Annotated in this window: 392 protein-coding genes, 3 pseudogenes and 2 riboswitches; of the genes and pseudogenes, 155 read left to right on the plus strand and 240 right to left on the minus strand. The window is 72.0% G+C overall.

Going from position 1 to position 428360, the window contains the following annotated elements:
- The first annotated feature begins 254 nt into the window (after window positions 1–254).
- From ACWDLG_RS27095 to ACWDLG_RS27110, 4 genes are all read left to right on the plus strand, one after another.
- Complete coding sequence (locus ACWDLG_RS27095) at window positions 255–728, plus strand: fluoride efflux transporter FluC (protein ID WP_449924948.1); 474 nt, start codon at window positions 255–257, stop codon at window positions 726–728.
- Complete coding sequence (locus ACWDLG_RS27100) at window positions 725–1069, plus strand: DUF190 domain-containing protein (protein WP_449924951.1); 345 nt, start codon at window positions 725–727, stop codon at window positions 1067–1069. Before ACWDLG_RS27095 ends, ACWDLG_RS27100 begins: the two co-directional genes overlap by 4 nt.
- Window positions 1066–1443, plus strand: a complete 378-nt coding sequence (crcB, locus tag ACWDLG_RS27105) for a fluoride efflux transporter CrcB (protein WP_449924953.1) — start codon at window positions 1066–1068, stop codon at window positions 1441–1443. The genes ACWDLG_RS27100 and crcB overlap by 4 nt, the downstream gene beginning before the upstream one ends.
- 206 nt (window positions 1444–1649) lie before the next feature.
- Window positions 1650–2903 carry a serine hydrolase domain-containing protein gene (locus ACWDLG_RS27110; RefSeq protein WP_449924956.1) on the plus strand — a complete coding sequence of 418 codons (1254 nt, stop codon included), beginning with the start codon at window positions 1650–1652 and terminating at the stop codon, window positions 2901–2903.
- A 240-nt stretch (window positions 2904–3143) separates the two neighbouring features.
- Here the strand turns inward: ACWDLG_RS27110 and ACWDLG_RS27115 are convergent, their stop codons facing one another.
- A complete protein-coding gene (locus ACWDLG_RS27115; RefSeq protein WP_449924959.1) occupies window positions 3144–4436 on the minus strand; it encodes a virginiamycin B lyase family protein in 1293 nt (430 codons plus the stop codon).
- Between the two features lie 96 nt (window positions 4437–4532).
- Here ACWDLG_RS27115 and ACWDLG_RS27120 point away from each other — a divergent pair, with 96 nt between their 5' ends.
- Complete coding sequence (locus ACWDLG_RS27120; protein ID WP_449924962.1) at window positions 4533–5648, plus strand: epoxide hydrolase family protein; 1116 nt, start codon at window positions 4533–4535, stop codon at window positions 5646–5648.
- Between the two features lie 311 nt (window positions 5649–5959).
- On the opposite strand, the gene ACWDLG_RS27125 is transcribed toward ACWDLG_RS27120, so the two are convergent.
- Both ACWDLG_RS27125 and ACWDLG_RS27130 read right to left on the minus strand, forming a co-directional pair.
- Complete coding sequence (locus ACWDLG_RS27125) at window positions 5960–6868, minus strand: arginase family protein (RefSeq protein WP_449924965.1); 909 nt, start codon at window positions 6866–6868, stop codon at window positions 5960–5962.
- 507 nt (window positions 6869–7375) lie between these two features.
- A complete protein-coding gene (locus ACWDLG_RS27130; RefSeq protein WP_449924968.1) occupies window positions 7376–7966 on the minus strand; it encodes a TetR/AcrR family transcriptional regulator in 591 nt (196 codons plus the stop codon).
- 80 nt (window positions 7967–8046) lie between these two features.
- Between ACWDLG_RS27130 and ACWDLG_RS27135 the strand changes: the two genes are divergently transcribed.
- Window positions 8047–8454, plus strand: a complete 408-nt coding sequence (locus ACWDLG_RS27135; protein ID WP_449924971.1) for a VOC family protein — start codon at window positions 8047–8049, stop codon at window positions 8452–8454.
- Here the strand turns inward: ACWDLG_RS27135 and ACWDLG_RS27140 are convergent.
- A complete protein-coding gene (locus ACWDLG_RS27140) occupies window positions 8447–9304 on the minus strand; it encodes an aldo/keto reductase (protein WP_449924974.1) in 858 nt (285 codons plus the stop codon). The genes ACWDLG_RS27135 and ACWDLG_RS27140 overlap by 8 nt on opposite strands.
- Entirely contained in the window at window positions 9289–10185 is an 897-nt protein-coding gene (locus tag ACWDLG_RS27145) for an NAD-dependent epimerase/dehydratase family protein (RefSeq protein ID WP_449924976.1), read from the minus strand. The genes ACWDLG_RS27140 and ACWDLG_RS27145 overlap by 16 nt, the downstream gene beginning before the upstream one ends.
- Before the next feature lie 81 nt (window positions 10186–10266).
- Between ACWDLG_RS27145 and ACWDLG_RS27150 the strand changes: the two genes are divergently transcribed.
- Window positions 10267–11211 carry a LysR substrate-binding domain-containing protein gene (locus tag ACWDLG_RS27150; protein ID WP_449925800.1) on the plus strand — a complete coding sequence of 315 codons (945 nt, stop codon included), beginning with the start codon at window positions 10267–10269 and terminating at the stop codon, window positions 11209–11211.
- A 203-nt stretch (window positions 11212–11414) separates the two neighbouring features.
- Here ACWDLG_RS27150 and ACWDLG_RS27155 read toward each other — a convergent pair whose 3' ends face one another.
- From ACWDLG_RS27155 to ACWDLG_RS27165, 3 genes are all read right to left on the minus strand, one after another.
- A complete protein-coding gene (locus ACWDLG_RS27155; protein WP_449924979.1) occupies window positions 11415–11825 on the minus strand; it encodes a cupin domain-containing protein in 411 nt (136 codons plus the stop codon).
- A gap of 19 nt (window positions 11826–11844) precedes the next feature.
- Entirely contained in the window at window positions 11845–12600 is a 756-nt protein-coding gene (locus tag ACWDLG_RS27160) for an SDR family oxidoreductase (protein WP_449924981.1), read from the minus strand.
- A 256-nt stretch (window positions 12601–12856) separates the two neighbouring features.
- Window positions 12857–13771 (minus strand): RNA polymerase sigma-70 factor, encoded by a 915-nt coding sequence (locus ACWDLG_RS27165; protein WP_449924984.1) that lies wholly within the window; start codon window positions 13769–13771, stop codon window positions 12857–12859.
- A 167-nt stretch (window positions 13772–13938) separates the two neighbouring features.
- Between ACWDLG_RS27165 and ACWDLG_RS27170 the strand changes: the two genes are divergently transcribed.
- The gene (locus ACWDLG_RS27170; RefSeq protein WP_449924987.1) at window positions 13939–15960 is read left to right on the plus strand and encodes a hydantoinase/oxoprolinase family protein; all 2022 of its coding nucleotides are present in this window, start codon (window positions 13939–13941) and stop codon (window positions 15958–15960) included.
- Window positions 15957–17585, plus strand: a complete 1629-nt coding sequence (locus ACWDLG_RS27175) for a hydantoinase B/oxoprolinase family protein (RefSeq protein WP_449924990.1) — start codon at window positions 15957–15959, stop codon at window positions 17583–17585. The genes ACWDLG_RS27170 and ACWDLG_RS27175 overlap by 4 nt, the downstream gene beginning before the upstream one ends.
- A 37-nt stretch (window positions 17586–17622) precedes the next feature.
- Here ACWDLG_RS27175 and ACWDLG_RS27180 read toward each other — a convergent pair whose 3' ends face one another.
- The gene (locus ACWDLG_RS27180; protein ID WP_449924993.1) at window positions 17623–18465 is read right to left on the minus strand and encodes an NAD(P)-dependent oxidoreductase; all 843 of its coding nucleotides are present in this window, start codon (window positions 18463–18465) and stop codon (window positions 17623–17625) included.
- 52 nt (window positions 18466–18517) lie between these two features.
- Between ACWDLG_RS27180 and ACWDLG_RS27185 the strand changes: the two genes are divergently transcribed.
- Complete coding sequence (locus ACWDLG_RS27185) at window positions 18518–21454, plus strand: BTAD domain-containing putative transcriptional regulator (RefSeq protein ID WP_449924996.1); 2937 nt, start codon at window positions 18518–18520, stop codon at window positions 21452–21454.
- A gap of 61 nt (window positions 21455–21515) precedes the next feature.
- On the opposite strand, the gene ACWDLG_RS27190 is transcribed toward ACWDLG_RS27185, so the two are convergent.
- From ACWDLG_RS27190 to ACWDLG_RS27245, 12 genes are all read right to left on the minus strand, one after another.
- Window positions 21516–23606, minus strand: a complete 2091-nt coding sequence (locus ACWDLG_RS27190) for a PucR family transcriptional regulator (protein WP_449924999.1) — start codon at window positions 23604–23606, stop codon at window positions 21516–21518.
- 151 nt (window positions 23607–23757) lie between these two features.
- Window positions 23758–24831, minus strand: coding sequence for a DUF917 domain-containing protein (locus ACWDLG_RS27195; RefSeq protein WP_449925001.1), 1074 nt, complete (start codon window positions 24829–24831; stop codon window positions 23758–23760).
- Window positions 24832–24916: 85 nt separating this feature from the next.
- Window positions 24917–25717 carry a hypothetical protein gene (locus ACWDLG_RS27200; RefSeq protein WP_449925004.1) on the minus strand — a complete coding sequence of 267 codons (801 nt, stop codon included), beginning with the start codon at window positions 25715–25717 and terminating at the stop codon, window positions 24917–24919.
- Window positions 25718–26367: 650 nt separating this feature from the next.
- Window positions 26368–27675: an MFS transporter gene (locus tag ACWDLG_RS27205; protein ID WP_449925006.1), complete on the minus strand. Its 1308-nt coding sequence runs from the start codon at window positions 27673–27675 to the stop codon at window positions 26368–26370.
- Window positions 27676–27815: 140 nt separating this feature from the next.
- Window positions 27816–28184 carry a nuclear transport factor 2 family protein gene (locus tag ACWDLG_RS27210; protein ID WP_449925009.1) on the minus strand — a complete coding sequence of 123 codons (369 nt, stop codon included), beginning with the start codon at window positions 28182–28184 and terminating at the stop codon, window positions 27816–27818.
- Window positions 28185–28254: 70 nt separating this feature from the next.
- On the minus strand, window positions 28255–28941 hold the full coding sequence (locus ACWDLG_RS27215) for a polysaccharide deacetylase family protein (RefSeq protein ID WP_449925012.1): 687 nt from the start codon (window positions 28939–28941) through the stop codon (window positions 28255–28257).
- A gap of 90 nt (window positions 28942–29031) precedes the next feature.
- On the minus strand, window positions 29032–29790 hold the full coding sequence (locus tag ACWDLG_RS27220; protein ID WP_449925015.1) for an ATP-binding cassette domain-containing protein: 759 nt from the start codon (window positions 29788–29790) through the stop codon (window positions 29032–29034).
- Window positions 29787–30815 carry an ABC transporter permease gene (locus ACWDLG_RS27225; protein WP_449925018.1) on the minus strand — a complete coding sequence of 343 codons (1029 nt, stop codon included), beginning with the start codon at window positions 30813–30815 and terminating at the stop codon, window positions 29787–29789. Before ACWDLG_RS27225 ends, ACWDLG_RS27220 begins: the two co-directional genes overlap by 4 nt.
- The gene (locus ACWDLG_RS27230) at window positions 30812–31801 is read right to left on the minus strand and encodes a sugar ABC transporter substrate-binding protein (protein WP_449925021.1); all 990 of its coding nucleotides are present in this window, start codon (window positions 31799–31801) and stop codon (window positions 30812–30814) included. The genes ACWDLG_RS27225 and ACWDLG_RS27230 overlap by 4 nt, the downstream gene beginning before the upstream one ends.
- 238 nt (window positions 31802–32039) lie before the next feature.
- Window positions 32040–33158, minus strand: coding sequence for a DUF917 domain-containing protein (locus ACWDLG_RS27235; RefSeq protein WP_449925024.1), 1119 nt, complete (start codon window positions 33156–33158; stop codon window positions 32040–32042).
- Window positions 33158–34735 carry a hydantoinase/oxoprolinase N-terminal domain-containing protein gene (locus ACWDLG_RS27240; protein WP_449925027.1) on the minus strand — a complete coding sequence of 526 codons (1578 nt, stop codon included), beginning with the start codon at window positions 34733–34735 and terminating at the stop codon, window positions 33158–33160. Before ACWDLG_RS27240 ends, ACWDLG_RS27235 begins: the two co-directional genes overlap by 1 nt.
- A 41-nt stretch (window positions 34736–34776) precedes the next feature.
- Window positions 34777–36114: a purine-cytosine permease family protein gene (locus ACWDLG_RS27245; RefSeq protein WP_449925030.1), complete on the minus strand. Its 1338-nt coding sequence runs from the start codon at window positions 36112–36114 to the stop codon at window positions 34777–34779.
- Between the two features lie 131 nt (window positions 36115–36245).
- Between ACWDLG_RS27245 and ACWDLG_RS27250 the strand changes: the two genes are divergently transcribed.
- Window positions 36246–36884, plus strand: coding sequence for a TetR/AcrR family transcriptional regulator (locus tag ACWDLG_RS27250; RefSeq protein ID WP_449925033.1), 639 nt, complete (start codon window positions 36246–36248; stop codon window positions 36882–36884).
- A 152-nt stretch (window positions 36885–37036) separates the two neighbouring features.
- Here ACWDLG_RS27250 and ACWDLG_RS27255 read toward each other — a convergent pair whose 3' ends face one another.
- Together ACWDLG_RS27255 and ACWDLG_RS27260 are read right to left on the minus strand one after the other, a co-directional pair.
- Window positions 37037–37990: an HpcH/HpaI aldolase/citrate lyase family protein gene (locus ACWDLG_RS27255; protein ID WP_449925036.1), complete on the minus strand. Its 954-nt coding sequence runs from the start codon at window positions 37988–37990 to the stop codon at window positions 37037–37039.
- Window positions 37987–39174, minus strand: coding sequence for a CaiB/BaiF CoA transferase family protein (locus tag ACWDLG_RS27260; protein WP_449925038.1), 1188 nt, complete (start codon window positions 39172–39174; stop codon window positions 37987–37989). Before ACWDLG_RS27260 ends, ACWDLG_RS27255 begins: the two co-directional genes overlap by 4 nt.
- A gap of 21 nt (window positions 39175–39195) precedes the next feature.
- On the opposite strand from ACWDLG_RS27260, the gene ACWDLG_RS27265 reads away from it, so the two are divergent.
- A complete protein-coding gene (locus ACWDLG_RS27265) occupies window positions 39196–39831 on the plus strand; it encodes a GntR family transcriptional regulator (protein ID WP_449925041.1) in 636 nt (211 codons plus the stop codon).
- A gap of 118 nt (window positions 39832–39949) precedes the next feature.
- Here the strand turns inward: ACWDLG_RS27265 and ACWDLG_RS27270 are convergent, their stop codons facing one another.
- Complete coding sequence (locus ACWDLG_RS27270) at window positions 39950–40714, minus strand: inositol monophosphatase family protein (protein WP_449925044.1); 765 nt, start codon at window positions 40712–40714, stop codon at window positions 39950–39952.
- Window positions 40715–40717: 3 nt separating this feature from the next.
- A complete protein-coding gene (locus ACWDLG_RS27275; RefSeq protein WP_449925047.1) occupies window positions 40718–42031 on the minus strand; it encodes a PucR family transcriptional regulator in 1314 nt (437 codons plus the stop codon).
- A gap of 87 nt (window positions 42032–42118) precedes the next feature.
- Here ACWDLG_RS27275 and ACWDLG_RS27280 point away from each other — a divergent pair, with 87 nt between their 5' ends.
- From ACWDLG_RS27280 to ACWDLG_RS27305, 6 genes are all read left to right on the plus strand, one after another.
- Complete coding sequence (locus ACWDLG_RS27280) at window positions 42119–43240, plus strand: DUF917 domain-containing protein (protein WP_449925050.1); 1122 nt, start codon at window positions 42119–42121, stop codon at window positions 43238–43240.
- A complete protein-coding gene (locus ACWDLG_RS27285) occupies window positions 43237–44538 on the plus strand; it encodes a hydantoinase/oxoprolinase N-terminal domain-containing protein (protein ID WP_449925052.1) in 1302 nt (433 codons plus the stop codon). The genes ACWDLG_RS27280 and ACWDLG_RS27285 overlap by 4 nt, the downstream gene beginning before the upstream one ends.
- A gap of 51 nt (window positions 44539–44589) precedes the next feature.
- Window positions 44590–45900 carry a purine-cytosine permease family protein gene (locus ACWDLG_RS27290; RefSeq protein WP_449925054.1) on the plus strand — a complete coding sequence of 437 codons (1311 nt, stop codon included), beginning with the start codon at window positions 44590–44592 and terminating at the stop codon, window positions 45898–45900.
- A gap of 14 nt (window positions 45901–45914) precedes the next feature.
- Entirely contained in the window at window positions 45915–47432 is a 1518-nt protein-coding gene (locus tag ACWDLG_RS27295) for a hydantoinase/oxoprolinase N-terminal domain-containing protein (protein ID WP_449925056.1), read from the plus strand.
- Window positions 47425–48483: a DUF917 domain-containing protein gene (locus ACWDLG_RS27300; RefSeq protein ID WP_449925059.1), complete on the plus strand. Its 1059-nt coding sequence runs from the start codon at window positions 47425–47427 to the stop codon at window positions 48481–48483. Before ACWDLG_RS27295 ends, ACWDLG_RS27300 begins: the two co-directional genes overlap by 8 nt.
- 408 nt (window positions 48484–48891) lie before the next feature.
- Window positions 48892–49632, plus strand: coding sequence for a GntR family transcriptional regulator (locus ACWDLG_RS27305; RefSeq protein ID WP_449925062.1), 741 nt, complete (start codon window positions 48892–48894; stop codon window positions 49630–49632).
- Here ACWDLG_RS27305 and ACWDLG_RS27310 read toward each other — a convergent pair.
- A complete protein-coding gene (locus tag ACWDLG_RS27310) occupies window positions 49576–50229 on the minus strand; it encodes a DedA family protein (protein WP_449925065.1) in 654 nt (217 codons plus the stop codon). The genes ACWDLG_RS27305 and ACWDLG_RS27310 overlap by 57 nt on opposite strands.
- A gap of 135 nt (window positions 50230–50364) precedes the next feature.
- Between ACWDLG_RS27310 and ACWDLG_RS27315 the strand changes: the two genes are divergently transcribed.
- Window positions 50365–50760, plus strand: coding sequence for an NUDIX hydrolase (locus tag ACWDLG_RS27315; RefSeq protein ID WP_449925068.1), 396 nt, complete (start codon window positions 50365–50367; stop codon window positions 50758–50760).
- A gap of 226 nt (window positions 50761–50986) precedes the next feature.
- Here ACWDLG_RS27315 and ACWDLG_RS27320 read toward each other — a convergent pair whose 3' ends face one another.
- Window positions 50987–51574 carry a TetR/AcrR family transcriptional regulator gene (locus ACWDLG_RS27320; protein ID WP_449925071.1) on the minus strand — a complete coding sequence of 196 codons (588 nt, stop codon included), beginning with the start codon at window positions 51572–51574 and terminating at the stop codon, window positions 50987–50989.
- A gap of 177 nt (window positions 51575–51751) precedes the next feature.
- Between ACWDLG_RS27320 and ACWDLG_RS27325 the strand changes: the two genes are divergently transcribed.
- Window positions 51752–52408, plus strand: coding sequence for a TetR/AcrR family transcriptional regulator (locus ACWDLG_RS27325; protein ID WP_449925074.1), 657 nt, complete (start codon window positions 51752–51754; stop codon window positions 52406–52408).
- Window positions 52408–53373, plus strand: coding sequence for an MBL fold metallo-hydrolase (locus ACWDLG_RS27330; protein WP_449925077.1), 966 nt, complete (start codon window positions 52408–52410; stop codon window positions 53371–53373). Before ACWDLG_RS27325 ends, ACWDLG_RS27330 begins: the two co-directional genes overlap by 1 nt.
- Window positions 53374–53473: 100 nt before the next feature.
- Here ACWDLG_RS27330 and ACWDLG_RS27335 read toward each other — a convergent pair whose 3' ends face one another.
- Complete coding sequence (locus ACWDLG_RS27335; protein ID WP_449925080.1) at window positions 53474–54019, minus strand: NUDIX domain-containing protein; 546 nt, start codon at window positions 54017–54019, stop codon at window positions 53474–53476.
- A gap of 119 nt (window positions 54020–54138) precedes the next feature.
- On the opposite strand from ACWDLG_RS27335, the gene ACWDLG_RS27340 reads away from it, so the two are divergent.
- Window positions 54139–54999, plus strand: coding sequence for a hypothetical protein (locus ACWDLG_RS27340; protein ID WP_449925083.1), 861 nt, complete (start codon window positions 54139–54141; stop codon window positions 54997–54999).
- A gap of 38 nt (window positions 55000–55037) precedes the next feature.
- Here the strand turns inward: ACWDLG_RS27340 and menD are convergent, their stop codons facing one another.
- Together menD and ACWDLG_RS27350 are read right to left on the minus strand one after the other, a co-directional pair.
- Complete coding sequence (gene menD / locus ACWDLG_RS27345; RefSeq protein ID WP_449925086.1) at window positions 55038–56696, minus strand: 2-succinyl-5-enolpyruvyl-6-hydroxy-3-cyclohexene-1-carboxylic-acid synthase; 1659 nt, start codon at window positions 56694–56696, stop codon at window positions 55038–55040.
- Complete coding sequence (locus ACWDLG_RS27350) at window positions 56693–57619, minus strand: o-succinylbenzoate synthase (RefSeq protein WP_449925089.1); 927 nt, start codon at window positions 57617–57619, stop codon at window positions 56693–56695. Before ACWDLG_RS27350 ends, menD begins: the two co-directional genes overlap by 4 nt.
- Window positions 57620–57670: 51 nt before the next feature.
- Between ACWDLG_RS27350 and ACWDLG_RS27355 the strand changes: the two genes are divergently transcribed.
- From ACWDLG_RS27355 to ACWDLG_RS27375, 5 genes are all read left to right on the plus strand, one after another.
- Complete coding sequence (locus tag ACWDLG_RS27355) at window positions 57671–58822, plus strand: AMP-binding protein (RefSeq protein WP_449925092.1); 1152 nt, start codon at window positions 57671–57673, stop codon at window positions 58820–58822.
- A gap of 51 nt (window positions 58823–58873) precedes the next feature.
- Window positions 58874–59206, plus strand: coding sequence for a hypothetical protein (locus ACWDLG_RS27360; protein ID WP_449925095.1), 333 nt, complete (start codon window positions 58874–58876; stop codon window positions 59204–59206).
- Window positions 59207–59377: 171 nt separating this feature from the next.
- A complete protein-coding gene (locus ACWDLG_RS27365; RefSeq protein ID WP_449925097.1) occupies window positions 59378–60766 on the plus strand; it encodes an RNA polymerase sigma factor in 1389 nt (462 codons plus the stop codon).
- A 105-nt stretch (window positions 60767–60871) separates the two neighbouring features.
- Complete coding sequence (locus ACWDLG_RS27370; RefSeq protein WP_449925099.1) at window positions 60872–61036, plus strand: hypothetical protein; 165 nt, start codon at window positions 60872–60874, stop codon at window positions 61034–61036.
- A 42-nt stretch (window positions 61037–61078) separates the two neighbouring features.
- Complete coding sequence (locus ACWDLG_RS27375; protein WP_449925101.1) at window positions 61079–61765, plus strand: TIGR00266 family protein; 687 nt, start codon at window positions 61079–61081, stop codon at window positions 61763–61765.
- Between the two features lie 36 nt (window positions 61766–61801).
- Here the strand turns inward: ACWDLG_RS27375 and ACWDLG_RS27380 are convergent, their stop codons facing one another.
- The 3 genes from ACWDLG_RS27380 to ACWDLG_RS27390 all read right to left on the minus strand — a co-directional run bounded on the left by ACWDLG_RS27380 (window position 61802) and on the right by ACWDLG_RS27390 (window position 64137).
- The gene (locus ACWDLG_RS27380) at window positions 61802–62080 is read right to left on the minus strand and encodes a hypothetical protein (RefSeq protein WP_449925104.1); all 279 of its coding nucleotides are present in this window, start codon (window positions 62078–62080) and stop codon (window positions 61802–61804) included.
- Window positions 62081–62254: 174 nt separating this feature from the next.
- Window positions 62255–63241 (minus strand): sigma-70 family RNA polymerase sigma factor, encoded by a 987-nt coding sequence (locus ACWDLG_RS27385; protein ID WP_449925107.1) that lies wholly within the window; start codon window positions 63239–63241, stop codon window positions 62255–62257.
- A gap of 401 nt (window positions 63242–63642) precedes the next feature.
- Window positions 63643–64137 carry an SgcJ/EcaC family oxidoreductase gene (locus tag ACWDLG_RS27390; RefSeq protein ID WP_449925110.1) on the minus strand — a complete coding sequence of 165 codons (495 nt, stop codon included), beginning with the start codon at window positions 64135–64137 and terminating at the stop codon, window positions 63643–63645.
- 224 nt (window positions 64138–64361) lie between these two features.
- On the opposite strand from ACWDLG_RS27390, the pseudogene ACWDLG_RS27395 reads away from it, so the two are divergent.
- Window positions 64362–64505, plus strand: a pseudogene (locus ACWDLG_RS27395) (recombinase family protein); the annotation flags it as partial.
- A gap of 60 nt (window positions 64506–64565) precedes the next feature.
- Window positions 64566–65192 (plus strand): P1 family peptidase, encoded by a 627-nt coding sequence (locus ACWDLG_RS27400; protein WP_449925113.1) that lies wholly within the window; start codon window positions 64566–64568, stop codon window positions 65190–65192.
- 76 nt (window positions 65193–65268) lie between these two features.
- Here the strand turns inward: ACWDLG_RS27400 and ACWDLG_RS27405 are convergent, their stop codons facing one another.
- A complete protein-coding gene (locus tag ACWDLG_RS27405) occupies window positions 65269–65646 on the minus strand; it encodes a hypothetical protein (protein ID WP_354906853.1) in 378 nt (125 codons plus the stop codon).
- A 184-nt stretch (window positions 65647–65830) separates the two neighbouring features.
- On the opposite strand from ACWDLG_RS27405, the gene ACWDLG_RS27410 reads away from it, so the two are divergent.
- Both ACWDLG_RS27410 and ACWDLG_RS27415 read left to right on the plus strand, forming a co-directional pair.
- The gene (locus tag ACWDLG_RS27410) at window positions 65831–66391 is read left to right on the plus strand and encodes a TetR/AcrR family transcriptional regulator C-terminal domain-containing protein (protein ID WP_449925803.1); all 561 of its coding nucleotides are present in this window, start codon (window positions 65831–65833) and stop codon (window positions 66389–66391) included.
- Window positions 66392–66629: 238 nt separating this feature from the next.
- Window positions 66630–66827 carry a DUF5999 family protein gene (locus ACWDLG_RS27415; protein ID WP_354906855.1) on the plus strand — a complete coding sequence of 66 codons (198 nt, stop codon included), beginning with the start codon at window positions 66630–66632 and terminating at the stop codon, window positions 66825–66827.
- Between the two features lie 3 nt (window positions 66828–66830).
- Here ACWDLG_RS27415 and ACWDLG_RS27420 read toward each other — a convergent pair whose 3' ends face one another.
- The 9 genes from ACWDLG_RS27420 to ACWDLG_RS27460 all read right to left on the minus strand — a co-directional run bounded on the left by ACWDLG_RS27420 (window position 66831) and on the right by ACWDLG_RS27460 (window position 77791).
- Window positions 66831–67421, minus strand: a complete 591-nt coding sequence (locus ACWDLG_RS27420; protein WP_449925117.1) for an alpha/beta hydrolase family protein — start codon at window positions 67419–67421, stop codon at window positions 66831–66833.
- A 268-nt stretch (window positions 67422–67689) separates the two neighbouring features.
- Window positions 67690–68529 carry a hypothetical protein gene (locus ACWDLG_RS27425; RefSeq protein WP_354906857.1) on the minus strand — a complete coding sequence of 280 codons (840 nt, stop codon included), beginning with the start codon at window positions 68527–68529 and terminating at the stop codon, window positions 67690–67692.
- 177 nt (window positions 68530–68706) lie between these two features.
- Window positions 68707–71547, minus strand: a complete 2841-nt coding sequence (gene gcvP / locus ACWDLG_RS27430; protein ID WP_449925120.1) for an aminomethyl-transferring glycine dehydrogenase — start codon at window positions 71545–71547, stop codon at window positions 68707–68709.
- Between the two features lie 147 nt (window positions 71548–71694).
- A riboswitch (glycine riboswitch) is annotated at window positions 71695–71786 on the minus strand.
- 34 nt (window positions 71787–71820) lie between these two features.
- Window positions 71821–72441, minus strand: coding sequence for a MerR family transcriptional regulator (locus ACWDLG_RS27435; RefSeq protein ID WP_354906859.1), 621 nt, complete (start codon window positions 72439–72441; stop codon window positions 71821–71823).
- Window positions 72442–72634: 193 nt separating this feature from the next.
- Entirely contained in the window at window positions 72635–73105 is a 471-nt protein-coding gene (locus ACWDLG_RS27440) for a bifunctional nuclease family protein (protein WP_183661379.1), read from the minus strand.
- Between the two features lie 196 nt (window positions 73106–73301).
- Complete coding sequence (ftsR, locus tag ACWDLG_RS27445) at window positions 73302–73928, minus strand: transcriptional regulator FtsR (RefSeq protein WP_354906860.1); 627 nt, start codon at window positions 73926–73928, stop codon at window positions 73302–73304.
- Window positions 73929–73951: 23 nt separating this feature from the next.
- Entirely contained in the window at window positions 73952–74455 is a 504-nt protein-coding gene (locus tag ACWDLG_RS27450) for an FHA domain-containing protein (RefSeq protein WP_354906861.1), read from the minus strand.
- 206 nt (window positions 74456–74661) lie between these two features.
- Window positions 74662–77157, minus strand: coding sequence for a sugar phosphate nucleotidyltransferase (locus ACWDLG_RS27455; RefSeq protein WP_449925128.1), 2496 nt, complete (start codon window positions 77155–77157; stop codon window positions 74662–74664).
- Window positions 77158–77161: 4 nt separating this feature from the next.
- Window positions 77162–77791 (minus strand): CDP-alcohol phosphatidyltransferase family protein, encoded by a 630-nt coding sequence (locus ACWDLG_RS27460; RefSeq protein WP_354906863.1) that lies wholly within the window; start codon window positions 77789–77791, stop codon window positions 77162–77164.
- Window positions 77792–77943: 152 nt separating this feature from the next.
- A riboswitch (TPP riboswitch) is annotated at window positions 77944–78056 on the plus strand.
- On the opposite strand from ACWDLG_RS27460, the gene thiC reads away from it, so the two are divergent.
- Window positions 78049–79731 (plus strand): phosphomethylpyrimidine synthase ThiC, encoded by a 1683-nt coding sequence (thiC, locus tag ACWDLG_RS27465; RefSeq protein WP_449925131.1) that lies wholly within the window; start codon window positions 78049–78051, stop codon window positions 79729–79731. Its footprint overlaps the riboswitch before it by 8 nt.
- A gap of 210 nt (window positions 79732–79941) precedes the next feature.
- Here the strand turns inward: thiC and ACWDLG_RS27470 are convergent, their stop codons facing one another.
- The 5 genes from ACWDLG_RS27470 to ACWDLG_RS27490 all read right to left on the minus strand — a co-directional run bounded on the left by ACWDLG_RS27470 (window position 79942) and on the right by ACWDLG_RS27490 (window position 84716).
- A complete protein-coding gene (locus tag ACWDLG_RS27470; RefSeq protein ID WP_449925134.1) occupies window positions 79942–81141 on the minus strand; it encodes a serine hydrolase domain-containing protein in 1200 nt (399 codons plus the stop codon).
- Window positions 81142–81264: 123 nt separating this feature from the next.
- Entirely contained in the window at window positions 81265–81852 is a 588-nt protein-coding gene (locus tag ACWDLG_RS27475; protein WP_354906866.1) for a phosphoribosylanthranilate isomerase, read from the minus strand.
- Between the two features lie 9 nt (window positions 81853–81861).
- Complete coding sequence (locus ACWDLG_RS27480) at window positions 81862–82293, minus strand: hypothetical protein (RefSeq protein WP_449925137.1); 432 nt, start codon at window positions 82291–82293, stop codon at window positions 81862–81864.
- Window positions 82294–82380: 87 nt separating this feature from the next.
- A complete protein-coding gene (locus tag ACWDLG_RS27485; RefSeq protein WP_354906868.1) occupies window positions 82381–83055 on the minus strand; it encodes a response regulator transcription factor in 675 nt (224 codons plus the stop codon).
- Window positions 83052–84716: a sensor histidine kinase gene (locus ACWDLG_RS27490; RefSeq protein ID WP_449925141.1), complete on the minus strand. Its 1665-nt coding sequence runs from the start codon at window positions 84714–84716 to the stop codon at window positions 83052–83054. Before ACWDLG_RS27490 ends, ACWDLG_RS27485 begins: the two co-directional genes overlap by 4 nt.
- Window positions 84717–84845: 129 nt before the next feature.
- Here ACWDLG_RS27490 and ACWDLG_RS27495 point away from each other — a divergent pair, with 129 nt between their 5' ends.
- Complete coding sequence (locus ACWDLG_RS27495) at window positions 84846–85433, plus strand: class I SAM-dependent methyltransferase (RefSeq protein ID WP_354906870.1); 588 nt, start codon at window positions 84846–84848, stop codon at window positions 85431–85433.
- 114 nt (window positions 85434–85547) lie between these two features.
- The gene (locus ACWDLG_RS27500) at window positions 85548–86729 is read left to right on the plus strand and encodes an acyl-CoA dehydrogenase family protein (protein WP_449925145.1); all 1182 of its coding nucleotides are present in this window, start codon (window positions 85548–85550) and stop codon (window positions 86727–86729) included.
- Window positions 86730–86763: 34 nt separating this feature from the next.
- Here ACWDLG_RS27500 and ACWDLG_RS27505 read toward each other — a convergent pair whose 3' ends face one another.
- From ACWDLG_RS27505 to ACWDLG_RS27515, 3 genes are read right to left on the minus strand one after another with little or no spacing between them, the layout of a single operon-like run.
- Window positions 86764–87555: an enoyl-CoA hydratase/isomerase family protein gene (locus tag ACWDLG_RS27505; RefSeq protein ID WP_449925148.1), complete on the minus strand. Its 792-nt coding sequence runs from the start codon at window positions 87553–87555 to the stop codon at window positions 86764–86766.
- Complete coding sequence (locus ACWDLG_RS27510) at window positions 87552–88472, minus strand: alpha/beta hydrolase (protein WP_449925151.1); 921 nt, start codon at window positions 88470–88472, stop codon at window positions 87552–87554. The genes ACWDLG_RS27505 and ACWDLG_RS27510 overlap by 4 nt, the downstream gene beginning before the upstream one ends.
- 35 nt (window positions 88473–88507) lie before the next feature.
- Window positions 88508–89197: a gamma-glutamyl-gamma-aminobutyrate hydrolase family protein gene (locus ACWDLG_RS27515; RefSeq protein ID WP_449925154.1), complete on the minus strand. Its 690-nt coding sequence runs from the start codon at window positions 89195–89197 to the stop codon at window positions 88508–88510.
- A gap of 458 nt (window positions 89198–89655) precedes the next feature.
- On the opposite strand from ACWDLG_RS27515, the gene ACWDLG_RS27520 reads away from it, so the two are divergent.
- Window positions 89656–90774: a globin domain-containing protein gene (locus ACWDLG_RS27520; RefSeq protein ID WP_449925157.1), complete on the plus strand. Its 1119-nt coding sequence runs from the start codon at window positions 89656–89658 to the stop codon at window positions 90772–90774.
- 26 nt (window positions 90775–90800) lie between these two features.
- Here the strand turns inward: ACWDLG_RS27520 and ACWDLG_RS27525 are convergent, their stop codons facing one another.
- The 3 genes from ACWDLG_RS27525 to ACWDLG_RS27535 form a co-directional block, all read right to left on the minus strand.
- Complete coding sequence (locus tag ACWDLG_RS27525) at window positions 90801–91592, minus strand: helix-turn-helix domain-containing protein (protein WP_354906876.1); 792 nt, start codon at window positions 91590–91592, stop codon at window positions 90801–90803.
- 291 nt (window positions 91593–91883) lie between these two features.
- Window positions 91884–92966 (minus strand): C45 family autoproteolytic acyltransferase/hydolase, encoded by a 1083-nt coding sequence (locus tag ACWDLG_RS27530; protein WP_449925161.1) that lies wholly within the window; start codon window positions 92964–92966, stop codon window positions 91884–91886.
- 257 nt (window positions 92967–93223) lie between these two features.
- Window positions 93224–94144, minus strand: a complete 921-nt coding sequence (locus ACWDLG_RS27535) for a hypothetical protein (RefSeq protein WP_449925164.1) — start codon at window positions 94142–94144, stop codon at window positions 93224–93226.
- 176 nt (window positions 94145–94320) lie between these two features.
- On the opposite strand from ACWDLG_RS27535, the gene ACWDLG_RS27540 reads away from it, so the two are divergent.
- Complete coding sequence (locus tag ACWDLG_RS27540) at window positions 94321–95415, plus strand: WD40/YVTN/BNR-like repeat-containing protein (protein WP_449925166.1); 1095 nt, start codon at window positions 94321–94323, stop codon at window positions 95413–95415.
- Window positions 95416–95556: 141 nt separating this feature from the next.
- On the opposite strand, the gene galE is transcribed toward ACWDLG_RS27540, so the two are convergent.
- The 4 genes from galE to ACWDLG_RS27560 all read right to left on the minus strand — a co-directional run bounded on the left by galE (window position 95557) and on the right by ACWDLG_RS27560 (window position 99835).
- Window positions 95557–96534, minus strand: a complete 978-nt coding sequence (gene galE / locus ACWDLG_RS27545; protein ID WP_449925169.1) for a UDP-glucose 4-epimerase GalE — start codon at window positions 96532–96534, stop codon at window positions 95557–95559.
- A complete protein-coding gene (gene thyX, locus ACWDLG_RS27550; protein WP_354906880.1) occupies window positions 96531–97253 on the minus strand; it encodes an FAD-dependent thymidylate synthase in 723 nt (240 codons plus the stop codon). The genes galE and thyX overlap by 4 nt, the downstream gene beginning before the upstream one ends.
- Before the next feature lie 168 nt (window positions 97254–97421).
- The gene (locus tag ACWDLG_RS27555) at window positions 97422–98402 is read right to left on the minus strand and encodes an asparaginase (protein WP_449925173.1); all 981 of its coding nucleotides are present in this window, start codon (window positions 98400–98402) and stop codon (window positions 97422–97424) included.
- Window positions 98399–99835 carry a purine-cytosine permease family protein gene (locus ACWDLG_RS27560; RefSeq protein ID WP_449925176.1) on the minus strand — a complete coding sequence of 479 codons (1437 nt, stop codon included), beginning with the start codon at window positions 99833–99835 and terminating at the stop codon, window positions 98399–98401. Before ACWDLG_RS27560 ends, ACWDLG_RS27555 begins: the two co-directional genes overlap by 4 nt.
- Window positions 99836–99938: 103 nt before the next feature.
- On the opposite strand from ACWDLG_RS27560, the gene ACWDLG_RS27565 reads away from it, so the two are divergent.
- Complete coding sequence (locus tag ACWDLG_RS27565) at window positions 99939–101498, plus strand: PucR family transcriptional regulator (RefSeq protein WP_449925178.1); 1560 nt, start codon at window positions 99939–99941, stop codon at window positions 101496–101498.
- 5 nt (window positions 101499–101503) lie between these two features.
- Here ACWDLG_RS27565 and ACWDLG_RS27570 read toward each other — a convergent pair whose 3' ends face one another.
- The 6 genes from ACWDLG_RS27570 to ACWDLG_RS27595 all read right to left on the minus strand — a co-directional run bounded on the left by ACWDLG_RS27570 (window position 101504) and on the right by ACWDLG_RS27595 (window position 108731).
- Window positions 101504–102376 (minus strand): polysaccharide deacetylase family protein, encoded by an 873-nt coding sequence (locus ACWDLG_RS27570; RefSeq protein ID WP_449925180.1) that lies wholly within the window; start codon window positions 102374–102376, stop codon window positions 101504–101506.
- Between the two features lie 22 nt (window positions 102377–102398).
- Window positions 102399–103517, minus strand: a complete 1119-nt coding sequence (locus ACWDLG_RS27575) for an oxidoreductase (RefSeq protein ID WP_449925182.1) — start codon at window positions 103515–103517, stop codon at window positions 102399–102401.
- Window positions 103518–103524: 7 nt separating this feature from the next.
- Window positions 103525–104184, minus strand: a complete 660-nt coding sequence (locus ACWDLG_RS27580) for a DUF1989 domain-containing protein (protein WP_449925184.1) — start codon at window positions 104182–104184, stop codon at window positions 103525–103527.
- An 87-nt stretch (window positions 104185–104271) separates the two neighbouring features.
- Entirely contained in the window at window positions 104272–105417 is a 1146-nt protein-coding gene (locus ACWDLG_RS27585) for an amidohydrolase family protein (protein WP_354906887.1), read from the minus strand.
- Between the two features lie 158 nt (window positions 105418–105575).
- The gene (locus ACWDLG_RS27590) at window positions 105576–107717 is read right to left on the minus strand and encodes an anthranilate synthase component I (RefSeq protein WP_449925186.1); all 2142 of its coding nucleotides are present in this window, start codon (window positions 107715–107717) and stop codon (window positions 105576–105578) included.
- 246 nt (window positions 107718–107963) lie between these two features.
- Complete coding sequence (locus tag ACWDLG_RS27595) at window positions 107964–108731, minus strand: SGNH/GDSL hydrolase family protein (RefSeq protein WP_449925188.1); 768 nt, start codon at window positions 108729–108731, stop codon at window positions 107964–107966.
- 112 nt (window positions 108732–108843) lie between these two features.
- Between ACWDLG_RS27595 and ACWDLG_RS27600 the strand changes: the two genes are divergently transcribed.
- Both ACWDLG_RS27600 and ACWDLG_RS27605 read left to right on the plus strand, forming a co-directional pair.
- Window positions 108844–110415 carry a CocE/NonD family hydrolase gene (locus ACWDLG_RS27600; RefSeq protein ID WP_449925190.1) on the plus strand — a complete coding sequence of 524 codons (1572 nt, stop codon included), beginning with the start codon at window positions 108844–108846 and terminating at the stop codon, window positions 110413–110415.
- 64 nt (window positions 110416–110479) lie between these two features.
- Window positions 110480–111460 (plus strand): helix-turn-helix transcriptional regulator, encoded by a 981-nt coding sequence (locus ACWDLG_RS27605; RefSeq protein WP_449925191.1) that lies wholly within the window; start codon window positions 110480–110482, stop codon window positions 111458–111460.
- 25 nt (window positions 111461–111485) lie between these two features.
- Here the strand turns inward: ACWDLG_RS27605 and ACWDLG_RS27610 are convergent, their stop codons facing one another.
- On the minus strand, window positions 111486–112388 hold the full coding sequence (locus tag ACWDLG_RS27610) for an SDR family oxidoreductase (RefSeq protein ID WP_354906892.1): 903 nt from the start codon (window positions 112386–112388) through the stop codon (window positions 111486–111488).
- Window positions 112389–112465: 77 nt separating this feature from the next.
- On the opposite strand from ACWDLG_RS27610, the gene ACWDLG_RS27615 reads away from it, so the two are divergent.
- From ACWDLG_RS27615 to mctP, 4 genes are all read left to right on the plus strand, one after another.
- Entirely contained in the window at window positions 112466–113014 is a 549-nt protein-coding gene (locus ACWDLG_RS27615) for a VOC family protein (protein WP_449925193.1), read from the plus strand.
- Window positions 113014–113664 (plus strand): carboxymuconolactone decarboxylase family protein, encoded by a 651-nt coding sequence (locus ACWDLG_RS27620; protein ID WP_449925195.1) that lies wholly within the window; start codon window positions 113014–113016, stop codon window positions 113662–113664. Before ACWDLG_RS27615 ends, ACWDLG_RS27620 begins: the two co-directional genes overlap by 1 nt.
- Window positions 113665–113909: 245 nt before the next feature.
- Entirely contained in the window at window positions 113910–114119 is a 210-nt protein-coding gene (locus tag ACWDLG_RS27625; protein ID WP_354906895.1) for a DUF3311 domain-containing protein, read from the plus strand.
- Window positions 114116–115732, plus strand: a complete 1617-nt coding sequence (gene mctP / locus ACWDLG_RS27630; RefSeq protein ID WP_449925198.1) for a monocarboxylate uptake permease MctP — start codon at window positions 114116–114118, stop codon at window positions 115730–115732. Before ACWDLG_RS27625 ends, mctP begins: the two co-directional genes overlap by 4 nt.
- 114 nt (window positions 115733–115846) lie before the next feature.
- Here the strand turns inward: mctP and ACWDLG_RS27635 are convergent, their stop codons facing one another.
- Entirely contained in the window at window positions 115847–116455 is a 609-nt protein-coding gene (locus ACWDLG_RS27635) for a TetR/AcrR family transcriptional regulator (protein ID WP_449925201.1), read from the minus strand.
- Window positions 116456–116555: 100 nt separating this feature from the next.
- On the opposite strand from ACWDLG_RS27635, the gene ACWDLG_RS27640 reads away from it, so the two are divergent.
- From ACWDLG_RS27640 to ACWDLG_RS27665, 6 genes are all read left to right on the plus strand, one after another.
- Window positions 116556–117227 (plus strand): class I SAM-dependent methyltransferase, encoded by a 672-nt coding sequence (locus ACWDLG_RS27640; RefSeq protein WP_449925204.1) that lies wholly within the window; start codon window positions 116556–116558, stop codon window positions 117225–117227.
- Window positions 117228–117467: 240 nt separating this feature from the next.
- Complete coding sequence (locus ACWDLG_RS27645) at window positions 117468–118883, plus strand: protein kinase domain-containing protein (RefSeq protein ID WP_449925207.1); 1416 nt, start codon at window positions 117468–117470, stop codon at window positions 118881–118883.
- A gap of 3 nt (window positions 118884–118886) precedes the next feature.
- A complete protein-coding gene (locus ACWDLG_RS27650; RefSeq protein ID WP_449925210.1) occupies window positions 118887–119675 on the plus strand; it encodes a hypothetical protein in 789 nt (262 codons plus the stop codon).
- A 77-nt stretch (window positions 119676–119752) separates the two neighbouring features.
- Complete coding sequence (locus ACWDLG_RS27655; protein WP_354906901.1) at window positions 119753–120847, plus strand: hypothetical protein; 1095 nt, start codon at window positions 119753–119755, stop codon at window positions 120845–120847.
- Window positions 120844–122292, plus strand: a complete 1449-nt coding sequence (locus ACWDLG_RS27660; protein WP_449925214.1) for a hypothetical protein — start codon at window positions 120844–120846, stop codon at window positions 122290–122292. Before ACWDLG_RS27655 ends, ACWDLG_RS27660 begins: the two co-directional genes overlap by 4 nt.
- On the plus strand, window positions 122289–123575 hold the full coding sequence (locus ACWDLG_RS27665; RefSeq protein ID WP_449925216.1) for an AAA family ATPase: 1287 nt from the start codon (window positions 122289–122291) through the stop codon (window positions 123573–123575). The genes ACWDLG_RS27660 and ACWDLG_RS27665 overlap by 4 nt, the downstream gene beginning before the upstream one ends.
- A gap of 176 nt (window positions 123576–123751) precedes the next feature.
- Here ACWDLG_RS27665 and ACWDLG_RS27670 read toward each other — a convergent pair whose 3' ends face one another.
- Both ACWDLG_RS27670 and ACWDLG_RS27675 read right to left on the minus strand, forming a co-directional pair.
- Window positions 123752–124684, minus strand: coding sequence for a GNAT family N-acetyltransferase (locus ACWDLG_RS27670; RefSeq protein ID WP_449925219.1), 933 nt, complete (start codon window positions 124682–124684; stop codon window positions 123752–123754).
- Between the two features lie 171 nt (window positions 124685–124855).
- Complete coding sequence (locus ACWDLG_RS27675) at window positions 124856–126061, minus strand: FAD-dependent monooxygenase (RefSeq protein ID WP_449925222.1); 1206 nt, start codon at window positions 126059–126061, stop codon at window positions 124856–124858.
- A gap of 83 nt (window positions 126062–126144) precedes the next feature.
- On the opposite strand from ACWDLG_RS27675, the gene ACWDLG_RS27680 reads away from it, so the two are divergent.
- Both ACWDLG_RS27680 and ACWDLG_RS27685 read left to right on the plus strand, forming a co-directional pair.
- Window positions 126145–126843: a TetR/AcrR family transcriptional regulator gene (locus tag ACWDLG_RS27680; RefSeq protein WP_449925225.1), complete on the plus strand. Its 699-nt coding sequence runs from the start codon at window positions 126145–126147 to the stop codon at window positions 126841–126843.
- Between the two features lie 280 nt (window positions 126844–127123).
- Window positions 127124–127648 (plus strand): N-acetyltransferase family protein, encoded by a 525-nt coding sequence (locus ACWDLG_RS27685; RefSeq protein ID WP_449925228.1) that lies wholly within the window; start codon window positions 127124–127126, stop codon window positions 127646–127648.
- 157 nt (window positions 127649–127805) lie between these two features.
- On the opposite strand, the gene ACWDLG_RS27690 is transcribed toward ACWDLG_RS27685, so the two are convergent.
- Window positions 127806–129362: an MDR family MFS transporter gene (locus ACWDLG_RS27690; protein WP_449925231.1), complete on the minus strand. Its 1557-nt coding sequence runs from the start codon at window positions 129360–129362 to the stop codon at window positions 127806–127808.
- A gap of 100 nt (window positions 129363–129462) precedes the next feature.
- Between ACWDLG_RS27690 and ACWDLG_RS27695 the strand changes: the two genes are divergently transcribed.
- From ACWDLG_RS27695 to ACWDLG_RS27705, 3 genes are read left to right on the plus strand one after another with little or no spacing between them, the layout of a single operon-like run.
- A complete protein-coding gene (locus ACWDLG_RS27695) occupies window positions 129463–130020 on the plus strand; it encodes a TetR/AcrR family transcriptional regulator (protein WP_449925234.1) in 558 nt (185 codons plus the stop codon).
- A gap of 29 nt (window positions 130021–130049) precedes the next feature.
- Window positions 130050–130298, plus strand: a complete 249-nt coding sequence (locus tag ACWDLG_RS27700; RefSeq protein WP_354906910.1) for a hypothetical protein — start codon at window positions 130050–130052, stop codon at window positions 130296–130298.
- 9 nt (window positions 130299–130307) lie between these two features.
- Window positions 130308–130736 carry an ATP-binding protein gene (locus ACWDLG_RS27705; RefSeq protein ID WP_449925238.1) on the plus strand — a complete coding sequence of 143 codons (429 nt, stop codon included), beginning with the start codon at window positions 130308–130310 and terminating at the stop codon, window positions 130734–130736.
- Here the strand turns inward: ACWDLG_RS27705 and ACWDLG_RS27710 are convergent.
- The 3 genes from ACWDLG_RS27710 to ACWDLG_RS27720 form a co-directional block, all read right to left on the minus strand.
- Window positions 130675–130875, minus strand: a complete 201-nt coding sequence (locus ACWDLG_RS27710; RefSeq protein WP_449925242.1) for a hypothetical protein — start codon at window positions 130873–130875, stop codon at window positions 130675–130677. The two genes, ACWDLG_RS27705 and ACWDLG_RS27710, sit on opposite strands and share 62 nt — an antisense overlap.
- A gap of 88 nt (window positions 130876–130963) precedes the next feature.
- On the minus strand, window positions 130964–131902 hold the full coding sequence (locus ACWDLG_RS27715; RefSeq protein ID WP_449925244.1) for a Ppx/GppA phosphatase family protein: 939 nt from the start codon (window positions 131900–131902) through the stop codon (window positions 130964–130966).
- A 9-nt stretch (window positions 131903–131911) separates the two neighbouring features.
- Window positions 131912–133468, minus strand: coding sequence for a hypothetical protein (locus ACWDLG_RS27720; protein WP_449925247.1), 1557 nt, complete (start codon window positions 133466–133468; stop codon window positions 131912–131914).
- Between the two features lie 100 nt (window positions 133469–133568).
- Between ACWDLG_RS27720 and murG the strand changes: the two genes are divergently transcribed.
- A complete protein-coding gene (gene murG, locus ACWDLG_RS27725; RefSeq protein ID WP_354906915.1) occupies window positions 133569–134702 on the plus strand; it encodes an undecaprenyldiphospho-muramoylpentapeptide beta-N-acetylglucosaminyltransferase in 1134 nt (377 codons plus the stop codon).
- Here murG and ACWDLG_RS27730 read toward each other — a convergent pair.
- From ACWDLG_RS27730 to ACWDLG_RS27740, 3 genes are read right to left on the minus strand one after another with little or no spacing between them, the layout of a single operon-like run.
- Window positions 134687–135586 carry a hypothetical protein gene (locus ACWDLG_RS27730; protein WP_449925250.1) on the minus strand — a complete coding sequence of 300 codons (900 nt, stop codon included), beginning with the start codon at window positions 135584–135586 and terminating at the stop codon, window positions 134687–134689. The genes murG and ACWDLG_RS27730 overlap by 16 nt on opposite strands.
- Before the next feature lie 53 nt (window positions 135587–135639).
- Entirely contained in the window at window positions 135640–136593 is a 954-nt protein-coding gene (locus ACWDLG_RS27735; RefSeq protein ID WP_449925253.1) for an inositol-3-phosphate synthase, read from the minus strand.
- Window positions 136590–137546, minus strand: coding sequence for a helix-turn-helix transcriptional regulator (locus ACWDLG_RS27740; RefSeq protein WP_449925256.1), 957 nt, complete (start codon window positions 137544–137546; stop codon window positions 136590–136592). The genes ACWDLG_RS27735 and ACWDLG_RS27740 overlap by 4 nt, the downstream gene beginning before the upstream one ends.
- Window positions 137547–137626: 80 nt before the next feature.
- Here ACWDLG_RS27740 and ACWDLG_RS27745 point away from each other — a divergent pair, with 80 nt between their 5' ends.
- Window positions 137627–138481, plus strand: a complete 855-nt coding sequence (locus ACWDLG_RS27745; RefSeq protein ID WP_449925259.1) for a DUF2268 domain-containing protein — start codon at window positions 137627–137629, stop codon at window positions 138479–138481.
- Here ACWDLG_RS27745 and ACWDLG_RS27750 read toward each other — a convergent pair.
- Both ACWDLG_RS27750 and ACWDLG_RS27755 read right to left on the minus strand, forming a co-directional pair.
- Window positions 138458–139099: a response regulator transcription factor gene (locus ACWDLG_RS27750; protein ID WP_354906920.1), complete on the minus strand. Its 642-nt coding sequence runs from the start codon at window positions 139097–139099 to the stop codon at window positions 138458–138460. The two genes, ACWDLG_RS27745 and ACWDLG_RS27750, sit on opposite strands and share 24 nt — an antisense overlap.
- Window positions 139096–140286, minus strand: a complete 1191-nt coding sequence (locus ACWDLG_RS27755; RefSeq protein WP_449925262.1) for a sensor histidine kinase — start codon at window positions 140284–140286, stop codon at window positions 139096–139098. Before ACWDLG_RS27755 ends, ACWDLG_RS27750 begins: the two co-directional genes overlap by 4 nt.
- A gap of 128 nt (window positions 140287–140414) precedes the next feature.
- Between ACWDLG_RS27755 and ACWDLG_RS27760 the strand changes: the two genes are divergently transcribed.
- The 3 genes from ACWDLG_RS27760 to ACWDLG_RS27770 all read left to right on the plus strand — a co-directional run bounded on the left by ACWDLG_RS27760 (window position 140415) and on the right by ACWDLG_RS27770 (window position 142718).
- Window positions 140415–140993, plus strand: coding sequence for a ClpP family protease (locus tag ACWDLG_RS27760; protein ID WP_354906922.1), 579 nt, complete (start codon window positions 140415–140417; stop codon window positions 140991–140993).
- Window positions 140990–141607 (plus strand): ATP-dependent Clp protease proteolytic subunit, encoded by a 618-nt coding sequence (locus ACWDLG_RS27765; protein WP_354906923.1) that lies wholly within the window; start codon window positions 140990–140992, stop codon window positions 141605–141607. Before ACWDLG_RS27760 ends, ACWDLG_RS27765 begins: the two co-directional genes overlap by 4 nt.
- Before the next feature lie 349 nt (window positions 141608–141956).
- Window positions 141957–142718 carry a TSUP family transporter gene (locus ACWDLG_RS27770; protein ID WP_449925267.1) on the plus strand — a complete coding sequence of 254 codons (762 nt, stop codon included), beginning with the start codon at window positions 141957–141959 and terminating at the stop codon, window positions 142716–142718.
- A gap of 2 nt (window positions 142719–142720) precedes the next feature.
- Here the strand turns inward: ACWDLG_RS27770 and ACWDLG_RS27775 are convergent, their stop codons facing one another.
- Window positions 142721–143461, minus strand: a complete 741-nt coding sequence (locus ACWDLG_RS27775) for a hypothetical protein (protein WP_449925270.1) — start codon at window positions 143459–143461, stop codon at window positions 142721–142723.
- Window positions 143462–143535: 74 nt separating this feature from the next.
- Here ACWDLG_RS27775 and ACWDLG_RS27780 point away from each other — a divergent pair, with 74 nt between their 5' ends.
- The 7 genes from ACWDLG_RS27780 to ACWDLG_RS27810 are packed head-to-tail and all read left to right on the plus strand — an operon-like array spanning window position 143536 to window position 149840.
- On the plus strand, window positions 143536–144537 hold the full coding sequence (locus tag ACWDLG_RS27780) for an AAA family ATPase (RefSeq protein WP_354906926.1): 1002 nt from the start codon (window positions 143536–143538) through the stop codon (window positions 144535–144537).
- A 7-nt stretch (window positions 144538–144544) separates the two neighbouring features.
- Complete coding sequence (locus ACWDLG_RS27785; RefSeq protein ID WP_449925273.1) at window positions 144545–145483, plus strand: DUF58 domain-containing protein; 939 nt, start codon at window positions 144545–144547, stop codon at window positions 145481–145483.
- A 40-nt stretch (window positions 145484–145523) separates the two neighbouring features.
- The gene (locus ACWDLG_RS27790; RefSeq protein ID WP_449925276.1) at window positions 145524–146471 is read left to right on the plus strand and encodes a VWA domain-containing protein; all 948 of its coding nucleotides are present in this window, start codon (window positions 145524–145526) and stop codon (window positions 146469–146471) included.
- Window positions 146472–146491: 20 nt separating this feature from the next.
- Window positions 146492–147082 carry a class I SAM-dependent methyltransferase gene (locus ACWDLG_RS27795; protein ID WP_449925279.1) on the plus strand — a complete coding sequence of 197 codons (591 nt, stop codon included), beginning with the start codon at window positions 146492–146494 and terminating at the stop codon, window positions 147080–147082.
- A complete protein-coding gene (locus ACWDLG_RS27800; RefSeq protein WP_449925282.1) occupies window positions 147079–147618 on the plus strand; it encodes a TrmH family RNA methyltransferase in 540 nt (179 codons plus the stop codon). Before ACWDLG_RS27795 ends, ACWDLG_RS27800 begins: the two co-directional genes overlap by 4 nt.
- 10 nt (window positions 147619–147628) lie before the next feature.
- Window positions 147629–148465, plus strand: coding sequence for a glycerophosphodiester phosphodiesterase family protein (locus tag ACWDLG_RS27805; protein ID WP_449925285.1), 837 nt, complete (start codon window positions 147629–147631; stop codon window positions 148463–148465).
- Between the two features lie 10 nt (window positions 148466–148475).
- Window positions 148476–149840 carry an MFS transporter gene (locus tag ACWDLG_RS27810; protein WP_449925288.1) on the plus strand — a complete coding sequence of 455 codons (1365 nt, stop codon included), beginning with the start codon at window positions 148476–148478 and terminating at the stop codon, window positions 149838–149840.
- A gap of 38 nt (window positions 149841–149878) precedes the next feature.
- On the opposite strand, the gene ACWDLG_RS27815 is transcribed toward ACWDLG_RS27810, so the two are convergent.
- Window positions 149879–150421 (minus strand): winged helix-turn-helix transcriptional regulator, encoded by a 543-nt coding sequence (locus ACWDLG_RS27815; protein WP_449925290.1) that lies wholly within the window; start codon window positions 150419–150421, stop codon window positions 149879–149881.
- A 74-nt stretch (window positions 150422–150495) separates the two neighbouring features.
- On the opposite strand from ACWDLG_RS27815, the gene ACWDLG_RS27820 reads away from it, so the two are divergent.
- The 3 genes from ACWDLG_RS27820 to ACWDLG_RS27830 all read left to right on the plus strand — a co-directional run bounded on the left by ACWDLG_RS27820 (window position 150496) and on the right by ACWDLG_RS27830 (window position 153012).
- Entirely contained in the window at window positions 150496–150996 is a 501-nt protein-coding gene (locus ACWDLG_RS27820) for a nuclear transport factor 2 family protein (RefSeq protein WP_449925293.1), read from the plus strand.
- 743 nt (window positions 150997–151739) lie between these two features.
- Window positions 151740–152363: a hypothetical protein gene (locus tag ACWDLG_RS27825; RefSeq protein ID WP_449925296.1), complete on the plus strand. Its 624-nt coding sequence runs from the start codon at window positions 151740–151742 to the stop codon at window positions 152361–152363.
- A gap of 304 nt (window positions 152364–152667) precedes the next feature.
- On the plus strand, window positions 152668–153012 hold the full coding sequence (locus ACWDLG_RS27830; protein ID WP_183661557.1) for an RNA polymerase-binding protein RbpA: 345 nt from the start codon (window positions 152668–152670) through the stop codon (window positions 153010–153012).
- Between the two features lie 157 nt (window positions 153013–153169).
- On the opposite strand, the gene ACWDLG_RS27835 is transcribed toward ACWDLG_RS27830, so the two are convergent.
- From ACWDLG_RS27835 to ACWDLG_RS27850, 4 genes are all read right to left on the minus strand, one after another.
- Window positions 153170–153664 carry an FxsA family protein gene (locus ACWDLG_RS27835; RefSeq protein ID WP_449925300.1) on the minus strand — a complete coding sequence of 165 codons (495 nt, stop codon included), beginning with the start codon at window positions 153662–153664 and terminating at the stop codon, window positions 153170–153172.
- Window positions 153665–153818: 154 nt separating this feature from the next.
- Window positions 153819–154562: a polyprenol monophosphomannose synthase gene (locus ACWDLG_RS27840; RefSeq protein WP_449925806.1), complete on the minus strand. Its 744-nt coding sequence runs from the start codon at window positions 154560–154562 to the stop codon at window positions 153819–153821.
- Window positions 154562–156112: an apolipoprotein N-acyltransferase gene (gene lnt / locus ACWDLG_RS27845; protein ID WP_449925302.1), complete on the minus strand. Its 1551-nt coding sequence runs from the start codon at window positions 156110–156112 to the stop codon at window positions 154562–154564. The genes ACWDLG_RS27840 and lnt overlap by 1 nt, the downstream gene beginning before the upstream one ends.
- A 498-nt stretch (window positions 156113–156610) precedes the next feature.
- The gene (locus ACWDLG_RS27850; RefSeq protein ID WP_449925305.1) at window positions 156611–158839 is read right to left on the minus strand and encodes a HelD family protein; all 2229 of its coding nucleotides are present in this window, start codon (window positions 158837–158839) and stop codon (window positions 156611–156613) included.
- A gap of 189 nt (window positions 158840–159028) precedes the next feature.
- Here ACWDLG_RS27850 and ACWDLG_RS27855 point away from each other — a divergent pair, with 189 nt between their 5' ends.
- From ACWDLG_RS27855 to ACWDLG_RS27885, 7 genes are read left to right on the plus strand one after another with little or no spacing between them, the layout of a single operon-like run.
- Window positions 159029–160228: an ROK family transcriptional regulator gene (locus tag ACWDLG_RS27855; RefSeq protein ID WP_354906941.1), complete on the plus strand. Its 1200-nt coding sequence runs from the start codon at window positions 159029–159031 to the stop codon at window positions 160226–160228.
- Between the two features lie 48 nt (window positions 160229–160276).
- The gene (locus ACWDLG_RS27860) at window positions 160277–161620 is read left to right on the plus strand and encodes an extracellular solute-binding protein (RefSeq protein WP_449925308.1); all 1344 of its coding nucleotides are present in this window, start codon (window positions 160277–160279) and stop codon (window positions 161618–161620) included.
- On the plus strand, window positions 161617–162537 hold the full coding sequence (locus ACWDLG_RS27865; protein WP_449925311.1) for a carbohydrate ABC transporter permease: 921 nt from the start codon (window positions 161617–161619) through the stop codon (window positions 162535–162537). The genes ACWDLG_RS27860 and ACWDLG_RS27865 overlap by 4 nt, the downstream gene beginning before the upstream one ends.
- Window positions 162534–163421, plus strand: coding sequence for a carbohydrate ABC transporter permease (locus tag ACWDLG_RS27870; protein WP_449925314.1), 888 nt, complete (start codon window positions 162534–162536; stop codon window positions 163419–163421). The genes ACWDLG_RS27865 and ACWDLG_RS27870 overlap by 4 nt, the downstream gene beginning before the upstream one ends.
- Window positions 163418–164677: a family 4 glycosyl hydrolase gene (locus ACWDLG_RS27875; RefSeq protein WP_449925316.1), complete on the plus strand. Its 1260-nt coding sequence runs from the start codon at window positions 163418–163420 to the stop codon at window positions 164675–164677. Before ACWDLG_RS27870 ends, ACWDLG_RS27875 begins: the two co-directional genes overlap by 4 nt.
- Window positions 164674–165645, plus strand: a complete 972-nt coding sequence (locus ACWDLG_RS27880; protein WP_449925319.1) for an N-acetylglucosamine kinase — start codon at window positions 164674–164676, stop codon at window positions 165643–165645. The genes ACWDLG_RS27875 and ACWDLG_RS27880 overlap by 4 nt, the downstream gene beginning before the upstream one ends.
- A 44-nt stretch (window positions 165646–165689) precedes the next feature.
- On the plus strand, window positions 165690–166511 hold the full coding sequence (locus tag ACWDLG_RS27885; RefSeq protein WP_449925322.1) for a PIG-L deacetylase family protein: 822 nt from the start codon (window positions 165690–165692) through the stop codon (window positions 166509–166511).
- Window positions 166512–166548: 37 nt separating this feature from the next.
- Here the strand turns inward: ACWDLG_RS27885 and ACWDLG_RS27890 are convergent, their stop codons facing one another.
- Genes ACWDLG_RS27890 through ACWDLG_RS27905 form a run of 4 tightly spaced genes read right to left on the minus strand, consistent with a single transcriptional unit; the run spans window position 166549 to window position 168354 of the window.
- Entirely contained in the window at window positions 166549–166998 is a 450-nt protein-coding gene (locus ACWDLG_RS27890; RefSeq protein WP_354906948.1) for an Lrp/AsnC family transcriptional regulator, read from the minus strand.
- A gap of 24 nt (window positions 166999–167022) precedes the next feature.
- The gene (locus tag ACWDLG_RS27895) at window positions 167023–167613 is read right to left on the minus strand and encodes a GTP-binding protein (RefSeq protein ID WP_354906949.1); all 591 of its coding nucleotides are present in this window, start codon (window positions 167611–167613) and stop codon (window positions 167023–167025) included.
- Window positions 167594–167953, minus strand: a complete 360-nt coding sequence (locus ACWDLG_RS27900; RefSeq protein WP_354906950.1) for a DUF742 domain-containing protein — start codon at window positions 167951–167953, stop codon at window positions 167594–167596. The genes ACWDLG_RS27895 and ACWDLG_RS27900 overlap by 20 nt, the downstream gene beginning before the upstream one ends.
- A complete protein-coding gene (locus ACWDLG_RS27905; RefSeq protein WP_354906951.1) occupies window positions 167950–168354 on the minus strand; it encodes a roadblock/LC7 domain-containing protein in 405 nt (134 codons plus the stop codon). The genes ACWDLG_RS27900 and ACWDLG_RS27905 overlap by 4 nt, the downstream gene beginning before the upstream one ends.
- 1456 nt (window positions 168355–169810) lie before the next feature.
- Here ACWDLG_RS27905 and ACWDLG_RS27910 point away from each other — a divergent pair.
- Window positions 169811–170830: a polyprenyl synthetase family protein gene (locus tag ACWDLG_RS27910; protein WP_449925326.1), complete on the plus strand. Its 1020-nt coding sequence runs from the start codon at window positions 169811–169813 to the stop codon at window positions 170828–170830.
- Between the two features lie 163 nt (window positions 170831–170993).
- Here ACWDLG_RS27910 and recQ read toward each other — a convergent pair whose 3' ends face one another.
- The 3 genes from recQ to ACWDLG_RS27925 form a co-directional block, all read right to left on the minus strand.
- Window positions 170994–172826, minus strand: coding sequence for a DNA helicase RecQ (recQ, locus tag ACWDLG_RS27915; RefSeq protein ID WP_449925328.1), 1833 nt, complete (start codon window positions 172824–172826; stop codon window positions 170994–170996).
- A 146-nt stretch (window positions 172827–172972) separates the two neighbouring features.
- Window positions 172973–173422: an N-acetyltransferase family protein gene (locus ACWDLG_RS27920; RefSeq protein WP_449925331.1), complete on the minus strand. Its 450-nt coding sequence runs from the start codon at window positions 173420–173422 to the stop codon at window positions 172973–172975.
- The gene (locus tag ACWDLG_RS27925; protein ID WP_449925334.1) at window positions 173419–174258 is read right to left on the minus strand and encodes a class I SAM-dependent methyltransferase; all 840 of its coding nucleotides are present in this window, start codon (window positions 174256–174258) and stop codon (window positions 173419–173421) included. The genes ACWDLG_RS27920 and ACWDLG_RS27925 overlap by 4 nt, the downstream gene beginning before the upstream one ends.
- Window positions 174259–174314: 56 nt before the next feature.
- Between ACWDLG_RS27925 and ACWDLG_RS27930 the strand changes: the two genes are divergently transcribed.
- Complete coding sequence (locus tag ACWDLG_RS27930; protein WP_449925337.1) at window positions 174315–174866, plus strand: DUF4291 domain-containing protein; 552 nt, start codon at window positions 174315–174317, stop codon at window positions 174864–174866.
- Here ACWDLG_RS27930 and ACWDLG_RS27935 read toward each other — a convergent pair.
- Together ACWDLG_RS27935 and ACWDLG_RS27940 are read right to left on the minus strand one after the other, a co-directional pair.
- Window positions 174844–175998 carry an acyl-CoA dehydrogenase family protein gene (locus tag ACWDLG_RS27935; RefSeq protein ID WP_449925340.1) on the minus strand — a complete coding sequence of 385 codons (1155 nt, stop codon included), beginning with the start codon at window positions 175996–175998 and terminating at the stop codon, window positions 174844–174846. The two genes, ACWDLG_RS27930 and ACWDLG_RS27935, sit on opposite strands and share 23 nt — an antisense overlap.
- A gap of 391 nt (window positions 175999–176389) precedes the next feature.
- Entirely contained in the window at window positions 176390–177499 is a 1110-nt protein-coding gene (locus ACWDLG_RS27940; RefSeq protein ID WP_449925342.1) for a M24 family metallopeptidase, read from the minus strand.
- Between the two features lie 103 nt (window positions 177500–177602).
- On the opposite strand from ACWDLG_RS27940, the gene ACWDLG_RS27945 reads away from it, so the two are divergent.
- Complete coding sequence (locus tag ACWDLG_RS27945; RefSeq protein ID WP_449925809.1) at window positions 177603–178496, plus strand: 5'-3' exonuclease; 894 nt, start codon at window positions 177603–177605, stop codon at window positions 178494–178496.
- A 908-nt stretch (window positions 178497–179404) separates the two neighbouring features.
- On the opposite strand, the gene ACWDLG_RS27950 is transcribed toward ACWDLG_RS27945, so the two are convergent.
- Together ACWDLG_RS27950 and ACWDLG_RS27955 are read right to left on the minus strand one after the other, a co-directional pair.
- Entirely contained in the window at window positions 179405–179767 is a 363-nt protein-coding gene (locus ACWDLG_RS27950) for a DUF5335 family protein (RefSeq protein WP_449925345.1), read from the minus strand.
- Between the two features lie 309 nt (window positions 179768–180076).
- Entirely contained in the window at window positions 180077–181093 is a 1017-nt protein-coding gene (locus ACWDLG_RS27955) for a LacI family DNA-binding transcriptional regulator (RefSeq protein WP_449925348.1), read from the minus strand.
- 117 nt (window positions 181094–181210) lie between these two features.
- Here ACWDLG_RS27955 and ACWDLG_RS27960 point away from each other — a divergent pair, with 117 nt between their 5' ends.
- Window positions 181211–182638: an RNB domain-containing ribonuclease gene (locus ACWDLG_RS27960; RefSeq protein WP_449925351.1), complete on the plus strand. Its 1428-nt coding sequence runs from the start codon at window positions 181211–181213 to the stop codon at window positions 182636–182638.
- Window positions 182639–183048: 410 nt separating this feature from the next.
- Here ACWDLG_RS27960 and ACWDLG_RS27965 read toward each other — a convergent pair whose 3' ends face one another.
- The 8 genes from ACWDLG_RS27965 to ACWDLG_RS28000 all read right to left on the minus strand — a co-directional run bounded on the left by ACWDLG_RS27965 (window position 183049) and on the right by ACWDLG_RS28000 (window position 191563).
- Window positions 183049–183219 carry a hypothetical protein gene (locus tag ACWDLG_RS27965; protein WP_354906963.1) on the minus strand — a complete coding sequence of 57 codons (171 nt, stop codon included), beginning with the start codon at window positions 183217–183219 and terminating at the stop codon, window positions 183049–183051.
- A 595-nt stretch (window positions 183220–183814) separates the two neighbouring features.
- The gene (locus tag ACWDLG_RS27970; protein WP_354906964.1) at window positions 183815–186544 is read right to left on the minus strand and encodes a DEAD/DEAH box helicase; all 2730 of its coding nucleotides are present in this window, start codon (window positions 186542–186544) and stop codon (window positions 183815–183817) included.
- Between the two features lie 180 nt (window positions 186545–186724).
- Window positions 186725–186988 carry a hypothetical protein gene (locus ACWDLG_RS27975; RefSeq protein ID WP_449925356.1) on the minus strand — a complete coding sequence of 88 codons (264 nt, stop codon included), beginning with the start codon at window positions 186986–186988 and terminating at the stop codon, window positions 186725–186727.
- A 354-nt stretch (window positions 186989–187342) separates the two neighbouring features.
- Window positions 187343–188185 (minus strand): diacylglycerol/lipid kinase family protein, encoded by an 843-nt coding sequence (locus ACWDLG_RS27980; protein WP_449925358.1) that lies wholly within the window; start codon window positions 188183–188185, stop codon window positions 187343–187345.
- A 21-nt stretch (window positions 188186–188206) separates the two neighbouring features.
- Complete coding sequence (gene tatC, locus ACWDLG_RS27985; protein ID WP_449925361.1) at window positions 188207–189040, minus strand: twin-arginine translocase subunit TatC; 834 nt, start codon at window positions 189038–189040, stop codon at window positions 188207–188209.
- 30 nt (window positions 189041–189070) lie between these two features.
- A complete protein-coding gene (tatA, locus tag ACWDLG_RS27990; RefSeq protein ID WP_354906967.1) occupies window positions 189071–189394 on the minus strand; it encodes a Sec-independent protein translocase subunit TatA in 324 nt (107 codons plus the stop codon).
- Between the two features lie 256 nt (window positions 189395–189650).
- Window positions 189651–190619, minus strand: a complete 969-nt coding sequence (locus ACWDLG_RS27995; RefSeq protein WP_449925365.1) for a helix-turn-helix transcriptional regulator — start codon at window positions 190617–190619, stop codon at window positions 189651–189653.
- A complete protein-coding gene (locus tag ACWDLG_RS28000) occupies window positions 190616–191563 on the minus strand; it encodes a helix-turn-helix transcriptional regulator (RefSeq protein ID WP_449925368.1) in 948 nt (315 codons plus the stop codon). The genes ACWDLG_RS27995 and ACWDLG_RS28000 overlap by 4 nt, the downstream gene beginning before the upstream one ends.
- Before the next feature lie 39 nt (window positions 191564–191602).
- Between ACWDLG_RS28000 and ACWDLG_RS28005 the strand changes: the two genes are divergently transcribed.
- Both ACWDLG_RS28005 and ACWDLG_RS28010 read left to right on the plus strand, forming a co-directional pair.
- The gene (locus ACWDLG_RS28005; RefSeq protein WP_449925371.1) at window positions 191603–192661 is read left to right on the plus strand and encodes a DUF3866 family protein; all 1059 of its coding nucleotides are present in this window, start codon (window positions 191603–191605) and stop codon (window positions 192659–192661) included.
- A 58-nt stretch (window positions 192662–192719) separates the two neighbouring features.
- Window positions 192720–193889 carry a monooxygenase gene (locus ACWDLG_RS28010; RefSeq protein ID WP_449925374.1) on the plus strand — a complete coding sequence of 390 codons (1170 nt, stop codon included), beginning with the start codon at window positions 192720–192722 and terminating at the stop codon, window positions 193887–193889.
- Here the strand turns inward: ACWDLG_RS28010 and ACWDLG_RS28015 are convergent.
- The 8 genes from ACWDLG_RS28015 to prcB form a co-directional block, all read right to left on the minus strand.
- Entirely contained in the window at window positions 193826–194314 is a 489-nt protein-coding gene (locus ACWDLG_RS28015; protein WP_449925376.1) for a DUF3291 domain-containing protein, read from the minus strand. The genes ACWDLG_RS28010 and ACWDLG_RS28015 overlap by 64 nt on opposite strands.
- A gap of 13 nt (window positions 194315–194327) precedes the next feature.
- Window positions 194328–194960, minus strand: a complete 633-nt coding sequence (locus ACWDLG_RS28020) for a helix-turn-helix transcriptional regulator (protein ID WP_449925378.1) — start codon at window positions 194958–194960, stop codon at window positions 194328–194330.
- 177 nt (window positions 194961–195137) lie between these two features.
- Window positions 195138–196031, minus strand: coding sequence for an FKBP-type peptidyl-prolyl cis-trans isomerase (locus tag ACWDLG_RS28025; RefSeq protein WP_449925381.1), 894 nt, complete (start codon window positions 196029–196031; stop codon window positions 195138–195140).
- A gap of 63 nt (window positions 196032–196094) precedes the next feature.
- Window positions 196095–196994, minus strand: coding sequence for an FKBP-type peptidyl-prolyl cis-trans isomerase (locus ACWDLG_RS28030; protein WP_449925384.1), 900 nt, complete (start codon window positions 196992–196994; stop codon window positions 196095–196097).
- 116 nt (window positions 196995–197110) lie between these two features.
- Complete coding sequence (gene pafA, locus ACWDLG_RS28035) at window positions 197111–198469, minus strand: Pup--protein ligase (RefSeq protein ID WP_449925387.1); 1359 nt, start codon at window positions 198467–198469, stop codon at window positions 197111–197113.
- 239 nt (window positions 198470–198708) lie between these two features.
- Window positions 198709–199230, minus strand: a complete 522-nt coding sequence (locus ACWDLG_RS28040) for a hypothetical protein (RefSeq protein WP_449925390.1) — start codon at window positions 199228–199230, stop codon at window positions 198709–198711.
- Window positions 199231–199463: 233 nt separating this feature from the next.
- Window positions 199464–200216, minus strand: a complete 753-nt coding sequence (prcA, locus tag ACWDLG_RS28045; protein WP_449925811.1) for a proteasome subunit alpha — start codon at window positions 200214–200216, stop codon at window positions 199464–199466.
- 21 nt (window positions 200217–200237) lie between these two features.
- Window positions 200238–201053 carry a proteasome subunit beta gene (gene prcB, locus ACWDLG_RS28050; protein ID WP_354907171.1) on the minus strand — a complete coding sequence of 272 codons (816 nt, stop codon included), beginning with the start codon at window positions 201051–201053 and terminating at the stop codon, window positions 200238–200240.
- Window positions 201054–201275: 222 nt separating this feature from the next.
- On the opposite strand from prcB, the gene ACWDLG_RS28055 reads away from it, so the two are divergent.
- Complete coding sequence (locus tag ACWDLG_RS28055; RefSeq protein WP_449925392.1) at window positions 201276–202292, plus strand: DNA polymerase IV; 1017 nt, start codon at window positions 201276–201278, stop codon at window positions 202290–202292.
- Window positions 202293–202323: 31 nt separating this feature from the next.
- Here ACWDLG_RS28055 and ACWDLG_RS28060 read toward each other — a convergent pair whose 3' ends face one another.
- The 4 genes from ACWDLG_RS28060 to ACWDLG_RS28075 all read right to left on the minus strand — a co-directional run bounded on the left by ACWDLG_RS28060 (window position 202324) and on the right by ACWDLG_RS28075 (window position 206984).
- Window positions 202324–203307, minus strand: a complete 984-nt coding sequence (locus tag ACWDLG_RS28060) for an endonuclease domain-containing protein (protein WP_449925395.1) — start codon at window positions 203305–203307, stop codon at window positions 202324–202326.
- 22 nt (window positions 203308–203329) lie between these two features.
- Window positions 203330–203539 (minus strand): ubiquitin-like protein Pup, encoded by a 210-nt coding sequence (locus ACWDLG_RS28065; RefSeq protein WP_354906981.1) that lies wholly within the window; start codon window positions 203537–203539, stop codon window positions 203330–203332.
- A 675-nt stretch (window positions 203540–204214) separates the two neighbouring features.
- Window positions 204215–205729 (minus strand): depupylase/deamidase Dop, encoded by a 1515-nt coding sequence (dop, locus tag ACWDLG_RS28070; protein WP_449925399.1) that lies wholly within the window; start codon window positions 205727–205729, stop codon window positions 204215–204217.
- A 97-nt stretch (window positions 205730–205826) separates the two neighbouring features.
- Window positions 205827–206984 (minus strand): acyltransferase family protein, encoded by a 1158-nt coding sequence (locus tag ACWDLG_RS28075; protein WP_449925402.1) that lies wholly within the window; start codon window positions 206982–206984, stop codon window positions 205827–205829.
- Window positions 206985–207115: 131 nt separating this feature from the next.
- Between ACWDLG_RS28075 and ACWDLG_RS28080 the strand changes: the two genes are divergently transcribed.
- Genes ACWDLG_RS28080 through ACWDLG_RS28090 form a run of 3 tightly spaced genes read left to right on the plus strand, consistent with a single transcriptional unit; the run spans window position 207116 to window position 211964 of the window.
- Window positions 207116–208486, plus strand: a complete 1371-nt coding sequence (locus ACWDLG_RS28080) for a family 2B encapsulin nanocompartment shell protein (RefSeq protein ID WP_449925405.1) — start codon at window positions 207116–207118, stop codon at window positions 208484–208486.
- Entirely contained in the window at window positions 208486–210612 is a 2127-nt protein-coding gene (locus tag ACWDLG_RS28085) for a terpene synthase family protein (protein ID WP_449925408.1), read from the plus strand. Before ACWDLG_RS28080 ends, ACWDLG_RS28085 begins: the two co-directional genes overlap by 1 nt.
- A complete protein-coding gene (locus ACWDLG_RS28090) occupies window positions 210609–211964 on the plus strand; it encodes a family 2B encapsulin nanocompartment shell protein (protein WP_449925411.1) in 1356 nt (451 codons plus the stop codon). Before ACWDLG_RS28085 ends, ACWDLG_RS28090 begins: the two co-directional genes overlap by 4 nt.
- 133 nt (window positions 211965–212097) lie before the next feature.
- On the opposite strand, the gene arc is transcribed toward ACWDLG_RS28090, so the two are convergent.
- Window positions 212098–213861: a proteasome ATPase gene (gene arc / locus ACWDLG_RS28095; protein WP_354906987.1), complete on the minus strand. Its 1764-nt coding sequence runs from the start codon at window positions 213859–213861 to the stop codon at window positions 212098–212100.
- Between the two features lie 204 nt (window positions 213862–214065).
- A complete protein-coding gene (locus tag ACWDLG_RS28100) occupies window positions 214066–214914 on the minus strand; it encodes a tRNA (adenine-N1)-methyltransferase (protein ID WP_354906988.1) in 849 nt (282 codons plus the stop codon).
- 87 nt (window positions 214915–215001) lie between these two features.
- On the opposite strand from ACWDLG_RS28100, the gene ACWDLG_RS28105 reads away from it, so the two are divergent.
- From ACWDLG_RS28105 to ACWDLG_RS28120, 4 genes are all read left to right on the plus strand, one after another.
- Complete coding sequence (locus ACWDLG_RS28105; protein ID WP_449925415.1) at window positions 215002–217464, plus strand: hypothetical protein; 2463 nt, start codon at window positions 215002–215004, stop codon at window positions 217462–217464.
- Window positions 217413–217658, plus strand: a complete 246-nt coding sequence (locus ACWDLG_RS28110; RefSeq protein WP_449925418.1) for a helix-turn-helix domain-containing protein — start codon at window positions 217413–217415, stop codon at window positions 217656–217658. The genes ACWDLG_RS28105 and ACWDLG_RS28110 overlap by 52 nt, the downstream gene beginning before the upstream one ends.
- Before the next feature lie 12 nt (window positions 217659–217670).
- Window positions 217671–218774, plus strand: coding sequence for a GNAT family N-acetyltransferase (locus ACWDLG_RS28115; protein WP_449925421.1), 1104 nt, complete (start codon window positions 217671–217673; stop codon window positions 218772–218774).
- Between the two features lie 115 nt (window positions 218775–218889).
- Window positions 218890–219372: a hypothetical protein gene (locus ACWDLG_RS28120; protein WP_449925424.1), complete on the plus strand. Its 483-nt coding sequence runs from the start codon at window positions 218890–218892 to the stop codon at window positions 219370–219372.
- Window positions 219373–219668: 296 nt separating this feature from the next.
- On the opposite strand, the gene ACWDLG_RS28125 is transcribed toward ACWDLG_RS28120, so the two are convergent.
- Window positions 219669–220028 carry an effector-associated constant component EACC1 gene (locus tag ACWDLG_RS28125; RefSeq protein ID WP_449925427.1) on the minus strand — a complete coding sequence of 120 codons (360 nt, stop codon included), beginning with the start codon at window positions 220026–220028 and terminating at the stop codon, window positions 219669–219671.
- A gap of 4 nt (window positions 220029–220032) precedes the next feature.
- Window positions 220033–220998, minus strand: a complete 966-nt coding sequence (locus ACWDLG_RS28130; protein ID WP_449925428.1) for a DUF4145 domain-containing protein — start codon at window positions 220996–220998, stop codon at window positions 220033–220035.
- 181 nt (window positions 220999–221179) lie between these two features.
- Between ACWDLG_RS28130 and ACWDLG_RS28135 the strand changes: the two genes are divergently transcribed.
- Window positions 221180–223909: a LuxR C-terminal-related transcriptional regulator gene (locus ACWDLG_RS28135; RefSeq protein WP_449925430.1), complete on the plus strand. Its 2730-nt coding sequence runs from the start codon at window positions 221180–221182 to the stop codon at window positions 223907–223909.
- Between the two features lie 357 nt (window positions 223910–224266).
- On the opposite strand, the gene ACWDLG_RS28140 is transcribed toward ACWDLG_RS28135, so the two are convergent.
- Window positions 224267–225712, minus strand: coding sequence for an FHA domain-containing protein (locus tag ACWDLG_RS28140; RefSeq protein ID WP_449925432.1), 1446 nt, complete (start codon window positions 225710–225712; stop codon window positions 224267–224269).
- A 157-nt stretch (window positions 225713–225869) separates the two neighbouring features.
- Window positions 225870–227006, minus strand: coding sequence for a site-2 protease family protein (locus ACWDLG_RS28145; RefSeq protein ID WP_354906997.1), 1137 nt, complete (start codon window positions 227004–227006; stop codon window positions 225870–225872).
- 81 nt (window positions 227007–227087) lie between these two features.
- Between ACWDLG_RS28145 and ACWDLG_RS28150 the strand changes: the two genes are divergently transcribed.
- The 3 genes from ACWDLG_RS28150 to ACWDLG_RS28160 are packed head-to-tail and all read left to right on the plus strand — an operon-like array spanning window position 227088 to window position 229821.
- Window positions 227088–227948, plus strand: a complete 861-nt coding sequence (locus ACWDLG_RS28150; RefSeq protein WP_354906998.1) for a RecB family exonuclease — start codon at window positions 227088–227090, stop codon at window positions 227946–227948.
- 53 nt (window positions 227949–228001) lie between these two features.
- Entirely contained in the window at window positions 228002–229138 is a 1137-nt protein-coding gene (locus ACWDLG_RS28155) for a histidine kinase (RefSeq protein ID WP_449925437.1), read from the plus strand.
- Complete coding sequence (locus ACWDLG_RS28160) at window positions 229138–229821, plus strand: response regulator transcription factor (protein ID WP_354907172.1); 684 nt, start codon at window positions 229138–229140, stop codon at window positions 229819–229821. Before ACWDLG_RS28155 ends, ACWDLG_RS28160 begins: the two co-directional genes overlap by 1 nt.
- Window positions 229822–230314: 493 nt before the next feature.
- Here the strand turns inward: ACWDLG_RS28160 and ACWDLG_RS28165 are convergent, their stop codons facing one another.
- From ACWDLG_RS28165 to metH, 8 genes are all read right to left on the minus strand, one after another.
- Window positions 230315–231328: an ABC transporter ATP-binding protein gene (locus ACWDLG_RS28165; protein WP_449925439.1), complete on the minus strand. Its 1014-nt coding sequence runs from the start codon at window positions 231326–231328 to the stop codon at window positions 230315–230317.
- Window positions 231325–232353, minus strand: coding sequence for an ABC transporter ATP-binding protein (locus tag ACWDLG_RS28170; RefSeq protein WP_449925442.1), 1029 nt, complete (start codon window positions 232351–232353; stop codon window positions 231325–231327). The genes ACWDLG_RS28165 and ACWDLG_RS28170 overlap by 4 nt, the downstream gene beginning before the upstream one ends.
- Complete coding sequence (locus ACWDLG_RS28175; protein WP_354907002.1) at window positions 232350–233363, minus strand: ABC transporter permease; 1014 nt, start codon at window positions 233361–233363, stop codon at window positions 232350–232352. The genes ACWDLG_RS28170 and ACWDLG_RS28175 overlap by 4 nt, the downstream gene beginning before the upstream one ends.
- A gap of 80 nt (window positions 233364–233443) precedes the next feature.
- Window positions 233444–235219: an ABC transporter substrate-binding protein gene (locus ACWDLG_RS28180; RefSeq protein ID WP_449925445.1), complete on the minus strand. Its 1776-nt coding sequence runs from the start codon at window positions 235217–235219 to the stop codon at window positions 233444–233446.
- Between the two features lie 55 nt (window positions 235220–235274).
- A complete protein-coding gene (locus ACWDLG_RS28185; protein ID WP_354907004.1) occupies window positions 235275–236273 on the minus strand; it encodes an ABC transporter permease in 999 nt (332 codons plus the stop codon).
- Window positions 236274–236590: 317 nt separating this feature from the next.
- Window positions 236591–237061, minus strand: coding sequence for a cellulose synthase (locus ACWDLG_RS28190; RefSeq protein WP_449925815.1), 471 nt, complete (start codon window positions 237059–237061; stop codon window positions 236591–236593).
- A gap of 1380 nt (window positions 237062–238441) precedes the next feature.
- Window positions 238442–239095 (minus strand): HAD family hydrolase, encoded by a 654-nt coding sequence (locus ACWDLG_RS28195; protein ID WP_354907005.1) that lies wholly within the window; start codon window positions 239093–239095, stop codon window positions 238442–238444.
- Window positions 239096–239908: 813 nt separating this feature from the next.
- On the minus strand, window positions 239909–243367 hold the full coding sequence (metH, locus tag ACWDLG_RS28200; protein ID WP_449925449.1) for a methionine synthase: 3459 nt from the start codon (window positions 243365–243367) through the stop codon (window positions 239909–239911).
- A gap of 63 nt (window positions 243368–243430) precedes the next feature.
- Here metH and ACWDLG_RS28205 point away from each other — a divergent pair, with 63 nt between their 5' ends.
- From ACWDLG_RS28205 to ACWDLG_RS28215, 3 genes are all read left to right on the plus strand, one after another.
- Entirely contained in the window at window positions 243431–243886 is a 456-nt protein-coding gene (locus tag ACWDLG_RS28205; protein ID WP_449925452.1) for a universal stress protein, read from the plus strand.
- A 625-nt stretch (window positions 243887–244511) separates the two neighbouring features.
- Window positions 244512–245369, plus strand: coding sequence for a PAC2 family protein (locus tag ACWDLG_RS28210; RefSeq protein WP_354907008.1), 858 nt, complete (start codon window positions 244512–244514; stop codon window positions 245367–245369).
- Between the two features lie 1010 nt (window positions 245370–246379).
- Complete coding sequence (locus ACWDLG_RS28215; RefSeq protein WP_449925456.1) at window positions 246380–246931, plus strand: hypothetical protein; 552 nt, start codon at window positions 246380–246382, stop codon at window positions 246929–246931.
- Here ACWDLG_RS28215 and ACWDLG_RS28220 read toward each other — a convergent pair.
- The 7 genes from ACWDLG_RS28220 to ACWDLG_RS28250 form a co-directional block, all read right to left on the minus strand.
- Window positions 246838–247617: a sirohydrochlorin chelatase gene (locus tag ACWDLG_RS28220; protein WP_449925459.1), complete on the minus strand. Its 780-nt coding sequence runs from the start codon at window positions 247615–247617 to the stop codon at window positions 246838–246840. The genes ACWDLG_RS28215 and ACWDLG_RS28220 overlap by 94 nt on opposite strands.
- Window positions 247614–248777 carry a uroporphyrinogen-III synthase gene (locus ACWDLG_RS28225; protein WP_354907011.1) on the minus strand — a complete coding sequence of 388 codons (1164 nt, stop codon included), beginning with the start codon at window positions 248775–248777 and terminating at the stop codon, window positions 247614–247616. The genes ACWDLG_RS28220 and ACWDLG_RS28225 overlap by 4 nt, the downstream gene beginning before the upstream one ends.
- The gene (nirD, locus tag ACWDLG_RS28230; protein ID WP_354907012.1) at window positions 248774–249118 is read right to left on the minus strand and encodes a nitrite reductase small subunit NirD; all 345 of its coding nucleotides are present in this window, start codon (window positions 249116–249118) and stop codon (window positions 248774–248776) included. Before nirD ends, ACWDLG_RS28225 begins: the two co-directional genes overlap by 4 nt.
- A gap of 41 nt (window positions 249119–249159) precedes the next feature.
- Window positions 249160–251595 (minus strand): nitrite reductase large subunit NirB, encoded by a 2436-nt coding sequence (nirB, locus tag ACWDLG_RS28235; RefSeq protein WP_449925463.1) that lies wholly within the window; start codon window positions 251593–251595, stop codon window positions 249160–249162.
- Window positions 251592–252992: an FAD-dependent oxidoreductase gene (locus ACWDLG_RS28240; RefSeq protein WP_449925466.1), complete on the minus strand. Its 1401-nt coding sequence runs from the start codon at window positions 252990–252992 to the stop codon at window positions 251592–251594. The genes nirB and ACWDLG_RS28240 overlap by 4 nt, the downstream gene beginning before the upstream one ends.
- The gene (locus tag ACWDLG_RS28245; protein WP_449925817.1) at window positions 252989–254944 is read right to left on the minus strand and encodes a molybdopterin oxidoreductase family protein; all 1956 of its coding nucleotides are present in this window, start codon (window positions 254942–254944) and stop codon (window positions 252989–252991) included. The genes ACWDLG_RS28240 and ACWDLG_RS28245 overlap by 4 nt, the downstream gene beginning before the upstream one ends.
- A 139-nt stretch (window positions 254945–255083) precedes the next feature.
- Window positions 255084–256394, minus strand: a complete 1311-nt coding sequence (locus ACWDLG_RS28250) for an MFS transporter (protein WP_449925468.1) — start codon at window positions 256392–256394, stop codon at window positions 255084–255086.
- A gap of 259 nt (window positions 256395–256653) precedes the next feature.
- Here ACWDLG_RS28250 and ACWDLG_RS28255 point away from each other — a divergent pair, with 259 nt between their 5' ends.
- The 3 genes from ACWDLG_RS28255 (at window position 256654) to ACWDLG_RS28265 (ending at window position 259624) form a co-directional block, all read left to right on the plus strand.
- Entirely contained in the window at window positions 256654–257133 is a 480-nt protein-coding gene (locus ACWDLG_RS28255; RefSeq protein WP_449925470.1) for a peptide deformylase, read from the plus strand.
- A 137-nt stretch (window positions 257134–257270) separates the two neighbouring features.
- Complete coding sequence (locus ACWDLG_RS28260; protein WP_449925473.1) at window positions 257271–258857, plus strand: ABC-F family ATP-binding cassette domain-containing protein; 1587 nt, start codon at window positions 257271–257273, stop codon at window positions 258855–258857.
- 308 nt (window positions 258858–259165) lie between these two features.
- Window positions 259166–259624: a pyridoxamine 5'-phosphate oxidase family protein gene (locus ACWDLG_RS28265; RefSeq protein WP_449925476.1), complete on the plus strand. Its 459-nt coding sequence runs from the start codon at window positions 259166–259168 to the stop codon at window positions 259622–259624.
- Here ACWDLG_RS28265 and ACWDLG_RS28270 read toward each other — a convergent pair.
- Genes ACWDLG_RS28270 through ACWDLG_RS28280 form a run of 3 tightly spaced genes read right to left on the minus strand, consistent with a single transcriptional unit; the run spans window position 259590 to window position 261327 of the window.
- Window positions 259590–259850 (minus strand): WhiB family transcriptional regulator, encoded by a 261-nt coding sequence (locus ACWDLG_RS28270; protein ID WP_354907018.1) that lies wholly within the window; start codon window positions 259848–259850, stop codon window positions 259590–259592. The two genes, ACWDLG_RS28265 and ACWDLG_RS28270, sit on opposite strands and share 35 nt — an antisense overlap.
- A gap of 47 nt (window positions 259851–259897) precedes the next feature.
- On the minus strand, window positions 259898–260806 hold the full coding sequence (locus ACWDLG_RS28275) for a glycosyltransferase (RefSeq protein ID WP_449925480.1): 909 nt from the start codon (window positions 260804–260806) through the stop codon (window positions 259898–259900).
- Complete coding sequence (locus ACWDLG_RS28280) at window positions 260803–261327, minus strand: D-glycero-alpha-D-manno-heptose-1,7-bisphosphate 7-phosphatase (RefSeq protein WP_354907020.1); 525 nt, start codon at window positions 261325–261327, stop codon at window positions 260803–260805. The genes ACWDLG_RS28275 and ACWDLG_RS28280 overlap by 4 nt, the downstream gene beginning before the upstream one ends.
- Window positions 261328–261388: 61 nt before the next feature.
- Here ACWDLG_RS28280 and ACWDLG_RS28285 point away from each other — a divergent pair, with 61 nt between their 5' ends.
- From ACWDLG_RS28285 to ACWDLG_RS28325, 9 genes are all read left to right on the plus strand, one after another.
- Window positions 261389–263008 carry a carbamoyltransferase family protein gene (locus ACWDLG_RS28285; RefSeq protein WP_449925484.1) on the plus strand — a complete coding sequence of 540 codons (1620 nt, stop codon included), beginning with the start codon at window positions 261389–261391 and terminating at the stop codon, window positions 263006–263008.
- On the plus strand, window positions 263005–263991 hold the full coding sequence (locus tag ACWDLG_RS28290) for a glycosyltransferase family 2 protein (protein ID WP_449925487.1): 987 nt from the start codon (window positions 263005–263007) through the stop codon (window positions 263989–263991). Before ACWDLG_RS28285 ends, ACWDLG_RS28290 begins: the two co-directional genes overlap by 4 nt.
- Window positions 263988–264980 (plus strand): glycosyltransferase family 9 protein, encoded by a 993-nt coding sequence (locus ACWDLG_RS28295; protein ID WP_449925490.1) that lies wholly within the window; start codon window positions 263988–263990, stop codon window positions 264978–264980. The genes ACWDLG_RS28290 and ACWDLG_RS28295 overlap by 4 nt, the downstream gene beginning before the upstream one ends.
- A complete protein-coding gene (locus ACWDLG_RS28300) occupies window positions 264977–266164 on the plus strand; it encodes a glycosyltransferase (protein WP_449925492.1) in 1188 nt (395 codons plus the stop codon). The genes ACWDLG_RS28295 and ACWDLG_RS28300 overlap by 4 nt, the downstream gene beginning before the upstream one ends.
- On the plus strand, window positions 266149–266700 hold the full coding sequence (locus ACWDLG_RS28305; protein WP_449925494.1) for a D-sedoheptulose-7-phosphate isomerase: 552 nt from the start codon (window positions 266149–266151) through the stop codon (window positions 266698–266700). The genes ACWDLG_RS28300 and ACWDLG_RS28305 overlap by 16 nt, the downstream gene beginning before the upstream one ends.
- On the plus strand, window positions 266697–268040 hold the full coding sequence (locus ACWDLG_RS28310) for a PfkB family carbohydrate kinase (protein ID WP_449925497.1): 1344 nt from the start codon (window positions 266697–266699) through the stop codon (window positions 268038–268040). Before ACWDLG_RS28305 ends, ACWDLG_RS28310 begins: the two co-directional genes overlap by 4 nt.
- Window positions 268041–268155: 115 nt before the next feature.
- Complete coding sequence (locus tag ACWDLG_RS28315; protein ID WP_449925499.1) at window positions 268156–268833, plus strand: SDR family oxidoreductase; 678 nt, start codon at window positions 268156–268158, stop codon at window positions 268831–268833.
- Window positions 268824–269681, plus strand: coding sequence for a glycosyltransferase family 9 protein (locus ACWDLG_RS28320; protein ID WP_449925501.1), 858 nt, complete (start codon window positions 268824–268826; stop codon window positions 269679–269681). The genes ACWDLG_RS28315 and ACWDLG_RS28320 overlap by 10 nt, the downstream gene beginning before the upstream one ends.
- Window positions 269678–270664, plus strand: a complete 987-nt coding sequence (locus tag ACWDLG_RS28325; RefSeq protein WP_449925504.1) for a UDP-glucuronic acid decarboxylase family protein — start codon at window positions 269678–269680, stop codon at window positions 270662–270664. The genes ACWDLG_RS28320 and ACWDLG_RS28325 overlap by 4 nt, the downstream gene beginning before the upstream one ends.
- Here the strand turns inward: ACWDLG_RS28325 and ACWDLG_RS28330 are convergent.
- From ACWDLG_RS28330 to ACWDLG_RS28360, 7 genes are all read right to left on the minus strand, one after another.
- Window positions 270593–272089 carry an FAD-dependent oxidoreductase gene (locus ACWDLG_RS28330; protein WP_449925507.1) on the minus strand — a complete coding sequence of 499 codons (1497 nt, stop codon included), beginning with the start codon at window positions 272087–272089 and terminating at the stop codon, window positions 270593–270595. The two genes, ACWDLG_RS28325 and ACWDLG_RS28330, sit on opposite strands and share 72 nt — an antisense overlap.
- Before the next feature lie 5 nt (window positions 272090–272094).
- Complete coding sequence (locus ACWDLG_RS28335) at window positions 272095–272511, minus strand: CBS domain-containing protein (protein ID WP_354907030.1); 417 nt, start codon at window positions 272509–272511, stop codon at window positions 272095–272097.
- Window positions 272512–272576: 65 nt separating this feature from the next.
- Window positions 272577–273809, minus strand: a complete 1233-nt coding sequence (mshC, locus tag ACWDLG_RS28340) for a cysteine--1-D-myo-inosityl 2-amino-2-deoxy-alpha-D-glucopyranoside ligase (protein ID WP_449925510.1) — start codon at window positions 273807–273809, stop codon at window positions 272577–272579.
- Between the two features lie 9 nt (window positions 273810–273818).
- Entirely contained in the window at window positions 273819–274478 is a 660-nt protein-coding gene (locus ACWDLG_RS28345) for an NRDE family protein (RefSeq protein ID WP_449925513.1), read from the minus strand.
- A 13-nt stretch (window positions 274479–274491) separates the two neighbouring features.
- Window positions 274492–275244: an SCO1664 family protein gene (locus ACWDLG_RS28350; RefSeq protein ID WP_354907033.1), complete on the minus strand. Its 753-nt coding sequence runs from the start codon at window positions 275242–275244 to the stop codon at window positions 274492–274494.
- On the minus strand, window positions 275241–275789 hold the full coding sequence (locus tag ACWDLG_RS28355; RefSeq protein WP_449925516.1) for a DUF3090 domain-containing protein: 549 nt from the start codon (window positions 275787–275789) through the stop codon (window positions 275241–275243). The genes ACWDLG_RS28350 and ACWDLG_RS28355 overlap by 4 nt, the downstream gene beginning before the upstream one ends.
- Window positions 275790–275798: 9 nt before the next feature.
- Window positions 275799–276485, minus strand: a complete 687-nt coding sequence (locus ACWDLG_RS28360; RefSeq protein WP_449925519.1) for a histidine phosphatase family protein — start codon at window positions 276483–276485, stop codon at window positions 275799–275801.
- Window positions 276486–276586: 101 nt separating this feature from the next.
- Here ACWDLG_RS28360 and ACWDLG_RS28365 point away from each other — a divergent pair, with 101 nt between their 5' ends.
- Window positions 276587–277534 carry an aldo/keto reductase gene (locus ACWDLG_RS28365; protein ID WP_354907036.1) on the plus strand — a complete coding sequence of 316 codons (948 nt, stop codon included), beginning with the start codon at window positions 276587–276589 and terminating at the stop codon, window positions 277532–277534.
- Between the two features lie 219 nt (window positions 277535–277753).
- Window positions 277754–278638, plus strand: coding sequence for a hypothetical protein (locus ACWDLG_RS28370; RefSeq protein WP_449925522.1), 885 nt, complete (start codon window positions 277754–277756; stop codon window positions 278636–278638).
- A gap of 64 nt (window positions 278639–278702) precedes the next feature.
- Here the strand turns inward: ACWDLG_RS28370 and fabI are convergent, their stop codons facing one another.
- Together fabI and fabG are read right to left on the minus strand one after the other, a co-directional pair.
- Window positions 278703–279467, minus strand: coding sequence for an enoyl-ACP reductase FabI (gene fabI / locus ACWDLG_RS28375; RefSeq protein WP_354907038.1), 765 nt, complete (start codon window positions 279465–279467; stop codon window positions 278703–278705).
- A gap of 2 nt (window positions 279468–279469) precedes the next feature.
- A complete protein-coding gene (fabG, locus tag ACWDLG_RS28380; protein ID WP_354907039.1) occupies window positions 279470–280165 on the minus strand; it encodes a 3-oxoacyl-ACP reductase FabG in 696 nt (231 codons plus the stop codon).
- A 77-nt stretch (window positions 280166–280242) separates the two neighbouring features.
- On the opposite strand from fabG, the gene ACWDLG_RS28385 reads away from it, so the two are divergent.
- Both ACWDLG_RS28385 and ACWDLG_RS28390 read left to right on the plus strand, forming a co-directional pair.
- A complete protein-coding gene (locus ACWDLG_RS28385) occupies window positions 280243–281736 on the plus strand; it encodes a TldD/PmbA family protein (protein WP_449925526.1) in 1494 nt (497 codons plus the stop codon).
- Between the two features lie 14 nt (window positions 281737–281750).
- Entirely contained in the window at window positions 281751–283106 is a 1356-nt protein-coding gene (locus ACWDLG_RS28390; protein WP_449925529.1) for a metallopeptidase TldD-related protein, read from the plus strand.
- A 21-nt stretch (window positions 283107–283127) separates the two neighbouring features.
- On the opposite strand, the gene ACWDLG_RS28395 is transcribed toward ACWDLG_RS28390, so the two are convergent.
- Entirely contained in the window at window positions 283128–284279 is a 1152-nt protein-coding gene (locus ACWDLG_RS28395; protein ID WP_449925532.1) for a linear amide C-N hydrolase, read from the minus strand.
- A gap of 89 nt (window positions 284280–284368) precedes the next feature.
- Window positions 284369–284581: a dodecin gene (locus ACWDLG_RS28400; RefSeq protein WP_354907043.1), complete on the minus strand. Its 213-nt coding sequence runs from the start codon at window positions 284579–284581 to the stop codon at window positions 284369–284371.
- 99 nt (window positions 284582–284680) lie between these two features.
- Here ACWDLG_RS28400 and ACWDLG_RS28405 point away from each other — a divergent pair, with 99 nt between their 5' ends.
- Entirely contained in the window at window positions 284681–284995 is a 315-nt protein-coding gene (locus ACWDLG_RS28405) for a DUF3099 domain-containing protein (RefSeq protein ID WP_354907044.1), read from the plus strand.
- Window positions 284996–285253: 258 nt separating this feature from the next.
- On the opposite strand, the gene ACWDLG_RS28410 is transcribed toward ACWDLG_RS28405, so the two are convergent.
- The gene (locus ACWDLG_RS28410; protein WP_449925536.1) at window positions 285254–286099 is read right to left on the minus strand and encodes an NTP transferase domain-containing protein; all 846 of its coding nucleotides are present in this window, start codon (window positions 286097–286099) and stop codon (window positions 285254–285256) included.
- 54 nt (window positions 286100–286153) lie between these two features.
- Window positions 286154–287314, minus strand: coding sequence for an acyl-CoA dehydrogenase family protein (locus ACWDLG_RS28415; RefSeq protein ID WP_449925539.1), 1161 nt, complete (start codon window positions 287312–287314; stop codon window positions 286154–286156).
- Between the two features lie 66 nt (window positions 287315–287380).
- On the opposite strand from ACWDLG_RS28415, the gene ACWDLG_RS28420 reads away from it, so the two are divergent.
- Window positions 287381–288502 carry a CaiB/BaiF CoA transferase family protein gene (locus tag ACWDLG_RS28420; protein ID WP_449925542.1) on the plus strand — a complete coding sequence of 374 codons (1122 nt, stop codon included), beginning with the start codon at window positions 287381–287383 and terminating at the stop codon, window positions 288500–288502.
- Window positions 288499–289164, plus strand: coding sequence for a GntR family transcriptional regulator (locus ACWDLG_RS28425; RefSeq protein ID WP_449925544.1), 666 nt, complete (start codon window positions 288499–288501; stop codon window positions 289162–289164). The genes ACWDLG_RS28420 and ACWDLG_RS28425 overlap by 4 nt, the downstream gene beginning before the upstream one ends.
- 43 nt (window positions 289165–289207) lie before the next feature.
- Here the strand turns inward: ACWDLG_RS28425 and moaA are convergent, their stop codons facing one another.
- Window positions 289208–290197, minus strand: a complete 990-nt coding sequence (moaA, locus tag ACWDLG_RS28430) for a GTP 3',8-cyclase MoaA (RefSeq protein WP_449925547.1) — start codon at window positions 290195–290197, stop codon at window positions 289208–289210.
- Between the two features lie 255 nt (window positions 290198–290452).
- On the opposite strand from moaA, the gene ACWDLG_RS28435 reads away from it, so the two are divergent.
- Entirely contained in the window at window positions 290453–291610 is a 1158-nt protein-coding gene (locus tag ACWDLG_RS28435) for an RtcB family protein (RefSeq protein ID WP_449925550.1), read from the plus strand.
- Window positions 291611–291637: 27 nt separating this feature from the next.
- Here ACWDLG_RS28435 and ACWDLG_RS28440 read toward each other — a convergent pair whose 3' ends face one another.
- From ACWDLG_RS28440 to ACWDLG_RS28450, 3 genes are all read right to left on the minus strand, one after another.
- Entirely contained in the window at window positions 291638–291793 is a 156-nt protein-coding gene (locus tag ACWDLG_RS28440) for a hypothetical protein (RefSeq protein WP_449925552.1), read from the minus strand.
- 81 nt (window positions 291794–291874) lie between these two features.
- Entirely contained in the window at window positions 291875–293101 is a 1227-nt protein-coding gene (locus ACWDLG_RS28445; RefSeq protein ID WP_449925555.1) for a cytochrome P450, read from the minus strand.
- 68 nt (window positions 293102–293169) lie between these two features.
- Window positions 293170–294030 (minus strand): aldo/keto reductase, encoded by an 861-nt coding sequence (locus ACWDLG_RS28450; protein WP_449925558.1) that lies wholly within the window; start codon window positions 294028–294030, stop codon window positions 293170–293172.
- A gap of 55 nt (window positions 294031–294085) precedes the next feature.
- On the opposite strand from ACWDLG_RS28450, the gene ACWDLG_RS28455 reads away from it, so the two are divergent.
- Window positions 294086–295294: a cysteine desulfurase-like protein gene (locus ACWDLG_RS28455; protein ID WP_449925561.1), complete on the plus strand. Its 1209-nt coding sequence runs from the start codon at window positions 294086–294088 to the stop codon at window positions 295292–295294.
- Between the two features lie 104 nt (window positions 295295–295398).
- Here the strand turns inward: ACWDLG_RS28455 and ACWDLG_RS28460 are convergent, their stop codons facing one another.
- From ACWDLG_RS28460 to ACWDLG_RS28470, 3 genes are all read right to left on the minus strand, one after another.
- On the minus strand, window positions 295399–295887 hold the full coding sequence (locus ACWDLG_RS28460) for a hypothetical protein (protein WP_354907055.1): 489 nt from the start codon (window positions 295885–295887) through the stop codon (window positions 295399–295401).
- Between the two features lie 114 nt (window positions 295888–296001).
- The gene (locus ACWDLG_RS28465) at window positions 296002–297309 is read right to left on the minus strand and encodes a hypothetical protein (protein WP_449925564.1); all 1308 of its coding nucleotides are present in this window, start codon (window positions 297307–297309) and stop codon (window positions 296002–296004) included.
- Window positions 297310–297376: 67 nt separating this feature from the next.
- Window positions 297377–299206: an AMP-dependent synthetase/ligase gene (locus ACWDLG_RS28470; protein WP_449925567.1), complete on the minus strand. Its 1830-nt coding sequence runs from the start codon at window positions 299204–299206 to the stop codon at window positions 297377–297379.
- A gap of 150 nt (window positions 299207–299356) precedes the next feature.
- Here ACWDLG_RS28470 and ACWDLG_RS28475 point away from each other — a divergent pair, with 150 nt between their 5' ends.
- The gene (locus tag ACWDLG_RS28475; RefSeq protein ID WP_449925570.1) at window positions 299357–300853 is read left to right on the plus strand and encodes a peptide MFS transporter; all 1497 of its coding nucleotides are present in this window, start codon (window positions 299357–299359) and stop codon (window positions 300851–300853) included.
- Between the two features lie 5 nt (window positions 300854–300858).
- Window positions 300859–301473 carry a trimeric intracellular cation channel family protein gene (locus ACWDLG_RS28480; protein ID WP_354907059.1) on the plus strand — a complete coding sequence of 205 codons (615 nt, stop codon included), beginning with the start codon at window positions 300859–300861 and terminating at the stop codon, window positions 301471–301473.
- Here the strand turns inward: ACWDLG_RS28480 and yczR are convergent.
- Window positions 301457–302890, minus strand: a complete 1434-nt coding sequence (gene yczR / locus ACWDLG_RS28485) for a MocR-like transcription factor YczR (protein ID WP_449925573.1) — start codon at window positions 302888–302890, stop codon at window positions 301457–301459. The genes ACWDLG_RS28480 and yczR overlap by 17 nt on opposite strands.
- A gap of 64 nt (window positions 302891–302954) precedes the next feature.
- On the opposite strand from yczR, the gene yczE reads away from it, so the two are divergent.
- Entirely contained in the window at window positions 302955–303560 is a 606-nt protein-coding gene (yczE, locus tag ACWDLG_RS28490; protein WP_449925575.1) for a membrane protein YczE, read from the plus strand.
- A 77-nt stretch (window positions 303561–303637) separates the two neighbouring features.
- Window positions 303638–305392, plus strand: coding sequence for a glycoside hydrolase family 15 protein (locus ACWDLG_RS28495; protein ID WP_449925578.1), 1755 nt, complete (start codon window positions 303638–303640; stop codon window positions 305390–305392).
- A 67-nt stretch (window positions 305393–305459) separates the two neighbouring features.
- On the opposite strand, the gene ACWDLG_RS28500 is transcribed toward ACWDLG_RS28495, so the two are convergent.
- A complete protein-coding gene (locus ACWDLG_RS28500) occupies window positions 305460–306329 on the minus strand; it encodes a hypothetical protein (protein WP_449925580.1) in 870 nt (289 codons plus the stop codon).
- A 43-nt stretch (window positions 306330–306372) separates the two neighbouring features.
- Window positions 306373–307341 carry a S66 peptidase family protein gene (locus ACWDLG_RS28505; protein ID WP_449925583.1) on the minus strand — a complete coding sequence of 323 codons (969 nt, stop codon included), beginning with the start codon at window positions 307339–307341 and terminating at the stop codon, window positions 306373–306375.
- Between the two features lie 30 nt (window positions 307342–307371).
- Here ACWDLG_RS28505 and ACWDLG_RS28510 point away from each other — a divergent pair, with 30 nt between their 5' ends.
- On the plus strand, window positions 307372–308250 hold the full coding sequence (locus ACWDLG_RS28510) for a sulfotransferase family protein (protein ID WP_449925586.1): 879 nt from the start codon (window positions 307372–307374) through the stop codon (window positions 308248–308250).
- A 100-nt stretch (window positions 308251–308350) separates the two neighbouring features.
- Here ACWDLG_RS28510 and ACWDLG_RS28515 read toward each other — a convergent pair whose 3' ends face one another.
- The 5 genes from ACWDLG_RS28515 to ACWDLG_RS28535 all read right to left on the minus strand — a co-directional run bounded on the left by ACWDLG_RS28515 (window position 308351) and on the right by ACWDLG_RS28535 (window position 315117).
- Entirely contained in the window at window positions 308351–310237 is a 1887-nt protein-coding gene (locus ACWDLG_RS28515; protein WP_449925589.1) for an ABC transporter ATP-binding protein, read from the minus strand.
- A gap of 40 nt (window positions 310238–310277) precedes the next feature.
- The gene (locus tag ACWDLG_RS28520; RefSeq protein ID WP_354907067.1) at window positions 310278–311087 is read right to left on the minus strand and encodes an enoyl-CoA hydratase/isomerase family protein; all 810 of its coding nucleotides are present in this window, start codon (window positions 311085–311087) and stop codon (window positions 310278–310280) included.
- A gap of 179 nt (window positions 311088–311266) precedes the next feature.
- The gene (locus tag ACWDLG_RS28525; RefSeq protein ID WP_020547488.1) at window positions 311267–311482 is read right to left on the minus strand and encodes a helix-turn-helix domain-containing protein; all 216 of its coding nucleotides are present in this window, start codon (window positions 311480–311482) and stop codon (window positions 311267–311269) included.
- Between the two features lie 113 nt (window positions 311483–311595).
- Window positions 311596–313194, minus strand: coding sequence for an ABC-F family ATP-binding cassette domain-containing protein (locus ACWDLG_RS28530; RefSeq protein WP_449925593.1), 1599 nt, complete (start codon window positions 313192–313194; stop codon window positions 311596–311598).
- A gap of 414 nt (window positions 313195–313608) precedes the next feature.
- On the minus strand, window positions 313609–315117 hold the full coding sequence (locus ACWDLG_RS28535) for a golvesin C-terminal-like domain-containing protein (RefSeq protein ID WP_449925596.1): 1509 nt from the start codon (window positions 315115–315117) through the stop codon (window positions 313609–313611).
- Window positions 315118–315335: 218 nt separating this feature from the next.
- Between ACWDLG_RS28535 and ACWDLG_RS28540 the strand changes: the two genes are divergently transcribed.
- Complete coding sequence (locus ACWDLG_RS28540; RefSeq protein ID WP_449925599.1) at window positions 315336–317261, plus strand: family 10 glycosylhydrolase; 1926 nt, start codon at window positions 315336–315338, stop codon at window positions 317259–317261.
- Between the two features lie 69 nt (window positions 317262–317330).
- Here the strand turns inward: ACWDLG_RS28540 and ACWDLG_RS28545 are convergent, their stop codons facing one another.
- Entirely contained in the window at window positions 317331–317984 is a 654-nt protein-coding gene (locus ACWDLG_RS28545) for an acVLRF1 family peptidyl-tRNA hydrolase (protein ID WP_354907071.1), read from the minus strand.
- A gap of 98 nt (window positions 317985–318082) precedes the next feature.
- Between ACWDLG_RS28545 and ACWDLG_RS28550 the strand changes: the two genes are divergently transcribed.
- The 5 genes from ACWDLG_RS28550 to ACWDLG_RS28570 all read left to right on the plus strand — a co-directional run bounded on the left by ACWDLG_RS28550 (window position 318083) and on the right by ACWDLG_RS28570 (window position 323490).
- Window positions 318083–318883, plus strand: a complete 801-nt coding sequence (locus ACWDLG_RS28550) for a PIG-L deacetylase family protein (RefSeq protein WP_449925603.1) — start codon at window positions 318083–318085, stop codon at window positions 318881–318883.
- Between the two features lie 141 nt (window positions 318884–319024).
- Window positions 319025–320506 carry a nitrilase-related carbon-nitrogen hydrolase gene (locus ACWDLG_RS28555; protein WP_449925606.1) on the plus strand — a complete coding sequence of 494 codons (1482 nt, stop codon included), beginning with the start codon at window positions 319025–319027 and terminating at the stop codon, window positions 320504–320506.
- Window positions 320490–321611: a sensor histidine kinase gene (locus ACWDLG_RS28560; RefSeq protein WP_449925608.1), complete on the plus strand. Its 1122-nt coding sequence runs from the start codon at window positions 320490–320492 to the stop codon at window positions 321609–321611. Before ACWDLG_RS28555 ends, ACWDLG_RS28560 begins: the two co-directional genes overlap by 17 nt.
- A 7-nt stretch (window positions 321612–321618) precedes the next feature.
- Entirely contained in the window at window positions 321619–322305 is a 687-nt protein-coding gene (locus tag ACWDLG_RS28565; protein ID WP_449925611.1) for a response regulator, read from the plus strand.
- 123 nt (window positions 322306–322428) lie between these two features.
- A complete protein-coding gene (locus ACWDLG_RS28570) occupies window positions 322429–323490 on the plus strand; it encodes an EAL domain-containing protein (protein WP_449925614.1) in 1062 nt (353 codons plus the stop codon).
- Window positions 323491–323516: 26 nt separating this feature from the next.
- On the opposite strand, the gene ACWDLG_RS28575 is transcribed toward ACWDLG_RS28570, so the two are convergent.
- Window positions 323517–324101, minus strand: coding sequence for a TetR/AcrR family transcriptional regulator (locus ACWDLG_RS28575; RefSeq protein WP_449925617.1), 585 nt, complete (start codon window positions 324099–324101; stop codon window positions 323517–323519).
- Between the two features lie 31 nt (window positions 324102–324132).
- Here ACWDLG_RS28575 and ACWDLG_RS28580 point away from each other — a divergent pair, with 31 nt between their 5' ends.
- Window positions 324133–325398 carry an aminotransferase class V-fold PLP-dependent enzyme gene (locus ACWDLG_RS28580; RefSeq protein ID WP_354907078.1) on the plus strand — a complete coding sequence of 422 codons (1266 nt, stop codon included), beginning with the start codon at window positions 324133–324135 and terminating at the stop codon, window positions 325396–325398.
- A 7-nt stretch (window positions 325399–325405) separates the two neighbouring features.
- Here ACWDLG_RS28580 and ACWDLG_RS28585 read toward each other — a convergent pair whose 3' ends face one another.
- The 19 genes from ACWDLG_RS28585 to ACWDLG_RS28675 form a co-directional block, all read right to left on the minus strand.
- Complete coding sequence (locus ACWDLG_RS28585; RefSeq protein WP_449925621.1) at window positions 325406–326008, minus strand: response regulator; 603 nt, start codon at window positions 326006–326008, stop codon at window positions 325406–325408.
- Complete coding sequence (locus tag ACWDLG_RS28590) at window positions 326005–327150, minus strand: sensor histidine kinase (RefSeq protein ID WP_449925624.1); 1146 nt, start codon at window positions 327148–327150, stop codon at window positions 326005–326007. The genes ACWDLG_RS28585 and ACWDLG_RS28590 overlap by 4 nt, the downstream gene beginning before the upstream one ends.
- Window positions 327117–327851: an ABC transporter permease gene (locus ACWDLG_RS28595; protein ID WP_449925627.1), complete on the minus strand. Its 735-nt coding sequence runs from the start codon at window positions 327849–327851 to the stop codon at window positions 327117–327119. The genes ACWDLG_RS28590 and ACWDLG_RS28595 overlap by 34 nt, the downstream gene beginning before the upstream one ends.
- A gap of 2 nt (window positions 327852–327853) precedes the next feature.
- On the minus strand, window positions 327854–328738 hold the full coding sequence (locus ACWDLG_RS28600) for an ABC transporter ATP-binding protein (RefSeq protein WP_449925630.1): 885 nt from the start codon (window positions 328736–328738) through the stop codon (window positions 327854–327856).
- Window positions 328739–329213: 475 nt separating this feature from the next.
- The gene (gene hisG, locus ACWDLG_RS28605) at window positions 329214–330059 is read right to left on the minus strand and encodes an ATP phosphoribosyltransferase (protein WP_449925632.1); all 846 of its coding nucleotides are present in this window, start codon (window positions 330057–330059) and stop codon (window positions 329214–329216) included.
- A gap of 14 nt (window positions 330060–330073) precedes the next feature.
- A complete protein-coding gene (locus ACWDLG_RS28610; protein WP_358139153.1) occupies window positions 330074–330337 on the minus strand; it encodes a phosphoribosyl-ATP diphosphatase in 264 nt (87 codons plus the stop codon).
- A gap of 47 nt (window positions 330338–330384) precedes the next feature.
- Window positions 330385–331488, minus strand: a complete 1104-nt coding sequence (manA, locus tag ACWDLG_RS28615) for a mannose-6-phosphate isomerase, class I (RefSeq protein ID WP_449925637.1) — start codon at window positions 331486–331488, stop codon at window positions 330385–330387.
- Window positions 331489–331955: 467 nt separating this feature from the next.
- Window positions 331956–333953 (minus strand): DEAD/DEAH box helicase, encoded by a 1998-nt coding sequence (locus ACWDLG_RS28620; protein WP_449925640.1) that lies wholly within the window; start codon window positions 333951–333953, stop codon window positions 331956–331958.
- Between the two features lie 315 nt (window positions 333954–334268).
- On the minus strand, window positions 334269–334631 hold the full coding sequence (locus tag ACWDLG_RS28625; protein ID WP_354907085.1) for a metal-sulfur cluster assembly factor: 363 nt from the start codon (window positions 334629–334631) through the stop codon (window positions 334269–334271).
- Between the two features lie 2 nt (window positions 334632–334633).
- The gene (sufU, locus tag ACWDLG_RS28630; protein ID WP_183661900.1) at window positions 334634–335068 is read right to left on the minus strand and encodes a Fe-S cluster assembly sulfur transfer protein SufU; all 435 of its coding nucleotides are present in this window, start codon (window positions 335066–335068) and stop codon (window positions 334634–334636) included.
- 1 nt (window position 335069) lies between these two features.
- Window positions 335070–336323, minus strand: a complete 1254-nt coding sequence (locus tag ACWDLG_RS28635) for a cysteine desulfurase (protein WP_354907086.1) — start codon at window positions 336321–336323, stop codon at window positions 335070–335072.
- A 67-nt stretch (window positions 336324–336390) separates the two neighbouring features.
- Window positions 336391–337137: a Fe-S cluster assembly ATPase SufC gene (gene sufC / locus ACWDLG_RS28640; protein WP_449925644.1), complete on the minus strand. Its 747-nt coding sequence runs from the start codon at window positions 337135–337137 to the stop codon at window positions 336391–336393.
- Between the two features lie 2 nt (window positions 337138–337139).
- Window positions 337140–337457, minus strand: a complete 318-nt coding sequence (locus ACWDLG_RS28645) for a non-heme iron oxygenase ferredoxin subunit (RefSeq protein ID WP_354907088.1) — start codon at window positions 337455–337457, stop codon at window positions 337140–337142.
- Window positions 337454–338578, minus strand: coding sequence for a Fe-S cluster assembly protein SufD (gene sufD, locus ACWDLG_RS28650; protein WP_449925649.1), 1125 nt, complete (start codon window positions 338576–338578; stop codon window positions 337454–337456). Before sufD ends, ACWDLG_RS28645 begins: the two co-directional genes overlap by 4 nt.
- Window positions 338578–339990 carry a Fe-S cluster assembly protein SufB gene (gene sufB / locus ACWDLG_RS28655; RefSeq protein ID WP_449925652.1) on the minus strand — a complete coding sequence of 471 codons (1413 nt, stop codon included), beginning with the start codon at window positions 339988–339990 and terminating at the stop codon, window positions 338578–338580. The genes sufD and sufB overlap by 1 nt, the downstream gene beginning before the upstream one ends.
- The gene (locus ACWDLG_RS28660) at window positions 339987–340679 is read right to left on the minus strand and encodes a helix-turn-helix transcriptional regulator (RefSeq protein WP_354907091.1); all 693 of its coding nucleotides are present in this window, start codon (window positions 340677–340679) and stop codon (window positions 339987–339989) included. Before ACWDLG_RS28660 ends, sufB begins: the two co-directional genes overlap by 4 nt.
- A 71-nt stretch (window positions 340680–340750) precedes the next feature.
- Window positions 340751–342010 carry a multidrug effflux MFS transporter gene (locus ACWDLG_RS28665; RefSeq protein ID WP_449925656.1) on the minus strand — a complete coding sequence of 420 codons (1260 nt, stop codon included), beginning with the start codon at window positions 342008–342010 and terminating at the stop codon, window positions 340751–340753.
- Window positions 342011–342104: 94 nt separating this feature from the next.
- Complete coding sequence (locus ACWDLG_RS28670; protein ID WP_449925659.1) at window positions 342105–342374, minus strand: VOC family protein; 270 nt, start codon at window positions 342372–342374, stop codon at window positions 342105–342107.
- Window positions 342375–342377: 3 nt separating this feature from the next.
- Window positions 342378–342881 carry a VOC family protein gene (locus ACWDLG_RS28675; RefSeq protein WP_449925662.1) on the minus strand — a complete coding sequence of 168 codons (504 nt, stop codon included), beginning with the start codon at window positions 342879–342881 and terminating at the stop codon, window positions 342378–342380.
- A gap of 149 nt (window positions 342882–343030) precedes the next feature.
- On the opposite strand from ACWDLG_RS28675, the gene ACWDLG_RS28680 reads away from it, so the two are divergent.
- The 3 genes from ACWDLG_RS28680 (at window position 343031) to ACWDLG_RS28690 (ending at window position 345699) form a co-directional block, all read left to right on the plus strand.
- Window positions 343031–343939 carry an ABC transporter ATP-binding protein gene (locus ACWDLG_RS28680; protein WP_449925665.1) on the plus strand — a complete coding sequence of 303 codons (909 nt, stop codon included), beginning with the start codon at window positions 343031–343033 and terminating at the stop codon, window positions 343937–343939.
- Window positions 343936–344703 carry an ABC transporter permease gene (locus ACWDLG_RS28685; protein ID WP_449925667.1) on the plus strand — a complete coding sequence of 256 codons (768 nt, stop codon included), beginning with the start codon at window positions 343936–343938 and terminating at the stop codon, window positions 344701–344703. The genes ACWDLG_RS28680 and ACWDLG_RS28685 overlap by 4 nt, the downstream gene beginning before the upstream one ends.
- Window positions 344704–344781: 78 nt before the next feature.
- On the plus strand, window positions 344782–345699 hold the full coding sequence (locus tag ACWDLG_RS28690) for an EamA family transporter (RefSeq protein WP_354907096.1): 918 nt from the start codon (window positions 344782–344784) through the stop codon (window positions 345697–345699).
- A 79-nt stretch (window positions 345700–345778) separates the two neighbouring features.
- Here the strand turns inward: ACWDLG_RS28690 and ACWDLG_RS28695 are convergent, their stop codons facing one another.
- The 13 genes from ACWDLG_RS28695 to ACWDLG_RS28755 form a co-directional block, all read right to left on the minus strand.
- Complete coding sequence (locus tag ACWDLG_RS28695; RefSeq protein ID WP_449925670.1) at window positions 345779–346453, minus strand: GntR family transcriptional regulator; 675 nt, start codon at window positions 346451–346453, stop codon at window positions 345779–345781.
- 10 nt (window positions 346454–346463) lie between these two features.
- Window positions 346464–347420, minus strand: a complete 957-nt coding sequence (locus ACWDLG_RS28700) for an ornithine cyclodeaminase family protein (protein ID WP_449925672.1) — start codon at window positions 347418–347420, stop codon at window positions 346464–346466.
- Window positions 347421–347499: 79 nt separating this feature from the next.
- On the minus strand, window positions 347500–348462 hold the full coding sequence (locus ACWDLG_RS28705; protein WP_449925674.1) for a proline racemase family protein: 963 nt from the start codon (window positions 348460–348462) through the stop codon (window positions 347500–347502).
- Window positions 348459–349166: an ABC transporter ATP-binding protein gene (locus ACWDLG_RS28710; RefSeq protein WP_354907100.1), complete on the minus strand. Its 708-nt coding sequence runs from the start codon at window positions 349164–349166 to the stop codon at window positions 348459–348461. Before ACWDLG_RS28710 ends, ACWDLG_RS28705 begins: the two co-directional genes overlap by 4 nt.
- Window positions 349159–349926 (minus strand): ABC transporter ATP-binding protein, encoded by a 768-nt coding sequence (locus ACWDLG_RS28715; protein ID WP_354907101.1) that lies wholly within the window; start codon window positions 349924–349926, stop codon window positions 349159–349161. The genes ACWDLG_RS28710 and ACWDLG_RS28715 overlap by 8 nt, the downstream gene beginning before the upstream one ends.
- Window positions 349923–350900: a branched-chain amino acid ABC transporter permease gene (locus ACWDLG_RS28720; protein ID WP_354907102.1), complete on the minus strand. Its 978-nt coding sequence runs from the start codon at window positions 350898–350900 to the stop codon at window positions 349923–349925. Before ACWDLG_RS28720 ends, ACWDLG_RS28715 begins: the two co-directional genes overlap by 4 nt.
- Window positions 350897–351790 (minus strand): branched-chain amino acid ABC transporter permease, encoded by an 894-nt coding sequence (locus ACWDLG_RS28725; protein ID WP_354907103.1) that lies wholly within the window; start codon window positions 351788–351790, stop codon window positions 350897–350899. The genes ACWDLG_RS28720 and ACWDLG_RS28725 overlap by 4 nt, the downstream gene beginning before the upstream one ends.
- Window positions 351787–352929 (minus strand): branched-chain amino acid ABC transporter substrate-binding protein, encoded by a 1143-nt coding sequence (locus ACWDLG_RS28730; protein ID WP_449925678.1) that lies wholly within the window; start codon window positions 352927–352929, stop codon window positions 351787–351789. Before ACWDLG_RS28730 ends, ACWDLG_RS28725 begins: the two co-directional genes overlap by 4 nt.
- 518 nt (window positions 352930–353447) lie before the next feature.
- Window positions 353448–354449, minus strand: coding sequence for a proline racemase family protein (locus tag ACWDLG_RS28735; RefSeq protein WP_354907105.1), 1002 nt, complete (start codon window positions 354447–354449; stop codon window positions 353448–353450).
- 33 nt (window positions 354450–354482) lie between these two features.
- Window positions 354483–355343, minus strand: a complete 861-nt coding sequence (locus tag ACWDLG_RS28740; protein WP_449925680.1) for a dihydrodipicolinate synthase family protein — start codon at window positions 355341–355343, stop codon at window positions 354483–354485.
- Between the two features lie 16 nt (window positions 355344–355359).
- Entirely contained in the window at window positions 355360–356769 is a 1410-nt protein-coding gene (locus ACWDLG_RS28745; RefSeq protein WP_449925682.1) for an FAD-dependent oxidoreductase, read from the minus strand.
- Window positions 356766–357008 carry a (2Fe-2S)-binding protein gene (locus ACWDLG_RS28750; protein ID WP_354907108.1) on the minus strand — a complete coding sequence of 81 codons (243 nt, stop codon included), beginning with the start codon at window positions 357006–357008 and terminating at the stop codon, window positions 356766–356768. The genes ACWDLG_RS28745 and ACWDLG_RS28750 overlap by 4 nt, the downstream gene beginning before the upstream one ends.
- Window positions 357005–358144, minus strand: a complete 1140-nt coding sequence (locus ACWDLG_RS28755; RefSeq protein WP_449925685.1) for an NAD(P)/FAD-dependent oxidoreductase — start codon at window positions 358142–358144, stop codon at window positions 357005–357007. The genes ACWDLG_RS28750 and ACWDLG_RS28755 overlap by 4 nt, the downstream gene beginning before the upstream one ends.
- Window positions 358145–358282: 138 nt before the next feature.
- On the opposite strand from ACWDLG_RS28755, the gene ACWDLG_RS28760 reads away from it, so the two are divergent.
- The gene (locus ACWDLG_RS28760; RefSeq protein ID WP_449925687.1) at window positions 358283–359221 is read left to right on the plus strand and encodes a COX15/CtaA family protein; all 939 of its coding nucleotides are present in this window, start codon (window positions 358283–358285) and stop codon (window positions 359219–359221) included.
- A 72-nt stretch (window positions 359222–359293) separates the two neighbouring features.
- Window positions 359294–359989 (plus strand): SanA/YdcF family protein, encoded by a 696-nt coding sequence (locus ACWDLG_RS28765; protein ID WP_449925689.1) that lies wholly within the window; start codon window positions 359294–359296, stop codon window positions 359987–359989.
- Here the strand turns inward: ACWDLG_RS28765 and ACWDLG_RS28770 are convergent.
- The gene (locus ACWDLG_RS28770) at window positions 359974–361191 is read right to left on the minus strand and encodes a PrsW family intramembrane metalloprotease (protein ID WP_354907112.1); all 1218 of its coding nucleotides are present in this window, start codon (window positions 361189–361191) and stop codon (window positions 359974–359976) included. The two genes, ACWDLG_RS28765 and ACWDLG_RS28770, sit on opposite strands and share 16 nt — an antisense overlap.
- A gap of 53 nt (window positions 361192–361244) precedes the next feature.
- Window positions 361245–362204, minus strand: a complete 960-nt coding sequence (locus tag ACWDLG_RS28775; RefSeq protein WP_449925691.1) for a heme o synthase — start codon at window positions 362202–362204, stop codon at window positions 361245–361247.
- Window positions 362205–362443: 239 nt separating this feature from the next.
- On the opposite strand from ACWDLG_RS28775, the gene tkt reads away from it, so the two are divergent.
- The 7 genes from tkt (at window position 362444) to ACWDLG_RS28810 (ending at window position 372030) form a co-directional block, all read left to right on the plus strand.
- Window positions 362444–364537, plus strand: a complete 2094-nt coding sequence (gene tkt, locus ACWDLG_RS28780) for a transketolase (protein WP_449925693.1) — start codon at window positions 362444–362446, stop codon at window positions 364535–364537.
- Between the two features lie 3 nt (window positions 364538–364540).
- Window positions 364541–365632, plus strand: a complete 1092-nt coding sequence (gene tal / locus ACWDLG_RS28785; RefSeq protein WP_449925696.1) for a transaldolase — start codon at window positions 364541–364543, stop codon at window positions 365630–365632.
- A 2-nt stretch (window positions 365633–365634) separates the two neighbouring features.
- A complete protein-coding gene (locus tag ACWDLG_RS28790) occupies window positions 365635–367236 on the plus strand; it encodes a glucose-6-phosphate isomerase (RefSeq protein ID WP_354907116.1) in 1602 nt (533 codons plus the stop codon).
- Window position 367237: 1 nt separating this feature from the next.
- Window positions 367238–368839, plus strand: a complete 1602-nt coding sequence (zwf, locus tag ACWDLG_RS28795) for a glucose-6-phosphate dehydrogenase (protein ID WP_354907117.1) — start codon at window positions 367238–367240, stop codon at window positions 368837–368839.
- 43 nt (window positions 368840–368882) lie between these two features.
- Window positions 368883–369794: a glucose-6-phosphate dehydrogenase assembly protein OpcA gene (locus tag ACWDLG_RS28800; protein ID WP_449925700.1), complete on the plus strand. Its 912-nt coding sequence runs from the start codon at window positions 368883–368885 to the stop codon at window positions 369792–369794.
- Between the two features lie 135 nt (window positions 369795–369929).
- The gene (gene pgl, locus ACWDLG_RS28805) at window positions 369930–370706 is read left to right on the plus strand and encodes a 6-phosphogluconolactonase (RefSeq protein ID WP_354907119.1); all 777 of its coding nucleotides are present in this window, start codon (window positions 369930–369932) and stop codon (window positions 370704–370706) included.
- Between the two features lie 124 nt (window positions 370707–370830).
- The gene (locus tag ACWDLG_RS28810) at window positions 370831–372030 is read left to right on the plus strand and encodes a S8 family peptidase (RefSeq protein ID WP_449925703.1); all 1200 of its coding nucleotides are present in this window, start codon (window positions 370831–370833) and stop codon (window positions 372028–372030) included.
- Between the two features lie 59 nt (window positions 372031–372089).
- Here the strand turns inward: ACWDLG_RS28810 and add are convergent, their stop codons facing one another.
- From add to ACWDLG_RS28845, 7 genes are all read right to left on the minus strand, one after another.
- Complete coding sequence (gene add / locus ACWDLG_RS28815; RefSeq protein ID WP_449925705.1) at window positions 372090–373100, minus strand: adenosine deaminase; 1011 nt, start codon at window positions 373098–373100, stop codon at window positions 372090–372092.
- A gap of 73 nt (window positions 373101–373173) precedes the next feature.
- Window positions 373174–373746 carry a TetR/AcrR family transcriptional regulator gene (locus tag ACWDLG_RS28820; RefSeq protein WP_354907122.1) on the minus strand — a complete coding sequence of 191 codons (573 nt, stop codon included), beginning with the start codon at window positions 373744–373746 and terminating at the stop codon, window positions 373174–373176.
- A 9-nt stretch (window positions 373747–373755) separates the two neighbouring features.
- A complete protein-coding gene (locus tag ACWDLG_RS28825) occupies window positions 373756–374592 on the minus strand; it encodes an oxidoreductase (RefSeq protein ID WP_449925707.1) in 837 nt (278 codons plus the stop codon).
- Window positions 374593–374693: 101 nt separating this feature from the next.
- The gene (locus ACWDLG_RS28830) at window positions 374694–376472 is read right to left on the minus strand and encodes an ABC transporter ATP-binding protein (RefSeq protein ID WP_449925709.1); all 1779 of its coding nucleotides are present in this window, start codon (window positions 376470–376472) and stop codon (window positions 374694–374696) included.
- 274 nt (window positions 376473–376746) lie between these two features.
- Complete coding sequence (lanL, locus tag ACWDLG_RS28835; RefSeq protein WP_449925711.1) at window positions 376747–379527, minus strand: class IV lanthionine synthetase LanL; 2781 nt, start codon at window positions 379525–379527, stop codon at window positions 376747–376749.
- Between the two features lie 436 nt (window positions 379528–379963).
- On the minus strand, window positions 379964–380434 hold the full coding sequence (locus ACWDLG_RS28840; RefSeq protein WP_449925713.1) for a GNAT family N-acetyltransferase: 471 nt from the start codon (window positions 380432–380434) through the stop codon (window positions 379964–379966).
- Between the two features lie 107 nt (window positions 380435–380541).
- Entirely contained in the window at window positions 380542–381258 is a 717-nt protein-coding gene (locus ACWDLG_RS28845) for a hypothetical protein (protein ID WP_354907127.1), read from the minus strand.
- A gap of 70 nt (window positions 381259–381328) precedes the next feature.
- Here ACWDLG_RS28845 and ACWDLG_RS28850 point away from each other — a divergent pair.
- A pseudogene (locus ACWDLG_RS28850) lies at window positions 381329–381476 on the plus strand (Clp protease N-terminal domain-containing protein); the annotation flags it as partial.
- Between the two features lie 68 nt (window positions 381477–381544).
- Window positions 381545–381754: pseudogene (locus ACWDLG_RS28855) on the plus strand (Clp protease N-terminal domain-containing protein); the annotation flags it as partial.
- 167 nt (window positions 381755–381921) lie between these two features.
- On the opposite strand, the gene ACWDLG_RS28860 reads toward ACWDLG_RS28855, so the two are convergent.
- Window positions 381922–382938: an N-acetyltransferase family protein gene (locus tag ACWDLG_RS28860; RefSeq protein WP_449925715.1), complete on the minus strand. Its 1017-nt coding sequence runs from the start codon at window positions 382936–382938 to the stop codon at window positions 381922–381924.
- A 106-nt stretch (window positions 382939–383044) separates the two neighbouring features.
- On the opposite strand from ACWDLG_RS28860, the gene ACWDLG_RS28865 reads away from it, so the two are divergent.
- On the plus strand, window positions 383045–384439 hold the full coding sequence (locus tag ACWDLG_RS28865; RefSeq protein WP_449925717.1) for an NAD(P)/FAD-dependent oxidoreductase: 1395 nt from the start codon (window positions 383045–383047) through the stop codon (window positions 384437–384439).
- A 9-nt stretch (window positions 384440–384448) separates the two neighbouring features.
- Window positions 384449–386056 carry an amidohydrolase gene (locus ACWDLG_RS28870; RefSeq protein ID WP_449925719.1) on the plus strand — a complete coding sequence of 536 codons (1608 nt, stop codon included), beginning with the start codon at window positions 384449–384451 and terminating at the stop codon, window positions 386054–386056.
- 167 nt (window positions 386057–386223) lie between these two features.
- Here the strand turns inward: ACWDLG_RS28870 and ACWDLG_RS28875 are convergent, their stop codons facing one another.
- From ACWDLG_RS28875 to gap, 5 genes are all read right to left on the minus strand, one after another.
- Window positions 386224–386568, minus strand: coding sequence for an RNA polymerase-binding protein RbpA (locus ACWDLG_RS28875; RefSeq protein ID WP_354907131.1), 345 nt, complete (start codon window positions 386566–386568; stop codon window positions 386224–386226).
- 69 nt (window positions 386569–386637) lie between these two features.
- Window positions 386638–386868 (minus strand): preprotein translocase subunit SecG, encoded by a 231-nt coding sequence (secG, locus tag ACWDLG_RS28880; protein WP_354907132.1) that lies wholly within the window; start codon window positions 386866–386868, stop codon window positions 386638–386640.
- Window positions 386869–386966: 98 nt separating this feature from the next.
- Entirely contained in the window at window positions 386967–387749 is a 783-nt protein-coding gene (tpiA, locus tag ACWDLG_RS28885; protein ID WP_354907133.1) for a triose-phosphate isomerase, read from the minus strand.
- A gap of 48 nt (window positions 387750–387797) precedes the next feature.
- Entirely contained in the window at window positions 387798–388976 is a 1179-nt protein-coding gene (locus tag ACWDLG_RS28890; protein WP_449925722.1) for a phosphoglycerate kinase, read from the minus strand.
- Window positions 388976–389980: a type I glyceraldehyde-3-phosphate dehydrogenase gene (gene gap / locus ACWDLG_RS28895; protein ID WP_449925724.1), complete on the minus strand. Its 1005-nt coding sequence runs from the start codon at window positions 389978–389980 to the stop codon at window positions 388976–388978. The genes ACWDLG_RS28890 and gap overlap by 1 nt, the downstream gene beginning before the upstream one ends.
- Window positions 389981–390166: 186 nt before the next feature.
- On the opposite strand from gap, the gene ACWDLG_RS28900 reads away from it, so the two are divergent.
- Window positions 390167–390667, plus strand: coding sequence for a hypothetical protein (locus tag ACWDLG_RS28900; RefSeq protein WP_449925726.1), 501 nt, complete (start codon window positions 390167–390169; stop codon window positions 390665–390667).
- A gap of 473 nt (window positions 390668–391140) precedes the next feature.
- Here the strand turns inward: ACWDLG_RS28900 and whiA are convergent, their stop codons facing one another.
- The 7 genes from whiA to ACWDLG_RS28935 form a co-directional block, all read right to left on the minus strand.
- A complete protein-coding gene (gene whiA, locus ACWDLG_RS28905) occupies window positions 391141–392121 on the minus strand; it encodes a DNA-binding protein WhiA (RefSeq protein ID WP_354907137.1) in 981 nt (326 codons plus the stop codon).
- A 72-nt stretch (window positions 392122–392193) separates the two neighbouring features.
- Window positions 392194–393186: a gluconeogenesis factor YvcK family protein gene (locus ACWDLG_RS28910; protein WP_449925729.1), complete on the minus strand. Its 993-nt coding sequence runs from the start codon at window positions 393184–393186 to the stop codon at window positions 392194–392196.
- Between the two features lie 461 nt (window positions 393187–393647).
- Complete coding sequence (gene rapZ, locus ACWDLG_RS28915) at window positions 393648–394535, minus strand: RNase adapter RapZ (RefSeq protein WP_354907139.1); 888 nt, start codon at window positions 394533–394535, stop codon at window positions 393648–393650.
- Between the two features lie 5 nt (window positions 394536–394540).
- Window positions 394541–396448, minus strand: coding sequence for an excinuclease ABC subunit UvrC (gene uvrC / locus ACWDLG_RS28920; protein ID WP_449925732.1), 1908 nt, complete (start codon window positions 396446–396448; stop codon window positions 394541–394543).
- Between the two features lie 217 nt (window positions 396449–396665).
- A complete protein-coding gene (locus tag ACWDLG_RS28925) occupies window positions 396666–397139 on the minus strand; it encodes a Rieske (2Fe-2S) protein (protein WP_449925735.1) in 474 nt (157 codons plus the stop codon).
- Between the two features lie 49 nt (window positions 397140–397188).
- Window positions 397189–397665: a Rieske (2Fe-2S) protein gene (locus ACWDLG_RS28930; RefSeq protein ID WP_354907142.1), complete on the minus strand. Its 477-nt coding sequence runs from the start codon at window positions 397663–397665 to the stop codon at window positions 397189–397191.
- Between the two features lie 109 nt (window positions 397666–397774).
- Entirely contained in the window at window positions 397775–398212 is a 438-nt protein-coding gene (locus ACWDLG_RS28935) for a Rieske (2Fe-2S) protein (protein WP_449925739.1), read from the minus strand.
- 174 nt (window positions 398213–398386) lie between these two features.
- Here ACWDLG_RS28935 and ACWDLG_RS28940 point away from each other — a divergent pair, with 174 nt between their 5' ends.
- Window positions 398387–399067: a DUF2306 domain-containing protein gene (locus ACWDLG_RS28940; RefSeq protein WP_449925742.1), complete on the plus strand. Its 681-nt coding sequence runs from the start codon at window positions 398387–398389 to the stop codon at window positions 399065–399067.
- Window positions 399068–399113: 46 nt separating this feature from the next.
- Here ACWDLG_RS28940 and uvrA read toward each other — a convergent pair whose 3' ends face one another.
- Complete coding sequence (uvrA, locus tag ACWDLG_RS28945) at window positions 399114–401954, minus strand: excinuclease ABC subunit UvrA (protein WP_449925744.1); 2841 nt, start codon at window positions 401952–401954, stop codon at window positions 399114–399116.
- 178 nt (window positions 401955–402132) lie between these two features.
- Here uvrA and ACWDLG_RS28950 point away from each other — a divergent pair, with 178 nt between their 5' ends.
- Both ACWDLG_RS28950 and ACWDLG_RS28955 read left to right on the plus strand, forming a co-directional pair.
- Window positions 402133–402921: a maleylpyruvate isomerase family mycothiol-dependent enzyme gene (locus tag ACWDLG_RS28950; protein WP_449925747.1), complete on the plus strand. Its 789-nt coding sequence runs from the start codon at window positions 402133–402135 to the stop codon at window positions 402919–402921.
- On the plus strand, window positions 402918–403577 hold the full coding sequence (locus ACWDLG_RS28955) for an MBL fold metallo-hydrolase (RefSeq protein WP_449925750.1): 660 nt from the start codon (window positions 402918–402920) through the stop codon (window positions 403575–403577). Before ACWDLG_RS28950 ends, ACWDLG_RS28955 begins: the two co-directional genes overlap by 4 nt.
- 75 nt (window positions 403578–403652) lie before the next feature.
- On the opposite strand, the gene ACWDLG_RS28960 is transcribed toward ACWDLG_RS28955, so the two are convergent.
- From ACWDLG_RS28960 to ACWDLG_RS29020, 13 genes are all read right to left on the minus strand, one after another.
- A complete protein-coding gene (locus ACWDLG_RS28960; protein ID WP_449925753.1) occupies window positions 403653–403931 on the minus strand; it encodes a hypothetical protein in 279 nt (92 codons plus the stop codon).
- Window positions 403932–403980: 49 nt separating this feature from the next.
- Entirely contained in the window at window positions 403981–404811 is an 831-nt protein-coding gene (gene pssA, locus ACWDLG_RS28965; protein ID WP_354907149.1) for a CDP-diacylglycerol--serine O-phosphatidyltransferase, read from the minus strand.
- The gene (locus ACWDLG_RS28970) at window positions 404798–405448 is read right to left on the minus strand and encodes a phosphatidylserine decarboxylase (RefSeq protein ID WP_354907150.1); all 651 of its coding nucleotides are present in this window, start codon (window positions 405446–405448) and stop codon (window positions 404798–404800) included. The genes pssA and ACWDLG_RS28970 overlap by 14 nt, the downstream gene beginning before the upstream one ends.
- A 97-nt stretch (window positions 405449–405545) precedes the next feature.
- Complete coding sequence (locus ACWDLG_RS28975; protein ID WP_354907151.1) at window positions 405546–406541, minus strand: TerC family protein; 996 nt, start codon at window positions 406539–406541, stop codon at window positions 405546–405548.
- A 194-nt stretch (window positions 406542–406735) separates the two neighbouring features.
- Window positions 406736–408154, minus strand: a complete 1419-nt coding sequence (locus tag ACWDLG_RS28980; protein WP_449925758.1) for a glycosyltransferase family 4 protein — start codon at window positions 408152–408154, stop codon at window positions 406736–406738.
- Window positions 408154–409965 carry a murein biosynthesis integral membrane protein MurJ gene (gene murJ / locus ACWDLG_RS28985; RefSeq protein WP_449925761.1) on the minus strand — a complete coding sequence of 604 codons (1812 nt, stop codon included), beginning with the start codon at window positions 409963–409965 and terminating at the stop codon, window positions 408154–408156. The genes ACWDLG_RS28980 and murJ overlap by 1 nt, the downstream gene beginning before the upstream one ends.
- 32 nt (window positions 409966–409997) lie before the next feature.
- Entirely contained in the window at window positions 409998–410831 is an 834-nt protein-coding gene (locus ACWDLG_RS28990) for a hypothetical protein (RefSeq protein ID WP_449925764.1), read from the minus strand.
- A gap of 2 nt (window positions 410832–410833) precedes the next feature.
- Window positions 410834–411799, minus strand: coding sequence for a copper transporter (locus ACWDLG_RS28995; RefSeq protein WP_354907155.1), 966 nt, complete (start codon window positions 411797–411799; stop codon window positions 410834–410836).
- Window positions 411796–412992, minus strand: coding sequence for a putative cytokinetic ring protein SteA (steA, locus tag ACWDLG_RS29000; RefSeq protein ID WP_449925767.1), 1197 nt, complete (start codon window positions 412990–412992; stop codon window positions 411796–411798). The genes ACWDLG_RS28995 and steA overlap by 4 nt, the downstream gene beginning before the upstream one ends.
- 73 nt (window positions 412993–413065) lie before the next feature.
- Entirely contained in the window at window positions 413066–414775 is a 1710-nt protein-coding gene (gene recN, locus ACWDLG_RS29005) for a DNA repair protein RecN (protein ID WP_449925770.1), read from the minus strand.
- 73 nt (window positions 414776–414848) lie between these two features.
- Window positions 414849–415748 carry an NAD kinase gene (locus tag ACWDLG_RS29010; protein WP_449925773.1) on the minus strand — a complete coding sequence of 300 codons (900 nt, stop codon included), beginning with the start codon at window positions 415746–415748 and terminating at the stop codon, window positions 414849–414851.
- Window positions 415745–416557, minus strand: a complete 813-nt coding sequence (locus tag ACWDLG_RS29015) for a TlyA family RNA methyltransferase (RefSeq protein WP_354907159.1) — start codon at window positions 416555–416557, stop codon at window positions 415745–415747. Before ACWDLG_RS29015 ends, ACWDLG_RS29010 begins: the two co-directional genes overlap by 4 nt.
- Entirely contained in the window at window positions 416554–416712 is a 159-nt protein-coding gene (locus ACWDLG_RS29020) for a hypothetical protein (protein ID WP_354907160.1), read from the minus strand. The genes ACWDLG_RS29015 and ACWDLG_RS29020 overlap by 4 nt, the downstream gene beginning before the upstream one ends.
- 152 nt (window positions 416713–416864) lie before the next feature.
- On the opposite strand from ACWDLG_RS29020, the gene ACWDLG_RS29025 reads away from it, so the two are divergent.
- Window positions 416865–417212 (plus strand): SCP2 sterol-binding domain-containing protein, encoded by a 348-nt coding sequence (locus tag ACWDLG_RS29025; protein WP_354907161.1) that lies wholly within the window; start codon window positions 416865–416867, stop codon window positions 417210–417212.
- 130 nt (window positions 417213–417342) lie between these two features.
- Here the strand turns inward: ACWDLG_RS29025 and ACWDLG_RS29030 are convergent, their stop codons facing one another.
- Window positions 417343–418302, minus strand: coding sequence for an HAD-IIA family hydrolase (locus ACWDLG_RS29030; RefSeq protein WP_449925778.1), 960 nt, complete (start codon window positions 418300–418302; stop codon window positions 417343–417345).
- A gap of 89 nt (window positions 418303–418391) precedes the next feature.
- Between ACWDLG_RS29030 and ACWDLG_RS29035 the strand changes: the two genes are divergently transcribed.
- Entirely contained in the window at window positions 418392–418817 is a 426-nt protein-coding gene (locus ACWDLG_RS29035) for a TipAS antibiotic-recognition domain-containing protein (protein WP_449925780.1), read from the plus strand.
- 522 nt (window positions 418818–419339) lie between these two features.
- Here ACWDLG_RS29035 and ACWDLG_RS29040 read toward each other — a convergent pair.
- Window positions 419340–419774 carry a tetratricopeptide repeat protein gene (locus tag ACWDLG_RS29040; RefSeq protein ID WP_449925783.1) on the minus strand — a complete coding sequence of 145 codons (435 nt, stop codon included), beginning with the start codon at window positions 419772–419774 and terminating at the stop codon, window positions 419340–419342.
- A 110-nt stretch (window positions 419775–419884) separates the two neighbouring features.
- Between ACWDLG_RS29040 and ACWDLG_RS29045 the strand changes: the two genes are divergently transcribed.
- Window positions 419885–421321, plus strand: a complete 1437-nt coding sequence (locus ACWDLG_RS29045) for a DUF1015 family protein (protein WP_449925786.1) — start codon at window positions 419885–419887, stop codon at window positions 421319–421321.
- An 850-nt stretch (window positions 421322–422171) separates the two neighbouring features.
- On the opposite strand, the gene ACWDLG_RS29050 is transcribed toward ACWDLG_RS29045, so the two are convergent.
- Complete coding sequence (locus ACWDLG_RS29050; protein WP_449925789.1) at window positions 422172–422600, minus strand: single-stranded DNA-binding protein; 429 nt, start codon at window positions 422598–422600, stop codon at window positions 422172–422174.
- A gap of 134 nt (window positions 422601–422734) precedes the next feature.
- On the opposite strand from ACWDLG_RS29050, the gene ACWDLG_RS29055 reads away from it, so the two are divergent.
- Window positions 422735–423661: an MBL fold metallo-hydrolase gene (locus ACWDLG_RS29055; protein WP_449925792.1), complete on the plus strand. Its 927-nt coding sequence runs from the start codon at window positions 422735–422737 to the stop codon at window positions 423659–423661.
- Window positions 423662–423809: 148 nt separating this feature from the next.
- On the opposite strand, the gene ACWDLG_RS29060 is transcribed toward ACWDLG_RS29055, so the two are convergent.
- Window positions 423810–425108, minus strand: a complete 1299-nt coding sequence (locus tag ACWDLG_RS29060; protein WP_449925794.1) for a hypothetical protein — start codon at window positions 425106–425108, stop codon at window positions 423810–423812.
- Window positions 425109–425213: 105 nt separating this feature from the next.
- Between ACWDLG_RS29060 and ACWDLG_RS29065 the strand changes: the two genes are divergently transcribed.
- On the plus strand, window positions 425214–426716 hold the full coding sequence (locus ACWDLG_RS29065) for a hypothetical protein (protein ID WP_449925797.1): 1503 nt from the start codon (window positions 425214–425216) through the stop codon (window positions 426714–426716).
- Window positions 426717–428360 lie beyond the last annotated feature (1644 nt).

The following is a 428360-nucleotide window of genomic DNA, read 5'->3' on the forward strand; positions in this document are numbered from 1 at the left end:
GTGCCCACTCGGCGTTCGTCAGATCACCACGACCCATATGCCAAGAGTGACAAGACCAGCGCTCACCGTCAGGAGATCTAAGAAACAGCTCCTAGCCCCCGGTCGGGCGCAGGGCCGGGGCGTGGCCTCACGCTAGGCTGAAGGGGTGCGGGGGCGTGCCAGGCCGGCCCCGGCCGTGACAGCTCGTCCCGCATCCCGCGGGTACGCCACGCGCATGGACAGGCATGCGTCCTGATCAGGTGAGGTTCGCGGCAGTGACCGATCCCGTCGACCGCGATGTCGACCTCGTCGATGCCCGCCGGCGCCGGCAGGCGCGCCGCGCGCAGTACCGCGTGGTGGCGGTGATCGCCGCCGGTGGCGCGGCCGGCGCGGGCGCCCGCTACGGTGCCGCGCTGCTGTGGCCGACCCCGGCCGTCTCCTTCCCGTGGACCACGCTGGGCGTCAACGCCTCGGGCTGCCTGCTGATCGGGGTCCTGCTGGTGGCGGTGACCGAGGCGTGGACGGCACCGGCATGGGTGCGGCCGTTCTTCGCCACCGGCGTGCTGGGCGGCTTCACCACCTTCTCCACCTACTGCGCCGACATCGAACGGCTGGTGAGCGGCGGCCGGGCCGGCCCTGCCCTCGGCTACCTCGCGGCGACGGTCGTCGTGGCCATGGCCGCGGTGACGGCCGGCGCCTGGACCACCCGCCGGCTGCTGCGGCCGAAGACGGAAGGCGGCACGCGATGACCCTGTCCGGACGGGCGCTGCGGCTGACGGTTCTCGTCGACGACACCGACACCTGGCACCACCGCCCGCTGTACACCGAGATCGTGCACCGGGCCCACGCCGCCGGGCTGGCCGGGGCGTCGGTCTTCCGCGGCATGGAGGGCTTCGGCGCCGGCAACGTCGTGCACACCACCCGGCTGCTGTCGATGGCCGACGACCTGCCGGTGGCCGTCGTCATCGTCGACGCCGAAGAGAAGATCCGTGCCTTCCTTCCCCAGCTGGACGAACTGCACATCGAGGGCCTGGCCGTCCTGGAGGAGGTCGAGGTCGTGCACTACCGCGGCCGGCAGGCGACGGCATGAACTGGCTGCTGGTCCTGCTCGGCGGCGCGGTCGGCGCGCCGCTGCGTTATCTGACCGACCGGGCCGTGCAGGCCCGCCACGACACCGTCTTCCCCTGGGGGACCTTCGCCGTCAACGTGACCGGCTCCCTGTTCCTCGGGGTGCTGACCGGGGCGGTGCTGGCGGGGGCGGCGGGCCACGACGTGCAACTGCTGGTGGGCACCGGCTTCTGCGGGGCGCTGACCACGTACTCGACGTTCTCGTGGGAGACGCTGCGCCTGGCCGAGTCCGGCGCGGGCCTGCTGGCCGCCGCCAACGTCCTCGCCTCGGTGGTGGCCGGTCTGGGCGCGCTGTTCGTCGGCCTCACGATCGCCCAGGCGGTCTTCGGCACATGAATGACCGGCTGTCGTCCGGCACCGCCTTCGCCGGCTGCGCGCTGGTACTCCCGAGCTGACTCGCACCCCGCAGGTGCGAGCCGCCCGGTCCATGTGATTCCACAAATCCCGTCATATGCCAGCAACCGCCATGGTTGATCCACTAGATATATGACCATGCACAATTTCACACTTCACGCATCCGGGACAGCAGCCGAAAGGCGGACATGGGGATGCTGAGCAGGCGGAGATTCCTCCAGGCCGGCGCCGCGACGGTGCCGGCCATCGCATTGGGCGGCATTGCTCCCCGCGCGGCCCTCGCCGCGACCGTGGAGACCTCGGGGATCGCGCCCGCCGCGCTCGCCGGGTTCGACAGGGTGCTGAAGACCTACATCGTCGAACGAGGCATCTCCTGCGCCCAGCTGGCCATCTCCAAGAACGGCAAGCTCGTGCTCGCCAGGGGCTACCGCTACTCCGACGACGGCAGATCCCTTCCCGCGGTGACGCCCACCTCGCTGTTCCGCATCGCCAGCCTGAGCAAGCACATCACCGCCACGGCGATCATGCGGCTGGCGCAGGACGGCAAGCTCAGCCTGACGGCGTCGATCGCCACCCTGCTGGGTCTGCCGACCGAGGCCGACGCCCGGCTGGCGCAGGTGACGGTGTGGCGGCTGCTGCAGCACACCGGAGGCTGGGACCGCGAAATCTCCGGCGACTACCTCTACATGGACCATCCCATCTCCAAGGCGCTCGGCGTCCCGCTGCCGATCACCCAGGACCACATCATCCGGTACGCCAACAGCCGTCCGCTCGACTTCGCGCCCGGCACGAGGTACGGCTACAGCAACTACGGCTACATGCTGCTCGGGCGGATCATCGAGAAGGCCTCGGGGATGAGCTACGAGTCCTACGTCAGGCAGCGGATCCTTGGGCCCGTCGGCATCACCCGCCTCCGGCTCGGCCGTACCCTCCGATCAGAGGCCGCGCCCGGCGAGGTGATCTACGAGTCCGATGCCACCGCCACGACCGTCGTGGACGCGTCAGGCGCGGTGGTGCCGCGGCCGTACGGCGGGTTCAGCATGACCAACCGCGGGCCCGGCGGCGGATGGCTGGCCTCGGCGGTCGACCTGGTGCGGTTCGCGACGGTGCTCGACGCGCCTGGAGCGGTGCTGAACGCGACCTCCATCAACAGGATGCTCGCCAAGCCGGAGACCGGCCCTACCCCTGACGGGGCCTGGTACGGCGCCGGGTGGTGGGTGCGCGAGGTGCCCGGTCACCTCAACACCTGGCACAACGGATCGCTGCCCGGCACCTACACCTACCTCGCCCGGCTGCAGAACGGCTTCACCTACGCCGCCCTGTTCAACAGGGGCGAGGAGAGCGGGTCACTCGACTTCGACGTGCTCAGCCCGCGGATCAACGCCGAAATCGGCAAGGTGACCAGCTGGCCGACCACGGACCTCAGCTCCCGCTACTTCTAGCGTTCGCGCGGACGCGGCCGGCGGCGAAAGCCACGCGGACATCGGCCGCAGCCGCTCCTCGGCGGCCCGGTGCCGCCGAGGAGCGCGCGCGCTCAGCGGACGCCGTCGGTGCACGTCGCCAGGTCCAGGCCGGAACCTCCGACCTGGCGGCGGCGTGGACCAGCGGTCTCCACGACGGACCGGCCGCGGACGGTCAGACGAGGTTCGTGGGATGCTGCTCCGTCGCTACCGGGGACCCGTTCAGGACGGGTCGGCGGGCGGCTCGATCCTGGCCAGGTGGCCGGTCTCCAGCGCCGCCCACAGGAAGCCGTCGGGCCCCGCGGCGATGCCGTGCGGCTCGGAGGCGGGCGTCGGCAGGTCGTAGGTGGTGATGCGGCCCGCGGCGGTGATGCGGCCGACGCGGTTGCCGCCCCACTCGGTGAACCAGCAGGCGCCGTCGGGGCCCAGCGTGATCGCGTGGGGGCGGGCCGCCCGGTCCGGCAGCGGGAACTCGGCGATGTCGCCGTCGACGGTGATCCTGCCGATCTGCCCGGCGCCGATCTCGACGAACCACAGCGCCCCGTCGCCGCCCCGGGTGATGCCGACGGGCGCCGCCGCCGGCGTGGGCAGCGGGTGGACGGTGATGCCCCCGTCCATCGTGACGCGGCCGACGGCGTTGGCCTGGTTCATCGCGAACCACATCGCGCCGTCGGGCCCCGCGGTGATCGCCGAGGGGAAGGCCCCGGCCACCGGCAGCGGGTACTCGGTGACCGTGCCGTCGGTCGTGATCCGCCCGACCAGGCCGGCGTTGGTGCCGGTGAACCACAGCGCGCCGTCGGGCCCCTGCGCGATCCCGAACGGCCCCGCCTGCCCGGTGGGCAGCGCGAAGGAGCGGGCGTGGCCGTCGACGGTGATCCGGCCGATCGCGTGTCCCTGGTACTCGGTGAACCACAGCGCGCCGTCCGGACCTGGGGTGATCACGGTGGGGCCGGCACCGACCGGATGGGTCGTGAGCGAACCGTCCGCCCCTCTGCGGCCGACGGCGCCCTCGCCGACGAGCGTGTACCAGAGCGCGCCGTCGGGTCCCGCGGTGATCGCGTAGGGGCCCGCGCCCCGCACGGCGAACTCCCTGACCGGATCGTCGATCCACGCGGCGGCCGCGGCGAGCAGGGCGGCGCGGTCGTGGTGGACGTCCACGCGGACGCTGCCGCCCGCGTTCCGCACCGTCTCGGCCGTCGCCGCGGCCCGGTCGGCGGCGGCCACGAGGACCAGCAGGGGTGGCATGCCGTACGGCGGCGCGGACACCGGCGGCGGCGACAGCAGGATCACGCCAGCCGGGGGCGTTCCGAGCAGCGGCAGCGCCTCCAGCGCGACGGTCGCACCGGCCTCCTCCCCCGCCAGGACGATCCTCGAGGCGGGCGTGCCCTCGCCGAGCAGCGCCCGGTAGGCGGCGGCCACGTCGGCCGGCGCGGCGGCGTGCACCTCCACCACGCGTCCGGCCAGGCCGCCGGTGGGCCGCGCGTCGTGGCCGTGGACATAGACGACAGTGCGCACTCTTCCCCCTGTTTCCGATCAAAGACCGAAATGCTACTTGACCACTTGAACCGTATGACGTACGGTACGCCGTACCGAACACTGGAGGAGAACGTCTTGCGAGACAACGACATCCGGCCCTTCCGCCTCGAGATCGCCCAGGCCGACCTGGACGACCTGCGCGAGCGGCTCGACAGGGTCCGCTGGCCCGACGAGGTCCCCGGGCTCGGCTGGCAGTACGGCGTGCCCCTCGACCACCTGCGCGGCCTCGTCGACCACTGGCGCACCGGCTACTCCTGGCGCGCCGCCGAGGCAGAACTGAACGCCCACCCGCAGTTCACCACCGAGATCGACGGCCAGACCATCCACTTCCTCCACGTCCAGTCCGCCGCCCCCGACGCGCTGCCGCTGCTCATCACGCACGGCTGGCCCAGCTCGCCGGTGGAGTACCTGGACGTGATCGAGCGCCTGTCGGCCGACTTCACGCTGGTGATCCCCTCGCTGCCCGGCTACGGCCTGTCCGGACAGACCAGGGAGATCGGCTGGGGCTCCACCCGCATCGCCAAGGCGTGGCTGGAGCTGATGACCAGGCTCGGCCACGAGCGGTTCGGCGTGCAGGGCGGCGACTGGGGCAGCTGGATCTCCCGCGAGGTCGGCGTCCTGGCCCCCGAACGCGTCGTGGGAATGCACGGCAACGGCCTCATCTGCTTCCCGCTGGGCCTGCCGGGCGAGCTCGACGACCTCACCGAGGTCGAGCAGGAGCGGATGGACTTCCGACAGAAGTACATGAGCGAGCAGTACGCCTACAAGCTGATCCAGTCGGCGCGCCCGCAGACCTTCGCCTACGGCATGGCCGACTCCCCCGTCGCCCTGCTGGCCTGGTTCGCGAGCGTCTTCCACGAGTGGAGCGACGGCGGCATCCCGCGCGACCGGCTGCTGACGACCGTCATGCTGTACTGGCTGACGAACACGGCGGGCTCGGCCGCGCGCTCGTTCGTGGAGACGCCGGACACCTCGGAGGACACCTCCGTGGAGTGGGAGCTGAAGCCGGCCACCGTCCCGACAGGCATCTCGGTGTTCCCCAAGGACATCCTTCGGCCGATCCGCCGCTTCGCCGAGCGGGACAACAACGTGGTGAGCTGGGTCGAGCACGAGCGGGGCGGCACGTTCGCCGCCATGGAGCAGCCGGACCGCTACGTCGAGGACGTCCGCGCCTTCTTCCAGGGCCGCTGACCGCCCCAGGGGTCCAGGGCCGCTGACCGTCCCGGTTTTCCGGGCTCGCTCACGCCCCAGCGGTCGGGGGCCGCTCGCACCCCCGCCGCGGCGCACCCGGGCAGCCGCGCTGGACGGTGCCGCGCGCTGACCAAGCAAGCACGGATGAACCTGTCGCCGCCGTCGAGCGGGGCCATGGTGGACAGCCGCCGTCGAGCCGCCGCAGCCTGCGCCGGCTCGGCGGCGGTGGCCACGATCCGGCGCCGTTCGGGATGATCGACGGGGTGGAGGACGCCCGCGGCTCTCTCACTCCGTCTGGTGTGACGGGGTGCTCATGCGCGGCCGGTCAGCGTGGTGGCGTGCGTGAAGGCGTCGAGCAGGCAGGCGGCGAGATCGCGCGCCGCGCTGCCGTCGGGGTCGAGGGCGGGGTTGTAGATCGTCACGTCGAGCGCCGCGGCGCGCGGGTCGGCCAGCAGCGTCCCGGCCAGCACGGCGAACTCCCGCCTGGTGAGCCCGCCGGGCAGGCGGTAGTCGACCGCCGGCATCAGCGCGTCGTCCAGCACGTCGGCGTCGACGTGGAGCAGGAACCGCTCGACGCCCGCGCCGTCCAGATGGGCGAGCGCCCGCCTGGCCGTCTCCTCAGCGCCGAGGTCGCGCGTCCGGGCGAGGGAGACGACGAGGGCGTCGGTGGCGCGCAGCGCGGCGCCGGTGTCCCGCTGCTCGTCCGGGTCGCGGTGGCCGATCAGCGCCGCGGCTCGGCTACGGACGATGGGCGGCGCGCCGTCCATCCTCGGGAGGAGGTCGGTGCCGGGGCCGAACGCCAGGTACAACTCGGAGTCCGACGCCTCACCCGTGGGCGAGTGCTCGGGCGGGTAGAAGTCGGTGTGCGCGTCGAGGAAGACCAGCCCGTGGGATCCCGTGCGGCCGAGCGCGAGCAGGCTGCCGAAGATGACGCTGTCGTCCCCGCCGAGCACCACGGGGAACGCCCCCGCGTCCAGCACGTCCGCCACGACGCCTGCCTGGCGCAGCGCCACGTCGGCGATCGCCTCGGCGTTGAGCAGCCGGCTGGGATGGGTGCGCTCCCACGAGTACGGCGGCGCCTCCACCACCGGCCCGCGACGGGCGCCGAGCGCCTCGGCCAGGCCGGCGTCGAGCAGCGCGCCGCCGAGCCGCTCGACACCGGGGACCAGGCCCAGGTTGGTCCGCACCTGGATGATCACCGGACGCTCCGGGCATGCCATTCCGCCTCCCACCGGGCCCATCTCCCGCCCATCCCCTACCCCGGCCTGCCCACCCTCTCCCCGAGCCGCCCGATCACACCCGACCGTCTGCTCCCGGACCGACCGCCGTGCTATCGGTGGACACCGAGCACACGGTGCCACCCTCGGGCACAAGGTGGACCTCGAGCACAGGGTGACGTTCGAGCACACGGTGGACGGTCACCGTGACCGGGTCGAGCACAAGGTGGACCTCGAGCACAGGGTGACCGTTGGGCCGGTGTGGACGTCGGGCCCATGGTGGACATCGGGCTACCGGTGGCCGTCGGTCAGACGGTAGGCGCCGGGTGGCCGGTGGGCGCAGGGTGGCCGGTGGGCGGGCGCGCCGGAACTGGCATCTGGCCCGGAGAGTGCCGAGCCGGCCTGCGGGCGGGCCGGAGCGGCCATCCGCGCCCTGGTAGACCGCAGGGAACCAGCCCGCGGGCATGCCGGAGCTCCGGAGGCCGGGCCGCGCGAGCCGGGCCGCAGGGGTCATGCGCGCAGCGACTCCAGGAGCCTGGACAGCGCGGCCTGGGTGGCGGCGAGATCGCCCGGGTCCGCCGAGGCGGCCAGCCACAGCGCGGCCTCGTTCATCGCCCCGGACAGCAGCCTGGTCAGCGGCGCCACCGGCTGCTCGACGATCGTGCCTGCGGCCATCAGCGTGGTCAGCGCCTCGGCCAGGTGGCGGGCGGAGGTGGCCTCGTCCAGCGCCCGCCACTCGGCCCAGCCGAGGACGGCGGGCCCGTCGATGAGCATGATCTGCTGCACGTCGGGGTCGGCGCTGGCGGCCAGGAAGGCGTGGCATCCGGCCACGAGCTGCGCCCACGGGTCGTCCTGGGCGTCGGCGGTGGCGGCCACCCGCTCGCCCACCTCCTGCTGCACCTGTTCGAGCACCGCGCGGAACAGTTCGGCCTTGCTGTCGAAATGGTGGTACAGCGCGCCCTTGGTGACGCCCGCCGCGCGGACGATCTCCGCCAGGCCGACGGCGGCGTAGCCCTGGGCCGCGAACAGTCTCCGGCTCTCGCGCAGCAGCGTCCGCCTGGTCTGCTCGCGCTGTGCCGCCCTCTGGCTCCGCGTCGTCATCGCCTCGACCCCTTTGACATACCAACGGTATGCGAACTACCGTACCTCGACATACCGACGGTATGCGAAAGGGGTCCGGCATGAAGGTCAGCAGTTTCTACCCGGTCATCTGCACCACCCGGGTGCAGGAGTCGCGCGACTTCTACACCCGCCTGTTCGGCTTCGAGCTCACCTTCGAGGCGGACTGGTACGTGAGCCTGCGCCGCGACAACCACGAGCTGGCGCTGCTCGACCCGGCCCACCCGACCGTCCCGGCCGGCTTCCGGGGCGTGGCGGCACAGGGCCTGCTGCTCAACGTCGAGGTCGACGACGTCGACGCCGAGTGGGAGCGGCTGGTGGTCCAGGGCGGTCTCCGGCCCGAGCTGGAGCTGCGCTCCGAGGACTTCGGGCAGCGGCACTTCATCGTCGCCGACCCCAACGGCGTGCTCATCGACGTCATCACCCCCATCCCGCCGGTGGGCGAGTACGCCGGCCAGTACGTCAGCTGAGCCGTGGCAGCAGGCCCAGCTCGGCGGCGCTCAGCTCCAGCTCGGCCGCCTGCGCCGAGTCGCGGACGGACGAGGGGCGGCTCGCACCGGGGATCGGGATCACCACCGGCGACAGTGACAGGTGCCAGGCCAGGCACACCCGCTGCGGGCTGACCCCGCGCTCCTTCGCCACGGTGTGGAACGGGGTCTCGCCGGCCGGGTCCGCCTCGTCGAGCGCGCTGCGCGCGATGCCGCCCAGCGGGCTCCACGGCAGGAAGGCGATGCCGAGCTCGGCGCAGAGCCGCAGCTCGGCATCGCTGTCCAGGACGGCGGGCGAGAACCTGTTCTGGACGGAGACCAGGTGCTCGCCGAGCTCGCGGCGGGCCAGCAGGATCTGGCCGGCGTCGACGTTCGACAGCCCGGCCGCCCTGATCTTGCCCGCGTCGAGCAGGTCGCGCAGGGCGCCGACGGACTCGGCGAAGGGCACCCGGGGATCCGGCTTGTGCAGTTGATAGAGCCCGATGGCCTCGACGCCGAGCCGGTGGAGCGACGCCTCGCAGGCCCGCTTGAGATGGCGGGGATCGCCGTTGACCGTCCACGAGCCGTCACCGGGCCGGCCGCGCCCGCCCTTGGTGGCGATGAGCACGTCCCGGCCGCGGGTGGCGCGGGCCAGCAGGCGCTCGTTGTGGCCGGCCTCGCCGGCGTGCCAGTGGTAGGAGTCGGCGGTGTCGAAGAGCGTTACGCCGGCGTCCAGGGCCGCGTGGACGGTGGCGATCGCACGTTCCTCGTCCGGACGGCCCTCGACGGACAGCGGCATCGCGCCCATGCCGACGGCGCCGACCTCGAAGTCCCCGATCAGCCGCCGGCGCATGCCGCAGCCTTCTCGACACTCGTCGTGACGGCCCGTTCGATGACGCCCGGCAGCCAGTCGGCCACGTGGGAGAAGGCGAACCCCAGGCGGGCGGCGCGGCCGGTGTCCATGGTGAAGGCCCGCTCGAAGGAGTACGGCGAGACCTCCCCGGCCGCGGCGCCGGCGACTCGGGTGAAGGCGGGGGCGGCGGAGGTGGCCGTGCCGATCGCCGCGCACAGCTCCCACACGTCCAGCTCGCCGTGCGAGGCGGCGTTGACGGGGCCGGTGAAGTCGGCGCCCGCGGCCCATGCCAGGAAACGGGCGATCTCGGCCTCGTGGACGAACGACGAGGCGCCGGGGTTCTCGTGCACGGTCACCGGCAGGCCGGCGCGGATCCGCCGGACGTAGTGCTCCAGGCGGCCGGTGAAGTCGGCGCCGCCGAGCACGTGGCCGCTGCGCACGCTGACGAAGGCGAAGTCCGGCTGCGCGGCCAGCACCGCCTCGGCCTGGCGCTTGGCGGGGCCGTACCCGGTGGCGGGTGGCCCCTGCTCGGCGAGGTCGACCGCGTCCTCGGCGAACGGCGCGCCGTCGAGGCCCGCGTAGACCTCGATGGTGGAGGTCATCACGTAGCGCGCCGTACGGCCGGCGAAGACCCGGGCGGCGATCTCCGCCTGGGCCGGCGTGTAGCAGATCTGGTCGATGACGGCCGCGAAGCTCCGGCCCGCCAGCGCGCGGCGCAGCGCCGCCTCGTCGTCCCTGTCGGCCACCAGGTGGGTCACGCCCTCGGGCGCGGGCGCCGATCCCCTGTTGACCACGGTGACGGCCACTCCCTGGGCGTGGAGGCTCTCGACCAGGCGCCTGCCGAAGTACCGGCTGCCGCCGATGACGCACAACTCGTTCATGCGAGCCAGCGTGCCCGCCCTATAGTCATCACCGGTAGTGGCGACTCGCTTAACCAGTCATAAGGAGAGCTGTTGATCGACGTGCACCGGCTCGGGATCCTGCGCGAGGTGGCGGGCCACGGCAGCTTCAACCGCGCCGCGACCGCGCTGCGCCTGACGCCCTCGGCGGTCTCCCAGCAGATCGCCGCGCTCGAACGCACGCTCGGCACCCAGGTGGTCGAGCGCAGCACCCGCGGCGTCACCCTCACCGAGCCAGGCCGCCTGCTGGTGGCGGCGGCCGAGGCCATCGCCGCCGAGCTGAGCGACGCCCAGCAGCGCATCGACCGGCTGGCGGCGGGCCGTGCCCAGCTCACGATCGCCTCCTTCGCCAGCGGCGGCCGTCCCCTGCTGCCGCCCGCGCTGGCCCGGCTGGCCGCCGACCATCCCGGCGTCGAGCTGACGATCCTCGAGCGCGAGCCGGAGGACAGCCTCCCGCTCGTCCGCCAGGGCCGCGCCGACCTGGCCCTGGCCTACCACTTCGACGGGCCGCCCCCGGCCAGGCCGGGCGACCGTTCGGGCATGGACTGGACGCCGCTGCGGCCCGATCCGTTCCGCGTCGTCCTGCCCCGCGCCCACCGCCTGGCCGGGCGCGCGGCCGTGCACCTGGCCGAGCTGTCGGGCGAGCGCTGGGTGCTGGGCTGCCTGAAGACCGTGGACCTGCTGCGGCACTACAGCGAGCTGGCCGGCTTCGAGCTGCGCGTCTCGTGCAGCGCCACCGACTACTTCTTCGCCCAGTCGCTGGTCACCGCCGGGGTCGGCGTGGCCCTGATCCCCGAGATCGCGCTGCTGCCCTCGCCCGAGCTGGTGGCGATCCCGCTGGAGGCGCCCAGCCCGTCCCGTTTCATCGGCCTCGCCACCTCGCGGCGTGACCGGGGGGCGGCGCAGCCGTACGTCGACCTCCTGGTCGAGCTGCTGCGCCGGCCGCCCGCCGCGACCTTGGTGCCCGCGGGCCCCGCCGCGGCGCCACGCCCCTGGGCTTCAGTCTGACCCGTCGCCTGACCGCCGTGAGGTCGGGGGTGTCGAGGCCGGCCTGGAGTGTCCGCGCGTCCCCCAGGAGCAGGAACCGGATGAGGAAGCCGGGCACGATGCGCAGAAGCGTGGCGCCGGCGGTGGCCGGCAGGCGTCCGTGCCGCCGCATGCGCGCGGCCAGCGTCACCAGGCCGGCGCGGAGGCCGGCCATGGGACCGGGCTCAGGACGGGCGAGGGGCGCGGCGGTCCTTGCGCTGCTCGAGTTCCTCGTCGTCGACCAGGACGAGCATGGGCTTGCCGGGCTCGCACAGCATGGTGACGATGAAGCGGAGCGGGATGTCGGCGCGGTTGTTGCCGTCCTGGTAGTGGATGACGTCTCCGCCCGGCTCCCAGAACGCCTCGCCGGCGCGGACGACCCGCTCTGGCTCGCCTTCCAGTTCCAGCAGCATCTCGCCGTCCAGGACGTAACCGAACGCGGGGCCGGGATGCCGGTGCGGCGGCGCCCCCGGGTCGCCGGGCGGATACTCGACGATCACGGTCATCACGTTCGCCCCGTCGGGGATGAACGGCGGCTCGGCCTCCTGCAGCACGGTGAGCGCCGTCTGCCACGCGGTTGATCTCGATATGGACATGGAAGAGCCTTTCGCTGATCTACTTTCCGGTGGCGGTCCGGTCGAGCCAGTCGCGGTATCTGGTCTGACCGAGGGTGGCGCCCTCCCCTGGCACCAGCGTCCGCTCGCCCGGCACGCTGCCGAAGTAGCGCGCCTGCGGGTCGGTGACCACCTCGCGCGAGTCGCCCCAGGCGGCCAGGGCCTCGCGGAAGAACTCGTCCATCCGGAACTGCTCGGGCCCGGCCACCTCCACCCTGCCGTTCAGCGGCGACCCCACCGCGACCCGGCCGACCGCCTGGGCGACGTCGTCACCCGCGATGGGCTGGAAGCGCACCGGCGCCACGTGCACCTGGCGATCGACCGTGGCCTCGTCGGCGATGCTGCGGACGAACTCGAAGAACTGCGTCGCGTGCACGAGCGAGAACGGGATCGGGGAGTTCTCGATCAGCCTCTCCTGGGCGATCTTCGCCGCGAAGTAGTCGTTGTCCGGCATCCGCTGGGTGCCCACGACCGACAACGCGACGTGGTGACCCACGCCCGCCGCCGCCTCCGCCGCGAGCAGGTTGCCGGTGGAGGTCTCGAAGAACTCCAGCACCGCGGCCCTCTCGAACGACGGCGAGTTCGACACGTCGACCACCGTGGACGCGCCGGTCAGCACCTCGGCCAGCCCTTCGCCGGTGAGGGTGTCGACTCCGGTGTCCGGCGCGGCGGCCACCGCCTCGTGCCCGTGCTCTGCCAGCTTCGTCACGAGCTTCGAGCCGATCAGCCCGGTCCCGCCGATTACCACGATCTTCATAACGAACCTTCCCTGCCGCCGGGGCACTCGGTCGCCCTCGGTCGCCGGTCACGACAGGACAGCCCCCAGGGTTTGTGACCGCTACCGCGCTGTTCAATCGGCATCGGTCAAGATCTCTTCTCTGCGCGTGCCCGCTGACCTGCGCGTTCGTCACGGACCAGGTCGGCGCGGCCCCACCCGGTGCGGCTTCGTGGGCGGGCCGGTCTCCGTGTGGGTCCGCCTCCTGACCTGTCTTCGAGGAGGCGGAATCCTGGAGCTACAGGTGGGAACCTTGCTCAGACGTGGCGGACACAGCGGTGATCTTGGTCGGGTTCATCATCCACAACACCTGCTCGATGCCCTGGGCCGAGGCGGTCACCGTCAGGACGGCGAACACCTGGCCGTCGCGGCTCAGCAGGGCGGAGGTCTGCCCGTTCGTGCTCGCCCACGCCACGTCGACCCCTGTCCAGAAGTGACCCGCGAACGCCCTGACGTACTTGGCCACCCGAGACGCGCCCACCACGGGGAAACGGGAGGCGCGTACGGCGCCGCCGCCGTCGGAGTAGCTGGTCACGTCCGCTGCGAAGAGCTCTTCCAACGCGGTCAGGTCGCCGGAGCGGGCGGCGGCGACGAAGGCCTTCAGCAGCCTGCGCTGCTCGCCCGTGGTCACAGGCGTGCGACGCTCGACCACCACCCGCTTGCGGGCCCTGCTGACCAGTTGGCGGACGGCCGCCTCGTTGAGCTGGACGATCTCGGCTATCTGCCGGTAGGGGTAGTCGAACGCCTCCCGCAGAACGTACGCGGCGCGTTCGGTGGGAGACAGCCGCTCCAGGAGCAGCAGGACCGCGAGCTCCAGCGCCTCGCCTCGCTCCGCGCCGAGGTGCGGGTCCGCGCCGGTGTCGACCGGCTCGGGCAGCCATGGGCCGAGGTAGGTCTCGCGGCGGACGCGTGCGGACCGGGCGGCGTTGATGGCCAGCCGCGTGGTCGTCGTGGCCAGGAACGCGGCGGGATGGCCGACCGTGGCACGGTCGTAGCTCTGCCAGCGCAGCCAGACGTCCTGCACGAGATCCTCGGCTTCGGTGACGCTGGACAGCATCCGGTACGCGATCCCGAACAGCCGTGGCCGCACACTGTCGAAGACCGCCGCGGCCTGTTCGAGATCCCGCGCGTCAGCCGCTTCGCCGTCCGCCATCGCCGCTCCCCCATCCTGGACCGCCACCTGCCGCCTCTCCGTCGAGCACCCAGGACGGTTCGCCGGCGGCGCGCCTGCGAGGAACGGGGTGCGGGACGCACGGGTGCGGGGCCGTGGCCGTGCGCCTCGCACACCCGCGACGGCCCGCCACCGCATACGGTGCCACCATGACATATCGCGTCGCCATGGACATCGGCGGCACCTTCACCGACGTGGTCTGCTACGACGAGCAGAGCGGTGCGGTGCTGGCCTCGAAGGCGCCGACCACCCCCGGGGACCTGGCCGAGGGCGTCTTCGCCGCGCTCGGCCGGGTGGTCGACGACCCGTCCCTCATCTCCTTCTTCGTGCACGGCACCACGCAGGGTCTCAACGCACTCCTCGAACGCAAGGGCGCCAGGGTGCTGCTGCTGACCAGCGAGGGCGCGCGCGACGTCTACCAGATCGCCCGCGGCAACCGCGACCGCATGTTCGAGCTGCGTTACCGCAAACCGGCCCCGCTGGTCCCCCGCGGCGACGTCATGGAGGCGGCCGGCCGGCTCGACTGGCGCGGCGAGGAGCTGCAGCCGCTCGACGAGCAGGCCGTACGGCGGGCCGCCCACCGCGCGAAGGCGGAGGGGTTCGACGCGATCGCCGTCACGCTGCTGTTCTCCTACGTGAACCCGGCGCACGAGATCCGGGCGGGCGAGATCCTCCGGCAGGAGCTCGGCGACGAGGTGCTGGTCGTGCTCAGCCACGAGGTGGCCAGGGAGTGGCGGGAGTACGAGCGCACCTCCTCGGCGGTCCTGGAGGCCTACACGGGTCCTGTCGTGCGCCGCTACCTGTCGCGGATCGAGCAGCGCTTCGCCGAGCGCGGGCTGGCCGTACCGGTGCACGTGATGCAGTCGTCGGGCGGCCTGGTCAACGCCGGATACGCGATGAGACGACCACTGCAGACCCTGCTGTCGGGGCCCGTCGGCGGCACCATGGGCGGGGTGGCCGCGGCCCGCCTGCTCGGCCGCGACAACGCCATCTGCGTCGACATGGGCGGCACCTCCTTCGACGTCTCCCTCGTCGTCAACGGGCGCCCCGACGTCAGCGCCGAGGCCAGGATCGAGGGCTTCCCTGTCCTGATGCCGATCGTGAACCTGCACACCATCGGCGCGGGCGGCGGCTCGATCGCCTACACGGAGGCGGGCGCGCTGCGCGTCGGACCGCAGTCGGCGGGAGCCGTACCGGGGCCGGCCTGCTACGGCAGGGGCGGCACGCAGCCGACGGTGACCGACGCCAACGTGGTGCTGGGCCGCGTCGACCCGGCCTGGTTCGCCGGCGGCCTGATGCGGCTGGACGTCGAGGCGGCGGGGACGGCCGTCGCCACGCTCGCCGAGACGCTCGACATGGATCCGCTGCAGCTGGCCGAGGGCATCTGCGACGTGGCCAACGCCAAGATGGCCCAGGCCATCCGCACCCTCACGGTCGAGCACGGGGTGGAGCCGCGCGAGTTCGCGCTGGTGGCCTTCGGCGGCGCGGGCGCCATGCACGCCGTCTTCATCGCGCGCGAGCTCGGCATCGGCGAGGTCGTCGTGCCGCGCTTCCCCGGTGCCTTCTCCGCGTGGGGGATGCTGGAGGCCGACGTGCGGCGCGACCTGACGCACCCGTACTTCCGCCCGCAGGACGACCTCGACGGCGGCGACATGGCCGCCCGGCTGGCCGACCTGGAACGCGACGCGCTGGCCGCGCTCGACGGCCAGGGCGTGCCGTCCGGGCGGCGGCGGGTCGAGCACGCGGTCGACATGCGCTACGAGGGCCAGGACTACACCCTCACCATCCCGCTGCGAGACGCCGCCGAGCCCGCCACGCCCGGCTTCCTGCGGGCCGTCGCCGAGCGCTACGCCGAGGCCCACGTCAGCAGGTACGGCCACGCCACCCCCGAGGCGCCGGTCGAGTTCGTCATGCTGCGCAGCACCGGCTTCGGCACCTTCCCCAGGACGGCGACGGCGCCGCCGGCCGGCGAGACGCACCCGCCCGCCGTACGGGATGTGATCTTCGACGGCCGGGTGCACCGCACGCCCGTGCTGCGCAGGAGCGCCCTGGACGGCGAGATCGAGGGCCCCGCCATCGTGGTGGAGGAGACCGCGACCACCGTCATCCCGCCCGGCTGCCTGGCCGCCGTGGACGCCAACGGATTCCTGATCATCAAGGTGACCTCATGATCGACCCCGTGACCACAGAGATCATCCGCTGCGCGCTCCTGCAGGCGGCGGAGGACATGAACACCACGCTCATCCGCTCCTCCTACACGCCGGTCATCTACGAGGCCAAGGACTGCGCCGTCGCGCTGCTCGACCGCGACCACAACGTCCTCGGCCAGTCGAGCGGCCTGCCGATCTTCCTCGGCAACCTGGAGGTCTGCACGCGCGAGACGGAGCGTCTGATCGGCAGGGACGTCTGGCAGGAGGGTGACGTCTGGGTGCTCAACGACTCCTACACCGGCGGCACCCACCTCAACGACGTCACCGTCTACGGCCCGATCTTCGTCGACGGGGAGCTGGCCGGGTTCGCGGCCTCCAGGGCGCACTGGCTCGACATGGGTTCCAAGGACCCCGGCGGCTCCATGGACTCCACCTCGATCTTCCAGGAGGGCCTGCGCATGGGCCCGACGAAGATCTACGACAACGGCCGGCCGTGCCGCGACCTGCACGAGGTCATCGCCCGCAACGTGCGCTTCCCGCACGCCACGCTGGGCGACATGCGCGCCCAGGTCGCCTGCGCGATGACCGGGCAGCGCCGCCTGGCCGAGATCGTCGGGCGCTGGGGCATCGAGACCGTCATGGCGGCCCGCGACGAGATCTTCGCCCAGACCGAGCGCCTCGAGCGGCAGGCCATCGCCGCCATCCCCGACGGCACCTACACCGCGGGCGGCTTCCTCGACAACGACGGCATTGACCTGGACACCCCGCTGCCGGTCAACGTCACCGTCACCGTCGAGGGCGAGCGCGTCCACGTCGACCTCACCGACTGCGCCGACCAGGCGACCGGCCCGGTCAACTGCGGGGCGGCCCAGGCCGTCGCCGCCGTCAGGGTCGCCTACAAGCTCCTCGTCAGCGCCGACGTGCCGCTCAACGGCGGCTCCTTCCGCCCACTCGACGTCGTCACCAGGCCCGGCTCCATGCTGGCCGCCCAGTCACCTGCTGCCTGCCAGTACTACTACTCCCACCTCGGCCTGCTCATCGACCTGGTCGTCAAGGCGCTGGCGCCGGTCGTGCCCGACCGGGCGGCCGCCGCCTCCTACGGCGACTCGCTCATCGTCCAGTTCACCGGCACCGACCCGCGCACCGGCAAGCTGTACGTCTCCCAGGAGGCCACCGTCGGCGGCTGGGGCGCGTGGGAGGGCGGCGACGGCGAGACGTGCCTGATCAACAACGTGAACGGCGCGCTGCGCGACATGCCGATCGAGGTGCTCGAGACGCTCTTCCCCGTCCGCGTCACCCGCTACGAGGTCCGTCCAGACACCGGCGGGCTGGGACAGTGGCGCGGCGGCAACGGCGTCGTCCGCGAGTACGAGTTCATCGGCGACACCTCCCTGTCGCTGTGGTTCGAGCGCTCCGTCACCCCCGCCTGGGGCCTGGCCGGCGGTACGGCCGGCGCGCCGCCCCGCGTCACGCTCAACCCCGGCTCCCCGCGGCAGCGCGAGATGCTCAAGGTCAACGCCCTGCCGGTGCGGGCGGGCGACGTCCTGCGCTGCGAGTCGGGCGGCGGCGGCGGGTACGGCCCCGCCGAGCTGCGCGACCCCGAGGCCGCCGCCGACGACCTCGCCCAGGGCATGGTGACGCGCTAGCGAAGGGCGGCCCCGCCGCGTGGCGGGGCCGCCACCCCTACTCCTTGATCATCTCCACCAGCCGGGTGAGGCTGTCAGCGCCGTGCCCCGCCTCGACCGCCCTGTCGATCAGCCGCTGGATCGGCAGCAGCACGTCGGGGCGCAGTCCCAGCTCCTTGGCCGCCTCGACGAAGTTGGGCATGGCCAGCTGGTTCATCGCCAGCGCCGACACGTCGGTGGCGTAGTCGCCGGAGACGATCTGCTCGGCCTGCTCGGGCATGCCCGCCATCATGGCCGACAGCCACGCGCCCAGCATCGGCGCGAACTCGCGCACGTCCTCGCCGGCCGCCCGCACCATGGCGAACGCGTGGAAGACCCCGCCGAGCATGCCGTACATCCCGCTGAGCAGCGCCAGGTCGTACAGCGCGGCCAGGCCCGGGTCGGTGCCCATGAACCGCGCCTGCGCCAGCGCCTCCAGCGTCGCCGCGTGCTCGTGGAAGGCTTCCGCCGAGCCGCTGTAAAGAACCAGCGCGCCGGGGCCGGCGATCATCTGCGGCACCGCCATGATGCCGCCGTCGACGTAGCGGCCGCCCAGCTCGGCCACCCTCGCCGCCACCTCGCGCGCCTGGGCGGGGGTGCCGTTGGTCAGGTTCACCAGCACCTTGCCCGCCAGCGACCCGGCCTCTTCCAGCACCTGGCGCACCGCGTCGTTGTTCACCACGCACACCACCACGAGGGGAGCCGCCGCGACCGCCGCCGCGACGTCGGTCGCGTGTTCCGCGCCGTCCACGTTCCTGCCCGCCGTACGGTTCCACACCGTCGTGCGATGCCCCGCACGCACGAAGGCGCCCGCGAGCGCCTTCCCCATCAGGCCGAGCCCGATCACCGTTACCGAAGTCATGCCTCCACCGTGCGGCACCGCCCTCTCGATCCGCTCTCGATACGGTGTCGCCATGCGCTTCGCCATCCTCGGCCCGCTGGAGGTCCGCACCGACGCCGGCGCTCCCGTCCGCGTCCGCGAGCGCAAGGTCCGCACCCTGCTGGCCGACCTGCTGGCCCACGAGGGCCGGGTCGTCCCCGCCGACCGCCTCATCGACGACCTCTGGGGCGACACTCCGCCCGCCGACGCCCACGCCGCGCTGCAGACGAGGGTCTGGCACCTGCGCCGGGCCCTGAACGGCGCCGAGCCCGGCGCCCGCGACCTGGTCGTCTCCCGGCCGCCCGGCTACCTGCTGCACGCCCCCGAGCTCGACGCCACCCGCTTCCAGGACCTGCTGGCCGACGGCCGCCTCGACGAGGCGCTCGCGCTGTGGCGCGGGCCCGCGCTGGCCGACTTCGCCGACGCCGCGTTCGCCGCGGCCACGATCACCCACCTGGAGGAGCTGCGCCTCACGGCGCTCGAGGACCAGGCCGAGCGGCGCCTCCTGGAGGGCCGGCCGGTCGAGCTGGCCGCGCTGGTGGCCGCCCATCCGCTGCGCGAACGGCTGCGCGGCCTGCACATGCGCGCCCTCTACCGCGCCGGCCGCCAGAGCGCGGCGCTGGATGCCTACGCCCAGGCCCGCGCCCTGCTGGCCGACGAGCTCGGCCTCGACCCGGGCCCCGAGCTGGCCGCGCTGCACGAGGCCATCCTGCGCCACGACCCCTCGCTCGACCCGCCGCCGCGCATCCACCCGCCCGTAGCCCCGTCGCCGGCCCTGCCCGCCGCGCTGACCGGGCTCGTCGGTCGCGAGTCCGACCTGCGGCAGGTCCGCTCGATCCTGGAGCGGGCCAGGCTGGTCACGCTCACGGGTCCCGGCGGCGTCGGCAAGACGCGCCTGGCTCTCGAGGCGGCCGGCGACCACCCGGGCGCCCGCTTCGTGGAGCTGGCCGACAGCGACGATCCCGTCCAGGCCGTCAGCCGGGCGTTCGGCCTGCGCGACGAGAGCGACCTGGCCGCCGCGCTGCGCGCCCAGCGCGCCTCCCTGCTCGTCCTGGACAACTGCGAGCACCTCGTGGAGCCGGCCGCCGCTCTGACGGCCGCGCTGCTGCGCGAGGTTCCGGGCCTGCGCGTCCTGGCCACCAGCAGGGAGGCGCTGGCCGTGCCCGGCGAGCGCGCCTACGCCGTACCGCCGCTCGACGCCGGCGCCGCCACCCTGCTGCTGACCACGCTCGCCCCCGGCCTGACCGGCGAGGAGGCCGCCGCCCTGGTGCCGAGGCTCGAGGGCATCCCGCTGGCCATCGAACTGGCCGCCACCCGCGCGCGGGCGCTCGGTGGCCACGCCCTGGCCGAACGCCTCGACCACCACCTGCTCACCGCCGAGCAGCGCGGCACCCCGGCGCGCCAGCGCACCCTCCGCGCGGTCATCGACTGGAGCTGGGACCTGCTCACCGCACCCGAACGCACGGTGCTGCGGCGCCTGGCCGTCCACGCCGACGGGTGCACGCTGGAGGCGGCCGAGCACACCTGCGCCGAGCCGCACATCGACGTCGCCGGCTGCCTCGCCCGCCTCGTCGACCGCTCGCTGGTGACGCCCGGCCCGCGCCACCGCCTCCTCCAGACGGTCAAGACCTACTGTCTCGAACGCCTCGAGGAGGCGGGCGAGCAGGCGGCCATCAGGTCCCGTCACGCCGCCTACTACACCGCGCTCGCCGAACGGGCCGAGCCGCACCTGCGTGGCGCCGAGCAGCGCGCGTGGCTGTCCGTCCTCGACGCCGAGGCGGCCAACCTGCGGGCCGCGCTCGACCACGCGCCCGCCGGCCTCGCCCACCGGCTCGTCGACGCCCTCGCCTGGTACTGGTTCCTGCGCGGACACCTCACCGAGGCCCGCCGCCACCTGGCGCACGCACTCCGGCGGGGCGCGGACGCGCGCACCGCCGCCTGGCAGGCCGGCTTCGCCCTCCTGGCGGGCGAACCGGCCGACCCCGGCGCCGCCCTCGCCCTCTTCCACGACGATCCCGCCGGGCTCGCCCGCGCCCAGTGGTTCCTCGCCTCCGCCCAGCGCGGCATCGGCGAGGCCGGCCCGCTCGCCGACACCGCCCTGACGGGCTTCCGCGCGCTCGGCGACCGGTGGGGCGCCGCTGCCGCCCTCAGCACACGTGCCGGCAAGGCGCTGCTCGCCGGAGACCTCACCAGCCTCCACGACGACGCCACGGCCGGCCTCGAGGCGTTCCGGGCGCTCGGCGACCGGTGGGGGCAGTCCCGCGCCGCCGACCACCTGGCCACCCACGCCGAGATCACCGGCGACTACGCCCGCGCCACCGCGCTGCGCACCGAGGGCCTGCGCCTCATCGAGGAGCTCGGCCTCACCAGTGAGGTCTCCTGGCGCCTGTCCGGGCTCGGCCGGCTGGCCCTGCTGCGCGGCGACCACGAACGCTCCCGCGAGCTCCACACCCGCGCCAAGCAGCTGGCCGCCGAGCAGGCCAGCAAGCCGGCCGAGGAGTTCGCGCAGACCGGCCTGGCCCTCACCGCCAGGCGCCAGGGCGACCTGGACGAGGCCGAGGCCCACCTGCGCACCTGGCTCGACTGGATGCGCCTGCTCGACGCCAGACCGGGCACCGCGCTGGTCATGGCCGAGCTCGGCTTCGTCGCCGAACAGCGCGGCGACGCCGCCGGCGCCCTCGACCTGCACCTGCAGGGTCTGACCGCCGCGCGCGCCAGCGGCGACCCCCGCGCGGTCGCGCTCGCCCTCGAGGGCCTGGCCGGCGCCCACTCGCTGGCGGGGCGCCACCACCTCGCCGCCCGCCTGCTCGCCACCGCCGCCGCCACCCGCCGCGCCGTCGGCGCGCCACTGCCACCGGCCGAGCGCGGCGACGTCGACAGGATCGAGTCCCGGGTACGGCAGGCGCTGGGCGACGCGCGGGTGGAGGAGCTTCCGCTCGACGAGATGCTCATGCTCGTCGAGCAGGCGTAGCGCACCGGACCAGGCGGCGCGGCGGCCCTTGGTGGCTCTGGTGGGGGCTCGGTCGGAGGGGTCAGGTGGCCGGCCGGGGCGGTGGCGCGGTGGAGCCGAGCACGTGGCAGGCCAGTTGCAGCGCCAGCCTCGTGGCGCGGTCGTCGAGGTCGTAACCCGCCTCCCTGATCCGGTCGAGGCGGGCCGTGACGGTGTTGCGGTGCACACCGAGGCGTTCGGCGGCCCGCACCGCGCCGCCCTCGCCCAGCACCGCGCCGAGCGTCTCCAGCAGCGTGCCGTCCCTGTCCATGGCCAGCAGCGGCTGGAGCACCACCGTCGCGGGGGCCATGAGCGCGCTGGCCGGGATGGCGGCCAGGAGCTCGGCGGGGCCCATCCGGTCGGCGCGCGCGACGCTTCCCGCCCGCGCGAGGAACGCCGCCGCCTCGGCGCCGAGCAGCGACTCCCCCATCGCCCGCAGGTCGGCGACAGGAGTGCCGACGCCTGCCGCGCACGGCCACGGCAGCGCCTGTACGGCCCGGCCGAGCCGTTCGGCCAGGTGCTCGGGAGGCAGCGCGGACCAGCCCGCCCAGCCTCCGCCCCTGGCGACGACCGGTACCTGGCCGACGGTCGCGACGATCACGGCGCGTGCCCGTTCCGCGTCGCCGGGGCTCGGCCCGCGGCCCGTCGGCCTGATCATGAACGCCGCCATGGGTCCACGCACGGCCCATCCCAGCGCCACCGCCCTCGCCCACACCCCTTCACCCGCGGGCTCCTGCTGCCCTTCACCGCCGCGACCCGTGCCTCCCCGGACGGCGCCTCCCTTACCCGGGCCTGCTTGGAAGGCGTCACCCCGACCCGCGTCTCCCCGGACCGCGCCACCCCTGCCCGTGCCTCCCTGAAAGGCGCCACCCCTGCCCGCACCTGCCGACCAGGCACCACCCGGGCTCTCGTCCTTACGGATGGCACTACCCTCGCCCTCGCCCTTCCGGATGGCACTACTCTCGCCCTCGCCCTTCCGGATGGCACGACCCGGGCCCGCGCCGGCCGGAGACGCACCGGCTCTGCCCATGGCCTCCTGACGGACACCACCGGCGCCCTGTTCTTCGGGGCGGCGGGAGACCTCTTCCGCGCCTGTGGCGACGCCCCCGATGCCCGTGATGGCGGCCTCGGTGCCCGCCGCTCCGGTGGCGGCCTCGATTCCCGTCGCTCCGGTGGCGGCCTCGGTGCCCGTCGCCGTGGTGGCGGCGTCGCTGCCCGTCCGCATGCCCTCCTCAGTGCCCTTGATGGCGGCCTGGATACCCGTCGCCGTCGTGGCGGCCTCGGTGACCGCCGGTGCGCCTTCCGCGCCCGTGATGGCGGCCTCGGCCAGGAGACGGTCGGCGAGGGCCGACTGGAGAGCGAAGTCGCTCGACGCCGCCAGCCGTTCGGCCGCGGCCCACGCCGTCATTGGGGCGACGGCGAGGCCGAGCACCGCGCGCACCACCGCCGGCCACCCCGCCGACCGTGCCGGCCCGGCCGCCACCAGCCTGCCCAGCGCCGTCCCTTCAGGGCCGGTGACCTCGACCTCGACCGGCCACGGCCCCTGACCGGCCGGCGCCAGCGCGGCGGCACGCCCGGCCAGGCGCGTGCCGTACGGGTCGACGAAGGCCACGGAGGTGCCGGGCAGCTCCGCGTTGAGCACGCCCAGCACCCGGCGCGCCGAGGCACCCGCCTCGGCCAGCCTGGTCGCGCAGCGGGCGACGAGCTGGGTACGCGCGGCAGAGGGACGCGCCGCCGCCGACGCCACCTCCACGGCCGTCACCAGCGGATCGGCGGCCACGACGATCAGCGTGATGCCGAGGCGTTCGGCGAGCACCGCGCTCGATCCCATGCTCGATCCCGTCCCTGCCGCTTCGGCGGGCGCGATCACGCACGCTGCCGCCTGCTCCCACGCGCGCCGCATCGCCATCTCCACCGCCCAGCCGCCGCTGGCCGCCGCCCCGATGAGCACCACGGCCGTGTGCGGCGCCACGCTGGAGAACACCGACAGGTCGTCGACGATGCGCACCTGGTGGACGGGGTGCTCGCCGCTGCCGTACATCCGGGCACCCGCCAGCGGCCCGCCGTTGACCAGCTCGGCCACGGTGACAGGCGCCTCCCAGCCCCGCACCTCACGCCCCTGAGAGCCACTCACCTGCATCTCCCGCCTCCGCGCCCGGCGCCGTGCGCCTCGTACCCGCACGACCCCACCGCGCCCCTGACGACCCTGAGCACCGGCCCCGGGCACCTCGCCTTCACGACCCTCCGCACCTCCACCGGGCAGTAGGTGACGCACGACGACGGCGTCATAGCGGGACCCCGAACGCCCGCAGCCCGCCCAGCGCGCGCCCCTCGTCGGTGTGCCAGGCAGGAGCGGCACGCAGCACCAGGACCTCCACCCGCATGCCGGGCCTGGCCTTGTCCACGTCCACCACCATCCCGTCGGCCGAGGAGATCATGCAGATCTGGTCGGGCGCCATCGCCACCGGCGCCCCGTCGGCCAGCGCGAGCACGATCTCGTTGTGCGCCTCCAGCCGTACCAGCCTGCCGAGTCCCTCGCTCTCCTCCACCACGATGCTCGACGGCAGCGACGGCATCGCCAGGTCCGCGCCATGTCCGCTGCTGCCCTCGACCGCGACGATCCGTCCCACGCACAACCGGCGCACGCCGTACGGGGCGGCGGCCGAACGCGGCGCTCCCGGCTGTCCCGCCGCCATCAGCATCGACACCGTGCCCGGAACCAGCACCCCGGAGAGGTCGGCGGCCCGCATCGGGTAGCAGGCGGCCAGCCCCCACCCGCCGAACGACAGCACCAGCGGCCGCAGCGTCTCCTCCACCCTGCCGGGCGCGGTCTCCAGCAGCACCAGTTCCCCGGCGGGGCCGGCCAGCGCCAGCGGGGTGGGGCTGATGCCGCCCAGGGTGTAGGTGGTCTGCTCCACCAGCGGGAACACCCTGCCGGAACCGTCGCCGTCCACCAGCGGCAGGCCCAGCGCCGCCGCCGCGATCAGCGGGAGGAGGGCGTTCTCGGCGGCCAGGTTCAGCGCCACGACGGCGCCGGCGCGGGTGCCGAGCCGGCGTTCGAGGGCCTGTACGGCTCGCGCGGGCTCACCGCCTTCGGGCAGTTGCTCCCCCATGGCCGTCGTCGAGCCGACCAGCGTGACAGCGACGCACAGGGTGTCGGGCGGCAGGTCGGTGGCCGGGACGAGCCGCACCGGCGTGTCGAGGACGGCGCCGGCCCAGTCGACGGCCAGGTGGAAGGCGGACTCGGCGGCGCCGGTGGCGAACAGCCGCGACCCCGCGGCGAACACCGGCAGCTCCGCCCGCCCGATCATGTCCGACCGCCCGATCACGGCCGCCTCCGCCACGCGGTCCGCTGCCAACCCAAGAACTGCACGGAGGGCCGGACGTGCGAGGCACGACCCGCCCGAGCTCGCAGCCGCCGGCCGAGGGCGGACGGCGCGGCGGTCATGGGGTGGTCCCCTCGGCGGTGACGCGTACCCGGTAGAGGCCGTCGGGCAGGTACGACAGCGGGTTCACCGTCAGCGCCTCGATCCGCGCCGAACCCGGGGCGGCCCCGGCGCTCACCACCCGTGTCAGCGCCTCGTCGCGGGCGTCGTCCACTTCCCGGTCCAGTTCGGCCCGGCCCCGTGCCCGCACGATCCGTTCCACCCCGGCCACGGGACCCGCCAGCGTCGCCCCGTAGGCCGCCGCCTCCCCTGCGGGGTCCGGAGACGGGTCACCACCGGCGACCGTGGGCGGGGCCGGCCGGCCGCGCAGGGCGGCGGCGGTGCCGCCACGGGCGCACACCAGCGGGTAGCGGCGGAAGTAGGAGGAGGACACCAGCCCCTCGCCGGTCCGCGCCACGTACAGCGGGATGCCGGGCAGCCATGCGGCCAGCGCGTCGGCCACCCGTTCCGCCTCGGGTCGCAGCGACGCGTTGAGTATCGCCTCGCGCTCCCTCTCCCGCAGCCCCGGCCTGCCGAACTCGTACGACAGCGTGATGCGCGCTCCCGGAACCTCGGCGGCCACGAGGTCGGCGACGGCCAGCTCGTGGTCGGCGAGAGTGGGCGAGCCCGTCGCCGTCACCGCGAAGTCGAGCAGACCGCAGCCGGCGGCGAAGAGGCGGACGGCGTCGGTGTCGAGAGGGGCGAGCGGGCGGCCGGTCAGGCTGTGGCCGCCGCGGACGATCGTCGCCCTGCCTCTGGGGTGAGGGACGTGCGGGCCGAGGACGGGCGGGCACGGTCCGCCGACCCTGATGGCGGCCACCGGCGCGGCCGGGACGTCGGCGAGGTCGATGGCCAGGCAGGCCGCGCGGATCTCTTCCGGTCGGATCGTGATACGGGTCTCGGGGTGGCCCGGCCGGCTTCCAGGGCGCTCGTTCCCGCGGCGCCCGCCGGGGGAGCCTCCGGCGCCGGTCGGGCCGGACGCGGCGCGACGGCCGGGATCGCCGGCCCGGCCGGGCGTCCCCCGATCAGCGGGAGCCCCTGGAAGGCCGGGCGTCCAGGGAAGACCGGGCCTGCCAGGAAGACCGGGCCTGCCAGGAAGACCGGGCGCGGCAGGAAGACCGGAGGTGCCAGGAGGACCAGGGGCGCCGGCAAGACCGGATGCCCCAGCAGGGCCGGGCCCGCCCGGAAGACCGGATGCGCCGGCAAGACCGGACAGCACGAAGACGTCCGCAAGACCGGGCAGGAAGGGGCCGAACTCGTGAGAGCCGACAGCGTGAGGGCCAGCAGCGGGGGGATCGACAGCGTGAGGGTCGACAACGTGAGGGCCGGCAGCGTGAGGGTCGACAACGTGGGGGGCGACAACGCGGGGATCGGGGCCGGCCGTACCGGAGGATGACCACGAGGCGATCGGGACGCCGTCGCGGACGGCCACGACGGTGGTCGCGTGCCGCCCGAGCGCGACGCCGAGGATCATTCCAGCTCGCGCCCCTCGGTCTCCGGCAGCGGCACCGCCAGCAACGCCGTGACCACCATGAACGCGTTGATCACCAGCATCGTCGCGGTGAACCCGGTGGCGTTGGCCAGCAGCGCGCCCACCGCGGAGGGCGCCAGCGTGGTGGCGATCAGCTGGGCTGCCGTCGCCCACGAGTAGCCGGTGCCGCGCAGCGCCGTCGGGTAGAACTCGCCGTTCCAGGTGTTCCAGACGCCCCACGCGCCCAGGCTGAAGAACGACAGCACGAAGTTGCCCGCGTACAGCTCGAAGGTGGAGTCGGCCAGGGCGAACCACAGGCCGCCGAGCGCCGCCGCCACGACGTAGACGAGGAAGACCTTCTTGCGTCCGAAGCGGCCGGTCAGCAGGGAGGCGCTCACGTAGCCGGGGATCATCATCAGCGCGCTGAGCGCGGCGAAGCCGAGCGAGGCGTCGAGGGTGAGGCCCTTCTCCTGCAGCAGCGTGGGCAGCCAGGTCTGCAGGCCCCAGTAGCCCCAGTTGAAGGCGAAGTTCAGCAGCAGCATCGCCACGGTGATCTTCGTCAGCCCGCCGCGCAGCAGGTCGAGCGGGTTGCCCACACGCCGGGCGGCGACGGTGAAGGTGGCGTCGGTGTCGGGGCTGCCGAGGGTGCGCAGCACCTGGCGGGCTTCGTGCTGGCGGCTGCGGGCGGCCAGCCAGTACGGCGACTCGGGCACCCACGCCCTGATCGCGAACGCCCACAGCCCGGCCGCCGCGCTGGCGATGACGACGACGTGCCAGCCGAGGTCGCCGAGCGCGACCGAGGCGCCGATGGCGGCGAGCATGCCGACGGGCCAGCCGATCGACAGGTAGACCGCCGCCCTGCCGCGGCTCCTGGTGGGCAGCAGTTCGAGGAAGTAGGGGAAGGTGACGGTGTAGACGCCGGCGAGGGCGAGCCCGGAGGCGACGCGCAGCGTGACGAGGGTGGCCAGGTTCGGGGCGAAGGCGGAGGCCAGGGCGATCACGCCGTAGGACAGCAGCGACCAGAAGCAGGTGGGCTTGCGGCCGATGCGGTCGGCGAGCGGACCCCACACCAGCGCGCCAGGGATCATGCCGAACGCCACGGCCGACAGGACGACGCCGACGCCCGCCTGCCCGATGCCGAACTCCTCGCCGAGGTCGCCGGAGACGTAGATGAGCGCGAGCTGCTCCCACGACTCGATGACGAAGGCGATGAACAGGGCCAGGGCGATCAGCACGTGCCGTCGGGTGAACGGCATGCGGTCGAACGCGGACCCGATGGGCAGGGTCCGGGCGTCGGTGGCGGTCATGGGTGCTCCTCGGAGGAGGGGGGCGCTGCACGGATATGGCGCACCATAGGACCGCCCCCTCTCGCTCTCCGTGTGCACGACGCCCATGCGGGCGGGCGCGGCCTGTGCACCACGCCCTCGCGCTTCAGGATACGCCCAGGTCAGAGGGTGTTCTCGTGGACGTGCACGATGAGCCACTCGTCGTCGGAGCGCCGCAGCACGGTGGTCGTGCGCACGGTCTCCGACGCGCCGGTGGCGTAGTCGACGCGCAGCAGGTAGCGGGCCAGCGCGGTGTCACCCCACACGTCGACCACCTCGTCGTAGGCGGTCACGCCCGTCTCCTGGGGGCCGTCGGTGGGCCGGGCGTCGCGCACCTTTTCCAGCTGGGCCCTGCTGGTGATCAGGTCCGGCGCGGCCGAGTCGAAGATCGTCGCCTCGGGGTGCAGCAGGCGGTCGATGCCCGCCCTGTCGCCTCTGGTGTAGGCGTCGTACATGCCGGTCACAACCGCCCACACTGCCTGGCGTGTCATCGTTGGCCTCTCATTCCTGCTCGGTATCCGGTAGACCCAGACACTTTAGAGCGACCCGGGAACCGGCGGGTCACCCGCACCACAGGCGGTGGAAGACGTAGCCGCGCTCCTTCAGCGTTTTGATGATCTTGGGGAGGGCGGCGACGGTCTGCCGCCGGTCGCCGCCGCCGTCGTGCAGCAGCACGATCCCGTCCGGCTCGACCTGCTTCAACACCCGTCTGGCGATGGCCTTGGCGCCGGGCCTGGCCCAGTCCTGCGGGTCGACGGTCCACAGCCGCACCCGCTTGCCCAGCGCCGCGGCCTCCCTGCGGACCTTCTTGTTGACCGCCCCGTACGGCGGGCGCAGGCATCCCGGCGTGTAGCCGGTCTGCTTCCTGATCTCGGCGTCGGTTCGGAGCACCTGGCGTTTGAAGACGGGCCACGGCAGGAGCCGCAGGTCGGGGTGCGACCAGCTGTGGTTCTGCAGGCTGTGCCCCTCGCTGAAGATCCGCCCGGCCAGCGCCCTGTGCTCCTTGATGTTGGCGCCGAGCAGGAAGAAGGTGGCGTGCACGTCGTTGGCGCGCAGGATGTCGAGCACCTTGCCCGTGTACTCCGACGGCCCGTCGTCGAAGGTGAGGTAGACCACCTTCTGCTCCGGCGCCACCGCGGCGTGCGCGGCGGGCGCCGGGCCCAGGCCCACCGCCGGTCCCGCCGTCACCATCGTCGTCGCCATCGTCGTCATGGCCACGACCGGCACCAGCGCACGCCAGCCCACCATCGTCCCCCCTCGCCCCCGGTTACGTATCTCGCTTATCCATCCTGTCGCATACGAACGGGGCATAAGATCTCTATTACCGCATCAGGTGTATCACTCTCTGGTGAGCTCATGCTCCAGCTGCTCCAGCTCGGCCCCTCCGGCCATGAGGGAGGTCAGCTCCTGCCGGCTGATGTCGGCCTTGCCGTACTCGCCGAGGCTGGTGCCCCTGTTGAGCAGCAGGAAGCGGTCGCCGACCGGGTAGGCGTGGTGCGGGTTGTGGGTGATGAACACCACGCCGAGGCCGCGGTCACGGGCCCTGGCGATGTAGCGCAGCACCACCCCCGCCTGCTTGACGCCCAGCGCGGAGGTGGGCTCGTCGAGGATGAGCACCCTGGCGCCGAAGTGGACGGCCCTGGCGATGGCCACCGACTGGCGTTCGCCGCCCGACAGGGTGCCGACCGGCTGGTCGACGTCGCGGATGTCGATGCCCATCGCCCGCAGCTCCTCGCGGGCGACGCTCCTGGCGGTGGCCACGTCGAACCTGCCCAGCGACTTGACCGGCTCGGAGCCGAGGAAGAAGTTGCGCCACACCGACATCAGGGGGATCATCGCCAGGTCCTGGTAGACGGTGGCGATGCCCCGGTCGAGGGCGTCGCGCGGGCTGGTCAGCCGCGTCTCGCGGCCGTCGATGAGCAGGGTGCCCGAGTCGTGCTGGTGGACGCCCGACAGGATCTTGATGAGCGTCGACTTGCCCGCGCCGTTGTCGCCGAGCACGCACGTCACCTGTCCAGCCGTCACGCCCATCGAGACGTTCCGCAGCGCGAGCACGCTGCCGAAGCTCTTGCCGATGTCCCGCGTTTCCAGGATCAATGCTTCACCTCTTCCGCGTAGCGGCGGACCATGTTGTTGGCGAGGGTGGCCAGCAGCAGCATCGCGCCGAGGAAGAACATGAACCAGTCGGCGTCCCAGCCGAGGAAGACGATGCCCTTGTCGGCCATGCCGAAGATGACCGCGCCGATGGAGGCGCCGATCGCCGAGCCGTACCCGCCGGTGAGCAGGCAGCCGCCGATGACGGCGGCGATGATGTAGATGAACTCCTGGCCGATGCCCGCGTTGGCCTGCACGGAGGTGTACCGCAGCGCCATGATCGAGCCGACCAGCCAGGCCGCGCACGCCGTCGTCATGAACAAGGCGATCTTGGTACGGGCGGCCGGCACGCCGACGGCCCTGGCCGCCTGCTCGTTGCCGCCGACGGCGAAGATCCAGTTGCCGGCGCGGGTGCGCATCAGCACCCACGTGGCCACGATCGTGATCAGGATCCACCACAGGATCGCGACCCTGAACCCGCTGTCGCCGATGGTGCCGCCGAACACCGTCCGTGCCGACTCGTAGCCGGAGGCCCGGCGCAGGCCGCTGACCTGCACGGTGCCGGTGATCATCTTGGTGACGCCCAGGTTGATGCCCTGCAGCATGAGGAACGTGCCCAGCGTGACGATGAAGCTGGGCAGCCTGGTCCTGGTGACGATGAGGCCGTTGGCGAAGCCGACCGCCAGCGCGACGACCAGGCCGGCCAGCATCGCCAGCCAGACGTTGAACCCGAAGCGGGTGGCCAGCGTGACCAGCACCAGCCCCGTGGTGCCGGTCATCACGCCCGCCGACAGGTCGAACTCGCCGCCGATCATCAGCAGCGCGATCGCCACCGCCATGATGCCGAGCGTGGCGGCCGGGTCGAGCCAGTTGGCGATGCCGCGCACCGAGCGGAAGACCGCCGACTGGCTCGCGAAGAAGGCGAAGACCACGATCGCGCCGACCACCGCGCCCAGCTCGGGCCTGATCAGCAGGCGGCGGACCCGGCCGACCTCGCCCAGCCGTTCGTCGGCGGTGACCGAACTCATCTGGTGCCGCTCTCTGCCAGCTTGGCGACCTGCGCGGCGTTGTCCTTGGTGACGAACCCCGGCCCGGTGTTGACGGGCAGGCCGCCGCCGACGGTGTTGAGGTTGGTCTTGTACAGGTACAGGAACGTGATCGGCAGGTAGCCCTGCAGGTACTGCTGCTGGTCGACGGCGAAAAGGATCTCGCCGTCCTCGATGGCGGTCACCACGTCGCCCGACAGGTCGAAGGTGGCCAGCTTGGCCTGCGAGCCCGCGTCCTTGAGCGCGTCGCGGGCGGCGACGGCCACGCCGGGGTTCAGCGTCAGGACGCCGTTGATGGACTCGTCGGCCTGGACGCGCGCGGCCACCTTGGAGCTGACGTCGGCCTGGTTGGAGCCGTCGACCTGCAGCCGCTCGACCGAGCCGCCCAGCGTCGCCTCGGCGCCCTTGCACCGCTGGTCGAGGCCGACGTTACCGGCCTCGTGGATCACGCACAGCAGCTTGGTGACGCCCGCGGCCTTGAGCTGCTCGCCCGCGCCGCGGCCGGCCACGTCCTCCGACTGGCCGACGTGGGTGAGGGCGCCGAACTCCTTGGAGCGCTCGAGGCCGGAGTTGATGGTGATCACGGGGATCTTGGCGGCGACCGCCTTGCCGATCGACTCCTTCAGCGCGTCGGGGTTGGCCATGGAGACCACGAGCCCGTCCACCTTCTGGGAGACGGCCTGGTCGATGAGCTGCGACTGCTTGCCCGCGTCGCCGTCGCCCTGGTAGGTCACGGTGACGCCGTACTGCTTGCCGGCCGCTTCGGCGCCGTTCTTGACCACGTCCCAGAAGGCGTCGCCGGGTCCGGCGTGGGTGATGACGGCGAAGTTCATCCCGCCGGCGGGCGCGGGTGCGGTGGTCGGCGAGGCGCTCGCCGAGGCGGTGGCGGCGGCCTGGTCGCCGCCTGCCGAGCATCCCGTGAGGGTCAGCGCCCCCAGCAGGACCAGCACTATCGGGGTCCGGTTCATGCGACACCTCCATGACCATCTGGCTCGTCCTCGATGTAACCGCCGCATTACCCCTGCGTCAACACTTTGTCGTGACATTAGGACTTATAGATGTTCTTGTTACCCCGGGTTGCCTCGGCGGCCTCGAATCGTCGTCCCCTATGTCGCCATTCTCCGCCGTGACCTGCTGCGGACCGGAGCCGCCACCGCGATCGCGGTCGCCGGCTCCGGTCCGCCGGCACCTACACCGGGGTACGGATCACGTTCCCGCGGCCGACCTGGCGGCGAGCCGTTCGACCGGCACGTACGGCTCGCCGAGCCCGAACGCGCCGGGGCCGAAGCAGTCCAGCGCCGCCGGGGTGCGCATGATCTCGGGCGTGGAGATGGCGTAGACCGTCAGGCGCTGCCCGTAGGCCAGCGCCTCGGTGGTCACCGGCGCCCCGGTGTCGGTGTTGAGCGTGCAGATCAGGTCGGGGACGATGGCCACCACCTCGCCGTCGCGGCGGGCGACGAGGTGCTCGTTCTGGAAGGTGATCACCATCCGGTCGCCCGGATCGTCCAGACTGGCCAGCGTCACCTGGCCGCGGGCGAACCCGGCGACGGTCCTGCGGTCGATGTCGACGACCTTGCCGCGGAACAGGACCAGGCCGTGGCTGTAGATCGTGCCGGCCAGCGCCGCGGTGAGCACCTCGAACGGGTCGTCGTGCCGGGCGCGCGCCTGCCGGAGCGCGGCGCCGATCCGTTCGGCCAGGCCGAGCGTGCCCGGTACGGCGGTGCGGCGCACGGTGGCCGCGTCCATCGGGTAGTCGCAGATGTAGGCGGCCCCGCCCATCTCGACCGTCATGACGCGGGCCAGCCGTTCCATGCGCACGTTGTCGTCGCGGGCGTCGATGATGGCCACGTCGCCGTGGTCGGAGGCGATCGACATGGGCGAGCCCGGCACGCCGTACACGGCGAAGGTCTCCATCTGCAGTTCGGGGAAGGCCCTGCCCATCCCGTCGGCGTCGATGACCGGCAGCCCGAGCTGGGCGCCCAGCAGCAGCGGCATCATGCTGTTGAGGCCGCCGCACTCGATGGGCATGGTGGCCGCGGCGGTGCGGCCGAGGTGTTTCTCCAGCGCCCGCAGCGCGGCGACGTTGCCCTGGCCGGACGGCGGCCGTTCGACGAAGACGGTGGGCGCCCCCATCATCGCCGAGGGCAGCACCAGGGCGTCGTCGGGCAGCTCGTCGACCGGGATGATCGTCACCTGGCGGCCCGCCCGCAGCTGCCGCTCGACCAGCAGCCTGCCGATGTAGGGGTCGCCGCCGCCGCCCGTGCCGAGCACCGCCGCCCCCTCGGCCAGGTCCCGCAGCCCCTCCAGTGTCAGGTTCTCGCCCATCACACCCGCACCTCCTCGATGCCGGCCGGGCCGCTCAGTCGCAGCTCGCCGACCGCCTTGACCCTGACCCGTACGGCGTTGCCCGGCAGGTAGGCCACATGGATCTCGTCGATGTCGACCACCTCGACGGTGCCGGGGTCGGCGCCCGCCGCGATCGCCCGTTCCACGGCCTCGGCGCGGGCCTGATCGAGCACGTCCGCGCGCGAGCAGGTGGCGGTGATGGCGAACAGCCGGTCGACCTCGCCGCCGATCTGGCCGGTCGCCGCGCCGATGGCGTTGGCCACCGCGTGATGCTCGGGCCGGTGGACGGCGGGCACGCCCTCCAGGCGGTCGGGCATCAGCACGCTGCCGCCGCCGACCACGACGACCGGCAGCGGGCTGGCCGAGACGCGCATCCGGTCGACCAGTTCGCTCACCCGGCCGGCCATCCAGGCCACGCCGCGCCTGACCAGCTCGCGGTCGAGGTGCCGGACAAGGGAGGGGTCGCCGATCTCGGCCATGCCCGCGGCGACCGCCAGGTCGGTGGCGGTGACAACCCGGCCGCCGAAGACCAGCGCCTGGCCGGTCAGCTCGTAGCCGACGCTGTCGGGGCCGATCCGCAGCGCGGGCTCGGCGGTGACGCGGCTGCCGCCGCCCAGCCCGATCGACAGCACGTCCGGCATGCGGAAGTTGGTGCGCACGCCGCCGATGTCGACCTCGCCGGTGGCCTGGCGGGGGTAGCCGCCGCTGAGCACGCCGACGTCGGTGGTCGTGCCGCCGATGTCGACCACGGCGCAGTCGGCCAGGTCGGCCAGGAAGGCCGCGCCGCGCATGGAGTTGGTCGGCCCCGAGGCGAAGGTGCGCACCGGGTAGCGGCGGGTGTGCTCGGCGTCCATCAGCGTGCCGTCGTTCTGCGACAGGTAGAGGGGCGCGTGGATGCCGACGGCCCGCAGCGCCCCGGTGAAGGCGTCGACGATCTCGTCGGCCAGGTCGCGCAGGCAGGCGTTGACGACGGTGGCGTTCTCGCGCTCCAGCAAGCCCACCCTGCCGATCCGGTGGGACAGGCTGATCCGCAGGTGGGGCAGCTCGGCGAGCAGGATGCCCGCCGCCGTCTCCTCGACCTCGGCGTTGACGGGCGAGAACACCGAGGTGACGGCCACGGTGTCGATCTCCTGGGCCGCCAGCTCGGCCGCGACGCGTTTGAGCTGGTCCGGGTCGAGCGGGGAGATCGGCCGGCCGTCGAACTCGTGCCCGCCGTCGCACAGGTGGACGCTGGGATCGACGGCTCGCACCAGCCGCTCGGGCCAGTCCGCCAGCGGCGGCAGCGCCGCCGTCGCCGGAAGGGCCAGCCGTACCACCGCGGTGCGGGCCAGCCGGCGCCCGGTCACCAGGGCGTTGGTGAAGTGCGTCGTGCCGATCATCACGGCGGTCACGCGGGCGCGGTCGACGCCCGAGGCGGCCAGCAGCTCGCGCAGGGCGGTGACGACGCCGCCGGTCACGTCGACGGTGGTCGCGGTCTTGATCTCGGCCAGGACGGTGGTCCCGTCCATGAGGACGGCGTCGGTGTGGGTGCCGCCCACGTCGATCCCGACACGCACAGAGGAGCTCCTGTCTACGCGGAGAGGGGTGGGAGGGGATGTCAGGCGGGGCCGGTGGTGCCCTTCGGGGCGGCGGCGGTGAGACCGAGCCTGCCCGCGATCGCGTAGGCGGCGAAGGCCACCAGCAGGGCGTTGAGCGCGGGGATGCCCCACGCGACGTACTTGCCGACCAGCGCGGCGCCGAGCCAGATGGCCAGGGCGGCGGGCGCCCACCCCGGGGCCGTCTCGGGCAGCGTGCCCGCCTGCCGGGAAGCGTCCAGCGCGGGACGCCAGCGGCGCACCACGAAGTACTCGGCGACCATGATGCCCGCCACCGGCGGGATGGCCACGCCGAGCAGGACGAAGAAGTCGACGAGATGGTCGAGGATGCCGGCGGCGGCCAGGCCGGTGCCGATCACGCCGAGCGCCACGGTGACCGCGGCCCTGCCGGTGCGCAGGCCGAAGGCGGTGTACAGGGTGTTGGTCATGCCGAGCGAGGCGGCGTAGAGGTTCCAGTCGTTGATCTTCAGGGTGGCGGTGACCAGGACGATCGTGCCCACCGCTCCGGACGTGCTGGTGACGATGGCGATCACGTCGCCGGTGCGCAGCGCGTGCGCGAGCAGCACGCCGACCAGGGCCACGGCGTACTCGCCCAGCGTGATGCCGAGCACGGTCTGCTTGACCACGTCGGCGGCGCTGCGGTTCCACCGGCACATGTCGGGCGAGATGACCGCGCCGACGATGAAGCCGCCCGCGACGATGGTGGCGCCCTCGGCCAGGCTCAGTGCCGGTCCCGGCGGGGCCGAGGCGACCAGCGCGCCCAGCGGCTGCTTCGACAGCTCGACCGCGATCGCCCAGCCGGCCAGGGCCAGGAAGGCCGGGACGGTGATCCACGCGGTCCAGGCCATCCCGGCGAAGCCGTGCACCACGATCGCCGTCACCGCCAGCCCTGCCGTGATCGACCAGACCCACACCGGCGGCCCGCCCAGCAGCGAGGCCAGCCCCTGGGCCAGGACCGCCGACTGCACGCCGAACCAGCCGAGCAGGCAGACGGCGACGACCATGCCCACGATGCCGGCGCCGTAGCGGCCGAACCCGGCCCACCGGGCCAGCACGGTCGTCGAGAGGCCCTCGCGCATGCCCGCGATGCCGACGGCGATCGCGACGATCTCGAGGATGACGGCGCCCACGGTGATGGCCAGGACGGCGTCCCAGAAGGTCATCCCCATGCCGAGGGTGGCACCGAGCAGGAACTGGCTCAGCGCGCTCAGCATGCCGAAGCGCTGGACCGCGACCGTCAGCCAGCCGTAGCGGGCCGAGGCGGGCACCCGCTGGAGCGCGTAGTCGTCACGTGCGAGGCCTTCGTCGGATAACGCGGGGGTGATCGCCGCATCGGACATCCAGCCGCCCCTTCCCGTCAGGCGATGTATGGGGTGTCTGCTGCGACGCTAAGGTCCCCGGCGATCATTGGGAAGAGGCTTGATCACATCCATCTAGAACGGAATTGTATGTTCCGCTATATGCTGGGGGCATGACAGCAGCACCCATGAGCGGCCGCCGTGCGCAGGCCGCGCGCAACGACGAACTGATCCTGCAGGCCGCCAGAGCCGTCTTCACCGCCGACCCCGGCGCCCCGATCGCGGCCGTGGCCGAGCGCGCGGGCGTCGGGATCAGCGCCCTCTACCGGCGCTACGGCAGCAAGGAGACGCTGCTGCAGAAGCTCTGCGGCGACGGGCTCAAGCTCTACATCGCCGCCTGCGAGAAGTCGCTGGCGATGGACGGCGACCCGTGGGAGGCCTTCGCGGCCTACATGCGCGACATCGTCGAGGCCGACAGCAGCTCGCTGACCATCGCGCTCGCGGGCACCTTCCAGCCCACCGAGGAACTCCACCGCGACGCCGCCCGGGCCGCGGAACTGGCCACCGCGGTGCACCGCCGGGCGGTCGAGGCGGGGGTGCTGCGCCCCGACGTCACCACCGCCGACATCGCGCTGCTGTTCGAGCAGCTGGCCTCGATCAAGCTGGGCGAGCAACCGCGCACGGTGGAGCTGCGCCACCGCTACCTGACATTGATGCTCGACTCCATGCGGCTGCCGCCCGCCCACCGGCCGCTGCCCGGCCCCGCCCCTTCGGACGAGGAACTGTCGCGGCGCTGGGCCCCCCGCCCCTGACGCCCGGCGAGCGCGGACCCCGGCCCGGCGGGGCGTCAGCGGGCGCGGGCCAGGGAGCGGCGGGCTGTTCAGCGGACGCGGGCGGGCGCCAGCGGGCACGGGCCGGGACGCGGCCGGGCGTCAGCGGGCACGGGTCCGGGCGCGGCGGGGCGTCAGCGGGCCAGCCGGTCGGCCAGGTCGAGGGTACGGCGGGCGCGCGCCACGACCGGCGCGTCGACGAACCTGCCGTCGGGCAGCGCCACCGCGCCCACGTCGCCGGCCAGCTCGGCGGCCGCGACGATCTCCCGCGCCCTGGCCACTTCCTCCGGGGTGGGCGTGAACGCCTCGCGGATCACCGGCAGCTGCCGGGGATGGATCGCCGCCCGGCCGTACAGCCCCAGCGCCCTGCCCCGCCTGGTGGAGGCCAGCAGCCCGGCCTCGTCGGCCACATCGGCGTAGACCGACATCGCCACGGGGGGCAGCCCCGCCGCCGCCGCGGCCAGCACCGCCTGCACCCGCAGGTGGTCGAGGGCCGCCTCGTCGGTGATGGACAGCTCGGCCATCAGGTCCTGCTCTCCCAGCGCCACCCCCGCCACCCTGGGGTGGGCGGCGACGGCGGCCGCGTTCACCACGCCGGCGGCCGACTCCAGCAGGGCGTGGACAGGGACGTCGAGATCCACCAGGTCCAAGGTCGCGACCGAGTGCACCTTGGGGACCCGCACGGCGGCGAGCGGCAGGCCGGCCAGCGCCCGCAGGTCCCGCCGCCCGTGGTCCGTGGCGGGGTCGTTGACCCGCACGTGCACGGACGGCCCGCCCTGATCCCAGCCGGCGCCGTCGACCCGCGCGCCCACCACCGGCGCGCCCTGCTCCCCGGTGGAATCGCCGGCACGCGCACCCGCGCCGGGCCCGCCGCGGTCCCCGGCGGCACCGGCGGCATCGTCGGCGCGCGTTCGCGGGGACGACGGGCCGGTACGCAGGAAGTCGACGACGTTGCGCCTGGCCGCGTCCTTGCGGGCGGGCGCGACCGCGTCCTCGAGGTCGACGATGACCACGTCGGCCCCCGACGCCATGGCCTTGTCGAACCGCTCGGGCCGGTCCCCCGGCACGTACAGCCAGGTCAGCGTCACGCCACCACCCCGTTCTCGCGCAGCTTCGCGATCTCCTCGAGCGCGTAGCCGAGCTCGCCGAGCACCTCGTCGGTGTCCTGGCCGAGGCGGCGGCCCGTCCAGCGCACCTCGCCCGGCGTCTCCGACAGCCGGAACAGCACGTTCTGGACGGTGACCGAGCCGAGCTCCTCGTCGGGCAGCTCGATGAAGGTGTTCAGCGCCGCGTACTGCGGATCCTCGGCGATGTCGCGCACGTCGTAGATCGGGGCGATCGCCGCCTGGGCCTCCTCGAAGCGGGCGACGACCTCGTCGGCGTCGCGTTCGGCGATCCAGGAGCCGACCGCCTCGTCCAACTCGTCGACGTGCTCGACCCGGCCCGCGCCGGTGGCGAACCACGGCTGGGCCACCAGGTCGGGCCGTCCGACCAGGGTGACCACACGCTCGGCGATGGTCTGCGCGCTGGTGGAGACGGCCAGCCAGCGCCCGTCGCGGGTGCGGTAGGTGTTGCGCGGGGCGTTGCTGCTCGACCGGTTGCCCGTACGCCGGGGGACCACGCCGAGCGCCTGGTAGGCGGTCATCTGCGGGCCGAGCAGGCCGAGGATCGGCTCGATGATCGCCATGTCGACGACCTGCCCGCGGCCGGTCCGCTCGCGGGCGTGCAGGGCGACCATGACGGCGTAGGACATGGCCAGACCGGCGATGCCGTCGGCGAGGGCCAGCGGCGGCAGCGTCGGCGGGCCGTCAGGCTCGCCGGTCATCGCGGCGAAGCCGCTCATCGCCTCGGCCAGCGTGCCGAACCCCGGCCGCCCCGCCATCGGCCCGGCCTGCCCGAACCCCGTCATCCTGGCCACGATCAGGCGCGGGTTGAGCTCCATCAGGTGCTCGGGCCCGAGGCCCCAGCGTTCGAGGGTGCCGGGCCTGAAGTTCTCCACCAGCACGTCGGCGCCGCGCGCCAGGCGGCGCAGGATCTCCTGTCCCTCGTGCGCGGACAGGTCGACGGCGGCGGCGCGCTTGTTGCGTGACAGCGACTTCCACCACAGGCCGACGCCGTCCTTGGCGGCGCCGTGCCCGCGTGAGGGGTCGCCGCGGCGGGGATGCTCGATCTTGATGACGTCGGCGCCGAAGTCGCCCAGCATCATCGCGGCGGACGGCCCCGCGAACAACGTCGCAACGTCGATCACCCGGATATCGGCAAGACTGGTCATAAGTCCTATATCTTATAAGTTATGCGACAGCCGTTGAGCAAGGCGGACTACGTCTACGAGGTCCTGCTGGACGAGATCCGCACCGGGCAGATCCCCGGTGGCACCGCCCTGCGCGCCGCCCCCGTCGCCACCCGGCTCGGGGTGTCGGTGACGCCCGTCAGGGAGGCGCTGCGCCGCCTGGAGAAGGACCGGCTGATCAGCTACGAGGCCCATCACGGGGCGACCGTGGTCGACCTCGGCGACGACGCGCTGGAGGAGTTCTACGGGGTGCGGGCCGTGGTCGAGGGCCTGGGCGCGCGTCTGGCGGCCGGGCGCATCGCCGCGGCGCAGCTGGCCGAGCTCAGGCGGTTGCACGAGTCGATGGTCGCGGACGCCGCGGCGGGGCGGCACGGCCTGCTGGGCGGCCAGTCGGAGGAGTTCCACCTGCGGATCGCCGACATCGGCGGGCCCGCCTTCCTGGGCCGCCACGCCAGGGCGGTCAGGGCCGGCTTTCCCGTGCCGCCGGGGGCGTCGCTGTGGCTGGACCCCGAGGTGGCCGAGCGGCAGCTCGACGCGCACGAGCGGATCCTGATGGCGCTGGAGCGCGGCGACGGGGAGACGGCCGAGCAGATCATGATCGAGCACGTGAAGGCGGGTGCGGCCCACCGCCGGGCCTGACGGCGGGCCCGGCGGGCGCCGCGTCGAGCCGACGGGCGGGGCCGGAGCCCGCGCGCCGAAGCGGTCGCCACTGTCCGGGTCCGCGAGGCGCGCGCCGGAGAAGACCGGGCCCGCGCGGTCAGGCGGCCACGTCGGCGAGGGCCGAGGCGGCGAGGTCGAAGCCGCCCACGTGGGCCAGGTAGTCCCCCGGCACCAGGGGGTCGCCGAGGTAGACGCCGCCCGCCTGCCGTACCAGGAGCGCCCCCGCCGCCACGTCCCATGGGTTCGACAGCCTCCCGTAGGCCACGTCCGCCCACCCGCCGGACACGTGCGCCAGCTTGAGCGCCGCGCTCCCCAGCCGCCTGACCGCGGCGAAGGAGCGGACCACCGCCGCGTAGCGGTCGAGCGCGGCCTGGCCGTCCTGGTCGAGGTCGCGCGGGGTGGGGTAGCTGCTCAGCAGCATCGCCTCACGGTCGCGCACGGCGCCGCGCGAGCGCAGCGAGACCCCGTTGCACCAGGCGCCCTCGGTGGAGGCGGTGAACTCGTCCTCCCGCACCGGGTCGTAGACGACGCCCGCGACCAGCTCGCCCTCCACCGCGGCGGCGATCGACACGCAGAAGAACGGGATGCCGGCGGCGAAGTTGGCGGTGCCGTCGATGGGGTCGACGTACCAGGTCACCTCGCCGGATCCGGTGGTGCCGCCCTCCTCGCCCACGATCACGCTGTCGGGGCGGTGCGAGAGGATCACCTCGCGGATCGTCTCCTCGGCGGCGCGGTCGTGCTCGGTCACCGGGTCGTGGAAGTCGCGCTTGGTCTCGACGGGCGGGCGGGAGCGGAACGCCTTGCGCAGCGGCCCGCCGACCGCCCTGGCCGCCTCCGACGCGATGTCCAGTAGTTCGGTCATGTCTCATATCCTTGCCGCTCGGCACGCCAGCTGCAGCGCCAGACGCTGCTGCGGGTCGTCGAGGTCGGCCTGCAGCAGCGTCTCGATGCGCCTGATGTTCCTGCTCACGGCGTTGCGGTGCATGCGCACCTCCTCTGCGGCCTTGGCCGGCGAGCCGTGGTGGTCGAGGTAGGCCCTCAGGATGTCCAGCAGCAGTCCCGCCCTCTTCTGTTCCAGTATCGGCTGCAGCAGTTCCCGCACCGCCTGCTGGGCCGCGTCGGAGGAGTACCACTCCTCCAGCATCCGGTCCAGCCCCGCCAGGTCGTAGGTGGCCAGCGCGGCCGGGCTGCGGCGCAGCGCCGTACGGGCCTCCGAGGCGGAGGTGCGCAGCCCGAGCAGGCCCTGGTGGGCGGTGCTGACGCCGCAGCGCAACCGGGCGCCCGCCGGAGGTACCCGCTCGAGGAGCAGCGCGGCGTCCGCGGCGGCGGCGCGCAGCCCCGCCCGCCCCTGGTCGCGGGGCGTGGTGCGGACCACGATCAGCGCGCCGTCGGCCATCGCGACGCTCCATTCGGGACCGACCAGGTCCCGCACCACGCGGCCGGCCCGCGCCGCGACGGTGTCGAGCAGCGCGTACGGCTCGGGCCCCTCCACACGCAGCACCACGTGCCAGCCGTCGACGGGCAGGCCGAGCGTCCGCGCCCTGGGGGCCAGCTCCTGGGCCTGCTTCTCCGGGGCGATCAGCAGCTCCGTCAGCACCTGGGCACGCGAGCGGGCGGGCGGCTCCTCGGCCGGTCCGGCGGCGGCGGCCAGCTCGGCCAGCCGCAGCACGATCCTGGTCGCCCGCCCGAGGTGGTCGTCCCGTTCGGGCGCGGAGAAGTCGGCTCCCACCTCGACGCCGAGCGCCGCCCCCGCCGCCTCGGCCATCCGGGCGGGCACGCCGCCCGCGCCGAGCACGCCGCGCACCGCCTTGTCGGCCCGGACCAGCGCGTCGGCGGCGTCGCCCGCGATGGCCCTGTCGAGGGCGACCACCAGCTCGGCCAGGTCGCCCTCCGCCGCCAGCAGGGCGATCCCTGCCCGTTCGGCCAGCGCGGCGGCGCCGCGTCCCACCTCCACCGGCGCCGTCAGCACGAGCGCCGCCGCGCCGGCCGCGCCGGCGTCCCGCAGCGCCACCTCCAGGCGGTATCCGGCCGCCTCGCGCGCCGCGGCGGCGGTCAGCACGAGCACGGCTCCGCCCGGCTGCGACACGATCCGCCGCAGGTCCTCCACCAGCCGGACACCGGTGGCCCGGCGGCCGCGCATCGGCCCGGCCAGATGCCGCAGGCCGTCCACCCCGTCCATCTCTGAAGTGTGCCACGGGCACACTGACCATCCAATGAGGTTCTGCCGGCACACCATGCATGGCCTGGGAGTTCCTACTGTGGGGGCATGCGCATCGACACCGGGTCACTGCCCGCCTACGCCAGGGGATGCGCAGTCCTCGGCTCGGGCGGCGGCGGCCCCGTGACGATCGCCAGGGCCGCCGCGCTCCAGGCGCTGTACGACCACGGGCCGGTCCGTGTCGTCCAGCCCGGCGAGCTCGACCCCGAGCTGCTGGTGATGCCGGTCGGCAGTGCGGGCTCCTCCGCGGTGATGTCCGAGCGCGTCGGCGGCACCGACGAGCCCGTGCACCTGCGCCGGCAGATCGAGCAGCGTTACGGCACGCCCGCCGGCGCCGTGCTGGCCAGCGAGATCGGCGGCGCGAACGGCTGCCTGGCGCTCGCCTGGGCCGCCCGCCTCGGCCTGCCGCTGGTCGACGCCGACGGGATGAGCCGCGCCTTCCCCCGCATGAACCAGACCGTGATGGAACTGCGCGGCATCTCCGCCACCCCCGCGGTGATGTGCGACGGCCGGGGCAGGACCGTGGTGATCGAGCACGTGGACGGGCGCTGGCTGGAACGGCTGGTGCGCGCGGCGCTCGAGCCGTTCGGCGGCCAGGCGGCCACCACCGAGTACGTCATGCGCGGCCACCAGGTCGCGTCGGCCACCGCGCTCGGCTCGGTCACGCGCGCGCTGCGCCTGGGCACCGAGCTGCCCGCGCCCCTCGTCTCCGGGAAGATCGCCGAGACCGGCTCGATCGTCATCGAGGGCCTGGGCGCCGATCTCGGCCGGCTGGTGCGGATCGAGGCGGGCACCGAGTTCCTGGCTGTCCTGGAGGACGGCGCGCCGCTGGCGGTGGTGCCCGACGTGATCGCGCTGCTCGACGCCCGCACCGGCGAGGTCGTGGACACCGAGCACGTCAGGTACGGCCTGCGGGTGTCGGTGGTGCGGGTGCCCTGCGACCCGGTCTGGTACACCGAGGAGGGGCTGCGCCTGGCCGGCCCCGAGGCCTTCGGCCTCACCGGCCTGGCCGTTCCCGCCCGCGGTCTCCCTGACACCCCCTCCGCTCCCCCTGCCGGGCCGGGCGCCGCCCCCGGAGCGCCTCGCGTTCGGGCGCGCTCGTCGGCGGGCGGCGCGCCGCCCGCCTCCGGCGGACCGCGCCGACCGGGGGCCGGGGAGGTGGCGCGGTGAAGGCGGGCGTCGACATCGGGCCGACCAACACCGACGCCGCCCTGCTCGACGACGCGGGCGCCGTCCTGGCCACCGTCAAGGTCGCTTCCGTGCCCGGCGACCCGGTGGCCAGCGTCACCGCCGCCCTCGGCCGGCTGGCCGCCCCGCCGCTCGCCCAGGTGGCCGTCGGCCTGCACGGCGCCGCCTCGGCCGTCGCCGGCAGGCGCGGCCTGTGCAGGGTGGCCGCGTTGCGGATCGGCGGCCAGGAGGCGCAGGCGATCAGGCCGCTGTTCGGCTGGCCTGACGACCTGCGCCGCGCCGTCGAGGCGGGCAGCGCGATCGTCGACGGGGGCGGCGGCCTCGACCGCGCCGACTGGACCCCGCTCGACCGCGACGCCGTCGCCCGCTTCGCCGCCTCCGTCGTGGGCCGGGCGCAGGCGGTCGCCGTCACCGGCCTGTTCTCGCCGCTCGACGCCGAGCAGGAGCAGCAGGCGGCCGAGATCGTCCGCGCCGAGCTCGGCGACCTGCCGATCGCGCTGTCGGCCGACCTCGGCAGCCTCGGGCTGCTCGAACGCGAGAACGCCACCGTCCTCGACGCCGCCCTGTCCGGTTTCGCCGCGGACGTGGCCGTGCGCCTCGCCTCGGCGCTGGCCCCTGTCACCGCCGTCCACGTCACCCGCGGGGACGGCACGCTGATGAGCCTGGAACACCTGGCCCGGCATCCGGGGCTCAGCCTCGGCAGCGGGCCGGCCAGCATGCTGCGCGGCGCGGGCGCGCTGACCGGGCTGGCCGACGCCGTCGTCGCGGACGTCGGCGCCCGCCGCGTCAGGGTGGGCGCGCTGGCCGGCGGCTTCCCCGAGGAGGCCGTCGCGGGCGCCCGCATCGGCGGCGTGCCCGTCGGGCTGCGCATCCCCGAACTGGTCAGGGTGGCCAGGCCGGTCGAGCCCGCCGAACTGGCCGAGGCCGTCGACCGGATGCAGCCCGGGGCGGGACGGCTGCCGCTGGTCGTCGTGGGCGGCGGGGCGCATGCCGTACCGGACGGGCTGCATCCCGAACACGCGACCGCGGCCGGCGCGATCGGCGCGGCCACCAGCCCCGTGGGCGGCCAGTACGAGCGCATCGTGCGCCTGGCCGGCCGCGCGGACCTGCCGGCGGCGATGGAGGCGGTGGTCGAGCAGGCCAGGGCCAGCGCCGTCCGTGCCGGGGCCGACCCCCTCCACGTGCGGATCGTCGAGGCGGCCGACACCCCGCTGGACTACCTGCCCGGCCCCTTCGTACGGCTGCGCGCCAGGGCCGCCGGCCCGCCCGCGCGGCTGTGACCCTGTGACCCCCTCTGCCCCTGTGACCCCCCTGTGAAAGGCGTCTTCCCCATGGCAACGACGACGGATGAGGACTACCCGCTGGAGCGGGTGCCACCGGGCGCCCGCTACCCCTGGTTCAACGTGGCGGTGCAGCGCTTCGGCCAGCTGTCGGACCTGACGCAGTTCCTGCTCGGCGCCACGCTGGGCGCGGGGCTGTCCTTCTGGGACGCCTTCTGGGCCTTCACGCTCGGCTCGGTGATCCTGGAGATCGTCTGCATCTTCGTCGGCATCGCCGGCATGCGCGAGGGCCTGTCGACCTCGATGCTGGCCCGGTGGACCGGCTTCGGCCGCTACGGCGCGACGCTGATCGGCGTGATCATCACCCTCAGCCTGTTCGGCTGGTTCGGCGTGCAGACCGCGGTGTTCGCCGCCGGGCTGCACTCGATCATGAGCTGGCTGCCGCTGTGGGCCTGGTCGCTGATCGCGGGCCTGGGCGTGACCGCGCTGGTCGTCCGCGGTTTCAAGGCCATGGGGCTGACCGCGTTCATCACCGTGCCCGCCTTCCTCGGCCTGGCCGGATGGGCGATGTGGGTGGAGATCTCCCGCCACGACCTGGGCACCCTCGTCGCGTCGCCGCCCTTCGGCGAACCGATCTCGATCGCCACCGGCGCCACGATCGTGGCCGGCTCCTACATCGTCGGCGCCGTCACCACGCCCGACATGACGCGCTTCAACCGCAATACTGGCGATGTGATCAAGCAGACGCTGGTGGGCATCTCGCTCGGCGAGTACGTGCTCGGCCTGGCCGGCGTGCTGCTGGCCTACGCGGTGAAGTCGTCCGACGTGATCGCCATCATCACCGCCTCCTCCGGCGTGATCGGCGTGATCGTGCTGATCTCCGCCACCGTGAAGATCAACAACTGGAACCTGTACTCCTCGGCGCTGGGCCTGCTCAGCGCCGTCGAGTCCACGGTCGGCGTCAGGCTCAACCGGGTCGCCGTGACCGTCGGCATCGGCGTGCTCGGCAGCGTCCTGGCCGCCATGGGCATCCTGGAGCGCTTCACCGACTTCCTGCTCGTCCTCGGCGTCATCACCCCGCCGATCGCGGGGATCATGGTGGCCGAGTACTTCGTCGTCAAGCGCTGGCGGCCGGCGCTCGACGCCTCGCGGGACGAGGGCGCGCTGCCGGCGACCGAACCGACCTGGGTGCCGGCGACGCTGGTCATCTGGGGGGCGGCGGCGCTGGTCGGCTGGCTGAGCGAGCAGCACCAGTGGATCGGCATCCCCGCGCTCAACTCCCTCCTGCTGGCCGGTCTGGCCTACATCGTCGCGGGCAAGCTCGGCCTGGTCCGGGGCACCCGCGAACTCCTCACCGTCTGAAGGAATCCCACTCCATGCGCATCGGCATCGACGTCGGCGGCACCAACACCGACGCCGCCCTCATCGGAGACGGCGGCGACGTGCTGGCCACCGTCAAGTCCCCCACCACCGAGGACGTCACCGGCGGGGTCGCCGCGGCCCTCGCGGGCCTCGGCGCCACCCAGGTGTCCGCGGTCATGATCGGCACGACCCACTTCGTCAACGCGCTGGTCGAGGGCGCCCGCCTGGAACCGGTCGCCGCCGTACGGCTGGGCCTGCCCGCCACGGCCGCGCTGCCGCCGATGGTCGACTGGCCGTCGCGCCTGCGCAAGGTCGTCGAGGGCGCGGTCCACCTGTGCCACGGCGGCCACGAGTACGACGGCAGCCCGATCTCCGCCCTCGACCCGGCCGAGCTCAAGCGGGTCGCGGCCGACATCAGGCGCAGGGGCCTGCGCTCGGTGGCGATCTCCTCGGTCTTCTCCCCCGTCAGCGACTCCTCAGAGCGGGCCGCGGCCGACATCCTGGCCGCCGAGCTCGGCCCCGGCGTCCACCTCTCGCTGTCCAGCGAGATCGGCCGCGTGGGCATGCTGGCCAGGGAGAACGCCACCATCGTCAACGCCGCCCTGCGCCCGCTCGCCGAGCGGACGGTGGCCGCCTTCGGGCAGGCGCTGCGGGTGGCGGGCATCGAGGCGCCGCTGTTCCTGTCGCAGAACGACGGCACGCTCATGGACGTCTCCCGGGCGCTGCGCTACCCGGTGGCCACCTTCGCCTCCGGGCCGACCAACTCGATGCGGGGCGCCGCGTACCTGTCGGGGCTGAGCGACTGCGCGGTCGTCGACATCGGCGGCACCACCACCGACATCGGCATCCTGGTCGGCGGCTTCCCCCGCGAGGCGGCCGGGGAGGCGATGGTCGGCGAGGTCCGCACGAACTTCCGCATCCCCGACGTGCTGTCGATCGGCATCGGCGGCGGCTCCGTCGTCGCCGGGGACGGCTCCGTCGGCCCGCGCAGCGTCGGCTTCCGGCTGCCGGAGGAGGCGCTGGTGTTCGGCGGCGGCACGCTGACCGCCACCGACCTGGCGGTCGCCGCCGGGTACGCCGACATCGGCGACCCCTCGCTGGTGGCCGGCGTCGATCCGGCCAGGTCGCTGAAGGTCATCGCGGAACGGGTGGCCGACGCCGTCGACCGGATGCGCACCTCCCCCGCGCCGCTGCCGGTCGTGCTGGTCGGCGGCGGCAGCGTCCTGATCTCCGACCTGCCGGGCTTCGACGACGTGCGCAGGCCCGACCACTTCGCCGTGGCCAACGCCGTCGGCGCCGCCATCGCCCAGGTCGGCGGCGAGGTGGACAAGGTCTACGCGGGCCCGCGCCAGGTCGTCCTCGAGGAGGCGAAGGCCGAGGCCGTCGCCCGCGCCGAACGCGCGGGCGCGCGGACCGGCAGCGTGCGCATCGCCGAGGTGGAGGAGGTCCCGCTGGCCTACCTGCCCGGCGACGCGACCCGCATCAGGGTGAAGGCCGTCGGCGACCTGGACTTGGAGAAGATCAATGCGTGAGATCGGCATCGAGCAGCTGGACGACATGGCCAGAGGCGCGGGCATCCTCGGCACCGGTGGCGGTGGCGACCCCTACGTCGGCAAGCTCCTGGCCAGGGAGGCGATCAGGCGCCACGGCCCGGTGACGCTCTACGACATCGACGAGGTCCCCGCCGACGCCACGGTCGTGCCCGTCTCCAGCATGGGCGCGCCCACCGTGCTGCTGGAGAAGCTGCCCGCGGGCACCGAGGAGCTGGCCGCGCTACGCGCCCTCGAGGCCGTCATCGGCCGGCCCGCCACCCACATCGTGCCCATCGAGATCGGCGGCGTGAACTCGATGATCCCCATCGCCGCGGCCGCCCAGGCCGGGCTGCCGCTGGTCGACGGCGACGCCATGGGCCGCGCCTTCCCCGAGGCGCAGATGGTGCTGCCCACCCTGATCGGCGTGTCCAACACGCCCATGGCCCTCGCCGACGACAAGGGCAACACGCTGGTGCTCGACGCCGTCTCCAACCACTGGGCCGAGCGCATCGCGCGCGCCGCCTGCGTCCAGATGGGCTGCCAGATCTCCTCCGCCGACACGGTGCTGCGCGGCGACCAGCTCGCCGACGGTCTGGTCCCCGCCACGCTGACGCTGGCGGAGGACCTCGGGCGGGCCGTACGGCAGGCGCGGGCCGCCCACACCGACCCCGTCGCGGCGGCCACGTCCACGCTCGGCGGCGTCCGGCTGTTCACCGGCAAGGTCGTGGACGTCGAGCGGCGCACCACCGGCGGGTTCGCCCGCGGCAGGGCGCTGCTGTCGGGAGAGGGCGACTTCGAGCTCAGCTTCCAGAACGAGCACCTGCTCGCGCGCAGGGACGGCGAGATCGTCGCGACCACCCCCGACCTGATCTGCGTCCTCGACACCGACACCGGCGAGCCGGTGACCACCGAGTCGATGCGGTACGGCCTGCGGGTCACCGTGATCGGCGCCCCCTGCGACCCGCGGTGGACCACACCCGCGGGGCTCGAGCTGGCGGGGCCGCGCTACTTCGGCTACGACTGCGACCACCGGCCGCTGCCGGCCGCCTGACCCCCTTCACCGGACTACCGCTCGGCGCCCTCCCCGCCCCGCCACCGTCCGAACCGGGACCATCCGGGCCGGACGGTGGCGGGCCGGTGCCGTCAGGGCCGGGGCTGTCGGAGCCGGGGTCGCGTGCCCGCTTCTTCTCCACGCGACCCCGGCCACCGCGCCGGACCCGGCCGCCCGCCCCCTCAAGCGCCCCCGTCCCCACGCGCCCTCGCCGGCCGCGCCTCCCTCCCACCGGGGGCACCCCCGCCTTCCGCGGTCCCACCGGCCGCACCATCGCCGGTCGCGCCTCCGCCGGCCCCGGCTCCACCAGGCGCGCCCCCGGCCGGGCGCGCACCCGCCGGGTGCCCGCGTTCCGGCGACATCGAGGAAAGATTTGTCAGGACATTCTGACCTCGCTAACCTGATCACATGACCGCGAACCTGGCGATCGATCTGGACCGCTCCAGCCCCGTCCCCCTGTACTTCCAGGTAGCCGAGCAGATCGCCGAGGCCATCCGGCGAGGCGACCTCGCCCCCGGCTCCCGGCTGGACAACGAGATCCTGCTCGCCGACCGGCTGGGCCTGTCCAGGCCGACGATCCGCCAGGCCATCCAGTACCTCGTCGACAAGGGCCTGCTGGTCCGCAAGCGCGGCGTCGGCACCCAGGTCGTCCATGGCCAGGTCAAGCGCTCGGTCGAGCTGACCAGCCTCTACGACGACCTGCGCCGCTCCGGGCAGGAGCCCGCCACAGAGGTCCTCGCGCTGGAGCCGCGACCGGTCGACGAGCAGGTCGCCCAGGTCCTCGGCCTGTCCCCCGGTGACGAGGCACTCTATCTCGAACGGCTCCGCTTCGCCGCGGGCGAGCCGCTGGCCCTGCTGCACAACTGGCTGCCCGTCGGCCTGGCCTCGCTCACCCCCGACGACCTGCAGGGTCGCGGGCTGTACGAGCTGCTGCGCGCCGCGGGGGTGCGCATGCGCGTCGCCAACCAGCGCATCGGCGCCCGCGCCGCCTCGACGACCGAGGCCAAGCTGCTCGACGAGCGCAGGGGCGCGCCGCTGCTGACCATGGTCCGCACCACCTACGACGACCAGGGCAAGGCCGTCGAGCACGGCTCACACGTCTACCGGGCCTCGCACTACTCCCTCGAGGTCACCCTCATCGAGCGCTGAGGCCCTGCTCGCCTTCCTCTTGACGTACCAGGTGGTGGCGATCCCGAACAGGACGGCCGCGCCGAGCCCCGCCCACGAGAACCCCTTCAGCCACTTCTCGGCCACGATCCCCAGGTAGTAGATCACCGCCGTGGTGCCGCCCGCCCAGACGACGCCGCCCAGCACGTTGGCGACCAGGAACTTCCAGTACGGCATGCGCAGGGCCCCCGCCAGTGGCCCGGCCAGGATGCGCAGGAGGGCGATGAAGCGCCCGAAGAACACCGTCCACATGCCGTACCGGTGGAAGTAGTGCTCGGCCTTGGCGATGTGGTGCGGCCCGAAGTGCTTGGGGAAGCGCCTGCCGAGCCGGACGAAGAGCCGTTTGCCGCCCCTGCGGCCGACGGCGTACCCGATCGAGTCGCCGACGATCGCCCCCACACTGGCGCACGCTCCCACCCAGACGGGGTCCACCACGCCCTTGGCCGACAGCAGGGCCGAGCTGACCAGGACGATCTCCCCGGGCAGCGGGATGCCCACGCTCTCCAGCCCGATCACCACGCCGACCAACGCACAGATCCACACCGGCGGGATCGCCTGCAGCCACTCGTCGATATGCATCCGGCCACCTTAACCAGTGGAGAGAACTTGTCGGCACAGGCCGGCGCACCGGGCAGGGACTACCCTGGTGACGAGCGGAACAGGTCGGCCAGCTGCGCAAACCCTCGCAGCACGACGATCACGGGGAGGGGACAGATGGTGATCGACAAGGTCGCGTGGGTCCTCCTGGAGGACGGCAGGCTGCTGGGCGCCCGTTCCCACGGGATGGACGCCTTCTACCTGCCCGGCGGAAAGCGCGAGCCCGGCGAGAGCGACGTCGACGCTCTCCTGCGCGAGATCGCCGAGGAGCTGACCGTCGCGCTGGTCCCCGAGACCTTTCACCACGTGGGCACCTACGAGGCGCCGGCGCACGGCAAGACGGATGTCACCGTACGGATGACCTGCTACACCGCCGACTACTCCGGCACCCTCACGCCGCAGGCAGAGATCGCGGAGATCGCCTGGCTCACCCACGCCGACCGCGACCGCGTCTCCGCCGCCAACCGGCTGGTCCTCGACACCCTCCACACGCAGGGCCTGCTGATCCCCTGACGGACCACCACGGCCCACCCCACGTGCCCGAGCACGGCACGGAACAGGGCGGCGTGCGCGCTGACCGCCTGCGCCGGCCGCCGCGCCGCGGCAGCGTGATCTCCGTCAAGCCATGCCCCCGACAGTGCGCCGCCAGAGGGCTTCGCGATCCGGGGTCCGCCGGCGAGGCAGGTCATCGGCCAGACAAGCGTGGAACAGCGTGACTTCGAGGTTCACCCATGCCGGTTCAGGCGGAGGGCCCCGGCGGCATGCCGGTGACCAGCAGCCCGAGGCAGGCGACGGCCGCCTGCGGGTCGACGCGGTCGGGCGCGAGCAGCCACTGCTGGTGGATGCCGATCACGGCGCCCACCAGCGTGACGGCCAGCGTCTCGGCCGAGATGCCGGGCGGCAACGGCAACCGCTCCAGCCATCTCCTGCAATGGTCGCGCAACGTGTCGTGGATCTCGACGTAGCGGCCCTGGATCGGCGACCCAGGCTCCAGCGCCTCCACCAGCAGCGTGACGAACAGCCTCGAGGTGGGCAGCCGTAGGAGCAGGTCGACGCCTTCACCCAGGCGGTCGAAGCCCACCTCTCTCTTCTCCGGCTCCGCCGGGAACCCGCTACGGACCAGGTCCACCGAGCGTTCGAGCACGGCCAGCAGCAGCCCCTCCTTGCTGCCGAAGTGCCACGGGATCGAGCCCCTGCTGATCCCCGACCGCTCCGCCACGTCGGCGAACGTGGTCTGCCGGTACCCCTTCTCGGCGAACAACTCCGCCGCGGCCGAGAGGATCAGCTCACGGCTCTCCTGGCTAGTCTGCTCTCGTCGCGTTGTCACGCCACCCTCCTATGCTATCGCTCACATCTTATGCTGACCGGCACAGGATGGGTTTGTACGGCGTCGCCTAACCCCCACCTATGGGAGATCCGGTCTGCTTCGGTCGAGCGACGGCTTCCGCTCGCCGCGATCGCGAGGCTCTTGACTAATTAAATGAGCGCTAATTAAGTTTATTGCATGGACACCGCACCGCGCAGGCCAGGGCGGCCACCCCGCAGTCAGGGGCCGGCCACACGGGACCGGCTGCTGGACGCCGCTTTGGAGCTGTTCGCCAGGCAAGGCTTCGCCGCCACCACCGTCCGGCAGATCGGTGGGGCCGTCGGCGTGCGTGACAGCGCCATTTACGCGCACTTCTCCAGCAAGCAGGCCATCTACGACGCCCTGCTGGCGGGGATGGGCCCGTTGTCGTTCTCCGTGCTGGGCGTGGAGTCCGCGGCGCTGGCGGAGATGGGGCCGAGCGCTGCCGTACACGTGCTGGCCGAACGCCTGGTCGAGGCATGGACGCAGCCGCGCGCCATGCTCTTCGCCGCCGTCATGGCGCGCGAGGGCGCCGGCGCCGGCGCCGGCGGCACCGGCGCCCTCGCCGCGGCGATCGACGAGGCCCGCGCCGGGCTGGAAGAGCCTTTCCGCCGCTGGCAGGAGGACGGCCTCATGCGGGCCGACGTGCCCGTCAGGCAACTGGTCTGGGAACTGTTCGCCCCGCTGCACGTGGTGCGGTTGCTCTATCTGCGCGGCCAGACACCGGACACCGACCCGGACACCGCCCGCGACATGATCGCCGACCATGTCGGCTTCTTTCTCACCTGCGTCACCACGCACGAAGGAGACCGGTAATGCTCTGTGCCCCCGTGATCAGCCAGGAGATCACCGAACGTCCCCCCGGCTTCATCGCGCCCAACCTCAGCCCCGTCGGCCTGCGGCTGCACCCGGCCGAACTGGCCCGCGGCGTGTACGCGCTGATGGCCAACCAGCCGCCCAAGGACAACAACGGCCTCATCGTCGGAGAGAAGGCGGCGCTGGTCGTCGACGCGGGCGTCACGCCGGGCATCGGCCGGCACATCCAGGAGGTGGCGGCGGGCCTGACCGACGTGCCCATCCGATACCTGGTCAACACCACCTACCACGGCGATCACACCTTCGGCAACGCCGCCTTCGGCGACGAGGTGACGATCTACTCCTCGCGCGCCAACAAGGCCGCCATGACCGACCTGGCCGCCGCCAAGCGTGCCCGCGCCGAGAGCATGTACGGCGACGCCGCCGCGCTCGACGAGGTCATCACCTGGCGGCGGCCCGACGTGGTCGTCGACCGCTTCTGCGAGATCGATCTGGGCGGCCGGGTGGTCCACCTGTGGCACTTCGGACCGGGCAACGGCTCGGGCGACACCATCGTGCACGTCCCTGACGCCAAGATCGCCTGGACCGGCAACTTCGCCGGACCCGCGGGCGGCATCGTGCCCATGTGCCTGGTCGGCGACCCGGCCGCCTACGTCACGTCGCTGCGCACCATGCGCGCCACCCTCGAAGTCGACACCCTGGTGCCTGGACACGGTTTCCTCGGTCCCGCCGAGCCCGGGATCGGCGTGCTCATCGGCTACCTGGAGCAGCTCAATGCCGCCGTCACCCGTCACCACCAGGCCGGGCGGCCCATCGAGACGCTTTACGACGCCCCGCTGTGGGGCATCGACTTCTCGCCCGGCCTGCCGGAGGCGTTCACCGCGCTGATGCGCTCCCTGCACCGGCTCAACATCCTGCTGACCTACCGCTGGCTCACCGGCGAGATCACCCGCGTCGCCGCCTGACCGACCATCGCCGCCACACCGCGGCTGATCCACCGGCGCAAGCGCAGGCCGATTCTCGGCGACCGTCGGGTGGTCGACGTCGACGGCCAGGTCACGGTGATCAGACCCACGTGTAGTTGGCGTCGTCGACGGCGGACAGGGCAGCGTCCGGCACGGCGGCGCGCGGCGAGGGCAGCGCGGCCAGCGCCGGCCCGATCGGAGGGAAGATCGGCAGGTCGGCGGTCTCGCGGTAGTCGATCCATTCGATGACGCCGACCTCCCGCCCACCATCGGGCAGTTCGTCGTATTCCTCACCGGCCATCCGTGCGCGGACCACGGAAGTGACGTGCGTCCGGTAGATGAGGTGCAGTTTGCGGGGCGGCACTGTAGGACCAGGTCGGGTGACCATCTGGTCGACCACCCACAGAAGCTGCGGCGGCGTGGCGCTGCTGCGGATGTCGAGGCCGAGTTCCTCGATCAGCTCCCGTTCGAGGGCCGCCAGAAGGCCTTCTCCCGGTTCGACGTTGCCACCTGGTGGGGTGTAGTGGACGGAGTGTCCACGGTCGCGGCGGATGAGGGCGACGTCGTCGTCGCAGAACACCAGCGCACCGGTCCGGATCTTGATGCGGCTGAACACTACGTCGTCGATGCCGGGTTGGGCGGTCATGACCGCCAGTATCCCGTTCAGCGATACGTCCGGTTCGCCGGCGCGTGACCGGCTAGCGTGGTCGCCGTCGAACCGCGCGACGGAGGGCTCGCTGATCACGGCGGCGGAGGAGGGGTCTCGTGCGAAGGGCGATGGCGTACCTGTCCCTGGTGCTGCTCTTGTCCTCCTGCGGTTGGTCCCATCGCGTCTCACCGCGCGGGTTCGAGGAACGCGCCCGACAGGTGGCGGAGCGCTGGCAGGGATCGGCCGACGACCACGCGTGGCGCGACGGGTTCGTTCCGTTGGAAGTGATGAACCCGCGGGGATGGGCCCGCGTGCGCCGCGTTCCGGCCTGGGTGAACAGGAGCGCGCACAACGGCGTATGGAGGCTGGCCGCCCCGCTACCCGCGGGCGCCCCGGCCCACGCGGGCGTGCGATGGCCGGACGGCTCGCTCTCGCAGGTGCCACTCATCACGGCGGCGAGCGCGTACGCGAAGTTCAGCAAGCCGGCCGACCTCATCGAGGAGGAGTGCCCGGCCGACGGATGCCGCCCCCTCCTGGTGACCGGCGCGGAGCTGGGCGAGGTGCCGCTGAAGACCAGCCGCGGCACGATCCGGGTGCCGGCCTGGCTGTTCACCGTCAAGGGGGTCGAGCAGAAGTACGTGCACGTCGCGGTTGCCCCGTCGGCCGTCACCGCCCGCCCCGAACGCCTGCCGGGAGGGATCGAAGAGGTGACGGCGTTCGACCTCGTGCCCGACAGGCCGCACGAACTGCTGCTCCAGTACGGCTACGGCGCCTGCGACGGCATTCACGGGGCGCGCGCTTACGAGACCGACCACCTGGTGGTGGTTGACGTGGACGAGGAGGGCTCCGGCGGGGTCTGCCCCGCGATACTCAAGACGGCCACGATCACCGTCACGCTCGCGCGACCGCTCGGCGACCGCCTCGTGCTCGATTCTGGTACGGGTGTGCCGGTGGTGCGGGGGCTGACGCGGCGGTGACGGCCTGGTGGCCTTGGACGGCGTCACGCGGCACCCGATCAGCCGACGGCGTCGCGGACGGCCGCCTGCGCGACCTCTCTCAGCTGCGCGTGCAGCACCGCGTTCGCCTCCCGGCGCGTGCGGACCTCCACCACGCGCAGCCCTTCCCCGCGGATCGCCTTGGGCAGGTCGGAGATGTCCTCGACCAGCTGGTACGGCGTCGCGGTGGCCGCGGCCACGTACTCCAGGTCGACCCCGTGCGGCGTGCCGAACACCCGCTCGAACGGGTCGCGGATGCCCGCCTGGGGCAGCAGCGAGAAGATCCCGCCGCCGTCGTTGTTCACCACGACCAGGCACAGGTCGGGTCGCGGTTCCCGGGGCCCGAGGATCAGGCCGTTCTGATCGTGCAGGAACGTCAGATCGCCGAGCAGCGCGTAGGAGGGCCCGTTGTGCGCCAAGGCCGCCCCGATGGCGGTGGAGACCAGCCCGTCGATGCCCGACACGCCCCGGTTGGCCAGCAGCCGTAGCCCGCGCCGCGGCCGCATCGCCTGGTCGAGGTCCCTGATCGGCATGGAGGAACCGCAGAACAGCAGCGCGCCGTTCGGCAGGGAGTCGGCCAGGTCTCTGGCGATGCGCGGCTCGGTCATGCCGCTGTCGTCGAGGAGGGCGTCGATGGCGGTCCTGGCCGCGGCGTCGGCGCGCCGCCAGGAGTGCAGCCAGGCGTCGTCGCCCGCGGCGACGGGGATCTCGACGGCCTGCGCCACCTGCGTGGCCGACCGGGTGGGGTCGGGCCAGCGCGCCAGATCGGTGGCCACGACGATGTGCTCCTCGGCCCGCCGCAGCCACGACAGCAGCGGCCTGGACAGCCCCGGACGGCCGAGCGTCACCACCACGTCGGGCTGGTGGGCGTCGGCGAAGGACGGCGTGCCGAGCAGGAAGTGATAGGTGGAGATGGCGTGGTCGCCGTAGCGGCCGCCGCCGTTGGGCTCCGACAGCACCGGCCAGCCCGCCATGCCGGCGGCGGCGACGTAGCGCCGCACGTTGGGCGCCCCGTCGCCAACGACGAGGACGCCGCGCCTGGTCGGCGGCAGGTGCAGGGCCACGGGCGGCGGCGCGACGCGGGCCCGCACCCACGAGCCGGCGGTGTCGCCGTCGAGCGACTCGACCCACGAGGTGTCGCCGTCGGGGATGAGCGGCTCGCGGAAGGCGAGGTTCAGGTGCACGGGGCCCGGGTCGGACGGCCCGAGCGCGCGCTGGTAGGCGCGGGCGGCCAGCGAGCGCCAGTAGGCGACCTGCCCGGGGCGTTCCTCGGGCGTTCCGACCTCGGCGAACCACCGAGCGGCGGCGCCGAAGACCTTCAGCTGGTCGATGGTCTGGTTGGCGCCGGTGCCGCGCAGCTCGGGCGGCCGGTCGGCGGTCAGGACCAGCAGCGGCACGCCGGACTCGCTCGCCTCGATGACGGCGGGGTGGAAGTTGGCCACCGCGGTGCCAGAGGAGCAGATGAGCGCCACCGGCCGCTCGGACCGGCGGGCCAGGCCCAGCGCCAGGTAGGACGCCGACCGCTCGTCGATGCGCACGTGCAGCCGCACCCGCGACTCGGCGTGGAGGGCCAGCGCGAGGGGGGCCGAACGGGACCCGGGTGCCATCACGACATCGGTCAGGCCGCACCGGACGAGCTCGTCCACCAGCACGGTGGCGAGCGCGGTAGCCGGGTTCACAGGTCCGCCTCCTGCATCCGCCGCAGCCACGACGGCGACTCGATCTCAAACTCCGACAAGAGCGAATGATCCACTGACGGGCGGGAGACCGGCAAGAACCCGTCGACGGGGGTCAGGGAGTCTTCCACCACGTCTCCCGACAGCAGCGACATGGTTCCCAACCCGCACGCGTACGGCAGGCTGGGCAGCGCGGCGGCCAGGGCGACGCCCGCCGCCAGTCCGACCGAGGTCTCGACCGCGCTCGACACCACCGCCGGCAGGCCGCACGCCTCCACGACCCGCATCGCGGCGCGCACGCCGCCCAGCGGCTGCACCTTCACCACCGCGATGTCGGCGGCCTCGGCGGCGCGCACCTTCAGCGGGTCGTCGGCGCGCCTGATCGACTCGTCGGCCGCGATCGGCACGTCGACGGCCCGCCGGACGGCGGCCAGCTCGTCGAGCGTGGCGCAGGGCTGTTCGGCGTATTCCAGGTCGAAGGCGTCGAGCGCGCGCAGGTGCCGTACCGCCGTCGGCACGTCCCAGGCGCCGTTGGCGTCGACGCGGATCCTGCCGGAGGGACCGAGCGCGTCGCGGACCGCCTCGACGCGGGCGAGGTCGTCGGCGAAGCTCTGGCCCTGCTCGGCCACCTTGACCTTCGCGGTGCGGCATCCCGCCTGGCGTACCAGCTCGTGGGCGCGCTCGGCGGAGACGGCGGGGACGGTGGCGTTGACCGGGACACGGGAACGCACGGGCGCGGGCCAGCCGTCGAAGGCGGCCTCGCGGGCGCAGGCCAGCCAGCGGGCGCACTCACGCGGCCCGTACTCGGGGAAGGGGGAGAACTCGCCCCACCCGGCGGGGCCCTCGATCAGCACGCCTTCGCGTGCCGTCTGGCCGCGGAAGCGGGTGCGCATCGGGATCCGGAAGACCCTCGGCCCAGAACCCATCCACGCACCTTCCCCGCTGTCACCTCGTTCGTCGCCACTAACCTTACGAGCATGTGGAGGAACCCGTCGCATCCGGACCGCCCCCTGCGGGCGCTCGTGCTCCCGCCGGGGCGCAGGCTGTTCGAGGCGGTCGCCGCGGCGCTGTCGGGCGAGGGGCCCGCCGTGCTGCCCCTGTCCCCCGATCACGCGGGCGCGGCCCTGGCCGCCCTGCGGCCGTGCGAGATCGAGACCGTCGACGGGGTACGGCAGGCGGACGGCCCCGGCGTGCCCGCCGAGGTGGCCGTCGTCATCGCCACCTCGGGCAGCACCGGAACGCCGAAGGGCGTCATGCTGACCGCCGCCGCGCTCCAGGCCTCGGCCGCCGCGTCCCTGCGCAGGCTGGAGGCGGGGCCGGGCGGGCGCTGGCTGTGCTGCCTGCCGCCCTCCCATGTCTCCGGCCTGCAGGTGCTCGTCAGGTCGCTGCTCAACGGCACCGAGCCGATCATCCATGACCGTTTCGACGCCGGGGCGGTGGCCGGTTCGGGCGCCGCGCACGTCTCGCTGGTCCCCACCCAGCTCCACCGCCTGCTGGAGCTCGGCGCCGATCTGGGCGTCTTCGAGACCGTCCTGCTGGGCGGTGCCGCGCCGCGGCCGGGCCTGCTGGAGGCGGCGCGGGCGTCGGGCGCCAGGGTCGTCACGACGTACGGCAGCAGCGAGACCAGCGGCGGCTGCGTCTACGACGGCCGGCCGCTCGACGGGGTCGATCTGAAGATCCGGGAGGACGGCAGGATCCTCGTGGCGGGCCCCGTCCTGCTGGCCGGATACCGCTTCGGCGACAGCCCGCTCGACGGGCGCTGGTTCGTCACCTCCGATCTGGGCGCCATCGAGAACGGCGGGCTCCGCGTGCTCGGGCGGGCCGACGACGTGATCAACACCGGCGGCGAGAAGGTGGTGGCCGCCTCGGTCGCGGGTGTCCTGGCCCTGCATCCCGAGGTGGCCGACGTGGCCGTGGTGGGCCGCCCGCATCCGGAGTGGGGGCAGGCGGTCGTCGCCGTCGTCGTGCCCGCCGACCCTCGCCGGCCGCCGACGCTCACCGAGTTGCGCGCCTTCTCCCGCGATCGGCTCCCCGCCTACGCCGCGCCACGCGAGCTGCGGCTTGTGTCCGCACTTCCGCTGCTGCCGAATGGTAAAACCGATCTCGCGGCGCTTCGCACCGGAACCTGACGCCTGCCGGCTGCGTCTTATAGGAGCAGCTGGAAGAAGGAGGAGACCTTCATGAACCCATCCCGCAAGACGTGGGTGTCCGCGGTGACCGTCGGCGTGATCGTCGCCGGTGGCGTCTCCATCGCGGCGGCCGCCTCCGCGGGCAGGCTCGAGAAGGTGAGTCAGGAGACGACGGTCGTGGTGAACAACACACCGGCGCCCTCCGGCCGGCCCGCTGAGACGAACGACACCACCAACGAGACACCCGACGACACGGTGGTCTCCCACGAGGTCGAGCAGAATCCGCAGGAGGCCGTCGACTACTGGACCGAAAGCCGCATGGAGGGCGCGGAGCCGATGCCCATGCCGGAGGCGACCGGCCAGCTCAACGACGTGGACAACTAGGCGATAGGTGTCCGACGGGCGGCCGCCGGCGCCGGCGGTCGTCCGTTTTTTCCTCCTTCGCGGGAACAAATGGCCGGGGATGGCGTTATTGATACTGGTGCGCAGAGCGGCCAGAGCCGCCCCACCACAAACTTTGAACTGACTGCGACTCCGTATGGAGGAGGTGTCCTCATGCCCCGAACCGCCGTGGCGACCTCGCCCGCGACCCTCGACCAGCTCCTTGACCGAGGGCGAGCTCAGGGTCACCTTTCGCTGGCGGAGCTGCGGGAGGCTTTTGCCGTAGCGGGGATCAGCCCGAACGAGGGCCGTTCCATCCTGCGCGGGCTCACGGAGGCCGGGGTGAGCCTGGCCGCCGAGAACGAGCCGGCGCTCGGCACGACAGCCACCGCGAAGAAGGCGACCACCACGCGCAAGAAGAGCGCCACCGCGAAGAGCACCCCCACCAAGAGCGGCACCGCGAAGAGCGGCACCACCAGGACGGGCGCCAAGACCCGCGCGAAGGCCGCCACGTCGGACGAGCAGGCCGTCGCCGTGCCCGAGCAGGCCGACCTGCCCGCCGAGGAGCTCGACGCCCCGCAGGACCTCGAGCTGGCCGCCGAGGACGTGGAGCTCGAGGAGGAGGAGTCGCTCGACCTCGACGACAACCAGTCGGTGATGGGCGACTCGGTCCACACCTACCTCAAGTCGATCGGCCGCCGCACGCTGCTGACCGCCGCCGAGGAGGTCGATCTGGCCAGGCGCATCGAGGCAGGCCTGTACGCCGAGTACAAGCTCGACAGCGAGCCGGACCTGCCCCCCGCCTACCGCGCCGACCTGGAGATGGTCGTCGAGGACGGCAGGCGCGCCAAGGACCACATGCTGGAGGCCAACCTCCGCCTGGTCGTCTCGGTGGCCAAGAAGTACACCGACAGGGGCATGGCCCTGCTTGACGTGGTGCAGGAGGGCAACCTCGGCCTGATCCGCGCGGTGGAGAAGTTCGACTACACCAAGGGCTTCAAGTTCTCGACGTATGCGATGTGGTGGATCAGGCAGGCCATCCAGCGTGGCTTCGCCGACTCCGCGCGCACCATCAGGCTGCCGGTCCACGTGCTGGAGATGCTGTCGAAGCTGTCGCGCGTCGAGCGTGACATGCACCAGCGTCTCGGGCGCGAGCCCACGCCGGAGGAGCTGGCCGTCGAGCTGGACAAGACGCCCGACCAGATCGAGGAGCTGCTGCGCACCAGCCGCCAGCCCATCTCGCTCAACGCCACGATCGGCGAGGACGGCGAGACGACGATCGGCGACCTGATCGAGGACGTCGACTCTCCCGAGGCGTCGGAGATCGTCGACCGCCAGCTCCTGGGCGACCAGCTGCGCGGCGTGCTGGACAACCTGTCGCCGCGCGAGGCGCGCATCATGGCGCTGCGCTTCGGCCTGGTGGACGGCAAGCCGCACACCCTGGACGAGATCGGCAAGCACCTGGGCCTCACCCGCGAGCGGATCCGCCAGCTGGAGAAGGAGTCCCTGTCCAAGCTGCGCCACCCGAGCAACACCCGGCCCCTGCTCGACTGGGCCAGCTGACCCCCACCACGAGCGAACGCCTGGCACTACCCGTGAGGTGCCGGGCGTTCCCTTTTTCCCGGACGCCCGTACCGGCCCCGCCGGTCTGGACCTGAGGAGAACCGGATGAGAGCCCGTGACCTGCCGATCGTCCTGGACGGCCGGCCCGGCCGCTGGAACGCGATCACCGACGTGCCGGGCGTCGAGGTGGGCTATGTCACGCGGTTTCCGTCTGGACGTTCGGGGATGAGTCCGGCGCTCGCCGCCGCGATGACGATGTCTTGTATATAGATCGTCAACGCGCTCATTAGGCGGCCACACCAGATTGACGGCATGCAGATCGATATCAGATTCCCTGGATCATTCGCCGTCGCCCGCTGCCATCTCGCCAGCGGCGAAACCATTCGCGTCGAATCCGGCGCCATGCTCATGACGAGCAAGGGCGTCGAGCTCGAAGCCAAAGTCGAAGGCGGCCTCCTGCGCGGCCTGGCGCGCTCCGCCTTCGGCGGCGAATCGCTGTTCGTCACCCGCTACATCGCGCCGCCCGGCGGCGGCTGGGTCGATGTGGCCCACCACCTACCCGGCGACACCATGGCCGTCCCCGTCCGGCCCGACGTCGCCCTCATGCTGACCCGAGGGTCCTGGCTCGCCTCGACCGACCAGGTCGAGATCAAGACCAAGTGGGGTGGCATGTCCAACCTGATCGGCGGCGAGGGCGGCTTCCTCATCCGCGCCGAGGGCTCGGGACAGGTGATCCTCGGCTGCTACGGAGCGCTTCAGGCCGTCGAACTGGCCACTGGAGAGTCGGTGATCGTCGACTCGGGGCACGTCGTGGCCTATGAGGAGACGGTGCGGAGCGATCTGCGCCGTGCCGTCGAGGGCAAGACGATCCAGTCGCTCAAGTCGGGCGAGGGGCTGGTCTTCGAGTTCACCGGGCCCGGACGTGTCTACACCCAGACCAGGAATCCCACCGAGCTGACCAACTGGCTGACGGCCGTGCTGCCGTTCAGCCGCGACTGAGCAGGCCGGCGGTGCCACACCGGGAAGCCCTGGTGCTCACCGGCGGAAACCGGCCACAGCGTCGGCAGCGGCCTCCACACGCCATACGGCGGGCGTCACCTGCGCCCGTACGTCCGCCAGGCACTGCAGCAGCTCGGCGTCGCGGCCGGACTCGAGCGCCCGCCCGATCCGGTTGAGCTCGACGCGGGCTCGCATCTGCCCGCGGGCGACGGGAACGGGCACCAGACGCTCCTCAGCAACCGCCACCGCCGTCTCGGCGACGTAGGCGATGACGCTCAGACCGGAGCGGTTGGCGGCGATCCTGATCGCCGCCAACTCGAAGTCATCGAAGCGCAGCGGGCCGACGCAATGCGGCGCGGCTGCGTTTGGCGGGTCCGTCGTCGTGCCATCGCCGGTCTTCCCCTCGGGGCCCTCGTCAGCGCTTGATCGTCAAGCCGGTCAAGCGCGCCGAGCGGCCGCGCCGGATAAGACAGACTTATGGCTGTAGTACTAGGCCTCGGCGATGGGAAGTCCCTGATCGTCGAGCTCGGCCGGGAGGCCGAACGTCGCGTAGACGTTGGGGTCCTGGAAGACCGAGTTCCGGGTGATGCCCTCGTCGGTGACGGTGAAGATCTGGAGCGTGTGCAGGTTGTACCCGTCGCCGACGCGCTGATAGGCGGCGAATCCGGGCTGGCCGCCGTTGGCCGCGACCTCCTTGAGGAGCCAGTCCTTCCCGGCCGCCCTGAAGACCCATTCCATGAACAGGCCGTAGTTGCTGCGGCCGGAGAACCAGTTGAGCATCGGCGGCATCTCCATGATCACGTCCTCGGTGAGCAGCCGCTTGAGGCCCTCGACGTCGGCCAGCTCGAATGCCTTCATGTAGCGTTCGACCCAGGCGCGCTGCTCGGCCGCGGACGGCTCGCTGACCCGTTCCTGCCGGACCCCGACCTCTTTGACGCGAGTACGCGCCCGCTGCAGGGAACTGTTCACCGACACGACGGTGGTGCCGAGGATTTCCGCCGTTTCGGCCGCGGAGAAGCTGAGCACGTCACGCAGGATCAGCGCACCGCGCTGACGCGCCGACAGGTGCTGGAGGGCGGCGGCGAACGCCAAGCGCAGGCTGCTGCGGTCGATCACGGCCCCAGCCGGGTCGCCAGCGTCCAGCAGCGAGTCCGGCAAGGGCTGGAGCCAGGCGGCGTGCTCTCCCTGGACGAACGGCCCGAGCGGATCCGACGCGGCCACCAGCCCCGACGGCAGCGGTCGGCGGCCGTGGACCTCCAGGGCGGTCAGGCAGGCGTTGGTTGCGATCCGGTAGAGCCAGGTGCGCAGTGAGCTGCGGGTATCGTCGTACTGCTCCCGCGCCCGCCACGCCCTCAGGTACGTGTCCTGGACCAAGTCCTCCGCGTCGTGAGCCGAGCCGAGCATCCGGTAGCAGTACGCCAGCAGCTCCCTCCGGAACGGTTCGATCCGACGATCGAAGCCTTCCTTCCCCGTCATCACGCCACGCTCCATTCCCACTGCCGCCACAGCCACCGTACCTGGCGGCTGCGGTGACAATCCGCGATGAGCGGACAGGTCACCCCGCGCGGTCATCAACGACCTGGCCATGGCGTGCATCCCAAATTTCGGATAAATAGTGCTGTTCCTGAACGTCGCTCGTAGGTACGGGCGTCGGTACGAAAGTCACGCCAAGGGGCCTGGGAACAGGTCCTTGGCGTGACTTTTCGTTCGGATGCGTCTCGCGGGTCCTCCGGGTTGCATGTGGTGCAAGGTCCGAGGCGCCCATGCGAGGGCATCTGGCCATCGGGGAGTGAAGTTCCTACAGAGCGATGCAGGGCTTTTCGGTCCGATATTCGTCATGGCCCTGCACACGGTCACCGCTGGTTACAGGGAAGGGTTCACTGCGCAGGCGCCAGCACCGGGCTGTTGTGATAGGCGGCGATCAGCCACTGGCCGTCCCGCTTCTCGAAGACCCAGGTGCAGTTCACCTTACGCACGTCGTCTGGGACCTCGGTCTCGCCGGGGAACAGGATGGCGGATTCGCTGATGACGATCGCGCCGTCCCTACCGACGAACCGGATGCTGAGCTGCTTGTTGTAGGTCGAGCTGCCCTTGAGCGGCCCATCGAAGGCCAGGGCCATGTTCTGACGGATCACGTCACGGCTGTCTCGGAGCGAGCCGGTCATGATGGCGGTCGCGTCCGCGGTGTAGTTGGCGACCATGCCGTCGGCGTCGCCGGCCTCCCACGCCTTGTAGGAGTCAACCAGTACGGCCTGGATGGCGGCCTCGTCTGCCGCACGACTGTTCGACATTGGATTCTCCCTTGTGATCGATTCGCCCGAGGTGGTCCGGCGAGCTCGTGAGTACATACCGGCGGCGGGGTCGGAACTCATCGCGGCGGATGAAAATCCGTCTCTACGTCTTCGAGTGCGGCCTGGCGGCCGCCGTTCCGCCGGGCGTGCGGCCTCTTCGAACCGGCCCCGGCGAGGCGTGGTCGAGGGCAGCATCCCCGCTGATCAGGGGGATGTTCCGGCGCGGCACGCGGTACCCGAGTGGGCGGTGACGGCCCGACCCCGCCGAGGGCTGCGCCTTCCCCGCCGCCCCCACCGAGATCCGCATCGGCTACGCCCGCGTCTCGACCAAAGACCAGAAGCTGGAACGGCAAATCGACGCGCTGGCCGGCTATGGCTGCCGCCGCATCTTCACCGACACCAAATCTGGCAAGAACGCCCAGCGGCCCGAACTGCCGGCCGTGGCCGCGCGTCCCGCAGGCGGGGCAGACGCCGCGGTCCTGCATCGGCTTGGGGCGGATGCTCTCCTGGTGGGGTCGGGCGGCCGGCATCTGCACCAGCCAGGCGCGTTCGCGCTCGGCGTCCGGGTCGGCGCCGGCGTCGCTGGGGCGTTCGACGGCCGGGCGGGGGGCCGGCAGCTCGGCGGCGATGGCGCGGGCGCTGCGGGCGCGGGCCGGCCGGCGGCGCTGAGAAGCGATCTCCCGCTCGCTGAGCGCCCCGTCGACCGCCTGGCGGGCGTCGACGACCCGATGGACACGACCGACTGGTTCGCGCCTCCGGGCGCCGGGTCGGTGATCGCGATCGTGGCGACCGACGCGCCGCTGCTGCCTGGCCAGTGCAAGGCGCCGGCCCGCAGGGTGCCGATGGGCCTGGCCAGGACGGTCACGACGGGCAGCCACTTCTCCGGCGACATCTTGCTGGCCTTCTCCACGGCCAACGCGGGCGCGCTGACGAGCGGCTTCGTCACCGAGGAGGACTACCAGAACCTGCGGTTCGTGCCGTGGGGGCGGATGGACCCGTTCTACGCCGCGGTCGTGGCGGCGGTGAAGGAGGCCGTGCTGAACGCCCTGGCGGCGGCACGGGAGATGACCGGCAGGAACGGGCAGCGCTCCCCCGCGCTGCCCGTCGACCGGGTCGTCGGGCTGGTCACGGCCTGAGCCGTCCGGGACACCGGCGGCTCAGCCGGGAAGCGGGAAGCAGGAAGCAGGAAGCAGCGGGCCGGAATCGGCGGGCTCAGCGCGCGGCGGGGACCGGGCGGGGCAGGCGCGGGATGCCGGTGAGCCTGTTCTCCTCGCGCAGCGTGCGCAGCTGCTCGACCTCGAAGGTCCAGCGCGCGCCGTCGGGGGTCGCCTTGGCCTTGCGCCGGGCGATGCGGTCGTCGTAGGCCTTCACGCCGAACATGGCGCGCTGACCGGCCTCGGCGGCGCGCAGGGCGTCGGTGAGCGCCTTGTCGAGCAGCAGCCCCGCCGCGTGCAGCTCGACCTCGGGCGCCGCGGCCGTGCGCAGCTCGTGGACGACGGCCTCGGCCTGCCTGGCCTTCTCGATCAGGGCGGGGAAGCTCTTGGAGATCTCCTGGTCGGCGTGGAAGCGCACCTCGGCCTCACGGCTCACACGCGGACGGAAAAACGCCATCGGACAGCTCCCTTTCAGTCGTTACGAGCGGTAGCGTACGCGGTTCCGGCCCCGAACACCCACTCGGGTGGGCCGTCGCCGTCCCTCTGGCCACAGGTCGGGCGGCACGCCGGGGTGCGGCGGACGCGTGACCGCCTTTACAAAGTATGGCAAGATGATCTCCATGCCGGCCAAGCGACCACCCGTGCCCCTGTCCCGCGAGCGCATCATCGACGCGGCCCTGCACATCGCCGACGGCCAGGGCCTGCGCAGGCTGACCATGCGCAGGCTCGGCGACGCCCTCCAGGTGGAGGCCATGGCCATCTACCATCACCTGCCGCGGGGCAAGGAGGCGCTGATGGACGCGCTGGCCGAGCACGTGACCGCCATCCAGGTCGATCCGGCCCCCAGCTGGCAGGAGACGGCCAGGCAGTGGTGCAGGGCGCAGCGGGCGGCGCTCAGGGAGCACCCGGGCGTGCTCGCGCTGGCCCTGACCAAACCCCCCAAAGGGGCTACGGCGATCGCCATCGTGGAGCAGGTCGAGCAGCTGACGGAGGCGGGGCTGACCGACGCCGCCGAGGCCGTCCGCACGATGCGCGCCTTCGTGTTCGGCAGCGTCGCGGTGGAGGTGCAGCAGTCGGGATGGGCCGACCCGGAACGCGACACCTGGGTGCGCCACGACGAGCGCGCCGACGCCGACTTCGAGCGCGGCCTGGAGGCCATGCTGCGCGGTCTGGCCGCGTAACAGAGGGTTTACCGGCCCGTCAGCGTGTCGAAGCCGGCCCGTTATCGTAGGTGAGGCACGCTGTGTCGTAGGTCACATGGTCTGAACCACCCGGGGATCCTCCTTGAATCGTCCTAACGGGCTATGTCGGAAAGTGTGACGCACGCCGCACACTTGGCGCAGAATACGAAACAGCCCGAGCCGCTCCCCCGCCGCTTCCAGCGAGGGAGCCCAGTCAAGAGATATCGGAGGCACGCCGATGTGCCCGCACGACCCGGCCTGTCCGTCTGCTGAGGCGCCCGACCGCGAGGCCGCACGCACCCTCGCGTCGCATCCCGAGCAGGGATGGAGCCTTCTGTGCAACGGTGTGGTCCTCTTCGAGGACACCGGGGAGCTCCTGCCCAGCGGCGACGTCATCGCCCCGCACCGGCCGCTGCCGCTGGTCGGCGCCGCCTGACAGTCAGTACCGCGCCGCGAGCCAGTCGGCGACCACCTCGCCGACCTTCGCGGGATCCTTCTTGAGGTCGTGCCCTTCGCCCGGCAGCACAACCAGACGTGCGGCGTCGGCGGCGTCGGGCACCCCGAAGGGGTCCCTGTCCCCGTTCACCACCAGCACGTCGACCCCCGCACCGCGCAGCTCGTCGGCGCGGGAGCGTTCCGGCTTCCCCGGCGGATGCAGGGGGAAGGCCAGCGCCACCACGGCGTCCGCACCCGCCGCCTTCGCCGTACGGCACGCGACCCTGGCGCCGTTGCTCCTGCCGCCCTGCACGAGCGGAAGCCCCGGATAGCGCCCGGTCAGCTCCGTGATGACGGCCAGCCACGCCTCGTCCTGCCGCGCGGGCGAGCCCGGCGCCCTGGCACCCGCCCGCCTGAACGGCTGGGTCACCCTGGCCACCGTGGCCCCCCTGTCCATGGCGGCGTCCCGTACGGCCAGCAGGTCCGGCGCGTCCACGCCGCCGGCCGAGCCATGAGTGAGCACCAGCAGGAACCTGGGCCGTTCCACCTCGTCGACGTCGACCAGTGCCGCCCCCCGCGGCGTCGTGATCTCCACCCTCCAACGGTAGCCGCAGGGGTGCCCCCCGCCTCGCACCGGCCCACGTCCGGCGCCCGTGTCCGGTGTCCACACCCGGCGCGGCGCCTCCGCCCACACCCCGTGCCCCGCGCCCGCGCCCCGCCCACGCCTCGCGCCCGGTGCCCGGTGCCCCGCGCCCCGCCCACGCCCCGTGCCCGGTGCCCCGCGCCGCCACCCACGCCCCGTGCCCGGTGTACCCGGCGCCCGCGCCCGCGTCCGGGCCCGCGCCCGGCGCTTGGGGCCGTGCTCACGCGCCGGGGCTGAGCGCGTCCCTGTCGAAGCGGAGCCTTACCTGCGCGGCCAGTTCCTCGTCGGCGTGCGACAGGCCGTACTGCCAGACCTCGTCAGCGGCCTCGCCCCTCCCGCGCAGGGGCAGGGTGCGGGCGAGCAGCTCGATCGCCAGCGCGCTCGTCTCCGCCTCGTGCCCCGCCTCCTGCCCGGCTTCCTGCCCCGCCTCGACGGCGCCGGCGAACTCCGCGCACGCCAGCTCGAGATGGGCGATGCCGAGCAGCACCCGCAGCCGCGCCTCGTGGGCGCCTTCGGCCAGCGGCAGGGCCTCGACCAGCACCGTGGCGGCCTCGCCCGGCTCTCCGGTGTCCAGCAGCAGTTCGGCGAGCTCCTGGGCGGCGCGGGGGCTCAGCTCGGGGTCGCCGACGGCGATGGCCGCCCGCAGCTCGCGTTCGGCCTCCTCCTCGCCGGCGGCCAGGTGGGCCAGCGCCAGGTGCGCCAGCGGCAGGTAGGCGGCCGTCCCCATGCCGATCACGGCCTGCCAGGCTCCTCTGGCCTGCTCGGCGTTCCCCTCGCGTTCGAAGCCGCGCGCGAGGTGGCAGGCGGCCTGGGCCGCGTACTCGGGGTGGCCGGTGGCCAGCGCGGCCCGCGCCGCCGCTCTGGCGCCCGCGACGTCGCCCCGCTCCTCCAGCACCACGGCCAGGCCCACGGCCGCCTGGGCCCGGTCGCGTCCCTCGGGGTCGGCGGCCAGCTCGGCGAAGATCGCCGCCGCGCCCTCGAGGTCGCCGCTCTCGGCGAGGCGGCGGGCACGGTCGAGCGGGCCGGTGGTCAGCGGGGTGTCGAGCTCGGGGGACGTCAACAAGGCTCCTTGGAGACCGGTGGGGATCAACCGATGACGATCAACGTCGAGCCTAACGATTTCCGGCCGCCGCGTCGCCCGACATGACCATCCTGTGCACGGGTGTTGGCTACGTCCCCACCTGAGATGCCGAACGGGCGGCCCCCCTCGCAGGGGAGGCCGCCCGTTCGGTTCCGCTCAGTCCTCGTACGCCGACAGGGGCGGGCAGGCGCAGACCAGGTTGCGGTCGCCGTAGGCCTGGTCGATCCTGCGGACGGGCGAGAAGTACTTCCCGTCGCGCAGCCCCTGGACGGGGTAGGCGGCCTCGGTCCTGGTGTACGGGTGCGGCCACTCGTCGGCCACCAGCGACTCGGCGGTGTGCGGGGCGTTGCGCAGCGGGTTGTCGGTCTTGTCGTAGGTGCCGTCGGCCACCTTGGCGATCTCGCCGCGGATGGCGGCCATCGCCTCGACGAACCTGTCGAGCTCGGCCAGGTCCTCGCTCTCGGTCGGCTCGATCATCAGCGTGCCGGCGACGGGGAAGGACATCGTCGGGGCGTGGAAGCCGTAGTCGATGAGGCGCTTGGCCACGTCGTCGACCGTGACGCCGGTCTCCTTGGTGATCTGGCGCAGGTCGATGATGCACTCGTGGGCGACCAGGCCGCCGCGTCCGGTGTAGAGGACAGGGTAGTGCGGGGCCAGGCGGCGGGCGAGGTAGTTGGCCGACAGGATGGCCTGCTCGGTCGCGGCCTTGAGGCCCTCGCCGCCCATCAGCCTGACGTAGGCCCACGAGATCGGCAGGATGCCGGCCGAGCCGTACGGCGCGGCCGAGACCGGGCCGACCGGCGAGCCGTCGCGCAGCGGGTGGCCCGGCAGGTAGGCGGCCAGGTGACCGCGCACGGCCACCGGACCGACGCCGGGGCCGCCGCCGCCGTGCGGGATGCAGAAGGTCTTGTGCAGGTTGAGGTGGGAGACGTCGGCACCGAACTCGCCCGGCTTGGCCAGGCCGACGAGGGCGTTGAGGTTGGCCCCGTCGACGTAGACCTGGCCGCCGGCGGCGTGGACCTTGGCGCAGACCTCGGTGATCGTCTCCTCGTAGACGCCGTGCGTGGACGGGTAGGTCACCATGATCGCGGCCAGCGACTCGGCGTGCTTGTCGATCTTGGCTTCGAGGTCGGCCAGGTCGACGTTGCCGTTGTCGTCGCAGGCCACGACCACCACGCGCATGCCCGCCATGACCGCGCTGGCGGCGTTGGTGCCGTGCGCGGAGGAGGGGATGAGGCAGACGTCGCGGTGCGCGTCGCCGTTGGCGCGGTGGTAGGCGCGGATGGCCAGCAGCCCGGCGAACTCGCCCTGCGAGCCGGCGTTCGGCTGGATGGAGACGGCGTCGTAGCCGGTCACCTCGGCCAGCCAGGCCTCCAGCGTCTCGACCAGCTCGACGTAGCCGCCGGCCTGGGAGAGCGGCGCGTAGGGGTGGATGCCCGCGAACTCGGGCCAGGTGATCGGCTCCATCTCGGTGGTGGCGTTGAGCTTCATCGTGCAGGAGCCGAGCGGGATCATCGACCGGTCGAGGGCGATGTCCTTGTCCTGGAGCCGGCGCAGGTAGCGCAGCATCGAGGTCTCGGAGTGGTGGCTGTGGAAGACCGGGTGGGTGAGGTAGTCGCTCTCCCTGGCCAGGCCCTCGGGCAGGGCGTCCTCGGCGGCCAGGTCGGTCAGCGAGACGCTCACGCCGAAGGCGGCGGCGACCTGCTCCAGGTGGGCCAGGGTGGTCTTCTCGTCGCAGGCGACCGAGACGTGGTCGGCGTCGGCCTGCCAGAGGTTGACGCCGCGCTCGGCGGCCGCGGCGACCACCTGGGCCGCCTTGCCGGGCACGCGGGCAAGCACGGTGTCGAAGAAACCGTCGTGGACGATCTCGACACGCCCGGCGCGCAGGGCCGCGGCGAGCGTGACGGCCATGCGGTGGGTGCGCTGGGCGATGCGGCGCAGCCCCTCGGGGCCGTGGTAGACGGCGTACATGCCGGCGATGACGGCCAGCAGCACCTGGGCGGTGCAGATGTTGCTGGTGGCCTTCTCGCGGCGGATGTGCTGCTCGCGGGTCTGCAGGGCCAGGCGGTAGGCGGGGTCGCCGTCGGCGTCCACCGACACGCCGACGAGCCGGCCCGGCATCTGGCGCTGCAGGCCCTCGCGGACCGACATGTAGGCGGCGTGCGGGCCGCCGAAGCCGAACGGCACGCCGAAGCGCTGCGAGGAGCCGATGGCGATGTCGGCGCCGAGCTCGCCGGGGGCCGCGACCAGCGTCAGCGACAGCAGGTCGGCCGCGGCCACGACCAGCGCGCCGCCCGCGTGGGCGGTCTCGGCCAGGGCGCGGAAGTCGCGCAGGCGGCCGGAGGCGCCCGGGTACTGCACGAGCACGCCGAAGCACTCGGGCAGCTCACCGTCGAGGGAGTCGACGACCAGCTCGATGCCCAGCGGCTCGGCCCGGGTGGCCAGTACGGCCTTGGTCTGGGGCAGCGCGTCGGCGTCGACGACGAAGACGTTGCTCTTGGACCTGCCCGCGCGGCGCGCCAGCGTCATCGCCTCGGCGGCGGCGGTGGCCTCGTCCAGCAGGGAGGCACCGGCCACGTCGAGACCGGTCAGGTCGGAGACGACGGTCTGGAAGTTGAGCAGCGCCTCCAGGCGGCCCTGGGAGATCTCCGGCTGGTAGGGCGTGTAGGCGGTGTACCAGCCCGGGTTCTCCAGCAGGTTGCGCCTGATCACCGCGGGGGTGACGGTGTCGTAGTAGCCCAGGCCGATCATGGAGGTGAGCACCTGGTTGCGGCCGGCCAGCGCCCGCAGTTCGGCGATCACTTCGCTCTCGCCCGCCGCGACGGGCAGCTTCAGCTGGTCCTTGGCCCTGATGGCCTCGGGTACGGCCACCGCTACCAGGTCGGCGACCGACTCGAAGCCGACCGCCTCCAGCATCTTGGCCTGCTCGCCGTCCGAGGGACCGATGTGGCGGGTCGCGAACGGCGGTGCAGCGAGGTCGCTGAGGGGCTCGGTCATGGAAACTGCCTCCCAAGGCTGGTGGAGAGCACGGGCGTCTGCCGGGTCTCCCCCTCTGTCATCAACCTGAGAGGTTCGCCCGCGGGGTCGCGGGCTTGCACCGTCGGTGAGACGCGCCTGGCGGGCGTGCCTGCTTTCCAGAGTGGCCTCGTCCGAGCGGTACTGGGTGCCTGAGAGATTCCGGGGAGGGTTGCTCCTTCGGCGCCCCGGTGGCCCGGGGACTCTCCCGCTCGGGGTCGTCGGCTCCAGCCCTAGGCTACCAGTGTCCGGGAATCAGCCCATTCGCCGGGCTCTGCGGCGCTGGGCGAGTTCGTCAGTGGGATGGTCGGCCGGGACGGTGTCCTCGACCGCCGCTCGTTCCCCCGGCAGCTCCGCGAGCGATCCCTCGACTTCGCGCCAGACCCTGCCCAGCGCGATACCGAACACTCCCTGACCGCCTTGCAGCAGGTCGATGACCTCGTCGGCCGAGGTGCACTCGTAGACGCTGACGCCGTCGCTCATGAGCGTGATCCTGCTCAGGTCGCCGACGCCCCGATCTCTCAGGTGCTGTACGGCGGTGCGGATCTGCTGGAGCGACACGCCGGTGTCGAGCAGCCGCTTGACGACCTTGAGCACCAGGATGTCGCGGAAGCTGTAGAGCCGCTGCGAGCCGGATCCGTGCGCGGCTCTTATCGTCGGCTCGACCAGGCCCGTGCGCGCCCAGTAGTCCAGTTGCCTGTAGGTGATGCCGGCCGCCGCGCAGGCCGTGGGGCCGCGATAGCCGATGTCGGCAGGCAGCGTCGTGGGCTGCTCGTCGAAGAGCAGGCCCTGCTCACCGGCACGCTGGCGCGCGGTTTCGCGCCGCACCGGATCTTCCTGGCCGGCCGTCTTTCCCTCGCCGCTGCTGACCGCCACGCGGACCTCCGGCTTTCTCTCATCCCGTGGTCTGATCTGGGGGTTCGTAAATGACAACCACAGGTTTCACTTGCACCGTAGGACCGTGACCATCCGCAGTCAACGATCCGGCTCGGCGCGTCGCGAAGCGTAAATGCAGTGAAATGCGTACCCCAGGTGGCGACCAAGGGTACGAGCCTTCACGAAGGGAGTCCTACCCCGCGCGTCCGAAGTCCTCGGGCGTGATGGTGTCAAGGAACTCCCTGAACTTCTCCACCTCATCCTCCTGGTCATCGGGGATGATCACTCCGGCCTCCTGCACGACCTCCTCGCTGGCGAAGATCCGCGCACCGGTGCGCAGCGCGAGGGCGATGGAGTCGGAGGGGCGCGCGCTGACCTCCACGCCGTTGGAGAAGACCAGATCGGCGAAGAAGATCCCGTCACGCAGAGCGACGATGTTGACCGCACGCAGGCCGACGCCCAACGCGCTCAGCACGTCCCTGAACAGGTCGTGGGTCAAGGGCCTGGGCGGCGGTTCCTCCGCCTGGGCGAGCGCGATGGCCGTGGCTTCGGTCATTCCTATCCAGATCGGGAGAAACCTCTCACCCTGCGCCTCCTTGAGCAGAACGATCGGCTGATTTGTGGGCATTTCAACGCGAACGCCCACTACCTCCATCTGCAACACGGGCTGCTCCGAATTCACGATCCATGGGCCGCATCTACCGCACTTCAACGTAACACCCACTGGGTAGGTAATATCCCCTGCCCCCGAGGCTTCCCGCCAACCTACCGGGCTCCCGGGCCGCCTCGGCGGGCGCCCGCATCCCCGACGGCAGCGGGCGAGCGGAATTTCCGGTTTTTTCGGGATGCCGCCCTGCGGGTCAGCCGCCCAGGGCCGAGCGGACGGCGGTGCGCAACAGAGCGGCGTGCAGCTCGAGCAACTGGCCGGACAGCTGCCTGGCCGTCTCGTCGGCCTCGCCGATGGCGCCCGGAGCGCGCCGCTTGAGGATGGGGGCGACGGCCTGCTCCACCAGACCGGCCTCGCGCTCGGCGGCGGCCCTGACCGCGCGCAGGTGCCGGGCGTGCAGGCCGTACCGGGCCAGGGCGCCGACGCTGCGCGCCACCTTGACCGCGTCCTCGTCGTAGCGCCGGGCGACCGGCGCGAGCAGGCCGTAGTCCTCCAGCTCGGTGAGGGTCTCGTCGTCGAGCCCGCTGGCCTCCAGCAGCTCGGCGCGGCTGAACCGGACCTCCTTGGTCTCGGGCAGCGCCCGGGGACGGCCGAGCTCGTCGGCCATCCTGTCCTTGATGACCCGCAGCGGCAGGTAGTGGTCGCGCTGCTCGGTGAGGATGAAGCGCAGCTGCTCCACGTGCATGTAGGTGAACTTGCGATAGCCCGAGGGGCTGCGCTCGGGCTCGATCAGCCCCTCGCTCTCCAGGAAACGGATCTTGGAGACGGTGACGTCGGGGAACTCGCCCTGCAGAAGGGCGAGCACCTCCCCGATGCTCATGTGCGAACGCGCCGCCTGGGAGCTCATGCGCCCCGCGTGAGGAAGACGAGGCGGAACTTACCGATCTGCACCTCGTCGCCGCTGTGGAGGGGCACCTCCTCGATGCGCTCCCTGTTGACGTAGGTGCCGTTGAGGCTGCCGACGTCGCGGACGGTGAAGGCGCCGCCGGGATGGCGGTAGAACTCCACGTGACGCCGCGAGACCGTGATGTCGTCGAGGAAGATGTCGCTCTCGGGATGCCGGCCCGTCGTGGTCAGGTCGCGGTCGAGCCGGAAGCGGCTGCCGGCGTTGGGACCACGGGTGACCACCAGCAGCGCCGCGCCGGGCGGCAGCTGCTCGACGGCGGCCCGCTCGGCCAGCAGGGCGTCGGCCGTCTCCGCCTCATACGCCTCGATTCCCGCGACGGAGATCGTCGAGGTGGTGTCCCCTGAGACCTCGTGTCTGGTCAGCGGCGACCCACACCGGGAGCAGAAGCGGGCATCCTCGGGGTTGGCATGACCGCACTGCGTACAGTAGACGTACGGCATCGATCGGCTCGGCCTCCTACCGCGAGAACGCGGCGACGGTTGATCAGGGCGCCCCACGCCTCTCGCTTAGTTCACGTTTGCGAATGCCGCAACTTACGCTGATCACGAGCAAAGGTCAAGGCGAGACGCCGCACGACGGGTTCGGACGGTGACAAAGTTACCGCCGAGCCGCCCTCAAGGTCCATGCCGCCGCGCCAGTTGTGTTGTCACGTTCCCGCCGCCTGCTCGACGACGCGCGCCCATCTGTCGAGAAATGCCTCCGCTGTGTCGAAATCATGCGCCTCGGCCCACAGGTCGGTGGCGGGTTCGCTGGCGGCGGGCAGGATCAGCGCCCAGCGCCCGTCGTCGCCGACCACCCGCACGCCGTCGGTGGTGTCGATGTCGAAACCCTCGGCGGCCTCGATGACCGAGCGCATCACCGCACCCTTGGTGGCCCACGGCGTCGGGACGGTCCGCTTGAGCAGCTTGGCCTCGGGGATGCGCGCGTCGATCTGGCTGAGCGTCAGGCGGGTGCGGGCCACCAGGCCGAGCAGGCGCAGGAAGGCCGCCAGGCCGTCCACCGTGGCCCCGAACTCCGGCACGATGAAACCGCCCCTGCCGTCCCCCGCGAAGATCATGTACGGCTTGGCGGCGGCGGAGGTGAGCGCGTCGAGCGAGGTCGAGGTCCACTCGACCTGGACGCCGTGGAAGCGGCACACCTGCTCGGCCACCCTGGTCGTGGTGACGGGCAGCGCCACCCTGCCGCGGCGGCGCTCGGCGGCGACCAGGTCGAGCACCACCAGCAGCGCGCGCTCCTCGCTGATGAGCTGGCCCATCTCGTCGACCAGGGCGATGCGCTCGCCGACCGGGTCGAAGCGGACGCCGAAGGCGGCCCGGGAGGAGCCGACGAGCTCCGACAGGCGCTGCAGGTCCCGGCGGCGCTCGGCGAGCGTCTCGGTGGGCGAGGCGGAGTCGAGCCTGGCGTTGACGGTCAGCACCTCGACGCCGAGGCGGCCGAGCAGGGTGGGCAGGACCACCGAGGAGGTGCCGCCCGCGCAGTCGACGACCACCTTCATGCCGTCCACGCCGGTCATGTCGACGCAGCGCAGCAGTTCCTGCGCGTAGTCCTCCACCGCCCTGGCGGGGAAGCTCAGCTCGGCGATCTCGCCGGGGAAGGCCCGGCGGAACTCCTGGCGCGAGAAGACGCGCTCCAGCTTGCGCTGGGCGGCGGGGGTGAGATCGGCGCCGTGGGAGTCCATGAAGACGATGTCGACGCTCTGCGGGTCGCCCGAGGTGGTGCGCAGCGCGATCCCGCCGCCGGCGGGCCTGCGGGAGGTGTGGAAGCGGGCCACGGGCAGCGGCATGGCCTCCAGGTCGAGCACGTCGATGGCGCTCGCGGTCAGCGCGCTGATCACCGCGCGCTTGAGCGCCCTGGCCGCGCGGGAGGAGTCGCGCGAGGTGATGACCTGGTCGCCCTTCTTCAGGGTGGTGGCGTAGGCGCTGGCCAGCCGTACGCAGAGCTCGGGGGTGATCTCGACGTTGACCAGGCCGCTGACGCCGCGCGGGCCGAACAGGCTGCGCTGGCCGCGCGACTCCCAGATGACGCTGGTGTTGACGACCGCGCCGGCCTCGACGGTCTTGAAGGGATAGACCTTGACGCCGCTGGAGACGTAGGCCTCGGCCTCGATGACGCACTCGTCGCCGACGACGGCGTTCTCGGCGATGCGGGCGCCGGTCATCAGGTCGGTGTTCTTGCCGATGACGCAGCCGCGCAGGTGCGCGCCGGGGCCGATGTAGACGTTGTCGTGGACGACCGCGCGGTGCAGGAAGGCCCCTTCGCGCACGACGGCGTTGCTGCCGAGCACGGTGTACTCGCGCAGCTCGGCCCCGGCCTCGATCTTGACGTAGTCGCCGATGAGCAGCGGGCCCTTCAGGACGGCCTCGGGGTCCACCTCGGCGCCCTCGCCCACCCAGACGCCCGGCGACATCTCGAAACCGCCGATGTCGAGCTTGACCCGTCCGGACAGCGCGTCGGCCTGGGCCTTGAGGTAGCTGTCGTTGGTGCCGACGTCCTCCCAGTAGCAGTCGGAGACGTAGCCGTAGATCGGGGCGCCGCGTTCGAGCAGGCGCGGGAAGACGTCGGAGGACCAGTCGACGGCCTCCCCCGCGGGGACCTCGTCGAGGATTTCTGGCTCCATGACGTAGATGCCGGTGTTGACCGTGTCGGAGAAAACCTGGCCCCAGGTGGGCTTCTCGAGAAAGCGCTGCACCCTGCCCTGGTCGTCGACGATGATGATCCCGAACTCGAGCGGGTTGGGAACGCGCGTCAGACCGATGGTGACAAGAGCCGAATTCTCCCGGTGAAACCGGATCATGGCCGATAAATCGATATCGGTCAGGGCATCGCCGGAAATGACCATGAAACGATCGTCGCGCAGTTTGTCGGCGGCGTTCTTGACGCTGCCGGCCGTACCGAGTGGCAGGTCTTCGGTGGCGTAGTGCAGGCGCATGCCCAGTTCGTCGCCGTCGCCGAAGTAGCTGCGCACGAGCGCCGCCAGGAACTGGACCGTGACGACGGTCTCGGTCAGTCCGTGTTTGCGGAGCAGCCGGAGGACGTGTTCCATGATCGGGCGGTTGACCACAGGAAGCAGGGGTTTGGGCTGGTTCGCGGTCAGCGGTCGCAACCGCGTGCCCTCCCCGCCTGCCATGACGACCGCCTTCACCCGATCACTCCTTCTTCGCAGTTTGCCGGGGATCGCGCAGCTCATCCCTGGCAGCGGTGATGAGCCGGCGCACCTGTACCACATACAACACGCCCGCCCACCAGTACAGACCCGTTCCCCAGATGGCGAACGCCCATCCGATGATCCTCGCAGTATCGGCATACCAGGAGCCGGTATGAGAGGCCAGGAAGAGCAGCGGGAAGGCGTACATGAGGTTGGCCATGGCGGCTTTGCCAAGGAAATGCACGGGCAGTGCCTTGTAGCCGTATTTGCGGAGCACGGGAAAGAAACATCCGACGAAGATTTCCCGGGCGAGAATGATCGCCACGAGCCACCAGGGGATCACGTCCCTGAGGACCAGGCCGAGGATCGTGGCGAAGACGTAGAGCTTGTCGGCCGCGGGGTCGATGATGCGGCCCAGCCTGCTGGTCTGGTTCCACGCGCGGGCGATCTTGCCGTCCAGCCAGTCGGTGAATCCCGCGACCATGAGCAGCCCGATCGCCCAGCCGTCGGCCTGGGGCCCGAGAACCAGCCACAGGAACACGGGCACACCCAGCAGGCGCAGGAAGCTCAGCAGGTTAGGAACCGTCCAGATCCGGTCCTCCGCTGACGAAGGGGCGGAAGTTTCGCTCACGCTTGCGACCCTACTGCGTCGCCGACCTGCGTACGCTGCGCCGTCCGCCTCGTCCGGTTCCGGCCGCGGACCGGACCCTTCACCCCCAGGGGTTTCGGACACCTGGACGGATCGGGGGTTGCGCGCGCCCCCGGTGATCGGGTTACGGTGGCGCCGACCAACGCGGGAGCCCGGTGTGACCGGGCTGAGAGGACGGCTGACCAGCCGCCGACCGCCAGAACCTGCTCCGGGTAATGCCGGCGAAGGGAGTTTGCGCGATGAGTGGCGCGCGTTTTTCCAAGATCTACCAGGGCGATCTCCGGGTCCCGATGCGCCGGATCAGCCTGTCCGACGGCACGAGCTTCACCGTCTACGACACCTCCGGCCCCTACACCGACCCGGAGGTCGAGACCGACGTCACCCGCGGCCTGGCCCCGCTGCGCGAGCGGTGGGTCCTCGACCGGGGCGACGTGGCCCGGTACGGCGGCCGCCAGGTCCAGCCCCTCGACGACGGCTACCGCGACCAGAACGCGTGGAAGCGCGCAGGGACGAGCGCGTTCGCCGGGCGGCGCCGCGACCCCCTCAGGGCGGCGGGCGCGCCCGTCACCCAGCTCGCCTACGCCCGCCGCGGCGTGGTGACCAAGGAGATGGCGTTCGTCGCGGCCAGGGAGGGCGTCGACCCGGAGTTCGTCCGCGCGGAGGTGGCGGCGGGCAGGGCCGTCATCCCGGCCAACGTCAACCACCCCGAGAGCGAGCCGATGATCATCGGGCGCAACTTCCTGGTCAAGATCAACGCCAACATCGGCAACTCCGCCGTCACCTCCTCCGTCGAGGAGGAGGTGGAGAAGATGACCTGGGCCATCCGCTGGGGCGCCGACACCGTCATGGACCTGTCGACCGGCCGCGACATCCACACCACCCGCGAGTGGATCATCCGCAACTCCCCCGTGCCCATCGGCACCGTCCCCCTCTACCAGGCGCTGGAGAAGGTCGACGGGGTCGCCGCCCGCCTGTCGTGGGAGATCTACCGCGACACCCTCGTCGAGCAGTGCGAGCAGGGCGTCGACTACGTCACCGTGCACGCCGGCGTGCGGCTGGCGTACGTGCCGCTCACCGTCGGGCGCACGACCGGCATCGTCTCGCGCGGCGGCTCGATCATGGCGGCCTGGTGCCTGGCGCACCACCGCGAGAACTTCCTGTACGAGAACTTCGCGGAGATGTGCGAGATCCTCGCCTCCTACGACGTCGCCTTCTCCCTCGGCGACGGGCTGCGTCCCGGCTCGATCGCCGACGCCAACGACGAGGCGCAGTTCGCCGAGCTGCGCACGCTGGGCGAGCTCACCCGGATCGCCCACGCCCACGACGTCCAGGTGATGGTCGAGGGGCCCGGCCACGTGCCCATGCACAAGATCAAGGAGAACGTGGACCTGCAGCGCGAGCTGTGCGACGACGCCCCGTTCTACACCCTCGGCCCGCTGGTCACCGACATCGCGCCCGGCTACGACCACATCACCTCGGGCATCGGCGCGGCCATGATCGGCTGGTACGGCACCGCGATGCTGTGCTACGTCACGCCGAAGGAGCACCTCGGCCTGCCGGACAAGGACGACGTCAAGACCGGCGTGATCACCTACAAGATCGCCGCACACGCCGCCGACCTGGCCAAGGGCCATCCGGCGGCGCAGGCGTGGGACGACGCGCTGTCGCGGGCGCGGTTCGAGTTCCGCTGGGAGGACCAGTTCGACCTGTCCCTCGATCCGGACACGGCCCGCTCCTTCCACGACGAGACGCTGCCCGCGGCCCCGGCCAAGACCGCCCACTTCTGCTCGATGTGCGGGCCGAAGTTCTGCTCGATGCGGATCTCCCACGATCTGCGTGCGCAGGAGGGGATGCGGGGGAAGGCGGAGGAGTTCGTGCGCGGCGGCGGCGAGGTGTACCTGACCCTGCCCGAGCGCCGCTGAGACCGGACGGGACCCGCCCGCGCCGGGGCCGGGGGCAGGACCCGCCCGCGCCACGCACCAGGCCCGGGGCAGGACCCGCCCGCCCACGGGGCCGAGAGCGGGACTCCGCCCGCGCCACCCGCCACGGGGGACGGGCGGCGCGGGCGGTGTCCCCGGCCTCTCCCGGGCAGCCCCTCCGGGGCGGGCTCCCCCGGGCGGGCGCCCTGGTCGTCAGCGCTTCACGGGCGCGTTCGCCTCCAGCAGCAACCTGGTGGTGTCAGCCGCCTTCGCCTGGGGGGTCGTGCCGCAGATCGCGCCGACGGTGTGCACGACCCAGGCCTGCTGGCCCGCCTCGATCCCCGGGTGCCAGGTCGTGTTGATGCCGGAGGAGGCCTGCCTGCCGCCGTCCGCGGTGCTGAAGGACAGGGTGGCCATGCCGATGACACCGCCGTCGTGCCCCCACACCTTCCCGCACGGGGTGTCGTAGGCGATCAGGCCCAGGCCGTAGTCGAAGGTGTCGGGGACGCCGGGTCCTGGCGTGATCGGAACGGTCGTACGCATCTCGGCCAGCTGGGCCTGGCCGATCAGCCGGCCGGTCAGCAGCGCGCGGAAGAACCGGTTGAGGTCCTCCGTCGTCGAGACCAGCGCGCCGGCGGTGCCGCCCCACGACATGTTGAAGGTGCTGAAGTCCCGCAGCGGGAAGGAGCCGAAGAAGGAGGTGTAGGCCTTCGAGTGCGGGCGCGGCAGGTTCGGGGTGCGCGGGAAGAAGGTGTCGGACAGGCCGGCGCGCTGGATGACGTGGCGGGTGATGTAGCGCTCGGCGGGCATTCCCGTGATCTTGTCGAGCAGCATGCCGAGCACGATGTAGTTGGTGTTGGAGTAGCTGCCCGGCGTCTGGCCGGGCTCGCCCGAGGGGCCGGTGCCGAGGCCGAGCCGTACCAGTTCCTCGTCGGTGTACTGGCGCACGCGCATCTCCTCCAGGCTGTCAGGCCCGGTGATGAGCGCCGTGTCGTAGTCGCCGACGTGGCTGGTGTGGTTGAGCAGCATCCTGACCGTGATGCGCCGGTCGGGCAGCAGCCCCGGCAGGTACTGCTCGACGGGGGCGTCCAGCTCGACCTTGCCCCGCTCGGCCTGCTGCAGGACGGCGGTGGCGACGAAGGTCTTGGTGATGCTGCCGATCCGGTGGTACATGGCCGGCCGCGTGGGGCGTCCGGCCTCCAGGTCGGCCAGGCCCGCCGCGCCGCGCCAGCGCTGCCATCCGTCCTGGACGGCGGAGTAGGCGCCCGCCACGCCGCCCTTGGGCACCTCGTCGAGCGTGCGCTGCAGCTCGCGCCGGTCGAGATCCGGCCTGGCGGCGTGCGCGGCGGGGGCCAGACCCGCCACGACGAGGAGCGCACCGAGACCCAGTGCGGCGATCTTCTTTGATGCCATGCTGTCGCCCTTCTCGCGAAGATTCCGGACGACGCCACTATGGCACGGCGATGATCATGAAGGCGTCGGCGGAAAGGACGACTTGCGGCCTCATCCCGCAAGAGGACCGGAGCGGACCGAAGTCTAGGAGCGCGCCGCCTGGAGGAAGGCGCGGATCAGGGCGGAGTCCTTCACGCCCCTGGAGACCTCGACACCGCTGGAGACGTCGACGCCCCACGGCCCGGCCTCGGCGATCGCCTGCCGTACGTTGCCGGGGTCGAGGCCGCCGGCCAGCAGCCAGCGGCCGGAGGGCCGGCCGCGGACGGCCGCCCAGTCCCACGGCTCGCCCGCGCCCGCCCTGGGCGCGTCGACGATCAGCAGGTCCTCGTCGAAGGCCCCGGTGCGCAGGTCGGCGTCGGCCGCGACGGCGCGCACCAGCGTCAGGCCGAGGTCCTTCAGCGCGGTGAAGTCGGCGTGCGGGTGCCGGCCGTGCAACTGGACGGCGCGCACCCCGGCGGCCGTGGCGGCCTGCCGTACCTCGTCGGCGGGCTCTCCCATGAAGACGCCGACGGTCAGCACGTGCCCGGGCACCAGCGCGGCCAGCTCCGCCGCCCGTGCGGGGCTCACCCTGCGCGGGCTGGCGGTCAGCACGAACCCGATCGCGTCGGCGCCCGCCTCGACGGCGGCCTCGACGTGCTCGGGCTCGCTCAGGCCGCAGATCTTCACGAACATGGCAGCAGCCTATCGGCGGCGTGCGGCCCCGGGCGACCACGCCCACACCGTGGTGAGGGCCAGCAGCCCGAACATGAGCACGCCGTTGGGCACGTGCGCGCCGAGGCCGACGAAGATCAGCAGGAAGTGCTGGGCGATGCCGAGCAGGAAGAGGGCGAGGCTGGCCAGGGCGGGCCAGCCGGCGCCCCGGCCCGGACGCCAGTAGAGGACGGCGGCGATGACCTGGAGCAGGCCGACCAGGTGGGCGACCATGCCGATCATGACGTGGGTCTCGGCGGTCGCGGGCTCGGACACGATGGAGGCCTCGCCGTAGACCAGCGCCTGCCCCGCGAACGAGGCCGCCACCAGCAGGGAGACCGCGTGCGCGAGCACCAGCACGCGCAGCGTGTAGAGCAGGCCCGCCGAGACGGGGGCGGACGTGGCGGTCGTCACGTCATGCATGAGGATGGGTCCTTCCTTCTGAGGTGAGGACCACATCGTGGCCGGGCGCGGCGGGCGGGGTCGTCAGCCTGCCGGGTGACCCGCCGGTCACCCCCTGGGCGGATGGCGCACCGGGCGGAAGGCGGCGTCGACCAGGCCGATGCGGTGGGCGACGACCGCGGCCTGGATGCGGTTGCGCAGGCCGAGCTTCTCCATCGCCGAGCCGACGTGGGTCTTGACCGTGGTGACGCCGACGTGGAGCCGGTCGGCGATCTCGGCGTTCGACAGGCCGGTGCCGACCAGGGCGAGGACCTCGAGTTCGCGTTCGGTCAGCCCGGCGGGGGTGGGCGTGGCCTGCTGCTCGGCGGCCAGCGCCCGCTGGACCACCCGGCGCAGCACGGAGGGGGCGAGCAACTGCTCGCCCGCGGCGGCCCTGCGGACGGCGTCGACCATGCGTTCGGGCTCGTCGTCCTTGACCAGGAAGCCGAGCGCGCCGACGCGCAGCGCGGCGTAGACGTTGGCGTCGTCGGCGAAGGTGGTGAGCACGACGATCTTCGCGCCGGGCTGGGCGGCCAGGATCCGCTTGATCGCCTCGAGCCCGTCGACCCGTGGCATGCGCAGGTCCATGAGGACCACGTCGGGGCGGTGGTGCTCGGCCAGCCGTACGGCCTCGGCCCCGTCGTCGGCCTCGCCGACGACCTCCATGTCGCCGGCCGCCTGCAGCAGCATGCGCACGCCTGCCCTGACCAGGGCCTGGTCGTCGGCCACCACCACTCGGATCATGTCGTCACCTTGGTCTGGGGGTGGGGTTGGGGGTGGGGTTGGGGGTGGGGTTGGGGGTGGGGTTGGGGGTGGGGTTGGGGGTGGGGATGCGGGTAGGGAAGGGTCACGGCCAGGCGCCAGCCGCCGCCGTCGGGGCCCGCGGTCAGCGTGCCGCCCAGCGCCTTGGCCCGCTCCCGCATCCCGGCCAGGCCCTGCCCGGAGGACGGCAGCGGCTCGCGGATCGTGGGCGGGCGGCCGTTGGCCACCTCGACGACCAGCTCGTCCTCGCCCGCGACCACGCCCACCCGGACGACGGTGCCGGGGCCCGCGTGCTTGAGCACGTTCGTCAGGCCCTCCTGGACGATGCGCGCCGCCGAGGCCCTGGCCACCAGCGGCGCCTCGCTGAGCGCGGGGTCGAGGTGGAGGTCGACGACCAGCCCTGCGGCGCTCATCCGCTCGGCGGACTCGGTGACCACGTCGGCCGGGTCGGCCAGCAGCACGCCGTCGCTGCCGGGGTCGCGCAGCAGGTCGAGCAGGCCGCGCAGGTCCTCCAGCACCTGGTGGCCGGTCTCCTTGATGTCGGCGAGCGCGTCGGCGACAGGACCGTCGGGGGCGGCGTAGCGGGCGGCGGCGGCGCGCAGCACCATGGCCCCGACGTGGTGGGCGACGATGTCGTGCACCTCGCGGGCGATGCGCTCGCGCTCGGCGAGCTGGCCGGCGTGCAGCTGGGCGATCGCCAGCCGTTCGGACTCGCGCACCCGCAGCCGCTCGGCCTCGGCGGCCGACTGCCTGGCACCGGCGTACCTGCCGATGGCGATCGGCGTGGCGACCACCACGAGCAGCAGGACGACCCTGAGCGCGGTGACGTTCTCGTGCCCGTTGATCACGACCATCGCGGCGAGCGAGCTGGCCGTGACGTAGGCGACCAGGTTCCAGAACCAGGAGGCGACGCGCATCGCGAACACCCCGACCGCCATGAGCAGCGTGACCTGGATGGTGGCGGTGGCCTCGGGGATGAACTGGTGCGCGCTCAGCAGGAGCGTGCCCTCCACCGCGAACACGACGGCGGGCAGCCGCCTGGCCACGCCCAGCGCGAGGCCCGCCCCGACGAAGAAGGAACCGATCACCCAGGCGGGCTGGCTGCCGGTGTGCCAGTACGGCCAGGTGCCCAGGACGGCGACGGCCACGCCGGCGCCGGCCAGCAGCACGTCGGGGGTGATCTCGGGCGCTTCGAGGCGTCCGGCGGGGCCGCGCAGGTAGCGGCCGACGAGCGCGGGCAGGAGGGCGATGCCGACGGAGTAGAACCAGGCGTTGCGGGTGAAGGCGATGCCGGGGTCGGCGATGTTGAGGCCGGTGGCCAGCGCCCCCACCGCCACGACGGCCAGCGTGACCGGCCAGCCGCGCCGGTAGCCGGTGGCGCCGAGCGCGACGCACAGCAGGATCTGCGCGGTGTTGGAGGTGAAGCTGCCGATCTGGTCGGTGAAGACCAGGACGCCGACCAGGAACAGGCTGACGGAGACGGGCCGGTGGCGCACCAGTCCCATCGGCGCGCCGACCAGCGTCGCGAACAGGGGGACCCGCCATTCGGCGGACGGTCCGCCGGCCTTGCCGGACATCAGCAGGTCGAGGGCGATCCCGGAGACGGCGAGCAGCACGTCCGGTGCCAGACCACGCCATCGCATGGCACAACCGTATCGACGGGCGCGACCTGGTCGATCCTTCCGACGGAGGACTTCGCATCCTCCAAGTGGCCGGACATCTGCCCGTAAGATGGAGAGAGTCCCTTGACCGACACCCTTACCGTTGTTCTCATGCCCAACGACACCACGTTGTTCCTCGGCCAGTTCATGCGCTCGCCTGGCACGATCGGCGCCCTGGCGCCCAGCTCGCGCCGGTTGGCAGAGGTCGTCTGCACGCCTGTCCCCGAGCGGGGCGAGCCGACCGTGGTCGAGCTGGGCCCGGGCACAGGTCCGTTCACGGCGGAGATCCAGCGTCGGCTGAACGGGCGTGGCCACCATCTGGCGATCGAGCTGAACCCGAGGCTCGCCGCCCTGCTCATCGACCGCTTCCCGCGGGTCGACGTGGCGCAGGACGACGCGGCCCGCCTGCCAGACCTGCTCCGCGAGCGGAACCTGACCAGGGCGGACGTCGTGGTCAGCGGGCTGCCGTGGGCGGCCTTCCCCGAGGAGCTGCAGCGGCGGCTGCTCGGGGCGGTGACCTCCACGCTGTGCCCGTCCGGGGCTTTCACGACGTTCTCCTACGTCCACGCGATGCCGCTGGGGTCGGCGCGGCGCTTCCGCGGGCTGCTGAGCGAGCGCTTCGAGGAGGTCGTGCTGGGGCGCACGGTGTGGCGCAACACGCCGCCCGCCTACGTGCTGCACGCCCGCCGGCCGCGCTGACCCGCCCCGCCGGGGCGGCGGTCCGCTGGACGACCTGCCGAGGACAGAAGAGATCTGTCGAAGGTACAGAACTTCGTTCTACGATTGCGCACGCAACGAGAATGGAGTGATCCCGTGGACTTCACGCTTCCCGAGAGCGCGCTTGCCGTCCAGAAGGGCGTCGGAGACATCTGCGCGCGCTACGACATGGACTACTGGCAGCGGTGCGAGGCCGACAAGCGCTGGCCCGAGGAGGTCTGGGCGGAACTGGCCAAGGGCGGGTGGCTCGGGCTGGCCGTACCCGAGGAGTTCGGGGGCGGCGGGCAGGGGCTGCTGGAGCTGACGGTCGCGACCGAGACGCTGGCCGCCTCCGGCGCGGCGGGCGGGTCGGCCTTCACCTACGTGCTCACCCCCGGCTTCGGCGCGCTCACCCTGGGCAGGCATGGCAGCCCCCGGCAACGCGCCGAACTGCTGCCCAAGCTGGCCACCGGCGAGATCGAGACGTGTTTCGCGCTGACCGAGCCTGACGCGGGCTCCAACTCGCTGGCGATCACCACCTCGGCCCGGCGCGACGGCGACGAGTACGTGATCAACGGGCAGAAGATCTGGATCACCGGGGTGCAGCGGGCCACCTGGATGATGCTGGTCACCAGGACGATCCCGGCCGCCGAGGCCAGGCCGCGCACCAACGGGCTGACGGTTTTCCTGGTGAACGTGCCCGAGGCGGTGGCCGCGGGGCAGCTGTCGTTCCGGCCGATCCCCAAGATGGGCGCCAACACCACCCCGTCCAACATAGTGTTCGTCGACGACCTGCGGGTGCCCGCCGCCAACGCGGTCGGGCAGATCGACCAGGGCGCCGTCGTGCTGTGGGACATCCTCAACCCGGAGCGGATCCTGCTGGCCGCCTCCGCGCTGGGCGGCGCCGAGGTGGCGCTGCGGGTGGCGGTGGACTACGCCAAGGAGCGGGAGGTCTTCGGCAGGGCGATCGGCGCCAACCAGGCGATCGCCTTCCCGCTGGCGCAGGTGAAGGCGAAGATCGAGCTGGCCAGGCTCATGCTGTACAAGGCCGCCTGGGCCTTCGACCGGCAGCTGCCTTGCGGCACCGAGGCCAACATCGCCAAGCTGACCGCCTCGCAGGCGGCGTGGGAGGCGGCCGACGCGGCCTTCCAGACCCACGGCGGGATGGCCTACTCGCTGGAGTACCCGGTGGCGCGGCTGCTGACCGACGCGCGGATCGGGAAGGTCGCGCCGGTGACCGAGGAACTGCTGCTGAACTACCTCGCCACGCAGGTGCTGGGCCTGCCCAGAAGCTTCTAGCACCCGGTCATGAGCTTGAGCTTTCAGGGCCGGCTCAGGAGAAGGACGGCGGGCGCTTCTCGCGGAGCGCCCTGACCCCCTCCACGACGTCGGGCCCCGAGAAGCCGAGGAACTCCATGGCGAGGGAGGCGTCGAACGTCGGCCCCGCCATCCGCAGCCAGTTGTTGAGCGAGTACTTGGTCAGCCTGATGGCCTCCTGGGCGCCCTCGGCCAGCCGTACCGCGATCTCCATGGCCCTGTCGTGGACCTCGGCGTCGTCGACGCAGACGCTCACCAGGCCCATCCGCTCGGCCTGCTCGCCGGTGACCGGCTCGCACAGCAGCAGGTGGTACTTCGCCTTGGCCATGCCGCACAGCAGCGGCCAGATGATGGCCGCGTGGTCGCCGGCCGCCACGCCGAGCCTGGTGTGCCCGTCGATGATGCGTGCCGTACGGCCGGCCACGGAGATGTCGGCCAGCAGCGCGACGGCCAGGCCCGCGCCCACCGCCGGCCCCCGGATGGCGCTGACGACCGGCTTGGCGCAGTTGAGGACGTTGTAGACGATGTCGCGGGCCTCGGCGAACACGCGCATCCTGGTGGCGTGGTCGCGGGTCATCTCCTCGATCATCGCCAGGTCGCCGCCCGCGGAGAAGGCCTCGCCCTCGCCGGTGACCAGGATCGCGCGCACCGACTCGTCGCGGTCGAGGTCGCGCCAGATCTCGGCCAGCTCGCGGTGGCCGGTCATGTCGACCGCGTTCAGCCTGCCCGGCTCGCTGATCGTGACGCGCGCGACGCCGCCGGCCGGCCGGTCGACCCTGAGCTTGGTGTAGCGGTCGAAGGCGCTCACGGCTCCAGCGCCGCCCTCAGCCTGGCCGCCACGTAGGCGCGGGCCTCCTCCGCCTGGTCGAACCAGCCGGGCAGGCCGAAGAAGCCGTGCACCGTGCCCGGGTAGCGGCGCACCTCGACGGCCACGCCCTCGGCCGCCAGCCGCGCGCCGTAGGCCTCGCACTCGTCGCGCAGCACGTCGTGGTCGGCGCTCACCACGGTCGCGGGCGCGAGGCCCGCGCACGAGCCGAGGCGCAGCGGCGACAGGCGCGGATCGAGGGGGTCGGCCTCGGCCGCGTAGCGATCGGCGAACCAGGCCATCTCCTCGGCGTCGAGCCCGTAGCCCTTGGCGAACTCGCGGTAGCTGGCGGTGTCCATGGCCACGTCGGTGATCGGGTAGACGAGCACCTGGTGGGCCAGGGTGAGCCCGGCGTCGCGGGCCTGCCAGGCGGCGACCGCGGCCAGGTTGCCGCCCGCGCTGTCGCCGATCACCGCGACGTTGCCGGTGCTCTGGTAGAAGGCGGGACGGGCGAAGATGTCGCGCACCACGGTCCAGGCGTCGTCGGCCGCGGCGGGGAAGGGATGCTCGGGCGCGAGCCGGTAGTCGACCGACACCACGACGGCGCCGGTCCTGACCGCCAGGTCCCTGCCCAGGGCGTCGTTGCGCCTGACGCTGCCGAACACCCAGCCGCCGCCGTGGAAGTAGACGATGACGGGCAGCGTGTGGTCGCCCGGATCGGCCCGGTAGACCCGGATCGGCACCTCGCCGGCCAGCGCGTCACGGACGAACGGCAGGCGCGTCAGCGGTCCGCGCCTGTCGGCCAGGCCGTCGACGGCACGCATCTGCTCGATCTCCGCCTGGCCCAGGCCGCCGAGATCGACGCCGAGGTCGGAAGGATAGAGCTCCAGATAGGCCCTGGCCTGGGGATGCAAGCTCATGATCCGAGCTTACTCATGAGGCACCCCATTTCTCATCAGTATCGGGCGGCCTCCACGAGTGCCTCGAACAGCCGCATATCATCACCGCGCTCGGGGTGCCACTGGACGCCGACGCCGAACCGGTGACCCTGCAGTTCGACGCCCTCCACGATCTGGTCGTCGGCCCAGGCCACCGCCAGCAGGCCGGTGCCGAGCCGCTTGACCGACTGGTGGTGCGGCGCGGTCACCTCGATCCGGTCGCCGAGCGCCTTGCCGAGCTTGCTGGAGACGCTGACCTGGATGACGTGCGGCTGTCCGGGGGCGGCGTGCCGTTCGTGGTCGAGCACGTCGGGCAGCCACGGGATCAGCGTGCCGCCCTGGGCGACGTTCAGCACGTGCATGCCGCGCGCCACGGCCAGGATCGGCACGTCCGCCTGGACGGCGGCGCGGGCCAGCGCCAGCTCGAAGCGGTCGCGTTGCGGCTGCGGCGGGGCCACCCTGTCGTCCTGGTCGGCCCCGTAGACGGAGCCGGCGACCTCGGCGCCGCCGGCCAGCACGATGCCACTGAGCCCCCTGACGTAGTCGTCGACGGCGTGCAGGTTGAGCGGGGGCAGCAGGACCGGCGCCCCGCCCGCCCGTTCGACCGCCCTGGCGTAGGACGGGGGGCCGAGAACCGCCTCTCTGACCCAGTCGCCCCAGCGGGCGGCCTCGAAGTAGGCGGTGATGCCGATCAGCGGTCGGGACATGCGCGCTCCAGATTGCATGCAGGAGGACGGGCGACCAGGTACCTGGTGGTCCATCATGGCGCACACGATTTCGGTTATGTCACCTATCCCGGGTATCAGTGCTGTCACTTCCGGCGCACCGATCACCGGGGCCGGGGCCGACCGCCCGCTCCTCGCCGGGGGCCCGCGGCTCCCGCGCGACCCCATCCGGCCCATTTCTTGGTGAATGCGATATTGATTCACCTTCAGCGCGGGAAATGTTCTGGATTTTGATTGCGGAAAATAACGGTACAGTTACGGATAGTTTGGATTCACACCGTATTGAGGTGAAACGGTGGTGACCCCAGGGAAGTGGTGTAAGACTCCGGGACGAGCGTACGGATACGCCGGGGCTCGCCGCACGCTCGCAACCCGGAACCGTCAGGGAGGTGGAACGACAGACCGGAATCGCATTCTGGTCAAAGGTGGGGTCACAAGGCATGTCGTTGAATCCGCGCCTCGTCAAGGAGAGTTTCTCCGTCATCGAACCCGTCGCCGACCGGGCGGCGGCCTACTTCTACGGGCGGCTGTTCGCGGAGAACCCGCACCTGCGCGGGATGTTCCCGCCCGCCATGGACGTCCAGCGCGACCGGCTGTTCAGCGCGCTGACCAGGATCGTGTGGTCACTGGACAGTCCGGACAGCCTCGCCTCCTATCTCGGCCAGCTCGGCCGCGACCACCGCAAGTACGGCGTGATCGCCGAGCACTACACCGCGGTGGGCAACGCCCTGCTGGCCACCGTCAGACGCTTCGCCGCGGCCATCTGGACCAGCGAGATCGAGGCCGCGTGGGTGGCCGCCTACACCGCCGCCGCCAACCTCATGATCGACGCGGCCGACATCGCCTCGGGCGTCTCGCCGGCGTGGTGGCTGGCCGAGGTCATCGACCACGAGCGGCGCACCGAGGACATCGCGGTCGTCACGCTCAGGCCGACGCAGCGCCTGCCGTACGTCGCGGGTCAGTACGTCAGCGTGCAGACCGCGCGCTGGCCGCGGGTGTGGCGGACGTTCTCCATCGCCAACGCGCCGCGCGAGGACAACACGATCAGGCTGCACGTGCGCGGGGTGTCCGGCGGCTGGGTGTCGACCACGCTGGTCCGGCACACCCGCGTCGGCGACACCATCATGCTCGGGCCGCCGATCGGCACGATGATCCCGCACGAGTCCGGCGCCAGGGACGTCCTGTGCGTCGCGGGCGGCACCGGCCTGGCCCCGATCAAGGCCATCATCGACCACATCATCACCTCGGGCAGGCGGCCCAACATCCACCTGCTGTACGGCGCGCGCACCGCGGCCGAGCTCTACGACCTGCCCGACCTGGTCAGGATGGAGTCGGCCTTCCCCTGGCTGCGGGTGCTGCCGGTGGTGTCGGGCCAGTCGTCCTACGACGGCATGCGCGGACGGCTGCCCGAGGTGATGCAACGCTTCCACTCGTGGGCCGAGCACGAGGTCTACGTGTGCGGTCCCCCGGCGATGGTGCACGAGACTGTGCGCCGGCTGCAGACGGACGGTGTCCCGCCGGCCCGCATCCACCGGGACATCGCCCAGGGCGAACACTGACCGGCGGCCCCCGCCCGTGGCGGTCGTCAGCGGAAGGCGGCCGCCGTCTCCTCGTCGTTGGGCCAGAAGGTCTCGATGGCCAGCTCCGACACCGTCACGTCCACCGGCGTGCCGAACGTCGCGATCGTCGTGAACATCGACAGCACCCGGTCGCCGTGCCTGATCCGCAACGGCATCAGGATGTCGGCGATGCCGGGCGCGTGCGCCACGTTCAGGTCGACGCCCGGGTAGGTGTAGGCGGCCAGCTCGTCGTGCAACTCGGCCAGCCGCCCGTCGCCCGAGGCCTCCGCCTGCCGCCGCAGCCGGTGCAGCAGGTGCGCCCGCACCTCCGCCAGGTTGATCAGCCGGCCGCCCATCGCGTCGGGGTGCAGCGACAGCCGCATCACGTTGACGGGCTCCTTCAGCAACTCGGCCGGCACGCCGTCCATGAACATCGCCGCGGCCGCGTTGCCCGCCACCAGGTTCCACGCCGCGTCCACGACCAGCGCGGGGTACGGCTCGTGCCCGGCCAGGATCTTGTCCAGGGCCTGCCGTACCACCTCCATCTCGGGCGCCCGCACCTCCCGCTCGGGGAAGACGGGCGCGTACCCGGCCGCCACCAGCAGCCTGTTGCGGTGGCGCAGCGGCACGTCGAGTTCCTCCGCCAATCTCATCACCATGTCCCTGCTGGGCTTGGCCCTGCCGGTCTCGAGGAAGCTGATGTGCCGGGCCGAGACCTCCGCCTCGATGCCCAGGTCGAGCTGGCTGACCCTGCGCCGCTGGCGCCAGGATCGCAGCAGATCACCAAATGACTCGTGGTTGACGGCAAGTGCTCCCATGCGGGGAACGGTAGCGGTAACCGGGGAATCGCCACGATTACCCCGGACGTAAAGCGGGACCGCACCACACCGGACCGCCAGGCGGCGCGGCACGCCGGAGCGGCCCGCCGGAGCGGCCCGCCGGGGTGACCCGCCGGGAGCGACGATCCCGGCGACGCGGCACGTCAGGGCGGCATGTCAGGGCGGCACGTCGGAGCGGGGCCGCCGGGGCGGCACGTCAGAGCGGGGCCGCCGGGACGGCACGTCAAAGCGGGGTCGCCGGGGTGACTGTCCTGGCGGCGCGGCGCGGTGTCAGAGCGGGGTCGCGGTGAGTGCCGTCCACGCCGGTGGCCGTGCCGTGCACGGGCCGCCGTCGTGCACCAGGATCCGCCGGTCCGCCGGTTCGATCGCCACCGTGGCCAGCGTCGCCCACCGGGTGCCGAGCGCGCCCCCGGCCGGCGCGTGGCAGCACACCTCCGCGCCGTCGCCGGGATGGGCGGTGAGCAGGGTGGCCAGGTCACCGGGGCCGTCCAGGCCGCGACGGCCCCGCACCCGGGCGCCGAGCAGGCGCAGCCGGTCGTGGGTGTCCGGGTCCAGCCGCCCGCGCAACTCCCCCGCGGCGAGCGCGGGATCCAGGAAGTGGTTGGTGCGCACCAGCCAGCCGTCGCCGTCCGGCTCGACCACCCTGGCGCCGGCCGGGCTCAGCTCGACGGAGGCCGCCCGGCCGGCGGTCACGACGGTCATCACGGTGGAGGCGGAGACCGGGGCGTCGCGCAGGATGGCGACCGCCTCCTCGAACGAGCCGGCGCCGCCGAGCACCCGGCGGGCGGCCAGGTGGACGGGCACGCCGCCCGCCCCGTCGTCGGTGTGGCCGAGGATGTTGAACAGCAGCCCCACGCCGGCCTCGTTGACGCCGATCTTCGCCAGGATGCCGTGCTCGGTGATCCCGGCGAACGCCCACGTGTCGCCGCGCACCGACTGGATGTGCCACATGGCGGCCAGTTCCTCGTGCCAGTCCCAGCACTGGCCGCCGGCCGTCCGGGAGGCGGCGTGGACCACCGTGGAGCACTCTCCCGCGCGCGGCCCGCCCGCCGCGGCGAGGATCTCGGTGCGCGCGTTGAGCGCGGCGACGGTCCAGAGCGGCACGCCCGCGCCCTCGGCCACGCCCTCCATCTCCTCGACGAGCTCCGGCGCCCAGGCGCGGGTCGCGGCGACCGTCCCCAGGGCGAGCGCGGGGACGTCGAGCGGCACGCCGCCGGCCGCGGCGGTGGCCGCGAAGAGCTCCTCGTAGGCGCGCCACGCCCGCGCGATCTCGTCGCGGGTGCGGCGGCCCCGGTCGTGGCCACGCTGCCGGGGACGGGTTCCCGTCACCTGGATCTCCATGCGCCTGCTCAACGCCCGCACCTCCGTACCGATCGCGACCTGGCGCCGCGTCAGGAAAGCGTAGACCGCCCCTCCCCCGGCGGATCCGGCGGGCGGACCGCTCAGGAACCGGTCAGGGCCGGTCTGGAGCGGGCGGGCCGACCAGGCAGGCGCGGGCCGACCAGGCGGGCACGGGGAGGCCGGCGTGGACTGGTCTGGAGCGGGCGGGCCGACCAGGCAGGCGCGGGCCGACCAGGCGGGCGCTGGCCGGTCAAGTGAGGGCGGGCCGGTCAGGTGAGGGCGGCGTGCAGCTGTTCGTAGGTGGGCGCCAGCTCGCGCAGTCCGGCCGCGAGCGCCGCGTCGTCGCCCGCCACGAGGGGCCGTTGCAGGCCGCCCACGATGCGCGCCTGCCGCTCGGCGACGGCGGCGCCGTCCGGCAGGTCCAGGACGCGCAGACAGTGCGCCAGGTCGTTGAGCCGGCGGGCGCCCACCCGGACGGCGAACGCCTCGAGCAGGTCCCTGACCTGCGGGTCGAGCCCCTCCTCCACCAGCTCGGCGGCGCGTTCGGCGGCGGCGGCCTGCCCCAGCGTGCCGGGTTCGACGGCCACGTCCGACCGGCCCGCCAGCCAGGCCAGCGACACCGGCAGCGAGCGCCGCAACGCCTGCTCCGGCTCCACCCGTGCCCGCCGGACGAACCCGGACCGCATCGCGAACGGCCGCGGCAGATAGCCGACGAGCTCGCCGCGCCAGGCGGCCACGAAGTCCTGGGTCGGCAGCGTGGCGTAGGGGTATCCCTGGGGATCGTGCAGCAGCACGGAGTCGTCGTCCGCCTCCAGCACGACCACGTAGTGGTCGGCCGCGACCGCCTCGCCGGAGCCGGGCTGGTACAGCAGCAGCCCCAGCTCCAGCGGGCCCGCCAGGACCGGGCCGTGCTCGCAGCCGGCCCGCAGGCGCGCCACGGCCTCGGCGGCCGTGCCGCCGTCGCCGCGCTCGCACGTCCAGCCCAGCAGTTCGATCGCGGTGTCGAGGCCCTGGTCGGGATCCCAGCCGAAGGGGTCGAACAGCGGCAGGCGGCCGCCGATCAGCTGCATGCCGTACGGCGAGCCGGTCAGGACCTCGATGACCGAGGCGGGTGGCGCCTTGGCGCCCAGGATCATGGCCAGCGAGTTGGCGTAGCAGTACGGCCCGGAGCCCACGTAGGTGATCGACATGGCCGGGAGCCTGTGGCCTGACATCGTGTGAGGGTCAACCGGGCTCTCCCCTTGCCGGGACATATCCCCCCGACCCGGGACACAGGCTCCGCGCGCCCGGCCGTGCATGCGGCGCTGCCCGGAGATTGTCGGCGCCACGTGGCACGATGGCCAGCAAGCCAACATGGGAGACCATCATGAGCGACGCACTACTCGCCGTCGGCACCCGCAAGGGGCTCTTCCTCGCCCGATCCCGCGGCGGCGGCCCCTTCGAGGTCGAACCGATCCAGTTCTCCACGGTCGGGGTCCACGCGGTCGCGATCGACACCAGGGGTGAGCGGCCGAGGCTGCTGGCCGGCATCGAGTACGGCCACTTCGGCCCTTCGGTGATGTACTCCGATGATCTCGGCGCGAGCTGGCAGGAGGCGGACAAGCCGCCCATCGCCTTCCCCGAGAGCACGGGCGCCACCCTGGAGCGTGTCTGGCAGTTGCTGCCCTCGCCGTCCGAGCCCGGCGTGGTCTGGGCGGGGGTCGAGCCAGGGGCGCTGTTCCGCTCCGAGGACGGCGGCATCACCTACTCCCTGGTCGAGGGGCTGTGGGAGCATCCGCACCGGGCACGCTGGCAGCCGGGGGGCGGCGGCCTGTGCCTGCACACCATCCTCAGCCACCCCACCGACCCGAAGATCATGGGCGTGGCGATCTCGAGCGGCGGTTTCTACCGCACGAGCGACGGCGGCCAGTCGTGGGAGGCGGCCAACCGGGGGATCAGGGCGCCGTTCCTGCCCGAGGGGCAGCAGTATCCCGAGTTCGGGCAGTGCGTGCACAAGGTGGGCTTCCACCCGGCCCGGCCCGAGCGGCTGTTCCTGCAGCACCACTTCGGCGTCTACCGCAGCGACGACTTCGGCGGGTCGTGGACCGACATCGGCTCCTCGCTGCCCTCCGACTTCGGCTTCCCCGTCGTCGTGCACCCGGGCAGGCCCGACACGCTCTACGTGCTGCCGCTGCACGCCGATCTCGACCGCACCCCGGTCGGCCACCGCTACCAGGTCTTCCGCAGCGACGACGCGGGGGCCAGCTGGCAGGCCCACGGCAAGGGCCTGCCCGAGGGCCCGGTCTACGCCTCGGTCCTGCGCGACGCCATGACGGCCGCCGCGCTCGACGGCGGCAGGGCGGGCATCTTCTTCGGCACCCGCGACGGCTCGGTCTACGCCTCGCGCGACGACGGCGACACCTGGGAGGAGGTGGCCGCCCACCTGCCCGACGTGCTGGCCGTGCGGGCGGCCGTGCTGTAGCTGGGCGGGAGCCGGCGGCCGTGCTGTAGCTGCGCCGGAGCCGGCGGCCGTGCTGTAGCTGGGCCGGAGCCGGCGGCCGTGCTGTAGCCGTCCGGAACCGCCTCCAGCCGTACGTGGCCGGGCCCGCCGGCTGGAGCCGTACTAGCCCAGGATCTCCTCGCGGATCCGCGCCCATTCGAGCGAGTGCGCGATGCCCTCGGCGACGGTGTGCCTGGCCTGCCAGCCGAGCAGCCGCCCGGCCAGGTCGGTACGGGTGTAGGCGCCCGCCACGTCGCCGGGGCGCGGGCCGGTCTCCACGACCTCGATGGGCCTGTCCACCACCTGGTTGAAGGCGGCGGCCAGCTCGCGCACGGTCGTGCCGGTGCCGGTGCCGAGGTTGATGACGTCGTCGGTGAAAGTGTCGAAGCGCTCGAGGGCGGCGACGTGCGCGGTGGCCAGGTCCCACACGTGGATGTAGTCGCGGATGCCGGAGCCGTCACGGGTGGGCCACGAGGTGCCGGTGATCTGGAACGGCGTGCCCTCCTCCCACGCCTCGATCATCTTGCCGAGCGCGTGGCTGGGCCGGCGCAGCTGCAGGCCGGTGCGCATCTTCGGGTCGGCCCCGATCGGGTTGAAGTAGCGCAGCGACAGGATCCTGATCGGCTGGGTGGCCGAGATGTCGGCGAACATCGCCTCGCACACGGCCTTGGTGCGGGCGTAGGGGCTCTGCGGCGCCAGCGGCGAGCTCTCGTCGACGGTGAAGTCGGCGCCCGCCGCGTAGATCGACGCGGACGAGCTGAAGATCAGCTTTTCGCAGCCGTTGCGCAGCAGGTGGGAGACGAAGTCGAGGCTCTTGGCGACGTTGGCCTGGTAGTAGCCGACCGGGTCGGCCACCGAGTCGGGCACCACGATGAGCGCCGCGCAGTGGACGACCGCCTCGATGTCGGGGTGCTCGGCGAAGACGCGGTCCACGAGGGCGGCGTCGGCGATGTCGCCCTCGTAGAAGGCGCGCCCCCGCGCGAACTCGGCGCGCCCGGTGACCAGGTTGTCGAGGATGACCGGGGTGATGCCTGCGTCGAGGCAGGCCGAGGCGACGGTGCTGCCGATGTATCCGGCCCCGCCGGAGATGAGGACCTTCACGGGGCGATCCGCCCGTTGGCCACGAACGCGGCGTGGGTGAGCGGCATCAGTTCGGCCCAGGCCGCCTCCATCTTCTCGGCGACCATCTCGATCTCCCGCTGCGGGAAGGAGGGCACCTTGGCCTGCTCGTTCTTGGTGCGCAGCGACAGGAAGTGCATGAGCGAGCGGGCGTTGCAGGTGGCGTACATCGTGGAGAACAGGCCCACGGGCAGCACGGCGCGGGCGACCTCGCGGGCGACGCCGGCCTCCAGCATCTCCTGGTAGGCGGCGTAGGACTGCCGGTAGGCGCTCTCCATGGCCTCGCTGACCAGCTTGTGCTGCTCGGGGGTGCCCTCGACGAAGACGTAGCGGCCCGGCTTGCCCTCCTGGACCAGCTTGCGCTGCTCGCCGGGCACGTAGAAGACGGGCTGCAGCTCGCGGTAGCGGCCGCTCTCCTCGTTGTAGGACCAGCCGACCCGGTGCCGCATGAACTCGCGGAAGACCAGGATCGGGGCGCTGATGAAGAAGGTCATCGAGTTGTGCTCGAACGGGCTGCCGTGGCGGTCGCGCATCAGGTAGTTGATCAGGCCCTTGGACCGCTCGGGATCCTTGTTGATCTCGTCGAGTGACTGCTCCCCCGCCGTCGACACCCTGGCCGCCCACAGCACGTCGGTGTCCGACGCGCTGTGCTTGACGAGTTCGACCGTCACGTCGTTCAGGAAACGTGGCTCGTCGCTCACTGGGTGGATCCCCCTTGCTCTCACCGTTCTGGCCGCCCGCCATCGTACGCCTCTCCTCCCGTGCCGGGCGGCACGCGTCCGGCGGGCGGCCGGATCACGCGCCCAGGCAGGCGGCCAGGCGAGCGGCCAGATCAGGCGCCCGGGCAGGCGGCCAGGCGGGCGGCCGGATCACGCGCCCAGGTAGGCGGACAGGCGGGCCGCGGCCTGACGGGGGTCGCGTTCGGCCGACAGGGCGGCGGCCAGCAGGAGCCTGGCCTTGGGGGCGGTGAGCGTGCCCGCGAAGATCGCGCCGGCCCGCTCGAGCGCGACGCCGCCGCTCTCGTAGATCGGCGTGGCGGGCCCCTGCCGGCAGCGCGAGGACACCAGGACGAGCATGCCCTCGGCCAGGCAGGTCCGGATCTCGGCGAGCAGCCCGGGCGTCGCGTTGCCGGCGCCCATCGCCTCCAGGACGATGCCGCGGGCGCCCGCCTGCCGGGAGGCGGCCACGTGGACGCCGTCCGCGCCCAGGTAGGCGGGCACGATATCGACGCGGGCCTCCAGGGAGACCCGCTCGCCGGGGGTGAGCCAGGGCGAGCGGACCGGGCGCGAGGTCAGGTGGAGGCGGTCGCCGTGCACGTGGCCGACGGGCCCGGCCCCGGGAGAGGAGTAGGCGTCCGGCGCCAGCGTGTGGGACTTGGTGGCGTGGCGGGCGGCGTGCACGAGCTGCGCCATGACGATGACCGCGCCGAGCCCGCCGGCCTCGGCGGCGACGCGGACGGCGTCGGCGATGTTGCGCGGCCCGTCGCTGTCGGGCAGGCCCGCGTGCCGCTGCGCTCCGGTGAAGACCACGGTGTGGCCGGGTTCCAGCAGCAGGTCGGTCAGGTACGCCGTCTCCTCCATGGTGTCGGTGCCGTGGGTGACGACGACACCGGCCACCTCGGGGTCGCCGGCCACGGCGCGGGCCCGCTCGGCGATCCGCAGGGACTCGGCCACCGTGAGGTCGAAGCTGTGGGCGAGCATGAGCTCCTCCACCGTGACCCGCACGCCGGCCGCGGAGACCAGATCGTGTCCCTGCACGGCCACCCGCACCGCGCCGTCACGGCCCGGCCTGGAGGCGATCGTGCCTCCGGTGGTGATGACGTGCACGCGCGCGCCGGTCGGCCCGGTCATCGGCGCGCCGCCTCGGCCTGGATCGTGACGCGGTTCCGGACGAGCAGGTAGTAGAGCCCGCCGGCCACCAGGCCGCCCGACAGCCAGGAGAAGTCGGTGCCGTTCAGCGCCCGCGCGATGGGGCCCTGGGTGAGCGGGACCATGCCGTACTGCCAGCTCCAGGCCGCCACGAGCCCCAGCACGAGGCTGGCCAGCGCCCTCCAGTTCACCGGCCCGTACGGCGAGGCCGCGTCGGTGTACAGCGTCTCGACGTCCATGCGGCCGCGCCGTATCACGAAGTAGTCGACCATCAGGATGCTCGCCCACGGGCTGATCCACACCAGGATGGAGACCATCCAGTGGTCGAAGGCCTGGGCGAAGTCGTCGGCCTGCACGAAGACGACCAGCACGGCGGAGGCCACGAGGCCGGCGATCAGGGTCAGCTTCCAGCGGGCGACGCGGATGCCGATCGACAGCGCCGCCAGCGAACAGGAGTACAGGTTGAGGATGTTGGTGGCGACGGGCCCGTGCATGACCAGCAGCAGGACCGGGACGGCCAGCGCGCCGAAGGTGTTGGTCACCAGGGTCGACGGGTCGCTGCCGCCGCTGCCGCTGCTCAGGTAGGCGCCGAGGCCGGCCAGCCATACCGTGGGCACGTACATGCCGAGCGCCGTCGACCAGAACACCGAGGCGCCGGAGGCGCCGGGGCGGACGAAGCGGCTGTAGTCGGCCGAGTAGGGCAGCCAGCTGATGCCCCAGCCGATGCCGATGGCGGTCAGCAGTTGGGTGACGGCGGTCAGCTTGGCGCCGGGTTCGGCGGCGGTCGCGGCCGTCCACTGCGGGTCGACCTGGACGGCGGCCAGCACCGTCATGACCGCCATGATCAGTACGGTGACCGGCACCGTGTACTTCTCGAAGGTGCGGATGGCGTAGAAGCCGTAGAGCGCCAGGCCCAGCTGCACGACCATGATGATCGCGGCGACCAGGTACTTCAGCCCGAGGCCGCCCTCGACGCCCATGCGGGCGAGGATGGCGAGCACCAGGTCGAGCACGACCCAGGTGTTGACGCCGACCCAGCCCATGGTCAGCAGCCCCTGGACGACGCCGGGCACGACCGCTCCGGCGCGGCCGAAGGCGCCGCGGCCGATCACCATCTGGTTGACGCCCGTGCGGTGCCCCATCAGGTTGAACAGACCGAAGATCGCGCAGCCGGCGAGGTTGCCGATCGCGATGACGGCGATGGTCTCCAGGAGGCTGAGGCCCAGGGTCACGCCCAGCGAGCCGAGGACCCAGTTGATCGGGGCGATGTTGGCACCGGTCCAGATCCAGAACTGCTGCCAGGGGGTGGAGTCGCGGGCGGAGGGCGGAATGGGCTCGACGCCGTGGGCGTCGAAGCGGACGCCGTCGCTCTCGGCGGCCGGAGCGGCCGTGTTGGACCGTGTGGTGGATCGCATGGTGTCCTCCTTGGTGATGTGCCCCACACAAGCACGCCGATCCCGGGCACAGGGAGTGGAGGAACCTCTAGAGAACGACGTGTTGGCTGTATAGAGTTCTAGCGTGTTCACGCTCGGGACCCTGCTGCACCATGACGAGCTCGAGCTGCGCCTGCTGGTGCCGGGCCCGGCCGGCGCGCTGGAGCGGCCCCTCGCGTGGGTGCACAACACCGAACTTCCCGACCCCTCGCGCTACGTGCGCGAGGGCGAGCTGGTGATGACGAACGGCCTGTGGGCCGAGCAGGTGCCCGCGGCGCGGTTCGTGGCCAGCGTCAAGGCGGCCAGGGCGGCCGGGATCATGTTCGGGCTGCGGGCCGAGACACCGCGCACGCCCGAGGATCTCGTCGCCGCCTGCCGCGAGGCGGAGCTGCCGCTGCTGGAGATCTCCATCGCCGTCCCGTTCACGGAGGTCTCCCGGGTCGTCGCCGCGATGTCGACCGACGACCGCAAGCAGGCGCTGGTCAGCATGGTACGGCGGGGCGACGCCCTGGCCACCGCGATCTCCCGGGGCGCGGGCGCCTCCGGCGTGCTCGACGTGCTCAGGGGCGATCACGACCTGCCCCTGGCGGTGGTCGACAGGATGGGCCGCTCGCTCGCCGTGGCCGGCGCCGCGCTCGACGCCGACCAGTTGCGGGCCGTGGCCGAGGGGCTGGCCAGGCGCCCGCCCGCGCTGGAGGTCGACCTCGGATCCGCCGGGCGGGCGGCGCTGTTCCCCGTCGGGGCGGTCGGCGACATCGACGCCGCCCTCATCTGCCTGCGCCCGCTGCGCGAGCTCGGCGCGGCCGAGCGGGAGGCCCTGGAGCAGACGGCGCGCTTCCTGAGCCTGGAGGTCGCCAAGCAGCAGGCGGTCCAGGCGATCGAGATGCGCTTCGCCAGCGAGCTGCTGGAGATGGTGCTGTCGGGAGGCAGGCGGGCGGCCGAGGTGCCGGGGCGGTTGCGCGCCTTCGGCGTGGACCCCAGCGGGCCGCTGGCCGTGTGCGCGGTGGCCTTCGCCGGCGAGGAGGCCGCCACCGTCCACGGGCTGGCCGAGGTGATCGGCGAGCTGTTCGCGCTGGAGGGGGTGCCGGCCGTGGTGGCCGGCGGTACCCAGGACGTCGTCGCGGTGCTGCCCTGGCGGCAGCCGGAGGGCCGGCTGCCGGAGCTGGCCCGGCGCCTGGTGAGCGGCATCGAGCGGCGCTTCCCCCGCCTGCGGCCCGTGGTGGGGCTGAGCGGGCTGGCCCCGCACGCGGCGGAGCTGCGCCCGCGGCTGCTGCAGTCGCGTGAGGCCTGCCGGGTGCTGCGCCGCACCCGCACCGGGCCCGCGGTGCGCGGGTTCGCCGAGCTCGGCACCCACCGGCTGCTGCTCGGCCTGCTGGATGAGGAGACGCTGCGCCAGTTCTCCGACGATCTGCTCGGGCCGCTGCGGGCGCACGACGCGCGGCGCGGCGGCGAGCTGGAGCTGACCCTGCGCGCCTTCCTCGACCACGACGGGCAGTGGGCGGCCACGGCGGGAGCGTTGCACGTGCACGTCAACACGCTGCGCAACCGCCTGGCCAAGATCGTGGAACTGACCGGCAGGGACGTGGGCCGTACCGAGGACCGGGTGGACCTGTTCCTGGCGCTGGCCGCCGACGCCGTCGACTGACGACGTCAGAGCGGGTAGACCTCGGGGTCCACCTCCGGGGGCCGCGGCCGCCGGACCGTCAGGTCGCCGTCGGCTGCGGCGATCTTCGCCAGGTCGCCGCAGCGGGCGAAGGACACGTCCGAGCAGCCGCGCGCGTACTCGATGAAGCGGCGCAACGCCATGGCGCGGCCCGGCCGTCCTGATAGGAACGGGTGCACGCACAGGTTGAACAGGCCCCCGTAGTGGCGCATGCCGTCGAGCTCGGCCCGCCACAGCTCGAGCACCTTGACCGGCGACTCGATGACCGAGCCGATGTGCGGGGCGGGCAGGAACGCGTACTGCTCCCAGTCGTCGAGCGACCAGTGGACGGGCAGTTCGACGATCCGTCCGGCGGCCGTCTCCACCCGGTACGGCCGGTCGTCCCCCATCAGGGAGGAGTCGTAGCGCAGGCCGTACTCGGCGACCAGGTCGGCCGTCTGCCACGACGCCTCCCACAGCGCCGCCCGATGGCCCAGGATCTCGATGCCCTGCTTGTCGAAGACCGCCAGCGCCCGCTCGAAGTCGGCCCGCTCCTCCTGGGCGGTCATCGACGTGGGCGGCCGGTGGCTGTAGGAGTGGTGGGCCACCTCGTGCCCGCGCTCGGCGATCGAGGCGGCCAGGCCCGGCCGGTGCTCGGCCACCCAGCCGGGCACGAAGAACGTGGCGGGGACGGCCAGCTCGTCCAGCAGCGCCAGGATGCGGGGCAGGCCGACCTCGGGACCGTAGGCCTGGTGCGACATCGTCATGGCGTGGTCCGCGTAGCCGCGGCCCTGGGCGAGTATCGGCGTCTCCGCGTCCACGTCGAAGGTCAGTGTCACGACCGCGCTGGCCGCGCCGTGCCACGATTGGGTGCTGCCCATCCGTCCTCCTGTCGTACCCGGCTCAGGCCGACGCCTCGGCGGCCTGCCGCCACAGACGAGCATGGCTCAACGTCGCCATCGGCTGCAGCATCTGGTGGTCGAAGGCCGCCAGCGGCAGCCCCTCGGCCAGGCGCCGCGGGAAGTCGGGGTTGGCCAGCGCGCCCCTGCCGATGGACAGCACGTCGGCGTGCCCGTCCTCGAGGACGGTGGCTGCCTGGCGCGGATCGTGCATGCCGCCGTTGGCGATCACCGGCAGCCCGGTCACCTTGCGGGCCAGCCCGGTGATGGTGATGCCGCCCTCCAGGGTGGCGGTCTCGATCCAGTCCCGGCCCTCGCTGGCGATGTGCAGGTAGTCCGGGCCCACCTCGGCCAGGGTGGAGAAGATGGTCTCCGCCTCGCGGGCGCCGCCCGCCCACCGGTGCCGGAAGTCGTTGACCTTGGTCTGCGACAGCCGTACACCCACGCAGAAGTCGGGGCCGGTCCGCTCGCGGATGGCCGACACCACCTCGGCCGTCAGGCTCGCCCGGTTGGCGGCCGAACCTCCGTAGCGGTCGTCGCGCAGGTTGGTGTAGTCGGTCAGGAACTGGTCGAGCAGGTAGCCGTTGGCGGCGTGCACCTCGACGCCGTCGAAGCCGGCCTGCCTGGCGCGGGCCGCCGACTCCGCGAAACCGCGCACCGCCGCGTCGATGTCGTCCTGGCTCATCGCGATCGGCTTCGGCCAGGGGCCGTGCCCGCCGTACTCGGGCATCTTCTGCCCGCGCGGGGTGACGGCCGACGGCCCCGCCGTGACGTCGGTGTGGCGGTTGGCCTGCGACAGCGCGCCGGCGTGCATGAGCTGGAGCACGATGGGCGAGCCGGCGGCGTGCACCGCGTCGGTGATCTCCCGCCAGGCGGCCACGTGCCGGTCGGAGACGATGCCGGGCTGGTTGGGGTATCCCTGGCTGTAGCGCGTGTCGGTGTAGGTCCCCTCGGTGATGACGAGGGAGAAGCCGCCCTGGGCGTAGGCGCGGTAGTAGTCGGTCATCTCGGCCGTCGGCGTGCCGTCGGGGGCGGCCGACACTCTGCTCATGGGCGAGACGGCGAGCCGGTTGGTCAGCTCGAGCCCGCCGAGCCGTTCGGGTCGCAGCGCGGGATGGGTCATCGTTCGTTCACTCCTCGGTGTCGGTGAGGTCGTCGTGGGGGTCGCCGTGGGGGTCGCCGTGGGGGTCGCCGTGGGGGTCGAGCACCTCGATGGCCAGCGGGGTCGGCCGGTGCCCGTTGATCTCCACCAGGTCCTGCGGGCAGGCCGAGACCACGACCACGCAGTCCATGGCGGCCTCGAAGGTGATCGCGTCGCCGGGGCGGCTGATCGCGCTCAGCCAGCTCAGCCCGCCGTCGTCGGCCACGGGGATCCGCATGAACACGTTGACGGGCTGGGGGGTGCCGGGAAACGACAGGCCCAGCCGGTCGAGGCTGTGGCGCAGGTTGTCGGCGCAGGAGGCGTGGAACCCGCGCACGCCCAGCGCGGCGTACCGGGCGGGGTCGCACGCGGCGATGAGCATGTCGTGCCAGCCCGGCGAGGTGTCCTCCGCCATGGTGAGGATGGGCCTGCGCCGGTCGGTGACGAAGTGCTCGCCCGGCGCGGGGAACAGGCGGCTGGTGAAGGCGCGGGTGTGGGCGGCGCTGAGATGTTCGGTCACGTCGTCGGCGGCGAAGGCGAACAGGTCGCCGACCTGGCCGCCGTCGACGTCGACCACTCGCACCCGCTGCCCGGCTGTGACCTTCACGGCCCGGCCTTGGCTGGCGGGCACGATCACTCTCGATTGCATGCGCCTAGAAAAACACGATCAACCGACCCTCCGACATGGAGATCAGTCCAGCGTTCGACGCATTCGCTGGAGAAAGCTCCAGAGATCTCACAGGCGGTAGACGCGGCGGGCGTTGCCCGAGCCGATCATGTGGGCGGCACGGGCGGCGTCGGCGGCGGTCCACTCCCCCGACTCGATCCTGGCCGCCAGCACGCTCGCCAGGCCGCGCCTGAAGTACAGCGCGCCGATGTGGCAGGTCTCGGCCGCGCCGTAGCAGTCGGAGCTGAACAGCTGCTTGTGGAACGGCACCAGCTCCAGCACTTCCTCGAGCACCCTGGCCGAGCCCGCGGCGGTGTGGGTGAGCGCGAGGCCGACGTCGGCGTAGACGTGCGGGAACACCCCCGCGAGGTAGGCGGCCTGCCGGTGGAAGGGGTAGCAGTGGAGCAGGACGACGGGCACGCCGAGGGGCTGCAGCGCCCTGATGAAGCCGGTCATCCGCGCCGGGTCGGCGCGCGACAGGTCGAGGTCGGCGTCGCCGTAGCCGGTGTGGAACTGGATCGGCAGCCCGCGCTCGCGGGCGACGTCGACGGCCGTCCACAGCAGGTGGCGCAGCAGGATCGGGTCGGCCAGGCGCTCCTTGGGATCGGAGAGCCTGCGGTTGGCCGCGGCGATCACCGAGCCCCTGCTGGGCCGTGAGGGGTCGAAGTCGAGGCCGCACCGGTAGGCGATGATCGACTTGAACCCGACGGCGCGGGCCGCCCTGGCGGTGAGCTCCTCGGTGAGGCTGTCCATGTAGTCGACCGCGACGGCCGCGGTCTCGGCGATGTCCTGCTCGATCTGCTCCAGGCGGACGATCTCGTCGGCCGCCGCGCCGCCCTGCCGGCCCATCTCGGCCGCCGTCAGCAGCTCGGGCGCCTCGAGGCCGGTGTCGACGAGGAAGGCGACCACGCCCGCGGCCCGCAGCAGCCGGCTGTTGACCTCCTCCGCGCCGAGCTCGGCGCGCCTGGCGAGGTAGACGGCCGGAGGGGCGTGGGGATCGAGGTCGAGCACGGGCGCGCACCAGCGGCGGATGGCCGCGCCGAACGGCGTGTCGAAGTGGGTGGTGCCGGGCGGGGCGGGCAGGCGGGACTCGCTGATCAGCAGCTCGAACTGGGCGCGGCTGAGATCGTCGCGGCGCACCCCGTGGCAGTGGTGGTCGACGAGCGGGGCGAGCAGGGCATCGCGCACGGCGTCCGGGAGGGTGACGGGGAGCATGCGCCCGACTCTAGAGCGTGATCACAGCCGGTCACGGAAATTTTGCCGACCGCGTACATCGAAGACCCCCGCAGCGGGAACCGCCGCCGCGCGACCGCCCCCGCGGCGGGGACGGGGCTCCCTCCGGACGGGAGGGAGCCCTCGCCCCGGCGTTCCGGTCAGGACCTGCGGGCCAGGCGCAGGACGTTCGCGATGATCTTCGCGCCGGCCCCGCCCTCCACGGTCAGGATCGACTCGGGGTGGAACTGGACGGCGAAACGCCGGTTGGCCGTGTCCTCGATCGCCATCACGTTGCCGTCGGGCGTGAGCGCGGTGACGGTGAACCCGACCACGCCCGGCCGCTTGGCGTGCAGCGAGTGGTAGCGGGCGGCGACGAACTCGGCGGGCAGGCCCTCGAGCAGGGCGCTGTCGCCGACCCTGGAGACGCGGCCGCGCTTGCCGTGCTCGGGGTAGCCGAGCAGGTCCAGGCTGCCGCCCGCCTGCTCGACCATGGCCTGCAGGCCGAGGCAGACGCCGAAGACCGGCAGGCCCCTGCCGTACACCTCGTCGATGAGGGCCGACATGCCGAAGTCGGACGGCCAGCCGGGCCCCGGCGACAGGACCACCAGGTCGGGGGCGATCGTGTCGATCATCTCCGCCGGGAAGCCGTGGCGCAGGGTGACGACGTCGGCGCCCTCCTGACGGAAGTAGTCGGCCAGGGTGTTGACGAAGGAGTCCTCGTGGTCGACCAGCAGGACCTTCATCCCCTGGCCCGGCTGCTCCCGCACCGGCGCCTGCGCGACCGAGGCAGGCTGGTTGACGGCGGCCAGGGCGCCGAGCAGAGCGCTGGCCTTGAGCTCGGTCTCGCGCTCCTCGGCCTCGGGGTCGGAGTCGAACAGCAGCGTCGCCCCCGCCCTGACGGTGGCCACGCCGTGCCTGATCTGCGCGGTGCGCAGGGTCAGGCCGGTGTTCATCGAGCCGTCGAAGCCGATGTAGCCGATCGCTCCGCCGTACCACCTGCGGGTGGTGGCCTCGTGGTCCTCGATGAACTGCATCGCCCACGCCTTGGGGGCGCCGGTGACGGTGACGGCCCACATGTGGGTCAGGAAGGCGTCGAGGGCGTCGAACTCGGGGCGCAGGCGGCCCTCGATGTGGTCGACGGTGTGGATCAGGCGGGAGTAGAGCTCGATCTGGCGGCGCCCGATGACCTGGACGCTGCCGGGCACGCAGATGCGCGACTTGTCGTTGCGGTCGACATCGGTGCACATCGTCAGCTCCGACTCCTCCTTCACGCTGGACAGGAGGGTGCGGATGGCCTCGGCGTCCTCGACGGGGTTGGCGCCGCGGGCGATGGTGCCGGAGATGGGGCAGGTCTCGACCCGGTCGCCGGTGACGCGGACGTACATCTCGGGCGAGGCGCCCACCAGGTGCTCGCCGTCGCCGAGGTTGATGATGAACTCGTAGGGGGCCGGGTTGGACTGGCGCAGGCCGCGGTAGAAGGACGCCGGGTCGGCGCAGGGGGCGTGGAAGACCTGGCCGGGCACGACCTCGAACAGGTCGCCGCGCTTGAAGCGCTCCTTGGCCACCGCGACGACGCTCGCGTAGGCGCCCTTCTCCGGGTTCTTCGGGATCTCGTCCGGGGCCACCTGCGGGAAGGTCTCGCCGGTGCGCTCCAGGCCCTTGGTGGAGACGCCGTCCACGGCGAACTCGTAGCGGTGCTCCACGCACGTCTCGCGCTGCCGGTCGATGACGACGATCCTGTCGGGCAGGTGGAGGACCAGGTCGCGCTGGTCGGCCGGCCGTTCCAGCTCGTGGCGGATCGGCTCGAACTGGAAGGCCAGGTCGTAGCCGAACGCGCCGTACAGGCCGAGGTGCGGGTCGGCGCCCTTGAAGGCGGCGATCACCTCGCGGATGGCGGTGAACACCGTCGGGCGGCGGCTGCGCATCTCCTCCGGCAGCACCTCGCCCGGCTCGGCGCCGGGCTCGGCGATGTGGACCTCCACGTGGACGTCCGTCGGCTCGGAGACGGGCTTGCCCGCCGCCAGCAGGCAGGACGCCAGCACGGGCAGCACCACCTTGCCGCGCTCGTTGAGCGCGCGCGCCGCGATGGTGCGCCCCCTGGCGACCAGCTCGACGCAGGGGTCCACGTAGCCGAACGCCCATCGGCTGTAGCGGCCCGGGTAGTCCATGCCGGAGGAGAACGCGCCGCCGCGTCGCTCGCCCAGCGCGGTCACGATCTCCTCGAGGGCCGCCTCCGGCACCTCACGTATCTCACGCTCGACGCTGACGCCCCCAGCGGTGGTATATCCGCTCGTCTCCACTCAAAGCCCCTTGCTAGCTCATGAGCCCCGGGGCGGAGACAGGAATGGCCGCCTTCCGGGGCGGCCGTCCGTTTGAGGAATGCGAATCTCGCGCCGCCTAGAAGCGGCGCCACCATTGAAGCTGCAAGCGGATTCGCATGTGGCAAGCCTAGCCGCCGCATCGGAGATCACGCAACGCGACACACGGGCGCGCCACCCCAGGACAGCGGGCCGATCGGGGCGGCGGACGGTCAGCGCGGCGGCCGGTCAGGACACCGTGTCCAGCGGGGCCAGCTCGGGACGCTTCGGGGGAACGCCGTCGCCCGAGGAGCGTCCGTGAATGCGCCGGTTGATCCACGGGCCGAGGTACTGCCTGGCCCATCGCAGGTCCGCACGGCGGGCGTCGGTCCACTGCGGCGGCACCTGCGGCGGGTACGGCTCGCGCCAGTCCTCCTCGACGGCCACGCCGAGCACCTCGGCCGCGCGCAACGCCACCCGGCGGTGGCCGTCGGACGACAGGTGCAGCCGGTCCTCGTTCCAGGCCCGCCTGTCGCGCAGCACGGCCATCGGCCACAGGTCCACCAGGAAGGTGTCGTAGCGGCGGGCGATGTCGTGGATGTGCAGGTTGAAGACCTCGATCTTGCTGTGCGCCAGCCGCATCACCGGCACCTCGCGCAGGTCGAACCCGGTGAACAGCATCACCTTGGCCCCCGCCGCGTTCAGCGCCGCCACGCCCTCCTCCAGCCGGGCCGCGACCACCTCGGGGCCGCTTCCCGGGCGCAGGATGTCGTTGCCTCCCGCGCACAGCGAGACGAGGTCGGGGCGCAGCGCGACGGCCTGCGGCACCTGCTCGCCGACGATCTCGTCGATCAGGCGTCCCCGCACCGCCAGGTTGGCGTAGCGCGACCCCGGCCGCTCGGCCGCGATGTGCTCGGCCAGCCGGTCGGCCCAGCCGCGGTATCCGACGTCGGCGGGGTCCTCGAGACCTTCGGTGAAGCTGTCCCCCAAAGCGACAAATGAAGCAATTCGTCCCATGACCGGATAGTTTGCCAAGCGGAGATCGCCTTACGCGACCGTAATAAGCGGCACGGGCCGCGTGATGGTCGTCATATTGTCCGGTCCTGGGCGATTATGTTACTCATTGGTAATGCGTGTGCGTGTCTACCGGGATCTTCCCGTCCCGATGCCGGACGGCGTGACGCTGCTGGCCGACCGCTACGAGCCGGTCGGGGCCGAGCGGGCCCCGGTGATCCTGATCCGCTCGCCGTACGGCAGGCGCGGCCTGTTCGGGCTGGCCTACGGGCGCGGGTTCGCCCGCCACGGCTTCCAGGTCGTGATCCAGAGCTGCCGGGGCGGCTTCGGTTCGGGAGGGCTGCTCGACCCGCTCGGCGACGAGCACGACGACGGCATGGCGACCCTCGAGTGGATGCGCCGCCAGGCGTGGTACCCGGGCACGTTCGCGATGCACGGCCCCTCCTACCTCGGCTACACGCAGTGGGCGATCGCCCCCTACGCCGGACCCGAGCTGAAGGCGATGGCCACCCAGATCACCGCCTCCCAGTTCAGGGACGCCGCCTACGTGGGCGGGGCGTTCGCACTGGAGTCGGCGCTCAGCTGGACCACGCTGACCAACGGCATGGCGCGCCGGTTCGGCGGCACGGCGGTGTGGCGGGCGCCGCGGATGACGCGGCGGGCCGTGCTGTCGGGGCGGCCGGTGGCCGAGCTCGACCTGGTCTCGGCGGGACAGGCGCTGCCGTTCTACCGCGACCTGCTGACCCACCACGCCGATCCGGCCGTGCCGTACTGGGACAGGCGGGACTTCTCATCGGCGGTCGGGCAGGTCGAGGCGGCGGTCACCATGCTGGGCGGCTGGTACGACGTGTTCCTGCCGTGGCAGCTGCGCGACTACGAGGCGATGCGGGCGGCGGGGCGGCAGCCGTACCTGACGATCGGCCCCTGGTGGCACATCGACCTCAGGCACGGCCCGGTGACCAGGGCGGAGGCCCTGGCATGGTTCAGGGCGCACCTGCTGGGCGATGTCTCGGGCCTGCGGTCCTCCCCGGTGCGGCTGTACGTGACGGGCGCCGGCGAGTGGCGCGACTACCCCGACTGGCCGGTGCCGGGCACGCGCGGCGTGCGCTGGCACCTGCAGCGCGCCTTCGGGCTCGGCCCCGAAGGGCCGCTGGAGTCGGCGCCGGACCGCTACCGCTACCACCCCGCCCATCCGACGCCCGTGCTGGGCGGCCCGGTGCTGCTGGCCGACTCCCGGCCGCGCGACCAGCGCAGGCTGGAGGCGCGCAGGGACGTGCTCGTCTACACCTCGCCCGTGCTGCGGGAGGACACCGAGGCGATCGGCCCGGTCTCGGCCGAGCTGTACGTCAGGTCGAGCACGCCGTACGTCGACGTCGTCGTGCGGGTGTGCGACGTGCACCCGGACGGGCGCTCGATGAACGTCTGCGAGGGCGTGCGCCGGCTGGTGACCGGCGAGAACGGCGACGTGCGCCGGGTGCGGGTGGACCTGTGGCCGATCGCGCACCGGTTCGCCAGGGGCCACCGGATCAGGGTGCACGTGGCCGGCGGCGCCTATCCCACGATCGCCCGCAACCCGGGCACCGGCGAGCCGCTGGAGCTGGACGGCCCCATGGTGCCGGCCGACGTGGAGGTCTTCCACGATCCCGACCGGCCTTCCGCGCTGGTGCTGCCCCTGCCGGGCGCCTGAACGACGCCCGGCCCCGCCCGGCAGGCCGCCGCTCGCGGGTCCGCGGGATCGGTAGAGTCGGGGCGTGCGGGCCGCCCGGTTGATGTCGTTGGTGCTCCTGCTCCAGGGACGGGGCGGGATGACGGCCGCCGAACTGGCCCAGGAGCTCGAGGTCTCCGAGCGCACCATCCACCGCGACGTGCTGGCCCTGTCCGAGGCCGGCATCCCGGTCTACGCAGACCGGGGCAGGACGGGCGGCTACCGCCTGGTCGACGGCTACCGCACCAGGCTGACCGGGCTGGACCGGGCCGAGGCCGAGGCGCTGTTCCTGTCCGGGGTGCCCGGCGCGCTGCGCGACATGGGGCTGCGCGACGTCGCGGCCGCCGCCAGGCTGAAGGCGGCCGCCGCCCTCGCGCCCGGCCTGCGCGACGCGCCCGCCACCGCCGCCCAGCGCTTCCACCTCGACGCGCCCGGCTGGTTCGCCAGCGACAGCCCGCCGCCGGAGGCGCTGGCGCCGCTGGCCAGGGCGGTGTGGGGCGACCATCCCGTGACCGCCAGGTACAAGGCCGCCGAGCGCACCGTCGAGCCGTACGGGCTGGTGCTGAAGGCGGGCGTCTGGTACCTGGCCGGCCGGGCGGGCGAGCGCCTGCTGGTCTACCGGGTCGACCGCTTCACCGACGTGACCGTGCTGACGGGCCGGCGCTTCGACCGCGACCCCGCCTTCGAGCTGGCCGCCTTCTGGGCCGAACGGTCGGAGCAGTTCGCCCGCTCGCTGCTCAGGACCAGGATCACGCTGCGCCTGACCCCGGCGGGGCTGCGGAAGCTGCGGCACGTGGCCGACCCGGCCGCGCTGGCCGACGCGCTGGACTCGGCGACCGACGACGGCACGGTGGTGCTGGCGGTGGAGTCGCTGGAGATCGCCTACACGCAGGTGCTGGCCTTCGGCCCCGAGGCCGAGGTGCTCGAGCCCGCCGAGTTGCGCGCGCTCATGACCGAGGCGGCCGGCCGGCTGTCGGCCCTGTACGGGGCCCGTGTGGCCGCGCGGCCGCACGGTTCGCCTCGATGATCGGCGAGTTCCTCGACACCCGGCGCTATCGGTAGTCGGCGGGGTCGGCGGTGATGCCGGCCTCGCGGACCTCCACGATCCAGCGCCATACGTCGGGCCTGCTGCCGTCCACGTCGGTGAAGCCGTAGGCCTTGGCCAGCTCGCCGCTGGAGAGCGAGGAGCCCGACCAGCGCATCCGGTCCGGGTCCTTGGCCAGCGCGGCCACGGCCCTGCCGGTGTAGGCCGGGGTTTCGGACAGGATGAAATCCTCGTGCACTCGGGCCCCTTCGCGCCAGTTCTCCTCGGTGACGCCGAAGTTCTCCAGCATCACCTCCGAGCGCAGGAAACCGGGCGTGATCGCCACCGCGGCGCAGCCGTGCGGGCGCAGCTCGTGCGACTGGGCGAAGGCCAGCCGGTTCACCGCGACCTTGGCCAGGTCGTAGAACATCGAGTTGCGGTAGCGCGTGCCGTTGAATTCGGCCGTGCCGTCGGTGACCTCGACGACGAGCCCGCCGGGCCGGCGGATGAGCAGCGGCAGCGCGTGGTGGCTGGTGATGAGGTGGGTGTCGATCGCCAGCCGCAGCAACCGCAGGCCCTTGTCCAGGTCGTGCTCCCACACCATCGCGTCGAACGTCCACAGCTGGTCGGCGCCCCAGACGTCGTTGACCAGCACGTCCAGCCTGCCCTGTTCGGCGTCGATGCGCTCGATCAGCCGCTTGACCTGCGCGGGGTCCAGATGGTCGGTGCGTACGGCGATGCCCTTGCCGCCGGCCTTGGTGACCAGTTCGGCGGTCTCCTCGATCGTCTCGTCCCTGTTCATCTCCGAACGCTGCTCGCGGGTGCTGCGTCCGGTGCAGTAGACCGTGGCCCCGATGGCGCCCAGCTCGACGGCGATGCCCCTGCCCGTTCCCCTGGTGGCGCCGGCGACCAGCGCGACTGTTTCACTCATGGGACGATCGTCGCGGCGAACCCCGACATCCTCTGTCATGTTTTCGGGAAGACCGCTGTGATAAGTAGTTGATTACCATGAACGGCGAATTCGAGCTGCGCGGCGTCAACCACATCGCTCTGGTCTGCTCGGACATGAAGCGGACCGTCGACTTCTACTCGGGCGTCCTCGGCATGCCCCTGATCAAGACGATCGAGCTGCCCCTGGGGTGGGGCCAGCACTTCTTCTTCGACTGCGGCGGCGGCAACGCGCTGGCCTTCTTCTGGTTCCCCGACGCGCCGGACGGGGTCCCCGGCGTCTCGGCGCCGAAGAACCTGCCCGACCGGGGCGAGCTGCTGTCGGCCGTCGGGTCGATGAACCACCTGGCCTTCGACGTCCCGCCGGAGCGGATCGAGGAGTACCGCGACCGGCTGGTCGCCAAGGGCATCGACGTCGGCGTGCTGCTCAACCACGACGACAGCGAGTTCGGGGTCGCGCCCGAGCCGCACGAGGGCGTGTTCGTCAGGTCCATCTACTTCAAGGACCCCGACGGGATCCTGATCGAGTTCGCCTGCTGGCAGCGCGAGCTCGGCCGTCCCGGCGACGTGCGGCACGAGCCCAGGACCGCCGCCGACAGGACGGTGTGATGCCGCGCCTGCGCCAGGTGCCCCGCGAGGAGGTGACCGACGAGGTCGTGGCCTTCTTCTACGACCGGCTGCTGACCCCGGAGGGCACCGCGACGGGATCGCCGGGCACGTGGTGGACGGTGTTCGCGCAGGATCCGGCGATCTTCCGGCACTGCGTGAAGGGCTTCCGGCTCTACCGCGAGTCGACGCTGGACCCCGTGCTGCGGGAGCTGGGGCAGACCAGGGCGGGCTGGGCGCGCCAGTCGCAGTTCGTCTACTCCCAGCACTGCAAGCAGATGCGCGCGCTCGGGGTGCCGGAGGAGAAGGTGAGCGCGGTCGCGCACTGGCAGGTCAGCGGGGTGTTCGACGAGCTGGAGCGGGCCGTGCTGGCCTACACCGACGGGCTGGTGCTCGACGGCGGCCGCGTGCACGACGAGGTCTTCGCGGTGCTGAAGCGGCACCTGCCCGACGAGCAGATCCTCGAGCTGACGTACTTCACGTGCCTGTACGAGATGCACGCGACCATGTCCAGGGCGCTGCGCCTGGAGTTCGACGACCGCCCCGACCCGATCACCGAGGTCGCCGCCCCCGAGGGGTACGGCACGCGGGACATCGCCGACGAGCTGACCGTTCGGCGCGAGGAGGCTACCGTTCGGCGATCGGAGACCTGACCCCGATCGGTCACGTCTCTACAGTGCCGGGCAACGGAAGGGAGAAGCCTTGCCCGGTGACGTCCGCGATCGCAGCCTGTGGGACCTGCCGCCTCACCCCCGACGAGGGGCTGCGAGGGTCACGGTCATCCCGTCCACATGATGAGACACCCGAGTTTAGGCCAAACCGTAATGTCTCAGTAATCGGGATTAATAGCGCCGGAACGTTAGTGTTCCGGACAAATACTCACGTTCCGGAGGATGCCGTGTCCACCCCCGAATCCGGGCAGGAGCGCAGCGACCGCAGTCCATGGAACTGGCTGCTGTTCGTGCCGATCGTGCTCCCTCTTCTGACCTTCCTCTTCAACGCCGACGAGCCGAGAGTGGCGGGCTTCCCGCTGTTCTACTGGCTCCAGCTGGCCTTCATCGTGGTCGGCGTGGCCTGCACGTCGATCGTGTACAGGATGACCAAGTGACCGGGCAGCACACGACCGAGCTGGTCGTCTTCATCCTGCTGTTCCTGGTCGTCAGCGGCATGGGCTTCGTGGCCGCCAGATGGCGCAGGCCCGAATCCATCGAGAGCCTGCACGAGTGGGGCCTGGGCGGGCGCAACTTCGGCACCTGGATCACCTGGTTCCTGGTCGGCGGCGACCTCTACACCGCCTACACCTTCGTGGCCGTCCCCGCCCTCGTCTTCGGCGCGGGCGCGCTGGGCTTCTACGCCCTGCCGTACACGGTGGTGGTCTACCCGCTGGTCTTCCTCGTGCTGGCGCGCATGTGGTCGGTCTCGCACGTGCACGGGTTCGTCACGCCCGCGGACTTCGTCAGGGCGCGGTTCGGCTCCCCCACGCTGGCGCTGCTGATCGCCATCACCGGCCTGATCGCCACCATGCCGTACATCGCGCTGCAGCTGGTCGGCATCGAGGCGGTGCTGAAGGCCATGGGCATCACCGGCCACCTGCCGATCATCATCGCGTTCGCGATCCTGGCCGCCTACACCTACCAGTCGGGCCTGCGCGCGCCCGCGCTGATCGCCTTCGTCAAGGACACCCTGATCTACATCGTGATCCTCGCGGCGGTCATCTACATCCCGGCCAGGCTGGGCGGCTGGGGGAGCATCTTCGACGCGGCGGCGGCCAAGTTCGCCAAGTCCCCGGCGCCCGCCGACGGCATCCTGCTCACCGGCGCCAACCAGCTGCAGTACATCACGCTGGCCTTCGGCTCGGCGCTGGCGCTGTTCCTCTACCCGCACAGCCTCACCGGCGTGCTGGCCTCCAAGAACCGCGGTGTGATCAAGCGGAACATGTCGGCGCTGCCCGCCTACAGCTTCCTGCTGGGCCTGATCGCCCTGCTCGGCTTCATGGCCATCGCGGCGGGCACCAAGCCCGTCGTCAACCCGGCCACCGGCAAGCCGGACACCAACACGATCGTGCCGGTGCTGTTCGACCAGATGTTCCCCGACTGGTTCACCGGCGTGGCCTACGCGGCGATCGGCATCGGCGCCCTGGTGCCCGCGGCCATCATGTCGATCGCGGCGGCGAACCTGTTCACCCGCAACATCTACAAGGAGTACATCAACAAGCAGGCGAGCGACGCGCAGGAGGCCAGGGTCTCCAAGCTGGTCTCGCTGGTCGTCAAGGTCGGCGCGGTGCTGTGCATCCTCCTGCTCGACCCGCAGTTCTCCATCGACCTGCAGCTCATCGGCGGCGTGATCATCCTGCAGACGCTGCCCTCCGTGGGTCTCGGCCTCTACACCCGCTGGTTCCACAAGGGCGGGCTCATCGCCGGCTGGGCGACCGGCCTGGCGGCGGGCATGTGGATGCTCTACCTCATCCCCAACCCCGCCAACGGCAAGCTGCACTTCGGCGGGTCGGCCTTCCCGCTGAAGAACTTCGGCTTCGACACCCCCATGACCATCTACGCGGGCGCGATCGCGCTGACGGTCAACCTCGTCGTGGCCGCGGTGGTCACGCTGGCGCTGCGCGCGGCCAAGGTGGCCGACGGCGAGGACGCCACCCGCCCGTCGGAGTACTTCGCCGACGAGGGCGACCCGCGGGTCAAGGACCTGGACCTGTCCGGCTCCCACTGACCCCCTCTCCGGTACGGCACGCGGGCCCGCCCCCTCTCCTGGGGCGGGCCCGCGCCATGCCCGGCCCCCGCCCGCCCCCTACGAGCTGGCGTCGGACGAGCGGGTGGCGGCCGCTCAGGCGCCCCGCCAGGCCCGGGGCGCGGTCGCCCTCCGCGGGGTGAAGGCCGCCACGATCACGTCGACCAGCCCCTCCACCACCTGCGCGCGCTCGACCTCCGGGTGCTCGAGCCACCAGTCGCCCGTCGTCTGCACCATGCCGACGAAGGCGTGCCCGAGGATCTGCGCGCGCACGGGGTCGGCCACGACCTCGTCGGCCGCCAGCACCGCGCCCAGCTCCTCGCCCAGGCCACGCACCAGGGCCGTCATGTGGGACCGGACGCTGGTGTCCTCGGCGCTGGCGCGGTGGAACAGGAAGCGGTAGAGGTTGAGGTTGACCGAGATGAGGTCGAGGTAGATCTCGATGGCGGCGCGGGCGCGGCGGCGCGGATCGGTCCTGGCCCTGGCGAACTCCGGCCGCAGCTGCGAGATGACCCGGCGCACGTGGCGGTCGGCCAGCGCCTGGTAGAGGCCGCTCTTGTCGCCGAAGTGGCGGTAGAGGATCGGCTTGGTGATCCCCGCCTCGGCCGCGATGGCCGCCATCGACACCTCGGGCCCGTCCCGCAGGATCGCCCGGTCGGCCGCGTCGAGCAGCGCCTTGCGCCGATCGGGATCCCTGCCGTTCACGGGGCCAGGATAGCCGCGCTCGCCTGGGCGCCCACGGCCGACCGCCACCAGGCGGGCCGCTCCCGCCGCATGAGGCGCCCTCCGCGGTTAGGGTCGGATCATGAACAGCGGAACCGGGCCAGGAGCCATCACCCCCGACGGATCGCCGGTCGACTTCTACACCCTGCTGCCGCCGGGCGACGAGGCCGACATCATCGGCGCGGCGGTGCCCGCCGGTGGCAGCATCCTCGAACTCGGCTCGGGCACCGGCCGGGTGACCCACCCGCTCGTCGCCGCGGGCTTCCAGGTGGTCGCCGTCGACGAGTCGGCCGAGATGCTCGCGCACGTGCGGGGGGCGCAGACCATCCACGCCAGGGCGCAGGAGCTGGCGCTCGACCGGCGCTTCGACGCCGTGCTCCTGGCCTCCTACCTGATCAACATCCCCGACCGGGAACTGCGCCGCGACCTGCTGGCCGCCTGCGCGCGGCACGTCGCCGCGAACGGGTCCGTGCTCATCCAGTGGCAGCCGCCAGAGGCGCACGACCGGTGGGCGGTGGGCAGGGGCCGCGAGGCCGACGGCATCGGGATCATGATGACGCGGGTGGACGAGGTCGCGCCGGGCACGTTCGCGGCCACCATGCGCTACACCGCCGGGGAACGGGTGTGGACCCAGTCGTTCCTGTCGCAGCGACTGACCGTCGAGGACCTGGCCGACGAGTTGGAGCGCGAACGGCTCACGCTGGACGGCTTCCTCACCGAGGACCGCACGTGGGCGCGGGCCGTACCGGCATGACCGGGCTGTGCGCGCAGGCCACCGCCGGCCTCACCCCGAACACCCGCACCCCCCCCGGCTGACCCCGTATCCCGCGCGGGGGACGCCGCTTGGAGTCATCCCGTGCGGGACAGGCCGCCTGGAGTCATCCCGTGCGGGGGACGCCGCCTGAAGCCGCCTGACGCCGTGCGACCAGGCCCGTTCGATCTGTCGGCCGCGGGCGATAGTCTGCCGCCCCAGGACCGCGATCGGAGGTGGGCTGTGGCGCCCGAGGTGCCAGGCTACGAGGTGCTCGGCCTGCTCGGCCAAGGCGGCTTCGGCGTCGTCTACCAGGCCAGGCAGCTGGCGGTGGGCCGGGAGGTGGCGCTCAAGGTCGACAGCAGGGTGCTCGTCTCCGAGCGGGACCAGCGGCGGTTCATGCGCGAGGTGACCTCGGCGGGCGCGCTGTCGGGGCATCCCCACGTGGCGGCCGTCTACGACGCGGGGGTGCTGCGCGACGGCAGGCCGTACATGGTGCTGGAGCTGTGCCCCGGCGGGTCGCTGGCCGACCGGTTGCGGGCGGGCCTGCTGCCCGTGGCCGAGGTGCGCGACGTGGGCGTCAAGATCGCCGACGCGCTGGCGGCGGCGCACGCGGCCGGGGTGCTGCACCGCGACGTCAAGCCGGCCAACATCCTGATCAACCGTTACGGCAGCGTGGTGCTGTCCGACTTCGGGCTGGCGACCATGCCGGAGCCGGGGGCCGAGGTGTCGGTGACGCGGGAGTCGCTGACGCCCGCCTACGCTCCGCCGGAGGCGTTCGAGCTGACCGAGCCGAGCGCGATGGGTGACGTGTACTCCCTGTCGGCCACGCTCTACGCGCTGCTGTCGGGGCGGCCGCCGCGCTTCCCCGAGTCCGGGGTGGCGAACCTGGCCGTGATCATGGCGCTGCACCGGCAGCCCGTGCCCGAGATCCCGGGGGTGCCGCCGGCTTTGACCGAGGTGTTGCGGCGGGCGCTGGCCACCGATCCGGCGCAGCGCACCCCGTCGGCCGCGGCCTTCCGTGACGCTCTCGCGGCCCTGCCGGGAGAGGTGCTCTTCGGGGACGGGCCGGAGGCGGCGGGCTGGAGCGGCGGTGACGGCGCGGCCGCTTGGGGCGGCTCGGGCGCCGGCGCTTCAGGGCCGAGCGGGCAGCAGGCCGGATGGTCCGCCGCTCCCTCAGGGTCGCAGGCCGGATGGTCCGCCGCTCCCTCGGGACCGCAGGCCGGATGGTCCGCCGCATCCCATGAGGCGGGGCCGAGCGGGCCGCAGGCCGGGTGGCCGGGCGCGCCCGCGGGGGCAGGGCAGCCGCCCGGCTGGCAGCAGACACCCACCGGGGCCGGACAGGCGGCGGGCTGGCAGCAGACACCCACCGGCGCGGGACAGGCGGCGGGCTGGGCGGCCGCGCACACCGGGCCGGGCCAGGGTGGCCCCGGCGCGGGAGTCAAGCAGCCGGTCGGTGGATGGGCCGGGGCGCACACCGGGCCCGGGCAGGGGTTAGGGCATCCGGCGGGATGGGGCGGGGTGGCCGCGGGTGACCTGCACGGGTCCCCCACCGCCCTGTCGAGGAAGCCGGCCACGCGCGGCTACGCCGCCGCCTCGGCGCTGTTCGCCGTGATGATCGCCGTCGGGCTGGTGCTGATGATCCTTGAAGGCCGGTGAGCGGTGCCCGACGACCTCGACACCCTGGAGCGCCGCATCGACCTGCTGCGTACCCGGGTCCGCGCCGCCGTACGGGACAGGGATCTCGCCCTGGCCCGCGAGCTGCGCGGCGAGCTGCGCAAGTCGGAGCGGGCGTGGGACCTGCGGGTGAGCAGCCCGCCCGAGCCTGAGACGGCCGGTCAGCGGGGCAGGACGGGCCCGCCGGTGCGGGAGCGGGTGCACGCGGCGCTGACACTGCTCCAGGTGCCGGCCGCCGGGCGGCTGGTGGTGGGCGTCCACGAGGCGTTCTTCGCCGAGCCGCTGAAAGGCTCCCAGCTCAGCACGCTCAGGCGGGACGAGGAGCGCACTTTCCGCCGCTCGCCGTACGGCAGGCCCCACTACGTGTGCGCGGCGCTGACCGACCGGCTCACCCCGGCCCGCGGGCTGCTGGCGGTCAGCACCTGGCCGCAGGAGCGCAGGGTCGTGGGCCCGCTCAGCCCGCGGGTCGACTTCCTGCGGTCCACCATGCGGGTGGCCACGCGGGTCGGCGAGCTGGACGAGCCGTCGGAGAAGGCGTGGCGGCTGCTGGCCAGGATGGCGCGCAACGTGCCGGGCGCGGGCGGCGGGTTCGAGCGGCCCGAGCCCGCGGTGGTGGTCCGGGCGGCGGAGGCGGAGCTGGCCGTCCACCTGGCGGCCGACACGCGTGACCGCGCCGAGCTGGCCGGACGCGCCGGACGGCAGCTGGATGAGGCCGCGAAACTGTTCGGCGCCACTACGCTGAGCGAGATCGCGAGGAAGGCGGCGTGCGCGTGAGACAGGCGCGGCCGCGGAGGAGGACGGCGTGCGCGTGAGACGGGCACGACCGGGGACGAGAGCGGAGGCATGAGCGGGTGAACGGGCTCGACGCGCTGAGAGGCACCACCCCCGCCAAACCCCACGACGCCAGGGCGATCGCCGCGCTGGCCGCCAATCCGGGCTGCGCGCGCAGGGCGCTGATGGACGGCGCGGGCGTCGACAAGGACCGGGCGGCGCGGCATCTGGGGTTCCCCGCTCCGTTCGGGCAGTCGCCGTTCGCGATCACCAGGGGCAACGCCTTCGAGGCGCTGGTGAAGGCCGACGGCTGCGCGGAGCTGCTGCGGCTGCTGCGCGGGCTGCTGAGCCTGCCGATCGAGGAGGTCGCCTACCAGGACGTGCACAACGTCGGCGCCCACCTGCGCCACTCCCACACCAGGGCGCTGTTCGACCGGGCGGCCAGGCAGGAGCAGGGCACGCTGTACGACCATCCGCTGCTCAGCCTGGACATCGCGGGCCACGCCGCCTACCTCGAGCCCGACGTGGTGGCCTTCCAGCAGGGCGGGCAGTTCCACATCGTGGAGATCAAGTCGTTCGCGGTGATCGACGGCCAGGCCGACCCCGCGGCGGTCGCGGCGGCGGCCCGGCAGGCGGCGGTCTACGTGCTGGCGCTGCGCACCCTGTTGGAGGAGCTGGGCCACGATCCGCTGCGGGTCGCGCACGACGTGGTGCTCGTCTGCCCGGAGAACTTCGCCAACCGGCCGATGGCCACGCTCGTCGACGTGCGCAGGCAGCTGGCGGTGCTGAAGCGGCAGCTGGCCAGGATGACCTCGATCGACCGGCTGCTGGCGGAACTCCCCGACGGCCTCACCTTCGACCTGCGGCCAGGCGACGACGGGGTGCCGACCAGGCCCGCGGCCGAGCTGGCGGAGGCGCTGCACCAGGTGGCCGCCCGCTACGCGCCCGACTGTCTGTCCACCTGCGATCTGTGTTTCTTCTGCCGTGACGAGGCCCGCCTCGAGGGTGCGTCGGACCTGCTCGGCCGGCAGGTGCGCGACGAGCTCGGCGGCGTGGCGACGGTCGAGGAGGCGCTGGCCCTGGCCGACGGCCGCCGCGAGCCCGCGCCAGGCCAGGAGGAGATCGCCCGGCTGCTGCGGGACGCCGAACGGCTGCGCAGGGAGTGCCTGGCGTGAGCATCCTCACCTCGCTGGCCCGGCTGAGGGCGGTCAAGGAGGGCGTGGCGCAGCCGACGGCCACCGTGCGCCACTGCCATGTGAGCGACCGGCCGATGGTGTTCGTCCCGCTCAAGCTGTCGGGTGAGGCGGCGGCGCCGCTGGCGGCCCTGGTCGGCACCGACCGCGACGCCCCCGAGCTGCTGGTGGTCTCCCAGCCGCGCAACCGGGATCTGCGCTTCGCCTTCATGGCCGAGCTGGCGGGGGTGCTGCTGCCGTACGTCGAGAGCTTCGCGGCCCACACCGAGACGGTCGAGAAGAGGAACGCCGACCCCTACGAGCGGGCGCTCGACGCGCCCCAGCTGCTGCTGCCGAACCCGGCGGGGGTGGGGTTCACCAGGCTGCTCGGCCGCTCGACCAGGTTCCGCAGGACCGACGGGCCCTATCCGGTGCCGGAGGAGGTGCCGCTGCTGGGCAGGTGGCTGACCTACTTCGCCGAGCGGGCCGCGCACCCGGGCTCGTCGCTGACGCTGGCCGCCACCGAGGAGCTCGGCCGCCACTGGGCCACCGGGCAGAGCGGGCTGGAGGACGCCAACCTGGCCGCCCTGATCGGCTGGATCGCTCCGCCGCCGGGACTGACCGGGCCGCAGGCCGCCGAGGAGGCGGAGGACCCGCTGATCTGGCCGCCCGCCGGGCCGGCCACCGACCCCGGCTTCGACGCCGAGGTTCTCGCGCCCGCGATCGACGAAGGCACCGTCGAGCGCGTCACCGAGGCGCTGCGCACCCAGCTGACCCCGACGTGGCGGCTGCTGTGGCAGGCCGTCGACCTGCTGCGGGCGCTGCCCGCGGGGGCGAGCGTGGCGACCAGGTGGGAGGCCGACAGGGGCTCCTACAGCGTCATGGCCCAGCAGATCGCCGAGGGCGCGCCGCCGCAGGCCCGCCGCGACGGCGCCGTCTCCGCCGCGGCCCGCCTGTCCAGGATGGAACGGGCGCAGGCCGCCTTCGAGGTGCAGCGCGCCTACGACGATCCGCTGATCATGGCCGAGTACCGCCTGACCGGCGAGGCGTTCGCCGGCGAGGTGATCGAAACCGATCCCGGGCACACCGAGGGCGAGGGCCGCTCCCGCAAGCTGCGGCCCGTCGTCCTGGTCAAGACCGACGACCCCGTACGGCTGCCGCCCGGCGCCACGCTCGGCACGCCCGATCGCCGCGGCCAGGCCGCCGAGCTGGTCGACGTCCACGAGGGCCTGGTGACCCTGAAGATCACCAAAGGCATGGGCAGGGGGAAGACCCCGGCCCCCGGCTCCGTGCCCGAGCCGGGCGAGCGGGTCTGCTACACCTCGCTGACCGACGACTTCCAGGGCTCGGCGGCGCTGCCCGACAGGGAGGCCACCCCGTGGACCCACGGCGGGCCGCCCGAGGAGTACGTCCCGAGCGACGAGGACGCCCAGGAGGAGTGGGCATGAGCCCCGAAGAGGTCATCCAGGCCGTGCTGGCCGACCTGCCCAGACACCGGGGCGTGGTCGTCGACTCCCCGCCAGGCGCGGGCAAGTCGACGCTGGTCGTGCGGGCCGCGGCGCACCTGGCGGAGACCGGCGAGCCGCTGATGATCGTCGCGCAGACCAACGAGCAGGTCGACGACCTGATCGAGCGCATCGCCGACAAGCATCCCGAGCTCTCGGTCGGCCGGCTGTCCGCCTCCGGCTACGTGCCGCCGCTGCGGCTGCTGGAGATCCCGAGCGTCACGGTCGGCACCAGGATCCAGGACCTCAACGATCCGGCCGTCGTGATCGCCACCGCCGACAAGTGGGCCTGGATCAGCGGCCGTACCTGGCCGTGGGCGATCGTCGACGAGGCCTACCAGATGCGCTCCGACAAGTTGCTGCGCATCGCCGGGCTGTTCGAGCGGGCGCTGTTCGTGGGCGACCCCGGCCAGCTCGACCCGTTCTCGATCGTGGAGGCCGACAGGTGGGCGGGCCTGTCCTGGGATCCGCTGCAGAGCGCCGTGTCGGTGCTGCTGCGCCACAACCCCGACCTGCCCGTGCACCGGCTGCCGGTGTCGTGGCGGCTGCCCGCCTCGGCGGCGCCCGTGGTGTCGCAGGCGTTCTACCCGTTCACCGGGTTCCGGTCGGGCACCGGGCCCGGTGAGCGGGCGATGGAGCTGACCACCGGCGGCATGGGCACCGTGCACGACCGCGCGCTGGAGGAGGCGGCGCGCTCGGGCTGGTCGCTGCTCGAACTGCCCAGCCGCCACACGGTCCGCACCGACGGCGAGGCCGTGCAGGCGGTGGCGCGGCTGGCCACCAGGCTGCTGGAGCGCGGCGGCGTGACGTTCTCGGAGAAGGGCGAGCGGCCGGTGACGGCCGACCGGGTCGCGATCGGTGCCGCGCACCGCGACCAGGTGGCGGCCATCAGGAGCGCCGGCGTGCCGCCCGAGATCACCGTCGACATCGCCAACCGGCTGCAGGGCAGGGAGTACGACGTGACGGTGGTGCTGCACCCGCTGTCGGGACGCAGGGACGCCACCGCCTTCCACCTGGAGTCCGGACGGCTGTGCGTGCTGACCTCCCGGCACCGGCACGCGTGCGTGGTGGTGGCGAGAGCGGGCATCTCCGAGCTGCTCGACGCCCATCCGTCGGCCGAGTCGGTGCAGCTCGGCGTGCCGGTCAAGTTTCCCGACGGCTGGGAGGCGAACCAGTCGGTTCTGGAGCACCTGGCACGGCACCGGATCCGCGCCCTGGGCGGCTGAGGCCGGGCCCGCTCGTGCGGGCGGCGGCTGAGGCCGGGCCGCCCGTGCGGGCGGCGGCTGAGGCCATGCCCGCTCGTGCGGGGGCCGTTCCCGCGAGCAGGCCGGGGCCGGGGCCCGGGGGGCGCGTTGGGCGGGTGTCCCGGTCACCCGCGTGGCCGGGCCCCGGCGGGGCGTCGCTAGAGGCGGCGGCGCCAGACGTCGATGACGAGCACCGGGCGCATGCCCGCGGAGGTGTAGAGGCCCAGCGCGGGCGTGGTGTTGTTGGCGTCGACCTGCAACAGCGTGCCCCTCCGGCCGCGGGCGGCGTCGGCGGCGAAAGCCGTACGCAGCAGGAAGCGGCCGAGGCCGCGCCCGCGGAAGGCGGGCAGCGTGGCGAGAGTGAAGACGTAGCCGCGGTTCTCGTCCTCAGCGAAGTGGTTGGTGCCCACCAGCAGCGCGGCGGGCTCGCCGTCGACGCGGGCGACGAGCACCTGCGACCAGTCGGTGGCCGCCGAGGCCTGCCTGCGGCCCAGCCACTCCTCGTACGGCAGCGGCACGAACCCGAAGTGGTCGGCGAAGCCCTCCTGGTGGATGCGGTGCGCCTCGCGCCTGAGCTCGTCGGTGAGCGCGGGGTGAAGGGTGACGCCGTCGGGCGGCTCGGGAGCCTCGACAGGTCCGTCGAAGTCGATGCCGAGCCGGTGGAAGCTGGTGGCGGGCGCGAAGCCGAGCCCCTTCACCAGCGCCTGCTTGTCCTCGTCGGCGCGGTAGACGCCGATGTCGAGGGTGAGGCCTTCGTGGCCGCGCTCGGCGGCCAGCTGCCGGGAGCGTTCCATGACGGCCGACCAGAGCCCGTCCGTCACGCCGTCGCCGGTTCCCGGCCTGACGACCACCTCGACGTCGGCCTCGTCGCTGTCGCCCTTGGGGATGATCCACGCCCAGCCGTTCAGCGTGCCCGCGTCGTCCTCGGCCAGCCAGGCGTCCCGCTCGGTGTCGAGCTCGCCGAGTTCGTCGGCGATGTCGTCGAGTGTGACGTCGGGGAGGCCGATGACCGAGATGTCGTAGGTGGAGACGAGCTCGTGCACGGCGGGGGCATCGGCCGTGCGGGGTCGGCGGACGGTGTGGCGATCCATGGCGACGATTGTCCACATTCGCCGGGTCGGTCGCCTCTGGTTTTCCGCCCCGCGGATCAGGGCGCCGACCGGGGGCGGTGGGAGACCCCTGCCAGGTCCGCACCGTCCGCGGGCTCGCGCCGTCGAGCCGCTGCCGCGAACCGGGTTCCGGGCAGGGCGGAAGCCGTACCGTTACGCACGGCCACCGACAAGAGAGTCGTAGTCAGGCAGGTCGGCGCTGGTCGCCAGCGACTTGGTACTGCTGATCATGAGCTTCTGGGCCAGGCTGGTGCTGAACAGGGCGTTGCGGAACCACAGCCCGAAGGCGCCGGCCGGGGCGAGGAACTTTCCGGGGTTGGCGCCCCGCTGCCATCGGGCGGCGTATGGTCGCATGCGGTTCTCGTAGGCGGCGAAGCCGGCACGGTGATCGCCGCCTGCGGCGGCCAGCTCGCCGGCCAGCACGTAGGCGCCCACGACGGCGGTACCCACGCCCATCCCACCGAGCGTCACTCCCCAGGCGGCGTCGCCGAGCAGCGCGGCACGTCCTGATGACCAGGCCGGGACGCGGACCGTGCTGATCGAGTCGAAATACAGCTCCGGTGCGTCGCGCAGCCCGGCGAGCAGGCGCGGCACATGCCAGCGCATGCCGGTGAACGCGTCGGCGACGAGCTTCTTCTGCTGTTCGACGTCGCGCCAGTCGTGGTCGAGCTTCGGCGAGGCGAACACCGCGAAGACCCCCGCCCGATCCGGGTCGCGCTGGTCGGCGGAGACGCCGATCATCCGGCCTGGCACGTTGTACTGCTGGGGCGTGGCATCCGCGCCGAACGCGTTGGGCAGCTGCCAGCCGGCCAGGTAGTAGCCGAGGTGCCGTACGTAGCTCTGCTCGGGCCCGAACGCGATGCGGCGTACACCGGAGTGCAGCCCGTCAGCGCCGATCATCATGTCGAACGTGCGCGAGCCGTTCCGGCCGAACTCGACCCGGATGCCGTCGGCGGTCTCCACCGCGCCGGCGATCGCGTCGCCGAACAGGTACTCGGTGCGCTCGACGCCGCGCTCGTAGAACACCCGCGACAGGTCACGGCGGAGTACCTCGATGTCACCTCCGGCGAACTCGGCGGGCAGCTCGAACAGCCGGCGGCCGTGCTCGTCCACCCAGCGCATCGCGCCCGCGTGGGTCTGCAGCGCCCGGAGTTCGTCCAGAACACCCATCTTCGACAGCACGCCCAGGTGGGTGGGCCCGCGGAAGTCGACCGCGAAGCCGGAGGTGCGCAGCGTGGGCGCGATCTCGACGACGGTGGTGTCGGCCCCGTACCGGGACAGCCAGTACGCCAGGGCGGGGCCGGCGACTCCGGCGCCGGAGATCAGGACTCGCAGGCCGCGCAGCGCGGAAGTGATCACAGCACTCTCCTGTACAAAAAACTGTATCCGTTGGACACAGTGTACGATAGACACAGTTGAGCGCATGGTGCAAGGGAGTGCCGATGGCAACCGGGACGACGGCGATCACGCTGCTGTGGGAACAGCCGGCCGCACCGAAACGCGGGCCGAAACCGACGCTGAGCCTGGACACGATCGCGACCGCCGGCATCGAGATCGCCGACGCCGACGGACTCGCGGCCCTGACGATGCAACGGGTCGCCGAGCGGCTCGGCGTCACGAAGATGGCCCTGTACCGCTACGTGCCGGGCAAGGTGGAACTGGTCGCGCTGATGGTCGATCTGGCGATCGGTGAACCACCGCCGCCGGCCGCGGTCGGCGGCTGCTGGCGGCCGACGCTCGACTCGTGGGCGCGGCAGATGTACGACCGGTTCCGGGCGCATCCGTGGGCATTGGAGGCCACCGTCGGGGCACGCGCCTTCGGGCCCAACGAACTCGGCTGGCTGGAACAGGCCACCGCCGCGCTGGCCGGTACCGGGCTGGCCGGCTCGGAGATCCTCGACACGGCCGCCACCCTCGCCGGGCATGCGCGGATGATCGCGCAGCAGGCCGCGGGGACCCCGGCCGGCGCCCCCGAGCAGGCGATGGGTGATGCCATGGGCGCGATGCTGACCGGGCGCGAAGAGCGCTTCCCCACGTTGTCCGCGGCCCTGGCCGACCCGGCGGGCAAGGACCAGGCGCTCGACTTCGGCCTGCGGTGCATCCTCGACGGCGTGGAGTTGCTGATCAGCCGCCTGAACTGACGTATCGGCCCTGGCGGCGGGCCCTGCGGCTACGTTGTGCGGCCACGGCGCAGGCCGGTGATCCCCCGCGACGGGACCGGCGCTCGGGCCGCTCACATGGCGAGGGGACGCCAGTGGCGAAGGATCCCTGGAAAGGGGGTCACGGTGAGGCGGGCCCGGGGCGGGGCAGGCCCAGGTGCCGGGCCACGGGGTGAAGCGGCCTGGGTGCAGCGGCCGGGGTGCAGCGGCCGGGGTGAAGGGTGAGGCGAGCCCGGGGCGGGGCCGTCAGTAGGCTGGGCTCGTGTTGATCCGCCCCGCCACCGCAGGTGACCTGCCGTCGGTGGCCGCCGTCTACGCCCACTACGTGGCCACGAGCGTCGTCACCTTCGACGAGATCTCACCCGAGCCGGCCTTCTGGGAGAGCAGGCTCGGCGACCTCGACGCGCGGGGCCTGCCGTTCCTGGTGGCCGACGTGGACGGCGAGGTGGCGGGATACGCCCTGGCGAGCCAGTGGCGGCCCAAGCCCGCCTACCGGCACACCGCGGAGGACTCGATCTACCTGGCGCCGGGCCGTACCGGGCAGGGGCTGGGCCGGGCGCTGCTCGGCCAGTTGCTGGAGCGCTGCGCGAAGGCGGGGGTGCGGCAGGTGGTGGCGGTGATCGCCGACACCGGTGACGCGGCTTCGGTGGCGTTGCACCGCGCGTTCGGGTTCGTCTCCGCCGGGCGGCTGACCGGGGTCGGCTTCAAGCTCGGCCGCTGGGTCGACACCGAGCTGCTGCAACTCGACCTCACCCGCCACCGGCAGGCCGACGACCGGCGCCGGTAGCCGCGGCCCGCCCGGCAGGCCCCGGCCGGCGTCCGCGGCCTGGGACTGAACCGCACCATTCGGGCGCAGGCCGACCGCGCTCTCTCGTGCGGGCCGAGGACCCGGCGCTCGTGGCCGGGCCTCGGCCGTCAGCCGGCCGCGCGGCGCCGACCGGGTGCTACTCGACGACGGCGGCCTGGAGTTTGGCTTCTTCCGTGGCGGCGGGACCGCCGCGCAGCGGGATCTCCTTGATGAAGACCGCCAGCACCGGCACCACGACCGCGAACAGGATCGCCCACCAGAAGATGCCCGAGATGGCGCCCGCCAGCGTCTCGAGGAAGCCGGTGCGCACCTGCGGCGGCAGCGCGCCGAGGGCGGCGGCGTCCATCCGGCCGCCGCCGCCGACCATCCGCTCGGCCGTCTGGGCGCCGAACCTGTCGGTCAGCCCGGACAGCAGCTGGTTGTTGAAGATGGCGCCGAACAGGGAGACGCCGAACGAGCCGCCGATGGAGCGGAAGAAGGTGGAGGCGCTGCTGGAGACGCCGAGGTCCTTCTGCTCGACGCTGTTCTGGGCGATGAGCATCGTGGTCTGCATGAGGAAGCCCATGCCGACGCCGAGGACGGCGATGTAGACGCCGGTCTGCCAGGAGGGGGTGTCGACGCCCATCAGCGACAGCAGGAACATGCCGAGCGCCATCACCACCCCGCCGAGCACGGGGTAGGCCTTGTACCGGCCGGTCTTGGTGATCGCCTTGCCGACGAACAGGGACACGACCATCGCCGCTCCCATCATCGGCAGCAGCAGCAGGCCCGAGTTGGTGGCCGAGGCGCCCTGGACGGTCTGCTGGTAGAGCGGCAGGAAGTTGATCGCGCCGAACATCGCGAAGCCGAGCAGGAAGCCGACCGCCGAGATGAGCGTGAAGTTGCGGTTGCGGAACAGCTGCAGCGGCATGATCGGCTCGGCGGCGCGCCGCTCGACGGGGATGAAGAGCGCCAGCGAGACGACGGCGAGCGCGGCGAGGCCGAGGATCTGCGGAGAGCCCCAGGTGTACTCGTTGCCGCCCCAGGTGGTGATGAGCACGAGGGCGGTGATGCCGATGGACAGCAGGACCGCGCCGAGCCAGTCGATGCGCGCCTCGGTGCGGTGCCTGGGCAGCTTGAGCTTCACGGCCAGCAGGACCAGGGCGACGGCGCCGACGGGCAGGTTGACGTAGAAGGCCCAGCGCCAGTCGAGGTGGTCGGTGATGAAGCCGCCGACGAGCGGGCCCGCGATCATGGCGAGGGACATGACGCCCGCCATGATGCCCTGGTACTGGCCGCGCTCCCGGGGCGGGACCAGGTCACCGATGATGGCCATCGCGTTGACCATGAGGCCGCCCGCGCCCAGGCCCTGGATCGCGCGGAAGGCGATCAGCTCGGCCATGCCGTCGGCCGGTCCGCCCAGCATCGACGATCCGGCCATGCCGCACAGCACCGAGCCGATCATGAAGATCACGATCGAGGCCATGAAGATGCTCTTGCGGCCGTAGAGGTCGCCGACCTTGCCCCAGATGGGCGTCGAAACCGTCGTGCCGAGCACGTACGCTGTCACCACCCAGGACAGGTGTGTCAGGCCGCCCAGCTCCTCGACGATGCGGGGCATCGCCGTGCCCACGATCATGTTGTCCAGCATCGCGAGGACCATCGCGAGCATCAGGCCCGGCAGTACCGCCATGACCTCCCGCCGTCGCTCCACGGAAATCTCCCCGATTGAGAACGTCCACTTACTTGCCGACCGGCAAGCAGACGCTAAGCTAAGGTCTTACTTGCCGGCCGTCAAGTGAAATTGGACCGAAATGCGAGAAGACACACGGGCGAAGATCCAGGAGATCGCGCTCAGGCTCTTCACCGAGCAGGGCTACGAAGCCACCTCCCTTCGCGAGATCGCCGAAGAGCTCGGCGTCACCAAGGCGGCCCTCTACTACCACTTCAAGACCAAGGACGACATCGTCGCCAGTCTGGCCGAGGACAGGATCGCCGAGCAGGACGAGCTGCTCGCCTGGCTGCGGACCCGGCCCAAGACGGCCGAGACGCGCAGGGAGCTCATCCTTCGCTACGCCGAGCAGCTACGGCGCACGCGCCACCAGGACCTCGGCCGTTTCCTCGAGCGCAACCAGACCTCGCTGCGCGACCATCCGACCCTCATGGCGATGCGCGAGCGGATGATCGCGGTGGCCGAGGAGCTCAGCGGCCCCGACGACCCCATCGCCGTACGGCTGCGCCGTTCGATGGCACTGTTCACCCTCCACACCGGGATGTGGCTGACCCAGCAGTACGACATCGGCGAGGACGAGCGCCGCGAGATCGCCACCAGGGTGGCCCTGGAGATCCTCGAGGGCCGCGGCGACGATTGAGACGCGGCTCTCGGGGCACGGGCCATCGCATGACAGGGAAAGAGGAGATCGCACGCGTCAAGGAGCTCATCGACGGCTTCTACACCGGCCAGGAACGCCTCAGCCACCTGGAGATCACCAAACGGATGACGGCCGCCGAGTTGCCCGCCGACCTCATGGTCTACTTCGACCTGCTGCCTGACGGCGACTACGACCAGGAGGAACTCGTCGAGACCCTGAACCAGATGATCATCGACAGGGGCCAGGAGGACGCGGTCGGTCTGATCCCCGAGGTCTGAGGAGGCGCAGTGGAGGCGACCATAGCACTTCGGCTGCCGAGGGACGCCGCGAGCGTACCGGTGATCAGACAGACGCTCGACGGCACCCTGCGTTCGCTCCATGTCGTGCGGCCGATCAGAGAAGACATCGAACTCATGCTCAGCGAGGCCTGCGCCAACGTGATCAGGCACGCGGTACAGAGCGACGAGTACACCGTGAGCGCGGGGGTCTATCACGACCGCTGCGTCATCAGGGTCGTGGACACCGGAGGCGGGTTCGATCCGCACAGCGTCGGCGATCCGGCCCCCGGCGCCGAGCACGGCCGCGGCCTGCAGATCATGCGGGCCCTGGCCGACGACGTGCGCTTCACCCAGCGCAGGGAGCACGGCACGATCGTCAGTTTGGAGAAGAAGCTACGTTTCGAGAACGAGGCTCCCTTCCCGACACCGCGGCCATGAGGACGATGGCCAGCAGGACGACGACGGAGACGGCGAGCAGCGCGAGGGCGACCAGCCCGACGACGATCGCCAGGGTGGCGGCGAGGCTGAGCAGTGTCCACACCATGCCGGAGCGGCTGCCCGCGATCGGGTGGGTCATGCCACTATCGAGTGAAATGCCGCAATCGAGCGAGATGCCGCTTCCGGCATGACCCTCAGGCCGTCCGGTCCCGCCGCCAGGGCCTCCTTCAGCCGAAACGGCCGGGCAGCAGGTCGAGGCGGCGCAGGATGACACCCTCGCGCAGCGCCCAGGGGCACACGATCAGCTTCTCGATCTCGAACAGGTCCATGGTCGCGTCGGCGACGATCGCCCCCGCGGCGAGCTGCGCGGCCCGGCCCTCGGAGACGCCCGGCAGCTCCGCCCGAGCCGAGGCGTCCATCCTGGTCAGCTTGACCGCCCACTCGGCCAGGTCGCTCCTGGTGAGCGAGCGGGAGACGTAGGGCCCCTCGCCGGAGGGCGGGGCGCCGGCGATCCTGGCCAGCTGCTTGAAGGTCTTGGACGTGGCCACGGCGCAGTGCGGGCCGCCGTACCTGACGATGTCGCCGACCCGGCGGGCGATCTCGGCGCGGACGTGCCTGCGCAGCTTGCGCACCTCCTCGGCCGAGGGCGGGTCGGAGGTGAACCAGTCGCGGGTCAGCCGCCCCGCGCCCAGCGGCAGGGAGACCGCGACGTCGGGCTCCTCGTCCATGCCTCCGGCGATCTCGAGCGACCCGCCGCCGATGTCGAGGGTGAGCAGCCTGCCGGAGGACCAGCCGAACCAGCGCCGGGCGGCCAGGAAGGTCAGCATCGCCTCCTCGTTGCCCGACAGGACCTCGATGTCGACCCCGCACTCGGCGTTGATCCTGGCGACGACCTGCTCGCCGTTGGCCGCCTCCCTGACGGCCGAGGTGGCGAAGGCCATGAAGTCCTCGACGCCCTTGTCCTCGGCGATCTGCAGCGCCTCGGCCACGAACGCGCTCAGCCGCTCGATGCCGCGCTTGGACAGGCGGTCGCCGTCCTCCAGGTGCTCCGACAGGCGCAGCTCCTCCTTGTGGGAGTAGGCCGGGATGGGGCGGGCTCCCCGGTGGGCGTCCACCACGAGCAGATGGACAGTATTGGAGCCTATGTCCAGAACGCCGAGTCGCATGGGCGAACGTTATCGCCCGCGGGGCCGTACGGCGAAGCGGAGGCTGAAGTGGTCGAACAGGGCCGGCGCACCCACCACGGCGACCTCTCGCGCGCGCAGGATCTCGGCGAGCACGCGGGTCGCGGTGAGCATCACCAGCCCCTCCCCTGCGCAGCGGGCGGGCCCGTCGCTGAAGGGGACCTGGTCCATGAAGGAGGTGATGACGGCGACGGCGCTGCCCGCGGGCACGGTGATCCCGCGCCAGGTGGTCGGCGCCGTGGTGTCGCGCAGGATGGCAGGCGTCGTGGGCCAGCGCCGCAGCGACTCCAGCACGGCCGCGCGCGACCTGGCCTCCTCCCCCGCGTCGCCGGACGGCCCGTCGGGCGACGCGGGGGAGGAGGCCCGCAGGGCCAGTGCCCGCCATGCCGCGATGCCGGCCGCGTCGTAGGCGAACAACCAGTGCGGCACCTGGCCTTCGGCGTGCACGACGGGATCGGCCGGCGTGCGGGCGAGCAGCCCGGCCAGACTGCCCTCCTCGGCCCTGCGCAGGTGTCCCTCCAGCCGCCGCTGGAAGGCGACCCGCACGTCGGTACGGCGGGCCCGCAGGGAGAACCAGTTGGCGTCGGCCCGCAGCCGGTCCAGCAGCGCGCTGAGCTCCTCGTCGTCGCGGGCCGCGTCGCCGAGCACCACGCGCCGGGCGATCCGCCGGTGCGCCGCCTGGAAGCAGGGCCAGCCGATCACTCCCCGCGTGGGCAGCGCCGCGATCTCCTCGGCCACCTTCGCCCGCACGTCGCCGGCGATCGCGCCGGGGCCGAGCACCTCCTCGTTGAACGCCCGTCGCCGGGCGCGCAGCTCGGGATCCCTGGTGACGAGCACGGCGTCGCTCTGGAAGTGGCCGAACGCGCCCTGTTTCTCCCTGTTGGCGGGGGTGAACTCGGCGCCGTGCAGCGCCCGCCGCACGTCCGCGCCGGTCAGCGGGATGACCGCCCAGCCGCGCAACGGGATCCGCACCAGCAGCGGGCCGCCGTCGTGGCGGTCGCGCAGCCGGGCCAGCAGCCGGTTGGCCCGCTCGTCGGCCCTGAGGAGGGCGGCCAGCCGCACGCCGAGCGGCCGGCGCAGGACGACGCCCTGGGCGACGATCGGCAGCGCCACCTCCAGGGCGAGGCGCAGAGTCTCCCATGGCGAGGTCCGGCAGGGGGGCCGCGCCCGGCGCCGGGGCAGCGGCCTGGTCGGGCGGAGGGCGGGATGGTGGTTGCCCTCGGGGTCGAAGGCGGGCAGGCCGACGGCCCTGTCGCGCAGGCGCAGCAGCGCGATGGTGTGCTCGCCCGCGTTGATGGCGTACAGGTCGTGGTCGAGCCGCTGCGCGGTGAGCCTGAGCCTGCCGTGCCGGTGCCGGTAGCCGCCGGGCAGCACCAGGTCGAGGTCGCGCCCGTCGGCGCCGTCGAGGATGCGCACCAGCGTGGTCTGGCCCGCCAGCCGTACGACGGCCTCGCGCGGGCCCGTGTCGAGCGCGGGCACTCCGAGCGGCGGATGCTCCAGGACCTCGAGAGTCGCGGTGAACAGATCGCCCTCGGTGATTGTCGGCATATTTCCGCGCATACCCTTCCTCGTGGTCATGACACGCGTCGCGGGGGGCGGGGCCCGGTCGTGGCGCGAGTGTCCCTCCGGGCGGCAATAGTCTGACGTCGTGACACGAACCCTTCGCCTGCTGGTGACCGGTGGCGGCACCGGCGGCCACACCTATCCCGCCCTGACCACCCTTGCCGCGGTGCAGCGGCGGCGGGTGCCCCACGACGTTCTCTGGGTCGGTACGGCCAGCGGCCTGGAGGCCAGGATCACCGCCGAGCACGGCATCCCGTTCAAGGCGATCACCACGGGCAAGCTGCGCCGCCGCCCGAACCTGCGCGAGCTGGGCACCAACCTGGCCGACATGTTCCGCATCCCGCTGGGCGTCATGCAGGCGATCGGCCACGCGGCCCGCTACCAGCCCGACGTGGTGCTGTCCACGGGCGGCTACGTCGCGGTGCCCATCGGCGTGGCGGCCAGGCTGCTGCGCCGCCCGCTGGTCATGCACGAGCAGACCACGGTCGTGGGGCTGGCCAACCGCATCCTGGCCAGGATGGCCACCCGCATCGCCCTGTCGCACGAGTCGTCGATGGAGCACCTGCCCCCCTCCGCCCGCGACAAGGCGGTGGTGACCGGCAACCCGGTGCGGCCCGAGCTGCTCCACGGCGACCGGGCGGCGGCCTACGACCAGTTCGGGCTGACCTTCGAGGTGCCGCTCATCTACGTGACCGGCGGCGCCCAGGGCAGCAAGCAGATCAACACGATGCTCGCGGAGATCCTGCCGCGGCTGCTGCCGTACGCGCAGGTGATCCACCAGTGCGGGCCCGCGTGGATCGACCAGATGCGCGCCGTCGCGCTGCCGCCAGGGCTGGCCGACCGCTACCACCCCGTCCCGTACGTCGGGGCCGAGCTGCCCGACCTGTTCGCCGCCGCGGACGTGGTGATCTCGCGCAGCGGCGCCGGCACGGTCTCCGAGCTGACCGCGATCGGCAAGCCCGCGGTGCTCATCCCGCTCATCCCGACCGGCGGCGACGAGCAGCGCAAGAACGCCTCCTACCTGGCTTCCGCGGGCGCCGCCCGAGCGCTGCTGGAGCCGAACCCGCCGGCCGAGCTGCTGCTGGCCGAGCTGATGCCGCTGCTGGCCGACCCGGCGCTGCGCGCGGCGATGGCCGAGGCGGCCCAGAGGCTGGGCCGGCTCGACGCCGCCGACGCGCTGGCCGGCATGCTGCTGGAGGCCGCTCAGCCGTCCAGGTAGCGGAAGGCCTCGTGGGCTTCGCGCACGCTCCTGCGCAGCGTCTCCTCCAACTGGCCGGCGTCGTCGGCCAGCCGGGAGATCTCCGGTACGGCGAAGCCGTCCGCGCCCGACTCGGCCACCAGCTCCTCGTAGCGCGGCAGCCGGGCGCGCAGCTCCTCGATCTGGCCGCGCGCGTGGTAGGCGCGCTCGGCGTCGGCCACGTGGCTCGCGTAGCGCTCCAGCGCCTCGACCCTGGCCACGACCGCCGTCTCGCTGCTGGCCAGCGCCCGCTCCAGCGGCTGGACGGCCTGGGCCACCTCGGGCGCGACGCCGCGCGCGATGAGCGCCTTGTGCTCGGCGCGCAGGGCCGACAGCTTGGCCAGCAGGCGGGCGATCTCCCACTCCTGCTGGGGCAGGAGCACGGCGTTGCGCACCTCGTCGAGCAGCCCTTCGGCGTTGACGTGGGAGCCGAGGACGGAATTGACCGCCCGCTGGGTGCGCGCCATCAGCGCCAGCGCATCGGGATCGAAGTCTTCGGGCAGGTGGTAGCGGCCGTCGTACCAGCGGGCCTGCTCGAAGATCTCCTGCTCCTCGGTGTGGTCGTCGCCGGGCTGCGCGCGCGGGGACAGCACCTTGGCCATGAAGAGCAGCATGACCACACCGAAGCTCAGGAAGGCCACCCTGATCGAGCCCGCGACGATGAAGATGATCGCCAGCCCGAGCAGCATGGGGGCGCCCACGAGGGCGGCGGTGTCGAAGGGAGTGCCGGACGGGCGTTCGGGCCCGGGCCGCGGCCGCCATCCGGCCTTGATGCGGGACAGCAGCGGGGCGTTCGCCTTGAACGTCCAGGCGACCTCTTCCGGCACGCCAGGATCGACCACGACCGCTATGTCCTGTCCCGACATTCCCTGGATCATAAGCTTTGCCGGGGCGGGTGTGGAAGAGCGCGACGTGGTGTTCAGGCCTTCATCAGGCCAAGGTTCAGTACACCCCCGCGGCCCTCCAGCATGGCGCGCCTGGCGTGCCGTACCGCGTCGAGGGTGTTGCCCGCGGCGCTCGGGGAGTCCTCCACGGACATGCGCAGCTCGATCTCCAGCGGGGTGCCGCCGAACGCCTCGCCGTCGATCCTGATGTAGGCGACCTTCCGGTCCCGCAGGAAGGGGACGTGCTCGGCGCCGACGTGGACCTGGCCGCCGTCCGGCATCCTTCCCGCCGCCATGCCCTGGGCCTTGGTGGCCTTCTTGCCCGCCATCCTGGCCGGGTCCTGCATCGCCTGGAAGTCCATGTTGCCGCCGGCGTTGAGCTGGTAGGTGGAGCGCAGCCGCACTCCCGCGGCGGTCAGCGCGTCCACCAGCGCGCGGTGCACGAGCGTCGAGCCGAACTGGCTCTTCAGGTCGTCGCCGACCAGCGGCAGGCTCGCCCGCTCGAACCTGTCGGCCCACTCGGGCGCGCGGGCCAGGACGGCGGGCATGCAGTTGACGAACGCGCACCCGGCCAGCAGCGCCGCCTCGGCGTACAGCTCGGTGGCCCGCTGGTGGCCGACGGGCAGGTAGCTGACCACCACGTGCGTGCCCGTGGCCCGCAGGACGCCGGCGACCTGCTCGGGTGTCCTGCCGCCCCGCGCGCCCGCGAGGTCGCCGAAGTCCTCGCCGAGGATGCCCTCCTCCACCGGCACGCCCGCGTACGGCACGCGGGCGAAGGCGGCGGCGTTGTTGGGCGCGGCCCAGACGGCCTCCGACAGGTCCTTGCCGATCTTCTCAGGGGTGACGTCGAAGGCCGCGGTGAAGGCCACCTGCCGGACGGCGAAGCCCGCGCACTCGGGGTAGTCGGTGTCGCGGTAGTACTCGACCCCCTGCACGAGCGAGGAGGCGCAGTTGCCGATGCCGACGAGGGCCACGTTCACAGTGCTCATGAACCGTACATCTTGCCCAACTCGGCCACCGTCTCCCGCATCAGGTCGCGTAGTTCGGCGGGGGCCAGCACCTCGACGCTCGCGCCCATGCGCAGCAGCAGCCAGCGGGCGTGCGGGACGGACTCGATGGGCACAGTGACGGTGCGCCACCCGTCGGGGTCGGGTTCGGGCAGCTCGACCGTGATGCTCATGGTGTAGTCGAGCAGGCTCTCGGCGCCGGGCGCGACCCTGATGACGGCCTTGGCCTTGTACATCTTCTCGCGGAACTCCTTGGCGTACAGGCGCCAGAACTCCGCCAGGTCGAACCCCTGCGGGTGCTCGAACGTGCCGTCGAGCGTCTCCAGGCTGAGGACGCGCGAGACCCGGTAGGTGCGCGGCGGGTCGCCGGGCGGCGCGGCGACCATGTACCAGGAGCCGCCCTTCAGCACCAGGCCGTAGGGGTGGACGACACGCTCGACCACCTGCCGGCCCCAGCGCTGGTAGCTCATGCGGAGCGGGCGCTGGTCCCACACCGCCTCGGCGACCTCGGTCAGGTGGGGGACGTCGTCGGCGTTGCGGTACCAGCTGGGCACGTCGAGGTGGAAGCGCTCGCGCATCCTGGCGGCCTGGGAGCGCGGCTCCGGCGGGAGGGCGGCCAGCAGCTTCAGCTCGGCGTTGGCGGCGAGCTCGGCCAGGCCCAGCTCGGCGGCGGGCCCGGGCAGGCCGGCCAGGAACAGGGAGGATGCCTCGGCGGCGGTCAGGCCGTTGAGCCTGGTGCGGTAGCCGTCCAGGAGCTGGTAGCCGCCCGCGGGGCCGCGGTCGGCGTAGACGGGCACGCCCGCCGCCGACAGGGCCTCGACGTCGCGGTAGACGGTCCTGACCGACACCTCCAGCTCCTCGGCCAGCTCGGTGGCGGTCATACGGCCACGCGTCTGCAGCAACAGGAGGAGGGAGAGCAGCCGGCTCGCGCGCATGCCCCCATTCTCGCCGCCCGCGCGCGGAGCCGGGAAAACGACTTGAGCCTCACGTCACGTGAGCCTCTACCGTCCCGCCCATGGAAATCATCGTCCACGACACCTTCACCGCCATGGCCGACCTGCTCCGCCGTCCCCTCGGCGAGCGCCGGGACCTCCTGGCCGGCATGCTCGCCCCCATCCGCGCGGCCATCCCCGTGCCGGGCGACATCGTCGACATCCACCACCAGGGCGCCGGATTCCGCGTCGACCGCGAGGACCCGCGCTACCTGCCCGCCGTCGAGAAGCTCATCGAGCAGGACGTCCCCGGGCAGATCGAGCGCGCGCTCGGCAAGGCCGCCGCCGCCCTGACCGGTCTGGCCGCGCCCGACGCCATCCAGGTGATGTTCGTCCTGGGCCACCCCGACGACGACTACCTCATGAACGTCGTGGGCGGCTACTACGGCATGGGCGGCTCCGGCGACGTGATCTACCTCCTCGCCTGGCCGGGCGACGACGTCATCGGCAGGATCGCGCACTGCGCGGTGCACGAGTTCCACCACAACATCCGCTACCGCACCGTGGAGTGGAACCCGGCCACCGTCACCGTCGGCGAGCACGTCGTCGCGGAGGGGCTGGCCGAGGCGTTCGTGCGGGAGCTGTCGGGTCCCGAGGCGATGGGCCCGTGGTCGGCGCGCCCGCTCGACGACGCGGTGTTCGCCAGGATCGTGGCCGACCTCGGCCTGCAGGGCATGCAGAACACGCCCGCCTACGTGCTCGGCGACACGGCGATGGTCAGGTTCGGCCAGGAGCCGCGCGGCATCCCCGACATGGCCGGCTACCCCGCCGGGCTGCGCCTGGTCGACGCGCACCTGCGGGCGACGGGCCGGTCGGCCGTCGAGTGCACGGGCCTGCCCGCCGCCGAGATCCTGTCAACCTGGCGAGACGAAGCCTGACTCGTAGGCGGCGATCACCGCCTGCGTGCGGTCGCGGGCGCCGAGCTTGGTGAGCACGTTGCCGACGTGCGTCTTGACCGTCTCCTGGCTGACCACCAGCTCGGCGGCGATCTCGCCGTTGGACAGCCCCCTGGTCATCAGCCGCAGCACGTCGCCTTCACGGCCGGTCAGGCGGCCGATGCCGGGCACCCCGGTGGCGGGCCTCCGGCGCGCCGCCAGGTCCCTGATCGCGGCGGGGAACAGCAGCGTGTCGCCGGCCGCGACCACCCTGATGGCCCGCACCAGGTCGCCCGGCCTGGTGCGCTTCAGCAGGAAGCCGCTCGCGCCCGCCCGCAGCGCGTCGTAGACGTAGTCGTCGTTCTCGAACGTCGTCACCACGAGCACCTTGGGCGCCTCGGGCAGCGCGACCAGGTTCGCGGTGGCCTGGATGCCGTCGAGGCGGGGCATGCGGACGTCCATGAGCACCACGTCGGGGCGTTCCCTGCGGACCACGGGCAGCACCTCGGCACCGTCGGCCGCCTCGCCGACGACGGTGAGGTCCTCCTCGGACTCGACGATGATCCGCAGTCCGGTGCGGATGAGGTCCTCGTCGTCGGCTATCACGATCTTCAGCGTCACGCTCCCGACCGTAGCGGGAGCCGTACCGACACCTGCCACTCGCCCCGCTCGCCAGGACCGGCGTGCAAGGTGCCGCGCAGCAGCCCGACCCGCTCCCGCATGCCCGCGACCCCGCGACCGCCGCCCCTTCCGCGCGTGGCGGCGGTGGCGTTGGAGATCTCGAGGCTCAGCTCGTCGTCCTGGACGGCGGCGGCCAGCCGGACCGCGCCCTGCCCGTGCTTGATGGCGTTGGTCAGCGCCTCCTGGACGATCCGGTAGGCCTCGCGCGAGACCACGGCGGGCACCGAGGACAGGTCGCCCACCTCGCGCCTGACGTCGGCGCCCGAGGCGCGGATCAGCTCGTCGAGGTCGGCGAGCGTCGCTTGCGGGGCGCGGCCCTGCGCGTCCTCGCGCAGCACGCCGAGCACGTGGTCGAGATCCTCCAGCGCGGCCCGCGCCGACTGCTCGATGGCCTCGAGCGCGGTCCTCGCGGTGGCCGGGTCGCGCTCGATGACCCTGCCCGCGGCGGCGGCCTGGAGGGTGACCACGCTCAGCGCGTGGCCGACCGAGTCGTGCAGCTCGCGGGCCAGCCGGTTGCGCTCGGCGAGCCTGCGGGCCTGCTGCTCGGCGACGGCGAGCCGGTCGGCGGGCGACGGGCCGAGCAGCCTGGGCGCCAGCCGGGCCAGCAGCGCGCCCGCGCCGGCCACCACGGCGACCAGGACCACCGCGATCGCCACCGCCGCCACGGGCATCCACGCCAGCGGCGCATCGCGGCCGAGCAGTCCGGCGGGGTCACCGGTGAGCGGCGCGGCGAGCAGCCACACCACGAACGGCACGATCGCCAGCGTGATCCCGCTCATCAACCCGCCAACCGCCAGGTGCAGCGTGAACCACAGCGCGGTGCGCCGCCGTTCCCCCCAGGTGCGCCGCCCGCCCGGCAGCGGGTCGACCTTCGCGCCGAGCAGCCCCTCGGCCGCCGACACCTCGAACGCCCGCAGCGGCAGGAACAGCCCGGTCACCGCGACCAGCGGCAGCACCGCCACGTAGACCAGCACGTCGACGGGGAAGAGCAGCTGCGAGGCGCTGCCGCGGCCGCCGACCGTGCCGCTGACCAGCACGCCGAGCATCATGTACGGCATCAGCAGCGCCCCGCCGAGGATCAGGCAGGCCCACCTGCGGGCGACGAGTCTCCATCTCACAGATCGCATTATATGTCGCGGTAATTCACTCCCAGCATAATGCGCTTTTAGCGGAATATGCTCACGGAGAACCGCGACACCACAATTCCGGCTCTCTCGATAACGTCTTATGCGTAACGCGAGAGAAAGGTGGACGCATGACGGAGACCCCTCGCCCGGCCTGGCCGGAGCAGCTTGGCCAGCGACTGCTGAAGGAACGGATTATCGTCCTCGGCCAGGAGGTCGACGACGACATTTGCAATCGCCTGTGCGGCGAACTGCTTTTGCTGGCGGCCGAGGACCCGGTCAGCGACGTCACTCTTTACATCAATTCGCCCGGCGGTTCGATTTCGGCCGGGATGGCGCTTTACGACATGATGCAGTTCGTCCCCTGCGACGTGGCGACGGTCGCGATGGGGTTCGCCGCCTCCATGGGGCAGTTCCTGCTGAGCGGAGGCGCGCCGGGCAAGCGCTACGCGCTCCCCCACGCCCGGATCGTCATGCACCAGCCGCTCGGCGGCATCGGCGGCACCGCGGCCGACATCCAGATCCAGGCCGAGAACCTGCTCTACACCAAGCGGCTGATGGCCGAGCTGATCGCGCAGCACACCGGCCAGCCGCTGGAGCGCATCCAGGCCGACTCCGACAGGGACCGGTGGTTCACCGCGCAGGAGGCCAAGGAGTACGGCTTCGTCGACCATGTCGTCACGCACGCGGACGGGGTGATCAAGGTATGAACGCGCGCTATGTGCTGCCCTCCTTCACCGAGCGCACCAGCTACGGCATCAAGGAGATGAACCCGTACAACAAGCTGTTCGAGGACCGGATCATCTTCATCGGCACGCCGATCGACGACACCCTGGCCAACGACGTGATGGCGCAGCTGCTGACGCTGGAGTCGCTCGATCCTGACCAGGACATCCAGCTCTACATCAACTCGCCGGGCGGGTCGTTCACCTCGATGAGCGCGATCTACGACACGATGCAGTTCGTCAGGCCGCAGGTCCAGACGGTGTGCATCGGCGAGGCGAGCTCGGCGGCGGCCGTGCTGCTGGCGGCGGGGGCGCCGGGCAAGCGGGCGGCGCTGCCGCACGCGCGCATCCTGCTCCACCAGCCGGCCACCGAGGGGGCCAGCCGCGGGCAGTCGAGCGACCTGGAGATCCACGCGCGGGAGATCCTGCGGATGCGCGACCAGCAGGAGGAGATCCTGGCCAAGCACACGGGGCGGTCGACCCTCGACATCCGCAGGGACATCGAACGCGACCGCTTCATGACGGCCGAGCAGGCCAGGACCTACGGGCTGATCGACGACATCTTCGCCGGCCGCAAGAAGACCCTGACGCCGGCCTGACCCTCCGGCGAACCGCCGGAACGACATCCGGCGGCTCGGCCGGCTTCCCGGCGGGTCGGCCTCCCGGCGGGTCGGCCTCCCGGCGGGTCGGCCTCCCGGCGGGTCGGCCTCCCGGCGGGTCGGCTTGATCGGCCCGCTTGATCGGCCGGCTTGATCGGCCGGCTTGATCGGCCTGGTTGATCGGGGGCACAGCGGGGCGTTCGCGGGTCACAGCGGGCGCCCACGCCGGTCCCGGCGCTGACGATGGGCTCGCGCCGGGGCCGGACCCGCCCCTACCCCAGCAATTCTGGAAATGTCGTGACATGTAGCCTGCTCTGCGTTCTGTGACGCAAGCGGGGGGAGTGGCGGCGTGTCGCTGGAGCAGGTCATCGTGCTGCTGGTGGCCGCCGCGGGAGCCGGCTGGATCGACGCCGTCGTCGGCGGCGGCGGGCTGCTCCAGCTTCCCGCCCTCATGGTGGCGGGCGTCCCCACCGTCCAGGCGATCGCCACCAACAAGCTGGCCGCCATCTTCGGCACCGCCTCCGCCGCCGTCACCTACGCCCGCACCACCAAGCTCGACCGCGAGGTGGCGGTGCCGGCGGGCGCGCTGGCCGTCCTCAGCGCGGGGCTCGGGGCGACGGCGGCCGCGGCCATCTCCTCCGGCGTCCTGCGCCCGCTGGTGATGGTCGTCCTGCTGGGCGTGGCGGCGTTCGTGACCCTGCGCCCCTCCTTCGGCGCGCTCCCCCAGCCGCACCTGCGCACCCGCGCGCGGGTCGGGGCGGCCATCGTGGCGGCCGGGGTCGTGATCGCCTTCTACGACGGCATCATGGGTCCCGGCACGGGCACCTTCCTGATCATCGCGTTCACCACCATCCTCGGTCTGGACTTCGTGCACGCCTCGGCCACCGCGAAGATCATCAACACCGGCACGAACTTCGGCGCGCTGCTGGTCTTCGGCTTCCAGGGCCACCTGCTGTGGGGGCTGGGGCTGGGGATGGCGGCCTGCAACATCGCCGGCGCCCAGCTCGGCGCCCGCATGGCGCTCAGGCGCGGCGCCGGGTTCGTGCGGGTCGTGCTGCTGTGCGTGGTGGTGGCGATGGTGGCCAGGCTCGCCTGGCAGCAGTTCGCCTGAGCTCAGATCGGGTTGCCCTCGCCGTTCTCGTCGCCGGGCGTCTGCCCTGGCGTGTTGCCGCCCGTGTCGCCGGGAGAGGGGCTCGGTCGCGGGTTCTGCGGCTCCGGCGAAGCCGGCACCGGGGGCGGGCTCGGCACGAACTCCGTCGGCGGCAGCGGCCGCGGCAGCGGCGCGCTGTCGTCGTCCCCGCCGAACAGCAGCAGCGCGATCACCGCGCCCAGCACCACGAGCAGCGCCAGCACCCCGGCCGCGACCAGCACCCTGGCGCGCGTCTCGGTCAGCGGCGCGCGCGGGCGCGGCGGCGCGGGCAGCGCCGGCGCCCTGTCGGCCAGCCAGTAGGGCACGAAGTCGGGCCCGTGCACCTCGCCGATCAGCGTGCCGCCGACCAGCACGGGCTCGAGGAAACGTTCGGCTCCCGGCCGTCCGGGGACGTACGGCACCGCCACCCACGGCGCCTGCCCCAGGTCGGCCGCGACGACGGGCGGCCCGTCGGCCACGGCCCCCCTGTTCCGGGCGCGGGCGACCCAGCCGCGCCGTCCCGAGGCCGCGCGGATCGCCGTCACGAACCGCTCGCGCGCCGAGGGGTCGAGCGCCGCTCCCCTGGTGAGCAGGGCGATCGACACCGCCCGGCCGTCGGCGGCCTGCCCGAGGTAGACCAGGCCCGCCGGAGCGGTCGACAGCCGTGCCTGCACGGCGAAGCCCCCGAGGCGCGGCGGGTCACCGTACTGCAGCGGAACGGCCATGCGAGTCATCAAAGCACGTATACCCGGCGCGCCGGGGCGTGCACCCATAAGCCTTGTTTGGTGGAATAGCACTCATGAGCACTGCCGAAGAGCTGTCGACGGGTACCGACGCGGCCGTGCTGCGTCAGACCCTTGAGGAGGTCCGGCGGGTCATCGTCGGCCAGGACCACATGGTCGAACGCCTGGTGGTCGCGCTGCTGGCCCGTGGCCACTGCCTGCTCGAGGGTGTGCCAGGGGTGGCCAAGACGCTGGCCGCCGCCACCCTGGCCACCGTGGTGGGCGGCACGTTCGCCCGCATCCAGTTCACCCCGGACCTGGTGCCCAGCGACATCGTCGGAACCCGCGTCTACCATCCCTCCAGCGAGCAGTTCGACATCGAGCTCGGCCCCGTCTTCGTCAACTTCCTGCTGGCCGACGAGATCAACCGCGCGCCCGCGAAGGTGCAGTCCGCGCTGCTCGAAGTGATGGCCGAGCGCCAGGTCACGCTGGCGGGCATCACGCATCCGCTGCCGAAGCCGTTCATCGTGCTGGCCACCCAGAACCCGATCGAGTCGGAGGGCGTCTACCCGCTGCCCGAGGTGCAGCGCGACCGGTTCCTGTTCAGGGTCAAGGTGCCGCACCCGAGCGCGCAGGAGGAGCTGGAGATCCTGCACCGGATGAGCGTCACCCCTCCGGTGCCCGAGCGGATCCTCGATCCCGAGCGGCTGCTCGCCCTGCAGCACCAGGCCGAGCTGGTCTCGGTGCACCAGCTGGTCGCCGACTACGTGGTGCGCCTGGTCATGGCCACCCGCTCGCCCGCCGAGTACGGCATGCCGGAGCTGGCCGACACCATCGAGGTGGGCGTCAGCCCGCGCGCCACGCTCGGCCTGGTCTCGGCCGGCCGGGCGCTGGCGGTGCTGCGCGGGCGCGACTACCTGCTGCCCGACGACGTGCGCGACGTGGCGGTGGACGTGATGGGCCACCGGCTCATGCTCACCTTCGACGCCCTGGCCGACGGCGTCGACCCCGAGCAGGTGATCAGGCAGATCCTGCACGCCGTACCGCCTCCGCTGGTCGTGTGGAACCAGAACAGGTGACCGCGCCGTGACGAACCAGGCCGAGCAGGCGCTGCGCAGGCTCGAGCTGACGGTCATCAGGAAGCTCGACGGCCTGCTGCACGGCCAGCACGCCGGCCTGCTGCCGGGTCCGGGCAGCGAGGCCGGCGACAGCCGCGTGTACGTGCCGGGCGAGGACGACGTGCGGCGCATGGACTGGGCGGTGACGGCCCGCACGACGATCCCGCACGTGCGCGACCTGATCGCCGACCGGGAGCTGGAGACGTGGGCGCTGGCCGACCTGTCGCCCAGCATGGACTTCGGCACCGCCGGGACCGACAAGCGCGAGCTGGTGGTCGCGGCGATCGGCGCGATCGGGTTCCTGACCAGCCGGATGGGCGACAGGTTCGGGGCGCTGGTGCTGCACGACGACGCGCTGCACCGGATGCCCGCCAGGACGGGCCGCCCCGCCCTGTACGGCCTGCTGCACTCGCTGGCCGGCGCGCCGCGCGGCCGGGCCGTACCGGACGCCCCCGACCTGGCGGAGGGCATCGACGTGCTGGCGGCCATGCGCAGGCGGCACGGGCTGCGGGTGGTGGTCTCCGACTTCCTCGACGCGCACCCGAGCCTCGACCCGGACGCCGAGCGGGTGTGGGAGCGGCCGATGAGACGGCTGGCCGCCCGCCACCAGGTACTCGCGGTCGAGGTGATGGATCCCCGCGAGCTGGAGCTTCCGGACGTCGGCACGGTGGCGTTCACCGACCCGGAGACTGGGCACGTAAGCGACGTACACCTCTCGCCGCGGGTACGCGCCGCCTACGCCGAGGCGGCCGCCCTGCAGCGGGAGGGCACCCGGGCCGCGCTGCGCAGGGCCGGGGTGGCCCACCTGGTGCTGCGCACCGACCGGGACTGGGTCTTCGACATCGCGCAGTTCACGCTGCGCCAGCGGCGCATGGCGCACCTGGCACACCGGAGGGCGGGTACGTGAGCGAGCATCACGCGGCAGGCGGCAGGGAGCAGGAGGGTCCGTGACGTTCCTCGCGCCGGCTTATCTGTGGCTGTTCGCCCTGGTGGCGCTGGTGGTCGCGGCGTACGTGGCCGCGCAGTTCGGCAGGCGCCGCTACACGGTGCGCTTCACCAACCTGGCGCTGCTGTCGCTGGTGGCCCCGCGCGCGCCGGGATGGCGGCGGCACGTGGCCCCGCTGCTGTTCCTGCTCATGATGAGCCTGCTGGTGGTGGGCGCGGCCAGGCCCGCCGACCAGGTCCGGGTGCCGCGCGACCGGGCCACCATCATCGTCGCGCTGGACGTGTCGCTGTCGATGGACGCCAACGACGTGCAGCCCAGCCGCATCGCGGCCGCCAAGGTCGCCGCGCAGTCGTTCGTCCGCGGGCTGCCCGAGCGCTTCAACGTGGGCCTGGTCTCCTTCGCCCGCTCCGCCAACGTGGTCATCTCCCCCACCACCGACCGCCCCGCCGTCGTCACCGCGCTGGCGAACCTGTCCACCAGGCCGGGCACCGCGATCGGCGAGGCGGTCTTCAACTCGCTGGAGTCGATCCGCTCCTTCGACCAGCGCGCGGTCACCGACCCGCCGCCGGCCGCGGTCGTGCTGCTGTCCGACGGCGACAACACCTCGGGCCGCTCGGTGAACGAGGCCATCGACGCCGCCAAGCAGGCCAGGGTGCCGGTCTCCACCATCGCGTACGGCACGCAGGACGGCACCGTCATGATCGACGGGCGGCCGGTGACCGTACCGGTGAACAAGGCGACCCTGCAGTCGCTGTCGGAGGGCACCGCGGGCCGCGCCTACTCCGCCGAGTCGGGCAACGAACTGCGCGAGGTCTACGAGCAGATCGGCACCTCGCTCGGTTTCAAGACCGTCAGCCAGGAGATCAGCCAGTACTTCATCGTCGCGGCGATCGTCGTCGGCCTGCTGGTGGCGGCCGCGGCCATCCTGCTGGGCCATCGCATTCCCTGAGGGCGGTAACGTTTTCCCACGTGGCCCACTACTTCGAGGAGCAGCCGCAGGCGGCGAGCAGACCCGCGTCCGTCGACCTGGTCCTGCCCGACCTGCACCTGCGGCTGGAGACCGACAGGGGCGTCTTCTCCCCCGACCGGATCGACCTCGGCACCCGCATCCTGCTGGAGAGCGTGCCGAAGCCGCCGCAGGAGGGCGACCTGCTCGACCTGGGCTGCGGCTACGGCCCCATCGCGCTGACCATGGCCACCCGCGCGCCGGGGGCGACCGTGTGGGCCGTCGACGTCAACCGCCGCTCGCTGGAGCTCACCCAGCGCAACGCCGAGGCCGCCGGCCTGGCCGGGGTGCGGCCGGCGCACGTCGACGAGGTCCCCGAGGAGCCGCGTTTCGCCGCGATCTGGTCCAACCCGGCCATCCGCATCGGCAAGCAGGCGCTGCACGAGATGCTGACCCGCTGGCTGACCAGGCTGACTCCCGACGGGGTGGCCTACCTCGTGGTGCAGAAGCACCTCGGCTCCGACTCGCTGCAGCGCTGGCTGTCCGAGCAGGGCTGGCAGGCCACCCGCCACACCTCCCGCGCCGCGTACCGAATCCTGAAGGTGACCCGATGAGAAAGCAGCTGCGCCCGACCGACGTCAAGCGGCTCAACCGCACGTGGCGTCGCAGCACGGAGAACCGTCTGTCGATGATCATCGAGTCGGTGACGGGGCCGTTCAACATCGGCTCGATCTTCCGCAGCGCGGCCGCGTTCGGCGTCGACCAGATCTGGCTGGCCGGCAACGCGACCCCGCCCACCAACCCGAAGGCGGGCAAGACCGCGCTCGGCACCGACCGGCTGGTGGCCTGGAAGGACGCCGTGCCCGTGCTCGACGCGGTGCGCGAGGCCAAGGACGGCGGCTACACCGTCGTCGCCATCGAGCTGACCGGCGAGGCGCGGCCGCTGCACAGGACCAACCTCGACCGCGACGTGTGCCTGGTGGTCGGCAGCGAGGACCACGGCTGCTCGCCCGCCCTGCTGGAGGCCGCCGACCTGGCCGCCTACATCCCGCAGGTCGGCAGGGTCGGTTCCTTCAACGTCGGCGTGGCCGCCGCCATCGCGCTGTCGGAGGCGCGCCGGCAGGAATGGAGTAAATTGCCCGAGTCGTAACCAGGGTGACATGACGGGCCGGGCTCACAACCGGCATACTCGCCGTGTGTTCAGCCGTCGCTTCGCCTTCCTTGATCATCCCGGCCCGCTGGCCTTCGCGCACCGCGGCGGCGCCCTCGAGGGGCACGAGAACACCGCCGCGGCCTTCGAGCGGGCGGTCGAGCTCGGCTACACCTACCTGGAGACCGACGCCCACGCCACCTCCGACGGCGTGCTGCTGGCCTTCCACGACCACACCCTCGACCGGGTGACCAGCCATCGGGGGAAGATCGCCGAGCTGCCGTACCGGGTCGTCAGGCACGCCCGCATCGGCGGCGTCCACGACATCCCGCTGATGGAGGACCTGATCGGCTCCTTCCCCGAGGCGCGCTTCAACATCGACGTCAAGGAGGCGGGCACGATCGAGCCGCTGGCCGCGATGGTCAGGCGGACGAACGCCTACGACAGGATCTGCCTGACCTCCTTCTCCGACGAGCGGCTGGCCAGGGCGCGCGCCGCGATGGGCCGCGAGGTCTGCTCGGCGCTCGGCCCCCGCGGCGTGGCCGCCCTGCGCGCCGCGGCCACCACCTCCGGCTACGGCCGCGTGCTGGCCAGGCTGGCCCGCTCCGGCGTGCCCTGCGCGCAGGTGCCGGTCGGCTTCCGCGGGCTGCGCGTCACCACCCGGTCCCTGGTGCGTACGGCGCACGCCCTCGGCATGCAGGTCCACGTGTGGACCATCAACGACACCCTGCGCATGGACCAGCTCCTCGACCTGGGTGTCGACGGCATCATGACCGACAACATCTCCGGCCTGCGCGAGGTCCTCGACCGGCGCGGCCTCTGGCACCCCGGCCAGCTCGCAGCCTAGGAGTTCTCCCTTGGCCGTCCCCTCCTCCCCTGCCGTCTCCGACGACTCCCCCGCCGCCCGCCGCCGAGAGCAGCGCGGCTGGTACTGGTACGACTGGGCGAACTCCGCCTTCCCCACCATCGTGCTGACGGTCTTCCTCGGGCCGTACCTGACCGACATCGCCGAGACGGCGGCGGCCGGCGCGCCGTACGTGGACGTGCTCGGCATGGACGTGCGGCCCAGCGCCTACTACTCCTTCGTGGTCGGGGTGGCGGCGGTGCTGCAGATCGTGCTGATGCCGATCGCGGGCGCGCTGGCCGACCACACGGGGCGCAAGAAGGAGCTGATGGGCTTCTTCGCCATGCTGGGCGCGGCGGCGACGGTCTGCTTCTGGTTCGTCAGCGACGGGCGCTACCTGCTGGGCGGCGCGCTGTTCCTGATCGCCAACGTCGGGTTCGCGTGCGCGTTCGTCATCTACAACTCCTTCCTGCCGGAGATCGCCACGCCCGCCGAGCGCGACCGGGTCTCGGGCATGGGCTGGGGCTTCGGCTACCTGGGGGGCGGGTTGCTGCTGGCCGTCCACCTGGTGCTGTTCCTGCGGGCCGAGTCCTTCGGCCTGGACGGGGCCACCGCGGCGCGCATCGCGCTGAGCTCGGCCGGGCTGTGGTGGGGCGGCTTCACGATCATCCCCTTGCTGCGGCTGCGCAACAGGCGCGGCGAGATCGCCACGGGAGAGACGGCGGGGCAGGCGGTCGTGGGCAGCTTCCGCCAGCTCGGCAGGACCGTGATGGGCCTGCACCGCTACCCGCTCACGCTGGCCTTCCTGGTGGCCTACCTGCTCTACAACGACGGCGTGCAGACCGTCATCTCCTTCTCGGCGACGTACGCCGACAAGGAGCTGGGCCTGGACAAGACCGTGCAGATCGCCGCGATCCTCATGGTGCAGTTCGTGGCGTTCGGCGGCGCCCTGCTGCTCAGCCGCCTGGCGACGCTGCTCGGCGCCAAGCGGGTGGTGCTGGCCGCGCTGGTGGCCTGGACGGCGGTCGTGTGCGTGGCCTACTTCCTGCCCAGGGGCTCGGCCACGGCCTTCTTCGCGCTGGGCTTCGCCATCGCGATCGTCATGGGCGGCACCCAGGCGCTGTCGCGCTCGCTGTTCTCGCACGTGATCCCACGCGGCAAGGAGGCCGAGTACTACAGCCTCTACGAGATCAGCGACAAGGGCTCGACCTTCCTCGGCTCGTTCACCCTCGGCCTGGCGCTGCAGCTGACCGACAGCTACCGCCTCGGCATCGTCTCGCTGGTCGTCTTCTTCGTGCTCGGCGGCGCGCTGCTGGCGGCCGTCAACCTGCCCCAGGCGATCCGCGCGGCGGGCAACGAGGTGCCCGAGCGGGTCTGAACCCCCGCCCGCCACAACCCCTGGTCCGACCTGCCGGGCTAGCCGCGCTCCGGCTCGCCGGACGACCTCGGGTCCGGCCCGCCGGGGCGCCGCCGGCCCAGGCCCGCCGGGGTGGCCAGCACCATCGTGCCGGGGCCCTGGGCGGCGCCCGGGCCCGGCAGGACCGTGATCGTCTCGGCGGTCGCCTCGCCGCCGCAGTGGGGGCAGGTGACCACGGGCGTGAACAGCTCCCCGCAGGAGTGGCGCAGCAGCGCGGGCGGACCGCCGGGCGGGGTGGACCACTTGTCTCCCCAGGCCATCAGCGTGACCAGTGCGGGCACGATCTCGCGCCCCGCCTCGCTCAGGTGGTACTCGTGGCGCACCGGCCGTTCCTGGTAGGGCCGTCGCTCGACCACGCCCGCCTCGACCAGCCGCTCCAGCCTGGCGGTCAGCAGGTTGCGGGAGATGCCCAGGTCCTGCGCGAGCTCGTCGAACCTGCGCACGCCGAGGAACAGGTCACGCAGGATCAGCGGCGTCCACGGCTCGCCGACGACCCCCACCGCCTGCGCGATCGAGCAGTGCATGTCCCCGAACCTGTTCATGACCCCAGCATAGTCAGTTGCTAAAGTGAACCTTACCAAGTTCACATTCAGGACTAACCTGACCGGAGGTCACGATGAGCATCGCACTCCCCTACCGGGAAGCAGGAGAGAAGAAGGACCTCGACGCGCTCATGGCCACCCTCGCCCCCGAGGTGGTCTTCCACTCCCCGCTCAGCGCCCGCGCCGGCTTCCACCGCCGCGACGAGGTGCGCGCCCTGTTCGGTGTCGTGTTCTCCGTGATCGACGGGCTCCGCTACCACACCGACGTGGGCGACGACCGGACCCGCATGCTCGCCGCCACCGCCTCGCTCGGCGCGACCACGATGGAGGAGGCGGCCCTGCTCAGATTCGGCGACGACGGACTGATCACCGAGATCACCATGTTCGTCCGGCCACTGCCCGCCCTCACCAGGCTCATGGCCGCGCTCGGACCTGGACTGGCCAGAGCCAAGGGCAGGAACGGCCTGGCCGCGCTGGTCGGCGCGGCGACGAGGCCGCTGGTGTTCATGACCGAGAGCGGCGACAGGACGCTGGTACCGCTCGTCACCAGGGCGTCGCGGCGCAGGCCACAATGAGGACATACCGCTGAAGGTCCTTCTCGCCGAGGACATGCACATCCCGCGCGAGGCCCTGGCCGAGCTGCTCTCGCACGAGGACGACCTCGAGGTGGTGGCCGGCGTCGCGCCGCCCTCGGCGACTCCACGGTAAGGGCCACACCGGGCGCGGGCCGCCCGCCGGCCGCCTGCCCCGGCGCCCTGGAGCCGCCGGCGCCGGGGTCCGTCTCCGGCCGGATGCCCGGCGCCCGCACCCTGGCCGGCGCGCTCCTGGCGAGCTTGACGGCGCCGTCCACGTCGCCGTTCCTGAGCAGGAAGCCGATCGCCGTCAGGTCGTCGCGAAGGCGCCGCCCCAGCTGCCTGTGGACCCGGTCCCGCTCGGCCGCCAGCGCCTGGGCGGCCAGGTCGCCCCTGGCCCCGTGGAGGTGTTCGACCGTGGCCGCCAGCGAGGCCAGCCCGAAGACGATCAGGCCGTTGTCGACGGTCACCGACACGTACCACAGCGCGACCAGGGGGCCGGCGCCCAGCGCGATCCCGGCACCGGCCGCTGCGGCCACCGCCGACGCCAGGAGCCAGCCGTACCGGCCAGGCAGGGCCAGCAGATTCTGGCACTACTGCATGACGTCTTCATGGGCGGTCCTGAGAGCACATCCCCATATGCAGAGCGTCAATCACCGAAGAGAGCACCGCTCTTGACAGCGTCGCTCCCAAACGAGAGCATTGCTCTCACAGGAGAGCACCTCCCCCTCACCTTTGGAGTCCCCGTGAAGCTCACTCAGGCGGCCTATGCCGTCACCGGCGTTCTCTTCCTCGTCTATCCGGCCGTGCGCCCGTCAGGGGACGACGCCGCGGCCATGTCGGCCACCGCGTGGGTGCTCGGCCACCTGGCGGCCATGATCGGATTCGTCCTGCTCGGCCTGGCCGCGCTCGGCCTGCACCGGATCCTGAAGGACCGCCTCTCCTTCCGGGCCGCGGTGGTGACCTGGACCGGGGCGGGCCTCACGCTCCCCTACTACGGCGCCGAGGACTTCGGCCTCCACGTGATCGCCCGGCGGGCGCTGCGGGACAACACGCCCGCGCTGATGGAACTGGCGGGCGAGTTCCGCTACGACCCGCTGGCGGCGACGATGTTCGCGCTCGGTCTCGCGCTGCTGGGCGTCGGAGCGATCATGACGGCGGTGTCCGTGTGGCGGTCGGGAACGCTGCCCGCGTGGAGCGGCGTGCCGCTGGCCGCGGGGTTCGCGCTGTTCATCCCCCAGTTCTTCGCGCCGCTCTACGCGCTGCGCATTGCGCATGGCGCGCTGATCGCGGTCGGCGGGCTGTGGCTGGCGATCGCGCTGGCCAAGGGCCGTTCCGCGGCGCCCGTCGAGGCGGCCGTGCCGGCCTGAGACGGCCACGCGACGACGGCAGGAGGGCGGAGGAGGACGTACGGCACCGCGCGGATCCGTCCACCGCGTCGCGCGGCGCGTGAGACAGCAGGGGCGACGGTGTCCGACGCGCTTGACGAGGCCAGGGCTACGACAGCCGGGATCGGCGTGCCCACCGACGATCTCGCCGGGCGCCGGTGAAACCCCTCATCGCAAAAAGCGCGATTGGATCACCCCTTGGGTGGGAATCCACTCACGGTATCAAGCGTTAGACACCGTGGGAGACAGACCCCCCCGACGGGGGCCCTGTAGGAGGCATTAAAACATGGGCGAGCGCGCACTTCGTGGCACCAGGCTCGGGGCAACCAGCTACGAGAACGACCGTAACACGGATCTGGCCCCGCGCCAGGAGGTGTCCTACACCTGTTCGAAGGGGCATCGCTTCGAGGTTCCGCTTGCAGCCGAGGCAGAGATCCCCGCGACCTGGGAGTGCCGCATGTGCGGCGCGACCGCGGTCCGCGTGGACGGCGAGCTACCCGAGGCCAAGAAGGCGAAGCCACCGCGGACGCACTGGGACATGCTGCTGGAACGGCGGTCCATCGAAGACCTGGAAGAGGTGCTCAACGAGAGGCTGGCGATCCTTCGCGCGCAGCGACGCAAGAGCGCCTGACCTCCTCACGGTGACGCTGGAACGCCCCGGACCGCAACGGTCCGGGGCGTTTTCCATGCCCACCGGTTCGTCAGCCAGGGGCCGGCCAGGGCCCGCCGAGTGGCCCCCAGGCCGCCGCACCCACGGCTTGCGGTGGGGCGGGCGGCCCGCGGTGCGGTCAGTCCTCGCGCAGCACCTCGCCGTGCACGACCTTGCCGTCGGGCGTGCCCGTGCCGCCGCCGGCGAAGCCGTCGGTACGCGGGAACGGCACCCCGAGGTTCGCGTACGGCGAAGCGGCCGCCATCGCCTTGACCCGCCGCGCGAAGAACCATGAGCCGAACCGCCGCATCGCCGGCCGCGTGAACGGCAGCACGCACAGGAACCCGAACACGTCGGTGAGGAAGCCGGGCGTCAGCAGCAGCGCGCCGCCGACCAGGATGAGCCCGCCGTCGGCCAGCTCCTTGTCGGGCATCCGCCCCGACTGGAGCGACTCCTGCAGGCTGCGCCACGCCCTGCGGCCCTCGCGGCGCACGAGCCAGGCGCCGAACAGGCTGTCGGCGATCAGCAACGCGACCGTGGCCCAGCCACCGATCACCGATCCGACCTGGATGAGCAGCCAGATCTCCAGGACAGGGACGACCAGGAAGGCCAGGAAGAGCAGGAGCCGGACCATCGTTTCCTCATTCGCGCGAGCGGAAGGCGTTCACCTCGTAGTAACGCCCGTCGCCCCGTGGACGTTCCACGGCCACCGGAGGCTCAGGGAAGCCCGGGGGGGACTTCAGGGACGCCCCGGGGACTCAGGGGACGCCCCCGGGGGGGAAACGTCGTCAGCGGTGGCGGCGCAGGCGGGCGGGCAGGCCGGTGACGCCCCAGACGCCGACGCGCCAGAACGCCTCGTACATGACCTTGCCGCTCATCTTGCTGGTGCCGTGGGTCCGCTCGACGAACGTGATCGGCACCTCCACCACCCGCAGCCCGTGCCTGGCCGTCCGGAGGGTGAGGTCGACCTGGAAGCAGTAGCCCTGCGACTCCACGTCGGCCAGCCCGATCTTCTCCAGCGCCGCGGCCCGGTAGGCGCGGAAGCCGGCCGTGGCGTCGCGGACCGGCAGCCCGAGCATGAGCCGCACGTAGACGTTGGCGCCCCTGGACAGCAGCTCGCGGTGGCTCGGCCAGTTGAGCACCTTCCCGCCCGGCACCCAGCGCGACCCGATCACCAGGTCGGCGCCGTCGGCGAGGGCGGCGAGCAGCTTGTGCAGCTCCTCCGGCTGGTGGGAGCCGTCGGCGTCCATCTCGACCAGCACGTCGAAGCCCTGGGCCATGCCCCAGTGGAAGGCGTCGATGTAGGCGGCGCCGAGGCCCTGCTTCTCGGGCCGGTGCAGGACGTGGATGTGGTCGTCGGCGGCGGCCAGCTCGTCGGCGACCTCGGAGGTGCCGTCGGGGCTGTTGTCGTCGGCGATCAGCAGGTGCGCGTCGGGCAGCGCCGTGCGGAGCCGTCCGGCGATCAGGGGGAGGTTCTCCCGCTCGTTGTAGGTGGGGACGACGACGAGCACCCGGCCGAGCGTCTGCTCCATCATCGATCCTCTCCCCTGCGGCGCCAGGCGGCCACGCCGATCGCGACCGCTCCTACTATCAACAGTGCCCACTCAGGTGCGGCGCCCACGCGCGTGGCGATCGTCGCCCGCGTGCGCACGGGAACCTTGACGACGTTCGTGGCGGCGACGCGCTCCTTCGTCTGCCAGGCGACCTTACCGTCAGGAGTGACATATGCGGAGATTCCGGTGGTCGCCGCGGTGACCACCGCCCTGTTGTGCTCGACGGCGCGCAGCTGCGACATGGCCAGCTGCTGGGGCGGCAGGTTCGACAGCGCGTAGGTGGCGTTGTTGGTCTGGACGACGAGCGGGGTGCCGCCGGCCCGGACGGTGTCGCGCACCACCCCGTCGAAGGCGACCTCGTAGCAGTTGACGGCGCCGATGGTCACCGGGCCCATCCGCAGGTCGCCCGGCCTGTCGCCCGCCACGGACTGCCTGCCGACCAGGTTGGCCCGCTCGAACAGGGCCAGGAAGATCTCCTTGAACGGCGTGTACTCGCCGAACGGCACCAGCTGCTGTTTGTCGTAGTAGGCGCCGGGCCCGGTGACCGGGTCCCACACGAGGCTGCGGGTGGCGCGGTTCTCGTCGCCGATCGCCACGACCGCGCCCACGAGGGTCGGCACGCCGACGTCCTTGACGGAGGCGTCGATGATCTGGCGGGCCGTCGCGTCGCGGTAGGGGTCGATGTCGGTGGAGTTCTCCGGCAGGACGACCAGGTCGGGCTTGGGCAGCCGGCCCTCGCGCACGGCCCGCGCGAGCTCGTGCGTGCCGTTGGCGTGGTTGCGCAGCACGATGGCCGGCTCGTCGCCGAGCGCGTACATCCCCTGCCCCGGCACGTTGCCCTGCACGATGCCGATGTTGACGCTCCTGCCCTCGTCGGCGGGGCGCGGGACGGCCGGCCCCAGCAGAGGTACGGCCAGCGCCAGCGCCACGGGCACGACCCGCCTGGCCCGCCCGGCCCGCCCGGCCCGCACGACGGCGCAGGCCAGCAGCGCCCCGCACAGCGCCACCGCGAACGAGACGAGCGGCACGCCGCCCAGCGCGGCGAACCCGGTGAACGGCGTCTCGCCCTGGCTGAAGGCCACCCGCGCCCACGGGAACCCGCCGACGGGGAACAGGCTGCGCGCCCACTCCATGGCCACCCACAGGGCGGCGAACCACAGCGGCCACAGCGGCAGCCGCATCACCAGGGCGGCGGCCGCGGCCATGGCCGCGTAGAAGAGGCTCTCGACGGCCACCAGAGCAAGCCAGGCGTCCAGGCCGATCGGCCTGACCCAGGCCAGCGCCGGCAGCAGGAAGACGAGCGCGGCCACGTAGCCGAGCCAGGCGGCGCGGCGGGGGCGGCAGCCGTACAGGCTGAGGGCGACCAGGCCGATGCCGAGTGGCGCGCACGGCCACCAGCTGAGCGGCGGGAAGGCCAGGAACAACAGCAGGCCGCCGAGAGCCGCCGCGGCGAGCCTGCCCCACAGCAGCCGTCGGGGGGCGCCGTCCGGCCCGGTGGGCGCCGTGACGCCCTGCTTCTCCTGCACCACGGCCGGGGTTCTCCTCGCCAGTCGCATCCTGATGCGGGAAACGCTACCGCCCGAGGCGGCCGACCCCCAAAGGAAGGCACTGGCAGGGTGATCCCGTGGCAGACGGATGCCATGGGATCACCCGCTAGCGGTGTGATCCGAGCACACGGGAGCGGGAAGAGGGCCCGGAAACCCTTCGGACCGGATCCGTCTCGTCGGCGGCGAGCGCGGGGTTCCGTTGTCTACTGGGCGACCGGGCCCGTCCCGGGTCCAACCCCCCGCCCGGTTGGGGTGCCCCGACTCGACGGACCGACGGCCCTGCACCTGGCTGTATGGACGGAGTCACGCTCCGTCACGGACGCAGGGTCCGACGATGTCAGAGACGGCCAACCGGCCAAGTCCCGTGCTGGACTGGGCAGCAAACTACCGACTCCAACTCAGATGTCAACCGTGTCCCGATCAGCGGAAACCTCAAGTTTTCGCAGCTAGGACATGCTCGGCGAGCTCAGTCTAATGCGCTCATCTCCCCGCGAGTCCGCGAAGCGGCTCGGGCAGCGGGCCCTCGTGGACGACGCCGAGGCGCTGGGTGGCCCGCGTGAGCGCCACGTACAGGTCGCTGGCGCCGCGCGGCGACTGGCCGAGGATCTGGCCGGGCTCGGCGACGATCACCGAGTCGAACTCCAGGCCCTTGGCCTCGGTGACGCCGAGCACGGCCACGGCGGCGTCGAGCGCGTCCCTGCCGGTGGCGCCGCCGGCCATCTCGGCCACCTTGTCCAGCAGCGCGTCGGGGGCGAGCACGGCGACCCTGCCGCCGTCGCCGGCCTCCTGGCGCGCCAGCTCTGGCAGGTCGGACAGCGGCGCGGACCACGGCCGCGCGCCGCTGTCCCGCACGGAGGTGGGAGCGCGCAGCGCGGGATCGATGGTGGCCAGCACCCGCGAGGCGACCTCCATCAGCTCCACGGGGGTGCGGTAGTTGATGGTGAGCGTCTCCTCCCGCCAGCGGCCCGCGACGTACGGGTCGAGCACCTGGCCCCACGAGCGGGCGCCGGCGCTGGAGCCGGTCTGGGCGATGTCGCCGACGATGGTCATCGACCTGGTGGGGCAGCGCCGCATGACCGCCCGCCACGCCATCGGCGACAGCTCCTGCGCCTCGTCGACGATCACGTGGCCGTAGGCCCAGGTGCGGTCGGCGGCGGCCCGCTCGGCCGTCGTCAGGTACGGCTGGTCGCCGCGCTGGCGCTCGGCCAGCCGCTCGGCGTCCATGACGTCGGACAGCCCGGTCAGCTCGAGCACCTCGCGCGCGTAGGCGAGCTCGGCCTCCCGCTCGCTCTCCTGGGCGGCGCGGGCGGCGGCCAGCTCCTCCTCCGCCTGCAGGGCGCTGGCGCGCAGCACCTGCTCGTCGATCTCGCCGAGCAGTTCGGCGGCCTCGTCGAGCAGCGGCACGTCCGACTCGGTCCACTCGGTGGACGAGCGGCGCAGCAGGGCGCGTTCCTCACGGCTGAGGCCGGCGGCGGCGTAGTCGAGGCGTTCGGCCGAGCCGTACAGGCCGAGCAGCAGCCGCTGCGGGGTCAGGTAGGGCCACAGCCGGTTGAGCGCGCTCTTGACCACGGGCTCGGTGCGCAGGTCCTCGCGCAGGTCGGCCAGTTCGTCGTCGTCGATGAGGCCCTTGCCGAGCTTCTTGGCCAGCTGCCTGGCCAGCGCGTTGAGGATCGTGCGGACGAACACCGCGCGCGCCTGGTTGTGGCTGCGCCGCGAGCGGATCGCCTTGTTCCTGGCGTTGTCCATCATGCGCTGGTCGAGGGTGAGCGTCTGGCGGCCGAGAGGCAGCTCGATCGGCTGGCGCGGCACCCGCTGCCGGTCGCGGACGGCACGCGCGATGACCTCGGCCATCCGCACGTCCCCCTTGACGGCGGCGACCTCGGGCCGCTCCCTGGCGGTGGCGCTGACGCCGGGGAAGAGCTCGCCGACCGTCGACAGCAGCACGTCGGTCTCGCCGAGCGAGGGCAGCACCTGCTCGATGTAGCGCAGGAAGGTCAGGCCGGGGCCGAGAATGAGCACGCCGCGCCGTTCGAGCCGCTCGCGGTGGGTGTAGAGCAGGTAGGCGGCCCGGTGCAGGGCGACGACGGTCTTGCCGGTGCCCGGCCCGCCCTGGACCACCAGCACCCCGTTGAGGTCGGCGCGGATGACGCGGTCCTGCTCGGCCTGGATGGTGGCCACGATGTCGCGCATCCGTCCGGTGCGCTTCTCGTCGAGGGCGGCCAGCAGGGCGGCCTCGCCGTTCAGCGTGGCCCGGTCGTCGTCGCTGAGGCCGTCGAGGTCGAGCAGGTCGTCGTCGACGCCGACCACCGTGCGGCCGCGCGTCTGCAGGTGGCGCCGGCGCGTCACGCCCATCGGTGAGGTGGGGGTCGCCCGGTAGAAGGGCTGGGCGACGGGGGCGCGCCAGTCGATCAGCATCCGGTCCTGCTCGTCGTCGCTCAGGCCGAGCTTGCCGATGTAGAGGCGGCCCTCCTCGACGTGGTCGAGCCGGCCGAAGACCAGGCCCCGCTCGACCGCCCACAGCCGGGCCAGCCTGGCGGCGTACATGCCCGCGAAGGAGTCGCGTTCGGACCTGTTCTGCTGGGTGCCGACCGCCCCGGTTGCCAGCACGTCCTTGAGCTGCTGCTGCGTTCGCTCGCGGAGGACGTCCAGACGTCCGTACAGCCGGGAGACGTACTCCTGCTCTCTGGCCACCTCGGTTTGACGAGTCATGGCCGTACCGTTAATGTTGGTAGTAATGGGACGCTCCGGGCCTTTCTTACTGTTGTGGCAACAAATCGCTACCTTATCAGGTCCGTTGAGCCGCTGACATCACGTCTTCATCTCACCGCTTGACTGTATGGCTTCTTCACGTCCATTGTGAGTTAGGAAAGTTTCCTAACTCCAATGGGGTGACAACGCGTGAGCGGTCCGGTTCCTGGAACTCCCAGCCTGTTGCGCGCGATCAACGACCGCGCCGCGCTCCAGGCGTTGCTGGACCGCGGGCCGCTGACCAGGCCCGAGATCGGCACGCTCACCGGGCTGTCCAAGCCGACCGCCTCGCAGCTGCTGTCACGGCTGCAGGAGGCCGGCCTCGTGGTGCTCGACGGCATCAGGGAGGGTCTGCCGGGCCGTACGGCCGAGCTGTACCGGATCAACCCGGCCGCGGCGTACGTGGCCGCGCTCGACGTCGCCCCCGACCGCATCGAGGCCCGCGTCGCCGACATCACCGGTGAGATCGTCGGCTCGCACGTCCTGCCCACCTCCCGCCGCCCCGCCGACAGCCTCATCGACCGGCTGCGCGCCGCCCTCGAGGGGGCCGGCTCGCCGGGACCGCTGCGCAGGGTCGTCATCGGCGTCCAGGCCGCGATCGACCCCACCACGGGCCGCCTCGGCTACGCCACCGCCAAGGACATGCCGGGCTGGCAGATCCCCAACCTGGTGCCGACCCTCAACGCGGGCCTCGGCGTGCCCGTCGACGTGGAGAACAACGTCAACCTGGTGGCCGTGGCCGAGCAGGCCCACGGGGCCGCGCGCGACCACCAGGACTTCGTACTGCTGTGGGCCGACGAGGGCATCGGCTCGGCCGTCGTGCTCGGCGGGCGGATGCACCGCGGGGCGACGGGCGGCGCGGGCGAGGTCGGTTACATGCCCGCCCCCGGCGCGCCGACCGCGCGCGAGGCGGGACACTACGCCAACCACGGCTACCAGGCGCTCACCGGCGGCCCCGCCGTGCTCAGGCTGCTGCGCTCGTACGGCGTGCGCGGCACCGACTTCCGGCAGGCCGTCACGGCGGCGGTGCGCGCGGCCGCCGGCACCGGCAAGAAGGCCGACGACGCCCGCGCGGGCCTGCGCGACATCGCCGCCCGCCTGGCCGTGGGCCTGGCGGCCATCACCAGCGTGCTCGACCCCGGGCTCATCGTGATGACCGGCGGCATCGTGCTGGCCGGCGGCGAGACGCTGCGCGAGCTCATCGAGCACGAGCTGCACGCGCTGACCATCCCCCGCCCCGCCGTACGGCTGTCGAGCGTCGAGGGCAACCCGGTGCTGGCCGGCGCCCTCGACCTCGCCCTCGACACCACACGTGAAGAGGTCTTCAGCTCCACCGTTCCCACCGCCTAGAAGCAGCTCCACCGTTCCTACCGCAGAGAAGCAGGGAGGCACCCCCCAGTGCGTTTCGTCCCAGTTGCGGCCGCAGGGCTCACCGCTCTCGCGCTGACCGCGTGTACGGCGGGCAAGGAGGCGCCGCCCTCGCTCGGCGCCCAGCCGAAGCCCTCGGGCGCCGCCTCGCAGGCACTTCCCCCGGCCACCATCGAGCTCTGGCACGGGTTCCAGACCGACGCCGAGGTCAAGGCCTTCGACGAGGCGATCGCCGGCTTCAACAAGAAGTTCCCGCAGATCACCGTCAAGGTCACCAAGGCCGTCCAGGACGACCAGATCACCCAGGCCATCCGCAGCGGCAAGGCGCCCGACGTGGCCGCCTCCTTCACCACCGACAACGTGGCCCTGTGGTGCAAGACCGGCGCCTTCCAGGACCTCACGCCGGTCATCAAGCAGGACGGCATCGACCTGACCGTGCTGCCGGAGGCCTCGCGCTCCTACACCGAGTTCGGGGGCAGGCGCTGCACGATGCCGCTGCTGGCCGACGCCTACGGCCTCTACTACAACAAGGCCCTCATGAAGGGCAACGAGCCGCCCAGGACGCTGTCGGAGCTGACCAGGCTCACCAAGGAGCTGACCGTCAGGAACGCCGACGGCACGATCAAGGTGGCCGGCTTCGTCCCCAGCTTCCAGTACTACGAGAACTCCCCCTCCCACCTCGGCCCGATGGTCGGCGCGAAGTGGTACAACGAGGACGGCACCTCGGCCATCGGCACCGATCCCGCCTGGAAGCAGCTGCTGACCTGGCAGAAGGAGCTGGTCGACTGGTACGGCTACGCCAACCTCGAGAAGTTCCGGCGCAGCCTCGGCGACGAGTGGGGCTCGGCCCACCCGTTCTTCAAGGGCCAGGTCGCGATGATCCTCGACGGCGAGTGGCGCAACGCCATGATCGCCAACGACTCCAAGGCCAAGTCGCTCGACTACGGCACGGCCCCGCTGCCCGTCGCCGACGACAAGCCCGAGCTGTACGGCAGCGGCTTCACCGCCGGCACCGTGATCGGCGTGCCGAAGGGCGCCAAGAACCCGCAGCACGCGTGGGAGCTGATCAAGCACCTCACCACCGACACCGACAGTCTGGTGACGCTGTCCAACGCGCTGCGCAACGTGCCGACCACCAAGGCGGCGATGGAGTCGCCGCGGCTGGCGGCCGACGCCAACTTCAAGACCTTCCTCGGCATCTTCGCCCACCCGAAGACCAGCACGCTGCCCGCGTCGGTCAACAGCGTCTTCAACCAGGACGCCTTCTCCACCTTCCTGACCAGCTGGGAGAAGGGCGCGGTCACGGACCTCGACGCCGGGCTGAAGGGCGTCGACAAGCGCATCAACGACAAGCTGAAGCTGTCAGGCGGATGAGAGCCAGGCCGAAGCGGCGGGAGGGCCTGCGCGCCCTCCTGTGGCTCTCCCCGTGGATCGCGGGCTTCTCGATCTTCTTCGTCTACCCGCTGATCTCTGTCGTGTACTTCTCCTTCACCGACTACGACCTGTTCACGCTGAAGTGGGCAGGCCTGGACAACTGGCGCTACCTCCTGCAGGACGAGCGGGTGTGGATCTCGGCCAAGAACACGCTGTGGCTGGTCGTCTTCATGGTGCCCGCGCAGGTGCTCTTCTCGCTGGCCGTCGCCCAGTTGCTCACCAAGGTGAAGGCGGGGGCGGGCTTCTTCCGCACCGTCTTCTACCTGCCGACGCTGGTGCCGATGGTGGCGGGCACGGTGGCGTTCGTCTTCCTGCTGAACCCGCTCGGCCCGACGAACCAGATCCTGTCGTGGATCGGGATCAGCGGCCCCGACTGGTTCGGCGACCCGTCGTGGTCCAAGCCGAGCCTCACCATGCTGGCCCTCTGGGGCTGCGGCAACACCATGGTGATCTTCCTGGCGGCGCTGCTAGACGTGCCCAGGCACCTGTACGAGGCGGCGGCGATCGACGGTGCCGGCTCCTGGCGGCAGTTCCGCAGCATCACGCTGCCGACGATCTCGCCGGTGCTGATGTTCTCGGCCGTCACCGCCGTCATCTACGCCCTGCAGTACTTCACGCAGGCGATGATCGCCTCCAGGGTCGCCTCGGGCGCCACCGACTCGGCCGGCAGCACGTTCACCCCCGGCTATCCCGAGCAGTCGCTGCTGACGCTGCCGCAGTGGCTGTTCCACGTGGGCTTCCGCGACTTCAGCATGGGCTACGCCTCGGTGCTCGCGCTGGTGCTGTTCGGCACGTCCATGATCTTCACCCTGATCCTGCTGCGCCAGTTCCGCAAGGCCGAGGAGGTCCTCTCGTGAGCACCACGCTGACCGCCCGGCAGCCGGCCGGGACGATACGGCCGGCGCGGGTGCGGGCCGGCCGGCGCAAGGCGCTGAGCTGGATCGCCACCCACGCGATCGCGGTGGCGCTGGCGGTGATGTTCCTGGGGCCGCTCGTGCTGGTGGGCCTGACCGCGCTGATGAGCGACGAGCAGGCGCTGACCGGCAACCTGTGGCCCGAGTCGTTCGCCTGGTCCAACTTCGCCGACGTCTTCGCCCGCTCGCACCTGCTGGGCTGGACGCTCAACACGCTCATGTACGCCGGGCTCGGGACGCTGTTCATGCTGCTGTCGTCGGTGCCGGTGGCCTACGCGCTGGCCAGGTTCCGCTTCCGCGGCAGGCGGCTGGCCTTCCTGCTGGTGATCGCCACGATGATGCTGCCGCCGCAGGTCGTCGCGGTGCCGATCTACCTGGTGTGGGCCAGGGTCGGGCTCACCGACACGCTGTGGCCGCTCATCCTGCCGATGCTGCTGGGCGACGCCTTCTCCATCTTCCTGCTGCGGCAGTTCCTCATCACGATCCCGCGTGACTACACCGACGCGGCCAGGGTCGACGGCTGCTCGGACCTCCGCACGCTGGTCAGGGTGATCCTGCCCATGGCCAGGCCCGCGATCGCCGCGGTGGCGCTGTTCCAGTTCTTCTACTGCTGGAACGACTACTACGGCCCGCTGCTCTACACCGGCATCAACCAGGACAACTGGACACTGTCTCTCGGCCTGGCGACGTTCAAGGCCTTCCACAGCGTGCAGTGGAACCTGACCATGGCCGCCACCCTCCTGGTGACCATGCCGGTGATCATCGTGTTCTTCTTCGCCCAGAGAGTCTTCATCGAGGGCGTCACATTGACAGGAGTGAAGGGTTGAAACTCGCCGTTGTCGGGGGCGGCTCGACGTACACACCGGAGCTGATCGACGGTTTCGCCCGGCTGCGCGACGAGCTGCCGCTCACCGAGATCGCGCTCGTCGATCCGGACGTCGCCCGCCTGGAGCTGGTCGCGGGGGTCTCGCGCAGGATGCTGGCCCGCGAGGGGCACCCGGCGACGGTGACCGCCACCTCCTCCGTCAGCGAGGGCGTGGCCGGCGCGCAGGCCGTGCTGTTCCAGCTGCGCGTGGGCGGGCAGGCCGCGCGGGAGGTCGACGAGACCCTGCCGCTGCGGTGCGGCTGCGTGGGCCAGGAGACCACCGGCGCGGGCGGCCTGGCCAAGGCGCTGCGCACCGTGCCGGTGGTGCTCGAGCTGGCCGAGCAGGTGCGCCGCCACGCGCCCGAGGCGTGGATCGTCGACTTCACCAATCCCGTCGGGATCGTGACGCGCGCGCTGCTCGACGCCGGGCACCGCGCGATCGGGCTGTGCAACGTCGCCATCGGCTTCCAGCGGCGCTTCGCCGGATACCTCGGCGTCGCGCCTGAGCGGGTGTCGCTCGGTCACGTCGGGCTCAACCACCTGACATGGGAGCGCTCCATCATGGTCGACGGCGCCGACGTGCTGCCCGCGCTGCTGGCCCGGCACGGGCAGGAGATCGCCGACGACCTCGGGCTGCCGGTCGGGCTGGTGCGCCGGCTGGGCGTGGTGCCCTCCTACTACCTGCGTTACTTCTACGCCCACGACCTGGTGGTCGAGGAGCAACGGGCCAAACCCTCGCGGGCCGCCGAGGTGGCCGCGATGGAGGCCGAGCTGCTCCGGCTGTACGCCGACCCCGCCGTCGACACCAAGCCCGAGCTGCTGGAGCGGCGGGGCGGCGCGTTCTACTCCGAGGCGGCCGTGGCGCTCGTCGCCTCGCTGCTCGGCGACCGGCGCGACGCCCAGGTGGTCAACGTGCGCAACGGGGGGACGCTGCCGTTCCTGCCCGACGAGGCGGTCATCGAGGTGCCCGCCACGATCGGGGCGGCGGGAGCCGTACCGCTGCCGATGCCGGCGGTGGAGCCGCTGTACGCGGGCCTGATCGCGGCCGTGTCGGCCTACGAGAGCCTGGCCCTGGAGGCCGCCCTGCACGGCGGCGAGGACAGGGTCCGCAACGCGCTGCTGGCCCACCCGCTGGTCGGCCAGGAGGCCGTCGCGGGCGAGCTGACCCGCCTGCTGCTCGAGGCCAACCGGGCGCACCTGCCGTGGGTGGTGTCGTGAGGACCGTGCTCGCGGTCGACGGCGGCAACAGCAAGACGGACGTGGCGCTCGTGGCCGAGGACGGCACCGTCCTGGCCACCGGCCGCGGCGGGGCGTTCCTGCCGCAGAGCGCGGGTGTGAGCGCGGCCGCCGACGTCGTGGAGGAGACCGTACGGCAGGCCCTCGGCCCGTCGCAGGCGCCGCCGTACGCCGATCTGCTGGCCGCCTACCTGGCGGGGGCCGACCTGCCGGCGGAGGAGGAGACGCTGAGCGACGAGTTCGCCGCGCGCTCCTTCGCCGGTGAGGTCGTGGTCGGCAACGACACCTTCGCCCTGCTGCGCGCCGGGGCGTCGGGCCCCTGGGGCGTGGCGGTGGTGTGCGGCGCCGGGATCAACGCGGTGGGCATCTCGCCCACGGGCCAGGTCGCCCGCTTCCCCGCCCTCGGCAAGATCAGCGGCGACTGGGGCGGCGGGCTCGGTCTGGCCGAGGAGGCGCTGTGGTACGCCGCGCGGGCCGAGGACGGCAGGGGCGCGCCCACGGAGCTGGCCGCCCTGGTCAAGGAGCACTACGGCACGTCCACGGTCGAGGAGGTGGTGCTCGGGCTGCACCTCGGCGACCTGGAGCAGCTCAGCCTGCACGGGCTGACGCCGGGGCTGTTCCGGGTGGCCGCGGCCGGCGACGCGATCGCCAGGTCGCTGGTCGAGCGGCAGGCCGAGGAGATCGTGGTGATGGCCGAGGTCTGCCTGCGCCGCCTGGAGCTGCTGGAGACGCCGACGGAGGTGGTGCTCGGCGGCGGCGTGCTGCGCGCGCGTGACCCGATGCTGAGCGAGCTGCTCGACGAGCGGTTCGCGGCGCGGGCGCCGCAGGCCAAGCTCGTGGTCTCCGACCTGCCGCCGATCGTCGGCGCCGCGCTGAACGGGCTGGACCTGCTCGGTGCGGGCGAGGCGGCCAAGGCCCGCCTGCGCGGGCACTACGGCGGCACCCTCTAGGCTAACCGTCTGGAAAGTATCCAGACGGTTTATCCGGAGGCAGCATGTTGCGCACCCTGGTCGTCGGCGCACACCCCGACGAGCCCGAGATCTACGCGGGAGGCACGGCCGCGCTGCTGGCCAGGGCGGGGCACGCGGTGAAGTTCCTGACGCTGACCAACGGCGACGCCGGTCACCACGAGATGGACCGGGCGCCGCTGGCGGCGCGCAGGGCGCAGGAGGCATGGCGCGCCGCCGACGCGCTCGGCGTGATCGCCTACGACGTGTGGGACACCCACGACGGCGAGCTGGAGGCCACCGTCGCGACCCGCGCCAGGGTGATCGCGGCCATCCGCGGCTGGCGCGCCGACGTCGTGATCGCCCTCCACGGCCACGGTCCCGGCCACCCCGACAACCGCGCGGCCGGGCGCCTGGTGGAGGACGCGGTCGCCTTCGTCACCAACAGGAACGTGGCCGCGGGCGGGCCGCCGCTGCCGCGCCCGCCGCTCTGCCTGGTCATGACCGACTACGCCGCGGCCGCCTTCCACCGGCACGAGATCGCCGTGGACGTCGACGAGGTGCTGGAGGCCAAACTGGACGGCTGCCTGGCGCACGCCTCGCAGTTCCTGGAGTACGCGCCATGGCAGCGCGGTTTCGCCGACCAGGCGCCCGCGGCGGGCGACACCGCGGCGGGACGCGCGTTCGTGGCCGAGCACTGGGCGCGGTTCGTGGCCGCCCCGGAGGCGGCGCGCCCCGCGCTGCAGGAGCGCTACGGCGCCGGCCACGCCGCGGCCGTACGGCACGCCGAGACCTTCGAACGGGCGGCCTACGGGCGGCAGATCGGCGAGGAGGAGCTGCGCAGGCTGCTGCCCGTCTTCGGCGCCTGACCCGCGACGCCCGCTCCCGCGCCGCCCCCGGCGGCCGTCAGGTCTCCTCCAGCTCCGGCGGGCGGTGCTCGTACGGCGTGCTGAGCACCACCGTCGTGCGCGTGGAGACGTTCGCGGAGGCGCGGATGTGCTGCAGCAGCTCCTCCAGCGCGATCGGGGAGGCGACGCGCACCTTGAGGATGTAGCTCTCCTCCCCCGCCACGCTGTGGCAGGCCTCGATGGCGCTCAGATGGGCCAGCCGCTCGGGGGCGTCGTCCGGCGCGGCCGGGTCGATCGGTTTGATCGACACGAACGCGGTCAGCGGCAGCCCGATGGCGTCGTGGTCGACCAGCGCGGTGTAGCCGCGCACGACGCCGCGCTTCTCCAGGCGGCGGACCCGCTGGTGCACCGCCGAGACGGACAGTCCGGTCTCCCTGGCCAGGTCGGTGAAGCTCATCCGGCCGTCTCTGGCCAGGAGCGTGACGATCCGGCGGTCGATCTCCTCCATCCGATCAAAAATAGCGGGAGATGGTCACGGCGTGGTCCCGACGGGGGCGCGCAGCTTCATCGCATGCTCGACCAGTGTGATGAGCACCTCGCGGCTGGAGTCGCGCTTGCGGGCGTCGCACAGCACGATCGGGATCGACGGGTCGAGGCCGAGCGCCAGCCGTACCTCGGCCAGCTCGTAGACGGGCGCGCTCTCGAAGCAGTTGACGGCGACCACGAACGGCGTGCCGCGCCGTTCGAAGTAGTCGACGGAGGGGAAGCAGTCGGCCAGGCGGCGGGTGTCGGCCAGGATGACCGCGCCGAGCGCGCCCAGCGCCAGCTCGTCCCACACGAACCAGAACCGCTCCTGCCCCGGCGTGCCGAACAGGTAGAGCATGTAGTCGTCGCCCATGGTGATGCGGCCGAAGTCCATGGCGACGGTCGTGGTGCGCTTGGCCTCCACGCCGAAGGTGTCGTCGACGCCCGTGGAACGGTCGGTGAGCGTCTCCTCGGTGCGCAGCGGCCTGGTCTCGGAGACCGAGCCGACCATGGTCGTCTTGCCCGCGCCGAAGCCGCCGGCGATGAGGATCTTGACAGCGGTCGGCAGCCGCCGCCGATCAGAGCGACCGAAGACCATCGAGCACCGCCCTGTACATTCTCTCGTCTTGCATGTCCACCTCGGGTTGAGGATCTTGCACGGTGACGAACCCCTGGTCGAACAGGTCACCCAGCAGGACACGGATCGTGCCCGCCGGCAGGTCGAGGGCGGCGGCGATCTCCGCCACGGAGACCGGCTCGCGGCACAGCCTGGCGATCGACAGGTGCTCGGGGTCGAGGCCCGCGCCCGGCCCCGGCGGTTCGCCTGCCGCGACGGCCAGCGAGATCAGGTCGAAGGAGCCCCTCACGGGTTCGGTACGGCCGCGCGTCACCACATACGGTCTGACGATCTCGGGGTCGACCCACTCCTCCTCCGTCATCGCGCCGCCTCTCCTCTCGCGGGAGAGGTCAGGTACTGGCCGACCCTGGCCACGAGCATGGCCATCTCGTAGGCGACCAGCCCGATGTCGGAGTCCTGCAGGCACAGCACGGCCAGGCACGCGCCCTCGCCTGCGACGGTCACGATGAGATAGCGGGAGCGCCACTCCACGACCGTCTGGCGCACGGCTCCCCCGCCGACGTGCTCGCTGACGCCCTTGGCCAGGCTCTGCAGCCCTGAGGCGACGGCCGACAGGTGCTCGCCCTCGGTTCTGTCCAGGTCCCTCGACGAGGCCATGAGCAGGCCGTCCGAGGAGAGCACGATGGCGTGCTCCACCTCCCCGACGCGGTCCGCCAGATCGTCGAGAAGCCAGTTCAGATCGGTTGTATGGCCTGCTCTCACGCCTCTCCCTCGGTCAGCTTGGCCGCCTGCGTCCGGCCCGGACAGGTACCCGACCGGAACGCGCCCATGATCGCGCGCATTCCGTGGTCGTGCTGCTCCTGCGGTGACATGGCCTCCTCGGTGACGGGCGCGGCGCCTCGGGCCCGGATGCGAGTCGGGGGCGGAACGGCGGCCCGGGGCAGGTGCGCACCGTCGCGCGGCGTGGCGGGGGCGGGGGGGAAGGCGGCTCGCGGAGTGGACAGGGCGGCGACCTCTGCTCGCGACCGCGCGCCACGCACGTGCGCAAGCGAGACGTTTTTCACCACAGGACGATCACGCACCCGGCGCCTCACCACTCCAGATACCCTAGCAACGCCACATTTTTCACTCAAGCTGCAACAATCTGTAAAAGTCTCAATTACCGCATTTAATGGTATTTAGTAGCGCACCAATTCAAGATCGTATCAGCACGCCGCCCCTCAGGTCGCCCCCTCCCCAGGAGCACCGGAAGCGGTCTCTCTCGCACGTCCCTGGTTCGGCGGCTGTGCCCGGCGACGATCGCGCCGCCTACCGTTGCGGGACCTTCCGGGACGCATCGCCGCCGGCGCTCTCCCCGGTGGTCCCCGGCACCGGCAGCGGCCATGATGCTCGGCCATCCCGCCCCGAAGCGTTCGGGCCTGCCCAGCAGAGCCGGTGCACCCCTATCTTCAGCCGGTCCCACGCGACCCGGAACACCACCCCACCCTCAGCCCGCCCCACTCGAACCGGGACACCACCCACCGTCAGCCCGCCCAACCCGTCGCCCAGCCCACCCGCACGTGCCCCACCCGACCCGAGCGGCCCACCCTCGACCAGTCCACCGGACCCGAGACCCCGTCCCACCCTCAGCCCACCGGACCCGAGACGCCACCCCACCCTCGGCCCGCCCGACCCGAGACGCCGACCACCCTCGACCAGTCCCACCCGACCCCGAGACGCTCTCGACCCGCGACCTGGCGGCGGCGCCTACGCCATCGGGCCCGGCAGCTCGGCCGCCCGGCCGGCAAGCTCGCCCCGGTCGGCCCAGCAGGGTCGGCCATGCAACGCGAGCGGGGCATGGCGGGCAGGGTCGGCCCTGCCCTACGAGCTCGTCACTCCCGGCCGGCCGTACGTCCGACCAAGCGGAAGAGCTCGCACATCGCGCGAACCGCCCCGAGAGATCCCCTCCTCAGGGGCGGCGAGGCCAGAGGTGAACGGGGTGCCATAAGCTGGCACAAACCCAGAGATATCCACCGCGAAGATCCGCCCAGTGATGGTTTCGACCTCCACGTCCGGCAAGGGGCGACGAGCCCTCGAGGGCCGGACGGCCAGTCGACGTTTTCCGCCCACTTCGCATACTTCATGATTGTTCGCGCGGAGTATCGCATGACTGCCGTTACTTATGGAGGTTGGAGTTTCATGGCGATTGATGGCCTCCTGCCGGTGCATCGGAGGATCCATGGCTGAGTACGCCCTTCCTGCCGAGATCCTCGCCCGCTGCCGGGAGCTGCTGGAACCCGCCATGCGCGCGGCGGTGGCCGACCTGCACCCGTGGGGCGAGCGGATGGCCGCCTTCTCCCTGGGCTGGTCCGACATCGACGGCACACCCATCCGCGGCGACGCGGGCAAGGGGCTGCGACCCGCCTTGGCGATGCTGTGCGCGCAGGCCGCGGGCGGCACGTTGGAGACCGCCGTGCCGGGCGCCGTCGCCGTGGAGCTCGTGCACGCCTTCTCGCTCGTCCATGACGACATCATCGACAGCGACGAGCGCCGCAGGCACAAGCCGGCCGTGTGGAAGGCCTACGGCGTGGGCCCCGCCATCCTGGCCGGTGACGCGCTGCTGGCCCTGGCGATCAGGGCGGTGGCGACCGGCCCGCACGCCGCCGCCACCACGGAATGGCTGTCGGCGGCCCTGGTACGGCTGGTGCACGGGCAGACGCACGACATGGCCTTCGAGGAACGACCGTGGACCGGCCAGGACGCGGTGAGCGTGGCCGAGTACACGGGCATGGCCGCCGACAAGACGGGCTCGCTGCTGGCCTGCGCCGCCGCTCTCGGCGTCACCCTCGCGGGCGCGCCCGAGCCGATGGCCCGGCGGATGCACGACATGGGCCTCGAGCTGGGCCTGGCCTTCCAGATGGTGGACGACGTGCTCGGCATCTGGGGCGACCCCGCGTACACCGGCAAACCCGTCTTCGGCGACCTGCGGCGCAGGAAGAAGACGCTGCCCGTGCTGGCCGCGCTCGCCTCGGACTCCACCGCGGGCCGCGAACTGTCGGCGCTGCTGGCCTGCGGCGCCGACGACGAGGACACGATACGGCTGGCCGCCGACCTCATCGACGCGGCGGGCGGCCGGACGACGACTCTCACCATGGCCGCCGACCACGCCTCGCGGGCGCTCGACATCCTCGATCGCGCCTTCCCCTCGGCCACGGAGCTGCGCGCCCTGTGCACCTCCCTGCTCGACCGCACCCACTGATCCCGCACCGGGCCGCGTGACACGCACGTCAGGCGGCCCGCCGGTCAGGCAGAGCCAGGCCCCTTCCCGAGCGAGGTCCACCCGCTCCCCGGCAGGCTCGCCTCCAGCGCGAGCCCGTCTCCAGCGCGAGCCCGTCTCCCCCGCGAGCACGGACGGCGCGGGGTCACTCGTCTCCGGTCAGGACAGCCAGTACCTGCTCGCCGTACTTGGCCAGCTTGCTCTCCCCCACCCCCGAGACCCCTGCCAGCTCCGCCATCGTCCTCGGGCGGCCGGCGGCGATCTCGCGGAGCGTGGCGTCGTGGAAGATGACGTAGGCGGGCACGCCCTGCTCCTTGGCCGTCGCCCCGCGCCAGGCCCGCAGCAGCTCGAACAGCGGCTGCGCCTCGGCGGGCAGCTCGGCCGCGGCGCTCTGGCGGGCCTGCTTGGCCGCGCGGTCGGCCTTCCTGGCCACCGGGTCGTTCCGCAGCATCACCTGCCGCTCGCCGCGCAGGACCGGCGCGGCGGCGTCGGCGAGGACCAGCGTGCCGTAGTCGCCCTCGACGGCCAGCATCCCGAGGGCCAGCACCTGCCGCACCACCCCGCGCCACTGCGTCTCGCTCAGCTCGGTGCCGATGCCGAAGACGGACAGGGAGGCGTGGTCGAACTGCAGCACCTTGTCGGTCTTCCTGCCGAGCAGGATGTCGATCAGCTGGCCGGCCCCGAAACGCTGGTTTCGTTCGCGGCGCAGCCGTACCACGGTCGACAGCAGTTTCTGGGCCGCGACCGTGCCGTCCCAGGTCTCGGGCGGGTTCAGGCAGGTGTCGCAGTTGCCGCACGGCGCGCCGTCCTGCCCGAAGTAGGCCAGCAGGCGCACCCTGCGGCACTCGGCCGTCTCGCACAGGGCCAGCATGGCGTCGAGGTGCGCCGACTGCCGCCGCCGGTGGGCGTCGTCGCCCTCCGAGGTGTCGATCATGCGGCGTTGCTGCACGACGTCCTGCAGGCCGTAGGCCAGCCAGGCCGTGGCGGGCTGCCCGTCACGTCCGGCCCTGCCGGTCTCCTGGTAGTAGCCCTCCACGGACTTGGGCAGGTCGAGATGGGCGACGAAGCGCACGTCGGGCTTGTCGATGCCCATGCCGAAGGCGATGGTCGCCACCATGATCATGCCGTCTTCCCTGAGGAAGCGCGCCTGGTGCGCGGCGCGCGTGCGGGCGTCCAGCCCCGCGTGGTACGGCAGCGCGCTCACGCCGTTCTCCTGCAGGAACGCGGCGATCTTCTCGACCGAGGCGCGCGAGAGGCAGTAGACGATGCCTGACTCGCCCTCGTGCTCGGCCCGAATCAGCTTCAGCAACTGCCGTTTCGGCTCGTTCTTCGGCTCGATCCGGTACTGGATGTTGGGGCGGTCGAAGCTGGCCACGAAGTGGCGCGCCCGCTCCAGGCCCAGCCTGGCGGTGATCTCCTTGTGCGTCTCGGGGGTGGCGGTCGCGGTCAGCGCGATGCGCGGCACGTCAGGCCAGCGCTCGTGCAGCGTGGACAGGGTGAGGTAGTCGGGCCTGAAGTCGTGACCCCACTGCGCCACGCAGTGGGCCTCGTCGATGGCGAACAGCGAGACCGACCCCCTGGCCAGCAGCCGCAGCGTCTGCTCGGAGCGCAACCGCTCGGGCGCGAGGTAGAGCAGGTCGAGCTCGCCCGCCACGAACGCCGCCTCGACCGCGGCCCGCTCGTCCGGCTCCTGGGTGGAGTTGAGAAAGCCCGCCCTGACGCCCGCCGTGGTGAGCGCGTCGACCTGGTCCTGCATGAGCGCGATCAGCGGGGAGACGACCACGCCGGTGCCCTGCCGTACCAGCGCGGGGATCTGGTAGCACAGCGATTTGCCGCCGCCTGTCGGCATCAGGACCAGCGCGTCGCCGCCCGCGACGACGTGGTCGATGATCTCCTGCTGCCCCTCCCGGAAGGAGTCGTAGCCGAAGACGCGCCGCAGCACGTCGGTTGCCTGGGGACCGTGCTCGGGGGAAGTCACCGAGCCACTCTAGGAGAGGTCGCCGACGAAAACGTCCGCCGGAGGAAGGGGCGCCACACCTGGCGCTCCAAGCGGATCCGGAGCACGGCCGCACCCGCTCGACACGCCGGGCCCCGCCTGCGCGCGGTCACCATGCATGGTCCGTGTCAGAGCGCGCGCTCGAACACCACCAGGTCGATGCCGGGGCCGTCATAGCCGGTGACGGGCCCGGCGGCGGTGAAGCCCATGCGCCGGTGGAAGGCGATGGACGCGGCGTTGCCCGGGGAGGTGACCGCCTTCACCCTGCTCCTGCCGTCCGCGCGGGCCAGCGCGAAGAACCGGTCGTAGAGGGTACGGCCGAGCCCGGCGGCCCTGGCCTCCGGCGAGACCCCCACGAAGTGGATGTAGGCCTCCTCCTGCTGGGCCGGCGACAGGAAGCCGATCAGGAATCCGGCCAGCTCACCGCCGGGACGCTCGGCCACGAGGCTGGTGCGGTGGAAGTGGTCGAGGAACAACCGGGGCAGCAGCGGCAGGACCTGCCGCCCCCACCAGTCGTCGACCACGGCGGCGATCCGCCCGTAGTCTCCTGGCACGGCCGGACGCAGCTCGACGGTCATCCCGCATTCCCTTCGAAACGGAAGCGCAGGATCCGCCCGACATCCCGCAGCCGGGGGATGCGCGCCAGCACCCACAGCGGCAGCCTGCCCGACAGCAGCGGCAGCCGCTCCAGCCCCGGCATGTCCACACTGCGCACCGCGTCCACGCAGACCAGCCCGTCGTGCCAGCTCTCGATGACGCGGGGGTCGTCCACCCCCCAGTACATGCGCGCCCCGGTCCTCCGTACGGCGGGCACCAGCTTCTGCATCCTGATCCCCATCGTGCCGTAGACATCGAACAGCAGTTCGCCCGACGGGAAGCGCCCGGTGATCCGCTCGATGACCCGCCTGCCGTCCTCCTCCCGCAGGTACATCGCCAGCCCCTCGAACACCGCGACGGCGGGCCGGTCGGCGGGCACCCGCTCCAGCCACTCCTGCTCCGTCACCGACGCCGCGAGCTGCGTGTAGTCGCCGCCGGGCGGCGGCAGCAGGCGTTCGCGCAGCTCGATCACCTCGGGAAGGTCGACGTCGAACCACCTGACCGTGGCCGGCCTGGCGAGGCGGTGGGCCCTGGTGTCGAGCCCGCACGCCAGGTGCAGGACCGTCGCCTCGTCGTGGTCGGCCAGGAACGCGGCCAGCCAGTCGTCGAGCAGCTTGGCGCGCAGCGCGACGCCCGTCGCGGTCACGGCGTTGATGCCGGTCCTGCGGAAGTCGTAGTCGATGCGGCGCACGGCGGCGACGGCATGCTCGTCACCCAGGACGGGATCGCGCGAACGGGCGTCGAGGGCCCGGCTGTACAGCGTGGCGAGCGAGGTCTCCGGGGTCCCGGTGAGCGTGATCTTCGCGCGCTGCTCCATGCTTGGGACGGTAATCCCGTTGCTGCGAAATGTGCGGGTTCGACATGCTGATCGCCATGAAAACCCCCTACCGGCAAATACGTGCCGTTTACACAGAGGAGTCGATCACCGTCTACCAGGCCTACGACCCGCCCGTCGCCGTTCCCGCGGTGGCCGCGCAGCGGTTCGTCGCGCCGTTCAAGCGCGGACGGATGACCTGGATCAAGCCGTCGTTCCTGTGGATGATGTACCGCAGCGGCTACGCCACCAAGGACGGCCAGCGCCACGTCCTGGCGATCGAGCTCACCCGCGAAGGGTTCGAGTGGGCGCTGGCGCATTCCTGCCTGTCCGACCGGAGGGACATGCCGGTCCGGATCCAGTGGGACCCCGAGCGCGACCCGCGCCACAATGCGCTGCCGTACCGGTCGATCCAGATCGGCCTGTCGGGCGAGGCGGTCGACCGCTACGTCGGCGAGTGGACGCTGTCGATCACCGACCTGACCGAGCGGGTCCGCGGCCTGCACGCCGAGGTGCGCGCAGGCCGCGAGGTGAGCGGGCTGCTGCCGGCCGAGCGGCCCTACCCGGTGCCCCCGGAGCTGGCGCGGATCATCGGCGCGACTCAGGACTGAGGGAGCGGCTGATGACCAGGCGCTGGATCTGGTTGGTGCCCTCCACGATCTGCAGGACCTTCGCCTCGCGCATGTAGCGCTCGACGGGGAAGTCCTCGACGTAGCCGTAGCCGCCGAACACCTGCACCGCGTCCGTGGTGACCTTCATGCACACGTCGGTGGCGAACAGCTTGGCCATCGCCGCCTTCGTCCCGTACGGCCGGCCCGCGTCACGCAGCCGCGCGGCCTCCAGGTAGAGCGCGCGGGCCGCGGCGATCTGCGTGGCCATGTCGGCCAGCATGAAGCCGACGCCCTGGAAGTCGATGATCCGCGAGCCGAACTGGCGCCGCTCCCCCGCGTAGGCGGTGGCGGCGTCGAAGGCGGCCTGGGCCAGCCCGACCGCGCACGCCGCGATGCCGAGCCGTCCGCCGTCGAGGGCGCCCATGGCGATGCGGAAGCCCTCGCCCTCCGCGCCGACCAGCGCGGACGGCGGCAGCTGCACGCCGTCGAACCGAACCTGCGCGGTCGGCGAGGAACGCATGCCCATCTTGTGCTCGGGCGGGCCGTAGGACAGCCCCTCCAGCCCGGACGGCACGCGCAGGCACGAGATGCCGCGGGCCCCCGGGTCGCCGGTGCGGGCCATGAGCATGTAGAAGTCGGCGACGCCGCCATGGGTGATCCACGCCTTGACGCCGTCGACGGTGTAGCCGTCGGGGCCCGGCACCGCGCGGGTGGTCAGCGCGGCGGCGTCGGAGCCCGAGGCGGGCTCCGACAGGCAGTAGGCGCCGAGCAGCTCGCCGCCGACCATGTCGGGCAGCAGTTCCTCGCGCTGCTCCGGCGTGCCGAAGGAGGCCACGGGGAAGCACGACAGCGTGTGCACCGACACACCGAGGCCGACGGCCAGCCATCCGGCCGCCAGCTCCTCGACCACCTGCAGGTAGACCTCGTACGGCTGCTCGCCGCCGCCGTACTCGGCCGGGTAGGGCAGGCCGAGCAGCCCCGTCGCGCCAAGAGTGGTGAACACCTCGCGCGGGAAACGCCCTGCCGACTCGTCGGCCGCCGCGCGGGGCGCGATCTCCTTGGCGATCAGGTCTCGGGTCAGGTCGATCAGGTCGTGCGCCTCGGGGGTGGGCAGGGCACGCTCAACGGTCATCGCGACACGCTCCAGTGATGGGCTCGGGGTCTCCGATCCCCCGATTCTGTCATCGCCACCGGCCCCGGCCGCCGCACGGGCCCGACCGCCCGCAGGCCCGACCGCCCGCAGGCCCGGCCCAACGCCGCAGCACCGGTCATGACACCGCACGAGCGGTCAGGACACCGAGCGGACCGGACACCGAGCGGACCGGACACCACACGGCCGGGCCGGGCGCCGTACAGACGGGCGGGCGCCGCGCAGGCGGGCCGTCGCCACACAGCCGGACACCATGCAGACGGGCGGGCGCCGCGCGGGCGGACCGGGCGCCGCGCGGGCGGACCGGACACGGGTTGACGCCGCGCGGGCGGACCGGACGCCGCGCGGCGACCGAGCCCGCCCCGGGGCGCCGCTAGACGATCACCAGCTCGCGCGTGGTGTTGTTGAGCCGCGCGCCGCCGTCCTCCGTGCACACGACGATGTCCTCGATCCGCGCGCCGTGCCGCCCCTGCAGGTAGATGCCCGGCTCGACGGAGAAGGCGAACCCCGGCTCCATCGGCTCGGTGTTGCCCGAGACGATGTACGGCTCCTCGTGCGTCTCGATGCCGATGCCGTGCCCGGTCCGGTGGATGAAGTACTCGCCGTAACCGGCCTCGGCGATCACCGACCTGGCCGCCGCGTCGATCGACTCGCAGGTGACGCCGGGCCGTACCGCCGCGCAGGCCGCCTCCTGCGCCTGGCGCAGCACCTCGTAGTAGGCGGCGAAGTCGGCGGGCGGCTCGCCCACGCAGTAGGTGCGGGTGGAGTCGGAGCAGTAGCCGTTGTGCAACTGGCCGCCGATGTCGACCACCACCGGCTCGCCCGCCTGGATGACCCGGTCGGAGACGTCGTGGTGCGGGCTGGCGCCGTTGGGTCCGGAGGCGACGATGACGAAGTCGACGCTGGAGTGGCCCGCGGCCAGGATCGCGTCGTGGATGTCCTTGGCGACCTCGCGTTCGGTACGGCCCGCCTTGAGGAACTGCGGCACCTGCCGGTGGACGGCGTCGATCGCCTCCCCCGCCTCCCGCAGCGCCGCGACCTCGGCCGCCGACTTGCGCATCCGCAGCTCGCGCAGCACGGTGCCGGCCAGCACCTGCTCGGCGGACGGCATGGCGGCGCGGAAACGCAGCGAGGCCATCGCCCACATACGGTCGGCCAGCCCCACCTTGGCGACCTGGCCGAGGCGCGCGGCGACGACGGCATAAGGGTCGTCGGTCTCGTCCCACGCAACGAAGTCGAGCCCGAGCCGCGAGGCGGGCGAGGCCTGCGCCGCGGGCAGCTCCAGGCGCGGCACCATCATGAACGGCTCGCCGCTCGCGGGCACCACCAGGCAGGTCAGCCGTTCCAGCGGCAGCGCCTCGTATCCGCTCACGTACCGCAGGTCAGGGCCGGGCGTGAGCAGCAGAGCGCCGAGGCCCGCCTTGGCGGTGGCCTCCTGGGCGGCGGCGAGGCGGGACACGGGATAAAGGTCTTGGGACGTCACAGGGGCCAATCTACTCTCGTCGCATTCCGCCGGAAGCGCCCACATCGCGCCCCCGCCACCCGCCCGCGAGGCCGCGGAGAGTGCGACCATAGGACCCGTGCTGATGCTTCTCGACACCCCGTCGCTCTACTTCAGGGCCTTCTACGGCATCCCGGAGTCGATGACGGCGCCCGACGGCATGCCCGTCAACGCCGTGCGCGGACTCATCGACATGATCGCCACGCTGGTCCGCACGCACGCGCCCACCGAACTGGCCGCCACCATGGACGCCGACTGGCGGCCCGCCTTCAGGGTGGCGGCCATCCCCTCCTACAAGGCGCACCGGGTCGCCTCCGGCGACGCCGAGGAGGTGCCCGACACGCTGGTGCCGCAGATCCCCGTCATCGAGCAGGTGCTCGACGCGGTCGGCATCGCCAGGCTCGAGTCGGCGGGCTTCGAGGCCGACGACGTCATCGGCACCCTCACCCATCAGGCGGGCGGCGCGGTCGACATCGTGACGGGCGACCGCGACCTGTTCCAGCTCGTCGACGACTCCCGCCCGGTGCGCGTCCTCTACACCGCCAGGGGCGTGCGCAACCTGCAGGTGGTGGACGAGGCGTTCGTCGCCGCCAAGTACGGCATCCCCGGCCGCGGCTACGCCGACTTCGCCACGCTGCGCGGCGACCCCAGCGACGGCCTGCCGGGTGTCGCCGGGGTCGGCGAGAAGACCGCCGCCTCGCTCATCACCCGGTTCGGCTCGCTGGAGGCGATGCTGGCCGCCCTCGACGCCGGCCAGACCGACGGGTTCCCCGCCGGCTGCCGCACCAAGCTGGCCGCCGCCCGCGACTACCTCGGCGTCGCCCCCACCGTGGTCAAGGTCGCCCACACCGCGCCGCTGCCCGAGACCGACCTCGCGCTGCCCGCCAAGCCGCGTGACCCCGAGGCGCTGGTACGGCTGGCCGACCGCTACGGCCTCGACTCGCCCCTGAACCGCCTCCTGGACGCCCTGTCCCGCTGACCCACCTCGAACGTCGTCGCCGGGATCCCACTGACGCACCCCCCAAGAGACTCCCGGGATCCCACTGACGCCCACCCCAGGAAGCCTCCGGGATCTCACCAACGCGCACCCCAGGAAGCCCTGGGGATCCCGCCAACGCCCACCCCAGGAAGCCCTGGGGATCCCACCAACGCCCACCCCAAGACCCCCGGGATCCCACCAACGCCCACCCCAAGAAGACCCCCGGAGCCCCGCCAGCACCACCCATGGGGCCGCCGGACCCGCGGGGGACGTCCCGGCACGCAAGGGCCGTGCCAAGCCCCCGCCCGGAGGATCGCAACATCCCGACACCGGAAGAAGCCGCCGGGCCCGTCCGGGCGAACAGGGCTACTGTCGGTGCCCGGCGTTTCGGGGAAGGCCGCGGGGCCACGCGCACGTGAACGGTGCGGCCATGGCAGCGGATCCGGCGCCCCGCCGCGGGAACGTGCGAGCGCTGGCCAGGCGCGCCGCCTGCCGTACCGAAGGGCGCGCCACGCGGGACAGGGCGGGCCGCTCGCCATGCCCGGGAAGGCGGGCACGCCGCCTGCCGTACCAGGGACTCGGGACCGGCCGCTCACCATGCCGGGGCCGGGCGAACCACCTGCCGCGCCAGCACCGGGCAGACCGCTTGCCGTACCCGGAGCCAGGCAGACCGCTTGCCACACCCAGAGCCGGGCAGACCGCTTGCCCTACCCGGAGCCGGGCGCGCGCCCGCCGTACCCACCAGGCATGGCCGAGGGTCGCGCCCTCGGGATGCGGGGCCGCGGCCACCCCGGCGTCGGCCGGAGGGCGGCCGGCCGCTCGGAGGTGTCGTGCCGGACCTTGGGAAGGGCTTCGCAGCGGGACCCGATCGGGGACGGGGATCGCGCCGGCCAAGGTCACGAGGCCGACTAGCTGTGCCCGGCTGACCGGTGGAGCGTGATGATCGTCTGGGTGCCCTCCGCGTCCACGATGTCGAAGGCCCGGGGCGTGTCCGGTCCCAGGGTCGCGGCGAGGATCTTCCGGGGCCGCTTGATGCCGTGCCGGAGGACCACCGGGTTCCGTCCGTCGCGTCCGCCCACCCCGACGGAGAAGATGTCGTCCTTGTCGTCGTACTCCAGGTAGGCGAGCGGCAGCCGCTCGGCCTGCAGGAGGTCGCCGAACGATTCGCTCAGCACCTCGATGGTCACGTCCGAGCCTTCATACTGCCTGGTCAGGTTGTCCATGAAGGAGTGCCATTCGTCGCGCGGCACCTCGGGTCGCTGTTGGGTCATCTGACGGCTCCCTTCCTCCGGACGGGGTTCCGCGATCGCCTCCCATGCTGGCCGGACCCCCGCCCGCGCACATCACCCGATCGGGTAGGGAACCTCGATCGACATCCCGCCGGCCCGCTCCCGTGAGCGCGGCGGCCACCGGTCGGTCAGCTTCGACAAGGTCAACGGCACGATCTGCCTCCGGAACCGGCGCATGCCGCGCGGCCTGGGGGCCCTGGCGTGATGCGATCACCGGCCTCCGCTCGGGAGCACGTCGCCCGGCACCGACGGCCGACCGTTCCTTGTATGACCGGTTGAGGATAAACCGATTTAGCCGTTTCGGGCCGCCGTGCTCTCCCGCACGGTCAGCCGGGGTGTCGGCGTCTTGACGTTCAGCGGGGTGGCAGGATCGGCGATCGTCTCCAGCAGCGTCCGCGCCACCTGCTCACCCAGCGCGAACGTGTCGCGCGAGAGCGCCGTGAGCGCGGGATGCACGATCTGGGCCAGCACCGAGTCGTCGAAGGCCACGATGGAGACCTCCCCAGGCACGGACACGCGCATCTCCGCCGCGACGCCCAGCCCCGCCACCGCCATGACGTCGCTGTCGTAGACGATGGCCGTCGGCCGCTCGCGCCGCGACAGCAGGGCTCTGGTCGCCGCCGCCCCCTGCGCGTCGCTGAAGTCGGTCGGCACGGAGACGACCTCCAGGTCGAGCCGGCGCGCCGCGTCACGCAGCGCCCTGACCCGGCGCTGGGTGTGCCGGAAGGAAGGCAGGCCGGACACGTGGGCGATCCTGGAGTGCCCGAGCGCGGCCAGGTAGTCGGCGATCGACAGCATCGCCTCCCTGTCGTCGGCCCACACGCACGACAGCCCGCCGTGCGGGCCGGGTCCGCCGAGCACCACGGCCGGCACCCCCAGTTCGTCGAGCACCTCCAGGCGCGGGTCTCGCACCTGCAGGTCGACCAGGATGAACCCGTCGACGCGTCCCTCGGAGGCCCAGCGCCGGTAGACCTCGATCTCGGCCGCGGTGTCCTCCACGACCAGCAGGTGCAGCGCCACCGCGCCCGCCGAGAGCCCCGCCTGCAGGCCCGACAGCAGGTGGGCGAAGAAGGGCTCCACCCCGATGGTCCTGGCGGGTCGCGCGATGACCAGGCCCGCGGCCTCGGCCCGCGCCCCGCCGAGCGCCCTGGCGGCGCTGTGCGGGCGCCAGTTCATCTCCTCGGCCACCCGCAGGATGCGCGCCCTGGTCTCCTCGCTCACGCCGGGCCTGCCGTTGAGCGCGAAGGAGACGGCGCCCTTGGACACCCCGACCCTGCGGGCGATGTCGGCAATCGTCGGTCGCCCCACGGCTCCCCTTCCTCTCGGGCACGGAGTCTAGCGGGAGAAACGTCGTCAAGCTCTGGAACGGTTTAGCCCCAACCGGGCGACGTCCGGCGGATCCCGGCAAAGGGATAAGTTGATCAGGTGAGCACGAACATCCGAGTGTCCGGAGATGTCCACCCACGGCTCGTGGACGGGTTCGAGCGGATCAGGCGCGAGATCCGGCTGCCGGAGGAGTTCCCCCCGGCGGCGCTGGAGGAGGCCGAGCGCGTGGCCGCCGACCCCGCTGCCGCGGCCCGTCAGGACCTCACGCACCTGCCGTTCGTCACCATCGACCCGCCTGGCTCCATGGACCTGGACCAGGCCGTCCTCATCGAGGCGCCGGGCCCCGGCTACCGCGTGTGGTACGCCATCGCCGACGTCGGCGCCTTCGTCAGGCCCGGCGGCGCCCTCGACGCCGAGGCCCGCCTGCGCGGCGAGACGGTCTACCTGCCCGACGGCAAGGTGCCGCTGCACCCGCAGGTGCTCTCGGAGGGCGCGGCCAGCCTGCTGCCCGGCGTGACCAGGCCCGCCGCCGTGTGGCGGATCGACCTCGACGCCGAGGGCCGCACCGTCGGCGTGGACGTGCAGCGCGCCCTGGTGCGCAGTCGCGAGCGGCTCGACTACGACTACGTGCAGGCCGCCGTCGACACCGGCACCGCCGACGGCACGCTGAAGCTGCTGGCCGAGGTCGGCCGCCTGCGGCTGGAGCTGGAACGGGCCCGCGGCGGCGTCACGCTCCCCACACCCGAACAGGAGATCGTCACCGCCGACGGCGGCTACCGCCTGGAGTACCGGGTGCCGCGGCCCTCGGAGGCGTGGAACGCGCAGATCTCCCTGCTCACCGGCATGGCCGCGGCCTCGATGATGCTGGACGCGGAGATCGGCGTGCTGCGCGTGCTGCCGCCGCCGCGGCCCGGCGACCTGGCCACGGTCCGCAGGGCCGCCCTCGCGCTCGGCGTGCCGTGGCCCGAGGGCGCCACCTACGGCCAGGTCGTGCACGGCCTCGACCCGAAGGTGCCCGCCCACGCCGCCTTCCTCAACGAGTCGAAGGTGCTGCTGCGCGGCTCCGGCTACGTCGCCTTCGACGGGGAACCGCCCTCGCAGGCCGGGCACGCGGCGGTGGCCGCGCCGTACGCGCACGTCACGGCGCCGCTGCGGCGCCTGGTCGACCGCTACGCGACCGAGGTGTGCCTGGCGATCGCCGCGGGCGAGCCCGTGCCGGACGACATCCAGGCGGCGCTGGGCGGCCTGCCCGAGATCATGTCCGTCACCGGACGCCGGGCCGGCGCGGTCGAGCGGGCCTCGGTCGACCTGGTGGAGGCGTTCGTGCTGCGCGACAGGATCGGGCACAGCTTCGACGCGGTCGTCATCGACGTCGACGAACGCCGCCCCGGCGGGCTGGTGCAGCTGACCGACCCGGCCGTCATCGCCCGCTGCGACGGCACCCCGATGCCGCTCGGCCAGCCGGTACGGGTCCGCCTCACCCAGGCCGACCCCGGCACCCGCGAGGTCCGCTTCACCCTCGCCTGACCCCGCCGCCACGTCACCCGCCTGACCCGGCCCCCTCGCATCCCACCTGACCCCGGGCCGCGTGACCCTCACTGCCCCCGACCCGCGTCACCCTCTGACCCCGGCCCGCGTCGCCCTCGCTCACCCCAGAACTCGCGTGGCCCTCGCTGACCCCACGGCCCGCGCCCTCGCTGACTCACATGACCCGCTTCATCCTCGCTGACCCCATGGCTTCATCCTCGCTGACCCCGACCGCGTCCATCCCGCCTGATTCAAGGCCCGCCAGGTCCCGCCCGGCACCGCCAAACCCGCTTCCGCCCAGAGCCCGTCGACGGCCGCACCGCCCCTCCGCGGGGATCCCAGGAACGAGCGAGAGCCGCGCGCGGAGCGGGGGGATCACGCGCGCGGCCCGATCAGGTGCTACCGGTGGCTCACTTCTTGAGTGGGCTCCAGCCCGCGCCGATACCCATGAGGTGCAGGGCGACGCACAGCAGGCCGGCGGTGCCGAGGGTGGCGACGGTGATCACACCGCCGACCGCCACTCCGGCGATCTCGAAGACCAGGGCGAGCACGAACAGCAGGGCAGCGATGAGAGCGAACATCCCAACCTCCAGGCGGGGGAGACCTTCCGACATGGGGATTTCCGCTGTGATCACCCGGAAAACTGGCGCCAAGGTGACCTTAGGTGAACCTACGACCACGTCACCTTGACCGCCCGGTCAGCCGTCCTGCCCGTCCTTCTTCTTCCCTCCATACGGCACGCCGGGCCGAGGCCACCGGGGTCACCGGTGACCACCCGTCCTTCACGCGTACTCCAGCAGGACTCCGGCGGGCCGCCGTCACGTCAGGCTCGTCGGACGATCGCTTCAGCCCCTGGCCGGCGCCCTCACAGCCCTCTCCCGGACACGCCCTGCGGCTCAGGACGCCACGCCCCTCCCCCACCGCGCGGGTCGTCCATGCTCGTGCCGCCACGGCACACACCCAGGCCCGTTCAGGAGGGCCGGATCCGAGCGGGCGGGTTCGGGCCGGGACACGGTGCCGTCCCATGCCCACTCAGGCCCGTTCGTCCCGCTCCCGGGCCACCGATGCGGTCGTCCGTCCAGGCGGCCGGAAAGCCGAGGAGCCAAGCGGCCGGAAAGCCGAGGAGCCGGGCGGCGGCTGCCTGCCGTACGGGACGGGAGGCAGCCGCGGCCCGGCTCAGGACAGCGACGAATAGGCCACGACGCCGCGGCGCATCGCGTCGATCGCCTTGATCGCGGTCTGCTTGACCTTGCTGCCGGGCGCGGCGGCGTTGCCCAGCTGCCCGAGCAGGTCCATCAGCTGCTTGATCCAGCGCACGAAGTCGCCGGCCGCCAGCTCGTTGCCGTTGACGCCGTCAGCCAGCACCGCGTCGAGGCTGTGGCCCTTGGTCCAGCGGAAGGCCGCCCACGCGAACCCCAGGTCGGGCTCGCGGATGATCGACAGCCCGTTGTCCTGCTCGATGCCCTCCAGCTCGCCCCACAGCCTGATCATCGCCGTCAGCGCGTCCTGTGCCTTGCCCGCGGGGATCTTCGGGCGCCGGGCGTCGTCGGCCGCCCGCGACTCGAACACCAGCGCGGACACGCACGCGGCCAGCTCCGCCGGGTCGAGCTCCTCCCACAGCCCGGACCGCAGGCATTCCGCGGTGAGCAGGTCGAGCTCGGTGTAGAGGCGGCCCAGGCGGCGGCCCTCGCCGGTGACCGTCTCGCCCTCGAGGTAGCCGAGCTGTTCCAGCACCGCGCAGATCCGGTCGAAGGTGCGCGAGATGACGTGCGAGCGGCCCTCGACCCGGCGGCGCAGCCCCTCGGTCTCGCGCAGCAGCTTGTAGTAGCGCTCGGCCCAGCGGGCGTGCTCCTCCCTGTCGGCGCAGCCGTGGCAGGGGTGCTGGCGGATCAGTCGCCGCAGCTCGGTGATCTCCTCGTCCTCGACGGCGTGGTCGCGGGCGCGCGCGGGCTTGCCGAGGTCGCGGTCGCCCATCTTGGCCATCAGTGACGAGACGAGGTTGGCGCGTTCCTTGGGCGCGCGGGCGTTAAAGTTGCGCGGGATGCGGATCTTCTCCACCGGCTCTACCGGCACCGGGAAGTCGGCCGGGTCGAGCTTCTTGACCTGCTTGCCGATCGTGAGCACGAGCGGGTTGGGCCCGTGGCCGCGCGGGTTGAGACCGGGATCGAGGACGATGGCCAGACCGGCCCGGCGCCCGCCGGGCACGCGGATGACGTCGCCCGGCTTCAGCGCCTCCAGCGAGCGCACCGCGGCGGCCCTGCGGGCGGCGCCGCGCTCCTTGGACAGCTCGGTCTCGCGGTCGGACAGGCGGCGGCGCAGCTCGGCGTACTCGGCGAAGTCGCCCAGGTGGCAGTGCATCGCCTCCTGGTAGCCCTCCAGCGCCTCCTCGTGCTTGCGCAGCTGCTTGGCGATCCCGACGACCGCCCGGTCGGCCTGGAACTGCGCGAACGAGGCCTCCAGCAGGGTCTTGGCACGCTCGCGGCCGAACTGGCCGACCAGGTTGACGGCCATGTTGTAGGAGGGCTGGAAGCTGGAGCGGAGCGGGTAGGTGCGGGTGCCGGCCAGGCCGGCGACCGAGATCGGGTCCATGCCGGGCTGCCACACCACGACCGCGTGGCCCTCGACGTCGATGCCGCGCCGCCCCGCGCGTCCGGTGAGCTGGGTGTACTCGCCGGGGGTGAGGTCGGCGTGGGTCTCGCCGTTCCACTTGTCGAGCTTCTCGATCACCACGCTGCGGGCGGGCATGTTGATGCCGAGCGCGAGGGTCTCGGTGGCGAAGACCGCCTTGACCAGGCCGCGGGTGAACAGCTCCTCCACGACCTCCTTGAAGGCCGGCAGCATGCCCGCGTGGTGGGCGGCCAGGCCCCGCTCCAGGCAGTCGCGCCATTCCAGGAAGCCCAGGACCGCCAGGTCCTCGTCGGGCAGGTGGGCGGTGCGCTCGTCGACGATCTGGCGGATCTCGTGGCTCTCGCGCTCGGTGGTGAGCCTGATGCCGGCGTAGAGGCACTGCATGACGGCCGCGTCGCAGCCCGCGCGGGAGAAGATGAACGTGATCGCCGGCAGCAGGCCCTCGGAGTCGAGCTTGTCGATGATCGAGGCCCGGTCGGGCGGGCGGAAGCGCGGCGGCCTGCCGTACCCGCGCCTGCCCCTGCCGCCGGCCAGCCGCTCCTCGTCGCGGGTCAGCCGCATCAGCGTGGGGTTGATCCGCATGAGGTTGTCGCCGTCGTCGGTGGAGAACAGGTCGTAGACCCGGTGACCGACCATCATGTGCTGCCACAGCGGCACCGGGCGGTGCTCGTCGACGATCACGGTGGTGTCGCCGCGCACCTCGCCCAGCCACTGGCCGAACTCCTCGGCGTTGCTGACCGTCGCCGACAGCGCCGCCAGCCTGACCGACTCGGGCAGGTGGATGATGACCTCTTCCCACACCGCGCCGCGGAAGCGGTCGGCCAGGTAGTGGACCTCGTCCATGACCACGAAGCCCAGGCCCGCGAGCGTGGCCGAGCCCGCGTAGAGCATGTTGCGCAGCACCTCGGTGGTCATGACCACGATCGGCGCGTCGCCGTTGACGCTGTTGTCGCCCGTCAGCAGGCCGACCTTGGCGGTGCCGTAGCGCTTGACCAGGTCGTTGTACTTCTGGTTGGACAGCGCCTTGATGGGGGTGGTGTAGAAGCACTTCTGGCCCTGGTCCAGGGCCAGATGGACGGCGAACTCGCCGACGACCGTCTTGCCCGAGCCCGTCGGGGCCGCCACCAGGACGCCGTCTCCCGCCTCCAGCGCCCGGCACGCGTCGAGCTGGAAGGCGTCCAGCTCGAACTCGTAATGCCCCCGAAACGACCTGAGTGCGGCACCGTCGTCCCCGTGCTTTTCACGGAAGGCCGCGTAGCGTTCCGCTGGCGTTGTCATACCGCCAGCCTACCGAAACCGCCATTCCGGTCAGGCCCGGACGTCGAGCCCGGATCTCCCGCAGGATGGCCGCCGCTCTCCTCAGGAGCGGGCGCCGGGTCGGGCCTGCCGGTTGTCCAGCGCTGAGCCCGGGATCCGTCGCGGCGTTGGACACCCGGGCGAGCGCCTTTGCCGGCGAGATCACAGGCCGATCGTCTTGAGGATCAGCGCCCGCAGCACCCCCGGCCAGTTCGCCGGCGGCTCGTGCAGCGCCGTACCGGCCCCCGCGACCGCCGCGACCGCCTGGGCGCCGGCCGGCAGTCGGCGCGATGGCGGACCCAGACCATCATCGCGGCCGCCCGTCTGCTGGACGACACTCGCGGGCGGCCAAACCTGTGCGAAGCCGCCCGGGAGATCAATATTCGTCCGCGAGCCGGGAGAGCGGTTTCTTAAGCCCTCGGTCATGAAACGGTCGTGCGGCGTCGCCGACCGTGACGTCGACGACGGCCAGGTTCTGCGCGAGGACGAGCCGCCGACCGGGTGGGCCGACGTGCGGCGCGAACCCGCCCGTCGTCGAAGCCGCCCAGCCGCCGGTGTCCGAGGGCGCCCAACCGCTGCTGTGCCGATTCCTGGTCTGGTCGAAGCGTTGATCATGTCGGCGGCGGCCGGTTCGCGACAAGAGGCATCAACCCAGCCAGGCGCCGCCCCGCGCCTGCTACCTGCTACCTGCCTGGTCAGGACACGTTCTACGGTGCAAGCAGGGCTGCTTCCGGCAGTAGCCGGTTGTGCTGCCGGAAGCAGCCAGCCGCGCCCCACTACTCACATCAGGACGCGCAGCGCTCCCGGCGCGACGGCGCAGGTCAGCGGCAGCGAGCCGACACGCTCGCCGTCGGCGTAGGCGACCACGTCGGGCGCCTCCAGCGTGACGCTGCGCGCCCTCAGCATGGTGACGGCCGGATGACCGGCATGGCTGCCGCGGTAGACGCCGGCGAAGGAGCGTACGAACGCGCCCTTGCCCACGGCGCCCAGGATCGTCACGTCGAGCAGGCCGTCGTCGGGTTCGGCCGCCGGGCAGATGCGCATGCCGGCACCGTAGGAGGCGGTGTTGCCGACGGCCACCAGCATCGCCTCCTGCTCGACCACCTCGCCGTCGAGGGTGAGCCGGAACGGGATCGGGCGGAACGAGCGCAGCTCGCCCGCGGCCGCCACCAGGTACTTGGCCATGCCGGGCGGCCAGGTGAGGGCGTTGGCGCGTTCGTTGACCCTGGAGTCGAAGCCGCAGCACACCACGCTGGCGAACCACTCGTCGGGCCCGACGCGGGCGGCGTCGACCGTTCTGGTACGGCCGCGCAGGATCGCCCTGACGGGGTCGCGGCGGGTGAGGCCGAGCGCGGCGGCGAAGTCGTTGCCGGTCCCGGCCGGGATGATGCCCAGCGGCACGTCGCTGCCGGCCACCGCCTGCACCGCCAGGTGGACCAGGCCGTCGCCGCCGAAGGCGACCAGCGCGTCAGGGCGTTCGGCGACCGCCGTACAGGCGCGTTCCAGGGCGTCGGCGGGGCCGGTGCCGACGATCACGCTCACGTCGGCGCCGCCCGTGCGCAGCCTGCGCACCAGGGGCTCCAGCAGGCGCAGCGTCCTGCCGCCCCGGGCGGCGGGATTCACTAAGAGGGCGAGGTCCACCCGTCAGTCGTCCAGGTTCAGCGGCGCGGCCTCGTCGTCCGACAGCAGCGCGTCCGGGTCCTGCGGCCGGCGCCGTTCCCTCAGGAAGATGAACCCCTCGGCGAGGAAGTAGAGCACCACCATCGGCGCGGCCAGGGCCATCATGGTCAGCGGATCGCCGCCGGGCGTGATCACGGCGCCGAAGACGAACATGAGGAACACCACCGTACGGCGGTGCTTCTTGACCGTGGCGTGCGACAGCACCCCGATGATGTTGAGGAAGACCAGCAGCAGCGGCAGCTCGAACGACACCCCGAAGATCACCAGCATGATGAGCACGTAGTCGAGGTACTCGTTGATCTGGATGGTGGCGACGGTGTCGCTCGGCATGAAGCCCAGCAGGATGGCCAGGCTGGTGTCCATGATCACGTAGGCGAGCGCGGCACCGCCCAGGAACAGCGGGATCGCCAAGGACAGGAACGCCACGCTGTAGCGCTTCTCGTTGCGGTAGAGCGCGGGAGTGACGAAGGCCCAGATCTGGTAGAGCCAGACGGGCGAGGACACCAGGATGCCCACCATCGCCGCGACCTTCAGCGTGGTGAAGAAGGACTGGAAGATGCCGCCGGTGGTCAGCGTGCAGTGTCCAGGGCGCAACTGCTGGGCCGCGGCCGTGTCGCAGAACGGTTCCTTGATGAAGGCCCAGACCGGGTCGAACAGGAAGAACCCGATGACCACACCGACGACCAGCGCGAGCATTGCGATGACGAGCCTGTTGCGCAGCTCGCGCAGATGCTCCATGAGAGGCATGCGCCCCTCATCGTCGACGGCGGTCTTGTTGGGCCGTTTGAACAGCACCATTCAGCGGTCCCTGGTGTGGTGGGTGTCGGGTCAGGCGTTCTTGTTGGCGGCGGCCTGCGCGCGCAGCTTGGCGGCCTGCTCCTCGAGCTGGCGGGCCTGCTCCTCAGCCGACAGCGCGGGTGCGGCGGCGGGCAGCTGCTGCGCGGGCTGGGCCGGCGGCTGCGGCTGCGCGGTCGCGGTGGCCTGCGTGGCGGTCTGCTCGTCGTCCTCCTCACGCAGCTTGCTGGTCTCGGCCTTGAAGATGCGCAGCGACTTGCCCACGCCCCGTGCCATCTCCGGCAGCTTCTTGGCCCCGAACAGCAGGACCAGCACCAGGGCAATGATCAGCAGCTCAGGAACTCCGAGGTTCGGCATGAAACATCCTTATTGAGCGAGGTGCAATCTCACCGACGATCGTACGCTGCCGGGAGCCCAGACTCATCCCCTGAGCTCCCGTTCGCCCCATTTCTGGCACCCAATGTTCGCCCTGCGGCCGTGAGCTGGGCATGTGCCCGTCGTATCTCGGCGCTCAGCTCCCGTAAGGCGACCAGCAGGCGGGCACTCACGAACCCGAGTACGGCCAGCCCTGCCGCGCCCGCGGCCACCGCCACGTAGATCCAGCCCGTCCAGGTCATGACGCCTGAGAGTACAGCGACAGCGCCCGATCGGCCTCCTGCTGCACCCTTTCGGCCAGCGCCCGCGGCGAGACGATCCTGCCGGTGTCGCCGAGCCGGAGCGCCAGCTTGAGTGTCCAGTCCTCGTCGCGGGCGCGCAGCGTGACCCGCAACCGACCCTCTCCCAGCTCCTCGACCCGCTCGCACGGGTAGTACTCGGCCACCCACCGGCCCGCCGCGGTCAGCTCGAGCACGACGAGCTCGTCGGTGGGCGAGGGCCGGAAGACGCCCTGGGTGACGTCGATCGGCTCGGCCCCGGCCGGCGGGTCAGCCGGCACGTCGAGCACCTCGACGCCCAGCATCCGGTCCAGCCTGAACAGCCGCATCGCCTCGGCCCGGTAGCACCAGCCCTCCAGGTAGGTGCGGCCGTCGGCGACCACGAGCCGGGTCGGGTCGACCTCCCGCGGCGTCACCTCGTCACGGCCAGGCACGTAGTAGCGCAGCGACAGCCGCCGCCCGCCGACCAGCGCCTCGCGCACCCTGGCGGCCGCGTCCGGCGCCGACTCCACGTCCACCGCGAACTGGCTGCTGACGGCCGCCGCGCCCGCTCCCGCCGCCTGCTCCAGCTTGGCCGTCACGCGCGACAGCGCGTCGCCGTGGGCGAACTCGACCAGCTCGGGGGTGGCCGCCAGCATCCGCAACGCCACCAGCAGCGCGCTGGCCTCGTCGATGCCCAGGCGCAGCGGCCGGGCGATGGTCTCGGCGTTGTCGATGAGGATCTCGCCGCCGTCCCACGAGACGTCGATCAGATCACCGGGTGTGTGGCCGGGAAGCCCGCACATCCACACCAGCTGCAGGTCGTCGATGAGCTGCTTCTCGCTCAGCCCGAACAGCGCGGCCACCTCGGCCACCTGCGCCCCCTGGTGGGACATCAGGTACGGCACCAGCGCCAGCAGCCTGGGCAGCCGGTCGGCCGTCGAGCTCATGCCAGCACCCCTTTCAGTCGCGCGATCACGGCCTCACGGGCGTCGGGCGGCTCCACCACCAGCACGTCGGCGCCCAGGCTGGCGATCCATCCGGCCAGCCGTTCGGGATCGGCGAAGACCAGCTCCACCGTGTCCCACCCGTCGTCACCCTCCCGGACGGCGCGGGCGACCTGGCGCAGGCCCTCGCACGCGCCCTGCCGTACCTTGAGGACGGCGGTGCGCTCCTCCATCGCCTCTTCGGGGAAGCCGACCATCGAACGCAGGTCCACCCCCTGGGGCACCTCGACCGTGCCCGGCCTGCCCATCGGGGCCACCGGGCCGCAGATGCGGCTCAGCCTGAACACCCGTGGCGCCTGCCGGTCGCGGTCGAAGCCGGCCACGTACCACTTGCCGCGCCTGCTGATGACCCCCCACGGCTCGATCGTGCGGGTGCGGACCGTCTCGCCGGCCGCCGGCCGGTAGTCGAAGCGGACCACCCGCCGGTCACGCACCGCCTCCCACAGCGAGGGGAAGGACGGGTCGCGCGTCTCGACGCGCAGCTCCAGCGCCTCGCCAGGCCCGGCGTCGGTGGCCACGCCGCCCGCGCGCAGCTTCAGCAGCGCGCCGCTGGCGGCCTCGGCCAGGCTGGCCCGCTGCCACACCCGCGCCGCCAGGCCCAGCACGGCCGCCTCGTCCGGCTCCAGGGTGATGTCCGGCAGCTCGTAGGCCTCGCGCTGGATCCGGTAGCCCGGCTCGTCCTCCCACGGGTCGCGGTGCACCTCGATGGGGATGCCGATCTCGCGCAGCTCGTTCTTGTCGCGTTCGAACATCCGCTGGAAGGCCTCGTCGCCGTCGCGGTCGTAGCCGGGCACGGCGTGGCGGATCTGCTCTGCCGACAACGGCCGGTGCGTCGCGAGCAGGCAGATCACGAGATTGAGCAACCGCTCTGTCTTACGGCGTGACATCTGCCTTTCTCCTCACTCGTTCGACGCTACCCTGCCTCCGTGATCAGATGGCGCAAGGGCGAGGTTGTCGGGATCCGGCGCGAGTGGCCGGGAGCTGTGGAGCTCGAGGTCACCGTTCCCGAGGGGACGTGCAGGGCGCTGGCCTATCCCCCACTGGTGGGACGCCCCGAACCGGGTGACGAGGTGCTGCTCAACACGACCGCCCTCGCGATGGGTCTCGGTACGGGAGGTTACGCCATGGTGGTGGCCGTCCCGAACAGATTGCCGGAAGATCCTGATGGTCCCGGCCATCTGGTGAAGGCCCGCTACACCCCGCTGCAGGCCACCGTGCTCGGCGCCGACGAGCAGGAATCTCCCTTCCACGAGGTGCTTCGCGAGGCCGACTCCCTCGACGGGATGCCGGTCGTCGTGGCCGATCTGCACTCGGCGCTGCCGGCCATCCTGTGCGGGATGTCGCCGCGCCCGCGGGTGGCCTACGTGATGCTGGACGGCGGCGCGCTGCCGGCCTGGTTCTCGATGGCCGCCGCCAGGCTGCGCGAGGTGGGCTGGCTGGCCGGGGTGGTCACCGTCGGCCAGGCCTTCGGCGGCGACGTCGAGGCCGTCACCACCCACACCGGGCTGCTGGCCGCCCGGCACGTCCTGCACGCCGACGTGGCGATCGTCACCCAGGGGCCGGGCAACCTCGGCACCGGCACCCGCTGGGGCTTCTCTGGGGTGTCGGCCGGCGAGGCGGTCAACGCCGCGGCCGTGCTGGGCGGGCGGCCGGTGGCGGCGCTGCGCGTCAGCGAGGGAGACCGGCGCGAGCGGCACCTCGGCGTCTCGCACCATTCGCTGACCGCCTACGGCAGGGTGGCGCTGTCGCCGGCCCAGGTGGTGGTGCCCGAGCTGCCCGGCGAGTTCGGCGAGCGGGTGCGCGACCAGGCCGAGCTGCTGGCCGTACGGCACGAGCTGGTCTCGGTGCCGGTCGACGGGCTGTACGAGGCGCTGCTCGCCTCGCCGGTCAGGCTGTCGACGATGGGGCGCGGCCTGGACGAGGACCTGGCCTACTTCCTGGCCTCGGCGGCGGCCGGGCGGCACGCCGTCACCCTTCTGACGTAGCCGCCGGATCATCCCGTGGAGGGAGGACGGCGGGCCGCCGGTCGGCGATCGTGAAGTGATGACGCGAACACGCTTCGTACTCCTCACGATCCTGGCGCTCGTCGCGACGGCCTGCGGCGCGGGCGGCGGTCCGGCCGGCGGCACGACCGGCGGTGCGACCGGAGCGCCGCACGCCGGACAGCACGGCGGCCTGCACGGCACCTCGACGGCCGCGCCCGCCGCCGCGCCCGCCCGGTCCGGCGAGCGGTTCGTCACGCTGGCGATGCCCGAGCCGTACACCCCCAAGCCGCCGAACGGCGGCACCGACGAGTACCGCTGCTTCCTCGTCGACCCGAAGGTGACCGAGCCCGACACCTTCCTGACCGGTACCCAGTTCACCGCGCAGAACGGCGAGGTGGTCCACCACGCGATCCTGTTCAGGGTGGACGCCGGCCAGGTGGCGGCCGTGCGGGCCTACGACGCCAAGCAGCCGGGCCCGGGCTGGGGCTGCTTCGGCGACGCGGGCGTGGGCGACGCCGACTGGATCGGCCACTGGGCGCCCGGCACCAGCGAGGTCCTGCTCGACCCGAAGCTCGGCTACCCGATGGCGGCGGGCAGCGCGCTGATCATGCAGGTCCACTACAGCACGCTGGCCCTGGGCGACCGCCCGGCCGGCAGTGACCGGTCCAGCGTGCGGCTGCGCCTGGCCTCGGGCAAGCTGACGCCGCTGCGCACCCAGCTGTTCATGGCGCCGATCGAGCTGCCCTGCACGCCGCAGGAGAAGGGCGCGCTGTGCGAGCGCGAGGCCGCCATCGCCGACGTGGGCCGCCGCTTCAGCACCGACGCCAAGGAGCTCACCTCGCAGCTGGTCACCTGGTGCTCGGGCGGCAAGCCGGCGCCGGGGCCGACCCAGCACTGCGACATGCCGGTCCAGAAGCCCGCCACCCTGCATGCCCTGGCCGGCCACATGCATCTGCTCGGCCGTTCCATCAAGGTGGAGCTCAATCCTGGCAGGCCCGGCGCCAGGACGCTGCTCGACGTGCCCCGCTACGACTTCGACAACCAGGCGCTGCGACCGCTGGCCGAACCGGTGAAGGTCGGGCCCGGCGACACCATCCGCACCACCTGCACCCATGACGCCTCGCTGCGCGCCCGGCTGCCACTGCTGCGCGACCTGCCGCCGCGCTACGTGGTCTGGGGCGAGGGCACCCAGGACGAGATGTGCCTGGGCATCGCGGTGGCCTCGTAGAAGTCCTTGAACGTGAACGCCTCGGGGCCCGGCCCCTCGGCCCTGAGGCGTCCGAGCCGCTCCATGCCCTCGGTGAGCGTCGGGATCGTGCCCGCGGGGATCCACCACATCACCGAGTACGGCTCGGCCATGCGAAGGAACCACTCCCTGCGGCGCTTGAGCACCGCCATGTGCCGGCTCTTGTAGACGAAGTTCCACAGGGTCTCGCGCGACTCCCACACCGAGAAGTTGATCACCAGGTGGTCGCCGTAGCCGTGCTGGACGGTCAGCGTCGGATCCTCATCGCTCTCCTTGAGCCGCCACACGAAGCCGGGTGCCGCGTCGGACAGCACGTTGATCGGTTCGAGGTTGGCGACGAAGTCGGCGAGCTCGGGCGTGTCGAGGGGCGCGCGCAGGTGCGCGACGTTCAGCTGGGCGAGATGCATGAACCCTACTATGTCAATCCTCATTGGTTTTAGAAAGAGTCACACAGCATTCGCCCGGCCGCGGATCGAGCGCCGCCCTGCCGGAATCCTCGCCGAGCCCCTCCAGCAGCCCCTGGCACAGCGCCAGGTTCATCGAGCACACCAGCAGCGGGTAGTCCTGAGCCAGCGCGTGGAAGGGGCAGTTGCGCTGCCTGACCACGCCGTCCTCGACGTACGGTTCGTAACCGCGCTCCCCCATCGTCTCGACCACGTCGCCCCCGCCCGCCGCGATACGGCGGCCGGCCGCCCGCGCCGCCCGCTCGGCCTGCTCCTCGCCGCCGAGCAGCTCCACCACGTCGGCCAGCACCGAGGCGAGCGAGCCGTAGTCGCGCGGCGGCAGGCTCACCGCCAGCTCGGCCGCCGCCCGCCGGTAGACCTTGGCGGGCCGGCCGCTGCCCGGCCCCTTGCGCTCCTGCGGCCGGAACCCGGCCTCCAGCAGCCCCGCCTCCACCAGCTTGTCCAGGTGGTGGGCGGCCAGCGTCCGCGACACCCCCACCGCCTCGGCCGCCTCGCCGCGCCCCACCTCGCCGCCCCGGGCCGCCACGTAGGCGTACAGGCCGCGGCGGACGGGATCGCTCAACTGGGACAGGGCCTCGAGGTCGCTCACAGCCCGGAGTCTACGAGCCGCCGCGCCCGCAGCCGCGCCCGCACCCGGGCCCGAGCCGCGGGCCGAACCAGAGCCTGAACCAGAGCCCGGACCAGGGGCCGAACCCCCGCCCGGCGGCCGGCAGGCGACCAGAACGTCTGGCAGGCGGCCAGAACGTCCGGCAGGCGGCCAGGACGTCTAGTAGGCGGCCAGGACGTCGACGACGAACACCAGCGTGTCGGCGCCGGTGATGCCGAACTGGGGATGCCCCGTCGCGCCGTAGCCCGAGGACGGCGGGACGATCATCAGCACCCTGCTGCCGGTCGGCACCCCCACCAGCGCCCGGTCCCACCCCTTGATGACCCGGCCCTCGCCGATCGTGAACGCCTTCGGCTGGCCCGACTTCCAGGTGGAGTCGAAGACCTTACCGCCGGCCCACACCGCGCCCTCGTGCTGCGTCACCAGCAGCTGGCCGGCCCGCGTCTTCGGCCCGTCACCGCGCTCGAGCACCCTGGCCGCGAACGCGCGCGGCGGCGCGACACCGGACGGGATCGACAGCCGCGGCCGCTCACCCCCGCTCACCCTGACCCCGGCCAGCGTGCCCGCGCCCGAGGCGTGGGCGTTCCTGGCGTGCGCGCCGAGAATGTCGACCACGTAGAACAGGTCGTCGTCGGGGCCGATGCCCTGCGGCGGGTTGGCGCCGAACCCCTCGGCCGGCGGGATGGAGGCGATCACCCTGCTGCCGACGGCACGCCCCTGCAGCGCCTTGTCCAGGCCGGGCAGCAGCCGGCCCACCGGGAAGGCGGCGGGCGTGCCGCGGTTGAAGCTGGAGTCGACCAGGCGGTTCTCCCTGCCGTCCCAGACGTGCGCCGTGTACTGCACGATCGCCACGTCGTCCTTGGCCAGCTTCGCGCCCTTGCCCGCGCTCAGCTCGTCGATCTGCAACTCGGCCGACGGCTTGCCCGCGGGGAAGACGATCGTCGGCTTGCGGCCGAACTCGCCGCCCACCTTGAGATCCAGATCGTCACCGGAGGACACGCCCGTGCAGGCGGTCAGCAGCGCCAGCGGGACCAGCAGCAGGAGCAGGCGCACGGACGTCCTCCCTGATGAACCAGCGGCCTTCGGGGGCAGGCCACTGGTTTATCAGATTTCGCGTCAGTAAGCGCCCAGAACGTCGACGACGAACACCAGCGTGCTGCCCGCCGGGATCTCACCGGAGGGCGTGTCGCCGTAGCCCAGGTTCGGCGGGATCACCAGCAGCAGGCGGCTGCCGACCTTGGCGCCCTCCAGCGACTGGTCCCAGCCCTTGATGACCTGGCCGCTGCCGACCCCCTGCACGGTGAACGGCTCCCGGCTCCAACTGGAGTCGAACTGCTTGTCGGTGCCCCACAGCTTGCCGGTGTAGTGGACCACGACCGACTGGCCCTTCTTCACCGCGGGCCCGGTGCCCTCGATCACCGTCTCCTTGACCAGCTTGGCCGGCGGCTTGGCCGCGGTCTTGGTCGTCAGCGTGGGAGCCTTGTCACCGCCGGGGCTCTCCACCGTCACGCCCTTGACGCCCGGGTCGGTGGCCGTGCCGTTGGCCGCCTTCGGCAGCGTGGAGATCAGGTCGAAGACGAACACCCGCGGCTTGGAGGTGTCCATGCCGTTCTGCTTGGCCTGCGCCAGCTCCTGCTGGGTGTAGCTGTCGTTGGCCACGACCGTCATGAACCGGCCGCCCAGCTTCGTCTTGCCGAAGCCGTCGATCATCACCTTCGGCATCTGGGCGTTGACGGTGATCGGCTCGGTCTTCTTGGTGTCGTAGGTCGAGCCCTCGAGCGTGTTCTGCTTGCCGTCCCAGCTCCAGACCGACAGGTTCACGAACACCGTGTCGCCCATCGCCACGCCGGCGCCGGAGCCCGGGCTGAGCACCTCCAGCGACGACTTGCTGGCCGGATTCCCCTCAGGGAAGGTCACCGTGGGTTTGGCGCCCACGGTCCCGGTGACCTTCGGCCCCGCGGCGGCTTCACCGCCGGTCTGCTGCGAGCCGCACGCGGCGGCGAAGATCAAAGGCACTGCTGCTAGTACGGCCAGGCGGCGGCGCATCGAGTTCCCCAGGAGAGTCGGACAGGTCCGCGCCACCTTATCCGAAGAGCGCGTACGACCCCGATAAGGAAACGGCAAAAGCAGCGCTACATTCCGGCGATCAGCTTGTCCACCCTCTCGTCGACGCTGCGGAACGGATCCTTGCACAGCACCGTGCGCTGCGCCTGGTCGTTCAGCTTGAGATGCACCCAGTCGACGGTGAAGTCGCGCCGCTTCTCCTGCGCCTTGCGGATGAACTCGCCCCGCAGGCGCGCTCTGGTCGTCTGCGGCGGCACCGACTTGGCCTCGAAGATCTTCAGATCGGAGGCCACCCGCTCGACCGCGCCGCGCTTCTGCAGCAGGTAGTACAGCCCGCGCCGCCGGTGCACGTCGTGGTAGGCCAGGTCGAGCTGGGCCACCCGCGGGCTGGACAGCGGCAGGTCGTACTTCTTCCGATAGCGCTCGATGAGCTGGTACTTCGTCACCCAGTCGATCTCCCGCGAGACCAGGTCGAGATTGCCCGTCTCGACCGCCTGCAGCGTGCGCTCCCACAGCTCCAGCACCCTGCGCGCGATGGGATCACCGCCGCGCCGGTCGACGAAGTCCTTCGCCTTGGTCAGATACTCCTGCTGGATCTCCAGGCTGGAGGCCTCCCTGCCGTTGGCCAGGCGGACCCTGCGCCGGCCCGTCATGTCGTGGGAGACCTCCCTGATCGCCCTGATCGGGTTCTCCAGCGACAGGTCGCGCATGACCGTGCCCGCCTCGATCATCCGCAGCACCAGATCGGTGGCGCCGACCTTCAGCAGCATCGTCGCCTCGCTCATGTTCGAGTCGCCGACGATGACGTGCAGCCTGCGGAAACGCTCGGCGTCGGCGTGCGGCTCGTCACGCGTGTTGATGATCGGCCTGGACCGGGTCGTGGCGCTGGAGACGCCCTCCCAGATGTGCTCGGCCCGCTGCGAGACGCAGTAGACCGCGCCGCGCGGCGTCTGCAGCACCTTGCCGGCGCCGCAGATGATCTGCCGGGTGACCAGGAACGGGATCAGCACGTCGGCCAGGCGGCCGAACTCGCCGTGCCGGCCGACCAGATAGTTCTCGTGGCAACCGTAGGAGTTGCCCGCCGAATCGGTGTTGTTCTTGAACAGGTAGATGTCACCGGCGATGCCCTCTTCACGCAGCCGCTTCTCGGCGTCGACCAGCAGCCCCTCGAGGATCCGCTCGCCCGCCTTGTCGTGGGTGACGAGCTCGATGACGTTGTCACACTCTGGTGTTGCGTATTCGGGGTGGCTGCCCACGTCGAGATACAGACGCGCGCCGTTGCGGAGGAAGACATTGCTCGATCGGCCCCAGGAGACGACCCGGCGGAACAGATAGCGGGCGACCTCGTCCGGCGACAGCCTGCGCTGCCCCCTGAACGTGCAGGTCACGCCGTACTCGTTCTCCAGCCCGAAGATGCGACGATCCATCACCTCACACTAGTTCCCCGAAATCGCCAGCGGGAGAGATCTTCGCGTGTTTCGATTTTCTTTCAACCGCGCGCCCGCCCCTCGAGCCCGCGCCGCGGCCCCGAATTCCCGGGTACGGCACGCGACCTCCCCGCGCCCCGGGAACAGCGTGCGGGGCCGCCCGGACAACCGGACGGCCCCGCGAACGAACACCGGAGTGCGGTGCGGGACCGCCGCCCCCGCGGACGGTCCCACCTCGCTCACGGCGTGTAGATCTCCTGCACCTTCACGATCTGCCCCTTGTAGACCGTGATCAGCGAGGGGGTCTGCTGCTTGGCCGACCGCTTCATGAGCACGGAACGCGAGCAGCTCTTGCTGCCCAGCCCCGTCCTGCGGTCGACCGTCATGGCCGACTGGCGCGAACTGCACCCGAAGGCGCTGAGGTAGACCACCTTCTTGGCGATCGGCGAGGCATAGGCCGTCACATCGCCCTCCGGCGGGCCGACGAAGTACCCCTCGGTGTACTTGTCCCTCTTCCACTTGATCGGCGCGTACTCGGCGGTGCCGTCCTTGCGGACGTGGGTGATCCAGCCCCGGAGGATCCCGTCACGCCTGGGGTGGAGGCCCTTGGTGAAGTCGTGGCCCGGATCGGCCTGGAAGCTCGTACCGAAGGTCTCCGGCTGCTCGAACGTCGGGACGGCGCCGGTCGCCGCCTGCGCCGCCCCCGACGTCAGGGCCAGCGAACAGGCGGCCGCGACCACACCGGCTGCGAGGAATGTCATCTTCACATCGGCTTTGATCCAGAACGCGGGGTCACGGTTCTCGAAAGATCGTGTGATCCCCATCACATCGACGCCCGGCAGGTTTACCGGATGGACGGGCGACGTCACCGCGCCCGGCCGAAGTCCCGCCACAGTGGCGTGAAAAGACCGACGGCCACCGGTGACCCCGGTGGCCGTGGTGCGGCTTGCCGTACAGGACCTGTCACGAACGGGCGCCACGCGCCCGCCGGCGGCTACTCGGTGCCGTCGTCGGCACCGGCCTCCGGCGCCGTCGGCGGAGCCTCGGCCGGCGGCGCGGCCGCGGGCGCCTCCTGCAGCAACCGCTCCAGCCGCCGCCCCGTCAGCCGCAGGAACTTGCGGTGCTCCCGGTTACGGTCGAGCACCGCCACCTCCAGCTGACCCGCCGGCGGCCGCTCACCGCCCGGCTCCGTCAGCGCCGCCAGCGCCACCTCCAGCGCCTCGGCCAGCGGCATGCCCTCCTTGTAACGCTCCTTCAGCCGGGTCGCCACCGCCTCCGCCTGACCGCCCATCGCGGCGAAACCGTGCTCGTCGAACACCGAACCGTCGAAGGTCAACCGGTAGATCGCATCACCGTCGGGCGTGTCGCCCACCTCGGCCACCACCACCTCCACCTCGAGCGACTTGATCGACTCGGTGAAGATCCGGCCCAGGTTGGAGGCGTACAGGTTGGCCAGCCCACGACCCGTCACATCGGAACGGTCATAGGTGTAGCCGTTGATGTCGGCATAACGGATGCCGCCCAGCCGCAACTCCTCGAACTCGTTGTAGCGGCCGACCGCGGCGAACCCGATCCGGTCATAGATCTCGCTCACCTTGTGCAGCGCACGCGAAGGATTCGGCGCCACGAACAGGATGCCGTCGACATACTGCAGCACCACCACGCTGCGGCCACGCGCGATGCCCTTACGCGCGTAGTCCGCCTTGTCGCGCATGATCTGCTCGGGCGACGCATATCCAAAAGGCATGGACATGTCGGGAGGTCCTTTCTAGGACAGCGGGGCGATGGGACCGTCAGGGGAGATCATCCGCTCCGCGAGCATCCGCTCGACCACGGCGGCGACCTCGTCGTCACTCAGGCGACGGAAACCGTCGGCGTCGACGACCGCGACCACGGGCCAGATCTTCCTGGTCACATCCGGCCCACCGGTGGCCGAGTCGTCGTCCGCGGCGTCGTACAACGCCTGGATCGTCGCCATCACGATGTCGTCGGCCGACGCGTTGTCCCGGTACAGCTTCTTCAACGCACCACGCGCGAAGATCGAACCCGAGCCGATCGCGTCGAACCTGTCCCGCTCGTACGGTCCGCCCGCCACGTCGTAGCCGAAGATCCGCCCCGCGTCCCGCTGCTCGTCGTAGGCGGCGAACAGCGGCACCACCACCAGGCCCTGCATCGCCATCGCCAGGTTGCCGCGGATCATCGTCGCCAGCCTGTTGGCCTTACCGGCCACCGACAGCGTGCGACCCTCCATCTTCTCGTAGTGCTCCAGCTCCACCCGGTACAGCCTGGCCATCTCGATGCCCGTGCTGGCCGTACCCGCGATCCCCATGCAGGAATAGTCGTCGGTCCTGAACACCTTCTGGATGTCGCGCTGCGAGATCACGTTTCCCGACGTGGCCCGGCGGTCACCGGCCATCACCACCCCGCCGGCGCAGGTCGCGGCGACGATCGTGGTCGCGTGCGGAACCTGGTCACCGATCGGCGTGGCCAGCGTCTGTGCGCGCGTCGGCAGCAGGTCAGGAGCATGCCTGCCGACGAACTCGGAGAACGAGGAACTTCCGTTGTTCACGAAGAGCTGGCTCATCAAGCCGGCGGGCAGATCCCTGTGCGGTGCCACGCGACTCCCTCCAAAAACCTCAGTGTCCTTAGGCCAGACCCTACTCATGTTGTGCTGTTGCATGCACTTCCCACGATCAGCTCAGCGCGAACCATCTGCCGCCCGCCACAACGGCGACACCCCCGCCGGCACCGGCCCTCCCCACGACACCCGAGGCCCGCCCCACCGCCGCCGGTCATACTGGACCCCATGCGGGACTGGGTGCTCCACGTCGACCTCGACGCCTTCATGGCCGCCGTCGAGATCCTGCGCAACCCGGAACTCCACGGCCGCCCGGTCGTCATCGGCGGCAACGGCGACCCCACCACCCCCCGCACCGTCGTCGCCACCGCCTCCTACGAGGCCCGCCAGTACGGCGTGCACTCCGGCATCCCCATGCGCACCGCCCACAGACGCTGCCCCGACGCCGTCTACCTGCCCACCGACCCACCCGCCTACGAAGCCGCCAGCGCCGCCGTCATGGCCGTCCTGCGCACCTTCCCCGTCACCGTCGAAGTCTGGGGCCTCGACGAGGCCTTCCTCGGCGCCACCACCGACGACCCCGAAACGCTCGCCCGGGACATCCAGCACGCCGTCACCGACGCCACCGGACTCACCTGCTCCATCGGCATCGGCGACAACAAGCACCAGGCCAAACTCGCCGCCCAGGCCCACAAGCCGGCAGGCGTCTCACGGCTCACCACCGACACCTGGCACACCACCATGGGCGAGCGCCCCACCACCGCCCTCTGGGGAATCGGCCCCAAAACCGGCCGGAAACTCGCCGACCTCGGCCTCCACACCGTCGCCCAGCTCGCCGCCGCCGACCCCGCCCACCTGGCCGCCCACTTCGGGCCCACCAACGGCCCCTGGCTGCGCTACCTCGCCCTCGGCAAGGGCGAGACCACCGTCACCAGCACCCCCTGGGTCCCGCGCGGCCACAGCCACGAGACCACCTTCACCCGCGACCTCACCGACCCGGCCGCCATGCGCGACCACATCACCACCCTCGCCCGCCGCCTGGCCGGCGAGACCGACGGCCGCCCCGTCATCCGCGTCACGGTGAAGGTCCGCTTCTCCCCCTTCACCACCCACACCAAGCAGGCCAAACTCCCCGAGCCCACCCTCGACGCGGACACCATCGAACAGACCGCCCACACGATCTTCGGCCGCTTCCCGCACGACCGCCCCGTCCGCCTCCTCGGCGTCTCCGTCGAATACGCCTAGAACCGAACCGAACCGGCCCGCGACCCCGCCGCTAGACCGGCACCGCCCGCGACAGGAACTCCGACCACCGCGCGTCCTCCAGGCGAGCCAACTCCTCCAGTTCCTCCTCGTCGAGCTCCCACTCCACGAAGGTCGCCTCCAGATACGCGACCGCCCGCCACACGACCGTCGCGTCATCCCTGAACTGGCCGATCCCCGTATTGCACGGCAGGCACAACGCGAACCGCACCGCACCCGAGCGATGACAGTGATCCACATGCTCCGGCGGGCGATCCCAGCAGACCGCGCACAACCCGTGCTGGTCGCCGATCATCCGCTCCACGTCCTCATGGCGCATCCCGTAGCGCCGCGACAGGTGATAGGTCCGCGTCGGCGCCACCGGCCCGCTCCCGCGCTCGGGCGGGATCACGAAATCCGGCCAGAGCACCACCCCGTCGAGATAGTGCGCCGCCACCTCCATGAGCACGACGTCGTCCTGGAAGTGACCCAGCGCGTTGTTGCAGTTGAAGCACAGCACGCCGCGCACCAGGCCGCTCGCGTGGCAGTGGTCGACGTGCGTGCCCGGCACCACCTGACAGATGGCGCAGAGCCCGCCCTGCCGGGCGAGCATCCGCTCGTAGTCGTCCTCGGTGATGCCGTAGCGGCGCTTGAGGTGATAGTTCCTCTCGCTGCCGTAGTTCTTGATCTTGATCTCACGCATGGTCTGCGTGTGACACGGCTTGCAGTAGGCGGTCAGTCCCGACTTCTCCGATCGGTTCCGTCCGAACTCAGCCACTTCTTTGATCTGCTCACACCGCGGGCACCGTTTGTGCCCTTCGGGGACCTCGACCCGCTCGCGCACAGCCTTGCCCTGCGCAGCCTTGCGCTTGCGATAACTCTTGGCATATTTCGCCCGAAAGCAGGCTTTGCAGTACCGCGCGAGGCCGTCGGCCATGCGCTTGTTGAGCCCGAACTCGGAGACCGCCTTGGTCTCACCACAATCCGGGCACCGCTTACCCCCGTCGGGCACTTCCACCCCTCTCGGTGTCCGCTTTGCCCTACTCCCCGCCCTTTTGGACGTAGCTGCGCACGAATTCCTCTGCGTTCTCTTCGAGAACTTCGTCGATTTCGTCCAGAATCGCGTCGACGTCGTCGGTCAGCTTCTCCTGGCGCTCCTGCACATCGCCGGCCGCCGAGGCCTCGGTCTCCTCGACCTCGGTCTCGCGACGACCAGTCTGCTTCTGACCGCCGGTGTCCCTGTTCGCCATGATCTTCCTCCGCTTGGGGGACTGCCTCTACTGGCTATCTTCCCCGAACCGGGCGACATTTCGCGCGCCGAGTCCGGCGATCTTCGTGAACTGTTGACTGGGATGAATCTGGGCATCTCGCTGCTGGAGCCGCAGGGGCGCCGTCCGCGGCCGATCCGGCCCGTACGGCTCCGCACGGGAGGGCGCCGACCGCCGTCGTGCGCCGCCGTGGTCCTCCGTGCGCTTCTCGGGGCGCGTGGTGGCGCGCCGCGACGGCGCCCGTTCGGCGATCACCGTGGACAGGGGCAACGCGCCTCCCCTCCCCCACCTGCGCCGCCCACCCCGCGACGATCCGCCCGGGAACCGCCGGGCCTGGCCACACGCGACCGACGCGGCTTCGCCCGTGGCAACACCTCGACCCCCTGCTCTGGTTCGGCCCCTCGGCGCCTCTGGGACGCGCTGGACGCGCACGTCCGGCCATCCACGCTGGCCGGCCTGACCGGCGCGTGGGTGGGACCTCCCGGAAGACCCCTCCAGGGACCACCAGGGCCGCCGGGGGTGGGTGGAGATACAGCAAGCCTCCCGGGTGAGCCCCACCCTTCCAGGGACCACCAGGGGCCGCCGGAATGGGCGGAGATACGGCAGGCCTCCCAGGTGAACCTCCACCCTGCCGGGACGGCCGGGGGCGGCGCTGGATCATTCGCTCCCGGTGAGGGCGGCGACGAGGTCGGCGGCGGTGCGGCAGCGGTCGAAGAGCTCGCCGACGTGGCTCTTGGTGCCGCGCAGCGGCTCGAGGGTGGGCACGCGCTGAAGGGATTCGCGGCCCGGGATGTCGAAGATGACAGAGTCCCAGGAGGCGGCGGCGACGGATTCGCTGTACTGGCGCAGGCAGCGGCCGCGGAAGTAGGCGCGGGTGTCGGTGGGCGGGTTCTCGACGGCGCGCTGGACCTGTTCCTCGGTGACGAGGCGCTGCATGCGTCCGCGGGCGACGAGGCGGTTGTAGAGGCCGCGGTCGGGCCTGATGTCGGAGTACTGGAGGTCGACGAGCTGGAGTCTGGGGTGGGACCAGGCGAGGCCGTCGCGGGTGCGGTAGCCCTCGAGGAGTTCGAGCTTGGCGACCCAGTCGAGTTCGCGGGCGAGCTGCATGGGGTCTTCGGCCAGGCGGGTGAGGACGGATTCCCAGCGGTCGAGGATGTCCTTGTTCATCTCCTCGGTGGCGGTGCCGCGTTCCTCGACGTACTTGCGGGCCTGTTCGAGGTATTCCATCTGCAGCTGGATGGCGGTGAGCTTGCGCCCGTCGCGCATGGGGATCTCGTAGCGGCAGGTGGGGTCGTGGGAGACGGCGCGCAGGGCCTGGACGGGGTTTTCGACGGCGAGGTCGCGGGTGAGGAAGTTGTCCTCGATCATGGCGAGGACGAGGGCCGTGGTCCCGAGCTTCAGATATGTCGAAATTTCCGACATGTTGGCGTCGCCGATGATGACGTGGAGCCTGCGGTACTTCTCCGGGTCGGCGTGCGGCTCGTCGCGGGTGTTGATGATGGGCCGCTTGAGCGTGGTCTCCAGCCCGACCTCGACCTCGAAGAAGTCGGCGCGCTGGCTGATCTGGAAGCCTTCGCCGCGGGAGTCCTGCCCGATGCCGACCTTGCCGGCGCCGACGACGACCTGCCGGGAGACGAAGAAGGGGGTCAGGTGGCGGACGATGTCGGCGAAGGGGGTGGCGCGCCGCATGAGGTAGTTCTCGTGGCAGCCGTAGGAGGCGCCCTTGGCGTCGGTGTTGTTCTTGTAGAGCTGGATGGGGGCGTTGGTGGGGATGGACGAGGCGCGCATGGTGGCGTCGTACATGACCCTTTCGCCCGCCTTGTCCCAGATGACGGCGGCACGCGGGTTGGTGACCTCGGGCGTGGAGTACTCGGGGTGGGCGTGGTCGACGTAGAGGCGGGCGCCGTTGGTGAGGATGACGTTGGCCAGGCCGAGGTCCTCGTCGGTCAGCTGGCTGGGGTCGGCGACCTCGCGGGCGAGATCGAAGCCACGGGCGTCACGGAGCGGGTTCTCCTCCTCGAAGTCCCAGCGCGCCCTGCGCGCCCTGGCGGCCGAGGCGGCCAGGTAGGCGTTCACGACCTGGGAGGAGGTCACCATCGCGTTGGCGCCCGGCTGGCCGGGTACGGAGATCCCGTACTCGGTCTCGATGCCCATCACCCGACGCACCGTCATGCGCACCTCTCGTGGTCCGGCCTACAGAGTCCGGTCTGTCTATCCGCCGTTTATATGCCCGAGCCTATGCCCTTCACAGTCCCTCAGGGCCACAGAGTTATGGCACCGACGCCTTTTCCACCCGTACGGCGGGCATTGGCGGGCTTTGCGGGGTGCGGCGTGGCCGCAGAAGCCGCTGAATAGGACGTTCGGCACAGGAATAGACAAGATACGACAAGAGGAGGGTGATGAAGGTGGCGAGCGCGCCCAGCGCCCATGCGGGCATGGTGCCGACGAGGGGCGGGATGAGGGCGACGGCCACGACGCTGTGGAAGAGGTAGAGCGGGTAGGTGGTGCCGCCGAGCGCGGTCAGGACGGGCGAGGACGGCATGCGGAAGTAGCCGAGCGCGACCATGGCCATGACGGCGAAGATCAGCGTGATGGTGAAGACCACGCCCGTCTCGGTGACGGGCATGGCCGCGAAGCCCGCCGCCTCGATGCGCCTGGCGACGCGGCCGATGGCCGAGTCGATGGCCAGGACCCATGACAGGCCGAACAGCAGCCAGGGCAGCCAGGCCGAGCCGTGCCGGTGGATGAGGTAGAGGGCCATGCCGGCGACGAAGTATCCGGCGTAGGCGGGCATGACGGTCTCGGTGAGGATCTCGTTGTCGAGCAGGGCCGCCTCGAGGCCGAACCAGCGGGGGACGACCAGCGCCAGGGCGGCGGCGAGCCAGACGCTCATGAAGACCAGGATCCGCCGGTAGGTGACGCCGACGATCACCACGACCGAGATGAGCAGGTAGAAGCGCAGCTCGGCCCACAGTGACCAGTAGACCCCCATGGCGTCGGTCACGTCGAACAGGCGCTGGAGCATGGTGGCGTTGACCAGGTAGCCGGAGACCGACAGCTTCGGGTCGAGGGGCTTGGCGGCGAGCACGCCGTACACCAGCGCGACGGCGGCCAGGCTGACCCAGTAGGCCGGGTACAGCCGGACGAACCTGGACCAGGCGAACGCGCCGAGCCCGCGCCCCCACACGGTCATGAGGATGACGAAGCCGCTGATGACGAAGAACAGTTCGACGCCGAGGATGCCGAGGCCGGCCACGGGAGCGATCCAGGGGAAGAGCGTCGAGGGCCGCTGTCCCCAGACGGAGGCGAAGGCGACGAAGAAGTGGAAGGCGAGGACGGCCATGGCGGCGATGAAGCGGAGGAGGTCGAGTTCCGCGAGCCTGCCGCCCGGATGAGCGGGCCTCGCGGCCATTGGTCGTCTGCGCACGCCCCTTTGACGCGATCTTGTGACGGTTGGGTTCCATGTGTCCCCTGAGACTTTGCTGCCAACAGGGTTTTACTTTGCGTGTTCAGTAGATAACTTTACGTGGCCACATCTCCGAGCGAACAGGTGAGGGAATGACCGACGACCAGCTCAGCCTCAGTACAGCGGCGGCACGCAACCTGGCGACGACGACCAAGTCGGTGCCGCAGATGCAGGAGATCACCTCGCGGCACCTGCTGCGGGCGCTGCCGTGGGTGCAGGCGATCGGCGGCGTCTACCGGGTCAACAGGCGGCTGACGTACGCGGTGGGCGACGGGCGGGTGACCTTCACCTCGACGGGGGCGAGCATCCGCGTCATCCCCGGCGAGCTGACCGAGCTGCCCGCGCTGCGCGGCTTCGACGACCACGACGCGCTGGCGGCGCTGGCGGGCCGCTTCACCCAGCGGGAGGTGGAGCCGGGCGAGACGATCGTGGAGGCGGGCCGTCCGCGCGACGCGGTCGTGCTGATCGCCCACGGCAAGGTCCGCAAGGTCGCGCCGGGCGCCTACGACCACGAGACGGTGCTGGGGGTGCTGGCCGACGGCGACTACCTGGGCGAGGAGGTCCTGGTCTCCCAGGAGGGCCAGTGGGACTACACGGCGACGGCGGTGACGGCGTGCACGGTGCTGACGCTGTCGGCCCAGGCGCTGGCCGAGGTCAGGGCGCTGTGGGAGCCGTTGCGCGAGCGGCTGGAGAGCGTGGCGAGCAGCGACGGGCACGAGCAGAACGCCCACGGTGAGGCGGCCATCGCGCTGGCGGCCGGCCATGTGGGCGAGCCGCGGCTGCCGGGCACGTTCGTCGACTACGAGCTGGCGCCCAGGCAGTACGAGCTGAGCGTGGCGCAGACGATCCTGCGGGTGCACACGCGGGTGGCCGATCTGTACAACGAGCCGATGAACCAGACCGAGCAGCAGCTGCGGCTGACCATCGAGGCGTTGCGGGAGCGGCAGGAGGACGAGCTGGTCAACAACAGGGAGTTCGGCCTGCTGCACAACGCCGACCTGAAGCAGCGCGTCCACACGCGCAGCGGCCCGCCGACGCCGGACGACATGGACGAGCTGCTGGCCAAGGTGTGGAAGGACCCGGCGGTCTTCCTGGCCCATCCGCGGGCGATCGCGGCCTTCGCCCGCGAGTGCAACGCCCGTGGCCTGTACCCGGCCAACACCGAGTACGGGGGGCAGAGCGTGCCGGCCTGGCGGGGCATTCCGGTGCTGCCCTGTAACAAGATCCCGGTGAGCGACAGGGGCGTCACCTCGATCATGGCGATGCGGCTGGGCGAGGCGAACCAGGGCGTGATCGGCCTGCACCGGACGGGTCTGCCGGACGAGTACCAGCCGGGCCTGTCGGTGCGGTTCATGGGCATCAACGACCAGGCGGTCATCTCCTACCTGGTGACGACGTACTACTCGGCGGCGGTGCTGGTGCCCGACGCGCTGGGCATCCTGGAAAGCGTCGAAGTCGGCTGATGGGGCCCTTCGAGCTGCCCGACTTCTACTGCCCGTATCCGGCCAGGCTGAATCCGCATGTCGAGTCGGCCCGCGTCCACACCAAGGAGTGGGCGCGGGAGATGGGCATGCTGGACGATCCGGAGATCTGGGAGGAGCGCAGGTTCGACGGCATGGACTACGGCCTGCTGTGCGCCTACACCCATCCGGAGTGCGACGCCGAAGAGCTGGACCTGGTCACCGACTGGTACGTGTGGGTGTTCTTCTTCGACGACCACTTCCTGGAGATCTTCAAGCGGACGAGGGACGTGGCGGGCGCCCAGGCGTATCTGGATCGGCTCGATCTGTTCATGACCGACGATCCGCCGGAGCCGTCCAACCCGGCGGAGAAGGGGTTGCGGGATCTGTGGGCGCGTACCGTGCCCGGCATGTCGGACCGGTGGCGGGAGCGCTTCACCAGGGCCAACCACGAGCTGATGCAGGAGTCGATGTGGGAGCTGTTCCACATCGAGGACGGCCAGGTCTCTAACCCGATCGAGTACATCGAGGAGCGCCGCAAGGTGGGCGGCGCTCCGTGGTCGGCGTGCCTGGTCGAGCACGCGGTGGGCGCGGAGGTGCCGGAGCGGGTGGCGGGCAGCCGTCCGGTCAGGGTGCTGACGGAGACGTTCGCCGACGCGGTGCACCTGCGCAACGACCTGTTCTCCTACCAGCGCGAGGTGGAGGAGGAGGGCGAGCTGTCCAACTGCGTGCTGGTGGTGGAGCGCTTCCTCGGCTGTGACACGCAGAAGGCGGCGGAGATCACCAATGATCTGCTGACCTCTCGCCTGCACGTGTTCGAGCACACGACGTTCACCGAGCTGCCGGTGCTGTTCGCCGAGCAGGCGCTGCTGCCGCACGAGCAGGAGGCGGTGCTGCGTTACGCGCGGGGGCTGCAGGACTGGCAGTCGGGCGGCCACGAGTGGCACATGCGCTCCAACCGGTACATGAACGGCGGTGGCCGGACGGGGTTGCGCGTCTCGCCGCGCCATGTCATGGGGCCGGGCGGGCTGCGCAACCACGTGCACGTGCCGTACCAGCGGGTGGGTCCGCTGCCGCTGCCGGAGATCCCCATGCCGTTCGCGGTGCGGGACAACCCGCACCTGGAGGCGGCGCGCCGGGCGACGCTCGACTTCGCCGAGGCGATGGGCTTCTACACGCTGGTGTGGGACCGGGCCGGTCACGACGGCTACGACCTGGCGTTGTGCGCGGCGGGCATCGATCCGGACGCGGGCCTGGAGGCGCTGGTCCTGGCGACCGACTGGCTGAGCTGGGGCACCTACGGCGACGACTACCTGCCGGCGGTGTTCGGCCGGTCGAAGGACTTCGTGGGGGCCAAGGCGTTCAACCGGCGCCTGTCGGCGTTCATGCCGCTGGATCTGGTGGTGACGGCGGTGGCGGCCAATCCGGTGGAGCGTGGCCTGGCCGATCTGTGGCTCCGTACGGCCGAGCCGATGGCGCCGGACCAGCGGGCGGAGTTCAGGTCGGCGGTCGAGCGGATGACCGACAGCTGGGTGTGGGAGCTGGCCAACCACATCCAGAACCGGGTGCCCGATCCGGTCGACTACCTGGAGATGCGGCGCAGGACGTTCGGTTCGGACATGACGATGGCGCTGGCGCGGCTGGAGCCTGGGCGCTCGATCCCCGCGCGGGTGTGGGGGTCGCGGCCGATGACGGCGCTGGTCGACGCGGCGCAGGACTACGCCTGCCTGCTCAACGACCTGTTCTCCTACCAGAAGGAGATCGAGTTCGAGGGCGAGCTGCACAACATGGTGCTGGTGATGCAGACGTTCTTCGACTGCGACGCGCCCAGGGCTGCCGAACTGGTGGGCTCGCTGATGGCGGCCAGGATGCGGCAGTTCCAGAAGGCGGCCGAGGTGGATCTGCCGGCGCTGCTCGACGGAGTCGACGCCGATGCGGACGTGCGGGCGTCGGTGGCCGCGTACGTGGTCGAGCTGCAGGACTGGATGGCGGCCATCCTGCGCTGGCACCGGGAGTGCAGGCGCTATGACGAGCCGACGTTGAGGGGCACCCGGTGGGTGGCCGGCCCGACCGGGCTGGGCACGGCCGGCACCAGGATCGGGACGCTGCTGGGGAGGGTCGCCTCGTGACCGCCTTGAGCCTGAGCACGGCGGCGGCCAGGAATCTGGCGACGACCACCAAGTCCGTGCCGTTCATGCAGGAGATCACCCCGCGGCATCTGCTGCGGGTGCTGCCGTGGATCGAGGTGACGGGTGGCGCCTTCCGGGTCAACCGTCGCCTGTCCTACCGGGTCGGTGACGGCCGGGTGAGTTTCGTCTCGACCGGCGCCGACGTGCGGGTGGTGCCCGGCGAGCTGTGCGAGCTGCCCGCGTTGCGGGGGTTCGCCGACGCCGAGGTGCTGGCGGAGCTGGCGGCGTTGTTCGAGCAGCGGGAGTACGAGCCAGGGCAGGTGATCGCCGAGGAGGGCGCGCCGGTCGAGGAGCTGCTGCTGGTGGCGCACGGCAAGCTGGCCACGTCGGTGCAGGGCGCCTACGACGGCCGGGCCGAGCTGGGCCGGCTGGCCGACGGCGACCATCTGGGCGACGCGCTGCTGGCGGGCGGCTCGCCCGGCTGGCCGTACACGGTGCGGACGGTCACGGCGGCCACGGTGCTGGCGCTGCCCGGCCCGGCGTGGCGGGCGCTGCTGGACCGCTCCCCCAGCCTGGCCGCGCATCTGGCGCCTTCGGGTACGGCCAGGCCGCAGAACAGGCACGGCGAGGCGGAGGTGGCGCTGTCGGCCGGGCACGTGGGCGAGGCGCTGCTGCCGGGCACGTTCGTCGACTACGACCTGGCGCCCCGGGTGTACGAGCTGAGTGTGGCGCAGACGGTCCTGCGGATCCACACCAGGGTGGCCGACCTGTACAGCGATCCGATGGATCAGGTGGAGCAGCAGGTGCGGTTGACGGTGGCGGCGCTGCGGGAGCGGCAGGAGCACGAACTGGTCAACAACCGGGAGTTCGGGCTGTTGCACAACGCCGATCTGCGGCAGCGGCTGCACACCAGGTCCGGTCCTCCGACGCCGGACGATCTGGACGATCTGCTGGCCCGGCGCCGCAAGACGCACTGTTTCCTGGCGCATCCGCGGGCGATCGCGGCCTTCGGCAGGCAGTGCAACGCGCGCGGGGTGTACCCGTCGACGGCGGAGGTGCCGGGCGGGACGGTGATCGCCTGGCGGGGTGTGCCGGTGCTGCCGTGCGACAAGATCCCGATCTCGGATCGGGGGCTGACCTCGATCATGGCGATGCGCCTGGGTCAGGACGACCAGGGCGTGGTGGGGCTGCGCCGTACGGGCCTGCCGGACGAGTGGGAGCCAGGGGTGTCGGTGCGGCTGGCCGGCATCAGCGACCGGGCGGTGATGTCGTACCTGGTGTCGGCCTACCACTCGGCCGCGGTGCTGGTGCCGGACGCGCTCGGCGTGCTGGAGAGCGTCGAGGTCGGCTGACGGGGTAGGACGCGGGTGGCGGGTCGCCGTGACGGCGGCCCGCCACACGTGTTCCCGCGGCCCTGTCATCCGGCCCCGGGAAACGCGGAGGGCCGCTCCCGGTGCGGGAGCGGCCCTTCGGCGGTGGGACCGTTTACAGGTACTGGCCGGTGTTGGCGACCGTGTCGATCGACCGGCCGGCCTCGGTGCCCTGCTTGCCGGAGACCAGCGTGCGGATGTAGACGATCCGCTCGCCCTTCTTGCCGGAGATGCGGGCCCAGTCGTCGGGGTTGGTGGTGTTGGGCAGGTCCTCGTTCTCGGAGAACTCGTCCACGCAGGCCGCCAGCAGGTGCTGCACCCGCAGGCCCTTCTGCCCGGACTCGAGGAACTGCTTGATGGCCATCTTCTTGCCCCGGTCGACGATGTTCTGGATCATCGCGCCGGAGTTGAAGTCCTTGAAGTAGAGGACTTCCTTGTCGCCGTTGGCGTAGGTCACCTCGAGGAAGCGGTTCTCTTCGCTCTCGGAGTACATGCGCTCCACGACGCTCTGGATCATTCCCGCGATCGTCGACTCGCGGGAGTCGGAGTGCTCTGCCAGGTCGTCCGGGTGCAGCGGGAGGTCGGCGATGAGGTACTTGGAGAAGATGTCCTTGGCCGCCTCGGCGTCCGGCCGCTCGATCTTGATCTTGACGTCCAGGCGGCCTGGCCGCAGGATCGCCGGGTCGATCATGTCTTCGCGGTTGGAGGCGCCGATGACGATGACGTTCTCCAGTCCCTCGACGCCGTCGATCTCCGACAGCAGCTGCGGGACGATGGTGTTCTCGACGTCGGAGGAGACGCCCGAGCCTCGGGTGCGGAAGATCGAGTCCATCTCGTCGAAGAACACGATCACCGGGGTGCCCTCGGAGGCCTTCTCCCGTGCGCGCTGGAAGACCAGGCGGATGTGCCGCTCGGTCTCGCCGACGTACTTGTTGAGGAGCTCCGGGCCCTTGATGTTGAGGAAGAAGCTCTTGCCGGACTGGCCGGTCTTCTCCGCGACCTGCTTGGCCAGGGAGTTGGCCACGGCCTTGGCGATGAGCGTCTTGCCGCATCCGGGCGGGCCGTACAGCAGCACGCCCTTGGGCGGGCGGAGCTTGTGCTCGCGGAACAGGTCGGCGTGCAGGTAGGGCAGCTCGATGGCGTCCCTGATCTGCTCGATCTGCCGCATGAGGCCGCCGATCTCCTCGTAGGAGATGTCGGGGACCTCTTCGAGGACCAGCTCTTCCACTTCGGACTTGGGTATGCGCTCGTAGACGTAGCCGGAGCGGGGCTCCAGCAGCAGGGAGTCGCCGGCGCGCACCGGCTGGCCGAGCAGCGATTCGGCCAGGCGTACGACGCGCTCCTCGTCGGCGTGGGAGATGACCAGGGCGCGCTCGCCGTCTTCGAGCAGCTCCTTGAGCATCACGATCTCGCCGACCTCTTCGTAGCCGAGCGCCTCGACCACGTTGAGCGCCTCGTTGAGCATGACCTCCTGGCCACGCCTGAGCATGTCGACATCGACCGCGGGACTGACGTTGACCCGCAGCTTGCGGCCGCCGGTGAAGACCTCCACCGTGCCGTCTTCTCTGGCCTCGAGGAAGACGCCGAAGCCGGATGGCGGCTGGGCCAGCCGGTCGACCTCCTCCTTCAGAGCCACGATCTGGTCCCTGGCCTCCTTGAGTGTGGCGACCAGCCGTTCGTTCTGGCTGGTCACCGCGGCAAGGTTGGCCTGCGCCTCGTGGAGACGCTCCTCGAGGACCCTGGCCTGACGGGGTGACTCGGCCAGCTTCCTCCGCAGCGCGGTGATCTCCTCCTGCAGGAAGGAGACCTGTGTTGAAAGATCAGCGACCTCCCGTTCGCGCTGCGCGGCTCGAGCCTCTGCATCATCGCGAGCTGCCACGCCCCGTCACCTCCTTCCCAGTCGAGAGCGACTACTAAGGACCTTACCCATCTCCCGGCTTTCCGCTACCTTGCCGGAAAGTGTTCGTAGAGTGACATTCGGTATTCGGTGAATAAATCCCGCGGGCGTGTTTAGTAGTTCCAGCATATGAACACGGTCATCTGTTCCCGTGTCACGCACCAAGGCACCGCCGTGGCCAAATCGTCATAGTTCTTCGGTGGTCCCCTTCGGTCGTCTGCGCCTTGGCGGGGGCGTGACGCCGTCCGCCATGCGGCGGGCGGTGACGAGGAAGCCGGTGTGCCCGATCATGCGGTGATCTGGGCGGACGGCGAGTCCCTCGACATGCCAGTCGCGAACCAGGGTCTCCCACGCGTGGGGCTCGGTGAAACTCCCGTGCTCCCGCAGGGTTTCCACCGTCTTCGACATCTGGGTGGTCGTGGCGACGTAGACGCAGATCACGCCACCGGGGGTGAGGGCCTTGGCGACCGCGTCGACGCACTCCCATGGGGCGAGCATGTCGAGGATGACCCGGTCGACGTCGCTCTCGTCGATGGAGTCGTTGAGGTCGCCGACGACCAGGCGCCAGCTGTCCATCTCGCCGCCGAAGAACTTCTCGACGTTCTTGCGGGCGACGTCGGCGAACTCCTGGCGCCGCTCGTAGGAGGTGACCTTGCCCTCGGCGCCGACGGCGCGCAGCAGGAAGCAGGTCAGCGCGCCCGAGCCGACGCCGGCCTCGATGACGCGCGCCCCGGGGAAGATGTCGGCCATGCCGACGATCTGGGCGGCGTCCTTGGGGTAGATGACGGCCGCGCCGCGCGGCATGGACAGCGTGTAGTCCTGCAGCAGGTGGCGGAAGGCCAGATACTGGGTGCCGCCCGAGGAGCGCACCACCGAGCCTTCGGGCTGGCCGATCAGGTCGCTGTGCGGGATCGCCCCCTTGTGCGTGTGGAAGACCCCGTCCTGCTTGAGCGTGATCGTGTGGCGCTTGTTCTTGGGGTCGGTGAGCTGCACCTGATCCCCTACCTGGAACGGCCCGTGCCTGCGAAAACCCATGGGCATGAGGATAGGGCGAATCGGGGGGTCGCTCGGCCTGTCGCAACCCCCTGTATCTGGGCCCTTCTTGACCGTAACATCCCTCACGTGGCAACGCGGTGGCCCTTCGCCGGCCGGGTCGAGGAGACCGACCGGTTGCTGACGCTCATGAACGATCCGGCGACCTGCGGCGTGGCGATCGTCGGGGCGGCGGGCGTGGGCAAGAGCAGGCTGGCGATGGAGGTGGTGACCTCGCTGCGCTCGCGCGGCCGTACGGCGGTGCACGCCATCGCCTCGATGGCGGCGCGCGGGCTTCCCTTCGGGGCGCTGGCCCACCTGCTGCCCGCCGCGCTCCCCCAGGGCGCCAACCCGCTGAAGTGGATCTCCGACACGCTGGTGGGGACCGAGCGGCGGCCGTTGGTTCTGGTCGACGACGCCCACCTGCTGGATTCCGGGTCGGCGGCGGTCCTGCACCACCTGGCGCAGGACTCGGCCGCGCAGCTGCTGCTGACGCTGCGCGGCGGCGAGCCGGCGCCGGAGGCGGTGGTGACGCTGTGGAAGGACCTGGGGCTGGTCAGGATGGAGCTGGCGCCGCTGAGCCGGCACGAGGTGGCCCGCATCCTGGCGGGCGTGCTGGGCGATCCGGTGGACTCGCAGAGCGCGGCCAGGCTGCACCGGCTGACCGGCGGCAACGCGCTGTTCCTGCGGGAGCTGGTGGCGGGCGCGCTGGACGCGGGGGCGCTGGTGCGGGTGCAGGGGCTGTGGCGGCTGCAGTCGGCGCCGCCGGTCGCTCCCCCGCTGGCCGAGCTGGTGGCCGCCCGCATCGGCAGGCTGGAGGCGGCCGAGGAGGAGGCGCTGGAGTACGTCGCGCTGGGCGAGCCGCTGGGCGCGCGGTTGCTGGCCGGCCTGGTGTCGGCGGCGGCGGTGGAGGCGCTGGAGGCCAAGGACCTCATCAGGGTGCTGGTGGACGGCAGGCGGACGCTGGTGCGCCTGGCCCACCCCCTGTACGGCGAGGCGGCCAGGGCGCGCAGCCCGCTGCTGCGTACCCGCCGCCGCTACCGCCGGCTGGCCGAGGCGCTGGAGGCCACCGGCGGTAGCGGCGGCAGCGGCGGCAGGCGGCGCGACGACGTGGTGCGGACGGCGATGTGGCGGCTGGAGAGCGGCACCGCGAAGGATCCGGCGCCGCTGCTGTCGGGCTGCGAGATCGCGTGGGCGGCGCACGACGCCTCCCTGGCCGCGCGCCTGGGCTGGGCGGCGCTGAACGCGGGCGGCGGCGCGGAGGCGGCGGCCACGCTGGCGGAGGTGCTGTCGTTCTCGGAGCGGTTCGCCGATTCGGAGGCGGCGCTGACCTCGGTGTGGGACGAGCCGTGCGCTCCGCAGGTGCGGGCGCGGCTGGCGATGCGGCGTGCCTGGAACCTGAACGTCGGGCTGCGCAGGCCGGGCGAGGCGGACGAGGTGCTCGACGCCGCCGAGGCGACGCTGGAGGAGCCGTCGCTGCGGATGATGGTGCGGGCCATGCGGCTGAACCTGCGGATCCTGCGCGGCGAGGTGCACGAGTGCGCGGCGGCGGCCGACCTGATGCTGGCCGGGGGGCCGCGCGAGGGGACGGGCGCGGTGGTGGGCAGGGCGATGGCGCTGGGCATCACCACCTACGGCCTGGCGTACATGGGGCGGTGCGCGGCGGCCAGGCGGATGTCCGAGCGGGGCATGGCGGAGGAGGAGACGTGGCGTGACGTGGCTCCGTCCGAGGTGCTCACGATGGTGGCCGGCCGCTATCTGGCCGAGCTGTTCGCCGGCGACCTGGACGCGGCCGAGCGGGCGGTCGTCCACGGCGAGCAGCTGCTGGGCGAGGACGGCACGGTGCGGCTGTTCCGGCGCCTGTTCCTGCAGTGGCACGGCGAGATCGCCAGGATGCGCGGCAGGGTGGCCGACGCGGCCACGATCGTCAGGGAGGCGGCCACGCCGGCGGGCGCGGGCCACTTCACCGCGCCGGCGGTGGCCGAGCTGGCGCACTGCACGGCGTTGCTCGGCGACCAGCGCACCGCCACGACGCTGCTGGAACGGGCCGAGAAGGACCGCGCGGACGTGGTGTACCTGCTGCAGACCTCCATCGACGCGGCGCAGCGCTGGGTGGCGGCGGCGGGCGGGCGGCTGACGCGCGCGGTGGAGCTGGCGCTGTCGCACGCGGCCCGCGCCCGCGCTCAGGACCTGTACGGGATCGAGCTGGTCGCGCTGCACGACGCGGTGCGTTTCGGCGCGGCGGCGAAGGTGGCCGCGCGCCTGGGCGAGGTGGCCGCGCGGCACGACGGGAGGCTCGCGGCGATCTGCGCCGGCCACGCGGCGGCGGCCGCCGCGGGCGACGCGGAGGGCCTGGAGCGGGTGGCTGCCGGGTTCACCGAGCTCGGCATGGTGCTGCACGCGGGCGACGTCCACGCGCAGGCCGCGGCCGCCTTCCTGGCCAGGGGCCGGCCGCGCCAGGCCAGGGCCGCCGCGGCCAGGGCGGCGGCGTGCGCGGGGGCGTGCCAGGGCGCGCGCACGCCGATGCTGGCGCGCCTGCGGGCCCGGCGCTGACGCCGCGCGAAAGGGAGATCGCCCGCCTGGCGGCCTCCGGCCTGGCCGGCAAGGACATCGCGGCGATGCTGGTGGTGTCGATCAGGACGGTGGACGACCACCTGCAGTCGGTCTACGGCAAGCTCGGGGTGAACAGCAGGACGGATCTGGCGGCGCTGCTCGGCCCGGACTCGCCGACGTGGCAGGGGGATTGATAGCAATGGACCATGTTGCCGCGTGAAGTGATCTCGACGGGCGCGCTGATCCTGCGTCCCCCCTCCCGTGAGGATCTGCCCGCGATCGTGCGGGCCTCGTCCGACGACGAGACGGCCCGTTTCCTCTACCGGTTGCCGATCCCGTACACGCTGGACGACGCCGCGGGTTATCTGGCGATGGCGCAGCGGCGGTGGGCGGAGGGCGGCGCGGAGTTCACGATCGTCGACGCCGGCAGCGGGCAGTACCTGGGCGCGGTGGGGTTGCGGTCGCCCGACGAGCGCGGGGCGCTGTCGATCGGCTACCGGGTGGCGGAGTGGGCCAGGGGCAAGGGCGTGGCGACGGCGGCGACGCGCGCGGCCAGCGAATGGGCCTTCGACAAGGGGGCGCGGCGCATCGAGCTGCACGCCGAGGTGGAGAACATGCCCAGCCTGCGGGTCGCCTACGCGGCCGGGTACGTGCAGGAGGGCATCGCGAGAGAGCGGACCCGCACGCGTGACGGCAGGGCGGCCGACTTCGTGGCGTTCGCCAGGCTGGCGGCCGATTCGGGCGAGCCGGCCGAGCAGTACCTGCCGTTCCTCGACGGCGGGGAACTGTCGGACGGGGTGGTGCGGCTGGCGCAGCTGGCGCCGCGTGACGTCGGCGACTTCCTGGCCATGGTGGGCGAGGAGAGCGTCTCCCGCTGGATGATCGGTCCCGTCCCGACGGCCGACGTCGTCGAGCGCCGCTGCCGCTACGCCGGCTACTGGTGGCTGTCGGGGCAGCGGGCCGAGCTCGCGATCCGTGACGCGGCCACCGACGCGTTCGCGGGCCACATCCAGCTCGTGCAGGTGACGCCGTCGCTCGGGCAGGCGATGGTGGGCTACTCGCTGCGGCCGTCGTTCCGGGGCCGCGGGTTCATGACGCGGGCGGTGCGGCTGCTGGTCGACTGGGCGTTCGCGAACACGGCGCTGCACCGGATCGTGGCCGGCACCGACGTCGCCAACGACGCCTCCCAGCGGGTGCTGCAGCGGGTCGGCTTCACCAGGGAGAGCCTGCAGCGGGAGCTGTTCCCCCGGCCGGACGGCACGCGCGGCGACGACGTGGAGTGGCTGCTGCTACGGCCGCGCCTCAGCTGAAAATATCTATTACCTGTTGTGGGGGTGGCCAAGGGCGGCTTCGACGGTAATACTCCGAGTCGCCGCCCGTTAACACTCCGCCGTTCTCGGCGAGCCTTGCATCAGGGGATGAGGCATGAGCAGCGACTGCGTGAAGGAGCTCATCGAGTCGTTCTCCCATGTGGAGCCGGACGCGCTGCTGGACCAGGTGGTGCGATGCGCGTCGGCGGTGGGCGGCACGCCGTACGCGGGGTTCGTGGACGTCGATCCGCTGCAGGAGCTCGCCTACCCGTCCCATGTCCTCCTCGCACCGGGCGACCCGCTGGGAGTGGCCGGCTGGCTGCTGGAGTCGGGGGTGCTGAAGGAACTGGCGAACGCCTCCGACCCGGTGCTGCTGCTGCAGGACTGGTCAGTACGCGGGCCCGGGTTCCTGGCGGTGCCGGTGCCGCTGGCCACGCGCGACCAGGCGTACCTGTGGGTGGCGGGCAGGCGGTTCACCGAACGCGAGGAGCACCTGCTCGGCCGCCTGGCGGCCGCCGCGGGCCGCGCGATCGAGGCCTCCCGCGGCCTGCAGGTGGCCGCCCGCATGCTGCGCTCCGTCCACGCCTTCACCGCCTGATCCTTCTGCCGCGTCCGTCCTCGGCGCCGCGTTCGGGCGCGCGTGGCCGGCGTCCGCTACGGCATGACCACCCGTCAGGCTGCGACCGCGGCCCACAGGCAGCAGATCACCCGCACCGCGATAGCCGTACTGGCCCAGCGCGACGGCGAAGGTGGCGTCGGCGATCTCGTCCGCGACCGTCCGCGCCGCCTCGGCGCTCAGGTGGCGGCGGCGCCCTCCTCCCGGCCGGTCTGCGTGAGGCGCCGAGGGGTGAGCCTGCGGCGCGGCCGGTCCGGTGAGGATGGCGGGGATCCGGGTCATTCGGCGGCGGTGTCGAGGGCGTCGCGCAGGAGGGCGGTCACCTGGGCGACGAGGGTCTCGGTGTCCAGCTTGGCCAGCAGGTCGAGGTCCACCGTGATCTCCGAGCCGACGCGCAGCCTGAGCGCCACCTGCCTGCCGCGCGTGCGCAGCCAGAACTCCACCGTTCTGGCCAGCGTCGTGGCCTGCCCCTGGGAGGCGACGTCCACGACGAGGTCGGGCGGTTCGCCGCCCATCCGCCCGGCGGCCGGGCGTCCGGGGCGCAGGCGGGTGCGCCCGCGCAGGCCGCCGGCGTCCCGGAGCCAGTCTTCCAGGGAGGCCAGCTCGTCGAAGGAGCCCTCGAACACGACACGGGTCACGCGGTCACCTCACGATCGGGGCGGTCCTGGCCCGTGTGAGGCGGACCAGGTCGGCCGGGTCGAGTTCGAGTTCGAGGCCGTGGCGGCCGCTGGAGACGTAGACGGAGGCCGCGGCGGCGGCGCTTTCCTCCAGTACCGACGGCAGGTACGGCAGGGCCAGCGGGCTGAGGATGTCGGCGGCGATGGTCTCGCCGATGCGCAGGACGTCGGCCAGTCGCGCCACCCTGGCGTCGGTGGCACCGAAGGCGCGGGCCAGCGCGCGCTCGTCGATGACGCCGGCGCTGGGGGCGATGGCGACGACGGCGTGCTCGCCGAGGTAGAGGATGACGGCTTTGAGCAGCCGCTCGGGTGGGATGCCGAGCTCGTCGGCGACCGCGGTCCTGGATTTCACTCTGGCCGGATCGTGGGGATAGGGATGGGCCCTGAAGTCCACCTGTGATTTACGAAGAATCCGCATCACTGGGGTGTCTCGCAGGACATTTCGGCTATTACGGGTTTTCGAGCTGCCGCGTCGTCGGCGAAAAGACTGGTAGGTGCGGGAGAAACGGTAAAGGTAGTCGACGAAGGCCTCGGCCAGCTCCACCGCCTCCTCCGCCTCCGGCCTGGCGAGCGGGTGCGCGCCGACGTGGGCGGCCTCGTTGCCGAGCTCGCGCAGTTCCTCTGCCCAGGCCAGCAGCCAGCCGTCGATCAGGCCGCCGTCGCGCAGCTCGCGAAGGGCGTGGAAGAGCGTGCGGCCCGTGACGCCGTGGTCGGCGCACACCGCCTCGAGCAGCCGTCGCACGTGCAGCACGGCCGAGGTGGGCGATCCCGAGCGCAGGCCGGCGCGCGCATGGGTGAGCTCCTGCCGTACGACGGGAGGCACCTCGGCACGGATCGGCGGCCCCGAGGGCGGCCACAGCACCTGCGCGGGGCGGGCGGGCAGGTCGTCGGGGTCGCGGTCGTCGACCTCGTCGCGATTCTCCAGCAGCAAAGCCTGCCCGCAACTCTGGCAGACGGCCAGCCAATAGGGCCGCAATGGCGTGGGTAGAAAAACCCTGTGTAATCCGTCGGCTTCGCGTGCGACAGTAGGTCGGGCACAACTCGGGCAATCGACATCGAATTTCGCACCCCATCGCGCCACAAAAGGACAATAAGGTATCGAGGGGGCCAACATGAAGCGCTGGCCGTTCGCGGGCCGCAGGCACGAACTCGACGACCTGGTCCGGCTCGCCCGCGACCCGACCGCGCAGGGCGTCATCATCGCCGGTCCCGCCGGCGTCGGGAAGTCGCGCCTGGCCGGCGAGGTGCTGACGCGCTTCCACGCGGCCAAGGTGACCACCCTGCGGATCAGGGCGACCAAGGCGGCCAGCTCGATACCGAACGGCGCGCTGGCCGACCTCATCCCGCCCCAGCACCCCCCGCACCTGGTCAACACCGTGCGCTGGGCCGCCGACGAACTGCTCGCCCAGGCCAGGGGCAGGGTCGCGGTGCTGTCGGTCGACGACGCCCACCTGCTCGACAGCCACTCGGCCGAGGTGATCGCCTGCCTGGTCAGGGGTGGGCAGGCACGGCTGGTCGCCACGCTGCGCACGGGCGAGCCCGCCCCCGATCCGGTGACGCTGTTGTGGCGGGACGGCCACGTACGCCGCTACGACACCGGCCCGCTCAGCGACGACGACGTCACCGCCGTCCTGACGGCCGCGCTCGGCGGCCAGCCCGACGACGCCACCGTGCGCAGGCTGGCCGAGGTGACCGAGGGCAACGCGCTGTTCCTGTCGGAGGTGGTGGGGGCGGCCATCGCCGCCGGCTCGCTGTCGGAGATCCACGGGATGTGGAAGCTGACCGGCGCCCCGCCCCTCGCGCCCCGCCTGGTCGACCTGATCCACGAGCGGATCGGCGCGCTGTCGCCCGAGCTGAAGGACGTCCTGGAGTACACGGCGCTGGCCGAGCCGATCGGCGCCCGCACGCTCGGCGCCCTGACCGGCGAGCGCGCGGTGCTGGAGGCCGAGGAGCGCGGCCTGGTCAGGGTGCGCGTCGAAGGACGGCGGGAGATCGCCCGCCTCGGCCACCCCCTCTACGGCGAGGTCGCCCGTGAGCACCTGCCCGAGCTGCGCCGCCGCCGCAGGCACGCCGACCTGGCCGCGGCGCTGGAGGCGACCGGCCTGCGCCGCAGGGAGGACCCGCTGCGGGTGACGGTGTGGCGGCTGGCGGGCGGGCTGGGCGCGGCCCCTCGCCCGCTCCTGGACGCCTCCCGCCTGGCCTGGTCGGCGCACGACTACCCGCTGGCCATCCGGCTCGGCGAGGCCGCCCTCGACGCGGGCGGCGGCACCGCCGCGGCGATCCAGCTGGCCACGCTCCTCGACTACGCCCAGCAGCCGGACCGGGCCAGGTCCGTGCTCGACGCCACCCTCGAGCCCGGCGACGAGCCGTCGAAGGCCCGCCTGGTACTGGCCAGGGCGAGCAACCTGGCCTGGGGCATGGACCGGCTCGGCGACGCGCTCGACCTGCTCGCCGTCACCGAGAAGGAGCTGGCGGAGCCGTCGGGCCGCCGGCGGCTGGCCGTCCAGCGTCTCGGGCTGACCGCGTCGGCCGCCCGCACCGGCGACGCCCTGCGGCTCGGCACGGAACTGCTGGCCCAGGACCTCGAGCCGGCCCAGCGCGCCCAGGTGCTCAACTCCCGAGCCCTGGCACTCTGCTACGCCGGGCGCACCGCCGAGGCGACCGCACTGGTCCGCGAGGCGCTCGGCGCGGCGGCGACCTGGCGCGACGAGCTGCCCGCCCTGGTCTCGCCGCTGCACTCAACCTGGTCCATGTGCGGATACTTCTCCGGCGACCTGGCCGTCATGGACGAGGCCATCGCCTCCATGCGGTCCGCCCTCGCCGGCCAGCGCGGCTGGTCGCGCGGCGAGGGGAGCCTCGCGCTGGCCAGGGGCAACGCCGCCACCCTGCGCGGCCAGCTGGGCACGGCGCTGCTCGTCCTGCACGCGCCCGCCAACCACGAGACGGCGCTCACCGTGGGCGGCTGCATGGCCGCCTACGCCGCCGCCCAGGCGCTGCGCGGCGAGGCGGACGCCGCCCGCGACACCCTCAGGGCGGCCGTGGAGCGCAATCGGGCCACCTGGACCGCGTTCATGCGCTGGGTGGCGCTCACCCGCGTGTGGATCGCCGCCGCAGCGGGCGAGAGCAGCCGCGCGGTCGAGCTGGCGCTGGCGGCCGCCGCCGACTGCAGGGAGAGCGGACTCGCCGCGTTCGAGGCGGTCGCCCTCCACGACGCGGTACGGCTCGGCGCGCCCGTCGCCGTCGCTGCCCGGCTGGCCGAGCTGGCCGCGGCCCACGACGGGCCCCGGGTGCGGCTGGCGGCCCGGCACGCCGCCGCGCTGGCGGAGTCGGACACGGACGGACTGCTGGCGGTGGCGGAGGGGTTCGACGCGCTGGGGCTGCGCCTGCACGCGGCAGAGGCGGCCGCCCAGGCGGCGGGGCTGTTACGGCGCTCGCGCGGCGAGCGGGCGGCCCGGGCGGCGGCGACGGAGGCGTGGTCGCTGGCTGGAGCGTGCCAGGGGCCCGACACGCCCGCGTTACGGGAGCTGGCCGCGCCCGACCTGACCGAGCGGGAGTTGCAGGTGGCGCAACTGACGGCCGCGGGCCGGTCGCACCGGCAGATCGCCATGGAGCTCGGGATCGCGATGCGCACGGCCATGAACCACAGGAACCAGGCGTACTGGAAGCTGGGCGTCAACTCGCCGGCCGAGCTCGCCAAGGCCCTCAACCGCTTCCGCCGGCCGGCGGGCGGGACGGACGGCCCCCGACCGATCAGCCCCCCGCCGAACGGCAGACCCGGGCAGGCCACACCCGGGAGCAGGCGGCCGGGACCGGCGGCAGAACCTGGCGGTGACGGCCGGTAGCAGGCCGCCCGGAGGCGCAGGAGAGCCTGGCACGCCGCGCCCGGATCCGGGTGACTCGGGCGCCTGCGCGTATCGTGCGGGGCTTCCCACGCTCTCGATGATCCGTCGTGGTCGGCAGGGTGGCCTGAGTAGGGCGCTACTCAGGTCACCGGACGGCGGGGCGACGTCACGGCGGGCGGCGGAGTCGGCTGGCGTGACGTGACGGACGGGCGGTGACCGGTGACCGGTGACCACGGTGGCCCCGGCCCGGCTTGCCGTACCGGAGGAACTGGACGCCCGGCTTGCCGTACGAGAAGAACGGGAGAACGGGAGGCCCGGCTTGCCGTACCGGAGGAACGGCAAGCCGGGGCGCGCGGGTCAGCCGCGGTGGGACTCGTAGCGCATCGTGCGGGAGACGCCGATGCGGACGGTCGTTCCCGGCGCGATGGTGACGGGCTCGTTCGGCGGGATGTCGTAGAAGTTGGGGTCGCCGGGCGGCTGGATCTGGGTGCCGTTGACCGAGCCGAGGTCGACCAGGTTGACGTCCCAGCCGTCGAGCGCGACCCGCAGGTGGCGGCGGGAGACCGACCCGTCGGGGCTGGTGACCTTGGCGGGCCTGGCGGTGCCGCCGGCGACCTCGGGCGCCCGCTCGGGGTCGCGGCCGAGCAGGTAGTCGCCGTCGAGCGGCAGCGAGGTGCCGTCGTCGAGCAGCAGCACGCCGAGCTGCGGCCGCGGCCCCTTGTACGGCACCAGCGTCCGCTGCACCAGCTCGATCCCGCAGATCACGCAATACGGCGAGCGCGGGTCGTTGAAGTGGTCGTTCTTGCAGTCGACGCCGAACACCATCGGCCGGCCGTCGGCCGCTTCCTCGCCCGGCTGCTCCTGCGGAGGACCGTAGGGGGGCTCGTGCTGCTCGGGCGGAGGACCGTAGGGGGGCTCGTGCTGCTCGGGCGCGACGGGGCCGCCTGCGTGGGGCACGTCCTCGAAGGGCATCGGTCCCGGACCCTGCGGCGGCGGGCCCGGCGGCATGGGCGGGCCGGGCGGCGGCATCGGGCCGGGGCCCGGCATGGGCGGGCCGGGCATGGGCGGGCCGGGCGGGGCGGGCTCGGAGTACGGTTCGGCGGCCGGCGGCGGGCCGTAGGGGCCCTGCGGCCCCGAGGGCCCGCCCATCGGGTAGGGGGCCATCGGCTGGGATGGCGGCTGGGGCGCCGGCTGGGCCTGCACCGGCTCCTCCTGCCGCGGCTCCGGCCTGGGCGGCGGGGGCAGCAGGTCGGGCTCGAAGTGGAGGCCGGTCGCCGGCAGCTCGCTGGTCTCCAGCGGCTTGACCTTCGCCTTGGCCGGCGCCTCCTCGACGTCGCCCACCTCGCCGCGCAGGCCGCCGCCGAGCACCACGCCGCTGTCGAGGCGGACGGCCGGGTGGGCGTCGCCGGCGCCCGGCAGGGCCAGCTCGACCCGCTGCACGGGCCCCGGGATCAGCCGGTCGGTCCAGGTGAGGGAGTCACGCCCGGACAGCCTGGTCTCGCCGTCGTCTGTGCTGACCACGGCCGAGGCCGACCCGCTGACCAGCACGGCCATGCCACCACCCGCGGGCCCTGCCACCGCGCAGCTGACCGGGTCGCCCGACATGGTCCTGAACAACACCTGTGCGGCACGGCGGGCCAGCGCGAGACCGTCCGCCCCCGACGCCGCGCTCTCACGGAGTGCTTCGAGCAGCTCGCCGCTCGCTCCCTCCGCCGCGTCGCAGACGAGTAGCAGCCCACCCATGTGGGCGACCAGCCCGCTGCCCGGCAGTGGGCGCACCACCCCGAAGCCCTGCTCTGCCACCGAAATCTCCCTCCACGGAAAATCGCCGGTCAACCGCCAGCCATACGCATACCCAGACGAGGAGGAACAGTATCGGTCTGAGCTGCTCGCCTCGAATCCGCGATCGGTGATCGGGTTGTCTGAAACACTAGTCCTACCTGGCCGTTCAGACGAGTGGTCACACCCCGCTGAAGACCTTGTTGACGTCGGCGGTGGCCAGCACGCCGTAGACCTCGCCGCCGCGTTCGACCAGGAGGTACTCCCCCGCCGGGGCGTCGCGCATGGCGTCGATCAGCGACTCGCCCGACAGGTCGGCGGGCAGCACCATGGACGGCTCGATGGTGCGGGAGAGCGATCCGACGTTCACCCACGGCCTGCGGTGCTCGGGCGTGGCCTGGACGGCCGCCTCGTTGACGATGGCGGTCGGCTTGCCCTCGTGGTCGACGATCACCATGGCGCCGGCGCGGGCCTCCGTGGTCCTGCGCAGGGCCTCCGCCAGCGGGGTCTCGGCGGTCACCGGGATGGCGCGACGGGCCAGGGCGCGGGCGTTGGCCTGCGGGAGCCGCGCGCGCACGCGGGCCACCCGCAGCGACTGGGTGGCGCCGAACCAGATGAAGCTGGCCAGCAGCACCGACCAGATGACGTAGGTGTCGAGCAGCGACTGGCCGCTCATCAGTGACATGGCGAACGCCGCGGCGACGATGGCGACGGCCAGCGCCCTGCCGACCCACGCGGCGGCCAGGGTGCCCGAAATGGCGCTGCGGGTCACCCTCCACACGCCCGCGCGCAGCATCCGGCCGCCGTCGAGCGGCAGCCCGGGCAGCAGGTTGAAGACGCCGACGATGAGGTTGGCCACCCACAGCTGCCAGGCCAGCGCGCCCGGCACGCCGCCCTGGGGGATGACGAACTCGTAGACGAGGTAGCCGCCGCCGGCCAGGCCGAGCGACAGCAGCGGCCCGGCGAAGGCGACCATGAACTCGCGGCCGGGTGTCTGGGGCTCCTTCTCGATCTCCGAGACGCCGCCGAGGAGGTAGAGGGTGATGCGACGGACCGGCAGGCCGTACATCCTGGCCACGACGCAGTGGGCCAGCTCGTGCAGCAGCACCGACACGTACAGCAGCACGGCGAAGACGAAGGCCACGGCGTAGGCGGCCGGCTCGCTGACGCCGGGCATCATCCTGAGCATGACGCGGCCGAAGCTCCAGGTGATGAACGCCGCGACGATGAACCAGGTCCACGAGACGTAGACCGGGATGCCGAAGGGCCTGCCCATCCGGATGCCGGAGAACTCCTGGCGGGGACTCTCGGCGCTCACCTATCACTCCTTTGTCCAGTGGCTGCCTTGATGCTACTCGGCGCGCCCATACTGTCGGTGTCTTGACTTACAGTGCGGAGCATGACGTTGACCGAACCCGTGATCATCGGGGCCCTCTCCCCTTCGCGGGCGGGTGACTTCATGACCTGCCCCCTGCTGTACCGCTTCAGGGTGATCGACCAGCTTCCCGAGAAGCCCTCGGCGGCGGCGGTGCGCGGCACGGTGGTCCACGCGGTGCTGGAGCGGCTCTACGACCTCCCGGCGCCGCGGCGTTCGGTGGAGGCGGCGCTGGAGCTGCTGGAGCCGCAGTGGGCCAGGCTGCTCGGCGAGGACGCGGCCTATGCGGAGATGTTCGCCGACGAGGCCGAGCGGCTGGAGTGGCTGGGGCAGGCGCGCTCGATGCTGGAGCGCTACTTCACGCTGGAGGACCCGACGCGGCTGGAGCCGGCCGAGCGGGAGCTGTACGTGGAGGCGGTGCTCGACAGCGGCCTGATGCTGCGCGGCTACATCGACCGCCTCGACGTGGCGCCCGGCGGCGCGGTCAGGGTCGTCGACTACAAGACCGGCAACGCGCCGGGGCCCGACTTCGAGGCCAAGGCGCTGTTCCAGATGAAGTTCTACGCGCTGGTGCTGTGGCGGTTGCGCGGGGAGATCCCGCGGCTGCTGCAGCTGGTCTACCTGGGCGGCGCCGGCGAGGTGCTGCGCTACGCGCCCGACGCGGCCGACCTGCTGGCGACCGAGCGCAAGGTGCAGGCGTTGTGGGCGGCGATCGAGCGGGCGCTGGAGACGGGCGAGTGGCGGGCGCGGCCGTCCCGGCTGTGCGACTGGTGCGATCATCAGGCGCTGTGCCCCGAGTTCGGCGGCACTCCCCCGCCGGTGCCCGCCAGGCAGCCGGGTGACACGGTCAGAAGCAGCCGGCGGGCGGCGACCGACGAGCTCTGAAGTCCTCCCCAAGGAGGAGGATTCCCGCTTTCACCTGGTCTTACATTGAAGCGGTGCGCACCGACCGAGCCCTGTTCCGCGACTCGCTCCTCGCCGCGGCTCTGGCGGCGGCGTCGGTGGCGCTGTTCGTCGCCGGCGGCAACGGCGGCGTGGCCGAGGCGGTGCTGCTGGCTGTCGGCTACCTGCCGGTGGCGGTGCGCAGGCGCTGGCCGCTGGGGGCGTTGTGCGCCGCGCAGGTGCCGATCGTGGTGTTCGGCGCGCTCCACATGGATCCGGGGCTCGCCGGGCTGACCGGGCTGATCGTGCTCTACACGGTGGCCGCCCACCGGGGTCTGGCGGTCGCGCTGTCGGGGCTGGCCGTCTCGGCGGTCGGCTACGTCACGGCGCTGGCGCTGGCGCCGCCCACGATGACCTGGCCCGATCACGCGATGGCCGCGCTCATCGGGCTGGCGGTCTGGGGCACCGGCCGCAGCGTGCGGCTGCGGCGCGCCTACCTGGAGGAGCTGAAGGACCGCGCGGCCAGGCTGGAGCGGGCCAGGGACGCCGACACCAGGGCGGCGCGGGCGGAGGAGCGCTCGCGCATCGCCAGGGAGCTGCACGACGTGGTCGCCCACCACGTGAGCGTGATGACCGTGCAGGCCGCGGCCGCGAGGAAGGTGCTGACCGCCAGCCCTGAGCTGGCGGGCGAGGCGCTGTCGGCGATCGAGGAGACCGGCAGGCTCGCGATGAACGAGATGCGCAACATCGTCGGCGTGCTGCGCACCGACAGCCTGCCGGGCCCGCCGGAGCGGCGCCCTCAGCCGGGGCTGCGCGACCTGCCGGCGCTGGTGGAGCAGATGCGTGAGGCGGGCCTGCCGACCGAGCTGGAGGTCGAGGGCGGAGGTCCGGTTCCCGCGGGCGTCGACCTGGCCGTCTACCGGCTGGTCCAGGAGGGGCTGACCAACAGCCTGCGCCACGCCGGCCCCGGCGCCCATGCCAGGGTGTCGGTACGGCAGGCGCCGCGCGAGCTGAGCCTCGTCGTCGAGGACGACGGCAGGGGCCCGGGCGACTCTCCGCCAGGTGACAGGACCGGGCATGGATTGGTCGGGATTCGCGAGAGGGTGGCCCTCTATGGTGGAATCCTCAGGATCGGTCCGCGCACGGGGGGCGGTTTCGAGGTGCGGGCGACTTTCCCGCTGAAGGACGGATGATGACGATCAGAGTGCTGCTGGTGGACGACCAGCCACTGCTGCGCACGGGGTTCCGCCTGATCCTCGAGGCCGAGCCGGACATCGCGGTGGTCGGGCAGGCAGGCGACGGCAAGGACGCGCTCGAGCAGGCACGGGCGCTGCTGCCCGACGTGGTCCTGATGGACATCAGGATGCCGGGCGTCGACGGGATCGAGGCGACGCGGCGGATCGTGCGCGACGCGGCCGCGGGCGCGCACGTGCCGAAGGTGCTGGTGCTGACCACGTTCGACCTGGACGAGTACATCGTGGAGGCGCTGCGGTCCGGGGCGTCGGGCTTCCTGCTGAAGGACGTGCCGCCGGACGAGCTGGTGCAGGCGATCAGGGTGGTGGCGTCGGGCGACGCGATCGTGGCGCCGAGCGTCACCAGGCGGCTGCTCGACCGGTTCGCGGCGAAGCTGCCGTCGGCCTACCAGCAGGCGACCCCGGCGCGGCTCGACCGACTGACCGAGCGGGAGTTGGAGGTGCTCAGGCTGATCGCCAGGGGCATGTCCAACGCGGAGATCGCCGCCAAGCTGGTGGTGAGCGAGACGACGGTCAAGACGCACGTGGGCAACGTGCTGACGAAGCTGGGGCTGCGCGACCGCGTTCAGGCGGTCGTCCTGGCCTACGAGACCGGGCTGATCACGCCAGGCGCCCTGTCCTGACGGCGGTCCGCGCGCCGACCCTGGTCGTGACGGCGGTCCTCGCACCGGCCCTGCCCGGGTGAAGGGCCGGGAGCGTCCATGTGGGCGGGCCTGGGAGCGCGGGTATCGGGGCGGTGGCCTGTGGTGGCCTGGTGGTGGCCTGCTCGTGCCGCGTGTCGGCGGCCGGCCCCGCGCGCTGGAGGAGCGTCTCCCTGGAGGGACGCCCGCCCCGTGACCGGGGTGGGCGTGACCCGGCGTGCCGTACGGGGAGGAGACCACGCCGCCCCGCGGACACCGCATGCCGGGCCGGGAGGCGGCCACGCCGGCCCGCAGACGCCACGAGCAGGGCCGAAGGAGGACCTCGCCGGCCCGCAGACACCGCGAGCAGGGCCGGGAGGAGAGCGCGCCGCCGGGCAGACACCGTGCCGGGCCGGAGGGGGGTGACGGCCCAGGAGGCCGTGCCGGCCGGCAGGAGAGCGTGCCGGGCGGGGCGGTGGCGGAACGCGCGCCGGGGTCAGGCCTTGGCGGGTTCCGGGGTGGCGGCGGCGGGGGCGTTCTCCGGGAAGTGGCAGGCGACCTTGTGGCCGCTGGCCAGCTCGGTCAGGGGCGGCTCGACCTTCTTGCAGATCTCCTGCGCCTTCCAGCACCGGGTGTGGAAGCGGCACGCGGGCGGCGGGTTGATCGGGCTGGGGACGTCGCCCTGCAGGCGGATGCGCTCGCGTTCGGTGCCCGCCTTGGGGTCGGGGACCGGCACGGCCGACAGCAGCGCGTTGGTGTAGGGGTGCATCGGCGAGGTGTACAGCGACTTGCGGTCGGCGACCTCGACGATCTTGCCCAGGTACATCACCGCGACCCTGTCGCTGATGTGGCGCACCACCGACAGGTCGTGCGCGATCACCACGTAGGTGAGGTCGAGCTCGTTCTGCAGGTCCTCGAGGAGGTTGACGACCTGCGCCTGGATGGAGACGTCCAGGGCGGAGACGGGCTCGTCGGCGATGATGAGCTTCGGCTTCAGGGCGAGCGTGCGGGCGATGCCGATGCGCTGGCGCTGTCCGCCGGAGAACTCGTGCGGGTAGCGGTTGTAGTGCTCGGGGTTGAGGCCGACCAGTTCCAGGATGTCCTGGACCGCCTTCTTGATGCCCTGCTCGGTCTGGATCCCCTGGATGCGGAACGGCGCGCCGACGATGGCGCCGACCGTGTGGCGGGGGTTGAGCGAGGAGTAGGGGTCCTGGAAGATCATCTGCATGTCGCGGCGGAGCGGGCGCAGCCGGCTCTGCGGCATGTGGGTGATGTCCTGGCCCTCGAAGGTGATCGTGCCGCCGGTGGGCTCGATGAGCCTGGTCACCAGCCGTCCCGTGGTGGACTTGCCGCAGCCGGACTCGCCCACCAGGCCGAGGGTCTCGCCCTTGCGGACCTCGAAGTCGATCCCGTCGACCGCCTTGACCGCGCCGACCTGTCGCTTCAGCAGCCCCTTGTGGATGGGGAAGTGCATGCGCAGGTCCTGCACGGACAGCAGCGTCTCGCTCATGTGGTCTCCAGCATCGGCTTGATCTCGCTCTCCCACAGCTGCTTGCGCTCCTCCGGCGCCATGTGGCACCGGACGAGGTGGCCGGGGCCCGACTTCAGCAGCTCGGGCACCTCGGTCTGCGAGCGGCCCTCGGTGCGGGCGGCGTGCGGGCAGCGCGGGTGGAAGGCGCAGCCCGGGGGGACGTTGATCAGGGAGGGGGGCGATCCCTTGATCGGCATGAGCCGCTCGGTGCGCTCCCTGTCGAGGCGGGGCATCGAGCCGAGCAGGCCCCAGGTGTAGGGGTGTTCGGGGTGGTAGAACACCGTTTCGGCGCTGCCGTATTCGACGCACTTGCCGCCGTACATCACCAGGATGTCGTCCGACAGCTCGGCCACGACGCCGAGGTCGTGGGTGATGATGATCAGCGCGGAGTTGAACTCGCGCTGCAGGTCGCGCATCAGGTCGAGGATCTGCGCCTGCACGGTGACGTCGAGCGCGGTGGTGGGCTCGTCGGCGATGAGCAGCTCGGGGTCGCACGACAGCGCCATGGCGATCATGGCGCGCTGGCGCATGCCGCCGGAGAACTGGTGGGGGTAGTCGTCGACGCGCCTGTCGGGCGTGGGGATGCCGACCCGGCCGAGCATGTCGATCGCGTGCTTGCGGGCGACCTTCTTGCTGACGTCGTTGTGGATCCGGTAGGCCTCGACGATCTGGTCGCCGACCGTGTAGTAGGGGTGCATGGCCGACAGCGGATCCTGGAAGATCATCGCCATCTTCTTGCCGCGCAGGCCGCGCACGTGATCGGCGGAGGCGCCGACGAGTTCCTCACCGTCGAGCCAGATCTCGCCGGAGAGCTTGGCCTTGCCGCCCTTGTGCAGGCCCAGGATGCCGAGGCTGGTCACGCTCTTGCCCGAGCCCGACTCGCCGACGATGCCGAGCGTCTTGCCGCGCTCGAGGGCGAAGGTCAGCCCGTCGACGGACCTGACCAGGCCGTCGTCGGTCGGGAAGTGGATGCGCAGGTCCTTGACGTCGAGGAACGCGGTCACGAAAGCCTCACTCTCGGGTCGACCACAGCGTAGAGGAGGTCCACGACCAGGTTGGCCACCACGACGAACAGTGCGGCCAGCAGCGTGACGCCCATGACCGCGGGCAGGTCGTTGTTCTTGATGGCGTCGACGGAGAACTTGCCGAGGCCGTTCAGCGAGAAGGTCGTCTCGGTCAGGACGGCGCCGCCGAGCAGCAGGCCGAAGTCCAGGCCGAACACGGTGACGATGGGGGTCAGCGCGGCGCGCAGGCCGTGCTTGACCACGACGCGGCGCTCGAGCAGGCCCTTGGCGCGCGCGGTGCGGATGTAGTCCTCGCCCATCGTCTCCAGCATGCCCGCTCGGGTGAGCCTGGCGTAGGTGGCGGCGAACAGCAGGGCCAGGGTGATCCACGGCAGCAGCAGGTTGTAGGCCCACTGCAGCGGATCGATGGTGACGTCCACCCACGCGCCGCCGGGGGCGGTCCAGCCGAGGCCGTAGCTGAAGACGGACAGGGAGATCATGCCGGTGAAGAAGATCGGCAGCGACACGCCGGCCAGCGCGATGCCCATGGCCGCACGGTCGAAGAAGCTGCCGCGCCGCAGCGCCGACAGCACACCGGTCGCCACGCCGCCGAGCAGCCACAGCACCGCGGCGCCGATGCCGAGCGACAGCGTCACACGCGAGCGGTCCATCAGGCTCGGCCAGACGGGCTGCTGGTTGATGAAGGAGTAGCCGAAGCAGGGCGCGGGGCAGTGCTCGACGCCCGCTCCCGTGTTGTACTCGGTTCCCAGCACGATCCCCTTGAGGAAGCGCCCGTACTGCACGATCACGGGATCGTAGAACCCGAGCCGCTCGGCGACCAGCTTGATGGTGTCCATGCTGGCCCCACGGCCGACGTACCGGGCGGCGAACGCCTCCGGTGTTGCGCCGGCCAGGCGCGGCACCAAGAAGAAGATCCCGAAGGTGACGATGCTCACGATGAGCAGCATCGCCAAAGCGCCGATCACGCGCCTGATGATGTATGTGACCACAGTGCCCGGCTCCGGTCCCCGGCCGGTTGTGCCGGCCGGGGACCTGCTGCCTTCACCCGCCTATCTAGGTGTGGTTCGTCTTACTGCTGGACGCCGAGACCGACGTAGTCGTACATCTGCTGGGAGTCGCTGATGAAGACGTTGGTCAGCCCCTTGCCGCGCATGTACAGGGCCTTGCCGTACACGCTCGGCATGACGACGGCCTGGTCGATGACCATGTGGTCGACCTGCGACCACAGCTCGGCGCGCTTGGCGGCGTCCGGCTCGGCCTTGATCTGGTCGATGATCTTGTCGATCTCGGGGAACTTGACGCTCAGGTTGTAGTTACCTGCCTCGCGGATGTCCCGGCTGTCCATGATGGCCTGCATGAAGCCGTAGGTGTCGGGGTAGTCCGAGCCCCAGCCGTTGATGGCCAGGCCGATCTTGTTCTCCTTGACGTAGGACGGCTTGCCGGCGTAGAGCGCGAAGTAGTCGTCCTGCGGGTACGGCTTGAGCGTGAGCTTGATGCCGACGCGGGCGAGCGACTGCTGCAGCGACTCGGCCGCGGCCTTCTCCTTGGTCCGCTCGGTGCGGTAGGAGATGTTGGTCTCGAAGCCGTTGGGCTGGCCGCACTTGGCGAGCGCCGCCTTGGCCTTCTCCACGTCACCCTTGTCGTCGGGCGACTTGTAGAGGTCGATCTCCTTGTGGCCGGCCAGGCTCGGCGGGATCATCGCGCTGGCCGTGATGCCGCCGGTCTCACCGCCGTAGGCGCGGAAGAGGCTGCTGCGGTCGGCGGCGAAGGCGATGGCCCTGCGGCACTCGACGTTGTCGAGCGGGGGGACGTCGGGAATGATCGAGGTGTACCAGGTGCGCTGCTGCACCGGGTTGTCGGTGCGGGCCTTGAGCGCCGGGTCGGGCAGGACCTTCGGCAGCGCGGCGTTGCCGATGCCGAGACCGTCGACGGCGATCTGGACGTCACCGGAGATCAGCCGGTTGTCGAGGTCGTCGGCGTTGACGCCGGTCTGCACCTCGATGCGGTCGGGCAGGGCCGGCCGGTTCGGGTCGGTGGCCGGGTCCCAGTTCTCGTTGCGGACCATCGTGAAGCCCTTGCCGATCTCGTTCTTCTCGAACTTGTAGGGCCCCGTCGAGATGATGTGTTCCTGGTACTTGGTGCCGGTGTCCTTGTCCTTGGGGACGGGCATGGTCATCGGCATCTGCACGATGTAGTCGAACAGACCGAACGGCTCCTTCAGGTGGAACACGATCGTCTGGTCGTCGGGCGTCTCGACGGCCGAGGAGATGTCGGCGTCCTTCGACTTGTAGGCGCCCTTGTAGCCCTTCGGCCAGTCGAGCAGCGCGTTGAGGTAGGACGGCCCGTTCGGGTGGACCTCCTTGTCGAACTGGCGCGCCACCGCGTACGCGACGTCCTTGGAGGTGACCGGGGTGCCGTCCTCGAACTTGATGCCCGAGCGCAGCTTGTAGGTCCAGGTCTTGGCGTCGTCGCTGGACTTGCCCAGGCTCTCGGCCAGGTCGGGCACGAGGGTGTTGCCGTCGGGGCCGGGCGCGGCCTTGAACATCAGCAGCGCGCGGCCGTACAGGCGGGCGAAGTTCAGGGCGTAGCCGTAGTAGGTGTTGCCGGGGTCGAGGCTGTCCCAGTCGGCCGTGTTGGCCATCTTGAGAGTGCCGCCCTTCTTGTCAGAAGGGTTGTAGATCTTGCCCACCGCGGCGTCTGCCACTTCCGCGGCGCCCGAGGCGCCGGAGCTCGCGGGGGCGCTCTGACCCTGGCCGGGGGTCTGGGTCGGCGTGCCCGCACAGGCCGCCAGTGCCATGGCGAGAGTGAGCCCGGCCGTGGCTGTCGTCAGCGCTTTTCTTCTCATCAAGGTGTCGCACCCCTTTGGGTTGGAAGCAGGGTTAAAGGGAGTCCGGGAGGGGTCAGCGGCTGCCACGCGGGTCGAGCGCGTCCCGCAGGCCGTCGCCGAACAGGTTGAACGCAAGCACGGTGATGAAGATCGCCAATCCGGGGAAGATCATGAAGTGCGGGATCGTGTAGAACCTGGCCGCGTCGGAGAGCATGCCGCCCCACGTGGGAGTCGGCGGTCGCACACCCACGCCGAGGAACGACAGCGCCGCCTCGAACAGGATGTTCGACGGGATCAGCAGCGTCGCGTAGATCAGGATCGGCGCGACCAGGTTGGGCAGCAGCTCGCGGAAGATGATGTACGGCCCGCGGGCGCCCAGGCTCCTGGCGGCGTCGACGAACTCGCGCTCGCGGAGTGACAGCGTCTGGCCCCGGATGATGCGGCCGAGGTAGGGCCAGTTGAAGAAGCCGATGATGAAGATCAGCAGCGTGACGCGGAGGGTGTCGCCGGACAGCCCGAACGCCTGGTCCGGCACCACACCGGCCAGCGCGAGCGCGAACACCAGCAGCGGGAAGGCGAGGAAGACGTCCATCGCCCTGCCGATGAAGCTGTCGATCCAGCCGCCGCAGTAGCCGGCGATGACGCCCAGCGCCGTGCCGATGACCACCGACACGAGGGTGGCGAGGAAGGCGATCAGCAGCGAGATGCGCGCGCCGTAGACGACCCTGCTGAAGATGTCGCGGCCGTTGACCGGCTCGACTCCGAACAGGAACTCGGAGCTGATCCCGCCGTAGGCTCCCTTCGGCGCGAGCGTGCCGCTGTCGACGAGATCCTCGTGGTACTGCAGCGGGTCATGCCCCAGCGCTCCCACGATCAGCGGCGCGAAGACGGCCACCAGCATGAGAAAGATGATCACGCTGGCGCCTGCCATCGCGACCTTGTCCCGCTTGAGCCGCCGCCAGGCGATCTGGCCGAGCGAACGGCCCTCGATGGCCTTGCCGCTGGTTGCTGCCACCACCGCTTCGGGAGCCGCCGAGCTGGCTGACTCCGGCACGTCGAGCGGTGCGGTCATGCGCCCTCCTCTGTCCTGACCTTCCAGGGGGCTGGCACGACCGGGGTTGTGCGCATACTGCTCGTGCCCCCTGGGTGAGACGGCGTCGTCCGTCACGGGCACCGGCCCGGTCTGGACTCACGCCCGTGCTTGCCAGGACCGTCCGTCACGGTCCCAGGAGGCAGAATGTATGGCCTGAGCTGCGCTGACTAGCCCCCAAGAGGTCGATGTGGCTCAACTGTGATTCCGGCGAAACTCATTCGTATCGATCTTGGACAGAATGTCTACAGCCCGTTCCGGTTGCATCTCGGAACTGTGACATTGCACTGGCGTGCGCGTTAGCTGATTCCGCGGCGCTTGAGAATGTCCTCGATATCGGAGAAATCGTCGTCGTTCGTCTTGGGCTGCCGCGGCGTGACCGCAGGCTTTGCCGTGGCGGCCTTCGCGGCCGGCGCAGGCTTCTCCCCCGAGGCGGCCGGGGCCTTGCCCTCCCCCGCCGACAGCTTCCTCGACCTGATCACGCCCGAGACCATGAACAGCACCACCGACAGACCGGCGAGCACCACCCCGGCCCAGGTCATCGGGTTGAACACCAGGCTGGTGACGAAGCCGACCGCCGTCGCGCCGATGGTCCACAGAGCGGCCAGCGCGCCGGTGAGGTAGGCGGCCATCGGCAGCAGCGACCAGGCCGTCATCCGCATCGCGGCATGGACTCCTTTACGGCGCAGCAGCAGGAAGCTGAACACCAGCCCCAGGCCGGTGGCGCCGGCACACAACGGCAACCACGCGATGGTATTGAATCCGCCCATATTGGCCACCCCTCATCTCGGCTGACGTCTCCATCCTGGCACGCGGTCCGGCCGTCGCCGCTCCTCCCTGAGGAGGGATCTTTCCCTTAGGGGGTGGTTTTTCGGTTCCGTTCGCCGGGAGTTCCCGCCACCGCCACCGCCACCGTCGCCGTCGCCGCCACCATCGCCGCCACCATCGCCATCGCCGCCACCGTCGCCGGACCTCCCTTGCCCCTGCCCCTCTCGACCGGACGCTCAGCCCGGCGAGAGCGGGCGTGCGGGGAGGCGCATGCGCGTTGGCCGGGAGGTGCGCGATCGTTGGGAGACGCGTGCGCCGTCGTCGGGAGACGCGTGTCGCGTGCGCCGTCGTCGGGAGACGCGTGCATTCTCGTCGGGAGACGCGTGCGCGATGGTCGGGAGACGCGTGCGCGGTGGTTTCGGGTGCCGGTTGCTGTCCGCCCGCCCGGGTCCGGCGGGCCGCTCCTCGCCGCCGTCGCGCGGATCGTTTCACCCGGGCATCCCGCTCGTCCCGCGCCTGGCATCCCGCCATCCGCCGCCCGAGCGCCCTGCCCATCCCCAATCCGAGTGCTCTGGCCGATGCGCGCCCAGGCGCCCTGCCCGTCCCCAACTCAGACGCCCTGCCCGCCCCCACCCGGCCGCGCTGCCCATCCCCAACCCAGACGCCCTGCCCGTCCCCAGTCCGGGCGCTCTGGCCGCCTCGTGCCAGGGCGCCCACTCATCCCCCACCCGGACGCCCTGCCGGGCACCGCGCCTACCCCGGTCCCGGCCGCGCCGCTCGTCCCCGTCTGGTCGCCTTGCTTGCTCGCCTCCGCACCCCTGCGTGCCCCTCCCCGTACGGCAAGCCGGGAGGAGCCCACCGTGGTCACGTGGCCGGCGCCTGTCCTACCACGCCGCTCCAGCAGGACGTGGCGGGCGTCCGCAACGTCGCCCGTGTACATCTGCCACCGTGTAGCGGCGGTTCGCTGTCCCGGGGGGCTGCCCAGGCCGATGGAGCAGCCGCGACCGCCGGCCCGGGCGAGGACCACCGTCCCAGAGGCCAAGCCCTGGAGCCGAGGCCGTCAGACAAGGGCGGGACGACGCGCCGGGGTCGGGAGCCACGAGCCGAAGAGCCATCATTACGTCGCTACGAGCCCGGGCTATGAGCCAAAGCCCCATCGTTAAGACCCAGGGCTATGAGGCGAAGTCCGTACAGGCACTAGCGCCTCGCCAGCCTGCCCCGAAGCAGGGCGGAAGCGCCTCGGCAGCGGGTCGCACGACGGCAGTGCCTCGGGAGCGAGGCGGCCTCGGAGGCAGGGCGAGCGGTAGCGCCAACGCAACAGGCCCCAAGAGCAGGGCGGTAGGTAGAGCCTCAGCAGCGAGGTGGTTGGGGGGAGGTTGAGGTCAGAGGTTGAGAGGGGGCACGAGGGCGCGCAGGTGGTCGGGCGTGATCTCCATGAGGGACGACACCACCAACCGGCCGGGTGCGGGCTCGATCGGCAGCAGACTGGGGACCGCCACCACAGCGCATCCGGCGGCCGTTCCCGCCGCCACACCGTTGGGTGAGTCCTCCAGCACGACGCATCTCACCGGCTCCACGTCCAGCAGGCGGGCCGCGGTCAAGTACGGCTCGGGGTCGGGCTTGGTGTGGGTCACGTCGTCGGCCGTCACGATGACGTCGAACCGGTCGCGGCCCACCGAGGCCAGCACCGCCTCGGCGATCTCCTTGAGGGACGAGGTGACCAGCCCGACGGGCACACCCTCGGCGCGCAGGCTCTCCAGGAGTTCGATCGCGCCCGGCATGGTCTGCACGCCTCCGGCCAGCGCGGTGACCATCCCGTCGATCATCCACTCGCGCAGGGTCTCCGGCGCGACGGACGAGCCCGACACGGCGAGCATGTAGTCGACGGTGCGTTCCATGGAACCGCCGACGAGGTGGGTCTGGTGCTCGGGAGTCCAGATGCCGCCGAGGCGGGACATCACCTCGATCTCGATCTTCAGCCACACCTTCTCGGTGTCGACCAGCAAGCCGTCCATGTCGAAGAATGCGGCGTCCACGTTTCCCCCGATGCACTCGATACGGACTTCTACGGTAGGGCGTCCTCGTGACTTGGTATTGTTCGGGTCCGCTTCTGAGGTGGTTGGTAGCGCCGTGACGGCGGCCAGCCACGTGGGCTCGGTGAGCGTATCCCTGGACGGAGGCCCGCCCCGCGCCCCGGGTGGCGCTTGCGCCCGCTTGCCGTACGGGGAGGGCCGCGGCCTGCCCACCACGAACGCCAGGGGACCGGACTCCGCCGCGTCCAGCCCGAACGACGCCGACGGGCCCGACCCCGCCGCATGCTCCACGAACGCCAAGGGATTGCACCCTACCCCGCCAAGGACCCCGGTGCGCGGGGCGACACTCCCCACGGCGGCCGGCGACGGCACGGCTCCCGCCTGCAGAGGCCGAACGACGCCCGCGCCCTCGGAAGGCCGGCGACGGAACGGTGCCCGCTGCCGCAACGAGCGGCCGGAAAGCGCCTGCCCGCCACAGCTGAGCGGCCGGAGAATGTCCCCCACCGCAGCCGAATGACCGCCACGTGTCCGACCGCCGCAACCGAACGGCCAGGAGCGTCCGCCCGTCACAGCCGAGCGACCGGAAGCGTCCGGCCGGCCGAGCGACCTGGCGGGCGCCTGTCGGGCGCAGTCGGGCAACCGCGCTCCAGCAGTCACGACCGCGCGGACGTGCCGCATCCGATGAGTGCGGCGTCCGTGGCGCGGGCGACGCGATCGATGGTGCGGGCTCGCCGGGCCGCCTGTTCTGTGGGCGTGGCGGCCGGCCGGCGCGTGGCAGGGGTGCCCTTGGGCTGCCTCTGCCACCGCGGCGCGCAGTTAAACGTTGAAGTACTTGGCTTCCGGGTGGTGGGCGACCAGGGCCGAGGTGGCCTGCTCGGGGTGGAGCTGGAACTCCTCCGACAGCGTGACGCCGATCCGGCCCGGGTCGAGCAGCTCGAAGAGCTGCACCTGGTCCTCCAGGTTGGGGCAGGCGGGGTAGCCGAAGGAGTAGCGGCAGCCCTGGATGTTGACCTTCAGCATGTCGTCGAGGGATTCCTGGCCGCCGATGCTGAGCTCCGAGCGGACCCTGGCGTGCCAGTACTCGGCCAGCGCCTCGGTGAGCTGCACCGACAGGCCGTGGAGCTCGAGGTAGTCGCGGTAGGCGTCCTTGGCGAACAGCTCGGCCGTGGCCTCGGAGATCTTGCCGCCCATGGTGGCGATCTGGAAGCCGACGACGTCGACCTCTCCGGAGTCCTTCGACCGGAAGAAGTCGGACAGGCACAGGTGCCGGTCGCGCCGCTGGCGCGGGAAGGTGAAGCGGGTGCGCTCGTTGCCCGCGTCGTCGAGGATGATGAGCGCGTCGCCGTCGCTGACGCACGGGAAGTAGCCGTAGACGACGGCCGCCTCCAGCAGTCCCTCGGTCTGGATGCGGTCGAGCCACATCCGCAGCCTGGGCCTGCCCTCGGTCTCGACGAGCTCGTCGTAGCCGGGTCCGTCGCCGCCCCTGGTGGGCTTGAGGCCCCACTGGCCGAGGAACAGCGCCCGCTCGTCGAGGAAGGCGGCGTACTCCTGGAGCGAGATGCCCTTGACGATGCGGTCGCCGTGGAACGGCGCGACGGGGACGGGGTTGTCGGCGGCCACGTCGGAGCGGGCCGGGAGCTCCTCGACGGGCGTGCGGACGAGGGTGGCGCCGGACTTGACGCGGCGCTCACGCAGCGCGGGCAGCGGGGAGCCCTCGCGCTTGTGCGCCATGAAGGCGTCCATCAGCCGCAGGCCCTCGAAGGCGTCGCGGGCGTAGCGGACCTCGCCGTCGAACAGCTCGGCCAGGTCCTGCTCGACGTAGGCGCGGGTGAGGGCGGCGCCGCCGAGCAGCACGGGGTAGCGCTGGGAGATGCCCCGGGAGTTCATCTCCTCGAGGTTCTCCTTCATCACGACCGTCGACTTCACCAGCAGCCCGGACATGCCGATGACGTCGGCGTTCTTCTGGTCGGCGGTCTCCAGGATGGTGCTGACCGGCTGCTTGATGCCGAGGTTGACGACCTCGTAGCCGTTGTTGGACAGGATGATGTCGACCAGGTTCTTGCCGATGTCGTGGACGTCGCCCTTGACGGTGGCCAGCACGATGCGGCCCTTGGACTCGCCCTCGACCCTGTCCATGTGGGGTTCGAGGTAGGCGACGGCGTTCTTCATGACCTCGGCCGACTGCAGCACGAACGGCAGCTGCATCTGGCCGGAGCCGAACAGCTCGCCGACCGTCTTCATGCCGTCGAGCAGGACGTCGTTGATGATCTCCAGCGCGGGGCGCTGCGCCAGCGCCTCGTCGAGGTCGGCCTCGAGGCCCTTGCGCTCGCCGTCGATGATGCGCCGCTTGAGCCGCTCCCACAGCGGCAGCGCGGCCAGTTCCTCGGCCTTGCCCGCGCGCAGCGCCGCGGCGTCGACGCCCTCGAACATCGCGATGAACTTCTGCAGCGGGTCGTAGCCGTCGCGGCGGCGGTCGTAGATCATGTCGAGCGCGACCTGGCGCTGCTCGTCGGGGATGCGCGACATCGGCAGGATCTTGGAGGCGTGGACGATCGCCGAGTCGAGGCCGGCGTTGACGCACTCGTTGAGGAACACCGAGTTGAGCACCATGCGGGCGGCCGGGTTGATGCCGAAGGAGATGTTGGACAGGCCGAGCGTCGTCTGCACCTCGGGGTAGCGGCGCTTGAGCTCGCGGATGCCCTCGACGGTCTCCAGGCCGTCCTTGCGCGACTCCTCCATGCCGGTGGCGATGGTGAAGGTCAGGCAGTCGACGATGATGTCGGAGACCTTCATGCCCCAGTTGGCGACCAGGTCGTCGATCGTCTCCGAGGCGATGCGGGCCTTCTCGGCGGCGGTGCGCGCCTGGCCGTTCTCGTCGATGCACATGACGACGACGGCCGCGCCGTGCTCGCGCACCGCGGTCATGGTCTTGTGGAAGCGGGACTCGGGCCCGCGCCCGTCCTCGTAGTTGACGGAGTTGACGACCGCTCGGCCGCCGAGCATCTCCAGACCGGCCTTGAGCACCTCGGACTCGGTGGAGTCGAGCATGATCGGCAGGGTGGAGGCGGTGGCGAAGCGGAAGGCCAGCTCCTTCATGTCGGCGACGCCGTCGCGGCCGACGTAGTCGACGCACAGGTCGAGCATGTGGGCGCCGTCGCGGGCCTGCTCGCGGGCCATCTCGACGCAGTCGTCCCAGCGGCCTTCGAGCATGGCCTCGCGGAAGGCCTTGGAGCCGTTGGTGTTGCAGCGCTCACCGATGGCCAGGTAGGACGTGTCCTGGCGGAACGGGACGGTCTGGTAGAGCGAGGAGGCGCCCGGCTCGGGGTGCGGCCTGCGCGACGCCGGCTGCTGGCCGCGGACGCGCTCGACGACCTGGCGCAGGTGCTCGGGCGTGGTGCCGCAGCAGCCGCCGACGAGCGACAGGCCGTAGTCGCGGGCGAAGGTCTCGTGGGCGTCGGCCAGCTCGCCGGGGCTCAGCGGGTAGTAGGCGCCGTCGGAGGTGAGGACGGGCAGGCCCGCGTTGGGCATGCAGGAAAGGCGCAGCCGCGAGTGGCGGGCGAGGTAGCGCAGGTGCTCGCTCATCTCGGCGGGGCCGGTGGCGCAGTTGAGGCCGACGAGGTCGACGCCGAGCGGCTCGATCGCGGTGAGGGCGGCGCCGATCTCGGAGCCGAGCAGCATGGCGCCGTTGGTCTCGATGGTGACCTGGGCGATGATCGGCACGTCGCGGCCTGCGGCCTCGATCGCCCGCTTGGCGCCGACGACGGCGGCCTTGACCTGGAGCAGGTCCTGACAGGTCTCGATGATCAGCGCGTCGGCGCCGCCGGCGATCAGGCCCGCCGCGTTGTCGCGGTAGGCGTCGCGCAGCGTGGCGAACGGCAGGTGGCCGAGCGTGGGCAGCTTGGTGCCAGGACCCATCGAGCCGAGCACGAACCGCGGGTGCTCGGGCGTGGACCAGTGGTCGGCGCGCTCGCGGGCCAGGCGGGCGCCCGCCTCCGAGTACTCGTAGACCCTGTCGGCGATGTCGTACTCGCCCAGCGCCGCCATGTTGGCGCCGAAGGTGTTGGTCTCGACGCAGTCGACGCCGACCGCGAAGTAGGCGTCGTGAACACCGCTGACGATGTCGGGCCTGGTGACGTTCAGCACCTCGTTGCAGCCCTCGTAGCCCTCGAAGTCGTCGAGGGTCGGGTCATATGACTGCAGCATCGTCCCCATCGCACCGTCGGCGACCATCACGCGCTGGGAGAGGACTTCGCGGAAAGACGGGGAGGCGTTCATGCGGTCAAGCTTAACGGGCGCTACCCTGTCGACAATTGACACTGAGTCCAATTGGGGTCCCCCATGGCCTACCGCACCGTACTTGTCGGCACCGACGGCTCCGCCTCCTCCTTCCGCGCCGTGACCGCCGCCGCCGCGCTGGCCGCCGCCACCCGCGCCACTCTCGTGCTGGCCTGCGCCTACATCCCCATGCGCGAGAGCTCCCGCGCGGCCGCCGCCGACGTGCTCGGCGACCTGGCCTACAAGGTCAGCGGATCCACGCCCGCCGACGACGCCCTGCGCGCGGCCCGCGAACACGCGGTCGCGGCGGGCGCCGACGACATCCTGCTGGCGGCGGAGGAGGGCGACGCGGTCGACGTGCTCGTCAAACTGGCCGACCGGCACCACGCCGACCTGCTCGTGGTCGGCAACCGCGGGCTCAACAGCCTGGCGGGACGCCTGCTTGGCTCGGTCCCCTCCAACGTCACCCACCGCGCCTCGTGCGACGTCCTGATCGTCCACACCACCTCGGGCCACTGACCACACCGGCGCTTCACCAGGGCCCGCGATCCGTCCCGCGAGTCCTGTGCGGGATCCGTCCGGCCCTGCGGGTTTCCGGCCTGTTCTGCGATGTCCTCTCCGCGGGGACTGTCCGATGCGGCGCCCTTCGCGAAGGGACCGTCCGGTGCGACGGTCTTCCCGCGCCCCATCCGGTGCGACGGTCTTTGCGCGGGGACCGTCCGATGCGACGGTCTTCCCGCGCCCCATCCGGTACGGCAAGCCGGGTCAAGGCCACCCTCGTCACCGGTGACCGCCCGTCCTTCACGCATACTCCAGCAGGACTTCGGCCGGGCCGGTAAACGTCGCCCGGCGAAGTCACTCGCGGAACACATACCCCCTGCGTCCCGGCCCCTGAACCGGCGCCCGGGACCGGCGCTAGGACCGGCGCTGGGAGCGGCGGAGGTGCGGCCCCGCGGCCGGACGAAGAGGTGCCGCACCACGGAACCAGCCCCTTCTACGCCGCCTGTACCGCCGTTGACCTGCCGTTCTCGACCGAGGACCGGGCGTGCGGGGCCCGGTGGGATTACGCCCGTGGAGATCAGTGACGTAAAGCGCTGTCCACCGCATAGGCTTAGGCGTTGAGACCAGCGAGAGGAGGCGGCGCGTGATCGAGCTCGAAGGGCTCCCCGAGCTCGTCGATCCGGTGCTCATCGCCGCGTTCGAAGGGTGGAACGACGCAGGTGAGGCCTCCAGCGGCGTCATCGCGCACCTGGAGAGCCAGTGGAAGGCCGAGCCGCTGATCGCGCTGGACCCGGAAGACTATTACGACTTCCAGGTCACGCGCCCCATCGTGGAGATGGGTGACGGGCTGACCCGCTCGATCGTCTGGCCGACGACCAGGTTGTCGCTGGCCCGCCCGCCCGGCGTCGAGCGCGACGTGGTGCTGCTGCGCGGCATCGAGCCCAACATGCGCTGGCGCGGCTTCTGCGAGGAGATCATCGGGATCTGCCGCGAGCTGGGCATCGAGATGGCGATCATGCTGGGCGCGCTGCTCAACGACTCGCCGCACACCCGTCCCGTGCCGATCGTGGGCTCGGCGACCGAGGAGGGGCTCGCCCGCTCGATCAACCTGGAGCTGAGCCGCTACGAGGGGCCGACGGGCATCGTCGGGGTGCTGCAGCACGCGTTCGGCGTGGCCGGGCTGCGGGCCGTCTCGCTGTGGGCGTCGGTGCCCCACTACGTCGCCCAGCCGCCCAACCCGAAGGCGACGCTCGCGCTGCTGCGCAGGGTGGAGGACGTGCTGGAGATCCCGGTGCCGCTGGGCGACCTCGCCGAGGAGGCCCGCGCGTGGGAGACCGGCGTCGACGAGCTGGCCTCGCAGGACAGCGAGGTGGCCGAGTACGTCAAGGAGCTGGAGGAGCGCAAGGACGCGGCCGAGCTGCCCGAGGCGTCGGGTGACGCGATCGCGGCGGAGTTCGAGCGCTACCTGCGCCGCAGGGATCGCGACCCGGGCGACCAGTAGTCCCGAGCGAGCCCGCGACCGCCTGACCGGCACCCCCGGTTTCGTGGCGCCCAAACACCCCCCGCCATCCTCGCGAACCGCCCAGTCCGGGCCGACCCGAGCATCACCCCCATGCGGCCACCCTCAGGACGGCACGCATACCGCCCCAAACAGCCCCGCACAGCAGCCCGCACGCCACCTGACAGCAGCACCCTGCCGAGCGCCCCTCGCGCTGCGCGCAGGACGGCACACGCACCACCCCGAATGACCCCGTTGAGCCGCGGCGCGCACGTCGCCGGACACCACCCACCCCCTGCCGAGCACCCCATACAGCCCCACGCAGGACGACACGCTCCCCCCAAATGGCCCGCCGAGCGCGGCCCGCACGCCCCCGACACCACCCCACCCCCGCCCGAGCACCCCAACGGCCCCGCCGAGCGCGGCCCGCACGCCACTCGATACTGCGCCCGCTCCCTGCCCGAGGATCCCGACGGCGCCGCTGAGGACGGCAGGCGTCTCACTTCTTGCGCAGACACAGGGCGGCCCCCGGATCTCGTGTGTTTCCGGGCCAAGCGGCTCGCGTATCACCCAGGCGAGCGCCCCAAAGGGGCCGAAACCATGAAAGCGGCGTCCGGAAATGCCCACTTTGGTGGGTCCTTTACATCCACTCGTGAAAGTTCTTTCGGGTTTCGGCTCCGGCGGCACCGGACCGCACCGCCTCGACCAGACAGCCCCTGAGCTCGCCCTCCACACGCACCAGGCCGTCTCCTCCCCGCCCCGGCCGCCCGGCATGTCCGAAGGTGGGCGACATGTCGTGACAACTGTCAGGGAAGTTTCAGGATTCAATCACCGGATTTCCCAACGGTTTCAGGCAATAATCAGTGCCCCGCGCGTTTCGACCGGAATGCGCCAGGCTGGCACGCCAGCTCGCAACGATCCAATAACCAGGAGAAACACGTCTTAGCAACATCAGTGAATTCCGGCACGGCCACGTTGAACCTACCCCTGTGACTGCGCACGTTAGGGCAACCATGGCTACTTCCCATGTCGACCCGCACCAGAGAAGCCAGGACACCAGGCGCCGCGTGCTGGAGATGGCGCTGTCCCTGCGGGAGGAGCGCGGCGGAGGACCTGTCGACCTGTTCCTCGCCCTGCTCCAGGACCGGCTCCCGCTCTGGCTCCGGATCCTGCACGACCTGTCCCACCTCGTGGGGAAGGGACGGGTGAGCGACAACCTGCTCCCCATCGCGAGGGCGGGCATCGACTACTACCTCGAGGTCCAGTCGGCGGCGCTGCCCGCCTTCACCTCTCCTTCGGTGACGGTCCGCTTCCGCGCGGCCGTCCGTGACAACGGTCTGGGCCCGATGGCCGAGATCGTTCCGCTGGCCGACTACCTGGCGGCCGAGCAGCGGCTCGGCAGGGTGGCGCCGTCGGTCGATCCGGTGGCCAGCGCCAGGCTGTTGCTGGCCGGCTGCTTCCAGCACGCCTACTACGAGATGTTCGTCGGCGCGGACGCGGGTCCCTCGCGGGACGCCGGCGCGGAGGAGATCGTCAAGGAGTTGCGGCTGGAGCCCGACGCCTGATCGTGGCGTGCCCATACCAGGGCGGCCAGGTCAGGGTCGGCGCCGATCGGGTCGGTGACCGCGGCGGCACCGCAGGCGGCCAGCCTGTCGTGGAAGAAGCCGGGCGCCAGCAGGTAGGAGGCGAGGACGACGCGAGGCGCTGGACCGTGCCGCATGCGCTCCAGCGCCTCGCGCACGGTGGGGGTGCCGCCTGCCGCGAAGGCGGCGGTGACCGGGCGCGAGAGCCGTACGGCGAGCAGGCGCGCGGCGGCTCTGACGGCGGCCAGGGCCGCGGGGTCGGAGGAGCCGGCCGCGCCCAGGACGACCGCGTCGGTGGCGCGCAGTCCCGCCCCGGCGAGCCGGCGGACCAGCGCGGAGGTGAGCAGCGGGTGCGGGCCGAGCGGCGGGGCCACGGTGGCGTCGGGACGGGTCGCGGCGATGACGCCCGGTAGGTCCACGTGGACGTGGTAGCCGCCGGCCAGCAGCAGCGGGACGACGGTGACCGGCCCCGGCAGCCCCGGCAGCACGTCCGCGAGCAGCGGCTCGCTGATCTCCAGGTAGGCGAGCTCGACGCGGTGCCCCTCGCGTAGGTTGCGGACGGCGGCGGCGAGCCGGGAGAGCGTGCGCAGGCCCGCCGCGCTGCGCGTGCCGTGCGCGGCGATCACCAGTGTGCCGTGCCCGTTCCCGTACGGCAGCGCGAAGTTCACCGGTCGTCCCGGTGGGTGGCCAGGCGGTAGCCGCGCTTGACCACGGTCTCGACGATGCCGCCGGGGCCGAGGGCCCTGCGCAGCCGGGTGACGGCCATCTCGACCGCGTGCTCGGCCGACTCGCGCGCCGCGCCGCCCGGCAGGGCCGTGCGCAGCTCCGAGCGCGGCACCACGTGGCCGGGCTTGTCGGCCAGGCGCTTGAGCACCGCCATGGGCGCGGGTGGCAGGGGTTTGAGCTCGCCGTCCACGGCGACGGCGTGGCCGCGGATCTCCAGTGCGTGCCCGCCGGCCACCAGCCGCGTGACGCCGTGCTCGGGCAGGTGCCTGGCGAGCGTCCTGGCGAGGGCGCCGAGCCTGGAGCGGTCCGGCTGGATCACCGGCACGCCCTTGGACTGGAGCGGCTGGGCGGTCACCGGGCCGACACACGCGGCCACGACGCGTCCGGCGAACGCCGACAGCAGCGCCTCCTCCAGGCCGTCGGCGCGCGCGGAGTTGAGCATCGCCAGCACGGCGGGGGCGCTGGTGAAGGCGACCGCGTCGACGCCGCCCGTGATGGCCTGGCTGACCAGGCGGCGCAGCGGTGAGATGTCGCGGTAGGGCAGCCACCGGTAGACGGGCACCTCGATGACCTCGGCGCCTGCCGCGCGGAGTTCGGCGACGAATCCCGTCAGCGGCTCCCCGTGCAGCTGGACGGCGATGCGGCGGCCGCGCAGGTCCTGGGCGAGCAGGTGCTGCTTGACCTCCTCGCAGGACTCGGTGGCCGGTGTCCAGTGGTCGTTGAGGCCGGCGGCGCGGACCGCTCCCCTGGCCTTGGGGCCCCGCGTGAGCAGCCTGGCGCGGGTGAGGTGGTGCGACAGCTCGGCCGACAGCCCCCAGCCTTCGGCGGCGGCCATCCAGCCGCGGAACCCGACGCCGGTGGTGACGACGACGTCGTCGACGGGGGCTTCCAGGCTGCGGCGGGTGGCGGCGAGCAGGTCGCTGTCCTCGGCCAGCGGGACGAGCCTGATGGCCGGGGCGCTCACCACGCGGGCGCCGCGCCGTTCCAGCAGCGCGCGGAACTCCTCGCGCCGCCTGGTCGCGGTGACGCCGATGGTGAATCCGGCCAGCGCGTCGGGCGCCGTCTCCGGCGATCTCGGCTCTTCCACGGTCAGGGCGGTCAAAGCCCCACCTCCACTCTGCCGTCGTTCACTCGGGTCGGATAGGTCGGCACGGCGACCGTCGGGTCGTCCAGGCACTGGCCGGTGACCAGGGAGAAGACCTGCTTGTGCATGGGCGAGGCGACGGTGGGCTCCTCGCCCCTGGAGCCGACGATGCCGCGGGACAGGACGTGGGCGCCGGAGAAGGGGTCGCGGTTGCCGACGGCGTGGACCCGGCCGTCGAAGGTGCGGAACAGCGCCACCTGCCGCCCGTCGACGAGGGCGCACGCTCCCCGCTCCGGCAGCAGGGCGGTGTAGGCGCAGACGGGGACCCAGGTGCGGGTGGGGAGCTCGGCGACGGTCATCTCTGGTGCTCCTTTCTGGTCGGGCGGGGGGCGGCGGGGGCTCAGGTGGCGGCGGAGGTGAGCCGGTCCACGGGGATGAGGACGGGCTTGATCTGGTCGCGTTCGGTCTCGAAGACGATCGACGGGTCGGGGGTGCCGGGGGCGTTGACGAAGCTGACGAACCTGCTGAGCTTGTCGGGGTCCTCGATGGTGGCCCGCCATTCGTCGACGTAGGTGGCCACGTGCCGGTCCATCTGCGCGTCGAGGGCGTCGCAGATGCCCAGCGCGTCGTCCACGATCACCGACCGCAGGTGGTCGAGCCCGCCCTCGAGGGACTCCAGCCAGGCGGACGTGCGCTGCAGGCGGTCGGCGGTGCGGATGTAGAACATCAGGAACCGGTCGACGATCGTGATCAGCTGCTCGGTGGACACGTCGGAGACCAGCAGGTCGGCGTGGCGGGGCTGGAAGCCGCCGTTGCCGCCGACGTAGAGGTTCCAGCCCTTCTCGGTGGCGATGATCCCGAAGTCCTTCGACCTGGCCTCGGCGCACTCCCTGGCGCAGCCCGAGACCGCGGACTTCAGCTTGTGCGGGGAGCGCAGGCCCCGGTAGCGCAGTTCGAGGGCGATGGCGAGGCCGACCGAGTCCTGCACGCCGTACCTGCACCAGGTGGAGCCGACGCAGGACTTCACCGTGCGCAGCGCCTTGCCGTAGGCGTGGCCGGATTCGAAGCCGGCGTCGACCAGGCGCTTCCAGATCTGGGGCAGCTGCTCGACGCGGGCGCCGAACAGGTCGATCCGCTGGCCGCCGGTGATCTTGGTGTAGAGGCCGAAGTCGCGGGCGACCTCGCCGACGACGATGAGCTTGTCCGGGGTGATCTCGCCGCCGGGGACGCGGGGCACGACCGAGTAGGTGCCGTTCTTCTGGATGTTGGCCAGGAAGTGGTCGTTGGTGTCCTGAAGGGCCGCCCGCTCGCCGTCGAGGACGTGCCCGTTGTGCAGGGAGGCGAGGATGGAGGCGACGGCGGGCTTGCAGATGTCGCAGCCGCGGCCCCTGCCGTACAGGCCGATCAGCTCGGAGAAGGTGGTGATCCCGCGCACCCGGACGATGTCGAACAGCTCGGCCCTGCTGTGGTCGAAGTGCTCGCACAGCGCCTTGGACAGCTCGACGCCCGACTTCTCCAGCAGCCGCTTCAGCATCGGCACGCACGATCCGCAGGCGGTGCCCGCCCTGGTGCACGCCTTCAGGCCCGGCACGTCGCTCGCCCCGTCGCCGATGGCGCCGCGCAGGTCGCCGGCCGTGACGTTGTTGCACGAGCAGACCTGGACGTCGTCGGGCAGGTCGAGGTTCACCGCCGACCCGGTGAACAGCAGGTCGGCGGGGGCGGCGGGCAGCGGCTTGCCGACGAACGGCTTCAGCGTCGTGTACGGCGCGGCGTCGCCCACGCAGATGCCGCCGAGCAGCGTCCGGGCGTCGTCGGAGACGAACAGCTTCTTGTACACGCCGCCCACGGGGTCCATGTAGGTGACGTCGAGCGCCCCCTCCATCGCGCCGAACTGGGCGACCTCGACGCCGAGGAGCTTCAGCCTGGTCGACAGGTCGGCCCCGTCGAAGGTGGAGCCGCCGCCGAGCACGCGGTCGGCGGCGACCTCGGCCTGGGTGAAGCACGGTCCGACCAGGCCGTAGACCATGCCGCCGGCCAGCGCGCACTCGCCGACGGCGTAGACGGCCGGGTCGGCGGTCCGCATGCCGGCGTCGACGACGATGCCGCCGCGCTCGCCCACCTCCAGGCCGCAGTCGCGGGCCAGCTCGTCGCGAGGCTTGATGCCGACGGAGAAGACGACCACGTCGGCCTCGATCGTCCGGCCGTCGCCGAGCACGACCCTGCCCGGCTCGATCGCGGCCGGCGACAGGCCCGCGTGCACCGACAGGCCGAGCCTGGAGATGTGGTCCTTGAGCACGGCGCCGCCGCCCTCGTCGACCTGCCGGGGCATCAGCCAGGGGCTCAGCTCCACGATGTGGGTGTCGAGGCCGAGCCCGCGCAGCGCGTCGGCGGCCTCCAGGCCGAGCAGCCCGCCGCCGACGACCACGCCGCGGGTGGCGTGGGAGGCGGCCTTCCTGATCAGCTCCAGGTCGTCGATGGTGCGGTAGACGAAGGCGCGGGAGGCGCCGGGCACCGGCGGCACGAACGGCGCCGATCCCGTGGCCAGCACCAGCGTGTCGTACGGCTCGGCGTGCCCGTCGGCGGTCGTGACGACCTTGGCGGCCCGGTCGATCCGGGTGACGCGCGCCGACAGCCGGGTCAGCGCGCCTGGCAGGTCGGGCAGCTTGAGGTCGGCGAAGCCGGTGCCGGTCAGGTAGGAGGTGAGCGCCACCCGGTCGTAGGCGGGGCGGGGCTCCTCGCCGAAGACCGTGATGCGCCCGTCGAAGCCCCTGGCCAGCAGCGTCTCGACGAACCTGTGCGCGGCGGGACCGTAGCCGACCACGACGACCCTGTTCACGCGGAGACCCCTTCCTGCTCGCACAGCCAGCCGACGATGCCCTCGACGGCGTCGCGGCAGGTGCCGCAGCCGGTCGTGGCCCTCGTCGCGGCCGCCACTGCTATCACGTCACGCGCGCCGGACTCCCAGCACGCTCTGATCTGGCCCTTGGTCACGTTGTTGCACTGGCAGACCTTGGCCGAGTCGGGCATCCTGACGGGGCTGTCGGCCACCGCCGCTCCTGCCAGGCGGGGGAACAGCAGCCCGGCCCGGTCGCCCGGCAGTGGCGCTCCCCTGTCGTAGAGCTGGGTGAGGGTGCCGACCGCCGCGCTCTCGCCCAGCAGGATCGCGCCGACCAGGCGCCCGTCGCGGATGACGAGCTTGCGGTAGGTGCCTGTGGCCCGGTGGCTGAAGCGCACGACCTCGGCGTGCTCCTCGGTCAGGTGCGTCTCCCCCATCGCGGCCAGCTCGACGCTCTTGGCCTTCAGCCTGGTCACCTGGCGGGAGCCGCGGTAGCGGGCGTCCTTGGCGGCGCCGGTGATCACGTCGGCCGCGACGGCGGCCTGCTCCCAGGCGGGGGCCACCAGGCCGTAGACGACGCCGTCGTGCTCGGCGCACTCCCCGATCGCGAAGACGGCCGGGTCGTCGGTGCGCAGCTCGTCGTCGACGACGACGCCGCGCCGTACCTCCAGGCCGGCCTGGACGGCCAGCTCGATCTCCGGCCGGACGCCGCAGGCCAGCACGACCAGGTCGCCCTCGACGAGGCTCCCGTCGGCCAGCCGTACGCCCTCGGGCAGGATCTCGGCGGCGCTGACGCCGGTGCGGATGTCCACGCCGAGGCCCGCGAGGGTCTCGCCGAGCACGAGGCCGGCTTCGGCGTCGAGCTGGCGTTCCATCAGGTGGCCGGCCAGGTGCAGCAGCGTGACCGGCAGGCCGCGGCCGGCCAGGCCGCGCGCGGCCTCGATGCCGAGCAGCCCGCCGCCGATGACGACCGCCCTGGCGCTGCCGCGGCTGTCGGCCAGTATCGCCCGGCAGTCGTCGAGCGTGCGGAACGGCAGGGCCCGTCCGGCGCCGGGGATCGGCGGCACGACGGCCTGGCTGCCGGTGGCCAGCACCAGCACGTCGTAGGGGAAGCGCCGCCCGTCCGCGGCGGTGACCGTCCTGGTCTGCCTGTCGATCCGGACGGCGCGGGTGCCGAGGTGGGCCTCGACGTCGTGCTCGCCGTACCAGGAGGGGTCGAGCAGCCGGACCTGGTCCGGCCCCGAGCTGCCGGCCAGGACGTTCGACAGCAGCACCCGGTTGTAGGGCTGGCGGCTCTCGGCGCCGAGGACGGTGACCTCGATGTCCTTGTCGCGTGCCCGGACCTCGCCGACCAGGCGGGCGCCGGCCATGCCGTTGCCGATGACCAGGAGTCTCATGCCGGCTTCCCCTTCTCCAGCTTGTCCAGCTTCACGGCGCAGACCTTGAACTCGGGCATCCTCGACGTGGGGTCGAGCGCGGGGTTGGTCAGGCGGTTGGCGCCCTCCCAGTGGAAGGGCATGAACACCGTGTCGGACCTGATCGCGTCGCTGATCCTGGCCACGGCTTCGACGCAGCCGCGGCGGCTGCTGACCCGTACCAGGTCGCCGGCGCCGATCGCGAGGTGTTCGGCCAGGTCGGGGTGGATCTCGACGTAGGGTTCCGGCGCGGCCGCGACGAGCGGCGCGATCCTGCGGGTCTGGGCGCCCGACTGGTAGTGGGCCAGCAGGCGTCCGGTGGTGAGGTGGACGGGGTAGTCGGCGTCGGTCTCCTCGGCGGCGGGCCGGTGGTCGACGGGGACGAACCGGGCGCGCCCGTCGGGGGTGTGGAAGCGGTCGAGGAACATGCGGGGCGTGCCGGGGTGGTCGGGTGCGGGGCAGGGCCAGAACACCCCGTCGCGCTCGCCGGTGATGCCGGCGTAGTCGGCGGTGCCGCCCTGGGAGGCGCGGCGCAGCTCGTCGAAGACCTCGCGCGGGCCGGCGGGCCAGTTGTGGCCCATCCGCCGGGCGAGCTCCTGGATGATCTCCAGGTCGGTCTTGACGCCCGCGGGCGGCGCGACGGCCCGGCGGCGCCGCTGAACCCTGCCCTCCAGGTTGGTCATCGTGCCGTCCTCCTCGGCCCACTGGGTGCCGGGCAGCACGACGTCGGCGATGCGGGCGGTCTCGCTCGGCACGAAGTCGACGACGACGAGCAGATCGAGGGCCTTCAGCCGCTCGGCGACGTGCGCCGACCCGGGGGCGGAGACGACCGGGTTGGAGCCGAACAGCAGCAGCGCCCTGGGCCCGCCGGCGGTGCCGAGCGCGTCGAGCAGCTCGTAGGCCGACCGTCCTGGGCCGGGGAGCGAGGCGGGGTCGACGCCCCAGACGGCGGCGACGTGCGCGCGGGCGGCGGGGTCGACGATCCTGCGGTAGCCGGGCAGCTGGTCGGCCTTCTGGCCGTGCTCCCTGCCGCCCTGGCCGTTGCCCTGTCCGGTCAGGCAGCCGTAGCCGGATCCGGGCGTGCCGGGCAGGCCGAGGGCCAGGGCCAGGTTGATGAAGGCGGTGACGGTGTCGGTGCCCTTGGCGTGCTGTTCGGCGCCGCGCCCCGTCAACACCACCGCCTTATCCGCATTTTTCAGCATCTGTACGGCCTGGCGCATGGCGGCGACCGGCACCCCCGTGAGCCGTTCGACGCGCTCGGGCCACCACGGGGACACCGACGTGCGCACCGCCTCGAACCCGGTCGTGCGGCGCTCGACGTAACCGGTGTCGATCGCGTCCTCGGCGATCGCCAGGTGCAGCAGGCCGAGCGCGAGCGCCAGGTCGGTGCCTGGCGTCGGCTGCAGGTGGAGCCCGGCCAGCTTGGCCGTCGCCGTACGCCTGGGGTCGATGACGATCAGCGCCGGCCCGGTGAGCTGCCTGACCAGCGGCGGCATGGTCTCGGCCGGGTTGCCGCCCGCCACCAGCACCACGTCGGCGGCGGCCAGGTCCGTGACGGGGAAGGGCAGCCCCCGGTCGGCGCCGAACGCCCTGATCGAGGCGGCCGCCGCCGACGACATGCAGAAGCGGCCGTTGTAGTCGATCTGGCTGGTGCCGAGCGCGACCCGGGCGAACTTGCCGAGCTGGTAGGCCTTCTCGTTGGTGAGCCCTCCCCCGCCGAAGACCGCCACCGCGTCGGGGCCGTGCGCGGCGCGCACCTCCTGGAGGCGGGCGGCGACGTGGTCGAGCGCCTGCTCCCAGGTGGCGGGACCGCCGTCCAGCAGGGGCGTGGTCAGCCGGTCGGGGCTCGACAGCAGGTCGGCCGCGGTCCAGCCCTTCTGGCACAGCGCGTCGGTGGCCTCGACGGTGACGCGCTCCCCCGGGATCAGCGCCATGCCGCACTGCAGGGCGCAGTACGGGCAGTGGGTGAGGGTGGGTGCGATCACGCGATCGATGGTGCTTTTGGGGCGTTTCACATCTGGGTCCCTTCTGTTACCGGCGTGCTAACAGCGGCTCACCGCCGAAGTGAGGCGCTCAGACCCGGGCGTGCGCGAGGCTCGGCACCCTGGTCACGCCGACCGTCCGCACGTAGCACCACCACGTGAGGGCGAAGCAGGCGGCGTAGAAGAGGCCGAAGGCGACGAAGGCCCAAGCGGGGCTGCCGGTGCGGGCGAAGGACATGCCGAAACCGCGGTTGATGAGGAACCCGCCGAACGCCCCGATCGCCGAGATGATGCCGATCGCGGCCGAGGCCTGGCGCTTGCCGTACAGGAGGGCCGCCTCGCCGCCGCCGAGCTCGGCGGCGGCCTTGGCCTGGAAGATGGCCGGGATCATCCGGTAGGTGGAGCCGTTGCCGATGCCGGCGGTGACGAACAGCGTCTGGAAGGCCAGGAAGAACAGCCAGAAGTTCCCCGAGCCGCCGGCCGCCCAGACCAGGGCCACGCCGGCGCCCATGGCGGCGAAGTTCCAGAGGGTGACGCGCGCGCCGCCGAGGCGGTCGGACAGCCAGCCGCCGACCGGCCTGATCAGCGAGCCGAGCAGCGGCCCGACGAAGGCGACCTGCGCCCACGCCGAACCGGGGAACAGACTCTTGGCCAGCAGGGGGAAGGCGGTGGAGTAGCCGATGAACGAGCCGAACGTGCCGATGTAGAGGAACGACATCACCCAGGTGTGCGCCTTGCCGGCGACCGCCCACTGCTCGCGCGGCCTGGCCTTGGCGCTGGACAGGTCGTCCATGAACAACCAGGCGCAGGCGGCCGAGACCACGATGAACGGCACCCAGAACCAGCCCGCCGCGGCCAGCCCGAACGTGCCGATCACCAGCGGCATGACCAGCTGCACCGAGCTGACGCCGATGTTGCCGCCCGCGGCGTTGAGCCCGAGCGCCGAGCCCTGCCTGTGCTGGGGGAAGAAGTAGGTGATGTTGGCCATGCTGGAGGCGAAGTTGCCGCCGCCGACACCCGCCGTCGCCGCGATCACCAGGAACACCCAGTACGGCGTGCCGGGGTCGCTGACGGCGACGCCGAGCAGGATCGCGGGGACCAGCAGGAGCAGCGCGCTCGCCACGGTGAAGGTCCGCCCGCCGAACCTGGCGGGGCCGAAGGTGTAAGGGACACGCAGCGCCGAGCCGATCAGGTTGGGCAGCGCGACCAGCCAGAACAGCTGGTCGGTGGAGAAGTCGTAGCCGCCCATCTTGGCCGCGACGATGCTCCACAGCGTCCAGACGGTGAAGCCGAGGTGCTCGGCCAGGATGGAGAAGGCCAGGTTGCGCCTGGCCACGCGCCTGCCGTCGCGCTCCCAGAAGGCGGGGTCGTCCGGGTGCCAGTCGGTGATCCAACGCGCCATCGTTCCTCCTACGGTTCGGGGGATCTCGACCGTAGGAGGGGCGGGTTACGCACCTTGACGTTCTGTGACGGTGCGCCGGTTACAGGTGACTCACCGCCGTAACAGGCAATGCATGTGTTTCACGGCCGCAACACGGGGTTAACGCCGTCCTGCCGGACGGCGGCGGCGCGCGTGGTCGCCGCGCCCGCATGTGACGGTTCACCGCCCGCGGCGCAGGGAATCGTCTCCTGGACGACGACAACGATCTCGGGGAGTTGCCGTGGCCGTACAGCGCATCCGCGCTTTCGACGACCCCGTGCTGCGCGAGGTGGCGCGGCCGGTGACCGACTTCAACAAGGAGCTGCGGGGGCTGGTGAAGGCGCTGACCCTCACGATGCGCCAGGGGCACGGCAGGGCGGGCCTGGCCGCGCCGCAGATCGGGGTGAGCGCGAGGGTGATCGTCTTCGACTACGACGGCAGGGCCGGGCACCTGGTCAACCCGCGCCTCGAGCTGTCGGAGCGGACGGTCGTGGCCGACGAGGCGTGCCTGTCGGCGCCCGGGCTGTGGTGGCCGCTGGAGCGTTCCTTCGGCGTGACGGCGCGGGGCCGCGACATGTACGGCAAGCCCGTCACGGTGCGGGCCATCGGCATGCTGGCCAGGGTGCTGCAGCACGAGGCCGACCATCTCGACGGCATGCTGTTCGTCGACCGCCTGGGCGACGACGAGCGCGACCGCTTCATGGAGTCGGCGGCGCCCTGAGCGCGGCGGAAAACCGGATGCGGCCGGACGGCGGCCTCGCGTAACCTGTCCGCCATGTCGACGCCCCGGATTTCTTAGCCAGGACACCCGCTTTCACGCCACCCGTGTGTCCATCGGCTTCTCCGGAGCGTCACCTCATGATTACCTTTCGCGACGTCGACGTGCGCGTCGGCGCCCGTCTGCTGCTGTCCGGCATCGCCGCCCACGTCGGCCCCGGCGACCGTGTCGGCCTGGTCGGCCGCAACGGCGCGGGCAAGACCACGCTGATGCGGATCCTCGCCGGTCAGGCCGCGCCGGCGGCCGGCGTCGTCACCCGCACCGGCCCGGTCGGGTACCTGCCGCAGGATCCCGCGGCGGCCGACCCCGGCCTCACCGTCACCGACCGCATCCTGTCGGCTCGCCGCCTGCACGAGGCGGTGCGCGCGCTGCGCGCCGCCGAACGCGACATGGCGGCCGGCGGCGAGGCGGCCATGTCCCGCTACGTGCGCGCCGAGGCCGAGTTCCAGGCCCGCGGCGGTTACGCCGCCGAGGCGGCGGCCGCCAGGGTCGCGGCGGGGCTCGGCCTGCCCGACCGGGTCATGGCCCAGCCGCTCGGCACGCTGTCCGGCGGGCAGCGGCGGCGGGTCGAACTGGCCAGGGTGCTGTTCGCCGAGCGCGGCACGCTGCTGCTCGACGAGCCGACCAACCACCTCGACGGCGACTCCATCGCCTGGCTGCGCTCGTTCCTCGCCGGCTACGCGGGCGGTCTGGTGGTGATCAGCCACGACACCGGGCTGCTGGCCGAGGTGGTCAACCGGGTGTGGCGGCTGGAGGCCGACCTGGCCGGGATCGAGGTGCACAACACCGGCTGGGAGACCTACCTGGCCGACAGCGCCACCGCGGAGCGGCGCAGGGCCAGGCAGCGGGCGGCGGCCGAGCGCAAGGCCGCCGCGCTGCACGCCCAGGCCGACAGGATGCGGTCCAACGTGGCGACGGCCGTCCGCGCCAGGGACATGGCCCGCAGGGCCGACAGGATGCTGGCGGGGGTGCAGCCGGCCCGCCGTACCGAGAAGGTGGCCAGGATCAGGCTGCCCGAGCCCGCGCCGAGCGGGCGGACCCCGCTGGGCGCCGTCAGCCTGGTCAAGTCCTACGGCGAGCTGCCGGTGCTGTCCGGGGTGGACCTGGCCGTCGACCGCGGCAGCAGGCTGGTGGTGCTCGGGCTGAACGGCGCGGGCAAGACCACGCTGCTGAAGATCCTGGCGGGACGGCTCGCGCCCGACTCCGGCAGGGTGGTGCACGGGCACGGCCTGCGGCTCGGCTACTTCGCCCAGGAGCACGACACCCTCGACCCCGAGCGCACCGTCGGCCAGAATCTCGCCGCCGCCGCGCCGCACCTCACCCACGGTGAGGCGCGCAACGTCCTGGGGTCGTTCCTGTTCGGCGGGGACGACGTCGACAAGCCGGCGGGGGTGCTGTCGGGCGGCGAGAAGACGCGCCTGGCGCTGGCGGGGCTGGTCAGCTCGGGGGCGAACGTCCTGCTGCTCGACGAGCCGACCAACAACCTCGACCCGGCCTCGCGGGCCGAGGTGCTGGGGGCGGTGGGCGCCTACAAGGGCGCGGTGGTGATGGTCACGCACGACGAGGACGCGGTGGAGGCGCTGCGGCCGGACCGGGTGCTGTTGCTGCCCGACGGGGTGGAGGACCTCTGGAACACCGGCTACGCCGACCTGATCACCCTCGCCTGAGCGCCGGGACCGCGCGGGCCCCGGCCGCGAGCAGGCACGCTCCCCCGCCGGGAGCGGGCGGCGAACGTCGTCGCAGGCGGCGGCGGCCGGGGAGGCGGGGTCGGCCGGGGAGGCGGGGTCGCGGCGGGTGGTGCGGGAGCGCGGCAGGTTCCGGCAGACTCTGCTGACGATGGTGGCCGGCCGGCCGCCCAGGTTCTCGACGCCGCCGGCGGTCACACCTGTCTCTCTCGCCGGGTCATCACGGTGACCCGGCGAGCGACGCCGATGTGCCGGCGACGCGCCTTCGACACGACGACGTGAGGAAAGACATGCATTCCGAAGCCCGGACCGCCGAGCAGCGCAGGAAGGACACCCTCGCCCGGCTCGAAAACGACGTGGACGCGTGGGTGGCCACCGCCGACCAGGAGGGCGGGCCGTACCTGATGCCGCTGTCGTTCCTGTGGGACGGCGCCAGCCTGCTGCTGTCGACGGCCGCGGGCAACCCGACCGCGCGCAATCTGGTGGCGTCGGGCACGGCCAGGCTCGCTCTCGGCCACACCAGGGACGTCGTCCTCATCGAGGGAAGCGTGGAGACGCTGGAGCAGGCGGAGATCTCGCCGGAGCTCGGCGACGCCTTCGCGGTCAAGACCGGCTTCGATCCGCGGCGCCTGCGCGGCCGCTACCTGTACTTCCGCGTCCGGCCGCGGCAGGTGCAGGCGTGGCGTGAGGTCAACGAGCTGGAGGGGCGCGACCTCATGCGTGACGGGCGATGGCTGGTTCGAGAGTGAGGGCGAGCGCCCGGCGTTCGGCCGGGTCCATACCGCCCCACACGCCGTCCGCCTGGCGGGTGGCCAGCGCGTAGTCGAGGCAGGGCAGCCGGACGGGGCAGCCGTGGCAGATGGCCTTGGCCCGTTCGGCCTGGGCGTGTCCGGCGCCCTCGAGTGAGATGGGAAAGAAGATCTCCGGGTCCTCGTCCAGGCAGGCGGCCCGGCGCGAGCGGTCGAGGATGAACATGGAATTCCAGACATATCGGTATCGACGTGTTCACTCCGCGTACCCGGTCACCGGCCCAACAAACTGTTCCAATCGTCAAGGAATCGGGTGAGGCCGTAACGGGAGAGGGCGGCCGTGCGGGCGGCCTTGCCGTACTGGGCGGCCAGGGCGGGGTCGCCGACGAACGCCGACAGCGCCTCGACCAGCGCGGGGAGCCTGGTGGACAGCACGCCCGCCTCCTGGGGGACGGCCTCGACCGCCTCGGTGGCGGCGAGCGCGACGACGGGCAGGCCGATCATCATGGCCTCGATCAGCGAGAGGCCGAGCGAGGTCCAGCGGTAGGGGTGCAGGTAGGCGCGGCGCAGCGCGAGGGCCTGGTGGAGCTCGGCCTGGGGCAGGTCGTAGGCCGGGTAGGGCAGCTCGGCGGCCTTCATCCCGAAGAGGTCGAGCGGCACGTCGAAGGCCGGCAGCAGGTCGGTGCCGGCCACCCGCGCGCGCCGGACCGGCTCGTTGACGACCACGGCGGCGCGCGGCAGCTCGCCGGTGTAGAGGTGGCCGGGGTCGACGACGCCGTGCTCGATGACGTGCACGGGCGCGATGCCGTTGTCCCAGTAGAGGGCGTTGAAGTGGGTGACGTGCACCAGCGGGACGGCCGACTGCCCGGCCAGCGGGTGGCGGGTGGCCGGCACCTCGCCCTTGGGCGTGTTGTGCTCGACGTAGACGCCGGGCACCGTCCTGCCGAGCCAGTCCCTGGCCAGCTCGATCTCGTGCGGGCGCTGGTAGACGACGAGATCGACGTGCTCGGCGGCGAGCCTGTCCCAGGGCACCTCGCGCACCGAGACCGGCCAGTCGAAGGTCTGCGCCCTGCCCCGCCCGTCGGCGTCGCGTCCCGGCGTGAGCGGGACGAGGTAGGTGTGGCGGCCCTGCACGAAGGAGGTGGTCCACGAGCCGTGGACGTGCCAGAGCAGGATGTTCATGCGCGCACCCGTTCCACCGCTTCGCGCAGGTCGCGGGCGACCTCGGGGGCGGCGGCGATCTCGCTCGGCCGGGTCCTCGGCGTCGGCACCATGATGGCGCGGGCGCCGGCGGCCCTGGCCGCCTCCATGTCCCTGCCGATGTCGCCGATGACCACGCAGTCGGCCGGGTCGACGCCGAGCGTGCCCGCCGCCTTCAGCACCAGGCCAGGGTTCGGCTTGCGGCAGGCGCAGCCGGCGTCCTCACCGTGGACGCAGATGGCCCAGGCGTCGAACGGCCCGAGCAGTTCCTCGACCCGCTCGTTGACCTGATGGAGCTCGTCGGGCGAGATGAACCCTCTGGCCACACCTGACTGGTTCGTCACGACCGCCACGGGAATCCCAGCGGCCCTCAGCGCCCGCAGCGCCTCAACAGCACCGGGCATGGGCTCCACCAGTCGCGGATCATTGTTGTAAGGGACATCTTTTATCAGGGTGTCATCGCGGTCGAAAAGCACGGCCGCCGCTGGGCGTCGCGTGAACATGACCGGTCGCTACCCCGCCTACCTTGTGTTTAACAAGCGCTTCTCTCGGTAGCGGTTCTCCATGAGGTTCCTGGGGATAAACGCGGTCTTCCACGACCCGGCCGCCGCCCTCGTGGTCGACGGCACCGTGGTCGCGGCCGCGGAGGAGGAACGGTTCAGCCGCCGCAAGCACGGCAAGCGGCCCGTGCCGTTCTCGGCGTGGGAACTGCCCGAGCAGGCCGCCGCCTGGTGCCTGGCCGAGGCGGGGCTGCGGCCGGAGGATCTCGACGCGGTGGCCTACTCCTACGACCCCGCGCTGGTCCGGCCGGAGACGGGGGCTCCGTGGGAGGAACTGCGCACCATCTACGCGACCAGGGCGCCGAGCTTCCTGGCCACGGCCCTGCCCGGGCTCGACCCCGCCCAGGTGCGCTTCGTGCCGCACCACGTCGCGCACGCGGCGTCGGCGGGGCTGGCCGCGCCGTACGAGGAGTGCGCGGTCCTGGTGTGCGACGGCCGCGGGGAGGCCGTCTCCCACCTGGCCGGGCACTACCGGAACGGTCAGCTGACGACGCTGGCCACGCAGGAGCTGCCGCACTCGCTCGGCCTGATGTACGAGGAGGTGACCGAGCACCTCGGCTTCCTGCGCTCGAGCGACGAGTACAAGGTGATGGCGCTGGCCTCCTACGGCACGCCCCGCCACCTGGACGCGCTGCGCCAGCTCGTCACGGCCACCGGCGACGGCGGCTTCCGCGTCGAGCCGATCGACTGGGGCGGCTTCGCCAAGCGTCTCCGGCCGGGCGAGAGCTGGACAGCCGACCACGCCGACCTCGCCGCCAGCGTCCAGGCGCGGCTGGAGGAGGTGCTGCTGGAGCTGTCGTTCTGGCTGCACGGCAGGACGGGGGCGCGATGCCTGGCGATGGCCGGCGGGGTGGCGCTCAACTGCGTGGCCAACACCAGGCTGCTGGCCGAGGGGCCGTTCGAGGAGATCTGGGTGCAGCCGGCCGCCGGCGACTCGGGCACCGCGCTGGGCGGGGCCCTGCACCTGGCCCAGGAGCACGGCGAGCCCGCCGCGCCCATGCGAGGCGCCGACCTCGGGCGCGGCTGGAGCGAAGGCGACCTGGCGGCGTGGCTGCGGGTGGCGCGCGTGCCGTACACGCGGCCTGATGATCTGGCCGGCGAGGTGGCCGCGGCGCTGGCCGACGACCGGATCGTGGCCTGGTTCCAAGGCCGCAGCGAGTACGGCCCGCGCGCGCTCGGCCGCCGCTCCCTGCTGGCCCATCCCGGGCACGCCCGCAACACCGAGCGGCTCAACGACGTCAAGGGGCGCGAGCAGTTCCGCCCGATCGCGCCGATGGTGCTGGAGTCGCGGGCGCGTGACATCTTCGGCCGGGGACCGGTGCCCTCGCCGTACATGCTGTTCGTCCACGACGTGCGGCCCGAGTGGCGGGAGCGGATCCCCGCCGTGGTGCACGTGGACGGGACGGCGCGCATCCAGACCGTCTCGCGGGAGCACGACCCGCTCATGGCCGAGGTGCTCGAACGGTTCGAGCGGCTGTCGGGGCTGCCCGTGGTGGTCAACACCAGCCTCAACACGGCGGGCAGGCCCATGGTCGACTCGCCGAGGGACGCGCTGGAGTGCTTCGGCTCCTCGCCGGTCGACGTGCTCGTGTTGGGGCCGTTCGTGGTGCGGAGGCCGGTGTGATCACCGTGGTGATCCCCACGGTCGGGCGGCCCTCCCTGGCGGACGCCATCCCGGACGGGGTGCCGGTGATCGTGGTGGAGGACACCGAGCGGCGGGGGCCCGCGGCCGCGCGCAACAGGGGATGGCGGCAGGCGCGCACGCCGTGGGTGGTCTTCCTCGACGACGACGTGGTGCCCGGCGAAGGATGGCTGAAGACGCTCACCGAGGATCTCGCGGACCTGCCGGAGGACGTGGGCGGCAGCCAGGGCAGGATCGAGGTGCCGCTGCCGGCCGGCCGCCGGCCCACCGACGCCGAGCGCAACACCGCGGGCCTGGCCGGCGCTGACTGGATCACCGCCGACATGGCCTACCGGCGCGACGTGCTGGAGCTGGTGGGCGGTTTCGACGAGCGCTTCCCCCGGGCCTACCGGGAGGACGCCGATCTCGCGCTGCGCGTGCGTGAGGCGGGCTTCCGGCTGGTGAGGGGCGAGCGGCTGACGCGCCATCCGGTGCGGGACGACGGGTTCTGGGCCAGCGTGCGCTTCCAGCGGGGCAACGCCGACGACGCGCTGATGCGCCGGATCCACGGGCCCGGCTGGCGGGCGCGGATCGGGGCGCGGGGGCTGCTGCCGCGCCACGCGGCCACGACCGCGCTGGGGTTGAGCGCGCTGGGCCTGGGCGCAATGGGCCTGGGTGCGCTCGGTCGGGGCGCACTCGGTCGGGGCGCGCAGGGTCGGGGCGCACTCGGTCGGGGCGCGCTGGGTCGGGGCGCGCAGGCTGTCCCGCTCGCCGGCGGCAGGCGCGCCGTGCCGGCCGCCGTGCTGGTCGCCGGGCTGGCCGCCGCGGCCGGGTGGGCGGCGCTCACCGCGAGGTTCGCCTGGGAGCGCATCGCGCCGGGGCCGCGCACGCCTGTAGAGGTGGCCAGGATGGCGGTGACGAGCATCGCCATCCCGCCCGCCGCCTGCCTGCACCGGCTGCGCGGCGAGCTGAGGGTGCGCCGGTGACCGGCACCGTCCTGGTGGCCAGGCCGGACAGCGCGGGAGACGTTCTCCTCGCCGGTCCGGCCATCCGCGCGGTCGCCGCCCATGCCGGGCAGGTGGTGCTCCTGGCGGGGCCGCTGGGCCGGGCGGCGGCCGAGCTCCTGCCGGGCGTCGACCGGGTGATCGAGTGGCGGACCCCGTGGATCGACGCCGATCCGCCGCCCGTCACCCGGCGGCACGTGGCCCGTCTCATGGAGCTGCTGCCCGACGCCGACCAGGCGCTGATCCTCACCTCCTTCCACCAGTCGGCCCTGCCTCTCGCCCTGCTGCTGCGGCTGAGGGGCGTCCGGCGGATCGCCGCGATCAGCAACGACTATCCGGGGTCACTGCTGGACGTCAGGGTCCAGGTCGACGAGACCAGGCACCTGCCGGAGGCCGAGCGGATGCTGGCCGTCGCGACGGCGGCGGGCTTCGGGCCCGGTGACGGCGCCGGGCTGGCCGTCAAGGCGCCGCCGCCGAGCATCGTCGGCCCGCCCGGCTACGTCGTCGTCCATCCGGGCACGACGGCGCCGGCCCGCGCGTGGCCGCCCGAGCGGCACGCGGAGGCGGTCGAGGCGCTGTCCTGCGAGGGCTTCACGGTGGTGGTCACCGGCGGCAGGAGTGAGCGTGAGCTGACGGCGCGGGTGGCCGGGCGGCACGGCGTCGACCTGGGCGGCATGACGAGCCTGCCCGAGCTGGCCGGGGTGCTCGCCGAGGCGTGCGCGCTCGTGGCGGGCAACACCGGGCCCGCCCACCTGGCCGCGGCCGTCGGCACCCCGGTGGTCAGCCTCTTCGCGCCGGTGGTGCCGGCGGGGCGCTGGGCGCCGTACGGCGTGCCGTGCGTGCTGCTCGGCGACCAGCGGGCCGCCTGCAGGGACACGAGGGCACGCGTGTGCCCGGTCATCGGGCATCCATGCCTGTCGGGAGTGACGGCGGAACAGGTCGTCAAAGCAGTGAGGGAGCTGGTCCCATGAGAGTCGATCTCATCTCCGAGCACGCCGATCCGCTGGCGGCGATCGGCGGGGTCGATGCGGGCGGCCAGAACGTCCACGTGGCCGCTCTGGCCGCCGCGCTGGCGGAACGCGGTCACGAGGTCGTGGTGCACACCAGGCGAAGCTCGCCGGACCAGCCGCGGAGCGTGCCGATGACCTCGGGGGTGCGGGTGGAGTACATCACCGCGGGGCCCGCCGTGCCGGTGCCGAAGGACGAGCTGCCGCCGTACATGCCGGCCTTCGCCAGGGAGCTGGCGCACCGGTGGGCGGCACGGCCGCCGGACGTGGCGCACGCGCACTTCTGGATGAGCGGCAGGGCCGCGCTGCTGGCCGCGCGGGGGCGGCCGGTGGTGCAGACCTTCCACGCGCTGGGCACGGTGAAGCGGCGCTGGCAGGGCAGGGCCGACACCAGCCCGCCCGGCCGGATCGCCGTGGAGACGCAGATCGGGCAGCGGGCGGCGGCCGTCCTGGCGACCTGCGCCGACGAGGTGACCGAGTTGCGCGCCATGGGCGTGCCCGACCACCGGGTGACGGTCGTGCCCTGCGGCGTCGACCTTCACCACTTCACCCCCGACGGGCCGCCGGCCGCCAGGGGCGCGGCCAGGCGGGTGCTGAGCATCGGCAGGCTGGTGCCGCGCAAGGGCGTCGACACGCTGCTGCGGGCGCTGCGCGAGGTGCCCGACGCGGAGCTGGTGATCGCCGGCGGCTCGGCCGACGATCCCGAGGCGGTCAGGCTGTCGGAGCTGGCGACCGCCTACGGCCTGGCCGGCCGGGTGCGGGTGATCGGCAGCGTCCCCCGCGACGAGGTGCCCGCGCTGATGCGCTCGGCCGACGTCGTGGTGACGGTGCCCTGGTACGAGCCGTTCGGCATGGTGCCGCTCGAGGCGATGGCCTGCGGCGTGCCGGTGATCGCCTCCGCGGTCGGCGGCCACCTCGACACCGTCGCGGGCTGCGGCGTGCTGGTTCCGCCGCGCCGCCCGCAGGCGCTGGCCCGCGCCCTGCGCGACGTGCTCGACCATCCGGACCGGGCGGCCCAGATCGGCGCGGCGGGCGCGCGCAGGGCCAGGGAGCGCTACGGCTGGCCGCACGTGGCCGAGCAGACGGAGGCGGTCTACCTCAGCGTGCTGGGGGACAGGGTGAGGGGGATGACATGCACAGGCACCTGACCAGGCTGCGCGACGCGCTGTCGATGAGCGCCGACCTGGCGCCGACGGTCGAGGCGTGGGGGCACAAGCTCGCCGACATCCTCGGCTGCGGCGGCAGGCTGCTGGTGTGCGGCAACGGCGGCTCGGCCGCCGAGGCCCAGCACCTGACGGCCGAGCTGGTGGGCAGGTTCAGGGGGGAGCGGCGGCCGTTCGCCGCGATCGCGCTGCACGCCGACACCTCGTCGGTGACCGCCATCGCCAACGACTTCGGCGCCGACGCGGTCTACGCCCGCCAGGTCCGCGCGCACGGCCGCCAGGGCGACGTGCTCATCTGCCTGTCGACCAGCGGCGCCAGCGGCAACGTGCTGGCCGCGGCGCGGACCGCGCGCGAGTGCGGCCTCACCACCTGGTCCATGACCGGCAGGGCGCCCAACCCGCTGGCCGAGCTGAGCGACGAGGTCGTCGCCGTGCCCGAGTCCGACACGGCGACCGTCCAGGAGGTGCACCTGGCGATGATCCACCTGCTGTGCGACTCGATCGAGGAGGCGTGCGCGTGAAGACAGGACCGCTCGTCGTCATCGGCGACACGCTGCTGGACGTCGACATCGAGGGGACGGCCGAGCGCCTCGCACCCGACGCGCCCGTGCCGGTCGTCGACGTCGAGGAGGAACACCGGCGTCCGGGAGGGGCGGGACTGGCGGCGCTGCTGGCGGCCCGCGACGGCGCGCAGGTGGTGCTGGTCACCGCGCTGGCCGACGACCAGCAGGGCCGTACGCTGCGCTCGCTGCTCAACGGCCATCTCGAGGTGGTCAGGCTGCCTCTGCACGGCTCCACCGTGTGCAAGACCAGGCTCAGGGCCCGCGGGCAGACGCTGGCCCGGATCGACACCGGCGACGGGCGCGCGGCCGGGCCCGTGACCGCGGCCGTCCGGGCGGCGGTGCTGGCCGCCGGCGCCGTGCTCGTCTCCGACTACGGCAGGGGCGTGGCCGCCACGCTGGCCGGTCTGCTGGGCGAGGTCGCCGTGCCGATCGTGTGGGACCCGCACCCCAAGGGCACGCCGCCCGTGCCGGGGTGCACGCTCATCACGCCGAGCGAGGCGGAGGCCAGGCAGCTGTGCCCGCTGCCGTACGCCGGCCCCGACCAGGCGGCCCGCCACCTGACCAAGGCCCTGCACGCGCAGGCCGTCGCGGTGACGCTGGGCCCGCACGGCGCGGCGCTGGCCCACGCGGGCGGGCACCACCGCAGGATCCCGCCGCCGACGTTCACCCTGGGCCACGACGTGTGCGGCGCGGGCGACAGGTTCGCGGGCGCGGCGGCGCTGGCCCTGCGCGACAGGCTGCCGGTGGAGGACGCGGTCGCCGTCGGCGTCGGCGAGGCCTCCAGGTTCGTCGAGGGCGGCGGCGCGGCGGCCGTCCGGCTGCAGCACCACGAGATGGGCGACCGGCCGCGCACGCCGCTGGAGGTCGCCGAGCTGGTCAGGGCGAGCGGCGGACGGCTGATCGCCACCGGCGGGTGTTTCGACCTGCTGCACGCGGGGCACGTGAGCCTCCTGCGCCGGGCCAGGGCGCTCGGTGACGCGCTGATCGTGTGCGTCAACTCCGACGCCTCGGCCAAGCGGCTCAAGGGGCCCGGCAGGCCCGTGGTCGGGCAGCGCGACCGCGTGGAGGTGCTGAGGGCGCTGGGCTGCGTGGACGCGGTCATGGTGTTCGACGAGGACACCCCGAGCGCGGCCATCGAACGGCTGCGGCCGCACGTGTGGGTGAAGGGCGGCGACTACTCCGGGCGCCGGCTGCCCGAGGCGGCGGCGCTGCGCCGCGTCGGCGCCGAGACCGTGGTGCTGGCCAGCGTTCCGGGCCGGTCCACGACCGGGCTCATCGCCGCGATGCAGGAGGCATGAGCCGCCACGCGGCAGGCACGAGCCGCCACGCGGCAGGCACGAGCCGCCACGCGGCAGGCATGAGCCGCGACACAGGAAGCACGAGTCGCGACGCGGCAAGCACGAGGAGGAATCGATGCTGGGAAACATCCTGATCACCGGAGGGGCCTCCGGACTCGGCCTGGCGGTCGCCGAGGCGGTCGCGAAGGCGGGAGGCAGGCCGCTGGTGATCGACGTCCGCGCCGGGAACGGCTTCGACCAGGCGCCGGCCGACGTGTCCGACCGGGAACAGGCCGAGCGGGCGGTGGCCAAGCTGGCCGATCGGGCGGGCGGGCTCGACGGGGTGGTCACCGCGGCCGGGATCGACGCCTGCGGCCGGCTGGAGGACGTGCCCGCCGCCGACTGGGAGCGCGTGATCAGGGTCAACCTGCTGGGCACGGCCACGGTCGTGCGGGCGGCGCTGCCGTACCTGCGGCGGTCCTCGGGCCGGGTGGTGACCTGTGCCTCGACGCTGGGGCTGCGCGCGCTCAGCGACGCGACCGCCTACTGCGCGTCCAAGTTCGGCGTCGTCGGCTTCACCAGGGCGCTGGCCGCCGAGCTGGCGGGGCAGGTGGGGGTGACGATGCTGGTGCCGGGCGGGATGTCGACGCACTTCTTCGACGACCGGCCCGAGCAGTACAAGCCGGGCCCCGACGCCAGGCTCAACCGGGCCGAGGACGTGGCGCAGACGGTGGTGTTCGCGCTGTCGCAGCCGCCCGGCTGCGAGGTGCGGGAGCTGGTGGTCTGCCCGTCCACGGAGACCTCGTGGCCCTAGAGGTCCTGGTGCTGCGGGGGCTGGGGCTCGGAGACCTGCTGACGGCCGTGCCGGCGTTGCGGGCGTTGCGCCGTGCCTTCCCCCGCCACCGTCTCGTGCTGGCCGGGCCCTCGGCGTTGCGGCCGCTGCTGCCGGTGGACGAGGTGATCGAGGTGCGGGGGCCGGGGCCCGTCCCGTACGAGAAGCCTGAGATCGCGGTCAACCTGCACGGCAGGGGGCCGCAGAGCACGCGCGCGCTGCGCGCCACCGGGCCGCGGCGGCTGCTGGCCCACGGCGACGGCGGTCCGGCCTGGCGCGAGGGCGTGCACGAGGTGCGCCGCTGGTGCGAGCTGCTGGAGTGGTACGGCGTGCGGGCCGACCCGGGCGATCTGTACCTCGGGCGCGGCGACCGCGGCGGGCCCGTGGTCGTCCATCCAGGGGCGGCCGCCCCGTCCAGGAGGTGGCCGGCGGACCGGTTCGCGGCGGTGGTCGCCGCGCTGCGCGCCAGGGGCGAGCAGGTGGCCGTCACGGGAAGCGCGGCCGAGCGCGGGCTGGCCGAGCGGGTGGCCGGCGACTCGGGGGCCAGGGTGCTCGCCGGGCGCACCGGGGTGCGCGAGCTGGCCGCGCTGGTCCGCGACGCCCGGATGGTCGTGTGCGGCGACACGGGGGTCGCCCATCTGGCCACCGCCTACCGCACCCCGTCGGTGCTGCTGTTCGGCCCCGTCTCGCCGGCCGTGTGGGGGCCGCCCGCCGACGGGCCGCACACCGTGCTGTGGAAGGGCACGACCGGCGATCCGCACGGCGCCTCCCCCGATCCTGGCCTGTTGGCCATCCACGTCGACGAAGTGATCGAGGCGATGTCGCGATGAGAGCTGTGGTGACGGGAGGCGCCGGGTTCCTCGGCTCCTACCTGTGCGAGAAGCTGCTGGAGCGGGAGGCGGAGGTCATCTGCATGGACAGCTTCCTCACCGGCTCCCCCCGCAATCTGGAGCACCTGCTGGGCCGCCCGGGGCTGCACATCATCGAGTGCGACCTGACCGGGTTCGTGCACGTGCCGGGCGAGGTGGACCTCGTGCTGCACTTCGCGTCCGCGGCCTCGCCCGCCGACTACCTGCGGCACCCGATCGAGACGCTCAAGGTCGGCAGCCTGGGCACGCTGCACGCCCTCGGCCTGGCCAAGGAGAAGGGCGCGCGGTTCGTGCTGGCCTCGACCAGCGAGGTGTACGGCGACCCGCTCGAGCACCCGCAGCGGGAGACGTACTGGGGCAACGTCAATCCCGTGGGGCCGCGCAGCGTCTACGACGAGGCCAAGCGTTTCGCCGAGTCGCTGACCACGGCCTACCGCAACTCGCACGGCACCGACACCGGCATCGTGCGGATCTTCAACACCTACGGCCCCCGCATGCGGCCCTTCGACGGCAGGGCCATCCCCACGTTCGTCAGGCAGGCGCTGGTGGGCGAGCCGATCACGGTGACAGGCGACGGCAGCCAGACCCGTTCCATCTGCTACGTCGACGACACCGTGGACGGCGTCCTGCGCATGGCGGACACCGACTTCGCCGGCCCGGTGAACATCGGCAACCCCGACGAGCTGACCATGATCCGGCTCGCCGAGCTGATCCGCGACCTGGCGGGCTCCTCCTCGCCGATCCGCTTCATCGACCGGCCCGTCGACGACCCGAAGGTCCGCAGGCCCGACACCGGTCTGGCGGCCGCGAAGCTGGGCTGGCGGCCCCGCGTCGGAGCCGAGGAGGGACTGCGCCGTACGGTGGCGTGGTTCTCACAGCTCGATTCGCTTGAGCGGCTCGGTGGCGGGTCCCTGGAGGATCGTGCCGTCCAGCGCGAAGCGTGACCCGTGGCAGGGGCACTCCCAGGTCCGCTCGGCGTCGTTGAAGCCGACGACGCAGCCCAGGTGGCTGCACACGGCCGACACGGCGTGGACCCGCCCGTCGGCGTCGCGGTAGGCGGCGCACCGCTCCCCGCCGACCTTCACCACCGCGGCCTGGCCGGGCAGCAGGCGGGCCAGGTCCTCCTCGCCGCCGGCGCCGAACCGGTCGCCGACGAAGTGGGCGGCCACCGAGGCCTGCGCCTTCAGCAGCGCGCCCGCCTCGCGCAGCGGGTGGATCCTGCGCGGGTCGTACAGACCCGCCCAGGGCCGCTCCTCGCCGCCGATGAGCGCGGCGACGAGCAGCCCGGCCATGACGCCGTTGCTCATGCCCCAGCCGCCGAAGCCGGTGGCCACGTAGGCGTGGCGGGCGCCCGCGTGCAGCGGGCCGACGAACGGCAGGCCGTCGGTGGTGTGGTTGTCCTGGGCGGCCCACCGGTAGACGGGCGCCGCGCCGAACCTCTCCCGCGCCCAGGCGGCCAGCCGGTCCAGCCGGGCGCCGACCCCGCCTTCGCCCGGCCGGTACTGCTCGCCGGTCACCAGCAGCAGCCTGCCGCCGTCGCGGGGCGCCGTCCTGACCGACCGGATGCCGTGCTCGGGGGTGATGTACATGCCGTGCGGGTCGTCGTCCTCGGCGATCGGCACGGCCACGACCAGTTCCCTGCGCGGGACCATGCGGGCGAACAGCAGCGCCCGGTCGAAGATCGGGTAGTGGGTGGCGACCACGACGTCGGTGGCCGTCACGACGCGGCCGTCGGCGGTGCTCACCTTGCCGTCGGCCAGCCGTACGGCGCGGGTCCGCTCGTAGATGCGCGCGCCGCGCGCCTCCATCGCCGCGGCCAGCCCGAGCAGGTACTTGCGGGGGTGGAACTGTGCCTGGGCGCGCACCCTGACCGCGCCCACGACCGGGTACGGCAGCGCCGTCTCGGTGACGAACTCGGCGGGCAGGCCTGCCTGCCTGGCCGCCTCCGCCTCGTCCCTGATCCGGCGCAGTCCCTCGGTGGTGTCGGTGTAGGTGTAGGCGGCGGCCCGCTCCAGCTCGCAGTCGAGGTCGAGCTCCGCGCACGTGCGGGCCACGTGCGCGACGGCCTCCGTCTGCGAGCGGGCGTACAGCCTGCCGTCCTCGGCGTTCAGGGACGAGTAGACGAGCGTGTGCAGGGCCGACAGCTTGGCGGTGGTGTGGCCGGTGACGCCGGAGGCGATCCGGCCGGCCTCCAGCACCACCACCGAGCGGCCGGCCCTGGTCAGCTCCCACGCGATGCTCAGCCCGGCGATGCCGCCGCCGAGCACGGCGACGTCCGCGCGGACGTCGCCGGTCAGCGGCGGCCGGTCGGGCTGGGCCGCGCTGTCCATCCAGTAGGAGGCCATGGACGGCCCGGGGACCTGCTCCATCGCGCTCAGTCGCTGGTGAGCGCGTCGAGCAGGTCGCCCACCTTGGCGTCCGGCAGCGCCTTCGCCACTTCGGCCAGCGCCACGATGCCGACCAGCCGGTGACCGTCGATGACCGGCAGGCGGCGGACCTTGTGCGTGGCCATCGTGCGCAGGATCTCCCTGGCGTCGTGGTCGGCGCCGATGGTGACGGCCTCGCCCTGGGCAAGCTCACCGGCCAGGCAGGACTTCGGGTCCTTGCCCTTGGCCAGCACCTTCACCACGATGTCGCGGTCGGTGAGCATGCCCTTGAGCCGGTCGTCGGTGCCGCAGATGGGCAGCGATCCGACGTCGAGCCTGGCCATCTTCTCCGCGGCTTCCTGGATCGACTCGTCGGCGTTGACGCACTCCGGGTCCGGGGTCATGATCTCCCGTGCGCTCGGCATGATCTGTCTCCCTTCGTCATGCGCCCGCTGCCCGCGGAATCGCCGCCGAAACGGGGACGGATCGGCTACGCGCTCCGGAGGTCGACGCCGAGCAGCGCGTCGGCCAGGTCGCGTACCAGGCCGGGCGCGGCGGCGTCCTGGCCGTCTCCGGCCAGCGCCGCGGCGGCCCACGCGTCGACGGCGGCCAGCGCGCCCGGCGCGTCGAGGTCGTCGGCCATCCGCTCGCGCACCGTGGCCAGCAGCTCGCCGGCGGGCGGCGCGGCGGGCAGCGCCACGGCCGCACGCCACCGCTGCAGCCTGGCCTCCGCCGCCTCGATCTGGTCGCCGGTGTACTCCCAGTCGGCGCGGTAGTGGTGGGCCAGCAGCACGAGCCTGACGGCCATCGGGTCGTGCTCGACGCGCAGCTTGGAGACGAAGACCAGGTTGCCGCGCGACTTCGACATCTTCTCCCCGTCGAGGGCGACCATGCCGGCGTGCGTGTAGAACTTGGCGAACGGCCACTCGCCGCTGGCCGCGTAGCCCTCGGAGGCGCCGCACTCGTGGTGGGGGAAGATCAGGTCGGAGCCGCCGCCCGCGACGTCGAAGCCGGCGCCGAGGTTGGCCAGGGCGATCGCCGTACACTCCACGTGCCAGCCGGGACGTCCGGGCCCGAGCGGCGAGGGCCACGACGGCTCGCCGGGCCGCTCGGCCCGCCACAGCAGCCAGTCGAGCGGGTCGCGCTTGCCCTGACGGCCGGGGTCACCGCCGCGCTCGCCGAACAGCGCCAGCATCTGTTCGCGGCTGTAACCCGACACCTCGCCGAACTTGGGCGCGTCGGCGACGCTGAAGTAGACGTCGCCGTCGAGGGTGTAGGTGACCCCCTTGGCGGCCAGCTGCGCGATCAGCTCAGCGACCTGGTCGACCACCTCGGTCACGCCGACGTACTCGCGCGGCGGCAGGATGCGCAGCGCCCGCATGTCCGTCCTGAACAGCTCGATCTCGCGCTCGGCCAGCTCGCGCCAGTCCTGCCCGGTCTGCTCGGCCCGCTCCAGCAGCGGGTCGTCGACGTCGGTGGCGTTCTGGGTGAAGTGGACCTCGTGGCCGCCGTCCCGCCACACCCTGCTCACCAGGTCGAAGGCGAGGTAGGTGTTGGCGTGGCCGAGATGGGTGGCGTCGTAGGGGGTGATCCCGCACACGTACATCCTGGCGGTCGCCCCCGGCTCGGTGAGCCGCACCTGGCGTGCCGCGGTGTCATACAGCCTCAGGGGTACGGCTCCGCCGGGCAGGCTGGGAACGTCAGGGGCAGACCACGATCGCATGCTTTGACCTTATCCGTCTCGGGAAACACCACGATCAACGCGGGGCAGCGGCACCGCATTCCAGCTGCTGAGATCGGAGAAGTCGTAGTCCAGCCGCGCGCCGATGGTGATCAGCGTGGCCGACAGCGAGGCGTGGACGCGGCCGTCGGGCAGCTCGTGCCGTACGGTGGCCGCCCCCACCAGGTCGTGCCAGTCGGCCGCGGCGGCGAACAGCGGCAGCAGCTCGACCGCCTTGGGGTCGTCGGCGCGGCCGCTGTTGACGATGACGCTGGTGCCCTCGGGCAGGTCGGCGGTCCTCAGCCGCTCGCCGTCCCACGACCACACGCGGGCGCGGGAGCGGTCGGCGACCACCAGGTGGAAGGGGTCGTAGCGGGGCAGCTCGGCCTCGGGCATCCCGCCGGCGACCACGGCGCGCAGCGGCAGCTCGCCCCGGGAGATCTTGGTGCGCTCGTCGGCCGGCAGGCCGTACCCGTTGAGCACCGCGGCGACGCGGGCGCGGGCGGGCAGGGCGGCCAGCCACGTGCCGCCCGCCTTGAGGTCGCGCCCGCCGACGACGCCTGGATACTCGGGCCAGTACTCGCCGGGACCCTCCCACGGCCGATCGGCGAACTCGTCGCGCACACCCAGCAGGCTCAGCGGCTCACCCGTCCGCACGATGACCGTACACACGGGCACAGACTACCTAGATGGGCGGCCAGGGAATCGCGGGCCAGTCCTCCGAGGGGTAGGGGTGCACGCCGGTGTCGAGCAGCCGCCTGACCCGCATCCAGGTGGCCTCCACCTCCGCGAGGGTGAGCAGCTCGCGCAGGCGGCGGCCGAGCGGCCCCGACTCCAGCTCGCGTTCGAGCCTGGCCAGCACGCCGACGGCCTCGCGCGGCAGCGTCTTGCCCCGCCACTGCCACAGCACGGTGCGGAGCTTGTCCTCGGCGGAGAAGCAGACGCCGTGGTCGACGCCGTAGATGGTCTCGCCGTCGGGCAGCGGCAGCAGGTGGCCGCCCTTGCGGTCGGCGTTGTTGACGACGGCGTCGAAGACGGCCATCTTCCGCAGCGCGGGGTGACGGCTGCGGATCAGGCTCATCAGGTCGATGTTCTCGTCGGTGTCGATCCACAGCTGGCACATGCCGGGGCCGAAGGGCCCCTCGCGGTAGACCGTGGGCGGCACGATGCGCCAGCCCGTGGCTCTGGACACCTCGTAGGCGGCCACCTCACGGGCGGCGAGCGTGCCGTCGGGGAAGTCCCACAGCGGGCGCTCGCCGCGCACCGGCTTGTAGACGCAGGCCGCCGAGCGGCCGTCGAGCGTGATGCCGCAGTAGAGGGTCATGTTCGTGGCCTCGACCAGGCGGCCCGCCACTTCCAGCCGGCCGTCTCTGAGTAGCCTGAGGGCAGCGTCTTCGTCGTAGCGAAGGTCTTCAAGCTCGCGCTCGGGCACGCTCACGTAGTGACCTCACCTCCGCGGTAGCCGTTGAGGCGCACGCAGATGTGGCCTTCGGCGTCGAGTGGCTGACCACACAGCGGGCAGGGCGGGCGGCCCTGCGCCACGATCTTCAGCGCGCGCTGGGAGAAGGCCCTGGCGGCGCCCGCGCTGATGTGGACCCTCAGCATGGAGGGCTCCGGCGCTTCCAGGTCCTCTTCGTCGGTGATCTCCTGAGCCTCGACGATGACCTGGTCGCGGTCGGGGTCCCAGGCCAGCGCCATGGTGCCGACCCTGAAGTCCTCGGTGATCGGCTGGTCGAGCGGGGCGTTGTCGATGAGCTCGGTGGGGGCGACGGCCGGCACCTGCGCGCTGCCGCCGGTGCGCCTGAGCACCTCGTCGAGCAGTTCCTCGAGCTTGCCCGCGAGGGCGGCGACCTGCAGCTTCTCGAGAGCGACCGTGGTCAGTCTGCCCTCGGCTCGCGCCTGCAGGAAGAAGATCCGTGCCCCCGGCTGCCCCAGGGCACCCGCCACGAACCTCTCTGGTGGGTCGTAGTCGAAGACCGGCATAGCCCGACCTTACGTGGTTCCTGATCCGCCGCCGACGGCGGCATCGCTCCCGGTGATGTTTTCTCCCCCGTCTTTCTCCTCCGAACCCTCGGGGAGCCGCAATTCCCCCACATCGTTGAGGGTGAGGAGAAAGGGGCGCAAGGGGGTGTAGCGAATGATCGTCACGGAGGCCGGATCAGCCGTTATGCGCTGAAACTGATCGAGGTGGAGGCCCAGAGCGTCGGCGACGATCGCCTTGATCACGTCGCCGTGCGTGCACACCAGGTAGACGCCTTTCTCCCCCAGTCGCTCGTTCCAGTCACGTACCGCGGCCACCGCGCGGCGCTGGACGTCGGCCATCGCCTCCCCGCCGGGGAAGACCGCCGCGCTGGGGTGGTACTGCACGACCTGCCAGAGCGGCTCCTTGGCCAGCTCCGCCAGGGGGCGTCCGGTCCACTGTCCGTAGCCGCACTCGCCGAACCTGTCGTCGGTCCGCACCTCCAAGCCCCGGTCCTCGGCCACGGCCCGCGCGGTCTCCTGGCAGCGGTCGAGCGGGCTGGAGACGACGGCGTCCAGGCGCACCGCGGCCAGCCGTTCGGCCAGCGCCTTGGCCTGCGCGCCGCCGGCGTCGCTGAGATGGACGTCAGGAGTCCAGCCGGCGAGGACGGGACCGGTCAGAGCGGTGAGGCCGTGTCTGGCCAGGAGGACGGTCGCCATGAGACAAGTCTTGCAGGCGTCGATCACGTTTGTTCGCCCGGGCGAGCGGTAGCCTGGCCGGATTCCCTGCCCTGATCGACAGATGGGAGCGCCGGAGCTTCATGGAACAACGCTATGTCGGTCGGAGCGGCCTATCGGTGTCCCGTCTGGGCCTCGGCACGATGACCTGGGGCAGGGACACCGACGCCGAGGAGGCCGCGGCGCAGCTGCGCGCCTTCGCCGAGGCGGGCGGCAACCTGATCGACACGGCCGACGTCTACACCGGCGGCGACGCCGAGCGGCTGCTCGGGCGGCTGCTCAGGGACGCGGTGCCGCGTTCGGAGCTGGTCGTCTCCACCAAGGCCGTGCTCACCCCCGCAGGGCGGCGGCCGCGCGACGCCTCGCGGCGCCACCTCATCGCCGCCGTCGACGCCTCGCTGGCCCGGCTCGGCCTCGACTACGTCGACCTGTGGCAGCTGCACACCTACGACCCCGAGGTGCCGCTGGAGGAGACGCTGGGCGCCCTCGACGCGATCGTCTCCTCCGGCAGGGCGGTCTACGCAGGCGTGTGCGACTACTCCGGCTGGCAGCTGGCCGCGGCGGCGGTGACGCAGCGCGCGACGCCCGGCCGGATCCCGATCACCGCCGCGCAGGTGGAGTACTCCCTGCTGGCCCGCGACCCCGAGCGGGAGGTCCTGCCCGCGGCCGAGCACGTGGGCGCCGGGGTGCTGGCCTGGTCGCCACTGGGCAGAGGGGTGCTGACCGGCAAGTACCGCACCGGCATCCCCGCCGACTCCCGCGCCGCCACCCCGCACTTCGCCGACTTCGTCCGCCCCTACCTGGACGAGCGCTGCCGCAGGGTGGTCGAGTCGGTCACCACCGCCGCCGAGGGGCTCGGCGTCTCCCCCCTGGCGGTGGCCCTGTCGTGGGTGCGTGACCAGCCGGGCGTCTCGTCGGCGATCGTCGGCGCGCGCACCCACACCCAGCTGAAAGGCATCCTTCAGGCGGAGGACGTGGAACTGCCCCGCGAGATCCGCGAGGCGCTTGACGACGTCTCCTCCCTCGACTGACGGGCTCCGCCCGCGCGCGGCCGTGCGGGACATGCGCCGAGATGATCAACGTGAGTAGGCTGGGCCTGTCTTTCGCGCGTCCGGGTTCGTCGCATGTCCGGGCAGCCGAACGAGAGTCACCCTCGCGTATCACTACTCGATATCGAATCGTAACTTTGCGTGGAAAACGGCTTCGCCTCAACAAAGCTGTCCATCGGGAGAACGACACAGGAGGGGTAGATGGGCGCAGGACGCCACAGAACCACGGTCTCGGCCGGCCTCCTCGCGCTGGCGCTGGCCGCGCTTCCGATCGGCGCCGGCTCCGCGCAGGCCCAGGCGCGCGACTGCGAGCGCGGCGGCGGGTTGCTGTCCGGCGTGACCAGCGGGGTGTGCGACCTGGTCGACGGGGTGACCGACGTGGTCGACGGCGTCACGGGCAACTCGCTGTCGCCGGTGACCGAGACCGTCGACAGGACGACGGACACCGTCCTCGCCCCGGTGGGCGAGGTGGCGCCCACCGCCAAGCCCGCTCCCACCTCCACCCGCTCCCCCGGCACCCCGCGCGAGGAGCCCGGCGGGCAGCCGACCGGCCGCGGCGACGACCTGGTCTCCAGCACCCTGGAGGAGGTCTGCCTGCCGGTGCTGGCCTGCGAGGGTGAGGGCGTGCTGAGCCCCGTCGAACGGCCCGCGACCGAGCCGCCCGCCTCCGCCGAGCCCGCCGCGAGCCCTTCGCCCTCCCCCAGCGCCACGCCTGCCAGGCGGCGCAAGGACGCCGTGACGCCGCCCACCGAGGCAACGGTGCCGCCCATGAGCAGGCCGCAGCTCAGGACCACCCGTGAGGTCGTGCCGCCCGAGCCCGCGCCCGTCGACCCCGACGACCCGCGGGTGGAGCTGCTGTGGCCGGGGCCCTTCTCCGAGAAGCTGTCCGACCGCATCGGCGGCCAGGTGGTCCGGCCGAGCGAGCCCGAGTCCGACGTGCTCGGCACCACGCTGACGGCGGTGCTGCTGGCCTCGGCGGTGCTGGCGGCCAGGGTGATGCAGTCACGGCGGGGCCGCGAGGAGCGTCCCGAGTCGATCCCGTTCGAGCCGATGCGCGTCGGCGGCGGGCGCCACCGCCTGGCCTGACCCGGGGTCGGCGCCCTCCGGCGGGTGCCGTGGCCGCCCCGGGCCACTCGCGGTGCCGGCGGAGCTAGGCGCCCATGGCGTGGACGCCGCCGTCGACGTGGACGATCTCGCCGGTGGTGGCGGGGAACCAGTCGGACATCAGCGCCACGCACGCCTTGGCGGCCGCCTCGGTGTCGGCCAGGTCCCAGCCGAGCGGCGCCTTCTCCGGCCAGCTGTCCTCGAACTCCTTGAAGCCGGGGATCGACTTGGCGGCCATCGTGCGCAGCGGACCGGCGGCCACGAGGTTGACCCTGATGCCCTGCTTGCCGAGGTCGCGGGCCAGGTAGCGGTTGGCCGACTCCAGGCCCGCCTTGGCCACGCCCATCCAGTCGTAGACGGGCCACGCCTTGGTGGCGTCGAAGTCGAGGCCGACGACGGCGCCGCCCTCCTTCATCAGCGGCAGGCAGGCGACCGCGAGCGACTTGTAGGAGTAGGTGGAGATGTGGAGGGCCGTGGAGACGTCCTCCCACGTGGTGTTGAGGAAGTTGCCGCCGAGCGCGGTCTGCGGGGCGAAGCCGATGGAGTGGACGACGCCGTCGAGGCCGTCGACGTGCTCGCCGACGCGGGCGGCCAGGGTGTCGAGGTGCTCGTCGTTCTGGACGTCGAGCTCGATCACCGGCGGCGTCTGCGGGAGCCGCTTGGCGATGCGCTCGACGAGCGACAGGCGGCCGAAGCCGGTCAGCACGACCGTGGCGCCCTGCTCCTGGGCCAGCTTGGCCACGGAGAAGGCGATGGAGGCGTCGGTGAGGACGCCCGTGACGAGGATGCGCTTGCCTTCGAGGATGCCCATGATCAGTGCCCCATTCCGAGTCCGCCGTCGACGGGGATCACTGCCCCGGTGATGTAGGAGGCGTCGTCGCCGGCCAGGAAGCGGACGACACGCGCGACCTCCGCGGGGGACGCCTGGCGGCCCAGCGGGATGTTCTTGACGATCGCCTCGTGGTCGAGGTCGGCGGTCATGTCGGTCTGGACGAAGCCGGGGGCGACGACGTTGACCGTGATGCCGCGCGAGCCGTACTCGCGGGCGAGGGAGCGGCCGAAGCCGATCAGGCCCGCCTTGGAGGCGGCGTAGTTGGACTGGCCGGCCTGGCCGAGCATCGCGATGACCGAGGAGATGAGGATGATGCGGCCGCGCTTGAGCTTCATCATCGGCCTGATCGCGCGCTTGGCGACGCGGTAGGCGCCGGTGAGGTTGGCGTCGATGACGTCGGTGAAGGTGTCTTCCTTCATCATCGCCAGCAGGGTGTCCTTGGTGATGCCGGCGTTGGAGACGAGCACCTCGACCGGACCCTGCTCGGCCTCCACCTTGGCGAAGGCCGCGTCGACATCCTCCGCGCTGGTCACGTCGCAGCGGACGCCGAACAGGCCCTCGGGCGGCTCGCCCGATCGGTAGGTGACCGCGACGTTGTCGCCTGCCGCGGCGAGTTCGCGGGCGATCGCGAGGCCGATGCCGCGATTGCCGCCGGTGACGAGTACAGAGCGTGCCATGGCACCTGACGCTATCTCCTACCGGCCGGTATCCGCTTGTCCGGGTGGCACAAGATCACAGGGCTAGGATCGTTGACATGCGCCAGATCGATCCCGACTTCCTCGCCCTGCCGCTCAGGCAGCTCGCGGACGCCGCGCTCCAGCGCGCCCGCGACCTCGGCGCCTCCCACGCCGACTTCCGGCTCGAGCGCGTGCGCGCCGAGACGCTCGCCCTGTACGACGCCAGGCTCGAAGGGGCCATGGACGCCGACGACCTCGGCTACGCCGTACGGGTGGTCAAGGACGGCACGTGGGGCTTCGCGGCCGGCCTGGTGCTCACGCCCGAGGCGGCCGCCGAGGTGGCCGCGCAGGCCGTGGCGGTGGCCGAGGTGAGCGCCCCGATCAACAGGGAGCCCATCGAGCTGGCGCCCGAGCCGGTCCACGCCGATGTCACCTGGGTCTCCCCCTACGACATCGACCCGTTCTCGGTGCCGCAGAAGGAGAAGGTCGCGCTGCTGGCCGACTGGTCGGCCGGGCTGCTGAAGGGCGCCGACCACGTCAGCGCCCGGCTCCTGCAGGTCAAGGAGCAGAAGTTCTACGCCGACACCGCCGGCACGGTCACCACCCAGCAGCGGGTCAGGGTGCATCCCGAGCTGAACGCCATGAAGGCCGGCCCCGACGGCTTCGACGACATGTCGACGATCGCGCCGCCGGTCGGCCGCGGCTACGAGTACCTGACCGGCGGCTTCTACGACTGGCAGTCGGAGCTGGCCGCCCTTCCCGAGCTGCTGGCCGAGAAGCTGGCCGCGCCGTCGGTCGACGCCGGCGAGTACGACCTGGTGATCCACCCGTCGAACCTGTGGCTGACGATCCACGAGTCGATCGGCCACGCCACCGAGCTCGACCGGGCCCTCGGCTACGAGGCGGCCTACGCCGGCACCAGCTTCGCCACCTTCGACCAGCTCGGCTCGCTGGTGTACGGCTCGCCGGTGATGAACGTCACCGGCGACCGGACGGTCGAGCACGGCCTGTCGACGGTCGGCTACGACGACGAGGGGGTGGCCACCCGCGAGTTCGACATCGTCAGGGACGGCATCCTGGTCGGCTACCAGCTCGACCGCAGGATGGCGCTGATGAAGGGCCTCGGGGCGAGCAACGGCTGCGCCTTCGCCGACTCGCCCGGCCACATGCCGATCCAGCGCATGGCCAACGTCTCGCTGCGGCCCGAGCCCGACGGCCCCTCCACCGAGGAGCTGATCGGCCGCGTCGAGCGCGGCCTGTACATCGTCGGCGACAAGAGCTGGTCGATCGACATGCAGCGCTACAACTTCCAGTTCACCGGCCAGCGGGCCTTCCGCATCGAGCACGGCGCCGTCGTGGGCCAGGTCCGCGACTTCGCCTACCAGGCGACCACGACCGACTTCTGGGGCTCGATGGAGGCCCTGGGCGGGCCGCAGACCTACGTGCTCGGCGGCGCCTTCAACTGCGGCAAGGGCCAGCCGGGCCAGGTCGCCCCGGTCAGCCACGGCTGTCCCTCGGCGCTGTTCCGCCATGTCAGGATCCTCAACACCGTCCAGGAGGGTGGAAAGTGACGTCTCCTCAGGAAATGGTCGAGAGGGCGCTGGAGCTCTCCCAGGCCGACGACTGCGTCGTCATCGCGGACGAGGGGTCGACGGCCAACCTGCGTTTCGCGGGCAACACGCTGACCACCAACGGCGTGGCCAGGTCCGCCCAGCTGACCGTGATCTCGATCGTGGACGGGCGCGTCGGCGTGCTGTCGCGCGCGGCCGTACGGCCCGAGCAGCTGGCCGAGGTCGTGGCGGCGGCCGACGCGGCGGCGCGCGAGGCCCAGCCCGCCGAGGACGCCAGGCCGCTGGTCGAGGGCGCGGCGACGAGCGCCACCTGGGCCGACCCGGTGCGGCCCACCTCGATCGGCGTGTTCGGCGACTTCGCGCCCGCGCTCGGCGAGACGTTCACCGCGGCCGAGGCGGGCGGCAGGAAGCTGTACGGCTTCGCCGAGCACACCCTGACCTCCACCTTCCTCGGCTCCTCCACGGGGCTGCGGCTGCGCCACGACCAGCCGTCGGGCCGCCTGGAGCTGAACGCCAAGTCGGCCGACCTCAAGCGCTCGGCCTGGTCGGGGGTCGCCACCCGCGACTTCTCCGACGTCGACGTGGCCGGGCTCGACTCCTCGCTGGCCCAGCGCCTGGAGTGGGCCAAGAACCGGATCGACCTGCCGGCGGGCCGCTACGAGACGCTGCTGCCGCCGAGCGCGGTCGCCGACCTGATGATCTACCTGCTGTGGTCGTCGGGCGCCCGCGACGCCCTCGACGGCCGCACCGTCTTCTCCAGGCCGGGCGGCGGCACCCGCGTCGGCGAGCGGCTGTCGCCGCTGCCGGTCACGCTCACCAGCGATCCCCTCGCGCCGGGCATCGAGTGCGCGCCGTTCGTCACCGCCCACGCGTCCAGCCGCCGCAGCTCGGTCTTCGACAACGGCCTGCCGCTGGCGGCCACCGACTGGGTGAAGGACGGCACGCTGTCGGCGCTGCTGCAGACCCGCCACTCGGCCGAGCTGAGTGGCCTGCCCGTGACGCCCGCGGTCGACAACCTGATCATGCGCGGCGGCGACGGCGGCCGGACGCTGGAGGAGATGATCGCCTCCACCGCGCACGGGCTGCTGGTGACCTGCCTGTGGTACATCCGCGAGGTCGACCCGCAGACGCTGCTGCTGACCGGGCTCACCCGCGACGGCGTCTACCTGGTCGAGCACGGCGAGGTCGTCGGCGAGGTGAACAACTTCAGGTTCAACGAGAGCCCGGTCGACCTGCTCGGCCGTGTGAGCGAGATCGGCGAGAGCCGGCAGACGCTGCCGCGCGAGTGGAACGACTACTTCACCCGCACGGTCATGCCACCGGTGCGGGTGCCCGATTTCAACATGTCGACCGTCAGCCAGGCCAACTGAGCGCCGGCCCGCCCGGGGGGCTCACTCCTGCGGGCGGGCCAGCGACAGCGTGTGCACCTTGCCCCAGCGCTTGCCGGTGACCAGCCTGGCCGTTCCCGCCGCGAGGTCGTAGACGACCGACCAGCGGGTGTGGCCCTGGGCGACGCTCTTGAGCAGCTCGAGGCCGTCGGTCTTGGAGTCGATGGTTCTGGTCAGCCTGGTGTGGCGGTCGTCGGGCGTGCCGCTGACGACGCTCCAGTTGGTCAGCACGCGGTCCTCGACCACGTTCATCCTGCCCTTGCCGTACTCGACGACGGCCGAGTCGCCGCTTTTGTCGACGATCAGGTAGTGCACCTGGGGCCCGCCGGTGAAGTCGACGTTGTAGGTGCGCATCAGGGCCACTGCCTCCTTCACGGTGGCGGCCCGGTCGAGCAGCACCCGCATGATCCGCACGCTGCCGAGCGTGGGCCGGTCCGGCATGGGAGCGGGCAGCTCGGCGGTGGGCGTGGTGGCCAGGCCCACGGCCAGGCCCTTCTCGTTCATGCCGTCGAAGGGGGCCAGCACCGCGTGGCCGAGCCGCCGCCGCTGGACGGGGTCGGACAGGTCGGGGGCGGCGGACGAGCCGAGCAGGTAGGAGGCGTCGGCGATCGACAGGGAGGCGTAGCCGTCGGGCGGGTCGGCCCGCACGACGATCGCCGGGTTGGGGTCCCAGTCGAAGTTGCGGCCGAACTCGGTGCCGCGCAGGAACAGCGAGCACGCCCAGCCGTCGGCCTTGCGGGCGAGCTCGTCCTCGGTGAGCGGCGCCTCGGCGTCGTAGCCGCCGTCGAAGGTCATCTCGTACATGGGCAGGTCGTCGAGCTGCCTGATGCTGGCGGAGGTGCGGGCGATCTGGTCGGGCGTCTGGCGCAGGACGGGCGAGGACGTGGCCGCCCCCTTCTGCTCGCTCGGATGCTGGGCGCTCGGTGCGGGGGAGGCGGCCCGGCCGGTCACGGGAACGCTGGAACAGCCCGTCGCCAGCGGTACGGCCAGCGCCAGCGCGGCCACCAGCGAGCGGGCCCCGCGGCCGCTGTCACGGCCGGCCCTGACGCCGGTCCCGCGGCTGTGGTCGCGGGCGGCTGCCTGGCTGTCGTCGCGGACGGCTCCGTGACCCGCGCCCGGTAACGACCGCGAGCCGATGCGGAGGAGCGGTGCCATCACGTGATCCCTTCGCCGAGCCCTTTTGGTACCGCAGTGTGCCCCGCGAACCCGGCGAAGTCACGCCTCCCACGAAACGGTGACAGAGATCAGGCGTCCTCGAGCCGGAAGCCCACCTTCATGCCCACCTGGTAGTGGGCGATCTCCCCCTGGTCGATGTGTCCGCGGATCTCCGTCACCTCGAACCAGTCGAGGTGACGCAGCGTCTGCGAGGCCCTGCGGATGCCGTTGCGGATGGCGTCATCGAGGCTCTCCCCCGACGTGCCGACTATCTCGGTCACCCGATACGTTCGATCCGACATAGCTGCTCCTCCCTTACCTGAAAGCCATGATCGCATGACCAGCCGTACCGTTCATGGGGCTCATCGCGCCGGCGCCGTCCGAGGTCTACGGTGGAAGGTGTGAAGCGCTGGCGCCGCCAGAAGGACGTGCACAGGGTGACCGACGCCCGGCCGTCCCTGAGTGCGGACATCCACCGCCGGGAAAAGATCTACCTCATCCAGATGGGCATCCGGACGATCTGCCTGATCCTGGCGGTCGTGGTTCCTGTCCCGTGGCCGTACCGGCTGCTGTTCATCGCCGGGGCCGTCTTTTTGCCATACATAGCGGTTATAGGTGCCAATGAGCGGGGAAGAGATGCGCCGCCTCCGACCTTTTCCAACCCCTCCCATGACCAAGGCGAGATACCGCATCACCGACGCGAGATCGGGTCGTGACTAAGTCTTGACGCATCCCACGGGTAGTAGGTGTACGCTTTAGCCAAGCGCTCCGGTCCCCCGTCGGAGTGCTGGTGCCGGCGTTCCGGGCCCCCGTCGGAACGCCGATGAAGCGATGCCGGGTGGTTTGCCCCCGTAACCACCCGGCATCGCCCTTTTCTCCCCCAATTTCGTTGCGGCCCGCCAGTTGGATAGGCCTGCTTTCCCAAAATCGTTTGCCGGCGGGTTCACAGCAAATCTTCAGCTTGACCGGGATCTTCAGTCGTCGGTCAAGGTCTCTGTCGTGGCGCGTTCCCAGTTACGGGCCAGCGTCGTGATCCGTTCGACGGCGTCTTCCGGCGCGGTGCCCATGCCCTGGGCGAGGCCGAGCAGGTAGGCGGTGAGCGGGGCGGCGGGGCGGGCGACGCCGTGGGCGACCTCCTTGGTCAGCTCCAGGACGAGGTCCCTGTCGACCCGGGAAGGGTCGACGCCCAGTTCCTTGCAGGCCAGTGCGGTCCACTCGGCCAACACGTTCATCTGTGCCACCTTTCGAAGATCGTCCAATGTGTCGCAGTCGAGCCACGGGGTTCCCGGCAGGCGCAGCCGTACCGGGTCGAGGGGGGCCAGCAGGCCGTGCAGGGAGCGGCCCTGGTAGCCGGCGAGCGCCGCGCGCAGCGGCGCGGTGCGCCACGCCCCGGCCAGCCACTGCTCACGCCCCTCGTCGTCGACCAGCACCGCGCCCACCCTCTGCCGGCCCTGCGCGCGCCCCGGGTCCGGAGCGGCGGGGGCGCGGCCGGGTGCGGTGGCGGCCTGGAGGAGGGCGGTCACGCAGGCGGGTTCCATGAGCGGCAGGTCACCAGCCAGCAGCACCACCCACGGGGCCGCCACCAGGTCGAGGCCCGCCCGCAGCGCCGGCACAGGCCCGCCGCCCTCGGGCTCCTCGCGGGTGAACAGCGCGCCGGGCAGGTCGCGCGGCGGGCCCACCACCACGACGCGCTCCGCCTCCCGCACGGCGGCGGCGACCCGTTCGAGCAGCGTCCTGCCGCCGAGCCGCAGGCCCGGCTTGTCCCTGCCGCCCATCCGGCGCGCCGCGCCGCCCGCGAGAATGATCGCGTCATGCCCCATGTGCACACCGTACGGCGTCCGCCGGGGTGATCACACGGTCCCCGCCGGGGACCGTCAGGCGAAGGCCGCGTGGCCGGTCAGCGCCTTGCCCAGGACGAGGGCGTGGATCTCCGAGGTGCCCTCGTAGGTGAGCACCGACTCCAGGTTCACCGCGTGCCGGATCACCGGGTACTCCAGGGTGATGCCGCTGGCACCCAGGATGGTCCGGCACGTCCTGGCGATCTCCAGCGCCTCGCGCACGTTGTTGAGCTTGCCCGCGCTCACCTGCTCGGGGGTGATCGTGCCCGCCTCCTTCAGCCGTCCGAGGTGGACGGCGAGCAGCAGCCCCTTGCCCAGCTCGAGGGCCATGTCGGCGAGCTTGTCCTGGGTGAGCTGGAAGGCGGCCAGCGGCCTGGCGAAGACCTCCCGCTCGCCCGCGTAGGCCAGCGCCGTCTCCAGGCAGTCGAGCGCCGCCCCCATCGCGCCGAACACGATGCCGAACCTGGCCTCGTTCAGGCACCGCAGCGGTCCCGACAGGCCGCGGGCGCCCGGCAGCACGGCCTCGCGCGGCAGCCGTACCTCGTCGAGGACCAGTTCGCTGGTGACGCTCGCACGCAGGGACACCTTGTGCTTCAGGTCCCTGGTGGTGAAGCCGGGCGTGCCGGCGGGGACAAGGAAGCCGCGGATGCCCTCCTCGGTCTGCGCCCACACGACGGCCACGTCGGCGACCGAGCCGTTGGTGATCCACATCTTGGTGCCGTTCAGCACCCAGTCGCCGCCGTCGCGCTTGGCGCCGGCGCGCATGCGGGCCGGGTCGGAGCCGACGTCGGGCTCGGTCAGGCCGAAGCAGCCGATGCGCTCGCCCGCCGCCATGGCGGGCAGCCACGCGTTCTTCTGCTCCTCGCTGCCGTAGCGCCAGATGGCGTACATGGCGAGGGAGCCCTGGACCGACACCAGGCTGCGCAGGCCGGAGTCGGCGGCCTCGAGCTCCAGGCAGGCCAGGCCGTAGGAGACCGCGCCGAGACCCGGGCAGCCGTACCCTTCCAGGTGCATGCCGAGCAGCCCCAGTCCGCCGAACGTGCGGGCCAGCTCGCGCGCGGGGATGACGCCGTCCTCGAACCACTGGGTCAGGTGCGGGCGCAGCTCGCGGTCGCACAGGCGGCGGACCGTGCTCCTGATCTCGCGCTCCTCGTCGGTCAGCAGGCCGTCGACGGCGAACAGGGCGGTGGGGTGCATGGCGGAGCCTCCAGATTGGATCCAATATTGAATATCCAACATGGCACAGCATAGGCTGCCCTGCCTATGGAGACTTCAGGAGCGCTGTCCGGACTGCTGGTGGCCGACTTCAGCAGGGTGCTGGCCGGCCCGTACGCCACGATGCTGCTCGGCGACATGGGCGCCGACGTGGTGAAGGTGGAGCGGCCCGAGGGCGGCGACGACACCAGGGCATGGGGCCCGCCGTACGCCGACGGGCAGGCGACCTACTTCCTCGGCGTCAACCGCAACAAGCGCTCGATCGCCCTCGACCTGCGCGACCCGGACGACCTGGAGGTGGCGCGGGCGCTGGTGGCCAGGGCGGACGTGCTGGTGGAGAACTTCAGGCCGGGCACGATGGAGCGCATGGGGCTGGGCTACGAAGCGGTCCGCGAGCTCAACCCCGGCCTGGTCTACTGCTCGGTCACCGGGTTCGGCGCTGGCAAGGGGGCCGACCTGCCCGGCTACGACCTGGTCGTCCAGGCGGTCGGCGGGCTGATGAGCGTGACGGGCGAGCCCGAGGGCCAGGGCACCAAGACCGGCGTGGCGCTGGTCGACGTGATCACCGGGCTGCACGCGGCTTTCGGGATCCTGGCCGCGCTGCGCCACAGGGACCGGACGGGGCAGGGCCAGCGCGTCGAGGTGACGCTGCTGACCTCGCTGCTGTCGGCGCTGGCCAACCACGCCTCGGCCTACGCCGCGGCGGGCGTGGTGCCGCGCGCGATGGGCAACAGGCATCCCAGCATCGTGCCGTACGAGGTGTTCGAGGCCGCCGACCGGCCGATCGTCATCGCCGCCGGCAACGACCGGCAGTTCCGCGCGCTGTGCGCGGCGCTCGGCCGCGACGACCTGGCCGCCGACGCCCGCTACGCCACCAACGACGCCCGGGTGCGGGCCCGTGGCCTTCTGGTGCCCGAACTGTCGGCGGCGCTGGCCGGGCGGAGCGCCGACGAGTGGTTCGCGGCGCTCACCGCGGCGGGCGTGCCGTGCGGGCCCATCAACGACGTGGCCGGCGCCTTCGAGCTGGCCGCCTCGCTCGGGTTCGAGCCGGTGGTCGACGGGCAGGTGGCCAACCCGGTGGGACTCGGGGCCACGCCCGCCGCCTACCGGCTGCGGCCGCCCGCGCTCGGGCAGGACTCCGACTGGGTCCGTGAGATATTGGGGCGATGAGCCCGCTCGAGGAAGAACGCCGCCGGCCGCCCACGGCCCAGCAGTTCGTGCTCGGCGAGCTCCGCAGGGCCATCACCACGGGCAGGCTGCGCCCCGGCAGCCCGATCAGGCAGGACGCGCTGGCCGAGGAGTTCGACGTCAGCAGGGTGCCGCTGCGGGAGGCGCTGAAGACGCTCCATGGCGAGGGCCTGGTCACCTACCAGGCGCATCGCGGCTACTTCGTCGAGACGCTCTCGCTCGACGACCTGCGCGAGGTCTACCGCATCAGGGAACTGCTGGAGGAGGAGGCGGTACGGCGGGCCGTCCCCCGCCTGACCGCCGGCGATCTGGCGCGGCTCGAACGGGCGCAGGACGAGGTGGAGCGGGCCGCCGCCGCGGGCGACGTGCAGGAGATGGCGGCGGCCAACAGGGTCTTCCATCTGACGCTCTTCGAGTGCGCCGGGATGCCCCGGCTGGTGCGGCTGATCAGGACGCTGTGGGACGCCACCGACGCCTACCGGTCGATGTACTACGGCGACGGGGGCAACAGGGAGCGGGTCGTGAGCGAGCACCGCGCGGTGCTCGGCGCGCTGCGGGCCGCCGACGCCGACGCCGCGGTGCGCCTGCTCGACGAGCACCGCGCGCACGCGGTCGCCGCCCTGTCGGCGGTCCTCGACGGCTGACACCGGCGGCGGACACCGGCGGCGGACACCTACCGGCGGCTGATCAGCCTCCGATGGCCGACATCGGCCTGACCGGCTGCAGGAACGACGGGTCGTCGATGCCGTGGCCGGCGCGCTTGCCGCGGACCGCGGCGATCCAGCGCTCGGCCAGTTCCTCGTCGGTGGCGCCGTCGCGCAGCGCCGCCTTGAGGTCGGACTCCTCCCTGGCGAACAGGCAGTTGCGGATCTGGCCGTCGGCGGTCAGCCGTACCCTGTCGCAGGCTCCGCAGAACGGGCGCGTCACCGAGCCGATCACGCCCACCCGCGCCGGGCCGCCGTCGACGAGGAAGCGTTCGGCGGGCGCGCTGCCCCGCTCCTCCAGGTCGTCAGGGCACAGGTCGAAGTCGGCGGCGAGCAGGGCGAGGATCTCGTCGGCCGTGACCATGTCGGCCCGGCTCCAGCCGTGCTGGGCATCCAGCGGCATCTGCTCGATGAAGCGCAGCTCGTAGCCGCGCTCGAGGCAGAAGCGCAGCAGCGGCACGGCCTCGTGCTCGTTGACGCCGCGCATGAGCACCGTGTTGACCTTGACCGGCCGCAGCCCCGCCCGCTCGGCCGCCTCGAGACCCGCGATGACGTCCGCGAACCTGTCGCGATGGGCCAGGCGCTTGAACGTCTCGCGGTCGAGGGTGTCGAGGGAGACGTTGACCCGGTCGAGGCCCGCCTCGGCCAGCGGGGTGGCGAGCCTGGCCAGGCCGATGCCGTTCGTGGTGACGGAGATCTGCGGCCTGGGCGCCAGCGCCGAGGTGCGGGCGACGATGTCGACCAGCTCGCGACGCAGCAGCGGCTCTCCCCCCGTGTAGCGCACCTCGGTGATGCCGAGGCGTTCGACCCCGATGGTGACCAGGCGGACGATCTCGTCGGCGGTCAGCAACTGGGCGTTGGGCATCCAGTCGAGGCCTTCGGGCGGCATGCAGTAAGAGCAGCGCAGGTTGCACTTGTCCGTGAGGGACACCCGAAGGTCGGTCGCCACCCGGCCGAACGAGTCCTTCAGCACTGGGCGGTCACCTCCTAGCTCATCGAGGGGAACACGTGTTCAGCCTATTCCATGGCGCCACATGGAACCGAGCCCGCCCCGTCCGTGCGTCGGCCGTGACCCCGGGTACGGCCGGCTCGGCCATGCGGTTTCGGGCGTATCCGCACCGGTGCCGAATATCGTCGGCGGAGTGAGCGTCGGCGAAAAGATAAAATGAGTGGGATTTCCTTTCTGGTCACGCCACACTGATCAAGAACCAGTAAGGAGATTGTTCTCATGTCGCCGAACCAGCCCGCACCCAACCTGCTGTCATGGGCCAGCGAGATCGACGAAGGCGCGATCATGCAGGCCGCTCGTGCCGCTCGCCTGCCAATCGTCTCCGGCCACGTCGCTCTCATGCCGGACGCCCATGTCGGCATCGGTGCGACCGTCGGCTCGGTGATCCCCACCAAGAACGCGATCATCCCGGCGGCCGTCGGCGTGGACATCGGCTGCGGCATGGTGGCCACGGAGACGACGCTCACCGCCGCCGATCTGCCCGACACCCTGGCCGCGCTGATGCCGATGGTGGAGCGCCGCATCCCCGCCGGCGTCGGCAAGGGCCACGACGACCCGTCGGTGGACCTCGCCCTCGGCGACCTCGGCCTGCCCCACACCGACCTCGACCAGCGGCTGACCAAGAAGGTGTCCGACCAGTTCGGGACCCTCGGCTCCGGCAACCACTTCGTCGAGGTCTGCCTCGACGAGCGTGACCGGGTCTGGACGGTGCTGCACTCGGGGTCGCGCGGCATCGGCAACCAACTGGCCACGATGCACATCGTGGGCGCCAAGAAGCTGATGAAGAAGCAGGAGATCGGCCTGGAGGACCCGGACCTGGCCTACCTGGTCCAGAACACTCCGGAGTTCACCGCGTACATCGAGGACATGCTGTGGGCCCAGCGCTACGCCATGGCCTCGCGCGCCCGGATGGACAAGGTCCTGATCAACGCCCTGTTCAGGGTCGCCGGCATGGGCCAGCGGGTGCGCACGATCAACTGCCACCACAACTTCACCCAGCAGGAGACCCACTACGGCAAGTCGCTGTGGATCACCCGCAAGGGCGCCATCAAGGCCGACAGGGGCGACGAAGGCGTCATCCCCGGCTCGATGGGGACGCGCTCGTACATCGTGCGCGGCCGCGGGAACCCCGAGTCGTACAACTCCTGCTCCCACGGCGCTGGCCGCCGCATGTCGCGCACCAAGGCGAAGCGGGAGCTGTCTGCGGCGTCCCTGACGGCGGCGATGAGCGGCCGCACCTGGAACGCGGACCGGGCCGCCGCGCTGGTGGACGAGCACCCTGACGCCTACAAGTCCATCGACCAGGTGATGGCGGACCAGAAGGATCTGGTCGAGGTGCAGCACACGTTGCGGCAGATCTTCAACTACAAGGGATGACATTCCCGAACGGGACGCCCTCGCCCATTATCGCGGCGGGGGCGTCTTTTCTGCTTTCACGCTGTCGAAATCGAACTTCACGGGAAAGACGTTCTCCTCGCCATGATCACGCATCCCGAGCGCCTGGAGCGCGGGCTGGCCGAGGGCCGTCAGGTCGACACGATGCTGCTGACGCACACCCATCTGGACCCGGACATCCCGGGCAACCCTTTTACCCCGTACACCTCCCTCCGCGGGCCCCGGCCGGGTGCGCGTCGGCGGGGTTCAGGACCCGGGGGCGGCCGAGGTGACCGGTAACGCGACGGGACGGTAGGTCAGCCCGTCGCTCCACTCGACCGCCTCGGCCGGGATCGCCAGCCGCAGCGTGGGACGTTTGACCGCCAGGGCCCGGACCGCCTCGGTGAGCTCCACCCTGGCCAGCGCGGCGGCCAGGCAGCGGTGCGGGCCGTACCCGAAGGCCAGGTGCGGGTGGGGCGGCTGCGCGCCGAAGCGGTGGATGTCGAAGCGCTCCGGGTCGGGGAAGGCGCTCGGGTCGTGGTTGGCGGCGTTGAGGTTCGGCAGCACGACGGAGCCGGCCGGCAGGGTGCCGCAGGACACCTCGACGTCCTTCGTCATCCTGCGCATGAACGCGCTGGCCGGCGGCCCGTCGTAGCGCAGGATCTCCTCGGCCGCGCCGGCCGCCAGGTCCGGCCGGGCGACCAGTTCCGCCCACTGCGCGCGGTGCAGCATGAGGCGGAAGGCGCCGCGGGAGACCATCGAGGCGGTCGTCTCGTGCCCGGCGGTGATCAGCGAGAAGACCGTGTTGACCAGCTCCCCCTCGGTCAGCCGGTCCTCGTCGTCCCTGGCCTGGACGAGCAGGTCGATGAGATCGTCGCCGGGTCGCGCGCGATGCCGGGCGACCAGGTCGGCGGCGTAGGCCATGAACTCGGTGTAGGCCCGGTGGCGGGCCTGCCCGGTCGCCGTGGAGGTGGTGAGGAACATGTCCGTCCACGTCACGAACCGGTCGTAGTCGGCGTGGGGCACGCCGAGCAGCCGGCAGACGACCTGGCCGGGCAGCCGCACGGCGAAGGCGGCCACCAGGTCGAACTCCTCCCCCAGCCCGTCGAGCAGTTCTCCGGCGATCCTCGCGATCCGAGGCCGCCACGGCTCGGTGCGGCGGGGGGTGAAGGCCGCGTGCATGATCCGCCGGTAGCGGGTGTGCTCCGGCGGATCCTGGTTGATCAGCGCGTCCGGGTCGTCGTCGATGCCCATGCCGCTCACCAGCCGAGGCAGTCCCGGCAGGCGCAGGTTGCGGCTGGAGGCAGCCGACCCCAGCAGGGTGCGCACGTCCTCGTACCGCACGGCGACGGGGACCAGGTCGCCGCTGGGCATCGCGGCCGGGTCCAGCGGTCCCTCCGCGCGGCGGCGGGAAAACTCCGGCGGGGGCGTGCCCAGCGGTCCGGGCACGATGTCGGGCCAGGTCCGCTGGTGCGGGTCGGGTTCGGCGGTCATCGGATTCCCTCCGGTCCGGGCGGCGCGAAGGCGGCCCATGCGGAACGTATGCGGGGCGATGCCCACGGTCAACGGCCGAGGCGGGCCAGTTCGTCCGGCGTCAGGGTCAGGTCGGCGGCGGCCGCCGAGTCGAGGATGCTCTCCGGACGGCTGGCACCCGGGATGGGGATGACGACGGGGCTGCGGGACAGCTCCCACGCCAGGCACACCCGCTGCGGCGAGACCCCGCGCTCGGCCGCCACCTCGTTGAAGGCGGCGTGCGCGGCGCCCAGGCCGGCGGCGGCCGAGATGCCGCCGAGGGGCGACCACGGCAGGAACGCCACCCCCAGCTCGGCGCACACGTCGATCTCCGGCTCGCTGGTGCGGAAGCGGGGCGAGTACTCGTTCTGCACGCTCGCCAGCCGTCCGCCGAGGATGTCGTGGGCCTGCCTGATCTGCGCGGGGTCGGCGTTGGAGATGCCCGCCAGGCGGATCTTGCCCTCGTCGAGCAGGTCGCGCAGCGCCCCGATGCTCTCCTCGTACGGCACGGCCGGGTCGGGCCGGTGGTGCTGGTAGAGCCCGATGACCTCCACACCGAGGGCCTTCAGCGACCGCTCGCACGCCTGGCGCAGGTAGGCGCGGCTGCCGTTCAGGCCCCAGCCGTCGCCGGGCGTGCGGGTGTGGCCGCCCTTGGTGGCCACCAGGACGGCGTCGCGGTCGCCGCTCCACAACGCCAGGGCCTTGGCCACGAGCCGTTCGTTGTGGCCGAGCTCCGCGGTGGTGGGCGCGTACGCGTCGGCGGTGTCGATCAGCGTGACGCCCGCGTCGAGGGCGGCGTGGATGGTCCTGATGGAGCGCGCCTCGTCGGGCATGTGGTCGGCGACCGACATGGGCATGGCGCCCAGGCCGATGGCGCTGACGGTGACGTCGGCGATGGATCGGTTCCTCATGGGCACCATCCTCGCGGCTGGAGTTCGGTCCAGGGCAAGCGCAGGATGGTGATTCATGAGCTTCGACGTGACTCGGGTACGCGCGCTGTACCCCGCTCTCTCCGACGGGCACGCATGGCTGGACGCCGCGGCCGGCACCCAGGTGCCGCGGACGGTGATCGACGCGATCGCGGGCGCCTACCGGGCCGGCATCGGCAACGCGCACGGCGCGTTCGCCGCGAGCGCCCGCTCCGACGCGATCGTGGCCGAGGCCCGCGCCGCGGTGGCCGACCTGGTGGGCGGTGAGGCCGGCGGCGTGGTGTTCGGCGCGAACATGACCACGCTGACCTGTCGTTTCGCCGCCACGCTCGCCAGAACCTGGGCCGAGGGCGACGAGGTGGTCGTCTCCCGGCTCGACCACGACGCCAACGTGCGCCCGTGGGTGCAGGCGGCCGAGCGCGCGGGCGCCGTGGTGAGGTACGCGGACATCGTGGTGCCGTCGGGCGAGCTGCCCGCCGAGCAGTACCGGCGGCTGGTCACCGAGCGGACCAGGCTGGTGGCGGTGACGGCGGCCAGCAACGTGCTCGGCACGATCCCGGACGTGGCCGAGATCGCCGCCGTCGCCCACGGCGCGGGCGCGCTGGTCTACGTGGACGGCGTGCACGCCACCCCGCACGGTCCCGTCGACATGGCGGCTCTCGGCGCCGACTTCTACGCCACCAGCGCCTACAAGTGGTGTGGCCCCCACGTCGGCGCGGTGGTCGCCGCCCCGACGCTGCTCGACTCGCTACGGCCGGACAAGCTCGCCTGCTCGCCCGACGAGGTGCCCGCCAGGTTCGAGACGGGCACGCTGCCCTTCGCCGACCTGGCGGGCGTGCGCGCGGCCGTGGAGCACCTGGCCGCCCTCGACCCTGACGCCGCAGGCCCGCGCAGAGCACGGATCCTCGCCTCGATGTCGGCCGTCGCCGCCTACGAGCAGGCCGAGCTCGCCCACCTGCTCAAGGGCCTGGCCGCGCTGCCCCTGGTACGGCTGGTCGGCGCCCCGCGGCGGCGCACCGCCACCGCCTACTTCACCGTGGCGGGCCACTCACCGCGCCGGGTGGCCGAGCACCTGGCCGCGCGGAAGGTCAACGTGTGGGACGGCCACTGTTACGCGTGGGAGCCCACGAAGGCGCTGGGCATCAGGGACACCGGGTCGGCGGTGCGGGCGGGGCTGGTCCACTACAACGACCGGGCGGAGATCGACCGGCTGCTGGAGGCCCTGGACGAGCTGTCCCGCCCGTGACAGCGGGAGTGGGAGGGACCTCACCGGCGAGGACACCTGACCGGGAGGGACTCCGCGGGAAAGACAAGAGCCCCGGCCGGGGCCGGGGCTCTTGCGATCACCGGCTAGTGGCCGACGACCTTCACCCAGTCGGTGGCCTCGGCCGGCTCGAGGTACCAGGCGCCCTCGAACACCGCGCGCCACGTGCCCGAGGTCCAGGCGCGCTCGCGCGTGTAGAAGTAGCCGTCGCGCCCGGTCCTGACCGTGTCGACGTGCTCCCAGCGGCCGGAGCCGTCCGGCCTGAACAGGATCTCGATGTTCTTGCCGCCCAGCCGCTTCCAGCCGCCCGCCTGCTTGCAGTGGTCGGCGTGGCGGACCACGACGAAGCCGTCGATGTAGTCCTCCTCGCACTCGACCGAGAGCTTGCCCTCGATCGAGATGCCGCGGCCCTTCCACGCGGGCTCAGGACCGACGTCGAGCGACAGCCTGGTGTGGCCGCCGTCCCAGTCGGGGTCGCGGTCGTAGCCGGGATCGGCGAGCGCGGTGCCCGTGGTCGCGAGCACCGAGGCGCCGAGCGCGGCGGCCACCGCGCCGGCGGCGAGTCGTCGCATCATCTGAACTTCCTCTCCCCGTTGAAGACGCGCTCGGGACGGAGTGCGTCAACACCACCGACGAGTCAAGGTAAAGAAAAGTTGCAGTAAAGAAGCTAACGATCGGGTAACGCCGGCTCAGCGCTGAGTTCTGGCCTGCTCGGCCGCGTAGGTGTCGGTTCCCCCGTAGCGGACCCGCCACATGCCGCGCTCCCGGCCCGGCAGGCGCCGGTCGAAGCGTCCGGTCTCGCCGGTGGTCACGACTCCGACGGGACGCCAGTCGGCGTCGGCGTCCTGGCGGTAGAGGATCTCCAGCCGCTGCCTGGCGAACGGCGCGAAGTCCGAGACGCCGCTGGGGTCGACCCGGTGCAGCGACCCGCTCAGCCGTACGCCCCGCGCCGGGCCCGCGTCGCTCACGCGCACCGAGCTGAGCTTGGTCTCGCGGCGCAGGTTGAAGGTGGCGTAGGCGGTGACGCTGGTGCCGTCGTCCGCCGTGGCGGTGGCCGTGATGGTCCAGGCGCCCGCGGGATAGAAGCGGTTCAGGGGCTGCGTGGGCAGGAAGCGCCAGGTCTCCCACCTCCCGTCACGGTCGACGGGCTCTCCGTCCGGACCGGCGGACGGCGCGGGCTCCTGCTCCGGCGCCGGCTCGGACGAGGGGTCCGGCGCCCCCGCGAGGTCACCCGCGGACCCACTCGTGGAATCGGTCGCGGTGTCGGTCGCCGGGTCGGCTGCGGCGTCGGTCGCGGGGTCCACTGCGGCGTCGGTTGTGGCGTCGGCGGCTACGGAGTCGGCCGTGGAGTCTGCTGCGGGCTCGACCGTGGAATCGGCTGCGGCGTCGGCCGCAGGATCAGCCGCAGAATCAGCCGCGGCGTCGGTCGTGGAGTCGGCCGTGGAGTCGGTCGCGGCCGAGGGCTCGAACCAGGGCTCTCCCGGGTGCGGGGGTGGCGGCTCGCCCGGCCAGGAGATCGCCCCTCCTATCACGCCCTCCGTGGACGGGCGCTTCGCGCGCGGGAATTGGACGCGGCCCTCGCCCCCCTCGTCGGCGGGCGGTGGCGCCACGGGGGGCTTCGGTACCGCGAACGCGGGAGAGACCTCCTCCGGCGACAGGACACCTGCCGCGGGCTGGTGGACGTTCAGGGGTACCAGCGCCAGCCTCGCCACCGGCGCCTGGGACACGGGGCCGGGGAGCCTGCCGCCCCCGACGGGCTTGCGGCCGAGTACCGGGCCCGGCGGAGCGCCCGGCTCGACCTTGATGGTCACGCCGTTCTCCTCGGCTCCGCTGGCCACGACGTCGATCACCAGCTTCACCGAGCCGTGCGGACCCACCACGGGGTCGCCGGGACGGATCGTGATTTCCTTGATCGCGAGGGGGGCGGGCGCCTCGACCAGAGCGGGACCGGTCAGTGTCCCCGCCACCAGCGATGTGAGCAGGACTGTCTTGGTCATGAGTTGGACGGTAGGAACCGCCCGGCAATGCCCAGGGGCGAGACACACGCCCCTGTTGGCAAAGGTGTCACCCGGAGTAGAGGCCCTCGATCACTTCGGCGTACTTCGCGTGGATCACCCTGCGCTTGAGCTTGAGGCTCGGGGTCAGCTCGGCGGTCTCGGCCGTCCACTCGTCAGGCAGCAGCGCCCACTTCTTGACCTGCTGCACCCTGGCCAGCTTCGCGTTGGCCGCCTCGACGGCCGTCTCGACCGTCTTGACCACGTCGGGGTGCTCGGCCAGCTCGGCCAGCGTGGTGAACGCGATGCCCTGGGCCTGCGCCCAGCCGGGGGCCACCTCGCCGTCGAGGGTGAGGACGGCCACGGGGTAGGGCCGGTTGTCGCCGTAGGCGAGCGCCTGGCCGATGAGCGGGTGCTCCTTGAGGTGGTTCTCGATCGCGGCGGGCGAGATGTTCTCGCCGCCGGCGGTGATGATGAGCTCCTTCTTGCGGTCGACCACCCGGTAGAAGCCGTCGTCGTCGACGGTGCCGATGTCGCCGGTGTGCAGCCAGCCGTCCTCGTCGATCAGCTCCTCGGCCGCCCTGCCGAGGTAGCCGCCGGTGTTGAGCGGGCTGCGGGTGAGGATCTCGCCGTCCTCGGCGACCCGCACCTCGACGCCCGGCTCGGGCCTGCCGACGGTGCCCAGCTTGTAGCAGGCGGGACTGTTGGCGGTGAAGGCGCCGGTGGTCTCGGTCATGCCGTACACGTCGATGACGCGCAGACCGAGCCCGGCGAAGAAGCCCTGCACGTCGTCGGGCAGGGGGGCCGCGCCGGTGGCGGTCCACTCGGCGCGGTCGAAGCCGATCATGCCGCGGACGACCGACAGTAACGCGGCGTCGGCGGCCTCGAAGGCGGCCTGGATCTCGGGGGTGACGGCGCGGCCGTACTGGCCGGCCTCGATGTAGGCGCGGCCCGCGGCCATGGCCTGGCGTGCCTTCTGCTGCTGCTCCTCGGGCTGGGTGGCCAGCAGGGCCTGGAGCTTGGCCATCATCTTCTCCCACACCCGTGGCACCCCGAAGAACATCATCGGCCGCACCTGGCCGAGCGTGGCGCCGAGGGCGGCCAGGTCGGTGCAGAAGTGCACGTGGGAGACCTTGGTCAGGGGCAGGTAGAGGCTGAGGACGCGCTCGGCGATGTGGGCGTAGGTGAGGTAGGAGATCTGGGTGCCCTGAAGGGGCAGGGCGGTCATGCGGTCGGTGGCGGCGCACTCGTAGAAGACGTTGGCGTGGGTGAGCGGCACGCCCTTGGGCATGCCGGTGGTGCCGGAGGTGTACAGGACGGTGAGCACGTCGTCGGCGCCGACCGCCTGCCAGCGGGCCTCGACGGCCGCGGGGTCGACGGCGAGCCTGGCCCGGCCGAGCTCGAGGAAGTCGTCCCAGCTCAGGAAGCGGTCGGTGGAGGGCGTGCCGTCCAGCAGGATGATCCTGCGCAGGTCCGGCAGCCGGTCGAGGACGGGCTCCCAGCGGGCCAGGTCGGCGGGGCCGCCGAGGACGGCGTACCTGGCGCCCACGTTGTCGGCGACGAAGGCGATCTGGTCGGGGGCGAAGGTCGAGTAGACCGAGCAGGACGTGCCGCCCGCGTGGACCGCGCCGAGGTCGGCCAGCACATGCTCGCTGCGGTTGACCATCATCAGCGCCACCGCGTCGCCTGGCTCCATGCCGAGCGCGAGGAAGCCGGCGGCGATCTCGAGGACCCGCTGCCTGGCCTGGCCGTAGGTGAGCGTGCTCCAGCCGCCCTCGACGGGGTCGGAGTAGGCGGGTGAGTCCGGGTACCGCTCGGCGATCTGCTTGAGCTGCTCACATACCGTACGGCCGGCGATCTCCCGAAGGATCTCGGCCTGTACCTCAAGGACATCGGCCATGACGCGCGCCCTCCATGTCAGTGCCCACTTGCATGAGTGGCATGCATCGCATCACACGGCGTTACCCACCGACAAGACCTGGGCAGGGGACAAGAACGCGTCATCACCACCAGTTGTCGATCACATGCGCCGCGTCATCGGGGGGACGGGATGAGGACGGCAGACAAGACCTTTTTCGGACATCCGTGGGGCTTGGCCACGCTGTTCGGCACCGAGATGTGGGAGCGCTTCAGCTTCTACGGCATGCGCGCCATCCTGGCCGCCTTCCTCATGGCCCCGCCCATCCGCAACGGCCTCGGCCTGCCCGAGGCCACGGCGTTCGCGATCCTCGGCGTCTACCAGGGCATGGTGTACCTGACCGCGCTGCCCGGTGGCTGGGTGGCCGACCGGGTGCTCGGCGCGCGCAGGGCCGTGCTGCTGGGCGGCGTCATCATCATGTGCGGCCACATCAGCATGGCCCTGCCGGTGAAGGGCCCCTTCTTCGTCTATCTCGGCCTGCTGCTCATCGTCTCCGGCACCGGCCTGCTCAAGCCGAACGTCTCCGGCATGGTCGGCTACCTCTACCGGGAGGACGAGGACGCCCGCCGCGACTCGGGCTTCTCGCTGTTCTACATGGGCATCAACATCGGCGCGCTGGCGGGCATCAGCCTCACCCCCGTCCTGGCCGGCGACTCCCACTGGCACCTGGCCTTCGGCGCGGCCGCGGTCGGCATGGCCTTCGGCCTGACCTGGTACGTCCTGGGCAAGCGGAGCCTGCACGGCGCGGGCGAGCGGGTGCCGCAGCCGCTGACGCCGGCCGAGCGGCGGGTGGCCGTCAGGTGGGTGCTGGCCGCCGTCGCCGCGCTCGCCGTCATCGCCGCGCTGCTGAGCGCGGCGGGCCTGTTCACCGAGGACGGCATCACCTGGACGGTGACCGCGATCATCGCGTTGGTCACGATCTTCTACCTCAGCTACATCATCCACGGCGGCCACGGCATCACCCCGCTGGAGCGGCGCAGGTTCGGCGCCTACATCTGGCTGTTCTGCGCCGCCGTCATCTTCTGGATGATCTTCGACCTGGCCCCCGGGCCGGTGACCAACTTCGCCATGAAGAGCGTGGACCTGGAGTTCTTCGGGTTCACGATTCCCGCGGGCTGGACCCAGAACCTCAACTCGCTGTTCGTGATCGTCTTCTCACCGATCTTCGCGGCGCTCTGGCTGACCCGATGGGGAAGCAGGGTGAGCAGCCCGATGAAGTTCACCTTCGCCCTGTTCATGGCGGGCCTGAGCTTCGTGGTGCTCGCCTCGGCCGCCACCGTCGCCGCCACCGGGATCAAGGTCTCCATCCTGTGGCTGGTCGTCATGTACCTCATGCAGACGATCGGCGAGCTGACGCTAAGCCCGGTGGGCCTGTCGGTGTCCACCAAACTCGCCCCCCACCACTTCAAGGGCCAGATCCTCGGCGTGTGGTTCCTGGCGGCCGCGCTCGGCGACGCCATCGGCGGCCAGACCTACCGGCTGACCGCCTTCCTGACGCTCCCGCAGTACTACCTGGTGCTGGGCGGCATCGCCCTGGCCGCCGGCCTGTTCCTGCTGATGTTCGTGGGCAGGCTGAAGGCGTTGATGGGTGACGAGGACGTGGCACCGGGGCAGGCACTGACACACTGACCTTTGTGTCTGAACTGCTCGATCTCGCCGGAATCTTTGTCTTCGCCCTGTCCGGCGCGCTCATGGGCGTCCGCAAGCGCCTCGACGTCGTCGGCATGGCGGTGCTGGCGTCGATGACCGCACTGGGCGGCGGGATCATGCGCGACCTGATCCTCAACGTCCCGCCCGCCGCCTTCCAGAGTCTCGGGTACGTGCTGGTGCCCATCGCCGCGACCGTGATCGTCTTCTTCTGGCATCCGCAGGTCACCCGGATCATGCCGGTCCTGCTGGTGCTCGACGCGGCGGGCCTCGGCCTGTTCTGCGCCGTCGGCACGGAGAAGGCGCTGCTGTACGACCTGTCGCCGCTGCACGCGACCCTGCTCGGCGTCACCACCGCCGTCGGCGGGGGCGTGCTGCGCGACATGCTGGCCGGCGAGATCCCCACCCTGCTCTACGACCGCCAGCTGTACGCCGTGCCCGCGACGCTCGGCTCGGCCGTGATGGCCGCGCTGTTCGAGCTCGACCTGCACGGCTGGCCCGCCGTGCTGGCCTCCGCCGTACTGGCCTTCGGGCTGCGGATGCTGGCCATGAAGTACGGCTGGCGGGCGCCGCTGGCCAGCGGCGTCAAACCATCCGAATGAGCGGGTCCCTCGGACGGGCGCCGACCGGTCCCCTGGCCCTGGCCGTCGCCAGCCTGGCGACCGCCTCGGTGATCACCTGCGGCGGCTGGGTGTACGGCAGGCGCAGGTAGCCCTCGAGGGTGCCGCTCACGCCGAACCACGGGCCGGGCGCGAGCCTGACCCCGTGGCAGGCGGCGCTCTCGGCCAGCGGGGTGGCGCCCTCGCCGGCCAGCCGTACCCACAGGGTGCCGCCGCCGCGCGGCACGGTGAAGCTCCACTCGGGCAGATGCTCGCGCAGCGCGGTGACCAGCGCCGCGCGGGAGGCGCCGAGCGAGCGGCGGCGCTCGGCGCGGGCCTCCTCGATGCGGTCGAACAGCCGGGCGACGATGAGCTGCTCGAGGACGGGGCTGGCGATGTCGACGGCCGCGCGGTGCACGGCCAGGCCGCGCGCCAGGGCCGCGCTGGCGCGGATCCAGCCGATGCGCAGCCCGCCCCACCACAGCTTGGACGCGGAGCCGATGGTGATCACCCTGCTGTCGGTGTCGAAGGCGGCCATCGGCGCGGCTCTCGGCACCTCGTCGACCGCCAGCTCCGCCCATGTCTCGTCGACCAGCAGTGTGGTGTCCATACGCCTGGCGTGGCCGACGACGGCGGCACGGGTGGCGTCGTCCATGAGCGCGCCCGTCGGGTTGTGGAAGTCGGGCATGAGGTAGGCCAGCCGGGCCGCTGACTGCCGCATGGCGCCTGCCAGCAGGTCCACCTGCCAGCCCTCGGCCGAGACGCCGACGGGCACGATGCGGGCCGACCTGTGGCGGGCGGCGTCGATGGCGTGCGGGTAGGTGGGCGACTCGACCACGACCGGGTCGCCGGCACCGACCAGCAGGCTCATGACGAGCTGGAGGGCGTGCTGGGAGCCGGTCGTCACCAGGATCTGCTCGGGGCGGGTGGCCAGGCCGCGGGCGGTGTAGTGGGCGGCGATGCGCTCACGCAGCTCGGGCAGGCCCATCGGGTCGTAGCCGGTGCCCATGCCGTACCTGGGCAGGTCCTGGACGGCCTCGGCGACGGCCTCCGGCAGCAGCGTGGTGGCGGCGGGGGCGGCGCAGTGCAGCTGGAGCAGGCCGTCGTCGTCCACCGACAGCCAGGGGTTGTCGGCGCACACCGAGGGGTCGGGCAGCGCCGTCCAGCTGCCCGCGCCCTGGCGGCTGTCGAGGTAGCCCTGCTCGCGCAGCAGGTCGTAGGCGGCGGTCACGGTGGTACGGCTGACGCCGAGCTCCTGGGCCAGGTGCCGTTCGGCGGGCATCCGCATCCGCACCGGCACCCTGCCGTCCCGCACCAGGGCGCGCACCTCCTGGGCCAGCGCCCGGTAGTACGGCCGGGCCGACCGGTCGGCGTCGAGGAGGCGTCCGAGCTGATGGGCGGACAGGTGGCGATCCGACATAAGGCCACTTTCGCCGATTGGCCCTTTTGGCGCAAGCCATTGGCCTTGGAGGATAGCGGCCATTATGAGCGAGATATCCGTACCGTCCCTTGGCTCTCTTCCGTCCCGCCTGGTCCGCCTCTACGGCGGCCTGGCCCTGTACGGCATCGGCATCGGCCTGCAGGTCGAGTCGAACCTCGGCAACGACCCCTGGGACGTCTTCCACGAGGGCCTGGCGATCAGGACCGGCCTGACCATCGGCACCTGGATCATCGCGGTCGGCGCGCTGGTCATGCTGCTGTGGATCCCGCTGCGGCAGAAGCCCGGCATCGGCACGATCAGCAACATCGTCTTCCTGGGCCTGTTCGCCGACGCGGCGATGTTCGTGCTGCCGGCACCCGGCCACTGGGCCCTGGCGTGGACCTACCTGCTGGTGGCGATCGTGGCCGTCGCGCTGGCGACCGTCCTGTACATCGGCGCGGGGATGGGCCCGGGGCCGCGCGACGGCATCATGACCGGCCTGATCAGGCTCGGCCTGTCGGTCCGGCTGTCCCGCTTCCTCATCGAGATCACCGTCGTGGCCGTCGGCTGGCTGCTCGGCGGGACCGTCGGCATCGGCACGCTGCTCTTCGCCGTGGCGATCGGCCCGATCACGCAGTTGTTCACCCGGCGCTTCCCGCTGCCGTCCTGAGCACAAAGCGGGCCGGCACCACGAAATCCACCTGTCCGCCCATGCCTGGCGGTCAAGGTCGCTGTACCGTCGGGTTCATGCGGATCGAGGACTACGCCCTCATCGGAGACATGCAGTCGGCGGCGCTGGTGGCTCGCGACGGGTCGATCGACTGGCTCTGCCTGCCCAGGTTCGACTCGCCGGCCTGCTTCGCGGCGCTGCTCGGCAAGGAGAGCAACGGGCACTGGTGGCTCGGACCCACCGGCCGGCCGGCGGCCGACCGGCGCCGCTACCGGGGCGAGACCCTGATCCTGGAATCGGAGTACGACACCCCCACCGGCACCGTCAGGGTGATCGACTTCATGCCGCCCCGCGACCGCAACCCCGACGTGGTGCGCATCGTCGAGGGTGTGTCCGGCACGGTGGAGATGTCCACCCAGATCAGGATCCGCTTCGACTACGGGAGGATCGTCCCGTGGGTGCGCCGCAGCGACGGCCACCTGCAGGCGATCGGCGGCCCCGACTCCATCTGGCTGCACTCCCCCGTCCCGCTCAAGGGCGGCGACTACGCCCACCGCGCCACCTTCCACGTCAAGGAAGGCGAGCGGCACGCCTTCGTCTTCACCTGGCACCCCTCCCACCAGCCGATGCCGCGGCTGATCTCGGCCGACGAGCACCTCACGCAGACCGAGGAGCTGTGGGCCGAGTGGGTGAGCCAGTGCACCTACAAGGGCCCGTGGCGCGACGCCGTGATCCGCTCGCTCATCACCCTCAAGGCGCTGACCTACGACCCCACCGGCGGCATCGTCGCCGCCCCCACCACCTCGCTGCCCGAGGACCTGGGCGGCGTGCGCAACTGGGACTACCGCTACTGCTGGCTGCGCGACGCCACCATGACGCTCGACGCGCTCATCGGCTCCGGGTACCTCGACGAGGCGGCCTCCTGGCGGGCCTGGCTGCTGCGGGCCATCGCGGGCAGGCCGCAGGACCTGCAGATCATGTACGGCGTGGCGGGCGAGCGCCGCCTGCCCGAGATGGAGCTCGGCTGGCTCGACGGCTACGAGGACTCCCGCCCGGTGCGCATCGGCAACGGCGCGGTCAACCAGCTGCAGCTCGACGTCTACGGCGAGGTGCTCAACTGCCTCTACCACTCGCGCACCTCGGGCCTGGCCCCCAGCGACAGGGCGTGGTCCATCCAGCGGGAGCTGCTCGACTACGTCGAGGAGCACTGGGACGAGCCCGACGAGGGCCTGTGGGAGGTGCGCGGCCCGCGCCGGCACTTCACGCACTCCAAGGTGATGTGCTGGGTGGCGATGGACCGGGCGATCAAGCAGGTGGAGAACTTCGGCCGCACCGGCCCCGTCGAGCGGTGGCGCGAGGTGCGACAGCGCATCCACGACGAGATCTGCTCCAAGGGTTACGACCCGGTCCGCAACACCTTCACCCAGTCCTACGGCTCCGTCGAGGTCGACGCGTCGCTGCTGCTGATCCCGGTCGTCGGCTTCCTGCCGGTCGACGACCCCAGGGTGAGCGGCACGGTGAGCGCGATCGAGCGGGAACTGCTGACGGACGGGTTCGTGCTGCGCTACCCGGTCGCCGCCGACAACGACATCGACGGCCTGCCGGGCGGCGAGGGCGCGTTCCTGGCGTGCAGCTTCTGGCTGGTGGAGGTCATGGCCATGCAGGGCCGTACCGAGGAGGCGCGCGAGTTGTTCGAACGGCTGCTGACCCTGCGCAACGACGTGGGGCTGCTGGCCGAGGAGTACGACCCGCGCTACGGCCGCCTGGTCGGCAACTTCCCCCAGGCCTTCTCCCACGTGCCCCTCGTCCACGCGGCCCGCGCCCTGTCGTAGCCCGTCCTGGGCTTGCCTGGGGCCGTCCTGAGGCCCGTTCTGGGTGCTGCCGGGCGCGCTCCCCCGGTCAGGCGGCCAGGCGGGCCAGCACCCTGGCGAACTCGGGTGGCGGGGCCACGACGAGCCGGGTCTGGCCGTCCTGCAGGACGATGTCGGCGCGGATCAGCGTCAGCATGCCGGCGTGCCACCAGTAGACCTGCTGGCTCAGCCCCCCGGCGCGCTCGGCGTGCAGGCGCAGCCGCTCGATGGCGCGCACGACGCCGATGCCGTCGACCGGGTAGAGCAGCAGCGTGGCGGGGTCGGGCAGGATGACCAGCACCCCGTCCTCCGGCACGGCGACGTACTGCTCGAGCCAGCGCAGGTGCGCGGCCGCGGCCACGGTACGGCCCGACAGCCGCCAGGCCTGCAGCCCGGCGAGGTCGAGATGCGAGAGCGTCAGCCGCTCGTCCTGCCGGACGTTGCCCAGCGCCAGGTCCAGCGCCTGGCCCGACGGGATGGGCCAGCATCCGGCCTCCTCGGGACGCACGAAGCGGGTCCCGACGGTCAGCAGCTCGACCAGGTCGCCGTTGAGCGAGCGGCCGACCACCCTGGTGAGGTCCTCGACCGCGTCGACCGACTCGACCCTGGTGCGCAGCAGCGGCCTGACCTGGTCGAGGTCGCACACGTCGAGCAGGTCGTCGGCGGCGGCCACCGCGTTGGTCAGGTGCTCGGAGACCAGCACGGGCCAGTCCTCGCGGGAGCGGCGGCCCGCCTCGCGGCGCAGGCCCGCCAGCCGTACCAGGATCTCCCTGCCGCCGCCGAGGGTGAGCGAGCCGCCGTCAGGGGCGAACGTGCAGGTGTAGCCGAGGGAGTCGGCGACGAGCGCGAGGAGGGAGTCGAGATCGATGTCCTCGACGGATCTCCGGGAGGGCTCCCGGTCGCGCCTGAAGAACTTCACGCGTCCCCGACCTCCGGAATCGTCGCTTTTCTCCCTATGCGTCTTACACTGCCTGCTCCATGCCACCATGCAGACCAGTAAGGGAGCACGATTCGGTATCGATAACACCAAGCGCTCCGAGCCACACAGACCTCTGTGGTGTGCCGTGCCCCACGGTCAACCCCGCGATGATCGGCACGCCCAGCGGCCCGAGCCGTTCGGCCAGCACCGGGTAGGGGTCGCCGCACTCCACCCACGAGCCGAGCGCGATCCCGCGCACGCCGTCGAAGGCGCCGGCCTGCAGCAGCTGGGTGAGCATCCGGTCGATCCGGTACGGCTGCTCGCCGACGTCCTCCAGCAGCACCAGCCTGCCCGCGAAGGACGGCTGGTAGCGGGTGCCGCACAGCGAGGCCAGCAGCGCCAGGTTCCCGCCCGCGAGCACGCCCTGGGCGCGGCCCTCGCGCAGGACCCTGTCGCCCGTGACGGGCGGCGGGGTCGTGGCGAAGAGCGCGGCCCGCAGGTGGTCCCACGTCACCGGCTCCGGCTCGGCCTCGAAGGAGAGCGGACGGCAGGCGGGCATCGGACCGTGGAGCGTGGGCAGGCCGAGCTCGACGCCGAAGACGTGGTGCAGGGCGGTGATGTCGCTGGAGCCGAGCAGGATCTTGGGACCCGCGGCGCGCATCTCCCGCCAGTCGAGCAGGTCGAGGATCCTGGCCGCGCCGTACCCTCCGCGCGAGCAGAACACCGCCGAGACGGCCGGGTCGCACCAGGCGGCCTGCAGGTCGGCGGCGCGGTCGGCGTCGGTGCCTGCCAGGTAGCCCTCGCGATCGAGCACGTGCCGGCCCAGGACGACCTTCAGCCCCAGCCCTTCCAGCAGCTTCACCCCCCGCTGCAGCAGCGTCGCGTTCGGCGGCCCTGACGGCGAGACGATGGCGACCGTGTCACCCGCGCCCAGGCGGAGCGGTCCTGATCCGGAGCCGGCGCCCGCTCCCGGGGTCGCCGTGGCCGATGTTGGCGTGGCCGGTTCGTTCACCCGGCAAACGGTGTCACACTTACCTGACGTATGCGACCTCCGCCCCACATTCTCGTGGTCAACGGCATCAAGGTCCGCAGGCCGGTCTTCCTGCTGGGAGCTCCTCATTCCGGCGCGGACCTGCTCGCGCGTGCCCTGAAGCGCTCCCCCGGCTTCCACATGACCATGGGCCGCCAGTCGGTGGCGCACGTGGTGCACGCCTTCGCCCGCCGCCCGTCCATCGGGCGCAGCTCGGGCGCGGTCAGGGTGCTGCGCGACTCCCTCGCCGAGTCGTGGCAGGTGCTGCCCGGCTCGTGCGGCCAGTGCGCGCTGCCGTGCCGGGAGGCGGGCGGCGTGACCGGCAGCGGTCCCTGCGTCGCCACCGCCACCGTGACACGCTTCGGCGACGCGAGCCCCGACCTGCTCTACAGCGCCGAGGTCCTGCTGCGGGCCTTCCCCGACGCCCGCTTCGTGCAGCTGATCCGCGACGGCCGCGACGTCACCTGCGACATGGCCGCCGACCCCGACTGCCTGGCCTGGTTCAAGCCGCCGATGATGGCCGACGACACCGAGTTCCCCAACACCTTCCTCGGGATCAACCGCGACGAGCACCGCGACCGGTGGAAGACCATGCCGACGGCGGGCAAGTGCGCCCTCCGCTGGCGCAGCGCGGTGCGGCTCAGCGCCGCCCTGCGCCGGCAGCTGCCTGCCGAGCAGCTGCTCACCGTCCGCTACGAGGACCTGGTCCACTCCACCGGCGAGAGCGTCGCGACGCTGTCGGGCTTCCTGGAGACGCGGGTGTCGAAGGTCGCGCTGTACGGCACGCGCATCCCGGAGGTGGGCGGGTGGCACACCCGGCTGCGTCCCGACGACCGCGAGCTGGTGGAGAAGGTCGCCCGCGAGGAGCTGACCAGGCTCGGCTACCTGTAGGGGCCCGGCTCGGCTGCCTGTAGGGGCCGGGCTCGGCTGCCTGTAGGGGCCGGCTCGGCGCGGTGCGGGCGGCTCGACCGGTGGTCGCGGGGCGCGGGGTTCAGGACCGCTCGCGCGCCTCGGCGGCGAACTGGGTGCGGTAGAGCTCGGCGTAGGCGCCGCCGCGGGCCAGCAGCTCCTCGTGCCTGCCGCGCTCGGCGATCGTGCCGTCCTGGACGACGAGGATCTCGTCGGCCTCGCGGATCGTCGACAGCCGGTGCGCGATGACCAGCGAGGTGCGCCCCGCCAGCGCCGTCTTCAGCGCCCGCTGCACCGCCGCCTCCGACTCGGAGTCGAGGTGGGCGGTGGCCTCGTCGAGCACGACCACGCTGGGCGCCTTCAGCAGCAGCCGGGCCAGGGCGAGCCGCTGCTTCTCCCCTCCCGACAGCCGGTAGCCGCGGTCGCCGACCACGGTGTCGAGCCGGTCGGGCAGGCCCTCGACCAGGTCGGCGATCTGCGCGGCGCGCAGCGCCTCCCAGATCTCCTCGTCGTCGGCGCCGGGCTTGGCGTAGCGCAGGTTGGCGCCGATGGTGTCGTGGAACAGGTGGGCGTCCTGCATGACGACGCCCACGGTGTCGCGGATGGAGGCGAGAGTGGCGTCGCGCACGTCGAGCCCGTTGAGCCGGACCGCACCCTCACCGACGTCGTACAGGCGCGAGACCAGCGAGGTGATGGTGGTCTTGCCCGCCCCTGACGGCCCGACGAGCGCCACCAGCCGCCCCGGCCGGGCGGCGAACGAGACGCCCTTGAGGACGGGATGCGAGGGGCTCGTGTCCTGCCTGGCCACCGACTCCAGGGAGGCCAGCGAGACCTCCTCGGCGGCGGGGTAGCGGAAGTGCACGTCGTCGAACTCGATCGTCACCGGGCCGGCCGGCACCGGACGCGCTTCCTCCTTCTCGGCGACCATGGGCCGCAGGTCGAGCACCTCGAAGACGCGGTCGAAGCTGACCAGCGCGGTCATCACGTCGACGTGGACGTTCGACAGCGAGGTCAGCGGGCCGTACAGGCGCATCAGCAGCGCCGTGAGGGCGACCAGGGTGCCGAGCTCGAAGTAGTCGCCCACGGCCAGGACCCCGCCGATGCCGTAGACCAGGGCCGTGGCCAGGGCGGCGACCAGGCCGAGCGCGACCCTGAAGACGGTGCCGTACATGCCCACGGTGACGCCCACGTCGCGGACCCGGGCGGCGCGCCTGCCGAAGGTGTCGGCCTCCTCCTCCGGCCTGCCGTACAGCTTGGCGACCATGGCGCCGGCCACGTTGAAGCGCTCGGTCATCACCGAGCTCATCTCGGCGTCGAGCTGCATCTGCTCGCGCGTGAGCGCGGACATGCGCCGCCCCACCCATTTGGCGGGGAAAATAAAGATCGGCAGCAGGACCAGGGCGACCAGCGTGACCTGCCACGAGAGCACGAACATCGCGCCCAGCACGAGGACCAGGCTGATGACGTTGGAGACGACCGACGACAGCGTGCTGGTCAGCGCGCGCTGCGCGCCGATGACGTCGGTGTTGAGCCTGGAGACCAGCGCGCCCGTCTGGGCGCGCATGAAGAAGGCCACCGGCATGCGCTGGACGTGGTCGAAGACCTCGGTGCGCAGGTTGTAGATGAGGCCCTCGCCGATGCGGGCGGAGAACCACCGCTGGGCCAGCGTCAGCCCGGCGTCCAGCGCGGCAAGCGCCGCGATCGCGACGGCGAGCCAGACGACGACGTCCGGCCGCTTGGGCAGGATGCCGTCGTCGATGATGGCCTTCATCAGCAGCGGGTTGGCGACCACGATGACCGCGCCGGCGACCACCAGCACCAGGAAGGCGGTGATCAGACCGCCGAAAGGCCGGGCATGGCCGGCTATCCGCCTGACCGTGCCAGGCCGGAGCCGCTGCTTCATGACCGACTCGTCACGGCGCAGCGATCGCATCGTCTGGGGCGCGAAGCCCCCACCCATCATCGTCATCGGCAATCTCAGCACCCGTTGGGCGGCACCGATTCCCTGATCAGCTCCCGGCGAACAGTGTCCTGATCCTGACCTGCTGCTCGGCCCGCTCGGCCGCCGCCTGCTCCTCCAGGGTGCGCCCCGCCGCGCCCTGGAGCAGCCGCTTGGTGGCCGTGGCCGCGTCGCGGTTGGTCGAAAGCAACTCGGCCGCCTTGTCCTGTACGGCCTGCGCCAGCCCTTCCCTGCTGACGACCCGTTCGGCCAGCCCGATCCTGAACGCCTCCTCGGCGCCCACGACCCTGGCCGTGAGACAGATGTCGATCGCCTTGGCCGTGCCGACCAGATCGACAAGGGGCTTGGTCCCCGTCAGGTCGGGCACGAGCCCGAGCGCGGGTTCCTTCATGCAGAACTTGACGTCTTCGGCCACGATCCGCAGGTCACAGGCGAGCGCCAGCTGGAATCCGGCGCCGATGGCGTGACCGTGAACCGCGGCGATGGAGACGATCTCCGGACGGCGCAGCCACAGGAAACCCTGCTGGGCCTGTTCGATCCGCTGCTCGAAAGACTTCTCGTCGAGTTGTGCCGTCGAGCTGAACGAGCCCTGTCCTGGCACCCCCTCGGGTGTGAACATCCGCAGGTCGATCCCTGCTGAGAAGGACGGTCCCTCACCTTGGACCACGACGATTCGAACCTGCTCGGGCAGGTCGTCACCGATCCGAGCCAGAGCCGACCAGGTAGCGAACGTCTGTGCGTTCCGCTTGTCCGGCCGATCCAGCGTGATCGTCGCGATCTCACCGTCCACCTCGTAGCGCAGACCGGCCTCCTCGAAGGAGACGTCCGCCGCACTCCCCCCAAGCGTCGCTTCCGCCATCGCTCACTCCCGCGTGGTCACGGGTAGCGTCCCGACCTATGACGGTCGGGTCCGCTCCCTCGCTGGTCCGTCGCGCCCGAGCCTACCGATTCCCTAGAATGAGGTTCTAGTAGGGCCCGGGCGGGACGGCACGCTGACTGGGAGACGAGCGGCTGCGGTCGCGCGTATCCGAGGCGGCCTCAGCGCTTGGACTTGCCTCGGGTGGCCCCGCCGCGTCCGCGCAGAGTCACACCGGACTCGCTGAGGATGCGGTGGATGAACCCGTATGACCGGCCGGTCGAAGCGGCCAGGGCGCGGATGCTCTCACCCGCGGCGTAGCGCTTCTTCAGATCGCCGGCCAGTTTCTCACGGTCGGCCCCGGTGACCCGGGTGCCTTTCTTCAGAGTCTCGGCCACGAGTACCTCCTGTAGTGCCAGACTTCCGCAGCGTTACTCCGCCATGATCAGTCATTTCAGCGGGATCGGCTACCTACTCCAGGGGAAAAGATCCCTACCCGCTCAAATTAAGATCAGGCAAGTGCCACAAGATCGGAAAATTCAGCGCTCCAAGCGTCTTCAGTTCCGTCAGGTAGCAAGATCACCCTATCGGGTTGCAGCGCCTCAACAGCACCCTCGTCGTGCGTAACCAGGACGATCGCCCCAGAATAGGACCTAAGTGCCGAAAGTACCTGCTCTCTGCTGACGGGGTCGAGGTTGTTCGTGGGCTCGTCGAGAAGGAGGACGTTGGCGCTCGAGAGCACCAGGATGGCCAGGGCGAGACGGGTCTTCTCGCCGCCCGACAGCACGCCGGCCGGCTTGTCGACGTCGTCGCCGGTGAACAGGAACGAGCCGAGCACCTTGCGCAACTCGGTGTCGGTGAACGTGCCGCCCGCCGACTGCATGTTCTCCAGCAGCGTGCGATCGCCGTCGAGGGTCTCGTGCTCCTGGGCGTAGTAGCCGACCTTGAGGCCGTGACCCGGCTTGACCTCGCCGGTGTCGGGCTTCTCGATGCCGCCGAGCAGCCGTAGCAGCGTGGTCTTGCCGGCGCCGTTCAGGCCGAGGATGACGACCCTGCTGCCCCGGTCGACGGCCATGCTGACATCGGTGAAGATCTCCAGCGAGCCGTACGACTTGGACAGGTCCTCGGCCGTCAGCGGCGTCTTGCCGCAGGGCAGCGGTTCGGGGAAGCGCAGCTTGGCGACCTTGTCGCTCTTGCGCACCTCCTCGGTGCCCGACAGCAGCCGGTTGGCGCGGCGCATCATGTCCTGGGCGGCCTTGGCCTTGGTGGCCTTGGCGCGCATCTTGTCGGCCTGCGACAGCAGGGCGTTGGCCTGCTTCTCGGCGTTGGCGCGCTCGCGCTTGCGACGCTTCTCGTCGGTCTCGCGCTGGGCGAGATAGGCCGTCCAGCCGACGTTGTAGATGTCGATCACGCTGCGGTTGGCGTCGAGGTGGAGGACCTTGTTGACCGTCGCTTCAAGTAGACCAACGTCGTGGCTGATGATCACCAAGCCTCCCTGATGGGAGCGCAAAAAATCCCGAAGCCACCCAATTGAGTCGGCATCTAGGTGGTTTGTCGGTTCGTCCAGAAGGAGAGTTTCTGCACCGCTGAAGAGAATTCGGGAGAGTTCGACCCTTCTGCGCTGGCCGCCGGACAGGGTCTCCAGCGGCTGCTTGAGCACCCGGTCGGGCAGCCCGAGGCTGGAGGCGATGGAGGCCGCCTCCGACTCGGCCGCGTAGCCGCCGAGGACGTGCATCTGGTCCTCGAGCCTGCCGTAGCGCTTGACCGCCCGGTCGCGCACCTTCGGGTCGTCGCTGGTCATGCCCTCCTCGGCGGCGCGCAGCTTGCGCAGCACCTCGTCGAGGCCGCGGGCCGACAGGATGCGGTCGCGGGCCAGCACCTGGAGGTCGCCCGCACGGGGGTCCTGGGGGAGGTAGCCGATGCTGCCGGAGGCGGTGACCGTGCCCGCGGCGGGGACGCCCTCACCCGCGAGCACCTTGGTCAGGGTGGTCTTGCCCGCACCGTTGCGGCCGACGAGGCCGATCTTGTCACCGGGGTTGACGCGGAACGTCGCGTTCTCGATGAGCAGGCGCGCTCCCGCGCGCAGCTCGATATCACTGGCGATGATCATGGTTAGGAGGACACTCCCGGGCTAGGAAAGTCGGTCAGGCGGCGGGGGCCGGTCAATCGGGAGTGTGCATGGGGATCAGTGTACGGGCCGGGGCACGCCTCCTCCCCTTGTTAACGGGCTGGGCGGGGCAGGGCTTCCCGTGACGGCGAGAAGGGCGGCCCGCGGGCCGCCCTTCTCCTCGATCTTCGGTTCTCCCCTGAGGGGACTCAGCGGGCCGGACCGGCCGCCCGTCCATGGACCGGAGACAGGTCCGGATCCCCGCCACCCGGCTTCCGCCGCTTCGCGGTCCGGTGACCTGGGACACAGCGCCCCGTGAGCCGGGTCAGGGCCCGGGGTTGGGGTCCGGGGGCGGGGCAGCCGGGTCCGGGTCCGGGTCCGGGGCAGCCGGGCCGGGGGCGTTTCGGTGGTGGTCGGTCAGAGGCGGGTGATGCGGACGGCGTCGGCTATGACGTAGCCGGTGCCGGAGGTCCAGCGGCTGACGCCGACGACGTCGCGATCACCGGCGTTGAGCGTGAAGGTGCCGATGCTGCGCCAGCCGCCACCGCCCGACCGCTGGTCGACGTAGACCGTCTGGTTGCCGCTGGAGGTGGCCACGATGTAGGGGGCCGAGCTGTTGTAGCCCGGGTCGGAGGGGTACCAGACCTCGACCCGGTAGCTGCCCGTGCTGGGCAGGTTGGCCCGGTACCAGGCGGGGTCGCTGGCCGCCACGGGGTTGGCGAAGCGGTAGTCGGCGCCGTAGCGCTGGGCGGAGTAGCTGGAGGTGCCCCAGTTGCCGCTGGCCGTGAACGCGCCGGTGTTGTCGATCGTGGTGGACCACGAGCCGCCGCCACCGCCGGTCACGTACGACATATAGGTGGTCCAGTTCCAGTACTGGCCCGGGTCGGTGTGCGTGGCGCCGGGGACCTCGTTGTGGCCGATGATGTGGGCGCGGTCCTTGGGGATGCCGTACTTGTCGCAGATGTTGCGGGTCAGGGCGGCCGAGGCCCGGTACATCGCGTCGGTGAACCACGAGGCGTCGCTGATGAAGCCCTCGTGCTCGATGCCGATGGAGCGGGTGTTGTAGGACCAGTTGCCCGCGTGCCAGGCGACGTCCTTCTCGCGGACCATCTGGGTGATGGCGCCGTCGGAGGAGCGGACCACGTAGTGCGCCGAGACCTGGGCGCTCGGGTTCTGGAACCAGGAGATCGTCCCGGCGTAGGAGCCCTGGGTCACGTGGATGACCACCCGGTCGATGGCGTAGCTCGACGGACGGCTCGACGCGGTGTAGTTGCTGGAACTGGCGGGCACCCAACTGGCGTTCGGGTAGTCGGGGCTGGCGGCGGCGGCCACGGCGTTCGTGTCCTTGGCGTTCAGGTCCTTGACCGTGGCGTACCGTCCGCGCTCGGCGGTGATCTCTCGGGGCGCCACGCGCAGGCCCTTGGCCTTGAAGCCGAGGCCGAGCATCTCGTAGACGGCGTCGGCGTAGAGGCGGGCGAGCTCGGGCGAGGTGGCGTTGCCGTACGCGGCGACGGCCTCGTACCAGCGGCCCTCCTCCTTCCTGGCGGCCTCGTCGAGGCCGAGGCCGTCGGCGAGGGAGCGCAGGACCGCGGCGCCGCCGAGGATGTTGGCCTCGGTGTCGGCGCGCAGCTTCTCCACCGGCAGGCCGGTGAGTTCGGCGGCCTTCTCCAGCGTGTGCGTGGTGGGGTTGCTGACCAGGTGCATCACGCCGTAGCCGCCGCTGGCGCTCGGCTCGCCGTTGTGGCCGTCGAGGTGGGTCTCGGCGTAGGCGATGGCGGCGAGCAGGTCGCGGGGGACGTCGTGGGCGGCGGCGGCCTTGTCGAAGGCGGCGCCGAGGGGTGTCGCCCGGTCGGCGACGGCAGGCTGACCGGTAAGGACGAGGAGGGCGGAGAGGGCAGAGGCGACAAGAGCGGCTAATCGGGTCATGAGCGCTCCTCGAGCAGGGGGTGTGGCTGCACATTAAGGGCTCTTCATGACAGATGTCGATAATTGACATTACCGCGATTGTGGATGAAAATTTCCGTCCTTCGCCGAGGAGGCGATGACCGCCGGGCGCCGGCCACGCGCCACCCGTCGCCGCGTCGCCCGGCGATCGGGATGAAGACTATTGCGTTCGTCGGCATCTTGGATGAAAAATTCCTTCTGTGACCCGATTAGCGGCGCTCTTCGCCCTCGTGCTCACCTTCCTCGTCAACCCAGCCGCCGTCCCGACAGCCGCCTCCGCAGCCGCCGCTCCCGCCACGGCGGCCTGCGTCCCCGATCCCGCCACGCCCAAGCGGCAGCTCAGGGCCATGTGGATCTCCTCGGTCGCCAACATCGACTGGCCCAGCAGGACGGGCCTGTCCGTCTCCGCCCAGCAGGCCGAGTTCCGCTCGTGGCTCGACCTGGCCGTCCAGAAGCGCCTGAACGCCGTCGTCGTCCAGGTGCGCCCCACCGCCGACGCGTTCTGGCCCTCGCCGTACGAGCCGTGGTCGCAGTGGCTGACCGGCACCCAGGGCACCGACCCCGGCTACGACCCGCTCGCGTTCATGGTCGCCGAGGCGCACGCCCGCAACCTGGAGTTCCACGCGTGGTTCAACCCCTACCGGGTGGCCAACCACGACGACCCCACCAAGCTCGTCGCGACCCATCCCGCCCGCCAGAACCCCGGCTGGCGCTTCGCCTACGGCGGCAAGCTGTACTACAACCCGGGCATTCCCGCCGTCCGCGCCTTCATCCAGGACGCCATCATGGACGCCGTCACCCGCTACGACGTGGACGGCGTGCACCTCGACGACTACTTCTACCCCTATCCGGTCAGCGGCCAGACCATCCCCGACGCGGCCACCTTCGCCCAGTACGGCGGCGCCTTCACCGACATCGCCGACTGGCGCCGCGACAACGTCAACCTCCTGGTGCGCGAGCTCGGCCAGCGCATCCACGCCGCCAAGGCGCACGTCGCCTTCGGCATCAGCCCGTTCGGCATCTGGCGCAACGCCTCCACCGACCCGCTCGGCTCGCGCACGTCGGGCCTGCAGTCCTACGACGCCATCTACGCCGACAGCCGGCGCTGGGTGAAGCAGGGCTGGATCGACTACCTGACGCCGCAGCTCTACTGGCACATCGGCTTCGCCGCCGCCGACTACGCGGTGCTCACCGCCTGGTGGTCGGAGGTGGTGCGAGGCACGAACGTGCAGCTCTCCGTCGGACAGGCCGCCTACCGCGCGGGCGCCTCCGGCCAGGATCCCGCCTGGCAGGACCCCGCCGAGCTCAGCGACCACCTGCGCGACAACCGCGGCCACCCCGAGGTGCAGGGCGACGTCTACTTCAGCGCCAAGGACGTGCGGGCCGACAGGATCGGCTCCTTCTCCCTGGTCGTCTCCGACCACTACCGCAGGCCCGCCCTGATCCCGCCCAGAGGTACGGCGTCCGCCCCGCCGTCCCCGACCGGCGTCTCGGCGACCCCGGTGTCCGGCGGGGTGAAGGTGTCGTGGCAGGGCAGCGGCGCCGCCTACGCCGTCTACCGGGGCGACCCCGCCGACCCCTGCCTGTTCACCGACGCCCGCAACCTGATCGGCACCACCCGGGGCACCTCCTTCATCGACACCTCGCCCGGGCCCGGCACGTACCACGTGACCGCGCTCGGCAGAACCCACCAGGAGAGCGCCGCGAGCTCGGGCGGCGGCGGCGGCCCGTTCAGCGTGATCGTCGACGGGCCGGCCGCCGGGTCGGCGTGGGGCACCTCGGCGTACTCCACGCAGCGCTACGGGGCCGACTACCGGTTCGCCGACCCCGTCGCCGCCAGTGACCCGGCCTGGTTCAGGACCACCGTCCCCCAGGCGGGCGCCTACCGGGTGGAGGTCTGGTATCCGGCCAACGCCGGGTACAACAGCGCGACCCCGCACCTCGTGGCCGCCGCGAGCGGGACCCAGACCGTGACGGTCGACCAGCGCGCGGGCGGCGGGCAATGGCGCTCGCTGGGCACCTTCACGCTGAACGCGGGCACGTACAACGTGGTCGGGGTGAGCAGATGGACCTCGGCCACCGGCTACGTCATCGCCGACGCCGTCCGGATCACGGCGACCGGCTGAGGCGGCCGTGCGGAGTGGCCCGCATCTCCGGACGGCAGGTCACTCCGGATCATGGATCCGGACGGCAGGTCACTCCGGATCGGTGACGTGGATCCGGACGGCGCGGAACAGCGCGGGGGTCTCCCGCAGGACGGCGAGTCTGGGGTCGGGCACGGTGAGGAACGGCTCGGTCTCCAGCGCGAACAACGGCGCGAGGCGCCGGTCGGCACGCATCGCGTCGACCGCCTTCCTGTCGCCGCCGAACACCACCCCCGCCAGCGCCTCCAGGTGCGGCGACAGCACCTGGAGCGCGGTGTCGGCGGCGGCCTGCCAGACCTGGTCGGCCTGGTTCTGCCTGCGCCTGGCGAAGCGCTGCTGGGACCAGCCGCCGGCCGCCGTGCGGCCCTGCACGTAGCGGGAGCCGACCTTGGAGGCGACCAGTTCCGAGCCGTGGAAGACGCCCGCCGCGTAGCCGCCCAGGCGGACGAGCACCACCCCGACGAGCCGGTCGGCGCGGGCGTGCGTCACCAGCCGGGCCACCCTCGGCGGGCCCTGCGGCAGCGGCGGGAACGGGGCGTGGCACGCGGCGATCGCGCCGTCGGCGGCGGCCAGCCGTACGACATGAGTGTCACCTGTCGCCTCGAAGGGGCCGTGCCGGTCGGCGAAGCCGTCGATCCAGCGCTGGACGCGCTCGGGGGGCACCGACACCCACCGTCCCCCGCCCTTCGCCGGTCGCGCCTTCACCCTGGCAGCGTACCGGTGCCGGGGTGAAGATCCGCGAAGTCGGCCGGCGAAGATCATCCAGTGGCTACGCTGGTTGGCTTCACGACCCAGGGGGACGCATGGCAACAGTCGTGGCATTCCACGCGCATCCGGACGACGAGGCCATCCTGACCGGCGGCACGCTGGCCCGTGCCGCCGCCGAAGGCCACCGCGTGGTGATCGTCGTCGCCACCGACCACATGGGGGCCGCCGCCGACGGCGACACGACGCGCATGGACGAGCTGCGCGCGAGCGCCGCCGTCCTGGGCGTCCACCGGGTCGTCCACCTCGGCTACGCCGACAGCGGCCACGGCGCGATCCTCTACCCCGATCCGCCGGACCGCGCCCGTTTCGTCGCCGCCGACCCGGCCGAGGCCGCGGGCAGGCTCGCGGCGATCCTCACCGAGGAGCGGGCCGACATCCTGCTCAGCTACGACGCCAACGGCGGGTACGGCCACCGCGACCACGTCAGGGTGCACGAGGTCGGCAAGCTCGCCGCCGCCGAGGCGGGGGTGCCGCGCCTGCTGGAGGCGACCCTCCCCCGCGACATCGTCGCCCGGCTGATGACCGCGGCGCGCGTCCTGCGGCTGCCGCTCCGCTACGACCCCGACGCGCTCAGCCGCGCCTACAGCCCCCGCGAGGCCATCACCCACCGCATCGACGTACGCCGCTTCGCCCGGCAGAAGCGCGACGCGATCGCCGCCCACCATTCGCAGGTGGCGGGCCGCGGCAGGCCGGCGCCCGTCATGCGGGCGCTCCTCCGGCTTCCTGTCCCCGTCTTCGGGTGGGTGCTCGGCAGGGAGTGGTACGCCGAACCCGCCGCGGGAGCGGGACCGGGGCGCGTCCTCGACGACCTGTTCACCCCGGCCGCGCCGCGCTGACCCTTCGGCGGCCGCCCTCGATCACCGGCTTGACGTCGATGACCGGCGGGGGACGCGATGTCCGTCACCCGTGCGGATGAGGGCGGGGATCATCCGCCTGCGCGACGCGCCCGGCGCGGTCCCCGGCCGACCATGGCGGGCATGAATCGTCTTCTCCTCCTGATGCTCACCGCGCTGTCGGCCGTCCTGCTGGCGTTCGGGACGGGGCTCACGCCGGTGTGGTGGTGCGCGTGGATCGCGGCCCTTCCCGTGCTGGCCGTGGCCGTCAGATCGGGCCCATGGACCCGCACGGCCGCGGGCACGGCCGCCTGGCTCGGCGGCCAGACGCCGATGTGGGGCTACTACCTCGATGTGCTCGAGCTGCCGCCCGCGCTCGGGGCGGCGCTGATCGTCGGGACCTCGCTGCTGTTCGGTCTGGCGGTGCTCGCCTTCGGGGCGATCGCACGGCGCGGCAGGCCGCTCGTCGCCGCGCTGGCGTTCGGCTCGTCCTGGGTGGCGGCGGAGTTCGCCGTGTCGCTCACGCTGCCGCACGGCGCCTGGTGGAGCATGGTCTACTCGCAGGCCGACGTCCTGCCGGTGCTCCAGCTGGTGTCGCTGACCGGCCCGTGGGGCGTCACCTTCCTGCTGCTGGGCGTCCAGGCCGTCCTGGCCGGCCTGCCGTGGACGGCGGGCGGGCTGCTGCGGGCCGCCGGAGCGGCGGTCGTCGTGGCACTCGTGACCGGCTACGGCGCCGCACGGCTGGCCGCCGCGCCCGGCGCGGCCGGCGGTACGACGCGGGTGGCGCTGCTGGCCACCGACGAGCCGAACGACACCGTCCCCGTCGGCACCCCGCAGGGCAGGACGCTGGTCGCGCGCTACGTCGGCGCGCTGCGCAAGCTGCGCGCCGACGTCGTCGTCCTGCCCGAGAACACCTTCGCCGCCGACGCCGCCACCCTGCCGGCGCTCGCCCGGCCGCTGGGCGCGCTGGCCGCCGAGCGCCACGCCACCATCCTGGTCGGCCTCACCCTCGCCGACGGCGACGTACGCGGCAACAGCGCGCTCGCCTTCTCCGGCAAGGCCGCCCCGGTCCGCTACGACAAGCGACATCTCATCCCCGGCATCGAGTCGGCGTACGAGCCGGGACCCGCGGACGCGGTGGCCTTCCTCCCGGGATCAGGCGGCCGGTGGGCCATCGCCATCTGCAAGGACCTCGACTTCACCGCGCTCGTGCGCGACTACCGGCGGCGCGGCGCGACCGCCGTCTTCGCCCCCGCGTGGGACTTCCCCGGCGACGCGTGGATCCACAGCAGGATGGCGCTGGTGCGCGGGGTGGAGAACGGCATGACCGTCGTGCGCGCGCCCAGGGCGGGCATCCTGCTGGCCAGCGACGCCTACGGGCGGGTGCTCGCCGAGGCCCGCACCGGGCCGGGCTTCGCCTCCGCCGTCTTCACGCTGCCCGCGCCCGTGGCGGCCACGCCGTACAGCGTGCTCGGCGATTGGCTAGGCTGGGCCGGCCTCCTGCTGCTGCCCCCGACCCTGCTCGTCGGGCTGCGGGCCGCAGGGGACGGAAGGGATGGCGATGGTGCGCGCGGCCGGCTCGGCTCCGACCGTTCCGCGAAGCGGGCTCATGCGGTTCGCCCGTAGCCTGCCCACACCGCCCGCCGGGCTGGTCGACGCCGTGCTGGCAGGGGCGGTCACCGTCGCGACCGTGGCGCCCACGCTCCTGCCCACGCCCGCGCCGTGGTGGGTGGTCCTGTCCGCGGTGGCCTCCGGCGTGCCGCTCCTGTGGCGGCGGCGCGCCCCCGTGCCGGTCTCCGTCGTCTCCGGACTGGCCATGACCGCGATGGTGCTGTGGGAGAAGCCGTTCCTGCCGTGGGGGCCGCTGCTGGGCGTCTACACCGTCGCCGAGCTGAGCGGCACCACCGTACGGCTGCTCGCCGCGCCCGTCGTCGGGATCGCCGTCTACGTGTCGCTGGCCGTACCGCACGAGGAGAGCGAGGTCTACCGGATGGTCGGCACCGCGTTCGTGGCCGCCTGGGCGCTCGGCGCCGGGGCGCGGGCGCGGGCCGCGCGGCTGGCCGAGCGGGCCGAGCGCGGCAGGAGGGTGGAGCTGGAACGCGCCGCCGCGGCCGCGCTGGAGCGCACCCGCATCGCCCGCGACGTGCACGACGTCGTCACCCACTCGGTCGGGCTCATGGTCGTGCAGGCCGAGGCGGGCTCGGCCGTCCTCGGCTCGGACCCGCGGCAGGCGCAGGCGGCGCTCGACGCGGTCGCCGACACCGGCAGGACCGCGCTGGTCCAGCTGCGCGGCCTGCTCGACACGCTGCGCCGCGACGACCGCCACGACGCCGACCCGCCGGGACACCCGCCCCCCGGCCTCGACACCCTTCCCGGCCTGATCGACAGGACCCGCCGGGCGGGCCTCGAGGTGACGCTGGAGACCGGCGACGGTCCTCACCCGGTGCCCCGCGAGACGGCCGTCGCCGCCTACCGGATCGTCCAGGAGGCGCTGACCAACGTCATCAGGCACGCCCGAGCCCGCCATGCCCACGTGGCGGTGACCTGCGCGGACGACCTGCTGACCGTCACCGTCACCGACGACGGCGCGGGCGCGGGCCCCGGCGGGCCCGGCGGCCACGGCCTGGCAGGGATGCGGGAGCGGGTCGCCGCCTGCGGCGGCACGCTGCGGGCGGGAACCGCGCCCGGCGGTACCGGGTTCGTCGTCCACGCCGAGCTTCCCCTCCCCTAGGAGTCGCGTGATCAGCGTCCTCATCGCCGACGACCAGGATCTGTTCCGCGCCGGCTTCGCCATGATCCTGGGCGTCCACCCCGACATCACCGTGGTCGGCGAGGCCGCCGACGGCGCCGCCGCCGTCGCGGCGGCCGAACGGCTGCGGCCCGACGTGGTGCTCATGGACGTGCGGATGCCCGGCATGGACGGCCTGGAGGCCACCGCGCGCATCTGCGCCGCCACGAGCGCCAAGGTCCTCGTGCTGACCATGTTCGACCTGGACGACTACGTCTACGACGCGCTGCGGGCCGGGGCGAGCGGATTCCTGCTGAAGGACATCCGCCGCCAGGAGCTGGCCGAGGCGGTCAGGGTCGTGGCCGCCGGAGAGGCGCTGCTGGCGCCCTCCGTGACCCGACGGCTGGTGGAGAGCCTGGTCCGCCGCCCTGGGTCCGGCGTCGCCCCGCGGCTGGCGGCCAGGCTGGAGCGGCTGACCGACCGCGAGAGCCAGACGCTGAGACTGCTGGCGCGTGGGCTGTCCAACGTGGAGCTGGCCGCCGAGCTCGTCGTCAGCGAGAACACCGCCAAGACGCACGTCAGCCGGATCCTCACCAAGCTGGGGCTGCGCGACCGGGCCCAGGCAGTGGTGTTCGCCTACGAGTCGGGGCTGGTCGTCCCCGGCGCCCCTGCCGACGGCGGCGGGTGGCCGCTCTAGACGGGCCCAGGGCCGCGCCGGGCTGGAGACCCGGTGTGGCGTCCCAGGAACCGGGAGCGAAATGTCGGTGAATTTCCCCGCACCGGGCTTCTGGGCTGCCAGGAGCGGCCCCAGAATTTGGACGTGTCTCCCCAGACTCCCCTGCTTCCCCAGTACGACCAGGAAGCTTCCGCCGCGGTCTCCCCTGTGGTCGACCTCGAGACCGGCGGTGTCATCGCGTTGCACGTGTCCCCTGACGCCGCCGAGATCGGCGCAGGAACCCTTCCCGTCATCCTCGATCTTCCCACCCACATGGTCATCGGCGGCTCGGCCGCGCTCTCGCCGCTGCACGAGGCCCTCAGGAGGTCCGGCAGGCGGCCGAGGGAGGTGATCCTCCAGGTGCACGGCCCGTGCGTGGACGCGGACAGGAAGGCGCTGCTCGTCGGGCTGGACGGCCTGCGGGCGATCGGCTACCTGGTCGCCTTCGGCGGCCTGGGCGTCGGCAGCCTCCCGATGGAGCTGATCATCGAGGCCGCGCCGTACCTCATCGTGCTCGCCCCCGAGCTGGTCGCCCGCGTTCCGCAGGATCCCAGGAGGTCGGCGGCGGGCGAGGCGCTGGCGACGCTGGCGCGCGGCATCGGCGCGCACGTGCTGGCCCCCGCCATCGCGCAGGAGGCCCAGCTGGCGGCCGTGCGCTCGTGGGGCACCCGGCTGGCGGAGGGACCGCTGCTGCGGCCGGGACCGGACGGCCGGGTGCGGGTGCCGCTGCCGGTGCGCAAGCCGTCGCAGGCCGACCTGATGCTCGGCCCGCGCGTGCACGAGCTGCTGATGCCGGCCGTGTCGCTGCCCGCCGGGGCGACGGCCGAGGAGGCGGTGGAGGCGTTCGGCACCGAGCCCTCGATCACCAGCGTCATCCTGGTGGACGAGTACCAACGTCCCGAAGGCAGCCTGGACCGCAGCAGGTTTCTGCTGTCGATCGCGGGGAGGTACGGCCACGCCCTGCACGCCAAGAAACCGGCGCTGCGGCTGGCCGACCCGCCCAGGACCGTTCCCAAGACCACCCCTGCCATCGCCGCGATGCAGGTCGCGGGGCGCGACACCGCCCGCGTCTACGACGACCTGGTGGTGACCGACGAGGTGGGCAGGTGCATGGGGATCGTCAGGGTCAGCGACCTCATGCGGGTGGCCAGCGGGCCGTACCGGTGACCCGCGCGGGGCCGGCCGCGCTCGTCTCAGAGATCCTTCTCCAGGATGACGGCCAGGGCGGCCACCTCGGCCAGCCGTACGGCCGCATCCGGTACGGCCCGCCCCTCGAGCACGTGCCGCCGCGCGGCAGCCACGGGCACGTCGACGAGCGCGAACGTGACCCGCTCCAGCCCGTCGGCGCCCGGCACCCGCTCCGCCAGCTCGCGCAGCGCCGCCATGACGTCGGTGTTGAGCGCGTCGAGCTGCGCCCCCAGCTCGGCCGGCCAGCGCTCGCGCAGTTCGGCCACGTTGTGCGCGAGCAGCAGCCGCGCCTCGTCGGGGTGCTCGGCCGACCAGCGCACCACGTGCGCGGCCGCGGCGCGCACCGCCTCGGCCAGGTCGGGCCTGCGCACGGCGCGCAGGAAGCCCTCCTGGAAACGCCGCACGGCCCTGATCCACAGGTGTGCCAGCAGCAGGTCGCGCGAGCCGTAGCGGTGGTAGATGGATCCGCTCGGCGCGCCCAGGCGCGCGGCGACGGCGGTGACGGTGACGGCCTCGTGGCCGCCCTCCGCGGCGAGCGCCGCGGCGGTGTCGAGGATCTGGTCGGCGCCGAACTTGGCTGGTCTTCCCACATCGGCACGTTAGCGTGCTAGGAAGGAAGTCGTGCTGAACAGGCGGACGTTGCTGGTGGGCGGAGCGGGCGCGACGCTGGCGGGCTGCACCGCGCCCGCCGAGGGCCCGAGGCCGGTGACGGACGACTGGGCCTCGGTGCGCGCGCAGTTCGCCCTCGACGCGAAGGTGGCCAACTTCGCCGCGTACGTGCTGGCCGCCCACCCGGCCGTGGTGCGCGCGGCGATCCAGCGCCACCGCGACGGGCTCGACGGCGACACCGCCGGATACCTGGAGGCCGATGACCGCGACGCCGCGGTCCGGGCGGCCGCCGAGCGCTACCTCGGCGCCGAGGCGGGCCAGGTCGCGCTCACCGACAGCACGACGATGGGCCTGAGCGTGATCTACTCGGGCTTCCGCCTGCGCCCAGGCCAGCACGTGCTGACCACCGAGCACGACTTCTACGCCACGCACGAGAACCTCAGGATGCTGGCCGAGCGCACCGGCGCCCGGGTCACGCGCGTGCGGCTGTACGACGACCCGGCCAAGGCCGACGCCGGGCGGATCGTGGCGGCGCTGAAGGCGGGGCTCACCCCGCGCACCCGGATCGTCGCGGTCACCTGGGTCCACTCCGGCACCGGCGTCAGGCTGCCGATCCGCGCCATCGCCGACATGCTCGCCGAGGCCAACCGCGACCGCGACGAGGCCGACAGGGCGCTGCTGTGCGTCGACGGCGTCCACGGCTTCGGCGCGCTGGCCGACTCCGTCACCGACCTCGGCTGCGACTTCCTGGCCTCCGGCACCCACAAGTGGCTGTTCGGCCCGCGCGGCACCGGCATCGTGTACGGCAGGGCCTGGGAGCACGTCGCCCCCATCATCCCGAGCTTCAGCGGCCCGGGTTTCAGGGCCTGGTTCGGCCGTACCGCGCCCACCGGGCCTGGCGGTCTGGTCAACACCCCCGGCGGCTACCAGACCTTCGAGCATCGCTGGGCGATGGCCGAGGCCTTCGCCTTCCAGACCTCGATCGGCAAGCAGCGCGTGCACGAACGGACGATCGAGCTGGCCACCCGCCTCAAGCAGGGCCTGGCCGCCGACCGGCGGGTGCGGCTCATCACGCCGATGGATCCGGCGCTGTCGGCGGGGCTGGTGTGCTGCGAAATCGACGGCGTGACGCCCTTCCAGGCGACGGAACGCCTGCGCGCCCGGCGCATCCTGACCAGCACCACCCCCTACCAGCAGGTCTACCTGCGCTTCGGCACCTCGATCCTGGTCAGCCCCGAGCAGGTCGACCAGGCCGTCAAGGCGGTCGCCGCGCTCTAGCGCGGCCTCACAGCCACCCCTGCTCCCTGGCCCGCCGGACGGCCTCGATGCGGTTGCGGGCGTGGGTCTTGCCGATGGCCGACGACAGGTAGTTGCGCACCGTGCCCTCCGACAGGTGCAGGCGGCGGGCGATGTCGCCGATCGTGGCGCCGTCGACGGCCGCCGCCAGGACGTCGCGTTCGCGGGGCGACAGCGGGTTGGGCCCCGCGCTGAGCGCGGCGGCGGCCAGAGCCGGGTCGATGACCCGCTCCCCCTCGTGGACCCGGCGGATGGCGGCCGCCAGCTCGCGCGCGGGGCTGTCCTTCACCAGGAACGCCACGGCGCCCGCCTCCATGGCCCTGCGCAGGTAACCCGGTCTGCCGAAGGTGGTCAGGATCATCACCCTGCATCCGGTGGCGGCGATGGTCGCGCCCGCGGTGATGCCGTCCACACCGCCCGGCATCTCGATGTCCAGCAGGGCGATGTCGGGCCGTACGGCTGCCGCCACGGCGACGGCCTCCTGCCCGTTGGCCGCCTCCCCCACCACCTCGATGTCGGGCTCCAGGTTGAGCAGCGAGGCCAGGGCGCCGCGGACCATGCTCTGGTCCTCCGCCAGCATGACCCTGATCATGCGGGTACCGCCACCCACAGCCGGAAGCCGCCCGCCTCGCGGGGGCCCGCCTCGATCGAGCCGCCCGCCGCCCTGACCCGTTCGGCCAGGCCGGCCAGGCCGCTGCCGGTCAACTCGGGCGGACCGCCACGCCCGTTGTCCACGATCTCCAGCGTGGCCGCCGTCCCGTCGTAGGTGACGTCGATCTGGCAGCGGGTGGCGTCCGCGTGCCGTACGACGTTGGTGACGCCCTCGCGGGCCGCCCACCCGAGCAGGCCGTCCAGGGCCTCGGGCAGCGGGGTGCCCGTGACGCGCACCACCGGCTCGGCCCCCGCGGCCCGCAGCACGGCGCGCGCGTTGTCCAGCTCCTCCGACAGCTCACGCTGGCGGTACCCGGTGACGGCCTCGCGCACCTCCGTGAGCGCCTGCCTGGCCACCTTCTCGATGTCGCCCACCTCCTCCTGGACCCGGCCCTCGGCCAGACGCCCCGCCAGCTCGCTCTTGAGCACGATCAGCGACAGGCTGTGGCCGAGCAGGTCGTGCAGGTCGCGGGCGATGCGCAGCCGCTCGTCGGCCGCGGCCAGCCTGGCCACCTCGTCCTGCGCGGTGCGCAGGCGCTGGGCCAGCAACCGGGTCCTACGCACGCCCATGAACAGGATGCCGAGCGTGACGACCTGCAGGCCGAGGATCACGATGGTGGCGGCGTCGCTGCCGGACAGCAGGCCGCAGCCGACGACGGCCGCCAGCATGCCCGCGATGCCCGCCGCGGCGGGACGCGGGGACAGGATGAAGGAGTACAGGACGGTCGTGTAGACGGGCAGGGTCAGCCAGCCCTCGCCGAAGACGGCCGCTCCGGCGACCGCGACGACGGTGGTGAGCGCGAGCAGCGGGTAGGTCCAGGGGCTGCGCTCCTCGAAGGTGCGGGGGCCCAGCGTGGTGGCGATGTAGGAGGCGGCGAAGACGACGAGGGTCACGCCGCCCCACGCCGCCCTGGCGCCGGTCACCGCGCCGGTCGCGATCTCCGAGGCGGGGAAGAAGAGATAGACGAGCCCGACCGACATGCCCGCCAGGCGCCTGCCGCGGGAGGGGACGTCGCCGGCGCCGAAGGTCATCAACGACTGGCCCGAGGTCATCCCCGTACGGTAGCCCTCCGGTACGACCATGTCGCCACCAGACCCATGGCCACCGCCCAGCCGAGCACGACCAGCGCGTCCCCGAGAGGCAGGCCGTGGCCCTCGGTGATGCTCCACCCCATCTCGGCGTAGTGGTAGGAGGGCATGAGGTGGGCGATGGTCCTCATCGCGCCGCCCATGACGTCGGCGGGGAACCACAGGCCGCCGAGGATCGCGAAGGCGAACATGCCGATCATGGAGGCGGGCTGGGCCACCTCGGGCGGCAGCAGCGAGCCGATGGTCAGGCCGAGCGCCACGAACGGAACCGCGCCGAGCCACAGCGACAGCACGAGCGGGATCCACTGCCCGGGGGGCAGCGACACGTGCCTGACCAGGATCGCCGCGAGAGCCACCAGGGTGAGCGCGGGAAGGACCAGGGTCATGGCGGCGGCCAGCTTGGTCACGATGATCATCCAGCCGGGCAGCGGGGTGATCTGCAGCTGGCGCAGCCAGCCCGACTGCCGCTCCTGCGCCCACGGCATCGCGGTGCTGACCAGGGCGGCGGCCATCGCGCCGTAGGCGGCCATCGAGACCATCAGGTAGACGTTGGCGGTGACCCCGCCGCTCGCCACCTGGTCGCCGTAGATGCCGGCGTTGATCAGGTAGATCACCACGGGGAAGGCGACGACGAAGATGATGTAGCGCCGGTTGCGCAGCATCCTGACGATGTCGGTTCTGGCGTAGTGGAGCATGCTCAGGACTCCTTGGTGAGGGCGAGGAAGGCGTCTTCGAGGTCGGCACCGTCGAGCCGGAGGTCGCGGACGTCGAGCGTGGTGCCCCGGTAGAGCGCCGCCACCGTCGCGTCGGCGTCGGTGGTGCGCAGCGTGGCCGTGCCGTACGCGATCTCCACGGCGGTGACGCCGGGCAGCGCCGCCAGGCCCGCCGCCGGCTGGGCGCCGATCGAGAAGCGCACGCTCTGGCCGCCCACGGCGGCCTTGATCTGGGCCGCGGTCCCGTCGGCCACCACCCTGCCCCTGGCCACGACGACCACCCGGTCGGCGTGCTCGTCGGCCTCCTCCAGGTAGTGGGTGGCGAACAGCACGGTACGGCCACCGGCCGCGTAGTCACGCATCCCGGCCCAGAAGCGCAGCCGCGACTCCACGTCCATGGCCGCCGTGGGCTCGTCGAGCAGCAGGACCCTGGGCGCCCCTGCGATGGCCAGGGCGAACCTGACGCGCTGCGTCTGCCCGCCGGACAGCCGGTCCGCGCGCCGCTTCGCCAGGTCGGTGAGGTCGGCGAGCTCGAGGGTCTCCTCGAGCCCCATGGGGTCGGGGTACAGCCGCCTGACGAGGTCGACCAGCTCTCTGACGGTCAGCTCGGGGATGAGCGCGCCGTCCTGGAGCATCGCGCCGAGCTCGCCCGCGGCCACGGCCGCGTCGGGGGTCCGGCCTAAGATCCCGATCGTGCCCGAGGTGGGGCGCAGCAGGCCGAGCAGCATGCCGATGGTGGTCGACTTGCCCGCCCCGTTGGGGCCGAGCAGCGCGACCGTCGTGCCCTGCCCGATGGTGAGGGACAGCTCCTCGACGGCGCGGACATCCCCGTACGCCTTGCTGACCTGGTGGAATTCGATGGCGTTCATGGAGACGACGCTAGAGGCGGCTCCGGCGCGGGGGCAGTGCCGTCTGTCCGGCGCTCGCCATGACATTTGTCAGACGCCACCGGCGCCGCCGCTTCGCCCGCTTTCCGGAGCCACCCCCGGCCGTCGGCCACGGGTCTCCTCAGCGCGGTGACGTCACGGGCCGGATCTCCCGGACGACCAGGAGATCGGCGTCGTGGCCTGGCCTGATGCGGCCTTCCTTGCCCGCCAGGCCGCACACGTCGGCGGCGAGCGAGGTGGCGGCGCTCAGCGCGGACGTCCCCGTGACGGATGGCGGCGCCGCCGGATCCCGCCGCGCGGCTTCGTCGTGAATCCGCGCGGCGGCGGCCTGTCGCCGGTCAGCCGGCCGTCACCGGCGCCGTGACCGATCCCGCCAGATCCGTGACCGGTCCCGCCAGGCCCGTGACCGATCCCGCCAGGCCCGTGACCGATCCCGCTTGATCCGTGACCTGTTCCGCTAGATGCGGCAGGCGTAGATGTCGGTGACCAGGATGGCGCGCGCGCCGATCTGCCAGAGCTGGTCCATCACCTGCTGGTGGCCCTTGCGCGGCACCATCGTGCGGACGGCGACCCAGCCCTCGCGGTGCAGCGGCGAGATGGTGGGCCCCTCCATGCCGGGCGTGATCGCGCTGGCCTGCTCGATCTGCTCGGCGCGGATGTCGTAGTCCATCATCACGTAGTCGCGGGCGTGGATGACGCCCTGCAGCCGGCGCACGAGCTGCTGCATGCCCTGCGTCTCCGCCGAGCCCTCGCGCCTGATCAGCACCGCCTCCGAGCGCATGATCGGCTCGCCGAAGACCTCGAGGCCGACGTTGCGCAGCGTGGTGCCGGTCTCGACCACGTCGGCGACGGCGTCGGCGACGCCCAGCCGGATGGCGGTCTCGACGGCGCCGTCGAGCTTGATGACGCGGGCGTCGACGCCGCTGTCGGACAGGTACTTCTCCAGCAACCCCGCGTAGGAGGTGGCGATGCGCAGGCCGTTGAGGTCCTGCACGGCCGCCATGGTGCCCGACTTCGCCGCCAGGCGGAAGGTCGAGCCGCCGAAGCCCAGCGGCAGCACCTCCTCCACCGGCGCGCCCGAGTCGAACAGCATGTCGCGACCGGTGATCCCGGCGTCGAGCGTGCCCTCGCCGACGTAGACGGCGATGTCGCGCGGACGCAGGAAGAACAGCTCGCAGGAGTTGTCGGCGTCGACGACGACCAGCTCCTTGCTGTCCTTCCTGGTGCGGTATCCGGCTTCCTTCAGCATGGTGGCGGCGGCCTCGTTGAGGGCGCCCTTGTTGGGTACGGCCAGCCGTAGCATCGTGGACGAACCTTTCAGAGGTACTTGTAGACCTGGTCAAGCCCGATGCCGCGGGCGATCATGAGGCACTGCACGTGGTAGAGCAGCTGCGAGATCTCCTCGGCGGCACGGTCGTCGGATTCGTGCTCGGCGGCCATCCAGCTCTCGGCGGCCTCCTCGACGACCTTCTTGCCGATGGCATGGACCCCGGCGTCCAGCGCGGCCACGGTCCCCGACCCCGCGGGCCGGGTGCGCGCCTTCTCGGACAGCTCGGCGAACAGCTCATCGAAGGTCTTCATGATCTCTCTCGGTGCTCGGTCGATGTGGTCTTCCAGCCTATCGGCCCTCAGACACCGGTAGCGGGGGCGTCCGCCTCCCGAGACGGCTGCGCCCAGAAGACGGTGCCGGAGCCGCGCACCTGGACGGCGGCCTGGGAACCCGGCACGAACGCGGACTCGCCCGGCCGCAGCGTCCGCCCGTCGACGGCGACCTCGCCCTCGACGCAGACGAACACGCGCGGCACACCGCCCTCCAGCGTGACGTCGGGCGCCTGCGCGCGGCCCAGCGCGAACTCGGGGACGGGCACGGCGTAGAGCCCGTCCACCGGCTCCACCCGCAGCGGCTGGGCGGCGAAGTCGGTGATGCGCAGCAGCTCGTCGACGTCGATCGGCTTGGGGGTCAGCCCCGCGCGCAGCACGTTGTCCGAGCCGCCCATGATCTCCACCCCGAACCCGCTCAGGTAGCAGTGGAGCACCCCCGCACCAAGGAACAGCGCCTCGCCCGGCATCAGGTCGTGCCGGTTCATCAGCAGCGGCGCCAGCACGGCGGGGTCGTCGGGATACTGCTCGGCCAGGTGCGTGACGAGGTCGTGGCCACGCCGCCCGGCCGCCGCCGCGACGGCCTCGACCAGCGCCTTGCGCTCCGGCCACTCCAGCAGCAGCCGCAGCGCGCCGGCCGAGTCGCCCGCCTCCAGCAGGCCGACGACCGGCCGGAGCTCCGGCAGTTCGAGCTCGGCCAGCAGCCGCGCCGCCTCACCCGGCGCCCGGAAGCCCGCCAGGCCGCTGAACGGGGTCAGCGCGCAGACCAGCTCCGGCTTGGGGTGGGCGTCGACGTAGGCGCCGCGCGCGTGGCCCGCCTCGGCCTGCTCGGCCGAGGGATGCACCTGCAGCGACAGCACCCGCTCGACCGCGATCAGCTTCAGCAGGTACGGCAGGCGCGCCCCGAACCTGGCCACCGTCCCGGCGCCGAGCTCCGCCTGCGGGTCGGCGGCGATCGCCTGGTCGAGGGTGATGCCGCGCTCCACGAGCAGGGAGGGCCCTGACGGGTGGGCGCCGAGCCACATCTCCGCCTCGGGGTCGGGCGAGGGCGACGGCCGGCCCGTCAACGTGGCGATGGCGGTGCGGGAACCCCAGTCGTAGTGCTTGACGGGGTTGGAAAGCAGCTCAGTCACGAGATCTCCGATGATGCCCAGAATGCGGCCTGATCGAGACTATCGCGCCCGCGTGAACGGCGACGGAACCCCAGGAAACGGCACCACCCGCGCACGTCGCCCACCTCGCGGAACGACACCGCGGGCACTCCTGCGCGTCCCACCGGCCCTCCCCCGTGCTTCCGGACGAGGGTGCCGCTGTACTCCCGAACGAGCGCGCCGCCCTCCGGACGAGACTGCCGCCGTGCCCCCGAACGAGCACGCCACCGCCCTCCGGACGAGACTGCCGCCGCGCCCCTCAACGAAGGTGGCGTCGTGCTTCTGGACGGGGTGCCGCGGTGCTCCTGAACGAAGGTGGCGTCGTGCTTCTGGACGGGGGTTCCGTCGTCATTTGGGGACCTGGTGAACGTCACAGGGGACCGCGTGAAACGGCGCTGCCCGCCGTACCGCGCCAGCAGGCGGGTACGGCGGGCAGCCGGGAAGGTGGGTCAGCGGCCGAAGCGACGGCCCGGGTTGCCGCGGTCGGAGCGGTAGCCGCCGTTGCCGCGCTCGTCGGAACGGTAGCCGCCGGAGCGGGGGCCCCGGTCGTCACGTCCGGCCGAGAACGGGCGGCCCCGGTGCTCGCCGCGGTCGTCCGAGCGGTAGCCGCCGGAGCGGGGACCCCGGTCGCCGGAGAAGGGACGGCCGCGGTCGTCCGAGCGGAACCCGCCGCGGGAGCCCCTGTCGTCGCGGTAGCCGCCGGAACGGGGCGCGCGGTCGTCGGTACCGAAGCCGCCGGAACGGGGCGCGCGGTCGTCGGAGCCGAAGCCGCCGGAGCGGAACCCGCCACGGGCACCACGGTCGTCGGAGCGGAACCCGCCGCGCGGCCCGCGGTCGTCCGACCGGTTGCCGCCGCGCTCGCCGGAGCGGAAGTCGCCGCGGTCGTCGGAGCGGTAGCCGCCCTGGCGCCGGTCGCGGTAGGGCGCCCTGTCCTCGCCGAACGTGCGCGGCTCGGTCGAGCCGCCCTCGTGCTGGCGGGACCGGCGCTCGCCGTCGAAGGAGCGGTGCGGGCGCCGCTCGCCACCGAAGTCGCCACGGGAGCCGCGGTCGCCGCCGAAGTCACGCTGGGGGCGGCGGTCCTCGTCGTCGTGGCGGCGGGGGCGGCGGTCGTCGCCGAACCCGTCGGCCGTACGGCGCGGGCGCCGGTCGTCGCCGAAGTCGCGGCGGCGTCCACGGCGCTCACCGCCATGTCCCGCGCCCTCGCGGCGCGGACGCAGCGGCTTGCGCACGTCGGGCTCCCACACCGGGATGGACTCCCCGCTGGGGGCGCGGGCGCCCGTCACCTCGGCGACACGGTCGTTGCCCGGCGCGGCCTTGAGCCGGAACGGGTGGATGCCCGCCCGGCGGGTCAGCGCGTCGGTGGAGCGGCGCTCGTTCGGCAGGACCAGGGTCACCACGGTGCCCTTCTCCCCCGCGCGGGCCGTGCGGCCGCCCCTGTGCAGGTAGCTCTTGTGGTCCTGCGGCGGGTCGACGTGCAGCACCAGGCTGATGCCGTCGACGTGGATGCCGCGGGCCGCGACGTCGGTGCAGACCAGGACGTCGACCTGGCCCTCCTTGAACTCCGACAGGATGCGGGTGCGCTGGTTCTGGCGCTTGCCGCCGTGCAGGCCGCCGGCCTTGACGCCGACGCGGGCCAGCTGCTTGCACAGCCGGTCGACGCCGTGCTGGGTGCGCACGAAGATGATCGTGCGGCCCTCGCGGTTGGCGATCTCGGCGGTGACGTCGAACTTGTCGTCCCGGCTCACCTGGATCACGTGGTGCTCCATCGTGTCGACCGGCGAGGTCGCGGGCGCGATGGAGTGGGTGATCGGGTCCTTGAGGAAGCGCTGCACCAGCTTGTCGACGTCGCCGTCGAGGGTGGCGGAGAACAGCAGCCGCTGGCCGTCGGCGGGGGTCTGGGCGAGCAGGTCCGACACGACGGGGAAGAAGCCGAGGTCACACATGTGGTCGGCCTCGTCGAGCACGCTGACCTCGACGGCGTCCAGCGAGCACTCGCCCTGGCGCATCAGGTCGCCCAGGCGGCCGGGCGTGGCGATGATGACGTCGACGCCGCGGCGCAGCGCCTCGATCTGCTTGCCCATGGACATGCCGCCGACGACGACCTTCATGCGCAGGCCGAGGCCGCGGCCGAGGGGCTCGAGCGCGTCGTGCACCTGCAGGGCCAGCTCGCGGGTGGGGACGAGGATCATCGCGCGCGGGCGCTTGGGGGCCGGCTTGACGCCGGCGATGCGCGCCATCGTGGGCAGGCCGAAGGCGAGGGTCTTGCCGGAGCCGGTCTGGCCGCGGCCGAGAACGTCAGCGCCGGTCAGCACGTCGGGGATGGTGGCGCGCTGGATGGGGAACGGGCTGTCGATGCCCTGCCGGGACAGGCCGGTCACGAGCGGCTTGGGCAGGCCAAGCAGTTCGAACTCCGGAATGCCGTGCTCCTCGGTGGAGGTTTCGGGCATGGCAGCGTCGAGCATGGTCACGAAGTCGTGCCTTTCAGTCAGAGTGGCCGCGTCACTTCTGCGAAAGGACGAGCCATGTGCGCGGGCGTCTCTCACGCCCGCCTGGGAAGGACGGGGCCGCTGTGTCCGGCCCGTCTACGCGCATCCCATCTGCCGGCCGCAGGCGGCGTTCACGCACAGTGGTGCGTCAGATGCACGTGTTGCCTAACACGCGAGAGGATTGGGGTATTCCCGCGCGGGACGCCGGACCTTCCGGAGCCCTGGCATGCTGAAACGGTCGGCGCCGATATTCGCCGACCGTCGCAGCAAAAAAGATCAGACGTTGAATCCTAGCATACGCAGCTGGTCACGCCCGTCGTCGGTGATCTTGTCGGGGCCCCATGGCGGCAGCCACACCCAGTTGATCTTCACGTCGGAGACCATGCCGTCGAGGGCCGAGTGAGCCTGGTCCTCGATGACGTCGGTCAGCGGGCAGGCCGCGCTGGTCAGCGTCATGTCGATGGTGGCCACCGGCTGGCCGCCCTCGACCGGGTCGAGGTTGAGGCCGTAGACCAGGCCCAGGTCGACGACGTTGATCCCGAGCTCGGGGTCGACGACGTCCCTGAGCGCCTCCATGACCTCCTCGACGGTCGCCTCGCCGTCGAACGCCGACGTAGGCGTCTCCACCGGCTTGCTCATATCTATGCGCTCCTCACAACAGCGTCCTTGTAGGCCATCCAGGACAGCAGCGCGCACTTGACACGCGCGGGGAACTTGGCCACGCCCGCGAAGGCCACCGCGTCGCCGAGCACGTCCTCGTCGGCCTCCACCTGGCCCCTGCCCTGCATCAGCCGGGTGAACTCGTCCACCACCGACAGCGACTCCTCGACCGTCGAGCCGGTGGCCAGCTCGTGGAGCACCGAGGCCGCGGCCTGGCTGATGGAGCAGCCCTGCCCGTCGTAGGAGACGTCCTCGATCTTGCCGCCGTCGCCGAGCTTGACCCTGAGCGTGATCTCGTCGCCACAGGTCGGGTTCACGTGGTGGACCTCGGCGTCGTACGGCTCACGCAGCCCCCGCCCCTGCGGGTGCTTGTAGTGCTCCAGGATCAGCTCCTGGTACATCGACTCGGCGATCATCTCAGGCGAACACCTTCTGCACGTGGTGGAGACCCCTGACCAGGGCGTCTATCTCGCTCGTGGTGTTGTACAGGTAGAACGACGCCCGCGTGGTCGCGGGTATTCCGAACCTCAGGTGGAGCGGCCGCGCGCAGTGGTGCCCCACCCGGACGGCGACGCCGAACCGGTCGTCAAGGATCTGCCCCACGTCGTGCGGATGTATGCCGTCGAGGGTGAACGACACCGTGGCGCCCCTGCCCTCGGTGGAGGCGGGACCGATGATCCGCAGCGTCGGCACCTCGGCGAGGGCCTGCAGCGCGTAGGCCGCCAGCTCCCGCTCGTGCGCCTCGATGGCCGCCATGCCGACGCCCTCGAGGTAGTCGACCGCCGCGCCGAGCCCGATGGCCTCGACGATCGGCGGCGTGCCCGCCTCGAACTTGTGCGGGATGGGCGCGTAGGTCGAGCGGTCCATCCAGACCGCCTCGATCATCTCGCCGCCGCCGAGGAACGGCGGCATGGCCTCGAGCAGCTCCGCGCGCCCCCACAGCACGCCGATCCCCGAAGGGCCGAGCATCTTGTGGCCGGTGAAGGCCACGAAGTCGGCCCCGAGCCCGGCCAGGTCGACCGGGTGGTGCGGCACCGACTGGGAGGCGTCGAGCATCAGCAGCGCCCCTGCCGCGTGGGCGCGGCGGGCGATCTCGGCGACCGGGTTGACGGTGCCGAGCACGTTCGACTGGTGGGCGACGGAGACGATCTTCGTGCGCTCGGTGATGACGTCGTCGGCCAGGTCGAGCCGGCCGTCGTCGGTGACGCCGAACCACTTGAGCGTCGCGCCCGTCCGCTGCACCAGCATCTGCCACGGCACGATGTTGGAGTGGTGCTCCATCTCCGAGATGACGATCTCGTCGCCGGGGCCGAGCGTGAAACGGGGGTCGGTGTTGGTGCGGTTGCCGAAGGAGTAGGCCACCAGGTTGAGCGCCTCGGAGGCGTTCTTGGTGAACACGATCTCGTCACGGCTCGGCGCCCTGACGAAGGCGGCGACCTTGTCACGCGCCGCCTCGTACGCCTCGGTCGACTCGGTGCCGAGCGCGTGGTGAGCCCGCCCCACGTTGCTGTAGTGCATCGCGAAGTGCTCACGCATGGTCTCGATGACCTGCGCCGGCTTCTGCGAGGAGTTGCCCGAGTCGAGGTAGACGAGCGGGCGCCCGCCGGACAGCTCGCGGGACAGGACAGGGAAGTCTTTCCTGACCCTCTCCACGTCGAATGCTCCGTTCATCGGTCGCTCACCCCTCTCCGCTCACTACGCCGGGCTCGCTCCGTGCCCATCGGTCGCTCACCACTTCTCAGGCCGAGGCCTTGGTGTACTGCTCGTAGCCCTCGGCTTCGAGCTTCTCGGCCAGCTCAGGCCCACCCTCCTCGACGATCCTGCCGCCCGCGAAGACGTGCACGAAGTCAGGCTTCACGTAGCGCAGGATGCGGGTGTAGTGGGTGATCAGCAGGACGCCGGTCTCGCCCGAGGCCCGGAAGCGGTTGATGCCCTCGGAGACGACGCGCAGGGCGTCGACGTCGAGGCCGGAGTCGGTCTCGTCGAGGACGGCGATCTTCGGCTTGAGCAGCTCGAGCTGGAGGATCTCGTGGCGCTTCTTCTCACCGCCGGAGAAGCCCTCGTTGACGTTGCGGGTGGCGAAGGCCGGGTCGATGGCCAGGGAGTCCATGCCCGTCTTGAGGTCCTTGCTGAACTCGCGCAGCTTCGGCGCCTCGCCGCGGACGGCGGTGACGGCCGAGCGCAGGAAGTTGGAGACGCTGACGCCCGGCACCTCGACCGGGTACTGCATGGCGAGGAACAGACCGGCGCGGGCGCGCTCGTCGACCGACATCTCCAGCAGGTCGACGCCGTCGAGCAGGACCTGCCCGCCGGTGATCGTGTACTTGGGGTGACCGGCGATCGCGTAGGCGAGGGTGGACTTGCCCGAGCCGTTCGGACCCATGATGGCGTGGGTCTCGCCGGCCTTCACGGTCAGGTTGACCCCGCGCAGGATCTCCTTGTCGGCGACGGAGACCTGCAGGTCACGAATCTCAAGGGTGGACACTGTTATGACTCCTTCGAGAGCGAGACGAGGACGTCGTCGCCGTCGATCTTCACTCGGTAAACGTTCACGGGCTTGGTGGCGGGCGGGCCGGTGGGCTTGCCCGAGCGCACGTCGAAGCACGAGCCGTGCAGCCAGCACTCGAGGGTCCCGTCGTAGACCTCACCCTCGCTGAGCCTGACTTCCGCGTGCGAGCAGACGTCGTGCAGGGCGAAGACCTCCTCGCCCTTGCGGACCAGCGCCACGGGGGTCTCGTCGACCTCGAGGCCGACGACCCCGCCGTCGGGGATGTCGCTGACCTTGCAGACCTTCTGGAATGTCACTTCTCGAGCTCCGCCTCCACCTTGGCGAACACGCGCTCGCGCAGCTCGGGCACGGAGATCTTCTCCACCAGCTGGCCGAGGAAGCCCCTGATGACCAGGCGGCGGGCCTCGTCGTAGGGGATGCCGCGAGCCTGGAGGTAGAAGATGTGCTCGTCGTCCAGACGGCCCGAGGCGGAGGCGTGGCCCGCGCCGGCCACCTCGCCGGTGAGGATCTCGAGGTTGGGCACCGAGTCGGCGCGCGCGCCGTCGGTGAGGATGAGGTTGCGGTTGAGCTCGTAGGTGTCGGTGCCCTCGGCCTCGACCCTGATGATCACGTCGCCGATCCAGACGGCGTGCGCGTCCTCGCCCTGCAGCGCGCCGCGGTAGTCGACGTTGCTCTTGCAGTTGGGCTGCGAGTGGTCGACCAGCAGGCGGTGCTCCAGGTGCTGGCCGGCGTCGACGAAGTAGATGCCGGACAGGTCGGCGTCGCCGCCGGGGGCGGTGTAGGCGACGCTGGGCGACAGCCGGACGAGGTCGCCGCCCAGGGTGACCACGAAGCTGCGGAAGGTCGCGTCCTTGGCGAGCTGGGCGTGGTGGTGGGAGACGTGGACGGCGTCGTCGGCCCAGTCCTGCAGGCTGATGACCTTGAGGGTGGCGCCGTCGCCCACGACGAACTCGACGTTGTCGGCGTAGACCGCGCTGCCCTGGTGGTCGATGACGACCACGGCCTCGGCCATCGGCTCGACCTTGACCACGATGTGGCCGTAGGCCGCGCCCGCCAGGCCGCCGCCGCGGACCTCGATCTGGATCGGCTCGCCGGGGACGGCCTCCTGCGGCACGGTGACGACCAGCGCCTTCTCGAAGGAGGTGTAGGCCTGGGCGCTGACCCTGTCGACGGGCGCGTAGGCCTTGCCGACCCGCGCGTCGTCACGGCCGACCCACTCGACGGTGACGCCGGCGGGCGTGTAGGCCTGGGTGACGACCTGCCCGGTCACCTCGGCGGCGCCGTTGTGCAGGCCCTTCAGCCGCGAGATCGGCGTGAAGCGCCAGGCCTCCTCGCGCCCGGTCGGCACCGGGAAGTCGGCCAGGTCGTAGGACGACTTCTCGTGCAGGGTCGACAGGGGCTTCTCGTTCAGGCCCATCAGCCGACGGCTCCTTCCATCTGCAGCTCGATCAGGCGGTTCAGCTCGAGGGCGTACTCCATGGGCAGCTCGCGAGCGATCGGCTCGACGAAGCCGCGCACGATCATCGCCATCGCCTCGTCCTCGTCGAGCCCGCGGCTCATGAGGTAGAACAGCTGGTCCTCGCTGACCTTGGAGACCGTGGCCTCGTGCCCCATCGAGACGTCGTCCTCGCGGACGTCGACGTAGGGGTAGGTGTCGGACCGGCTGATCTGGTCGACCAGGAGCGCGTCGCACTTGACGGTCGAGGCCGAGCCGTGGGCGCCCTCCTCGATCTGGACCAGGCCGCGGTAGGAGGTGCGGCCGCCGCCGCGCGCCACCGACTTGGAGATGACGCTGGAGGAGGTGTTGGGCGCCAGGTGGACCATCTTGGACCCGGCGTCCTGGTGCTGGCCCTCGCCGGCGAAGGCGACGCTCAGCGTCTCGCCCTTGGCGTGCTCGCCCATCAGGTAGACGGCCGGGTACTTCATCGTGACCTTGGAGCCGATGTTGCCGTCGATCCACTCCATGGTCGCGCCCTCGTAGGCCACGGCGCGCTTGGTGACCAGGTTGTAGACGTTGTTCGACCAGTTCTGGATGGTCGTGTAACGGCAGCGGGCGTTCTTCTTCACGATGATCTCGACGACCGCCGAGTGGAGCGAGTCGCTGGAGTAGATCGGCGCGGTGCAGCCCTCGACGTAGTGGACGTAGCTGTTCTCGTCCACGACGATCAGGGTCCGCTCGAACTGGCCCATGTTCTCGGTGTTGATCCGGAAGTAGGCCTGCAGCGGGATCTCGACCTCGACGTTCGGCGGCACGTAGATGAACGAGCCACCGGACCACACGGCGGTGTTGAGCGCGGCGAACTTGTTGTCGCCCACGGGGATGACCGAGCCGAAGTACTCCTTGAAGAGCTCCTCGTGCTCCTTCAGGCCCGTGTCGGTGTCGACGAAGATGACGCCCTTCTCCTCGAGGTCCTCACGGATCTTGTGGTAGACGACCTCGGACTCGTACTGGGCGGCGACACCGGCGATGAGGCGCTGCTTCTCCGCCTCCGGGATGCCGAGCTTGTCGTAGGTGTTCTTGATGTCGGCGGGCAGCTCGTCCCAGGAAGCGGCCTGCTTCTCGGTCGAGCGCACGAAGTACTTGATGTTGTCGAAGTCGATGCCCGAGAGGTCGGAACCCCAGGTGGGCAGCGGCTTCTTGGCGAACAGCCGGAGGCCCTTCAGGCGAAGGTCGAGCATCCACTCCGGCTCGTTCTTGAGCGCGGAGATGTTGCGGACGACCTCCTCGGACAGGCCGCGCTTGGCCGCCGCTCCCGCGGCGTCAGGGTCGGACCAGCCGAACTTGTAATTCCCGAGGCCTTCCAGCTCCGGGCGGTCGGTGACAGTCACCTTCCGGTCTCCTTGCTTTCTCTTATCCGAACGGGGCTCACGTGGGTGGTACAGACCCCGTCGCCGTGTGCGATGGTGGCCAGGCGTTGCACGGGGACACCGAGCAGTTGCCCGAAGGCCTCTGTCTCGGCTTCGCACAGCTGCGGGAACTCCGCCGCCGCGTGTGCCACCGGGCAGTGATGCTGGCAGAGCTGGTCGCCGCCGGACTTGGCCTTGCTGGCCGAGGCGGCGTAACCGTCCGCCGACAGCGCCTCGGCCAGCACCTGGACGCGCTGGTCTTCGGGCACTGTCCGCATGACCGGCTCGAGCCGCTGCAACAGGCCCTTGACCTGCGAGCGGGCGAACTCGGTCACCGCTTCCTCGCCCATGCGCTCGGCCAGGAAGCGCAGCGCGCTGCCCGCGAGATCGTCATAGGCGTGCTCGAAAGCACTGCGCCCCGCATCGGTGATGGCGAACAGCTTGGCCGGTCGTCCACGGCCGCGCTGACCCCGGGGCCGGGTCGTGCGCGGCTCGATCATCCCGTCGGCCAGCAGCGCGTCGAGGTGACGGCGGACGGCTGCGGGGGTGAGCCCGAGCCGCTCGCCGAGAGCCGCGGCCGCGACGGGACCGTGCTCCAGGATCAGCCGGGCCACGCGGGCGCGGGTGCTGCGCTCGTGTCCAGGCTCAATCGAAGGGGGCACGTTTTTCACAACATCAGTGTGCCGTAATTCCTTCCCGGTTCTCAAATGAACGGGGATGCAATTTCTCACGCAGGCAAGGCTTACCTAACTGCGAAGACGCGTCCGCGGCCGAGGAGCACGAAGACCAGGAAGGAGGTGATGACGAGCGCCAGCATGACGACGGCCATCGGCACCGCCGTACCGGAGCCGGCCAGGCCCACGAGAGGCGCGGCGACCGCGCCGAAGGCGAACTGCAGGACGCCGAGCAACGCCGAGGCGCTTCCGGCCACCTGCGGGGGCTGCCCGGCCAGCGCCAGCGCGCCGGTGCCCGGCAGGACCAGACCCGCGCCGCACATCATGACGAACAGTGCGGCCACCACGCCGCCCAGGCCCGCGCCCGTGCCGGGCGAGCCGGCGGTCGTGGCGGTGACCAGCAGCGCCGCGCCCACGAGGCTGACGAGCATGCCGGCCAGCACCAGGCGGGCGGGCGAGACGCGACCCGAGAGCCTGCCGCCGAGCTGGGCCATGACCGTGAGGCCGAGGGCGTTGAGCCCGAAGATGAGCGAGAACTGCTGCGGCGAGGCGCCGTACACCTCCTGCAGCACGAACGGCGAGCCGGAGATGTAGGCGAACATGCCGGCGAAGGCCAGCCCCGCGGCCAGCGAGCAGGCCATGAACGACCGGTCGCCGAGCAGCCGCCAGAAGGTGGCGACGGTGTTCCCGAGCCCGCCGCGCTCCCTCTGGTCGGCGGGGAGGGTCTCCTTGACGCCCGGCAGGACGGCCAGCAGCAGCACCACGCCGGCCACGCTGAGCGCGACGAAGATGCCGCGCCAGGAGGTGAAGGACAGCAGCTGGGCGCCCGCGATGGGGGCCAGGATCGGCGCCAGGCCGCTGACCAGCATGAGGGTGGCGAAGATGCGGGCGATGGCGGCGCCTTCGTACAGGTCGCGGACCACCGCCCGGACGATCACCAGCGCGGCGCCGCCCATGACGCCCTGGGCCAGCCGCGTGGCGATGAGCGCGGGTACGGAGGGCGCGAAGGCGCACAGCAGTGAGGCCAGCGCGTAGCCGGCGACGCCGACGATGAGCGGGAACCTGCGTCCTCTGACGTCGCTCAGCGGGCCCGCCAGGACCTGGCCGAGGCTGATGCCGACGAGACACGCGGTCAGCGTGAGCTGGACCTGCGCGGGCGCCGAGAGCATCTCCCCGGTGATGGCGGGCAGCGCGGGCAGGTACATGTCGATCGAGAGCGGACCGATGGCCGAGAGCGCGCCCAGGATCAGCAGCAACAGCCCGCGGCGGCCGCTCCCGGTCCCCCCTGCCTCCCCGGCGACGTCCGGCGCGGCGGCTGCCACGGACATGGTGAACCCCTCTCCCTCGTAGGCCGTGGCCCACGAGGGCCGAGGGGTCAAACCACGATCTGGTACGCCGAATTCCCAAATTTCGGCCTAATTTTCACGCAGTTTGGTTCAGCTGGATCACCGAGAACGCGGCGCCCTGCGGGTCGACGAGCATCCCGAACCTGCCGGGCGGGGCGTCCATCGACTCGACCAGGACCGTGGCGCCCAGCGACCTGGCCGTGGCGACCGTGGCGTCGAGGTCGGCGACCGCGAAGTAGATCCCCCAGTGGGAGGGGGTGCCCTCGGGGTACTGGGGCGGCATCTCCATCATGCCCGCGACGCTCCTGTCGCCGACCAGCCATTCGGTGTAGGCCATGCCGTCCATCTGCTAAGTCCTGGGGGTCCAGGGCAGAACGGTGCCGTAGAAGCTCGTGGCCGCCTGCGGATCCCTGGTCACCAGCTCGTTCCAGCAGAACGCGCCGGGCTCGTTGACCAGCTCGGCGCCCTTGTGGTTGCCGGCCTGCCAGACCGAGAAGAAGGAGCCGTCCGTGGCCTGGAAGACGGCCATCGAGCCTTCCTCGAAGATCCGCATGGGCTCGACGACCACGGTCCCGCCCGCGTTCTTGACCCGGTCGGCGGTGACGGCCGCGTCGTCGGTGGCCACGTACGTGTTCCAGACCGGCGGCATGCCCTCCGCCATGATGGGGCCGACGCCCGCGACCCGCTTGCCGTCGCGGACGAACTGCCCGTATCCCCCCGCGGCCGGGTCGTCGATCATCTCGGCCGTCCAGCCGAAGATCTCGCCGTAGAAGCGGACCGACGCCTGCACGTCAGGAGTCGACAGATCAACCCAGCACGGGACGCCCGCCTCGTAACCACTTCGAACCGACATCGCGCTACCTCCTGTCGGTACACCACACAATCACGTGACTAACCTCACATCCCTGGAGTTGGCTGCCTTTTTAGCTTTTTGTCGCCCACGGGTGTCGCCGGCGCCGCCTGGCGCGCTGACCGCGCGTAGGGGTCCCTAAACTCGTGGCCATGAGCTCCCCTGCCGTCGAGGTCGTCGATCTGGTGAAACGCTACGGCGGCACCACCGCCGTCGACGGGCTGACCCTTGCCGCCGAGCGCGGCGCCGTCACCGCGATCCTCGGCCCCAACGGCGCGGGCAAGACCTCCACCATCGAGATCTGCGAGGGGTTCCGCGACGCCGACGGCGGCACCGTGCGGGTGCTCGACCGCGCGCCCGCCGACCCCGCGCTGCGCGCCAGGGTGGGCGTGATGCCGCAGGCGGGGGGCGTGCCGCCGGCGATGCGCTGCGGGGAGTGGCTGCGGCTGATGTCGCGCTTCCACGCCCGTCCCCTCGACCCCCAGGCCCTTCTGGTACGGCTCGGCCTGGCCGAGCACGCGCGCACGCCGTACCGGAGGATGTCGGGCGGGCAGCAGCAGCGGCTCTCGCTGGCCGGTGCCGTCATCGGCCGGCCCGAGCTGGTCTTCCTCGACGAGCCGACGGCGGGCCTCGACCCGCAGGCCAGGCGGGCCTGCTGGGAGCTGGTCGCGGACCTGCGGACGGCGGGCGTGGCGGTCGTGCTGACCACCCACTACATGGACGAGGCCGAGCGGCTGGCCGACCACGTGGTGATCATCGACAGGGGCCGGGTGGTGGCCGAGGGCACCCCCTCCTCGCTCACCGGCGCCGAGCGGCAGCTGCGCTTCCGGGCCCGGCCCGGCCTCGGGCTCGAGGAGCTGCTGAGCGCGCTGCCCTCCGGATCGGCGGCCAAGGAGTCGCCGGCCGGCCATTACATCATCGAAGGGTATGTCGGGCCGGAGATGCTGGCCACCGTGACGGCCTGGTGCGCCGCCGAGGGCGTCATGGCCGACGATCTGTCCATCGAGCGCAGGACGCTGGAGGATGTCTTCCTCGAGCTGACCGGCAGGGAGCTGCGATGACCGCCCTCGACCTCACCCCCGCGCCCGGGGCGGCGCCCTTCCACCGGATGGTGCTGGCGCAGGCGGGCGCCGAGGCCAAGGCCATCCTGCGCAACGGCGAGCAGCTGCTGCTCACGCTGATCATCCCGGTGCTGCTGCTGGTCGGCTTCTCGCTGGCGCCGCTGGTGGACGTCGGCGGGGGCTCGCGCGTCGGCTTCCTGGCCCCCGGCGTGCTCGCGCTGGCGGTCATGTCGACGGCCTTCACCGGCCAGGCGATCGCGACGGGTTTCGAGCGCCGCTACGGCGTGCTGAAGCGCCTGGGCGCCACCCCGCTGTCGAGGGCCGGGCTGTTGCTGGCCAAGACCGCGGCCGTCGTCGCGGTGGAGCTGCTGCAGGCCGTGGCCATCGTGGTGGTGGCGCTCCTGCTCGGCTGGCAGCCGCGCGGCTCGCTGGCCGCGGCCGTGCTGCTGGTGCTGCTCGGCACGGCCGCCTTCAGCGGGCTCGGGCTGCTCATGGCCGGGCTGCTGCGCGCCGAGGCGACGCTGGCCGCGGCCAACCTGGTCTACCTGGTGCTGCTGGGCTGCGGCGGCGTGGTGTTCCCGCTGGCCGCCTTCCCCGACGCCGTCGAGCCGGTGCTGGCCATGCTGCCGATCTCGGCGCTGACCGGCGGCCTGCGCGCGGTGCTGACCGAGGGCGCGGCGCTGCCGCTCGGCGCGGTGGCGGTGCTGGTGGCGTGGGCCGCGCTCACGCTGGGACTGGCCTCCAGGACGTTCCGCTGGGAGTAGGCCGCCCACCGCCGGGGGATGTCGGACCCGCCCAGTAGGCTCGGGGCTTGCCGTACGTTTTCTCCCCGAGGAGCCCTGTTGACCGCCTTTGCCCTTGACGGGCCCGCCGACCGCTTCAAGTCAGCCCTGCCGCGCACGGGCGGTCTGTTCCGCACGGCCGCCGACTCGATGCCGCCGTCGGGGTTGATCATGCTGGCCATCGTCTCGGTGCAGCTGGGCGCGGGCTTCGCCAAGGAGCTGTTCGCGGCGCTGCCTCCGGCCGCCGTGGTGTTCATGCGCATCGTGGCGGGCGCGCTGATCCTGGGTGCGTTCGCGCGGCCGAAGCTCAAGGGGCTGTCGTGGCGTGACTGGGCGGTCGGCATCGGCTTCGGCCTCACGCTGGCCGTGATGAACCTGTCGTTCTACGAGGCGCTGGCCAGGCTGCCGATCGGCATCGCGGTGGCGATCGAGTTCCTCGGCCCGCTCGGCGTGGCCATCGCCGCTTCGCGCCGGCGCCTCGACCTGCTGTGGGCGCTGCTGGCCGCGGTGGGCATCGCGCTCATCGCGCCCTGGACCGAGTCTGCCGCCGTCAGCTGGCTGGGCATCGGCTTCGCGCTGGTGGCGGGGGTCTGCTGGGCGGCCTACATCCTGCTGTCGGCCGCCGCGGGCAGCCGGTTCCCCGGGACCACGGGGCTGTCGTTCGCCATGATCGTCTCGGCGGTGGCCATCGCGCCGGTGGGCGTGATGACGGGCGGCGCCGACCTGCTGCAGCCCTCGGTGATCCTCATCGGGCTCGGGGTGGGGCTGCTGTCGTCGGTGATCCCCTACTCGCTCGAGCTGCAGGCGCTGCGGCGGATGCCCAAGCACGTGTTCGGCATCCTGATGAGCCTGGAGCCCGCGGTGGCGGCGATGATCGGGCTGGTGCTGCTGGGCGAGATCCTGCACGTGCAGCAGTGGGCGGCCATCATCTGCATCGTGGCCGCCAGCCTGGGCGCCACCCGCGCCGCCAGGGCCTGACCTCCGCGAGACAGCCGCTCACCCGGTGACCTGGGATGAGCGGCTTTCGTCTTGCGGCGGACCCGAAGCCTCGCGGGGCTCAGGTCGTGGGCTCGGCCCAGATGTCGCGGACGTGGTGGATGTGCTCGCCCATGATGCGCTCGGCCGCCTGCCTGTCGCCCGCCTTGAGCGCGTCGAGCAGCGCCAGGTGCTCGCGCGCCGAGTCGGGCAGCATGCCGCGCTCCGACAGCTGCGACAACCCGTACAGCCTGGCCCTGTTGCGCAGGTCACGCACCACCTCGACCAGGTGCGCGTTGCCCGACAGCGACAGCAGCTCGATGTGGAAGCGCAGGTCGGCGTCGATGTAGGCGAGCAGGTCGGCGCGCTCGGCGGCGTCGACGATCTGCTGGGCGATCGGCCGCAGCCGCTCGAACTCCTCGGCCCTCGACGCGTCGGCCAGCCGGGCGATCGTCGGCACCTCGATCAGCTGGCGGATCTCGGTCAGCTCGTCGAGGTCGCGGTCGGACAGCTCCGTGACCCGGAAGCCCTTGTTGCGCACCGCCTCGACCAGGCCCTCCTTGGCCAGGTCGAGCATGGCCTCGCGGACCGGCGTGGCCGAGACGCCGAACTGGGCGGCGAGCACGGGCGCGGAGTAGACCACGCCAGGGCGCATCTCGCCGGTGACGAGCGCGGCGCGCAACGCGTGCGCGACCTGCTCGCGCAGGCTCTGCCGCTCTCCCACCATCGGAAGGTCGAGCCGATCCTCCGCAGCCATCCCGGCTTCCCTACTTTCGTCCGTTCATGTGAGCCCACGCCTCGTATGCGGCCGCCGCGACCACCAGGTCCTCCCACGCCATGCCGACACTTTTGAAGACCCGCGGCCCCTCGCCCACGTCGACGCGACCGTTGACCAGGTCGGCGAGGTTGCCGGCGAGATGACCACTGGTGATCGTACCGCCGCGCAAAGGGAGGATCACATCTCCAGCCTCGGACAATGCCGCCTTCCTCGCCTCGACGACCAGGGTGGCGCGGGCGACGAGATCATCGTCGATCTCTCTGGCGTCGGGCTCGTGCGACCCGACGGCAGTCACGGTGACGTTGTTGCCGGTGAGCTTACCGGGGAACAAGGGATCCCTGGCGGTGGTACAGCAGGCGACCAGGTCGGCCTGCTCGAGCGGCACCAGCGCGTCGGACGGCGGCGCGCCGACGGCGGCCGAGGCGGCCAGGCCGATGTCGGCGCAGCGCAGGGCCAGCGCGGCGGCCCGCTCGTGGTCCCGGCCGACGATCGTGACCCTGTCCACGGGACGCACCTCGCGCAGCGCCCGCACGTGGCCCCACGCCTGCGGCCCGGTGCCGTACACCAGCAGGCTGCGGGCGTCGGGCGGCGCCAGATGCCTGACGGCGAGGGCGGAGACGGCGGGCGTGCGCAGCGCGGTGAGCGCCAAGCCGTCCATGGCCGCCAGCGGCGCCATGGTGTCGCCGTCGAACAGCAGGTAGGTGCCCTGGATTCGGGGCAGCCCGCGGGCGGGGTTGCCCGGCGCGACGGTGACCACCTTGACGCCCGCGTACCGGCCCGCCGAGGCGGGCATGAGCAGGAACTCCCCCTGCCCGGCCGGCACGGCGGCACGGGCGGGCGCGGTCTCGGGGTCGAACCCCGAGACCAGCGTCTCCTCCAGGACCGCGACGGCCCGTGCCATCGGCACCAGCCTCTCCAGGTCCTCGATGTACGGCAGGCCGCTCATCGGCGCGCTCCGGCCAGAGGGTGGCCGGCCGGGACCGGAGGCGCGGATCCAGCCCCGGCCGACATGCTCGCGAGGCGGCTCATCGCAGCGTGAACCCCGTTCCGATCGGGTCCCGCGGATCGAGTTCGAAGCTGTGCCGCCCGGTACGGTAGGCCATGCCCTCGATCTCCGGAATCACGCCTTCCGGGGTGGATTCGGCCACCCAGGCGCGGAACGACGAGCCGACGATGCTGTCGTGCGTGAGCGTGAACCCGGCCGGCAGTTCCTCGGCCAGCAGCGCCAGCCTGGCCGCGGTGCCCGAGCCGCACGGCGACCGGTCCACCTCCCCGTCGGCGAAGACGGTGACGTTGCGCTGGTGGGCGGGCCCGACCTCGTCGTAGAAGATCACGCCGTAGATGCCCGACAGCCGCTCGTCCGACGGGTGCCTGGCGGCGGGGTGGTCGGCGAGCGCCGCCTTGATCCGCCGCCCGTGGGCGATCAGCTCGGTCAGGTCCTCGGGCCGCACCGACAGCCCCAGCGAGGCGGCGGGCAGCGAGGCGTAGATGGCCCCGCCGTACGACACGTCGACCTGGACGCCGTCCGCGGGCACGGACCGGGCGATCACGTACGACGGGACGTTCCTGAAGGTCACCGAGGTGATCTCACCGCCGGTCATGGCCACCCTGGCCGTCACCCTCCCGGAGGGCACGTCGATGACCACGTCGGTGGTGCCGTCGGGGTCGGCCTCGACCAGCCCCTCCTGGACGGCGTGCACGCCGAGCGCGATCGTCCCGTGCCCGCAGGCGGTGGAGTAGCCGTCCTTGTGCCAGAACAGCACGCCCAGGTCGGCGCCGGGAGAGTCGGGCGGCACCAGGAAGCAGCCGTACATGTCGGCGTGCCCGCGCGGCTCGTGGCACAGCAGCCGCCGCACCTTGTCGATCTCCTCGTCCGCGAAGGCCGTGGCACGGCGTTCGAGGACGGACGAGCCCTTGATCTCGCCGACCCCGCCGACGACGATCCTGAACGGCTCGCCGCCGGTGTGGTAGTCGATGGTCTGGATCATGCCCCTCCCAGGTAGGCCTCGACGACGCGCGGGTCGGAGCGGAGCGCGTCCGCGCTGCCCGACAGCGTCCCTTGTCCGCTCTCCAGCACGTAACCCCGGTGCGCGATCTTCAGCGCCGCGGAGGCGTTCTGCTCGACGAGCAGCACGGCGGTGCCGGAGGCGTTGATGTCGGCGATGAGGTCCATGACCTGGGCGACGATCAGCGGCGCCAGGCCCATGGACGGCTCGTCGAGCAGCAGCAGGCGCGGCCCGGTCACCAGCGCGCGGCCGATGGCGAGCATCTGCTGCTCGCCGCCGGACAGCGTGCCGCCCTGCTGGGCGCGACGCTCGGCCAGACGGGGCAGCAGGCTGTACACGTGGTCGACCCGCCGCCTGATCTCCGCCTGGTCGCGCACGAGGTAGCCGCCGAGCAGCAGGTTGTCGTGCACGGTCAGGGTGCTGAAGACCCTGCGCCCCTCGGGGCAGTGGACCAGGCCGAGGTTGGTGATCTTGTGCGCGGCCACGCCGGTGATGTCCTGGCCCTCGAAGACGACCTTGCCGCCGCTGGGCCGTACCAGGCCCGAGATGGCCGACATGGTGGTCGTCTTGCCTGCGCCGTTGTTGCCGAGCAGGGTGACGATCTCGCCCTCGCCGACGGTCAGCGACAGGCCGCGCAGCGCGTGCACGCCGTCGTAGTGGACGTCGAGGTCGCTGATCTCAAGCATGGGCGTCGCTCCCCAGGTAGGCCTCGATGACGGCGGGGTCGCGGCGCACCTCTTCGGGGCGGCCGTCGGCGATCTCCTTGCCGAAGTTGAGGACCACGATGCGTTCGGAGACCTGCATGACCAGGCCCATGTCGTGCTCGATCAGCACGATCGCGATGCCCAGCTCGCGGATACGCCTGATCAGGTCGAGCATCTCGGCCTTCTCGGCGTGGTTGAGACCGGCGGCGGGCTCGTCGAGCAGCAGCAGGCGCGGCTTGCGGGCGAGGGCACGGGCGATCTCGACGCGGCGCTGCTCGCCGTAGGGCAGGTTGCGGGCGGCCGAGTAGCGGTCGCCGCGCAGGCCCACGAAGTCGAGCCAGTGGTTGGCCGCGTCGGTGCACTCGCGCTCGGTGCGGCGGTAGCGCGGGGTGTGCAGCAGCGCGTCGAACACGTTCTGCTTGAGCCACAGGTGGCTGCCCGCGCGGACGTTCTCCAGCACCGACAGCTCGCCGAACAGCCGCAGGTTCTGGAAGGTACGGCTGATGCCCGCCCCCGCCACGGCCGAGGGCCGCAGGCCCAGCAGCGAACGCCCGTCGAAGGTGATCTGGCCGGCCGTGGGCCGGTAGAAGCCGGTCACGCAGTTGAAGGCGGAGGTCTTGCCGGCACCGTTCGGGCCGATGACCGAGACGATCTCGGCCTCGTTCACCGAGAAGCTGAGCCCGTCGATGGCCACCAGGCCGCCGAAGGCCAGGCGCAGCTCGCTCACCTGGAGGAGTGTCACTTGAGCGCCTCCCTCGAACGGGCGGGCCACAGACCCTGCGGCCGGACGATCATCACGATGATCAGCAGCACGCCGAAGATGAAGAACCGGTAGTCGGCGGCGTCGCGCAGCAGCTCGGGCAGCAGGCTGATGATGATCGCGCCGAGCACGACGCCGGGCACCGAGCCCATGCCGCCGAGCACCACGGCCATCAGGACCGTCGCCGAGTACAGGAAGGTGAAGCTGTTGGGCGAGATGGCCGACACCTGGCCGGCGAACAGCACGCCCGCCAGCCCGCCCCACACCGCGCCCGCGATGTAGGCGGCCAGCTTGACCCGGTAGGTGTGCACGCCGGTCGCCTCGGCGGCGTCCTCGTCCTCGCGCACGAAGCGCATGGCCCGGCCGAGCCGCGACCTGCCCAGGCGGGAGGCGCCGATCACGGCGATCGCGACGATCAGCACCGTGACGAAGTACAGGCTCACCGGTCCGTCGGTCAGACCGGGGATGCCGTAGATGCCCGAGGGGCCGCCGGTGATGGGCAGGTTGTTGGCGGTGATACGGATGATCTCGCCGAAGCCCAGCGTGACGATGGCCAGGTAGTCGCTGCGCAGCCGCAGCGTCGGCGCGCCGATGATGACGCCGGCGATGACGGTGACCACGATGACGGCGGGCACGGTGGCGACCAGCGGCAGGTCGAACCGGGTCGACAGGATGCCGCTGGTGTAGGCGCCCACCGCGAAGAAGGCGGCGTAGCCCAGGTCGAGCAGGCCGGTGAACCCGACCACGATGTTCAGTCCCGAGGCCAGCATCACGAAGATGGCGGCCGTGGTCATGATGGACATCGTGTAGTCGGTCGCGTTGACGAACGGCACGAGCAACGCGATCAGCAGGCCCGCCAGGCCGACCCAGCGGTTGTCGAACAGCTTGGACAGGCGCGTCTGCGGTTGCTTGGCGCCGATCTTGCGAGGGGCTTCGGGGGCTTTGGTCTGGTTCACACCCGCTCCGTCACACGTTCGCCGAGCAGACCGGTGGGTCTCACGGTCAGGAACAGGATCAGCACGCCGAAGGCGAACACGTCACGCCACTCACCCCCGAGCCAGTAGGTGCCGAACGACTCCAGCAGGCCGAGCACGAGGCCGCCGAGCATGGTGCCGGGGATGTTGCCGATGCCGCCGATGACGGCCGCGGTGAAGGCCTTCAGCCCGATGAGGAAGCCCATCAGGAAGTCGATCTTCCCGTAGTACGCGCCGGCCATCACGCCGGCGGCGCCGGCCAGGGCCGAGCCCAGGAAGAAGGTCCTGGAGATGACGGCGTTGACGTCGATGCCCATCAGCGAGCTGGTGCTCGGGTCGAGGGCGATGGCCCGCATGGCCCTGCCCTCGCGCGTCTTGGTCACCAGCAGGTTGAGGCCGACCATGAGGACCACGGCGACCCCGATGAGCACGAGCTGCTGCAGGGTGAGCCGGGCGCCGAACACCTCCAGCGTGGTGCCGCTGAGCCGGACGGGGTAGACCCGGGGGTCGGGACCGGAGACGGCCCGCATGCCGTACTCGATGGCGAAGGACGCGCCGACGGCGGTGATGAGCAGCGACAGGCGGGGGGCGCCGCGGAGCGGGCGGTAGGCCACCCGCTCCAGGACCACGCCCGCCAGGCCGGTGCTCACCATGGTCAGCAGCAGGACGGCCAGCAGCACCGGCAGCGTCATCGCCGCGGAGACCCCGCCCAGAGCGGACAGGACGGCGAAGCCGCTGAACGCGCCGAGCATGTAGAGGTCACCGTGGGCGAAGTTGAGCAGCTTGATGATGCCGTAGACCATGCTGTAGCCCAGCGCCACCAGAGCGTAGAACGAGCCGACGAACAGGCCGTTCCAGACGAGCTGTGTCATGAGAGAGCATCCTGTAGGGCGAACTTGTCACCCTTCCACACGAGGATCTGGAAACCGCCGGTGGACAGGGTGTGCTCGGGGGTGAACTTCAGCGGGCCGGAGAACATCTGGAACCCGTTGATGCCCTCGAGCGCGGTGATGACCTTGGCGCCGTCGGTGGAGCCCGCCTTGGTGATCGCCTCGGCGGCCAGGCGCACGGCGTCGTAGGCCTGGTTGGAGTAGGGGCCGGGAGCGGACCCGAACTTCTTGGTGTAGTTGTCGATCCAGCCCTTGGCGTTGGGCAGCGTGTCGGGGATCGGGGTCATGGTGGCGAAGACGCCCTCGGCCTCGGCGCCGGCGATCTCGCCGAGCTTGGCGGAGACCGAACCGTCGGCGACCATGATCGCGCCCTTGTAGCCCGCCTGGCGCAGCTGCCTGGTGATCAGGCCGCCCTCCTGGAAGTAGCCCGTCCAGTAGACGAAGTCGGGCTTCTTCTCCAGGACGTTGTGGATGTTGGCGCTGTAGTCGCTCTCCTTGGGCGTGACCGCCTCGGTGATGACCGCCTTGTCGCCCAGCAGCGGCTGGGTGCGGACCGCGATGTCCTTGGAGTAGCTGGTGTTGTCGTGCATCAGCGCGACCCTGGTGGCACCCTGCTTGGTGATCCACTGGCTGGCCGACTCGGCCTGCTGGGTGCCGGTGCCGTTGATCAGGAAGACGTGCTTGAGCTTCTGGTCGACCAGTTCCTGCGAGTTGGCGGCAGGGATGATCATGGGTATGTTCGACTTGCCGAACACCGGCAGCGTGGGCAGCGTGGCGCCAGAGCAGTAGCCGCCGATGGACACCTCGACGCCCTCGGTGACCACCTTGTTGGCGGCGGCGACGGCCGTCTGGGCGTCACAGGCGTCGTCGGCGGCCTTGAGCTCGAGCTGCCGGCCGAGGACGCCACCCTTGGCGTTGATCTCGTCGATGGCGAGCTGGGCCGCGTTGGTCATGTAGGGGCCGATCGCGGCCTCGCTGCCCGACTGGGGGACGAGCATGCCCAGGCGGATGGGGCCCTTGGCCTCCTGCTGGGCGCCACCTCCATCGCCAAGGAGGCCCTGTCCGCAACCCGCCAGCATCATTGCGGTCGCGACCAGGGAGACGACGTGCGTCTTGCGCATTGAGACTCTCCTCACGTGAGTGATGTGTGACATCACACCGACGCGCTCAGGGGCAGGTCAAGCGCCGAGACCAGACCGTTAGCGTCCTAACACGCAGGTGGAACGTCAAGAGAGATCGCGGTGTGCATCCCGGACCTCACATCGAAGAGGCGGTGATTTCGGGCGCGCCGAAACCGCCTTTCAGTTGTACGGCTGACCGCCGCGGGAAGGCCGCGCCCCGGCCACACGCGCAGCGGGACGGAAAGGGCGCGCGGTACCGCTCCCGGCCGAAAATCGGGCGGAAGGCCACGCGACGCCACCCGGGCGGAAACCGGGCGCAAGGCCGCGCGACGCCACCCCGGCTGGAATCCGGGCGGAAGGCCGCGTGGCGCCGCCCCGGGCGGAAACCGGGCGCAAGGCCACGCGACGCCACCCGGGCGGAAACCGGGCGGAAGGCCGCGCGACGCCGCTCCCCTGCGGAAACGGGCGAAGGGCGCGTGGCGCCGCTCCCCCCACCGGGAAGCGGCGCGGCGGGCGCGTCAGAGGATGAAACCCTCGGGGAACGGGTCACGAGGGTCGAGGAAGTACTGCGCGGTCCCGGTGACCCACGCTCTGCCGGTGATGGTCGGCACCACGGCGGGCCGCCCGCCGACGCTCGTCTCCTCCACCAGCCGCCCCACGAAGCGCGTGCCGATGAAGGACTCGTTGACGAAGTCGGCGCCCAGCGCCAGCTCGCCTCTGGCGTGCAGCTGGGCCATCCTGGCGCTGGTACCGGTACCGCACGGCGACCGGTCGAACCAGCCGGGGTAGATCGCCATGGCGTGCCTGGAGTGGGCGGCCGTCGAGCCGGGAGCCGCGAAGTACACGTGGTGGCAGCCCCTGATCCGGTCGTCCTCCCGGTGCACCGGCTCGTCGGACTCGTTGATCGCCGCCATCGTGGCCAGGCCCGCGGCCAGGATCTCGTTCTTCGCGGCCCGGTCGAAGGGCAGCTTGTAGGAGTCGAGGTCGACGACGGCGTAGAAGTTGCCGCCGTAGGCCAGGTCGTAGCGGACCTCGCCGAAGCCAGGTACCTCCACCACCGCGTCCAGCCGTTCGCTGTAGGCCGGCACGTTGCGCAGCGTCACCGACTCGGCGGCGCCGTCCTTGACGGCCACGTCCACGACGACCAGGCCCGCGGGCACCTCGAGGCGGACGGTGGTCACCGGTTCGACGACCTCCACCATCCCCGTCTCCACCAGCACGGTGGCCACGCCGATCGTGCCGTGGCCGCACATCGGCAGGTAGCCGGAGACCTCGATGAACAGCACCCCCCAGTCCGCGTCGGGCCTGGTGGGCGGCTGCAGGATGGCGCCACTCATGGCCGAGTGGCCGCGCGGCTCGTTCATCAGCAGCTGCTTGATCGGGTCGAGATGCTCGCGGAAGTACACGCGCCGCTCGGCCATGCTGTTGCCGGGGATCACGCCGACGCCGCCGACGATGACCCTGGTCGGCATGCCCTCGGTGTGGGAGTCGACGGCGTGGAAGACGCGCTTGGATCTCATGGTGGTCCAGCCTCTCTCATCGCACCTTCTCTCTCAGCGCAGGCCCTCGGCGAGCGCCTTTTCGGTGGCGGCCCTGATCACGGCGGCCTGCTCGTCGGTCAGCGGCAGCCTGGGCGCCCTGCAGGGACCGCCGTGGCGGCCCGCCACGTCCATGGACAGCTTGATGGCCTGCACGAACTCGGTCTTGGAGTCCCAGCGCAGCAGCGGGTGCAGCTGGCGGTACAGCGGCAGCGCGGTCTCCAGGTCGTGGGCCATGGCGGCGCGGTAGAGGGCGACGCTGGCGACGGGCAGCGCGTTGGGGTAGCCGGCGACCCAGCCCTTCGCGCCGGCCAGCGCCAGCTCGAGCACCACGTCGTCGGAGCCGATGAGCACGTCGAGCTCCGGCGCGAGCTCGGCGATCTCGTAGGCGCGCCGCACGTCGCCGGTGAACTCCTTGACGCCCACGATCAGGCCCTCGTCGAACAGCTTCGCCAGCAGCGCGGGCGTGAGGTCGACCTTGGTGTCGTAGGGGTTGTTGTAGGCCACGATCGGCAGGCCGGCCTTGGCGACCTCCCGGTAGTGGTCGATCACGATCCGCTCGTCGGCCCGGTAGGCGTTGGGCGGCAGCAGCATCACGCTCTCGCAGCCGGCCTCACGCGCCTGCTCGGCCCACCGGCGCGACTCGGCGGCGCCGTAGGCGGCGATGCCGGGCATCACGTTCCGGCCGCCGATGGCCTTCACCGCCGTCTCGACGGCCTTGGCACGCTCCTCCGCCGTCAGCGTCTGGTACTCGCCGAGCGAGCCGTTGACGGCCACGCCGTCACAGCCGTTCTCGACCAGCCAGCGGCAGTGCTCGGCGAACCCGTCGAAGTCGACCGACAGGTCCTCGCGCAGGGGCAGGGCCGTGGCGACCATGATTCCGTGCCAAGGCTCAACGCGGTTGCTCATCATCAATCCTCTCCAGACAGCCGAGGGGGATCGGCTGGGCAATGGGACGGCGGGGGGCTTGGGTGGTCGGCTCGCCCGACAGGCATGAGACGGCGTAGCCGCAGACGCGGCCCTGGCACCAGCCCATGCCCGGGCGGGCGAGCAGCTTGACCGACCGCGCGTCGGTCGCCCCCAGCGTCATGGCCTCGCGGACCGCGGCCAGGGGCACCTCCTCGCAGCGGCAGATGAGGGTGTCGTCGGCCAGCCAGTCCTGCCAGCCGGGTTGGACGGGATAGGCGTGCTGGAGCGCCTCGCCGAAGGCCCGCAGGCGTTCGGCGCGCCGACGCAGCACGCCCGGCACATGGTCGAGGGACCCGCCGGGGGCGGTCAGGTCGCGGGCGATGGTGAGGCCGGCGATGCGGCCCTCCAGCTCCGACAGGGCGGCGCCGCCGACGCCGGTGGGCTCGCCCGCGGCGTACACGCCTGCGACGGTGGTGCGCTGGGCGGCGTCGACGGCCACGACGGGGCTGCCGTCGGGCGAGTGGGCCGTGGCGCAGCCGAGCTGGACGGCCAGCTCGATCTGCGGGACGAAGCCGTAACCCGCCGCGACGGCGTCGCACTCGACGGTACGGGTCGACAGGATCCGCCAGGCGGGGTCCAGGCGGGCGACCGTCACGTGCGTGACGGAGGTGGTGCCGTGCGCGGCCACGACCGCGTGCCGCGTCCGGTACGGCACGCGCCGCCTGGCCAGCGCGGCCCCGTAGCCCACCGCCTCCCCCGCCTTGCCGGCCGCCAGCAGCGGGTGGCGGGCCAGCCCGAACAGGCCGTTGGCCTCGAAGACCCCGGCGACCGAGGCGCCCGCCCCGGCCAGCCCCGCGGCCACGGGCAGCAGGAAGGGCCCGGTGCCGGAGACCACCACGCGCCGCCCCGCCGTCACGCCGTTGCCCTTGAGCAGCGCCTGCGCGCCACCGGCGGTGAAGACGCCCGGCAGGTCCCATCCGGGGAAGGGCAGCGGCCTGTCGTGGGCGCCGGTGGCGACGAGCACGGCGCGGGCGGTGACGGAGACGGGCCGCTCGTCCCGCCCCTCCAGGCAGTGGACGGTGATCGAGCCGTCGCCGTCCTGCTCGACGGCCCACACCTTGTGGCCGAGCAGGAGGGTGGCCCTGGACTCCAGGGCACGGCACTGCCGGGCGAACCGGTCGGCGCCATGGCCGGTGGGCCGCCCGCCCGCCTGGTGGCGGAAGTACTGGCCGCCCAGGCGCGCGGCCGCGTCGATCAGGACGACGGACGCTCCGGCCTGGGCGGCGCTCAGCGCGCCGGCGACGCCCGCGGGGCCGCCGCCGATCACGACGACGTCGTAGCCGGAGTCGTGACGGGTGTCGTGAGCGGTGTCGTGGGTGGTCTCGTGGGTCATGAGGTCGTCACCTCGTCTCCCGGCATGGCCTCGACCAGGCAGGCGCGCTGGGATTCGCGTCCGTTGACGGTGACGAGGCAGTCGAAGCACACCCCGATCCCGCAGAACAGGCCGCGCGGCCGCCCGCCGTGCCTGGTGGTGCGCCAGGAGGTGATCCCGGCCGCGTGCAGGGCGGCGCCGACGGACTGGCCGGGGGTGACCCTCACCGGCCTGCCGTCGACGGTGATCTCGAAGCTCACGCGAATCTCCCTGGGCTGAACGGGGTGAGGTCGAGGTCGGTGCGCTCGCCGGCCAGCAGCTGGGAGAGCAGGTGTCCGGTGGCCGGCGCCAGTCCGATGCCCGCGCCCTCGTGACCGCAGGCGTGCAGCAGGCCGGGCACGCGCGGGTCGGCGCCGATGACGGGCAGGTGGTCCGGGCAGTACGGCCGGAAGCCGCAGTAGGACCTGATCACCCGCTTGTCCCGCAGCACGGGGAAGAGCGCGGTGGCCTGGGCGGCCAGCCTGCGCAGCACGGGGATCGAGATGGTGCGGTCGAAGCCGACGCGCTCCCTGCTGGCCCCGATGAGGACGGTGCCCGACGGCGTGCCCTCGACCACGCCTGAGGTCTCCAGGTCGGCCGAGTCGCTCGCGACGTTCGTCACGTAGGCGGCCGTGTAGACCTTGTGCCTGATCAGCGGCTCGGCGATGGGCTCGGTGACCAGGATGAATCCGCGCCTGGGCAGGATCGGCAGCTCGATGCCCGCCATGGCGGCGATCTCACCGCCCCACGTGCCCGCCGCGTTGACCACCGCGCCGCCGATGATGTCGCCGTGGTCGGTGCGCACGCCCGTGACCCTGCCGCCGTCGCCGCCCTCGCGCAGGAAGCCGGTGACGGTGACGCCCGTGCGCAGGCGCAGCGCTCCGTGCCCGAAGCTCTCGGCGCCGTGCCTGATGAGACGGGCGGCGGCCAGCATGGGCTGCACCTGGGCGTCCTGCGGGTAGAACACGCCGCCGGCCAGGCCCTGGGCCAGGTGCGGCTCGTAGTCGTGCAGCGCGCCGCCGGGCACCACCGTGTGCTCCACGCCCTGCTTGCCGGCCAGCGCGACCAGCTGCCGCTGGATCTGCTCGGTCTCGGCGACGACGAGGCCGCCCTTGGCCTCGTACTCGAACCCGCCGTGCGCGGCCAGTTCCCGCCACAGGCGGTTGGACAGCAGCGCCAGGTCGAGCTCGGGGCCCGGCTCCTTGTCGGAGACCAGCACGTTCCCCTCGCCCGCGCCCGTGGTGCCGCCCGCCACGGGGCCGCGGTCCAGGACTGTCACGTCCATGCCCGCGGCGGCCGCGTAGTAGGCGCACGCCGCGCCGACGACGCCGGCGCCGATGACGATCACGTCGGACATCGTCCGCTCTCACCTCCGGTCAGTAATATGTCACATAGCTATTAGCGCCGTCCAGCGGCCCCTCCAGTGGATCACTACCCCGACCTGCGCGTCGACTCGATGGAGGGACCGCGCACCCCGCCCCATACCATCGATGGCGTGAAATCTCTCTGGCCGCCGACCGCCCGCTCCATGACCCTGTGGGCCCTGCTCGGCGTGATCGCCAACGCCGGCATCACCGTCACGGGCGTGGCCGTGCGGGTCACGGGCTCCGGGCTCGGCTGCCCGACCTGGCCCAGGTGCACGCCGGACAGCTTCATCCCCGTCGCGCATCCCGAGCACAACTGGTTCAACATGTCGGTGGAGTTCGGCAACCGGCTGTTCACCTTCGCCGTGCTCGCGGTGGGCGCCATGTGCCTGGTGACAGCCTGGCGGCTGCGGCCGCACCGCCCCGACCTGGTGAAGCTGGCGTGGCTGCAGCCCGCCGGGGTCCTCGCCCAGGCGCTGTGGGGCGGCCTGGTGGTGCGCAGCATGCTCCACCCCGTCACGGTCAGCGTGCACTTCCTGATCTCCGTCGGCCTGATGGCGGGCTGCTGGGCCCTCTACGCCCGCTCCCGCGAGGGCCGGGGCCCGGCCAGGACCGTGGTGCACCGCGACATCCGCAGGCTCGGCAACGTGCTGGTGGCCGCCGTGGCCGTGCTGCTGGTGGCCGGCGTCGTGGTCACGGGCACCGGCCCCCACTCGGGCGACGAGCTGGCCAGCCGCTTCGCCTTCGACATCGAGGCCGTGGCGCGGCTGCACGCCGACGTCGTCTACGTCGTCGTCGGCCTCACCTTCGCCCTGCTGTTCGCGCTCCACGTCACCCGCGCGCCCCAGCCGGCCCGCAGGGCGGCGCTCGCGCTGCTGCTGATCGAGCTGGCCCAGGGCGCCATCGGCTACATCCAGTACTTCCTCGCCGTGCCCGCCGCCCTCGTCGCCCTCCACGTGCTCGGCTCGACGCTGGTGTGGATCGGCGCGCTGCGGGTGGTCACCAGCCTCCGCGTCCGCGAGGAGCTGCCCGCCGGCGTCCCGGCGCGGCCGGTTCCCCTCCCCCACTGACCGCCCGCCCCCGACGTGAGGCGTATGGCACGATAAGTCCGCCACTCCCCCACCGGTGGAAGGTGGACTTTCGTGCCGTTTGCCAGGAACATCCGCTTCTCCCGTACGGCGCTGCGCCGCGCCTACCAGGTCGCGGTGGCGCTGAGCGTGCTGGCGATCACCCCCTTGACGTGGGTGTGGCTGAGCAGCGACCACCGCCGCGTGGTCGCCGGCCCGCCGGGATGGCTCGACGAGGTGCCCTCCTCCGGCGCCGCGCTGGTCCTGGGCGCCGGCCTCTTCTCCGGCCGGCCCAGCCCGTTCCTGGCCAAGCGGCTGGACATCGCCGCCGAGCTCTACCGGGCGGGCAAGGTCAAGGCGCTGCTGCTGTCGGGCGACAACAGCCGCAAGGACTACGACGAGCCCTCGGCGATGCGCGACTACCTGCTGGCCAGGGGCGTGCCCGACGCCGTCATCGTGCGCGACTACGCCGGCTTCGACACCTGGGACTCCTGCGTGCGGGCCCGCGAGGTCTTCGGCGCGAGGGACGTCACCGTGGTCACGCAGGTCTTCCACCTGCCGCGGGCCGTCACGCTGTGCCGTACGGCCGGCCTGGAGACCTTCGGCGTGGGCGACGACTCCTCCCGGCAGTGGGCGGTGACCACCTACGCCTCGGCCGGCCGGGAGTTCTTCGCCGCGGCGAAGGCGCTCGGCGACGTCGTGCTCGGCACGAAGCCGGTCTTCCCCGGGCCGCGGGAGACCTCACTCCACGAGGCTCAGAGCGGCCACTGACCCTCGCTGGACGGAGCGGGCGCGCCGGGCGCGTAGCCGGGCGGCGGGGTGCCCTGGGCGGCGGCCCTGGCGTGACGCTCGGGGATCGGGAACCGCGCCCTGGCCGCGCTCATGCATTCCAGCAGCGCCCGCTGCTCCTCGTGGAAGGTCTGGTCGTCGACGATGTGGCGGGCCGCCCGCTCGTGCAGCAGCCCCAGCTCGGTGGCGGCCAGCTGGTAGTCGCTCATCGCGCGCAGCCCCTCCTTGCCGCCGTGCGCCTTGGCCCACTGCCGGGCCTGCCTGCGCCGCGACAGCGCCGACAGCATGTAGATGTCGGCCACGTCGACCAGCCTGGTCGGCTCGTAGGGCGGAAGGTAGCGCTGCAGCAGCGCCACGATGCGGCGCCGGTCGCGGACCACCACCCCGATGAGGACCAGCAGCACGACCATCAGCACCAGGTAGGCGGTCACCAGCCCGGCGAAGCCGCCGTAGGAGGCCAGGCCGTTCCACATGCCGTGCAGGAGCATGGCGGCGATCCAGCCGGCCAGGATGACCAGGGCCCGGTCGGGACCCGTCCGGCGGGCGGCGTAGGCGACGGCCACGCCCGTCATCGAGGTGAACAGCGGGTGGGCGAACGGCGACAGGATGCCGCGCAGCACGACCGTCACGGCCAGCCCCTGCACGCCGAGCTGGTCCTGGGCGGCGATGTAGTAGCTGACGTTCTCGGACATCGCGAAGCCGAGCCCGACCATGCTGGCGTAGATGACGCCGTCGGTGGGCCCGTCGAGCTCGGCGCGCCTGAACCTGAGCAGGCCGAGCAGCACCAGGCCCTTCATGGTCTCCTCGACCACGGGCGCGCCGAAGGTGGCGGCGATGTTGCGCGCGCTGGCCGCCGACAGGCCGACGGTGTCGGTGATGTAGTGCAGGTTGAGCGAGTTGATCACACCGGCCACCAGCACGGCGATGCCCGCGCCCCAGGCGTAGGCGAAGATCAGGTTGCTGCGCGGCTCCGGCTCCATCCGGTCGAGGGCGAGCACGGCCGCCAGCAGCAGCGGCACCGGCGCCATGGCCAGGACGAGCGCGACGAGGAACTGCACGGGCGCGCCGTTGAGCACATCGAAGGAGAACGACACCAGGGCGCAGATGCCCGCCAGCACCAGGCCCGCGATCAACGCGAAGGACGGCCGGTCCTTGAACACCCAGCGTGGATCACGGGTCTTCATACGGTGACTGTAACGGATGCCCATGGCGCTGTCCTTCCCCCGCGGGGAGCGGGTCAGGCCAGCAGCGGATCGATCGCGACCGCGAGGAACAGCAGCGCCAGGTAGGCGTTGGACCAGTGGAAGAAGCGCATCGGCCGCAGGTCGACGCCGCTCTTGCCGGCGTTGAGCCGGCCGAGCAGACGGTAGATCTCCACCAGGCAGAACGCGCCGAGCACCACCGCGACGATCGGGTAGAGCAGCGTGGTGTCCGCCACCGGCCACAGCAGCAGCGAGCAGGCCACCGTCGCCCAGGTGTAGGCGATGGACTCCAGCACGACCCTGCGCTCGGTGGCCACGACGGGCAGCATGGGGATCGAGGCCGCCGCGTAGTCCTCCTTGTAGCGCATCGCCAGCGTCCAGGTGTGCGGCGGCGTCCAGAAGAACACCACGCCGAACAGGACCAGCGGCGTCCAGTCGAGGCCGCCGGTGATGCCGGCCCAGCCGATGACGACGGGCATGCAGCCGGCCAGGCCGCCCCACACGATGTTCTGCGACGTGCGCCGCTTGAGGATCATCGAGTAGACGAAGACGTAGAACAGGATCGCCGACAGGTTGAGCGCCGCCGCCACCAGGTTGGTGGTGATCCACATGCCCGCGACGGACAGGACGCCGAGGACGATGCCGAAGACCAGCGCAGCGCGTGGCGTGACCTGGTGCCTGGCCAGCGGCCGCTTGCGCGTGCGGCGCATCTTCACGTCGATGTCGCGGTCGATGTAGCAGTTGAGCGCGTTGGCGCTGCCCGCCGACAGCGTGCCGAACACCATGACCGACAGGGCCTTCCACAGCGGCGGCAGGCCGTCGGCGGCCAGGAACATGACCGGCAGCGTCGTGATCAGGAGCAGCTCGATGACCCGCGGCTTGGTCAGCGCGACGTACGCCTTGACGACCGCGGCGAAGGAGCGCGTCCCCCGTTGCGGCGCCGCGGCCGCCACGGGGGCCGCGGCCGGCGATTGCCTGTTCGTGAGCACCGTCAAGGCGCTTCCAGCGAGTGCGGAGTCAACGCGTAACCTCTGAAGAGAGCGGAACCGTGGACGCCGGGCACCAGACGTCCTTGCGAACAAACAAACTGTAGTCGCAGGGTGAGCCGGTCCGGCCAATGGGGGCACCGGGGGGCGGGTTGGTCCTCTTCACCAAGGTCCACTCAGTTAGGGTCGGTGTGGGCGGAAAAAGCCACCAGCACCGCCATGACAACGAGATTCCGGAGATCGAGCAGTTGAGCACCTTTGAATGGACCGACCTCGACAAGAAGGCGGTCGACGTCGTCCGAGCTTTGGCCATGGACGCGGTCGAGAAGGCGGGCTCCGGGCACCCGGGCACCGCGATGAGCCTTGCGCCGGCGGCGTACCTGCTCTTCCAGCGGACGATGCGCCACGACCCGACGGACGCGACCTGGGTGGGCCGTGACCGTTTCGTCCTGTCGTGCGGCCACTCCAGCCTGACGCTCTACATCCAGCTCTTCCTGTCGGGCTACGGCCTGACCCTCGAGGACATCGAGCGGCTGCGCAGCTGGGGCAGCCGCACGCCCGGTCACCCCGAGCACGGCCACACCGTCGGCGTGGAGACCACCACCGGCCCGCTCGGCCAGGGCGTCGGCAACGCGGTCGGCATGGCGATGGCCGCCCGCCGCGAGCGCGGCCTGTTCGACCCGGACGCCGCGCCCGGCACCAGCCCCTTCGACCACCACATCTGGTGCTTCGCCTCCGAGGGCGACATCGAGGAGGGCATCAGCCACGAGGTCAGCGCCCTGGCCGCGCACCAGAAGCTGGGCAACCTGACGGTGCTGTTCGACTCCAACCACATCTCCATCGAGGACGACACCCAGATCGCCCTGTCGGAGGACGTGGTCAGGCGCTACGAGGCCTACGGCTGGCACGTCCAGACCGTCGACTGGACCCAGACCGGCGAGTACGTCGAGGACGTCAAGGCGCTGCACGAGGCGCTCGAGGCGACCCGCGCCGAGACCGAGCGGCCGTCGTTCATCAGGCTGCGCACGATCATCGGCTGGCCGGCGCCCAACAAGCAGAACACCGGCAAGATCCACGGGGCCGCCCTCGGCGAGGCGGAGGTGGCCGCCACCAAGACGATCCTCGGGATGGATCCCTCCAGGACCTTCGACGTGCCCGCCGAGGTGCTGGAGCACGCCCGCCAGGTGGCCGAGCGCGGCCGCGCCACCCATGCCGAGTGGGAGAAGTCCTACGTCGACTGGCGCCAGGCCAACCCGGAGCGGGCCGCCGAGTTCGACCGCATCTCCGAGCGGGAGCTGCCCAACGGCTGGGCCCAGGCGCTGCCGACCTTCGAGACCGGCGCGTCGATCTCGACCCGCAAGGCCTCGGGCGAGGTGCTCGGCGCGCTGGCCAGGGTGCTGCCCGAGCTGTGGGGCGGCTCGGCCGACCTGGCCGAGTCGAACAACACCACGATGAAGGGCGAGCCGTCCTTCATCCCGGAGGAGTACCAGACCAAGGAGTTCCCCGGTAACCCCTACGGCCGCACGCTCCACTTCGGCATCCGCGAGCACGGCATGGGCGCCATCCTCAACGGCATCGCCCTGCACGGCGGCACCCGCCCCTACGGCGGCACCTTCCTGGTGTTCTCCGACTACATGCGGCCCGCCGTACGGCTGGCGGCGCTGATGAAGCTGCCGGTCATCTACGTCTGGACGCACGACTCCATCGGCCTGGGCGAGGACGGCCCCACGCACCAGCCGGTCGAGCACCTGTGGTCGCTGCGCGCCATCCCCGGCCTCGACATCGTCCGGCCCGCCGACGCCAACGAGACCGCGGCGGCCTGGAAGACGGTGCTCAAGCACACCGACCGCCCTGCCGGGCTGGCCCTGACGCGGCAGAACCTGCCGGTGTTCGAGGGCACCAGCGCCGAGGGCGTGGCCAGGGGCGGCTACGTGCTGCGCGAGGCCTCCACCCGGCAGCCGCAGGCGGTGCTGATCGCCACCGGCAGCGAGGTCGAGATCGCCGTCGCGGCGCGCGACTTGCTGGAGTCCGAGGGAATTCCGACGCGGGTTGTCTCGATGCCGTGTGTCGAATGGTTCAACGGGCAGGATTCCGCTTACCGGGAGCGGGTGCTGCCGCCGACGGTCAAGGCCCGCGTCGCCGTCGAAGCGGGAATCGCGCTGGGCTGGCGGGAGTTCGTTGGAGAGGCAGGCGAAGTGGTCAGCCTTGAGCACTTCGGCGCGTCGGCGCCGTACCGGACGCTGTACCAGCAGTTCGGACTCACCGCCGAGCGGGTCGCGGCCGCGGCCAAGGCCAGCCTCGCCAAGCTGGGGTACGACAAGGGCGAGACGACGGGAAACTAGGAAATGTCGGAAATCCTGAAGAAGCTCACGAGCCAGGGCGTCTCCATCTGGCTCGATGACATCAGCCGCGAGCGCCTGCGCAGCGGCAACCTGGAGCAGCTGATCCGCGAGAAGAGCGTCGTGGGTGTGACCTCCAACCCGACGATCTTCGCCAACGCGCTCAGCAAGGGCGACGCCTACGACGCCCAGCTGCACGACCTCGCCGTGCGCGGGGTCGACGTCGGCGAGGCCGTACGCGCCATCACCACCTACGACATCCGCTGGGCCGCCGACGTGCTGCGCCCGATCCACGACGCCACGGGCGGCGTGGACGGCCGGGTGTCGCTCGAGGTCGACCCGCGCCTGGCGCGGGAGACGGACAAGACGGTCGCCGAGGCTCGCTTCCTGTGGTGGGCGGTCGACCGGCCCAACCTGCTCATCAAGATCCCCGCGACGGTCGAGGGCCTGCCCGCGATCACGCAGGCGATCTCCGAGGGCATCAGCGTCAACGTCACGCTGATCTTCTCCCTCGAGCGCTACCGCGCGGTCATGGACGCCTGGCTGGCCGGCCTCGAGGCCGCGCAGGCCAAGGGCCTGGACCTGGCGGGCATCGAGTCGGTGGCCTCCTTCTTCGTCAGCCGCGTCGACACCGAGATCGACAAGCGGCTCGACAAGCTGGGCAGGCCGGAGCTCAAGGGCAAGGCGGGCGTGGCCAACGCGCGCCTGGCCTACGCCGCCTTCGAGGAGGTCACGAGCTCCGAGCGCTGGCAGCGGCTGCGCGCCGCGGGCGCCCGCCCGCAGCGCCCGCTGTGGGCCTCCACCGGCGTCAAGGACCCCAACTACGCCGACACGATGTACGTCGACGAGCTGGTGGCCCCCGGCACGGTCAACACCATGCCGGAGAAGACGCTCGACGCCGTCGCCGACCACGGCCGCATCACGGGTGACACCATCCGTCCCTTCTACGAGCAGGCCTGGAACACCATGGCCGCGCTCAAGGACGCGGGCATCGACTACGACGACGTCGTGAAGGTGCTGGAGGACGAAGGCGTCGACAAGTTCGAGGCCTCCTGGAACGACCTGCTCGACAGCGTCAAGAAGAAGCTGGCCGGCTGACGATGGAGGTGACCTACCGCGAGGAGGGGGTGGCCGAGGCCGCCGCCTCCGTCGCGGAGCGGCTGGCCGGCGTGCCCGCCCGCCTCGCGGCGGGCGACGCTGCTCTGTGGGGGCCGGCGGCCGAGGCCGAGGCGGCCGCGCGCCTCGGCTGGCTCACCCTGCCGCGCACCTCGCGCGAGCTGCTCCCCGAGCTCGGCAAGCTCGTGGAGCGGGCTCGCGCGGAGGAGCTCGACCACGTGGTGCTGGCCGGCATGGGCGGCTCCTCGCTGGCCCCCGAAGTCATCTGCAATACCGCCGACGTGGCGCTGACCGTCCTCGACACCACCGACCCCCAGCAGGTACGGCGGGCGCTCGACGACCGGCTCGACCGCACGATCGTGGTGGTGGCCAGCAAGAGCGGCTCGACCGTCGAGACCGACAGCCACCGCAGGATCTACGAGGAGGCCTTCCGGGCGGCGGGCATCGACCCGGCCGGGCGGATCGTGGTCGTCACCGACCCCGGCTCGCCCCTTGAGCAGGCCGCGATCGAGGCGGGTTACCCGGTCTTCCTGGGCGATCCCGACGTCGGCGGCCGCTACTCGGCGCTGTCGGCCTTCGGCCTGGTGCCGAGCGCGCTGGCGGGAGCCGACGTCGAGTACCTGCTCGACGAGGCCGAGGACGTGCTGCCCCTGCTGGGGCGGGTGGAGGGCAATCCCGGCCTCGCGCTGGGCGCCGCGCTCGGCGGCGCCGCCCTGGCCGGGCAGGACAAGCTGATCCTCGAGGACCAGCTCAGCGAGATCAACGGCCTGCCCGACTGGATCGAGCAGCTGGTGGCCGAGTCCACCGGCAAGCACGGCAAGGGCATCCTGCCGGTCGTCGCCGAGCCGACGGGCGCGCGCGACGAGCTGGTCGTCACGATCGCCTCCGACGACGGCGACATCAGGGTCGACGGTTCGCTCGGCGCGCAGTTCCTGGTGTGGGAGTACGCCACGGCCGTGGCCGGGCTGCTGCTGGAGGTCAACCCCTTCGACCAGCCCGACGTGGCCGAGGCGAAGGACAACACCGCGCGCGTCCTGGCCGAGGGGCCGGCCCTCGCCGCCCCGGCGCTGGTCGACGGGCCCGTCGAGGTGTACGGCGAGACCCACGCCAAGGACCTGTCGGGGGTGTTCACCGAGCTGCTGCACGCCGTCCCCGCCGACGGCTACCTGGCCGTCATGGCCTACCTCGACCGGCTGGCCGCCTTCGACGCGCCGGTGCCCGAGAACGCCGACTTCGAGCAGATGACCGAGGCGTGGATGGCGGCCGACGCCCACACGCTGCGGGCGCAGCTGGCCGTACGGACCGAGCGGCCCGTGACGTTCGGCTGGGGCCCCCGCTTCCTGCACTCGACGGGGCAGTACCACAAGGGCGGCCCGCCGAACGGGGTGTTCCTGCAGATCACCGGCGCCGTGACGGCCGACGTCCAGGTCCCCGGCAAGCCGTACACGCTGGGTGAGCTGCAGCTCGCCCAGGCACTGGGCGACCAGCGGGCCCTCGCCGGGCGAGGACGGCCCGCCATACGACTGCATTTGACCGACCGCGTAGCGGGAATCGCCCACCTGCTCGCGGCCGCACAGGAGGTCTGAGATGACTGATCCGGCAGCGCCCGTGGAGGAGGCCGCCACCGCGGCGGCCGCCGCCGCGAGCACGGCCACCACCCTCGAGGCGGCCGCCGCCAACCCGCTGCGTGACCTGCGGGACAAGCGGCTGCCCAGGGTCGCGGGCCCATGCGTGCTGGTACTTTTCGGCGTGACCGGAGACCTGGCCAAGCGCAAGCTGCTGCCGGCGATTTACGACCTGGGCAACAGGGGGCTGCTGCCACCCGGTTTCTCCCTCGTCGGTTTCGCCCGCCGCGACTGGGCAAACCAGGATTTCGCGCAGCTCACCCATGACGCGGTGAAGGAGCACGCGCGCACGCCGTTCCGTGAGGAGGTCTGGAAGCAGCTGGCCGAGGGCATCCACTTCGTGCCCGGCGAGTTCTCCGACGACGGCGCCTTCGACGCGCTGGCGATGGCGTTGAAGGAGATCGACCAGACCAGGGGCACCGGGGGCAACTACGCGTTCTACCTGTCGGTGCCGCCGAAGTTCTTCCCCACCGTGGTGAAGCAGCTCAAGCGCACGGGCCTGGCCGAGGCGCCCGAGGGCTCGTGGCGGCGCGTGGTGATCGAGAAGCCGTTCGGGCACGACCTGCGCAGCGCCCACGAGCTGAACGAGATCACCACCGAGGCCTTCCCGGAGAGCTCGATCTTCAGGATCGACCACTACCTGGGCAAGGAGACGGTCCAGAACATCATGGCGCTGAGGTTCGCCAACAACCTCTACGAGCCGATCTGGAACCGCGGCTACGTCGACCACGTGCAGATCACCATGGCCGAGGACATCGGCCTGGCCGGCCGCGCCGGCTACTACGACGGCATCGGCGCGGCCCGCGACGTGATCCAGAACCACCTGCTCCAGCTGCTGGCGCTGGTGGCGATGGAGGACCCGACCTCCTTCGAGGCCAACTCCCTGCGCAGGGAGAAGGAGAAGGTCCTCAAGGCGGTACGGCTGCCCGCCGACCTGGCCCACTACACCGCGCGCGGCCAGTACGCGGCCGGCTGGCAGGGCGGCGAGAAGGTGGTCGGATACCTCGAGGAGGACGGCATCTCGCCGACCTCGACGACCGAGACCTACGCGGCCATCAAGCTGGAGATCGCCAACAGGCGCTGGGCGGGCGTGCCGTTCTACCTGCGCACGGGCAAGCGGCTGGGCCGCCGCGTCACCGAGGTGGCGGTCGTCTTCCAGAAGGCGCCGCACCTGCCCTTCAGCAAGGACGACACCGAGATCCTCGGCCACAACGCCCTGGTCATCAGGGTGCAGCCGGACGAGGGCATCACCGTGCGGTTCGGCTCGAAGGTGCCGGGCACCGCGATGGAGGTGCGCGACGTGTCCATGGACTTCGCCTACGGCGAGTCGTTCCTGGAGTCGTCGCCCGAGGCGTACGAGCGGTTGCTGCTGGACGTGATGATCGGCGACCCGCCGCTCTTCCCGCACCAGCGCGAGGTGGAGCTGTCGTGGATGATCCTCGACCCGATCGAGGAGCACTGGGCCACCCAGGGCCAGCCCGAGCCGTATCCGTCCGGCACCTGGGGCCCGCCGTCGGCGGACGAGATGATGGCCCGTGACGGCCGGGTGTGGAGGCGACTGTGAACGAGCGTAGGCGGGATGCCATGAGACCGGCGAAGGAGGGCTCATGACGTCGTTCATGCTGACGGACACCACGGCCGGGAAGATCTCAGGACAGCTCACCCGGCTGCGTCACCAGATGGGCGTGCCGGCGATCGGCATGGTGCTGACGCTGGTGGTGATCTGCGACGAGCGCGACCAGTACGACAGCGTACGGGCCGCCACCGAGGCCGCCCGCGAGCACCCCTCGCGGATCCTGGTGGTGATCAACCGGGAGCGCGACGAGTCCAACAGGCTCGACGCGGAGCTGCGCGTCGGTGAGTCGGCGCCCGGAGAGGTCGTGGTGCTGCGCCTGTACGGCGAGCTGACCGAGCACGCCGACTCGGTGGTCAGCCCGCTGCTGCTGCCCGACACCCCGGTGGTGGCCTGGTGGCCGGGTGAGGCGCCCGACGTGCCCGCCGAGGACTCGATCGGGACGCTGGCCCAGCGCCGGATCACCGACGCCAAGGCGGCCCGCGAGGGCATCAGGGCGCTGGCCGGCCGGGCCAAGGGCTACGCGCCGGGCGACACCGACCTGGCGTGGGCGCGGCTGACGCCGTGGCGCAGCCTGCTGGCCGCCGCCTTCGACCAGCCGGTGGGCAGGGTGAAGAAGGGCTTCGTCGACGGGGCGGCCGGCAACACCAGCGCGCCGCTGCTGGCGGCGTGGCTGGCCGACCGGCTGGGCGCGCCAGTGAAGACGGCCGACTCGGCGGGTCCCGGCCTGACCTCGGTACGGCTGTCGCTCGACGGCGGGGAGGTCGCCGTCACCCGCAGCGACGCCCGCCTGGCCACGCTCTCGCGTCCGGGGCAGCCGGACCGGCACGTGGCGCTGGCCCGGCGGAGCACGGCCGAGCTGCTGGCCGAGGAGCTGCGCAGGCTCGACCCCGACGAGATCTACGAGGCGGCGCTGAAGCGGCTGGCCCGCACGCACAAGGGCTGAGGCCAGCGTCCGAGGGCCCCGGGTTCGACGGAACCCGGGGCCCTCGGCGTCGGCGTCCCTTCGGGGATCTCCCCCGGCCTGGCCCGCCGGGAGCCGGTCGGCGGCCGGACGCCCGCGCCTCGATAGGGTGTGATCGTGAGCGTTCCCAACGTAGTCGTGCACCGCAACGCCGACGTGCTGGCCAAGGCCGTCGCCGCGCGGATCATCACCCGCCTGGTCGACGTGCAGTCGGCGCGGGGTTCCGCGTCGCTGGTCCTGACCGGCGGCACGGTCGGCATCGCCACCCTGGCCGCGATCGCCGAGACGCCCGCGCGTGACGCGGTCGACTGGCGCAGGCTGGACATCTGGTGGGGTGACGAGCGTTTCCTGCCCACCGGTGACGACGAGCGCAACGAGACCGGTGCCCGCAAGGCGCTGCTCGACCAGGTCGACGTCGACCCCGAGCGGGTCCACGTCATGCGGGGGCCCGACTCCGGCATGTCGCCGGAGGAGTCGGCCGCGGCCTACGCCGAGGAGCTGCGCCAGGCGGCCCGCCCCGAGGATCACGGTCCCGTCCCGTCGTTCGACGTCATGCTGCTCGGCATGGGGCCCGACTCCCACGTCGCCTCGCTGTTCCCCGGCAACCCGGCCGTGTACGACACCCGCTCGGTGGTGGCCGTGCACGGCTCGCCGAAGCCGCCGCCGGTGCGGATCTCGCTCACCTTCCCGTCGATCCGGTCCGCGCGCGAGGTGTGGGTGGTGGCGGCCGGCGAGGAGAAGGCGGGTGCCGTACGGCTGGCGCTGGCCGAGGACTCGGGCCCGGTGCAGGTGCCCGCGGCGGGTGCCAGAGGGCGGCAGCGCACGCTCTTCCTGCTCGACAGGGCGGCCGCGGCGAAGATCCCGCCGGAGCTGGGCAGGATCGCTTCACCCTGACGCGGGCGGTCATCCCGGAGATCCACCGGTCCATAAGCGGATTTGACACCAAATCTTAGGCCTTGTCAGCCCGGGGTGTGTTTTTTACCTTCTTGGTCATCGACCTACGAAGGGACAACCCCCCATGGCCTTACGCCGCTGGGCCGCGGTCATCGCCGCGGCCGTCGCCGTAGTCGCGAGCTCCACTCCCGCCCTCGCCGACCCCGAGCCGTCCGGCAAGCTGATCATCCCCACCGCCGAGCCGCAGGATCTCGTCCCCGGCACCTACATCGTGGTGCTGAAGAACCGGCCCGAGGTGTCGCGGGCCGCCACCGACCTGACCGCCAGGCACGGCGGCACGACGTTCAGGGAGTACCGGCACGCGCTGCGCGGCTTCGCCGTCCACGCCAGCGAACGGCAGGCCAGGCGGCTGGCCGGCGACCCGTCGGTCGAGTACGTGCAGCAGGTGGTGGTGCACCGCGCCTCCGACACCCAGCCGAACCCGCCCTCGTGGGGCCTTGACCGCATCGACCAGCGCAACCTGCCGCTGAACAGCTCCTACACCTACGGGCCCACCGGTGCGGGCGTGCACGCCTACATCGTCGACACCGGCATCAGGCCCTCCCACAGCGACTTCGGCGGGCGCGCCTCCATCGGGTTCGACGCGATCGGCGACGGCCAGAACGGCAACGACTGCCACGGCCACGGCACGCACGTCGCCGGGACCACCGGCGGCACGGCCCACGGCGTGGCCAAGGGCGTGACGCTGGTGGGTGTCAGGGTGCTCAACTGCGAAGGGTCGGGCACCACCGACCAGGTCGTGGCGGGCATCGACTGGGTGACCGCGAATGCGGTCAAGCCGGCCGTCGCCAACATGAGCCTCGGCGGCAGCGCCGACGCCGCGCTCGACACCGCCGTCAAGAACTCCATCGCCTCGGGCGTCTCCTACGCGATCGCGGCGGGCAACGGCTTCCTCGGGCTGTTCGCGCTGGACGCCTGCACCCAGTCGCCGGCCCGCGTCCCCGAGGCGATCACCGTCTCGATCACCAACAACTCCGACGCCAAGCCGTCGTGGGGCAACCGCGGCCCCTGTGTCGACCTGTTCGCCCCCGGCTACAACATCACCTCGACCTGGAAGGACTCCGACACCTCGACGAACACCATCAGCGGCACGTCGATGTCCACCCCGCACGTGACCGGCGCCGCGGCCCTCTACCTGCAGGGCCACTCCGGTGCGACGCCGCAGCAGGTGCGCGACGCGATCGTGAACAACGCCACGACCGGCGTCGTCAAGAGCCCCGGCAGCGGCTCGCCCAACCGCCTGCTGTACATCCCGGGTCTGTAGCCTGCCCTGCATCTCCTGCCCCGCGGACGCTCTCCCCCGGTCCGCGGGGCGCCCCGGGCTCAGGCCAGGGCGTCGATCTCGGCCAGCAGCCCCCGCTTGCGGTCCTCGGCCAGGTACGAGGCCTGGACGGCGTTGCGCGCCAGTTGCGCCAGCTCGGCCTGCCCCATCCCGAACACGTGCGCGGCGACGCGGTACTCGGCGGCCAGCGTCGTGGCGAACATCGGCGGGTCGTCGCTGTTGAGCGTGACGAACAGCCCCTCCTCCAGCATGCGGGGCAGCGGGTGGTCCTCGATCCGCCCGACCTGCCCCGTGCAGACGTTGGAGGTCGGGCAGACGTCCAGCGGCAGCTGCGTCTCCCGCAGGTAGGCCACCAGGCGGGGGTCCTGGAGGGAGTTGATGCCGTGCCCGATCCGCTCGGCGCCGTAGCCCTCGATGACCTCCCACACCGTCTCGGGCCCCGTCATCTCCCCGCCGTGCGGGACGCTGTGCAGCCCGGCCGCCCGGGCGGCGCTGAAGGCGTCACGGTAGGCGTCGCGGTAGGCGAGCCGATCCTGTTCGATGCCACCGATGCCGAAACCTACCAACGCGGCGGGAGGTTCCTTCAGCGCGTGGTCCACGGTGACGCGGGCGGCCTCCTCCCCGAACTCGCCGGGGATGTCGAAGATGTAGGCCATCTCGACGCCGTGCTCGTCGAGCGAGCGGCGGGCGGCCACGTCGAGCGCCTCGGTGACGGCGCGCATCGGCAGGCCGCGCATCCAGTGCGCGTAGGGCGTCACCTGCAGTTCGACGTAGCGGCAGTTCTGCGGGGCGAGGTCGCGGGCCAGCCCGACCACCAGGGAGGCGACGTCCTCGGGCTCGCGCACCAGCTCGTTGACCGCCTGGTAGACCTGGGCGAAGTGCGGGAAGTCGCGGAAGGTGTAGAAGGCCCGCAGCTCCTCCTCGCTGCTGGGCACGCCGCTGCCGGGATGGCGGCGGGACAGTTCGAGCACGGTCGGCACCGAGGCGGAGCCGACCAGGTGCACGTGCAGTTCGACCTTGGGCAGCCGGTCGATGAACTCGTCGATCGTCATGGCGACGACCCTAGGCGGGCGTCATGGCCGCCAGAAAGGCTTTGGCCGCAAATCTGACAACAACCGGTGAGATTCAGCCCGCCCAGGCACGGGTGAGCGGCAGGAGGACGCCATCGACGGCCTGCGCGGCGAAGGCGTCGTCCAGCGGCGGCCCGATGAAGATCAGGCGGTGCCAGACGAGCGCCTCCACGACCTCGAACAGCCGTCCGGCATCGACGGCGGACGGCAGCTCGCCCCGCGCCACCGCCCGCTCCACGAGCAGCGTGGCGCCCGCCAGGTCGCGCACGGGCATGCGTTCGCGCAGGGTCCTGGCCAGCTCCTGGTGGGAGACGAGGGTCGAGGACAGGCCCATGATGAGCCCGTGCTTGCGTTCGGCCGCCGCCGCCAGCCCCCTGACCACCTCGACGAGATCGCCGCGCAGCGACCCGGTGTCGGGGACGGCAGGCACCTCCATGTCGAAGCGACGGCAGATGACCTCGACGACGAGCTCGGGCTTGCCCGCCCAGCGCCGGTAGATCGTCGCCTTGCTGGCCTTGGCCCGCCGGGCGATCTGGTCGACGGACATCCGGTCGTAGCCCATCTCCGACAGCAGGTCGAAGGTGGCGTCGAGGATGGCCTTCTCCCTGCCGGGATCCAGTGGTGCCACGCGGTGTCCTTACGTGTCGGCGAACTCACCGAATCGTACGCCGGTGAGCTCGGCCGAGACGTCCCACAACCGCGCGGCCAGCGCCTCGTCCCTGGCGTCCTTGCTGGGGGTCAGCGGCTGGGACCTGGGCCCGAGGTACTCCCCTCCCCTGATGAGCGGCGAGGTGGCGGCGTACAGGGAGGGCGCCGCGCCGTCCTCGGCACTGCGCAGGAACAGCTTCAGCAGCGGCTGGAAGGGGCCCACGGAGAAGAAGTTCGTGGCCGTGGCGCCCGGATGGGTGGCCACCGCGAGCAGGGCCGAGCCGGCCCGTCGGGCCCTGCGCTGCAGTTCGAAGGTGAACAGCAGGTTGGCCAGCTTGGAGCGGCCGTAGGAACTCGTCTTGCCGTAGCCGCGTTCGAGGGCGAGATCGTCGAAGTCGAGCCTGCCGACCTTGTGGGCGTCGCTGGCGACGGTGACCACGCGCGGGGCGGGAGCGGCCAGCAGGCGCGGCAGCAGCAGGCCGGTGAGCGCGAAGTGGCCCAGGTGGTTGGTGCCGAACTGCAGCTCGAAGCCGTCCTTGGTGAGCGCGCGCGGGATCATGCCGACGCCCGCGTTGTTGATCAGCAGGTCGACGCGGTCGACGCCCGCGGCGAACTCCCGTACCGAGGACAGGTCGGCCAGATCCAGCCGGCGGAAGACCACGTCGGCGCCCGGCACGTCGCGCAGGATGCCCGCCACGGCGGCGCCGCCGCGTTCCGGGTCGCGGGCGGCGACGGTCACCCGCGCACCGCGCCTGGCCAGTTCACGCGCCGTGGGCAGGCCGATCCCGCTGTTGGCGCCCGTGACGATCGCTGCGAGCTCGGGCATGGAGCCTCCTGTACGAAACCGTTTCGTACACCAATCTAGCGCCCCGGACCTGGGTCGCGGAACAGCGGTACCGCCCTCCTCGCCGAGAGCGACGGCAGGAGCTAGACGGCGCCGGTCTGGGCGCGGACCATCCGCGCGTACCACCCGTGCCGGTCGCCGAGCAGGTCGAGGCGAGCCCCGTGCTCCGCCACGCGGCCCCCGTCCAGGGCCACGACGGTGTCGAAGGACTCGAACACGCCGAACCGGTGAGTGATCATCACCGTGGTCTGTCCCGCCCGTTCGGCCAGGATCGCCTCGACGACCTCCAGCTCGGTCAGCGGGTCGAGCGCGGAGGTCGCCTCGTCGAGCACGAGCACGGACGCGTCGGCCAGGAGCGCGCGGGCCAGGGCGACGCGCTGCCGCTCGCCACCCGACAACAGCGCCCCCCGCTCTCCCACGAGCGAGTCGTAGCCGTCAGGGAGCGCCATGATCCGCTCGTGGATCCGGGTGATCCGGCAGGCGCGCACGAGATCGTCCAGCGACGCGTCGGAGGCGGCGTACCTGAGGTTGTCGGCGACCGACCCCTGGAAGAGGAAAGGCTCCTGCGTGGCGATGCAGACCCGCCCGGGAGACGGCTGCCCGACCTCCGCCCCGTCGATCCGGACCGACCCTTCGGTCGGCGGGTGCAGCCCGGCGAGCAGGTGGCCGAGCGTCGTCTTGCCCGAGCCGCTCGGGCCGACGACCAGCGTGGTGGACCCGGCCGGGATGGCGAGGCTCACGCCGGACAACGCCGGACGGTCCTGCCGCCCCGCGCCCGCGTACCTGAACGTGGCCCCGCGGACGGTGAGCGCGCCGGGCCCGGGGGCGGGACCCGGCCGCGGACCAGGCTCGGGCTCGGACTCCGGCTCCAGGTCGAGGTAGTCGAAGACCCTCTCGAAGGCTCCCTGGGCGGAGCGGAACTCGGTGGAGACGTGCAGGAACTGCCACAGAGGCTGGTAGAGCCTCGCCTGCAGCACGGTGAAGGCGACCAGCGTGCCAGGGGTGATCCCGTCGGTCAGGCCCGCCGCCACGAACACCAGGTAGGGGGTCAGCACGAAGAAGACGTGTCCCGCGCTCAGCACCCCCTGGGCCACCAGCCCGGAGCGTACCCCCAGCCGGGCCAGCCGCTCGCTCTCGGCGCCGAACCTGTTGGCCTCCTCCGCGCCCCTGCCGTGGACCCGGGCCAGGATGACGCCGCCCAGGCACAGACGCTCCGCCACGATGGACGACAGTTCCGCGCGAGAGCGCTGGCTGACCTCCGACAGGTTCTTGAGCGCTCGCCCCGACCGGGAGGCCACCCACACGACGATCGGCGCGAGGATCAGTGCGGCGCCCGCGAGCAGGGGTGACAGCATCACCATCGCACCGGCCGCCACCACGAATCCGATGACGCCGGAAAGCGTGCTGGGCAGGGTGTCCTTGACGGCGTGCTCGATCTGCGCGGTGTCGTTGGCCAGCCGCGACTGGATCTCACCGCCGCGCGTCGCGGCGAAGAAGGCCAGCGGCATGCGCTGGAGGCGGCCGAACAACTCCACGCGCAGCGCATGCACCACCCGCTGCGCGACGCGCGCCGACACCCACGTCTGCCCAAGGTCCACCACACCGACCGCGCAGGCGGTGGCCGCCGCCAGCCCGGCGATCAGGGCGAGCAGCGGCAGGTCGGGGCCGCCGGCGCCGAACAGCGCCCGATCGAAGACCAGCTGGGTCAGCAGCGGGACGGCGGCGTTCAGCGCGGAGTAGGCCGCGACGAGCAGGACGACGAAGCAGATGGCGAGCCGGTGCGGCATGAACAGCCGCGCGACCCTGCGCCAGGTCCCGGGCGCGGGAGGCTCCTCCGAAGCGGAGAGGGGGCGATCGTGCACGGGCCGGGCCTGTCCTTGTCTGGCGATCGGACATCCGTCCTGGTGGTCGAACGCCTGTCCTGGGATCGAAAAGAGCCCCGCCCGCCCGGGAACGGGCGGGCGGGTTTCGCTATCAGTTGTCGGTGCAGCCGAAGTGCTTGATGCAGTGGGTCAGCCGGAGCGCCTCGTTGGCACCGGGCTCAAGCTCCTGGAGCGCCTGCAGGTCCTGAACGTCGAAGGACATGGTCGTTCACCTCCTTGTGAATGCCGGGGCCGCCTGTGCCGCGGCCGCCTGTCATCGCCGTCCCCATGTGGGTACGGCGAGCCTGGGGTTCCCCTCCGGCATCCACAACCGGGCGGACCGGTCGCGCAGCCGGAGAAGGAAGGCGACGATCCCCGCCGTGCCGGCGAGGAAAGTCGGGGGGAAGTCTCCATGAGGGCCGGGGACCAGCAGGCGACCGCGATGTTCGGTCGCGCGGGTCTCCAGGCAGCCGGCCAGATCTCGCGCCCACCGCCGGTAGCGGTCGTCGCCGGTGAACTCGGCCATGTCGAGCAGGAACTCGCCGTCGCCCGGCAGCCCGTGACACGGCACCGGTCCCGACTGCCATCGGGTACGGTGCACGGCCGCCGCCGCCTTGCGCGCCAGGTCCAGCGCGGTCGGGTCGCCGGTGACACGCCAGTACCTCACGAGGAAGGAGCCGATCCCGGAGGAGCCGCTGCACCAGTGCGGCCGGCGTGGGCGCACCGTCCCCAGGTCGCCGCGCAGGGTCGGCCACCAGGCGGTGTCCCCGTCCACCTCGGCGTGTTCGTGGAGGGCGCGGGCGATCTCGTGGACGGTCGCCGTCCAGTCCGGCCGGTCGAGGGTCTGGCCGGCGTGGAGCAACGCGGTCCCGATCCCGGCGATGCCGTGCGCGAAACCGAAGTGGTTGGCCCCTGCCAGGCCGGAGTCGAACGTCTCCGGCGTCGGCCACTGCGGGTGGCCGTCGCGGTACGAGCGCGCCTCGTGCAGGTTCTGGAAGATACCGGCGGCGCGGTCTCGCAGCGCGAGGTCACCCGAGCCCAGCGCGATGTGCAGGACCGCCATGCCGCATCCGGCCAGCCCGTGCGTCACGTCGGAGCTGGGATGGTCCGTGGGCAGCAGCCGCGCCGCCCGCACCGCGAACCGTTCCAGGTCGGCGTCGCCCATGGCCGTCGCCGCGTCGTACAGCGCCCACACCGCGCCGGAGCGCCCGAAGTGAAGGCCGGGCCGCCAGACATCCTCCGCCACCAGCCGCTCCCGCAGCCAGCGGGCGAGTTCGGCGACCGCCCTCGCCTGCGGCGCGGCCCGCGTCAGGACGCCGAGGATCCCCGGCGCGCCACCGTTCACCGAGCACGGATCGACCTCCATGCCGTCGGCGACGTTGGGCCACGGCGACGGGGCGCCTTCGCCCGTGTCCGCCGTCTCCACCAGGTGGGCGATCCCGTCATCGATCAGCCGGTCGATCCGCTCCGGTGGCCGGTTCCCGCGGCCGGCGTCAGCACGCTCCGGTGACCTGACCCCCCGGTCGGCGGCGGCGCGCTCCGGCGGCGCGACCTCCCGGTCGACGGTGCGCTCCGGTGACCTGACCTCGAGGTGGGAGGCGGCGGGCTCCGGTGTGAGCGCGGCGAGGAACCGCTCGCACCTGCCCAGCGACCAGCGCCGCTCCGGTTCCTCCGCCAGCAGGCCTTCCACGAGCGGCCGCAGCAGCGCGAGCGTGGGGTTGGCCGCGGCCACCCCGGCCACGCCGGCCACCGCGGCGACCCGGCCGGGGCCCGCCGGGTCCAGGTGGGCGCCGACCGCCAGGAAGTACACCATCGCGCCAAGGCTGTAGAGATCGGCGACCGCCTCCGGCGCGGTCAGGAACTCCCCTGTGTGGCCCGCCAGCTCCGGGGCCAGGTAACCCGGGGTCCCGCCCACCATGACGGTGGTGCCCGGCACGGCCGTGTGCTCCAGGTCGATGAGCCGTAGGTCGCCGCCGGGCGAGACCATCACGTTGTTCGGCGAAAGGTCGCCGAACACGTAGCCTCGGCCGTGCAGCGCCTTCAGCACCGCGATCAGGCGGCTGACGAGGGGCAGGACCTCCGCCGCCCCGTTGCCGAACCCGTCCTCGCCCAGCGGCCCGGCGTTCCCGTCCGACCAGCGCTGCAGCGTGACACCCTGGACGAACTCCTCGACGAGGAAGGCGTGGCCGCCCTGCTCGAAGAAGTCCACCACGGCCGGCGCGATCCCGGCCGGCGCGAGAGCCTCCAGGCAGGAACGTTCCATCGCGATCCGATCCCGCGCGTCCCTGCCGCTCAGATCGGCGCACGCGTGCGGACGCCCCTCCTTGACGACCACGTCGTGACCGGTCTTGGTGTCCTCGGCGAGGTAGACGCCGCCGCGGTTCGCGTGCCGTACGGCTTCGCGGACGACGAACCGGTCGTTCAGCATGACCGCGGCCGCCCCGGGACGCCGGCTCGCCGCCGGAACCTCGAACGGGCAGGTCGCGAACGGCGGCGGGGAGAAGCGCGGCCGCCGCTCGTCGGGAACGAGCCGGCCCTCCGGCGAACGCAGCCGGATCTCGTAGAACCCGTCGTTGCCGAGCACGCGATGCCCGCTGAAGGCGCCGTAGCGGTAGTGCACGATCCCGCCTTGCCGGTACGGACGGTCGGAAAGGATCACCGGTCCGGGAAGCCCACGGGTGGCCTCGTCGAGCAGGGCCGCCAGGCGCACCGACTCGGCGTCGTCCAGCGGATAGACGGTGACGAACTTCCCGGCCTGCGCGCGGCCGCAGTGCGGTTCGAGGAACTTCCAGTAGTCGCCCAGCCGGGCGGGAAACTTGAAGGCGCAACCGGCCTCGGCGAGCACCCGCGAGACGCGGGAGAGCACCACCGGCGCGGAGAGCATCGTCGCGGAGACGTGCAGCTTCCATCCCTGTTCGGGCATCGCGTACGCGTCCGGCGTGACCTTGCACCAGAGGTCGTCCTCGGCGATCGACCAGTCCTGCGCGCCCGCGCGCCCGAGTTCGGCGGTCACGATGTCGCGCAGGACAGCCGGGTCTCCCGAACGCCCACCCACGTGATCCCCCTTCCAGCCGTCGCCGCTCTTCCCTGCGGAACCGACAGTGGTGGAGGGCTCTTGCAAATGAATGGGAAATCAATTGAATGCGAGGTTAACGCCGGTTTCCCACCCAGAAATGGCCACCATCCTCTTTATCGGCCATGTTTCACCGCGTTTTTTGTCCCACCCGTTGAATGGCAAGGACATCGGAACCACCTCACCTCCGGGCTCACCCTCGACGGACACGCGCCTGACGTGCACAGGCGCGTCTCGCAGGGATGTCATGGCGAGCCAAGCGGAAGGCGCGAGGGTCAGGCGACGCCGTGGAATTATCGAAACCTGTCGCGCAAGGGGATTGTGTCGACACGGAAGACAGCCTGGAACAGCGCGACGCCGACACAAATCCCCGTTAATCCCGATGCCCGGTATGGGAGGTGAGACCAGTGCCCGAACGTCAACGCCGAATGACGGCCGCGCCGGCGGACAGGCGGAGTTCCAGGACGTCCTCCTCGCCGAAGGTCTGCCCGGTGGGGACGAATCCGGCGGAGAGGTAGAGGGCCTTGGCCGCGACGTTGTCGGCGCGTACGCCCAGCCGCAGGACAGGGGCGCCGAGCTCGTCCCGCACATGTGTGATGATCTGCTCGAGAGCGGCTCGGCCCAGACCCTTGCCCTGGTGAGCCTGGTCGATCATCAACCGGTACAGCCACATCTGACCGTCGTCGGGATCGGGACCGTACATCGCGAAGCCCACGGGGCGCTCGTCGTGCACCACCGCCCGGGTCATGAAGCCCGGCAAGAAGCGACTCTCCGCGATCGAGTACAGGTTCGACGCGATGAGGTCACGCTGGTCGTCGGCCACCGTCAGCTCGGCCACCTCCTCCCAGGTCTCCGGGCACAGGTCGTCGAGGCGCACATGAATCGGCATGAGACATCCCTAGCCGATCTTCATGCGGGCCGTCATGCGAATATTCGCGCGACCATCTGGGAGCCATGCGCGCGACGGTTCCGCACAGCGTCGCCGGCCGCTGTTCCTCAATCCCGCAGTCGCGCCCGCGCGTGCGCCTCCTCCCGCCGGGCCACCTCGGCCCGCTGGTCGGCCTCGGCGAGCTTCCGGCGGGCCTTGGCCAGCTTCTTCTCCAGCGTCGCCACCTTGGCGGCCCGCTCGTCCCTCTCCCGTACGGCCTGCGCCAGCGTCTCGCGCCACTCCTCGTAGACCGCGGTCGCCTCGGCCAGCTGCCTGGCCTTGCGCTCCTCCGCCGCCCGCTGCTCCTCCTGCGAGGGTTTGCGCGCGGGAGGCGCCTTGGGCGCGGGCGCGGGGGCGAAGCCGCTGTAGCTGAGCGGCTTGGCCAGACGGCCGCGCCGTACCTGCTCGGCCGCCTCGGCGTTCACCGTCGCGGCGTCGAGCGTCTGTTCCACCTCGGGCCCCGCCGATGGGACCAGCCGGAGCAGCCGCTGGGAGAGCCTGGCGCGCCGGTCGGTGAGCTCGCTCAACGCCGCCCTGTCCTGCGCCGCCCACGCGGCGCGCAGGTCCTCGCCCAGCTCCAGCAGTTCGGCCAGCTCGTCAGGATGGGCGCGGGCGAGCTGGTTGACCGCCCACGCGGCGACCGTGGGCTTGCGCAGCGCGGCCACCTGGCGGGCGAGCTGCGGCTGCCCCGCCTGTTTGGCCGCACGGGCCTCCGCCTCACGCGCGGCCATGAACTCGGCCACGGGCAGCGCGTAGAGCCGGTCGGCGATCTCGTCAAGATCCACACTTGACACCTACCCCGCAGGGCGGGAGTTGTAGCGCATAGTGGAAGCAGCCCACTCGAACGGAGGCCCCGTGTTCGAGCGCTTCACCGACCATGCCCGCCGCGTGGTCGTCCTGGCCCAGGAAGAGGCGAGGACGCTCAACCACGACTACATCGGCACCGAGCATCTGCTCCTGGGCCTGCTCCGCGAGGACGACGGCCTCGCGGCGATGGTGCTGCGCGACTGCGGCGCCGACCTTCACGAGCTGCGGGCGGCGATCGAGGAGGTCGTCGAGCCGGGCCCCGCGCCGCCGGCCGGCCACATCCCCTTCACCCCGCGCGCCAAGAAAGTGCTCGAGCTGTCGCTGCGCGAGGCGCTGCAGCTCGGGCACCACCACATCGGCACCGAGCACATCCTGCTCGGGCTGATCCACGAGGGTGAGGGCGTGGCCGCCCAGGTGCTCGTCGGCCGGGGGCTCGACCTGAACAGGCTCAGGCACCGGGTGGTGCGGCGGCTCCGCCCGGGATCGCCGAGGGAACGGCTGCAGCTCGACCTCCGGCTCCGCCAGATCCAGGAGAGCCTCGAGCGGATCGAACGCCGCCTGGACGCCCTGGGCGCCGCTGCCGACCCGAAGGCCGCCGGCGATACCAGAGACACCCCCGGCGCCGACGAGGCGCAGGACGCCTAGACCAGGGCGCCCACCGCGAGCCGGGCCTCGACGACGCCGGGGTCCTCGGTGTAGCCGAGCGTGGCGCCCAGCGAGACCATCAGCCGCCGCATGCGCGTGTTGTCCGACAGCAGGGTGGCCCGGACCTCGGCGTAGCCGAGGTCCCGCGCCCCCTCCACCAGCATCCTGGCCAGTGCCGCGCCCAGACCGCGCCCCTGCCAGCGGTCCTCGACCAGCACGGCCATCTCGGCGATGCCCGGATCCGGGGTGAACATCAGGTTGGCCAGCGCCACGACCTGGCCGTCGTGACCCGCCACCAGGGAGTGCCCCCTGCCGCGGTCGCACAGCCGGTCGAACACCCGGGGAGGCAGCGCGGGCATGGAGGTGAAGTAGCGGAACCTGCGGCTCTCGGGCGAGCACCTGTCGTGCAGGTCCTTGACGGCCTCGCGGTAGATGGCGGTCAGCGGCCTGACCACGACCTCGGTGCCGTCGGACAGCCTGATCTCGCGCTCGCCGCCTGCCGGGTCGGCGGGCGGCTGGGCCAGCCGTACGAAGGAGGCGGCGCGGGCGGCCTCGGTGAGCGTGAACGGCAGCCGGCTCCTGCGCACCTTGATGGCCCGCTTGGCGGCCACGGGGACGACCAGGAGGGTCGGGTCGGGAAGATCGCGCACGGCGTCACCATAGACCCAGCGGGCGTCGTCCGCGCGCAGGAGCTCGACCAGCAGGTCGGGCAGCCGCCACGGCGCCGCGCGCAGTCGCGAGGCCAGCAGCAGCGCCCTGGTGGGCTCGTCGGTCAGCTCGTGCGCGTTGGCGGCGACGACCTGGACGCGGCGTCCGCCCGCCGACTCCAGCGCCGCCTTGACCACGTCGGGACTGGCGGGAATGTCCGCGACGAACTCGTCGACCGTGCCGTCGGTGTCGGGCTGGACGCTCAGCCCGAGGATGTTGCCACCCCGCTCGGCGAGCGCGGCGGCCAGCGAGGCCAGCCTTCCGGGCCGCTCGTCAACGGTGGTACGGATGCGCAGAAATCCCATGCCGCCAGGATGCGTCCCGTTTGTTACAACCAACGGCTGAAAGTGTTTCATCGCGAATTCCGTGGCGAGATGCATGGAGATATGCGGATATAGCAGGATGTGCCCCATGAGCACGCGTGTTCCTTCGTTCAGCGACGGCTTCGTCAACGGAGACGTCTCCTACTGGCATCGTTCCCTCGGTGAGCCGCCCATCGGACCCGCCCTCGACGGCGACCGCAAAGCGGACGTGGCGATCGTGGGCGCCGGCTACACCGGGCTCTGGACGGCGTACTACCTCAAGCGGGCCAGACCCTCGCTCGACGTCGTGGTGCTGGAGAAGGAGTTCGCCGGATTCGGCGCCTCCGGGCGCAACGGCGGCTGGCTGACCGGCGACCTGGCCGGCAGCCACGAGCGCTACGCCAAGACGCACGGCGCGGAGGCCACCAGGCGGCTGCAGCGCGAGATGTACTCCTCCATCGACGAGGTGATCGCCGTCTGCGACAAGGAGGGCATCGACGCCGACATCGTCAAGGGCGGCGTGCTCAACGTGGCCAGGGGCAGCGCGCAGGCGGCCAGGCTGCGCGCCTCGGTCGCCGCGGGCGCCGCATGGGGCGTCGAGGCGACCCTGCTGAGCGCCGAGGAGCGCGAGGCCAGGTTGCGCGTGGCGGGCGCGGTCCAGGCCTCGTGGAGCCCGCACTGTGCCAGGATCCATCCGGGCAAGCTGGTGCGGGGGCTGGCGAGGGCGGTGAGGGAGGCGGGGGTCGAGATCTTCGAACGCACACCGGTCGAGGAGATCGCGCCGCACCGGGCCGTCACGCCGTACGGCACGGTCCGCGCCGACTACGTGATCAGGGCCACCGAGGGCTTCACCGCCACCATCAAGGGGCTGCGGCGGCAGTGGCTGCCCATGAACAGCTCCATGATCGTCACCGAGCCGCTTCCCGACGCCTTCTGGGACCAGGTCGGCTGGGAGGGCGCCGAACTGCTCGGCGACCTGGCCCACTACTACATGTACGCCCAGCGCACCGCCGACGGCCGCATCGCCTTCGGCGGCCGGGGCAGGCCCTACCTGTACGGCTCGCGCGTCGACGCCAGGGGGCACACCCACGAGTGGACCGTCGAGGCGCTGTGGGCGCTGCTGGTCGACTTCTTCCCCGCCGCCGCCTCCGCCAGGATCGCCCACGCCTGGTCGGGCGTCCTGGGCGTGCCGCGCGACTGGTGCTCGACCGTCCACGTGGACCACGCCACGGGCCTCGGCTGGGCCGGCGGCTACACCGGGCACGGCGTCACCACGACCAACCTGGCCGGCCGTACCCTCAGGGACCTGATCCTGGACGAGCCCGGCGAGCTCACGGCCCTGCCGTGGGTGGGCCGTGAGGTGCGCGCGTGGGAGCCCGAGCCGCTGCGCTGGCTCGGCGTCCACTCCATGTACCGCCTGTACCGCGCGGCCGACGCCCGCGAGCGCTCCACGTCCCGCACGTCCGCTCTGGCGCGCTTCGCCGATCTCATCACCGGTCACTAAGGAGTCCCGTTGCACACCCTCTTCCGCGGCGGACGCGTCTTCACCGCCACCGGATCCGCCCCCACCGACGACGCCGTGCTCGTGCGCGACGGTGTGATCGTCGCCGTCGGCGCCGAGGCCGACCTGGTACGGCAGGCGCCCGCGCACGAGACGGTCGACCTCGACGGCGGCCTGCTCATGCCCGGCGTCACGGACGCGCACATCCATCCGGTCCAGGCGGGGCTCGAGCACGCCAAGTGCGACCTGTCGGAGATCTACGGGCTGGAGGCCTACCTGGCGAGGATCGCCGAGTACGCGGCGGGCTGCGACAAGGAGTGGATCGACGGCGGCGGCTGGGACATGTCCGCCTTCCCCGGCGGCCTGCCGCACCGCTCCCAGCTCGACTTCCTCGACCGGCCCGCCTACCTGATCCAGCGCGACCACCACGCGGCCTGGGTCAACACGCGCGCGCTGGAACTGGCCGGCATCACCCGCGACACCCCCGACCCTGCCGACGGCCGGATCGAGCGTGACGCCGACGGTACCCCGAGCGGCGTGCTGCACGAGGGCGCGATGGACCTGGTGGGCCTGCTCACGCCGCGCCCGACCGCCGACGACCTCGACGCGGCGCTGCTGACCGCCCAGCGGCACCTGTTCTCCCTGGGCATCACCGGCTGGCAGGACGCGATCGTCGGCTCCTACGCCGGCTCCGACGACCAGCTGCCCACCTACCTGTCGGCGGCCAAGGCGGGGCGGCTGAAGGCCCGCGTGGTCGGCGCGCTGTGGTGGGACCGCACCCAGGGCGCCGAGCAGATCGAGTCGCTGATCGAGCGCCGGGCCATGGCCGAGGGCCTGGACAGGTTCCGCGCCGGCGCGGTGAAGATCATGCAGGACGGCATCACCGAGAACTTCACCGCCGCGGTGATCGAGCCGTACTGCAGGTGCGGCGGGACCGGGCTGTCCTACATCGACCCCGTCAAGCTGCGCGGTCACGTCGCCGAGCTCGACCGGCACGGCTTCCAGGTGCACTTCCACGCCATCGGCGAGCGGGCCGTACGGGAGGCCCTGGACAGCCTCGAGGGGACCGCGCCGGCCAACCGGCACCACATCGCGCACCTGCAGATCATCGAGCCCTCCGACGTGCCGCGCTTCGCCGCGCTCGGCGTGACCGCGAACCTGCAGCCGCTGTGGGCCACCCACCACGCGCAGATGGACGAGCTGACGCTGCCCTTCCTCGGCGAGGAGCGCTCGGCCTGGCAGTACCCGTTCGCGGCGCTGCTGTCGCACGGCACCCGGCTGTGCGCGGGCAGCGACTGGCCGGTCTCGAACGCCGACCCGATCCAGGGCATGCACGTGGCGGTCAACCGTACCGAGCCGGGCGGGTCCGTCCACGCGGACTACCCGACCGCGCAGACGCCGTTCCTGCCAGGCGAGCGGATCGACCTGGCCACCGTCATGACCGCCTACACGGCCGGCTCGGCGTGGGTCAACCGGTCGCCGGCGGGCTCCATCGAGCCGGGCCGTCCCGCCGACCTGGTCGTGCTCGACCGCGACCCGTTCGCCCTGCCCGCCGCGGAGATCTGGACCACACGGGTGCGGCTGACCTTCGTCGACGGAGAACCGGTCTACCAGCGCTGACTTGTTCGGGCCCGTCCGGGGCGCGAGCCCCGGACGCGCCGCTTCCGCGCTTCCCGCCGAGGGGAAGGTCGCCCTCTTCCGCGCGAGGCCCGCAGCAGGGCGCTCAGCCCCGCGCAACGCGAAGACCCCGGCCCGTACGGGCCGGGGTCTTCGCGTTCACCGAAGTTCTACCAGGGGGACCTGTTGGCGCGCAGGCGCTCGAGGGCCTCCTCGAGGATCGCCTTGCCGTCCTTGTCGCTCCTGCGCTCCTTCACGTAGGCCAGGTGCGTCTTGTACGGCTCGTTCTTCGGGGGAGCCGGCGGCGCCGCCTCATCCTGGCCGGCAGGGAGCCCGCAACGGGGGCAGTCCCACGTCTCGGGGACCGCCGCGTCACTGGCGAAGCTGGGGCGCGTCTCATGCATGTTGGCGCACCAGAACGAGACCCGCACTCTCGGAGCTGCCTCGCCGCGCTCGGCCTCCCCCATAGGGCCGGCGCCGACTCGGCTGCCACGGATCGCGTTGCCACTACCCACGGATGAACTCCTCGCTCGATCGCCCCGCGTGCGGCGGGGGGAGAATCACTGTCACGCGTTGACGTGCTGTCAGGGTTTGAGCAGCAGGCCAAGGGCGATGATGCAGACGAACCAGACGATGCCGGTGATGATTGTCAGCCGGTCGAGGTTGCGCTCCACCACCGAGGAACCGCCGAAGCTCGACGAGAAGCCGCCGCCGAACATGTCGGACAGACCTCCGCCCTTACCCTTGTGGAGCAGCACCAGCAGGATCATCAGGCAGCTCGCCAGGATGAGGGCGATGGAGATTCCGATAATCACCGTAGACCCGTTCTTTCAATGCTCAGTTCGCGCGACGATTCAAACTTGCTTCTAGAGGGTACGACCTGCTGTCAAGTCGCACCCTCCGAACGCTCCAGTTAGCCAGACATTTCGCCGAAACGGCAGATCTTGACGTACTCCCCTGCATCGATGCTGGCGCCGCCCACGAGGGCGCCGTCGATGTCGGGCTGAGCCATGATCCCGGCGATGTTGTCAGACTTGACCGAGCCTCCGTAAAGGATACGGATGCCGGCGGCCACTTCGGGCGTGTAGAGCGCGGCGAGTCGTGCTCGGAGCGCGCTGCACACCTCCTGGGCGTCCTGCGGGGTGGCCACCTCGCCGGTACCGATCGCCCAGACCGGCTCGTAGGCCACCACTATCGATTTTGCCTGCTCTTCGGTGACTCTGCGCAGAGCGGCTTCAAGTTGTGACACGCAGTGGGCCACCTGGCCCTGCGCGTGCCGTACCCCGAGGTCCTCGCCGACGCACAGGATCGGCGTCAGTGAGTGCCGGTAGGCGGCCAGGACCTTGGCGTTGACGACGCCGTCGCCCTCGTCGTGGTACTGGCGGCGCTCGGAGTGGCCGACCGTCACGTACGTGCAGCCGAGCTTGGCCAGCATCGCGCCGGACACGTCGCCGGTGTAGGCGCCGGCCTCATGCTGGGAGAGGTCCTGCGCGCCGTACACGATGCGCAGCTTGTCGCCGTCGACCAGCGTCTGCACGCTGCGCAGGTCGGTGAACGGCGGCAGCACCGCCACCTCGACCTTGTCGAAGTCCTTGTCGTTCAGCGCGAAGGCGAGCTTCTGGACCAGCGCGATGGCCTCGAGGTGGTTGAGGTTCATCTTCCAGTTGCCGGCGATGAGCGGCTTGCGTGTGGTCAACGCCCGCTCACCACGCATCCGCTCTCGGCGCGTCGGTTTCGCTGCACGTCAGTCCTCCAGGACGGCCAGACCGGGCAGGGTCTTGCCTTCGAGATACTCGAGGCTAGCCCCACCACCGGTGGAAATGTGGGAGAAGCCGTCCTCCGGCAAGCCGAGCCGGCGTACGGCTGCCGCCGAGTCGCCGCCGCCCACCACGGTGAAGGCCTCGGAAGCGACCAACGCCTCGGCCACCGCACGAGTTCCGCCGGCGAACGCGTCGAACTCGAACACGCCCATGGGGCCGTTCCAGAAGACGGTGCGCGCGTCGGCCAGCCTGCTCGCGAACAGCTCGCGGCTGCGCGGGCCGATGTCGAGCCCCTGCCGGTCGGCGGGGATCTTGTCGGCGTCGACCACCTCGTGGCCGGCGTCCTCGGCGAAGTGGGTGGCGGCCAGCACGTCGACGGGCAGCAGCAGCTCGACGCCGCGCTTGGCCGCCTCGTCGAGGAAGCCGCGCACCTGGTCGAGCTGGTCCTCCTGCAGCAGCGACGCCCCGACCTCGTGACCCTGGGCCTTGAGGAAGGTGTAGGCCATGCCGCCGCCGATGAGCAGCCTGTCGACCTTGGTGAGCAGGTTGGCGATGACGCCGAGCTTGTCGGAGACCTTCGCGCCGCCCAGCACGACCACGTAGGGCCGCGCCACGTCCTCGGTGAGCCTCCTGAGCACCTCGACCTCGGCCACGATGAGCCTGCCCGCCGCGTGCGGCAGCAGCTGCGGCACGTCGTAGACGCTGGCGTGCTCGCGGTGCACGGCGCCGAAGCCGTCGCCGACGTACAGCTCGGCCAGGGCGGCCAGCCGCTCGGCGAAGGCGCGCCTGACCGCGTCGTCCTTGGACTCCTCGCCCGGGTCGAAGCGGAGGTTCTCCAGCAGGGCCACCTGGCCGTCCTGGAGTCGCTCGACCGTCTCGGTGCCGATCACCTCGGGCGAGAAGGCGACCTCCTGGCCCAGCAGCTCGCCCAGGCGCTTGGCGACCGGCCCGAGGGAGTACTTCGGGTTCGGCTCACCCTTCGGACGGCCCAGGTGGGCGCAGACGACGACCTTCGCGCCGCGCTCCACCAGAGTGCTGATCGTCGGCACCGACGCGCGGATGCGGCCGTCGTCGGTGATCGTCTCCCCGTCGAGGGGGACGTTGAGGTCGGCGCGCACCAGGACGCGCCGGCCCTTCACGTCGAGATCGTCGAGCGTGCGCATCAGAGGTCAGCGCCCACCAGCTGGATCAGGTCGGCGAGGCGGTTGGAGTAGCCCCACTCGTTGTCGTACCAGCCGACGACCTTCACCTGGTTGCCGATGACCTTGGTCAGGCCGGCGTCGAAGATGCAGGAGGCCGGGTCGGTGACGATGTCGCTGGAGACGATCTCGTCCTCGGTGTAGGTCAGGATGCCCTTGAGCGGGCCCTCGGCGGCGGCCTTGACGGCGGCGTTGACCTCCTCGACGGTGACCTCGCGAGCCAGGTCGACGGTCAGGTCGGTGGCCGAGCCCGTGGGGATCGGCACGCGCATCGCGAAACCGTCGAGCTTGCCCTTCAGCTCGGGCAGCACCAGGCCGATGGCCTTGGCGGCGCCGGTCGAGGTCGGGACCACGTTGAGCGCGGCGGCGCGGGCGCGGCGCAGGTCCTTGTGCGGGCCGTCCTGCAGGTTCTGGTCCTGCGTGTAGGCGTGGATGGTGGTCATCAGCCCCTTCTCGATGGTGAAGGCGTCGTGGATGACCTTGGCCATCGGGGCCAGGCAGTTGGTGGTGCAGGAGGCGTTGGAGATGATCGCGTGCGCGGCGGGGTCGTACTTGTCGTGGTTGACACCCATCACGATGGTGATGTCCTCGCCCTTGGCGGGCGCGGAGATGATCACCTTCTTGGCGCCGTTGTCGGCGTGCACCTTGGCCTTGGCGGCGTCGGTGAACAGGCCGGTCGACTCCACCACGACGTCGACGCCAAGGTCGCCCCAGGGCAGCTTGGCGGGGTCGCGCTCCTCGAAGACCTTGATGGCCTTGCCGTCAACGGTGATCTCGTCACTGCTGGCCTTCACCTCGTACGGCAGGCGGCCCAGGATGCTGTCGTACTTCAGCAGGTGGGCGAGCGTCGCGTTGTCGGTCAGGTCGTTGACCGCGACGATCTCGATGTCCTTGCCGCTGGCGGCGACCGCTCGCCAGAAATTGCGGCCGATGCGACCGAAGCCGTTGACGCCTACGCGGATGCTCACGGAACCGTCTCCTCGTACATGAATGGCGGGCTGAAACCTCTGCAAACACTATCGGACCCAAATTGGTTTAGACCACGTGAGGTCCCGTCCGGTTTTTCCTCGATCACCACACGTCATTTGCCCCGGTCGAGTAAAGTGCCCGACTCGTTACCGTCAAATCCCCTCATTTCCTAGGACCTCATCACCATGAGCCAGCAGAAGTCAGGTCTGGTACCCGGCACCCTCATGGGCCTGGTGGCCATGCTCGTCGGCGCCGGTCTCCACGGGACGGTCATCGGCATCACCGAATACAACCTCGGCGTCGTCGCGGTGCTGGTAGGCGTGCTCGTCGGGCTCGGCATGACGGCCGTCCAACCGTCCAGCGCGGTCCTGCCCGTCCTGGCCGCCCTGTACGGCGCCGCCGGAGCCGCCCTCGGCACCACGATCGGCGTGACCGTGCTCACCGTGAAGGCCGCCCCCGGCACCGGCTACCTGGCCGCCGCCCGCACGGTCGTCACGCGGTTCGACCAGGTGATCCAGAAGGACCCGGTGATCGCGCTGTTCTGGGTGATCAGCGCGGTGGCGGCCTTCGCGTTCGTGAACAAGCGGGTCAGAGCGGTCAGGGCGGCCCGGGAGGCCGCCGCGTCGCAGCCGCCCGCCGTACCCGCCGAGGAGCCGGTCGACCTGTTCACGCCGCGGAACCGCTGAGCTCCCCCGCCCGGTTTCGCCCCGGTCCGGGGAGGCTCCGCCCGCTTCACCCCAGAACCGCCGAAGTCACCCCGGATCGCGAAGCTCCACCCGAAGCCCCCACACCACCGGCCACCGCCGCCCCACTCCGAACCCGCTGACCTGCACGTGAGCGGCTCCACTCCGAAGCCCGCGGGCCTATGTGCGTGGCCCCAGCCCGTTCCCAGGCCCGGCATGCCTGACCCCGACGCACGGCCCTCCAGCGCGGACAGGAGGCGCTTTCAAGCTGGGCATCCTGCGCCGCGGCCACAGTGCCGCACGTCCACACGGCCATCGGCGGCTCTCGACCCGTGACCTGAGAGCCCCCGCGACACCCTCTACGCGACCTGGCACCTCACACGTCGCCTCCGGACCGGCAGGTCACGCCCAGCGAGCAGTCTCACCGCGCCGTGGAGACCGGCAAACCGCGGACGCCGACCCGCGGCGCCCCCGGGTCACGGAGCCATCATCTCCACCGTGAGGTTGGCCTCGGTGTTGGGGATCCCCAGGTCGGAGGCGCGCTTGTCGGCCATCGCCAGCAACCGCCTGATGCGGCCCGCGATGGCGTCCTTGGTCAGCGGCGGGTCGGCGATCTGGCCCAGTTCCTCGAGCGAGGCCTGCTTGTGCTCGACGCGGAGCCGTCCCGCGACGACCAGGTGCTCGGGGGCGTCGTCACCGAGGATCTCCAGCGCCCGCTGCACCCGCGCGCCGGCGGCCACGGCCGCGCGCGCCGAACGCCGCAGGTTGGCGTCGTCGAAGTTGGCGAGCCGGTTGGCGGTGGCCCGCACCTCGCGGCGCATCCGCCGCTCCTCCCACGCCAGCACGCTGTCGTGGGCGCCCAGCCTGGTCAGCAGCGCGCTGATCGCGTCGCCGTCCCGCACCACCACCCTGTCGACACCGCGCACCTCGCGCGCCTTGGCGTGGATCTTGAGCCGTCGCGCCGAGCCTACCAGCGCGAGCGCCGCCTCGGGCCCCGGGCAGGTGACCTCCAGCGACATCGAACGGCCGGGCTCGGTCAGCGAGCCGTGGGCGAGGAAGGCCCCGCGCCAGGCCGCCTCCGCGTCGCAGGAGGCACCGGCCACCACCTGGCGCGGCAGACCCCGTACCGGGCGGCCGTGGTTGTCGATCAGGCCGGTCTGCCTGGCCAGCGCCTCGCCGTCGCGGTAGACGCGCACGACGTAGCGCGAGCCCTTGCGCAGCCCGGCGGGGGCGAGCACCAGCACCTCGGCCTTGTGGCCGAAGACCTCGCCGATGTCCTTGATCAGCCGGCGTGCGGTGGCGTTGGTGTCGAGCTCGGCCTCGATCACGATGCGCCCGCCCACGAGGTGCAGCCCGCTCGCGAAGCGCAGCAGCGTGGACACCTCGGCCTTGCGGCAGCAGGGCTTGAGCACCGGCAGTCGGCTCAGCTCGTCCTTCACCACACCTGTCATTGCCATAAGCGTTAGTCCTCCCCCATACAGACCGGCTCCCAAGAAGTCTCTCGCACCTTCGCACGGCGCCGACCAGGATCAACGCTTCTGGAGGAAAATCTCGTCCAGGACGGAGGCAAGACGTCGTGGGTCATGCCTCGGCGAGCCGTCCTCGGCCGCCACGACGGCCGTCACGAGCCTGCCGCCGAGCGCGGCCGCGGCCTTCTCCAACGCGTCGCGGTCGTCGACCACGCCCGTGTCGGCCAGGACCACGTCCACCGTGAGGTCGGGCGCGTGCTGCCTGAGCACCTCCAGGTGCTGCTGGGGGGAGAAGTCGTCGGTCTCACCGGGCTGCGGCGCCAGGTTGAGCGTCACCAGCCGCTTGGCCCTGGTCACGTGGAGCGCCTCGGCCAGCTCGGGGACCTTCAGGTGCGGCAGCACGCTGGTGAACCACGATCCCGGGCCGAAGACCACCCAGTCGGCCTCGCGGATCGCCTGGACGGCCTCGGGACGCGCGGGAGGATCCTCGGGGACCAGCGAGATGGCCTGGACCCTGCCGGGCGTGAGCGCGCACGCCACCTGGCCGCGGACGGTCGAGATCACACCGTCGAGCTCGACCTCGGCGACGATGTCGAGCGGTACCGAGGCCATCGGCAGCACCCTGCCGTGCGCGCCGAGCAGCCGCCCCACCCAGTCGAGGCCCGCCACGGGGTCGCCGAGCAGTTCCCACAGCGCCACGATCAGCAGGTTGCCGACGGCGTGCCCGTGCAGCTCGCCCTCGCTCCTGAACCGGTGCTGGACGACCTCGCTCCAGGTGCTGCCCCACTCGTCGTCGCCGCACAGCGCGGCCAGCGCCATGCGCAGGTCTCCGGGCGGCAGCACGCCGAGCTCACGCCTGAGCCTGCCGCTGGAGCCGCCGTCGTCGGCGACGGTCACGACGGCGGTCAGCTCGTCGGTCACGCTCCGCAGCGCCGAGAGCGAGGCGTAGAGGCCGTGCCCGCCGCCGAGTGCCACCACCTTCGGCCCGCGGCCCGCCCGCCCGGCGGCGGGAGCCCACGGGTCCTCTCGAAGGTCACCATCCGGACCGCGCATATCCGCCCGAACCTCGCCATCAGTACCTTGCGCCGCCAACCGCACCTCACTACCCGGACCTCGCAGGGACAACCACACCCGACCACCGTGCTCCCGTAAGGACCATCGGGCCCGGCCACCGGGATCCTGCCGGGACGACCACACCCGGCCGCCGGGATCCCCTACGCACCGCCTTGTCCAGCCACCGGGCCCCCACCCGGACGACCGCACCCGGCCGGCGGAATCCCGGGCAGGCCACCGCACCCGGCCACCGGAGCCCCAGCAGGACGACCACGCCTGCCCACCGGAATCACGCACGGACGCCCCCGTCCCAGCACCGCGATCCCGCAGGGGCGGCGACGCCAGGTCGCCCTCACCCCGTGCCGACACCCCCGCACGGCCACCCGGCCCCCGCGAGGACGGCCGGGCCCCGGCATCCGGGGCCCTGGTCTCGCGACCGGCTACGCTCGCCTGCCCATCCGTCACTCCCGGCCCACATCCCGGTGACTCACCTGGACCTCCATGCCGCGGTCACGCAACCGGGCGCCGAACTGCTCGGCCATGGCCACGCTGCGGTGCTTGCCGCCCGTGCAGCCCACCGCCAGCGTCGCGTAGCTCTTGCCCTCACGCGCGTATCCGGCCGCGACGATCTTGAAGGCCTCCTCGTAGGCGTCGAGGAACTCCTTGGCGCCCGCCTGCCCGAGGACGTAGTCGCGTACCGGGACGTCGAGGCCGTTCATCGGCCGCAGTTCGGGCACCCAGTGCGGGTTGGGCAGGAAGCGGCAGTCGACGACGAGATCGGCGTCGACCGGCAGGCCGTACTTGAAACCGAAGGAGACGACGTTCACCCGCAGCCCCGGCCGGTCGTCGCCGCCGAAGTAGGCGACGATCTTGTTGCGCAGCTCGTGGACGTTGTGGGCGGAGGTGTCGATCACCAGGTCGGCGTTGGCGCGCACCTCGCGTAGGATGCCGCGCTCGCGCGCGATGCCGTCGACCAGCCGGCCCTCGCCCTGCAGCGGGTGCGGCCTGCGGACGTTCTCGAACCTGCGCACCAGCTCCTCGTCACTGGCCTCGAGGAAGACGACCCGGACGCGCACGCCGCGGGCCTCCAGTTCCTCGATCGCGGCGTTGAGGTCGGTGGTGAAAGCGAGGCTCCGCACATCGACCACGGCCGCCACCTTGTCGGCGGCCAGCTTCACCCTGCCCGCCTCCTCCGCCATGGCGAACAGCAGACCAGGCGGCAGGTTGTCGATGACGAACCAGCCCAAATCCTCCAGCGCCTTGGCCGCGGTGCTACGTCCGGCGCCTGACATGCCGGTCACGATGACGAACGCGGTCTCGGCGCGTCCTTGATGTTCTGGGCTGCTCATAACCCTCACTCCTGGGCAAACCTTGACACGATCACCTCTGCGGTCGCGCGGCCGATGCCGGGGACCTCGCAGATCTCGGCCACGGTGGCCTCACGTAGCCGCTTCACGGAGCCGAAATGCTTGAGCAACGCCTGCCTGCGCGCCGGGCCGAGGCCAGGCACTCCGTCGAGCGCGCTCTCCTTCACCGTCTTGGACCGCTTGGATCGATGGTAGGTGATGGCGAAGCGATGCGCCTCGTCACGCACCCGTTGCAGCAGGTAGAGACCCTGGCTGGCGCGCGGCAGGATGACCGGCTGGTCGTCTCCGGGCAGCCAGACCTCCTCGAGCCGCTTGGCGAGGCCGCACACCGCGACGTCGTCGATGCCGAGCTCGTCGAGCGCCCGCTGCGCCGCCGCGGCCTGCGGTCCCGCGCCGTCGACCACGACCAGGTTGGGCGGGTAGGCGAACTTGCGCGGCTTGCCGGTCTCGGGGTCGATCGGCCCGTGCCCGTGATCGTCCTCCGCCGTCAGCTCACCGGTGGCCGAACGCTCCTCCAGGTAGCGCTTGAACCTGCGGGTGATCACCTCGTGGATCGAGGCGACGTCGCCCTCCTTGGTCCGTACGGCGAAGCGGCGGTACTCGCTCTTGCGGACCAGGCCGTCCTCGAACACCACCATCGACGCCACGACGTTCTCCCCCTGCAGGTGGGAGACGTCGTAGCACTCGATGCGCAGCGGCGCCTGGTCGAGGTCGAGCGCGTCGGCGATCTCCTGCAGCGCCTGGCTGCGCGTCGTCAGGTCGCCGGCCCTGCGCAGCTTGTGCTGGGCCAGCGCCTCCTTGGCGTTGCGCTCGACGGTCTCCATCAGCGACTTCTTGTCGCCCCGCTGCGGCACCCGCAGCTCCACCCTGGCGCCGCGCTGCTCGCCCAGCAGCTCGGTGACGGCCGCGGCGTCCGGCGGCAGCGCCGGCACCAGCACCTCCCTGGGGATGTCGCCCTCGGCGTAGATCTGCAGCAGGAAGTGCTCGACCAGCTCGCCTGGCGTGGTCTCCTCGACCTTGTCGACGACCCAGCCGCGCTGACCCTTGATGCGCCCGCCGCGTACGTAGAACACCTGGACGGCCGCCTCCAGGGGATCCTCGGCCAGGGCGATCACGTCGGCGTCGGTGGCGTCGCCGAGCACGACGGCCTGCTTCTCCAGCGCGCGTTGCAGCGCCTGGATGTCGTCGCGGATGCGGGCGGCGCGCTCGTACTCCTGCTCGGCGGCCGCGGCGCGCATCTCCTGTTCGAGCCGTTTGATGAAGCGCCCGGTGTTGCCGGCCATGAAGTCGCAGAAGTCCTCGGCCAGATCGCGGTGCTCCTGCGGGCTCACCCTGCCGACGCAGGGGGCCGAGCACTTGTCGATGTAGCCGAGCAGGCACGGCCTGCCGATCTGACCGGCCCGCTTGAAGACCCCGGCCGAGCAGGTGCGCACGGGGAAGACCCGCAGCAGCAGGTCGACGGTCTCGCGGATGGCCCAGGCGTGGGAGTAGGGGCCGAAGTAGCGGGTGCCCTTCTTCTTCGCGCCGCGCATCACCTGCACGCGCGGGAAGTCCTCGCCCATGGTGACCGCGAGATAGGGGTAGGACTTGTCGTCGCGGTACTTGACGTTGAAGCGCGGGTCGAACTCCTTGATCCAGGAGTATTCGAGCTGGAGAGCCTCGACCTCGGTGCCGACGATGGTCCAGTCGACGCTCGCCGCGGTGGTGAGCATGGTCTGCGTGCGCGGATGGAGCCCGGCGAAGTCGGCGAAGTAGGAGTTGAGCCGCTGGCGCAGGCTCTTGGCCTTGCCCACGTAGATCACCCGGGCGTTGGCGTCCCGGAACCGGTAGACCCCGGGGGAATCGGGGATCGATCCCGGCTTGGGACGGAAACTCAAGGTGCTCGCCACGTTCAAGAGCCTATAGGCCGCCACCGACAACCAAGCGCGATCCAGCCTCCGCCCAGCGGACGGTCAACCGCGGCCGTCGACGGCGCGGTCTCGGGGCCTAACATCCAGCCGCCCCGCCGAGGGAGCGGCCCGGTCCGCCGCGCCCCGAGCGTGCCGCTCACCGTCGTAATGGCACCGCGCGCCCGCCGTACCCGAAGGCCCTTCGGGCACGGCGGGCGACACCTCACGCCAGCGCGATCGAGTCCCCGTCGACCTTGATCGGCACCTCGCCCAGCGGCTCGGTCGCCGGACCGTTCTTGACCGACCCGTCCTCGATGCTGAACTTGCTCCCGTGGCAGGCGCAGTCGATCGTCCCGTTGCCCACCGACGTCACCGGGCACCCCTTGTGGGTGCAGATCGCGCTGAAGCACTTGAACTGCCCGGCGGCCGGCTGGGTGACGACGACCTTCTGCTCCTTGAAGATCGCCCCTCCGCCGACCGGGACGTCGGCGGCCGTCGTGAGGGCACCGCCGCCCGAGCCGGTCGACGCCGGTGCCGCTGACGAGGCCGACGCCGACGGGGCCGCCGAGCTTTCCTGCGCCTGGGGCGCCGCGCTGGTCGCGCCGCCGTCGCCGCCGCACGCGGCGAGCACCATGGTGAGGCCGCCCGCTCCCACGCCGGCGATGACGGTCCTGCGGCTGTGAAGGTCTTCTGCCATGCGGCCCAACCAACCGCAGACTGCTGAGAAAATTGTGAAAGAAGGTGCGTTATGCCAACGAGATGCTGCCGCCGTCGACGGTGATCTTCTTCTCGGCCAGAGGCTTGGTCGCCGGGCCGTTGGCGACCGAGCCGTCGGCGATGTTGTACCTGCTGCCGTGACACGGGCAGTTGATCGTGCCGTCCGAGACGTCGTCGACCGTGCATCCCTGGTGGGTGCACACGGCCGTGAAGCACTTGAACTCGCCTGCCGTGGGCTGCGTGACCACGACCTTCTTGTCGGCGAAGACCTTGCCGCCGCCCTCGGGGATGTCGGCCGTGCCGGTCAGCTCGCCACCGCCCGCCTTCTTGCCGGGCGAGGCGGCCGATCCCGGCTCGGCCGACTGCTCCTGACCCGCTCCGCTCGCCGCGGGTTCGGCCACCACGTCGCCCGAGGGCTGGCCGTATCCCGCGCACGCGGTGAGCAACACCCCCAGGCCGGCCCCTCCGGCTCCCAGCACCACCGCGCGGCGTGTCGTCTCTGCCATGGTCACCCTCCCGGGAATCGCTGTCTCTGTCAGGTACGGCCGGCGCGACCGCACCGGTTCAGCCTCTCCTCAACCAGCGCTCGGGTCCATGCACATTTACCGTTTTCCCCTACAGAATGACGATGCCGTCACCCTCGACCTTGACCGCGAACTCCGCCAGCGGGCCCGTCGCGGGGCCCTTCAGGCACTTGCCCGTGTCGGCGGCGAACTCGCTGCCGTGGCAGGGGCAGGTCATGACGCCGTCCTGGGGCCGGTTCACCGAGCAGCCGCGGTGCGGGCACCTGGCGGTGAACGCCTTGAACACCCCCGACGTGGGCTGGGTGATCACGATCTTCCACTCCTGGATCACCTTGCCGCTGCCCACGGGCACGTCGGCCTTCTTGGCGATGACCTTGCCCTTGATACCCGGCGGCACCACCGCCTTCGCGGACCCGTCGGAGGTGCCGCAGCCCGCCAGCGCGACGCCGCACACGGCCACGCCCGTCGCGCCCAGCATCTCGCGCCGCCCGATCGCGGGCATGCCGCCGCCCTGCTCCTCGCCTGCCATGTGCCCCCTCCACCTTCCCCCGTCGCCCATGTCAGGCCGGGCCTTTACCTGTTCTTAAGCCTATTGAGACCACCCCTCGGTCCCGCATCCGGCCCCGCCGCGGGCAGGCGGCACTGCGGTCAGCGGTCAGCGGATGGTGCGCCGATGGTCAGCGGCTGCCCGGATGGTGTGGCCATGACGATCACAACCACTCCCCGCCCGCGCGGGGAGCACGCCTCCCGGCCGCGCTGGTGGCGGCGTCCCTGGGTGGCGCCGCTCGGCGTCGTGGCCCTCACGTTCGTCGCGTTCTCGCTGCCGCCGTACGTCTCGCTCGATCCCGCGCTCTCCCGGGTGCCCTCACCGCATCTCTGGTACTACGCCGTGCTGTCCGTGCACGTGCTGCTCGGATCGATCGCGATGCTGGCCTGCTGCCTACAGGTGTGGCCGTGGTTCCGGCAGCGGTACCGGCGCGCGCACCGTATCGTCGGCCGCGTGTACGTGCTGGCCCAGCTGCCGGCGGGCGTGCTGGCGCTGGTGCTGGCGTGGGCGACACCGTTCGGGCCGGTGGCGATGGCCAGCTCCCTGCTCATGGCGCCGCTGTGGCTGGCCTGCACGATCGCCGGATGGCGGATGGCCAGGCAGCGCCGGTTCGCCGAGCATCGGCGCTGGATGATCCGCAGCTTCGCCCTCACCATGTCGATCATCACGAACCGGATCTGGGGACTCGTCGCGATGGTGCTGCTGCTCCCCTCGGCCCCCGCGGGCGGTGAGGAGCAGCTCATGCAGACGGTCGCGGGCCTGAGCACGTGGCTGGGCTGGACCATCCCGCTGCTGGTCGCCGAATGGTGGCTGCAGCGCGGCCGCACCGCCCGCTGAGAGGAGGGGGGCGGCGCCCCGCCGCCCCCCTCGCCTCGCCGTCCCGTCAGACGGACAGGATCTTCCGCAGGAAGCGGCCGGTGTGGCTCTCGTCCACCAGCGCCACCTCTTCTGGCGTGCCCGACGCGACCAGCGTGCCGCCGCGGGAGCCGCCCTCGGGGCCCATGTCGATGATCCAGTCGGCGGTCTTGATGACGTCGAGGTTGTGCTCGATCACGATCACCGTGTTGCCGCCGTCGACCAGTCGCCCGAGCACGCCGAGCAGCCGCCTGATGTCCTCGAAGTGCAGGCCCGTGGTCGGCTCGTCGAGGACGTAGATCGTGCGGCCCGTCTGGCGCCGCTGCAGCTCGGAGGCGAGCTTGACGCGCTGCGCCTCACCGCCCGACAGCGTGGTGGCCGGCTGGCCGAGCCGTACGTAGCCCAGGCCCACGTCGTTGAGCGTCTGCAGGTGCCGCTTGATCGCCGGGATGGCCTCGAAGAACGACAGCGCCTCCTCGATCGGCATGTCGAGGACCTCGGAGATGGTCTTGCCCTTGTAGTGGACCTCCAGCGTCTCCCTGTTGTAGCGGGCGCCGTGGCAGACCTCGCAGGGGACGTAGACGTCCGGCAGGAAGTTCATCTCGATCTTGATGGTGCCGTCGCCGGCGCACGCCTCGCAGCGGCCGCCCTTGACGTTGAAGCTGAAGCGGCCGGGCTGGTAGCCGCGCACCTTCGCCTCGGTGGTGGCCGCGAACAGCTTGCGGATGTGGTCGAAGACGCCCGTGTAGGTCGCCGGGTTGGAGCGGGGCGTACGGCCGATCGGCGACTGGTCGACGTGGACGACCTTGTCGACCAGGTCCATGCCGTTGACCCTGGAGTGGCGGCCGGGCACCGTGCGGGCGCCGTTGAGCTCCTTGGCCAGGGCGTTGTAGAGGATGTCGTTGACCAGCGTCGACTTGCCCGAGCCCGACACGCCGGTGACGGCGGTGAACACGCCGAGAGGGAAGTCGATGTCGACGCCCTTCAGGTTGTGCTCGCGCGCGCCCTTCACGGTGATCTGCCGCTTCTTGTCGCGCTGGCGGCGCTTGCCGGGGATCGCGATCGACCTGCGGCCCGACAGGTAGGCGCCGGTCAGCGACTCCTCGTTGGCGAGCAGGTCCTGGACGGTGCCCGAGACGACGACCTGGCCGCCGTGCTCGCCCGCGCCGGGGCCGATGTCGACCACCCAGTCGGCGGCGGCGATCGTGTCCTCGTCGTGCTCGACCACGATCAGCGTGTTGCCCATGTCGCGCAGCCTGATGAGGGTGTCGAGCAGCCGCATGTTGTCGCGCTGGTGCAGGCCGATGGACGGCTCGTCGAGGACGTAGAGCACGCCGACCAGGCCCGAGCCGATCTGCGTGGCCAGGCGGATGCGCTGCGCCTCACCGCCGGCCAGCGTGCCGGCGGCGCGGTCCATGGTGAGGTAGTCGAGGCCGACGTCGAGCAGGAAGCCCATGCGGGCGTTGATCTCCTTGACCACCTGCTCGGCGATGTGCATGTCGCGCTCGGACAGCCGCAGCCCCGCCAGGAACTTGGCGCACTCGCCGATCGACATGCGCGAGACCTCGGCGATGGACCTGTCGGCGACCGTGACGGCCAGCGAGACGGGCTTGAGCCTGGCGCCCTTGCAGGCCGGGCACGGGATCTCCCGCATGTAGCCCTCGAAGCGCTCGCGCATGGAGTCGCTCTCGGCCTCGGCGTGCCGGCGCTGCACCCACGGGATGACGCCCTCGTAGGTGGTGTAGTACGAGCGCTGCCGGCCGTACCTGTTGCTGTAGCGGACGTGGACCTGCTCGTCGTGGCCGTACAGCAGCGCCTTCTGCGCCTTCTTCGGCAGCCGCTCCCACGGGGTGTCGAGGTTGAAGCCCATGGCCAGCCCGAGCGCCTCGATGAGGCGGATGAAGTACTCGCTGGTGTGGCCGCCCGCCCACGGGTTGAGCGCGCCGTCACCCAGCGTCTTCTCCGGGTCGGGCACGACGAGGTCGGGGTCGACCTCCATCTTCGTGCCGAGCCCCGTGCACTCGGGGCAGGCGCCGAAGGGCGAGTTGAAGGAGAACGAGCGCGGCTCGAGCTCCTCGAACGACAGGTCGTCGTAAGGGCAGTAGAGGTGCTCGGAGTAGAAGCGCTCGCGACCAGGGTCGTCGTCGGGCAGGTCGACGAACTCCAGCGTGATCGTGCCGCCGGACAGCTGCAGCGCCGTCTCCACCGAGTCGGTGAGCCGCCGGCGCGCGGACTCCTTCACCGACAGCCGGTCGACGATGACCTCGATGTCGTGCTTCTCGTACTTCTTCAGCGTCGGCGGCTCCTCCAGGCGGATCACCGTGCCGTCGACCCTGGCCCTGGCGTACCCCTTGGTCTGCAGCTCGCGGAACAGCTCGGCGTACTCGCCCTTGCGGCCCCTGACGACCGGAGCGAGCACCTGGAAGCGGGTGCCCTCTTCCAGTTCCATCACCCTGTCGACGATCTGCTGCGGCGTCTGCCTGGCGATCGGGCGGGCGCAGGCCGGACAGTGGGGCTTGCCGATGCGCGCCCACAGCAGTCGCAGATAGTCGTAGACCTCGGTGATCGTGCCGACCGTGGAGCGGGGGTTACGGCTGGTGGACTTCTGGTCGATGGAGACCGCGGGGGAAAGGCCCTCGATGAAGTCGACGTCGGGCTTGTCCATCTGGCCCAGGAACTGGCGGGCGTAGGAGGACAGGGACTCCACGTAGCGGCGCTGACCCTCGGCGAAGATCGTGTCGAAGGCCAGGCTCGACTTGCCCGAGCCGGACAACCCGGTGAAGACGATCAGGGAGTCTCGCGGAAGGTCGAGCGAGACGTCCTTGAGGTTGTGTTCTCGTGCGCCACGCACGATCAAACGGTCTGCCACGGTGATCCCGACGTCGAAGGTGTTGATAGGTCCACGGGGGATGGTAGAGGGAGGGTCCGACAATTTTCGGGGGCCCGCTCTGCCCCGCCGGAAACTTCCCTCACCAGGGTACGGCTTTCTGCCGAGCCGGTACCGGTCCTTGCATGGTCAACCACGGGAGCTGCGGCATTATGCCCGCATGACCGTTCTCGCCGCGCTGCGCGCGGAGCTCGCCGCCGCCACGGACCGCCTGCTCGCCACGGTCGGCGCGCTCGACGACGCCGAGGTCGCCGCGCCGTCCCTGCTGCCCGGTTGGAGCAGGGGCCACGTCATCACCCATGTCGCCCGCAACGCCGACGGCCTCGGCAACCTGCTGACCTGGGCCAGAACCGGCGTCGAGACACCGCAGTACCCCGATCGCGCCAGGCGGACGGCCGACATCGAGGCGGGTGCCGGCCGCCCCGCCGCCGAGCAGCGCGCCGACCTGGCCGCCGGCGCCGCGCGGCTGGCCGCCGCCATCGAGGAGCTGCCCGAGCAGGCGTGGTCGGCGCGGGTCTCGGCGCTCATGCCGCCCCCGCACCCCACCTGGTACGTCCTGGTACGGCGGGTGCGAGAGCTGGAGCTCCACCATGTGGACCTGGGGGCGGGATACACCCCCGCCGACTGGCCGGACGCGTTCGTGCGCAGGGAACTGCACGACAGTCTGGCCTGCTGGCCGTACGGCGAGAGCACGGTCGGCGGCATCGTGGTGACCGCCCCCGTGGGTGAGTGGAGCGACCTGGGGAAGGGGCCGGTGGTGCGAGGCGAGGCGCGTGATGTGCTCGCCTGGCTGACCGGCCGGTCGGCGGGGCAGGGCATTAGGGTGGTGCCGGAGGAGCCGGGCGCCGCCCCCGCGGAGGTACCTCCGCCGCCGCCGTGGCTGACCATGCCCGCTCCGGCGGATCTGCCTTCGGCGCCTCCTGACACCTATCCAGAGGAGAGCCCATGAGCTACACCGGCGATGTCCAGGTCGGCGGCCCAGCCGACGTACGTGAGCTGTCCGGGCTGACCATCACCAAGCTCGCCGTGGGTCCGTTCGACAACAACGCCTACCTGCTGCGGTGCACGCGTACCGGCGACGGGCTGATCATCGACGCGGCGGCCGACGCCGACCGGATCCTGGCGCTGATGTCGGACCAGCCGATCTCGGCCGTGGTCACCACGCACCAGCACGGCGACCACTGGCAGGCGCTGGAGCAGGTGGTCAAGGTGACGGGCGCGACGACGATCGCCCATCCGCTCGACGCGCCCGTGCTGCCGGTGCCCGTCGACCGGCTGGTGGAGCACGGTGACCGCATCTCCGTGGGCGTGCTCACGCTCGAGGTGATCCACCTGCGCGGCCACACGCCTGGCTCGGTCGCGTTGCTGTACGACGGGGGCGAGGAGGACGGCCACCACCTGTTCACCGGCGACTCGCTGTTCCCCGGCGGCGTGGGCAACACGGGGAAGGACCCGGTGCGCTTCGAGCAGCTCTACACCGACGTCGTGGAGCGCCTGTTCGACCGGCTGCCCGACGAGACGTGGGTGTACCCGGGCCACGGCAAGGACACCACGCTCGGCGCCGAGCGCCCCTCGCTGCCGGAGTGGAAGGCCCGCGGCTGGTGAGCTCTCCCGGTACGGCAAGCATCCGCCGTACCGGGGCGGCCGCCGCACGGCCGGAGCCCGCGCTCGGGAGCGAGGTCACGGAGAGCCGGCGTCGGGTGTGGCCAGGATGCGGACGACCTTGTCGGCCGCCGCGGCCGGGTCGGCGGTGCTGGCCAGCACCTCGCCCCACGACCACCGGTAGAACCAGCCCTCCGCCAGCGCGACGCAGTCGACGGTCTCGGTCAGCAGACCCGGGCCCTGCTCCCCGCCGACCCGCAGGGACGGCGGGTCGGCGCGCAGGCGCGCCGTCAGGCCGCGCCGCTCCAGCTCCCTGGCCAGCCGGCCGAGAAAATAGGTGCGGGTGTGCTCGCGCATGGTTCCAGTAAACCCGGGCGAGCCCACCCGCAGGAGGGACAGACCTTGATCAGTCGCCGACGCGGGCGGCTTCCTTGCGCTCCTTGCGCTGTTCCCGCTTGAACAGCAGCACCCGGAGCGGGATCGCGGCGACCAGCGCGATCTGCATGGTGGCGCCGACCTGGATCAGCGTGTCGCCACCCTGCGGCCAGGCGGCCCACGCGGTGAGGCAGGCCACGTTGATCATGATCCAGGCGAGCACCACGGCCGCGAGCTGGCCCTTGGGCTTGGGGTACTCGATGCGGCTGACCATCAGCCACGCGACGCCGAGCACGGCGGCCAGCGAGAACCAGTTGGGCTGGAACAGCAGCACGATCGAGACGACCGTCATCGCGCCCATCGGGATCGGCAGGCCCATGAAGTCGCCGCTCTTGGTCTTGACGCAGGCGAAGCGGGCCAGCCGTACGCATCCGGCGATGAGCACCGACGCCGCCGCCAGGATGACGGCCGTCAGCGGCAGCTTGCCGGTGAAGCCGCCCCAGATCACCACCATGAAGGCGGGCGCGAAGCCGAAGCTGATCACGTCGGCCAGGTTGTCGAGCTCGGCGCCCATCGCGGAGGCGCGGAAGCGCCGCGCGACCAGGCCGTCGAACAGGTCGCACGTGGCGCCGATCAGCAGCAGCACCACGGCGGTGGCGAAGTAGCGCGGGTCGGGCACGAAGCCGGCGCCCGCCTTCAGCGCCTGGATCGCCGACGAGGCGAGGACGCAGACGGCCAGGAAGCCGCACAGCGCGTTGCCCAGGGACAGGGAGTCGGCCGCCGACAGCCTGAAGGCCTTGCCCACAGGGCCGCGCGGCTCCTCTTCTTCGGCCTGCCAGCCACCAGCCTCAGCCGCGGTCAATTCGAGTCACCCCCGCCACCGTCTTCTCGCCGACGCGCACGGCGGGCGAGATCCCTTCGGGAAGGTAGATGTCCACCCGCGAACCGAACCTGATGAGACCGACTCGCTCGGCCTGCGAGACCTTTTCGCCGGAGGTCATGTACGGCACGATCCTGCGCGCCACCGCGCCCGCGATCTGCACCATCTCGATGTCACCGAGCGCGGTCTCGAAATGCCACACCACGCGTTCGTTCTGGTCGCTGTCCTTGTTGAAAGCCGGCAGGAACCCACCCGCCACATGCTGCACGGAGGTGATGGTTCCCGCAAGGGGCGCGCGGTTGACGTGCACGTTGAGGGGGCTCATGAAGATCGCCACCCTGGTGCGGCCGTCCGGCCACGGGTCGATGCTCTGGACGACCCCGTCGGCGGGCGAGAGGATCCTGCCCTCCCCGGGCTCGCGGTCGGGATCGCGGAAGAACCAGAGCATCGCGCCCGTGAGGGCGGTCAGCGGCACGGCCGCGAAACCCCAGCGCCGGTCACGGCTGCTGAGGAAGGTCGTGGCCGTCGCGGCGGCCACGGTCGGGAAGAGCCACGGAGAGACGCCACGGGCCAGCCTGACGCGGCGGCCCTCCTGGCGACTTGCGGAATCGTCTGACACTGACAACCTTTGATGGTGACTACGGACGGGCGCTTTGCCGAGATGTTACAGACTTCGCCTCTGTTACACGAAGCAAAGCGCCTGGGCCACCCTCGCGCTAGCCCTCGTTGGCGCTCGCGGAGGTGGGAATTTCCTTCCCCTTCCGAGCGTCGCTGCGAGACTTCAGCAGACTTGCCACGGTGGTGACGACCATCGTGACTCCGATCACGGTCAGGGACATCCAGATGGGCACTTCAGGAGCCCACGAGACCCCGCTGGCATGCATGGCCTCGAGAATCAGCTTAACCCCGATGAAGCCAAGGATGAACGCCAGGCCGTAGCTGATGTAGACCAGGCGCTGCAGCAGACCACCGAGCAGGAAGTACAGCTGACGCAGGCCCATCAGGGCGAACGCGTTGGCGGTGAAGACGATGAAGGGGTCCTGCGTGAGACCGAAGATCGCGGGGATCGAGTCGAGCGCGAACAGCAGGTCGGTCGTGCCGATCGCCACCATGACGATGAGCATCGGGGTGACCATGCGCTTGCCGTCGATCTTGACGATCACCTTGTGGCCGACGTAGTCGGGCGTGGTGGGGAAGGCCTTGCGCACCCAGCGCAGCAGCGCGTTCTCCTTGAACTCGTCCTCGTCGTCGTGGCCGTGCTGACGGATCAGGTTGATGGCGGTGTAGACGAGGAAGGCGCCGAAGACGTAGAAGAGCCAGCTGAACCGCTGCAGGGCCGCCGCGCCGAGCGCGATGAAGATGCCGCGCATCACCAGCGCCATCAGGATGCCGACGAGCAGCACCCGGTGCTGGTAGACCTTGGGCACGGCGAAACGGCCCATGATGATGAAGAAGATGAAGAGGTTGTCGACGCTCAGGCTGTACTCGGTGATGTACCCGGCGAAGAACTCTCCCGCCGACGAGACGCCCATGGTGAGCCAGAGCACCACCCCGAAGATCATCGCCAGGATGACGTAGAAGGAGACCCAGAAGCCCGCCTGCTTCATGGTGAACTCCCGGGCCTCACCCCGGTCGACGATCCACAGGTCTACGGCGATGACGACCAACAAGCCCACGATGACGGCGATCCAGGCCCACGCAGGTACAACCATACTGATACCAAACCCTCCGGCGCGCATGACAGACGACCGGAGGTCTCTCCCGCCCACTCACCGAGCCGGACCGGCAGCCCCGGGAGCCCCGTGGAGCGGGGCGAACCGTGATGACGAGGCTGTCGCGAAGGGATACTCCCCTCCCTTAACGCAAGCAGTATAGGAGAACGACTTAGCGCCGCCTAATCATCCCGTCACCGCTGTGATGTCTGCCGGTAGGCGGCCAGCGCCGCCTCGACCGCCTCGTCGGCCCCGGGAAGCGCCGCTCCCCTCCGTGCGGCGGCGACCGCCAGCCGCTCCCGCGCGCCGGGATCGTCGATGAGCTCGCGTACGGCTTCGCGCATCGCCGCCAGATCCCCGTACGGCACCAGCCTGCCCGCCCCGTCGACCAGGTCGGGGATCCCGCCGACCGCGGTGGCGACGACGGGCTTGCCCGCCATGAGCGCCTCGCTCAGGCTGAGCGGCTGGCCCTCCCAATGGCTCGGCCACAGCACGAGGGTGGCGGCGGCGAGCAGGTCGGGGATGTCGTCGCGGTTGCCCAGCAGCAGGACGGGCAGCTTCTCCGCGTCGATCCTGGCCTGCAGCGCCTGCCGGAGCGGCCCCTCCCCGGCGACGGCGAACAACGGCCCACCCGTTTCCCGGGACGACGTTTCCCGGGACGACGCTCCATCGCGAACGCCCGAGCCCGACGTCACGCCGCGGCCACCGTGACTCGCTCCGTTGTGGACATGGGGGCTTGTCCCACTGTGGACGTCAGGACTCGTCCCACCGACAACCCCGGCGCCCGTTCGGCTGGGGGCATGGGGGCTCGTCCCACTGTGGACGTCGGGGCCCGTCCCACCGCGGAGATCGGCGTTCGTCCCACCGGTAACCCCAGCGCTCGTCCCAGTGCGCACATCAGGACTCGTCTCACCGGCGACCCCGGCGCTCGTCCCACCGCCGACATCAGGGCTCGTCCCGTCGGAAGCATCGGGGCTCGACGTGCTGAAGGACGCGGCGAGGTCGAGCAGGGTCTCCAGGCCCTTCTGCTGCGCGAGCCTGGCGACGGTCAGCACCAGAGGCCGCTCCCCCGCCCCCAGTTCCTCCCGCACCGCCGGCTCGGGCCTGGTCGCCGGCCGCAGCGGCGGGGCGGGCACCACGGCGGGCACCACGTCGCGCGCCCCGAGCGCCCGCATCCGGTCACCAAGGTCGGGCGAGACGACGATCACCTTGTCGGCTCTCCTTGCCACGATGCGCTCGAGCACGCCGTAGACCGCGCCGACCAGCCCTCCGGCGGTGAGCGCGTTGTGGAGCGTCACCACCAGCGGCGCCCGCGGCCCGGCGAGCGCCGCGAGCGCGCCCGCCCGCAGCCCGTGGGCGTGCGCGACGTCCGCCCCGCGCAGGTGGCGCCTGATCCGCAGCACCGCTGTGGCGTCGTTGACCGGATGCGGGCGGTCGGCGACGGGCACCGGCGCGAACCCCGCCCCGGCCGCGCGGAAGCCGAACTGCTCCTCCACGCTGGGCGGGCCGATCACCACGACCCGGTGGCCACGCCGCAGCAGCCCCTCGGCCAGCATCCTGACGTGCCTGCCGGTGCCGCCCGAGGTCGTGCCGAGCACGAAGGCCACCCGCATCACTCACCATCCGTCCGTGAACCGGCGCGACCCCGCCGCGCTCCCTTACCTGTCACCCTGCCGACCAGCCTGCCCGCGACCGTGCCCGCCGCCCGGCCCGCCAACCTGCCTCCCGCCCGGCCCGCCACCATGGACGCCAGCGCCGCCGCGTCGGGCCTGTCCAGCGCGGCGACGGCCAGACCGCCGGTGACCAGGGCGACGCCGCCGGCCAGAACGGCCAGCCCCACCTGCGCGATCATGCTCCCGGCCGGCAGCAGCGCCACCACGCCCGAACCGGCCAGGAAGCCGAGCCCGCCCCCGGCCACGGCCGCCAGCGCCGCGCGCGCCACCCGGTCAGCGGGCCCAACGGCATCGAGGGCCCGGGCCTCGCCGCTGACGGCTGCCGCGCCGGTTCCACCGGCACCGGTACCGAAGGTGCCCGCGCCGGGCCGCCCCGCGCGTCGTCCCGGCCCTCGCCGCACCGCGACGAGCAGCCACACGCCTCCTGCCGTCATGCCCACCGTCATGCCGAGCGCGAGCCCGCCGACCTTCCAGTCATCGGGCAGGGCCAGCACGAAGACCGTCTGCGCCAGCATCGCCACCACCCAGCCCGCGACGGTGCCCGCGGCCGCCGCCCGGCTCCTCCCCTCGGCATAGAGCACCCTGCTCAGCTGCGCGATCATCCCGTAGCCGATCAGCCCGGGTGCGAAGAGCGCCACCGCGCGCGCCATCTCGATCGGCGGCACCCGGGTCTGCGCGCCGAGGAAGACGACCGATCCGGGCCCCGCCGCCGCGGCCAGCGCGCCCGCGGCCAGCCCCACGATCAGCACCACCGCGCGCGTCGTGCGCGCGGCCAGGCGCGAGAAGTCCTCCCAGGACCCGTCGGCCGCGTGGGCCGACAGCCCGGGAAAGGCGCTCGTCGCGATGGGTACGGCCAGCACCGCGTAGGGCACCAGGTAGATCGCCCACGCGTAGTTGTAGATGAGCAGCCCGCGCTCGCCGATCCAGTGGTTCGACAGCAGCATCACCACGATCATCGTGGCCTGCTGGGCGATCAGCGCCGCCACGCCCGCCAGGGCGAGGGTGCGAACCTTGGCGGCCACGCCGTCGGGGAAGCGCAGCGTCGGCCGGAACCTCAGGCCGAGGCCGAGGGCAGGCCCGACCACGGTGAGGACCAGCGAGAGGACGCCCAGGCTGGTGCCGACCGACAGGGCGAGCTCGGCGGCGGAGGGGATCTCGTCGAGCGCGGTCCTGCCGCCGCTGAGCGGGACGAACAGCAGGTAGGCGACGATCACCACGATGCTGGACACCAGCGGCGCCACCGCGGGCCCGGCGAAGCGGTGGTGCGACTGCAGGACGCCGTAGAGGACGACGGCCAGGCCGTACAGGGGGATCTGGGGGGCGAAGACCACCAGCATGCGGGTGGCGATCGCGCCGAACGCCGGCCCGCACTCCGCGACGGGAAACAGCCCGATGATCGGCCCGGCCAGCAGGGCGGTGAGCGCGCCGAGCGGCACGAGGACGACCAGCACCCACGTCAGCAGGGCTGAGGCGATCCGGCCGACGTCGAGCCGGCCCGCCGCACCCGCGATCACGGGCACGACCATGCCCGCCAGCGCGCCGCCCGCCACCATCTCGAAGACGATGTTGGGGATCTGGTTGGCGGTCATGTAGGCCGAGCCCAGGCAGACGTTGGTGTCGCCGACCGTCTGGGCGAACACGTACTGCTTGGCGAAACCGGTGATCCTGGCCAGGATCGTGATCGCGCCGATGAGCACGGCCGCGCCCGCCACGCCCCGAGCCACCGTCTCCCCTCTCCCCGTCGGACTCAAGGGGGCCATCATGGCAGAGCGCACCGACAACGCTACGCCGGGCGGCGGCCCAGCATGTCGATCCGGTTGAGGACCGGGTTTCCGGCGATGACCTTGGTGAAGCTGACCTTCTCCGAGGCGGCGGTGAGCGCGGCGACGGTGCCGAGCAGCGTGAGCCGCCCCCGCCTGCCGAGCGTGGTCACCGCGGCGAGCCCGAGCAGGGCGCCGAGCGCGTTGGCGCCCGCGTCGCCGAGCATGGCCTCCTCGCCGAGGTCCTCCGGCAGCAGCGCGGCGCCCGCGCCGAGCGGCACGGCCACCAGCGCGGCGGTCACCGGGTCGCGCCTGAGCAGCGAGAGCGCCAGCAGCGGCCCGCCGGCCATGAGCCCCACCTTGATGGCGCGTCCGGGGCGCAGGTCGAACAGGTTGGCCAGGTTCGCGCTGCCCGCGATCGCCGCGCCGTTGACGAGCGTGTCGAGCGCGCCACGGGAGACCAGCGTGGCGGCGGCCAGGCCGGAGCCACCGATGCCGAGGATCTTGATCGCGCCGCTGGTCACCTGTCCCTTGGCCAGCGCCGACAGGTGTCCTTTGAAGCCCTTGGAGGACGTCGCGCCGTAGAGGTCGTCGTAGGCGCCGAGCGCGCCGCTGCCCGCGCCCGCCAGCACGGCGGCCAGCCGTACCTGGAGGGGCAGGCCAGGGGTGAGCGCGAGCGCGCCGGTCGCTCCCGCGACGAAGGCGGGCCCCTCCAGCAGGGTGAGCGTCTCGCCGCGGTGGTTGGTGCGCTCCCACTCCTTCGACCTGGGCTTGGCGGTGAGGGCGGTGTAGGCGGCCCTGGCCGCGACGACGCCGAGGGCGGCGCCGGCGAGGGCGGCCAGCAGAGCACGGGCCATGGTCAGCTCCCTGAGGTGGAGGGGGACGGGGTGGCGGCCGACGAGGCGGGCTGGAACTCGGTGGCGTCGGCGCCGGTGCCGTACTGGCCGGAGCGCCCGCCGAGCTGCTCGCGCAGCGCGAAGACGACGACACCGCGGCCCGCCGGCATGTCGAGGGTGTCGACGGAGGAGACCTTCGCCGCGGCGTCGCTGGTGCCGCGAAGAGCGGCGATGACGCCGCCCTGCTGGGTCGAGGTGAGGGTGCCGGCGAGGGCGGAGCCCTGGGCGCCGGCGTCGAGCCCTGCGGCCAGCGAGACGAGCGCGGCCGTCTGCGCCTGGGCCTTCTCGCCGGTGTAAACCGCCTCGGGGGCGAAGACGAGCGCCAGCGTGGCCCGTTTGGCGGGGGCGCCGTCGACGGTCAGCAGGCCGCCTTCCGCGAAGCCCTCGAGCACGCCGCGGGTGGCGGTGTTCTCGGTGCCGGCCTGGGCGTCGTCGGCCGTGACGAGCGTGGCGGCCAGCAGCGCCGCGGCGTTCTTGTACGGGTCGGTGCCCGGCAGCGTGAGGCCGGTGGCCAGCCCGGTGCTCAGCTGGTCGACGAATCCGGCCTGGCCGGGCTCGAGGAACTTCTCGGACAGCGTCACCTGCCCGCTGATCGTGGCGCCCGCCTGCAGCAGCACCTGCTCGGTCTGCTCGCGCAGGGTTCCCGAGCTGCCCGGGGCGGCCACCAGCAGCACGCTCTCGCCGGTCAGCTGGCCGCGGATGATCGCGGGCATCTCGGCGGTGACGAAGGAGTCGTTGCCTCGTTCCCTGACCTGCAGCGCGGCCAGCTGCTCGCGGTAGTCCTCGTTGGACTTCTGCAGGTCCTGCGACGCCCGCCGCGCCGACTCGATCGCCGGGTTCGACAGCAGGGTGGTGCCCATCACGATGCCGACGGCGAGCGCCAGGAAGATCGCGACGATGGAGACGAGGTGATAGCGGAAATCGATCACGAGAAGAGTCCGACCAACCAGAAGATGAAGGAGTTCCAAGCGTCCTGCAGGCTGATCAGCCAGGTCTGGCCGATGGGCGACATGAAGATCGCCACGCCCATGGTGATCATCGCGGTGACCACCAGCAGGATCAGCTGCGGGGTGGAGATGCGGCTGCGGTACAGGCGGCTGACGCCCTTGGCGTCGATCAGCTTGCCGCCGACCCTGAGCCTGGTCAGGAAGGTGCTGGCCATGCCCGAGCGGCCCTTGTCGAGGAACTCCACGAGCGTGGCGTGGGTGCCGACCGCGACGATCAGCTCGGCGCCCATGTCGTCGGCCAGCAGCATGGCGATGTCCTCGCTGGTGCCGGTGGCCGGGAAGATCACCGCGTCGCGGCCCAGCTGGTGGACCCGCTCGAGCCCGGGCGCGCGGCCGTCGCGGTAGGCGTGGACGACCAGTTCGGCGCCGCAGGTCAGCGCCTTGGCCGAGACGGAGTCGAAGTCGCCGACGATCAGGTCGGGCAGGTAGCCGGCCTCCAGCAGCGCGTCGGCGCCGCCGTCGACGCCGACGAGCACCGGGCGGTACTCCCTGATGTACGGCCGGAGCGTGGCGATGTCCTCCTTGTAGTGGTAGCCGCGCACCACGATGAGAACGTGCCGGTCCTCCATGACCGTGCGGATGTCGGGCACGCCCACACCGTCGATGAGGAGCTTGCCCTCGCCCCTGACGTACTCCATGGTGTTGACGGCGAAGGCCTCGATCTGCACCGACAGGCCCGCACGCGCCTCGGCCATGGCCGCCTCGATGGTCTCGAGGTTCTGCACGTCGCCCTTGCCGACCACCTCCTCGTCGAGGTAGACGACCCCGTCGTGGAGCCTGACGATGTCGCCGTCCCTGACGCGCTCGAAGAGCTCGGGGGTGGCGTTGTCGATGAACGGGACGCCGGACTCGACGATGATCTGCGGTCCGAGGTTGGGATATCGGCCGCTGATGCCCGCGGCCACGTCGACCACGGCCGCCGCGCCACACGCGACCAGCGCCTCCGCGCTCACCCGGTCGACATCGACGTGATCGATAATCGCGATTTCACCGGACTGGAGGCGCTTTGTCAGCCTCTTCGTCCTGCGGTCGATCCTCGCCACTGCCGTGACACCGGGAAGGTCACTGACCTTCTTTCCGCGGAGGCCCGGAATCTTGTTCGCCGGAACCTTCATCAAGACCATCCTGCCAGAGCCAACGGGCGGGGTGGTCGTGGACTGCACGGCGTGTCAGATTTGTCACGGAGGATCACCGATCAGCCGCGGCCATTCCCAGCAGTTCCTCGGCGTGTGCTCTGCCCAGTTCGGAATCTTCCAATCCGGCCAGCATCCGCGACAGCTCACGCACTCTGCCGTCGTGGTCGAGGGTGACCACGCCGCTGCGCACCACGCTCCCATCGCTCGCCTTCTCGACCACCAGGTGCTGGTCGGCGAAGGCGGCCACCTGCGGCAGGTGAGTGACGACTATCACCTGCGCCGTGCGGGCCAGCCTGGCCAGCCGGCGGCCGATCTCGACCGCGGCCTTGCCGCCGACGCCCGCGTCGACCTCGTCGAACACGAACGTCGGGACGGGGTCGGCCCCGGCGAAGACCACCTCGATGGCCAGCATGACGCGGCTCAGCTCGCCGCCGGACGCCCCCTTGTTGAGCGGCAGCGGGGGCGCGGCCGGATGCGCGGCCATGCGCAGTTCGACCTCGTCGACGCCCTCGGGCCCGAACTCCTCGCTCTGCGAGATCTGCACGACGACCCTGGCGTGGGGCATGGCCAGCGCGGTCAGCTCCGCGGTGACCGCCGCGCCGAACCGCTCGGCGGCGACCGTCCTCACCCTGGTCAGCTCGGCGGCCAGCTCGGTCAGCCGCTTGGTGAGCTCCTCGTACTCCTTGGTGAGCTCCTCGATCCGGTCGTCGTCGCCCTCGAGCTCGGTCAGGCGGCCCGCCGAGGCCTGCGCCCAGGCCAGCACGCCCGCGCTGTCCTCGGCGTACTTCCTGATCAGCGCGCCCAGGGCGGCGCGCCGTTCCTGCACCACGGCAAGCCTGGCCGGGTCGGCCTCGATCGACTCGGCGTAGGCGGCCAGGTCGGTGGCGACGTCGGAGATCAGGTAGCCGGCCTCGGCCAGCCGGTCGGCCACACCGGCCAGCTGCGCGTCGTAGTCGCGCACCGCCTCGACCGCCGAGCGGGCCTCGCCCAGCAGCGAGATCACGTCGCGGGCGCCGCCCGACGGGTCCATGGGGTCGCCCAGCAGCGCGGTGTGCGCCGTGGTGGCGGCCCCGCGCAGCGCGTCGGCGTGGGACAGCCGCTCCTCCTCGGCGCGCAGCTCGACGTCCTCGCCCTCCTTGGGGTCGACCTTCTCGATCTCCTCCAGGCCGAAGCGCAGCAGGTCGGCCTCCTGCGCGCGTTCCCTCGCCTTGGTGGTCAGCTCCTCCAGCAGCGCGGCGACCTGCTTGTGGCGCTTGTAGGCCTGGGAGTAGGCGCGCAGCGGCTTGACCAGGTCGTCACCCGCGTAGCGGTCGAGAGCGGCCCGCTGCCTGCCAGGCTGGAGCAGCCGCTGCTGGTCCATCTGGCCGTGGACGGCCACCAGGTCGTCGGCCAGGTAGGTGAGCGTGCCGACGGGGACGGTGCGGCCGCCGAGCCACGCCCTGGAGCGTCCCTCGGCCGAGACGGTGCGGGAGATGATCAGCTCGCCGTCCTCGACCTCGCCGCCGACGTCCTCCACCTGCTGGGCCACCCTGCCACCCGTCTCGACGACGAGCGTGCCCTCGACCATGGCCTTGTCGGCGCCCGGGCGGACCCTCGACGGATCGGCCCGACCGCCGAACAGCAGGCCGAGCCCGGTCACGACCATCGTCTTGCCGGCACCCGTCTCGCCCGTGACGACGTTGAAGCCGGGTGAGAGCTCGAGGACGGCCTCGTCGATGACGCCGAGCCCCTGGATGCGGACCTCCTCGACCCTTGGTCGCACTGGTCACTCCCGTTCCATCGACTAGCCGAACACCTGTGCGCACGCGATCCTACGCGCTCCCGCCCCTATTGACTCAGGGACGCACCCTTCCGCGCCAGCCCTGTACAGGCAATTCGAACTTGGCGACCAGCCTGTCGGTGAAGGGCGCGCCGGTCACCTCCAGGCCGTGCAGGCGGACCAGCCGTACCGGCAGGCCGGACCTGCGGACCTCGACCCTGGTGCCGGCCGGCAGGTCGAACCTGCGCCGCCCGTCGCACCACAGCACGCCGCCCGGCGTGCGGGGCAGGATCTCCACCGCCAGCGTGGAGCGCGGCGAGACCACCAGCGGTTTGGCGAACAGGGCGTGGGCGCTGATCGGCACCAGCAGCAGCGCCTCCACCTCGGGCCAGACCACCGGGCCGCCCGCCGAGAAGGCGTAGGCCGTCGAACCGGTCGGCGTCGCGCAGATCACCCCGTCGCATCCCCAGCGCGACAGCGGACGGCCGTCGATCTCGGCGACGACCTCCAGCATGCGGTCGCGCTTCTCCACCGTGGCCTCGTTGAGCGCCCACGTGTCGGCCATGATCTGCCCGTTCTGGCGGGCCGTGACGTCGATCGTCATGCGCTCCTCGACGTCGTAGCGGCCCTGCACCACCGCGTCGACGGCCGCGGCCAGGTCGTCGACCTCGGCCTCGGCCAGGAACCCGACATGGCCGAGGTTGACGCCGAACAGCGGGGTGCCCGCGGGCCTGGCGATCTCGGCCGAGCGCAGCAGCGAGCCGTCGCCGCCGAGCACGATCATCATCTCGGCGTCCTTGGCGGCGTTGGGGTCGGACGGCATGACCTCGACGCCCTGGCAGCCGATGTCTTCTGCCTCCGACTCCAGCACCCTGACGCAGAGACCCGCCTCGACCAGCCTCTCGATCACCAAATGGGCGCTCTCGATCGCGGCCTCGCGCCCGGTGTGGGCGGTGACGAGCACGGTGCGCTTCATTGCGGCCCCTCCGACACGGCACGTTCGATCGCGGTCTCCAGATCGTCGACCCCGGGCTCGCCCTCTCCCTTGCCCAGCCACAGCAGGTACTCGACATTGCCCGAGGGCCCCGGCAGCGGGCTCGCGGTGACACCGCGCACGGTCAGCCCCAGCTCCAGGGCCTTGGCAGCGGCGTCGCGCACCGCCCCGGCGCGCAGCTCAGGGTCGCGGACCACGCCGCCCGCGCCCACCCGTTCCTTGCCCACCTCGAACTGCGGCTTGACCAGCATCACGAAGTCGGCCCGCGGCGCCGCCACCGCCGCCAGCGCTGGCAGCACCAGGCGCAGCGAGATGAACGACAGGTCGCCCACGATGAGCGAGGGCGCCTCGCCGACCAGCTCGGGCGTCAGGTCACGGACGTTGACGCGCTCCATCACCGTGACCCGCTCGTCGGTGCGCAGCGACCAGGCCAGCTGGCCGTAGCCGACGTCGACGGCCAGCACGTGGCCCACGCCGTGACGGAGCAGGACGTCGGTGAACCCGCCGGTCGAGGCGCCCGCGTCGAGCGCCCGACGGCCGGCCACGCGCAGCTTGGGGAACGCCTCCAGGGCGCCGAGCAGCTTGTGGGCGCCGCGCGAGACGTAGTCGGGCCCCTCGGACGACTCGGCCACGACGATCGCCGCGGCGGTGTCGACCTGCGTGGCCGGCTTGGCCGCCACCTGACCGCCGACGCTGACCCGCCCGTCGGTGATGAGCTGGGTGGCCTGCTCGCGCGACCGGGCCAGGCCGCGCCGGACGAGCTCGCTGTCGAGCCTGACGCGACGGCTCACTGGTCGTCCACGGAGGCCAGCGTCTGCTCCAGGGCCGAGAACGCCTCCTCGAACAGCGCGACATGATCGCGCACGGGCAACGCTCCCGTCGCGGCCAGGCCTCCCACGACCGCGTCCACCCGCTCGTCACCGGTCTCCACCGGCAGCTCACTCATGTTCTCGAAGGTATCGGACACCGCCGACACTATGCCGACCCCCTGGCGCGTTAGGCAGTGTGAGAGCGGCTTTCCGGCGCGCCGGAATTCATATGCTCCCCATATGGAACGCTACCGTCCGTAGAAACGGCGAGAACGGGAGGACGACCAGCATGGCTACCCTCGAGGAGTGCAGGGCGGCGCTTGACAAGCTCGTCGAGCAGTTCGACGAGATCGACGAGGAGTCCCGGGCCAAGCACGTGGTCGAGCGGACGCTCAGCTGCCGCATCTCCGACCTCGACGTCATGTTCTACGGCCGGATCCACCACGACGGTCTCGACCCGTTCCATGACGAACCACCCGCCGGTGGCAGGCCCGCCGACGTCAAACTGACCATCAGGAGCGACGACCTCATCGCGCTGGTCGACGGGGAGCTCGACCTGGCGCGCGCCCTGCTGGGCGGCCGCGTCAAGATCGACGCCAGCTTCGGCGACCTGCTGCGCCTGCGCCGCCTGCTCTGACCCCCTCCGCGCGGGTGCGCTCCCCCTGGACTCCGCGCGTACGGCAAGCCGGGCCACGGCCACCGTGGTCACCGGTGGCCGCCCGTCCATCACGCGTACTCCAGCAGGACTCCGGTCCTCGGCCGGACGATCAGGCTCGCAGCATGTCGAGGGCGGGTTTGAGTGCCTCCTCGTCGAGGCGTCCCTCACCCGCCGCCGCCCACGCCGCCGCGCAGGCCGTCCTGAGCCCCTCGATCCACTCGCCGTCGCCCTCGAGGTGCAGCCGCCCGTCCGACCACCAGGCCCGCCAGCCCTGCCGTACGGACGGGTAGGGCAGGTGGAGCGCCGACAGGTCCTCGGCCACGTACGTCGGCCTGTGCTGGGGGGCGGCCGTCAGGAGCTCCCGGGGGGTGGCGACGCCCGTCAGCACGAGCAGGCTGTCGACGCCCGCGTTCGTCGCGCCCTCGATGTCGGTGTCGAGCCGGTCGCCCACCACCAGCGGACGCCGCGCGCCGGTACGGATCATCGACTCGCGGTGCAGTGGCGGTGCGGGTTTGCCCGCGTAGACGGGCTCGACGCCGGTCGCCGTGGCGATCACCCGCACCATGGCGCCGTTGCCCGGCAGCTCGCCGTGCGCGGTGGGCATCGTGGCGTCACCGTTGGCGGCCACGAACCACGCGCCACGCCGTACGGCCAGCGCGCCCTCCGACAGCAGGCCGTAGGACAGGTCCGGCGCGATGCCCTGCACCACCGCCACGGGGTTGTCGGCGGCCACGGTCACCGGGCGCAACCCGCGGTCCCTCACCGCCATCCGCAGCCCCATGCCGCCCACGACCAGCACGGGCGCGCCCGGCTCCACCTGCTCGGCGATCAGCCTGGCGGCGGCCTGCGCGGAGGTGACCACGTCGGACGCCGTCGCAGGAACGCCGAGATGGCTGAGATGGCCGGCGATCGCGGCAGGGGTCCTCGAGGCGTTGTTCGTCACGTACGCCAGCCTCGCCCGCCCCGCCGCCTCCGCCAGCGCCTGCGGGGCGCCGGGGACGGCCTGCCTGCCCAGGTAGACGACGCCGTCGAGGTCCAGCAGCAACGTGTCGTATCCGTCGATCAGCACCGCGTCTCTTCTCCCGGGTTGACTCTCACGCCGCGTGAGACTTTAGCGTCACGTCCGCACCTACCCATGAGCGAAGGATGTGAGCTCCCATGACCCTGACCCCTGCGGAGAAAACCGAACTGTTCGGCGATTTCGACGTCGACGGGCACGCCGAGGAGGCCGAGTCCCGCTGGAGCGGGTCCCCGGCGTGGACCGAGTCACAGCGCAGGACGTCCTCCTACGGCAAGCAGGAGTGGAGGAGGTGCTTCGCGGAGTCGGCGGACATCTCCGGCAGGCTGGCGGTGCTGATGACCTCCGGGGTCGCCGCCTCCAGCGCGGAGGCGATGGACCTGGCCGAGGAGCACCGCCGGCACATCAGCCGCTGGTTCTACGACTGCACGAGCGAGATCCACCAGGGGCTCGGGGAGTTGTACGTCAGCGACGCGCGCTTCACCGACTCCATCGACCGGGCGGCGCCGGGGCTGGCGGGCTACCTCCGCGACGCCATCCAGGCCAACGCCGCCCGCTCGCTGTAGCCCCTGAGGCGCCCGCTCGCTGTAGCCCCCGATCCGGGCATACCGCCCGCTTGACCCCACCCACAGCGTCCGGCGGGGAGCCGGGACCTCTTCCGCGAAGGATCAGCCGCACTCGTGGCGGGCGCAGCGAACGCTTCTCGCCTCCCTACGCTGCCTCGCCACCCGGCACGCCTTCCCACCGGCATCGGTGGGCCCCGCCCCTCCGGGGACCTACCACGCGGCACCCCGTGACGCGTCACCCTGACGCCCGCCGCACTCCCCCGGAATCCGGGACACCCGCCAGCCGGCGTTTGCCGCCCGTCGTCCAGCAAGGGAGGCAGGCCCGCCGTACCGCTTGCCTCCCGACGAACCGCTGGTCACGCCTCCCGCCAGGCACACAAGACAGCGACCCGCCTCCCGGCGAACCCCTGGTCACGCCTCCCGCCAGGCGCACAGGCCAGCGGCCCGCCTCCCGACGAGCCGCCTGGTCACGCCTCCCGCCAGGCACGCAAGACAGCGGCCCGCCTCCCAGCGAACCCCTGGTCAGGCATCCCGCCTGGCGCGCAGGGTGGCGCGCACGCTCTTCAACGCCGATACGTAATGACGCTCGTCGGGCCGCATGGCCACCGCGATGGCCAGCGGTTCCTGGGCCCCTTCCATGTCTCCTGTCCGCCACAAGGACAACCCCAGCCCGAAATACGCATAGTCCTCGGCCGGGTTCGCGTCGACGATCCACCTGAAGGTGTCCGCCGCCTCCGCGTACTGCCTGGAATTGAACTGCGCCCTCGCCAGCGCCTCTCGAATGCTGCGCGACTCGGGTTCCGCCTCGGCGGCCCGCTCCAGCAGCGCCGCCGCGGCAGCGGGACTGCCGTCCTTCAACAGGCCGACACCGCGCTGGTACCAGTCGTACACATCCCCTGCGGGAGCCCCCTGACCAGGGGATGGGGAATCTTCGGGGTCGCTTTTCCCTTGGGTCATGTGTGAGGCCTCCTCAATCGACAGACGACAGATCCGACCGATTCCCTGATGAACCGGGCACCGCTGCGCCCTTGGAGCAGTCCCTTGGTGATTCAGGCCTTTATGGGAACATGCCCGATATGGCGAGTCCTGAACTGCCGGTGCCTGATGGGCTGGTGCTACGCCCCTTCCATGGTGTCCGCTTCACTGTCGACGATCCCGCGAAGGTGACCTCTCCCCCCTATGACCTGATCTCCGACGGGGACGTGCAGGCGCTGCTGGACCTTCACCCCAACAACGTCGTCCGCCTCACCCTTCCCCGCCCCCCACGGCACCCGAGGCATCCCGCCGGTCCCGGCCACCCCGTGGGTCACGCCAACCACCACCCCAGGCGTCCCTCCGACGCGCTCGAGACCGCGACCGGAACGCTCAGCACCCCCGCCCCACCGACCTCGGGCTCCCGCCCGGCCGCCCAGCCGATCGACGGCGCGGCGGCCCCCGCACGGTACGGCCAGGCCAGGGACACCCTGCGCGCCTGGCTCGACGCAGGCGTCCTCGCCCGTGACGCCGAGCCCGCGCTCTACGTCTACGAGCAGTCCGGTCCGGGCGTCATGCAGCGCGGACTCATCGGCGACGTCGGCCTGGCCGCTCCCGAACAGCGCATCATCCTGCCGCACGAGGACGTCATGCCGGGCCCGGTCGCCGACCGCCTCGCCCTGATGAGTACCACCCAGGCCAACCTGGAGCCGATCTTCCTGCTCTACGACGGCGGCGGCCCTGCCACCCACCTCGTCGACACCGTGGCCACCACCCGGCCTCCGCTCGTCGAGGCCAACACCGGCGACGGCGTACGGCACCGCCTGTGGGCCGTCACCGCCACCGAGGAGATCGCCCGCATCAACGCCGACCTGCGCCACCGGCAGGCGCTGATCGCCGACGGCCACCACCGCTACGCCACCTACCGTGTCCTGCAACGCCAGGAACACGCCGCCCGCCACTCCGACGGTCCGTGGGACTTCGGCCTGGCGCTGCTGGTCGACTCGACCGCCTACCCGCCGGACCTGAAGGCGATCCACCGCGTCATCCCTTCCCTGCCGCTGGTCGAGGCCGTCACCAAGGCCAGGGGAGCGTGGCAGATCCGCGACTTCCCCACCCTCGACGCAGGCCTTGCCGCTCTCGACACCGCCCCCGAACCCGCCTTCCTGCTCGCCGGCACCGGCGAGACCAGCCATCTGCTCATCGACCCCGACCCTGTACAGCTCGCCCGTGCCATGCCCACCGACCGCTCCGAACGGTGGAACTCGCTCAACACCTCCGTTCTGGCCGAGTTCGTCCTTCCGCGGGTCTGGGGCATGCGGGACGACGAGCAGGCCGTCCGCATCGTCCACCACGACGCCCGCGCCGCGGTACGGCAAGCCGCCGACGCCGGTGGAACCGCCGTCATCCTCAAGCCCTTGGCCGTCGAAGCGGTGCTGGCGGTGGCCGCCGAGGGAGAACGCGTCCCCCGCAAGTCCACCTCCTTCGGCCCCAAACCCCGCACCGGCCTCATCCTGCGCACCTTCGTCTGATCGACCAGGCGATCTACCCGGTTACGCGGACGCTCAGAGCGTTCCGCCCCACTCCAGAAGGGACACGCGCAGCGTTCCCCCACTCCACGAGGGACACGCGCAGCGTTCCGCCCTGCTACACAAGGGACGGTCTTAGCGTTCCGCCCTGTTACACAGTGAGCACTCATGGCGTCTGCTCTCCTACACAGACGCTCATAACGTTTCGCCCGCTACACGGACGCGAGCGAGCTTCTCTCCCGCTACGGCGAAACGCACAGTAGTCCGCCCGCTACACGGAAACGTGTAGCGCGGCCTCGCTCGAGCTCGTCACTCGAGGCTGGACGGACATGTCCCGAAGCCGCCTCTCTCTGACGTGCCCCTGCCCCGCCGACGTACCGACGGCCGCGCACTGCTTCCAAAAGGCCTGGCTTGTGCCGACTGCAGAGAGACCGCTGAACACCGAACACCTCGTCCACCCTTTGGGCGTTCCTGGCGCATCTGCGCGTCCATGCCGACTCTGGCCTGGACGGGACCGGACTTCGTCTCTTCCCTGCCAGATGCGGCGATGAGCGCGATCCTGGTTCATCGCATCCAGGAAGGGTGTGCACGGCCTCCTGGTTCACCGCTTTTCGTGCCGCCAGAGCACCCGACCCCGTTCGCGCCTCACGACCCGCCCTGCCGATCGTCCAGCGCTTACTCCCCCGAGACCGAGAGCCTCACGACACTCACGCCCGCACCGTCAAGCCGCCCAAGCCACCGTCTCTCCGCGACTGAGGAAGCCGACATCCGGACTGGCACGTGCCTGCTCATCGGCGAGAAGACCCACACGGCGGGCCGACGCACAGCGAGGGCCCCCTTCGCCCGCGACGACTCACCCGGCGGCGGCGAGGTATGCCACCGGACGCGGTTCCGCGCCCGCGCGATCGGACGGCAGCAGCACCTCAGGGACCTCCATCGCCCGCGACTCCTCCGAACCGGCAACGGGCTCGGCGGACATCGGGACCACCGAGTGCGCCTCCACCTCGTACCGCCAGTTCTTGCCGGCCTGCGGCCCGTAGATCCGGCAGCGGAGCGCTCCCCGCACCTCCATTTCCGCCCGTGGCGCCATCCCCGCCACCAGGCTCGCCACCTCCGGATCGAAGGTCACGCACTGGATCGTGTCGACGAGGCCGCCCCGCCGTCCCCGAGGGCGGCGGCGGACGATGACCCGCCACTTGGTCAGGGTGTCGCCGCTGGGCATCGGCCGCTCTTCCGGCGCGGCGGACAGCCGCCCCACCAGCGTCACCTCGTTGCGGTCCACGGGGTCCTCCTCCTCACTCGGGCCCGGCCATGCGGGGCCTGCGCCTGTCGGGGGACCACTCTTTACGATGTGGGGAAGGCCGGAGCGGACAGAATGCCGTTCTGGGGACAGCGGTTCGGCTCGGGAGTGTGCCTGTGGACAACATCACCGCCCTCGGCGGCGACGTCTATGAGATCGACACGCGGATGGCGGGCTATGCCGGGATCACGGCTGGCTATCTCATCCTCGGCGACCGGCCGTGCCTGGTGGAGACAGGCACGTCGACCTCGGCTCCGGTGGTGCGAGACGCCCTCGCGTCGCTCGGCGTCGGGCCGAACGACCTGGCCACCGTCGTGGTCACGCACATCCACCTCGACCACGCGGGCGGAGTGGGCGACATGGCGGAGTTCTTCCCCCAGGCGCAGATCGTCGTGCACGAGAAGGGGGCGCGCCATCTGGCCGACCCGTCCAGGCTCATGAAGAGCGCCAGGATGGTGTGGGGTGACCAGCTCGACACGCTGTTCGGCGAACTGTCGCCCACCGCCGCCGAACGCATCGTCGCCCTCGGCGACACCGGCGCCATCGACCTCGGCAACGGCCGTACGCTCGCCAGCCACTACTCTCCCGGCCACGCCAAGCACCACGTGGGGCTGATCGACTCCGGTACCGGCGACCTGTACGTCGGCGACGCGGCCGGCGTCTACCTGCCGCAGACCGGCGACCTGCGCCCCGCCACTCCGCCGCCGGACTTCGACCTCCAGACGGCGCTCGACTCGATCGCGCTGTTCCAGTCGCTGGGCCCGCAGCGGCTGCTGTTCAGCCACTACGGCCCGGTCGACGCCGTCCAGGAGACCCTCGAGCGGTCCGCCGAGGAGCTTCGGGTCTGGGTCGACCTCACCAAACAGGCCCACCAGCAGGGCATGGACCTCGACCATGCCATCGCGATGGTCCGCGACCGCACGCGCGAGCGCTACACGGCGCTGAAGGGGGACGACGAGACGGCCGAGCAGTTCGAACTGCTCAGTGGCGCGCCGTCCAACGTCGCCGGCATCCTGCACTGGCTCGACAAGGTCTCCCCCTGACCGGCGCGAGCACGCCCGAGCCGTGCCGGCGTGAGCCGCGCGGCTCCTGACATGCGAACGGCCCCGCGATGGTGACGCGGGGCCTGAGCGCGAGCCACACCATGGCGTGCCGTACCGGCAAGAGCTCTCCGGTACGGCACGGCGGCGCTTACTTCTTGTCGTCGGGCTCCTGGCGGTCGTCGAGAATGTCGCCGAAGTCGGGCTCGATGAACGCCGGGCCGATACCAGGCTTGGTGGTGCCGGTCGAGGAGGAGGCCAGCTCGGCGTCGATGTCCTCCTCGGTCTCGCCGGCCGGCGCTTCCCGGGAGTCACGCTCGCCCTGAACGCCCTCGTCGTCCGCTGCGGCCAGGCGGTCGTCCGCGGCCAGGTCGCGCGCCGCGTCGAGGTCGTCCGCCGACTCCTCGTCCTCGCCGGACGCGGCCTCGTCGGACTCCGCCTCGCCGGACTCCGCCTCGCCGGACTGCGCCACGTCGGACGAGTCCTCCTCGTCGTCCTCGTCCTCGTCCTCGGCGTCCAAGTCGTCCTCGAAGTCGAGGACGACGGCGGAAGACGCGACCTCCGGGTCACCCTCGGCGTCGTCGAGGACGTAGGACGGCTGGCCCGCCTCCGCGGCCTCCTCGGCGAGGTCCTCGTCGTCGTCGAGCACCGCCTCGCCGCGAGCCTCCTCCAGCTCGTCGTCAGCGTCGTCGAACTCGTCCTCGAGGTCGCCCCCGTCCACGACCGCGGCACCCGCCGTACCAGCGCGGGCGGTCTGCTCGTCCGCCTGCTCGTCGAGGTCCTCGAAGTCCTCCTCGATGTCCTCGATCACGGCACCGGTCAGCTCGGCGTACCGCTCGGCGGCGTCCGTCTCACCGTCCTCGTCGAAGGCCACGGCCCGCCCGAACCAATCGGTGGCCGCCTCCTGGTGCCCCGCGTCGGCCAGCGCGTCGGCGTAGGCGAAGGCCAGACGTGCCGACCACGGACGCGGGTTCGGGTCGCGGAGCTCGGGCAGCCGCTGCAGCGTGATGACGGCAGCGTCGTGCTGGCCGAGGTCACGGCGAGCGCCGGACTCGACGATGGCCAGCTCGATGTGTCCAGCCCGGTCGAGGCGCTCGGCCTCGCGCGATCGGACGAGGTCAAGCGCACGCTCAGGACGGCCCATCCCACGCTCGCAGTCCGCCATGATCGGCAGATAGGCGTCGGAACCGGTCATCCGGCGGGCGGCACGCAGGTCCGACAGCGCCTCGGAGTAGTTGCCCGCGCGGTAGGCGACGATGCCCGCGGCCTCGCGGACGACGCCGATACGCGCGGCGAACCTCCTGGCGACCTTGGTGTGCTCGTGCGCCCTGTCGGGGTCGTCCTCGACCAGCGCGCGCTCGGCGGCGACCAGGTGGCGCCCGACCAGCTCGGCCAGGTCGAGCGGGAGGGAGCGCAGCTCGTCACGGACGTCCTTGTCGAGCTCGTCCATGGTGATGTCCGGCGGAACGTCGGGAAGCGGCTCCCGGCGAGGGGCCTCCGCGTCGCCGTCCGGCCTGCCGTACCGCGCCCTGACGGGGCCGCCGGCGCGGTCGGCGTGACCGCGGTCGTCGCGGGAGAACGGCCTGTCCTCGCTCCTGCGGAACCCGCCGCCGCGAGGCCTGTCGTCCCTGTCACGGAACCCACGGTCATCCCGACCCTGGAAACCATCGCCCTGGGGACGGTCACCACGGTCGCGGAAGCCGCGCTCGTCGCGATCCCGGAAGCCGCCACCTTGGGGACGGTCACCACGGTCCCTGAACCCGCCGCCCTGCGGGCGATCACCCCGATCCCGGAACCCGCCACCCTGCGGCCGGTCACCGCGATCCCGGAACCCGCCACCCTGCGGCCGGTCACCGCGATCCCGGAACCCGCCGCCCTGGGGACGGTCACCGCGATCCCGGAACCCGCCGCCCTGGGGACGGTCACCGCGGTCGCGGTACCCACCCCGGTCCTCACGCCGCTCGAAGTCACGACGCGGACCGCGATCATCCCTGTCACGGAACCCACGGTCATCCCGATCCCGGAAGCCGCCACCCTGCGGGCGATCACCGCGATCCCGGAACCCGCCACCCTGGGGACGGTCACCACGGTCGCGGAAGCCGCGCTCGTCGCGGTCACGGAAGCCACCGCCCTGGGGACGGTCACCGCGGTCACGGTACCCACCCCGGTCCTCACGCCGCTCGAAGTCACGACGCGGACCACGATCATCCCGACCCTGGAACCCGCCACCCTGCGGGCGATCGCCACGATCCCTGAAACCACCGCCCTGCGGCCGGTCACCACGATCGCGGAACCCACCCTGCGGACGGTCACCCCGATCCCGGAACCCACCGCCCTGGGGACGGTCACCCCGATCCCGGAACCCACCGCCCTGGGGACGGTCACCGCGATCCCGGAACCCGCCACCCTGGGGACGGTCACCGCGGTCACGGAACCCGCCACCCTGCGGACGGTCACCACGGTCGCGGTACCCACCCCGGTCCTCACGCCGCTCGAAGTCACGACGCGGACCGCGATCATCTCTGTCACGGAACCCACGGTCATCCCGACCCCGGAAACCGCCACCCTGCGGACGGTCATCCCGACTCCGGAAACCGCCACCCTGCGGACGATCGTCCCGACTCCGGAAGCCACCGCCCTGCGGCCGGTCGCCACGATCGCGGAAGCCGCCACCCTGCGGCCGGTCACCCCGATCCCGGAACCCGCCACCCTGCGGCCGGTCACCACGATCCCTGAAGCCCTGGGGCCTGTCGTCACGGGAGGCATAGCCCCGCTCATCCCTGTTCTGGAACGGACGCGACGACCTCGGCCGCTCGTCCCGGTCGTCACGCCCCTGGTATCCGCCGCGCGACCGCTCACCGGACCTGAACGGACGCTCTCCGCGCGACTGTCCGCGCTCGCCGTACGAACGCCTCTCCCCGTAGCGAGGCGCGTCCTCGCTCTGTCGGCCTCGCTCGCGGCCCTCGTCGTCCGATCCGTTGTCTCTGTTCACTTCTGGTCCATTTCGTTGGCTCACTCAGCGGACGCGTGCTCCACCGAGACGGTCCACCGTGGCTGATCGCCGCCCACTCGGGTCTTACGCGACGAAGGCCACCCGAGGTTGAGGGTGGCCAGGCCTCCCCAGCCTAGCAAGAGCCCAGGTGTCCCCGGACCTCAAGCACCGTCGGAAAAGGCGATCACGCTGTGCCGGAACTCTCGCCGCCAAGGTCGATCCGATTCCGCGCAACCGCAGAATCCCGTCACCACATCCAGAGCCCGATCAACAACGCCAATCTCGACCTGCCGGGCACGAGCTGCCGCATCCAGCAGGGGCACCGCCGGCTCTCTCGCCTGCGGCCGGGTGAGACGCTCAGCCGCTGGGCGGCCCGCCTCTGCCCTACTGTAAGCGGACATCCCGCCGTCTGGCCGAGGCCCTCGCTGGAAAGGGCGTCGTTGCGTCTTCGAGTGTGATGCCGTGGTGGGTGTCGCGCACGACATCTACGCGAGCGATCGGGGGTGGGGCGATATCGCTCATATGCGCATGATCATAGGTCGGAAAGAGATCAAGTGCCCCTCTGCTTGACGGCCACGCTCAGGGCAGGTGCGGCGTAGGCGCAGAGCACCGCCAGCCCGGCCCAGGGTGGCAAGGGGTGGAAACCCGCGCGGCCGGCATGCAATTTCCGTCTATGTATGGGTATGCCGGGATGCTTTGCGGCATCGCCAACCCGGCCGCCGGAGTCAGCCGGAACACCCACTGCGCCACCGGGTCCGGCAGCACCGAGGCTGTCGATCGACCTCGATCCTGTGGCCATCCCCCACCCCCACCACGGCCATCCACCAGCAATTTCTACTGGCCGTCAGCCTGCAATGCCATGACCGCCCAGCAGCAGATCATCCTGACCGTTCACACCTACCGGCGCCGGCGCGGACCTCAACGAGATCCGCCTCGCCGCGCCCACAGGCCAGGCCGCCGAGACCGGGGTGGCAGAGCGACTACCGCCCAGACCTGGGGGAGTGGCTGACGTTCGTGTCAGTGTGAAGCGGACGAGCGGGCCGCGAGCCAGGTCGAAGGGGCCCACAGCGGCGCGAGCAACTGCCTAACCGAGCAGACCTTCGCCCGCGTCTTCTGTATCCGAGCGACTGTATGCGAGCGACCTGGATCGAGGTGGGCTGACGGGCCTGCTCGTCCGACCACCGCCGGCCGGTGGCGAGGCTCAGCGGCTTGTTGCGCAACAATCCCGAGTACCCGAGCTGGCCGAGGTCCCGCGAGTCCCGGCGGTGACACGCCGCCCTCATCAGAAGTACGGCAGGCAGCACCTGGACCGGGGCGTCATCCTCCGGCCAAGGGCCTGAATGTATGCCCTCGACGACGTGAAGCTGACGTGAAACCTCCCGACCGTGGTGCGCGCGGGAAGCCGGTAGGAAACGACGTTAGTTCCAGCGGTTGGGAACAAGGCGTCTGTCCAGCAGTGGTGCGGGCCGTCGCTCATTACCGTCGCCGGAGGCCCGTCCTGTCAACCGGGCCCCGGCACCCTGCCACCGCCAACGGGGCATCGGCACCATGTCGAAGACCGAGCACACCCAGCAAGCCCCGGCCACAACACCGCCGGAAAAGCAGAAAGGGCCATCCCAACCGGGATGGCCCTTACTGTAAAGATTGCGCGGCGGCGACCTACTCTCCCACACCCCTTCGAGTGCAGTACCATCGGCGCAGAGAAGCTTA

Source organism: Nonomuraea sp. NPDC003727 (genome assembly GCF_053586935.1).

Coding starts and splice junctions, on each gene's coding strand:
- ACWDLG_RS28620 (WP_449925640.1), bottom strand. CDS start 333,953: ATGCCCGAAACCTCCACCGAGGAGCACGGCATTCCGGAGTTCGAACTG.
- ACWDLG_RS27370 (WP_449925099.1), top strand. CDS start 60,872: ATGAGAGCCCGTGACCTGCCGATCGTCCTGGACGGCCGGCCCGGCCGC.
- ACWDLG_RS29035 (WP_449925780.1), top strand. CDS start 418,392: ATGACCCTGACCCCTGCGGAGAAAACCGAACTGTTCGGCGATTTCGAC.
- ACWDLG_RS27365 (WP_449925097.1), top strand. CDS start 59,378: ATGCCCCGAACCGCCGTGGCGACCTCGCCCGCGACCCTCGACCAGCTC.
- ACWDLG_RS28460 (WP_354907055.1), bottom strand. CDS start 295,887: ATGATGCGACGACTCGCCGCCGGCGCGGTGGCCGCCGCGCTCGGCGCC.
- ACWDLG_RS28530 (WP_449925593.1), bottom strand. CDS start 313,194: ATGATCATCGCCAGTGATATCGAGCTGCGCGCGGGAGCGCGCCTGCTC.
- ACWDLG_RS27745 (WP_449925259.1), top strand. CDS start 137,627: ATGGAAATCATCGTCCACGACACCTTCACCGCCATGGCCGACCTGCTC.
- ACWDLG_RS27480 (WP_449925137.1), bottom strand. CDS start 82,293: ATGCATGACGTGACGACCGCCACGTCCGCCCCCGTCTCGGCGGGCCTG.
- ACWDLG_RS27665 (WP_449925216.1), top strand. CDS start 122,289: ATGAGCCCCGAAGAGGTCATCCAGGCCGTGCTGGCCGACCTGCCCAGA.
- ACWDLG_RS28385 (WP_449925526.1), top strand. CDS start 280,243: ATGCGCCAGATCGATCCCGACTTCCTCGCCCTGCCGCTCAGGCAGCTC.
- ACWDLG_RS27580 (WP_449925184.1), bottom strand. CDS start 104,184: ATGCAATCGAGAGTGATCGTGCCCGCCAGCCAAGGCCGGGCCGTGAAG.
- ACWDLG_RS27250 (WP_449925033.1), top strand. CDS start 36,246: ATGACAGCAGCACCCATGAGCGGCCGCCGTGCGCAGGCCGCGCGCAAC.
- ACWDLG_RS28590 (WP_449925624.1), bottom strand. CDS start 327,150: ATGGTCGTACCGGAGGGCTACCGTACGGGGATGACCTCGGGCCAGTCG.
- ACWDLG_RS27410 (WP_449925803.1), top strand. CDS start 65,831: ATGCCGGCCAAGCGACCACCCGTGCCCCTGTCCCGCGAGCGCATCATC.
- ACWDLG_RS27485 (WP_354906868.1), bottom strand. CDS start 83,055: ATGATCCGAGTGGTGGTGGCCGACGACCAGGCCCTGGTCAGGGCAGGC.
- prcA (WP_449925811.1), bottom strand. CDS start 200,216: ATGCCTTTTGGATATGCGTCGCCCGAGCAGATCATGCGCGACAAGGCG.
- ACWDLG_RS28665 (WP_449925656.1), bottom strand. CDS start 342,010: ATGTCCGTGGCAGCCGCCGCGCCGGACGTCGCCGGGGAGGCAGGGGGG.
- ACWDLG_RS28390 (WP_449925529.1), top strand. CDS start 281,751: ATGGTCGAGAGGGCGCTGGAGCTCTCCCAGGCCGACGACTGCGTCGTC.
- ACWDLG_RS28680 (WP_449925665.1), top strand. CDS start 343,031: ATGAGCTCCCCTGCCGTCGAGGTCGTCGATCTGGTGAAACGCTACGGC.
- ACWDLG_RS28410 (WP_449925536.1), bottom strand. CDS start 286,099: ATGGGGCATGACGCGATCATTCTCGCGGGCGGCGCGGCGCGCCGGATG.
- ACWDLG_RS27930 (WP_449925337.1), top strand. CDS start 174,315: ATGAAAACCCCCTACCGGCAAATACGTGCCGTTTACACAGAGGAGTCG.
- ACWDLG_RS27415 (WP_354906855.1), top strand. CDS start 66,630: ATGTGCCCGCACGACCCGGCCTGTCCGTCTGCTGAGGCGCCCGACCGC.
- ACWDLG_RS28355 (WP_449925516.1), bottom strand. CDS start 275,789: ATGCCGGTCTTCGACTACGACCCACCAGAGAGGTTCGTGGCGGGTGCC.
- ACWDLG_RS27110 (WP_449924956.1), top strand. CDS start 1,650: ATGGGGATGCTGAGCAGGCGGAGATTCCTCCAGGCCGGCGCCGCGACG.
- tal (WP_449925696.1), top strand. CDS start 364,541: ATGTCGGAAATCCTGAAGAAGCTCACGAGCCAGGGCGTCTCCATCTGG.
- ACWDLG_RS27175 (WP_449924990.1), top strand. CDS start 15,957: ATGATCGACCCCGTGACCACAGAGATCATCCGCTGCGCGCTCCTGCAG.
- ACWDLG_RS28435 (WP_449925550.1), top strand. CDS start 290,453: ATGTCGCCGAACCAGCCCGCACCCAACCTGCTGTCATGGGCCAGCGAG.
- ACWDLG_RS27620 (WP_449925195.1), top strand. CDS start 113,014: ATGCCGCGCCTGCGCCAGGTGCCCCGCGAGGAGGTGACCGACGAGGTC.
- ACWDLG_RS27225 (WP_449925018.1), bottom strand. CDS start 30,815: ATGAGTTCGGTCACCGCCGACGAACGGCTGGGCGAGGTCGGCCGGGTC.
- ACWDLG_RS27515 (WP_449925154.1), bottom strand. CDS start 89,197: ATGTCCCGACCGCTGATCGGCATCACCGCCTACTTCGAGGCCGCCCGC.
- ACWDLG_RS28860 (WP_449925715.1), bottom strand. CDS start 382,938: ATGGGATTTCTGCGCATCCGTACCACCGTTGACGAGCGGCCCGGAAGG.
- ACWDLG_RS28240 (WP_449925466.1), bottom strand. CDS start 252,992: ATGAGACTCCTGGTCATCGGCAACGGCATGGCCGGCGCCCGCCTGGTC.
- ACWDLG_RS27260 (WP_449925038.1), bottom strand. CDS start 39,174: ATGACCAGTCTTGCCGATATCCGGGTGATCGACGTTGCGACGTTGTTC.
- ACWDLG_RS27975 (WP_449925356.1), bottom strand. CDS start 186,988: ATGACCGAGGGCTTAAGAAACCGCTCTCCCGGCTCGCGGACGAATATT.
- ACWDLG_RS28990 (WP_449925764.1), bottom strand. CDS start 410,831: ATGGCCCGTGCTCTGCTGGCCGCCCTCGCCGGCGCCGCCCTCGGCGTC.
- ACWDLG_RS28800 (WP_449925700.1), top strand. CDS start 368,883: ATGACGTCGTTCATGCTGACGGACACCACGGCCGGGAAGATCTCAGGA.
- ACWDLG_RS28705 (WP_449925674.1), bottom strand. CDS start 348,462: ATGATCCAGACCATCGACTACCACACCGGCGGCGAGCCGTTCAGGATC.
- ACWDLG_RS28550 (WP_449925603.1), top strand. CDS start 318,083: ATGGCAACAGTCGTGGCATTCCACGCGCATCCGGACGACGAGGCCATC.
- ACWDLG_RS28275 (WP_449925480.1), bottom strand. CDS start 260,806: ATGAACATCCTGCTCTGGCACGTCCACGGCTCGTGGACCACCTCCTTC.
- ACWDLG_RS27140 (WP_449924974.1), bottom strand. CDS start 9,304: ATGCGCCGGCGGCTGATCGGGGACTTCGAGGTCGGCGCCGTCGGCATG.
- ACWDLG_RS28890 (WP_449925722.1), bottom strand. CDS start 388,976: ATGCGCACGCTCGACGATCTCGACGTGAAGGGCCGGCGCGTCCTGGTG.
- ACWDLG_RS28770 (WP_354907112.1), bottom strand. CDS start 361,191: ATGAAGACCCGTGATCCACGCTGGGTGTTCAAGGACCGGCCGTCCTTC.
- ACWDLG_RS28625 (WP_354907085.1), bottom strand. CDS start 334,631: ATGAGCAAGCCGGTGGAGACGCCTACGTCGGCGTTCGACGGCGAGGCG.
- fabI (WP_354907038.1), bottom strand. CDS start 279,467: ATGGGCATCCTCGAAGGCAAGCGCATCCTCGTCACGGGCGTCCTCACC.
- prcB (WP_354907171.1), bottom strand. CDS start 201,053: ATGAGCCAGCTCTTCGTGAACAACGGAAGTTCCTCGTTCTCCGAGTTC.
- ACWDLG_RS27185 (WP_449924996.1), top strand. CDS start 18,518: ATGCGCTTCGCCATCCTCGGCCCGCTGGAGGTCCGCACCGACGCCGGC.
- ACWDLG_RS27155 (WP_449924979.1), bottom strand. CDS start 11,825: ATGTCCATATCGAGATCAACCGCGTGGCAGACGGCGCTCACCGTGCTG.
- ACWDLG_RS28305 (WP_449925494.1), top strand. CDS start 266,149: ATGCACAGGCACCTGACCAGGCTGCGCGACGCGCTGTCGATGAGCGCC.
- ACWDLG_RS27820 (WP_449925293.1), top strand. CDS start 150,496: ATGAGCATCGCACTCCCCTACCGGGAAGCAGGAGAGAAGAAGGACCTC.
- ACWDLG_RS27755 (WP_449925262.1), bottom strand. CDS start 140,286: ATGCGATCTGTGAGATGGAGACTCGTCGCCCGCAGGTGGGCCTGCCTG.
- ACWDLG_RS28975 (WP_354907151.1), bottom strand. CDS start 406,541: ATGGTTGTACCTGCGTGGGCCTGGATCGCCGTCATCGTGGGCTTGTTG.
- whiA (WP_354907137.1), bottom strand. CDS start 392,121: ATGGCAATGACAGGTGTGGTGAAGGACGAGCTGAGCCGACTGCCGGTG.
- ACWDLG_RS28930 (WP_354907142.1), bottom strand. CDS start 397,665: ATGGCAGAGACGACACGCCGCGCGGTGGTGCTGGGAGCCGGAGGGGCC.
- ACWDLG_RS29060 (WP_449925794.1), bottom strand. CDS start 425,108: ATGGACGAGCTCGACAAGGACGTCCGTGACGAGCTGCGCTCCCTCCCG.
- dop (WP_449925399.1), bottom strand. CDS start 205,729: ATGACGGTGCGTCGGGTGATGGGCATCGAGACCGAGTACGGGATCTCC.
- ACWDLG_RS27640 (WP_449925204.1), top strand. CDS start 116,556: ATGAACAGCGGAACCGGGCCAGGAGCCATCACCCCCGACGGATCGCCG.
- ACWDLG_RS27830 (WP_183661557.1), top strand. CDS start 152,668: ATGGGCGAGCGCGCACTTCGTGGCACCAGGCTCGGGGCAACCAGCTAC.
- ACWDLG_RS27520 (WP_449925157.1), top strand. CDS start 89,656: ATGTCGTTGAATCCGCGCCTCGTCAAGGAGAGTTTCTCCGTCATCGAA.
- sufU (WP_183661900.1), bottom strand. CDS start 335,068: ATGATCGCCGAGTCGATGTACCAGGAGCTGATCCTGGAGCACTACAAG.
- ACWDLG_RS27270 (WP_449925044.1), bottom strand. CDS start 40,714: ATGACCGAACTACTGGACATCGCGTCGGAGGCGGCCAGGGCGGTCGGC.
- ACWDLG_RS27700 (WP_354906910.1), top strand. CDS start 130,050: ATGACAGGGAAAGAGGAGATCGCACGCGTCAAGGAGCTCATCGACGGC.
- ACWDLG_RS27125 (WP_449924965.1), bottom strand. CDS start 6,868: ATGGCATGCCCGGAGCGTCCGGTGATCATCCAGGTGCGGACCAACCTG.
- pafA (WP_449925387.1), bottom strand. CDS start 198,469: ATGGATCGTCGCATCTTCGGGCTGGAGAACGAGTACGGCGTGACCTGC.
- ACWDLG_RS28755 (WP_449925685.1), bottom strand. CDS start 358,144: ATGTCCGACGTGATCGTCATCGGCGCCGGCGTCGTCGGCGCGGCGTGC.
- ACWDLG_RS28610 (WP_358139153.1), bottom strand. CDS start 330,337: ATGAAGACCTTCGATGAGCTGTTCGCCGAGCTGTCCGAGAAGGCGCGC.
- ACWDLG_RS27950 (WP_449925345.1), bottom strand. CDS start 179,767: ATGACCCAACAGCGACCCGAGGTGCCGCGCGACGAATGGCACTCCTTC.
- ACWDLG_RS28560 (WP_449925608.1), top strand. CDS start 320,490: ATGCGGTTCGCCCGTAGCCTGCCCACACCGCCCGCCGGGCTGGTCGAC.
- ACWDLG_RS28415 (WP_449925539.1), bottom strand. CDS start 287,314: ATGCACCCCACCGCCCTGTTCGCCGTCGACGGCCTGCTGACCGACGAG.
- ACWDLG_RS28400 (WP_354907043.1), bottom strand. CDS start 284,581: ATGTCGGATCGAACGTATCGGGTGACCGAGATAGTCGGCACGTCGGGG.
- ACWDLG_RS27475 (WP_354906866.1), bottom strand. CDS start 81,852: ATGTTCGTGAAGATCTGCGGCCTGAGCGAGCCCGAGCACGTCGAGGCC.
- yczR (WP_449925573.1), bottom strand. CDS start 302,890: ATGTCGGATCGCCACCTGTCCGCCCATCAGCTCGGACGCCTCCTCGAC.
- ACWDLG_RS27275 (WP_449925047.1), bottom strand. CDS start 42,031: ATGGACGGGGTGGACGGCCTGCGGCATCTGGCCGGGCCGATGCGCGGC.
- ACWDLG_RS28300 (WP_449925492.1), top strand. CDS start 264,977: ATGAGAGTCGATCTCATCTCCGAGCACGCCGATCCGCTGGCGGCGATC.
- ACWDLG_RS28955 (WP_449925750.1), top strand. CDS start 402,918: ATGAGCTACACCGGCGATGTCCAGGTCGGCGGCCCAGCCGACGTACGT.
- steA (WP_449925767.1), bottom strand. CDS start 412,992: ATGAAGGTTCCGGCGAACAAGATTCCGGGCCTCCGCGGAAAGAAGGTC.
- ACWDLG_RS27925 (WP_449925334.1), bottom strand. CDS start 174,258: ATGGAGCAGCGCGCGAAGATCACGCTCACCGGGACCCCGGAGACCTCG.
- ACWDLG_RS28445 (WP_449925555.1), bottom strand. CDS start 293,101: ATGACCGCCGAACCCGACCCGCACCAGCGGACCTGGCCCGACATCGTG.
- ACWDLG_RS27330 (WP_449925077.1), top strand. CDS start 52,408: ATGCTCTGTGCCCCCGTGATCAGCCAGGAGATCACCGAACGTCCCCCC.
- ACWDLG_RS27215 (WP_449925012.1), bottom strand. CDS start 28,941: ATGGTGGGCTGGCGTGCGCTGGTGCCGGTCGTGGCCATGACGACGATG.
- ACWDLG_RS28370 (WP_449925522.1), top strand. CDS start 277,754: ATGGGCGCAGGACGCCACAGAACCACGGTCTCGGCCGGCCTCCTCGCG.
- ACWDLG_RS27780 (WP_354906926.1), top strand. CDS start 143,536: ATGAGCACTGCCGAAGAGCTGTCGACGGGTACCGACGCGGCCGTGCTG.
- tatA (WP_354906967.1), bottom strand. CDS start 189,394: ATGCCGAACCTCGGAGTTCCTGAGCTGCTGATCATTGCCCTGGTGCTG.
- ACWDLG_RS27760 (WP_354906922.1), top strand. CDS start 140,415: ATGACGGAGACCCCTCGCCCGGCCTGGCCGGAGCAGCTTGGCCAGCGA.
- ACWDLG_RS27145 (WP_449924976.1), bottom strand. CDS start 10,185: ATGAACGAGTTGTGCGTCATCGGCGGCAGCCGGTACTTCGGCAGGCGC.
- ACWDLG_RS28495 (WP_449925578.1), top strand. CDS start 303,638: ATGCGGATCGAGGACTACGCCCTCATCGGAGACATGCAGTCGGCGGCG.
- ACWDLG_RS28825 (WP_449925707.1), bottom strand. CDS start 374,592: ATGCCCGAGCTCGCAGCGATCGTCACGGGCGCCAACAGCGGGATCGGC.
- ACWDLG_RS27765 (WP_354906923.1), top strand. CDS start 140,990: ATGAACGCGCGCTATGTGCTGCCCTCCTTCACCGAGCGCACCAGCTAC.
- ACWDLG_RS28810 (WP_449925703.1), top strand. CDS start 370,831: ATGGCCTTACGCCGCTGGGCCGCGGTCATCGCCGCGGCCGTCGCCGTA.
- ACWDLG_RS28910 (WP_449925729.1), bottom strand. CDS start 393,186: ATGCGCGGTCCGGATGGTGACCTTCGAGAGGACCCGTGGGCTCCCGCC.
- ACWDLG_RS28395 (WP_449925532.1), bottom strand. CDS start 284,279: ATGGCACCGCTCCTCCGCATCGGCTCGCGGTCGTTACCGGGCGCGGGT.
- ACWDLG_RS27490 (WP_449925141.1), bottom strand. CDS start 84,716: ATGCGATGGCGTGGTCTGGCACCGGACGTGCTGCTCGCCGTCTCCGGG.
- ACWDLG_RS28510 (WP_449925586.1), top strand. CDS start 307,372: ATGCGACCTCCGCCCCACATTCTCGTGGTCAACGGCATCAAGGTCCGC.
- ACWDLG_RS27300 (WP_449925059.1), top strand. CDS start 47,425: ATGCGTGAGATCGGCATCGAGCAGCTGGACGACATGGCCAGAGGCGCG.
- ACWDLG_RS27920 (WP_449925331.1), bottom strand. CDS start 173,422: ATGACCGTCGAGCTGCGTCCGGCCGTGCCAGGAGACTACGGGCGGATC.
- ACWDLG_RS27595 (WP_449925188.1), bottom strand. CDS start 108,731: ATGGGACGAATTGCTTCATTTGTCGCTTTGGGGGACAGCTTCACCGAA.
- ACWDLG_RS27570 (WP_449925180.1), bottom strand. CDS start 102,376: ATGGGCAGCACCCAATCGTGGCACGGCGCGGCCAGCGCGGTCGTGACA.
- ACWDLG_RS27245 (WP_449925030.1), bottom strand. CDS start 36,114: ATGTCCGATGCGGCGATCACCCCCGCGTTATCCGACGAAGGCCTCGCA.
- ACWDLG_RS27160 (WP_449924981.1), bottom strand. CDS start 12,600: ATGAAGATCGTGGTAATCGGCGGGACCGGGCTGATCGGCTCGAAGCTC.
- ACWDLG_RS27375 (WP_449925101.1), top strand. CDS start 61,079: ATGCAGATCGATATCAGATTCCCTGGATCATTCGCCGTCGCCCGCTGC.
- ACWDLG_RS27555 (WP_449925173.1), bottom strand. CDS start 98,402: ATGACCGGGCCGACCGGCGCGCGCGTGCACGTCATCACCACCGGAGGC.
- ACWDLG_RS28735 (WP_354907105.1), bottom strand. CDS start 354,449: ATGAGATCCAAGCGCGTCTTCCACGCCGTCGACTCCCACACCGAGGGC.
- ACWDLG_RS28840 (WP_449925713.1), bottom strand. CDS start 380,434: ATGCCGATTCATGTGCGCCTCGACGACCTGTGCCCGGAGACCTGGGAG.
- ACWDLG_RS28935 (WP_449925739.1), bottom strand. CDS start 398,212: ATGGCAGGCGAGGAGCAGGGCGGCGGCATGCCCGCGATCGGGCGGCGC.
- ACWDLG_RS27885 (WP_449925322.1), top strand. CDS start 165,690: ATGTTGCGCACCCTGGTCGTCGGCGCACACCCCGACGAGCCCGAGATC.
- ACWDLG_RS27390 (WP_449925110.1), bottom strand. CDS start 64,137: ATGAGTTCCGACCCCGCCGCCGGTATGTACTCACGAGCTCGCCGGACC.
- ACWDLG_RS28450 (WP_449925558.1), bottom strand. CDS start 294,030: ATGAGGAACCGATCCATCGCCGACGTCACCGTCAGCGCCATCGGCCTG.
- ACWDLG_RS28055 (WP_449925392.1), top strand. CDS start 201,276: ATGCGGGACTGGGTGCTCCACGTCGACCTCGACGCCTTCATGGCCGCC.
- ACWDLG_RS27100 (WP_449924951.1), top strand. CDS start 725: ATGACCCTGTCCGGACGGGCGCTGCGGCTGACGGTTCTCGTCGACGAC.
- ACWDLG_RS27450 (WP_354906861.1), bottom strand. CDS start 74,455: ATGCCGTACGTCTACTGTACGCAGTGCGGTCATGCCAACCCCGAGGAT.
- nirD (WP_354907012.1), bottom strand. CDS start 249,118: ATGACCGTCGCCGAGCTCCCCACCCGCACCTGGGTCCCCGTCTGCGCC.
- ACWDLG_RS28455 (WP_449925561.1), top strand. CDS start 294,086: ATGAGCTTCGACGTGACTCGGGTACGCGCGCTGTACCCCGCTCTCTCC.
- zwf (WP_354907117.1), top strand. CDS start 367,238: ATGACTGATCCGGCAGCGCCCGTGGAGGAGGCCGCCACCGCGGCGGCC.
- ACWDLG_RS28325 (WP_449925504.1), top strand. CDS start 269,678: ATGAGAGCTGTGGTGACGGGAGGCGCCGGGTTCCTCGGCTCCTACCTG.
- yczE (WP_449925575.1), top strand. CDS start 302,955: ATGAGCGAGATATCCGTACCGTCCCTTGGCTCTCTTCCGTCCCGCCTG.
- ACWDLG_RS29040 (WP_449925783.1), bottom strand. CDS start 419,774: ATGACCCAAGGGAAAAGCGACCCCGAAGATTCCCCATCCCCTGGTCAG.
- ACWDLG_RS27290 (WP_449925054.1), top strand. CDS start 44,590: ATGGCAACGACGACGGATGAGGACTACCCGCTGGAGCGGGTGCCACCG.
- ACWDLG_RS28555 (WP_449925606.1), top strand. CDS start 319,025: ATGAATCGTCTTCTCCTCCTGATGCTCACCGCGCTGTCGGCCGTCCTG.
- ACWDLG_RS29020 (WP_354907160.1), bottom strand. CDS start 416,712: ATGAGTGAGCTGCCGGTGGAGACCGGTGACGAGCGGGTGGACGCGGTC.
- ACWDLG_RS28515 (WP_449925589.1), bottom strand. CDS start 310,237: ATGACGATGATGGGTGGGGGCTTCGCGCCCCAGACGATGCGATCGCTG.
- ACWDLG_RS28520 (WP_354907067.1), bottom strand. CDS start 311,087: ATGGCGGAAGCGACGCTTGGGGGGAGTGCGGCGGACGTCTCCTTCGAG.
- ACWDLG_RS27130 (WP_449924968.1), bottom strand. CDS start 7,966: ATGACGACGCGGAGCCAGAGGGCGGCACAGCGCGAGCAGACCAGGCGG.
- ACWDLG_RS28420 (WP_449925542.1), top strand. CDS start 287,381: ATGGAGACTTCAGGAGCGCTGTCCGGACTGCTGGTGGCCGACTTCAGC.
- ACWDLG_RS28260 (WP_449925473.1), top strand. CDS start 257,271: ATGATTACCTTTCGCGACGTCGACGTGCGCGTCGGCGCCCGTCTGCTG.
- ACWDLG_RS28250 (WP_449925468.1), bottom strand. CDS start 256,394: ATGGCGCGTTGGATCACCGACTGGCACCCGGACGACCCCGCCTTCTGG.
- ACWDLG_RS27615 (WP_449925193.1), top strand. CDS start 112,466: ATGAACGGCGAATTCGAGCTGCGCGGCGTCAACCACATCGCTCTGGTC.
- ACWDLG_RS28100 (WP_354906988.1), bottom strand. CDS start 214,914: ATGGGTTTTCGCAGGCACGGGCCGTTCCAGGTAGGGGATCAGGTGCAG.
- mshC (WP_449925510.1), bottom strand. CDS start 273,809: ATGCGATCGTGGTCTGCCCCTGACGTTCCCAGCCTGCCCGGCGGAGCC.
- ftsR (WP_354906860.1), bottom strand. CDS start 73,928: ATGAGCATCGGGGAGGTGCTCGCCCTTCTGCAGGGCGAGTTCCCCGAC.
- ACWDLG_RS28120 (WP_449925424.1), top strand. CDS start 218,890: ATGAGCAGCGACTGCGTGAAGGAGCTCATCGAGTCGTTCTCCCATGTG.
- ACWDLG_RS27775 (WP_449925270.1), bottom strand. CDS start 143,461: ATGGCCGTTCCGCTGCAGTACGGTGACCCGCCGCGCCTCGGGGGCTTC.
- ACWDLG_RS28080 (WP_449925405.1), top strand. CDS start 207,116: ATGACCGACGACCAGCTCAGCCTCAGTACAGCGGCGGCACGCAACCTG.
- ACWDLG_RS28635 (WP_354907086.1), bottom strand. CDS start 336,323: ATGAACGGAGCATTCGACGTGGAGAGGGTCAGGAAAGACTTCCCTGTC.
- ACWDLG_RS27295 (WP_449925056.1), top strand. CDS start 45,915: ATGCGCATCGGCATCGACGTCGGCGGCACCAACACCGACGCCGCCCTC.
- ACWDLG_RS28015 (WP_449925376.1), bottom strand. CDS start 194,314: ATGCATCTCGCCCAGCTGAACGTCGCGCACCTGCGCGCGCCCCTCGAC.
- ACWDLG_RS27230 (WP_449925021.1), bottom strand. CDS start 31,801: ATGAACCGGACCCCGATAGTGCTGGTCCTGCTGGGGGCGCTGACCCTC.
- ACWDLG_RS29025 (WP_354907161.1), top strand. CDS start 416,865: ATGGCTACCCTCGAGGAGTGCAGGGCGGCGCTTGACAAGCTCGTCGAG.
- thiC (WP_449925131.1), top strand. CDS start 78,049: ATGAGTGGCGCGCGTTTTTCCAAGATCTACCAGGGCGATCTCCGGGTC.
- ACWDLG_RS27680 (WP_449925225.1), top strand. CDS start 126,145: ATGGCAACCGGGACGACGGCGATCACGCTGCTGTGGGAACAGCCGGCC.
- ACWDLG_RS28940 (WP_449925742.1), top strand. CDS start 398,387: ATGACGATCACAACCACTCCCCGCCCGCGCGGGGAGCACGCCTCCCGG.
- ACWDLG_RS27850 (WP_449925305.1), bottom strand. CDS start 158,839: ATGACTCGTCAAACCGAGGTGGCCAGAGAGCAGGAGTACGTCTCCCGG.
- ACWDLG_RS28790 (WP_354907116.1), top strand. CDS start 365,635: ATGGAGGTGACCTACCGCGAGGAGGGGGTGGCCGAGGCCGCCGCCTCC.
- ACWDLG_RS28315 (WP_449925499.1), top strand. CDS start 268,156: ATGCTGGGAAACATCCTGATCACCGGAGGGGCCTCCGGACTCGGCCTG.
- ACWDLG_RS27305 (WP_449925062.1), top strand. CDS start 48,892: ATGACCGCGAACCTGGCGATCGATCTGGACCGCTCCAGCCCCGTCCCC.
- ACWDLG_RS27910 (WP_449925326.1), top strand. CDS start 169,811: ATGGCTGAGTACGCCCTTCCTGCCGAGATCCTCGCCCGCTGCCGGGAG.
- ACWDLG_RS28685 (WP_449925667.1), top strand. CDS start 343,936: ATGACCGCCCTCGACCTCACCCCCGCGCCCGGGGCGGCGCCCTTCCAC.
- add (WP_449925705.1), bottom strand. CDS start 373,100: ATGACGATCGACGAGTTCATCGACCGGCTGCCCAAGGTCGAACTGCAC.
- ACWDLG_RS27210 (WP_449925009.1), bottom strand. CDS start 28,184: ATGACACGCCAGGCAGTGTGGGCGGTTGTGACCGGCATGTACGACGCC.
- ACWDLG_RS27265 (WP_449925041.1), top strand. CDS start 39,196: ATGCGACAGCCGTTGAGCAAGGCGGACTACGTCTACGAGGTCCTGCTG.
- ACWDLG_RS27710 (WP_449925242.1), bottom strand. CDS start 130,875: ATGACCCACCCGATCGCGGGCAGCCGCTCCGGCATGGTGTGGACACTG.
- ACWDLG_RS27205 (WP_449925006.1), bottom strand. CDS start 27,675: ATGACCGCCACCGACGCCCGGACCCTGCCCATCGGGTCCGCGTTCGAC.
- ACWDLG_RS27560 (WP_449925176.1), bottom strand. CDS start 99,835: ATGCGATCCACCACACGGTCCAACACGGCCGCTCCGGCCGCCGAGAGC.
- ACWDLG_RS29045 (WP_449925786.1), top strand. CDS start 419,885: ATGCCCGATATGGCGAGTCCTGAACTGCCGGTGCCTGATGGGCTGGTG.
- ACWDLG_RS28365 (WP_354907036.1), top strand. CDS start 276,587: ATGGAACAACGCTATGTCGGTCGGAGCGGCCTATCGGTGTCCCGTCTG.
- ACWDLG_RS28165 (WP_449925439.1), bottom strand. CDS start 231,328: ATGAGCGAGACGCTGCTGTCCGTGCAGGACCTGCGCATGCACTTCCCC.
- metH (WP_449925449.1), bottom strand. CDS start 243,367: ATGAACGCCTCCCCGTCTTTCCGCGAAGTCCTCTCCCAGCGCGTGATG.
- ACWDLG_RS28740 (WP_449925680.1), bottom strand. CDS start 355,343: ATGGTCGCCACGGCCCTGCCCCTGCGCGAGGACCTGTCGGTCGACTTC.
- ACWDLG_RS28700 (WP_449925672.1), bottom strand. CDS start 347,420: ATGAGCGGCCTGCCGTACATCGAGGACCTGGAGAGGCTGGTGCCGATG.
- ACWDLG_RS27805 (WP_449925285.1), top strand. CDS start 147,629: ATGACGGGCCGGGCTCACAACCGGCATACTCGCCGTGTGTTCAGCCGT.
- ACWDLG_RS27670 (WP_449925219.1), bottom strand. CDS start 124,684: ATGGATCGCCACACCGTCCGCCGACCCCGCACGGCCGATGCCCCCGCC.
- ACWDLG_RS28925 (WP_449925735.1), bottom strand. CDS start 397,139: ATGGCAGAAGACCTTCACAGCCGCAGGACCGTCATCGCCGGCGTGGGA.
- ACWDLG_RS27840 (WP_449925806.1), bottom strand. CDS start 154,562: ATGGAGCAGACGCTCGGCCGGGTGCTCGTCGTCGTCCCCACCTACAAC.
- ACWDLG_RS27540 (WP_449925166.1), top strand. CDS start 94,321: ATGAGCGACGCACTACTCGCCGTCGGCACCCGCAAGGGGCTCTTCCTC.
- ACWDLG_RS27610 (WP_354906892.1), bottom strand. CDS start 112,388: ATGAGTGAAACAGTCGCGCTGGTCGCCGGCGCCACCAGGGGAACGGGC.
- gcvP (WP_449925120.1), bottom strand. CDS start 71,547: ATGACCGAGCCCCTCAGCGACCTCGCTGCACCGCCGTTCGCGACCCGC.
- ACWDLG_RS27945 (WP_449925809.1), top strand. CDS start 177,603: ATGCTTCTCGACACCCCGTCGCTCTACTTCAGGGCCTTCTACGGCATC.
- ACWDLG_RS28535 (WP_449925596.1), bottom strand. CDS start 315,117: ATGACCCGATTAGCCGCTCTTGTCGCCTCTGCCCTCTCCGCCCTCCTC.
- ACWDLG_RS27995 (WP_449925365.1), bottom strand. CDS start 190,619: ATGAGCTCGACGGCCGACCGGCTGCCCAGGCTGCTGGCGCTGGTGCCG.
- sufD (WP_449925649.1), bottom strand. CDS start 338,578: ATGGGCCTGAACGAGAAGCCCCTGTCGACCCTGCACGAGAAGTCGTCC.
- ACWDLG_RS27165 (WP_449924984.1), bottom strand. CDS start 13,771: ATGGCGGACGGCGAAGCGGCTGACGCGCGGGATCTCGAACAGGCCGCG.
- ACWDLG_RS28330 (WP_449925507.1), bottom strand. CDS start 272,089: ATGGAGCAGGTCCCCGGGCCGTCCATGGCCTCCTACTGGATGGACAGC.
- ACWDLG_RS28585 (WP_449925621.1), bottom strand. CDS start 326,008: ATGATCAGGGTCATGCTGGCGGAGGACCAGAGCATGGTCCGCGGCGCC.
- ACWDLG_RS27235 (WP_449925024.1), bottom strand. CDS start 33,158: ATGGGCGAGAACCTGACACTGGAGGGGCTGCGGGACCTGGCCGAGGGG.
- ACWDLG_RS28280 (WP_354907020.1), bottom strand. CDS start 261,327: ATGTTCACGCGACGCCCAGCGGCGGCCGTGCTTTTCGACCGCGATGAC.
- ACWDLG_RS28270 (WP_354907018.1), bottom strand. CDS start 259,850: ATGTTCATCCTCGACCGCTCGCGCCGGGCCGCCTGCCTGGACGAGGAC.
- ACWDLG_RS28960 (WP_449925753.1), bottom strand. CDS start 403,931: ATGCGCGAGCACACCCGCACCTATTTTCTCGGCCGGCTGGCCAGGGAG.
- ACWDLG_RS28440 (WP_449925552.1), bottom strand. CDS start 291,793: ATGGGTGTGCGTCAGCAGCATCGTGTCGACCTGACGGCCCTCGGCCAG.
- ACWDLG_RS27800 (WP_449925282.1), top strand. CDS start 147,079: ATGAGAAAGCAGCTGCGCCCGACCGACGTCAAGCGGCTCAACCGCACG.
- ACWDLG_RS28360 (WP_449925519.1), bottom strand. CDS start 276,485: ATGGCGACCGTCCTCCTGGCCAGACACGGCCTCACCGCTCTGACCGGT.
- ACWDLG_RS27325 (WP_449925074.1), top strand. CDS start 51,752: ATGGACACCGCACCGCGCAGGCCAGGGCGGCCACCCCGCAGTCAGGGG.
- ACWDLG_RS27495 (WP_354906870.1), top strand. CDS start 84,846: ATGCCCAACGACACCACGTTGTTCCTCGGCCAGTTCATGCGCTCGCCT.
- ACWDLG_RS27575 (WP_449925182.1), bottom strand. CDS start 103,517: ATGACCCATCCCGCGCTGCGACCCGAACGGCTCGGCGGGCTCGAGCTG.
- ACWDLG_RS28865 (WP_449925717.1), top strand. CDS start 383,045: ATGAGCACGCGTGTTCCTTCGTTCAGCGACGGCTTCGTCAACGGAGAC.
- ACWDLG_RS27470 (WP_449925134.1), bottom strand. CDS start 81,141: ATGGCATCAAAGAAGATCGCCGCACTGGGTCTCGGTGCGCTCCTCGTC.
- ACWDLG_RS27600 (WP_449925190.1), top strand. CDS start 108,844: ATGCGTGTGCGTGTCTACCGGGATCTTCCCGTCCCGATGCCGGACGGC.
- ACWDLG_RS27890 (WP_354906948.1), bottom strand. CDS start 166,998: ATGGAGGAGATCGACCGCCGGATCGTCACGCTCCTGGCCAGAGACGGC.
- fabG (WP_354907039.1), bottom strand. CDS start 280,165: ATGGCACGCTCTGTACTCGTCACCGGCGGCAATCGCGGCATCGGCCTC.
- ACWDLG_RS27815 (WP_449925290.1), bottom strand. CDS start 150,421: ATGAACAGGTTCGGGGACATGCACTGCTCGATCGCGCAGGCGGTGGGG.
- ACWDLG_RS27965 (WP_354906963.1), bottom strand. CDS start 183,219: ATGTTCGCTCTCATCGCTGCCCTGCTGTTCGTGCTCGCCCTGGTCTTC.
- ACWDLG_RS29010 (WP_449925773.1), bottom strand. CDS start 415,748: ATGAAGCGCACCGTGCTCGTCACCGCCCACACCGGGCGCGAGGCCGCG.
- ACWDLG_RS28675 (WP_449925662.1), bottom strand. CDS start 342,881: ATGTCGGTTCGAAGTGGTTACGAGGCGGGCGTCCCGTGCTGGGTTGAT.
- ACWDLG_RS27735 (WP_449925253.1), bottom strand. CDS start 136,593: ATGAGCACTGTGAACGTGGCCCTCGTCGGCATCGGCAACTGCGCCTCC.
- ACWDLG_RS27970 (WP_354906964.1), bottom strand. CDS start 186,544: ATGACAACGCCAGCGGAACGCTACGCGGCCTTCCGTGAAAAGCACGGG.
- ACWDLG_RS28160 (WP_354907172.1), top strand. CDS start 229,138: ATGACGATCAGAGTGCTGCTGGTGGACGACCAGCCACTGCTGCGCACG.
- ACWDLG_RS27865 (WP_449925311.1), top strand. CDS start 161,617: ATGAGAGCCAGGCCGAAGCGGCGGGAGGGCCTGCGCGCCCTCCTGTGG.
- ACWDLG_RS27740 (WP_449925256.1), bottom strand. CDS start 137,546: ATGCGCGCGAGCCGGCTGCTCTCCCTCCTCCTGTTGCTGCAGACGCGT.
- ACWDLG_RS27525 (WP_354906876.1), bottom strand. CDS start 91,592: ATGGGAGCACTTGCCGTCAACCACGAGTCATTTGGTGATCTGCTGCGA.
- hisG (WP_449925632.1), bottom strand. CDS start 330,059: ATGCTACGGCTGGCCGTACCCAACAAGGGCGCCCTCAACGAGGCCGCC.
- tatC (WP_449925361.1), bottom strand. CDS start 189,040: ATGGTGCTGTTCAAACGGCCCAACAAGACCGCCGTCGACGATGAGGGG.
- ACWDLG_RS27835 (WP_449925300.1), bottom strand. CDS start 153,664: ATGGTCCGGCTCCTGCTCTTCCTGGCCTTCCTGGTCGTCCCTGTCCTG.
- rapZ (WP_354907139.1), bottom strand. CDS start 394,535: ATGAGCAGCCCAGAACATCAAGGACGCGCCGAGACCGCGTTCGTCATC.
- ACWDLG_RS28950 (WP_449925747.1), top strand. CDS start 402,133: ATGACCGTTCTCGCCGCGCTGCGCGCGGAGCTCGCCGCCGCCACGGAC.
- ACWDLG_RS28185 (WP_354907004.1), bottom strand. CDS start 236,273: ATGACCGCACCGCTCGACGTGCCGGAGTCAGCCAGCTCGGCGGCTCCC.
- ACWDLG_RS27350 (WP_449925089.1), bottom strand. CDS start 57,619: ATGGGTTCTGGGCCGAGGGTCTTCCGGATCCCGATGCGCACCCGCTTC.
- ACWDLG_RS27360 (WP_449925095.1), top strand. CDS start 58,874: ATGAACCCATCCCGCAAGACGTGGGTGTCCGCGGTGACCGTCGGCGTG.
- ACWDLG_RS28135 (WP_449925430.1), top strand. CDS start 221,180: ATGAAGCGCTGGCCGTTCGCGGGCCGCAGGCACGAACTCGACGACCTG.
- ACWDLG_RS28335 (WP_354907030.1), bottom strand. CDS start 272,511: ATGCCGAGCGCACGGGAGATCATGACCCCGGACCCGGAGTGCGTCAAC.
- ACWDLG_RS27510 (WP_449925151.1), bottom strand. CDS start 88,472: ATGAGCTTGCATCCCCAGGCCAGGGCCTATCTGGAGCTCTATCCTTCC.
- ACWDLG_RS27180 (WP_449924993.1), bottom strand. CDS start 18,465: ATGACTTCGGTAACGGTGATCGGGCTCGGCCTGATGGGGAAGGCGCTC.
- ACWDLG_RS28085 (WP_449925408.1), top strand. CDS start 208,486: ATGGGGCCCTTCGAGCTGCCCGACTTCTACTGCCCGTATCCGGCCAGG.
- ACWDLG_RS28725 (WP_354907103.1), bottom strand. CDS start 351,790: ATGACACAGCTCGTCTGGAACGGCCTGTTCGTCGGCTCGTTCTACGCT.
- ACWDLG_RS28150 (WP_354906998.1), top strand. CDS start 227,088: ATGACGTTGACCGAACCCGTGATCATCGGGGCCCTCTCCCCTTCGCGG.
- crcB (WP_449924953.1), top strand. CDS start 1,066: ATGAACTGGCTGCTGGTCCTGCTCGGCGGCGCGGTCGGCGCGCCGCTG.
- ACWDLG_RS28695 (WP_449925670.1), bottom strand. CDS start 346,453: ATGGCTGCGGAGGATCGGCTCGACCTTCCGATGGTGGGAGAGCGGCAG.
- ACWDLG_RS27695 (WP_449925234.1), top strand. CDS start 129,463: ATGCGAGAAGACACACGGGCGAAGATCCAGGAGATCGCGCTCAGGCTC.
- ACWDLG_RS28115 (WP_449925421.1), top strand. CDS start 217,671: ATGTTGCCGCGTGAAGTGATCTCGACGGGCGCGCTGATCCTGCGTCCC.
- ACWDLG_RS27715 (WP_449925244.1), bottom strand. CDS start 131,902: ATGCGACTCGGCGTTCTGGACATAGGCTCCAATACTGTCCATCTGCTC.
- ACWDLG_RS27385 (WP_449925107.1), bottom strand. CDS start 63,241: ATGACGGGGAAGGAAGGCTTCGATCGTCGGATCGAACCGTTCCGGAGG.
- ACWDLG_RS27935 (WP_449925340.1), bottom strand. CDS start 175,998: ATGACCGTTGAGCGTGCCCTGCCCACCCCCGAGGCGCACGACCTGATC.
- ACWDLG_RS27335 (WP_449925080.1), bottom strand. CDS start 54,019: ATGACCGCCCAACCCGGCATCGACGACGTAGTGTTCAGCCGCATCAAG.
- ACWDLG_RS28465 (WP_449925564.1), bottom strand. CDS start 297,309: ATGACCAAGACAGTCCTGCTCACATCGCTGGTGGCGGGGACACTGACC.
- ACWDLG_RS27720 (WP_449925247.1), bottom strand. CDS start 133,468: ATGCCGACAATCACCGAGGGCGATCTGTTCACCGCGACTCTCGAGGTC.
- ACWDLG_RS28065 (WP_354906981.1), bottom strand. CDS start 203,539: ATGGCGAACAGGGACACCGGCGGTCAGAAGCAGACTGGTCGTCGCGAG.
- ACWDLG_RS28730 (WP_449925678.1), bottom strand. CDS start 352,929: ATGCGCAAGACGCACGTCGTCTCCCTGGTCGCGACCGCAATGATGCTG.
- ACWDLG_RS28265 (WP_449925476.1), top strand. CDS start 259,166: ATGCATTCCGAAGCCCGGACCGCCGAGCAGCGCAGGAAGGACACCCTC.
- ACWDLG_RS28190 (WP_449925815.1), bottom strand. CDS start 237,061: ATGGGCGGATTCAATACCATCGCGTGGTTGCCGTTGTGTGCCGGCGCC.
- ACWDLG_RS27730 (WP_449925250.1), bottom strand. CDS start 135,586: ATGTCGGGACAGGACATAGCGGTCGTGGTCGATCCTGGCGTGCCGGAA.
- ACWDLG_RS28670 (WP_449925659.1), bottom strand. CDS start 342,374: ATGGACGGCATGGCCTACACCGAATGGCTGGTCGGCGACAGGAGCGTC.
- ACWDLG_RS28245 (WP_449925817.1), bottom strand. CDS start 254,944: ATGGCGCTGATCCCGGGGGAGCGCGTCACCGTCGAGGCCACCGACGCG.
- ACWDLG_RS27900 (WP_354906950.1), bottom strand. CDS start 167,953: ATGACGGAGGAGGAGTGGGTCGACCCCGAGATCGTCAGACCGTATGTG.
- ACWDLG_RS28980 (WP_449925758.1), bottom strand. CDS start 408,154: ATGCGGGTGGCCTTCGTGCTCGGCACGACCTCGGGCGGCACCGGCAGG.
- ACWDLG_RS28710 (WP_354907100.1), bottom strand. CDS start 349,166: ATGCTTGAGATCAGCGACCTCGACGTCCACTACGACGGCGTGCACGCG.
- ACWDLG_RS28475 (WP_449925570.1), top strand. CDS start 299,357: ATGAGGACGGCAGACAAGACCTTTTTCGGACATCCGTGGGGCTTGGCC.
- ACWDLG_RS28180 (WP_449925445.1), bottom strand. CDS start 235,219: ATGAGAAGAAAAGCGCTGACGACAGCCACGGCCGGGCTCACTCTCGCC.
- ACWDLG_RS28425 (WP_449925544.1), top strand. CDS start 288,499: ATGAGCCCGCTCGAGGAAGAACGCCGCCGGCCGCCCACGGCCCAGCAG.
- ACWDLG_RS28010 (WP_449925374.1), top strand. CDS start 192,720: ATGACGCGAACACGCTTCGTACTCCTCACGATCCTGGCGCTCGTCGCG.
- ACWDLG_RS28745 (WP_449925682.1), bottom strand. CDS start 356,769: ATGACCCACGAGACCACCCACGACACCGCTCACGACACCCGTCACGAC.
- ACWDLG_RS28900 (WP_449925726.1), top strand. CDS start 390,167: ATGAGCCAGCAGAAGTCAGGTCTGGTACCCGGCACCCTCATGGGCCTG.
- ACWDLG_RS27585 (WP_354906887.1), bottom strand. CDS start 105,417: ATGCTCCCCGTCACCCTCCCGGACGCCGTGCGCGATGCCCTGCTCGCC.
- ACWDLG_RS27355 (WP_449925092.1), top strand. CDS start 57,671: ATGTGGAGGAACCCGTCGCATCCGGACCGCCCCCTGCGGGCGCTCGTG.
- ACWDLG_RS28600 (WP_449925630.1), bottom strand. CDS start 328,738: ATGAACGCCATCGAATTCCACCAGGTCAGCAAGGCGTACGGGGATGTC.
- ACWDLG_RS27895 (WP_354906949.1), bottom strand. CDS start 167,613: ATGGTCTTCGGTCGCTCTGATCGGCGGCGGCTGCCGACCGCTGTCAAG.
- ACWDLG_RS27310 (WP_449925065.1), bottom strand. CDS start 50,229: ATGCATATCGACGAGTGGCTGCAGGCGATCCCGCCGGTGTGGATCTGT.
- ACWDLG_RS28205 (WP_449925452.1), top strand. CDS start 243,431: ATGGCCTACCGCACCGTACTTGTCGGCACCGACGGCTCCGCCTCCTCC.
- ACWDLG_RS28215 (WP_449925456.1), top strand. CDS start 246,380: ATGGCTACTTCCCATGTCGACCCGCACCAGAGAAGCCAGGACACCAGG.
- ACWDLG_RS28040 (WP_449925390.1), bottom strand. CDS start 199,230: ATGACATTCCTCGCAGCCGGTGTGGTCGCGGCCGCCTGTTCGCTGGCC.
- ACWDLG_RS27170 (WP_449924987.1), top strand. CDS start 13,939: ATGACATATCGCGTCGCCATGGACATCGGCGGCACCTTCACCGACGTG.
- ACWDLG_RS28285 (WP_449925484.1), top strand. CDS start 261,389: ATGAGGTTCCTGGGGATAAACGCGGTCTTCCACGACCCGGCCGCCGCC.
- ACWDLG_RS27135 (WP_449924971.1), top strand. CDS start 8,047: ATGAAGGTCAGCAGTTTCTACCCGGTCATCTGCACCACCCGGGTGCAG.
- ACWDLG_RS27535 (WP_449925164.1), bottom strand. CDS start 94,144: ATGTCGATCACCTACGTGGGCTCCGGGCCGTACTGCTACGCCAACTCG.
- ACWDLG_RS28000 (WP_449925368.1), bottom strand. CDS start 191,563: ATGTCACGCCGTAAGACAGAGCGGTTGCTCAATCTCGTGATCTGCCTG.
- ACWDLG_RS28470 (WP_449925567.1), bottom strand. CDS start 299,206: ATGGCCGATGTCCTTGAGGTACAGGCCGAGATCCTTCGGGAGATCGCC.
- ACWDLG_RS27315 (WP_449925068.1), top strand. CDS start 50,365: ATGGTGATCGACAAGGTCGCGTGGGTCCTCCTGGAGGACGGCAGGCTG.
- ACWDLG_RS27280 (WP_449925050.1), top strand. CDS start 42,119: ATGCGCATCGACACCGGGTCACTGCCCGCCTACGCCAGGGGATGCGCA.
- ACWDLG_RS28595 (WP_449925627.1), bottom strand. CDS start 327,851: ATGCTCCACTACGCCAGAACCGACATCGTCAGGATGCTGCGCAACCGG.